Source organism: Mycobacterium sp. NPDC004974, assembly GCF_053600815.1.
Genome location: NZ_JBSGAQ010000004.1, coordinates 1 through 453408, shown reverse-complemented (window position 1 = coordinate 453408; position 453408 = coordinate 1). Strand labels below are relative to the sequence as shown.

The 453408-nt window shown below is 66.8% G+C and carries 449 protein-coding genes, 1 tRNA gene, 2 pseudogenes and 2 riboswitches (1 of these 454 only partly in view); of the genes and pseudogenes, 233 read left to right on the top strand and 219 right to left on the bottom strand.

Annotation, left to right across the window (positions count from 1 at the left end; genetic code table 11):
• Positions 1-982: the 3' portion of an aldehyde dehydrogenase gene (locus tag ACWEFV_RS13045; protein ID WP_450070455.1), read on the top strand. The gene continues 482 nt to the left of window position 1, outside the view; only the last 982 of its 1464 coding nucleotides appear in the window; its start codon lies off the left edge, out of view; the stop codon is at positions 980-982.
• An 11-nt stretch (positions 983-993) separates the two neighbouring features.
• Here ACWEFV_RS13045 and ACWEFV_RS13040 read toward each other — a convergent pair whose 3' ends face one another.
• On the bottom strand, positions 994-1590 hold the full coding sequence (locus ACWEFV_RS13040) for a TetR/AcrR family transcriptional regulator (protein WP_450070454.1): 597 nt from the start codon (positions 1588-1590) through the stop codon (positions 994-996).
• Positions 1591-1717: 127 nt separating this feature from the next.
• Here ACWEFV_RS13040 and ACWEFV_RS13035 point away from each other — a divergent pair, with 127 nt between their 5' ends.
• Positions 1718-2335 (top strand): TetR/AcrR family transcriptional regulator, encoded by a 618-nt coding sequence (locus tag ACWEFV_RS13035; protein WP_450070453.1) that lies wholly within the window; start codon positions 1718-1720, stop codon positions 2333-2335.
• Between the two features lie 101 nt (positions 2336-2436).
• On the top strand, positions 2437-4227 hold the full coding sequence (locus tag ACWEFV_RS13030; protein WP_450070452.1) for a flavin-containing monooxygenase: 1791 nt from the start codon (positions 2437-2439) through the stop codon (positions 4225-4227).
• On the opposite strand, the gene ACWEFV_RS13025 is transcribed toward ACWEFV_RS13030, so the two are convergent.
• The 9 genes from ACWEFV_RS13025 to ACWEFV_RS12985 all read right to left on the bottom strand — a co-directional run bounded on the left by ACWEFV_RS13025 (position 4205) and on the right by ACWEFV_RS12985 (position 14234).
• Entirely contained in the window at positions 4205-5353 is a 1149-nt protein-coding gene (locus ACWEFV_RS13025; RefSeq protein WP_450070451.1) for a Zn-dependent alcohol dehydrogenase, read from the bottom strand. The genes ACWEFV_RS13030 and ACWEFV_RS13025 overlap by 23 nt on opposite strands.
• A 122-nt stretch (positions 5354-5475) precedes the next feature.
• Entirely contained in the window at positions 5476-6822 is a 1347-nt protein-coding gene (locus tag ACWEFV_RS13020) for an NAD-dependent succinate-semialdehyde dehydrogenase (protein ID WP_450070450.1), read from the bottom strand.
• Positions 6823-6845: 23 nt separating this feature from the next.
• The gene (locus tag ACWEFV_RS13015; RefSeq protein WP_135452982.1) at positions 6846-7802 is read right to left on the bottom strand and encodes a PDR/VanB family oxidoreductase; all 957 of its coding nucleotides are present in this window, start codon (positions 7800-7802) and stop codon (positions 6846-6848) included.
• Positions 7802-8617: a gamma-glutamyl-gamma-aminobutyrate hydrolase family protein gene (locus tag ACWEFV_RS13010; protein WP_450070449.1), complete on the bottom strand. Its 816-nt coding sequence runs from the start codon at positions 8615-8617 to the stop codon at positions 7802-7804. The genes ACWEFV_RS13015 and ACWEFV_RS13010 overlap by 1 nt, the downstream gene beginning before the upstream one ends.
• A complete protein-coding gene (locus ACWEFV_RS13005) occupies positions 8614-9330 on the bottom strand; it encodes a gamma-glutamyl-gamma-aminobutyrate hydrolase family protein (protein ID WP_450070448.1) in 717 nt (238 codons plus the stop codon). The genes ACWEFV_RS13010 and ACWEFV_RS13005 overlap by 4 nt, the downstream gene beginning before the upstream one ends.
• Position 9331: 1 nt before the next feature.
• Positions 9332-10033, bottom strand: a complete 702-nt coding sequence (locus ACWEFV_RS13000) for a substrate-binding periplasmic protein (protein WP_450070447.1) — start codon at positions 10031-10033, stop codon at positions 9332-9334.
• A complete protein-coding gene (locus ACWEFV_RS12995; RefSeq protein ID WP_450070446.1) occupies positions 10030-11415 on the bottom strand; it encodes a glutamine synthetase family protein in 1386 nt (461 codons plus the stop codon). Before ACWEFV_RS12995 ends, ACWEFV_RS13000 begins: the two co-directional genes overlap by 4 nt.
• A gap of 60 nt (positions 11416-11475) precedes the next feature.
• On the bottom strand, positions 11476-12687 hold the full coding sequence (locus ACWEFV_RS12990) for a cytochrome P450 (RefSeq protein WP_450070445.1): 1212 nt from the start codon (positions 12685-12687) through the stop codon (positions 11476-11478).
• A 38-nt stretch (positions 12688-12725) separates the two neighbouring features.
• Positions 12726-14234: an APC family permease gene (locus tag ACWEFV_RS12985; protein ID WP_450070444.1), complete on the bottom strand. Its 1509-nt coding sequence runs from the start codon at positions 14232-14234 to the stop codon at positions 12726-12728.
• 141 nt (positions 14235-14375) lie between these two features.
• Here ACWEFV_RS12985 and ACWEFV_RS12980 point away from each other — a divergent pair, with 141 nt between their 5' ends.
• Both ACWEFV_RS12980 and ACWEFV_RS12975 read left to right on the top strand, forming a co-directional pair.
• The gene (locus tag ACWEFV_RS12980; RefSeq protein ID WP_210115486.1) at positions 14376-15128 is read left to right on the top strand and encodes a FadR/GntR family transcriptional regulator; all 753 of its coding nucleotides are present in this window, start codon (positions 14376-14378) and stop codon (positions 15126-15128) included.
• Positions 15129-15207: 79 nt separating this feature from the next.
• Entirely contained in the window at positions 15208-15957 is a 750-nt protein-coding gene (locus ACWEFV_RS12975; protein ID WP_450070443.1) for a cache domain-containing protein, read from the top strand.
• A 56-nt stretch (positions 15958-16013) separates the two neighbouring features.
• Here ACWEFV_RS12975 and ACWEFV_RS12970 read toward each other — a convergent pair whose 3' ends face one another.
• A complete protein-coding gene (locus tag ACWEFV_RS12970; protein ID WP_450070442.1) occupies positions 16014-16334 on the bottom strand; it encodes a hypothetical protein in 321 nt (106 codons plus the stop codon).
• Between the two features lie 243 nt (positions 16335-16577).
• A complete protein-coding gene (locus ACWEFV_RS12965) occupies positions 16578-19724 on the bottom strand; it encodes an NAD-glutamate dehydrogenase domain-containing protein (RefSeq protein ID WP_450070441.1) in 3147 nt (1048 codons plus the stop codon).
• A gap of 183 nt (positions 19725-19907) precedes the next feature.
• On the opposite strand from ACWEFV_RS12965, the gene gabT reads away from it, so the two are divergent.
• From gabT to ACWEFV_RS12945, 4 genes are read left to right on the top strand one after another with little or no spacing between them, the layout of a single operon-like run.
• Positions 19908-21260, top strand: a complete 1353-nt coding sequence (gene gabT, locus ACWEFV_RS12960) for a 4-aminobutyrate--2-oxoglutarate transaminase (RefSeq protein WP_450070511.1) — start codon at positions 19908-19910, stop codon at positions 21258-21260.
• Positions 21261-21294: 34 nt separating this feature from the next.
• A complete protein-coding gene (locus tag ACWEFV_RS12955) occupies positions 21295-22497 on the top strand; it encodes an acyl-CoA dehydrogenase family protein (protein ID WP_450070440.1) in 1203 nt (400 codons plus the stop codon).
• A 28-nt stretch (positions 22498-22525) separates the two neighbouring features.
• The gene (locus ACWEFV_RS12950) at positions 22526-23998 is read left to right on the top strand and encodes an aldehyde dehydrogenase family protein (protein WP_450070439.1); all 1473 of its coding nucleotides are present in this window, start codon (positions 22526-22528) and stop codon (positions 23996-23998) included.
• Complete coding sequence (locus ACWEFV_RS12945) at positions 23995-25134, top strand: CaiB/BaiF CoA transferase family protein (protein WP_450070438.1); 1140 nt, start codon at positions 23995-23997, stop codon at positions 25132-25134. Before ACWEFV_RS12950 ends, ACWEFV_RS12945 begins: the two co-directional genes overlap by 4 nt.
• On the opposite strand, the gene ACWEFV_RS12940 is transcribed toward ACWEFV_RS12945, so the two are convergent.
• Positions 25124-25975: a dienelactone hydrolase family protein gene (locus ACWEFV_RS12940; protein WP_450070437.1), complete on the bottom strand. Its 852-nt coding sequence runs from the start codon at positions 25973-25975 to the stop codon at positions 25124-25126. The genes ACWEFV_RS12945 and ACWEFV_RS12940 overlap by 11 nt on opposite strands.
• A 142-nt stretch (positions 25976-26117) precedes the next feature.
• On the opposite strand from ACWEFV_RS12940, the gene glmS reads away from it, so the two are divergent.
• The gene (glmS, locus tag ACWEFV_RS12935; RefSeq protein WP_450070436.1) at positions 26118-27995 is read left to right on the top strand and encodes a glutamine--fructose-6-phosphate transaminase (isomerizing); all 1878 of its coding nucleotides are present in this window, start codon (positions 26118-26120) and stop codon (positions 27993-27995) included.
• Between the two features lie 18 nt (positions 27996-28013).
• Positions 28014-28934: an alpha/beta fold hydrolase gene (locus ACWEFV_RS12930; RefSeq protein WP_450070435.1), complete on the top strand. Its 921-nt coding sequence runs from the start codon at positions 28014-28016 to the stop codon at positions 28932-28934.
• A gap of 12 nt (positions 28935-28946) precedes the next feature.
• On the opposite strand, the gene ACWEFV_RS12925 is transcribed toward ACWEFV_RS12930, so the two are convergent.
• A complete protein-coding gene (locus ACWEFV_RS12925) occupies positions 28947-29705 on the bottom strand; it encodes a DeoR/GlpR family DNA-binding transcription regulator (protein ID WP_450070434.1) in 759 nt (252 codons plus the stop codon).
• A gap of 35 nt (positions 29706-29740) precedes the next feature.
• Positions 29741-31693 carry a PTS mannitol transporter subunit IICBA gene (locus ACWEFV_RS12920; RefSeq protein ID WP_450070433.1) on the bottom strand — a complete coding sequence of 651 codons (1953 nt, stop codon included), beginning with the start codon at positions 31691-31693 and terminating at the stop codon, positions 29741-29743.
• Positions 31694-31888: 195 nt separating this feature from the next.
• Between ACWEFV_RS12920 and ACWEFV_RS12915 the strand changes: the two genes are divergently transcribed.
• Positions 31889-32968 carry a zinc-dependent dehydrogenase gene (locus tag ACWEFV_RS12915; protein ID WP_450070432.1) on the top strand — a complete coding sequence of 360 codons (1080 nt, stop codon included), beginning with the start codon at positions 31889-31891 and terminating at the stop codon, positions 32966-32968.
• Here the strand turns inward: ACWEFV_RS12915 and ACWEFV_RS12910 are convergent.
• Complete coding sequence (locus ACWEFV_RS12910; RefSeq protein ID WP_450070431.1) at positions 32925-33833, bottom strand: DMT family transporter; 909 nt, start codon at positions 33831-33833, stop codon at positions 32925-32927. The genes ACWEFV_RS12915 and ACWEFV_RS12910 overlap by 44 nt on opposite strands.
• A 57-nt stretch (positions 33834-33890) precedes the next feature.
• Between ACWEFV_RS12910 and pdxR the strand changes: the two genes are divergently transcribed.
• From pdxR to groL, 12 genes are all read left to right on the top strand, one after another.
• A complete protein-coding gene (gene pdxR, locus ACWEFV_RS12905; protein WP_450070430.1) occupies positions 33891-35297 on the top strand; it encodes a MocR-like pyridoxine biosynthesis transcription factor PdxR in 1407 nt (468 codons plus the stop codon).
• A 124-nt stretch (positions 35298-35421) separates the two neighbouring features.
• Positions 35422-36834 (top strand): NAD(P)H-hydrate dehydratase, encoded by a 1413-nt coding sequence (locus tag ACWEFV_RS12900; protein WP_450070510.1) that lies wholly within the window; start codon positions 35422-35424, stop codon positions 36832-36834.
• Positions 36835-36848: 14 nt separating this feature from the next.
• Positions 36849-38231, top strand: coding sequence for a glutamate decarboxylase (locus ACWEFV_RS12895; protein ID WP_135453000.1), 1383 nt, complete (start codon positions 36849-36851; stop codon positions 38229-38231).
• A 69-nt stretch (positions 38232-38300) separates the two neighbouring features.
• Positions 38301-39470 (top strand): alanine racemase, encoded by a 1170-nt coding sequence (gene alr / locus ACWEFV_RS12890; protein WP_135453001.1) that lies wholly within the window; start codon positions 38301-38303, stop codon positions 39468-39470.
• The gene (locus tag ACWEFV_RS12885; RefSeq protein ID WP_450070429.1) at positions 39467-40555 is read left to right on the top strand and encodes an alpha/beta fold hydrolase; all 1089 of its coding nucleotides are present in this window, start codon (positions 39467-39469) and stop codon (positions 40553-40555) included. The genes alr and ACWEFV_RS12885 overlap by 4 nt, the downstream gene beginning before the upstream one ends.
• On the top strand, positions 40548-41015 hold the full coding sequence (tsaE, locus tag ACWEFV_RS12880) for a tRNA (adenosine(37)-N6)-threonylcarbamoyltransferase complex ATPase subunit type 1 TsaE (protein ID WP_450070428.1): 468 nt from the start codon (positions 40548-40550) through the stop codon (positions 41013-41015). The genes ACWEFV_RS12885 and tsaE overlap by 8 nt, the downstream gene beginning before the upstream one ends.
• Positions 41012-41650, top strand: coding sequence for a tRNA (adenosine(37)-N6)-threonylcarbamoyltransferase complex dimerization subunit type 1 TsaB (tsaB, locus tag ACWEFV_RS12875; protein WP_135453003.1), 639 nt, complete (start codon positions 41012-41014; stop codon positions 41648-41650). The genes tsaE and tsaB overlap by 4 nt, the downstream gene beginning before the upstream one ends.
• Positions 41647-42108: a ribosomal protein S18-alanine N-acetyltransferase gene (gene rimI, locus ACWEFV_RS12870; protein WP_135453004.1), complete on the top strand. Its 462-nt coding sequence runs from the start codon at positions 41647-41649 to the stop codon at positions 42106-42108. Before tsaB ends, rimI begins: the two co-directional genes overlap by 4 nt.
• On the top strand, positions 42105-43127 hold the full coding sequence (tsaD, locus tag ACWEFV_RS12865; RefSeq protein ID WP_450070427.1) for a tRNA (adenosine(37)-N6)-threonylcarbamoyltransferase complex transferase subunit TsaD: 1023 nt from the start codon (positions 42105-42107) through the stop codon (positions 43125-43127). Before rimI ends, tsaD begins: the two co-directional genes overlap by 4 nt.
• Positions 43124-43564, top strand: coding sequence for a nuclear transport factor 2 family protein (locus ACWEFV_RS12860; protein WP_450070426.1), 441 nt, complete (start codon positions 43124-43126; stop codon positions 43562-43564). Before tsaD ends, ACWEFV_RS12860 begins: the two co-directional genes overlap by 4 nt.
• Before the next feature lie 176 nt (positions 43565-43740).
• On the top strand, positions 43741-44043 hold the full coding sequence (gene groES, locus ACWEFV_RS12855; RefSeq protein WP_036390082.1) for a co-chaperone GroES: 303 nt from the start codon (positions 43741-43743) through the stop codon (positions 44041-44043).
• Positions 44044-44139: 96 nt separating this feature from the next.
• Positions 44140-45759 (top strand): chaperonin GroEL, encoded by a 1620-nt coding sequence (gene groL, locus ACWEFV_RS12850; RefSeq protein WP_135453007.1) that lies wholly within the window; start codon positions 44140-44142, stop codon positions 45757-45759.
• Positions 45760-45870: 111 nt separating this feature from the next.
• Here the strand turns inward: groL and ACWEFV_RS12845 are convergent, their stop codons facing one another.
• Entirely contained in the window at positions 45871-46623 is a 753-nt protein-coding gene (locus ACWEFV_RS12845) for a hypothetical protein (protein ID WP_450070425.1), read from the bottom strand.
• On the opposite strand from ACWEFV_RS12845, the gene ACWEFV_RS12840 reads away from it, so the two are divergent.
• The 4 genes from ACWEFV_RS12840 to ACWEFV_RS12825 all read left to right on the top strand — a co-directional run bounded on the left by ACWEFV_RS12840 (position 46589) and on the right by ACWEFV_RS12825 (position 49615).
• Positions 46589-47005, top strand: a complete 417-nt coding sequence (locus ACWEFV_RS12840) for a hypothetical protein (RefSeq protein ID WP_450070424.1) — start codon at positions 46589-46591, stop codon at positions 47003-47005. The genes ACWEFV_RS12845 and ACWEFV_RS12840 overlap by 35 nt on opposite strands.
• 738 nt (positions 47006-47743) lie before the next feature.
• Positions 47744-47929: a hypothetical protein gene (locus ACWEFV_RS12835; protein WP_450070423.1), complete on the top strand. Its 186-nt coding sequence runs from the start codon at positions 47744-47746 to the stop codon at positions 47927-47929.
• Positions 47930-48317: 388 nt separating this feature from the next.
• The gene (locus ACWEFV_RS12830) at positions 48318-48746 is read left to right on the top strand and encodes a hypothetical protein (protein WP_135453011.1); all 429 of its coding nucleotides are present in this window, start codon (positions 48318-48320) and stop codon (positions 48744-48746) included.
• Positions 48747-49135: 389 nt separating this feature from the next.
• Positions 49136-49615: an SRPBCC family protein gene (locus ACWEFV_RS12825; protein WP_450070422.1), complete on the top strand. Its 480-nt coding sequence runs from the start codon at positions 49136-49138 to the stop codon at positions 49613-49615.
• A gap of 11 nt (positions 49616-49626) precedes the next feature.
• Here ACWEFV_RS12825 and ACWEFV_RS12820 read toward each other — a convergent pair whose 3' ends face one another.
• The gene (locus ACWEFV_RS12820) at positions 49627-50139 is read right to left on the bottom strand and encodes a hypothetical protein (RefSeq protein WP_450070421.1); all 513 of its coding nucleotides are present in this window, start codon (positions 50137-50139) and stop codon (positions 49627-49629) included.
• Positions 50140-50205: 66 nt separating this feature from the next.
• A complete protein-coding gene (locus ACWEFV_RS12815) occupies positions 50206-50871 on the bottom strand; it encodes a DUF6891 domain-containing protein (RefSeq protein ID WP_450070420.1) in 666 nt (221 codons plus the stop codon).
• Between the two features lie 177 nt (positions 50872-51048).
• Between ACWEFV_RS12815 and ACWEFV_RS12810 the strand changes: the two genes are divergently transcribed.
• The 4 genes from ACWEFV_RS12810 to ACWEFV_RS12795 all read left to right on the top strand — a co-directional run bounded on the left by ACWEFV_RS12810 (position 51049) and on the right by ACWEFV_RS12795 (position 54888).
• Positions 51049-52506 (top strand): FAD-binding protein, encoded by a 1458-nt coding sequence (locus tag ACWEFV_RS12810; protein ID WP_450070419.1) that lies wholly within the window; start codon positions 51049-51051, stop codon positions 52504-52506.
• A 74-nt stretch (positions 52507-52580) separates the two neighbouring features.
• Positions 52581-53168, top strand: a complete 588-nt coding sequence (locus ACWEFV_RS12805; protein WP_450070418.1) for an HD domain-containing protein — start codon at positions 52581-52583, stop codon at positions 53166-53168.
• 540 nt (positions 53169-53708) lie between these two features.
• Complete coding sequence (locus ACWEFV_RS12800) at positions 53709-54071, top strand: heme-binding protein (protein WP_135453016.1); 363 nt, start codon at positions 53709-53711, stop codon at positions 54069-54071.
• Between the two features lie 37 nt (positions 54072-54108).
• Positions 54109-54888 (top strand): bestrophin-like domain, encoded by a 780-nt coding sequence (locus ACWEFV_RS12795; RefSeq protein ID WP_135453017.1) that lies wholly within the window; start codon positions 54109-54111, stop codon positions 54886-54888.
• A gap of 9 nt (positions 54889-54897) precedes the next feature.
• Here ACWEFV_RS12795 and ACWEFV_RS12790 read toward each other — a convergent pair whose 3' ends face one another.
• Positions 54898-56109 carry a cytochrome P450 gene (locus ACWEFV_RS12790; RefSeq protein ID WP_450070417.1) on the bottom strand — a complete coding sequence of 404 codons (1212 nt, stop codon included), beginning with the start codon at positions 56107-56109 and terminating at the stop codon, positions 54898-54900.
• A 171-nt stretch (positions 56110-56280) separates the two neighbouring features.
• Between ACWEFV_RS12790 and ACWEFV_RS12785 the strand changes: the two genes are divergently transcribed.
• Positions 56281-57315, top strand: a complete 1035-nt coding sequence (locus ACWEFV_RS12785; protein ID WP_135453019.1) for a zinc-binding dehydrogenase — start codon at positions 56281-56283, stop codon at positions 57313-57315.
• Complete coding sequence (locus tag ACWEFV_RS12780) at positions 57312-58094, top strand: enoyl-CoA hydratase (RefSeq protein ID WP_450070416.1); 783 nt, start codon at positions 57312-57314, stop codon at positions 58092-58094. The genes ACWEFV_RS12785 and ACWEFV_RS12780 overlap by 4 nt, the downstream gene beginning before the upstream one ends.
• Before the next feature lie 18 nt (positions 58095-58112).
• On the opposite strand, the gene ACWEFV_RS12775 is transcribed toward ACWEFV_RS12780, so the two are convergent.
• A complete protein-coding gene (locus tag ACWEFV_RS12775; protein WP_450070415.1) occupies positions 58113-58517 on the bottom strand; it encodes a hypothetical protein in 405 nt (134 codons plus the stop codon).
• Between the two features lie 134 nt (positions 58518-58651).
• Between ACWEFV_RS12775 and ACWEFV_RS12770 the strand changes: the two genes are divergently transcribed.
• Together ACWEFV_RS12770 and ACWEFV_RS12765 are read left to right on the top strand one after the other, a co-directional pair.
• The gene (locus tag ACWEFV_RS12770) at positions 58652-59200 is read left to right on the top strand and encodes a TetR/AcrR family transcriptional regulator (protein WP_135453021.1); all 549 of its coding nucleotides are present in this window, start codon (positions 58652-58654) and stop codon (positions 59198-59200) included.
• A gap of 36 nt (positions 59201-59236) precedes the next feature.
• Entirely contained in the window at positions 59237-59596 is a 360-nt protein-coding gene (locus ACWEFV_RS12765; protein ID WP_210115488.1) for a hypothetical protein, read from the top strand.
• A gap of 15 nt (positions 59597-59611) precedes the next feature.
• Here ACWEFV_RS12765 and ACWEFV_RS12760 read toward each other — a convergent pair whose 3' ends face one another.
• Together ACWEFV_RS12760 and ACWEFV_RS12755 are read right to left on the bottom strand one after the other, a co-directional pair.
• Positions 59612-60019: a nitroreductase family deazaflavin-dependent oxidoreductase gene (locus ACWEFV_RS12760; protein WP_450070414.1), complete on the bottom strand. Its 408-nt coding sequence runs from the start codon at positions 60017-60019 to the stop codon at positions 59612-59614.
• 63 nt (positions 60020-60082) lie between these two features.
• Positions 60083-60508 carry an OsmC family protein gene (locus ACWEFV_RS12755; protein ID WP_450070413.1) on the bottom strand — a complete coding sequence of 142 codons (426 nt, stop codon included), beginning with the start codon at positions 60506-60508 and terminating at the stop codon, positions 60083-60085.
• Positions 60509-60675: 167 nt separating this feature from the next.
• On the opposite strand from ACWEFV_RS12755, the gene ACWEFV_RS12750 reads away from it, so the two are divergent.
• A complete protein-coding gene (locus ACWEFV_RS12750) occupies positions 60676-61038 on the top strand; it encodes a DoxX family protein (protein WP_450070412.1) in 363 nt (120 codons plus the stop codon).
• Positions 61039-61114: 76 nt separating this feature from the next.
• Here ACWEFV_RS12750 and ACWEFV_RS12745 read toward each other — a convergent pair whose 3' ends face one another.
• From ACWEFV_RS12745 to ACWEFV_RS12690, 12 genes are all read right to left on the bottom strand, one after another.
• Entirely contained in the window at positions 61115-61405 is a 291-nt protein-coding gene (locus ACWEFV_RS12745) for a WhiB family transcriptional regulator (RefSeq protein WP_135453025.1), read from the bottom strand.
• Between the two features lie 114 nt (positions 61406-61519).
• Positions 61520-62203, bottom strand: a complete 684-nt coding sequence (locus ACWEFV_RS12740) for a TenA family protein (RefSeq protein ID WP_135453026.1) — start codon at positions 62201-62203, stop codon at positions 61520-61522.
• 2 nt (positions 62204-62205) lie between these two features.
• On the bottom strand, positions 62206-62946 hold the full coding sequence (locus ACWEFV_RS12735) for a glutamine amidotransferase (RefSeq protein ID WP_135453027.1): 741 nt from the start codon (positions 62944-62946) through the stop codon (positions 62206-62208).
• 44 nt (positions 62947-62990) lie between these two features.
• On the bottom strand, positions 62991-63986 hold the full coding sequence (locus tag ACWEFV_RS12730; RefSeq protein WP_135453028.1) for an ABC transporter permease: 996 nt from the start codon (positions 63984-63986) through the stop codon (positions 62991-62993).
• A gap of 11 nt (positions 63987-63997) precedes the next feature.
• Entirely contained in the window at positions 63998-64858 is an 861-nt protein-coding gene (locus ACWEFV_RS12725) for an ABC transporter permease (RefSeq protein ID WP_135453029.1), read from the bottom strand.
• Positions 64855-66828 carry a dipeptide ABC transporter ATP-binding protein gene (locus ACWEFV_RS12720; RefSeq protein WP_450070411.1) on the bottom strand — a complete coding sequence of 658 codons (1974 nt, stop codon included), beginning with the start codon at positions 66826-66828 and terminating at the stop codon, positions 64855-64857. The genes ACWEFV_RS12725 and ACWEFV_RS12720 overlap by 4 nt, the downstream gene beginning before the upstream one ends.
• Entirely contained in the window at positions 66822-68381 is a 1560-nt protein-coding gene (locus ACWEFV_RS12715; protein ID WP_450070410.1) for an ABC transporter substrate-binding protein, read from the bottom strand. Before ACWEFV_RS12715 ends, ACWEFV_RS12720 begins: the two co-directional genes overlap by 7 nt.
• Positions 68382-68473: 92 nt before the next feature.
• Entirely contained in the window at positions 68474-69466 is a 993-nt protein-coding gene (locus ACWEFV_RS12710; RefSeq protein WP_135453032.1) for a carbohydrate kinase family protein, read from the bottom strand.
• Positions 69463-69921 carry an ureidoglycolate lyase gene (locus tag ACWEFV_RS12705; protein WP_167857753.1) on the bottom strand — a complete coding sequence of 153 codons (459 nt, stop codon included), beginning with the start codon at positions 69919-69921 and terminating at the stop codon, positions 69463-69465. Before ACWEFV_RS12705 ends, ACWEFV_RS12710 begins: the two co-directional genes overlap by 4 nt.
• A gap of 10 nt (positions 69922-69931) precedes the next feature.
• A complete protein-coding gene (locus ACWEFV_RS12700; RefSeq protein WP_210115489.1) occupies positions 69932-70696 on the bottom strand; it encodes a BtpA/SgcQ family protein in 765 nt (254 codons plus the stop codon).
• A gap of 119 nt (positions 70697-70815) precedes the next feature.
• Positions 70816-71574 carry a GntR family transcriptional regulator gene (locus ACWEFV_RS12695; RefSeq protein ID WP_135453034.1) on the bottom strand — a complete coding sequence of 253 codons (759 nt, stop codon included), beginning with the start codon at positions 71572-71574 and terminating at the stop codon, positions 70816-70818.
• A 164-nt stretch (positions 71575-71738) separates the two neighbouring features.
• Positions 71739-72029, bottom strand: a complete 291-nt coding sequence (locus tag ACWEFV_RS12690) for a WhiB family transcriptional regulator (protein WP_029107049.1) — start codon at positions 72027-72029, stop codon at positions 71739-71741.
• Between the two features lie 436 nt (positions 72030-72465).
• Between ACWEFV_RS12690 and ACWEFV_RS12685 the strand changes: the two genes are divergently transcribed.
• The 3 genes from ACWEFV_RS12685 to ACWEFV_RS12675 all read left to right on the top strand — a co-directional run bounded on the left by ACWEFV_RS12685 (position 72466) and on the right by ACWEFV_RS12675 (position 75120).
• Positions 72466-73263, top strand: coding sequence for a hypothetical protein (locus ACWEFV_RS12685; RefSeq protein ID WP_135453035.1), 798 nt, complete (start codon positions 72466-72468; stop codon positions 73261-73263).
• Between the two features lie 101 nt (positions 73264-73364).
• Complete coding sequence (locus ACWEFV_RS12680; protein WP_135453036.1) at positions 73365-73943, top strand: sigma-70 family RNA polymerase sigma factor; 579 nt, start codon at positions 73365-73367, stop codon at positions 73941-73943.
• Positions 73936-75120, top strand: a complete 1185-nt coding sequence (locus ACWEFV_RS12675; protein WP_135453037.1) for an anti-sigma-D factor RsdA — start codon at positions 73936-73938, stop codon at positions 75118-75120. Before ACWEFV_RS12680 ends, ACWEFV_RS12675 begins: the two co-directional genes overlap by 8 nt.
• On the opposite strand, the gene ACWEFV_RS12670 is transcribed toward ACWEFV_RS12675, so the two are convergent.
• Positions 75111-75515: a DUF5319 domain-containing protein gene (locus ACWEFV_RS12670; RefSeq protein ID WP_003882245.1), complete on the bottom strand. Its 405-nt coding sequence runs from the start codon at positions 75513-75515 to the stop codon at positions 75111-75113. The two genes, ACWEFV_RS12675 and ACWEFV_RS12670, sit on opposite strands and share 10 nt — an antisense overlap.
• Positions 75516-75661: 146 nt before the next feature.
• Between ACWEFV_RS12670 and guaB the strand changes: the two genes are divergently transcribed.
• The 4 genes from guaB to phoU all read left to right on the top strand — a co-directional run bounded on the left by guaB (position 75662) and on the right by phoU (position 80992).
• Positions 75662-77203, top strand: coding sequence for an IMP dehydrogenase (gene guaB, locus ACWEFV_RS12665; protein WP_135453038.1), 1542 nt, complete (start codon positions 75662-75664; stop codon positions 77201-77203).
• Between the two features lie 38 nt (positions 77204-77241).
• Complete coding sequence (locus tag ACWEFV_RS12660; RefSeq protein ID WP_210115633.1) at positions 77242-78369, top strand: GuaB3 family IMP dehydrogenase-related protein; 1128 nt, start codon at positions 77242-77244, stop codon at positions 78367-78369.
• 159 nt (positions 78370-78528) lie between these two features.
• Complete coding sequence (locus ACWEFV_RS12655) at positions 78529-80265, top strand: GMC oxidoreductase (RefSeq protein ID WP_450070409.1); 1737 nt, start codon at positions 78529-78531, stop codon at positions 80263-80265.
• A 67-nt stretch (positions 80266-80332) separates the two neighbouring features.
• Positions 80333-80992, top strand: coding sequence for a phosphate signaling complex protein PhoU (gene phoU / locus ACWEFV_RS12650; protein ID WP_450070408.1), 660 nt, complete (start codon positions 80333-80335; stop codon positions 80990-80992).
• Between the two features lie 4 nt (positions 80993-80996).
• On the opposite strand, the gene ACWEFV_RS12645 is transcribed toward phoU, so the two are convergent.
• A complete protein-coding gene (locus tag ACWEFV_RS12645; RefSeq protein WP_234941143.1) occupies positions 80997-81611 on the bottom strand; it encodes a TetR/AcrR family transcriptional regulator in 615 nt (204 codons plus the stop codon).
• Between the two features lie 58 nt (positions 81612-81669).
• On the opposite strand from ACWEFV_RS12645, the gene ACWEFV_RS12640 reads away from it, so the two are divergent.
• Positions 81670-82413 carry a hypothetical protein gene (locus ACWEFV_RS12640; RefSeq protein WP_450070407.1) on the top strand — a complete coding sequence of 248 codons (744 nt, stop codon included), beginning with the start codon at positions 81670-81672 and terminating at the stop codon, positions 82411-82413.
• 83 nt (positions 82414-82496) lie between these two features.
• On the top strand, positions 82497-84425 hold the full coding sequence (locus tag ACWEFV_RS12635) for a YhgE/Pip domain-containing protein (RefSeq protein ID WP_286175268.1): 1929 nt from the start codon (positions 82497-82499) through the stop codon (positions 84423-84425).
• A 1-nt stretch (position 84426) separates the two neighbouring features.
• Here the strand turns inward: ACWEFV_RS12635 and ACWEFV_RS12630 are convergent, their stop codons facing one another.
• Complete coding sequence (locus ACWEFV_RS12630) at positions 84427-85326, bottom strand: TauD/TfdA dioxygenase family protein (RefSeq protein ID WP_450070406.1); 900 nt, start codon at positions 85324-85326, stop codon at positions 84427-84429.
• Positions 85327-85400: 74 nt separating this feature from the next.
• Here ACWEFV_RS12630 and ACWEFV_RS12625 point away from each other — a divergent pair, with 74 nt between their 5' ends.
• The gene (locus ACWEFV_RS12625) at positions 85401-85985 is read left to right on the top strand and encodes a TetR/AcrR family transcriptional regulator (RefSeq protein WP_450070405.1); all 585 of its coding nucleotides are present in this window, start codon (positions 85401-85403) and stop codon (positions 85983-85985) included.
• On the opposite strand, the gene ACWEFV_RS12620 is transcribed toward ACWEFV_RS12625, so the two are convergent.
• From ACWEFV_RS12620 to ACWEFV_RS12610, 3 genes are all read right to left on the bottom strand, one after another.
• Positions 85986-87440 carry a catalase gene (locus tag ACWEFV_RS12620; protein ID WP_135453045.1) on the bottom strand — a complete coding sequence of 485 codons (1455 nt, stop codon included), beginning with the start codon at positions 87438-87440 and terminating at the stop codon, positions 85986-85988.
• Positions 87441-87556: 116 nt separating this feature from the next.
• Positions 87557-89923 carry a glycoside hydrolase family 65 protein gene (locus tag ACWEFV_RS12615; protein WP_135459900.1) on the bottom strand — a complete coding sequence of 789 codons (2367 nt, stop codon included), beginning with the start codon at positions 89921-89923 and terminating at the stop codon, positions 87557-87559.
• A gap of 7 nt (positions 89924-89930) precedes the next feature.
• Positions 89931-90665 (bottom strand): beta-phosphoglucomutase family hydrolase, encoded by a 735-nt coding sequence (locus ACWEFV_RS12610; protein ID WP_135453046.1) that lies wholly within the window; start codon positions 90663-90665, stop codon positions 89931-89933.
• 412 nt (positions 90666-91077) lie between these two features.
• On the opposite strand from ACWEFV_RS12610, the gene ACWEFV_RS12605 reads away from it, so the two are divergent.
• Both ACWEFV_RS12605 and ACWEFV_RS12600 read left to right on the top strand, forming a co-directional pair.
• The gene (locus tag ACWEFV_RS12605; protein ID WP_450070404.1) at positions 91078-91977 is read left to right on the top strand and encodes a polyprenyl synthetase family protein; all 900 of its coding nucleotides are present in this window, start codon (positions 91078-91080) and stop codon (positions 91975-91977) included.
• Positions 91978-92010: 33 nt separating this feature from the next.
• Positions 92011-92829, top strand: coding sequence for a cytochrome P450 (locus ACWEFV_RS12600; RefSeq protein ID WP_450070403.1), 819 nt, complete (start codon positions 92011-92013; stop codon positions 92827-92829).
• A gap of 1 nt (position 92830) precedes the next feature.
• Here ACWEFV_RS12600 and ACWEFV_RS12595 read toward each other — a convergent pair whose 3' ends face one another.
• Positions 92831-93079, bottom strand: coding sequence for a DUF7683 domain-containing protein (locus tag ACWEFV_RS12595; RefSeq protein WP_135453048.1), 249 nt, complete (start codon positions 93077-93079; stop codon positions 92831-92833).
• 117 nt (positions 93080-93196) lie between these two features.
• Here ACWEFV_RS12595 and guaA point away from each other — a divergent pair, with 117 nt between their 5' ends.
• Positions 93197-94756 carry a glutamine-hydrolyzing GMP synthase gene (gene guaA / locus ACWEFV_RS12590; RefSeq protein WP_135453049.1) on the top strand — a complete coding sequence of 520 codons (1560 nt, stop codon included), beginning with the start codon at positions 93197-93199 and terminating at the stop codon, positions 94754-94756.
• A complete protein-coding gene (locus ACWEFV_RS12585; RefSeq protein WP_135453050.1) occupies positions 94716-95414 on the top strand; it encodes a hypothetical protein in 699 nt (232 codons plus the stop codon). Before guaA ends, ACWEFV_RS12585 begins: the two co-directional genes overlap by 41 nt.
• Before the next feature lie 60 nt (positions 95415-95474).
• On the opposite strand, the gene ACWEFV_RS12580 is transcribed toward ACWEFV_RS12585, so the two are convergent.
• The 11 genes from ACWEFV_RS12580 to ACWEFV_RS12530 form a co-directional block, all read right to left on the bottom strand.
• A complete protein-coding gene (locus tag ACWEFV_RS12580; RefSeq protein WP_135453051.1) occupies positions 95475-96395 on the bottom strand; it encodes a MerR family transcriptional regulator in 921 nt (306 codons plus the stop codon).
• Complete coding sequence (locus ACWEFV_RS12575) at positions 96395-97885, bottom strand: flavin-containing monooxygenase (RefSeq protein ID WP_135453052.1); 1491 nt, start codon at positions 97883-97885, stop codon at positions 96395-96397. The genes ACWEFV_RS12580 and ACWEFV_RS12575 overlap by 1 nt, the downstream gene beginning before the upstream one ends.
• 1 nt (position 97886) lies before the next feature.
• Positions 97887-98807, bottom strand: a complete 921-nt coding sequence (locus ACWEFV_RS12570) for a ferritin-like domain-containing protein (RefSeq protein ID WP_135453053.1) — start codon at positions 98805-98807, stop codon at positions 97887-97889.
• Positions 98807-99661 (bottom strand): SDR family NAD(P)-dependent oxidoreductase, encoded by an 855-nt coding sequence (locus ACWEFV_RS12565; protein ID WP_450070402.1) that lies wholly within the window; start codon positions 99659-99661, stop codon positions 98807-98809. Before ACWEFV_RS12565 ends, ACWEFV_RS12570 begins: the two co-directional genes overlap by 1 nt.
• Positions 99658-100656 carry an alpha/beta hydrolase gene (locus ACWEFV_RS12560; protein WP_450070401.1) on the bottom strand — a complete coding sequence of 333 codons (999 nt, stop codon included), beginning with the start codon at positions 100654-100656 and terminating at the stop codon, positions 99658-99660. The genes ACWEFV_RS12565 and ACWEFV_RS12560 overlap by 4 nt, the downstream gene beginning before the upstream one ends.
• A 92-nt stretch (positions 100657-100748) precedes the next feature.
• Positions 100749-102284, bottom strand: a complete 1536-nt coding sequence (locus tag ACWEFV_RS12555) for a zinc ribbon domain-containing protein (RefSeq protein ID WP_450070400.1) — start codon at positions 102282-102284, stop codon at positions 100749-100751.
• A 270-nt stretch (positions 102285-102554) separates the two neighbouring features.
• Positions 102555-102845 (bottom strand): hypothetical protein, encoded by a 291-nt coding sequence (locus ACWEFV_RS12550; protein ID WP_135453055.1) that lies wholly within the window; start codon positions 102843-102845, stop codon positions 102555-102557.
• Between the two features lie 144 nt (positions 102846-102989).
• Positions 102990-103709, bottom strand: coding sequence for a hypothetical protein (locus tag ACWEFV_RS12545; protein WP_450070399.1), 720 nt, complete (start codon positions 103707-103709; stop codon positions 102990-102992).
• On the bottom strand, positions 103706-104902 hold the full coding sequence (locus ACWEFV_RS12540) for a zinc ribbon domain-containing protein (RefSeq protein WP_135453057.1): 1197 nt from the start codon (positions 104900-104902) through the stop codon (positions 103706-103708). Before ACWEFV_RS12540 ends, ACWEFV_RS12545 begins: the two co-directional genes overlap by 4 nt.
• Positions 104899-106512 (bottom strand): S53 family peptidase, encoded by a 1614-nt coding sequence (locus ACWEFV_RS12535; protein ID WP_450070398.1) that lies wholly within the window; start codon positions 106510-106512, stop codon positions 104899-104901. The genes ACWEFV_RS12540 and ACWEFV_RS12535 overlap by 4 nt, the downstream gene beginning before the upstream one ends.
• Positions 106513-106554: 42 nt before the next feature.
• A complete protein-coding gene (locus ACWEFV_RS12530) occupies positions 106555-106845 on the bottom strand; it encodes a hypothetical protein (RefSeq protein ID WP_450070397.1) in 291 nt (96 codons plus the stop codon).
• Between the two features lie 293 nt (positions 106846-107138).
• Here ACWEFV_RS12530 and ACWEFV_RS12525 point away from each other — a divergent pair, with 293 nt between their 5' ends.
• On the top strand, positions 107139-107846 hold the full coding sequence (locus tag ACWEFV_RS12525; protein WP_450070396.1) for a hypothetical protein: 708 nt from the start codon (positions 107139-107141) through the stop codon (positions 107844-107846).
• A gap of 3 nt (positions 107847-107849) precedes the next feature.
• Entirely contained in the window at positions 107850-109439 is a 1590-nt protein-coding gene (locus ACWEFV_RS12520; protein WP_135453061.1) for a DNA polymerase Y family protein, read from the top strand.
• 14 nt (positions 109440-109453) lie between these two features.
• On the opposite strand, the gene ACWEFV_RS12515 is transcribed toward ACWEFV_RS12520, so the two are convergent.
• Genes ACWEFV_RS12515 through ACWEFV_RS12505 form a run of 3 tightly spaced genes read right to left on the bottom strand, consistent with a single transcriptional unit; the run spans position 109454 to position 111601 of the window.
• Positions 109454-110494 carry a nucleoside hydrolase gene (locus tag ACWEFV_RS12515; RefSeq protein ID WP_450070395.1) on the bottom strand — a complete coding sequence of 347 codons (1041 nt, stop codon included), beginning with the start codon at positions 110492-110494 and terminating at the stop codon, positions 109454-109456.
• A 26-nt stretch (positions 110495-110520) separates the two neighbouring features.
• On the bottom strand, positions 110521-110838 hold the full coding sequence (locus tag ACWEFV_RS12510; protein WP_135453063.1) for a DMT family transporter: 318 nt from the start codon (positions 110836-110838) through the stop codon (positions 110521-110523).
• A 16-nt stretch (positions 110839-110854) separates the two neighbouring features.
• Entirely contained in the window at positions 110855-111601 is a 747-nt protein-coding gene (locus ACWEFV_RS12505; RefSeq protein ID WP_135453064.1) for an SDR family NAD(P)-dependent oxidoreductase, read from the bottom strand.
• A gap of 51 nt (positions 111602-111652) precedes the next feature.
• On the opposite strand from ACWEFV_RS12505, the gene ACWEFV_RS12500 reads away from it, so the two are divergent.
• Entirely contained in the window at positions 111653-112300 is a 648-nt protein-coding gene (locus tag ACWEFV_RS12500) for a TetR/AcrR family transcriptional regulator (RefSeq protein WP_135453065.1), read from the top strand.
• Between the two features lies 1 nt (position 112301).
• On the opposite strand, the gene ACWEFV_RS12495 is transcribed toward ACWEFV_RS12500, so the two are convergent.
• Complete coding sequence (locus ACWEFV_RS12495) at positions 112302-114329, bottom strand: SDR family oxidoreductase (protein ID WP_450070394.1); 2028 nt, start codon at positions 114327-114329, stop codon at positions 112302-112304.
• 69 nt (positions 114330-114398) lie between these two features.
• On the opposite strand from ACWEFV_RS12495, the gene ACWEFV_RS12490 reads away from it, so the two are divergent.
• From ACWEFV_RS12490 to ACWEFV_RS12480, 3 genes are all read left to right on the top strand, one after another.
• The gene (locus tag ACWEFV_RS12490; protein WP_135453067.1) at positions 114399-115268 is read left to right on the top strand and encodes a MaoC family dehydratase; all 870 of its coding nucleotides are present in this window, start codon (positions 114399-114401) and stop codon (positions 115266-115268) included.
• Positions 115269-115383: 115 nt separating this feature from the next.
• Positions 115384-116280, top strand: coding sequence for a universal stress protein (locus ACWEFV_RS12485; protein ID WP_135459903.1), 897 nt, complete (start codon positions 115384-115386; stop codon positions 116278-116280).
• Positions 116273-117829: an APC family permease gene (locus tag ACWEFV_RS12480; RefSeq protein WP_135453068.1), complete on the top strand. Its 1557-nt coding sequence runs from the start codon at positions 116273-116275 to the stop codon at positions 117827-117829. Before ACWEFV_RS12485 ends, ACWEFV_RS12480 begins: the two co-directional genes overlap by 8 nt.
• Before the next feature lie 172 nt (positions 117830-118001).
• Here the strand turns inward: ACWEFV_RS12480 and ACWEFV_RS12475 are convergent, their stop codons facing one another.
• On the bottom strand, positions 118002-119012 hold the full coding sequence (locus tag ACWEFV_RS12475) for a hypothetical protein (protein WP_135453069.1): 1011 nt from the start codon (positions 119010-119012) through the stop codon (positions 118002-118004).
• 142 nt (positions 119013-119154) lie between these two features.
• Between ACWEFV_RS12475 and ACWEFV_RS12470 the strand changes: the two genes are divergently transcribed.
• A complete protein-coding gene (locus tag ACWEFV_RS12470) occupies positions 119155-122439 on the top strand; it encodes an error-prone DNA polymerase (RefSeq protein ID WP_450070393.1) in 3285 nt (1094 codons plus the stop codon).
• A gap of 11 nt (positions 122440-122450) precedes the next feature.
• Here the strand turns inward: ACWEFV_RS12470 and ACWEFV_RS12465 are convergent, their stop codons facing one another.
• Positions 122451-123389: a hypothetical protein gene (locus ACWEFV_RS12465; RefSeq protein ID WP_450070392.1), complete on the bottom strand. Its 939-nt coding sequence runs from the start codon at positions 123387-123389 to the stop codon at positions 122451-122453.
• Between the two features lie 318 nt (positions 123390-123707).
• Here ACWEFV_RS12465 and ACWEFV_RS12460 point away from each other — a divergent pair, with 318 nt between their 5' ends.
• Positions 123708-124280, top strand: a complete 573-nt coding sequence (locus ACWEFV_RS12460; RefSeq protein ID WP_135453072.1) for an XRE family transcriptional regulator — start codon at positions 123708-123710, stop codon at positions 124278-124280.
• Positions 124281-124427: 147 nt separating this feature from the next.
• Positions 124428-125081: a nitroreductase family protein gene (locus ACWEFV_RS12455; protein WP_135453073.1), complete on the top strand. Its 654-nt coding sequence runs from the start codon at positions 124428-124430 to the stop codon at positions 125079-125081.
• Between the two features lie 113 nt (positions 125082-125194).
• On the opposite strand, the gene ACWEFV_RS12450 is transcribed toward ACWEFV_RS12455, so the two are convergent.
• The gene (locus ACWEFV_RS12450; protein WP_135453074.1) at positions 125195-125659 is read right to left on the bottom strand and encodes a tRNA (cytidine(34)-2'-O)-methyltransferase; all 465 of its coding nucleotides are present in this window, start codon (positions 125657-125659) and stop codon (positions 125195-125197) included.
• A 331-nt stretch (positions 125660-125990) separates the two neighbouring features.
• Between ACWEFV_RS12450 and ACWEFV_RS12445 the strand changes: the two genes are divergently transcribed.
• From ACWEFV_RS12445 to ACWEFV_RS12425, 5 genes are read left to right on the top strand one after another with little or no spacing between them, the layout of a single operon-like run.
• On the top strand, positions 125991-128969 hold the full coding sequence (locus ACWEFV_RS12445) for a HAMP domain-containing sensor histidine kinase (protein ID WP_135453075.1): 2979 nt from the start codon (positions 125991-125993) through the stop codon (positions 128967-128969).
• On the top strand, positions 128966-129373 hold the full coding sequence (locus ACWEFV_RS12440; protein ID WP_019346515.1) for a roadblock/LC7 domain-containing protein: 408 nt from the start codon (positions 128966-128968) through the stop codon (positions 129371-129373). Before ACWEFV_RS12445 ends, ACWEFV_RS12440 begins: the two co-directional genes overlap by 4 nt.
• Positions 129374-129407: 34 nt before the next feature.
• Entirely contained in the window at positions 129408-129773 is a 366-nt protein-coding gene (locus ACWEFV_RS12435; protein WP_135453076.1) for a DUF742 domain-containing protein, read from the top strand.
• The gene (locus ACWEFV_RS12430) at positions 129754-130365 is read left to right on the top strand and encodes a GTP-binding protein (RefSeq protein WP_450070391.1); all 612 of its coding nucleotides are present in this window, start codon (positions 129754-129756) and stop codon (positions 130363-130365) included. Before ACWEFV_RS12435 ends, ACWEFV_RS12430 begins: the two co-directional genes overlap by 20 nt.
• 3 nt (positions 130366-130368) lie before the next feature.
• Complete coding sequence (locus tag ACWEFV_RS12425; protein WP_135453077.1) at positions 130369-130932, top strand: pentapeptide repeat-containing protein; 564 nt, start codon at positions 130369-130371, stop codon at positions 130930-130932.
• Positions 130933-131032: 100 nt separating this feature from the next.
• Here the strand turns inward: ACWEFV_RS12425 and ACWEFV_RS12420 are convergent, their stop codons facing one another.
• Positions 131033-133681 (bottom strand): FHA domain-containing protein, encoded by a 2649-nt coding sequence (locus ACWEFV_RS12420; protein ID WP_167857755.1) that lies wholly within the window; start codon positions 133679-133681, stop codon positions 131033-131035.
• A 76-nt stretch (positions 133682-133757) separates the two neighbouring features.
• Here ACWEFV_RS12420 and ACWEFV_RS12415 point away from each other — a divergent pair, with 76 nt between their 5' ends.
• Positions 133758-135527 carry an outer membrane protein assembly factor BamB family protein gene (locus tag ACWEFV_RS12415; protein WP_450070390.1) on the top strand — a complete coding sequence of 590 codons (1770 nt, stop codon included), beginning with the start codon at positions 133758-133760 and terminating at the stop codon, positions 135525-135527.
• On the opposite strand, the gene ACWEFV_RS12410 is transcribed toward ACWEFV_RS12415, so the two are convergent.
• On the bottom strand, positions 135524-136429 hold the full coding sequence (locus ACWEFV_RS12410; protein ID WP_450070389.1) for a diphosphate--fructose-6-phosphate 1-phosphotransferase: 906 nt from the start codon (positions 136427-136429) through the stop codon (positions 135524-135526). The genes ACWEFV_RS12415 and ACWEFV_RS12410 overlap by 4 nt on opposite strands.
• A gap of 7 nt (positions 136430-136436) precedes the next feature.
• Positions 136437-137669 (bottom strand): NADH:flavin oxidoreductase, encoded by a 1233-nt coding sequence (locus ACWEFV_RS12405; RefSeq protein WP_450070388.1) that lies wholly within the window; start codon positions 137667-137669, stop codon positions 136437-136439.
• A gap of 37 nt (positions 137670-137706) precedes the next feature.
• On the opposite strand from ACWEFV_RS12405, the gene ACWEFV_RS12400 reads away from it, so the two are divergent.
• Both ACWEFV_RS12400 and ACWEFV_RS12395 read left to right on the top strand, forming a co-directional pair.
• On the top strand, positions 137707-138558 hold the full coding sequence (locus ACWEFV_RS12400) for a bifunctional methylenetetrahydrofolate dehydrogenase/methenyltetrahydrofolate cyclohydrolase (RefSeq protein WP_036445663.1): 852 nt from the start codon (positions 137707-137709) through the stop codon (positions 138556-138558).
• Positions 138555-138848, top strand: coding sequence for a DUF3017 domain-containing protein (locus tag ACWEFV_RS12395; protein WP_036440671.1), 294 nt, complete (start codon positions 138555-138557; stop codon positions 138846-138848). The genes ACWEFV_RS12400 and ACWEFV_RS12395 overlap by 4 nt, the downstream gene beginning before the upstream one ends.
• Here ACWEFV_RS12395 and erm read toward each other — a convergent pair.
• Complete coding sequence (erm, locus tag ACWEFV_RS12390) at positions 138845-139585, bottom strand: 23S ribosomal RNA methyltransferase Erm (RefSeq protein WP_450070387.1); 741 nt, start codon at positions 139583-139585, stop codon at positions 138845-138847. The two genes, ACWEFV_RS12395 and erm, sit on opposite strands and share 4 nt — an antisense overlap.
• A 209-nt stretch (positions 139586-139794) precedes the next feature.
• Here erm and ACWEFV_RS12385 point away from each other — a divergent pair, with 209 nt between their 5' ends.
• Positions 139795-140418, top strand: a complete 624-nt coding sequence (locus ACWEFV_RS12385; RefSeq protein ID WP_450070386.1) for a TetR/AcrR family transcriptional regulator — start codon at positions 139795-139797, stop codon at positions 140416-140418.
• Positions 140415-141959: an FAD-dependent monooxygenase gene (locus tag ACWEFV_RS12380; RefSeq protein ID WP_450070385.1), complete on the top strand. Its 1545-nt coding sequence runs from the start codon at positions 140415-140417 to the stop codon at positions 141957-141959. Before ACWEFV_RS12385 ends, ACWEFV_RS12380 begins: the two co-directional genes overlap by 4 nt.
• Here ACWEFV_RS12380 and ACWEFV_RS12375 read toward each other — a convergent pair.
• Positions 141949-142368 carry a nuclear transport factor 2 family protein gene (locus tag ACWEFV_RS12375; RefSeq protein WP_450070384.1) on the bottom strand — a complete coding sequence of 140 codons (420 nt, stop codon included), beginning with the start codon at positions 142366-142368 and terminating at the stop codon, positions 141949-141951. The genes ACWEFV_RS12380 and ACWEFV_RS12375 overlap by 11 nt on opposite strands.
• Before the next feature lie 80 nt (positions 142369-142448).
• On the opposite strand from ACWEFV_RS12375, the gene ACWEFV_RS12370 reads away from it, so the two are divergent.
• On the top strand, positions 142449-142955 hold the full coding sequence (locus ACWEFV_RS12370) for a winged helix-turn-helix transcriptional regulator (protein WP_135453086.1): 507 nt from the start codon (positions 142449-142451) through the stop codon (positions 142953-142955).
• Here ACWEFV_RS12370 and ACWEFV_RS12365 read toward each other — a convergent pair.
• The 3 genes from ACWEFV_RS12365 to ACWEFV_RS12355 are packed head-to-tail and all read right to left on the bottom strand — an operon-like array spanning position 142952 to position 146159.
• Positions 142952-143680, bottom strand: a complete 729-nt coding sequence (locus tag ACWEFV_RS12365) for a class I SAM-dependent methyltransferase (protein WP_450070383.1) — start codon at positions 143678-143680, stop codon at positions 142952-142954. The genes ACWEFV_RS12370 and ACWEFV_RS12365 overlap by 4 nt on opposite strands.
• Positions 143677-144807, bottom strand: a complete 1131-nt coding sequence (metX, locus tag ACWEFV_RS12360) for a homoserine O-acetyltransferase MetX (RefSeq protein ID WP_450070382.1) — start codon at positions 144805-144807, stop codon at positions 143677-143679. Before metX ends, ACWEFV_RS12365 begins: the two co-directional genes overlap by 4 nt.
• 20 nt (positions 144808-144827) lie before the next feature.
• Complete coding sequence (locus ACWEFV_RS12355) at positions 144828-146159, bottom strand: bifunctional o-acetylhomoserine/o-acetylserine sulfhydrylase (RefSeq protein ID WP_450070381.1); 1332 nt, start codon at positions 146157-146159, stop codon at positions 144828-144830.
• Positions 146160-146343: 184 nt separating this feature from the next.
• Positions 146344-146463: riboswitch (SAM riboswitch) on the bottom strand.
• A gap of 276 nt (positions 146464-146739) precedes the next feature.
• Between ACWEFV_RS12355 and ACWEFV_RS12350 the strand changes: the two genes are divergently transcribed.
• Positions 146740-148980, top strand: coding sequence for an NADP-dependent isocitrate dehydrogenase (locus tag ACWEFV_RS12350; RefSeq protein WP_450070380.1), 2241 nt, complete (start codon positions 146740-146742; stop codon positions 148978-148980).
• A gap of 129 nt (positions 148981-149109) precedes the next feature.
• Here the strand turns inward: ACWEFV_RS12350 and ACWEFV_RS12345 are convergent, their stop codons facing one another.
• A complete protein-coding gene (locus tag ACWEFV_RS12345) occupies positions 149110-149943 on the bottom strand; it encodes an alpha/beta fold hydrolase (protein WP_450070379.1) in 834 nt (277 codons plus the stop codon).
• 99 nt (positions 149944-150042) lie between these two features.
• Here ACWEFV_RS12345 and ACWEFV_RS12340 point away from each other — a divergent pair, with 99 nt between their 5' ends.
• A complete protein-coding gene (locus ACWEFV_RS12340) occupies positions 150043-150834 on the top strand; it encodes an exodeoxyribonuclease III (RefSeq protein WP_450070509.1) in 792 nt (263 codons plus the stop codon).
• On the opposite strand, the gene ACWEFV_RS12335 is transcribed toward ACWEFV_RS12340, so the two are convergent.
• Entirely contained in the window at positions 150825-151442 is a 618-nt protein-coding gene (locus ACWEFV_RS12335) for a TIGR03086 family metal-binding protein (protein ID WP_450070378.1), read from the bottom strand. The two genes, ACWEFV_RS12340 and ACWEFV_RS12335, sit on opposite strands and share 10 nt — an antisense overlap.
• Before the next feature lie 68 nt (positions 151443-151510).
• Between ACWEFV_RS12335 and ACWEFV_RS12330 the strand changes: the two genes are divergently transcribed.
• Genes ACWEFV_RS12330 through yhjD form a run of 3 tightly spaced genes read left to right on the top strand, consistent with a single transcriptional unit; the run spans position 151511 to position 154011 of the window.
• Entirely contained in the window at positions 151511-151933 is a 423-nt protein-coding gene (locus tag ACWEFV_RS12330) for a MarR family winged helix-turn-helix transcriptional regulator (protein WP_450070377.1), read from the top strand.
• 24 nt (positions 151934-151957) lie between these two features.
• Positions 151958-152974 (top strand): tryptophan--tRNA ligase, encoded by a 1017-nt coding sequence (trpS, locus tag ACWEFV_RS12325; protein ID WP_135453094.1) that lies wholly within the window; start codon positions 151958-151960, stop codon positions 152972-152974.
• Between the two features lie 20 nt (positions 152975-152994).
• The gene (gene yhjD / locus ACWEFV_RS12320) at positions 152995-154011 is read left to right on the top strand and encodes an inner membrane protein YhjD (protein ID WP_450070376.1); all 1017 of its coding nucleotides are present in this window, start codon (positions 152995-152997) and stop codon (positions 154009-154011) included.
• Here yhjD and ACWEFV_RS12315 read toward each other — a convergent pair.
• On the bottom strand, positions 154008-154325 hold the full coding sequence (locus tag ACWEFV_RS12315) for a DMT family transporter (protein ID WP_450070375.1): 318 nt from the start codon (positions 154323-154325) through the stop codon (positions 154008-154010). The two genes, yhjD and ACWEFV_RS12315, sit on opposite strands and share 4 nt — an antisense overlap.
• A gap of 12 nt (positions 154326-154337) precedes the next feature.
• Positions 154338-154402: riboswitch (guanidine-III (ykkC-III) riboswitch) on the bottom strand.
• Positions 154403-154424: 22 nt separating this feature from the next.
• Here ACWEFV_RS12315 and ACWEFV_RS12310 point away from each other — a divergent pair.
• Positions 154425-155282 carry a nitronate monooxygenase gene (locus ACWEFV_RS12310; RefSeq protein WP_450070374.1) on the top strand — a complete coding sequence of 286 codons (858 nt, stop codon included), beginning with the start codon at positions 154425-154427 and terminating at the stop codon, positions 155280-155282.
• Between the two features lie 119 nt (positions 155283-155401).
• Here ACWEFV_RS12310 and ACWEFV_RS12305 read toward each other — a convergent pair whose 3' ends face one another.
• The 6 genes from ACWEFV_RS12305 to ACWEFV_RS12280 form a co-directional block, all read right to left on the bottom strand.
• Positions 155402-156682 (bottom strand): glycosyltransferase, encoded by a 1281-nt coding sequence (locus ACWEFV_RS12305; protein ID WP_450070373.1) that lies wholly within the window; start codon positions 156680-156682, stop codon positions 155402-155404.
• Positions 156683-156913: a F0F1 ATP synthase subunit C gene (locus ACWEFV_RS12300; RefSeq protein WP_122975218.1), complete on the bottom strand. Its 231-nt coding sequence runs from the start codon at positions 156911-156913 to the stop codon at positions 156683-156685.
• Positions 156913-157614, bottom strand: a complete 702-nt coding sequence (locus tag ACWEFV_RS12295; protein ID WP_450070372.1) for a TetR/AcrR family transcriptional regulator — start codon at positions 157612-157614, stop codon at positions 156913-156915. Before ACWEFV_RS12295 ends, ACWEFV_RS12300 begins: the two co-directional genes overlap by 1 nt.
• 104 nt (positions 157615-157718) lie before the next feature.
• On the bottom strand, positions 157719-158948 hold the full coding sequence (locus ACWEFV_RS12290; RefSeq protein ID WP_450070371.1) for a D-alanyl-D-alanine carboxypeptidase family protein: 1230 nt from the start codon (positions 158946-158948) through the stop codon (positions 157719-157721).
• A 683-nt stretch (positions 158949-159631) separates the two neighbouring features.
• Positions 159632-160090 carry a MarR family winged helix-turn-helix transcriptional regulator gene (locus tag ACWEFV_RS12285; protein WP_450070370.1) on the bottom strand — a complete coding sequence of 153 codons (459 nt, stop codon included), beginning with the start codon at positions 160088-160090 and terminating at the stop codon, positions 159632-159634.
• Between the two features lie 110 nt (positions 160091-160200).
• Positions 160201-161139, bottom strand: coding sequence for a helix-turn-helix transcriptional regulator (locus ACWEFV_RS12280; protein WP_450070369.1), 939 nt, complete (start codon positions 161137-161139; stop codon positions 160201-160203).
• Positions 161140-161246: 107 nt separating this feature from the next.
• On the opposite strand from ACWEFV_RS12280, the gene ACWEFV_RS12275 reads away from it, so the two are divergent.
• Entirely contained in the window at positions 161247-161762 is a 516-nt protein-coding gene (locus ACWEFV_RS12275) for a MarR family winged helix-turn-helix transcriptional regulator (protein WP_450070368.1), read from the top strand.
• Here ACWEFV_RS12275 and ACWEFV_RS12270 read toward each other — a convergent pair.
• Positions 161759-162757: an SMP-30/gluconolactonase/LRE family protein gene (locus tag ACWEFV_RS12270; protein ID WP_450070367.1), complete on the bottom strand. Its 999-nt coding sequence runs from the start codon at positions 162755-162757 to the stop codon at positions 161759-161761. The genes ACWEFV_RS12275 and ACWEFV_RS12270 overlap by 4 nt on opposite strands.
• 516 nt (positions 162758-163273) lie before the next feature.
• Here ACWEFV_RS12270 and ACWEFV_RS12265 point away from each other — a divergent pair.
• Complete coding sequence (locus tag ACWEFV_RS12265; protein ID WP_450070366.1) at positions 163274-163636, top strand: hypothetical protein; 363 nt, start codon at positions 163274-163276, stop codon at positions 163634-163636.
• Between the two features lie 68 nt (positions 163637-163704).
• On the opposite strand, the gene ACWEFV_RS12260 is transcribed toward ACWEFV_RS12265, so the two are convergent.
• Together ACWEFV_RS12260 and ACWEFV_RS12255 are read right to left on the bottom strand one after the other, a co-directional pair.
• A complete protein-coding gene (locus ACWEFV_RS12260) occupies positions 163705-165075 on the bottom strand; it encodes an aspartate aminotransferase family protein (RefSeq protein ID WP_450070365.1) in 1371 nt (456 codons plus the stop codon).
• Entirely contained in the window at positions 165072-165587 is a 516-nt protein-coding gene (locus ACWEFV_RS12255; RefSeq protein ID WP_450070364.1) for an Lrp/AsnC family transcriptional regulator, read from the bottom strand. Before ACWEFV_RS12255 ends, ACWEFV_RS12260 begins: the two co-directional genes overlap by 4 nt.
• A gap of 123 nt (positions 165588-165710) precedes the next feature.
• Between ACWEFV_RS12255 and ACWEFV_RS12250 the strand changes: the two genes are divergently transcribed.
• The 11 genes from ACWEFV_RS12250 (at position 165711) to ACWEFV_RS12200 (ending at position 176422) form a co-directional block, all read left to right on the top strand.
• Positions 165711-167198, top strand: coding sequence for a gamma-aminobutyraldehyde dehydrogenase (locus ACWEFV_RS12250; RefSeq protein ID WP_450070363.1), 1488 nt, complete (start codon positions 165711-165713; stop codon positions 167196-167198).
• Positions 167199-167229: 31 nt separating this feature from the next.
• Entirely contained in the window at positions 167230-168378 is a 1149-nt protein-coding gene (locus ACWEFV_RS12245) for an FAD-dependent oxidoreductase (RefSeq protein WP_450070508.1), read from the top strand.
• Positions 168379-168615: 237 nt separating this feature from the next.
• Positions 168616-169206, top strand: coding sequence for a helix-turn-helix domain-containing protein (locus ACWEFV_RS12240; RefSeq protein ID WP_276126588.1), 591 nt, complete (start codon positions 168616-168618; stop codon positions 169204-169206).
• A gap of 74 nt (positions 169207-169280) precedes the next feature.
• Entirely contained in the window at positions 169281-170405 is a 1125-nt protein-coding gene (locus ACWEFV_RS12235) for an ABC transporter substrate-binding protein (protein WP_450070362.1), read from the top strand.
• Between the two features lie 13 nt (positions 170406-170418).
• Positions 170419-171306: an ABC transporter permease gene (locus ACWEFV_RS12230; RefSeq protein WP_418032247.1), complete on the top strand. Its 888-nt coding sequence runs from the start codon at positions 170419-170421 to the stop codon at positions 171304-171306.
• Positions 171303-172103 carry an ABC transporter permease gene (locus ACWEFV_RS12225; RefSeq protein ID WP_450070361.1) on the top strand — a complete coding sequence of 267 codons (801 nt, stop codon included), beginning with the start codon at positions 171303-171305 and terminating at the stop codon, positions 172101-172103. Before ACWEFV_RS12230 ends, ACWEFV_RS12225 begins: the two co-directional genes overlap by 4 nt.
• Positions 172093-173181: an ABC transporter ATP-binding protein gene (locus tag ACWEFV_RS12220; protein WP_450070360.1), complete on the top strand. Its 1089-nt coding sequence runs from the start codon at positions 172093-172095 to the stop codon at positions 173179-173181. Before ACWEFV_RS12225 ends, ACWEFV_RS12220 begins: the two co-directional genes overlap by 11 nt.
• A 28-nt stretch (positions 173182-173209) precedes the next feature.
• Positions 173210-174628 carry an NAD(P)/FAD-dependent oxidoreductase gene (locus ACWEFV_RS12215; RefSeq protein WP_450070359.1) on the top strand — a complete coding sequence of 473 codons (1419 nt, stop codon included), beginning with the start codon at positions 173210-173212 and terminating at the stop codon, positions 174626-174628.
• 4 nt (positions 174629-174632) lie between these two features.
• Positions 174633-174983 carry a cupin domain-containing protein gene (locus ACWEFV_RS12210; protein WP_450070358.1) on the top strand — a complete coding sequence of 117 codons (351 nt, stop codon included), beginning with the start codon at positions 174633-174635 and terminating at the stop codon, positions 174981-174983.
• Positions 174984-175019: 36 nt separating this feature from the next.
• On the top strand, positions 175020-175928 hold the full coding sequence (locus ACWEFV_RS12205) for a sigma-70 family RNA polymerase sigma factor (protein ID WP_450070357.1): 909 nt from the start codon (positions 175020-175022) through the stop codon (positions 175926-175928).
• Positions 175928-176422, top strand: a complete 495-nt coding sequence (locus ACWEFV_RS12200; protein WP_450070356.1) for a PPOX class F420-dependent oxidoreductase — start codon at positions 175928-175930, stop codon at positions 176420-176422. Before ACWEFV_RS12205 ends, ACWEFV_RS12200 begins: the two co-directional genes overlap by 1 nt.
• Positions 176423-176434: 12 nt before the next feature.
• Here ACWEFV_RS12200 and ACWEFV_RS12195 read toward each other — a convergent pair whose 3' ends face one another.
• The 6 genes and pseudogenes from ACWEFV_RS12195 to sdhC all read right to left on the bottom strand — a co-directional run bounded on the left by ACWEFV_RS12195 (position 176435) and on the right by sdhC (position 181471).
• Positions 176435-177226, bottom strand: a complete 792-nt coding sequence (locus tag ACWEFV_RS12195) for a 3-oxo-5-alpha-steroid 4-dehydrogenase (RefSeq protein WP_450070355.1) — start codon at positions 177224-177226, stop codon at positions 176435-176437.
• Between the two features lie 97 nt (positions 177227-177323).
• Positions 177324-177929: pseudogene (locus ACWEFV_RS12190) on the bottom strand (carboxymuconolactone decarboxylase family protein); the annotation flags it as partial.
• A gap of 112 nt (positions 177930-178041) precedes the next feature.
• Positions 178042-178827: a succinate dehydrogenase iron-sulfur subunit gene (locus ACWEFV_RS12185; RefSeq protein ID WP_135453118.1), complete on the bottom strand. Its 786-nt coding sequence runs from the start codon at positions 178825-178827 to the stop codon at positions 178042-178044.
• Positions 178827-180581 carry a succinate dehydrogenase flavoprotein subunit gene (gene sdhA, locus ACWEFV_RS12180; protein ID WP_135453119.1) on the bottom strand — a complete coding sequence of 585 codons (1755 nt, stop codon included), beginning with the start codon at positions 180579-180581 and terminating at the stop codon, positions 178827-178829. Before sdhA ends, ACWEFV_RS12185 begins: the two co-directional genes overlap by 1 nt.
• A 3-nt stretch (positions 180582-180584) precedes the next feature.
• Positions 180585-181058, bottom strand: a complete 474-nt coding sequence (locus tag ACWEFV_RS12175; protein ID WP_135453120.1) for a succinate dehydrogenase hydrophobic membrane anchor subunit — start codon at positions 181056-181058, stop codon at positions 180585-180587.
• Positions 181055-181471 (bottom strand): succinate dehydrogenase, cytochrome b556 subunit, encoded by a 417-nt coding sequence (gene sdhC, locus ACWEFV_RS12170; RefSeq protein ID WP_084621995.1) that lies wholly within the window; start codon positions 181469-181471, stop codon positions 181055-181057. The genes ACWEFV_RS12175 and sdhC overlap by 4 nt, the downstream gene beginning before the upstream one ends.
• Before the next feature lie 214 nt (positions 181472-181685).
• On the opposite strand from sdhC, the gene ACWEFV_RS12165 reads away from it, so the two are divergent.
• The 9 genes and pseudogenes from ACWEFV_RS12165 (at position 181686) to ACWEFV_RS12125 (ending at position 190363) form a co-directional block, all read left to right on the top strand.
• Positions 181686-182084: a cytidine deaminase gene (locus tag ACWEFV_RS12165; protein ID WP_167857758.1), complete on the top strand. Its 399-nt coding sequence runs from the start codon at positions 181686-181688 to the stop codon at positions 182082-182084.
• A 59-nt stretch (positions 182085-182143) separates the two neighbouring features.
• Positions 182144-183436 carry a thymidine phosphorylase gene (locus tag ACWEFV_RS12160; protein ID WP_450070354.1) on the top strand — a complete coding sequence of 431 codons (1293 nt, stop codon included), beginning with the start codon at positions 182144-182146 and terminating at the stop codon, positions 183434-183436.
• 59 nt (positions 183437-183495) lie between these two features.
• Positions 183496-184530, top strand: a complete 1035-nt coding sequence (locus tag ACWEFV_RS12155; RefSeq protein WP_450070353.1) for an NADPH:quinone reductase — start codon at positions 183496-183498, stop codon at positions 184528-184530.
• Between the two features lie 2 nt (positions 184531-184532).
• Entirely contained in the window at positions 184533-185039 is a 507-nt protein-coding gene (locus ACWEFV_RS12150) for a hypothetical protein (RefSeq protein ID WP_450070352.1), read from the top strand.
• Positions 185040-185163: 124 nt separating this feature from the next.
• On the top strand, positions 185164-186252 hold the full coding sequence (locus ACWEFV_RS12145) for an adenosine deaminase (RefSeq protein WP_450070351.1): 1089 nt from the start codon (positions 185164-185166) through the stop codon (positions 186250-186252).
• A gap of 46 nt (positions 186253-186298) precedes the next feature.
• Entirely contained in the window at positions 186299-187819 is a 1521-nt protein-coding gene (locus ACWEFV_RS12140) for an outer membrane protein assembly factor BamB family protein (RefSeq protein ID WP_450070350.1), read from the top strand.
• 506 nt (positions 187820-188325) lie between these two features.
• Positions 188326-188469: pseudogene (locus ACWEFV_RS12135) on the top strand (adenosine deaminase); the annotation flags it as partial.
• Between the two features lie 147 nt (positions 188470-188616).
• On the top strand, positions 188617-188889 hold the full coding sequence (locus ACWEFV_RS12130) for a hypothetical protein (protein ID WP_450070349.1): 273 nt from the start codon (positions 188617-188619) through the stop codon (positions 188887-188889).
• Between the two features lie 67 nt (positions 188890-188956).
• Positions 188957-190363, top strand: a complete 1407-nt coding sequence (locus ACWEFV_RS12125; protein WP_450070348.1) for a DUF1254 domain-containing protein — start codon at positions 188957-188959, stop codon at positions 190361-190363.
• Between the two features lie 15 nt (positions 190364-190378).
• On the opposite strand, the gene ACWEFV_RS12120 is transcribed toward ACWEFV_RS12125, so the two are convergent.
• Together ACWEFV_RS12120 and satS are read right to left on the bottom strand one after the other, a co-directional pair.
• On the bottom strand, positions 190379-191197 hold the full coding sequence (locus ACWEFV_RS12120) for an alpha/beta fold hydrolase (RefSeq protein WP_450070347.1): 819 nt from the start codon (positions 191195-191197) through the stop codon (positions 190379-190381).
• Between the two features lie 45 nt (positions 191198-191242).
• Positions 191243-192532 (bottom strand): protein export chaperone SatS, encoded by a 1290-nt coding sequence (satS, locus tag ACWEFV_RS12115; RefSeq protein WP_450070346.1) that lies wholly within the window; start codon positions 192530-192532, stop codon positions 191243-191245.
• Positions 192533-192758: 226 nt separating this feature from the next.
• On the opposite strand from satS, the gene ACWEFV_RS12110 reads away from it, so the two are divergent.
• Positions 192759-192881, top strand: a complete 123-nt coding sequence (locus ACWEFV_RS12110; protein ID WP_450070345.1) for a hypothetical protein — start codon at positions 192759-192761, stop codon at positions 192879-192881.
• 4 nt (positions 192882-192885) lie between these two features.
• Here ACWEFV_RS12110 and ACWEFV_RS12105 read toward each other — a convergent pair whose 3' ends face one another.
• Positions 192886-193965 (bottom strand): NlpC/P60 family protein, encoded by a 1080-nt coding sequence (locus ACWEFV_RS12105; RefSeq protein ID WP_450070344.1) that lies wholly within the window; start codon positions 193963-193965, stop codon positions 192886-192888.
• A 2-nt stretch (positions 193966-193967) separates the two neighbouring features.
• Positions 193968-194273, bottom strand: coding sequence for a hypothetical protein (locus ACWEFV_RS12100; protein WP_450070343.1), 306 nt, complete (start codon positions 194271-194273; stop codon positions 193968-193970).
• 229 nt (positions 194274-194502) lie between these two features.
• Here ACWEFV_RS12100 and upp point away from each other — a divergent pair, with 229 nt between their 5' ends.
• The gene (gene upp, locus ACWEFV_RS12095; RefSeq protein ID WP_135453132.1) at positions 194503-195126 is read left to right on the top strand and encodes a uracil phosphoribosyltransferase; all 624 of its coding nucleotides are present in this window, start codon (positions 194503-194505) and stop codon (positions 195124-195126) included.
• Here the strand turns inward: upp and ACWEFV_RS12090 are convergent.
• The 3 genes from ACWEFV_RS12090 to ACWEFV_RS12080 are packed head-to-tail and all read right to left on the bottom strand — an operon-like array spanning position 195108 to position 198690.
• Entirely contained in the window at positions 195108-196619 is a 1512-nt protein-coding gene (locus tag ACWEFV_RS12090; RefSeq protein ID WP_450070342.1) for a hypothetical protein, read from the bottom strand. The two genes, upp and ACWEFV_RS12090, sit on opposite strands and share 19 nt — an antisense overlap.
• 11 nt (positions 196620-196630) lie before the next feature.
• A complete protein-coding gene (locus ACWEFV_RS12085; protein WP_450070341.1) occupies positions 196631-198247 on the bottom strand; it encodes a phospho-sugar mutase in 1617 nt (538 codons plus the stop codon).
• Complete coding sequence (locus tag ACWEFV_RS12080; RefSeq protein ID WP_450070340.1) at positions 198244-198690, bottom strand: MarR family winged helix-turn-helix transcriptional regulator; 447 nt, start codon at positions 198688-198690, stop codon at positions 198244-198246. The genes ACWEFV_RS12085 and ACWEFV_RS12080 overlap by 4 nt, the downstream gene beginning before the upstream one ends.
• Positions 198691-198799: 109 nt before the next feature.
• On the opposite strand from ACWEFV_RS12080, the gene ACWEFV_RS12075 reads away from it, so the two are divergent.
• Complete coding sequence (locus ACWEFV_RS12075) at positions 198800-199900, top strand: AbrB family transcriptional regulator (RefSeq protein WP_450070339.1); 1101 nt, start codon at positions 198800-198802, stop codon at positions 199898-199900.
• Here ACWEFV_RS12075 and ACWEFV_RS12070 read toward each other — a convergent pair.
• Positions 199846-200640 (bottom strand): purine-nucleoside phosphorylase, encoded by a 795-nt coding sequence (locus ACWEFV_RS12070; protein WP_450070338.1) that lies wholly within the window; start codon positions 200638-200640, stop codon positions 199846-199848. The two genes, ACWEFV_RS12075 and ACWEFV_RS12070, sit on opposite strands and share 55 nt — an antisense overlap.
• 47 nt (positions 200641-200687) lie before the next feature.
• Between ACWEFV_RS12070 and ACWEFV_RS12065 the strand changes: the two genes are divergently transcribed.
• Together ACWEFV_RS12065 and ACWEFV_RS12060 are read left to right on the top strand one after the other, a co-directional pair.
• Entirely contained in the window at positions 200688-201872 is a 1185-nt protein-coding gene (locus tag ACWEFV_RS12065; RefSeq protein WP_450070337.1) for a M20 family metallopeptidase, read from the top strand.
• Positions 201869-203035 (top strand): M20 family metallopeptidase, encoded by a 1167-nt coding sequence (locus tag ACWEFV_RS12060; protein ID WP_135453141.1) that lies wholly within the window; start codon positions 201869-201871, stop codon positions 203033-203035. The genes ACWEFV_RS12065 and ACWEFV_RS12060 overlap by 4 nt, the downstream gene beginning before the upstream one ends.
• 4 nt (positions 203036-203039) lie before the next feature.
• On the opposite strand, the gene ACWEFV_RS12055 is transcribed toward ACWEFV_RS12060, so the two are convergent.
• Positions 203040-203507, bottom strand: a complete 468-nt coding sequence (locus ACWEFV_RS12055; protein WP_135453142.1) for a gamma-glutamylcyclotransferase — start codon at positions 203505-203507, stop codon at positions 203040-203042.
• A 41-nt stretch (positions 203508-203548) separates the two neighbouring features.
• On the opposite strand from ACWEFV_RS12055, the gene ACWEFV_RS12050 reads away from it, so the two are divergent.
• The 4 genes from ACWEFV_RS12050 (at position 203549) to ACWEFV_RS12035 (ending at position 208598) form a co-directional block, all read left to right on the top strand.
• Positions 203549-204964 (top strand): NAD(P)H-quinone dehydrogenase, encoded by a 1416-nt coding sequence (locus ACWEFV_RS12050; protein ID WP_450070336.1) that lies wholly within the window; start codon positions 203549-203551, stop codon positions 204962-204964.
• Between the two features lie 222 nt (positions 204965-205186).
• Positions 205187-206932, top strand: coding sequence for a glycerol-3-phosphate dehydrogenase/oxidase (locus tag ACWEFV_RS12045; RefSeq protein ID WP_450070335.1), 1746 nt, complete (start codon positions 205187-205189; stop codon positions 206930-206932).
• Complete coding sequence (locus ACWEFV_RS12040) at positions 206929-207798, top strand: pseudouridine synthase (RefSeq protein ID WP_450070334.1); 870 nt, start codon at positions 206929-206931, stop codon at positions 207796-207798. Before ACWEFV_RS12045 ends, ACWEFV_RS12040 begins: the two co-directional genes overlap by 4 nt.
• 29 nt (positions 207799-207827) lie before the next feature.
• On the top strand, positions 207828-208598 hold the full coding sequence (locus ACWEFV_RS12035) for an SDR family NAD(P)-dependent oxidoreductase (RefSeq protein WP_450070333.1): 771 nt from the start codon (positions 207828-207830) through the stop codon (positions 208596-208598).
• Here ACWEFV_RS12035 and ACWEFV_RS12030 read toward each other — a convergent pair.
• Both ACWEFV_RS12030 and ACWEFV_RS12025 read right to left on the bottom strand, forming a co-directional pair.
• Positions 208567-209364, bottom strand: a complete 798-nt coding sequence (locus tag ACWEFV_RS12030) for an enoyl-CoA hydratase/isomerase family protein (RefSeq protein WP_450070332.1) — start codon at positions 209362-209364, stop codon at positions 208567-208569. The two genes, ACWEFV_RS12035 and ACWEFV_RS12030, sit on opposite strands and share 32 nt — an antisense overlap.
• Before the next feature lie 9 nt (positions 209365-209373).
• Positions 209374-210066 carry a TetR family transcriptional regulator gene (locus ACWEFV_RS12025; RefSeq protein WP_450070331.1) on the bottom strand — a complete coding sequence of 231 codons (693 nt, stop codon included), beginning with the start codon at positions 210064-210066 and terminating at the stop codon, positions 209374-209376.
• A gap of 71 nt (positions 210067-210137) precedes the next feature.
• On the opposite strand from ACWEFV_RS12025, the gene ACWEFV_RS12020 reads away from it, so the two are divergent.
• A complete protein-coding gene (locus tag ACWEFV_RS12020) occupies positions 210138-211229 on the top strand; it encodes a ferredoxin reductase (RefSeq protein ID WP_450070330.1) in 1092 nt (363 codons plus the stop codon).
• A 28-nt stretch (positions 211230-211257) separates the two neighbouring features.
• Entirely contained in the window at positions 211258-212394 is a 1137-nt protein-coding gene (locus ACWEFV_RS12015; protein ID WP_450070329.1) for a fatty acid desaturase family protein, read from the top strand.
• Here ACWEFV_RS12015 and ACWEFV_RS12010 read toward each other — a convergent pair.
• Positions 212384-212899 carry an N-acetyltransferase family protein gene (locus ACWEFV_RS12010; protein ID WP_450070328.1) on the bottom strand — a complete coding sequence of 172 codons (516 nt, stop codon included), beginning with the start codon at positions 212897-212899 and terminating at the stop codon, positions 212384-212386. The genes ACWEFV_RS12015 and ACWEFV_RS12010 overlap by 11 nt on opposite strands.
• 80 nt (positions 212900-212979) lie before the next feature.
• Between ACWEFV_RS12010 and ACWEFV_RS12005 the strand changes: the two genes are divergently transcribed.
• Together ACWEFV_RS12005 and ACWEFV_RS12000 are read left to right on the top strand one after the other, a co-directional pair.
• On the top strand, positions 212980-213600 hold the full coding sequence (locus ACWEFV_RS12005; protein WP_450070327.1) for a TetR/AcrR family transcriptional regulator: 621 nt from the start codon (positions 212980-212982) through the stop codon (positions 213598-213600).
• A 50-nt stretch (positions 213601-213650) separates the two neighbouring features.
• On the top strand, positions 213651-215000 hold the full coding sequence (locus tag ACWEFV_RS12000; RefSeq protein ID WP_450070326.1) for a flavin monoamine oxidase family protein: 1350 nt from the start codon (positions 213651-213653) through the stop codon (positions 214998-215000).
• Positions 215001-215027: 27 nt separating this feature from the next.
• Here ACWEFV_RS12000 and ACWEFV_RS11995 read toward each other — a convergent pair whose 3' ends face one another.
• Both ACWEFV_RS11995 and nei2 read right to left on the bottom strand, forming a co-directional pair.
• The gene (locus tag ACWEFV_RS11995; RefSeq protein ID WP_450070325.1) at positions 215028-216494 is read right to left on the bottom strand and encodes an HNH endonuclease signature motif containing protein; all 1467 of its coding nucleotides are present in this window, start codon (positions 216492-216494) and stop codon (positions 215028-215030) included.
• 131 nt (positions 216495-216625) lie between these two features.
• A complete protein-coding gene (gene nei2, locus ACWEFV_RS11990) occupies positions 216626-217378 on the bottom strand; it encodes an endonuclease VIII Nei2 (protein ID WP_450070324.1) in 753 nt (250 codons plus the stop codon).
• A gap of 234 nt (positions 217379-217612) precedes the next feature.
• On the opposite strand from nei2, the gene ACWEFV_RS11985 reads away from it, so the two are divergent.
• Positions 217613-218017, top strand: a complete 405-nt coding sequence (locus ACWEFV_RS11985; RefSeq protein WP_286174704.1) for a TrmH family RNA methyltransferase — start codon at positions 217613-217615, stop codon at positions 218015-218017.
• 83 nt (positions 218018-218100) lie between these two features.
• On the opposite strand, the gene ACWEFV_RS11980 is transcribed toward ACWEFV_RS11985, so the two are convergent.
• The 4 genes from ACWEFV_RS11980 to ACWEFV_RS11965 all read right to left on the bottom strand — a co-directional run bounded on the left by ACWEFV_RS11980 (position 218101) and on the right by ACWEFV_RS11965 (position 224509).
• Complete coding sequence (locus tag ACWEFV_RS11980) at positions 218101-218748, bottom strand: GAD-like domain-containing protein (RefSeq protein ID WP_450070323.1); 648 nt, start codon at positions 218746-218748, stop codon at positions 218101-218103.
• 46 nt (positions 218749-218794) lie between these two features.
• Entirely contained in the window at positions 218795-219205 is a 411-nt protein-coding gene (locus ACWEFV_RS11975) for a hypothetical protein (protein ID WP_450070322.1), read from the bottom strand.
• Positions 219206-219301: 96 nt separating this feature from the next.
• Entirely contained in the window at positions 219302-223819 is a 4518-nt protein-coding gene (locus ACWEFV_RS11970) for an ATP-dependent helicase (protein WP_450070321.1), read from the bottom strand.
• 36 nt (positions 223820-223855) lie between these two features.
• Positions 223856-224509, bottom strand: coding sequence for a TetR/AcrR family transcriptional regulator (locus ACWEFV_RS11965; RefSeq protein ID WP_135453161.1), 654 nt, complete (start codon positions 224507-224509; stop codon positions 223856-223858).
• A gap of 99 nt (positions 224510-224608) precedes the next feature.
• On the opposite strand from ACWEFV_RS11965, the gene ACWEFV_RS11960 reads away from it, so the two are divergent.
• Together ACWEFV_RS11960 and ACWEFV_RS11955 are read left to right on the top strand one after the other, a co-directional pair.
• Positions 224609-226003, top strand: coding sequence for a cytochrome P450 (locus tag ACWEFV_RS11960; protein ID WP_450070320.1), 1395 nt, complete (start codon positions 224609-224611; stop codon positions 226001-226003).
• A 79-nt stretch (positions 226004-226082) separates the two neighbouring features.
• Positions 226083-227534 carry a lipase maturation factor family protein gene (locus ACWEFV_RS11955; protein WP_450070319.1) on the top strand — a complete coding sequence of 484 codons (1452 nt, stop codon included), beginning with the start codon at positions 226083-226085 and terminating at the stop codon, positions 227532-227534.
• Here the strand turns inward: ACWEFV_RS11955 and ACWEFV_RS11950 are convergent.
• The 3 genes from ACWEFV_RS11950 to ACWEFV_RS11940 are packed head-to-tail and all read right to left on the bottom strand — an operon-like array spanning position 227514 to position 229684.
• A complete protein-coding gene (locus ACWEFV_RS11950; protein ID WP_450070318.1) occupies positions 227514-228317 on the bottom strand; it encodes an SDR family NAD(P)-dependent oxidoreductase in 804 nt (267 codons plus the stop codon). The genes ACWEFV_RS11955 and ACWEFV_RS11950 overlap by 21 nt on opposite strands.
• 9 nt (positions 228318-228326) lie before the next feature.
• Positions 228327-229244 carry a metallophosphoesterase family protein gene (locus ACWEFV_RS11945; RefSeq protein ID WP_450070317.1) on the bottom strand — a complete coding sequence of 306 codons (918 nt, stop codon included), beginning with the start codon at positions 229242-229244 and terminating at the stop codon, positions 228327-228329.
• Complete coding sequence (locus tag ACWEFV_RS11940; protein ID WP_135453166.1) at positions 229241-229684, bottom strand: cupredoxin domain-containing protein; 444 nt, start codon at positions 229682-229684, stop codon at positions 229241-229243. Before ACWEFV_RS11940 ends, ACWEFV_RS11945 begins: the two co-directional genes overlap by 4 nt.
• Before the next feature lie 175 nt (positions 229685-229859).
• Between ACWEFV_RS11940 and ACWEFV_RS11935 the strand changes: the two genes are divergently transcribed.
• The 3 genes from ACWEFV_RS11935 to ACWEFV_RS11925 are packed head-to-tail and all read left to right on the top strand — an operon-like array spanning position 229860 to position 231445.
• On the top strand, positions 229860-230393 hold the full coding sequence (locus ACWEFV_RS11935) for an RNA polymerase sigma factor (protein ID WP_135453167.1): 534 nt from the start codon (positions 229860-229862) through the stop codon (positions 230391-230393).
• Positions 230390-231106, top strand: coding sequence for a QcrA and Rieske domain-containing protein (locus tag ACWEFV_RS11930; protein ID WP_450070316.1), 717 nt, complete (start codon positions 230390-230392; stop codon positions 231104-231106). Before ACWEFV_RS11935 ends, ACWEFV_RS11930 begins: the two co-directional genes overlap by 4 nt.
• 60 nt (positions 231107-231166) lie before the next feature.
• On the top strand, positions 231167-231445 hold the full coding sequence (locus tag ACWEFV_RS11925; protein ID WP_135453169.1) for a hypothetical protein: 279 nt from the start codon (positions 231167-231169) through the stop codon (positions 231443-231445).
• Positions 231446-231450: 5 nt separating this feature from the next.
• On the opposite strand, the gene amaB is transcribed toward ACWEFV_RS11925, so the two are convergent.
• On the bottom strand, positions 231451-233001 hold the full coding sequence (gene amaB / locus ACWEFV_RS11920; RefSeq protein WP_450070315.1) for an L-piperidine-6-carboxylate dehydrogenase: 1551 nt from the start codon (positions 232999-233001) through the stop codon (positions 231451-231453).
• Between the two features lie 45 nt (positions 233002-233046).
• Between amaB and ACWEFV_RS11915 the strand changes: the two genes are divergently transcribed.
• Together ACWEFV_RS11915 and lat are read left to right on the top strand one after the other, a co-directional pair.
• The gene (locus ACWEFV_RS11915) at positions 233047-233511 is read left to right on the top strand and encodes an Lrp/AsnC family transcriptional regulator (protein ID WP_167857760.1); all 465 of its coding nucleotides are present in this window, start codon (positions 233047-233049) and stop codon (positions 233509-233511) included.
• A gap of 52 nt (positions 233512-233563) precedes the next feature.
• Positions 233564-234898: an L-lysine 6-transaminase gene (lat, locus tag ACWEFV_RS11910; RefSeq protein ID WP_450070314.1), complete on the top strand. Its 1335-nt coding sequence runs from the start codon at positions 233564-233566 to the stop codon at positions 234896-234898.
• Here the strand turns inward: lat and ACWEFV_RS11905 are convergent.
• The gene (locus ACWEFV_RS11905) at positions 234895-235467 is read right to left on the bottom strand and encodes a restriction endonuclease (RefSeq protein ID WP_450070313.1); all 573 of its coding nucleotides are present in this window, start codon (positions 235465-235467) and stop codon (positions 234895-234897) included. The two genes, lat and ACWEFV_RS11905, sit on opposite strands and share 4 nt — an antisense overlap.
• 72 nt (positions 235468-235539) lie before the next feature.
• Between ACWEFV_RS11905 and ACWEFV_RS11900 the strand changes: the two genes are divergently transcribed.
• Positions 235540-236226 (top strand): PAS and ANTAR domain-containing protein, encoded by a 687-nt coding sequence (locus tag ACWEFV_RS11900; RefSeq protein WP_135453173.1) that lies wholly within the window; start codon positions 235540-235542, stop codon positions 236224-236226.
• A gap of 157 nt (positions 236227-236383) precedes the next feature.
• Here ACWEFV_RS11900 and mbp1 read toward each other — a convergent pair whose 3' ends face one another.
• Positions 236384-236626: a microaggregate-binding protein 1 gene (mbp1, locus tag ACWEFV_RS11895; RefSeq protein ID WP_135453174.1), complete on the bottom strand. Its 243-nt coding sequence runs from the start codon at positions 236624-236626 to the stop codon at positions 236384-236386.
• A 428-nt stretch (positions 236627-237054) separates the two neighbouring features.
• Positions 237055-237261 carry a hypothetical protein gene (locus ACWEFV_RS11890; RefSeq protein WP_450070312.1) on the bottom strand — a complete coding sequence of 69 codons (207 nt, stop codon included), beginning with the start codon at positions 237259-237261 and terminating at the stop codon, positions 237055-237057.
• Between the two features lie 282 nt (positions 237262-237543).
• Between ACWEFV_RS11890 and ACWEFV_RS11885 the strand changes: the two genes are divergently transcribed.
• Entirely contained in the window at positions 237544-237900 is a 357-nt protein-coding gene (locus ACWEFV_RS11885) for an anti-sigma factor (RefSeq protein WP_450070311.1), read from the top strand.
• On the opposite strand, the gene ACWEFV_RS11880 is transcribed toward ACWEFV_RS11885, so the two are convergent.
• Complete coding sequence (locus ACWEFV_RS11880; protein ID WP_450070310.1) at positions 237897-238325, bottom strand: STAS domain-containing protein; 429 nt, start codon at positions 238323-238325, stop codon at positions 237897-237899. The genes ACWEFV_RS11885 and ACWEFV_RS11880 overlap by 4 nt on opposite strands.
• Positions 238326-238599: 274 nt before the next feature.
• The gene (locus ACWEFV_RS11875) at positions 238600-239226 is read right to left on the bottom strand and encodes a maleylpyruvate isomerase family mycothiol-dependent enzyme (RefSeq protein ID WP_450070507.1); all 627 of its coding nucleotides are present in this window, start codon (positions 239224-239226) and stop codon (positions 238600-238602) included.
• 107 nt (positions 239227-239333) lie between these two features.
• On the opposite strand from ACWEFV_RS11875, the gene ACWEFV_RS11870 reads away from it, so the two are divergent.
• The 4 genes from ACWEFV_RS11870 (at position 239334) to usfY (ending at position 240555) form a co-directional block, all read left to right on the top strand.
• Positions 239334-239567 (top strand): hypothetical protein, encoded by a 234-nt coding sequence (locus ACWEFV_RS11870; protein ID WP_135453178.1) that lies wholly within the window; start codon positions 239334-239336, stop codon positions 239565-239567.
• A 7-nt stretch (positions 239568-239574) separates the two neighbouring features.
• Entirely contained in the window at positions 239575-239730 is a 156-nt protein-coding gene (locus ACWEFV_RS11865) for a DUF6131 family protein (protein WP_090432618.1), read from the top strand.
• Positions 239731-239746: 16 nt separating this feature from the next.
• Positions 239747-240004, top strand: a complete 258-nt coding sequence (locus ACWEFV_RS11860) for a DUF7218 family protein (RefSeq protein WP_450070309.1) — start codon at positions 239747-239749, stop codon at positions 240002-240004.
• Between the two features lie 242 nt (positions 240005-240246).
• Positions 240247-240555, top strand: coding sequence for a protein UsfY (gene usfY / locus ACWEFV_RS11855; protein WP_135453180.1), 309 nt, complete (start codon positions 240247-240249; stop codon positions 240553-240555).
• Between the two features lie 63 nt (positions 240556-240618).
• Here usfY and ACWEFV_RS11850 read toward each other — a convergent pair whose 3' ends face one another.
• On the bottom strand, positions 240619-240963 hold the full coding sequence (locus ACWEFV_RS11850) for a hypothetical protein (RefSeq protein WP_135453181.1): 345 nt from the start codon (positions 240961-240963) through the stop codon (positions 240619-240621).
• Positions 240964-241104: 141 nt separating this feature from the next.
• On the opposite strand from ACWEFV_RS11850, the gene ACWEFV_RS11845 reads away from it, so the two are divergent.
• Both ACWEFV_RS11845 and ACWEFV_RS11840 read left to right on the top strand, forming a co-directional pair.
• Positions 241105-241539 (top strand): ATP-binding protein, encoded by a 435-nt coding sequence (locus ACWEFV_RS11845; protein WP_450070308.1) that lies wholly within the window; start codon positions 241105-241107, stop codon positions 241537-241539.
• A 26-nt stretch (positions 241540-241565) separates the two neighbouring features.
• Positions 241566-242288 (top strand): RNA polymerase sigma factor SigF, encoded by a 723-nt coding sequence (locus ACWEFV_RS11840; RefSeq protein WP_286175270.1) that lies wholly within the window; start codon positions 241566-241568, stop codon positions 242286-242288.
• Here the strand turns inward: ACWEFV_RS11840 and ACWEFV_RS11835 are convergent.
• Positions 242259-242681 carry an STAS domain-containing protein gene (locus ACWEFV_RS11835; RefSeq protein ID WP_450070307.1) on the bottom strand — a complete coding sequence of 141 codons (423 nt, stop codon included), beginning with the start codon at positions 242679-242681 and terminating at the stop codon, positions 242259-242261. The genes ACWEFV_RS11840 and ACWEFV_RS11835 overlap by 30 nt on opposite strands.
• 197 nt (positions 242682-242878) lie before the next feature.
• On the opposite strand from ACWEFV_RS11835, the gene ACWEFV_RS11830 reads away from it, so the two are divergent.
• The gene (locus ACWEFV_RS11830) at positions 242879-243424 is read left to right on the top strand and encodes a nucleotidyltransferase family protein (protein ID WP_450070306.1); all 546 of its coding nucleotides are present in this window, start codon (positions 242879-242881) and stop codon (positions 243422-243424) included.
• Positions 243425-243427: 3 nt separating this feature from the next.
• On the opposite strand, the gene ACWEFV_RS11825 is transcribed toward ACWEFV_RS11830, so the two are convergent.
• The 3 genes from ACWEFV_RS11825 to ACWEFV_RS11815 all read right to left on the bottom strand — a co-directional run bounded on the left by ACWEFV_RS11825 (position 243428) and on the right by ACWEFV_RS11815 (position 246639).
• A complete protein-coding gene (locus ACWEFV_RS11825; RefSeq protein WP_450070305.1) occupies positions 243428-244423 on the bottom strand; it encodes a malate dehydrogenase in 996 nt (331 codons plus the stop codon).
• Positions 244420-244752 carry a hypothetical protein gene (locus ACWEFV_RS11820; RefSeq protein WP_450070304.1) on the bottom strand — a complete coding sequence of 111 codons (333 nt, stop codon included), beginning with the start codon at positions 244750-244752 and terminating at the stop codon, positions 244420-244422. The genes ACWEFV_RS11825 and ACWEFV_RS11820 overlap by 4 nt, the downstream gene beginning before the upstream one ends.
• A gap of 87 nt (positions 244753-244839) precedes the next feature.
• Positions 244840-246639 carry an ATP-binding protein gene (locus ACWEFV_RS11815; protein WP_450070303.1) on the bottom strand — a complete coding sequence of 600 codons (1800 nt, stop codon included), beginning with the start codon at positions 246637-246639 and terminating at the stop codon, positions 244840-244842.
• Positions 246640-246840: 201 nt separating this feature from the next.
• Between ACWEFV_RS11815 and ACWEFV_RS11810 the strand changes: the two genes are divergently transcribed.
• A complete protein-coding gene (locus tag ACWEFV_RS11810) occupies positions 246841-247548 on the top strand; it encodes a DUF6199 family natural product biosynthesis protein (RefSeq protein WP_450070302.1) in 708 nt (235 codons plus the stop codon).
• 8 nt (positions 247549-247556) lie between these two features.
• On the opposite strand, the gene ACWEFV_RS11805 is transcribed toward ACWEFV_RS11810, so the two are convergent.
• From ACWEFV_RS11805 to ACWEFV_RS11770, 8 genes are all read right to left on the bottom strand, one after another.
• Positions 247557-247976 (bottom strand): SufE family protein, encoded by a 420-nt coding sequence (locus ACWEFV_RS11805; protein WP_450070301.1) that lies wholly within the window; start codon positions 247974-247976, stop codon positions 247557-247559.
• The gene (locus ACWEFV_RS11800; RefSeq protein WP_135453190.1) at positions 247973-248869 is read right to left on the bottom strand and encodes a sulfurtransferase; all 897 of its coding nucleotides are present in this window, start codon (positions 248867-248869) and stop codon (positions 247973-247975) included. The genes ACWEFV_RS11805 and ACWEFV_RS11800 overlap by 4 nt, the downstream gene beginning before the upstream one ends.
• 76 nt (positions 248870-248945) lie before the next feature.
• Positions 248946-249173 (bottom strand): hypothetical protein, encoded by a 228-nt coding sequence (locus ACWEFV_RS11795; protein ID WP_234927067.1) that lies wholly within the window; start codon positions 249171-249173, stop codon positions 248946-248948.
• 192 nt (positions 249174-249365) lie between these two features.
• Positions 249366-250766 carry a hypothetical protein gene (locus ACWEFV_RS11790; protein WP_450070300.1) on the bottom strand — a complete coding sequence of 467 codons (1401 nt, stop codon included), beginning with the start codon at positions 250764-250766 and terminating at the stop codon, positions 249366-249368.
• Positions 250766-251341, bottom strand: a complete 576-nt coding sequence (locus tag ACWEFV_RS11785) for a hypothetical protein (protein WP_450070299.1) — start codon at positions 251339-251341, stop codon at positions 250766-250768. The genes ACWEFV_RS11790 and ACWEFV_RS11785 overlap by 1 nt, the downstream gene beginning before the upstream one ends.
• Before the next feature lie 26 nt (positions 251342-251367).
• On the bottom strand, positions 251368-252006 hold the full coding sequence (locus tag ACWEFV_RS11780) for a Maf family protein (RefSeq protein ID WP_450070298.1): 639 nt from the start codon (positions 252004-252006) through the stop codon (positions 251368-251370).
• Between the two features lie 32 nt (positions 252007-252038).
• Positions 252039-252317 (bottom strand): acyl-CoA carboxylase subunit epsilon, encoded by a 279-nt coding sequence (locus tag ACWEFV_RS11775; protein WP_450070297.1) that lies wholly within the window; start codon positions 252315-252317, stop codon positions 252039-252041.
• Entirely contained in the window at positions 252314-253942 is a 1629-nt protein-coding gene (locus ACWEFV_RS11770) for an acyl-CoA carboxylase subunit beta (RefSeq protein WP_135453195.1), read from the bottom strand. The genes ACWEFV_RS11775 and ACWEFV_RS11770 overlap by 4 nt, the downstream gene beginning before the upstream one ends.
• A gap of 126 nt (positions 253943-254068) precedes the next feature.
• Here ACWEFV_RS11770 and ACWEFV_RS11765 point away from each other — a divergent pair, with 126 nt between their 5' ends.
• The 11 genes from ACWEFV_RS11765 to ACWEFV_RS11715 all read left to right on the top strand — a co-directional run bounded on the left by ACWEFV_RS11765 (position 254069) and on the right by ACWEFV_RS11715 (position 264827).
• Positions 254069-255211: a PucR family transcriptional regulator gene (locus ACWEFV_RS11765; RefSeq protein WP_450070296.1), complete on the top strand. Its 1143-nt coding sequence runs from the start codon at positions 254069-254071 to the stop codon at positions 255209-255211.
• A 194-nt stretch (positions 255212-255405) separates the two neighbouring features.
• Entirely contained in the window at positions 255406-255969 is a 564-nt protein-coding gene (locus ACWEFV_RS11760; protein ID WP_450070295.1) for a nuclear transport factor 2 family protein, read from the top strand.
• The gene (locus ACWEFV_RS11755) at positions 255962-257635 is read left to right on the top strand and encodes an AMP-binding protein (protein WP_450070294.1); all 1674 of its coding nucleotides are present in this window, start codon (positions 255962-255964) and stop codon (positions 257633-257635) included. Before ACWEFV_RS11760 ends, ACWEFV_RS11755 begins: the two co-directional genes overlap by 8 nt.
• Positions 257632-259191: an FAD-binding protein gene (locus ACWEFV_RS11750; protein WP_450070293.1), complete on the top strand. Its 1560-nt coding sequence runs from the start codon at positions 257632-257634 to the stop codon at positions 259189-259191. The genes ACWEFV_RS11755 and ACWEFV_RS11750 overlap by 4 nt, the downstream gene beginning before the upstream one ends.
• Positions 259184-260293 (top strand): Rieske 2Fe-2S domain-containing protein, encoded by a 1110-nt coding sequence (locus ACWEFV_RS11745; RefSeq protein WP_450070292.1) that lies wholly within the window; start codon positions 259184-259186, stop codon positions 260291-260293. The genes ACWEFV_RS11750 and ACWEFV_RS11745 overlap by 8 nt, the downstream gene beginning before the upstream one ends.
• A 31-nt stretch (positions 260294-260324) precedes the next feature.
• Entirely contained in the window at positions 260325-261134 is an 810-nt protein-coding gene (locus tag ACWEFV_RS11740; RefSeq protein ID WP_135453201.1) for a biotin--[acetyl-CoA-carboxylase] ligase, read from the top strand.
• Between the two features lie 9 nt (positions 261135-261143).
• Positions 261144-261662 (top strand): PH domain-containing protein, encoded by a 519-nt coding sequence (locus ACWEFV_RS11735; RefSeq protein ID WP_135453202.1) that lies wholly within the window; start codon positions 261144-261146, stop codon positions 261660-261662.
• A 54-nt stretch (positions 261663-261716) separates the two neighbouring features.
• Positions 261717-262466, top strand: coding sequence for a glycosyltransferase (locus ACWEFV_RS11730; RefSeq protein ID WP_450070291.1), 750 nt, complete (start codon positions 261717-261719; stop codon positions 262464-262466).
• A complete protein-coding gene (locus ACWEFV_RS11725; RefSeq protein WP_450070290.1) occupies positions 262463-263416 on the top strand; it encodes an acyl-CoA dehydrogenase family protein in 954 nt (317 codons plus the stop codon). The genes ACWEFV_RS11730 and ACWEFV_RS11725 overlap by 4 nt, the downstream gene beginning before the upstream one ends.
• The gene (locus tag ACWEFV_RS11720) at positions 263413-264192 is read left to right on the top strand and encodes a PIG-L deacetylase family protein (RefSeq protein ID WP_450070289.1); all 780 of its coding nucleotides are present in this window, start codon (positions 263413-263415) and stop codon (positions 264190-264192) included. The genes ACWEFV_RS11725 and ACWEFV_RS11720 overlap by 4 nt, the downstream gene beginning before the upstream one ends.
• Positions 264189-264827: an SAM-dependent methyltransferase gene (locus ACWEFV_RS11715; RefSeq protein ID WP_450070288.1), complete on the top strand. Its 639-nt coding sequence runs from the start codon at positions 264189-264191 to the stop codon at positions 264825-264827. Before ACWEFV_RS11720 ends, ACWEFV_RS11715 begins: the two co-directional genes overlap by 4 nt.
• Positions 264828-264883: 56 nt before the next feature.
• Here the strand turns inward: ACWEFV_RS11715 and ACWEFV_RS11710 are convergent, their stop codons facing one another.
• Positions 264884-265039 (bottom strand): DUF6131 family protein, encoded by a 156-nt coding sequence (locus ACWEFV_RS11710; protein WP_450070287.1) that lies wholly within the window; start codon positions 265037-265039, stop codon positions 264884-264886.
• Positions 265040-265304: 265 nt separating this feature from the next.
• Between ACWEFV_RS11710 and ACWEFV_RS11705 the strand changes: the two genes are divergently transcribed.
• On the top strand, positions 265305-265478 hold the full coding sequence (locus tag ACWEFV_RS11705; protein WP_135459913.1) for a CsbD family protein: 174 nt from the start codon (positions 265305-265307) through the stop codon (positions 265476-265478).
• 54 nt (positions 265479-265532) lie between these two features.
• Positions 265533-266729: an AI-2E family transporter gene (locus tag ACWEFV_RS11700; RefSeq protein ID WP_450070286.1), complete on the top strand. Its 1197-nt coding sequence runs from the start codon at positions 265533-265535 to the stop codon at positions 266727-266729.
• A 38-nt stretch (positions 266730-266767) separates the two neighbouring features.
• On the opposite strand, the gene ACWEFV_RS11695 is transcribed toward ACWEFV_RS11700, so the two are convergent.
• The gene (locus ACWEFV_RS11695) at positions 266768-267430 is read right to left on the bottom strand and encodes a GtrA family protein (protein WP_135453208.1); all 663 of its coding nucleotides are present in this window, start codon (positions 267428-267430) and stop codon (positions 266768-266770) included.
• A 72-nt stretch (positions 267431-267502) separates the two neighbouring features.
• Between ACWEFV_RS11695 and ACWEFV_RS11690 the strand changes: the two genes are divergently transcribed.
• Together ACWEFV_RS11690 and purE are read left to right on the top strand one after the other, a co-directional pair.
• A complete protein-coding gene (locus tag ACWEFV_RS11690; protein ID WP_450070285.1) occupies positions 267503-268753 on the top strand; it encodes a 5-(carboxyamino)imidazole ribonucleotide synthase in 1251 nt (416 codons plus the stop codon).
• A complete protein-coding gene (gene purE / locus ACWEFV_RS11685; protein WP_167857763.1) occupies positions 268740-269255 on the top strand; it encodes a 5-(carboxyamino)imidazole ribonucleotide mutase in 516 nt (171 codons plus the stop codon). The genes ACWEFV_RS11690 and purE overlap by 14 nt, the downstream gene beginning before the upstream one ends.
• 33 nt (positions 269256-269288) lie before the next feature.
• Here the strand turns inward: purE and ACWEFV_RS11680 are convergent, their stop codons facing one another.
• Positions 269289-269945, bottom strand: coding sequence for a TetR/AcrR family transcriptional regulator (locus tag ACWEFV_RS11680; RefSeq protein WP_450070284.1), 657 nt, complete (start codon positions 269943-269945; stop codon positions 269289-269291).
• A gap of 135 nt (positions 269946-270080) precedes the next feature.
• Between ACWEFV_RS11680 and ACWEFV_RS11675 the strand changes: the two genes are divergently transcribed.
• Positions 270081-271250, top strand: a complete 1170-nt coding sequence (locus tag ACWEFV_RS11675) for an acyl-CoA dehydrogenase (protein WP_450070283.1) — start codon at positions 270081-270083, stop codon at positions 271248-271250.
• 89 nt (positions 271251-271339) lie between these two features.
• Here the strand turns inward: ACWEFV_RS11675 and ACWEFV_RS11670 are convergent, their stop codons facing one another.
• A complete protein-coding gene (locus tag ACWEFV_RS11670; RefSeq protein WP_450070282.1) occupies positions 271340-272044 on the bottom strand; it encodes a TIGR03089 family protein in 705 nt (234 codons plus the stop codon).
• Positions 272045-272069: 25 nt separating this feature from the next.
• Positions 272070-273551, bottom strand: a complete 1482-nt coding sequence (locus ACWEFV_RS11665) for an LCP family protein (protein ID WP_167857764.1) — start codon at positions 273549-273551, stop codon at positions 272070-272072.
• Between the two features lie 66 nt (positions 273552-273617).
• On the opposite strand from ACWEFV_RS11665, the gene rfbD reads away from it, so the two are divergent.
• The 4 genes from rfbD to ACWEFV_RS11645 all read left to right on the top strand — a co-directional run bounded on the left by rfbD (position 273618) and on the right by ACWEFV_RS11645 (position 276939).
• Positions 273618-274502, top strand: a complete 885-nt coding sequence (gene rfbD / locus ACWEFV_RS11660) for a dTDP-4-dehydrorhamnose reductase (RefSeq protein WP_450070281.1) — start codon at positions 273618-273620, stop codon at positions 274500-274502.
• Positions 274499-275389 carry a glycosyltransferase family 2 protein gene (locus tag ACWEFV_RS11655; protein WP_167857765.1) on the top strand — a complete coding sequence of 297 codons (891 nt, stop codon included), beginning with the start codon at positions 274499-274501 and terminating at the stop codon, positions 275387-275389. The genes rfbD and ACWEFV_RS11655 overlap by 4 nt, the downstream gene beginning before the upstream one ends.
• Position 275390: 1 nt before the next feature.
• Positions 275391-276470, top strand: coding sequence for a mannose-1-phosphate guanylyltransferase (locus ACWEFV_RS11650; protein ID WP_135453215.1), 1080 nt, complete (start codon positions 275391-275393; stop codon positions 276468-276470).
• A gap of 133 nt (positions 276471-276603) precedes the next feature.
• Positions 276604-276939 (top strand): DUF732 domain-containing protein, encoded by a 336-nt coding sequence (locus tag ACWEFV_RS11645; protein WP_450070280.1) that lies wholly within the window; start codon positions 276604-276606, stop codon positions 276937-276939.
• Here ACWEFV_RS11645 and ACWEFV_RS11640 read toward each other — a convergent pair.
• The 4 genes from ACWEFV_RS11640 to cofD are packed head-to-tail and all read right to left on the bottom strand — an operon-like array spanning position 276936 to position 280662.
• Complete coding sequence (locus ACWEFV_RS11640) at positions 276936-277772, bottom strand: SDR family NAD(P)-dependent oxidoreductase (RefSeq protein WP_450070279.1); 837 nt, start codon at positions 277770-277772, stop codon at positions 276936-276938. The genes ACWEFV_RS11645 and ACWEFV_RS11640 overlap by 4 nt on opposite strands.
• Before the next feature lie 9 nt (positions 277773-277781).
• A complete protein-coding gene (locus ACWEFV_RS11635; protein WP_135459916.1) occupies positions 277782-278294 on the bottom strand; it encodes an NUDIX hydrolase in 513 nt (170 codons plus the stop codon).
• Between the two features lie 32 nt (positions 278295-278326).
• Positions 278327-279670, bottom strand: coding sequence for a coenzyme F420-0:L-glutamate ligase (locus tag ACWEFV_RS11630; RefSeq protein WP_167858090.1), 1344 nt, complete (start codon positions 279668-279670; stop codon positions 278327-278329).
• Between the two features lie 8 nt (positions 279671-279678).
• Positions 279679-280662, bottom strand: a complete 984-nt coding sequence (cofD, locus tag ACWEFV_RS11625) for a 2-phospho-L-lactate transferase (protein WP_450070278.1) — start codon at positions 280660-280662, stop codon at positions 279679-279681.
• Positions 280663-280956: 294 nt separating this feature from the next.
• On the opposite strand from cofD, the gene ACWEFV_RS11620 reads away from it, so the two are divergent.
• Positions 280957-281346, top strand: a complete 390-nt coding sequence (locus ACWEFV_RS11620) for a WhiB family transcriptional regulator (RefSeq protein ID WP_450070277.1) — start codon at positions 280957-280959, stop codon at positions 281344-281346.
• Between the two features lie 47 nt (positions 281347-281393).
• On the opposite strand, the gene ACWEFV_RS11615 is transcribed toward ACWEFV_RS11620, so the two are convergent.
• A complete protein-coding gene (locus tag ACWEFV_RS11615) occupies positions 281394-281816 on the bottom strand; it encodes a metallopeptidase family protein (protein ID WP_036388738.1) in 423 nt (140 codons plus the stop codon).
• Positions 281817-281947: 131 nt separating this feature from the next.
• On the opposite strand from ACWEFV_RS11615, the gene ACWEFV_RS11610 reads away from it, so the two are divergent.
• From ACWEFV_RS11610 to manA, 4 genes are all read left to right on the top strand, one after another.
• Positions 281948-282367, top strand: coding sequence for a DUF3499 domain-containing protein (locus ACWEFV_RS11610; protein WP_450070276.1), 420 nt, complete (start codon positions 281948-281950; stop codon positions 282365-282367).
• 86 nt (positions 282368-282453) lie between these two features.
• A complete protein-coding gene (locus tag ACWEFV_RS11605) occupies positions 282454-283842 on the top strand; it encodes a phosphomannomutase/phosphoglucomutase (RefSeq protein WP_450070275.1) in 1389 nt (462 codons plus the stop codon).
• A complete protein-coding gene (locus tag ACWEFV_RS11600) occupies positions 283839-284909 on the top strand; it encodes a TobH protein (protein ID WP_450070274.1) in 1071 nt (356 codons plus the stop codon). The genes ACWEFV_RS11605 and ACWEFV_RS11600 overlap by 4 nt, the downstream gene beginning before the upstream one ends.
• A 3-nt stretch (positions 284910-284912) precedes the next feature.
• The gene (gene manA, locus ACWEFV_RS11595) at positions 284913-286139 is read left to right on the top strand and encodes a mannose-6-phosphate isomerase, class I (RefSeq protein WP_450070273.1); all 1227 of its coding nucleotides are present in this window, start codon (positions 284913-284915) and stop codon (positions 286137-286139) included.
• A 10-nt stretch (positions 286140-286149) separates the two neighbouring features.
• Here manA and ACWEFV_RS11590 read toward each other — a convergent pair whose 3' ends face one another.
• The gene (locus tag ACWEFV_RS11590) at positions 286150-287529 is read right to left on the bottom strand and encodes an FAD-dependent oxidoreductase (RefSeq protein ID WP_450070272.1); all 1380 of its coding nucleotides are present in this window, start codon (positions 287527-287529) and stop codon (positions 286150-286152) included.
• Between the two features lie 259 nt (positions 287530-287788).
• Between ACWEFV_RS11590 and ACWEFV_RS11585 the strand changes: the two genes are divergently transcribed.
• Positions 287789-289096, top strand: coding sequence for an AurF N-oxygenase family protein (locus tag ACWEFV_RS11585; RefSeq protein WP_450070271.1), 1308 nt, complete (start codon positions 287789-287791; stop codon positions 289094-289096).
• 109 nt (positions 289097-289205) lie between these two features.
• Here ACWEFV_RS11585 and ACWEFV_RS11580 read toward each other — a convergent pair whose 3' ends face one another.
• Positions 289206-290039 carry a methyltransferase domain-containing protein gene (locus tag ACWEFV_RS11580; protein WP_450070270.1) on the bottom strand — a complete coding sequence of 278 codons (834 nt, stop codon included), beginning with the start codon at positions 290037-290039 and terminating at the stop codon, positions 289206-289208.
• Between the two features lie 155 nt (positions 290040-290194).
• Here ACWEFV_RS11580 and ACWEFV_RS11575 point away from each other — a divergent pair, with 155 nt between their 5' ends.
• From ACWEFV_RS11575 to ACWEFV_RS11545, 7 genes are all read left to right on the top strand, one after another.
• Positions 290195-291664, top strand: coding sequence for an amino acid permease (locus ACWEFV_RS11575; RefSeq protein WP_135453228.1), 1470 nt, complete (start codon positions 290195-290197; stop codon positions 291662-291664).
• Between the two features lie 303 nt (positions 291665-291967).
• A complete protein-coding gene (locus ACWEFV_RS11570; protein ID WP_286175272.1) occupies positions 291968-293131 on the top strand; it encodes an alkane 1-monooxygenase in 1164 nt (387 codons plus the stop codon).
• Positions 293128-293301 (top strand): rubredoxin, encoded by a 174-nt coding sequence (locus ACWEFV_RS11565; RefSeq protein ID WP_135453230.1) that lies wholly within the window; start codon positions 293128-293130, stop codon positions 293299-293301. The genes ACWEFV_RS11570 and ACWEFV_RS11565 overlap by 4 nt, the downstream gene beginning before the upstream one ends.
• Positions 293298-293483 (top strand): rubredoxin, encoded by a 186-nt coding sequence (locus tag ACWEFV_RS11560; RefSeq protein WP_135453231.1) that lies wholly within the window; start codon positions 293298-293300, stop codon positions 293481-293483. The genes ACWEFV_RS11565 and ACWEFV_RS11560 overlap by 4 nt, the downstream gene beginning before the upstream one ends.
• 53 nt (positions 293484-293536) lie before the next feature.
• Positions 293537-294160, top strand: coding sequence for a TetR family transcriptional regulator AlkX (gene alkX, locus ACWEFV_RS11555; RefSeq protein ID WP_135453232.1), 624 nt, complete (start codon positions 293537-293539; stop codon positions 294158-294160).
• Between the two features lie 138 nt (positions 294161-294298).
• Entirely contained in the window at positions 294299-295759 is a 1461-nt protein-coding gene (gene ahcY, locus ACWEFV_RS11550; protein ID WP_135453233.1) for an adenosylhomocysteinase, read from the top strand.
• A 155-nt stretch (positions 295760-295914) separates the two neighbouring features.
• A complete protein-coding gene (locus tag ACWEFV_RS11545; protein ID WP_450070269.1) occupies positions 295915-296805 on the top strand; it encodes an LLM class F420-dependent oxidoreductase in 891 nt (296 codons plus the stop codon).
• Here ACWEFV_RS11545 and ACWEFV_RS11540 read toward each other — a convergent pair.
• The 3 genes from ACWEFV_RS11540 to ACWEFV_RS11530 form a co-directional block, all read right to left on the bottom strand.
• Complete coding sequence (locus ACWEFV_RS11540) at positions 296760-297605, bottom strand: helix-turn-helix transcriptional regulator (RefSeq protein WP_135453235.1); 846 nt, start codon at positions 297603-297605, stop codon at positions 296760-296762. The genes ACWEFV_RS11545 and ACWEFV_RS11540 overlap by 46 nt on opposite strands.
• 85 nt (positions 297606-297690) lie before the next feature.
• Positions 297691-298224, bottom strand: coding sequence for a hypothetical protein (locus ACWEFV_RS11535; protein WP_450070268.1), 534 nt, complete (start codon positions 298222-298224; stop codon positions 297691-297693).
• Positions 298190-298477 carry a hypothetical protein gene (locus tag ACWEFV_RS11530; protein ID WP_450070267.1) on the bottom strand — a complete coding sequence of 96 codons (288 nt, stop codon included), beginning with the start codon at positions 298475-298477 and terminating at the stop codon, positions 298190-298192. Before ACWEFV_RS11530 ends, ACWEFV_RS11535 begins: the two co-directional genes overlap by 35 nt.
• Positions 298478-298519: 42 nt before the next feature.
• On the opposite strand from ACWEFV_RS11530, the gene ACWEFV_RS11525 reads away from it, so the two are divergent.
• On the top strand, positions 298520-298909 hold the full coding sequence (locus ACWEFV_RS11525; RefSeq protein WP_450070266.1) for a hypothetical protein: 390 nt from the start codon (positions 298520-298522) through the stop codon (positions 298907-298909).
• A 6-nt stretch (positions 298910-298915) separates the two neighbouring features.
• Here ACWEFV_RS11525 and ACWEFV_RS11520 read toward each other — a convergent pair whose 3' ends face one another.
• Positions 298916-299623: a hypothetical protein gene (locus ACWEFV_RS11520; RefSeq protein ID WP_450070265.1), complete on the bottom strand. Its 708-nt coding sequence runs from the start codon at positions 299621-299623 to the stop codon at positions 298916-298918.
• A gap of 99 nt (positions 299624-299722) precedes the next feature.
• Between ACWEFV_RS11520 and ACWEFV_RS11515 the strand changes: the two genes are divergently transcribed.
• The 7 genes from ACWEFV_RS11515 (at position 299723) to secA (ending at position 309265) form a co-directional block, all read left to right on the top strand.
• Positions 299723-300355, top strand: a complete 633-nt coding sequence (locus tag ACWEFV_RS11515; RefSeq protein WP_450070264.1) for a dTMP kinase — start codon at positions 299723-299725, stop codon at positions 300353-300355.
• A 52-nt stretch (positions 300356-300407) separates the two neighbouring features.
• Entirely contained in the window at positions 300408-301094 is a 687-nt protein-coding gene (mtrA, locus tag ACWEFV_RS11510) for a two-component system response regulator MtrA (RefSeq protein ID WP_019343547.1), read from the top strand.
• Positions 301091-302752: an MtrAB system histidine kinase MtrB gene (gene mtrB / locus ACWEFV_RS11505; RefSeq protein WP_135453240.1), complete on the top strand. Its 1662-nt coding sequence runs from the start codon at positions 301091-301093 to the stop codon at positions 302750-302752. The genes mtrA and mtrB overlap by 4 nt, the downstream gene beginning before the upstream one ends.
• Positions 302749-304509, top strand: a complete 1761-nt coding sequence (lpqB, locus tag ACWEFV_RS11500) for an MtrAB system accessory lipoprotein LpqB (protein WP_450070263.1) — start codon at positions 302749-302751, stop codon at positions 304507-304509. Before mtrB ends, lpqB begins: the two co-directional genes overlap by 4 nt.
• A gap of 118 nt (positions 304510-304627) precedes the next feature.
• Positions 304628-305257, top strand: coding sequence for a ComF family protein (locus ACWEFV_RS11495; protein WP_450070506.1), 630 nt, complete (start codon positions 304628-304630; stop codon positions 305255-305257).
• Between the two features lie 328 nt (positions 305258-305585).
• On the top strand, positions 305586-306236 hold the full coding sequence (hpf, locus tag ACWEFV_RS11490; protein WP_167858091.1) for a ribosome hibernation-promoting factor, HPF/YfiA family: 651 nt from the start codon (positions 305586-305588) through the stop codon (positions 306234-306236).
• A gap of 173 nt (positions 306237-306409) precedes the next feature.
• Positions 306410-309265: a preprotein translocase subunit SecA gene (gene secA, locus ACWEFV_RS11485; protein WP_450070262.1), complete on the top strand. Its 2856-nt coding sequence runs from the start codon at positions 306410-306412 to the stop codon at positions 309263-309265.
• On the opposite strand, the gene ACWEFV_RS11480 is transcribed toward secA, so the two are convergent.
• The gene (locus tag ACWEFV_RS11480; protein ID WP_135453244.1) at positions 309262-309732 is read right to left on the bottom strand and encodes an Rv3235 family protein; all 471 of its coding nucleotides are present in this window, start codon (positions 309730-309732) and stop codon (positions 309262-309264) included. The genes secA and ACWEFV_RS11480 overlap by 4 nt on opposite strands.
• A gap of 165 nt (positions 309733-309897) precedes the next feature.
• On the opposite strand from ACWEFV_RS11480, the gene ACWEFV_RS11475 reads away from it, so the two are divergent.
• From ACWEFV_RS11475 to ACWEFV_RS11440, 8 genes are all read left to right on the top strand, one after another.
• Positions 309898-311751, top strand: coding sequence for an ABC transporter ATP-binding protein/permease (locus ACWEFV_RS11475; RefSeq protein ID WP_450070261.1), 1854 nt, complete (start codon positions 309898-309900; stop codon positions 311749-311751).
• A 130-nt stretch (positions 311752-311881) separates the two neighbouring features.
• Positions 311882-313291, top strand: coding sequence for a WS/DGAT/MGAT family O-acyltransferase (locus tag ACWEFV_RS11470; protein ID WP_450070260.1), 1410 nt, complete (start codon positions 311882-311884; stop codon positions 313289-313291).
• Positions 313292-313352: 61 nt separating this feature from the next.
• Entirely contained in the window at positions 313353-315143 is a 1791-nt protein-coding gene (locus ACWEFV_RS11465) for a BCCT family transporter (RefSeq protein ID WP_450070259.1), read from the top strand.
• A gap of 9 nt (positions 315144-315152) precedes the next feature.
• Positions 315153-315668 (top strand): DUF6912 family protein, encoded by a 516-nt coding sequence (locus ACWEFV_RS11460; RefSeq protein WP_135453248.1) that lies wholly within the window; start codon positions 315153-315155, stop codon positions 315666-315668.
• A gap of 20 nt (positions 315669-315688) precedes the next feature.
• Positions 315689-317113 carry an amidohydrolase family protein gene (locus ACWEFV_RS11455; RefSeq protein WP_450070258.1) on the top strand — a complete coding sequence of 475 codons (1425 nt, stop codon included), beginning with the start codon at positions 315689-315691 and terminating at the stop codon, positions 317111-317113.
• Positions 317114-317171: 58 nt separating this feature from the next.
• Positions 317172-318320: a ferredoxin reductase gene (locus ACWEFV_RS11450; RefSeq protein ID WP_450070257.1), complete on the top strand. Its 1149-nt coding sequence runs from the start codon at positions 317172-317174 to the stop codon at positions 318318-318320.
• Positions 318321-318388: 68 nt separating this feature from the next.
• The gene (locus tag ACWEFV_RS11445) at positions 318389-319627 is read left to right on the top strand and encodes a fatty acid desaturase family protein (protein ID WP_135453250.1); all 1239 of its coding nucleotides are present in this window, start codon (positions 318389-318391) and stop codon (positions 319625-319627) included.
• Positions 319628-319813: 186 nt separating this feature from the next.
• Positions 319814-320212, top strand: coding sequence for a hypothetical protein (locus ACWEFV_RS11440; RefSeq protein ID WP_135459919.1), 399 nt, complete (start codon positions 319814-319816; stop codon positions 320210-320212).
• 25 nt (positions 320213-320237) lie between these two features.
• On the opposite strand, the gene ACWEFV_RS11435 is transcribed toward ACWEFV_RS11440, so the two are convergent.
• From ACWEFV_RS11435 to aroA, 3 genes are all read right to left on the bottom strand, one after another.
• Entirely contained in the window at positions 320238-321044 is an 807-nt protein-coding gene (locus ACWEFV_RS11435) for an SDR family oxidoreductase (protein WP_450070256.1), read from the bottom strand.
• Between the two features lie 70 nt (positions 321045-321114).
• Positions 321115-322095, bottom strand: coding sequence for a ribosome small subunit-dependent GTPase A (gene rsgA / locus ACWEFV_RS11430; RefSeq protein ID WP_135453252.1), 981 nt, complete (start codon positions 322093-322095; stop codon positions 321115-321117).
• A 6-nt stretch (positions 322096-322101) separates the two neighbouring features.
• Entirely contained in the window at positions 322102-323433 is a 1332-nt protein-coding gene (gene aroA, locus ACWEFV_RS11425) for a 3-phosphoshikimate 1-carboxyvinyltransferase (protein WP_450070255.1), read from the bottom strand.
• Positions 323434-323478: 45 nt separating this feature from the next.
• On the opposite strand from aroA, the gene ACWEFV_RS11420 reads away from it, so the two are divergent.
• The 4 genes from ACWEFV_RS11420 to ACWEFV_RS11405 are packed head-to-tail and all read left to right on the top strand — an operon-like array spanning position 323479 to position 327247.
• Positions 323479-324255 (top strand): SOS response-associated peptidase, encoded by a 777-nt coding sequence (locus ACWEFV_RS11420; RefSeq protein ID WP_450070254.1) that lies wholly within the window; start codon positions 323479-323481, stop codon positions 324253-324255.
• Positions 324252-325769, top strand: coding sequence for a DUF7782 domain-containing protein (locus ACWEFV_RS11415; protein ID WP_450070253.1), 1518 nt, complete (start codon positions 324252-324254; stop codon positions 325767-325769). Before ACWEFV_RS11420 ends, ACWEFV_RS11415 begins: the two co-directional genes overlap by 4 nt.
• A 42-nt stretch (positions 325770-325811) precedes the next feature.
• Positions 325812-326402 (top strand): TetR/AcrR family transcriptional regulator, encoded by a 591-nt coding sequence (locus tag ACWEFV_RS11410; RefSeq protein WP_450070252.1) that lies wholly within the window; start codon positions 325812-325814, stop codon positions 326400-326402.
• Positions 326402-327247, top strand: a complete 846-nt coding sequence (locus ACWEFV_RS11405) for an enoyl-CoA hydratase/isomerase family protein (RefSeq protein WP_450070251.1) — start codon at positions 326402-326404, stop codon at positions 327245-327247. Before ACWEFV_RS11410 ends, ACWEFV_RS11405 begins: the two co-directional genes overlap by 1 nt.
• A 4-nt stretch (positions 327248-327251) precedes the next feature.
• Here ACWEFV_RS11405 and ampC read toward each other — a convergent pair whose 3' ends face one another.
• The 10 genes from ampC to ybaK form a co-directional block, all read right to left on the bottom strand.
• A complete protein-coding gene (gene ampC / locus ACWEFV_RS11400; protein ID WP_450070505.1) occupies positions 327252-328376 on the bottom strand; it encodes a class C beta-lactamase in 1125 nt (374 codons plus the stop codon).
• Between the two features lie 89 nt (positions 328377-328465).
• Positions 328466-329269: a class I SAM-dependent methyltransferase gene (locus ACWEFV_RS11395; protein ID WP_450070250.1), complete on the bottom strand. Its 804-nt coding sequence runs from the start codon at positions 329267-329269 to the stop codon at positions 328466-328468.
• A gap of 63 nt (positions 329270-329332) precedes the next feature.
• On the bottom strand, positions 329333-330877 hold the full coding sequence (locus tag ACWEFV_RS11390; RefSeq protein ID WP_450070249.1) for a DUF222 domain-containing protein: 1545 nt from the start codon (positions 330875-330877) through the stop codon (positions 329333-329335).
• 104 nt (positions 330878-330981) lie between these two features.
• On the bottom strand, positions 330982-331830 hold the full coding sequence (locus ACWEFV_RS11385) for an SDR family oxidoreductase (protein WP_135453260.1): 849 nt from the start codon (positions 331828-331830) through the stop codon (positions 330982-330984).
• A gap of 92 nt (positions 331831-331922) precedes the next feature.
• Positions 331923-332468, bottom strand: a complete 546-nt coding sequence (locus tag ACWEFV_RS11380; protein ID WP_450070504.1) for a M15 family metallopeptidase — start codon at positions 332466-332468, stop codon at positions 331923-331925.
• Between the two features lie 19 nt (positions 332469-332487).
• On the bottom strand, positions 332488-333408 hold the full coding sequence (locus tag ACWEFV_RS11375; protein ID WP_450070248.1) for a LysR family transcriptional regulator: 921 nt from the start codon (positions 333406-333408) through the stop codon (positions 332488-332490).
• Positions 333409-333475: 67 nt separating this feature from the next.
• A complete protein-coding gene (locus ACWEFV_RS11370) occupies positions 333476-335896 on the bottom strand; it encodes a CoA transferase (protein WP_450070247.1) in 2421 nt (806 codons plus the stop codon).
• A gap of 5 nt (positions 335897-335901) precedes the next feature.
• Positions 335902-337098, bottom strand: a complete 1197-nt coding sequence (locus ACWEFV_RS11365) for an acyl-CoA dehydrogenase family protein (RefSeq protein ID WP_450070246.1) — start codon at positions 337096-337098, stop codon at positions 335902-335904.
• A 2-nt stretch (positions 337099-337100) separates the two neighbouring features.
• On the bottom strand, positions 337101-338216 hold the full coding sequence (locus tag ACWEFV_RS11360; protein WP_450070245.1) for an acyl-CoA dehydrogenase family protein: 1116 nt from the start codon (positions 338214-338216) through the stop codon (positions 337101-337103).
• 119 nt (positions 338217-338335) lie between these two features.
• Positions 338336-338827 (bottom strand): Cys-tRNA(Pro) deacylase, encoded by a 492-nt coding sequence (gene ybaK / locus ACWEFV_RS11355; RefSeq protein WP_135453265.1) that lies wholly within the window; start codon positions 338825-338827, stop codon positions 338336-338338.
• Positions 338828-339032: 205 nt separating this feature from the next.
• Here ybaK and ACWEFV_RS11350 point away from each other — a divergent pair, with 205 nt between their 5' ends.
• Positions 339033-339680: a sigma-70 family RNA polymerase sigma factor gene (locus tag ACWEFV_RS11350; RefSeq protein WP_167857768.1), complete on the top strand. Its 648-nt coding sequence runs from the start codon at positions 339033-339035 to the stop codon at positions 339678-339680.
• On the top strand, positions 339677-339982 hold the full coding sequence (gene rsrA / locus ACWEFV_RS11345; RefSeq protein WP_135453266.1) for a mycothiol system anti-sigma-R factor: 306 nt from the start codon (positions 339677-339679) through the stop codon (positions 339980-339982). The genes ACWEFV_RS11350 and rsrA overlap by 4 nt, the downstream gene beginning before the upstream one ends.
• A gap of 82 nt (positions 339983-340064) precedes the next feature.
• On the opposite strand, the gene ACWEFV_RS11340 is transcribed toward rsrA, so the two are convergent.
• Complete coding sequence (locus tag ACWEFV_RS11340) at positions 340065-340157, bottom strand: 50S ribosomal protein bL37 (RefSeq protein WP_003882799.1); 93 nt, start codon at positions 340155-340157, stop codon at positions 340065-340067.
• 135 nt (positions 340158-340292) lie between these two features.
• Between ACWEFV_RS11340 and ACWEFV_RS11335 the strand changes: the two genes are divergently transcribed.
• Together ACWEFV_RS11335 and ACWEFV_RS11330 are read left to right on the top strand one after the other, a co-directional pair.
• Positions 340293-340508 (top strand): biotin/lipoyl-binding carrier protein, encoded by a 216-nt coding sequence (locus ACWEFV_RS11335; protein WP_135453267.1) that lies wholly within the window; start codon positions 340293-340295, stop codon positions 340506-340508.
• 32 nt (positions 340509-340540) lie between these two features.
• The gene (locus ACWEFV_RS11330) at positions 340541-342040 is read left to right on the top strand and encodes a sensor histidine kinase (protein ID WP_450070244.1); all 1500 of its coding nucleotides are present in this window, start codon (positions 340541-340543) and stop codon (positions 342038-342040) included.
• A gap of 187 nt (positions 342041-342227) precedes the next feature.
• Here ACWEFV_RS11330 and whiB1 read toward each other — a convergent pair whose 3' ends face one another.
• From whiB1 to ACWEFV_RS11315, 3 genes are all read right to left on the bottom strand, one after another.
• On the bottom strand, positions 342228-342482 hold the full coding sequence (gene whiB1 / locus ACWEFV_RS11325; RefSeq protein ID WP_003882795.1) for a transcriptional regulator WhiB1: 255 nt from the start codon (positions 342480-342482) through the stop codon (positions 342228-342230).
• A gap of 258 nt (positions 342483-342740) precedes the next feature.
• Positions 342741-343703: a diacylglycerol/lipid kinase family protein gene (locus tag ACWEFV_RS11320; RefSeq protein WP_135453269.1), complete on the bottom strand. Its 963-nt coding sequence runs from the start codon at positions 343701-343703 to the stop codon at positions 342741-342743.
• A gap of 35 nt (positions 343704-343738) precedes the next feature.
• Positions 343739-344128 carry a YchJ family protein gene (locus tag ACWEFV_RS11315; RefSeq protein WP_135453270.1) on the bottom strand — a complete coding sequence of 130 codons (390 nt, stop codon included), beginning with the start codon at positions 344126-344128 and terminating at the stop codon, positions 343739-343741.
• Between the two features lie 62 nt (positions 344129-344190).
• Between ACWEFV_RS11315 and aroQ the strand changes: the two genes are divergently transcribed.
• Positions 344191-344643, top strand: coding sequence for a type II 3-dehydroquinate dehydratase (aroQ, locus tag ACWEFV_RS11310; protein WP_286174718.1), 453 nt, complete (start codon positions 344191-344193; stop codon positions 344641-344643).
• Entirely contained in the window at positions 344640-345017 is a 378-nt protein-coding gene (locus ACWEFV_RS11305; RefSeq protein WP_450070243.1) for a hypothetical protein, read from the top strand. Before aroQ ends, ACWEFV_RS11305 begins: the two co-directional genes overlap by 4 nt.
• Here ACWEFV_RS11305 and ACWEFV_RS11300 read toward each other — a convergent pair.
• Genes ACWEFV_RS11300 through ACWEFV_RS11290 form a run of 3 tightly spaced genes read right to left on the bottom strand, consistent with a single transcriptional unit; the run spans position 345014 to position 347192 of the window.
• Positions 345014-345502 (bottom strand): N-acetyltransferase family protein, encoded by a 489-nt coding sequence (locus ACWEFV_RS11300; RefSeq protein WP_450070242.1) that lies wholly within the window; start codon positions 345500-345502, stop codon positions 345014-345016. The genes ACWEFV_RS11305 and ACWEFV_RS11300 overlap by 4 nt on opposite strands.
• A complete protein-coding gene (locus ACWEFV_RS11295) occupies positions 345499-346596 on the bottom strand; it encodes an isochorismate synthase (RefSeq protein ID WP_450070241.1) in 1098 nt (365 codons plus the stop codon). The genes ACWEFV_RS11300 and ACWEFV_RS11295 overlap by 4 nt, the downstream gene beginning before the upstream one ends.
• Positions 346581-347192, bottom strand: a complete 612-nt coding sequence (locus ACWEFV_RS11290; protein WP_450070240.1) for an acid phosphatase — start codon at positions 347190-347192, stop codon at positions 346581-346583. Before ACWEFV_RS11290 ends, ACWEFV_RS11295 begins: the two co-directional genes overlap by 16 nt.
• Before the next feature lie 28 nt (positions 347193-347220).
• Here ACWEFV_RS11290 and ACWEFV_RS11285 point away from each other — a divergent pair, with 28 nt between their 5' ends.
• Both ACWEFV_RS11285 and ACWEFV_RS11280 read left to right on the top strand, forming a co-directional pair.
• The gene (locus ACWEFV_RS11285) at positions 347221-348048 is read left to right on the top strand and encodes a ParA family protein (RefSeq protein WP_450070239.1); all 828 of its coding nucleotides are present in this window, start codon (positions 347221-347223) and stop codon (positions 348046-348048) included.
• A gap of 45 nt (positions 348049-348093) precedes the next feature.
• Positions 348094-349170: a MerR family transcriptional regulator gene (locus tag ACWEFV_RS11280; RefSeq protein WP_450070238.1), complete on the top strand. Its 1077-nt coding sequence runs from the start codon at positions 348094-348096 to the stop codon at positions 349168-349170.
• A 16-nt stretch (positions 349171-349186) separates the two neighbouring features.
• Here the strand turns inward: ACWEFV_RS11280 and ACWEFV_RS11275 are convergent, their stop codons facing one another.
• Positions 349187-350425 (bottom strand): Rv3212 family protein, encoded by a 1239-nt coding sequence (locus ACWEFV_RS11275; protein ID WP_135453282.1) that lies wholly within the window; start codon positions 350423-350425, stop codon positions 349187-349189.
• Between the two features lie 27 nt (positions 350426-350452).
• Positions 350453-351955: a DEAD/DEAH box helicase gene (locus ACWEFV_RS11270; RefSeq protein ID WP_450070237.1), complete on the bottom strand. Its 1503-nt coding sequence runs from the start codon at positions 351953-351955 to the stop codon at positions 350453-350455.
• Between the two features lie 294 nt (positions 351956-352249).
• Between ACWEFV_RS11270 and ACWEFV_RS11265 the strand changes: the two genes are divergently transcribed.
• Complete coding sequence (locus tag ACWEFV_RS11265; protein WP_135453284.1) at positions 352250-352948, top strand: ferritin-like fold-containing protein; 699 nt, start codon at positions 352250-352252, stop codon at positions 352946-352948.
• Positions 352949-352987: 39 nt separating this feature from the next.
• Here the strand turns inward: ACWEFV_RS11265 and ACWEFV_RS11260 are convergent, their stop codons facing one another.
• Positions 352988-353743: a hypothetical protein gene (locus tag ACWEFV_RS11260; protein WP_450070236.1), complete on the bottom strand. Its 756-nt coding sequence runs from the start codon at positions 353741-353743 to the stop codon at positions 352988-352990.
• A gap of 230 nt (positions 353744-353973) precedes the next feature.
• Here ACWEFV_RS11260 and ACWEFV_RS11255 point away from each other — a divergent pair, with 230 nt between their 5' ends.
• Entirely contained in the window at positions 353974-354213 is a 240-nt protein-coding gene (locus ACWEFV_RS11255) for a DUF3107 domain-containing protein (RefSeq protein WP_135453286.1), read from the top strand.
• A 2-nt stretch (positions 354214-354215) separates the two neighbouring features.
• Here the strand turns inward: ACWEFV_RS11255 and ACWEFV_RS11250 are convergent, their stop codons facing one another.
• Entirely contained in the window at positions 354216-354872 is a 657-nt protein-coding gene (locus tag ACWEFV_RS11250) for a TetR/AcrR family transcriptional regulator (RefSeq protein WP_135453287.1), read from the bottom strand.
• A 200-nt stretch (positions 354873-355072) separates the two neighbouring features.
• On the opposite strand from ACWEFV_RS11250, the gene ACWEFV_RS11245 reads away from it, so the two are divergent.
• The 3 genes from ACWEFV_RS11245 (at position 355073) to ACWEFV_RS11235 (ending at position 358365) form a co-directional block, all read left to right on the top strand.
• Positions 355073-356110 (top strand): DUF3152 domain-containing protein, encoded by a 1038-nt coding sequence (locus ACWEFV_RS11245; protein WP_135453288.1) that lies wholly within the window; start codon positions 355073-355075, stop codon positions 356108-356110.
• A 185-nt stretch (positions 356111-356295) separates the two neighbouring features.
• Positions 356296-357474, top strand: a complete 1179-nt coding sequence (gene moeZ / locus ACWEFV_RS11240) for an adenylyltransferase/sulfurtransferase MoeZ (RefSeq protein ID WP_135459924.1) — start codon at positions 356296-356298, stop codon at positions 357472-357474.
• Positions 357475-357510: 36 nt separating this feature from the next.
• The gene (locus tag ACWEFV_RS11235) at positions 357511-358365 is read left to right on the top strand and encodes a TIGR02569 family protein (RefSeq protein WP_135453289.1); all 855 of its coding nucleotides are present in this window, start codon (positions 357511-357513) and stop codon (positions 358363-358365) included.
• A gap of 15 nt (positions 358366-358380) precedes the next feature.
• On the opposite strand, the gene ACWEFV_RS11230 is transcribed toward ACWEFV_RS11235, so the two are convergent.
• Positions 358381-358677 carry an MGMT family protein gene (locus ACWEFV_RS11230; RefSeq protein WP_135453290.1) on the bottom strand — a complete coding sequence of 99 codons (297 nt, stop codon included), beginning with the start codon at positions 358675-358677 and terminating at the stop codon, positions 358381-358383.
• A gap of 1 nt (position 358678) precedes the next feature.
• Entirely contained in the window at positions 358679-359452 is a 774-nt protein-coding gene (locus tag ACWEFV_RS11225) for an alpha/beta hydrolase (protein ID WP_450070235.1), read from the bottom strand.
• Positions 359453-359573: 121 nt separating this feature from the next.
• Here ACWEFV_RS11225 and ACWEFV_RS11220 point away from each other — a divergent pair, with 121 nt between their 5' ends.
• The gene (locus ACWEFV_RS11220; protein WP_450070234.1) at positions 359574-362720 is read left to right on the top strand and encodes an ATP-dependent helicase; all 3147 of its coding nucleotides are present in this window, start codon (positions 359574-359576) and stop codon (positions 362718-362720) included.
• Entirely contained in the window at positions 362717-366028 is a 3312-nt protein-coding gene (locus tag ACWEFV_RS11215; RefSeq protein ID WP_450070233.1) for a UvrD-helicase domain-containing protein, read from the top strand. The genes ACWEFV_RS11220 and ACWEFV_RS11215 overlap by 4 nt, the downstream gene beginning before the upstream one ends.
• Here the strand turns inward: ACWEFV_RS11215 and ACWEFV_RS11210 are convergent.
• From ACWEFV_RS11210 to ACWEFV_RS11200, 3 genes are all read right to left on the bottom strand, one after another.
• A complete protein-coding gene (locus ACWEFV_RS11210; protein ID WP_450070232.1) occupies positions 366025-366516 on the bottom strand; it encodes a DUF2231 domain-containing protein in 492 nt (163 codons plus the stop codon). The two genes, ACWEFV_RS11215 and ACWEFV_RS11210, sit on opposite strands and share 4 nt — an antisense overlap.
• Positions 366517-366551: 35 nt before the next feature.
• On the bottom strand, positions 366552-367265 hold the full coding sequence (locus ACWEFV_RS11205) for a VIT1/CCC1 transporter family protein (protein WP_450070231.1): 714 nt from the start codon (positions 367263-367265) through the stop codon (positions 366552-366554).
• 147 nt (positions 367266-367412) lie between these two features.
• Positions 367413-367802 (bottom strand): DoxX family protein, encoded by a 390-nt coding sequence (locus ACWEFV_RS11200; protein WP_450070230.1) that lies wholly within the window; start codon positions 367800-367802, stop codon positions 367413-367415.
• A gap of 75 nt (positions 367803-367877) precedes the next feature.
• Between ACWEFV_RS11200 and ACWEFV_RS11195 the strand changes: the two genes are divergently transcribed.
• Together ACWEFV_RS11195 and nudC are read left to right on the top strand one after the other, a co-directional pair.
• On the top strand, positions 367878-368972 hold the full coding sequence (locus ACWEFV_RS11195; protein ID WP_135453297.1) for a potassium channel family protein: 1095 nt from the start codon (positions 367878-367880) through the stop codon (positions 368970-368972).
• The gene (gene nudC / locus ACWEFV_RS11190; RefSeq protein ID WP_135453298.1) at positions 368969-369916 is read left to right on the top strand and encodes an NAD(+) diphosphatase; all 948 of its coding nucleotides are present in this window, start codon (positions 368969-368971) and stop codon (positions 369914-369916) included. The genes ACWEFV_RS11195 and nudC overlap by 4 nt, the downstream gene beginning before the upstream one ends.
• A gap of 30 nt (positions 369917-369946) precedes the next feature.
• On the opposite strand, the gene ACWEFV_RS11185 is transcribed toward nudC, so the two are convergent.
• Complete coding sequence (locus ACWEFV_RS11185; RefSeq protein ID WP_135453299.1) at positions 369947-370192, bottom strand: mycoredoxin; 246 nt, start codon at positions 370190-370192, stop codon at positions 369947-369949.
• A 94-nt stretch (positions 370193-370286) separates the two neighbouring features.
• Between ACWEFV_RS11185 and ACWEFV_RS11180 the strand changes: the two genes are divergently transcribed.
• The 3 genes from ACWEFV_RS11180 (at position 370287) to ACWEFV_RS11170 (ending at position 373069) form a co-directional block, all read left to right on the top strand.
• The gene (locus ACWEFV_RS11180; protein ID WP_450070503.1) at positions 370287-371429 is read left to right on the top strand and encodes an acyl-CoA dehydrogenase family protein; all 1143 of its coding nucleotides are present in this window, start codon (positions 370287-370289) and stop codon (positions 371427-371429) included.
• A 29-nt stretch (positions 371430-371458) separates the two neighbouring features.
• Positions 371459-372445, top strand: coding sequence for an acyl-CoA dehydrogenase family protein (locus tag ACWEFV_RS11175; protein ID WP_450070502.1), 987 nt, complete (start codon positions 371459-371461; stop codon positions 372443-372445).
• A 96-nt stretch (positions 372446-372541) separates the two neighbouring features.
• Positions 372542-373069, top strand: a complete 528-nt coding sequence (locus ACWEFV_RS11170) for a helix-turn-helix domain-containing protein (RefSeq protein ID WP_135453301.1) — start codon at positions 372542-372544, stop codon at positions 373067-373069.
• 26 nt (positions 373070-373095) lie between these two features.
• Here ACWEFV_RS11170 and ACWEFV_RS11165 read toward each other — a convergent pair whose 3' ends face one another.
• Together ACWEFV_RS11165 and ACWEFV_RS11160 are read right to left on the bottom strand one after the other, a co-directional pair.
• A complete protein-coding gene (locus ACWEFV_RS11165; protein ID WP_135453302.1) occupies positions 373096-373395 on the bottom strand; it encodes a hypothetical protein in 300 nt (99 codons plus the stop codon).
• A gap of 100 nt (positions 373396-373495) precedes the next feature.
• Positions 373496-374434 (bottom strand): carbon-nitrogen hydrolase family protein, encoded by a 939-nt coding sequence (locus ACWEFV_RS11160; protein WP_450070501.1) that lies wholly within the window; start codon positions 374432-374434, stop codon positions 373496-373498.
• 172 nt (positions 374435-374606) lie between these two features.
• On the opposite strand from ACWEFV_RS11160, the gene ACWEFV_RS11155 reads away from it, so the two are divergent.
• The 3 genes from ACWEFV_RS11155 to ACWEFV_RS11145 are packed head-to-tail and all read left to right on the top strand — an operon-like array spanning position 374607 to position 376775.
• A complete protein-coding gene (locus ACWEFV_RS11155; RefSeq protein ID WP_450070229.1) occupies positions 374607-375392 on the top strand; it encodes an aldolase in 786 nt (261 codons plus the stop codon).
• A gap of 47 nt (positions 375393-375439) precedes the next feature.
• Positions 375440-376324 carry a dihydrodipicolinate synthase family protein gene (locus tag ACWEFV_RS11150; RefSeq protein ID WP_450070228.1) on the top strand — a complete coding sequence of 295 codons (885 nt, stop codon included), beginning with the start codon at positions 375440-375442 and terminating at the stop codon, positions 376322-376324.
• A 10-nt stretch (positions 376325-376334) separates the two neighbouring features.
• Complete coding sequence (locus tag ACWEFV_RS11145) at positions 376335-376775, top strand: hypothetical protein (RefSeq protein WP_450070227.1); 441 nt, start codon at positions 376335-376337, stop codon at positions 376773-376775.
• 30 nt (positions 376776-376805) lie between these two features.
• On the opposite strand, the gene ACWEFV_RS11140 is transcribed toward ACWEFV_RS11145, so the two are convergent.
• Positions 376806-377273: an RrF2 family transcriptional regulator gene (locus ACWEFV_RS11140; protein ID WP_135453306.1), complete on the bottom strand. Its 468-nt coding sequence runs from the start codon at positions 377271-377273 to the stop codon at positions 376806-376808.
• Between the two features lie 72 nt (positions 377274-377345).
• On the opposite strand from ACWEFV_RS11140, the gene ACWEFV_RS11135 reads away from it, so the two are divergent.
• The 3 genes from ACWEFV_RS11135 to ACWEFV_RS11125 all read left to right on the top strand — a co-directional run bounded on the left by ACWEFV_RS11135 (position 377346) and on the right by ACWEFV_RS11125 (position 381065).
• Positions 377346-378101 carry an SDR family oxidoreductase gene (locus tag ACWEFV_RS11135; protein WP_450070226.1) on the top strand — a complete coding sequence of 252 codons (756 nt, stop codon included), beginning with the start codon at positions 377346-377348 and terminating at the stop codon, positions 378099-378101.
• Positions 378102-378155: 54 nt separating this feature from the next.
• Positions 378156-380270, top strand: a complete 2115-nt coding sequence (locus tag ACWEFV_RS11130; RefSeq protein ID WP_450070225.1) for an ATP-dependent DNA helicase UvrD2 — start codon at positions 378156-378158, stop codon at positions 380268-380270.
• Between the two features lie 483 nt (positions 380271-380753).
• Positions 380754-381065 carry a WhiB family transcriptional regulator gene (locus tag ACWEFV_RS11125; protein WP_135453310.1) on the top strand — a complete coding sequence of 104 codons (312 nt, stop codon included), beginning with the start codon at positions 380754-380756 and terminating at the stop codon, positions 381063-381065.
• A gap of 79 nt (positions 381066-381144) precedes the next feature.
• Here ACWEFV_RS11125 and ACWEFV_RS11120 read toward each other — a convergent pair whose 3' ends face one another.
• The 3 genes from ACWEFV_RS11120 to ACWEFV_RS11110 form a co-directional block, all read right to left on the bottom strand.
• Entirely contained in the window at positions 381145-382479 is a 1335-nt protein-coding gene (locus ACWEFV_RS11120) for a macrolide-binding ATPase MABP-1 (protein WP_167857773.1), read from the bottom strand.
• Positions 382480-382521: 42 nt separating this feature from the next.
• Positions 382522-383370 (bottom strand): cyclodehydratase, encoded by an 849-nt coding sequence (locus ACWEFV_RS11115; protein ID WP_450070224.1) that lies wholly within the window; start codon positions 383368-383370, stop codon positions 382522-382524.
• Positions 383371-383431: 61 nt separating this feature from the next.
• Positions 383432-384838, bottom strand: coding sequence for a zinc-dependent metalloprotease (locus ACWEFV_RS11110; protein ID WP_450070223.1), 1407 nt, complete (start codon positions 384836-384838; stop codon positions 383432-383434).
• 91 nt (positions 384839-384929) lie between these two features.
• On the opposite strand from ACWEFV_RS11110, the gene ACWEFV_RS11105 reads away from it, so the two are divergent.
• The 9 genes from ACWEFV_RS11105 (at position 384930) to ACWEFV_RS11065 (ending at position 397782) form a co-directional block, all read left to right on the top strand.
• On the top strand, positions 384930-385958 hold the full coding sequence (locus tag ACWEFV_RS11105) for a YlbL family protein (protein ID WP_167857774.1): 1029 nt from the start codon (positions 384930-384932) through the stop codon (positions 385956-385958).
• A gap of 96 nt (positions 385959-386054) precedes the next feature.
• Positions 386055-389060, top strand: coding sequence for a UPF0182 family protein (locus ACWEFV_RS11100; RefSeq protein WP_450070222.1), 3006 nt, complete (start codon positions 386055-386057; stop codon positions 389058-389060).
• A gap of 93 nt (positions 389061-389153) precedes the next feature.
• On the top strand, positions 389154-389705 hold the full coding sequence (locus ACWEFV_RS11095; protein WP_450070221.1) for a hypothetical protein: 552 nt from the start codon (positions 389154-389156) through the stop codon (positions 389703-389705).
• Positions 389706-389714: 9 nt separating this feature from the next.
• On the top strand, positions 389715-393128 hold the full coding sequence (locus ACWEFV_RS11090; protein ID WP_450070220.1) for a BTAD domain-containing putative transcriptional regulator: 3414 nt from the start codon (positions 389715-389717) through the stop codon (positions 393126-393128).
• A gap of 103 nt (positions 393129-393231) precedes the next feature.
• Entirely contained in the window at positions 393232-394626 is a 1395-nt protein-coding gene (locus tag ACWEFV_RS11085) for an FAD-binding oxidoreductase (RefSeq protein WP_450070219.1), read from the top strand.
• 96 nt (positions 394627-394722) lie between these two features.
• Positions 394723-394796: transfer RNA gene (locus ACWEFV_RS11080), tRNA-Met, on the top strand.
• Positions 394797-395022: 226 nt separating this feature from the next.
• On the top strand, positions 395023-396468 hold the full coding sequence (locus tag ACWEFV_RS11075) for a DHA2 family efflux MFS transporter permease subunit (RefSeq protein ID WP_450070218.1): 1446 nt from the start codon (positions 395023-395025) through the stop codon (positions 396466-396468).
• Positions 396469-396683: 215 nt separating this feature from the next.
• Positions 396684-396977 (top strand): hypothetical protein, encoded by a 294-nt coding sequence (locus ACWEFV_RS11070; protein ID WP_135453325.1) that lies wholly within the window; start codon positions 396684-396686, stop codon positions 396975-396977.
• 58 nt (positions 396978-397035) lie between these two features.
• Positions 397036-397782, top strand: a complete 747-nt coding sequence (locus ACWEFV_RS11065; RefSeq protein ID WP_450070500.1) for an SDR family oxidoreductase — start codon at positions 397036-397038, stop codon at positions 397780-397782.
• Positions 397783-397853: 71 nt separating this feature from the next.
• On the opposite strand, the gene ACWEFV_RS11060 is transcribed toward ACWEFV_RS11065, so the two are convergent.
• Positions 397854-398003, bottom strand: coding sequence for a hypothetical protein (locus ACWEFV_RS11060; protein ID WP_019348586.1), 150 nt, complete (start codon positions 398001-398003; stop codon positions 397854-397856).
• Positions 398004-398240: 237 nt separating this feature from the next.
• Here ACWEFV_RS11060 and ACWEFV_RS11055 point away from each other — a divergent pair, with 237 nt between their 5' ends.
• Positions 398241-399734: a PucR family transcriptional regulator gene (locus ACWEFV_RS11055; RefSeq protein ID WP_135453327.1), complete on the top strand. Its 1494-nt coding sequence runs from the start codon at positions 398241-398243 to the stop codon at positions 399732-399734.
• On the opposite strand, the gene ACWEFV_RS11050 is transcribed toward ACWEFV_RS11055, so the two are convergent.
• Genes ACWEFV_RS11050 through ACWEFV_RS11040 form a run of 3 tightly spaced genes read right to left on the bottom strand, consistent with a single transcriptional unit; the run spans position 399694 to position 403516 of the window.
• On the bottom strand, positions 399694-400851 hold the full coding sequence (locus ACWEFV_RS11050) for a CaiB/BaiF CoA transferase family protein (protein ID WP_450070217.1): 1158 nt from the start codon (positions 400849-400851) through the stop codon (positions 399694-399696). The two genes, ACWEFV_RS11055 and ACWEFV_RS11050, sit on opposite strands and share 41 nt — an antisense overlap.
• A complete protein-coding gene (locus tag ACWEFV_RS11045) occupies positions 400848-402311 on the bottom strand; it encodes an aldehyde dehydrogenase family protein (protein ID WP_450070499.1) in 1464 nt (487 codons plus the stop codon). Before ACWEFV_RS11045 ends, ACWEFV_RS11050 begins: the two co-directional genes overlap by 4 nt.
• Entirely contained in the window at positions 402308-403516 is a 1209-nt protein-coding gene (locus tag ACWEFV_RS11040; protein WP_450070216.1) for an acyl-CoA dehydrogenase family protein, read from the bottom strand. The genes ACWEFV_RS11045 and ACWEFV_RS11040 overlap by 4 nt, the downstream gene beginning before the upstream one ends.
• Positions 403517-403725: 209 nt before the next feature.
• Between ACWEFV_RS11040 and ACWEFV_RS11035 the strand changes: the two genes are divergently transcribed.
• Positions 403726-405792, top strand: a complete 2067-nt coding sequence (locus tag ACWEFV_RS11035; protein ID WP_450070215.1) for an acyltransferase family protein — start codon at positions 403726-403728, stop codon at positions 405790-405792.
• 3 nt (positions 405793-405795) lie between these two features.
• Here ACWEFV_RS11035 and ACWEFV_RS11030 read toward each other — a convergent pair whose 3' ends face one another.
• Genes ACWEFV_RS11030 through ACWEFV_RS11020 form a run of 3 tightly spaced genes read right to left on the bottom strand, consistent with a single transcriptional unit; the run spans position 405796 to position 408198 of the window.
• Complete coding sequence (locus ACWEFV_RS11030) at positions 405796-406218, bottom strand: nitroreductase family deazaflavin-dependent oxidoreductase (protein ID WP_135453329.1); 423 nt, start codon at positions 406216-406218, stop codon at positions 405796-405798.
• 40 nt (positions 406219-406258) lie between these two features.
• Positions 406259-407446, bottom strand: a complete 1188-nt coding sequence (locus ACWEFV_RS11025) for a Cmx/CmrA family chloramphenicol efflux MFS transporter (RefSeq protein ID WP_450070214.1) — start codon at positions 407444-407446, stop codon at positions 406259-406261.
• Positions 407446-408198, bottom strand: coding sequence for an SDR family oxidoreductase (locus ACWEFV_RS11020; protein ID WP_450070213.1), 753 nt, complete (start codon positions 408196-408198; stop codon positions 407446-407448). Before ACWEFV_RS11020 ends, ACWEFV_RS11025 begins: the two co-directional genes overlap by 1 nt.
• A gap of 77 nt (positions 408199-408275) precedes the next feature.
• Here ACWEFV_RS11020 and ACWEFV_RS11015 point away from each other — a divergent pair, with 77 nt between their 5' ends.
• Positions 408276-408863, top strand: coding sequence for a TetR/AcrR family transcriptional regulator (locus ACWEFV_RS11015; protein ID WP_450070212.1), 588 nt, complete (start codon positions 408276-408278; stop codon positions 408861-408863).
• A gap of 6 nt (positions 408864-408869) precedes the next feature.
• On the opposite strand, the gene ACWEFV_RS11010 is transcribed toward ACWEFV_RS11015, so the two are convergent.
• On the bottom strand, positions 408870-409847 hold the full coding sequence (locus tag ACWEFV_RS11010; protein WP_450070211.1) for an NADPH:quinone oxidoreductase family protein: 978 nt from the start codon (positions 409845-409847) through the stop codon (positions 408870-408872).
• A gap of 69 nt (positions 409848-409916) precedes the next feature.
• On the opposite strand from ACWEFV_RS11010, the gene ACWEFV_RS11005 reads away from it, so the two are divergent.
• Together ACWEFV_RS11005 and ACWEFV_RS11000 are read left to right on the top strand one after the other, a co-directional pair.
• Positions 409917-411014, top strand: a complete 1098-nt coding sequence (locus ACWEFV_RS11005) for an NAD(P)-dependent alcohol dehydrogenase (RefSeq protein WP_450070210.1) — start codon at positions 409917-409919, stop codon at positions 411012-411014.
• Between the two features lie 43 nt (positions 411015-411057).
• On the top strand, positions 411058-411984 hold the full coding sequence (locus ACWEFV_RS11000; RefSeq protein WP_450070209.1) for an alpha/beta fold hydrolase: 927 nt from the start codon (positions 411058-411060) through the stop codon (positions 411982-411984).
• Here ACWEFV_RS11000 and ACWEFV_RS10995 read toward each other — a convergent pair.
• Positions 411974-413326: a flavin monoamine oxidase family protein gene (locus tag ACWEFV_RS10995; protein WP_135453336.1), complete on the bottom strand. Its 1353-nt coding sequence runs from the start codon at positions 413324-413326 to the stop codon at positions 411974-411976. The genes ACWEFV_RS11000 and ACWEFV_RS10995 overlap by 11 nt on opposite strands.
• 27 nt (positions 413327-413353) lie before the next feature.
• Here ACWEFV_RS10995 and ACWEFV_RS10990 point away from each other — a divergent pair, with 27 nt between their 5' ends.
• A complete protein-coding gene (locus ACWEFV_RS10990; RefSeq protein WP_450070498.1) occupies positions 413354-414325 on the top strand; it encodes a TIGR03617 family F420-dependent LLM class oxidoreductase in 972 nt (323 codons plus the stop codon).
• A gap of 44 nt (positions 414326-414369) precedes the next feature.
• Entirely contained in the window at positions 414370-415863 is a 1494-nt protein-coding gene (locus ACWEFV_RS10985) for a flavin-containing monooxygenase (RefSeq protein ID WP_450070208.1), read from the top strand.
• A 15-nt stretch (positions 415864-415878) separates the two neighbouring features.
• Here the strand turns inward: ACWEFV_RS10985 and ACWEFV_RS10980 are convergent, their stop codons facing one another.
• The gene (locus tag ACWEFV_RS10980) at positions 415879-416634 is read right to left on the bottom strand and encodes a helix-turn-helix domain-containing protein (RefSeq protein WP_450070207.1); all 756 of its coding nucleotides are present in this window, start codon (positions 416632-416634) and stop codon (positions 415879-415881) included.
• Between the two features lie 31 nt (positions 416635-416665).
• Between ACWEFV_RS10980 and ACWEFV_RS10975 the strand changes: the two genes are divergently transcribed.
• Positions 416666-417031 (top strand): DUF4345 domain-containing protein, encoded by a 366-nt coding sequence (locus tag ACWEFV_RS10975; protein WP_450070206.1) that lies wholly within the window; start codon positions 416666-416668, stop codon positions 417029-417031.
• An 81-nt stretch (positions 417032-417112) separates the two neighbouring features.
• Here ACWEFV_RS10975 and ACWEFV_RS10970 read toward each other — a convergent pair whose 3' ends face one another.
• Entirely contained in the window at positions 417113-418228 is a 1116-nt protein-coding gene (locus ACWEFV_RS10970) for a hypothetical protein (protein WP_450070205.1), read from the bottom strand.
• Positions 418228-419376 (bottom strand): phosphotransferase family protein, encoded by a 1149-nt coding sequence (locus ACWEFV_RS10965; RefSeq protein ID WP_450070204.1) that lies wholly within the window; start codon positions 419374-419376, stop codon positions 418228-418230. Before ACWEFV_RS10965 ends, ACWEFV_RS10970 begins: the two co-directional genes overlap by 1 nt.
• Positions 419377-419421: 45 nt before the next feature.
• Between ACWEFV_RS10965 and ACWEFV_RS10960 the strand changes: the two genes are divergently transcribed.
• The 4 genes from ACWEFV_RS10960 (at position 419422) to ACWEFV_RS10945 (ending at position 422271) form a co-directional block, all read left to right on the top strand.
• Positions 419422-420030, top strand: coding sequence for a TetR/AcrR family transcriptional regulator (locus ACWEFV_RS10960; RefSeq protein ID WP_450070203.1), 609 nt, complete (start codon positions 419422-419424; stop codon positions 420028-420030).
• A gap of 87 nt (positions 420031-420117) precedes the next feature.
• A complete protein-coding gene (locus ACWEFV_RS10955) occupies positions 420118-420516 on the top strand; it encodes an SgcJ/EcaC family oxidoreductase (RefSeq protein ID WP_450070202.1) in 399 nt (132 codons plus the stop codon).
• Between the two features lie 2 nt (positions 420517-420518).
• Positions 420519-421193: a PIG-L deacetylase family protein gene (locus tag ACWEFV_RS10950; RefSeq protein ID WP_450070201.1), complete on the top strand. Its 675-nt coding sequence runs from the start codon at positions 420519-420521 to the stop codon at positions 421191-421193.
• Positions 421194-421224: 31 nt separating this feature from the next.
• A complete protein-coding gene (locus tag ACWEFV_RS10945; RefSeq protein WP_450070200.1) occupies positions 421225-422271 on the top strand; it encodes a zinc-dependent alcohol dehydrogenase family protein in 1047 nt (348 codons plus the stop codon).
• Here ACWEFV_RS10945 and ACWEFV_RS10940 read toward each other — a convergent pair.
• Positions 422268-423035: an enoyl-CoA hydratase gene (locus ACWEFV_RS10940; RefSeq protein ID WP_450070199.1), complete on the bottom strand. Its 768-nt coding sequence runs from the start codon at positions 423033-423035 to the stop codon at positions 422268-422270. The genes ACWEFV_RS10945 and ACWEFV_RS10940 overlap by 4 nt on opposite strands.
• Positions 423036-423234: 199 nt before the next feature.
• Between ACWEFV_RS10940 and ACWEFV_RS10935 the strand changes: the two genes are divergently transcribed.
• Entirely contained in the window at positions 423235-425067 is a 1833-nt protein-coding gene (locus ACWEFV_RS10935) for a phospholipase D-like domain-containing protein (RefSeq protein ID WP_450070198.1), read from the top strand.
• Position 425068: 1 nt separating this feature from the next.
• On the opposite strand, the gene ACWEFV_RS10930 is transcribed toward ACWEFV_RS10935, so the two are convergent.
• The 18 genes from ACWEFV_RS10930 to ACWEFV_RS10845 form a co-directional block, all read right to left on the bottom strand.
• Complete coding sequence (locus ACWEFV_RS10930) at positions 425069-425455, bottom strand: hypothetical protein (protein WP_450070197.1); 387 nt, start codon at positions 425453-425455, stop codon at positions 425069-425071.
• A 158-nt stretch (positions 425456-425613) separates the two neighbouring features.
• Complete coding sequence (nuoN, locus tag ACWEFV_RS10925) at positions 425614-427179, bottom strand: NADH-quinone oxidoreductase subunit NuoN (protein WP_450070196.1); 1566 nt, start codon at positions 427177-427179, stop codon at positions 425614-425616.
• Positions 427180-427181: 2 nt separating this feature from the next.
• Positions 427182-428786, bottom strand: coding sequence for an NADH-quinone oxidoreductase subunit M (locus tag ACWEFV_RS10920; protein ID WP_450070195.1), 1605 nt, complete (start codon positions 428784-428786; stop codon positions 427182-427184).
• The gene (gene nuoL, locus ACWEFV_RS10915; protein ID WP_450070194.1) at positions 428780-430660 is read right to left on the bottom strand and encodes an NADH-quinone oxidoreductase subunit L; all 1881 of its coding nucleotides are present in this window, start codon (positions 430658-430660) and stop codon (positions 428780-428782) included. Before nuoL ends, ACWEFV_RS10920 begins: the two co-directional genes overlap by 7 nt.
• A gap of 7 nt (positions 430661-430667) precedes the next feature.
• Complete coding sequence (gene nuoK / locus ACWEFV_RS10910; protein ID WP_450070193.1) at positions 430668-430967, bottom strand: NADH-quinone oxidoreductase subunit NuoK; 300 nt, start codon at positions 430965-430967, stop codon at positions 430668-430670.
• A 4-nt stretch (positions 430968-430971) separates the two neighbouring features.
• Positions 430972-431724 carry an NADH-quinone oxidoreductase subunit J gene (locus ACWEFV_RS10905; protein WP_450070497.1) on the bottom strand — a complete coding sequence of 251 codons (753 nt, stop codon included), beginning with the start codon at positions 431722-431724 and terminating at the stop codon, positions 430972-430974.
• A gap of 32 nt (positions 431725-431756) precedes the next feature.
• Entirely contained in the window at positions 431757-432281 is a 525-nt protein-coding gene (gene nuoI / locus ACWEFV_RS10900) for an NADH-quinone oxidoreductase subunit NuoI (protein WP_135453353.1), read from the bottom strand.
• On the bottom strand, positions 432274-433497 hold the full coding sequence (nuoH, locus tag ACWEFV_RS10895; protein WP_450070192.1) for an NADH-quinone oxidoreductase subunit NuoH: 1224 nt from the start codon (positions 433495-433497) through the stop codon (positions 432274-432276). The genes nuoI and nuoH overlap by 8 nt, the downstream gene beginning before the upstream one ends.
• Positions 433494-435896, bottom strand: a complete 2403-nt coding sequence (locus tag ACWEFV_RS10890) for an NADH-quinone oxidoreductase subunit G (protein ID WP_450070191.1) — start codon at positions 435894-435896, stop codon at positions 433494-433496. Before ACWEFV_RS10890 ends, nuoH begins: the two co-directional genes overlap by 4 nt.
• 47 nt (positions 435897-435943) lie before the next feature.
• The gene (gene nuoF / locus ACWEFV_RS10885; protein ID WP_450070190.1) at positions 435944-437260 is read right to left on the bottom strand and encodes an NADH-quinone oxidoreductase subunit NuoF; all 1317 of its coding nucleotides are present in this window, start codon (positions 437258-437260) and stop codon (positions 435944-435946) included.
• The gene (nuoE, locus tag ACWEFV_RS10880; RefSeq protein WP_450070189.1) at positions 437257-437985 is read right to left on the bottom strand and encodes an NADH-quinone oxidoreductase subunit NuoE; all 729 of its coding nucleotides are present in this window, start codon (positions 437983-437985) and stop codon (positions 437257-437259) included. Before nuoE ends, nuoF begins: the two co-directional genes overlap by 4 nt.
• 61 nt (positions 437986-438046) lie before the next feature.
• Positions 438047-439351, bottom strand: coding sequence for an NADH dehydrogenase (quinone) subunit D (gene nuoD / locus ACWEFV_RS10875; protein WP_135453358.1), 1305 nt, complete (start codon positions 439349-439351; stop codon positions 438047-438049).
• Entirely contained in the window at positions 439351-440058 is a 708-nt protein-coding gene (locus tag ACWEFV_RS10870) for an NADH-quinone oxidoreductase subunit C (protein WP_450070188.1), read from the bottom strand. Before ACWEFV_RS10870 ends, nuoD begins: the two co-directional genes overlap by 1 nt.
• The gene (locus ACWEFV_RS10865; RefSeq protein WP_029106617.1) at positions 440055-440609 is read right to left on the bottom strand and encodes a NuoB/complex I 20 kDa subunit family protein; all 555 of its coding nucleotides are present in this window, start codon (positions 440607-440609) and stop codon (positions 440055-440057) included. Before ACWEFV_RS10865 ends, ACWEFV_RS10870 begins: the two co-directional genes overlap by 4 nt.
• Positions 440600-440968 (bottom strand): NADH-quinone oxidoreductase subunit A, encoded by a 369-nt coding sequence (locus tag ACWEFV_RS10860; protein WP_055112226.1) that lies wholly within the window; start codon positions 440966-440968, stop codon positions 440600-440602. The genes ACWEFV_RS10865 and ACWEFV_RS10860 overlap by 10 nt, the downstream gene beginning before the upstream one ends.
• A 173-nt stretch (positions 440969-441141) precedes the next feature.
• Positions 441142-441540, bottom strand: a complete 399-nt coding sequence (locus ACWEFV_RS10855; protein ID WP_450070187.1) for an Rv3143 family two-component system response regulator — start codon at positions 441538-441540, stop codon at positions 441142-441144.
• Between the two features lie 64 nt (positions 441541-441604).
• Positions 441605-442120: a YceI family protein gene (locus ACWEFV_RS10850; RefSeq protein WP_450070186.1), complete on the bottom strand. Its 516-nt coding sequence runs from the start codon at positions 442118-442120 to the stop codon at positions 441605-441607.
• Positions 442121-442159: 39 nt separating this feature from the next.
• Positions 442160-442549, bottom strand: a complete 390-nt coding sequence (locus ACWEFV_RS10845; protein ID WP_450070185.1) for a nuclear transport factor 2 family protein — start codon at positions 442547-442549, stop codon at positions 442160-442162.
• 58 nt (positions 442550-442607) lie between these two features.
• On the opposite strand from ACWEFV_RS10845, the gene ACWEFV_RS10840 reads away from it, so the two are divergent.
• On the top strand, positions 442608-443243 hold the full coding sequence (locus ACWEFV_RS10840) for a class I SAM-dependent methyltransferase (RefSeq protein ID WP_450070184.1): 636 nt from the start codon (positions 442608-442610) through the stop codon (positions 443241-443243).
• A gap of 98 nt (positions 443244-443341) precedes the next feature.
• Here the strand turns inward: ACWEFV_RS10840 and ACWEFV_RS10835 are convergent, their stop codons facing one another.
• From ACWEFV_RS10835 to ACWEFV_RS10800, 8 genes are read right to left on the bottom strand one after another with little or no spacing between them, the layout of a single operon-like run.
• On the bottom strand, positions 443342-443698 hold the full coding sequence (locus ACWEFV_RS10835) for a DUF6285 domain-containing protein (protein WP_450070183.1): 357 nt from the start codon (positions 443696-443698) through the stop codon (positions 443342-443344).
• The gene (locus tag ACWEFV_RS10830) at positions 443695-444675 is read right to left on the bottom strand and encodes a phosphotransferase family protein (protein ID WP_450070182.1); all 981 of its coding nucleotides are present in this window, start codon (positions 444673-444675) and stop codon (positions 443695-443697) included. Before ACWEFV_RS10830 ends, ACWEFV_RS10835 begins: the two co-directional genes overlap by 4 nt.
• Positions 444672-445916: an acyl-CoA dehydrogenase family protein gene (locus ACWEFV_RS10825; RefSeq protein WP_450070181.1), complete on the bottom strand. Its 1245-nt coding sequence runs from the start codon at positions 445914-445916 to the stop codon at positions 444672-444674. Before ACWEFV_RS10825 ends, ACWEFV_RS10830 begins: the two co-directional genes overlap by 4 nt.
• Before the next feature lie 33 nt (positions 445917-445949).
• On the bottom strand, positions 445950-446561 hold the full coding sequence (locus ACWEFV_RS10820) for a TetR/AcrR family transcriptional regulator (RefSeq protein ID WP_450070180.1): 612 nt from the start codon (positions 446559-446561) through the stop codon (positions 445950-445952).
• 7 nt (positions 446562-446568) lie between these two features.
• Positions 446569-447471 (bottom strand): hydroxymethylglutaryl-CoA lyase, encoded by a 903-nt coding sequence (locus tag ACWEFV_RS10815; RefSeq protein ID WP_450070179.1) that lies wholly within the window; start codon positions 447469-447471, stop codon positions 446569-446571.
• A gap of 1 nt (position 447472) precedes the next feature.
• Complete coding sequence (locus tag ACWEFV_RS10810) at positions 447473-448675, bottom strand: CaiB/BaiF CoA transferase family protein (RefSeq protein WP_450070178.1); 1203 nt, start codon at positions 448673-448675, stop codon at positions 447473-447475.
• The gene (locus ACWEFV_RS10805; protein WP_450070177.1) at positions 448672-449871 is read right to left on the bottom strand and encodes an alpha/beta hydrolase family protein; all 1200 of its coding nucleotides are present in this window, start codon (positions 449869-449871) and stop codon (positions 448672-448674) included. Before ACWEFV_RS10805 ends, ACWEFV_RS10810 begins: the two co-directional genes overlap by 4 nt.
• Before the next feature lie 2 nt (positions 449872-449873).
• Positions 449874-450977, bottom strand: a complete 1104-nt coding sequence (locus ACWEFV_RS10800; RefSeq protein ID WP_135453371.1) for a homogentisate 1,2-dioxygenase — start codon at positions 450975-450977, stop codon at positions 449874-449876.
• Positions 450978-451154: 177 nt separating this feature from the next.
• Here ACWEFV_RS10800 and ACWEFV_RS10795 point away from each other — a divergent pair, with 177 nt between their 5' ends.
• Positions 451155-451712 carry a type 1 glutamine amidotransferase domain-containing protein gene (locus ACWEFV_RS10795; protein WP_450070176.1) on the top strand — a complete coding sequence of 186 codons (558 nt, stop codon included), beginning with the start codon at positions 451155-451157 and terminating at the stop codon, positions 451710-451712.
• Positions 451713-451728: 16 nt separating this feature from the next.
• Here ACWEFV_RS10795 and ACWEFV_RS10790 read toward each other — a convergent pair whose 3' ends face one another.
• Positions 451729-452895: an acyl-CoA dehydrogenase family protein gene (locus ACWEFV_RS10790; RefSeq protein ID WP_450070175.1), complete on the bottom strand. Its 1167-nt coding sequence runs from the start codon at positions 452893-452895 to the stop codon at positions 451729-451731.
• Between the last annotated feature and the right edge of the window lie 513 nt (positions 452896-453408).

The window sequence follows — 453408 nt, the reverse complement described above, 5'->3', positions numbered from 1 at the left end:
TCCCCATCAGGTCACCTTCGCCAAGTTGGGTCCGGCGCTTGCGGCCGGAAACACGGTGGTACTCAAGCCGGCACCCGACACCCCGTGGTGTGCGGCGGAGGTCGGCCGGATCATCGTGGAGCAGACAGACTTTCCGCCGGGTGTCGTCAACATCGTCACGTCGTCGGAGCACCGTCTCGGCGCCATGCTGGCTGAGGATCCGCGGGTTGATGTCGTGTCTCTCACCGGATCCACCGCGACGGGCCGCTCGGTGATGGCGGCGGCCTCGCACACCATCAAGAAGGTCTTTCTCGAGCTCGGCGGCAAGTCGGCGTTCGTCGTACTCGACGATGCCGATCTGGCTGCGGCCTGCACGCGGGCGGCATTCGCCGTGACGACCCACGCGGGTCAAGGCTGTGCGCTGACCACCCGTCTCGTGGTGCCCCGGACCTGGTACGACGAAGCGGTCGCCGCCGTCGCTGAGGCGATGGCGCAGATTCCTTTCGGTGATCCGCGGGACCCGAATGTTCTTTGCGGTCCGCTTATTTCGGCCAGGCAGCGGGACCGGGTGCAGGGATATCTGGATCTGGCGCTCGGAGAAGGCGGCACGTTCGCCTGCGGTGGCGGCAGGCCCTCCGGCGCCGGCTTCTACATCGAGCCGACCGTGATCAGTGGATTAACCAACGAGGCACGAGTGGCCCGGGAAGAGATTTTCGGGCCGGTACTGGTGGTGCTGGCCCACGATGGTGACGCCGACGCGGTCCGCATCGCCAACGATTCGCCCTACGGCCTGTCCGCCACCGTCTTTGGCACTGACCCCGAGCGGGTCGCCTGGATCGTTTCGCGGTTGCGGACCGGGACGGTCAATGTCAATGGCGGCGTGTGGTATTCGGCGGATGCGCCGTTTGGCGGCTACAAGCAGTCGGGCATCGGTCGTGAGATGGGCCTGGCCGGCTTCGAGGAATACCTGGAGACCAAGCTGGTCGCCGAGGCGGTGAACTGACTCCGAACGTCTCACTCACCCTGTGCGGGCAGCACCGTCCCACGGATCAGTCGCTTGGCCGCATCGCTGGTGGCGCGGTACGCGTCTGGTGAGAGGTCGGCCGCCTGCGCGATCAAGCCGCGACTGAGCGCGTAGAGCGCGTCGGCCGCTCCTTGGGCGTCGAAGTCACGGGCCAACGCTCCCTGCTGCCGTGCGTCACCGATCACCTCGCGAAAGATGTTGTGTAGGGGCAGCGCTGAGCCCTCCGCTCGCATGGCCTGCTCGAATGCGGCCAGATAGGGATACTCGCGCAACAAGTCCGCTGTTACGTTCAAGACCGCATCGAGCCGGTCGGTGACGTCGGCGTGGCTCTGGGCGGCAGCCCGCAACCAGGGGAGGGTGATCTCCTCGATTCTGGTCATCGTGGCGTCCAGTAGGTCCGACTTGTTCGAAAAATAGTGGTACAGACTGCCGCTGGTCATCTCTGCGGTGCGCGCGATCTCGCGGATGGTGGCCTGGGCGTAGCCGACCTCGGCGACACATCGTATGGCGGCGGCGATGATTCGCTCCCGGGTCGCTTCGCCGCTGGCGCCCACCGGGCGGCCGAGCTGCGGGGAAGGCACCGTCATGGGCTCAGCATATGTCGGCCATCGAGTCGACCGGCTGCTTGACCGCCGCTCGGGTCCTGTTTGCGCGCTACCATCCGAAGGACGATCGGGCCGACATGTCATAGGCCCGGACCGGAAGGAGTCGGCGATGGCGGTGCCCCAATTGGGTCGCCCAGTCGGCGCGAACGGTGAAGAGACGCGTCGGCGAATCATCGCGGCGACCATGCAGTGTGTGGCCGAGGTCGGCTACGCCCGGGCGACGATTCGGGAGATCGCCCGCAGCGCGGGAATCACCAGCGCGAACCTGTACAACTACTTCTCGAACAAGTCGGAGTTGATGGAGGCCGCGATCGCGGCTCGCGCCGACATCGCGCTTCCGCGCCTGCGGGGCGCAGCGCAAGTACCTGGTGACGCGGTCGACCGGATCGACGCCGTGCTCGACGAGTCCGGCCGGTTGATGCGTGAGTATCCCGAGCTCGCCGCCTTCGAATGGGCCATTCGCGGTCAGAGCGCCGTCGCCGTGTATCCGGACGGGGCCGGTGACGGCGGGTTCCAGGCGCTCCGCGGCATCGTCAAGGGCATCGTCGACGACGCGTATCGGAACCGCCGCGGGGAAGTGCAACGCGACGCGGCGGTGGAGGCGATCTATGCGCTCGTCTACGGGCTGACGGAACTGGCCGCGACGCAGTCGTCGCCGCAGACCTACCAGCGGGCACTGAACTCGGCCAAGCAGATGATCCGCGGAACTCTATTCGTACACCGCTGACGGCCGCGCGGCCTGCGGGATCGCCGTCTAGACCATTGATGTGATCAATTGGTTGATTATATAGTCGGGCGGGCGTGATCAGGCTGGAAGAAGGTGCGACGGTGACCGACGTTGACGGCTCGACCTTTGACGTCGAAGAGTTACGCCGGAAGTACGCGGCCGAGCGCGAGCGACGGCTGAGGCCCGATGGCCTCGCCCAATACGTGGAGGTGGCGGGCAAATTCGCCGGCTTCGGCGAAGACCCTTGGGCTGACCCGCATTTCAGCCGGGAACCGCTCACCGACGACGTGGACGTGGCGATCATCGGTGCCGGATTCGGAGGACTGTTGACGGGGGCGCGGCTGCGGGAGCTCGGCGTCGAGAACGTGCGATTGATCGACAAGGCGGCCGACGTGGGCGGCACCTGGTACTGGAACCGATATCCGGGTATCGCCTGCGACGTCGAGTCGTACGTGTACATGCCGCTGCTGGAGGAACTCGGCTACGTTCCCACCGAGAAGTACGCGAAAGGCGCGGAGATCTTCGCGCACTGCCAGCGCATCGCCCGGCACTACGATCTGTACCGCAATGCGTGCCTGCAGACCGAGGTGCGTGAAATCCGTTGGATGCCTGAGGAATCACGGTGGGGCATCGCCACAAACCATGGCGATGCCATCAGGGCCAGGTTCGTGGCGATGGCCAACGGCTACCTGCAGAAGCCCAAACTGCCGGGCATTCCGGGAATGGGGTCGTTCCAGGGGCACACGTTTCACACCAGTCGGTGGGACTACGGGTACACCGGCTCCCAATTGGAGAACCTGACCGACAAGCGGGTCGGCATCATCGGCACGGGCGCGACCGCGATCCAGTGTGTGCCCCGCCTGGCCGGTGCCGTGGGACAGTTGTACGTCTTCCAGCGCACCCCCTCGACCGTGGACGTGCGTGCCAACCGGGCCACTGATCCGGAGTGGGCGGCATCGCTGGAGCCCGGTTGGCAACAGGGTCGCATCGAGAACTTTCAGATGCTCACCGCCGGCGGCACCGCCGACGAGGATCTGGTCGACGATGCCTGGACGAGCCTCACCAAGAAGCTGCCGATCGTCCGCGACACGGCACCTGGGGCCGCTACCGTCGCCGAGTTGGCGGATTTCGCCAAGATGGAAGAGATCCGGGCCCGGATCGACGCTGTCGTGACCGATTCCGTTACCGCGCAGGCGCTCAAGCCGTGGTACGGCTACTTCTGCAAACGCCCCTGCTTCCACGATGAATACCTGCAGGCGTTCAACCGCGAGAACGTCACCCTCGTCGACACCCGCGGCCACGGTGTCCAGCAGATCAGCGAACGCGGCGTCGTCGTCGATGACGTCGAATATCCGTTGGACTGTCTCATTTTCGCGACCGGTTTCGAGGTGGGCACCGAGTACGCACGCCGGACCGGATTCGAGATCATCGGCCGTGACGGCCTGACGCTCACCGAGAAGTGGGCCGACGGTGTGCGTTCGTTCCACGGTCTACAGGTCAACGGCTTTCCGAACTGTTTCATCGAAAGCATCGCGCAATCGGGCTTCACGGTGAACTTTCCCTACCTCATCGACACCCAGTCTCGTCACATCGCCTGGACGATCGCCTGGGCGCTGCAGCACGACGCGGCGGTGATCGAAGCAACCGCCGACGCCGAATCGGCATGGGTCGACACCGTGGTGGCGCGTTCCGATGTCATCGCCGGGCGGCGTGAATCGTGCACGCCGGGTTACTACAACCGCGAGGGCCAGGCCGACGTGAGATTGCGTCAGGGCAGCTTCTTCTTCGGCAGTCCGATGGAATACGCAGACATCCTGGCTACGTGGCGGACCGCCGGAAACCTCGAGGGCCTCGACATCGCCGGTGCGGCTATGCGATCCCGAAATCTATGACACCCCTGATCAATTCGCCCTGGGCGAGGTCGGCGTAGGCATCGTTGATGTCGTCGAGGCGATAGCGCTTGGTGATCATCTCGTCCAGCTGCAGCAGCCCGGAATCGTACAGACCGGCCAGACGTGGGATGTCGGCCTTCGGATTACACGAGCCGAAGACGGTGCCGCACAGGTTCTTGTTCATCAGGACGAAGTCCTGAAGATTGAAATTCAACGGTCGGGTCCCCGGTGCTGACATGGCGGTGAGCACACACGTCCCACCCTTGCGCGTGAGACTCAACGCGTCGAGGACGTCGGATTCGCCGATCGCTGAAGGAGACACGACGACGCTGTCCGCCATCACCCCGCGGGTGAGTTCACGTACCAGATCGAATGCCTCGTCGGCCGTGGACGCCGCGTGGGTGGCGCCGAAGGTCAGTGCCGACTTCCGTTTGAACTCAACGGGATCGACGGCGATGATCGATGCGGCGCCGTTGATGCGGGCGGCTTGGACTGCTGCGGTGCCGATCCCGCCGACGCCGATCACCACGACGGTGTCGCCGCCGCGCACTCCGCCCCGATTGGCGGCCGAGCCGTAACCGGTCGGCACCGCGCACGCGAGCAGTGCGCTCGGAACCAGGGGGAGGTGCGGCTCGAGCTTGACCAGGGAGGCCGCCGATACCACCGTGTGCTCGGCGAAAGCCCCGATCTTGGACACATGCGCGAGGTTGCCGCCGTCGAGGGTGTGGTGGCGAAAGGTGCCGTCGGTGGGCATGCCGGGCATCATCGTTCCGGCGCCGGCATCGCAGATGTACTCCATGCCGGTTGTGCACCAACGACATTCGCCGCACACAGCGACGAACGACGTCACCACGTGGTCGCCGGGGGAGAACCGGGTGACGCCGTCGCCGACCTCGACGACCACGCCTGCGCCCTCATGGCCGCCGATGGTGGGGGTCATCGGTGCGCGGGGGCCGCCGTTCGGCGGCGGGACCATGACGCCCCGACGGATGTGGTCGTCGGAGTGGCACAGGCCTGCGGCGGCGAGCTGCACCAACACCTCGCCGGCACGCGGCGGGTCGAGTTCGAACTCTTCCACCTGCCAGGGGGCGCCGTATTCGTAGACGATGGCGGCGCGGCTTCTCATCGGTTGATGCCCATGATCAGTCTCCGATTGGTGCGAGATCTCGAGGCCGCAGAAGTAGCCCGGGATTAACAATCAGTTGATCATATCGAACCGCGGGTGCATCATGGCCGTCATACCGCGCCTCACGTGACGGTGCGGATCAGCTTCTTGTTCACGAACTCTCCGATGCCGAGCGTGCCGAGCTCGCGTCCGAAGCCGGAACGCTTGATGCCACCGAACGGCAGTTCCACGCCGTCGGCCTGGACTCCGTTGATGAAGACCATGCCGGCGTCAATCTTTGCGGCGACCCGTTTGGCCTGTTCCGCATCGGTGGTGAAGACGTAGGAACCGAGCCCGAACGGGGTGTCGTTGGCCAGCGCCAGCGCTTCGTCCTCGGATCCGGCCCGGAAGACCATCGCAACCGGCCCGAACAGTTCTTGGTAATAGACGTCGTTGTCGGGTTTCACGTTGGTCAGCACGCCGGTCGGGAAGAACGCGCCATGGCGGTCGCCGGCGCTGGCCAGCGTCGCGCCCTGTTCGACGGCGCTGTCGACCTGCGCCTGCAAGCGCTCGGCGGCCAGGACCGAGGACAGCGGCGTGATGCTCTCGGCGGCGGCGAGCACGGCGGCGGTGAACTTCTCCAGGAACGCGTCGTAGAGTTCGTCGGCCACGATGAACCGCTTCGCCGCATTGCACGCCTGTCCGGTGTTGTCCAGGCGGGCCGCCGCGGCCTTGGCGACGGTGTCGTCGAGATCGTCGGTGGAAAGCAGGATGAACGGATCGGAACCGCCGAGCTCAAGGACGACCTTCTTCAGGTTGCGCCCCGCGATTTCCGCGACGGCCGCGCCGGCGCGCTCGGAACCGGTCAGCGAAACCCCGGCCACCCGTGGGTGTTCGATGAGCCTGGCCACCTGCTCGTTGGTGGCGTAGATGTTGACGTAGGCCCCGGTGGGGAAGCCGGCGTCGTCGAAGATCTGCTGGATCGCCGCAGCCGACTCCGGGCATTGCGGGGCGTGCTTGAGCAGGATCGTATTGCCGACACACAGGTTGGGCCCGGCGAACCTGGCCACCTGGTAGGCCGGGAAGTTCCACGGCATGATCCCGAGAAGGACGCCGTAGGGGCTGCTCGTGATCAGCGCTTCGCCAGTGCCGTCGAGCAATTCGATCGGCTGGTCGCGCAGTAGCGCTTCGGCACTGTCGGCGTAGTACTCGTAGATCAAGGCGCTGAATTTGACTTCGCCGATCGCCGCGGCGAGCGGCTTGCCCATCTCACGCACGATTATCGCGCCGAGTTCGTCCGCGCGCTCGGCATGTAGCTCACCGACGCGACGGATCAGCGCAGCGCGCTCGGCGACTGTTGTCGCCTTGGCCCACGTCTTGCCGGCCGCCACCGCAGCCGCCAGGGCGGCCTCGATCTCGGCGTCGGTAGCGGTCGGGTACTTCTTGACGACGTCGCCCGTGGCCGGGTCGGTCACGACATACAGGTTCATTGTGTTCTCCAGTCCTGGTGTGATCAGTACAGTTCGATGACGAGTTTGTCGCTGAGAGAGCGGGATACGCAGAGCGCCATTTCCTCGTTGTTGGCCTTGACCGTTGCCGACAGGCAGTTGTCGCGGTGATCCGGAATGCCCTCGACGACACCGGAGACGCAGGAACCGCAGATGCCTTCCCCACACGATCTGAACACGTCGCAACCGGCTTCCTCGAGCACGTCGAGAATCGAGCGGTCGGCCGGGATCTCGAACACCTCGCCACTGGCCAGCTCGACGGTGAACGCCGTGTCGCCGGATGTGTCGACTTCCTTCGGTGTGAACGCCTCGAGGTGGATATGGTCCGCGCCGACGGCGGGTGTGAATGCGGCAACCACTTGGTTCATGAATCCTTCTGGACCACAGGTGTATACGTGTGTGTCGGCCGAGATTTTCGCCGCCATCTGCTCGAACAGCGCGAGGTGCTCCGTGCGCGGCACGCCGACGTGCAGGGTGACGAAGTCGCGGTATTCGACTCGTTCCGTGAGGAAGTCGTCGAATGCCATCTCCTCCCGTGAACGCGCGAAATAGTGCAGCTCGAAATCGGCGCCCCAGCTGTACAGCTCGAATGCCATGCTCATCAACGGCGTGAGACCGATACCGCCGGCGATCAGAATGTGCTTGGCGGCCGCTGGGACGATACCGAGCATGTTTCGCGGCTTGCTGATCTTCAGGTGGTCGCCGACCTTTAGTTCGTGTATCGCGGCTGAACTGCCGTTGGGCCCTTCCTTTTTCACTGCGACCCACATCGACGAATCGTCTTTGGGCGAGCCGGCCAGCGAGTACTGGCGAAGCACCCCAGTGGGGCCGGTCACGTCGATGTGGGCGCCGGAACGCCACTCGCCGAAGGGGGAGCCGTCGAGCTGCTCCAGCCGGAGACCCCGGATCTCCGGTGTCTCCACCTGGATCTCGGCGATGCGGACAACGATGGTGTTTTCCATCATTGGGCTCCCAGGCCAGGCTGGTTGGTGGGTGTTGAAGGCTGAACGCCGGCCGCAAGGAATTCGGCGAACAGCTTGTACAGCGGGTCCAGGGGCCCGTCGTCGTCCTCCGGGTGGAATTGCACGCCCAGCACCCAGTCCGTCGGATGTTCCACGCTTTCGACGATGCCGTCGAGGGCTCGGGCAGCGGCGACGAGCTCATCCGCCACGTGATCGACGGCCTGGTGGTGACCCGACCGCACGACGAGTGGCCCCGCGCCGAGGATCGCAGCCAGCCGGGTCTCGGGTGCCACCTCGATCTTTTCGTCGATGAATATCGGTTCGCCCGGCCCGCCGCGATGGAGCTGATAGTCGGTGATGTCAGCGATGATCGTGCCGCCGTAGCAGACGTTGATCAGCTGCGAACCGCGACAGATGCCCAGCACCGGCCGGTTGGCGTCGATGTAGGCCCGGATCATCCTCAGGCTGACGCGGTCCGCCTGCTCGTCGACACCGTAGGAGTTCGGCACCGGCCCGTCCGGTCCGCCGTAGCAGACCGCCGCGATGTCGCCGCCGCCGAGTACCAGCAGACCGTCGGCATCGACAACCACATCGACGGCACCGGGGTCGGAGGTGTCCACCAGCTCAAAGCTGGCGTCGAGGTCCGCGAGCGCGGTCAGCGCGGTGCGGGTGAAGCGCCGTTGCAGTGCCGCGACCGGCTCGGTGAGATCGGGGAAGTTGAGTGACAGCAACACCGCAATGTGCGGCCGTCCTGGCTCGCGGCTCCGCGCGTTGGATGGTTCGACTTCTGTGCGCAGGATGACGGGGTTGTTCATACAAGGGCCTCCACTCTGGACTTGGCGGCTCGTTCGGAAAGGTCGGCGAAGAGGGCCGCGTCGCTGGACGAGGATGCGTGGAGATCCTCGGGATGCCATTGCACGGCCAGCAGCGTCCCGGCAGTGTGTTCGAGAGCTTCGACGCAGCCGTCGTCGGCGGTTCCGACGACCCGCAGGTCCGCACCGATCACACCGACCGCCTGGTGGTGATACGACGACACCGGGATCCGCGTCGAGCCCACGACTTCGAAGAGTCGGCTGTCCTCGAGCACCTCCACACCGTGTACGCCGTTGCGGTGTGCGACGTTGCTCGACGGCAGATGCTGGACCAGATCGCCCCCCTGGATCACGTTGAGGATTTGCAGGCCGCGGCAGATCGCGAGGGTCGGGATGCCGGATTCGACGGCACAGGACATCACCGCCATGTCGAACGCATCCTGGTGGGCGACCGGATCCTCGGTCTCGGCTGCGGGCTCCTGGCCATAGTGCCGCGGGTCCATATCGGCGCCTCCCGGCATGCAGATGCCGTCGAACCGGGTGAGCCGGTCGGCCAGCTCATCGGCTGGATAGTCATCGGGACCATGCAGGACAACAGGTTCGCCGCCCCCGGCCCACACGGCCTCGCAGATGGCCTCGGCGGCCAGTGTCGCGGAGAAGCGCAGGATCGGCACCCTGGCGGCGCGCCTGCCGGGTACGGCTATCAGCGGTCGCATGTCAGCTCACCTCGAAGGGGTATTCCAGCGTCGGCAGCCACTGCTCCCACGCGGACCGCAGCCGTCCGTCGGCGATGATCCGCGCCAGTGCACCATCAAGGGCCGCAAGGGTTTCGGGACGGTCCTTGGCGACCGCGATACCCCACGGGTTGTTGGTCTTGACGACGAACGCGAGCTCGAAGTCCGGGTCGGAGTCGCCGAGCGGAACGAACACGACGTCGTCGTCACAGACGCCGTCGACCTCGCCCGAGCGCAAAGCGGCGAGCATGTCCTCGTAAACGTGCTCCGATTCGAACTCGATCACCTCAGCACCGGTGAACGAAGAGGCCAGGTTGTAGTTCGCTGATGCGCGGATGGCGGCGATCCGTTTGCCGGTCAGGCCCGCCGGGTCGAGAACAGCCTCGCCGCGGCGCATCAGGATGCCTTCGTGGAAGATCCCGTACGGCCGGGTGAAATCGGTCTGCTCCAGGCGGGCGGGAATGATGCCCTGGCCGCACAGGACGCCGTCCACCCGATGGTCGCGGGCGGCGGGCAGCATGTCGCCCCAGGCCATGATGACCCACTCGAGTTCCCGGTCCAGTTCGGCCGCAAGGAGTTCGGCGACGGCCGGCTCGTATCCGGCCCGGCCGCCGGGGGACGACGCGAGCCCGAACAGCGGTGGTGCGTCGGCGTCGATGCAGGCGAGTCTCAGCGGCTCGGTCACGGGGTGTCCTCCCAGTACATCGTGCGTTCCCAGTCGGTGATCGAGCTGTTGAAGCGTGCCCACTCGTCGGTCTTGTACTCCAGCAGCAGGTTTCCCAGCGGGGCACCCAACGCATTGATCAGGTAGTCGTCGGCCTTGAACGCCGCCAGTGCATCACCGAGGGTGAGCGGCAGCTCCCCGAACAGTTCGGCTTCCGTGGACTCGTAACTCGAGCCGACGGTGGGCGCGCCGGGGCTTATCTGGTTCTTCAGGCCGTCGTCGATGGAGACCAGCATCGCCGCGTGGGTCAGATATGGGTTGCAGGCGGCGTCGGGGAGCTTGTATTCGAGCCGGCCGTTCGCCGACAGGCGCACCGTGCAGGTCTTGTTGTCGAGGCCCCAGTTGATCTTCGACGGAGCGAATTGGCCTGCGTCCCAGTAGCGCTTGTAGGAGTTGACTGTCGAGCCCATGATCAGCATGGCGCCAGGGGTGTGGGTGAGCAGTCCGCCCAGGGCGTATTGCCCTTCTTCGGTCAGATGCAGGTCATGGCGGCCGTCCTCGGCCAGGATGTTGTCGTCACCGCGCCACAGGCTGAAGTTGTGGTGACAACCGTTGCCCATGTATCCCTGGCCGGGTTTGGGCATGAAGCTCGCCTCGATGCCGAGTTCCCGGGCGACCTGCTTACAGATTTGCCGGTAGGTCATCAGCCGGTCGGCCGTTGCGTCGCTGTGGTCATACATCCAGTTCAGCTCGACCTGGCCGGCGTCTTCGAAGTCACCTTCGACCATCTGGAAGCCCATGAACTTCGCGTAGGCGATCACCTTCTGGTAGATCGCGCGATATCGCTCGAGGTGCTCGATGTGGTAGGCGGGACTTGAGTCGGGGCGCGATGTGGTGATGAAACCCGGCCCCTCCCAGGTCATCTCGGGCTCGGTCCCGGTGCGCAGCTCCAGTCCGGTGCGATCGTTGAACGCGGCGTGCAGTCGTTTCATCAGGCCGCGCGTGTCGGTCGGAAGGGGAGCGCCGGGATCGACCATAACGTGGTCGGGTTCGTAGAGACTGCAGAAGACGCGCGCGGTCTTGTGGTCCCAGGGCAGCACCGAGAAGGTGTCGAGGTCGGGCACCGCGCAGTACTCGGGTGCTCCCACGCCGCCGCCGAGCAGTGCACCCTCACGGGTCGTCTGCAGGTTGGCGATGGCGGTGCGGTGCTGCATGACGCCACGGGTCGCCAACCGCGCGAATTGGTCTGCGGGAACGACTTTTCCGACGACTCTTGCGGTGATCGTCACCGCCTGGAAGTAGACGAACTCCACACCGTATTCCTCGATCGCCGCGAGCGCGGCATCGAGGGCTCCGGGTGTGGAATTGGCGTCACGGTGTTGGTCGAGCGCTGATGTGCTCATGGACGCGGACCTTTCGGGATGAGTTTGGTGGGTGAGTAGTTGGTGGGGTGGATGGCCTGCTCAGGCCGGGGTGAAGCTGATCGGAAGCTTGTTCGCGCCGGTGTTGCCCGAGTCGGGCATCCACTCGGCGCCGTCGAGCATCTTCGGGTCCCGAAGCCGGCGGGCCAGCAGAGGTAGCGCCTCGGACATGTCGGCCCGGGCGACGAAGTGGCCCAGGCAGTGGTGCGCTCCACCACCGAAACCGAAGTGCGGCTTGCGTTCGGCGGCGATGTCGAAGCTGGGTTGCCCGAACGCCCGTGGATCGGTACCGGAGGACTCGCTGAACAGGTGGATGGTGGTTCCGGCGCTGATGGCCAGTCCCTTGTGTTCGAAGTCCTCGGTCGCCTCGCGGGTGACCCAGCGGACCGTCGGGTTGGTCCGCATCACCTCCTCGACCGCCTTGCCGCCCAGGGCCGGGTTCTCCGCGAGTAGATCCCACTGTGCGGGGTTGTCGATGAAGCTCTGCATCGCCAGGCCCAGTTGGTTGCGGGTGGTGTCATAGCCGCCGAAGATCATCAGGACGATGGCATCGCGCAGTTCGTCGGCGGACAGTCCGCCGTCGTTCTTCGCCTGCACGAGGGTCGTCGTGAAATCATCGCGAGGGTTGGCCTCACGGTCGGCGATCGCGGCGTCGGCGTACTCGAAAAGCGTGGCCAGGGCGGCCTCGATCCGCGGCAGCTCCTGTTTGAAGGTGATGCCCATCGCCAGTCCGATGGTGGCGGACTCCCGGGCGATGGTCCGCCACTCGGATTCGGGCAGGCCCAGCATGATGGCGATGACGCGAGCGGCATATGGGTCGGCGAACTCGGCGATGAACTCGCACTCACCCTTGTCGGCGAAGGCGTCGATGAGTTCGCTTGCCAGCGCCTGGAACCGGGGTACGAGGCCTTTGATCAGCCGCTTGGAGAACGCCGGGTTGAGCAGGGTACGCAGCCGTCGGTGCTCTTGGCCTTCTTTGTTCAGGATCCAGCTGTTCCACCAGTCCAGGAACGGGCCGTCTGTCACCCCGTTGTGGGCCGGCCAGTGCACACTGCCCTGACGCAGGCTCGGATGGTGCATGAGCTCGCTGACCTCGTCGTAACGCAGGACGGCGATCCCGTACTCGGTATGGGCGAACCAGCTGGCTTCCCGGGCCTCGTGGACCACGGCCGAGGTGATCGAGAACGAGGGATCGGTCACGTTCAGGCGCGGGGCCTCGGTGCCAGTGTTGGCGGTGATGGTGTTCGGAGTCATGGTGACTCTCCTTTGGAGATCGTAATCTGGCTGGTCGGCTAAACAGGCTGCGCCACAACGGGTTTATCCGGTGAGGTAGCCGGCCCCGGGATCGCATCGGCGTGCGGCGTGTTGCCGTTGGAATGGGAGCGGACGATGGCCATGTAGAGCAGACCCAGCCCGATGACGATGCCTGACATCAGCAGCACGATGTAGTTGTCGTACCAGGGCGCTTCGGGCGTCCGGGGCCAACAGATGTTGATGATGGCTGCCACTCCGTAGACCAGGGCGCCAACGTTGACCAGCATTCCCCATCGGCCGAGGCGGTACTTCCCACTCGGGTTCCATCCTTTGATGCGTGCCCGCAAGGCGGCGAACACGACCATCTGGAAAGCGATGTAGATGCCGACCGAACCGAAGCTGATGAGCTTGGTCAGCGCGTCGGTGGAGACGATCGATCCGATGATGAGTGCAGCGGGGACGACCGCCGCGGCGAGCAACGCATACGGGGGCACGTGGCGTTTCTTGTCGAACCGGGCCCACAGCTTGGAGCCGACGATCATGCCGTCACGGCCGTACGAGTAGAGCAGTCGGCTGGCTGCGGCCTGCAGGCTCAGGGCGCAGGACACGAACGAAATCAGCACGATGCAGAGCACGATCTTGGATCCGACCGGGCCGAAGGCCGTGGCCAGCACGGTCGAGATCGGATCGACGTCCTCGCCGCGGATCACGGCGCCGATGTCCACGACCGACAGAACCAGGCTGAGGCAGACGAAAGTGGCTGCGGCGCCGCCGATGTAGATCGTTCGTCGCATCGACTTCGGGATCTGCACTCCGGGGTTGCGGACCTCCTCGGCGACGTCACCGCAGGCCTCGAATCCGTAGTACTGGAAGACGCCGATCAGGCTGGCCGCGAGAAACGCGTAGAGGAAGCTGTGCTCGCCCTGTGCTCCGAAGCTGTCGAACAGCACGCCCAACCCGTGGTGGCGTTGCGTGAGCAACAGCCACCCGCCGACGATCAGCGCGCCGATCAGCTCGGCGGTGAAGCCGAAGATCGCGAAGTAGCTCAGCATCTTGGTGCCGGTGAGATTGATGACCGTGGCCAGCAGCAGCACGATCAGTGCGCATACGACGGTGGTGTAAACCGTTGAGGTGAAACCGAAAACGGTCGCCACGAACGGGCCAGCGCCGTAGGCCACGCCGGCGATGGTGGCCAGCAGCGCGAAGATGTACACCCACCCGGTCATCCATGCCCATTTGCGGCCCCACAGTCTGCGGGCCCACGGGTACACGCCGCCGGCGACCGGGAATTGGGCGACGATCTCGCTGAACACCAGCGCGACCAGCAGCTGGCCGACGCCGGCGATCAACAGACTCCAGATCATCGGCGGGCCGGCCGCGGCGAGCGCGAATGCGAAGACGGTGTAGATGCCGACGACCGGCGAGAGATAGGTGAAGCCGAGCGAGAAGTTGGCCCAAAGGCTCATGTCTCGCTTGAACTCGGACTGGAAGCCGAGCGCGGCGAGTTGCGCGTGGTCCTCGTCGTGCGGGTCGGGAGATGTCGACATAGGCGGCCGGCTTTCTGTGTCAGGGGCCATGTTCAGGGGCGGGCTGTGAGGCAAGCCATAGAATTAAAACATAAAGGATCATAGTTCATAGTTCAAGACTTATCGCGTACTATCGTCGAAATTGCCCTGGCAGGAGGAACAGTGGCGGTCGAACAGTTGCGCGGCCTGACCGCGGTGGGGGCTGTGTTGTCGCCGCTGGCGGGCGGTGGCCCACGCACGGATGCCGTGGTGGCGCGGATCTCTGCCGCGATCGGCCTCGGGGTGATCTCGGACGGAGAACAACTTCCGAGCGAGATCGATCTGGCCACCCAACTGGGCGTATCGACCATGACTTTGCGGGAAGCGCTGGCCATCTTGCGGGAGCAAGGGCTGGTTGTGACGAAGCGAGGTCGCGGCGGCGGAAGCTTCGTGCGTGCCTCAGCTGAAGACGTGCACACTCGATCATTGGCACTGCTGCAGGAGCTGACCGTCGAGGGGTTGCGTGATCTCGGGGACGAGCACTTCGCGGTCGCCGGTGCCACTGCGGTTCTCGCGACGCGCCGTGCCGTCGCAGCCGATATCGCCCGCCTTCGGACGCTGGCCGATCGCCTGGCGAACAGCGAGGACGCGATCTCCAGCCGTCGTGCCGACAGTCGCTTCCAGATCGAGATCGCGGTGTGTTCGCAGTCCGCTCGCCTCACCCGCACGGAGGTGAACATTCAGGCTGAGCTGGCGGCGATGGTCTGGTTGCCGCGGCTGGGGTTGGACCCCGCGGTTGAGGCGGCCACGCATCACCGTCTCGTCGACGCGATCGAGGCCGGGGATGAGGCCGCCGCGCGATCATTGGCAGAGGAGTACGGCGCGCTGACCATCCGACGGCTCATCGGCCTGCGGATGGAGCTCGCCAGAGCATGAGTCCGCAGATCGATCCGGCATCCTGCCGGGCGCCGGTGCCGAGGCTGACGCCGATACAGACGGAAGGGCATTCGAGATGATGGCGAACGGAACGGACGGGTCGTTTCGCGCCGAGAACGGCGATGCGGCGCTCGAGTTGGTGTCCGTGGCGGTGACCTCACTCGTCGAGGACATCTTCGCCTCGCTGAGCACGGTCGCAGTCGCAACCCGTGCACTGTGGGACCGCATCGAAGACTCGGGTGCCAGGCCGACCTCGACTGACCTCGCGGCGCTCCGCGACCCGGTGATCGCCGAATTGCATCGGCAAGCACATTTGGTGAACGGGGTCGGATTCGTCGTCGCAGACAGCGCGTTGGCCGACGTCCCTCGGTACCTCGAGTGGTGGCAGCCAAATCCCAAAACCGGCGGAGAGGCACAACGCCTCGAACTGGATCTCAATCCGGGCAGCGAGTACTTCTACGACTACTCCACGATGGAGTGGTATTCCGTGCCCCGCGATCGCGGCACCCGGTGGGTGTACGGGCCGTACCTGGACTACACCGGCGTCGATCTGTACGTGTGTACGTTCGCCGTCCCGGTGACCTCCGAGCGTGGGGAATTCATCGGCGTGGCAGGGGCCGATGTGCCGGTGGCCCGACTGGACGCCGCACTGTTGCCGACGTTCGCCGCGCATCGCACGCCCGTGGCGCTCACCAACTCCGAGGGGCGCGTGATTGTCGCCAACGACGCCGAGCACGTCGCTGGATCCAAGCTCGAGGACCCGAGTTCGCCTACGGCACTGCCGGTTTCGGCGACACCATGGTCATTGGTGTCGCTGAGCGGCTACTAGGCCGTTCTGCTAAAGAGGGCGCGGGCACTGGCTCGACGGCGGCCTGCCAAGCAGGATTAGCTCTCCATAGACACCGAGACGACATTCCTGTCGTCGACTTCGACGCAGACCACGTAGTTGGTCGCCTTCTCCGGGAGAGTGAAGTCGACTGAGTACCCTGACCCACCTGAACGATACGTGGCAACCAGCCCGTCGATGATTGCTTCCGGCGAGGGGGCGCAGGATCCGAACTCCGCAAGCCAGTAGTTCTCGCTGAGTTCCTCGAGGTGGTGGCTCACGAATAGCGTGGCCCCGACCTCATCGCTCGACGTTCCGTAGACGTCACGAATCGCCTGCCGGCAACGGTCGATGCGATCAGTCGCCAGTTCATCGTTCATCCCAGACACAGTAGCGACTCGTCGGCTCGACTCGGGCCCGCAAAGTCTTGCCATGGCGTCGCCGCGCCGCGGGCCACTCCTAAACAACCGAATGCAACCTCACGGTCCATAACGCACGCTCGCAGCCCGCCGTCTCGAGCGGAGCGACCCGAACGACGGGTCTGGCCACGCGAGACCCCGTCGAGAGTCGCATGAGTTCAGGAACACGGCCTCGTAACTGGCCGGCTGACCGGTTGCGCCGGCTCAGCGGACCAGGCAGTCGGTGTGGCGAAGGAGTAGCGCGAGTTCGGCTAGGACACTGGCCCCGCGGGCAACGTCGATGACGCTGTCGCGGCCCAGTTCGGCCCGCATCTGGTCGAATCGCGCCAGCGCCAGCGCCGTCGCCGCGCCGTTCCGCCACGCACGCAGGGCTTCCTCGGGGTCGGCGGCCAGACTCAGCACCGCGGCCGTCAGCTGATGATGGGTATCGGCGAACTGGTCGCGGATAGCGCTGGTACCCATGGCGTCCCACCAGGTCGACGTGGTGTGCGCCCGCAGTCCGCGTTCGATCCAGTCCAGGTCGAGTTGGTCATCGATCGCCAGGAACACGCCGGCCACCACGGTGATATCGACACCCATTCTGGTGGCGGTTCGGCTGAGGTCTAATGAGTCCGGGCGCAGCCGCGGCCAACGGTCGCCGAAGTCATGGCGGTGGTGGTACAGGGTGTCGACATGTCGCCGGTAGTGCGCGATGGTGGTGCCGATGTCGAGGTTCCCGCGGTGGCGGCGCAGCAAGCGTCCCGCGGTGTGCTCGATGAAGTGCTGCACCGAGTGAAGCGCCACCCTGCGCTGTGCCGGGCCGCCGGCGGTCTGTTCCAGCGCCTCGCGCCACATCTCATCGACCCGGAAGAGATGCCGCACCACGGTGTAGGCCGCTGCAACCGTCGGTGTGGGTACCCCGAGGCGTTCGTCGAGTTGATAGATCAGGCCGGGACCGACGTGGTTGATCAGGTCGTCGGCGATTTGGGTGGCCACGATCTCCCGGGCAAGCCGATGGCAAGCGATGTCGGAGTCGAGGTTGATGCGGAACGGTGTGGGGAAGTAGTCGCGCAAGGCGGTGGAGAAGATCGGGTCGTCGGGTACCGCGGAGTCCAGCAGTTCGTCGCGCACGACATTCTTGGAATGAGCCAGCAGCACCGCGATCTCCGGACGTGTCAATCCACGGCCCGCGCGAGTGCGTGAGACGAGTTCGGCTCTGGTGGGCAGCATTTCGGCGGTACGGCTGATACCGGAGACCTGCTCGAGATTCTCGATCAGGCGTTCGTGGCGGTTGAGCAGCTGAGCTGCTTGCGCTTCGGCCAGACTGATGGCCAGAACCTGGTTCTCGCAGCCGCTGAGGACCGCTGCGGCGACCTCGTCCTGGCAGTCGGCCAACAACTCGTCGCGCGCGGCAGCGCTGATGCGCTCCGAGCGTAGGGCCGACTGCAGGGCGACCTTGAGGTTGACCTCGCGGTCGGAGGAGGACACGCCCGCGGCGTTGTCGATGAAATCGGCGTTGATGCGGCCCCCGGCCAAAGCGTATTCAATGCGGGCACGTTGCGTCAGCCCGAGGTTTCCGCCCTCGCCGATCACGGTCACCCGCAGCTGGTCGGCATTGATGCGGATGGCGTCGTTCGCCGGATCTGCTGCATCGGTGTTGTTTTCGCGCGCGGACTTCACGTAGGTGCCGATGCCGCCGTTCCACAGCAGATCCGCATCGGCGGTGAGGATGGCCCGGATGACTTCGTTGGGGGCGACGGTTTCGGCAGTGATGTCGAGTACCGCGCGGGCCGACGCGGGCAGATCGATTCGTTTGGCGTTGCGCGACCAGACCCCACCGCCCGGGGACAGGGCGGTGCGGTCGTAGTCGTCCCAGCTGCTCACTGGCATAGCGGCCAATCGTGATCGCTCGGCGTAGCCGGCCCGTGGGTCGGGATCCGGGTCGATGAAGATGTGGCGGTGATCGAAGGCCGCCACCAGTTTGAGGTTGGGCGACAACAGCATTCCGTTGCCGAAGACGTCACCTGACATGTCGCCGATACCTACGACGGTGATGGGATCGACGTTGGCATCGCGGCCGAGGTCGGCGAAGTGCGCGCGGACCGACACCCATGCTCCGCGGGCGGTGATGCCCATCTTCTTGTGGTCGTATCCCGTAGAACCACCAGATGCGAACGCGTCTCCCAACCAGAATCCGCGGTTCACCGCCAGCTCGTTGGCGACATCAGAGAATCGGGCGGTGCCCTTGTCGGCAGCCACCACCAGGTAGGTGTCGTTTCCGCCGTAGGTGACGGTGTGTTCGGGCGGGCAGACACGATCCCCGAGGAGGTTGTCGGTGAGGTCGAGCAGGCCGGCGACGAAGGTGCGGTAGCACTGTTCGGCGCTGACCATCGGGTTCTTGCGCACGAATGCGCCCTTGGCGCCGACCGGCACGATCGGTGAGTTCTTCACGGTCTGGGTCTTCATCAGCCCAAGGACTTCGGTGCGGTAGTCCTCAGGTCGGTCAGAGAGTCGAAGCCCGCCACGCGCGACCGGTCCACTGCGGGCGTGGATCCCTTCGACGTCCTCGCTGTCGACGAAGATCTCTCGGAACGGAACGATTGGTCCGCGCGGATGGAGCATCGAGGAGTCGATCAGAAACGAGGCGTAGCGTTTGGGCAGGCCGTCGGGGCCACGCTGAAACCAGTTGGTGCGCAACGTCGCTGACACGAACGAGGCGAATGCCCGCAGAATCCGGTCCTCGTCCACCGACGTGGTCGCCTCGATCAGGCTCTCCAGGCGACGCTGCACGTCGGCCACCTGCGATTCCCGATCGCGCAACTGCGGGTCGAACCGTGCCGCGAACAGGTCGACCAGGGTCGCAACGAAGTCGGTGTGATCCGTCAAGGTGTCGAGGACGTAGCTGTCCGACATGGCCAGCCCCGCTTGGCGCATGAACCGGCTGGCCGAGCGCACCAGAACGACCTCGCGCCACGTGATGCCCGCCGAAATGACCAGGCGCGCATAGTCATCGATCGGGAAGCCATGGGCGCTGCGCGCAGCGAACGCGTCGGCCACCTTGCTCTCGGTACTGGCGCGCCACTTGTCCGGGGCAACGAAATCGAACACCGACACAGTCAACGGATAACCGGGGGCACCGACCGAATGCTGAGCCGCTACCTGCAGACCGAAATGCTCGAACAGTGCGCAGGCCGCGGTCAGCAACGGCGCCGGGTCCGCCCAGGCCACCACCGCGCGGGTTGTCCCGGCCACGCCGGAGTCGACGAAGAGCATCTGTTCGCGCGGCGGCATGTCCGACGACTGCATCCGGTTGAGCGCATCGGCGATCGCGTCGGTATCAAGTCGCCCGGCGGTGGCGACGTCACAACCCATCACAGTCTCTCCATTCGGCGTCCCGCTATTCGAGGCTCACAGTGTCGAGGACCCCGCCGGCGATCTGGAATCTCCAATATGGACAACCAACCGCATGAAATTGTCCAAGCCGGCGATGGGTGCTCGCGCGAGGTGATTCATAGGCTGACGCCCACATCGACGGAAGGAACGAGCGAGATGACGATGCTCGACACGGTGGTCGGCGGTCCGGAACTGCGCCAGGAACGCCGACTGGTTACTGAGGTGCCCGGGCCACGCTCCCGCGAACTGGCTGCGCGCCGCGCCGGCGCCCTGCCCGCGGGACTGGCCAGCGGCGCGCCGATCTACGCGGCCGGCGCCGGCGGCGGGGTGATCGTCGACGTTGACGGCAACTCGTTCATCGACATGGGCAGCGGCATCGCCGTCACCACCGTGGGCAACGCCGCGCCGGCCGTCGTCGCGCGCGCCGCCGATCAGCTGGCCCGCTATACCCACACCTGCTTCCTGGCCACCCCGTACGAGCCGTACATCGAGGTCGCCGAAAGGCTCAACCAACTCGCCCCCGGAGCGCACGAGAAGCGCACCGCACTGTTCAACACGGGCAGCGAAGCGGTGGAGAACGCCGTCAAGTACGCGCGCGCCGCCACGGGCAGGTCGGCGGTCGTGGTGTTCGACCACGCCTTCCATGGCCGTTCGCTGCTGACGATGACCATGACCGCCAAGAACCAGCCCTACAAGCACAGCTTCGGGCCGTTCGCCCCCGAGGTGTATCGCGCGCCGATGGCCTACCCGTATCGCTGGCCGTCCGGTCCGGACAATTGCGCCGCCGAGGCGTTCAGCCAGTTCGCCCAACTGATCGACGCCCAAATCGGCGCCGATGCGGTGGCCTGCGTCGTGGTGGAACCCATCCAGGGCGAAGGCGGATTCATCGTTCCCGCCGAGGGGTTCCTGCCCGCGGTGGCCGACTTCTGCCGCGACCGCGGCATCTTGTTGGTCGCCGACGAGGTGCAGGCCGGAATTGCCCGCACCGGAACGTGGTTCGCCAGTGAGCATGACGGTTTGGTGCCCGACATGATCGTCACCGCCAAAGGCCTGGCCGGTGGCATGCCGCTGGCGGCGGTCACCGGGCGCGCCGACGTCATGGACGCCGCGCATCCCGGCGGGATCGGAGGCACCTACAGCGGCAATCCGGTGGCCTGCGCGGCCGCCCTGGGCGTCTTTGACGAGATCGAGGACCATCGATTGCTCGACCGCGCGCAAGCCATCGGCGACATTCTGGTGCGCGAACTGCGCGGAATCGCGGGCACGACAGACGTTCTCGGCGACATCCGCGGCCGCGGCGCCATGATCGCCGCCGAACTCGTCGTTTCCGGCACCCGCACCCCCAATCGCGATGCCGTGGCCGCGGTCAGCCGCCACTGCCTGGACAACGGCGTGCTCACGCTGACCGCCGGAACGTTCGGCAATGTACTGCGCTTCCTGCCGCCGCTGTCGATCTCCGATGACCTGCTCATCGAGGCAATGGGGGTCGTACGCGACGCCTTTGCCGCGCTTTAACCTCACCCACCGAATCTCGCCTAGGAGTTCCCTCATGACGCTGACCGCCACCGCCGCTCCGGCTGCCAAGAAGTCCACCTACCGGCCGCTGGAGTTGTTCGACACCGACCGGCTGCTCGATGCCGACGAACGCGACATCGCCGCGACGGTCCGGCAATTTGTCGATACCCGCCTGCGGCCGAATGTCGGCGAGTGGTTCGAATCGGCCACGCTGCCCCGGGAGCTGGCCAAGGAGTTCGGCAAGCTCGGGGTGCTGGGCATGCATCTGCAGGGTTACGGCTGCGCCGGCACCAACGCGGTCAGCTACGGCCTGGCGTGTATGGAGCTGGAAGCCGGCGACAGCGGGTTCCGCAGTTTCGTCTCCGTGCAGGGCTCGCTGTCGATGTTCTCGATCTACCGCTATGGATCTGAGGAACAGAAGAATGAATGGCTGCCCCGGCTGGCCGCCGGGGAGGCGATCGGCTGCTTCGGTCTGACCGAGCCCGACTTCGGTTCCAACCCCGCGGGCATGCGCACCCGCGCCCGCCGCGACAACGCCGACTGGGTGCTCAACGGCACCAAGATGTGGATCACCAACGGCAACCTCGCCGACGTGGCCACGGTCTGGGCGCAGACCGATGACGGCATCCGGGGCTTCCTCGTGCCCACCGACACCCCGGGATTCACCGCCAACGAAATTCATCGCAAGCTGTCTCTGCGGGCCTCGGTGACCTCCGAGCTCGTGCTCGACAACGTGCGGCTGCCGGCCGCGGCACAACTGCCGCTGGCCGAGGGTCTGTCGGCTCCGCTGTCCTGCCTCAACGAGGCCCGGTTCGGCATCGTGTTCGGCTCGCTCGGCGCGGCCCGCGACAGCCTGGAGACCGCGATCGACTACGCGGGTGCACGCGAGGTGTTCGACAAGCCGCTGACCAGCTACCAGCTCACCCAGGAAAAGCTGGCCAACATGACCGTCGAGCTCGGCAAGGGGATGCTGCTGGCGATCCAGCTGGGCCGCATCAAGGACGCCGAGGGCGTTCGTCCCGAGCAGATCAGCCTGGGCAAGCTCAACAATGTCCGCGAAGCACTGGCCATCGCACGGGAATGCCGGACCCTGTTGGGCGGCAGCGGAATCACCCTCGAATACTCACCGTTGCGCCACGCCAACAACCTCGAATCGGTCCTCACCTACGAAGGCACCTCCGAGATGCACCTGCTGTCGATCGGCAAGGCGCTGACCGGCCAGGCGGCCTTCCGCTGAACCGCCGCAACCTGATTGGAGCAATCGGATGACCACGCACACACCTGCACGACTGCAGCACCTCATTGCCGGGCAGTGGATTTCCGGCGAGGGCGACGGGGTCCGTAGTGTCGATCCTTCGCGGCCACAGTCGGTCGTCGCCGAAGGTGGGGCCGCGAGCGCGGACCATCTCGAGGCGGCGGTGGCCGCGGCCGGCGACTCGGTTCGCGCGTGGGCGGCCACCCCGATGGCCGCGCGCGGTGGCGTGCTGCTGGCCGCGGCCGAGATCCTCGACGACAACGCCGGCGAGTGGGGCCGCGACCTGTCGGTTGAAGAAGGCAAGACGCTGGCCGAAGGCGTCGGTGAAGTGCGCCGTGCTGCCCAGATTCTCCGCTACTACGGCAACGAGGGGGATCGTCAGGCCGGCGAGATCTATGCCTCCCCGCGTGCCGGTGAACAGATCCTGGTCACCCGCAAGCCGGTTGGCGTCGTCGGGGTCATCACCCCGTTCAACTTCCCAATTGCCATCCCGGCGTGGAAGATCGCGCCCGCGCTGATCTACGGCAACACCGTGGTGTGGAAGCCCGCCAGCACCGTGCCGCTGCTCGCGATGCACCTGGCAAGTGCGCTCGACACCGCAGGTCTGCCGGCGGGTGTGCTCAATTTGCTCATCGGCGGCTCGGCCATCGGCGACGGGATCGTCAACCATCCCGACGTCGATGCTGTCACTTTCACCGGATCGACCGGCATCGGGCGGCGTATCGCGAGCATGGCTGCCGCCCGCGGGGTGCCGGCACAAGCCGAGATGGGCGGTAAGAACGCCGCCGTAGTGCTCGACGATGCAGATCTGGACCTGGCGGTCGAGCAGGTGATGCTGGGTGCGTTCCGTTCGACCGGTCAAAAGTGCACGGCCACATCCCGATTGATCCTCACTGAGAAAGTCGCCGACCGCTTCCTCGACATGCTCGCTGACCGTGCCGGGGCACTCGTCGTGGGCGACCCGGTTGATGAGGCCACCCAGATGGGGCCGGTCGTCAGCGAGTCGGCGTACAAGACGATCACGACGGGCATCGAAACCGCGCGGACCCAGGGAGCGACGGTCCTGGCCGGCGGGCGGGCGTATGCCGACGAAATGCGGGCTCGCGGCTACTTCATCGCGCCGACGATCATCGAACTCGGCGACCAGCCTGCCGACCTGTGGACCGATGAGTTGTTCGGCCCAGTTCTCGCGGTGCGCCGCGCCGACGACGCCGAGGAAGCGTTCGCGCTCGCCAATGACAGCGAATTCGGCCTCTCGGCAGCCGTTTTCACCCAGGACCTGACCCGGGCGCTGCAGGCGGTCGAACACATCGACGTCGGGGTCCTGCATGTCAACTCCGAATCGGCCGGGGCTGATCCGCACGTGCCGTTCGGTGGCGCCAAGAAGAGCGGGCTTGGGCCCAAGGAACAGGGATCGGCGGCCCGCGAATTCTTCACCCACACCACCACGGTGTACCTGCGCGGCGGGGCGCCGCGCTCATGATCGCCGGTGCGCTCGACGGAATCGCCGTTGTCGACTTCAGTCGTGTACTCGCCGGCCCGTACGCGACCATGATGCTCGGCGACTTCGGTGCGGACGTCATCAAAATTGAGCGGCCCGGCGTCGGGGACGACACCCGCGAGTGGGGGCCGCCGTACGATTCATCAGGCGTGGCAACGTATTTCAATTCCGTCAACCGCAACAAGCGGTCGGTCGTGCTGGATCTGACCGACCCGGACGACCGGGAGCGCGCCCGATCCCTGGTGGCCGGCGCCGACATCGTGGTGGAGAACTTCCGGCCTGGTACCATGGAGAAACTCGGGCTGGGCTACGAGGACCTGCGCGCGATCCGTCCCGATCTCATCTACTGCTCCATCACCGGATTCGGCCGTGACGGCGGCGCCGAACTGCCGGGCTATGACCTGCTGGTGCAGGCGGTCGGCGGGTTGATGAGCGTCACCGGAACCGAACCGGGCGATCCGACCAAGGCCGGCGTGGCACTGGTCGACGTACTGGCCGGCCTGCATGCCGTCACGGGCATCCTGGCGGCGCTGGCGCACCGCGACCGCACCGGGATCGGACAGCGCGTCGACACCAACCTGCTGTCAGTGCTGTTGTCCTCCATGGTCAACCAGGCCTCGGGATTCCTGGGCGCCGGCAGCGTCCCGACGATCATGGGAAATCGCCACCCGAGCATCGCGCCCTATCAAACCTTCAACACCGCGGATCGGCCCATCGCGCTGGCGGTCGGCAACGACAAGCAGTTCCGGCTATTGGTCACGGCCCTCGGGCTCGAAGCGCTCGCCGACGACGGACGATTCACCTCGAACGCGCTACGCGTGCGTCACCGAGATGAGCTGTGTGCTCTGTTGGAGGCCGAGTTCAGCAATCACAGCGCCGATCACTGGTACTCGGTGCTGACTGCTGTGGGGGTGCCAGCCGGGCCCATCAACGACATGGCCGAGGCGTTCACCTTCGCCGAGAAGCTGGGCTTGGCCGTGACCGTCCCGGTTCCCGGGAGCAGCACCCCTCAGGTCGCCAACCCCGTGTCGCTGTCGGCGACGCCGGTGCAATACCGCAGTGCACCGCCCCGACTGGGAGAGCACCTGCTCGGCGACCCCGCCGGCATCACGGCTTGAGCAGCGCGACGACCTTGTCCTCAAGGGCGACCGGATCGGCGTTCGGGTCGGCGGGTTCCGTGTGCGGCAGGTCGCCCTCGGGGTCGGCGAAGTCGCGGTAGGTCTTGTCGCCGGCCAACGTGGCCAGCAGATACCCGGTGAGCAGGCCGCGAACGATCTTCTGGGTGTCCCGGTCGGCGCCGGGCAGCCCGATGAACCGGGCCAGTCGACGACCCTCGACCAGGCCACCGGCCTGCGCCTTGCTCACAGTCCGCAGCGTCGCGCCCTCCCAGGCCCGCGCCAGCTCCACGGCGTTCGAGCGCAGCGTCATCGGGTCGCCGGGGGCGGTCAGGACCAGGCCGGGCACCTTCAGCGTCGACGCCGGTTGTTCGGCCGGCGGCTTGGTCACCGTCGGGAACAGCGACACCACGGCCTTCGGGCGGTGCGGGTCGCCTCCCATGCCCGCGGCGGCGAACACGGCGGCGGACCCGCCGAAACCGTGCCCGACCACACCGCGCTTGCCCGGGTGCACGCTGATCTTGCCCGTCCCCAGCCGCACCCCGGTGATGATTTCGAGGGCCGCGCCCAGGTCGAAGGCGAAATTGAGCACCGACGGAGCCAACCCCGTCTCGGTGTTGGGTGCCGCCGCCACGATGCCCCAGGAGGCCAGGTGCTCCAACGTGCGCGTGTAGTTGTCCGCCTGAGTCATCCACTCGTGGCCGAACACCACACCGGGCAGATTCAGGCCGGACTCCGGCGTGTACACCACTCCCGGCATGCCGGCGAACGCCAGGTCACCGCGCAGAACCCGATGCGGTCCGCGGCGGGTCAACCCTGCGAAGAGCTTCTTTGTGCTGGCCACGCGTTGACCGTAGCGCAGGGCCGCCGCGGCGCGTGAGCGCCAATTGAGCCTGAGGCGCGCCCGGGTGCTTTCGCGGTGATATGCGTCAAACGCCGTCGCGCAGAATCGGGCCACGGCTCCGTCTGCACTACCCTGGGACCCTATGTGTGGAATCGTCGGCTACGTCGGGGCGCGCCCGGCCCGCGGCATCGTGGTCGACGCGCTGCGCCGGATGGAATACCGGGGTTACGACTCCGCGGGAATCGCGCTGATCGACGGCAACGGCGGGTTGACGGTGCGTCGCCGCGCCGGCCGCCTGGCCAACCTGGAGTCCACCCTCGCCGAGACCGATGACGGCGTGCTGACCGGCACCACCGGCCTCGGCCACACCCGGTGGGCCACCCACGGCCGGCCCACCGACCGCAACGCGCACCCGCACCGCGACGCGGCAGGCAAGATCGCCGTCGTCCACAACGGCATCATCGAGAACTTCGCCGGCCTGCGTGCCGAGCTGGAAGCCGACGGGGTCGAGTTCGCCAGCGACACCGACTCCGAGGTGGCCGTGCACCTGGTGGCCCGTCAGTACGCCAACGGCGACACCGCCGGAGACTTCCCGGCGTCCGTCCTGGCCGTACTGCAGCGCCTGGAAGGCCACTTCACCCTGGTGTTCGCCAGCGCCGACGATCCGGGCACGATCGTGGCCGCTCGCCGGTCCACCCCGCTCGTCGTCGGCGTCGGTGAGGGCGAGATGTTCGTCGGCTCCGACGTGGCGGCGTTCATCGAGCACACCCGGAACGCCGTGGAGCTCGGCCAGGACCAGGCGGTGGTGCTGACCGCCGACGGCTACCGGATCACCGACTTCTTCGGCCGGGACGACCTGCAGGCCGGCCGGGACTACCGGGAATTCCACATCGACTGGGATCTCGACGCCGCCGAAAAGGGTGGCTACGACTACTTCATGCTCAAGGAGATCGCCGAGCAGCCCGCGGCGGTGGCCGACACCCTGCTGGGGCATTTCGTCGACGGTCGCATCGTGCTCGACGAGCAGCGCCTTTCCGATCAGGAACTGCGCGAGATCGACAAGGTCTTCATCGTCGCGTGCGGCACCGCGTACCACTCCGGCCTGCTGGCCAAATACGCCATCGAGCACTGGACCCGGCTGCCGGTCGAGGTCGAGCTCGCCAGCGAGTTCCGGTACCGCGACCCGGTGCTGGACCGCAGCACCTTGGTGATCGCCATCTCGCAGTCCGGCGAGACCGCCGACACGCTGGAGGCGGTGCGGCACGCCAAGACGCAGAAGGCCAAGGTACTGGCGATCTGCAACACCAACGGCAGCCAGATCCCGCGCGAGGCCGACGCGGTGCTCTACACCCGGGCCGGGCCGGAGATCGGCGTGGCCGCCACCAAGACGTTCCTGGCCCAGATCGCCGCGAACTACCTGGTGGGCCTGGCCCTGGCGCAGGCCCGCGGGACCAAGTACCCCGACGAGGTCGAGCGCGAGTACAGCGAGCTGGAAGCCATGCCGGACCTGGTCAGCCGGGTGCTGTCCGGGATCGAGCCGGTGTTCCAGCTGGCACAGCGGTTCGCGACGTCGCCCACGATCCTGTTCCTGGGGCGGCACGTCGGCTACCCGGTGGCATTGGAAGGCGCGCTCAAGCTCAAGGAGCTGGCCTACATGCACGCCGAGGGCTTCGCCGCCGGTGAGCTCAAGCACGGTCCGATTGCCCTGATCGACGAGGACCTGCCGGTCATCGTGGTGATGCCGTCGCCCAAGAACGCGCAGATGCTGCACGCCAAGCTGCTCTCGAACATCCGGGAGATCCAGGCGCGCGGCGCGGTCACCATCGTCATCGCCGAGGAAGGCGACGACACGGTGCGGCCCTACGCCGACCACCTGATCGAGATCCCGGCGGTGTCAACGCTTTTCCAGCCGTTGCTGTCGACCATCCCGCTGCAGGTGTTCGCGGCCGGGGTGGCCCGGGCTCGGGGTTACGACGTCGACAAGCCGCGCAACCTGGCCAAGTCCGTCACCGTCGAGTAGCGCCGGCGCCGAGGTCTGATGGATCTGCGGGTTCCCAAGGTCAACGTCGCCCGACGCTGGGCCCGGGACGGGTTGGGGGCCTTCGTCTCCGACGCGGCGTTCGAGCACTTCCTGGGCACCTACCGGGCCGGGATGGCGGCCCTGCCGCCGTTCGAATTGTTCGACGTGCCAACCTCGTTCGGAACGGTACGGGCCTACCGGTTCGCGGGGCCGGACTCAGGTGCGCCGGTGGTGCTGCTGCCGGGCCGCAACGCGTCGACGCCGATGTACCAGGCCAACCTCGGGCCGTTACTGCAACGGCGCACGGTGTATGGCATCGACCTGTTGGGCGAGGCAGGCCTCTCGGTGCAGCACAAGGCGATTCGTGGCGCCGCCGATCAGGCGCAGTGGCTCGATGAGGCGCTGGCGGGTCTCGGGCTGGATCTGGCGCATCTGCTCGGGGTGTCGATAGGCGGCTGGACGGCCGCGAACTCTGCAGTGCACCGGCCTCGGCGGATCGCGTCGCTGACGCTGCTCGATCCGGTGTTCACCTTCACCGGCATTCCGGCCAAGGCGATGCTCGCCTCGGTGGCACTCTTCGCGCCGGGTGTTCCGGAGAGCTGGCGCCGGCGGGTGCACAGCTGGATAGCCGGCGGCTCCGACATGGAGGCCGCCGAGCTCGAATCCGCGCTGATCGATGCCGGGGCAAAGGATTTCACGCTGCGCACACCGATGCCGAGACTGTTCAGCGATGAGCAACTGCGGAGTCTCGACGTGCCGGTGCTGGCGTTGATCGCGGGCCGCAGTGTCATGCTCGACCCGGAGCGCGCCGTCACCCGGGCGCGAGAGCTGCTGGCGCGCGGGGAAGTTGAGCTCTGGGTCGATGCATCTCATGCCGTCAACGGTGAATACCCGGACGAGATCGCACAACGTGCGGGGCGGTTCTGGGACGAGGTGTGAACCTCTGGGTCCTCAGGCCCGGATCACCGACGGCCCCAGGGCTTCATAGCGCTGTGCTTCCTCAGCGGGCAGCTCGGTGCCGGTGACGATCGACTCAATCTCGGAGACGTGCGCGAACCGGCAGAAACTCGTCTCCCCGAACTTGGAATGCGCCGCCACCAGTACACACCGTTGCGCGACCTTCACCGCCGTCTGCTTCACCGCTGCCACCGCAGGATCCGGTGTGGTGAGGCCATGCTCGACAGTGATCCCGTTGGTGCCCAGGAAGGCGATATCGATTACCAGGCTGCTCAGTCGCTCTACCGCCCACTGGTCGACGGTGGCCAGGGTGCGTCCCCGCATTCGCCCGCCGATCATCAGGACGGTGACGGTCTCGCTGTGCGCCAGCGCTTCGGCGGCCAGCAGCGATGATGTCACCACGGTCAGTTCTTGATCGGCGAGCTGTTCGGCGATCAGCCGTGGCGTGAAACCCTCATCCAGGTAGACGGTTTCGGCGCCGTGCAACAGGCGTGCCGCCGCGGCAGCGATGCGGTGCTTCTGGGCCAGATCCACCTGGCTGCGGTATTCGACGGTGGATTCGAACGCTGCGGTCTCCAGTGGGATCGCGCCGCCGTGTACACGTTTGAGCAGTCGTCTCCCGGCCAGCGCCTTGAGGTCGCGGCGAATGGTCTCGGCCGCGACGTCGAGTTCCTCGGCCAGCGTCAGTACATCGACGCGGCCCCGGCTGCGCGCGAACTCGACGATGCGACTCTGGCGGGTATCTGAATCCACGCTTGCCATTCTGGGGCACCCGGGTGTGGCGTCGGTTATTTGCTGTCGGAAAGCACTGCGCGCACGTCGTCGGCGCTGGTCGCCGCCCGCAGCCGGGCCACCTCGTCCTTGTCGAGGAAGACGTGCGCGATCTTGGTCAGCAGTGCCATGTGGTCGTTGCCCAATCCCGCGATGCCGACGACGAACTCAGCGGGCTTGCCGTTCCAGTCGATCGGTTCGGGGTAGCGCACGAACGAGATCCCCGTGCGGCGGATCGCGGTCTTGGCCTCGTTGGTGCCGTGCGGGATGGCCAGACCGTTGCCCATGTAGGTCGACACCGACTTCTCACGCTCATGCATGGCATCCACGTAGGCCGGCTCGACGGCATCCGCCGCGACCAACAGGGCACCGGCCTCGTCGATGGCGGCGTCCGCCGAAGTGGCGGTGCCGGCCAGCACGATCGAATCGAGGGGCAACACGTCGTCTGCTTTGCTCACGCGCTGTTCCTCGGCAACCGCTGCGCCGCCGGCAGAGTTCGTGTCACCGAGCATCTCGACGATCTCGTCGTAGCGGGGTGAACTCATGAAGTCCTCCACCGAGACATGAACGGCCGAAGCGGTTTTCAGGCGGGCCCGGTCGGTCAGGTCGCGGTGGGTCACCACCAGGTTGTACGTGTCGGTGAGGTTCGCGATCGATTGGTTGGTCACGGTGATGTCGCCGAATCCTGCGGAACGGATCTTCTTGCGCAGCACCGACGCACCCATCGCCGAGGAGCCCATACCGGCGTCACAGGCGAATACGATGCTGGTCACCGGACCCCGGGGCGTGCCGACCAGGGCGGAGGCCACGCTGGACTTCTTGCCCTTGAGTGCCTCCATCTCGGCGGTCGCCGCAGCCAGATCAGGTTCGTCGCCGGCACGGTCGGTCTTGAGCAGCAGTGAGGCGACGGCGAACGAGACGGCCGTGGCCCCGAGCACCGACAACGTCACTCCGAGGAAGCTGCCGCCGGCGGTCTGCGCGTAGATCGCGATGATCGAACCGGGCGCGGCCGGCGCGCGCAACCCGGAACCGAACAGCACGTTGATGAAGACGCCGGTCATGCCGCCGAGGACGGTGGCGGCGATCAGCTTGGGCTTCATCAGCACGTACGGGAAGTAGATCTCGTGGATACCGCCGAAGAACTGGATGATCGCGGCGCCCGGCGCCGAGGCGCGGGCGACGCCGCGGCCGAACACCATGAACGCCAACAGGACTCCCAGCCCGGGACCGGGATTGGTCTCGAGCAGGAACAGGATCGACTTGCCGGTCTCCAGCGCCTGGGTGGTGCCCAGCGGTGTCAGCACCCCGTGGTTGATGGCGTTGTTGAGGAACAGCACCTTCGCCGGTTCGATGAGCAGTGAGGTCAGGGGCAGCAGGTCGTTGCTGACCAGGAAGTCCACCGCGTTTCCGGCGGCACGGGTGAACGATGACACGATCGGTCCCACCCCGAAGAAGCCGAGGATGGCCAGCAGCATGCCGAGGATGCCCGCGGAGAAGTTGTCGACGAGCATCTCGAAGCCGGGCCGGATCTTGCCTTCCCAGAGCGCGTCGGCCTTCTTCATCGCCCAGCCGCCCAGTGGCCCCATGATCATCGCGCCCATGAACATCGGGACATCCGCGCCGGCGACCACCCCCATGGTGGCGATCGCCCCGACGACGGCGCCGCGGTTGCCGTGGATCATCCGGCCACCGGTGTACCCGATCAGGACCGGGAGCAGGTAGGTGATCATCGGGCCGACGATGCCGGCGCCGTCGTAGCTGCCCCAGCCGCCGATTCTGGCCACCCATCCGTCGGGGTCCTTGAGTCCGGAGAAGATGGCCTGCAGCCAGCCCTGCTCGATGAAAAGGGCCGTGATCAGGCCCCAGGCGATGAAGGCGCCGATGTTCGGCATCACCATGTTCGACAGCGAGGTACCCAGCTTCTGCACGTGCACCCGGACTCCGGTGCGTGGCGCTTCGACAGTGGACATCTGACGACCTCCGATCTTGCCGGCTGCTGGGTGACGCCGGTCACATGCACCTCAGTACACCGCACAAGTGGGCACTAATGCAAGCAATCGGGCGTAAATGGGCAGACTAAAATGTGGTTTTATGACCGCATCGGAGTTAGGGTGCTGATACCGAACCGGTTATCGCCAGTCCCTGTGTGAGTCGAGAGGACCGCCATGAAAGCCCTGCGTTACTACGCCCCCGAGGACGTCCGGTTGGAGGATGTGCCCGAGCCCCAATGCGGCCCAGATGAGGTGAAGATCCGGGTTCGCAACTGCTCCACCTGCGGCACCGACGTCAAGATCCTGCACAACGGGCACCAGAACCTGACCCCACCGCGCACCATCGGCCATGAGATCGCCGGTGACATCGTGGAGGTGGGTGCCGACGTGAATTCCACCTATGGCACCGATTGGGCCGAGGGTGACCGGGTTCAGGTGATCGCGGCGGTCCCGTGCGGGGAATGCCACGAGTGCCGCAAGGGCTGGATGGCTGTGTGCCAGAACCAGACATCGATGGGCTACCAGTACGACGGTGGGTTCGCCGAGTACATGATCGTTCCGCGCCAGGTAATCAAAGTCGATGGGCTGAACCGGATTCCGGACAACGTCGGTTACGACGAGGCGTCGGCGGCCGAACCGTTCGCGTGCGCGATCAACGCGCAGGATCTGCTCGGTATCGAAGAAGGCGACACCGTCGTGGTGTTCGGCGCCGGCCCCATCGGCTGTATGCACATCCGCATCGCGCGCGGTGTGCACAGCTGCGGCCCGGTCTATCTCGTCGACGTGAACGAAGGCCGGCTCAAGATCTCGGCCGACGCCGTGCGTCCCGATGAGGTGATCAACGCGGCGGAGGTCGACGTCGTAGAGAAGGTGATGGAACTGACCGGCGGCCGCGGCGCGGACATCGTCATCACCGCCACCGCGGCCAACATCACCCAGGAGCAGGCCATCGCCATGGCGGCCCGCAACGGGCGCATCTCTTTCTTCGGTGGACTGCCCAAGACCAACCCGACCATCACCTGTGATTCGAATGTGGTGCACTACCGGCAGTTACACATCCACGGCGCCAACGGCTCCGCGCCGGAGCACAACAAGCGTGCGCTGCAGTACATCTCGACCGGTCAGGTGCCGGTGAAGGACCTCATCACGCGCCACATCCCGCTCGACGATGTGCTCGACGCGTTCTCGATCGTGCAGAACGGTGAGGCCATCAAGGTGACGGTCGAGCCTGCCGCTGCGACGGCAGCGGTCTGACGGCGCGGTCCTCGCTGAAGCCCAGCGCCAGCCCGCACGCGATCAGGCCGATCCCGGCCCAAACCGCCGTGCCGGGAATCGCCCCGGTGACGGGCATCCCGATCACGGCGGCGGCCACCGGCGCCACTCCCGTGAGCAGGCCGGCCCGCCCGGCGCCCAGCTGCCGCACGCAGGTGTACCAGAGGATGAAGGCGACCGCCGTCACGCAGACGGCCAGATAACCGATGGCCAGAATCTGGCCCGTGTCGAAATTGCTTGCTGCTCTCCACCCTTCGGCGCTCAGCGCGAGCACGCCGAGCATCGCGGCGGCCATCCAGGTGGTGTGCACCGATATTCCCGCAGGCCCGTGTGAGCCGAGTACCGGCACCGCCAGCAGTGTGAAGCCGGCTTCACAGCCGAAAACGACTACGGCCCAGAGGAGTCCGATGGTATCGGCGCGGCCCAGTCCTTCGACGGCGACCGCCCCGATGCTGACCACGACAGCCGCGGCCAACACCCGCCTTCGCGGCTGGTGGCCTTCCAGCAGTGGCCCCACCGTCGCCAGTGCCACCGGTACACACGCCACTGCCACTGCCAGTACTGCCGGTTCGGCGTGCTGAGATCCACGCACCAGGGCGAGGTTGAACAGCACCAGGCCGGTGACGGTGACCCCCATCAGCCAGAGCCACTCGGTGCCTCGGGGGCGGCGCAGGGGTTGGCCGGTGAATCGGACCCATGCGAGCAGCAGCGCGCAGGCAATGGCGTAGCGCAGTGCCTGCGCGGTGTGCAGAGGCGCATCGGCGAGTGCACCTGAGACCGCCACGCTGCCGCCGACGAACGTCATGCCGAGTGCGCCGGACGGGCCGGCGCGGGTGGAGCTGGACATGCTCCCATGCTGGCGCCAATATGGTCCAACAAGTAGAACCAAGTTTGGATATCTGTCATGGACCAAGTTGCAGGCGCAGACTTTCTGCAGCTCGACCCGGCGTCCGCCCCGACCCGCGGACTCACCGACTGGCTCGCGGATGCGCTGCGCACCGCGATCGCAGACGGGAGGCTCGTCCCAGGCACCCGGTTCCCGGCGACCCGGGTGCTGGCCGGCGAACTCGCGGTGTCACGCGGTGTGGTTGTCGAGGCCTATCGGCGCCTTGCCGACGAAGGTCTGGTCAGCGGGCATGCGGGCGGTGGCACCCACGTACTCACGCAGCCGGTCCGGCCGCCCCGGGCAGGCGTTGGGGCGCCGGCGGTGGCACGGCTGCCGCGGCCCCGTTTGCCGGTCGGCGAAGGAATCGATCTCTCGCCGGGGGTGCCCGACCTGTCGGCATTCCCGCGCGGCACCTGGTTGCGCGCCGAGCGCGCGGTGCTGGCCGAGACCTCGCCGGAAGACCTCGGCTACGGAGATCCGCACGGCCATCCGCGGTTGCGGGCGGCGCTCGCCCCGTGGCTGGGCCGGGCCCGTGGGCTGCGGATCGAACCCGACGACATCCTGGTGGTCGCGGGTGTCGCCCAGGCCGTCGCATTGCTCGCGCAGCAGTTGCATGGCGAAGGCCTCGACACGATCGCCGTCGAAGATCCCGGTTCGCGCGGAGCCGTCGACGAACTCGAGTACTGGGGTCTGCGCCCGGTTCCCGTCCCCGTCGACGACGACGGCATCGTCGTCACGGAGCTGGCCGCCACCGGCGCACCCACCGTCTTCCTGACCCCGGCGCATCAGTTCCCGACGGGCGTGGTGCTCGGCCCGCATCGGCGCCGGGAGCTGCTCGAGTGGGACGGGGAGCTGATCATCGAAGACGACTACGACGCCGAATATCGCTATGACCGGGCACCCGTGCCGGCCTTGCACCCGTCGGCGCCCGATCGCATCGCGTATGCCGGCAGCACCTCGAAGAGCCTGGCACCCGCGCTGCGTCTGGGCTGGGTGGTCGCGCCCCCGCGGCGCCATCCGGACCTGGTGGCCGCCAAGCATGCCACCGACCTCGGCAGCCCGACCCTGCCGCAGCTGGTGCTCGCCCGGCTACTGGAATCAGGTGAGTACGACCGGCATGTCCGGCTGGTGCGCGCACGGCACCGGGCCCGGCGCGATGCGCTGCTGGACGTGTTGTCGGTCGCGATGCCCACCGCGAAGGTGAGCGGTGTCGCCGCCGGCCTGCACCTGCTCGTCACGCTGCCCGAGGGCATCGATGACGTCGCACTGGCCGACGATCTGCGTGCAGCCGGTGTCCTCGCGCATCCCGTGTCCTGGCACCGGCGGCTGCCCGGACCGCCCGGGCTGGTGCTCGGGTACGCCTCGCATCCACCGGACCGGTTACGCGAAGCCGCAGCCACCATCGCGCGGATCGCGCGAAAGTGACGCAACGGTCGTTCCTGCGCGTCGGCAGCAGCCATAGCGTCACTTTCGGTGACGTCCCGAGCAAACACACGTAACCTGTTGGCGCGCGGCAAAGTCGAACACATCTCGAGTGGAACGGGAGCTGATGCGGTACTACTACTCGGCCGATGCGATCCGTGCCGCCGAGGCCCCACTGCTGGCATCGCTGCCCGACGGTGTGCTGATGAGCCGTGCCGCCTATGGGCTGGCGACGGCGATCGCCACCGAACTGAAGCTGCGGACCGGTGGTGTTGCGGGCCGGCGGATCTGTGCGGTGGTGGGCTCCGGCGACAACGGCGGTGACGCCCTGTGGGCGGCGACGTACCTGCGCCGTCGCGGAGCGGCCGCCGATGCCGTCCTGCTCAATCCGGACAAAACTCACGCGAAAGCCTTGGCGGCGTTCCGGCGGGCCGGCGGCCGCGTGGTTTCCCGCATCGCCGCAGCAACCGATCTGGTGATCGACGGAGTAGTCGGCATCTCCGGGCGCGGCCCATTGCGCCCCAACGCCGCGGCGGTATTCGAGGCCAACACCGCCCCCGTCGTCGCCGTCGACATCCCCAGCGGGCTCGACGTACAGACCGGAGCCGCCGAAGGCCCACATGTGCGTGCCGCGCTGACCGTCACGTTCGGCGGTCTCAAACCCGTACACGCACTTGGGGAATGCGGCCGCGTCGAACTCATCGACATCGGCCTGGACCTGGCGCCGACCGACCTGGCCGGGTTCGAGGTGGCCGATGTACGGGCCCACTGGCCGATCCCGGGCCCGCACGACGACAAGTACACCCAAGGGGTGACGGGTGTGCTGTCCGGTTCGGCGACCTATCCCGGTGCAGCCGTTCTGAGCACCGGCGCCGCGGTGGCCGCGACCTCCGGTATGGTCCGCTATGCGGGAAGTGCTGCACCGCAGGTGCTTTCACATTGGCCCGAGGTGATCGCCGCGCCCAGCCCGCAGGAGACCGGCCGGGTCCAGGCGTGGGTGGTCGGGCCCGGGCTGGGCACCGATGACACGGCGAAGGCTGCGCTGCGGTTCGCGCTCGAATCCGACCTGCCGGTGATCGTCGACGCCGACGCTCTCACGCTGCTGGCCGCCGATCCCGGCCCGCTCGCCGGGCGCGGCGCACCCACTGTGCTCACCCCGCACGCCGGCGAATTCCAGCGGTTGGCCGGTGATCCACCCGGCGCCGATCGTGTCGCCGCCACCCGCGCCCTGGCCGAGCGACTCGGCGCCACCGTGCTGCTCAAGGGCAACGTCACCGTCATCGCCTCGCCTGGGGGAACGACATATCTCAACCCGGCGGGCCAATCCTGGGCCGCCACAGCCGGATCCGGCGATGTGCTGTCCGGAATCATCGGCGCCCTGCTGGCCGCCGGACTGCCCGCCGGCGAGGCCGCAGCCGCGGCAGCCTTCGTCCATGCCCGTGCCGCCAACCTGTCGGCGGCCGATCCCGGTCCCAACCCGGCGCCGACGTCGGCGTCACGCATCCTCGCCCATGTCCGCGCCGCAATCGCGGCGCTGTAACGAAAAGGATCTCCATGCCGCACAAGCACCCTCGCACCCCGCACATCTCACCGGCGTATACCGGCAGGTTGGCGATGGCCCCGGTTCCGTCGTTGCGTCTGCCCGATGACGCGATGGAACCCGGTGCGGCGTACCGCTTCATCCACGACGAGCTGATGCTCGACGGCAGCTCCCGGTTGAACCTCGCGACGTTCGTCACGACCTGGATGGACCCCGAGGCCGAGAAGCTCATGGCCGAGACGTTCGACAAGAACATGATCGACAAGGACGAGTACCCGGCCACCGCCGCGATCGAAGCGCGCTGCGTGAGCATGGTCGCCGAACTGTTCCACGCCGAAGACCTGAGCGACGAGGATTCGTCGGCCGCGTGCGGCGTCTCCACCATCGGCTCCAGCGAGGCGGTGATGCTGGGCGGCCTGGCCATGAAATGGCGGTGGCGCGAGAAGGTCGGTAAGGATTGGAAGGGGCGCACCCCGAACCTGGTGATGGGCTCCAATGTCCAGGTGGTGTGGGAGAAGTTCTGCCGCTACTTCGACGTCGAGCCTCGCTACCTGCCGATGGAGGAGGGGCGCTACGTGATCACCCCGGAGCAGGTGCTCGACGCGGTCGACGAGGACACCATCGGCGTCATCGGGATCCTGGGCACCACTTACACCGGGGAGTTGGAGCCGATCGCGGAGATCTGCGCGGCGCTGGACCAGCTCGCTCAAGACAAGGGCCTGGACATCCCCGTCCACGTCGACGCCGCGAGCGGCGGATTCGTCGTCCCGTTCCTGCACCCCGACCTGGAGTGGGATTTCCGGTTGCCGCGCGTGGTGTCGATCAACGTCAGCGGCCACAAGTACGGGCTGACCTACCCGGGCATCGGCTTCGTGGTGTGGCGCAGCAAGGAGTACCTGCCGGAGGACCTGGTGTTCCGGGTCAACTACCTCGGCGGCGACATGCCGACGTTCACCCTCAACTTCTCGCGGCCCGGCAATCAGGTGGTGGGCCAGTACTACAACTTCCTTCGGCTCGGCCGGGCCGGATACACCCAGGTGATGCAATGCCTGTCGCAGACGGCGCGCTGGCTGGGGGACGAACTGCGTGACAGTGAGCACTTCGAGCTGATCACCGATGGATCGGCCATCCCCGTCGTCAGCTTCCGCCTCAAAGGCAAACCGGGCTACACCGAGTTCGACGTGTCCGAGGGATTGCGCTCCTTCGGCTGGCAGGTGCCGGCCTACACCATGCCCGAGGGGGCCACCGACGTCGTGGTGCTGCGGGTCGTGGTGCGTGAGGGGTTCTCCGCGGACCTGGCCCGGGCGCTCAAGGACGACATGATCACGGTGCTTCAGCGACTCGACAAGCTGAAGCCGAGCGGAGCATTCAACGACCTGCAGCCGTTTGCGCACTAAACGGGGCCTATCGGTCCGCTGATCTGCCCCGATGAGTGCCTCTGGGACAATGGTCGGCGGTGATATGACATGCAGACGACTGAACTCCAGACATCGCTGACCCCGCACGCATCCCCGCAGGCAGTTGTGGACCTCGCCGCGATCGACCACAACGTCCGCCTGCTGCGTGAACACGCCGGCAGCGCCCGGGTGATGGCTGTGGTCAAGGCCGACGGCTACGGGCACGGTGCCGTCGAGGTGGGCCGGGCCGCCCTGGCGGCCGGGGCCGCCGAACTCGGGGTGGTGACGATCGCCGAGGCGTTGGCACTGCGGGCCGGCGGGATCACCGCTCCGGTGCTGTGCTGGCTGCACCCGCCGGGTACCGACTTCGCCCCCGCGCTCGAGGCGGATGTGCAGATCGCGGTGTCCTCGGTACGCCAGATCGACGATGTGGTGGCGGCCGTGCATCAGACCGGGCGAACGGCGACCGTCACGGTGAAGGTCGACACCGGCCTGAGCCGAAACGGTGTCAGCCCGGCTGATTTCCCCGAGGTGATCGCCGGGCTGGGCCGTGCCCAGGCCGCCGGGGCGATCCAGGTGCGCGGCATCATGAGTCACCTGGTGCACGGCGACGAGCCCGACAATCCGTTCAATGATCTGCAGGCCAAGCGGCTCACCACGATGCGGGAGCAGGCCGCGGCCCAAGGTGTGGTGTTCGAGCTGGCCCACCTGGCCAATTCGCCGGCGGCGATGACCCGTCCGGACCTGGCGTTCGACATGGTGCGGCCCGGGATCGCGGTCTACGGACTGAGCCCCATCCCGGAGCGTGGCGACATGGGGCTGATTCCTGCTATGACATTGAAATGCCCTGTCGCGCTGGTGCGTTCGGTGCATGCCGGCGACGGAGTGTCCTACGGTCACCGATGGATCGCCGACCGGGACACCACCCTGGCCCTGCTGCCGGTGGGCTACGCCGACGGCATCTTCCGCTCGTTGAGCGGGAAGATCGAGGTGCTGATCAATGGCCGGCGCTGCCCGGCCGTCGGGCGGATCTGTATGGACCAGTTCGTCGTCGACCTCGGCCCGGGCGCCACCGACGTCACCGAAGGCGATGACGCGATCCTGTTCGGCCCCGGTACGCAGGGGGAACAGACCGCCCAGGACTGGGCCGAACTGCTGGGCACCATCAACTATGAGGTGGTGACCAGCCCGCGCGGCCGGATCACCCGCACGTATCTGCAGGCGGGTCGCGCGCGTTGAGCCGCAATGCGCAGTGGCTGGCCGGCGCCGCCGGGCTGACCGCTGTGGGTACGGTCGCGGGCAGATCGGTGGCGCGGTCGCTGACCCGGCGCAGAGCCGGCGAGGATCCCTACCTGGGCGAGGATTTCGAACGCCTCGATGCTGACCGCAGCTCCGTGGTGACGACCGACGACGGGGTGCCGCTGGCGGTACGCGAAGTCGGCCCCAACGACGCACCGCTGACGGTGGTATTCGCTCATGGTTTCTGCCTGCGCATGGGGGCCTTCTACTTTCAGCGCACCCGGCTGGCCGAACAGTGGGGTCCGCAGGTGCGGATGGTGTTCTACGACCAGCGGGGCCACGGTCAGTCCGGGGCCGCGTCACCGGACACCTACACCGTTGAGCAACTCGGGCGTGATCTGGAAGCCGTTCTGGCCGTGACGGTTCCACGCGGACCCGCGGTTCTGGTCGGTCATTCGATGGGTGGCATGACGGTGTTGTCGCATGCGCGGCAGTTCCCGCACCGCTATCCAAAACAGATCGTCGGCGCCGCGGTGATCTCTTCGGCGGTCGAAGGTGTGTCCCGCTCGCCGTTGGGGGAGATTCTGCGTAACCCGGCCCTGGAGGCGGTGCGGTTCGTGGCCCGCTATGCCCCCGGCGCGGTGCACCGCACCCGCGGTGCGGCCCGGTCGGTGATCGGGCCGGTTCTGCGCGCGGCGTCCTACGGCGACGAGGCGGTCAGCCCCAGCGTGGTCGAGTTCTCCCAGCGGATGATGCACGGCACCTCGATCACCACGCTGGTCGAGTTCCTGCATGCCCTCGAGGTCCACGACGAGGCCGGGGCCCTGCAGGTGCTGGCGAAAGTGCCGACACTGATCGCCTGCGGTGACCGTGACCTGCTCACCCCAATGGAATACTCAAAGGCCATGGCCGCACAGCTACCCCGCTCCGAACTGGTGATCGTCGGGGGAGCGGGTCATCTGGTCCAGCTTGAGGAGCCCGTGGTGATCGACGACGCACTGGTCCGTCTGGTGGAGCGGGCCACGCCCTCCAAACTGGTCACCCTGACCCGCCGGGTCCGCGACCGGGTCCGGTTCCGTGGCTGAGCGCAGTGCCGGCACAGCCCAGCTGACCACCGCCGAGGACACGATTGCCCTGGGCGCGACGCTGGGCGCGGGGCTCAAGGCCGGTGACGTGGTGGTGTTGTCGGGCCCGCTGGGTGCGGGCAAGACGGTGATGGCCAAGGGCATCGCGCAGGCCATGGATGTGGACGGGCCGGTGGTCTCGCCGACGTTCGTGCTGGCCCGCGTGCATCGCGCCCGTCAGCCCGGCCGTCCGGCGATGGTGCACGTGGACATGTACCGCTTGCTCGACCACCCCGGCGTCGACCTGCTGGGGGAACTCGACGCACTCGACCTCGACACGGACCTGGACGACGCCGTGGTGGTCGTCGAATGGGGCGAGGGTCTGGCTGAACGTCTTTCCGAACATCACCTGGACATCCGGATCGAGCGGGACACCGAAACCGAGACGCGCACGGTGATCTGGCAGTGGAGCGCCCCATGAACGTGTTGACCATCGACACCGCGACCCCGGCGGTCAGCGCCGGCGTGGTCCGTCGCGCCGAGGACGGCACGGTGGAGGCCCTTGCCGAACGTGTGACCGTGGACGCCCGCGCCCACGCCGAACAGCTCACGCCGAACGTGCTGGGCGCCGTGTCCGATGCCGGGATCACGGTTGCCGATCTCGACGCCGTCGTCGTCGGGTGCGGACCCGGCCCGTTCACCGGGCTGCGGGTGGGGATGGCCAGCGCCGCGGCATTCGGTCATGCGCTCGGCGTCCCGGTGCACGGGGTGTGCAGCCTGGACGCCATCGGAATCCACACCGACGGCGACGTATTGGTGGTCACCGATGCGCGGCGGCGTGAGGTGTACTGGGCGCACTACCGCGACGGGGTCCGGGTCGACGGCCCCGCCGTCAACGCGCCCGGCGATGTCGCGGCCGTACTGCAGAGCTCAGTGGCCACCGTGGCCGGATCACCCGAGCACGCCGCAATGTTCACCCTGCCCCGGCTCGACGTGGTGTATCCGACGCCTGCGGGCCTGGTGCGCGCCGTCACCGATTGGGATGACCCGCAGCCGCTGGTTCCGCTGTATCTGCGCAGGCCGGACGCCAAACCCTCTGTGGCGGTGCGGAAATGACCGTATTCGACGCGCTGACCAGTGCCGATGCCACGCGGTGCGCGGAGCTGGAGGCCAAGCTGTTCGTCGGTGACGATCCCTGGCCGGCCCGGGCGTTCCTGGCCGAACTCGATGCCAAGCACAATCGCTACATCGCGGCCCGCAGCGACGGGCAGCTGGTCGGCTATGCCGGTATCTCCCGACTGGGCCGAATGCGCCCGTACGAGTACGAGATCCACACCATCGGCGTCGACCCCGACTTCCAGGGGCAGGGGATCGGGCGGCGGCTGCTCCACGATCTGCTCGACTTCGCCTCGGGCGGCACGGTTTTCCTGGAAGTGCGCACCGACAACGAAGCGGCCATCGCGCTGTATGAGAGCGCCGGATTCGTCAACATCGGCCTACGCAAGCGGTATTACCGCGTCAGCGGGGCCGACGCCTACACCATGCAACGCCTTCCCCAGGGGGACCCGACGTGATCATCCTGGCCATCGAAAGTTCTTGTGACGAAACCGGAGTCGGCATCGCCGACCTGGCGCAGGACGGGACCGTACGGCTGCTCGCCGACGAAGTCGCCTCCAGCGTCGACGAGCACGCCCGCTACGGTGGCGTCGTTCCCGAGATCGCCTCGCGCGCGCACCTGGAGGCATTGGGGCCGACCATGCGCCGGGCTCTCGACGTCGCCGGCATCGAGCGGCCCGACGTCGTCGCCGCGACCATCGGGCCCGGGCTGGCCGGAGCCTTGCTGGTCGGGGTGGCCGCCGCCAAGGCGTACGCGGCCGGCTGGAACGTCCCGTTCTACGGGGTCAACCACCTTGGCGGACACCTGGCCGCCGACGTGTACGACCACGGGCCGCTGCCCGAGAGCGTGGGCCTGCTCGTCTCGGGTGGGCACACCCACCTGCTGCACGTCCGGTCGCTGGGGGAGCCGATCATCGAGCTGGGCAGCACCGTCGACGACGCCGCCGGGGAGGCCTACGACAAGGTGGCCCGGCTGCTCGGGCTGGGCTATCCGGGCGGGCGGGTGCTCGATGAGCTGGCCCGCACCGGGGACCGTGACGCCATCGTGTTCCCCCGGGGGATGACCGGACCGCGGGACGACCCGTACGTGTTCAGCTTCTCCGGCCTCAAGACCGCGGTGGCCCGCTACGTCGAGGCCCACCCGGATGCCTCGCAGGCCAACGTGGCGGCCGGTTTCCAGGAGGCGGTCGCCGACGTGCTGACCGCCAAAGCCGTGCGTGCGGCCACCGACCTCGGAGTGTCCACCCTGCTGATCGCGGGCGGGGTGGCGGCCAACTCGCGGCTCCGTGAACTCGCCGAGGAACGCTGTGCGGCGGCCGGCCTGACGCTGCGGGTACCGCGGCCACGGTTGTGCACCGACAACGGCGCGATGATCGCCTCGTTCGCCGCGCACCTGATCGCGGCCGGCGCGGCGCCGTCGCCGCTGGATGTGGCCAGCGATCCGGGGCTGCCGGTGGTGAAGGGGCAGGTGGCATGAGCGTCGCTGACAAGCTTGAGGTCACCGAGCTGCTGTACCGCTATGCCGAGCTGATCGACGCCGGCGACTTCGACGGGGTCGGGGAGCTGCTCGGCCGCGGCGAGTTCATGGGGGTTGCGGGTGCGCCGGCCATCGCCAAGTTGTTCGCCGCCAGCACCCGGCGCTTTCCGGACCACGGCAACACCCCGCGGACCAGGCATTTGGTGCTCAACCCGATCGTCGACATCGACGGCGAGCGCGCAGCCGCTCGCTCGACGTTCTGCGTCGTGCAGAACACCGACACCGTGCCGCTGCAACCGATCGTGGTCGGCCGCTACGCCGACGTGTTCGCCCGTGACGAAAACGGCTGGTATTTCATCGAGCGCAAAGTCGACGTCGAGATGGTCGGGAATGTGTCTGACCACCTCATGATGGATCCGAGCGCTTTCAGCCGGTAATCAGAGGCCACCCTTGAGTGCTAGCACTCGCATGTATAGAGTGCTAGGTGGCATGCGGCCTAACCCAGCGCCGGCACCCGCGACGACGGAGCAAGGGCACGGACGCTTGCCGAACACCTGGTAACCGGCATCTGGGGATCCCCCCGGATCCACACCCCGAAAAGTGGAGGGCTTCCATCGTGGCAGTCAACATCAAGCCACTCGAGGACAAGATCCTCGTTCAGGCCAACGCGGCCGAGACCACGACCGCTTCCGGTCTGGTCATCCCGGACACCGCCAAGGAAAAGCCGCAGGAAGGCACCGTCGTCGCAGTTGGCCCCGGCCGCTGGGATGAGGATGGCGAGAAGCGGATCCCCCTGGACGTTGCCGAGGGCGACACCGTCATCTACAGCAAGTACGGCGGCACCGAGATCAAGTACAACGGCGAGGAGTACCTGATCCTGTCGGCACGCGACGTGCTGGCTGTCGTTGCAAAGTAGTTCCGTAAAGGACCTCGTGTAACCGCCCCGGAGATCCCCGTGTTCAGCACGGGCGGTTTCCGGGGCGGTATGCGTTAGGAGTCATGAAAGAGACTTATGAGCAAGCAGATTGAGTTCAACGAGACTGCGCGCCGGGCCATGGAGGCCGGCGTCGACAAGCTCGCCGATGCGGTCAAGGTGACGCTGGGTCCGCGCGGTCGGAACGTGGTGCTGGCCAAGGCCTTCGGTGGCCCGCAGGTCACCAACGACGGTGTCACGATCGCCCGGGAGATCGACCTGGAAGATCCGTTCGAGAACCTCGGCGCCCAGCTGGTGAAGTCGGTGGCCACCAAGACCAACGACGTCGCAGGCGACGGCACCACCACCGCCACCGTGCTGGCACAGGCCCTGGTCAAGGCCGGCCTGCGCAACGTGGCCGCCGGTGCCAACCCGATCGAGCTGGGCCTGGGTATCGGCAAGGCCGCCGACGCGGTGTCCGAGGCCCTGCTGGCCGCCGCCACCCCGGTGTCGGACAAGACCGCCATCGCCCAGGTCGCCACGGTGTCCTCGCGCGACGAGCAGATCGGTGAGCTGGTCGGCGAGGCCATGACCAAGGTCGGTCACGACGGTGTGGTCACCATCGAGGAGTCCTCGACGCTGAACACCGAGCTAGAGGTCACCGAGGGCGTCGGCTTCGACAAGGGCTTCATCTCGGCCTACTTCGTCAACGACTTCGACGCCCAGGAAGCGGTGCTCGAGGATGCCGTGGTGCTGCTGCACCGCGACAAGGTCAGCTCGCTGCCCGACCTGCTGCCGCTGCTGGAGAAGGTCGCCGAGGCCGGCAAGCCGCTGCTGATCATCGCCGAAGACGTCGAGGGCGAGGCCCTGTCCACACTGGTCGTCAACGCCATCCGTAAGACGCTCAAGGCCGTCGCCGTCAAGGCGCCGTTCTTCGGCGATCGTCGCAAGGCGTTCCTGGACGATCTCGCGATCGTCACCGGTGGCCAGGTCATCAACCCCGACGTGGGCCTGGTGCTGCGTGAGGCCGGCCTGGACGTGCTGGGCTCTGCCCGCCGCGTGGTGGTGTCCAAGGACAGCACCGTGATCGTCGACGGTGGCGGTTCCGCCGAGGCGGTCGCCGACCGGGTCAAGCAGCTCAAAGCCGAGATCGAGACCACCGATTCCGACTGGGATCGGGAGAAGCTGCAGGAGCGGCTGGCCAAGCTGTCCGGCGGTGTCGCGGTGATCAAGGTCGGCGCGGCCACCGAGACCGACCTGAAGAAGCGCAAGGAAGCAGTCGAGGACGCCGTCGCGGCGGCCAAGGCTGCCGTCGAGGAGGGCATCGTCACCGGTGGTGGCGCCGCACTCGTGCAGGCTCGTTCGGCTCTCGACAAGCTGCGCGGCGAGCTCAAGGGCGACGAGGCCCTCGGCGTCGACGTGTTCTCCTCCGCGCTGTCGGCCCCGCTGTACTGGATCGCCACCAACGCCGGCCTGGACGGCTCGGTCGTGGTGAACAAGGTCAGCGAGCAGTCCAACGGGCATGGCTTCAACGCCGCCACCCTGACCTACGGTGACCTGGTCGCCGAGGGCATCGTGGATCCGGTCAAGGTGACCCGCTCCGCGGTGCTCAACGCCGCATCCGTGGCACGCATGATCCTGACGACCGAGACGGCCGTCGTGGACAAGCCTGCCGAGGAAGAAGATCACGGGCACGGCCATCACGGCCACGCTCACTAGGTAGTCACGTGGAACACCCCCGGTCCTATTGGGCCGGGGGTGTTTTCGTCTCGCTGTAGGTGGGACGACGCGGCTAGCCCGTCAGGCCGAATGCGAGCCGCCTCCGCACCGCTAGGCGGCGGGTTTGAGGTAACGCCGTTGGGTCGTGCGGCCGGAGGGAGGTGTAGTGCGTGAGTGAATGGAAACGAGTGAGCCGGTACGTACGACACCGATCGGACCGGGTCGAAGGAAACGTGCCACTTCAGTTGTGTGCAAGGCGAGCCCGGCGTTGGCTTGACGGTAACCGATCCGTACGCCGGCTGCCCCGAAGGAGAGTAAACCGCCGAGGCCGGGCAATGCCGCATAGAAGATCGACCATAGCGACAGCGCCACCACAATCGCCGCGACGGTGTCCTTGATAACCGTGGGCGCCGAGCGGTGCGGGGGCGCAGGAGCCGCGAGTGGTGCAGGCTCCAGTTGCTGCCGCTGTGCGGTCAGCAGTGTGATCCCCCCGTCCGCCTCGATACCGCTGCCATGGACCGCAAGGGGGCTGCTGCCGGGACCCGAAGCAGCCTGTGAGAGTGAGACCACCAACAGGTTCAAGAGCGCGACGTTTGGGGTGGACATCAGTGCGTGGTAATCGCCGACACTTGGTGTATTCCACGGAATGCCAAGCGCAGCACGGATTTCCGCCGGAAGGTGCATGATCGCGTCGACGAAATCTTTGGCCGATGCCAGTACCCGCAGGAAGTAGACAACGGCCTCTCGGAACGTCGGTGCCGCGACGGGAGCCTCCGGCGACGTCGCGGCTGGGGCCGCGGTGCTGGTGGTCCCGACGGATGGTGTCGACGTGTCCTCTGCCGTGGCTGTCACCGAGGCGGTCACTGAAGAAGTCGCCGAGGAAGTCGCTGAGGAAGTCGAAGCCAGCGGCTGCGCAGATTCGGCGGTGTCCGAACTGCTCGTTGTCGCATCGGAGGCAGCCGAGTTGGCGGTCGAGTTGGCGGCAGATTCGCTCGGGGCGTCGGTGCCGGCCAGGATCTCGTCTACTAAAGGAGTCTGGATCTGCGAGCCGGCCGTGGGGGACGGATCCGCAATCACAGCTACCGCCGCTGTCGGTTCGGCTGCGGCCGTGCGGGACGTTTCGGGTGACGCCGGTAGTTTGGCGTCCGCGGTGCCTGCAGTGCCTGCGGTGCTCGCGGTGCCTGAGGTGCCTGCGGTGCCCGCGGTGCTCGCCGCTTCCGCGGTGCCCGAGGATGTGTTCGTCTGAGCGGAGACGGTCGAAGTGGGTTTGTCGGCGCCGGCCCCTGAAACTCCCGTGTTCTTGAGGGCACGTTCTGCGGCGGTCGCCGGATCATCTGCAGAAGTACCGGTCTTCGCTGTCGAGGTGGTCGACAGGATCGAGGTCCTACCGCCCTCACTGGTGGAGCTATTGGTGCCCGGACTCGAATCCGACTTGGCATTGTTCTCGGAATCCGCGGATGCAATCGCCCCGCTCATGCAGCTCATCAGGAGTCCGGTCGTCAATAGGCACACGCCCGCTAGTTGGTGAATACGTGTGGCCATGGCATCTCCTCGCAGCGGAGCATTGTGTTTGCCACTGACACGAGGATCGAGCGTGACGTAACTAACAGCTGTGCTCAATATCCTGATGGGGGACGGATTTTGTCAAGACCCGGATAGGGCCATTTTCGGCTCGAAATTTGCGAAAACAACCAAGCGCCGGGCGGGCAAGTTGGCGCCCGCCTCCGCCCGCTTCGAGGAAGCGAGGTGCCGGGAAGGCAGTCGGTGTGTGGCTCTCGGTGTCCTTGGTCTCGCGGCGCTCGGATCGCTGGGTAATGACAAGGAAAAGTCGACTCGGGCGCACAGCTGGCTACGTTGTGCTCGGCGCCGACCACAGCTGAAGCCGCCGCAGCGAAACGTAGCCAGGCATCGACGCCCGGGTCACTCGGCGCCACCTTCCACCTACGCGCGGAAGGCGACGATCTGAACGCTCGCGACCGATGTAATGAGGGCACCTCTGCTCGGGGTCGTTGTCGGTGGGATCGCCGGGGCGACCGGCTGGCGACTTGTCCAGTACGCGATCGTCGGTGCCGCGTACGGCGCTGCCATCGGGGTGATCAATATGCACAGTCTCGTGGAGGGAGCGATACGGCCGGTGCGGACCGCCGTCGCCGGTGACAGCTTCCCGTAGTCCAGGACGTCGACCTCGGTGCGCTGTCGGCTTCGTTCAACCGGATGCAGGCGGGTTTGGCTGAGCGGCAACGGCTTCACGCCGTCTTGGCTTGGTGGACGTGCGCCCCGTGGCTAGCCCTCCGTCGGAGCATTGGGACGCGCTGCGGGTGAACGTGATTCGCAACGATGCAGAACGCTTGCTTGGTTGGATGTCGATCGACTCCGGGTTGGAGTACAGCCCTTGGGAATTCAGGTAGCGGACTACTCACGCCAATTCTTGGAGAAAGCTCAATAGTTGCTGTGGGGGTCACGGAACGGGTGAAGAGGATGAGTTAGCGGATGCTTCGGCCGCTCACCGACCTGCCTAAAACCAGTCGAGGTACAACCGGCAACGTTGGGAGCGCGAAATGTCCAAGAACGTCATCGTGACGCTGCACAGCATCAGGAATGTGCATAACGGATCCGATCCAGGGAACGCCCTTGAGATCTTCGGTCGATTTGATGTCTCACACAATATGTTCAACCCCGACATCGGGGAGATCGTGACGCTAGGCGCGGTCACTCTGTTCGACCACAACGGCGACAACGCCCTGGAGATCAGTCAGGGCACCGAGTTCGTTCTCAACACCAGAGCCGAATTCCGGGTCAATGAAGGGGAATTCCTCAAGATCACAGGTCATCTGGGTGAGCAGGACGACTTCGGTCCGAATGATCAACTCGGCAGCTACGAGGAGCAGTTCTCGTTTGGCCAGCTCAGCACACGGCCACACGAGATCACGGATTTCGAGGACGACGGCCAGAACTGTTCAGTGAAGATGTCTTTCGTCGTCACCTAGGACGGCCGATACCCGGCATCACCGAGGCGGCGAGCATCGCCAGGGCCACGCCCACGAGGTAGTCACGTGGAGCATCCCCGGTCCTTTTGGGCCGGGGGTGTTTTCGCTTTCTGCGAACTTGGTGGGCTGATGGCGTCTACCGTCGCGCCATGGACCGAATCTGGCAATGGGCGTGGGATCGGTACGGAGCACGGTACTTGTGGGCGGCTTGCGTGATTTCGCTTCTCGCGGTGCAGCCGTCGTACAGGTTTTCGGGCTCAACCCATAGTCCCACCGCGCCGAGACTGCGGTGAGATCGCGATTTTCGGCGAAAAAGCGATCTGAGCGCAGGCTCGATGATCCACGCGCAGTCTCGATGAGTTTGTGGGCCGTCGTCGGTCGGTACAGGTATGACTGACGACATCATGAGCACCGCGTGCACCATCAATGCGCCGGCCGAAACCGTGTTCGCGGTGCTGGCCGACCCGACCACCCATCAGGCGATCGACGGCACCGGTTGGGTGCGGGAGTCGCTCGACGGCAAGCGGCTGACCGAAGCCGGCCAGATCTTCCGGATGGCGATGTACCACGACAACTACGGGGGCATGCATTACGAGATGGCCAACCGGATCGAGGTATTCGATCCGCCGCACGCGATCGCGTGGCTGCCGGGCCAAGGCGCGGACGACGCCAACCTCGACTTCGGCGGCTGGATCTGGCGCTACGACCTCAAGCCACTCGGCGACGACCGGACGGAGGTCACCCTGACGTATGACTGGTCGGCGGTGCCGGCGGCCACTCGCGAACACATCGAATTCCCGCCGTTTGACCGGCAGCATCTGGACAACTCGCTCAAACACCTGGCCGGGCTGGCGCAGGATCGGGCATAGCCCGTTTCGCCCTAGGCCGTCGGCTGAATCGACACCAGCCGGAACGTATCCGGCCGAGTGTCGTCCGGCGTGAACCGGACGACGAGGACGTCGGCGGGAAGCTTGGTCGCCAGGTCATTCAAGGTCCTGGGCAGGAACACCCTGGCCTTGGCGTTGCCGTACCAATTGGGGTCGGAGGGGGAGGTGTCGAGGTCACTGACCTTGTCGATCGAGGTGTCCCATTGTTGAACTGCATCTGGCGGTGTGTCGCCGAATCCCGTTGATTTCTGGTACGCATCTGCTGGTCCCGCAAGGGTAATCGCGGCACCGCCGCCAACCGGCGTCCCGGTGATCGTCCCGTCGATGACATCGGCTGTCACCGACGTCAGGCGCGCGCTGCAGACGTTGTCGACAACACTGGGCGGCACGCAAAAGCCAGGCAGCGGGTTCGCCTGGGCCGGGGCAACGTTCAGGACGGTCGGAATCACGATTGCCGCTACTGCAGCACCGACGGCTGCCATCACACGGCGGCGATCGTTCGGCATCGGGCTTACCCCCTTCGGACGCGCTGAACTATATGTCGGCGCGTCCGCCACGGAAGTTACAGATCGTCAGCTGTCGATCGGGGCGTACCAGTCGGCGTTGGTGAGCAGCACCCGGGTGCCGAGGTCGCGGTTCCACTCCGGTTCGATGCCGTGGCGCCGCACGATGGGGAAGACGACCTCCTCGAGCATCCGGGCCACGTCGCTGAAGTACAGGTCCTCCTTCGCCTGATCGCTGAGCCGGTTGTACGCCTCCTCGTCGAAGTTCTCCGGCTCGAACGCTCCGTAGCCGACGTAGGTGGAGCCGTCCTCGACCAGGCGGTCAGTGTCCTGGCTGTGGAAGTAGATGAAGCCGCTCCAGTGGCGGCTGTCGTCGCGCTCGTCGCCGATTTCGGCCGAAGCGCAGGTACCGCAGCAGGAGAAGTCGGCACGGGCGATCACGCCGTTGGCGTTCAACTCGTCGAACGCCGCCCGGGTCCGTGACTGGTAGTCGCCGATCTCGGTCTGCTGGCGCAGTCTCGCCTCGCGCAGAGCGGCGAAGGCGTCGGTGAGCTGCTCCTCGGTGAGTTCGTAGTCCTCGGCGTAGATCTCGAGGAACTCTTCGACGTCGTCGTTGCCGGTGACCAGCATGCCCCAGATCTCGGAGGTGAGGGTGGCGCGGGCCTCATCGTCCAGTGGGAGGTTCGGGAGCGTGGCTTGGGTCGGGATCGCGTTCGGGTTCGACGGTGCGCTCACGCGCTGGCCTCCAGGTCTGCAGTCGGAGCCGGGCGGATCACCCGGCGGTGGCGATCGTAGCTTCGGACGGCGCTGATCTCATCGCCCAGGGGGCCGACGCCGAATCGGTATCGGACCGATACCTCGACACGTTGCACGGTGCGGCGGATTTCGCCCCGGGTACCTCAAAATTCGGGCATGACGGAACCGCGGGAGTCACCGCGTGGTATCTCACGTCAGACGTTTCTGCGGGGTGCCGCTGGGGCGTTGGCAGTCGGGGCGGTGTTCGGAACGACGCGGGCCAGTGCCGATCCGGCAACCTCGGGCTGGGGCGATCTGACTGCCGCCATCAGGGGGCAGGTGATACTGCCGGACAGCGGTGGGCAATTCGCCTCGGCCAAGGCGGTTTTCAACACCAACTTCAACGGCCTGGCTCCTGCGGCGGTCGTCGCCCCGAGTTCGACGGCGGACGTACAGAGGGCAATGGCCTTCGCTGCCAATCACAATCTCAAAGTCGCTCCGCGCGGCGGTGGGCACTCCTATGTGGGCGCATCGACGGCGAACGGCACCATGGTCCTTGACCTGCGCCAATTGCCCGGTGACATCAACTACGACGCCGGCACCGGGTATGTCACGGTGACCCCTGCAACCGGTCTGTATGCGATTCACCAGACGCTGGCCGGAGCCGGCCGGGGGATCCCGACAGGTACCTGTCCGTCGGTCGGCGCTGCCGGACACGCTCTGGGAGGCGGGTTGGGCGCCCAATCGCGGCATGCGGGCCTGATGTCCGATCAATTGGTGTCGGCGACGGTGGTGTTACCCGGCGGCGCGGCGGTCAACGCTTCGGCCAATGAGAACCCAGATCTGTTCTGGGCGTTGCGTGGCGGGGGCGGCGGCAACTTCGGGGTGACGACGGCGCTGACCTTCGCCACCTTCCCGACCAGCGATGTGGATGCGGTGAGTCTTCACTTCCCGCTGCAGTCATTCGCGCAGGTTCTGGTCGGTTGGCAGAACTGGCTGCGTACCGCCGACCGCAACAGTTGGGCGCTGGCGGACACGGTCACCGACCCGGGAGGTGCGCACTGTCGCATCCTTGCGACCTGCCCGGCAGGCTCAGGTGACGCAGTGGCGGCCGCGGTCTCCCAAGCGGTCGGGCTGCAACCGACCGGGGTGGACAAGCACACGTTCAATTACTTGGACCTGGTGCAATTCCTGGCCGTCAACAACCTCAACCCGTCGCCGCTCGGCTATGTCGGCGGATCCGATGTCTTCCAGTCGATCACCCCGGCTGTCGCCCAGGGGATCGCCGCGGCGTTCAACGCCTTTCCCAGTGGAGCCGGCCGTCCGTTGGTGATCATGCACGCGCTCGACGGCGCGCTGGCCACCGTGGGCCCGGGGGACACCGCCTTCCCGTGGCGGCGGCAGTCCGCACTGGTGCAGTGGTACGTCGAGAACTCCGGCTCTCCGGCGGCGGCGACCCAGTGGCTCAACACCGCCCACCAAGCGGTGGCGGCGTATTCGGTGGGTGGTTACGTGAACTATCTCGAGGCGAACCAGCCGGCCTCGCGGTATTTCGGCGCCAACCTCGCCCGGCTGGCCGCCACCCGGCAGAAGTATGACCCCGGTCGGATCATGTTCTCGGGCTTGAACTTTTGACGGAGTACTGACAGCCGTCCAGATCGTGCGCGCGCAGCGTTATGTTGGTCATCAGCTCTTTGAGAGAAGGCGCGATGGACGAGATGGTTCCGCAGACACCGGCGGCTGCAGCAGCCCTTGCCGTCGCAACGCACTTCTATTCGCCTGCGTTGCTCAATCACTGCATCCGTTCGTATCTGTGGGGTTCGACGTACGCAGCGGCACATGACATCACCTTCGACAACGAGCTCTACTACGTCTCGGCACTGCTGCACGACATCGGTCTGACCGGCCCGTTCGACAGTCACCGGGTGTCGTTCGAGGAGGCGGGTGGGGACCTGGCCTGGGTGTTCGGGGTGGCCGCCGGCTGGCCTGCCGACCGGGCAGCCAGGGCGACGGAGATCATCGTGCTGCACATGCGCGACGACGTTTCGGCGGCGGTCGATCCCGAGTCCCACCTCTTGCAGGTGGCCACCGGCTGGGACGTCGTCGGACGCCGGCCAGAGGAGTTCCCCACCGCGACGCGAGCCGACATACTTGCGCGCTATCCCAGGCAAGGGTTCGGCAGCGAATTCATTGCGTGCTTCGAGGATCAGGCGCGACGCAAACCGGGTGGCGCCGCTGCTGCGTCGGTGGCCAACAATGGTGCCGAACGCATCAGAGCCAATCCGTTGGACACCTAGGCGAAGTCGCTTCAAGCCCGAGACGGAGCGCTCGAAATGCTTTCCGAGTCAAGAAGAGTGGCGACGAAATACCCGGCATGAGCGTCAATACTCCACATTGTCGCTGGTAGTGCGATATACATCCGTGCATAGACCCCGGCCGAACTGACAAAAGGGGGCGGGCGTGCGAACACCACAGCGCTACCTGATTTTAGGACTGCTACCGGCGATGCTCCCGTTCGGAGCCGTCACCACGATGGCACCTCCGGCGAGGGCGGACTGCACAAGTTCGGGCTATGCCACGGTCTGTGCGCAGGGCGACGTGCGCGGCGCAGATGGAGTGCCACGGGCAGCCACACCGGTAGTTCCCTATCCCTGTGCCAACGACTGGTACTGCGATACCGGATGGGATCTCGATGTCATCTGGGATCCGGGCCGCCCCGGCGGGCCCGGTGGTCCTGGTGGTCCGGGAGGCCCCGGCCGTCCGGGTGGCGGTGGCGGCATCAGACCGCGTTGAGGAACTACGTCATGAACCGTGGACAACTTGCTGAAGGAGCCAACATGTCGTCCTCTCATCTCACACACCGCGCCGCCGGCGCAGCGATCGGCGCCGGCGTGTTCGTCGGCCTGACACTTCTGAGTGCCGCGGCGGCCGCGGCGGATCCACCTGTCCCGCCCCCGTGCACGGCCGCCGAGATGGCGCGCGTGATGTCCGGCGTCTCTTTCGAGACCTCGAATTATCTGACCGCCCACCCCGACGTCAACGACTTCTTCACCAGCCTCAAGGGCCAGCCCAAGGACCAGATCGGGGAGAAGGTTCGCGGTTATCTCGATGCCAATCCCGCCGTTCGCGGGGATCTCGACCGCATCAGGCAACCGTCTTCTGACTTCCGGGAGCGCTGCGGACTTCCCGCGACTCCCTGATGGTTTGATGTCCATCGACCCAGAGCAGAGGTGAGCGATGGGCGGCTTGAGCCTGGCGGGCTTGGGGTTGTTTCTAGCGGGGGTCCTCGCAGCGTCAGCCTTGCTGGCTGTCGGGAGCGTGTGGATCGCCAACAAAACGGTGTACCGGTCCGGCGCCGAGAAACAAACGGGGACTCTGTCACCGTTTCTGACCACCGTGGCTCTCGTCTACGGCGCGCTGCTGGGCTTCACGGTCGTTGTCGCGTGGGAGCAGTTCTCCTCGGCGGAGGAGAACGTCACCAATGAGTCATCGACGCTGGCGACGATGTACCGGCAGACTGTGAGCCTGCCGGGGCCTGAGCAGGCGCGAATGCGGGAACTGCTGCGTACCTACACTGTCGCCGCACAGGCCGAGTGGGATACGCGGCAACGCGATGTCGCGAGTGATTCGGCGCGAGGGGCGATCACCGACATGTACCGGGTACTGGGTCAAGAAGCGCCCACCGCCCACCCGGTCAACGCCGAGATCCGCGATCAGCTCAATGTCCTTACATCGCAACGGAACACGAGAGTCCTCGATGCGAAGCCCCGGATACCGGGTCTGCTGTGGAGCGGCCTGCTGTTCGGGGCTGTCCTTCTCATCGGGCTCATCGGCTTCACACATCTCAGCAATGTGGTGAGTCACATGATCCTGTCGAGCGCGATCGCCATCCTGCTCGGCCTTCTGCTGTTCCTCATCTTCTGGCTCGACCATCCGTTCGGGCAGCAGCTCGGCGTCACGCCGACATTGCTCGACTACGCCGTGCAGGTCTTCGACGGGGTCGATCAAGGAAAGTAGGCGGTGAGGTCACCACGTGACGGGCACTTCCTCAACGCCATAGATTTCCTGCTGGTTCTGAAACGGCAGCTCGTCGACAGGGACAGTCAGGGACAGTCCTGGCAGTCGACGGGCCAGCGTGGACAGTGCGACCTGCATTTCGACTCTGGCGAGGTTCTGCCCGATGCACTGATGCACGCCGAATCCGAAACCCAAATGCCCACGGGTGTTCCGGTCGATGTCGAGGAGGGCGGGATCGTCGACGAACGTGGGATCCCAGTTCCCGGCAGGCAGGTTCATCAACAGGAAATCCCCGGCGCGGACCAACTCGCCGCCGAGGGTGAGATCCTCGGTCGCCACCCGGTCCACCTGGCTGTGCACGATCGTGAGGTAGCGCATCAACTCTTCGACGATGTTGGCGACGACGGCGGTGTCGTCGGTCCGGCTGAGCACCTCGAAGACATCGGGATGTTGCAGCAGTGCAACGGTTCCCAGGGAGATCATGCTGGCTGTGGTCTCGTGTCCGGCCTGCAGGAGGATCAGTCCGTTCATGGCGGCCGTCTCACGGCTCAGTTCACCGGATGCGACGTGGTCGGTGATGAGCCGGCTCATCAGGTCATCACCGGGCTCGCGTTCTTTGCGTGCGACCAGGTCGAACATGTAGCCGAAGAGTGCCCCGATCGCCTGGGCCTTCTCGTCCTCGGACGACCGGGCATCCAGCCCGACCGTGCTGTGGTGTTGGAAGAACGCGTGATCGCTGTAGGGCACACCCAGCAACAGCGAGATGACGAGCGACGGCACGGGCAACGCGAAGCCCCGTACGAGATCTGCCGGCGGTCCGGTCTCGATCATGGTGTCCAGGAATTGATCGACCAGTTCCTGGATCTGCGGTCGCATCGCCTCGGCCCGCCGCCAGGTGAAATCGCGAGTCATCATGCGGCGCAGCCGATTGTGTTCGGGATCGTCGATGCGTGCGAAGATCACCGGCAAGGCGTCGCCGGCGCCGACCTCGCGCAGACGCGGCTTGATCGTGTCCGCGCTGAGGCGAGGATCGACCAACGAAGCCCGGATGTCCTCGTACCGGCTGACCACCCACGTCGGCCGGCCCTGCCATATCACTCGTTGTGGTGCAGCCGATTCGCGCCACTCGGAGAATTCGGGTGGTGGTGCCAGCGGGCATCGTGCGGATCGCGGCCTCGGGATGGTGGGCAGGTCGACGTCGTCGCCGACGGTCCGGGTCATGAGTACGAACCTATCGGCCCGGTAGAACAAATGTTAGGTTTTCTCGCGATGCGGGTTCGCGCCCATGGGGGAGTCAACTCGAGTCGCACTTCACTCCCCAGGCCACGCACACCGGCCTAGCCTCGAGGCGTTGGGTCTCACCTGCCACCCGGACGAGTGAAGGAACTGAGCATGCGAGCAACCGTGATGTACGGCGCCGGCGACGTGCGTGTCGAGAATGTGCCCGACCCCATCGTGAAGGAGCCGAATGACGCCATCGTGCGCGTCACCCGTGCCTGTATCTGCGGCAGCGACCTGTGGCCGTACCAGTCGATGCCGCACAAGGATGGCGGCCGCCGGATGGGTCATGAGTTCATCGGCGTCGTCGAGGACGTCGGCTCGGATGTGTCCGGATTCCGGCGCGGCGATCTGGTGGTGGCCCCCTTCGTCTGGGCGGACAACACGTGTGACTTCTGCAAGGAGGGGCTGCAGACGTCGTGCCGCCATGGTGGCGGCTGGGGTGAGCGGGGTGTCGATGCCGGCCAGGGCGAGGCCGTGCGTGTCCCGCAGGCGCAGGGCACCTTGGTGAAGCTTCCGGTGGCCGAGGATTCTGCGCTCATGCCCTCCCTGCTGACCTTGTCGGACGTCTTCTGCACCGGCCATCACGGCGTGGTGACCGCCGGGGTGGGGCCGGGATCGTCGGTGACCGTCATCGGGGACGGCGCGGTGGGACTGTGCGCGGTGCTGGCCGCCAAGCGGCTGGGTGCCGAGCAGATCATCCTCAATGGACGGCACACCGTCCGGACCGACCTGGGTCGCGAGTTCGGCGCCACCGACGTCGTCGCCGAACGCGGCGACGAAGCCGTCGAGAAGATCCGCCAACTGACCGGCGGCGACGGTACCCACGCGGTGATCGAATGCGTCGGGACCGAGCCCTCGGTCGCCACCGCTCTCGACGCGGTACGCGCCGGCGGCCGCGTCAGCCGGCTCGGGGTATCTCAATACACTGAGGTGCCAATGGGTTTCGGCACGTTTTTCCGCAACGTCACCCTCACCGGCGGAGTCGCGCCGGCCCGCGCCTACATCGAGGAACTCATGCCCGACGTTCTCGACGGCGCCATCGAACCCGGACGGGTCTTCGACCGCACCATCGGTCTCGACGAAACCCCCGACGGCTACCGCGCGATGGCCGACCGCGAGGCCCTCAAGGTGTTGATCGAGCCATGACACTGCTGCTGCAAGATCGCGACGACCGTGGCGTCGTCACCCTGACACTGAACCGCCCGCAGGCGTTCAACGCGTTGTCCGAGGCGATGCTGACCGCGCTCGGTGACGCCTTCGACGCTCTGGCGCAGGACGACACGGTGCGTGCCGTCGTGCTCGGGGCATCCGGCAAGGCGTTCTGCGCCGGGCATGATCTCAAAGAGATGCGGGCTGAGCCGTCCCTGGAGTACTACCAGCGGTTGTTCGCCCAGTGCACCGCGATGATGCTGTCGGTCCAGCGGCTGCCGGTACCGGTGATCGCGCGGGTTCAAGGCCTCGCGACGGCGGCGGGCTGCCAGCTCGTCGCGATGTGCGATCTTGCGGTGGCCAGTGATGACGCGCGCTTCGCGGTCAGCGGCGTCAACGTCGGGTTGTTCTGTGCCACTCCGGGTGTGGCGCTGTCGCGCAACGTGCCCCGCAAGGCTGCCTTCGAGATGCTCGTGACCGGTGAATTCGTCACTGCCGAGCAGGCCCGGGTCTTGGGTCTGGTCAACCGGGTAGTGGCAGCGGACGCCCTCGACGCCGAGGTCGAGGCGGTGATCGCGAGCATCGTGGCGAAGCCCCGCGTCGCCGTCGCGATGGGTAAGGCGTTGTTCTACCGGCAGATTGATGTCGACATCGAGTCCGCCTACGCGGACGCGGGCGCGACGATGGCCTGCAACATGATGGATCCGAGCGCACTCGAAGGAGTGCAGGCCTTCATCGACAAGCGCCCGCCGCGTTGGTCGGTGGCGCCGACGTAGCAGCCGAGTCGTCCCGCATCAGGCGGCGCGGCGGTGGCCTGCCTGCGCTGATGACACTTCGACTGCATTCGATTCGTCGCCGCGAACCACGGCCATTGCCCGGTCCGCGGTGGCACCTTCTTCACTGTCACCGCGGTAGTTCCGCAGGTACCGGTCCATTTCATCCCGGCGCAGCGGCGTGGAGAAAATGCTCACGTTGTTGGTCGGGGCATCGGGTTGCCGGTCTCGGGCCAGATTGCGGGCGCCGGTGCGGAAGCCGGCAACGGCACCGACCAGGCATGCGATCAGCGCGATGCCGGCGACCACCGCCAGGTCACTGCCCGATGCCAGGGCTGCGACGAAAAGCCCGAGCGAGACGAACCCGACGAGCAGCAGAACGTACGCAATGCCGGGAACCGGAATACGGCCCACGCCTTTGAACATGTGATCACCTCACGAGAACTCGAACCTACCGAATAACTACGCTACGCGTAGCGTATCGATTGCTACGTATAGCGTAGCGCATGGCGGGGCCGAAGTATTCCCGTCGACTGACGGACAGACCGGGTAGGGGACCGATGGCACAAGGGCGGGTCGAAGACGGCATCGCTGAGTCGACGCTGTACCTGTTGCGCGCCGGAGGACCTCGGGCGGTGACCGTCGAAGCTGTTGCCGCGCACTCAGGAATTGCGAAGACGACGATCTACCGACGGCATCCCAACCGGCGGGACATGTTGGCCGGCGCGCTGTCGCGACTCGCCTCACCGGGGCCACTCGATCCCCGCGCCGACGCCCCGGAACGGCTCCGGTGGCTCATCACCCACGCGATCGCAACGGTCGAGGGCGGCATCGGACTCGGCGGGCTCGCGGCATTGCTCACCGAGGATGACCCCGAATTCACCACGGTGTTCCGGCGGATCCTGATCGACCAGCGCGCGGCGCTGGCCGCCGTGATCGACGACGCCAAGGCCGATGGTTCGATCCGCGCGGACGTTGATTCCGAGACGCTGATAGACGGGGTGGTCGGTGCGTACATCGCCGAGAATGCCCGCATCGGTGACATCGAAGACGGTTGGGAGGAACGCTTGTTCAAGCTTTTCTGGCCCGCGGTGCGGGCGGGCAAATAGCCTGCTCCACGAAGCAGACAGGGGGTTGAAGAAGCAGTGCCGTTGATCGATGTGACGTGCGGGGCGTGGGCCACCGATGCCGTGCGGTCGCGGCTGGCGGAAGTGCTACCGGCGGCGGTCTCGATCGCCGTCGAATGCGGCGACGAACCCTACGATGGCAACCTCCAGCCGGGGGATGTGCTGATCCGGTTCCACGACGTCGGACCGTTCGATCGGTTCGACCTCGATGTGCTGATCGAGGTCAAGTCGAAGTTCTTTCCAGATCGGGCTGAGGATCGGCAGGCCGGTGCCGACGCCATACTTGCCGCCGCGCAGACCGCGACCGGTGCGGGCTGCCGGATCGGTGTCTATCTGACCCTGCCTGTGGCGGCTTGGTCTCAGACGGAGGTCAGCTGACCGTGTCGGCTGAGCTCACCGGCGCTGCAGCTCGATGATCGGGATGACGCGGTCGGTCTTGGTTTGGTATTCGCCGAATCCCGAGGCCTGCTCGACGATGCGCGGATAAGCGGCGTCGCGCTCGGCCAGCGGCATCTCCCGCGCGTGCACGTCATAGGCGTCGGTGCCGATCTCGATGTGGGCATCGGGATGCGCGCGCAGGTTGTGTAACCACGCGGGGTCGACGTCGGCGCCCGCGTACGAACCGACGATGGCGAGCTTGCCGTCGAGGTCGAACGCCATCACCGGGTTGACGCGCTCCTTGCCGCTCTTGGCCCCGGTGGTGTGCAGCAGAAGCAGCGTCGCGCCCTCGAACGGTCCGCCGACCTTGCCGCCGTTGGCGCGGAACTCGGCGATGATGTTGTCATTCCAGTTGTCTGCCATGACTTCCTTCCTACGCCTGGGCTCCGCGACGGTGCATGCAGATCACGAAATCGCCCGGTCGATTCATCGCTCGGTAGTGGTGATGTGGACCGACGACGTCAGAGTCTCATGTACCGGGCAGCGTTCGGCGATGTCCATGAGCCGCTGCCGCTGAGTGTCGTCGAGTTCGCCGATCAACTCGATCTCGCGGTCGATATGGTCGATCATGCCTTTGGTGGTCTCGCAGTCGGCACAGTCTTTCGCATGAATGCGTGAGTGCCGCAACATCACTCGCACCTTATCGAGGGGCCAGCCCTTGCGGTTGGCGTACATCCGCACCGTCATCGACGTGCATGCTCCCAGACCGGCCAACACCAGGTCATAGGGATTCGGGCCGGCATCGTCGCCCACCGGGAGGGGTTCGTCAGCGACGAGTTGGTGGCGCCCGGCGGTGATCTGCTGGGTGTAGGTCCCTGCGCCTGTCTCGGCGACCGTCACGTCAGTGGTCATATTCACGAGTTTCCGCGAGCAGACGCAAAACTGCCTCGAAATGCTGATCTTTGGGCAGTTTTGTGACTGCTCGCCGAACCTGTTGGTCGTTCATGTCGTCACCTTTCACGCGCGGCAATCGTCAACAAGGTGAACCCCTTGGCGGCCGGACATCGGAGGCGACAACCATGACCCTACAACTCGGCGTGATCGCGACGCTGATCGTCGCGATCACCATCGCGGCCAATGCGGCAATGGCGCTCGGGGACCTTGTCGGGGCCAGCTTCGTGCTGGCCAACTCGGCGGAGGTCGGCGTCCCGCGGACCTGGGTACCGGTGCTCGGGTTACTCAAGGGCGCGGCAGCCGTCGGACTGCTCGTGGGCCTGCTCGCGTTCCCACCGCTCGGCGTCGCGGCCGCGATCGGACTGATCGCGTTCTTCATCGGTGCCGTCATCACCCACATCCGCGCACAGGTGTTCTACAACATCGCTTTTCCCGCTACGTTCCTCGTGCTCGCGGTGTTGTCGCTGGGGGCCTTTGTCGCGGGCTGACCACCTGGACCCAACTCGACACAACTGAAAAGGCCCCATCCCTTGCGGGATGGAGCCTTTCAACTCGGCGTGACGCTCAGGCGCTACAGCCGATGCCCTGCTTGAGCAAGAGCTCGCGCTCGGACTCACCCAGGCCGCCCCAGATGCCGTACGACTCACCGATAGCCAGTGCGTGTGAACGGCATTGGGTGATCACCGGGCACCTGTGGCACATCTCCTTGGCGCGCACCTCACGTTGAGCCCGGGCCCGTCCGCGTTCACCATCGGGGTGGAAGAACATCGACGAATCGACACCACGGCAAAGTCCCTGCATCTGCCAATCCCAGATATCCGTATTGGGTCCGGGAAGCTGCTGCGGATGTTGCATTTGGAAAACCGCCTCTCTGCTCGCCCATCTCGCCAAAGCGGGCGGGGTTTGAATTCGGTTGAACCCAACTGAGGATGTCGATGGGTTCGGTCGGCCCGATCAACTCAGGACAGCTCAGTCGAGGTCGTAGCAGGCCTCCAGGAATTCCATTTCCAGGTGGAGGATCTCGGACACCAGGGCGCCGAGGTGCTCGATCTCGTCGTCACTCACGACGAGGCTGTCGACCTCATGGGTGAGGAAGTCGACGGTGTCGATGTAGGGCAGCTCCGCATGCGAGGTAATCCATTCCTGCAGGGCCTCCGACCGCTGGGCCGGCACGGCGGCTGCTCGCGAACACCACAGCGCGTAGAGCCGTTCCGACGGGTACATGCAGGCGACGATCTCCGCATAGGTTCCGGTATCGCAGATCTCCAGCACGCGCTCGCCGAGTTGCTCGGCGCGACGCCGGGCGTTCGGTCCGGGTTCGGCCGCGCCGCCCGCCGCCGATACCTGGTCGAAGAAGTCGTGCTGGTCACCGATGAACGAGGCCATGGTGGCCGCGTGTCCGCGAATCGCCGGCAGTCCCGGCGCTCGCAGGATGGCCGACCCGAGGGCGCGTGCCGCCACGGTGACGAACTCGGCCTCCAGCAGCATGTAGCGCGCCAGGACGTCTTCGGAGAGCGTGCCGTCGGTCGCCTCCCTGATGAACCGCGAGTCGAGCTTCGCCTCCCACGCCGAGGCGGCCGCCCCGATCAGGCGCTCGCTCACCGGGCTCACTGCCGTCGACTGCGAAGTTGTTCCGGTCTGCTGCACTGACATTGTCAGTTTTCCTTTCCGTTGATCAACCAGGTCACCAAGCCGCCCCAGAGCCGTGAGTAGTCCTGCGAATCGAGGTACTGCCGTGAAGCCCAGTGCTCGCTGCAGTCGCTGGCGTAGGCCAACGCCCTGCCCTCGCCGTACGGCCAGGTGACAAGAATCGGATCCGCCCCGACGTTGAGGAGCACGTCGCCGCCGTCGCGGGCCACCAGCCGGTTGTAGCCGAGAAGCGGGCCGAAGGTCTGGGCACCACCCAGGGCCGCGTGGTCCGGATGCGCGGTTGTCGGATCGACCCCCTGAGGCAGCTCGACGCGGTCATCGGCCGCGGCGATGGTCACCGGAAGGACCTCCGCGATCGGCGTATTCGCATAGGCGGCACGGTTTTCCAAGCCGGCAAACGAGAGGTACCCGCCGATCATGGCGAACCCGCCTCCAGCGCGCACGTAGTCGACGATCTGAGTCAACGGGTTGATGGTCGGGGTCGCCCGCTCCCAACACTGCGCGGTCAACATGAACGTGTTGGCGCCCACGTCACTGAGGAGCACGGCGTCGTACTTGTCCAGCTCCGGCCATTGGGCGTCCACCAAATGCGCCGGGAGGTGATGGAAGCGGTGTCCGGCCGAGGTGACCGCCCGCTCGATCCATTCGGTACCCACGCCGTACGAGCTGTAGGTGAAGGAGTCAAATCCTTTGACGTCCGTGGTGTTTCGGATCCAACTCTCTCCAATTAGCAATATGTCGCTCATGCGTTTTCTCCTTGTGTAGACATTGGTGCGAAAAGTCGAAGCGGTCAGATGCGAATGCGTGGGTCTGCCGCCGCCTGAAGTACGTCGATGATCGCGTTCACGGTCACGTACCCGACACCGACCACCAGCGTCACACCCGCGATCCCGGGGAAGTCGCCGGACGGAATGCTCTGGGCCACATACGCGCCCACTCCCGGCCAGCCGAAGATGACCTCGACCACCGCCAGGCTGGCGAAGATGCCGCCTACCTGAAGCCCGATCATCGAGAGCGTCGAGCCGATCGAGTTCCGAATGCCGTGCCGCGACAGGACTCTCCACTCGCCGAGGCCCTTTGACCGCGCGGTGCGGATGTAGTCCGAGTCCATCGTGTTGGTCAAGCTGCTGCGAAAGACGCGGGCGACGGCAACCGCGGGAGTCAGCGCAAGGACAGTGACCGGGAGAACCAGATGCAGGGCGGCATCTCCGGCCAGTGCGAAGTCGCCGGCAAGCAGAGAGTCGATGAAGACGACCCCGGTGGGGCTCTGGGGAACATCGAACGCCGCGGTCTGACCACTGGCCGGAAGCCACGCAAGTTGGGCGTAGAACACCACGACGGCGATCAGCCCCAGCAGAAACGGCGGGACCGAGGCCAGACCGATGAGTGCGTTGTTCAGCACCGAGGTGCCGCGGACACCGCGCCCGGCGAGCGCGCCCACCGTCAATCCGACGACAACAGCCAGCGTCAGCGCCAACGCGAGCAGGGTGAGACTGGCCGGCAGGTACTGGAGCACGTCCTCGCTGACCGGTCGCCGGGTGCGGATGGAGATACCCAGATCGCCGTGGAGCAGCCGATCGATGTAGTGGATGTACTGGGAGGGCAGCGATCGATCCAGCCACAACTCGTGACGCTTGGCCGCCAACGCCTCCGGCGATGCGCTGGCGCCGAGAATCTGCTTGGCGGGATCTCCCGGCGTGGCCTGGCGAAGCAGGAACAGGGTGCCGGTGAGGACGAGCAACACGGCGACGAGCGCGAGCAGTCGATTGACGACAAATCGAATCATTGAACTACCTCCTATCGATTGCCGAGCATGATGCGGAGGGCGTCCCCGGCCTTGTTGGCGATGAAGGCGGCCAGAAGAACCGTCATTGCAGGCGCGACGGAGATCCAGGCGGCGTTGAGCAGCATGGGAATACCGGCGGCGGCCATGCTTCCGAGCTCCGGTGCCGGTTGGGGTGCGCCCAGGCCGATGAACGACAACCCGGCCAGGGTGACGATCAGGCCGCCGACGTCCAGGCTCGCAGCGACCAGGATTGTGGGGATCGCACCGGGGAGCAGGTGCCGCCCCCAGAGCCGGAGTACTCCGACCCCGGCCACCCGAGCCGCCTCGACGTGAGGCCGCGCGGCGAGCTGGCGGATCTCCCCGCGGACGATCCGGGAGTAGTAGGGCCACCACACGACGGCGACGCCGATCAGGGTGTGGGTCAGCGAAGGCCCGAGGGCGGAGACGACCGCGATGGCGAGCACCGGCGCCGGCAAGGCAAGGAAGAGATCGGTCAGGCGCATGAGAAGCGTGTCGACCCAGCCGCCCACCGCTCCGGCAACCAGACCGATTCCGCCGCCGATGACCAGGCCGGAGGCGATCACCGCCAAGGCAGCGAACCAACTCGTCCGCAGGCCCAACAGGCACCGGCTGAGGAGATCCCGGCCGGCATCGTCCGTGCCGAACAGGAATGCGGAATCCGGCGGGGTGAGGGGAGTTCCGGCCGGAATCAGGGCACTGTGCGGCGCCAGCAATGGCGCGGTCAGCGCAACCAGGGTGAGCGCGATCAGGGCCCCCACCCAGAACCGCTCGGACCAGCCCGCGTGCGTGCCAGTGCGGATCGCCCGGCGGGGGATCAACCAACGGCCGGGGCGGACAGCGACCTCGGTCATTGCGGGGCCTCCTGATTGAAGCAAGCGACGCGCTGCCCGACCACGGGCGTGGCCGTCAACGTGGGTATTGCCGTGCACTCCGGCAGTGCGCGATCGCACCGCAGGCGGTAGGCACATCCGTCCTGGGGGAGTCCGGATTCATCGGTGGCAGCGGCGGTGACGTGCGGGTGGGGTTCCAACTTCGGTATCGCATCGAGCAGTGCCCTCGTGTAGGGATGCCGGGGCGCGGAGATGACTTCCTCGACCGGTCCTTCTTCCACGATCCGGCCCATGTACATGACGACGAGCCGATCGGCGACGATGCGCGCTGCGGCGATGTCGTGAGTGACGAAGAGCATTGCCATGTCGAGGTTCCGGCGCAGGTCGCCCAGCAGATTGAGTACCCCGGCGGCGCGCGAGACATCGAGCGCGCTCGTCGGTTCGTCCGCGAGAAGTAGGGCCGGGGGTTCGACGATCGCGCGAGCGAGCGCAAGGCGTTGCCGCTGACCGCCGGACAGCTGGCGGGGCTTGAGCGGCAAGGCGGACTGCGGCAATCCGACATTGGTACAGGCGACCCGGACCTTCTCCAGCCGGCTCGCCCGATCGAGCCCGATACCCCGCAATCGCTCACCGATGAGTTCGGCAGCGGTCATCCACGGCGTCAGAGACGCGCCGGCATCCTGAAACACCATCTGAGGTCGTACCGCGCCGCCGAAGTTCAACTGGCCGGCCGACACCGATTGGAGCCCGGCCACCGCCCGCAGCAATGTCGACTTGCCCGAACCGCTCTCTCCGACGATGGCGACGCACTCCGTGTTCCCGACGGTGAGGTTCACTCCGTCCAGGGCGTGCAGGACGTGGCGGCGGCCCCAACCCGACCGCGACGTGAACGTGACGCTGACGTCGCGGACCTCGAGGGGGACGGTTGTCGCCGCCGCGTCGGCGATGAGCTGCGAGTCGATCAGCTGCCCGACCGCCCCGGTGTCGGCGGTCGGCGCCGGCACGTCATCGAGGACACAGGCGGCCAGGTGTTTGGGCACGGGTCCACGGAACTGCGGGGTTCCGGCATCGCACGCGTCGTGGTGGTACTCGCACCGGGAGCTGAAGATGCACCCGCCCGGCTCACTCGTCGGCGCGGGAAGATCACCAGGCATCTGGGGGAGGCGGTGGGTGCGGTCGGTGGACAGACTCAGGCGAGATTGCAGCAGAGCCCGCGTGTAGGGATGCCGGGGCGTGTGGATGACCTCAGAAGTCGGCCCCGCCTCAAGGAGGCGCCCGGCGTACATGACGGCGATCCGATCGGCGATCTGTGCCGCCACCCCGAGGTCGTGGGTGATGAAGAGCATGGACGCATCGGACTGGCCCCGCAGGTCATGCAGGAGCCGGAGGACACGCGCCTGAACCGTGACGTCGAGGGCCGTCGTCGGTTCGTCCAGAACGATCAGGCGCGGCCGCCGGACGATGGCCATCGCCAGCATGACGCGCTGTCTCTGGCCGCCGGACATCTGGTGCGGGTACCAGCTCATCCGCTCTTCCGGCTGGGGCACGCCGACTTCGGAGAGGATGCGGATCGCCTCGGCCCGATCGGTCGCAACCTCCAGGATCTGGTTGCCGATCGTCATCGTGGGGTTGAGCGAGGTCATCGGATCCTGGAAGACGGCTCCCAGCGAATTCCGTCGCAGCTCACGCATTTGGCCCGGCGAGGCCGAGATGACAGGTACACCGCACACTGCCATCTCGCCCTCGATGACGGGCCCGGCCTCGTCGGGCAGCAGGCCCAGCAGGCTCAGCCCCAGGACGGTCTTGCCCGACCCGGACTCGCCGACGAGACACACCACCTCGCCCGGCTGGATGTCCAGAGACACCCCACGCACGGCGCGGACCGTTCCGTCCCCGGTTGGGAAGGACACCCGCACGTCCTTCAGGCCGGCGACCGGAGCCGGGGTCGCTTCCTCCGATCGATCCGCCTTCGCGGGCGACGGGCTCAGCATGGCTTGATCGATGGGAGGCGCAACGCCCACATCGTCGTGAAGTCGTGCTCCCACCCGCACAGACCGGAGCGCGCCACGATGACGGCCCGCTGATCCGCCAAGGGCAGGTAGTTCCCGCTGGTGGTGTAGAGGTCTGCCGCCGCCGCGTACTTCTGTGCAGCTGCTGCCTCGGACTCCGCCCGCAAGCCATCGACGATGAGCTGATCAGCGGCAGCCACGTTCGTCGGGGCGAAATAGCTCAGTCCGCCTGTGCGGGAGTAGAAGACCGTCGGAAACGCCGAGGGGTCCGCGTCGTCAGAGTTGGCGGGCAGGATGAGCATGTTGGGACGACCCTGATCCTGCGTCGGCCAGGCCCAGGTCGTCTCCTGAGTGACCCCGCGGGTGGTGACCTCGAGCCCGGCAGCGCTCAACTGGGTCTGCAGCAACTGGGCGACCTGGGCGTTCAGCGCGTCGTCGGTGGTGTAGGCCAGATCGACTTTCTTCGAGGGCAGCGTCGCGACCAGAGCCTTCAGCTTGCTCGGATCGTAGGTCGGGTTGAAGACGCCCTTGCCCCCGGGGAGCAGGCCAGCCGGGAGGATGCTCGTCGCCACCGAAGCGGTGTCTCCGTACACCTGATCGACGATGGCCTTGCGGTCCACTGCCTGCGCGATCGCCTGGCGTACCGGCTCGGAGTTGAACGGCTCCATGTCCGGGTTGATCCAGGCGTTGAGCCGAACGATGGACGGCAACATCTGGGTCTGGAATTTCGGCTCGGCGAACCGCTGCAGGTCGCGGAACGGCACCCCGTGGTAGATCAGGTCGAGTTGCCCCTGTTCGAGCATGAGCTGCTGGGTGGTGAAGTTCGGGACCATCGAGAACTGCATCGTCGGGAAGCCGGCCTTCTCACCCCAATACCCGTCGAAGCGCTTGAGTTGATAGCTCTGCCCGGGGCTTACCGCCCCGAGTTGGTAGGCACCCGTGCCCGCCGAGTGTGTCGCAAGCCATTTCTGTGCGTGGTCCCCGTCGACAGTGTTGTCCGCCACCGCTTTTGAGCTCACAGCGCGAATTCCGTAGGGGGACGCGAGATAGTGCAGGAAGGCCGAATTGGGTTGTGACAGTTTCAGCACGAGGGTAAGCGGATCGGGCGTCTCGATGGTCTCGACATCCTTGACGAGGTACACCGTCGCGAGGTCGAGAGCCTTACGGCGTTCGATCTCGGCCTTCCAGGACGCGGAGTCCATTGCTGTGCCGTCGTGGAACTTGACCCCGTCACGCAAGTGGAAGGTGTACGTCAGCCGGTCGGGTGAGACGTCCCAGGAGGTGGCCAGCAGCGGATCGATCTCCGTCGAGGAGTCCCCGCGGTACTGGACCAGGCCTTCGTAGGCCGCCTGGACCACACTCATCCCTTCGCCGTCCATGAAGACGTCCGGGTCCAGCGACCCGGGGTCGTACGAGAAGGCCAGGCGCAAGGCATCGCCGGGAGGCTGGCCGGCGACGTTGGAGCCACCGCAGCTGGCGACCGTGAATGCCAGGGCGATTGTGGCGAGCACCGTGGGAACGAGTCGTCGATTCATGGTCAGGGCACCATCCGATCGGGTGTGGGCGGTTGAGATTGTTCGATGAGGGAGGCAAGGGTTGGGCGACGTGCGGTTGTCGCCGGGTGTTGTCAGGCTTCGGTGAGGTAGCGGCGCACGACCGCAGCACCCGCTGGGTCGTGGTTGTCGAGAAATTGCACGACGTCGCCGACGGGCCCGATCCCGGCCTGAGGGCCGAACTCGGTGACGGTTCTGGCGGCAGCCGCATTGGCGAATACCAGTGCGGCCTGCAGGTCCCAGCCGGCAGTGAGGCCGTACATCAGCGAGCTGCCGAAGGCGTCGCCGGCGCCGGTGACATCCACGGCCGAGACGGGGATGCCGGCGATCGCGATCCGGGTGCCGTCGTCGGTGTGGGCCGTGGCGCCGCCGGCACCAAGGGTGACGACGACGGTCCTGATCCCCTTCGCGAGCAGAGCCTCGACTCCACTCCCTCCGGGTGAACGCGCATCGAGCCGGGCCATGCCCACCTCATTGACGAGAACGATGTCGACCGCGCTCAGCAGGTCGTCGTGTTCTTCACCTTCGGCGCAGACATCGAGGTCCACCGCCACGGTGACTCCCGCCGCGCGCACGTCTTGCAGCAGCTCGCGGCCCGAGACGTCACCGGGCGGCCGGAGCCGGTGCAATTCCATCGGCGTGGAGTAGATGAACGGTGCCGTCGCGAGATCTCGCCCCAACTCAGGCGTTACGGGGACCTGGTATTCCCCGACCTCGGGAATGAACACCACATGCTCGTCCCCGACGAGGTAGATCATCGTCCGTGAGTCGTTCAATGCCGGATCGGTGAGCACGTGGCTCACCCCGACGCCGTTGTCCCCGAGACGGTGCAGCAACTGCTCTGCCACCGCCCCACCGTTGAGCGCCGTCACCAGTTCGCAGGAACCGGAGTACCCGGCATACCGGCAGGCCGCGTTTGCGATCATCCCGCCCGTAACCGGAGGGAGCATCTGCACCATCGCCTTGTCGGGTGGAGTCGGCCACTTCTCCATGCGGTAGTACTCGTCGAGGGCAACATCGCCGATGAAGACGGCGGTGCGCCCGGCGGCAGGGACCGGCGCGCTCATCCGATCACCACGGGGCCGTCGAGCAGGTCCACCCACGCCGCGTCCGATTCGGGGACGCGGCCGGCGATCCACAGGTAGCTCGTCGCCGAGTCCCGGCCGCGGCAGGCGTCGTGCCAGACACCCGGCTCGAGAATGACGACATCACCACGTTCGAGAGTGAAAGCCTCGACCTGCGCGGCCATGGGCGCAGGCCCCTGGGTGGGCGGCGCGACAGCGAGCACGATCGGGGCGTTCGTGCACACGAGGACCTCTGTCGTGGTGCGGTGCCGCTCCATCTGCTTGCATTCCCACGGGCCTTGGGCGCATGACGTCATGCCCAATTGGGCTGAGCCCAAGGTCAATTCGCTTCGGGTGTGTACGTCGCTCCAACCGATACCCGCACCCCGCCCGACATCGTCTGAGTCCTCGGACAGGCGGAAGTGGGAACCGTAGGCCGCGAAGCCGGCCGAGGACACCGGCCGAGCGTCACACCGCATGGCTGACCTGTCGCCGTGCCGCCTCGAAGGCTGTCGCGAGGCTGGCGACGTGCTCGGTCTCCACCGGCTGGTCATCGCGGTGGAAGCGCTTGAAGTAGCTTCCGACGATCGCGCCATCAGTATCTGCGAGTTGCAGTGCCACGTTCTGCTCCGTCACCCCGGCACCCACGATCAGCGGGAAGTCGGGTCCGAGCAGATCCCGGAAACGTCCGATCTTGTTCATGTCCGTCACGCGTCCGGTCCCCGTACCCGTGACGACCACCGCATCGCACCGCTGTTCGGCCAGGGCGAGGTCGTCCCGCAGGGGCAATCCGGACAAGTACGGCTGGTACTTGAAGCGCACTCCGCCGAGTACGACGACGCCGGTGGATGAGCGCAACTCGGCCAGCCGGCTGCCGAATTCGGCATCCTGGTCGGGGGGAAGGTGTCCGGCCACCGAATCGAGCTGGACGAATCGCGCGTAATACTGGCTTGCCAGACGGAATCCCGCTTCCATGTCGCGCAGCGCATTGACGCCGTACACGACATCTGACCGGTGCGAGGCCAGGTAATCCAGGACTTCCTCGACGACCGGGAGGGTCGCGAAGTAGTCCTCGACGATGACAGCGTCAACCCCGTTGTCCAGGTACTGGTCGAGTTCCTCCTTCGCGATGGCGACCTTCTCGGCGTTGTCGTCTCCGCGAAGGTGCAGCATGCCGATCAGCGGTTGGTCGACGCCAAAGCACTCGCGAAATCTCACACGCGCAGTTCTCACTGTGGTTCTCCTGTTCTCACACCGGCGATGGCGCCGGCAAACTTGCTGGTCGTGACACGCCGACGACAGGCGTCGGGCGTCGGGTTCGAGGTGGGTGGCGGGTCTGTGCGCTCGCAGGCCTACGTATCGGTCCCGCCCACGGTGACCATGACCCGCACGGCGGCGGCCTGCGGTGAGTACTGGACCGTCGTGCGTTCCACGATCTCTCCGGCGGCGTCGTGCACCACGCCATTGACCTGGGTGAGGCAGCACACGGAGGGCTGCAGGTCAAGCCACTCCCGCGCCAGATCGGTCGGTGGCACCGCGCAGATCTCCAGTTCGGTGTGGTGTGGGGAGACGCCGTACTCCTCGCGGAGAACCTGATACAGCGATTCGACGGAGAAGTCGTGCTGGTCCAGGTTCGGGAAGCGTTCCAGTGACAGTCGGGATTCGTCGATGTTGACGAAGACGGTTTTGGAGTCGGTCTTCAATCCTCGGACGCGCACCAGGTGCAGCATCGGCTCGCCGGTGCGGTGATCGACCTCGCACTGGATGACTTTGGTCGTCGGCCGTTGCTGCTGGCTGCGGGCGAATTCGGTGAAGCTGCCGAAGTTCCAGATGCTGTGGCTCACCGGCGCCATCCGGACGTAGGTCCCTTTACCCCGGACCTGCTGGACCATTCCCTCACTGACCAGGATGGCCAGGGCATTGCGGATCGTCCCACGCGTGGTCCCGAACATGCGCTGCAGTTCGGACTCCGACGGCAGGAGGCTGTCGTCGGGGTACGCGCCCGACACGATCATGCGCTTGAGATAGGCGCCGATCTGGACGTACAGCGGTGAGCGATCCTGCTCGTCCAGCAGCGGTGAGCGATCCTGCTCGTCGTCCAACAGCGTCATCGGCGTCCTCTCCGGGGTAGTTGTCTACCTGTCTATACATCTATCCCAGTGAGCTCGATCACGTCAAGGGTTCCATGGGACCGGAGTCACGTCCCACTGAAAAAGGCCCCATCCCTTGCGGGATGGGGCCTTGTCAGCTCGGCGTATGAAGTTTGCTGTGAAGCTCAGGCGCTGCGGCGGATGCCCCGCTTGAGCAAGAGCTCGCGCTCGGACTCACTCAGGCCGCCCCAGATGCCGTACGGCTCGCCGACGGCCAGTGCGTGTGAACGGCACTGGGTGATCACCGGGCAGCTGCGGCACATCTCCTTGGCGCGCACCTCACGTTGAGCCCGGGCCCGTCCGCGTTCACCATCGGGGTGGAAGAACATCGATGAATCGACACCACGGCAAAGTCCTTGCATTTGCCAATCCCAGATATCCGCATTGGGTCCGGGAAGCTGCTGCGGCTGCGGCATTTGGAAAACCCCTCTCTGCTCGCCCATTTCGCCAACGCGGGCGGGTTTGAGTCGGTGGAACCGAACTGAGCTCATGTCGCCGATGACCGCTCGTGCACACAAACTAGGGGGACTGAATAAACCGCGTCAATAGCCTGCCGGTGTGCTAAAGGGCATAATCGCAGGTCGAGAATTTACATCACGTTCATCGTTGCGATGCCTTGACGGAGACATGAGTGTTAGGGCAGTGGCAACGGTCTTCAGGTTTCCCCTGTTCGGGCAGGCGGGAGCGTTGTGTGCAATTCCGGGCGGGCGATAGTTAGTTGACATGCCATTAACATTTGAGTCATCAATTGTTAACTAATGACCGGGGAGCAAAGTGAATTTCGGAGTATCCGCCGGCCCCGCGTTGCCCGGGGGTTTGCAAGGGCCTCGGGATTGATAGCGTCGCGAACCGATGACTGCAATCGCAGCGGCCGCTCCGGCCCTGGCTGACGCCGCCTTCGGGGCCGACCCCGGCCGGTGGCCGTTGCCCCCTGCAACCACCCCGCACGAGCGGTGGCTGCGGGCGGTCGCCGCCGGAGCGCAGGGGCGTTACGGCTGTGCCCTCACCGAACTCGACGCGATCCTGCGGTGCCGGGACTCCGGTCCGCTGGTGTCGCTGGCGCACAGCACCCGGGCCTCGTTCCTTCGCCAGCTGGGTGGGCATGAGCGCGCTCGCGGCGCCGACGGTCAGGCGTGGGCTCACTGCGGCGACGATGACGAGGCTGCCTCCGACGCGCTCGTCGGGCTGGCCGCCGATGCCCTCGGGGTCGGGCGCTTCGGTGTATCGGCCCGGCTGCTCGACCGGGCGCGCGCCGTCGACACGCCCGGCGACTCACGTCAGCGGATCCGGCTGGCATGGGTGAGCGCCGAACTGGCGATGGTGCAGGGCGACGGTGCCACGGCGGTCGAACACGCCCGCCGCGGTGTGGCGGCGGCTGCCGGTCACCGTTCGACGCGCCACGCCGTCAAATCTGATGTCGTGCTCGCCGCAGCGCTGTGTAGTGCCGGCGAGGTGGACGCGGCGCGGGAGGTCGCCGACGCGGCACTGCCGGCCACCGAGAAATCCGGGTTGATCCCGCTGCGGTGGGCGGTGGCCTGCGTGCTGGCCGATATCGGGAGTGCCTCGCACGACGCCGCGCAAATCGGCCGGATCCGTGACCTCAGCGCCGATACAGTGCGTCGCAGAGGCGGGGTATGGGCCGGCGCCTAGAACCGGCACCGTCACGGTTCCGCCTGATTTGATCGTTATTGTTTAGCTGAGCCAATCGCCGCGAGTGTCGGTGCAACGTAACGCTGGAGAGATCGCCCACGATGACAAGTTCGGGAGACCGTCTCGACATTGTCGTTGCTGAGGCAGTGGCAGGTGATCGGAACGCGCTCTCGGAAGTGCTGGAGATCATTCGGCCGATCGTCGTTCGGTATGTCCGGGCGAGGGTGGGGGCGACCGAGCGCAGTGGTCTGTCAGCTGATGACGTTGCGCAGGAGGTGTGCTTGGCCGCCATAACGGCGCTGCCGCGCTACAAAGATCAGGGACGCCCGTTCCTGGCCTTTGTGTATGGCATCGCTGCGCACAAGGTTGCTGACGCGCACCGCGCGGCGGCCAGGAATCGTGCCGAGCCCACCGATGTGGTGCCCGAGCGGTTCTCCCTTGACGCGGGGCCCGAGCAGTCTGCGCTCGACACCGAATCTTCTGAACGGATGGCCAGGCTGCTGTCCGTGCTGCCCGAAAAGCAGCGCGAGATCCTGATCCTGCGTGTCGTGGTCGGCATGAGTGCCGAGGAGACCGCCGAGGCGGTCGGCAGCACCGCCGGTGCGGTGCGCGTCGCTCAGCACCGTGCCCTGGCCCGGCTGAAGAACGAGATCATGGCGACGGGGCGGGATCATGCCTGACTTCGGCCGCTGGACCTCAAACGGTGGTGATCCGTCCCTCAACGAGATCAACCGGTCCGAGAAATTCATCGAGGCCTTGTCCCTCGAGCGTCAGGTCTATGCCACCGACCGGGAGGAGGCCGAACTGGCCGTCCTGCTGGCCGGGTGGCGTGACGACGCACGGCGCACCCCGATGTCGGGCATCGCGACGCCCCGCGAGGCGGTTGCGGCGCTCAACAAGGCCACCGGGCAGGGGCGTGTGCGCATGCCGATGGCGCTGGTGGGGTCGATGGCCGCCGCGCTGCTGTGCCTCGGCGGGTTCGGCGCGGCCGTGTACGGCTCGGGCCCCGGCGACGCGCTCTACGGCGTGCGCGGACTGGTCTTCGGGTCGGCGCCGGTGACGCGCGATGTGGGCGTCGAGTTGGCGTCCAGTGAGCTCAAACAGGTTCAGCAGCTGATCGACGAAGGGCAGTGGGAGCAGGCGCAGCAGAAGCTGCAGACCCTCACCACCACGGTCGCCACCGTCGGTGACGAGCAGCGCAAGCAGGAACTCGTCGACCAGTGGCAGCAGCTGTCGGTGAAGGTGGAGAACCGCGATCCGAACGCGACCGTGCCGCCTGATGCGCCGCCGGTGGTGTTGCCTGAGGTGACCGTGACGACGACACCGTCGTCCCCGGCTGAGAGCACGTCCGAGCAGACCCCGACGACGACGCCGACAACCGGACCCTCGACCTCACCGACCGAGACCACACCCGGCTCGGAGACATCGAACCCGTCGGCGACATCGACGCCGTCGGAGACCTCGCAACCGACGACCACTGCGCCGTCGACGCCGCCGTCCTCGTCCGCGACACCGTCGCCGACGACCAGTGCCGAGCCGACGACGAGCGCGTCGGCCCCGGCGACCGCTCCGTCGTCGGCGACCTCACAGCCTTCGGCGACGCACACGACATCGGTACCGACCACCTCGGCCGCTCCGGCAGCTGAGCCACCGCCGGTGACCACCACGACCGTCGCGCCTGCGGTGGAACCCACGTCTGTGCCGTCGGCACCGCCGGTACGCGCCACGACGCCTGCGCCTGTCGAGAACGGTAGTGGCGCAGATCACGAAGGCCCGGCGGGCGGGCGAGGTGGGGGGTCGGCGTTGCCGACGGTCGAACTGCCCCTGTTGCCGGGGCTAGGCGGCAATCAGCGGTAGCCGTCGGTGTCCGAGGTGGCCTCGTTGAGGGAGGCGTCGGCGTAACCGCGGCAGTAGTCCCACGTCACGTAGGCATCAGGCTCGGGATCATAGGCCGGCTCGTGCGGGCGTACCGTGCCGTCGACAAGTAGCTGCAGCAGGTTGGCCCGCAGCATGTCCCAGTCGTGGTAGTGGTCCTGCTGGCATTCGTCGCAGCAGACGACGAGGCCACGAATTCCCTTGTGCGCCAACAACGCTTCGTACACCGCGAGATCGGCTAGATCAGCCTCGACAGCCGTCCGTTCCTGGGGGTCCAGAGGCTGGCCCGGCTCGATCGCGTCCAGCGCAGCCGACGGATCGCAAGGATCGTCGGCAAACGGATCGGGCGGCAAACCAGGGGGGAGGTGGTCACGCACGAGTCCCACACTACGCAGCCGTACTCCCATCGCGCCAGCCGTCCTGATGTGCGCCGTGAGGTGCAAGGAACGGCAACATCACTGTCAATATCCGAGCCGATAGAATCGGGTTACAAGCCCCACGCCTGCCACTGGAGGCCCCACCCATGTCGATCGCTGAAAGCAGCGTTCCCATTGCCGTACCCGTGCCGACCGGCGGCGATGATCCCACCAAGATCGCAATGCTCGGTCTCACCTTTGATGATGTGCTGCTGCTCCCGGCAGCCTCCGATGTGGTCCCGGCCACCGCTGACACCTCGAGCCAGCTGACCCGCAACATCCGTCTGCGGGTGCCGATGGTCAGCTCCGCGATGGACACTGTGACCGAATCGCGGATGGCCATCGCGATGGCCCGTGCAGGTGGCATGGGCGTACTGCACCGCAACCTGCCGGCGGCCGAACAGGCCGCCCAGGTGGAGACGGTGAAGCGGTCGGAGGCCGGCATGGTCACCGACCCGGTCACCTGTTCGCCGACCAACACCCTGGCCGAGGTCGACGCGATGTGCGCCCGGTTCCGGATCTCCGGCCTGCCGGTCGTCGACGACGCCGGCTCGCTCGTGGGGATCATCACCAACCGCGACATGCGCTTCGAGGTGGACGAGAACAAGCCCGTCGCCGAGGTGATGACCAAGCCGCCGCTGATCACCGCGCAGGAAGGCGTCTCGGCAGAGGCCGCGCTGGGCCTGCTGCGTCGTCACAAGATCGAGAAGCTGCCGATCGTCGACGGGCACGGAAAGCTGACCGGCCTGATCACGGTCAAGGATTTCGTCAAGACCGAGCAGTTCCCGCTGGCCACCAAGGACAGCGACGGCCGGCTGCTGGTCGGCGCCGCTGTCGGCGTCGGTGACGATGCGTGGGCCCGGGCCATGACGCTGGTCGACGCGGGGGTCGACGTGCTTGTCGTCGACACCGCCCACGCCCACAACCGGGGCGTGCTCGACATGGTGGCGCGCGTGAAGAAGACGGTGGGCGACCGCGTCGAGGTGATCGGCGGCAACGTCGCGACCCGCGCCGCGGCGGCCGCTCTGGTGCAGGCCGGTGCCGATGCGGTCAAGGTCGGTGTCGGCCCCGGCTCGATCTGCACCACCCGCGTGGTCGCCGGTGTCGGCGCCCCGCAGATCACCGCCATCCTGGAGGCCGTCGCGGCCTGCAAGCCCTACGGGGTTCCGGTGATCGCCGACGGCGGTCTGCAGTACTCCGGCGATATCGCCAAGGCGCTGGCCGCCGGCGCTTCGACGGCCATGCTGGGGTCGCTGCTGGCCGGCACTGCGGAGTCGCCCGGTGACCTGATCTTCGTCAACGGCAAGCAGTTCAAGAGTTACCGCGGCATGGGCTCACTGGGCGCCATGCAGGGACGCGGCGGTGGCAAGTCCTACTCCAAGGACCGCTACTTCCAGGACGATGTGCTCTCCGAGGACAAGTTGGTGCCGGAGGGTATCGAGGGCCGGGTGCCGTTCCGCGGTCCGCTGGGTTCGGTGATCCACCAGCTGACCGGCGGGTTGCGGGCAGCCATGGGCTACACCGGCTCGGGCACCATCGAGCAGCTGCAGCAGGCGCAGTTCGTCCAGATCACGGCGGCCGGGTTGAAGGAAAGCCACCCGCACGACATCACCATGACTGTCGAGGCCCCCAACTACTACACCCGCTGAATCGGTGGGGCAGGAGACTAAGAACAGTCATGCGCGACATGGTTGAGATCGGCATGGGCAGAACCGCCCGCCGTACCTATGAGCTCGACGACGTCACGATCGTGCCGTCGCGGCGCACCCGTTCGTCCAAGGACGTCTCGACGACCTGGCAACTCGATGCCTACCGCTTCGAGGTTCCGGTCGTCGCGCATCCCACCGACTCCCTGGTGTCGGTGGAGTTCGCGATCGAGATGGGTCGGCTCGGCGGGCTCGGCGTGCTCAACGGCGAGGGGCTGATCGGCCGGCACGCCGATGTCGAGGACAAGATCGCCCAGGTCCTGGACGTCGCGGCGACAGCCGACGATGATTCGGCCGCCATCCGGATGCTGCAGCAGCTGCATGCCGCACCCCTGGACCCCGAGCTCCTCGGTGCGGCGGTGACCCGCATCCGTGAGGCCGGCGTGACCACGGCCGTCCGCGTCAGCCCGCAGAACGCCCAGGCACTGACGCCGACACTGGTGGCTGCCGGGATCGACCTGCTGGTCATCCAGGGCACCATCATCTCGGCCGAACGTGTCGCATCCGACGGTGAGCCGCTGAACCTGAAGACGTTCATCTCCGAGCTCGACGTGCCCGTGGTGGCAGGCGGTGTACTCGACCATCGCACCGCACTGCACCTGATGCGTACCGGCGCGGCCGGCGTGATCGTCGGCTACGGCTCCACGGCCGGGGTCACCACGAGCGACGAGGTTCTGGGCATCAGCGTGCCGATGGCCACGGCGATCGCCGACGCGGCCGCCGCGCGCCGCGAGTACCTCGACGAGACCGGCGGACGCTACGTGCACGTGCTGGCCGACGGCGACATTCACTCCTCCGGAGACCTGGCCAAGGCGATCGCCTGCGGCGCCGACGCCGTCGTGTTGGGCACGCCGCTGGCGGTGGCCGCCGAGGCCCAGGGAGGGGGCTGGTTCTGGCCGACCGCGGCCGCGCACCCGTCGTTGCCGCGCGGTGCCCTGCTGCAGGTGGCGGTCGGGGAGCGGCCGGGCCTGGAGCAGGTGCTGACCGGGCCGTCCGATGATCCGTTCGGTTCGCTGAACCTGGTCGGTGGCCTGCGCCGGTCGATGGCCAAGGCCGGGTACTGCGATCTCAAGGAGTTCCAGAAGGTCGGCCTGACGGTCGGGTCTTAGCGCCGAGCGGGGGATCGCCTTGCCGATTTCTACACCACGGTAGTGATGGGCTCAGATCGCGACCCAGACGTAGAAATCGCCGCGGCATGACGGGACCCTTCTTTACAAGTTAGGGCTTCCTGTCTAGAAGTTACCTGGCGGTAGCGTCATACTGATCACATGAAGCCTGACTACGACGTCTTGGTGATCGGTTCGGGGTTCGGCGGCAGCGTCAGTGCGCTGCGGCTGACGGAGAAGGGCTATCGGGTCGGTGTACTCGAAGCCGGCCAGAGGTTCGCGGACGCGGACTTCGCCAAGACCTCGTGGGATCTGCGGAAGTTCCTGTGGGCTCCGCAGTTGGGCATGTACGGCATCCAGCGCATCCACCTGTTGCGCAACGTGATGATCCTGGCCGGTGCGGGTGTGGGCGGCGGATCGCTGAACTACGCCAACACCCTTTACGTGCCGCCGGCGCCGTTCTTCAACGACCCGCAGTGGAAGGACATCACCGACTGGCGTGCCGAGCTGATGCCGCATTACGACCAGGCCCAGCGGATGCTCGGCGTCGTGAAGAACCCGACCTTCACCGACGCGGACCGCATAGTCAAAGAGGTCGCCGACGATATGGGCTGCGGAGACACCTTCGTCGCCACGCCGGTGGGGGTGTTCTTCGGCCTCGACGGCGAGATGACACCGGGCAAGACCGTGCCCGACCCGTTCTTCGGCGGGGTCGGACCGGCCCGCACCGGGTGTATCGAGTGCGGGGAATGCATGACCGGTTGTCGCCACGGCGCCAAGAACACGCTCGTCAAGAACTACCTCGGGCTGGCGGAATCGGCTGGGGCACAAGTGCATCCGATGACCACGGTGACGAGTTTCGAGCAGCGTGCCGACGGCCTGTGGGAGGTCAGCACCGTGCGTACCGGCAGCAAGCTGCGGCGCGGGCGCAAGACCTTCACCGCGACGCACCTGATCCTGGCGGCCGGGACGTACAACACCCAGAAGCTGCTGTTCAAGATGCGGGACACCGGCAAGCTGAACAAGCTCTCGGCCAAACTCGGCGTGCTGACCCGCACCAACTCCGAGTCCATCGTCGGCGCCCAGACCCTCACGGTGACACCTGGCATGGATCTGACCCACGGCGTGGCCATCACCTCCTCGGTGCATCCCACCGCCGACACTCACGTCGAGCCGGTGCGCTACGGCAAGGGCTCCAACGCGATGGGGCTGCTGCAGACGCTGATGACCGACGGCACCGGGCCGCAGGGCACCGACGTGCCCCGTTGGCGGCAGTTCCTCGAACAGGGTCGCCAGGATCCGGGCAAGCTGATCCGTCTGCTCAACCCGCAGCGGTGGAGTGAGCGCACGGTCATCGCCCTGGTGATGCAGCATCTGGACAACTCGATCACCACGTTCACCAAGCGTGGGCCCGGCGGCAAGCGGGTCATGACGTCCAAACAGGGCCACGGCGAGCCGAACCCGACGTGGATCCCGGTGGGGAACGAGTTCACCAGGCGGATGGCGGAGAAGGTCGACGGGGTCGCGGGCGGCACCTGGGGCGAGCTGTTCAACATCCCGCTCACCGCGCATTTCCTGGGTGGGGCGGCCATCGGCGACAGCGCCGACCACGGTGTCATCGACCCGTATCAGCGCGTGTACAACTACCCCACGCTCTATGTCATGGACGGCGCCGCGATCTCGGCGAACCTCGGGGTGAACCCGTCGTTGTCGATCACGGCCCAAGCCGAACGCGCTGCGTCGTTGTGGCCGAACAAGGGCCAGGACGACCAGCGTCCGGAGCAGAATGAGCCGTACCGGAAACTGGCGCCGATCGCGCCCGAGCATCCCGTGGTGCCGGCCGAGGCGCCTGCCGGACTGCGGCGGCTGCCGATCGAACCCGTCAACTCGGGCGGTTAGTTCCCGCCCCGTTCCGGGTACCTAACCGTCGCCGGGCGGCGAGGTCCGGCCGGGAGGGGTGTGGCGCATGCGGAAGGCGTTCCACGACGAGTTGGCGGCACTGTCCACTCAACTCGCCGAGATGTGCGCGCTGGCGGTGAGTGCGATGCAGCGCGCCAATGCGGCCCTGCTCGACTCCGACCTGTCGTTGGCCGAGCAGGTCATCGCCGACTACGAACACATCGCCGCCTACGACTGCCGTATCGAGGAGTCGGCGTTTCGGCTGCTGGTCCTGCAGCAGCCGGTCGCCGGCGAACTGCGCGCGATCGTCGGTTCGATGCACATCGCCGCCGACCTCGACCGCATGGGAGCGCTTGCGGTGCACGTCGCCGACATCTCCCGGCTGCGCCATCCGGACTGCGCCCTGCCGGAGGAGGTGCGCGCCTGTTTTGCCGAGATGGGAGACCAGGCGGTGGGCCTGGCGCGGGCCGCAGAAGAGGTGCTGGTTTCCCGCGACCCCGATGCCGCCGCACGTCTGCGCGACGAGGACGATGCCGTCGACGCCGCGCATCGACATCTGTTTACTTTGCTGCTGGACCGCCCCTGGGATGACGGGGTGTGCTCGGCGGTCGACGTCGCACTGCTGGGCCGCTACTACGAGCGATTCGCCGATCACGCCGTCGAGATCGGCAAGCGGGTGATCTTCGAGGCGACCGGCGGGCGGCCGGTGCACAAGAAGCTGGCCTGAGCCGCTACCGGCCGGGAGCCGGGCTGGATTCGAGCAGCGCGGTGAACAGCCGGGTGAGTGTGTCGACATCGACCGTCCCCGGTTGCAGCACCTCCTCGGTGGCGATGCCGGAGATGATGGTGACCACCAGTTGGGCGAGTGCCGACAGCTGGTGACCGGGCAGGGACGTGCCGGCCTGTTCGACGATGCGCAGCGCTTGATCGGCAGCGGCGCGGCGGCGGGCCACCAGGCGTTCGCGCAGCTGGGGATCTCGGACCGCACGCAGCCAGTACTCGGTCAGCACGATCTGGTACTCGGTCTGATCGTGTATCGAATCAAGCGTTGACCGGCTCAATGCCGCGGCGATCGCGGCGGTGTCGCCGTGCCCACTGTCGAGAGCGGTTGCGATGAGGGCGCCGCGACTCTCGAACTGCCGGTCCAACAGGGCCAGGAACAGCTCGTCCTTGGATTCGAAGTTGGAGTACACCGCGCCTTTGGTGAATCCCGCGGCGTGACCGATGGCGTCGATGGTGGCGCCGGCGAACCCTTCGGCCGCGAAAACCTTGAGCGCTGCGTCGAGGATCCGGTCGCGGACCTCGTCGCGGGTGGGACGGGTCCGGGCGGGTTTGACAGCCGACATGGGGAACACAATACTCGCTGGTATCGTTTGGATACCAGCGAGTATCGAAAGGTCGGAGATGGAAGATCAGGACGACGCCGAGGACACCCGGGCGTCCGAGGGGGACGACGCGACCGAGGCGCCCGACGAGGACGCCGCGCAGGACGCGCCGCAGATCGTCACGGCCGGGTTGGGGGTGGACGGCGAGCACGGACCGTTGTTCTCGAACATCGACCTCGAGCTCACGCCGGGATTCCACGCCATTCAGATGCCCGGCGGCTGGGGCCAGACCGCACTGCTGCTCACGCTGGCCGGCCGGCTCAAGCCCACCCGCGGCACAGTGACGGTCTGCGGCGAGACCGCCCCCCGAGCGATCCGGCGGCACTGCGCAATCGCGGCGTTCGCCGACATCGACGAGCTGGAGGACTCGGTCACCGTGCGGACAGTGCTCGCCGAGCAGCGCCGGTGGCTGGCCCCGTGGTATCGACGGGTTCCGATCGAGGCCGGCGAATCCGCACTGCGTGAAGTCTTCGGAGAACTGACGCCGCCCGCGGCCGAGACCTACATCAGCGAACTGTCCGATCTCGATCTGTTCCTGCTGAAGGTCACCCTGGCCCTGTTCTCGAATCGTCCGATCCTGGTGGTCGGCGACCTCGAACAGGTAAGGGACAACTCGCGCCGGGCGGTTGCAGTCGAACGACTCGGCGCCATCGCCACCCAGCGCACCGTCGTTGTCGGCGTGACCAATCCGCTCGGTGTCGAAGCCCCCGACCACGGTCTGCACGATCACCGCATCCTGACCGGAAAGAACGAACAGTGTTGAATTTTCTTCGCGCAAGCGGCTCATCCCCGCTTGCTGGAATCAACTTCGGTGCCCCGGCCGCCGGACTCGCCTTCGGCTCTGAGATCAAACGCTTCGGCCGCAGCCGGATGACCCGCGCCGCGATAGTGGTGCTGATGCTGTTGCCGCTGGTGTACGGCGCGTTGTACCTCTGGGCGTACTGGGACCCCTTCGGTCAGGTCGACAAGATGCCGGTGGCACTCGTCAATGCCGATCGGGGCGCGGTGGTTTCGGGCCAGCACATCAATGTCGGTGCCGAGATCGCCAAGAGCCTGACCGACGATGCGAGCCTGAACTGGCATGTGGTGGATGACGACGAGGCGCGTAGCGGCGTCGAACACGGCCAGTACTACTTCATGCTTGAGCTCCCGGCCGATTTCAGTGAGGCGATCGCGTCACCGCTGACCGGGAACCCCAAGCAGGCCAACCTGAATGCGGTCTACAACGACGCCAACAACTACATTTCGTCGAACATCGGCCGCACCGCGATCGACCAGGTGCTCAATGCGGTGTCGACGCGGATCTCGGGCCAGGCGGTCAACCAGGTGCTCTCGGTCGTGGTCAGCTCGGGCGCCGGGATCAAGCAGGCTGCGGACGGTGCGGCCCAACTCGCCGACGGGGCGGTGAAAGTCGATGACGGCGCCGGTCAGCTGGCAACCGGGCTTCACAGCGCCCGGTCCGGCTCGGCCCAGTTGGCCACCGGCGCCAAGCAGCTCTCCGACGGGATCACCAAGGCCACTGACCCGCTGGTCGCGGTGAGCTCGGCGCTGTCGAAGGTCGGTGGCGACACCCAGAAACTCGAAGACGGCACCGCGGCGTTGCGTCAGGCCAATGACCAGATCGGTGCCATCACCGGGGCGCAGGATTCCGCTGCGACGGCGCTGACGTCGGTGATCGATCAGCTCTCGGCCAGCCCGGATCCGCTCGCCAACAACGCGGCCGGAACGCTGCGGGGTGTCCAGGATGACCTTCGGGCCCACCAGCTCACCCCGCAGATCCGCCAACAGCTCACCGATGCGGAGAATGCGGCGATCTCGATGACGTCGTCGTTGCGCAACCCCGGCAGCCCGCTGAACTCCGCGCTCGATCAGGTCGGTAGCAAGAACTCCGATCTCAACGCCAAGCTGAACCAACTGCGTAGCGGAGCTCAGCAGCTGGCCTCGGGCAATGCCGAATTGGCCAGTGGTATAGCCAAACTCGACACCGGTGCCGGGCAGCTGAAATCCGGCACCTCGCAGTTGCGGTCCGGATCGGCCGAGTTGGCGACCAAGCTCGCCGACGGCGCCGGCCAGGTGCCCGATTGGACACCCGCGCAGAAGGAGGCGATCGCCGACACCATCGGCGGCCCGGTCCACCTGCAGAACTCGGCCGAGAACGCCGCGCCGAACTTCGGCACCGGGATGGCGCCGTTCTTCATCACGCTCGCCCTGTTCTTCGGTGCGCTCGTGCTGTGGATGGTGTTGCGTCCGTTGCAGAACCGCCCGATCGCCGCGGAGGTACTGGCGATCCGAGTGGTGCTCGCCAGCTACGTGCCCGCCGCGGTGATCGGGATCTTCCAGGCCATCATCCTGTATTGCGTGGTGCGGTTCGCCCTGGGCATGCAGGTGGCACATCCGGTCGCGATGCTGGGCTTCATGATGCTGATCTCGTGCACCTTCGTGGCGGCGACGCAGGCGATCAACGCATTCGTCGGCCCCGCGGTGGGTCGGGTGCTGCTGATGGCCCTGCTCATGCTCCAGCTGGTCAGCGCAGGCGGGATGTATCCGGTGGAGACCACGTCACGCCCGTTCCAGGCGTTCCACAACTACGACCCGATGACATACGGTGTCAACGGATTACGTCAGCTCATCCTCGGCGGTATCGATCACCGGCTCTGGCAGGCGATCATCACCCTGCTGCTGATCTGGGTCGGTGCCCTGACCATCTCGTCGCTGTCGGCCCGGCGCAACCGGCTGTGGAACATCATCCGGCTGATGCCGGCGATCAAGATGTGAGTCAGACCGCCTGGAGCAGAGCGGCATCCGCGAGCGGCCGGCTGCGCTGCCCGTGGATGTCGACGGGCACGTCACCGGAGAGCGTCACGCGGTGCATCACCCGGCGCTGGTTGTCGTAGTCGTCGACAGCGCGGTGCTGGGTGGCCCGGTTGTCCCAGATCGCGACGTCGCCGGGTGCCCAGTTCCAACGAATGGTGTTCTCCGGAACGGTGATCCGGCGCTGCAGCAACTCCAGTAGCGTCGCGGATTCGTGGCTGTCCAGGCCGAGGAAGCCGCGGGTGAAGTCGCCGGCCACCAGGGTGCGCTCGCCGGTCTCCGGATGCACCCGGACCACCGGGTGCTCGGTACGGAAATCGGGCTTCTCGAACGCGGCACGCAGGACCTGCTGTTCTTCGGTGAGCGCGATCGCGGCTGCGGCGGCGTAGTCGTACCGGTTGCTGTGCACTGCCCAGAGGTTCTCGGTGAGGTGCTTGAGCGGGTCGGGTAGTGCCTCGTAAGCCGCGGCGGTCGATGCCCACAGGGTGGAGCCGCCGTACTCGGGCAGGGTGACTGCGCGCAGGATGGATGCGGCGGGGTAGTCGGGGACGAAGGTGACGTCGGTGTGCCAGCGGGTCGCCTTGGCGTACTCGGAGTCGATCGGCGTGATGATCGGAGCGCCGTCGTTCTTGAGCGCGTGATGACCGACCGGGGTTCCCAGCAGTCGCGCGAAGGCGTGCTGTCCCTCGTCGGTGAGGTGGTGCTGGCCGCCGAAGAAGATCACCTTGTGCTCGAGCAGCGCGCGCCGGATGTCGGCGACCGTGCTCTCGTCGAGATCCCCGCCTAACTGGACCCCGTCGATACGGGCGCCGATACGGCTGCCGAGCTTCTTGATGGTGAGGGGAGCGGTGGTGGAAGCGGTCATCGGATCAGTCCTTTGCGCTGGTGGGAACAACTGTAGTCGAGTGACTACACCTGCATGTCGGCTAGTGTAGTCACATGACTACGTCGACGCCACCGTCCAAGGATGCGACCGGGCCGGTCGGCCGCGACGAGGTGGTCGCGGCCGCACTGTCCGCCGCGGCCGAACTGTTCGCCGAACACGGCCCGGCGGCCACGTCCATCCGTGACATCGCCGCCAGGTCCAAGGTCAACCACGGACTGATCTACCGGCACTTCGGTACCAAGGAGCAGCTGGTCGGCGCGGTACTCGATCACCTCGGTGGCCGGCTCACCGCGCTGTTGGACGACGGGGGCCCAGCCGACGAGATCGACCAGACCATGGACCAGCACATGCGGTTGATGGCCAGGGCGCTGCTCGACGGCTACCCCGTGGGCCGGCTGCAGACCCAGTTTCCGGGGGTCACGAGGCTGCTCGGACAGGTGCTGCCGCGTTTCGAGGATGAGCGCACCGGACGGCTGGCCGTCGCCAACGCCGTTGCGCTGCAACTAGGGTGGCGCTTGTTCGAACCGTTCCTGAAGTCGGCGACCGGCCTGGACTCGATCAGCGACGACGACGTGCGCGCCACGGTGAGCGCGGAGATCGCACAGATCCTCGCACCCGACGACTCTTCTGCGGGTTAGTCAGCCGCCGCCGCTGACCGCGGCTTCGACTTTGTCGCCGAGCTGTTTGTCGACGTTCTTCCAGTACTCGAAGGCCCGTTCCAGGACGTGGTCGGAGACGCCCTTCGACAGGTGACCGGCGATGTTGGAGACCAGCCGGGCCCGCGCCGCGTCGTCGAGCACTTCGCGCACCATCGTGCCGGCCTGGCCCCAGTCGTCGTCCTCGGCGTGCAGCGTGTACGCGGCGCGAACCATGTCGCCGTCGGCGTGCCACAGTGATTCGCCGGTGCGGGCCGGATCGGCCTGCGGGCCGCCGTACGAATTCGGGGCGTACACCGGATCGGAGGCGTTCGTGATGCGCATGGCGCCGTCTTTCGAATAACTGTGCACGTCGACCTTGGGCGAGTTGACCGGGATCTGCTTGTAGTTGGTCCCGAGCCGAGCGCGGTGGGCGTCGGCATACGAGAAGTCACGGGCCAGCAGCATCTTGTCCGGACTCAAGCCGGTGCCGGGCACGCGGTTGTTCGGTTCGAAGGCGGCCTGCTCCATCTCGGTGTGGTAGTCGGTGACGTTGCGGTCCAGGCGCAGAGTGCCGACGTCGATCAGCGGATAGTCGCCGTGCGGCCACACCTTGGTCAGGTCGAACGGGTTGAACCGATAGTCCTTGGCCTCCTCGAACGGCATGATCTGCACTTTCAACGACCAGGTCGGAAACTCGCCGCGCTCGATGGCCGAGTAGAGATCGCGCTGGTGGGCGTCGCCGTCGATCCCGGCCATCTTGTCGCCTTCCTCCTGCGTGAGGAACTCGACGCCCTGGTCGGTCTTGAAGTGGTATTTGACCCAGAAGATCTCCCCGGCCGCGTTGATCCAGCTGTAGGTGTGGCTGGAGTAGCCGTTCATGTGCCGCCAATCGCGGGGGATGCCGCGATCACCCATCAGCCACGTCACCTGATGGGCCGACTCCGGGGACAAAGTCCAGAAATCCCACTGCATGTCGTGATCACGCAGGTTGTTGCCCGCGCGCCGCTTCTGGGAGCGGATGAAGTGCTGGAACTTCAACGGGTCACGCATAAAGAACACCGGGGTGTTGTTGCCGACCATGTCGAAGTTGCCCTCGGTCGTGTAGAACTTCGTGGCGAAGCCACGAGGATCACGCCAGGTGTCGGGGCTGCCGCGCTCACCGGCCACGGTCGAAAACCGGGTCAGGGTATCGGTTTTGACGCCCGGCTGGAACAGTGCGGCCTTGGTGTAGGCGCTGACGTCGCTGGTCACCTCGAAGTGGCCGAATGCGCCGCCGCCCTTGGCGTGCGGCTGGCGTTCCGGGATGCGCTCCCGGTTGAACATCGCCATCTGCTCGATCAGGTAGTGGTCCTGCAGCAGGATCGGTCCGTCCGGACCGATCGTCAGCGAATGTTCGTCGCTGTACACCGGAATTCCGGCGTCGGTGGTTGTCGGCTTGGGCTGGGTACCGGTCACCCCGTCGCTCCTCTCGCTCTTCAGCGGAAAGCGCCGCGCGATGCGACGCCACCGCTGTGACGGACGGGAGCTGAGTACCCAGTGGCTTTCGAATCCACACCCGGCGAGCCGGGTCGTTACTGTTCGGCGTGGCCGGCGCGACGGCGTACCGGTTCCCGGCCGGGCGGCTGAGGCGGCGGAGGCAGCAGCGGATGGCGGGGAACGACCGCGACTGTGGTCGGTCCACTGGTGCTGAGCACCACGTCGTCCCCGGCGTGGCGGATGGCCAGCGACCCGTCCGGCCCGTCGCGCAAGGTGTACGTGACGGCGTCGTGATGCGTGTCGACCGTCAACCGGAATCCCTTCCAGCGCAACCGGAAACGTAGGCACGAGATACCGTCGGGCAGATGCGGGTCCAGCGACAGGACGCCCTCGTCGTCGCGCAGCCCACCGAAGCCGGCCACCAGAGCCGTCCAGGCACCGGCCAGCGAGGCCATGTGCAGACCGTCGCGCGTGTTGTGCTGCAGATCACGCAGGTCGATCAGCGCGGCCTCATAGGCGTAGTCGTGGGCCAGCTCGAGGTGGCCGACCTCGGCGCACATCACCGCCTGGGTACATGCCGACAGTGACGAGTCGCGGGTGGTGCGCCGCTCGTAGTAGTCGACGTTGCGGGCCTTCTGTTCCGCGGTGAACGCGTGGCTCCGCCACTGCATGGCCAGCACCAGATCTGCCTGCTTGAGCACCTGGGCCGGGTAGAGCCGGACATACGGCTCGTTCAGTAACAGCGGATAGGTGGTGTTGGACGTGAAGTCCCATTCGGCCAGCGTGGTGAAGCCCTGGCACTGCGGGTGCACCCCCAGTTCGTCGTCGTAGGGGATGTGGGCGGCGTCGGCGGCGTCGCGCCAGGCCGCGGTCTCCTCGGTGGTCACGCCCATCGAGTAGGACGCCTCCGGGTGGCGGGTGCAGGCGTCGACGGCCACCCGAAGGTTGTGTGCGGCCATCAGATTGGTGAAGACGTTGTCGCGCACCACCGCGGTGTATTCGTCGGGTCCGGTAACGCCGTCCAGATGCCAGATCCCGTGGCGGTCATGGTGACCCAACGACATCCACAGCCGGGCGGTGTCTACCAGGACCTCCAGGCCGCATTCCTGCTCCAGCGAATCATCGCCGGTGACAACGCGATAGCGCTCGAACGCGGCGGCGATGTCGGCGTTGATGTGCCATGCGGCGGTGCCCGCCGGCCAATACGCCGAGCATTCCTCACCTCGGATCGTGCGCCACGGGAAACTGGCGCCCTTCAGATCGAGCTGTTGCGCACGGTCGCGGGCGAGGTCCAGCGTGGAGGCCCGCCACCGCAGTGCGTCGGCGGCCGCCTGGGGATTGGTGTACGTCAGCACCGGCAGCACGAAACCCTCGGTGTCCCAGAAGGCATGGCCGTCGTAACCCGTGCCGGTCAGCCCTTTGCCGGCGATCGCACGTCGCTCCGCACGGGCACTGGCCTGCAGCACGTGGAACAACCCGAATCGCACCGCCTGCTGGCAATCCGGGTCACCTTCGACCTCGACGTCCGCGGAGTCCCAGAACTCGTCGAGGTAGGCGCGTTGGGAGTCCAGCAGCCCCTGCCACCCGCTGTAGCGGGCGCCGGCGATGGCGCCGGCGGCCTGATCGCGCAGGGCGGGACGCGAACGCAGGCTCGACCATCCGTAGCCGAGATATTTGACGATGCGCAGCTTCTGTCCGGCCCGCAGCCCGCAGATGACGGTGGTCCGGGCCAGGTCGTCACGGGAGTCGGTGCTCACCTCGACCCGCCCCGGCACCTCGACGTCATGGTCCATCGCGGCCGCCATCATCAGTCCACTGCTTCTGGTGCGGTGCACCAAAAGCGCACCGGTGTCGGTGTTTTCGTGGTGCACGGCGTGCAGCGGATGTTTGAGCACCGCCGATACCCGTGGGTCGCCGGCGGTCTCGGGTTGATCCTCGTTGGTGACGAGTTCGGATTGCACTGTCACCCGGGTGAATTCGCCGACAGCCTCCACTGTGTACTCGATGGCGGCCACGCCGCGGTGCGCGAAGGACACCAGGCGGGTGGAGACCACCCGGACCTGCTTTCCCGCCGGGGAGCGCCAGTGCGCGAGGCGAGTCAGGGTGCCGGCGCGAAGATCCAGGATGCGCTCATGGTCGATCAGATCGCCGTAGCGCAGGTCGAAGGGCTCGTCATCGACCAACAGTCGCAGCAGCTTGCCGTTGGTGACGTCGACGACGGTCTGCCCTGCCTCGGGATAGCCGAATCCGGCTTCGGCGTAGGGCAGCGGGCGCACCTCGAAGAACCCGGCCAGGTACGTCCCGGGCAGGCCGTACGGCTCGCCCTCATCGAGGTTGCCGCGCAGGCCGATGTGACCGTTGGACAGTGCGAACAGCGATTCGGACTGAGCCAGCAGGTTGAGGTCCAACCGGGTTTCGCGCACCTGCCACGGTTCGACCGGGTACGCGTCGTGGGTGATCATCATGGCGCTACATCAACTCCGCCAGGTCGGTGACGACGATGTCGGCGCCGTCGCGGCGCAACTGCTCGGCTTGCCCGACCCGGTCAACGCCGACCACGAAGCCGAACTTTCCGGCCCGCCCGGCTGCGACCCCGGCCAGCGCGTCCTCGAACACGGCGGCCTGCGCGGGGGAGACGCCCAGGAGTTCGGCGGCGCGCAGGAAGCTGTCCGGCGCCGGTTTGCCCGGCAGGTTCTCGTCGCGCATCGTCACCCCGTCCACCCGCTGCTCGATGAATGTGTCCAATCCCGTCAGCTTGAGTACTTCTTCGGTGTTGGCGCTGGAGGACACCACGGCCCGGCGCAGGCCGGCCTGCGCCACGGCCTGCAGGTAGCGCCGCGATCCTTCGAACACCTCGACCCCGTCGGACTGCAGGGTCTGGTGGAACATCGCGTTCTTGCGGTTGCCCAGGCCCTCGACGGTGTCGGCGTCGGTGCCGTCGTCCGGTGTGCCCTCGGGCAGCTCGATCCCGCGGCTGGCCAAGAACGACCGGACACCGTCCTGCCGGCGCTTACCGTCGACGTAGTTCAGATAGTCGGCGTCGATGTCGAAGGCGACGAACGGTTCACCGGTGCGTTCGGCCCGTGCCTTCAGGTACCCGTCGAACATCGCCTTCCATGCCTTCTTGTGCACGCTGGCGGTATCGGTGAGCACGCCGTCGAGGTCGAACAGGCAGGCGCGCACCTCGTCGGGAAGACCCAGCACAGGCAACCTCGCTTCCGGATGCGTACAGGTACCACTTCAGCATGCCCAGTTCGGTGCGCGGGGTACTTCGTGACGTTCCCTCAGTAACACCATCCGAGCCCAGGCGAGATTGCAGTGGCGCGCTACTGCGCTCGTCGCAACACGCGGCAGCCACGATTTCCGTTGTGGAGCGAATCACCGGATCCGGTGGCCGCCGTTTCGCCGGGATACCGCGGCAGGGACGATGATGGGTGAGGCAAGCACATCCGTCGCGCCCGACGCCCTCAGCGTTGACCGACCGTTGCCGACCCGTCCCTCCGATCAATTGCCCCTGGTCGCGGATCGACTGTACGAAGTCCTTGTCAGCGGTGGCAGTTTCGATGCCATCTACCGCCACATCCTGGCCGTCCCCGGGAAACGGGTCTGAGCCGGGATGGCGCTGGTCTGCGCCTGTCTGCAGCCCTCGGCCGCCGCGGTGCCGCTGAGCGACGCCGTCGACGTGGCCTGTGCGATGGAGATGTTCCACGAGGCGTCGCTCGTGCACGACGACATCTGCGACGGATCGCTCTTGCGGCGCGATGCGCCTTCCGTGCCCGCCGCGTTCGGCGTCCGCACCGCCGCCCGGGCGGGATTTCATTTGGCCGGCAAAGCTCTGCAGGTGCTCGCGCGAGTGCTGGCCGACAACCCGGCCGTCTTCGCGCGGCTCGGTGAGGTCCCGGGCGTCACATATCTCGACCGGATCTCCGAGCTCTCCGCCGGCCAGCTTGTCGAGAGCCTGCCGCCCGCCGTCGACGACGCCGCCGCCCTGCGCCGGCATTACGAGCTCGTGGCCGGCGCGAAGACCGGCACCCTGTTCCGGCTGGCCTGCTCCTACGGCGGCACTGCGGGTGGACTCCACCACCATGGGCTGTCAGCCCTGACGCGGTACGCGGACCACCTGGCCCTCGCCTTTCAGATCATGGATGATGTCCGCGACGTCGAGGGCGGCCCCGCAGTGGGCAGCTTCGCCCTGCTGGCCCGGGTCGGCCCGTGTGTCTCCAGGCGCCGTGCCCGGGCGGCGGTGGCCCATATGACCATCACCACCACGGCGTTCTTGTGCACGGCAGTCGGGGCGCCCGCGCCGTACCGGCGAAGACTGCGGCTGGCAGCGGCAGTGCTGGCCGCCCGCTCACAGGTTGGCTGGGCCACGATGCTGGAGCGGGTGCGGCGTTCCGCCGACGGGGCGATCCACCAGGTGCTGCGTGCGTCGCCCAAGCCCGTTGCCGAGGTCAGCCCCACTCGGTCGAGCCCGGTCGCGGAAGTCCTCGGTCTGGGTGACCTGCGTTCGATGTGAGCTTCACGTACCGGCCGTTGAAGGCGCTCCTCGGTGATTGCGCCTGGGTTGGGTCGTGCCTCACAGACGCTGGATTCGCTGACCGCCCGGATCATCGACACGCGTATCCGCGAGCCGCACGACGAACCCATCGACCTACTCGACCTGCTGTCCACCGGACAGGATGGGCAACCGTTGTCCCGCGCGGAGATCCGGGACGAGGTCATGACCCTGGTCATTGCCGGACACGAGACCACAACCAATGCCCTGACGTTCATGCTGCCCCTTTTGTCGCAGATTCCTGCCGCCTACGAGCGTCTGATCGCCGAAGTGGACGACGTATTGCGCGGCCGGGACCCAGCGGCGGCCGACGTCGAGGTGCTGCCGTGGACGCAGGCGGTGGTGTCAGAGGCGCTGCGGCTCTATCCGCCGGCGTGCTACATCAATCGCGACGCCGCGCAAGACGACGACCTCCTGGGCATCCCGGTTTCCGCCGGCGACACCGTCGGACTCTCGCCGTACCTACTGCACCGTCATCCCGAATTCTGGCCAGAGCCAGAGCGATTCGAACCTCAACGATTCCTCCCGGAGAACGCGTCCACCCGCCCGCGCTATGCGTATGTCCCGTTCGGCGGCGGTCGTCACATGTGTCTGGGCGCGAGATTGGCCCAGTTGGAGCTGACGCTCATTCTGGCCGTCCTGTCACAGTCCGTACGCCTGGACCTCGTGCCTACGGCACCCCTGCGGGCGCGGGCAGACGTGACGCTGCATACCGTCGGCCCCGTGATGGCGACAGTCACGCCGGCTCATCCGAGTCGGCACTCCATCAGGGTTCAGGTGCTTCCCTCGTCGGTTCATCGACGTGATGGCTGATCTACTCGCTGTAGCAACCGAGTTGATAGGTGAATGTCGGATCGAGGGTAACGGGCGCTCCCGCGAATTCGGCCAGCGCGTGTAGCGACCTGTCGTCCGGTATGTCGAAGCTAAAGGGCTCGATCGGAATGTCTTCGGGCACATTCAAGATCTGGCGTATTGCTGCTGGAGTCAAGCGGGGCAGCGGGTAGTCGTGAACCAGTTGTTCGGTATCGGGGTGGAACCCTTCGAGAACCCACTGCAGTGGCATGGCGCTACGTCCCCCCGGAAGATCGTCGACCCGAAGTATAGGACCCGCTCACAGGTGCCATCTGCCGAGATTTCCGGCGCCGCGAGCACGCTCTGACCTGCCCACTAGACTGTTGCGGTGACGTCTGCATCTCCCCGTCCTGTCCTCGTCGTCGACTTCGGCGCTCAGTACGCACAGCTGATCGCTCGCCGGGTCCGTGAGGCGCGGGTGTTTTCTGAGGTCATCCCGCACACCACCACGGTCGAGGAGATCAAGGCCAAGGATCCGCAGGCCATCGTGTTGTCGGGCGGCCCGGCCAGTGTCTATGCCGAGGGCGCCCCACGACTGGACCCCGCGTTGTTCGATCTCGACGTCCCGGTGTTCGGCATCTGCTACGGCTTCCAGGCCATGGCCCAGGCGCTCGGCGGCACCGTCGAACACACCGGGACCAGCGAGTATGGACGTACCGAGCTGAATGTATCGGGTGGTGACCTGCATGCCGAACTGCCGGGCACCCAGCCGGTGTGGATGAGCCACGGCGACGCGGTCACCGCGGCGCCGGATGGGTTCAACGTGATCGCCTCCAGCGCCGGCGCCCCTGTCGCCGGCTTCGAGAACCGGGCCCGCCGGCTTGCCGGCGTGCAGTACCACCCCGAGGTGCTGCATTCACCGCACGGCCAGCAGGTGCTGAGCCGCTTCCTGCACGAATTCGCCGGCATCGGTGCGACGTGGACCGCCGCCAATATCGCCGATCAGCTGATCGAGGCGGTGCGGGCCCAGATCGGCGACGGCCAGGCCATCTGCGCATTGTCGGGCGGCGTCGACTCCGCGGTGGCGGCCGCGTTGGTCCAGCGCGCCATCGGAGACCGATTGACATGTGTGTTCGTCGACCACGGCCTGCTGCGGGCGGGGGAGCGCGCGCAGGTCGAGCGTGACTTCGTCGCGGCGACCGGTGCGAAACTGGTCACCCTCGACGTCGCTGATCGCTTCCTCGAGGCACTGTCCGGGGTGACCAACCCCGAGGGCAAGCGCAAGATCATCGGCCGCGAGTTCATCCGGGCGTTCGAGCGGGTGGTTCGCGACACCTTGGGCGCGAGCGAGGGCGAGATCGAGTTCCTGGTGCAGGGCACGCTGTATCCCGACGTCGTGGAATCCGGCGGCGGCACCGGCACGGCCAACATCAAGAGCCACCACAATGTCGGTGGGCTGCCCGACGATCTGAAGTTCAAGCTCGTCGAGCCGCTGCGACTCTTGTTCAAGGACGAGGTGCGCGCGGTCGGCCGGGAATTGGGCCTGCCGGAGGAAATCGTTGGCCGCCAACCCTTCCCGGGCCCGGGTCTGGGCATCCGGATCGTGGGCGAGGTGACGGCCGACCGGCTCGACACGCTGCGCCGTGCCGATGCGATCGCCCGCGAGGAACTCACCGCCGCCGGCCTGGACCAGCAGATCTGGCAGTGCCCGGTGGTGCTGCTGGCCGACGTGCGATCGGTCGGTGTGCAGGGGGACGGACGCACCTACGGTCACCCGATCGTGTTGCGCCCGGTGTCCAGTGAGGACGCCATGACCGCGGACTGGACCCGGGTGCCTTACGAAGTGCTGGAACGGATTTCGACCCGGATCACCAATGAGGTGCCCGAGGTCAACCGGGTGGTGCTGGATGTCACCAGCAAGCCGCCGGGCACCATCGAGTGGGAATGACGGGGCGCGCCGGGCATTGGTTGGCAACCCTTTGTCTGAGAACAACACCATCCCCGCGAAGATCAGAAAGAACCTCGAGGAAATACGCCTTGCCAAAGACGTGATCCGGTCTTGGCGGAGCCTGAATGACCAGGAATTGTCGACAGCTGTTGCAAAATATGACAGAGCGGTAAGAGCGGAACGCTCGCAGTATTATCGTGAACTGTTCGAGGATGGCGAATTCGCGCGGTTGCTTCTGAGCATTCAGAAGGCTCGCCCGAATGACGACAAGCTGACGATTCTGGTCATCTCTGCGATCGGTAACATGCTTCAACGGTATGGCTTGCAGGAAACCTCCGAAATCTACGACTTGATGTTGTCGAATGCTCGCAGAAATAACGTCGGGCCGTACGTTGCGATCTTCCTTCCTCGCATGCGCACGTTTATGGCCAGTGAAGAGAATAAGTGGGATTACTTCATCGGCATAAAGAGCTTGTCTCCGAAGAAGGTTGCCGAACGATCCTTCGAGGTGGTGCTTGACTTATATGGCGACGATATTCCGGAACAACACCGAGGCGCGGTGGTGCAGTATCTGGAAAAGAAGATGCAATCCGCGAACAATGAGTACGGTCGGCAGTACTATGCGGACTTCAGGAACAAAGTGCGGCAAAACAACTGACAGGCCATAGGGCGTCATCCGCACGGCGGGCGTTTGATTTCCGCGGGTTTCGGGCCGCGGTCACGTCCGCTCGCCGGGGTTGGTGGCAGCGTTCTCGACGTACTCGGTCAGCATCTGACTGACGACCGATTCGATGGTCGACTCGATCGAGGCGGCCAGTGTCGCGCTGACCGCGGACACCGCCTGGGTCCGGAATTGAATCAGCATCGTGATCAGTTCGGCCACTTCGGTATCCGCCGGCAGCGACTCGCCGGGCTTGATCTTCTCGGACACCTGATCCACCCCGGCCTGCACCAGGATCGAGCTGATCTGGTCGAGGAGCGGCACCACCTGCTCGTGCACGTTGATCAATGTGTCGATCGGGACACCGTACTGCCGCACCTCGTTGAATGCCTCGATCAGCTTGGGCCGCACGATGATTGCCTCACCCGATGACTTCTCGAGCTTGATCACGCCGTTGCCGACCAGCCGGTCGAAGGCAGCGTCGTCATCGACCAGACGTTTCGCATCGGCGAGCGGCATGCGTTCGGGCTTCTCGGTCGCCCAGTTGCCGGCGATGGCGTCCTCCAGCCCGAGGACGTCCCCGATGTCCTTGCCCTGCTCCCATGCGCTGAGCATCTCGTGGACGTGCGCGATGTTGTAGCCCCGATCCAGCATCGAGGTGATCAGCCGCAGCCGGGTCAGGTGGGTGTCGTTGAACAACGCGATCCGGCCGACCCGCAGCGGTGGGTGCAGCAGTCCCCGGTCGCGGTACACCCGAATGTTGCGGGTGGTGGTGTCGGCCAGCCGCGCGAGTTCGTCGATGCGGTATTCGCCGGACGCCGCGACGCCGTGCGGCTGCACGGCGGCGTCGAAGAGTTGGGCCACCGCCGTTTCGATGACGTCGCGCGATCCGCGCCGGATCTGCCGGGGGGCCCGGCGCAGACCGGTGAGGATCGTCGAGATGGCGCCCGCCGACTGCCGGGGCTGCTTGGCCGCCATCAGGCCGAGGAGCTGATCGCGACACGTGCGTCGCGTGCCACGTCGTAGTCACCGAGCCGGAAATCCCGCATCTGTCGAAGATACTGGGTGGCGGTTCCGGGATACATCGACGCGTTGAATCCGTCCGCGGTCAGGTACCAGCTGGTGCACCCTGACATCCAGGTGGTTTTCGTCAGTCGCCGCTGCAACCGGGTGTTGTGGCGCTCCTGGACGTCGGCGCGCACGTCGAGATATCGCAGATTCTTGCGCAGGATCGTGCGGATACCGGCGACGGCGTAGTCGATCTGGCCCTCGACGTAGACGAGCAGTGAGTTGTGGCCCGGCCCCGAGTTGGGGCCGGTCATCAGGAACAGGTTCGGGTACCCGTGGACGTTGATGCTCTTGTAGGCCTGGGCGCCGCCTGTCCATTCATCGGCCAGCGACCGGCCGCCGAGACCGGTGACGGGATACGGCGGACCGGTGAGATGGACGTCGAAGCCGGTGGCGAACACGATCGCGTCGAGGTGGTGTTCGATGCCGTCGCTGGTACGGATACCCACCGGGCTCATCGTGGCGATCGGCCAGTCGATCAGCTTGCAGTTGTCGCGCTGCAGCGCCGGGTAGTAATCGCTGGAGACCAGCATGCGTTTACAGCCGGGGGTGAAATCCGGGGTGAGCTGCCTGCGCAGCCACGGGTCGGAAACCTGCCGGCGTAGATGCGCCTTGCCGAGCCGCGCGACCAGGCCCGTCAGCGGGGTGTCCCACACCATCGCCGTCGCGCTCGCCTCATGACCCCAGAACAGGATCTGGCGGGCGAGCTGTTGGACGGCAGGTACTTTCGTGAACAACGTGCGCGCGGCCGGGGGAGTGGCGATGTCCAGACGCGGGATCACCCACCCTGGAGTGCGTTGGAACACCTTGACGAAGCCTGCGGTCTTCACCAGCTCCGGGATGATCTGTACGGCGCTGGCTCCGGTGCCGATGACGGCGACGCGCTTGCCGGTGAAGTCGTAGTCGTGATCCCAGTTCGCGCTGTGGATCTTGTGGCCCTGATAGGTGTCCAGTCCGCGGATGTCGGGCCACTTGTGGTCGGGCAGGGGACCGGAGGCCAGTACCACTGTCCGGGCCCGAAAACGCTTGCGGCCAGTTGTCTTGACCGTCCAGACCCCGTCGGCTTCATCGAACGACAGACCGTCGACCTCGATACCGAACTGGATCCGCCGGCGCAGGTCGAACGCGTCGACCATGTCCTCGATGTGCTGACGAATCTCGCCGGCCGGGGAATAGGCCCGCGACCAGTCCGGGTTCTTGACGAACGAGAACGAGTACAGCAGCGACGGAATATCGCATGCCGCACCGGGATAGGTGTTGTCGCGCCACGTCCCGCCGACGCGGTCCGAACGGTCCAGGATGACGAAGTCATCGACTCCGGCCTCGATGAGCTTGATCGCGGTGCCGATGCCGGTGAACCCGGCGCCGACGATCAGCGTGTCGTAGGTCCGATTCGCCATGTCAGGCCGCCGGCTCGTGGGTCAGTTCTTTGAACCAAGAGGGGATCGGCCGCAGCAGCGTCTTCGGATAGCGGTCGGAGGCCCACACCATGGGATTGGCGATCCAGTGATAGGGGTGGCGTGGGTTGGTGACCATCCGGCCGTGCAGCTTGAGCAGCTGATAGGTCGGGACCCGCCAGGTGTGCTCACCGCGGCCTCCGATCTCCTTGAAACGCATCATCGCCTTGTACAGCTTCTCCGGTTGCAGGCCCATGTCGACGATGTTGTTGCGCATCCGGTTGAGCAGCGGGACATACATCAACGTGCCGATGATCACTCCGGGAGAAGCCACGTTGCCGACGAATTCGACCGCCAGTCTCCGCGCGGTGGAGTTGCCGATCATGTCGAGAACCTCGAAATCAACCGCGATATGGCGGGATTCGTCGTTGTTGATCTTCTCGAAGACCTGGTGACACACGGGGTCGTCGACCTCTTCGAGCAGGAACTTCAGCAGTGCTCCGTCGAGAGCCACCTCGAGCATCGGGATGACGGTACCGAGGACCGACAGAGACATGTTGTCGGAGAAGGTGTCCAGCCACTCGATGGCCAACCGGATGTTGACGTTCGGTTCGGGCATCTCGCCGTCTTCGAGCATGCCCCAGCGCTTCATCAGGGCCAGCTCGGCATTGGCGTGCCGCTGCTCCTCGGCGTGGAAGTAGCGGTAGATCTCGGCGATGGTCGGGGTCGGCGCCTTCTTGGCCAGCGCGGCGAACCCACGCGCACCGACATTCTCGATCCAGCACAGATCGGCCATGAAAGCCTTGAGTTTCGGCCGCATCTCGTCGGTGATGGTCTCGGCCCCCGGTGCATCCCAGTCGATGTCGGCCAGGGCCCACTGGCGGTCCTTGATCTTCGCCAGCATTCGTTCCATGTCCATCGTCATTACGAAACCTCCTCAGAACTGCTGATGCGGGTGGCAAGGCCGACCGTGCGGGTGTACACCGTCGGGGTGAGTCGTTTTATGCCCCAACCGATCCGGGCGTCCGGTTGCGGCATGCAGTACAGGCCGCCACGGTCGTTGGTGTCCAGGCACATGCGGGCGACGCGCTCGGGGGAGAACCCGGTCCAGCGCATCAGCCGGTCGGCCAGCTGCGTCGATTGGGCTGTGATCCGGCCGGCTTCGACGATGTTGGTCTTGACGAACGTCGGACACAGCACTGTGACGTTGATGCCGGTGCCGGACAGTTCTGCGGCCAGGGTCTCCGACAGCGACAGCGTCCCGGCCTTGCTGACGTTGTAGGCGGCCATTCCCGGGGCAGCGCCGAATGCCGCGGCGGAGGCGACATTGATGATGCCGCGTGGTTGGTCCGTGTCCGCGGCACGCAGGATCGGCGTAAACACGTGGCAACCGTGGATCGGCCCCCACAGGTTGATGCCGAGCACCCAGTTCCAGTCGTCGATGCTGGTGTCGCCGATGGGTTGTCCGCCGGCCCCGACGCCGGCGTTGTTGACGACGAGGGAGGGTGGTCCGCCGAACCAGGCTTGCGCGGCGTCGGCAAGGTGGGTGACTTCCTCGATCCGCGAGACGTCGCAGCGCACCGCGGTGGCCTGCCCTCCCTCGGCGGTGATGGCCTCGGCGGTGGCGCGGGCGGCGGCCTCGCCGATGTCGCTGCACACCACCCGACCACCGCGCGTAGCCAGTTCGCGTGCGAAGGCGGCGCCGATCCCGCTGCCCGCACCGGTGACAACCGCGTCGGCGTACCGGCTGCGCTTGCGGCTCGATCCGAAGATGTTCACCCGGCGACCTCGATGTTGTTCTCGATGGTGTTGCAGCGCAGGGATTCCGAGATGAATCCTGCGGCTTGTTGCATGGCTGGGGCGGCCTCCGGACTGAGCCGTGGTAGGGCTTGGAAGACGTGCACCTGGTCGGGCCACACTTGCAGTTCGGCATCGCCCCCGGCAGCGCGGATGTCCGCGTCGAGCGAGCGGGCGTCGGCAAGCAGCATCTCGGCGCCGCCGGCCTGGATCAGGGCCCGCGGTAACTGTCGCCCGCCCGCGACGTCCAGTTTCAGTCTCGGATGGCTGACATCAACTCTCCCGCAATACAACTCGACCAGGCGGGCAGCATCGGCGACGCGAATCGCGGGGTCCGGGCGCAGGCTCTCGCGGCCACGCGCGAGGGCGAACGTCAGATCGATCAGCGGGGAGAGCAGCACCAGCCCGGCGGGGTGGACGACATCGGGTTGCAGCAGCAGATCCACGGCGAGGTGTCCGCCCGCGGAATCGCCCGCCATCACGATGCGGCCAGGATGGAGCCCGCGTTCGGTGCAGAGCCAGTCCCAGCCCGCGCGAACGTCGTTGGCGGCGGCGGGGAACCGGTGTTCGGGAGCCAGCCGGTAGTCGATACAGAACACGGGCAGTCCGGTCAGGCGCGACAGCCAGGCGGTGAGCCGACGGTGGGTCCGCGGCGAGCACAGCGCGAATCCGCTGCCGTGGAGGTAGTAGATGGCGCGTTCACCTTCGGTCACTCCGGGGCCGCGCACCCATTCACCCACGACGCGTCGACCGTCGGCCATGCGTACGTCGACGTGTTCGACGCGGGTGCCCGACAGTGACGGCCCGAAGGTGGCCATGATCCGGGCGATCAGTCTGCGGGAAGTCCACAGGCCCCAGCCGGTGTCCGGCGGCAGAGCGGCGCTGACCTGGCGCAGGGTGAGGCTGCTCACTGTGGACGCGCTGCGGGATCGCAAGGATCCGCGTTGGGCCGGGGGAATTCCGGTGGTTCCGGACATGGGGCCTCCTCGTCGAAGCGTGCGAGGAGTACATCAGCAATTGGTGACATTTGTCAATGTCACCAATTTGCGATGGTGATGTTGGGTTCGGCTCAGCGGGCCGGGTCGCCGCGCCACCGAAAACTGTTGACGTACTTGCCCATATCTTGCGCCAGGTCCAAATCGGCACCGGACGGAATGCCGGGGCCGAAATCGGGGCCGAACGCGTGATAGGGGCCGGTAGCGACGGCGATCAGTGCCAGGTCGTTCTTGACCGCGGCCACGATGACAACCCGTATCCGCATGTAGTCACCGGTGGCGTTTTGCGGCCAGTTGTCGAGGACCATCCCGTATCCGGGCTGATAGCCGACCATGGCATTCGGGATCTCGTAGTCGACGTCGGAATCGGGATACGTGTCATCGACCAGAGCGGTGGCGATCTCCTTCGGCGTTCGTCCGGTCGCGGGCCTGCCGATGAGTTGCATCGTGCCGCCGTCTCCGGCCAGGAAATCCGCCGTGACACCGTCGTCGGCGGTGGTGACCGAGTAGGCCGCACCGGCGGCCGGATACGCGACGGAGAACGCGCCGTCCGAGGCGGTGAAGCGGGGATTGGCCGCCACCGGTTCGGCCGTCGGCGGAGTGCCGCAGTCCGGCGGGCATGCGTAGAGCGCGGGTGCGTGGCTGACCAATGCCGACACCACGGCGAGGCCCGCTGCCACTGTTGCGACCCCGGCACCCCAGGCCCCCAGTAACCGGCGGTCGCCGGCCCCGTACACCGGTCGCGACAACGCCCGGACCGCGGACCCGCAGTTCGGGCAGAACGCCATGGCGGAATCGGGGTGGTCGCATTGTGGGCACGACAGGGGTCCGTCATCGGGAACGGCGTCGTGCGCTCCGTGGAGCAATGCGAGCTGCAGACCGACTCGCAGTGCCAGCATTGCCAACACCATCACGACCAAATGCACTGCCAGCACCAAGATCTGTGACACCGGCGCGATGTCGATCAGACCGAGAATCGCATAGCAGGCTGGGACGGATGCGGCCGTCAGCAGCACGGCCGTGCGGACCCGCGCTTTGTCCGGCGCCGGGGTGAACCACAGGGCGATGCCGACGAGGGCACCGGCGGCCGCGGCGGTCAACGGCACCGCCACCGCCTGGATGCCGGCCTGTACCAACAGCCCGCTGAGCGGCCGGTCGTGGTCCACCATCCCGTCGTCGAATTGCGGAGCCAGTCGGCTCAGCGTGGCAGCCGCGGTGAACGCAAGGGCGCCGAGCGCACCGATGGCAAAGCCGCCCAACGGGTCTCGTGTTCGCCGCCCGAGCAGGCGGATCGCCACCACCGGGGTGAGCATCAACAGCATGGCGCCGAGCGGGATACCCAGACCGTCGCGCATCATCCGCAACTGCGGCACATCGACGCCCATCGGCATGTCGTACTCCCTGGCCACTGCGGCTCCGGTCGTCAATGTCCAGGCGGCGCCCAGCGTGGCTCCCAGGACGGCGGTCAGCAGCAGTGTGCGTACCGGAACATCCGGAGAGACAACGGATCTCCGTAGATACGCGACGAACAGGAGCGGCACGCCGAATGCGGCGAACGCGTTCATCGCCGCCGGCAGTCGTAGCAGTGCACAAGCGACCACTGCGATCACCAGCGCACCCACTGCCAGCCGGAACGGTGCGCGCGAATGTTGCGGTAGCTGTGGGAACAGCGAACTGACCGCCGACGGCCGCAGCAGATGCTCGCGGCCCGCACAGTACGCCCGGATTCGTAACCACCCGGGTCTACCCCGTGACGGGTCCAGGTATGCACCGCACCGTCCGCAGAATGTGCCCGCCGGAACATCGGTTCGGCATGCTCGGCAATCGACGGTGCTCATGGCGTGAGTGGCCGCAGGGTCAGCGGCCGATTTCCGACGGTGCTACTGCCGGTGGGGGCTGCCGATCCCGTGACGCCCGGTGGGTGGCCCGGGCGGTTCCACGTGGGTGGGCGTGAAGCTGTTGGCGCCACCGGGGGTGACCTGCTTCTCGGTGGGGGCCACGGGCGGTGGGGCCGACGGCGTGGTCGTCGTCGTTGTCGTGGTGGTCGGGGTGGGGCTCGTGGTCTCGGGCGCTTTCTCGCCGGTACCGCAAGCACTGAGTCCGACCATCCCGATGATCGCGGCGGAGGCTGCGGCGACTGCGAGGCGACGAGTTGATGGGCCTGACCTCATGATTAGTCCTCACTGTCCCCCGCGGACGATACAGAAACAGGCCCCGAACAGGGTCTGCCAGCAAACCCTAGCCCAGTGCGCTCCGGCGCGGACGTCAATTGCGAGGTTTTCTGGTTGCGGCAGCGGGCGCGTCTACCGCGGGGGTCAGCGGTTGGGGTCCCCGCGCCAGCGGAAACTGTTGACGTATTTGCCCATGTCCAGGGCCAGCTGCAGGTTGGCGCCCGAGGGCTTGCTGGCCCCTGAGCCAGGGCCGAATTCCCGGTAGGGTCCGACGGCCGATGCGATGAGGGCGAGGTCGTCTTTGACCGCGACCAACACCAGCACCCGCATCCGCATGTAGTTACTCGTGGCGCCCTGTGGCCAGCAGTCGGCGACCAGGCCGAACCCGGGGTGGTAACCGACCATCGCGTTGGGGATGTCGTAGGCCGTCTTGGTATCCGGAAATGTCTTTTTGACAAGAGAATTGGCGATGTCCTCGGCGTTGCGTCCACCGGCCGGCTCACTGAACAACTGGAGCATGCCACCGTCACCGGCCTGGAATTCCGCGGTGACACCGGTGGGGTTGGTGGTGACCTTGTAGGCCGAGGACGCCACCGGGTAGGACACCGAAAAGCTGCCGTCGGGGGCGGTGAACACCGGATTGATCGCTACCGCCTGCCCGGTCGGGGGTTGTCCGCACTCGGGCGGGCACATGTATCGCACCGGTGGCTTGCTCGTCGCATGGGAGACCCAGGCGAGCGTGCCGGCAACCAGGGCGATTCCCGTACCCAGGACCGCCAGCACTTTCAGTGCCGAGGTCTTGCGGATGGCCCGGGTGCGGCCGGTGGAAATAGGTACCGCATAGCCGGGAAAGAACGTGCTCATCCCGGGTCACGCACCGGCCGGTGCTCACGACGCTCTTCTCTGGACGTGCGTGACGAGGCATGGGTAGCCGCACCGCAGTGCGGGCAGAACGACATGTCGGGCACGACGTGGCCGCAGCGCGGGCAGAAGATGGGTTGGTCGGAGGCGATCTCGTCCTGTGCTTCGTGCAGCAGCGCCAGATGCAGACCGACGCGCAGCGCCAGTAGCGCCATCATTGCCACCGTGATGTGCACCGCCAGCTGGATCCACTGGGGGATACGGGCAACATCGACCAGACCCAGCCCGGTGTAGATGATCAGCACCGCAAACGCGCAGGAGAACATCACCAGCCGGACATAGCCGACATGTTTGTCGATCTTGGTGGCGGGGCGGGTGAACCACAGCGCCGCACCGATCAGACCGCCGATGGATGCTGCGGTCAAAGGCACGGCAACACCGCGTATCCCGGCCTCGACGATCAGGCCGGACATCGGGCGGTTACGCGCCACCATGCCGGCGGTGAGCTGCGGTGCCAGCCGGGTCAGGGTGGCGGCCGCGGTGAAGGCTGTCGCACCGAGCGCGCCGATCATGAAGCCGTCCAACGATTCCCGGCTGGCCGGTCGAGTGATCCGGACCACGACAGCGGGCACCAGCATCAGGGCCGCACCGCCCAGCGGAATCCCCAAGCCGTTGCGCATGATCCGGAAACCGGTCACCCCGGCACCGAGCGGGACGCCGTAGGACTTGGCCATGACATGGCCGGTGAGAAGCACCCATCCGACTCCCAGTGCGATTCCCAGCACGATGGTCAGCACCAGATTGGCGCGGCGCAGGTCGCGGAAGGCGTCGGACTCATAGAGATAGATCAGGAACAGCAGTGGAAGGCCGAGCGCAGCGACCGCGATCAGGGCTGCGGGCAGCCGCAGCAGCGCGCACGCCACCAACCCGGCCAACAGGACCAGCATCGCGACGCGGAACGGGGTGCGGGATTGGTGCGACAGGTGGGGGAACAGCGAGCTGGTGATCGACGGGCGCAGCAGATGCTCGTCGGGGGCGACGCAGGATGCACTGAGGCGCAACCATTCCGGTCCGTCTCCTCGCTCCTTGTCGATCGGTACCCCGCACAGCCCACAGAATTTGCCGTCGGGCACGTCGACCTTGCAGACGCGGCACTCGGTGGTGGGGACGTCGGTGTCGTCAGGCGTGTCGGTCATCGGTTCGCCTTCTGCAGGACGAGCAGGTTCTTGACGAGGTTCTCCACGTCAGGCGAGCCCAGCCCGGTCACCAGGTCGTAGCCGGGTGCGGCGGTGGCCACCGCATTGCCGCCGAGATCGACATCACGGAAAGCCGGCAGCGGTGCTCCTTTGGCGATCTTGTACAGCTGGGGATTGAGATCGCCGAGGGCGCGGCCGCCGTTGGCGATCAGGTACTGATTCATCACCGCGGCCATCCCGGCCCACAACGGGGCGGATTGCGATGTGCCTCCGCCGACCAGAACCTGGCCGTTCAGAACGATTTTCACGCCCGTGAACGGGTCGGCCACGGCGGCCACATCCGGGGTCAGTCGCCGTTGCTCCCCGCGATCGCCGGGTGCGGACAGTCCGTGCTGCCACTCGGGGCGGTCGAACAGTGAGGACACCCCGCCGCCGGTGCCCTGCGACAGCGGGACGTCGAACCAGGCCTGCTCGGCCAGCCAGCCGCCGTCGGCGTCGGTGGACAGCGTCGTGCCGCCGACATCGGTGATCTCCGGCAGGGAGGCCACTGAGTCCAGGCCGATGTCATCTTCTTCGGGTGCGGACGACCAGTCTTGTCCGCCTTTGCATTCCAGGCCGGCCAGGTCACCGCTGGCGTTGAATGCCGTGGTGCCGTGGGTGTGTGCGGTGACCAGTGCCGAGCGGACGGGGGCGAGATCGGCTGCGGTGATCAACTTGTCGCAGCCCCAGCCGATCGAGAAACTCCACACTGCGCCGGGGAACTGCTGGTCCGCGGACTCCAGCATCTTCCCGATCTTCTCGTAGGCGCCGTCCCCCTGAACGGTCGGCCGGGCGTTGACCACGACCTTCTGCGCATCAGGGGCGATGGCGTGGGCGACCTGCAGGTCCATCGTGGTCTCACCGTGCGGGGCACTCGGTTGCCCGCCGACCACGGTGGGAGTGAACCTGGGCAGGCCGAAGGTGGTGGCGAACGTGTCCAGATCGGCCTGATCGAAACCGTCGAATGCGAAGAACACGATGGTGGTGCCCTTGCCGGTGAACCCCTGTTTCGCCAGGTTGGTGAGGTTGTAGGTGTTGAGCACCGCCTGCGGCGTCAACCCCTGGTCCGGAACATCGATAGGCAGGTTCCGCAGGTCCGGCAGCGACATCCGGTACGGCGTGTAGCCCAGGATGCGGCCGACTCCGGAGACCTCCCCGGTCAGTGGTTCGGGTACCGACGGCTGCTGCGGTGAGGCGTAGAACTCCTGACCGCGTAGGCCGCGGTAGTCGTGGATGTCCACGCCGAAAGCGGTTGCCATCGCGGCGGATCGGCCTTCGGCGATCGCCCAGGCATCACCGGGTCGCCACCGGACCGACAGCGAATGCTCCTCGGCCCACCCGAACAGCGCAGCCGGTCGGGTGATGCCGTGCAGCGTCATGGTCAGCTGTGCCGAGCCGCTCTCGGCGGGTCCGAGATCCGTTGAGGCAGAAAGCAGTTGGGCGTACGGTCCCGTAATTTGCGTGGGACCGTACGCCCGATCGCCTGTGGCGGGGCCGGCTCGCAGGTCGGAGACCAGCAGGGCGCTGAACAGGATCAGCGCCAGTAACGCCCGTCCGGGGGCGATGTTCATCCCCGCCATGGGCGAACGACCGACTTTCTGCGCTCCCGCGACCTAGCGGTGGGTGCCGGGGATGCCGGTCGGCGCCGGCGGTGCCTTCACGTCAGGCGTGAACAGATTGCCGCCGGTGGGGTTGATCGACTTCTCGGTCGGCTCGACCGAAGGCGGCGGGGCGGGAGCGGCCGGCGTGGTGGTGGTGGTGGTCGTCGTCGTGGTGGTTGGCGTGGTGGTCTCGGGACCCTTCTTCTCCTCGGTACCGCACGCCGCGGTGAACGAGATCATCCCGATGACTGCCGCACCGCCCACGATGACGGTGAGCCGACGAGTCAACTGCCCAGACTTCATGATGCTGTCCTCACTGTCCCCCGTGCTGTTACAGAACTTGGCCTTCGGCGAATCGCAGTGGATTCCCACTACCTGCAACGCAAGTTGTGGCCAGTCCCATCCCGAAGCGGGTTCTGGTGAACGGAACTCTAACTCAAGGTCCGCGCGGGTGCAGAGCCATTACGGGGGGCCTTGTCCTGGGGGGTCGGTGGCCGGCTCTCGCAGCTTGACGCTGTCGGGGGGTGGGTGTTTACTCGAGCGATCGAACATATATTCGAAAATGGTGATGGGCAGATGGGGCGGGAGGTGTTGTTGTGACTGCTGCGGCAGAGCTCGATTTACGCCTGCTTACCCGCTCCGAACAGGTAGAACACCTCCGGCGCAAGATTGCCTCCGTGTCCGGGAAGGTCGGCCCGGTACATCGCGGTGTGCCCAGGTCGCCGGCGGTGGTCCCGGCTCCAGAATCTTTGCTGGAGCCGCCTGAGGCGCTGGTTGAGACGCTGCCCGAGGGCCTGCCGACGATGCTGCCACGCGGGTCCGTCGCGGTGGCCGCGGGTGCCCGGTCGCTGTCGCTGGGGATGGTGGCGGCGGTGACGGCTGCAGGTGGGCACGCGGTGATCATCGGTCAACCCGATGTCGGCCTGCTGGCCGCAGTGGAGATGGGCGCCGATCTGAGCCGGCTCGCGGTGATCCCCGACCCGGGCGCCGATCCCGTCGAGGTGGCCGCGGTGCTGATGGACGGGATGGATCTGGTGGTGCTCGGGTTGGGTGGGCGTTCGGTGCCGCCGAGCCGGGCCCGGGTGATGGTGGCGCGGGCCCGGCAGAAGGGCTGCACCCTGCTGGTCACCGATGGTGACTGGCAGGGCGCGTCGGCTCGGCTGGAGGCCCGGGTGTCCGGCTATGAGGTGGTCGGTGCCGACCGGGGTGTCCCGGTGCCCGGGCGCGGTCGGATCAGCCGGGTCCGGCTGGCCATGCGGGCCCGTGGTCGAGGCGTCGGACCGGCTTGCGCGGCAGGCGGATAGCTCATGCCCGCGGATTCCAGGGTCCTGGCCCTCTGGTGTATGGACTGGCCCGCGGTGGCCGCGGCGACGGCGGCAGGCCTGACGTCGACGGTGCCGGTCGCGGTCACTTTGGCCAACCGGGTGATCGCCTGCTCGGCGTCGGCGCGTGCGGCCGGGGTCCGACGCGGGCTGCGCCGCCGCGAGGCGCAGGCCCGGTGCCCACAACTGCATGTCGTCACCGCCGACCCGGCCAGGGATGCCCGCCATTTCGAGAACGTGACGCTTGCCGTCGACGATCTGGTGCCGCGCGCCGAGGTGCTGCGTCCGGGACTGCTGGTGCTCTCGGTACGCGGCGCGGCACGGTACTTCGGGTCCGAACCGGTGGCGGCCGAACGATTGATCGACGCCGTCGCCGCGGCGGGGGCCGAATGCCAGGTCGGTATCGCCGATCAACTTTCCACCGCGGTCTTCGCCGCTCGGGCGGGTTGCATCGTCGAACCCGGTAACGACGCGCTGTTTCTTTCTGGCCTGTCGATCCGGCAGTTGGCCACCGAACCGGCCCTGGCCGCTCCCGGCCGTGAGGACTTGGCAGACCTGTTGTGGCGGATGGGTATCCGAACCCTTGGGCAGTTCGCCGAGTTGTCCCGTACCGATGTCGCCTCCCGGTTCGGCGCGGATGCGGTGACGGCGCACCGGTTTGCCTGTGGGGAGCCGGACCGTGGCCCCTCCGGACGGGATCCGGCCATCGAACTTGATGCGGTGATGAACTGTGACCCGCCGATCGAACGGGTGGATGCCGCAGCCTTCGCGGGACGGTCACTGGCCAGTGATCTGCATCGTCATCTGGAGGCGGCCGGGGTCGGCTGTACCCGGTTGGCCATCCATGCCGTCACCGCCAATGGTGAAGAGCTGGAACGGGTCTGGCGGTGCGCTGAACCGTTGACCGAGGATGCCACCGCCGACCGGGTGCGCTGGCAGCTGGACGGCTGGCTGAACCGCCGCACTTCCGAGCGGCCCACGGCCCCGGTCACGGTGCTGCGCCTGCGCCCGGTGGAGGTGGTGTCCGCCGCGGCGCTGCAGTTGCCGCTGTGGGGCGGGATCGGGGAGGAAGACCGGTTGCGGGCCCGGCGTGCGCTGCTGCGGGTCCAGGGTCTGCTCGGGCCGGAAGCGGTAAAGGTGCCGGTGCTCAGCGGCGGCCGCGGGCCTGCCGAGCGCATCACCTTCACGCCGTTGGGGGATGAGCAGGTACCGCGAGCCGATCCGCGGCAGCCCTGGCCCGGCCAGCTTCCCGAGCCCTCACCGACCGTACTGCTCGATGATCCAGTGGAACTTCTTGACGTACAAGGAAACCCGGTCCGGGTCACCAGCCGCGGGTTGTTCTCGTCCGACCCGGCGCAGCTGGCCGGCGCCGGCCAGCGTGACGGCAGGCTGCGCTGGTGGGCGGGGCCGTGGCCGGTCGACGAGCGGTGGTGGGATCCGGAGAACCGAGGGGCCGGGCGCACCGCGCGGGTCCAGGTGCTGCTGGGGGGTCACGAGGGGGCCGGCGAAGGAGACCTGGCTCTGCTGCTGTGTTACCGGCAGCGCCGGTGGTATCTGGAGGGTGCCTATGAATGAGGGTCTGGGCCGGATCAGCTCAGGCGTTGCGCGAACTCCCCGACCCGGCTGATGAACCGGTCGAAGAACACCGTCGGGTCGACCTCCGTGCCGACGAGCGCATTGGGCGGACGGCCCCAGTGCCCGCGCCAGTCGGCCACCGTCATACCGCGGGTCAGGGTGCCGCTCAGCTCTACATCGACCGTGGTTTCCCGGCAGCTCACCAATTCCGGATCCAGCGCGACCGCGGCGGCCAGGGGATCGTGCAGGTGCGCCAGGTACCCGTCGCCGGTGTCGAAGTGGAACTCGAAGTAGAACCGCATGGCGTCTTCGAGCACGCGGATCAACGGGTTGTCCGCCGTGGACCGGGTGCCCCGCTCGTCGAGCACACTCATCAGTGCCGACGGCGAGCCGGACGCGGCCGCCAGTCGGTTCAGCAGCGCGGGAGTCAACGCGATGTTCTCGGTGAGGTTGAGGCCCAGCACGATAGGGACATGTGTCGCCTCATCCAGACCCCAGGCGGCATTCCAACCGCGGAACACCTCGGCGGCGGACTCGGGATCCACGCTGATGTTCCACTCCGACACCGGCGTGGTGTTGCCTCGGTAGTCGAAGGCCCCGCCCATGATGACCAGCCGGCGCAGCAGCTTGGGCAGGGTGGGTTCGGCGCGCATGGCCAGGGCCAGGTTGGTCAGGGGGCCTGTGGCCAGCCCGATCAATTCACCCGGGTATGCACGTGCAGCGCGTACCCAGGCCTCGGCGGCGTCGTGTGCGGTCAGCAGCCGGTCGGTGTTCGGCAATTGCGCGTATCCCAGACCCTGTGGCCCGTGGGTGTCCTCGGCGGTGCGCAACGGTGCGCTCAACGGCTGCTCGGCTCCCTTGGAGACCGGTATCCCCGCCACCCCGCACAGTTCCAGCAGGCCCAGATTGTTGGCGCATACCTGTTGCACCGGAACATTTCCCCCGGTCGAGGCGATACCGACCAACTCGGCTTCAGGGCTGGCGAGCAGATATGTCAGCGCCATGGCGTCATCGACACCGGTATCGACATCGGCGAATACGGGTAGCGACGTCACGTCGCCAACCTTAAGCGTGGGCGGGCTCACTGCTCAACAAATCGCAGGCCGACCAGGCCCACCACGATCAACGCGATGAACGTCATCCGCAGCGGTGTCAGCGCATCACCGAACAGCACCACGCCCGCGATGGTGACCCCGACCGCGCCGATTCCGGCCCACACCGCGTACGCCGTGCCGACCGGAAGGTGTTTGACCACCAGGGCCAGGATCACGAAGCTGACCACCGCGGCGATCACGCACACCACGCTCGGCCACAGTCGGGTGAAGCCCTCGGACTGTTTGATGGCCAGCGCCCAGACGATCTCCAGCAGTCCGGCGAAGGCCAGCAGAAACCATGACATTGTTGCCTCCCGGGCGTCAGGCGTTGTAGCCGCCGTCGACGGTCAGGGTCGTGCCGTTCACGTATTGCGCATCCGGACCGGCGAGGTAGGCGACAGCGGCGGCGATTTCGTCGGCCTGCGCGAAGCGTCCCAGCGGAATGTTCGGGAGGTCGGCGATGGCCTCGGGACTGTCGGCCGGATTCATCTCAGTGTCGGTATTGCCCGGCTGTACCACGTTGGCGGTGATGCCACGTGGCCCGAGATCACGGGCCAGTCCCCGGGCGAGCGCGCCGACGGCCGCCTTGGTCGTCGAATACAGCGTCACGCCGGGAAAGGGGGTGCGGTCGGCCAGGTTGCTGCCGATCGTGATGATCCGGCCGCCCTCGCCCATGGCCGCCGCGGCGGCCTGACTGAACAGGAACGGCGCGCGGATGTGGAGGTTGATGGCCTGGTCGATATCGCCGGCGCTCACCCGGTCCAGCGGACCGTTGGGGAAGACTCCGGCGTTGTTCACCAGGATGTCCAGCCGGCCGAACGCGTCGAGGACGGCATCGACCGCGTGCGGTGCGGCGTCTGGCGCAGCACTGTCGAGTTGTAGTGCAAGGGCTTTCGCGCCGAACCCGGTGATCGCGTCGACCACTTCGGCCGCTCGCTCGGGCGATGAGTGGTAGGTGAAGGCCACGTCGGCGCCTTCGGCCGCGAGGCGGCGCGCGATTGCCGCACCGATTCCGCGGCTGCCACCGGTGATGAGTGCGGCCTTGGATGTCAATGCTTTCAACGCCATACGTGGCTCCAATCAATTTTGTAATAGACACTACAAATATAGACTGTCCGTATGCCCCGTCAACCCACAGCACGTCGCGGCCGGCCACGCGCGTTCGATCGAGACACCGCGCTGCAGGCCGCAACTGACGTGTTCTGGGAGCGTGGGTACGAAGGCACCCGGGTGAGTGACCTGACCGAGGCGATGGGACTCAACGCACCGAGCCTGTATGCGACATTCGGCTCCAAGGAGGACCTGTTCCGCGAGGCGGTCGCGTACTACGGCGCCCCGGAACGCTCCCCGCTCATGATCGCGCTGCAACGCCCGGTTCCGATTCGAGACGCGGTCGAGGCCATGTTGCGCGACAGCGTGCACCAGTACGCCGACCCCGACAGCCCGCCTGGTTGCCTGATCGTGCTCGCCGGGATCGCCTATTCGACCGAGACCGAGGCGTTGCGGGATCTGCTCAAGGCGTACCGGGACGAGGACCGCGCGCAGTTGCAGGCCCGGATCCGGGCGGCCATCGCCGACGGTGAACTACCGGCTGATCTGGACTCGCAACGGCTCGCGTCGTTCCTGATCACCGTGCTCCACGGGTTGTCGATCCAGGCAAGAGACGGCGCGCCCCGGGCTGACATGGATGCCACCGTGGACCTGGCAATGCTGGCCTGGGACAGCGCGGCCGGAGGCGCCGGTACGAAAGCGGTTGGTACGCCGTGACTTACCAGTGCACCCCGGGCACCAATCGCACTGCCCGTTTGACCGGGCGCGACACCGCACGCGGGACCCGGATGTTTCGGGTGCTGCGGACCGGTCGCTTCGGCCGTCGTTGCGCCTCACCACCGGTCGTAACGTCGGTGCCGTCGCCGGCCTGCCCACGTGCGGCCGCCGAGTCCGGGTAGCCCAGATACAGCTGATGCAGAACGCGGCGAGACAGTTTCGGGGTCAGGTAGGTACCGAAATCCGCCACGGTGCCCAGTGGGGTGTCGATCCGGGCCGGCTTTTCCACCAGACCGCGCACCACCATGGCCGCGGCGTGCTCGGCGGAGATCGGGGGCACCGGGTTCAGCTTGCGCGACGGTGCGATCATCGGCGTCTTCACCAGCGGCATATGGATATTGGTGAAGGTGATGTGATCCGAGAGGGTCTCGGTGCCGACCACCTCGGAGAACGCGTCCAGCGCGGCCTTGGTCGGTAGGTAGGCGCTGTACTTCGGGCTGTTGGCCTGCACGCCGGCGCTCGACACGTTGACCACATGGCCGAACCGGCGTTCGCGCCAGTGTGGCAGCAGCGCCAGCACCATCCGGACCGAGCCGAAGTAGTTGACCGCCATCACCCGCTCATAGTCGTGCAACCGGTCCGTCGAATTCACCACGGATCGTCGGATGGACCGGCCGGCGTTGTTCACCAGGTAGTCGACGTGGCCGAACCGGCCGAGGATGTCCTTGACCGTGTGCTCGACCGACGCCGAATCGGTGACGTCACAAGTGAATGCGTAGGCCTGACCGCCGGCCGAGCGGATCTCGTCGACCAGGTCGTCGAGTGCGTCGCCGTTGCGCGCCAGGGCGAAGACGCAGCCGCCGCGTTCGGCGACGGCGACTGCCGAGGCCCGGCCGATGCCGCTGGAAGCGCCGGTGATGATGACGTGCCTGCCGACCAGAGGGCCGGACGGGTCGTCGCGCCGCGCCCGGTCCGGATCGAGGTGCTGCGCCCAGTATCGCCAGAGTTTCGGTGCGTAAGAAGAGAATTCGGGAACCGCGATCCCGGTACCGCGTAGCGCGGCGGTGGCGTTGTCCGCGGTGAAGGTCGGCCGCAACTCGACGACGTCGAGCACCTCGCCCGGGATGCCCAGCTGGGTGGCGACGATGTTGCGCACTGCCTTGACCCGTCCCCGGGCTCGCAACACCGGAGCCGCGGTGGCCCGCGGCAGCGATCCGCGTAGTGGAGGCAGCCCCGCCTCGGCGGCGACCCCGCGGTAGATCTCGCGCAGCCCGATGGTCTTCGGCGCGGTGAGATGGAACGTCTCACCGTCCTTGCCTTCGACATGCATGAGCGCGACCATCGCGTCGACCACGTAGTCCACCGGCACGACGTTGGTCCGGCCGGAGTCGGGCAGCATCATCGGCGTGAACTTGGGAAGCGCGGCGAGACGTGCCAGTACACCGAAGAAGTAGTACGGGCCGTCGATCTTGTCCATCTCACCGGTCTGCGAATCGCCGACCACGACCGCCGGGCGGTACACCCGGTAGCGCAGGCCCGGTGTCGAGCGCACGAGCAGTTCCGCCTCGAACTTGGTCTGGTGATACGGCGTGGGCAGGTCCTGGGCGACGTCGAAATCGTCCTCGGTGAACACGCCCCGATGGTTTCCGGCCACCGCGATCGAGGACACGTGGTGCAACGTGGCGTCCAGGCGCCGGGCCAGCTCGATCACCGCACGGGTGCCGTCCACATTGGCGGCCCGTTGCTCGGACTCACCGACGGTCATGTCGTAGATGGCCGCACAGTGCACCACGTGCGAGATGTCGCCCAGCTCGGCGATATCGGTGTCGGTCAAGCCGAGGTCGGCCGCCGTCAGGTCGCCGACCAGCGGTTTCACCCGCTCGTCCCAGTCTTGGGCGAGCCGCTCGAACCGGGTCAGCGACTCGCGGCGCACCAGCACCCACACCTCGGCGCCGGGCTCGCGGGACAGAATCCGGGTGATCACTCGGCGACCAATAAACCCGGTACCGCCGGTAACGACATAACGCATGCGAGCCATCGTGGCCCCAGATCGGGCAAACGTCAACAAGGGCGGTCGACTCAACTATCGTCGGCACGCATGCCCCTCAACCCGGACGCCATTGGCGAGACGACCGATCCGATTCCGTTCGACTGGACCGACCGCGACACCCTGCTGTACGCCCTCGGCGTCGGCGCAGGCACCGATGACCTTGCCTTCACCACCGAGAACAGCCACGAGATCGAACAGCAGGTACTGCCGACGTATGCGGTGATCGCGTGCTCGCCCTTCCCGGCAGCGCTCAAGATCGGCACCTTCAACTTCGGCATGCTGCTGCACGGTTCCCAGGAGATCCGGCTGCATCGGCCGCTGCCCCCGTCCGGAAAGCTGACCGTGGTCTCCGAGGTCGCCGACATCCAGGACAAGGGCGAAGGCAAGAACGCGGTGGTCATGCTCAAGGGCATCGGTTCCGATCCGGCCAGCGGTGAGGTCGTCGCGGAAACCCTTACCACCGTGGTGATTCGGGGTGAAGGCGGATTCGGCGGGCAGCCCGGGCAGCGTCCGGTGGCGCCGCAGATCCCCGACCGTGAACCCGACGCTCAGGTGGTGCTGCCCACCCGCGAGGACCAGGCGCTGATCTACCGGCTCTCCGGGGACCGCAACCCGCTGCACAGCGATCCCTGGTTCGCGCAGAATCTCGCCGGTTTCCCGAAGCCGATCCTGCACGGGCTGTGCACCTACGGCGTGGCCGGACGGGCGCTGGTCGCCGCGCTCGGCGGCGGAGATGCCACGAAGGTTCATGCGGTGGCGGCGCGGTTCAGTTCGCCGGTGTTCCCGGGCGAGACGCTGACGACGTCGATCTGGCGTACCGAACCGGGACGCGCGGTGTTCCGCACCGAGGCCGCCGGGCCCGACGGTGCCGATGCCCGGCTCGTACTCGAGGACGGCGCCGCCGAGTATTCCGAGTGATCCAGCCGATCCGGCAATTTCGTAGAAGCCCTGCACACCGCGTGGTGGGTTGACAGGATCGACCCACTACGGTCGGACGGCGCGGTGCCGGGATGGGTGGTGGCAGATGACGCAGGTGAACCTGGTCGTTGGATATCTGGCCACTCCCGGTGGCGCCGATGCGTTGGCCCTGGCGGTCCGGTTCGCCCGAACACTGGGTGCCGAGGTCAACATCTGCATCGTGCTACCGCCCGACACCGCGCCGCCGGGTACCGTGCCCAAAGGCGGCGGCTACGAGGAAGTGCTGGCCGAGCAGGCGCAGGGCTGGTTGGACGACGCCCTGGCCTTGGTGCCCGACGACGTTGTGGCACACCCGCATCTGAGCTTCGACGAGTCGTTCACCGACGGCCTGATCCGCCAGGCGCTGCGGTTCGAGGCGATCGCCATCGTGGTCGGCGGTGCCGGCGGGGGACTGGTCGGCAGCTACTCGCTGGGGTCGGTGGTCAACGAGCTGTTGCACTCCTCGCCGGTTCCGGTCGCGGTGGCGCCGCGCGGAACCCGCGATTCGACGATCGAGCGGGTACACGAAATCACCTGTGCCATCGGTCAACGCCAGGGTTCGGATCTGTTGCTCGCCACCGCGGTACGGGCCAGTCGGGCCGCGGGCATCCCACTGCGGCTGGTGTCGCTGGTGGCGCTCGATCCGACCTTCGGCTCGCTGCGAGGTGACGCCGAGGCGGTCCGGGCACACGCACTCGCGCACGCGGAGCGGACGCTGGAAGCCGCCAAAGATGAACTGCCGGACGATTTTCCGGTGACCTCCACGATCGTGAACGGTCCCAGCGTCGAGGCCGCCGTCGAACAGTTGGGCTGGGATGAAGGCGACATCATCATGGTCGGATCCAGTCGGCTCAGTGCACCGCGGCGGATCTTCCTCGGTTCCACCGCGGCCAAGATGTTGCGGGTGTTGGACGTGCCGATGGTGGTTGTGCCCCGGGACGAACTGAAAGACGGCGAGGACGCTCATGGCTGAGTCCGCATCGGAACACGAGTCCCACCAGAAGCTCGAGGACGCCGAACACTCCGCGGGGCTGGTGTCCAAGGGGCTGGCCGCAGGCAAGGTCGGCACGTTCTCGGGTGCGATTCTCGGGATCTCGTGTGTGGCACCGGGGTACACGCTGACGGCGAGCATCGGGTTGATCGTCGCGGCCGTCGGACTGAAGATGCCGGCGATCTTCATCGCCGGGTTCATCCCGATGTTCCTGACTGCCTACGCCTACCGCGAATTGAACTCGCGGGCGCCGGACTGCGGCGCGTCGTTCACGTGGTCCACCAAGGCATTTGGCCCGTATGTCGGCTGGATGTGCGGGTGGGGCATGGTGATGGCCTCGATCATCGTCCTGTCCAACCTCGCCGCGATCGCCGTCGAGTTCTTCTACCTGTTCATCGCCCGGGTCACCAACCACCACCCGATCGCCGAGCTCGCCGGCAACAAGGTCATCAACATCGCCACCACGCTGGTGTTCCTGGCCATTGCCACCGCCATTGCCAGTCGCGGTATCACCACCAGTGAACGGGTGCAGTACGTGCTGGTCGGGTTCCAGATGGTGGTGCTGCTGGCGTTCGCGGTGATGGCGCTGGTGCATGTGGGTCGCGGTGACGCGCCGGCCGGGCTGTCCTTCGACCTGGACTGGTTCAACCCACTCACCGGACTTACCTTCGGCGTCTTCGCCGTTGGTGTGACCGGGTCGATATTCGCGTTCTGGGGCTGGGACACCTGCCTGACGCTGGGGGAGGAGTCCAAGGACCCGACGAAGGTGCCGGGCCGCGCCGGGCTGTTGTGCGTGCTGTCCATCCTGGCGACGTATCTGCTCATCGCCGTCGCGGTGATGATGTACGCCGGGGTCGGTGAAACCGATCTGGGCCTGGGCAATCCCGACAATGCGGAGAACGTGTTCGCCGCGTTGGCCGACCCTGTGCTGGGCACCTATGCCGGGCCGCTGCTGTTCCTGGCGATCCTGGCCTCGTCGGTGGCGAGCCTGCAGACCACGTTCCTGCCCGCGGCGCGGGCCATGCTCGCCATGGGGGCCTACAAGGCTTTCCCGCCCAGATTCGCCGAGGTCAGCCCGCGTTATCTGGTGCCCACCTTCGCCACTGTCGTCGCCGGCGTGGTCACCGGGGTGTTCTATACCGTGGTGAGTCTGCTGTCCGAGAGTGCGCTACTGGATACCATTGCCGCCCTTGGCATCATGATCTGCTGGTACTACGGCATCACGGCGTTCGCCTGCGTCTGGTATTTCCGTCGGGAGTTGTTCACCAGCGCCCACAACGTGCTGTTCAAGTTCCTGTTCCCGTTGATCGGCGGCCTGGTGCTGGCCTGGGTGTTCGTCCTCGCGATCAAGGAGAGCATGGATCCGGAGAACGGAAGCGGCGCCGCGATCGGCGGTATCGGACTGGTGTTCTTCATGGGCTTCGGCATCCTGCTGCTCGGCGTCGTGCTCATGTTCGTCTGGCGGTCGGTCAGCCCGGCATTCTTCAGGGGCGAGACATTGCGGCACGACACACCGTCGCTCGTGGAGTAGGCATACTCTCCAGTTCAGCGAATTCAGTGAAATAAGCGACAGTGCACGTCATTTAGATCCACATCGCGCTGTTTGCGCGGCACAGTGGCGGGGCCACGCTCACTTTCCGCGTATGTAACGTGGTGGCGCAAAAATAACCCCTCGAAAATCGCCACCACGTTACGTGCGCGAACTATCCGGCCGCGCCGCCGATGCCGGAGTTGCCTTTGTTGTGCGCCAGCTCGAACGGATCGAGCAGATCCCACACCGTGGTGACGGCCTGCACCTTGAGATCGGCGCCTTGGTCTTCCACGTTGAGCAGGTCGACGGCAATGTCGTACCCGTAGTACAGGAGCGATCCCGGCGGGGTGGTCTTGATCAGCTCGTTGATGATCGTCTGCCGTGCATCGCGGGCCGCGGCATCATCGCCGAGGGCGGGCGCCAGGCTTGGCAGAATCTTGCTGATCGGAATCACCGCGTTCACCCACGGCACGATTTGACTGCCCCGGTAGATCTGCTCGGTGGCTTCCCTGATGAACGGGTCGAGTTCGTCGGGAAGTGCGGTGTTCATCAACGCGTTCCGGAGATTCAGGATCGGCTCGGGGATGTCCGTCGGCTCCGGATCGTCGTCGCGGAACGGGTTGGGGTTCCACGGTGTATCCGCCCGTGCCTCAGCGGTATCGGCCTGGGTCCGCACCGCGCCGAGCTTCGGGGTGGCCAAGGTCCCGCTCTTCGGCTGCGCGACGGACTCGGTCTCCGGCTGGTCTGCCACCACGGGCGAAGGCTTGGGAGTCGCGGCCTGCTTGGGGTTGAACAGGTCCTTGAGCTTGGCGACCTGGCCGGCCTCGAACTCGTCGGCACTGAGCTTCGGCTTGGGCTTGACGGACACGGGCTTGGCGGGCTTGGCGGCCTGAACGGCCTTGTTGACGTGTGCCGCCGCTTTCTCGATCTTGTCGGCCTGCTTGTCGATGTTGTCCTTGAACGTGGACAGGGGCTTGGCCCGCTTGGTGTCACCGGCCTTGGCCTCACCGCGCTTCGGCCCGGCGTTGACGTGCTGCGATGTACTGCTGCTGGTCGATTCCTTGGACGCACCGTCCGTCGAATCAGCGTGTGCGGTGCCCTGGCCGGCCACGGCGATCGCCGCCCCGACTCCCGCCGCGACCGCGACACCACCGACATAGCCGATGTACTTCGTTGACGCCATTACCGTCCTTTCACAGCGGATCCCCAGCCCACGGGCATCGTAGGGGGCGGCGGCGTGATCGGCATCACGAGGTGACCTACATGTTCGGGCAGGATGGACACACCCCGCTGGATCTCGAACAAATGTTCGATACACTGACGTGGTGGGCTGGCATAACGGACCGCCGAGCTGGTCGGAGATGGAGCGGGTACTTACCGGCAAGCCCCGCCGTTCCGGACTGCCGTTGGAGCCCGCGGGCGACGGCGGGGACAGCCCGGCCTGGTCGCGTAAGCGCGGTAGTTATCAGCCGCCGGAACTCGACCGGCCGCGGACATCGGTCCGTTACGCCGAACTGCACGCACATTCGGCGTACAGCTTCCTCGACGGCGCGAGCACGCCGGAGGAGCTGGTCGAGGAGGCGGCCCGGCTGAACCTGCGGGCGATCGCGCTGACCGATCACGACGGGCTCTACGGCGTGGTCCGGTTCGCCGAGGCGGCCAGGGAGTTGGACGTGGCCACCGTCTTCGGCGCCGAGTTGTCGTTGGGGAACATTCCCCGCACCGAGGATCCCGACCCGCCCGGCCCGCATCTGCTGGTACTGGCCCGTGGGCCGGAGGGCTACCGGAGGTTGTCCCGCGAGATCGCAAAGGCGCACCTGGCCGGTGGTGAGAAGGGTAAGCCCCGCTATGACTTCGACGGGCTCACCGAGGCTGCCGGTGGGCACTGGCACATTCTCACCGGATGCCGTAAAGGCCATGTCCGCCAGGCGCTTTCTTGCGGTGGGCCGGAAGCCGCCGCGGCCGCCCTGGCCGACCTGGTGGACCGATTCGGGGCCGGCCGGGTCAGTATCGAGCTCGCGCATCACGGCCATCCGTGTGACGACGAACGCAATGCCGTCCTGGCCGGGCTGGCCCCGCGGTTCGGCCTCGATGTGGTTGCCACCACGGGTGCGCACTTCGCCGCCCCTGACCGGGGCCGGCTGGCAATGGCGATGGCGGCGATCCGGGCCAGGAACTCGATGGACACCGCGGCGGGCTGGCTGGCCCCGCTGGGCGGGTCCCACCTGCGGTCGGGGGAGGAGATGGCCCGGCTGTTCGGTACCGAAATCGTGACGGCCGCAGCCAATCTCGGTGAGCAGTGTGCGTTCGGTCTGGCGCTCATCGCCCCGCAGCTGCCACCGTTCGACGTCCCGGCCGGGCACACCGAGGACAGCTGGCTGCGCGAGTTGGTGATGGCCGGGGCGGCCGAGCGGTACGGGCCCGTGGACAACGCGAGAAAGGCCTATGCGCAGATCGAACACGAGCTGCGCATCATCGAGCAGCTGAAGTTCCCCGGCTATTTCCTTGTGGTGCACGACATCACCCGGTTCTGCCGGGACAACGACATCCTGTGCCAGGGCAGGGGATCGGCGGCCAACTCGGCGGTCTGCTACGCACTGAAGGTCACCAACGTCGACCCGATCGCCAACGAGCTGTTGTTCGAACGGTTCCTGTCTCCGGCCCGCGACGGGCCGCCGGACATCGACATCGACATCGAATCGGACTTGCGCGAGAACGTCATTCAGTACGTCTACGAGCGTTACGGCCGTGACTACGCCGCACAGGTGGCCAACGTCATCACCTATCGCGGCCGCAGCGCGGTCCGCGACATGGCCCGGGCGCTGGGTTTCTCCCAGGGACAGCAGGACGCCTGGAGCAAGCAGCTCAGCCGGTGGAACGGTCGCCCGGACTCGCCGGAGGCCGAGGACATTCCGCAGCCGGTGATCGAGTTGGCCACCCAGATCGCCAACCTGCCGCGCCACCTCGGTATCCACTCGGGCGGCATGGTGATCTGTGACCGCCCGATCGCCGACGTGTGCCCGGTGGAGTGGGCCCGCATGGCCAACCGCAGCGTGCTGCAGTGGGACAAAGATGACTGTGCGGCAATCGGTTTGGTCAAGTTCGACCTGCTGGGCCTCGGTATGCTCTCGGCGCTGCACTATGCGATCGATCTGCTGGCCGAGCACAAGGGCATCGCCGTCGACCTGGCCAAGCTGGATCTGTCCGAACCGGCGGTCTACGAGATGCTGCAGAAAGCCGACTCGGTCGGGGTGTTCCAGGTGGAGTCCCGCGCGCAGATGGCCACCCTGCCCCGGCTCAAGCCGAGGGAGTTCTACGACCTGGTGGTGGAGGTGGCGCTGATCCGGCCCGGCCCGATCCAGGGTGGCTCAGTGCATCCCTATATTCGTCGCCGCAACGGTCTGGAGGACGTCACCTACGACCATCCGTCCATGGAATCCGCACTGCGCAAGACGCTGGGCATCCCGCTGTTCCAGGAACAGCTCATGCAATTGGCGGTCGACTGTGCGGGTTTCACCGCGGCCGAGGCCGACCAGCTGCGCCGGGCGATGGGCTCCAAACGCTCCACCGAGAAGATGCGCAGGCTGCGCAGCCGGTTCTACGCCGGCATGGCCGAACTTCACGGCATCACCGGCGAGGTGGCCGAGCGGATTTACGAGAAGCTGGAGGCGTTCGCCAATTTCGGTTTCCCGGAAAGTCATTCGCTGAGTTTCGCGTCCCTCGTCTTCTATTCGTCGTGGTTCAAACTGCACCATCCGGCGGCGTTCTGCGCGGCACTGCTGCGGGCCCAGCCGATGGGGTTCTACTCGCCGCAGTCGCTGGTCGCAGACGCGCGCAGGCACGGGGTGGTGGTACACGGCCCCGATGTCAACGCCAGCCTGGCCTACGCGACATGCGAGAACCACGGCATGGACGTGCGGCTGGGGTTGGGCAGTGTCCGCCACATCGGTGACGAGTTGGCGGGGCGTCTGGTCGACGAACGAAATGCCAACGGGCCGTTCACCACCCTGATCGACCTGACCAACCGGGTGCAGCTGTCGGTATCCCAGACCGAGGCGCTGGCCACCGCCGGTGCGCTGGGTTGTTTCGGGGTAAGCCGGCGCGAGGCGCTGTGGGCCGCGGGTGCGGCGGCCACCCAGCGGCCGGACCGGCTGCCGGGGGTGGGCTCGTCCTCACATGTCCCGCCGCTGCCGGGGATGAGCGCGCTGGAGCTGTCGGCCGCCGACGTGTGGGCTACCGGTGTCTCGCCGGACAGCTATCCCACCCAGTACCTGCGCGCCGACCTCGACGCGCTGGGCGTGATTCCCGCCGACAGGTTGCTGGATGTCGTCGACGGAACCCGGATCCTGGTTGCCGGGGCGGTAACTCACCGGCAGCGTCCGGCGACCGCACAGGGGGTGACGTTCATGAACCTGGAAGACGAGACCGGGATGGTCAACGTGCTGTGTGCGCCCGGGGTGTGGGCGCGTTACCGCAAGCTGGCGCAGACGGCGCCGGCACTGGTGGTCCGCGGCATCGTGCAGAACGCCAGCGGTGCGGTCACCGTGATCGCCGACCGGATGAGCCCGGTCGAGCTGAGGGTCGGCTCCCGGTCGCGAGACTTCCGCTGAGGCCCCGGCGGTCAGCTCGGATCGGCGCTGGAGGCGATGGAGACGGTGGAGACGCTGGGCGGGCTCGCGCTGGTGCTGTCCTCAAGCCCGGTCCGCAGCAGCGACCACGCCAGCCGCCGCGCGGCGGTGGCCCGCTCGTGCAGCAGGCGTTGGACTGCCGGGATGGGGTTGGTTTCCGGGGCCCGTCCCTCGACCACGTCGGCGTGCAGGTCCTCGGCGACCTGGATGGCCAACAGCACCGCGTCGTTGACCCGGTTCAGCGCATCCTGCAGACGGTCGTCCTGGCTGAGCAGGTGGGCGTTGTCCAGCTCGACCGAAACGTCGCTGACGACTTGGCTGATCTGCTCGAAGAGCGCGTTCATCGCGGTTTCCCGCTCGTCGCGGTCCGGGTTGCGCAGTTGCGTCGCGCCTTCGGTCCACAACGTGGCGAGCATCCGGGTGTGTGCGCCGATCGCACGCGACACCTCGATCATCGCCTGCTTCTGAAGTTGTTCGAGCAGGTTGTTGCGCTCGATCCGGGCCAGTTCCCGCTGGGCCACCAGTTCGGCATCGTGCAGCTTCTGCTGCGACTCCATCTGGGCCCGATGCCATTTCTGGGTCAGGGCGAGTTCCAGCGCCGAGCGTTCGTCGGCGGCCGCGAGCTCGCGGCGCAGACGCTCGTCGGCCTGGGCGATGTCGTATTTGGCCTGACGCTGGACGGTGAGGGTCAGCCACATCGTCACCATCACGACGACAAAGACGACGGCACCGAAGAACCACTCGGCCTTGCTGCCGAGCTCGCCCGGGCTGAACAGCAGGTACCAGATGACGGCCAGGCTGCCCAGGCCGCCGCACACCAGCCAACCGATACCGGCCTTGGTGTCGATCGACATGGCTTTGGGAGCCGGGTCTTGATCCACCGCAGCCACCCGCATCGGCTCGGTCGTTTCACCGCTCTGGCCGTAGTTCAACGGGGCACCCCCTGAAGACTCAGCGACCCTTGTCGATTCAGTTAGTCCGGCCATGTCGACCTCCCATCGGCCAAGCCTGCCACCGGGCCGGCGTTCAGAGTAGGGCCATCCTCGGCGGCAGGTGCTACCGGCCGGCGGCACCCGTGTTCGCATACCCTGTTTTTCGTCATTCTTCAAGTGCCCCTAGCGATGACGGGCCGCTCGGAAACCGCTAGTGTCATCGGCGTGCTCACCGCGAGCGGCGGTGAATCGGACCTACGGGGCCAGCAACCGGCCGCTCACTTTCTGTTGATCTTTTCGCTGGAGAATTGAGGGCCCATGGGACAAAACGCGACGCTGGAAGGTGATTCGGCGGTCATCGTCAGTCTGTCGGAGGCGGCGATGCACATGTATTCCGCCGCTATCGACGCACTGCCTTTCCCCGAGGACAAGAAGTTCCACAAGCGCGCCGACGTCGTCCTGTCCGGCCTGCGCAAGCTGCGTGCCTCCCTGGCTGAGGCGGCCAGCAGCAACCGGCCTTCTCCCGCGGTCATCGTGGCGCTCAGCGGAGTTCGTCAGCGGTACGACTCGCTGATGGCGCATGCCGCCGCGGCGCCGGGATCCTCTCTGGGGCAGCAGATCTACGTCACCCGCGTCCACGCGAAGCTGTCGGCCCAGGAAGTGGCCAACGGCGCCGGTCTGCGTGACGGACTGCTCGACGAGCTCGAGGCCGGCGCAACGCCGACCGACGCCGAGGCAACGAAGATCCGCGACACCATTGCCGCTCTGGGCGGGTTGCCGGGCGACGATCACGGCATCCATGCCGTGCCGAACGCGGTCGACTTCGGGTCGGCCGAAGAGTCGCAGGGCACCGGCTGGGACCCCGTGCTGGTCTCCGATAACGTCGGCTGATCGACCCGCGCGCCGTCGCCGATGAGGCGGCGGCCCGCAACCCTCATCTGTTAGCTGAGTTCCACTGCGGCGCACGATGATTGGCAGCTCCCCAGCAAACCGCTGGGGAGCTGCTCTGGTTTCGGTCCGCGGTTGTACTCTCGCGGGATGACAGCCGAACCAGCCCTGAACTTGACCGTCGATGAGCTCCTCACCACCACCCGCTCGGTGCGCAAACGTCTCGACTTCGATAAGCCGGTGCCGCGTGAGGTCATCACGGAGTGTCTCGACCTGGCACTACAGGCCCCCACGGGGTCGAATGCACAAGGCTGGCAATGGGTTTTCGTCGAGGACCCGGCAAAGAAGAAGGCCCTGGCCGACATCTACCGGGCCAACGCCTACCCGTACCTCGACCTGCCCGCGCCCGAGCGTGGCGACATCCGCGATCACCAGGCGGATGCCGTGATGAGCTCCGCCAGGTACCTCACCGACAACTTCGAGAAGGCGCCGGTGCTGATGGTGCCGTGCCTTGAGGGCCGCCCCGACGGCGCACCCGCCGGTATCGGTGCGTCCTACTGGGGGTCACTGCTGCCCGCGGTGTGGAGCTTCATGCTGGCGCTGCGGTCCCGCGGCCTGGGATCGGCCTGGACGACGTTGCACCTGCTCGGTGACGGCGAGAAGCAGGCCGCCGAACTGCTGGGCATTCCGTTCGATCGGTACGCGCAGGCGGGCCTGTTCCCGATCGCCTACACCTTGGGCACCGATTTCAAGAAGGCCAAGCGCCTTCCGGCCGAGCAGTTCTCGCACTGGGACAGCTGGTGAGCCCAGGGCGTCCTGGGGCGCCTGTTGCCCACCGGTGCAATTGTGAAGCCGCTGTATGAACTCTCTGTGAGATTCGGGCGTGGGTCGCGTGGCGGCCCACGCCCGCGGCGTAACTAGACGCCGCCGGCGAACCCGTGTTGGCGCCACGCCTCATAGGCGGCGACTGCCGCGGCATTGGACAGATTCAATGAGCGCCTGCCGGCGAGCATCGGAATGCGTACCTGTGCGGTGATATTCGGGTCGGCCAGAGTTTCTGCATCCAGTCCGGTGGGTTCCGGGCCGAACATCAACACGTCTCCCGGCTGGTAGGCGACATCGGTGAACGAGGTCGACGCGTGGGCGGTGAACGCGTACACGCGGGCCGGCATCAACGCCCGCCACGCGGCCGCCAGATCGGCATGCACGGTCACCGATGCCAGGTCGTGGTAGTCGAGGCCGGCCCGCCGCAGCTTGGGCTCGGACAGATCGAAGCCCAAGGGCTCGACCAGGTGCAGCTCGCACCCGGTGCCTGCCACCATCCGGATCGCATTGCCGGTGTTGGGTGCGATGCGGGGAGAAAAGAACAACACCCGGAACATCCGACGATGATCGTACGAATGCCCACCCGTGGGCGAATCGGGATGTAATTGAGGTCCGAATCGGCGCCCGGAATAGGGAGTGGAAATCGGCACGCGATTCGGCAAGGACAGCGCTGTTTGCTCGATTACCACACAACTGCGCTACGGCTCGGTCACGAACTCTGTCTGTTCAGTAAGAATTGTGGAAACGCTCGCGAGCTGCTGTCATACTCGTGCAATTGCCAAGGCGTTTGACGCCCGCCCGAGCGTGGGCGGAAACAGCAGGAAGTCCTATGAATCACGCCCCACGAGTTAATTGCGGCCACGCAGCCGGTACTACGGTTGGGCGCCGATGACTGCCTTTACGCAGCTGAAACAGGCTGACGGCACCCTCGTCGAATTCTCCCCAGCACCATCGGCTCCGGCCAAGCGCCCCTCGCGCTGGTCGCCGGCCAACTGGCCGGTCAATCGAAAAGTCCTTGCCATCGTCCTCGTGCCACTCATCCTGGCGGCGACGTTCGGTGGCCTGCGCATCTATGCCAGCGCCAGTGCGGCCGGAGATCTGCGGTTGGCGGCCGACCGGGCCGAAGTGATTCCCGACGTCGACAGGTACATGGCTGCGATGGAGGGCGTCCTCATCGCGGCTACCGAAGGCGGCGACGGTCAGTCGGCCGTGTCCACGTTCAATGAGCGCAAATCCGACTTGCAGCAACGAGTCGATGCCACCGATGTGTCTGAGGATGTCGGTCAGGCCGTGGCCGGCCTTCTCGGTAAGGGGCAGCAGCTTGTCGACGCGGTGATGTCCGAGTCGATCGATCTGCGTCAGCGCATCCTCGATTACGGCCCGCTGCTGCTGACCGGGGAAGCCGCCATCACGGGCTCGGTGCACAGCAACCAGCAGTCGGTTCAGGCTCAGGTTGAGGCGCTGGCCCGCGCGGTCGGCGCCCGCGGCCAGATGGCGATTCAGCGGATGCTGGTCAACCGGGGCGGGGACGAGCCGGAGCCGTTGTTGCGCACGTCGATGATCACGATGGCCGGTACCGAGCCGTCCACGGTCGCCGCACTGACGAAGGTGCTCGGCGGCGGTTCTGAGGCGGCGGCGACGCTTCGCGCCGAGATGGTCAAGCGCATGGCGATGATGTCGAATCCCGGCATCCCACTCGTCGGCAATCCGGACATGTTGGCCTCGCTGGAAGCGACCGACAAGATCGCCGGGCAGATCATCGAGGACACCACCACGGGCATTCCGGCCGCGGTGGAGGCCCAGGCCAACGATGCCCGCAACGACGCGATCCGCGACGCGATCCTGGTGGCGACCGCGATCGTCAGCGCCATGGTCATCGTGTTGCTGGTGGCCCGCTCACTGGTGCGCCCGTTGCGGACGCTTCGTGACAGCGCGCTCAAGGTCGCGCACCAGGACCTGGCCAAGGAGATCGAACGGGTCCGTGCGGGCGGAGAGTTGGTGCCGGTCACCCCGATCCCGGTGCAGACCACCGAAGAGGTCGGTCAGGTGGCCCATGCCGTCGACGAGCTGCACGAGCAGGCTGTGTTCCTCGCCGGGGAACAGGCTCAGCTGCAGTTGCAGGTCTCGGACATGTTCGAGACGCTGTCTCGCCGCAGCCGCTCGCTCGTCGACCAGCAGTTGTCGCTCATCGATCAGCTGGAGCGCAACGAGGACGACCCGGAACGTCTGGAGAGTCTGTTCCGGCTCGACCATCTGGCCGCCCGTATGCGCCGGAACGGCGCGAACCTGTTGGTGCTGTCCGGGTCCAAGCTGGCGCGTGAGCACAGCCGTCCGGTGCCGCTGGCCACCGTGATCAATGCCGCCGCCTCCGAAGTCGAGGACTACGCCCGCGTGGTCACCGCGTCGGTGGCCGACGTCGAGATCACCGGTTCGGCGGCGGGCGACCTGATTCACCTCCTGGCCGAGCTGCTCGACAACGCGCTGCGCTACTCGCCGCCGATCTCGCAGGTGCGGGTGTCTGCCGTGCACGCGGCCAAGGGCGCGTTGGTGATCGAGGTGAGCGATGTCGGCCTGGGCATGACCGAGGCCGATCTGCGGGTCGCGAACACCCGCCTGCAGTCCGGCGGTGAGGTCAACCCCTACACCGCGCGTCACATGGGTCTGTTCGTGGTCGGGCGACTGGCCACCCAGCACGGTCTGGTGGTGCGGCTGCGCAGCACCGTTGCCGAAGAGCCGAGTTCGGGTACCACGGCAGGGGTGTACATCCCGGCCACGCTTCTGGCCCGCGACGGCGGAGACTCGGTCGACGACCTTCCTTATGGCAGGCCCGTTGATGCCCACGCCGGGATCGCCACGGCCCTGTCGCTGGACGGCGATCCTGCCGATGCGTCGGCCTTGGGGTCCGGCGGAGCCGAGCCCCACCTCAACGGTGCCGAGATGCCGTTCGACCTGCTGCCGCAGCGCAGTCCCGGGGCCAGTGGCATCTCGGAGCTGCCGGGCACGCTTGCCCCGCAACCGGAACCGGCTGCCGAGGCGCCGGTCGAGGAGCCCGCGGACGAGCCGGTCGGCGAGTGGCCCCAGCAGTGGCCGGTGCACACCGAAGAGAGTGCGGCCCTGGCCAAGGGAGCAGCCAAGGGTGACGTCGCGGGTGCGGCCGACCCGGCGGCTGCCGAAGAGGACGACGTGGAGGCCGGGCGTCAGGCACCGACCAACACCTCGTCGTTCTTCGCCTCCCGAGGGCAGGCCGCCACGAACGGTGTCAACGGAGCCGGCGCCCTCAACGGTCACAACGGCCTGAACGGCCACAGCGGCCTCAATGGCGTAAACGGCCTCAATGGCGTCAACGGTGCGGCTCACCAAGCCGAGCCCGCACCCGAGGAGCCGGTCGGATCCACCGCGGTCGAGGCCGAGAGCCCCGAGGTCCAGGGCGACTCGATCTATCAGTCGATGGTCTCGGAATTCGAGATCGACCCGACGACCCACGTGCGCAGCGCCGACCTGGACTGGAAGACGGTCTGGGAGAAGGGCTGGACGGTGGCGGCCGCGGCGCAGGATGCGCCCGTCGAGCAGCACACCGAGGAAGGCCTGCCCATGCGTACGCCGGGTGCCCGCCTGGTGCCGGGTGGCGTGGCCGCAGCCGTGGGCGCGGCCGGCGAGTCCAACGGCCGTCACCGCAACGGTGGAGTGCACCGTAACGACGACGGCTCGGAGACGGTAGCATCGGCAGACGAACCTGACAGCGGCATGTTCGCGGCGTTCAAACCGCGTGACCCCGAGGCTGTCCGTACGAGCACCAGCAACCTTTTCGGAGGCGTGCACGCCGGACGATCGCATGCCCGTGAGACCAGAGGAACCGATAACGAATGACCCGCCCGACGCAGCGCGACTCCCTGGACTGGCTCGTGTCCAAGTTCGCCCGCGAGGTATCCGGGGTGTCCCACGCGGTGCTGGTTTCGGCCGACGGACTGCTGATGGCTGCCAGCGAACACATGCCGGTCGAGCGGGCCGACCAGCTCGCCGCGGTCTCCTCCGGCCTGGCCAGCCTGGCCACCGGGGCGTCCCAGTTGTTCAACGGTGGCCACGTGATGCAGTCGGTGGTCGAGATGGAGAACGGGTACCTGCTGCTGATGCGGGTGGGTGACGGCTCCAACCTGGCCACGCTGACCGCCCCGTCATGTGACATCGGGCAGGTCGGCTACGAGATGGCGATCTTGGTCGAGCGGGTCGGCGCGGTGGTTCAGTCTTCGCGCCGTACCCCGCAGCCGTCCTGAGTCCTCTGTCCCCTTCTGCCTTCGCGAGGTGCCTGTGGGCGAACCAGAACCCACCGATCGACCGAGTTTGGTGCGGCCGTACACCCTGACGGCCGGTCGTACCGACTCGCGCGTCCACCTTCCGCTGGAAGCGCCGGTACAAAAAACCGACACGACACGTGAACCGCGCTGGACTGGGCACGATGTGCGCGCACAGATCGTAGAGTTGTGCACCGGCAGTCCTTCGGTTGCCGAAATTGCCGCTCATTTATCTCTCCCGCTCGGCGTGGCGCGCGTGCTGATCGGGGACTTGGTGACGCAGGGTTATCTACGGGTGGAAGCCACCCTTGATGATTCGGCTAGCTTCGACGAACGCCGCGAATTGATTGGAAGGACCCTGCGTGGCCTACGAGCACTCTGAACCCCGCTCGGCCTCCGCCGGTGGCGCCCCCCGACGTGGGGCCGCCTCGACGAAGATCGTCATATCTGGCGGGTTCGGGGCAGGGAAGACAACATTCGTGGGCGCGGTCTCCGAGATCATGCCGCTGCGCACAGAAGCGTTGGTCACCAACGTGTCTGAGGGCGTCGACGCCCTGGACGGCACTCCAGACAAGCGCACCACCACGGTCGCGATGGACTTCGGCCGGATCACGCTGGACGAGGATCTGGTGCTGTACCTGTTCGGCACCCCCGGGCAGCGCCGCTTCTGGTTCATGTGGGACGACCTGGTGCGCGGCGCGATCGGTGCGATCATCCTGGTCGACGTGCGTCGCCTGCAGGACAGCTTCGCCGCGGTCGACTTCTTCGAGGCCCGCAAGCTGCCGTTCATCGTCGCGGTCAACGAGTTCGACGACGCGCCAAAGCATCCCACCCAGTCAGTGCGCAAGGCCCTGGCGCTGCCGGAACACATCCCGGTGGTGGCCGTGGACGCCCGCGACCGCAACTCGGCTAAGGCCGCGTTGATCGCGGTCACCGAGTACTCGCTGAGCACGCTTTCCGCGTTGCCTGGCTGAGGCGTGGTAGCTGACGAAACCGCCTGGGCGGACAGGGAATTCACCGGTCACGATTTCCGCGAGGAAGACCTGAGCCGGTTGCGCACCGAGCGCGTGGTGTTCACCGAGTGCGACTTCAGCGGTGTGGACATGTCCGAGTCGGAGCATTTCGGCTCGGCGTTCCGCAACTGCACGTTTCGTCGTGCCACGCTCTGGCACAGCACGTTCACCAACTGCAGTCTGTTGGGCTCGGTGTTCACCGAGTGCCGGCTGCGGCCCATCAAGATCGTGGAGTCGGATCTGACCCTGGCCGTTCTCGGCGGCTGCGATCTGCGCAGCGTTGACCTGTCGGGCTGCCGGTTGCGTGAGGCCAGCCTGGTCGGGGTGGACCTGCGCAAGGCGGTGCTACGGCAGGCGGACCTGACCGGCGCACGGGTGCAGGATGCCAAGCTCGACGAGGCCGATCTGCGTGGCGCCCGCGTCGACCCCACCTTCTGGACCACCGCGAAGCTGCGCGGCGCCAAGATCGACATCGCCCAGGCGCTGGCCTACTCAGCCGCCCATGGTCTCGACGTCCACGGCGGCTGACCTTTCCTGCCCAGCAGACACAAAACTGCCCCTTTTCCTGCGAAAAGGGGCAGTTTTATTGGGGGCCCTCCCGCTTGCGGGGGACTGCTCGTGGGAGGACTCAGCCGGCCTTGAGCCGGATCCGCCAGCGAACGAACCCCGTGTAGATGATGCACAGCAGCAACAGGATGCCGATGTTGATCAGCCACACCGTCGGGGTGTGCTTCCAGTGCGAATCGGCGGGCAGCAGCGGCGGCGGCACCAGGCGGGTCAGGTCGACGGTGGATGCGGAGGCCGCGAAGCCCCAGCGGGCCGGGGTGATCCAGGACAACTGATCGAGCACCACGCGGCCGGTCACCGGGATCATGCCGCCGGAGAACACCAGCTGACTCATCACGGTCACCACCAGCAGCGGCATGATCTGTTCGGCCGAGCGGGCCAGCGCCGACAGGGCCAGGCCCACCATCGCCGAGGCCACACACGTCATGGAGATGTCGATGAACAACTCCAGGTTGCGGCCGCCGATGAAGGCCCCGCTGTCGACTGAGCCCGGGCCCCAGCCCTTTCCGAGGATCGTGATCACCGTGACGATGGCCGACTGGATCACCGCGAACACCGCGAACACCGCGATCTTGGCCAGCAGGTAGGCCGTCGTCGAAAGGCCGACCGCCTGCTCGCGGCGGAAGATCGCCTGCTCGCCGATCAGCGCGCGGATGGTCAGCGCGGTGCCCATGAAGATGGCACCCACGTTGAGCATCACCAGGATCTGGCCCGGTTCGTTGGGTGCCTCGCCGCCTTGGACGGCCGGGACCGGCAGACCGAACCCGACGGTACCGGGCACCGACAGCGACAGCACTCCCATGATGAACGGCAGCATCAGCAGGAACGCGGTGTAACCGCGGTCGGACACGATCAGCCGGACTTGCCGGCGAGCGATCGTGGACAGCTGCCGGAACAGGCTGGTCTTGGCCGGCTCGCCCAGGTCGCCGGGCTGTGCCGACGACGGTTCGGCTGCCGGTGCCGGGCCGGTACGGGCCAGGTAGCGCCGGTTGGCCTCGACCGGATCGCCCGCGACGGTGCTGAAGATGTCGGCCCAGTTGGTGGTGCCGAGTTCGGGGCCGATCTGGTCGGGCGAGCCGCAGAACGCGGTCTTGCCGCCGGGGGCCAGCAGCAGCACCTGATCACACACGTCGAGGTAGGTCAGCGAGTGGGTGACGACCAGCACCACGCGGCCGGCGTCGGCCAGCTGGCGCAGCATCGTCATGACCTGGCGGTCGAGTGCCGGGTCCAGGCCCGAGGTGGGCTCGTCGAGGATCAGCAGTGACGGGCCGGTCAGCAGTTCGAGCGCGACCGAGGCACGCTTGCGCTGCCCGCCGGACAGCTTGTCGACGCGGGTGTCGAGGTGCTTGGTCATCTCGAGTTCCTCGAGCACCTGCATGACGACCTGTTCGCGGTCTTCCTTGGTGGTGTCCGGCGGCAGCCGCAGTTCGGCGGCGTACATCAGCGCCTGCCGGACGGTGAGCTGGCCGTGCACCACGTCGTCCTGCGGGACCATGCCGATCCGGGAACGCAGCGAGGCGTACTCGGCGTGGACGTCGTGGCCCTCGAAGGTGATGGTGCCGGTGGTCGGATGTGTGTAGCCGGCGACCTGTTTGGCGAACGTCGACTTGCCCGCACCCGACGGGCCGATCACCGCGGTGAGCGTGCCGGGCCGGGCGTCGACGGAGATGTTGTCGAGCAGCGTCTTGTTGCCCTCGATGGTCCACGTCAGACCGCGTACCTCAAGGCCGCCGGTGCGGGTGTCGGCCTCGGTCTCGCTGCGGCGGACCAGGGTGCCGCCGCTGAACACCAGGTCGACGTTGCCGATGGTGACCACGTCGCCGTCGTGCAATATCGCGCTGTCCACCCGCGCGCCGTTGACGAAGGTGCCGTTGATGCTGCGCTCGTCGCGGATCTCGGTGCCGCCGGTCAACGGGATCAACGTGGCGTGATGGCGTGAGGCCAGCACGTCGGGGATGACGATGTCGTTGTCGGTGGCGCGGCCGATCTTCACCGCACCTGCCGGCGCCGCTGCGGTGCGCCCGGGCCGCAGGATTTTCATCATGCTGGTCGCGATGTTGCCGCCGGCCTCGCTGCCGCCGCGGTCCGAGGCGGCGGCCGGCGCCATCGAAGTCGCTGCCTGGGACGGGTTCGCCGGGGCCGGGGAGCGAACCGGTTGCGACTGGTACGCCTGGGGGCCGCTGGGATATCCCGACTGCGGTCCGCTCGGATAACCACCCTGGGGGCCGCTCGGATATCCGGTCGGCGGGGTCGGGTAGCGCGGCTGCGGGCCGGACGAGTATCCGGGGCGCTGGGGCGCCGGCGGCTGCCCGTACTGCTGACGCCCGGGGGCCGACGCCTGAGTGGGCCACGCCCCGCTGGGCCGGTTCCCGATGGGTACCGCCGCGGTCGGTGTCCGGCCGACGGAGCCCTGGTGCCGTCCGACCTCGAAGGTCACCTGGGGTCCGTCCGGGTTGCCGATGTTGACGACCTGGCCGTCGTGGATGTCGATCGAGGGCACCCGGCGGCCGTTGGCATACATGCCGTTGAGGCTGCCGTTGTCGATCGCGATCCACCGACCTTGGTCGAAACGCAGCACCAGGTGGGCGCGCGAGATCAGCGGGTGGGCGATGCGGACGTCGGCACGGAGGTCTCGGCCGATGACGACATCGTTGCCCGGGGCAAAGGTACGGGTCGATCCGTCGTAACGAACAGTCAGCGCAGGGCTCATCGCGCTCAACTCTATCGGTACTTTTCGCCGGGGCTGGGCCGTTGCGGAGGTGTCGCGGCGTGTGACTATGGCTCACATGGTTTCTGAAGGGGCGCAGAAGACGGCCGGCCGCGTGCTGAGCCTGCTGAGGGCGGTCGGCACGATGCTGGCCGGCGCGGCGGTGGTGTTGTTGGTGTGGGCCGCGGCGCTGGGTGCATGGGCGCGGTTGGTCGCACCGCGCAGCGCCGGGGAGAGTTCCTGGTACGTGCTGGGCCTGCACCGGTGGGGCGACGCCCTGCCGAACCGGATGGCGTTGGTGGTGGCGGTGATCGCGGTGGTGCTGATCGCGGCGATGGCCTACGGCGTCTGGCGCGGCCACACCGGCCGTGACCTGGCGGCCACCCCGGCCGGGGCGGCAGGCGTGGCGGCGCTGCTGGTCATCGCGTACATCACCCAGGGGATCCCGGCGTTCTACCGGATGGCGATGGACAACGCGCCGGTTACCGCGGCACTGCCCGCCGGGATGGCGTCGTGGTGGTTGTGTCTGGCCGGGGCGGCGGCGACCTTCCTGGCGGCACGGGCCTTCCCGCGGTTGGAGCGCGGCGCGGTGAAGTTGCTGGCTGTCGGCGCAGCGATCGCCGTCGTGGTTGCCGCGGTGGTGACCGTGGGTGCGTTGCGCGCCGGTGATGACGGCCGCTTCGTCGATGCGACGACGGCGGCAGCTAGCGATGTTCCGGCGATGCCCGGTGCGCTGGGGCAGCGCACGTTCACGGTGTCGGCGCCCGACGCGTTCACCGACAAAGATGTGCCGTTGTACGACATCGCTGCCGCCGGAGCCGGTTTCGCCGTCTATCAGAAGGGCCGCATCACGGCCTATGGCGCCGACGGCAAGGAGCGCTGGTACTACTCACGGACCGGGCCCGGGGAAGTGCGCGTCAACGGGATGCGCGTGGTCGACGATGGCGCCACGGTGCTGGCCTTCATCGACGCCGGGCTCGTCGGCCTCGACGCCGTCACCGGCGACCGGCTGTGGACCAGTGGCGATCCGGATCTGCTCGAGGCGGCCCGTGGGCGCTACCGATTCGCCACCGGACCGTTGGTGGTGGGCTGGAACGACGAGCAAATGTGGACCCGGTACGACAGCCGGACCGGCCGGCCGATGTGGAACGTACGTGCGCCGCATCCCGATTGCGGCATCGTCGAACCAACCGTGACCTCGTCGGGTGTGGTGTCCGCGGTGCAATGCCGGGACGGCAAAGTCTGGTTGACTGTGCTCGATCCCCAAACCGGGGAAATCGGTTGGGACACCACGCTGTTCGAGAGCCACATCGACCCGGCGGCGCCGATCGAACAGCGCTACCTCAAGCTCGGGGTGAGCGTCGGCAACCGCGTCGGAGTCTTCGTGTCGGCCGTCGGACCCGGTGCACCGGCCGGAGCGATGTACGCCAATATCGTCGACCGCACCGTCAGTACCCTGCCGCCTCGCGGACGCCCCAGTGAATCATCGGGCCTCAACGACGACTTCCTGGTGTGGTACCTCGAGGACGTGTCGACCCGCCTGACCCTGTTCGGCCCCGACGGACGCGAACGATGTGGCCTCCCCAGCGATATCGAGCCGGTCCGGTCGAACGTGCCGAGTCGGCCGGTCGATCAACCGGCCTACTTCACGGCGTCCGGTTCCCTCGTCGTCGCCGACCGCGGTCCGCGCGGCGGCGCGGCATCGTTGCGCACGTTCGATGCGAAGTCGTGCGCTCAGACCGCAGCGGTGCCCGTGAAATCGGTCGAAGGATTCGTCCCGGCGCCGGGCGCGGTGCTGGTGCTGTGGCGTGACGGGCAGACGCTGCAGATCGACGGGTACACGGACTAAGTGGGACTGTTGGCCAGCGTGGGCACGGCCTCTTCCGGGTAGCGGTCCTGGGCGTCCCAGACGTCCCAGGTCTGCACCGCCCAGAACACGGCGAACAGCACGATGAGGATGAGTTCGACGGTGAGCACCCCGAAGTGCCATCCCAGGATCAGCAGCACGACGCCGGCCACGACGGTGATCAGCATCAGCGCGGCGATCGCCGCATAGAACCGGGCCAGGTGCCGGCGCACCGCGGCCCTGGCGTAGCACGCGTGGTAGACCGCCACGAGTGTGATGGCCAGGAACATCGCGACCGCCGCGATGGCGTGTGCGTGATCGGCAAACCAGTCCCAGAGCATGAGCGGCGCCCCGGCGATCGCGAGGATCACCAACACTGTGGGCAGCCATTTCTCGGATCGCAGCAACGCGGTGGCGACGGTCTTCCACAGGGAGGCGGCCTCGGCGCACGACAGCGGGGACGGCACGGGTGCGTCCCTGGGGCGGCGCCAGTGGTCCAGCGTGAAGTACATGGTGGCGCCGACGGCCACGGCCACGAACAGCGCGGCGACGTTGTTGGCGACGCCGCCGAACGGGTCGGCCACGCTGGGAAGCCACGGCTGACACAGGTCGGCGGGACCGGTGGGCACCAGGGCGACGATGAAGGCCAGGAATCCGGCATAGTTCAGCAGCGCCTCTTCGCCCACCCGGCTGCCCTTGTAGGCGATCAGGCAGATGCCGATGGCGCACAGGGAGGCAAGGAACACCGCGTGGGTGCGGGTGTAGAAGAACGCGCTGATGGAACCCTGCGGGCAAGTGTGCGCCCAGGTCAACGCGAGAGAACACAACAGGAACACCACCAGCGCCACCAGACCGACCCGCACGTAGCGGTAGGTCACCATGGTGTCGCTGGGGTTGCCGACCATGGAGCTATTAGCTCACGAGTGAGTCCGGGGCTCCCGTCACCACGCAGTGAGTGTGGCTGTAGATCGTCGGCATGCACATGTTGCAGTGCGTACACTTGGACAAGACACGGCCTTGACCGTCGTTGTCTTCCTCGGCCTTGATCCGGTTGAGCAGGTCCGGCTCGGCGAGCAGCGCGCGCCCCATCGCGACGAACTCGAAGCCCGCTGCCATCGCCCGGTCCATCGTCTCGCGGTTGGTGATGCCGCCCAGCAGGATGATCGGCATGCTCAGCTCGGCGCGGAACTTCTCGGCGTCGCGCATCAGATACGCCTCGTGGTACGGATACTCGCGGAAGAACTTGTTGCCGCTCATCCGGATGCCCCAGCTGATCGGGGGTTTGAAGTTCGCGGCGAACTCCTTGACCGGCGCGCCGCCGCGGAACAGGTACATCGGGTTGACCAAAGAGCTGCCCGCGGTGAGCTCGATGGCGTCCAGGCCGCCGTCCTCTTCGAGCCACTTCGCCGTCTGCAGGGACTCGTCGATCGGGATGCCGCCGCGGACACCGTCGCTCATGTTGAGTTTGGCGATGACGGCGATCTTCCGGTCGCCGTGCTTGTCGACGGCGTCGCGCACCGCGCGCACGACTCCACGGGCGACCTTGGCCCGGTTCTCCAGCGATCCGCCGAACTCGTCGGTGCGCCGGTTGATCAGCGGGGACAGGAACGAGCTGGCCAGGTAGTTGTGGCCGAGGTGAACCTCGACCGCGTCGAAGCCGGAGTCGATGGCCAGCCGTGCGGCGTTGGCATGCGCTTCGGTCACGTCGCGGATGTCGTCGATCGATGCCTTCTTGGCAAACCGCATCGACAGCGGGTTGAAGAACCGCACCGGCGCCAGCGCCTTGGCCTTGTTGGTCCGGGAGTTGGCCACCGGGCCGGCGTGGCCGATCTGGGCGCTGATCGCCGCGCCCTCGGCATGGATGGTCTCGGTCAGTTTGGTCAGTCCGGGTACGGCCTCGGGCCGCATCCAGATCTGCCAGCCGTCGGTACGGCCGCCGGGGGCCACCGCGCAGTAGGCGACGGTGGTCATGCCGACGCCGCCGGCCGCGGGCAACCGGTGATAGTTGATCAAATCCTCCGTGACCAGCGCATCAGGCGTGGACGCTTCGAAGGTGGCGGCCTTGATGATGCGGTTGCGCAGCGTCACCGGGCCGAGCTTGGCCTCACTGAAAACATCAGTGAACACATTGGGCTGGGTGTTCATATGCTGAGCCTGCCACGCGGCTGACACAATGGGGAGCGTGGGTTCCATTGTGTTGGACGGTAAGGCGACGCGCGACGAGATCTTCGTCGACCTCAAGCAGCGCGTAGCGAAGTTGACCGAAGCGGGACGGACGCCCGGCCTCGGAACCGTGTTGGTCGGTGACGACCCTGGCTCTCAGGCCTATGTGCGCGGCAAGCATGCTGACTGCGCAAAGGTCGGGATCAACTCGATCCGCCGCGACCTGCCCGCCGACATCACGCAGGCCCAGCTCGATGAGACGATCGACGAGCTCAACGCCAACCCGGACTGCACGGGCTACATCGTGCAGTTGCCGCTGCCCAAGCATCTGGATGAGAACGCCGCGCTGGAGCGCATCGACCCGGCCAAGGACGCCGACGGTCTGCATCCGACCAACCTGGGCCGACTGGTGCTCGGAAAAGATGCGCCGCTGCCGTGCACGCCGCGCGGCATAGTGCACCTGCTGCGCCGGTTCGATGTGCCGATCGCCGGCGCCCATGTCGTGGTGATCGGCCGTGGCGTCACCGTCGGCCGGCCGATGGGCCTGCTGCTGACCCGGCGCTCGGAGAACGCCACCGTGACGTTGTGCCACACCGGGACGCGGGATCTGCCCGCGCTGACCCGGCAGGCCGACATCATCATCGCCGCGGTTGGCGTGCCGCACATGGTCACCGCGGACATGGTCAAGCCGGGTGCGGCCGTCGTCGACGTCGGCGTGAGCCGGGTGGACGGCAAGCTGACCGGAGATGTGGCGCCGGACGTGTGGGACGTCGCCGGGCACGTGTCGCCCAACCCGGGCGGGGTGGGGCCGCTGACGCGGGCGTTCCTGCTGACCAACGTCGTCGAGCTCGAAGAGTCGAAACTGGCGTGACGGCAAAGGAGTTCGTCCAGAAGGTGGTCGCCGGGCAGTGGCCGATCCTCGTGGTCGGGCTGATCTTTATCGCGGCCTTCGCCTTGGTGGTGGCGGGCTATTGGCGCCGCGGCGCACTGGTGATCGGGATCGGCGTCGGTGCGGCGGCTGCGCTGCGGCTCGCGCTCACCGACGACCGGGCCGGCCTGCTTGTGGTGCGAAGCCGGACGATCGACTTCGCGACCACCGCGACCGTGAGCGCGGTGGTGCTCTACATCGCCTGGACCATCGACCCGCTGGGCACCAGCTAGTCCACCGCGGCGAACAGGGCCGCCCACTGCTGTGCGGACAAGTCCCGCGGCAGTGCCGATGGTTGAATTCCGTTGGCCTGCAACCACCGCCGATCTACGTGAGGTCGCAGGATCTGCGCCAGGCCGCGGCCCCGCGCGGTGAACACCTCGTGTGCCAGGGCCTGATATCGGCGCCGGTCGGCCGACGGGATCAGGGGTTCACCGCGGCGTTTGATGGTCAGCAGCCCGGCGTCCACACCGGGTCGTGGTCGAAACGCGTCCGCGGAAACCTTTCGTGCCAAACCGAATTCGAACCACGGCCACCACTGCGCCGTCATCATGGTGGCGCCGCCGACCGCGGCCCGCCGCCGGGCCACCTCCCACTGCATCAGCAGTACGGCGTCGGTCCAGCCCGGGCCGTGTAGCAGCCGCCGTAGGATCGCGGTGGTCAGGTGAAAGGGCAGGTTGCCCACCACCACGTGCGGCATTGCGGGTAGTCGGTACTGCAGAAAATCTGCACTTACCACCTCGGCCGAGGTTCGGTCCGCCAATCGTCGAGCCCGCCGCCGGTCGATCTCGATGGCGGTCAGCGGCCGGTCCAGCCGTTGCAGCGGCAGGGTGAGCGCGCCGTCGCCGGCGCCGATCTCGACGATGGGACCTGTTGTGTGCGAGACGATTCTGACGATGTCGGCGACCACGCGTCGGTCGCACAGGAAATTCTGGCCGTACTCGTGCCGGCCGTGATGAGTTGAAGACACGAATGCTCCGCGCTCGCAGGGACAAAGCTGCTGCGGCGGACGTTCCTGGAAAGTGAAGATCCGCCGGTTATGTGGTGCGCAAGCGGATGTAGGTCACTGACATGCCTGCCACGGTAGGCAGAGTGGCGGCCTGGCCTCAACTGATTTTCACAGGAAATGCCCAGGGGGCAATATTGCCCAACGGGCAGTATTTGGTCTACCGTGCAGACATGGCACCCGGACTGCGAGAACGCAAGAAGCTCGATACCCGCAGGGCGCTGAGCGATGCCGCGCTGAGCCTGGCGTTCGAACGTGGGTTGGAGAACGTCACCCGCGAGGACATCGCCAACCTGGCAGGCGTTTCGCTGCGCACGTTCACCAACTACTTCGCCGGCAAGTACGACGCGCTCGGATACCGGCAGCAGGAACGCATGCGCTGCAGCATCGACATGCTGCGCGAGCGCCCCGCCGACGAGCCGTTGTGGACCGCCATCACCGAATCGGTGATTAAACCGTTGGACGCCGACATGTCCGACGTCTACGGTGCGGAGAGCGCGCTGCCGACCCGTCAGCAGCTGGCCGAGGTTCGAAAACTGCTGATGATCCCGGAGATTCGCGACGCCACCTTTCGGGGGATGAACGACGAGTGGGTCGCGGCGATCGCCGAGCGGACCGGCACGGATGCCGAGCGCGATATGTACCCGCGGCTCGTGGCCGCCGTCGTCCGGGCGGTCGGCGATGTCGCGATGGACGAGTACGGGAACTCTGATCCGCCGGTGGCATTCACGTCACTGCTGCGCAAAGGGTTCGCGGCGGTGGCCGCGGGCCTGCCGGAACCGGGAGGGAAGAAATGAAACACACAACAGATCGGGTAGATGTCGTCATCTCGGGCGCGGGGCCCAACGGCCTGCTGGTGGCGGGGGAGTTGGCCCTGGCCGGTTTGCGGCCGGTGGTGCTCGAGCAGCTGGCTGAGCCCAGCCCGGAACTCAAGGCCAATGGCATTGTCGGACAGGCCAATCGCGTGCTCGACCTTCGCGGCTTGTATCAGACGCTGAGCGGGTCGGATGCGCCTCCGCAACCAATGGACGGCTACATCTTCGCGGGCATGCAGGTGCCGTTCACCGACGTCGTGGACAACCCCATGTACGGCATGCTGATTCAACAGCCCCGAGTGGTGCGCGAACTGGCGGACTGGGTTCGGGGCCTGGGGGCTGAGATCCGGTGGGGACATGAACTCACCGATTTCGAGCAGGGATCCGACGGCGTGGTTCTCGATGTCTCTTCGTCTGAGGGGAACTACCGGTTGCCGGCGACCTACCTCGTCGGGGCTGACGGTGGCCGCAGTCCGGTCAGGAAGAAGGCGGGCATCGACTTTCCCGGGCTGACCACCGATGTCATAGCGCGGGTGGCCCACATCAGCCTGCCGGACGAGTTGCGCACCGGTTACGGTGCGCTGAACGTCCCGGGTGTCGGGCAAATCCCGTTCGGTCACAACCGGTTCGAAGGCGGTGTGCTGATCTATGCCGAGTTCCAGGCGGGCCGCTCGATGCTCGGGACCATCGAATACGGTTCGGTCCTGCCCGACGACGCCCCTGAGTTGACCATCGACGAACTGCGCGAGAGCGTGAAGCGGGTGGTCGGCGCCGACCTGCCGATCCAACCACCGAGCGGGCCGGGGCCGCACGCCCTGCGGCGGATCAATGGTCAGAACACCCGTCAGGCCGCGCAGTACCGCGCCGGCAATGTCTTCCTGGTGGGCGATGCCGCCCATGTCCATTCGGCGATGGGCGGGCCCGGCCTGAACCTGGGCATGCAGGATGCGATGAACCTGGGCTGGAAACTCGCCGCCGCCGTGCAGGGGTGGGCGCCGGACGGTTTGCTGGACAGCTATCACAGTGAGCGCTGGCCGGCCGGGCAGCGGGTGATGATGCATTCGATGGCTCAGGCCGCCCTGATGGCTGCCGGTCCCGAAGTCACGGCGCTCCGAACGCTTTTCGGTGAGCTGCTGGCGACGCCGGACGGCTCATCCCATATCGCCGGCGTGCTTGCCGGTTCCGATGTCCGCTACGACGTCGGCGATGAGCACAGGCTGTCCGGGCGCTTCGTCCCGGCGTTGACGTTGTCCGACGGCCGCCGGATCGCGCAACTGTTGCACCGCGGACGTCCCGTACTGCTCGACCTGTCCGGCGGCGGCTGTGCCGACGCGGTCTCGGGCTGGCAGGATCGGGTGGACGTCGTCGAGGCGACCGTTGCCGATCGGCCTGCCGCGGCGTTGTTGATCCGACCCGATGGCTACGTCGCCTGGGCCACAGACGAATTCGACGGGGAAGGGCTGCGTGCGGCGCTGGAGCGCTGGTTCGGTGCGGAGACCGAGATGGCCGCGCTCAGCGCCTGAGAGCGCGGCGCAGGACGCCGGGATGGCGGACGAGTTTCGGTCCGAGCCGCATGGCGAACACCGTGGTCGCAAGCCACGGCCGCAGGTGCGGACGCAGGCGTCGGATCCGCCCGCTTCCATCGAGTTCGAACACCAGCGCATCGGTGATGGTGACGCCGCCAACCCGGCCCTCGCTTATCGCGACGCGGGTCGGGCCATCGCCGATCACTTCGTCCCAGGTGAGGTCTCGCAGGCCGCCGTACACCGCGCCGAGGAGCTGCCGAAGGTCGTCGTGTCCCCGGAACACCATTCGGCCGGAGAGCGGTGAGACCAGCTCTGCGTCGGGCGCGAGGGTCGCGACGAGCGCGTCGAGGTCGTTGGTGCGGGTGGCGTCGCAGAACGCGGTGACCGAATCGGTAGTCGTTGTCATGCCCTGTCCTCACCTCGATTGCGATTTGCAATCTACTCAACCGTAGTTCATTGCGAATTGCAATGGGCTACGGTTGAGGGGTGCCGAAACAGTCCTTCAGCGACATCTCGTGCTCGATCGCACGTGCTGTCGAGGTGGTGGGGCAGCGGTGGACGCCGCTGGTCCTGCGTGACCTGTTCGCAGGGATGACGCGGTTCGAGGACATCCGGCGCGATCTCGGTATCGCCTCGAACATCCTGGCCGCGCGTCTGGACGAACTCGAACGCCACGGGGTGGTGGAACGACGCCGGTACCAGAGTGCACCACCGCGCTACGAGTACCTGCTCACCGACAAAGGACGCGATCTGTACCCGGTGATCGCGACACTGCTCGCCTGGGGAGACAAATGGCTGGGTGACGCGGACGGACCACCGGCGCTGATCGTCCACAGCGAATGCGGTCGCGTCACTACGGCCAAGACCGTGTGTGCACAGTGCGGCGGCGAACTCGACGCGGCGACGGCAACGGCCGCCCCGGGCCCCGGGGCCCGCCCCGGCCCCGGCACCGCCGTCATTGGCGAGTTCATCCTCGGCCGCTCAACGGGCTAGGCCAGACTGGCCCGGATACCCACGGTGACGTAGGGCAGCGCCAGCCCCGAAGAGTTGGCCAGCGCGGGGTGAGTGGCGAGCAGCTCGCGAACCTGGTCCAGCGTCCTGGTGCGCACCTTCTCCGGTGAGGTGATGCAGTAGCTGCGGGAGGCCACCAGATCGATGAGGGCCTGGGGCGTCAGGTAACTCGTCCACTCCACCTGATGCCGTTCGATCTCGCCGAATGGCGCGGCCAGTGTCACCTCACTGTTGAACGGATCGTGCTCGGGGCCGATGATGCGGCCCAGATCCTTGACCCAGCCCAGCCGTTCGTCGCGGGTGTTCCAGACCAGGCCCAGCCGGCCGCCGGGGCGCAGCACCCGGCTGACCTCCTTGACGGCCCGCTCGGGGTCGAACCAGTGCCAGGCCTGGGCCACCAGAACCGCGTCGACGCTGTTGTCGGCCAACGGGATCTCCTCGGCCGTGCCCAGCAGTGCCGGCGTATCCGGCAGTGAGTTCGATAGCAGCTCAAGCATTTCCGGGATGGGATCGACGGCGATCACGTCCAGCCCGCGCTCGACGAGCCGGGTCGTCAACTTGCCGGTGCCTGCGCCCAGGTCCAGCACGTCGTGGGCTCCCTCGGGGAGCAGCCAGTCGATCGCTTCCGGCGGATACGACGGCCGGCCGCGTTCATATGCCGCGGCTTCTGAGCCGAAGGACAGGGAACGCTGTTTGGGCGAGCTCACCGCTGTGCCAACTCCAGTGTGCGGCGGATCAGCTTGCCCACCACTTCCGTCTCGACCAGGAAGCCGTCGTGACCGTACGCCGAGTCGACGACGTCCAGGCCGTTGCAGCCGGGCAGTAGCTCGGCCAGTTCCTGCTGTAGCCGGATGGGGTAGAGCCGGTCGGAGGTGATCCCGCCGACGATGACGGGCACCGGACAACTCCGCAGCGCACTGGAAACTCCGCCGCGGCCGCGGCCCACATCGTGGGTCGACAGCGCATCCGAGAGGGCCACATAGGTGCCCGGGTCGAATCGGCGGGCCAATTTACCGCCCTGGTATTCCAGGTAGCTCTGCACCCCGTAGCGCCCTCCGTTGGTCGGGTCCTCGTCACCCTGGGCGTCATTGGCGAACCGCTCGTCGAGTTCTTCCTCGCCGCGGTAGGTCAGGTGCGCGAAGCGCCGGGCGATCTCCATGCCGGCCAGCGGGGTCCGGCCGGTGTCGTGGTAGTCCCCGCCCTGCCAGTCCGGATCGGCCTTTATCGCGGCCACCTGGGCGCTCTGGGTGCCGATCTGATCGGCGGTGGCACGGGCGCCGACGGCCAGGACAAGGCCGGCCCGGACTTCCTCGGGATGCCCGACGAGCCATTCCAGCGCGCGGGCTCCACCCATCGACCCGCCGACCACCGCGGCCACCTCGGTGATGCCGAAGGCTGCCAGTGCGGCCCGGTCGGCCTCGACCTGGTCGCGGATCGTGATCTGGGGAAACCTTGAGCCCCAGGGCTTTCCGTCGGGGGCGATCGAGCCGGGGCCGGTGGACCCGCGGCAGCCGCCGAGCACGTTGGTCGAAATCGCGCACCACTGATCGGTGTCGATCGGGGCGCCCGGTCCGGCCACCCCGTCCCACCAGCCTGCGGTCGGGTGACCGTCGCCGGCCGGTCCCGTGACGTGGGAGTCGCCGGTCAGCGCGTGCAGCACCATCACCACGTTGTCGCGTGCGGGTGACAGCTCACCCCAGCGCTGCACGGCGATCGACACGTCGGGCAGGACGGTGCCGTTCTCGAGCGTGAGCGCACCGATGTGCACCACGCTGATCTCGCCTTCGGTAGGCAAAGGGAGGGTGGACACGGCTGGTTCTTCGGTGATCGTCATGCCGGTCTTCTCTCGCCGTCCTACACCGTCGCCGCAGTCTGCGGCACGCCGCTGAACGGACGGGCGGCGGCGAACCCCTGCTCCAGGTCGGCCAGGATGTCGTCGATTCCCTCGATGCCGACGGCCAACCGGACCAGGCCGGGCGTGACGCCGGTAGACAGCTGCTCCTCGGGGGAGAGCTGCGCGTGTGTGGTCGAGGCGGGGTGGATCACCAGGGAACGCACGTCACCGATGTTGGCGACGTGGCTGTGGAGGGTCAGGGCGTTGACGAACGCCTTTCCGGCCTCGATCCCGCCCTCCAGCTCGAACGCCAGCACCGCGCCCGTGCCCTTCGGGGCGATGGTCCGGCCCAGCTCGTACCAGGGTGAGGTGGGGAGTCCGGCGTAGTTCACCGAGGTGACGCCGGAGTGCCCGGCCAGGTACTCGGCGACTTTCTGCGCATTGGCCACGTGGCGTTCAACACGCAGGGACAGCGTTTCCAATCCCTGCGAGATCAAAAAGGCATTGAAGGGGGAGATGGAGCTGCCCAGGTCGCGCAGCAGCTGCACCCGGGCCTTCAGGGCGTAGGCGGGCGCACCGAGCTCGGCGAAGACCACGCCGTGGTAGCTGGGATCCGGTGTGGTGAAGCCGGGGTGGCGGCCCTGCGTCCAGTCGAAGTTGCCGCTGTCGACGATCACGCCGGCGATCGCCGAGCCGTGGCCGCCCAGGTATTTGGTCGCCGAGTGCACCACGATGTCGGCGCCGAGCGCGATCGGCTGGATCAGGTACGGGGTGGCGATGGTGTTGTCGACGATCAGCGGGACACCGTTCTCGTGTGCCACGGCGGACACATTCGGGATGTCGAGGATGTCGATTTGAGGGTTGGAGATGGTCTCGCCGAAGAAGGCCTTGGTGTTCGGCCGTACCGCAGCCCGCCAGCTGTCCAGGCTGTCGGGGTCGTCGACGAAGCTGACCTCGATGCCCAGCTTGGGCAGCGTGTAGTGGAACAGGTTGTATGTGCCGCCGTACAGGCGCGGGCTGGACACGATGTGGTCACCGGCGCCGGCCAGGTTGAGGATCGCGAACGTTTCGGCGGCCTGGCCCGAGGACAGGAGCAGGGCGGCGACGCCGCCTTCGAGTGCGGCGATGCGCTGCTCGACGACGTCGGTGGTGGGGTTCATGATCCGGGTGTAGATGTTGCCCGGCTCGGCCAGCCCGAACAGGGCGGCGGCGTGGTCGGTGCTGTCGAAGGTGTAGGACGTGGTCTGGTAGATCGGCAGGGCCCGGGCCTTCGTGGCGGTGTCAGGGCTCTGGCCGGCATGGACCTGCTTGGTCTCGAACGACCAGTTCGCGACGTTGTCTGGGGTTGTCATGGCTAGGTGTCTCCTCCGGTGACGGGATGAGGGTCACGAGATCGGGAAGGTAGAAATGTGGTCGGCTACTGGGAGTCGCGCCTGTCGTCAGCGACGACAGGCAGCAGACACCAACAATTCACGGACACATACATATGGGTGGCCTCCATCAGGTTTCCCTGTCTGTCTGGGGCCCGTACCTTCGGACCCGCGCTTGCCTTACAGCCGCGAACGACTGCTCAACCTGGTCATCACCCGGGGCACCCCACCGCGGTTGGAGGGTTGCCGGCCAGCAAGCCGGGGCTTGATGCTGACACTCATGACCGGTCTGCAGCTTATCGCAACGCGCTGAGGCCATGCCAGTCGGTTGTCCGGGGTGTTTGCCGGTTCTGCACGGGCGGGACTGAAACACGTTCAGTTCGGGGGGCGTGTGGGGCTGTTTGATGCCTGGACGCAAGCCGAAGTTACTGGTCAGTAATGAAAGCTGCTCCTTCGAGGTGCTGCCCGCCCTTGTAGTCTGGCCGCGATACAGAGCAGCGAATAACCACGAGTGACAACGAGTGATCCTCGTCGAACCGAGACTGACGCCGGGAGAGCAACCATGACTGCCCAGCAGCCGACCATCATCTACACGCTGACCGACGAGGCGCCGCTGCTTGCGACGTACTCCTTCTTGCCGATCGTCCGCGCCTTTGCAGAGCCGGCGGGTATCGATATCCAGACCAGTGACATCTCGGTGGCGGCCCGCATCCTGGCCGAATTCGGTGACTACCTGACCGACGACCAGAAGGTGCCCGACAACCTCGGCGAACTCGGTCGTCTCACCCAGCTGCCCGAGACCAACATCATCAAGCTGCCCAACATCAGCGCCTCGGTCCCGCAGCTCATGGCCGCGGTCAAGGAGCTGCAGGGGAAGGGCTACGCCATCCCGGACTACCCGGGTGACCCGAAGACCGACGAAGAGAAGGCGATCCGCGATCGCTACTCGAAGATCCTCGGCAGCGCGGTGAACCCCGTTCTGCGCGAAGGCAACTCGGACCGTCGTGCCCCGAAGGCGGTCAAGGAGTACGCGCGCAAGCACCCGCACAGCATGGGCAAGTGGTCGCAGGCCTCGCGGACCCACGTGGCCACCATGAAGGACGGCGACTTCTACCACGGTGAGAAGTCGATGACGCTGGACAAGGCGCGCAAGGTACGCATGGAGCTGGAGACCACCTCTGGCGAGACCATCGTCTTGAAGCCCGAGGTGAAGCTCGACGCGGGCGACGTCATCGACTCCATGTACATGAGCAAGAAGGCGCTGATCGAGTTCTACGAGGAGCAGATCGAGGACGCCTACAAGACCGGCGTGATGTTCTCGCTGCACGTCAAGGCGACCATGATGAAGGTCAGCCACCCGATCGTGTTCGGCCACGCCGTCAAGGTCTTCTACAAGGACGCCTTCGCCAAGCACGAGAAGCTCTTCGACGAGCTCGGCGTCAACGTGAACAACGGTCTGTCGGATCTCTACAGCAAGATCGAGGCCCTGCCCGCCTCGCAGCGTGAGGAGATCATCGAGGACCTGCACCGCTGCCACGAGCACCGGCCCGAGCTGGCCATGGTGGACTCGGCCAAGGGCATCTCGAACTTCCACTCGCCCAGCGATGTCATCGTCGATGCGTCGATGCCGGCGATGATCCGCCTCGGCGGCAAGATGTATGGCGCCGACGGCCGCACCAAGGACACCAAGGCCGTCAACCCCGAGTCGACGTTCTCCCGGATGTACCAGGAGATGATCAACTTCTGTAAGACCAACGGCCAGTTCGATCCGACCACGATGGGCACCGTTCCCAACGTCGGCCTGATGGCGCAGAAGGCCGAGGAGTACGGCAGCCACGACAAGACCTTCGAGATTCCCGAGGCAGGTGTCGCCAAGATCGTCGACATCGACTCCGGTGAGGTGCTGCTGAGCCAGGAGGTCGAAGAGGGCGACATCTGGCGGATGCCGATCGTCAAGGACGCCCCGATCCGCGACTGGGTCAAGCTGGCCGTCAACCGGGCCCGGTTATCCGGCATGACGTGTGTGTTCTGGCTCGACGACGAGCGCCCGCACGAGAACGAGCTGCGCAAGAAGGTCAAGGCGTACCTCAAGGAAGAGGACACCGAGGGCCTGGACATCACGATCCTGCCGCAGGTGTGGGCCATGCGGTACACGCTTGAGCGCGTGATTCGCGGGCAGGACACCATCGCCGCGACCGGCAACATCCTGCGTGACTACCTGACCGACCTGTTCCCGATCCTGGAGCTGGGCACCAGCGCCAAGATGCTCTCGATCGTGCCGCTGATGGCCGGCGGTGGTCTGTACGAGACCGGTGCCGGTGGTTCGGCGCCCAAGCACGTTCATCAGCTCGTCGAGGAGAACCACCTGCGCTGGGATTCGCTGGGCGAGTTCCTCGCGCTGGGTGCCAGCCTCGAGGACCTGGGCAACAAGCTGGACAACGACAAGGCCAAGGTGCTGGCCACCGCGCTGGACACCGCGACCGGGGAGTTGTTGGACGAGAACAAGTCCCCGTCGCGCAAGACCGGTGAGCTCGACAACCGCGGCAGCCAGTTCTACCTCGCGCTGTACTGGGCGCAGGCGCTGGCCGAGCAGACCGAGGACAAGGAGCTGGCCGCGCACTTCGCACCGCTGGCCAAGGCGCTCGGCGAGCAGGAGCAGGCCATCGTCGCCGAACTCAATGCGGCGCAGGGCAAGCCGGCCGACATCGGCGGCTACTACTACCCGGACCCCGAGAAGACCGCCGCCGTGATGCGTCCGAGCAAGACGCTCAACGACGTGCTGGCGGCTTCCGAGAAGGTCTAACCGCTGGGGCTCGGCGCGGCCATCATCCGCGCCGAGCCTGTACTCAGATCCCCGAGCCTGCGCTCAGATCGTCAAAACGCCCGAATTCTGGATCTGTACGCAGACTGGATGTCCTACGCGCATGGTCGATCACCCCGTCGCGCGCGTTTGACCGATGTTCCGGTCGACGAATTCGGTGATCACCCGGGTGATGGTGTCGGGCGCCTCGAACATCGGGACGTGCCCCACTCCCTTGAGTGTGGTCACCACCGCGTCCGGCGCCAGGCTCTTGGTGAAGTGCCGGGTGAATCGTGGTGCCGGCAGCACGCGGTCCTTCTCGCAGATCACCAGTTGGGTCGGAGTATGGGAATCCCCGATCTCCATCAGTCCGGCGGTGGTCAGTGCCTTGATCATGAGCTTGAAATACGCCGGGCAGTGCGCGACGTCGTCAATCAGATCGTGTCGGTCGCCGGCGTTGAGGACCTCGGGTGTCGCGCTGACCGCCAGGTATGAGATCTGCTTGGACAGAGGCAGTTTCAGCACCTGCTGGCGCAGCGCCGCGGTGGCGAGGACCACCGGCAGGGCCGCCAGGAACTTGCCGATGATCTCGTACTTGGCGGGCGTGAACATCGACCAGCCGCCCGCGGGGGCGATGCCGGTCAGCGTGCGGGCCCGGCCGCGCCGTTCCAGTTCGAAGGCCACCCAGCCGCCCAACGAGTTCCCGACGATGTGTGCCGTGGTCCAGCCGAGCTCGTCGAGTCGGCGTTCGACGTCGTCGGCCAGCGTCGCGACGTCGAGGAGCATGGGTGCGTGCGCGCCGCCGTGGTGGCCGGCCATCGTCGGGGCGAACACGTCGTAGCGGCCGGTCTGCGCGAGTTGCGGTGCGACGTACTTCCACACGCTCTGCGACAACAGGAACGGATGCAGCAGCAGGATCGGATCACCGTCGGGAGTGCCGAGGTGGATGGGAGCACGTTCAGCCATGTCGCCCGACATTAAGGTGATACCGCCGGTACCGCAAGAGGGTGTCGGTGGGTGTCGGCGGGGGTCGGTAGGGTCTGGGCCGTGGCATCTCCGGGACCTCTGACCGTCAGCACCATCAACGTCAACGGCATTCGCGCAGCCGTCAAGCAGCGGTCCACCGACAACCTCGGCCTGCTGCCCTGGCTCAAGGAAACCGAGGCCGACGTGGTGTGTCTGCAGGAGACCCGGGCCGATGACGAGCAGCTCAACGATGCCTTGGCGCCGGCTTTGGCCGATGGCTGGAACTTGGCCTCAGCCGAACCGCATGTCAAGGGCCGCAACGGGGTTGCGGTGTTGTCCCGGCATCCCATCGAGGCGGCCCGGCTGCTGGTCTCCGACGAGTTCGAGGCCCACGGGCGCTACCTCGAGGCGGATACCGCGGGGGTGACGGTGGCCAGCTTGTATGTCCCGACCGGGGAGGCCGAGACGGACCGTCAGCTGGAGAAGGAACGGTTCATGGCCACCATCGCGGCGCGGATGGCGGAACTGCACGGCCGCGACGCGGTGCTGTGCGGTGACTGGAACATCGCGCACACCGAGAACGACATCAAGAACTGGAAGGGCAACGTCAAGAAGGCCGGCTTCCTGCCCAGCGAGCGGGCCTGGCTCACCGAGCTGTTGGGTACGGGTTGGGTAGACGTGGTGCGGGTGCTGCATCCCGATGTGGCCGGGCCGTACAGCTGGTGGTCCTGGCGCGGCAAGGCTTTCGACAACGACGCCGGCTGGCGCATCGACTATCACCTGGCCAGCCCCACGTTGGCGGTCAGGGCCACGTCGGCACAGGTGGACCGGGCCGAGCTGTACGCACTGCGGTGGTCGGATCACTCGCCGGTGACGGTCAGCTACAGCTGACGCCAGTTCGGGCGACGGCCCAGGTGGGCCAGAATCTTCTCGAAATCCGTTGTGGCCGAGGCGTTGACCGCCCGGTCGAACGGTGAGGCCGAACTGTCGCGGAAGTCGCCGTCCGGGATCGCCATGACCAGTGGCAGGACGGCGGCGGCGACGTCGTCCGGTAGTTCGTAGGCCGCACCGAGGGAGGCCGCGACATCCCAGCCGTGCACGGCGTAGTCCACGAAATGGAATCCGATCGCCAGCGCGCCCGGGAACGTCGCATTCGGGCCGAACTCGGGTAACGCGAACGTCGCCTCGGTGACCCCGTCGGCGGTGAAGGCGTCGAGCACGTCGTGCGCGGCCGCCGTGTATGCGCCGACCGGGTCGGCGCGCACGGCATCGGCCACCGTCTCCACATTCCAGAGCGCTTCATCGGAGCCGTGTCCGCGGGCGGCCGCGGCGAACCCGCGATGCTGCACGGTCATGTGGGCCAGGAGATCGCCCAGGGTCCAGTCCACACATGGGGTGGGACGGTCCAGGTCGGATGTGCGGACAGCTTCGACGGCTTCGACGGAGCGCAGGACCGCGACGCGGTGCAACGGGCGCAGGTCGGTTTCAGTAGTAGGCATACGCATACGATAGGCGTAGGCACATCATATGGCAACGCCTACAGTGCTCGAATATCTACGATGAGCGAATGCCGAAGCGCCCCGACCTGGCGGCCATGCTCGCCCCGTTGTTGCGGGAGATGATCGCCGCCGAGCAGCCGGTGCTCGACGCTCACGGCCTGTCGATGTGGGGCTACGTCGTCCTGCTCGCGCTGGACCGGTCCTCGGTGCGGACGCAGGCTGCACTGGCCGACGCGATCGGCGCCGACAAGACCCGCATCATCCGCACCCTCGATGACCTGCAGCAGCAGGGCTTCATCGAGCGCGAGGCCGACCCTGACGACCGCCGGGTGCGGCTGCTGGCCATCACCGAGGCGGGTCGCGCGATCAAGGATGCGGTCCAACGGGACATCCAGCGCGGGGAGGAGCGCTGGCTGGGTGAACTGGCGGCCGATGATCGGAAAGTGTTCCTGCGGGTGCTGCAGCAGCTGACCCGCGAAGAATCCGGATGACGCCAGTGCGAAAATCAGATCATCATGAGTAGCGGAAGCAAACAGGTCGTATTCTCGGGCGCCCAGCCCACCTCTGACTCCCTGCACCTCGGCAATGCCCTGGGTGCCGTCACGCACTGGGCGCAGCTGCAGGACGGTTACGAGGCGTTCTTCTGCGTCGTCGACCAGCACGCCATCACCGTGCCGCAGGATCCCGAGACCCTGCGCCGGCGCACGCTGGTGACTGCCGCGCAGTACCTGGCGCTGGGCATCGACCCGGCGCGCAGCACCGTGTTCGTTCAGAGCCACGTCCCTGAGCACAGCCAATTGGCCTGGGTGCTGGGGTGTTTCACCGGTTTCGGTCAGGCGTCACGGATGACGCAGTTCAAGGACAAGTCGCAGAAGCAGGGTGCGGACGCCACCACCGTGGGCCTGTTCACCTATCCGGTGTTGATGGCCGCCGACGTGCTGCTCTACGACACCGATCTGGTTCCGGTCGGGGAGGACCAGCGCCAGCATCTGGAGTTGGCCCGGGACCTGGCGCAGCGATTCAACGCCCGGTTCCCGGACACCTTCGTGGTGCCCGAGGCGATGATCCCCAAGGCCACCGCCAAGATCTACGACCTGCAGGACCCGTCGGCGAAGATGAGCAAATCGGCGGCCAGTGACGCCGGGCTGATCAGCCTGCTGGACGATCCGAAGGCCACGGCCAAGAAGATCCGCTCGGCGGTGACCGACAGTGAGCGGGAGATCCGGTTCGACCAGGAGAACAAGCCGGGCATCTCGAACCTGTTGACCATCCAGTCCGCGGTGACCGGTACCGATGTCGACAAGTTGGTCGAAGGCTATGCCGGCCGCGGCTACGGCGATCTCAAGAAGGAGACCGCCGAGGCCGTGGTGGAGTTCGTCACGCCGATCAAGACCCGCGTCGACGAATTACTGGATGACCCGGCCGAGCTCCAGTCGGTTCTGGCCTCCGGAGCCGAACACGCCCGGGAGGTCGCAGGGAAGACCCTCGCCCGGGTTTACGACAGGATAGGGTTTCTCCAGCAAACACCATAAGCACCGGGGAGGGGTTGGCGGTGGACGAGCCGGAGAAACCGGGATTGATGGCGCGGGTACGCACGCGCTTTCCCTGGTTCGACCACGTGATGCGGGCGCAGGAGCGCTACAACGACTGCAACGGCAACTTCTATGCCGCTGGTATCACGTATTTCACCATCTTCGCGCTGTTCCCACTGTTGATGGTCGGTTTCGCCGGCGGCGGGTTCCTGCTGTCGCGGCGTCCGGACCTGCTCGAGGAAATCGAGCACCGGATCCGTCAAACGGTCTCAGGTGATCTCGGCCAGCAACTGGTCACCCTGATGGACTCGGCCATCGCCTCGCGCGGCACGGTCGGCGTGATCGGGCTGGCGACCGCGGCGTGGGCCGGCCTCGGCTGGATGGCGAACCTGCGCGAGGCACTCAGCCAGATGTGGAGTCAACACCGCGAGTCGAACTTCGTCGGCAACAAGCTGTCGGATCTGTTGGCCCTGGTGTCGGCCTTCCTCGCGATGGTCGTCACCATCGGCCTGACCGCACTCGGTGACCCCGCGCTGATGCGTAAGGTGTTGCGCTGGATCGGCCTCCACGATTTCGACGGACTCGGCGTCGGGTTGCGGATCGTGTCGATGCTCGTGTCAATCTCGATCTCGTGGCTGCTGTTCAGCTGGATCATTTCCCGATTGCCGCGCGAACCGGTGCCCTTCCGCAGTTCGATCCGGGCCGGCCTGCTGGCCGCGGTGGGCTTCGAGATCTTCAAGCAGGTGGCGTCGATCTATCTGCAGTCCGTGCTGGGCGGGCCCGCCGGGGCGACGTTCGGCCCGGTCCTCGGCTTGATGGTGTTCGCCTACGTCACCGCGCGACTGATCCTGTTCGCGACGGCCTGGGCGGCGACGTCCAGGGAGAGCCTGGCCGTCGCGCCGGTGCCACCGCCGAACCCCGCGCAGATCGTCACCAGGGTGCAGGTCCGCGAGGGGATCGGGGTGTCCGGCGCTTTGGCCGCGGCCGCCATGGGAGCCATTGGCGCCCTGGGGCTTTCGCGGTTACTGCGGCGCTAGTGGCTGACGGCCTTCAGGCCGACGATGCAGCCGACGACGCCGAGCATGAGCACTACCTTGATCACCGAAGCGGATTCGGCGCCGGTGATCATTGCGTAGCCGACGGTGAGCACCGCGCCGATGCCCACCCAGATCGCATAGCTGGTGCCGGGGGGCAGGCTCCGCATCGCGATGGCCAGTCCGACCATCGAGAACGCAAGCGCCACAAAGAACACGACTGACGGAACCAGGCGGGTGAAGCCGTCGGTCTTGCTCAGGGCAGTCGCCCATACGGCTTCGAGGACACCGGAAACGACGAGAATCAACCAGGCCATGGCACACCTCCAAACACCCCGTCTTGTCGCTGGCCGGGTACGGGTGCGCCTCGTCCGGTGCCATGTGCTGGCGCTACCCATTGTAACAACGACGTAACATTGCAGGCTGTGAGCTTGGCAACCATGTGGTCGCGGTCGATCGGCATCACTGTCCCCATCGTCAACGCACCGATGGGCGGCGCGGCCGGGGGGCGGCTGGCGTCGGCGGTCTCGGCCGCCGGCGGTCTGGGCATGGTCGGGATGGGCAGTGCGGCGACGGCTGAACAGTTGACCGCCGAACTGGCGCAACTCGATGGCCAGAGATTCGGAATTGGCCTGGTGCACTGGGTTACCCAGGATCGGCCGGACCTGCTCGACGTTGCGGTGGCCGCCCGTCCGGCGCTGCTCAGCGTGAGCTTCGGGCAGGACTGGGATTGGGTGCGCCGGGCACACGACGCGGGCCTGACGGTGACGACCCAGGTGGCCACGGTCGATGCGGCCCGCCGTGCGGTCGATGCCGGCGTCGATGTGGTGGTGGCACGCGGAGCCGAGGGCGGCGGTCATGGTGAGCCGACGATGGGCACCCTGCCGCTGCTGGCCGAGGTGCTCGACGCCGTCGATGTGCCCGTGCTCGCGGCCGGTGGGATCTCGTCGCCACGGTCGGTGGCCGCGGTCCTGGCGGCCGGGGCGGCAGCCGCCTGGGTCGGCACGGCATTCGCCACATGTGCCGAGGCGCTGACGCCGGTATCGGCGCGTGACGCCCTGCTGGCCGCCGAGGGTGAGGAGACCGAGCTGACCTCCGAATACGACGTCGCCGCCGGATATCGGTGGCCGACGACCATTCCCGAGCGTGTGCTGCGTGGGTCGCCGGTCAATGCGGGGCAGGGTGTGGGGCTGGTGCGGCGGCAGGCCGGTGCGGCCGAGATCGTCCGATCGCTGTCTGACGGGGCGGAGCAGCTACTCGGGCGCTGGCATTGACCTGCCTGCCGAACCGCCGAGAGCGGCGGCGGATCGGCAGGCCCGAGATGCATTTAACTTGACCGGAAATTACTTGTCAGCGGAATCCGCGAATTGGCGGCCGGGTTTGCTGACACAGCTCACTGCGATCCGGCTGGCGGCGCCGACCTGGCCCTCAGTGCCTTCTCGACAGTTGTGAGTACCCGTTCCGAACCGTCCCCGGCGGCGATAGCTGCAGCCATCCTCGTTGCCCGGTCTCGGAAGCCGTTATCTGTCAGCACGTCGCGTATTGCCTGACTGAGGTTGTCGGTGGTGAGTCGACGTTGCGGGATCGGCCGGGGGCTGACTCCGAGGGCGAACAGCCTTCGCGCCCAGAACGGTTGGTCGCCGTAGGGGCTCGGGGTCGCGATCGCCGGCACACCGGCACGTAGCCCCGCCGCGGCAGTGCCTGCGCCGCAGTGGTGGACAACGGCCGCCGCCTTCGCGAACAGCCAGTCGTGAGGTATTTCGCCGACCGCGATCACGTCATTCCCGCAGAAGTCGAGCCCCGCCCAACCGGCCTGGATCACGGCACGGGCGCCCGCGTCCCGAACCGCCTGTGCGACAAGCGTGGACAGCCGTTGGGCCTCGGCGCCGCTGTTGACCGTGCTGCCGAAGCCGATGACGACCGGTGGCGGGCCGGCGTCGAGGAACTCAACCAGCTCGCTGGGAGGTTGCCATCCGGTTGCGCGCTCCGGCCACCAGTAGCCGACGACGTCGATACCCGGCCGCCAGTCCGCCGGCCGGGGCAGGACCGCTGGCGAGTAGCCGTACAGGATCGGCCAACGAGCATCGGTGCGCCGGTGTCGCAGCACCCGGGCCGGAACCGTCGGTAGGCCGAGTTGCGCACGAAAGTGGTTGACGGCCCTGCCGTACAGCCCGTCGATCATCGCCTCGCCGATCCGCGCTGCCGCCCTGTTCCCGAACCGACCGGCAGTCCACGCCCCCAGCACGGCCGGTGGATAGTCGGCGGTTGCCGATAAGGGCTGCAACCGGACGCCGATGGCGGGAACGCTGAGCGCGTCGGCAAGCGGATGGCCGGCCAACTCCGCGAACGGTGACAGCAGCAGCGCATCGAGCGGTTCGTCACGGACAGCTGCCAACACGCGCTCGCCCAGCACCCGCATGCCGCGTGGTGAGAGGAATGCCGCCATGGCCTTGGCGGCTTGGCGTGCTGATACGTCCGAGAGATCGGATGAGGTGTCGTCGAGATCATCGGCGAGTCCGCGAAACTCCAGCCCGCATCCGGAGACGAGCTCGGCGAATGCCTGATAGGCCACCACGATGACGCGATGCCCGGCACGTTGTAACCGCGCACCGACCCCGGTCAGCGGTGCCACATCTCCGTGACTGCCGATGGCGATGATCGCGATGGTCGCCATCTATCCGCCCGGGGTGGCGAAGACGAACAACGCCATGAACGCGATGTTGATGAAGAACGTCGCCTCCACGAGGCTCACGGTGATGAAAAACGGTGTGTACAAGCGCGCTTGGGCTTCGGGCTGGCGCGCTACACCGGCGATGAACTGCGAGCCGGCGAGCCCGTCGCCGATGCCCGCGCCGATCGCTCCGCCCGCCAGCACGATTGCCCCGGCCAGCAGGGCGTTACCCATCAATGCGTCACTGGCCATGGTGTACCTCCTGTGATCGATCGAGCAGTTCGGTGATGCGGTGCGTTGCCGACCCCGCTTGCGGTGGCCTTCTCGAAGATCTCGACAAGCACTTCGCCATGGGCGATGACGTCGTAGTCCGGGTCTCGGGCGTACTCCTGTGCGGCGCTGTCCAAACCGCCGCGCAGGATGTTCTTCATGAACAGCGGTGACAGTTCCCGGAACTCGCCGCTTTCCAGACCCTCGGCGAAGATGCTCTGCGGGTCGAGGGCGGCCAGGTCGCCGGTCGGGGGATTGTCCTGGACGGCTTTGGCCGCGGCTTGGTCGACCCGCAATCCGTCCGCGTCGCGGTATCCGGAGATCAGCTCGAGCATCGCTACGGCCGCCGACCGATTGGCTGCGACGAACGCAATGTTGGCCCGGATGTAGGCGGACAGCTTTGCCGCTGCAGTGGTTTCGGCGTTGACCACTGGGACGATCACCGCGGATCCACGGGCGAAGATCTCGGTGAAGACCGCCTCGACCACTTCGGATTTGCTGTTGAAGTGGTACAGCACAGCGCTTTTCGCGATACCGATGTGTTCGGCGATACGCGCCAGCGATGCCTGTGGATAGCCCTGTTCGGCGATCACCTCCAGCGCGCCGTCGACAATCTGCCGACGGCGGGCCTGTTCGGTAAACGTCTTCGTGCCGCCTGACCGCATGGTCTGATATTAGACCGATCGGTCAGACTTCGGCAAGGGGTAGTCGCGGGTCGAGCGTGAGCTCCGGAATATCGGCTGGTTGGAGGCCTACCGGAAGGTGTAGGTCAGCGAATGGTGCGGCGGTTCAGTGACCGCGCACCGATCATGAGCAGGAACACGATGACGGCACCGACGATGGCCACACCGACCCGCACCGGTAATGAATCGGCAGGTGGCAGAACGGAAGCCGCCTGGGCCGCGGTTGCCTCGTCGGCCTTGGGCGTGATCAGTGACGGATCCGGGTCGACGAGGGTGCCGACCTTGGTTCCCGGTGGAGTGGAGAACGCGTAGTCGAGCAGGTGCGCTGCCTGTTCCCACGGCGCGATCGGTAACCGGGTGCCCTTCATCAGGATGGCAACGAGGCGGCGGCCGTCGCGGTTGGCGGCCCCGACGAAGGTCTGGCCCGCGTCATCGGTGTATCCGGTCTTGCCGCCCATCGCGCCCGGATAGTTGTAGAGCAGCTTGTTGTCGTTCTCCACCGGGTAGGACGGATTGCCGTCGCGCCCGGGGAAGTCGTAGGTCTGGGTGGCCACGATGTCGGCGAATGCCGGGTTCTGCCAGGCGTAGCGGTAGAACAGCCCGATGTCGTAGGCCGAGGTGCTCATGCCGGGGCCGTCCAGGCCGGAGGGGGTGGCGGCGCGGGTGTCGCGGCCACCGAGTTTGCCGGCCAGGATATTCAGCTTCTGCAGCGCGGGGTCCATCCCACCCAACTGGGCCGCCAGAGCGTGTGCGGCGTCGTTGCCGGAGTGCATCAGCAGGCCGTGCAGCAGGTCGTTGATCGTGTACTGGCCACCGGGGCCGACGCCGACGCGGGTGCCCTCGGAGTTGGCATCATCCTGGGTGCCGGCGACCAACTTGTTGAGGTTGAGTTCATTGAGTGCGGCGGTGGCCACGAGCACCTTGATGATGCTGGCCGGACGGTGGCGTCCGTGCGGATCCTTGGCGGCGATGATGTCGCCGGTGTCCAGGTCCGCGACCAACCAGGCCTCGGCGGAGACATCATTGGGCAGTGGGGGAGTGTTCGCCGCGGTGATCACGCCGCAACCTGAAAGCGCTTCGCCGCCAATCGTCTTGGCGGGCACCGGCAGCGGTCCGGGCGCTACCTCGCCCGGCTTGGGTGCTTCCGACGCATCGACTGCCGGGGGCGTCGTCACCTTGTAGGGGCATTCGGGCGCCGGGTCGGCGGCGGCCGTGGGCATGCACAGCACGCTCGGCCCGGCGAGCATCGCCAGGGCCGCGAGTGCCGAGAGCCCGCGCGTCAACGCACGTGTCGGGAGCCTTCGCTGGATAGCCATCGTCTGCGCAGATTAGGCGAGCGACGACGCGATTCCGCGTAGCCACGCTGTGACTGATGTGGTTTCTGTGACAAATGTGATCTCGGAAAAGGGTGAGCCGGGATCGAGTTCAAGGCATGGGGCGGGGGACGGAACCAAGCCGTTAAGCGCGATTGTCCAAGATCACACCACCGAAGGAGCCGTCCCCCATCACAAACGATAAACCAACTGTCAACGGTCTGGCCGGGCGCATGCGTCGGCCATCGGTGATGCCAGGGGTGGCGAAAGCTGATTCTCCTGTTTGGTCGGGGGCCGCCTCCGCGGGTGTGATCTTGGACGCGCAAAACGTACCTGAGAGGACGCTGATGAAAGTGTATGAATTCACGGCAAACTTCCAACCCGTCGTCGGCTGACGCGGCCCAGCAATCGGTTCCATGCATCAAGCTCGCAGTTCAGTCGGCAATCGAAGGTGCCGTCAGCAATGTGAAGGCCGTTCGGGTGATATTTAAGATCGCAATTAGTTGTAGGCAGTTCTGGAACTGGTTCTATTGATGATAAATGTTTGCCATATGCCCGCCGGATACCTGTTGAACTGTATCGCTGTGCGTTGATCGGTTCGCCAAATTCGCGCGGATATGAGTACCAGTCGTGTTTGAACCGGGTTAGCTGGGATGCCGGGCTGGGACGGGGCGGGCAACCGTCGGTCACTTGCTGCCCGGCATACCCGATTCCCTGAGGCCGGTGCTGATCCGTCGGCAGCTGTCACCGATGGCGGTCAACTGCCGCCGTGACAGCGGATCCAGATAGTGGATCCGAACCCACCCCGCATATGTGCGCAGTGCGAGCCGCATTCGTGAGCGGCCGGCGGGAGTGATCTGGGCGAGCACGCTCCGCCGGTCGCTCTCGCTGGTGGTGCGACGAAGAAGTCCTTGCGTCTCCAGCCGGCGGACCTGTTGGGTCACCCGGCCCGGCATCAACACCACGGCCTGAGCCAGCTCGCCCATGCGTGCAGCGCCGTCGGGGGACTTCATCAGAAAATCGAGCAGTATGACGTCCAGCAGTGACAGAGCGTGAGCGGTGTGCAACGTCCGGTTCAGCGCGTGGTACGCCTGGATCGCCGTGTCCAGATAGTCGTGCCAAGAACGGTTCCCGAGATCGTCCACCGACATTCCCCCACAAGACGCAGCAACTTCTGGCCGATTTCAAGATCAGAGGGCTAACACCCTAAGGCGTCTGTTCGTGAGCCGTCGGGAGAATCGCGTAACTCAAGCGTTCACGGAGAACGGCGCAGCCGGGTTTGCGACGGCAGCTCACCGAACAGGCTGCGGTACCTGCCGGACATCCGGCCGAGCTCGCTCATGCCCCACCGGTTGGACACATCGGCGATCGTGGACCCCGGTTGGCCGCCGGTGAGTAGATCGGACCGGATGCGATGAAGCCGCATCCGCGTGATGTACGACTGAGGTGACTCTCCGATTGTTTCGTCGAACGACCGGGCAAGGGTCCGCCGGGACACGCCCGCCAGCCGTGCGAGACCTTCGATGTCCAGGGGTTGATCGAGGTTCTGGTCAATGTGCGTCCGGGTCAGCTCGACGATTCTCTGGCGCTGTCTGAGCTGGCGAACCGGCAGGGTCGTCGGCGCCCGCGTGAAATGGCCGATGAACGCCCCGACGATATCGGCGAATCCGCTGGGGTGAAGGTGAGTCTGGCTGCCATCCTGATGCAGGCGGGTCAGGAACGAAGTGATCGTGGTGAGGTGTGCCCGCGCCATCGGCTGCGGGTGAATGCCGGTGCGTCGAAAAGTGCTGGGGGAAAGCCTCATTCCGTAACGCTGGGCTTCACGCTCCAACGTCTCCGCGCTGAGGGAAACCACGGCGTACAGGGAGTTCACGTCGTGAAATGCCTCTTGCTCGTCACCCGGGCGAAAGACCGTCACGACCCCTGAATCGATTTCTCGCAGCAGGAGCCGATTGCGCGGTGGGATCTGCAGGCCGACCGCGATCGACAGTGCGTCCTCGGACAGTGGCCCACGGATCTGCACCCGACTGTCGAAGCGTCCCGAACTGAACGCGACACCGTCGTGGGCGGCATGGACCAGACTCCCGCTGGGCGCTTCACGCGACATCTGGAACGCGCTGAGGCCGGCGTCGGCGACCGCGTCGCTCAGATCCTCGAGTTGCGTTATCCGTGTCCGAACCACCGGCACGTCCATGGACCAGGAGTGTAAGGCGCAACCGGCCTGTCCCAATCCGCATAGACCGCTTTCGTTGCCTGGGCTGTGATCTCGAGAGCGTCAGGCGAAGGAGAGGTTACGACTCAATGTTGGCATTCGAGGTTCCCGAGCCGACCCTTCCGCAAGATCCGTACGAGCTCAGCGACGACGAGTGGCGGAGCTGGAAGCGCTTCGGGGAATCGGCCGAACTGCTCTATCGGGAGATCAACGTCGCTCTGACCGTCAAATACGACCTCGCGGTTCCCGACGTGCACTTACTGAATCTGCTCAACTCCGGGTCGCGTCGGTGGCTCCGAATGGGTGTGCTGGCAGAGGCTTTGGTCCTGTCACCCAGCCGGGTGACGTGGCAGGTCAGCCGCTTGGAGGAGCGCGGTTTGGTTCGCCGGTTCCGGAGCCGCGAAGACGGGCGAGGGGTCGTCGTCGGGATCACCAGACAGGGGCGGGAGTACCTGTTGCCGGTGCTGCGAACGTACGCCGTGCTGGTACGACGGCACTATCTGGCGCCGCTCACGCGAGACCAGATGACCGCGTTGGGTGCCGGGACCAGACGGATCGGCGAGGCCCTGAGAAGCGACGGACCGAGGCGCCCACCGGAGGGCTAATGCAGGCTGCCGATGTCGGCGTGGGCCAACGCGGGGAACTCGATGCTCGACATCCACAACCGGCCGCCCGCCTCGACGACACCGGTGACGACGCCAAAGTCCGGGTGCCGCATGTGGATACCGCTGACCGCGCGACCGGTGTCGGCGTCGAACGCGACCACCCACACCTGGGACTTGATCTTCGGCAGCAGGGGTTCCGGAAGCCGCCACACCAGTCGGCGCAGTGCGGGCGCCAGTGGTGCCAGCCGTTCGGCCGCGGCGACGATAGGGCTCACCATCGCTACCCAGATGCGCCCGTGCGACCCGGTGGAGATGTTGTCGGGCATGCCCGGAAGATTCACCGCGAGCGGCGTCACGGTGCCGGCGTGTGGTCCGGTCAGCCAGTACTTCGACAGCCGGCGAGCCTGCGTCTCGGCGAACACCAGTGCCGATCCGTCGGTGGTGACGGTGACCCCGTTGGCGAAGTACAGGCCTTCGACGAGCGTGGTCACCGTTCCGTCGGTGGCCAGCCGGTAGAGGCCACCGGTGCCCCGGGCCTCCATGATGGCGCCGTCGAAGTGCTCGAAATGAAACCGGCTGGTCGACTCGGTGAAATAAATTGTCCCGTCGGATGTTTCGGTGACGTTCGAGCAGAACTTGAGTGGTCTTCCCTCGACCGACTCGGCGAGCGTCGTCAGCGTGCCGGTGCTCGGGTCCAGCGCCAGCAACCCGCGGTGGCTGTCGCAGATCAGCACCCGCCCGTCACGTGCGACATGCAAGCCCAATGGGCGTCCGCCGGTATCGGCGATGACGGCAGCGGCACCGTCGGGGGAGACACGCACGACCCGTCCGTCGACCAGCCCGGTCCACAGCTGTCCGGATTCGTCGGCGACGACGTCCTCCGGTCCGTCTCCGGGCATCGGCACAACGGTGAGTTCGGCAGGGCCGAATTCAGGCAATGGGTCGATGGGAGGCGGAGTCCAACGGACGGGATCGATGGGTGGCTTTCGTGGCACGCCCTTGAGGGTAGATCGGATTCTCGGTCTCTGGATGAAAAGCGCTGCGTGAGAGTGGCATTCGAATCCCGCACCCCCACTGTCGATCGGCGGGCCGGGAATGAGACGCATTCCGGCTGCCGCCGACCCAGTCACGGTTGGCTGAAGGTGTCTGTACCGGTCGGGGCCGATAAATGCGATAGACAGCTAACTTTCTGCGCCGGTAGAACACGTTTCAATCGTGCTTGACGGATAGTTGCGATCTTAAATTCATCGACCCGGACTCCGGGGTTGGCTGCATCGCCCAAAGGGGGCGAATGACCAGGGGAGATGTTCACGCGGCCAGATTGCGCGCGGCTGGAGGCCTTGGCCCGAATCGTTGCGACATTGCGAAAAATATCGGAGTCCTCAGGTTCCTCTTAGTAGTTTTCTCACGTCCAAGATCACACCGGCGTCCAAGGGAAGGCCAAGTGCAAGTTTCAATTCGTTCGTATCTCACAGCGGGGGTTGCGCTCGGATGCCGCGGTACCGGCTCGCGTGGGCGCCGCACCGGTTTCTGCGTTGCGCGCGGCCGCGGATGAAACCGCCGGCGACGAGGTTGCCGCGGACTCGGATGCGGGCCCGGCTCAGGGGGCGGTCACCGCGAGCCCCAAGGCTCTGCCGGCCAGCCGGGTGAAGGCTGAGCTCGACAAGTTCTCAGATCGAACGGGGAAGGCGGCCAAGGAGGTCGGTGACCAATCCGCCTCGAATCTGAGGTCGAATCTGAAGAAGGTGGGCGACAACATCGCCAAGGCGATGAAGGCCAAGCCCGCCAAGCACCGGGTTGGCGCCAAGAACGGTTCCGGGGGCGACGCCGGCTCCGGGAGCGGTTCGAGTGCAGGTGCGGGCAGCGAAGGCTGACCCACCGTAACGACGATCGGCCCTCTCCAGAAATGGAGAGGGCCGATTGCGTCACCTGTTCGCCGTTGCTACAACAGCTTTCCTGCCTCGGTCAGCACACCGTGCAGGATCTCGTAGATCGCGTCGAACTCGGCCTGCCCGCTGATCAGCGGCGGGGCCAGCTGGATCACTGGGTCGCCGCGGTCGTCGGCGCGGCAGTACAGCCCGGCCTCCCACAACGCCGGCGTCAGGAACCCGCGCAGCAGCCGCTCGGACTCTTCGTCGTTGAAGGTCTCCTTCGTCGTCTTGTCCTTGACGAGCTCGATGCCGTAGAAGAATCCCTCACCGCGGACATCGCCGACGATCGGCAGGTCGTACAGCTTCTCCAAGGTGGCCCGGAATGTCGGAGCGGATTCCTTGACGTGGGCATTGATGCCCTCGCGCTCGAAGATGTCAAGGTTGGCCATCGCCACCGCAGCCGAAACCGGGTGTCCGCCAAAGGTGTAGCCATGCCCGAACACCGTATGGCCGTCGTTGAACGGTTCGAACAACCGGTCGCTGACCACCATCGCGCCCAGCGGTGAGTAGCCCGATGTCAGGCCCTTGGCACTGGTGATGATGTCCGGCACGTAGCCGAAATCGTCGCAGGCGAACATCGAACCGATGCGGCCGTACGCACAGATCACTTCGTCGGACACCAGCAGCACGTCGTACTCGTCGCAGATCTCACGGACCCGCTCGAAGTATCCGGGCGGCGGCGGGAAGCAGCCACCGGCGTTCTGCACCGGCTCGAGGAACACCGCGGCCACGGTGTCGGGACCCTCGAATTCGATGGCCTCGGCGATGCGGTCGGCGCAGTAGCGGCCGAACGCCTTCTCGTCGTTACCGTATTCGGCGGGTGCCCGGTAGAAGTTGGTGTTGGGCACCCGGAAACCGCCGGGGGTCGGCGGATCGAACGGCGCCTTGAATGCCGGGATGCCGGTGATGGCGAGGGCTCCCTGCGGCGTGCCGTGATAGGCGATCGACCGCGAGATCACCTTGTACTTGCCCGGCTTGCCGGTCAGCTTGAAGTACTGCTTGGCCAGCTTCCATGCGCTCTCGACGGCCTCGCCGCCGCCGGTGGTGAAGAAGACCCGGTTCAGGTCACCCGGTGCGTAGTTGGCGACGCGCTCGGCCAGTTCGATGGCCGGCGGAGTGGCGTAGGACCACAGCGGGAAGAAGGACAGCTTCTCGGCCTGCTTGGCCGCGGCCTCGGCAAGTTCCTTGCGGCCGTGGCCGACCTGGACGACAAAGAGGCCGGACAGGCCGTCGATGTAGCTCTTGCCCCTGTCGTCGAAGATGTGGGCACCTTCGCCGCGCGTGATGATCGGTGGTGTGATGCCCTCCCCGTGGCGGGCGAAGTGCCCCCACAGGTGGCGGTTGGCTTTGGCTGCCAGATCGGATTTTTCAGTGACGCTCATCGAGTTCCCCAATTGTATTGCTGTTTGACGAGTTTCAGATAGACGAGGGTTTCGGTGGTTATCACTCCTGGCAATGAGCGGATCTGGGTGTTGAGAAGTTCCAGCAGGCTGTCGTCGTCCTCGCAGACCACCTCGCAGATGGCGTCGAAGGACCCGGCCGTCAGCACCACGTAGTCCACGGCCTCGATGGCAGACAACTTCTCGGCCAACTTGAGGGTGTCGCCGGTGCAGCGGATGCCGATCATCGCCTGCCGGGCGAACCCGAGCTGCAACGGATCGGTCACCGCGACGATCTGCATGACGCCGGCGTCGACCATGCGCTGCACGCGCTGGCGCACCGCCGCCTCGGACAGGCCCACGGCCTTACCGATTCCGGCATACGAACGTCGGCCGTCGGCCTGCAGCTTCTCGATGATCGCCTTCGACAGTTCGTCGAGCTGAAAGGCGGTGCGAGAATTGTGGTTCACCCGCAGAGGCACTGGCTGAAGGTCTTCACCCTCAGGGTTGGTCATGCACCGATTGTGCACGGAATCCGTCGTTTAGGGCAACCGAATCGATGAAATCCCTCGTTTAAACCGGGCCTAAGCGCGGGATTGCGTAGAGATCGGATGACCCATCGGTTACCGTGGGGCCCCATGAACGTGGCAGTGAATGTGACGAGCAGCTGGATAAACGGTGCGCCTGTGGCGACGGCCGGGGGCACCCATCAGATCATCGACCCCGCGACCGGCCGGCCTGTCGTCGACTACGCCCTGGCCACTCCGGCCGACGTGGACAACGCCGTCGATGCCGCCCGCAAGGCGTTCCCCACCTGGTCGAAGGCGACGCCCGCCGAGCGGTCGGCGGTCCTGGCCAAGCTGGCCAAGCTCGCCGACGAGCACGCCGATCAGCTGGTGGCCGAGGAGGTCAGCCAGACCGGCAAGCCGGTACGCCTGGCCACTGAGTTCGATGTCCCCGGCAGCGTCGACAACATCGACTTCTTCGCGGGTGCGGCACGCCACCTGGAGGGAAAGGCCACCGCCGAGTACTCCGGTGACCACACCTCCAGCATCCGGCGTGAAGCCGTCGGCGTCGTCGCCACCATCACGCCGTGGAACTATCCCCTGCAGATGGCGGTGTGGAAGGTCATCCCGGCGCTGGCCGCCGGCTGTTCCGTCGTCATCAAGCCCGCCGAGATCACCCCGCTGACAACCCTCACCCTGGCCCGGCTGGCCACCGAGGCCGGCCTGCCCGACGGTGTGTTCAACGTCGTGACCGGCGGTGGCGCCGACGTCGGCACCGCCCTGGCCGGGCACCGCGACGTCGACGTCGTCACCTTCACCGGATCCACCGCGGTCGGCCGCAAGGTGATGACCGCCGCCGCGGTACACGGACACCGCACCCAACTCGAGTTGGGCGGCAAGGCGCCGTTCGTGGTGTTCGACGACGCCGACCTGGATGCTGCGATCCAGGGTGCCGTCGCCGGTGCCCTGATCAACACCGGCCAGGACTGCACCGCCGCCACCAGGGCGATCGTCGCCCGCGACCTGTACGACGACTTCGTCGCCGGCGTCGCCGAGGTGATGAGCAAGATCGTCGTCGGCGATCCGCACGATCCCGACACGGACCTGGGCCCGCTGATCTCGTTCGCGCACCGGGACAAGGTCGCCGCCATGGTGGCCCGCGCGCCCGAGCAGGGCGGCCGCGTCGTCACCGGAGGCGTGATCCCGGATCTGCCCGGCGCGTTTTACCGGCCTACCTTGATCGCCGATGTCGCGGAGACCTCTGAGGTGTACCGCGACGAGATCTTCGGTCCGGTGCTGACCGTGCGGGCGTTCACCGACGACGACGACGCGATCCGGCAGGCCAACGACACCGACTACGGCCTGGCCGCCTCGGCCTGGACCCGGGACGTGTACCGGGCGCAGCGGGCCTCCCGCGAGATCAATGCCGGGTGTGTGTGGGTCAACGACCACATCCCGATCATCAGCGAGATGCCGCACGGCGGCGTCGGTGCGTCGGGCTTCGGCAAGGACATGAGCGATTACTCGTTCGAGGAGTACCTCACCATCAAGCATGTGATGAGCGACATCACCGGTGTGGCCGAAAAAGAGTGGCACCGAACGATTTTCAGCAAGCGCTGAGCGTCTGGTCTAGAGGTCGCCCGCCGTGACCATGACGTGCGTGGTGATCGGGGCGGGCGCGTGGGGGTTGCCCGCCGCGGCTGAGCTCGCCCGCCGCGGGCACCGGGTGACGCTGATCGACCGCTACGGCCCGCTGAACGGACTGTCTTCCTCGGCGGGATCGACCCGGTTGTGGCGGCTCGCCGACCCTGACCCGATGCGGGTGCGGACGGCGCAGCGTGGTGTCGACGCGATGCACCGCCTTGCCGAGCGGGCGGGAACCCCGGTGTTCCTCACCCGTGGTCTGCTGTGGCGCGACGACGAGTCGCTGCCGGCCGTGGAGTCGACATTGGCGGCCCTTGGCGTCGCGTACGCCAATGTGCCTGCGGCGGATGTGGACCGGTTCTTTCCTGGTCTGCGCGGCGACGGGCGTGACGCCCTCTGGCAGCCGGTCGCCGGTGTCGTGCTCGCCGAAGCATCGCTGCTGGCTCAGTCGAAGATCTTTCAGAGTGCCCCCGGCGCAACGCTTCTCGAGCGTGACGTGGCACGCGTCGAGAAAGCCGCCAACGGCGTCCGCGTGGTGCTGGCAGACGGTGACATCATCGATGCCGATGTCGCGGTGATCGCGGCCGGGCCGGGAGCGGCGCCGCTGCTGTCGCCGCTCGGGCTGGACCTGTCGCTACACCCGTATCTGGAACAGGTGGTGTACTTCGGCGATCCCGCGAATCCTGCTGCCACCGACGACTTTCCATGTCTGTTCGATGGACCGTCGGGCGACCGTCCGGGCATCTATGCCATGCCGTCGCCCGGTGCGGGCTACAAGATCGGTTTGGATGCCCCGTTGCGGGACTACCGGGCCGGCGATGTCGACCGGACCCCTGATGATGGGCGGTCCGCGGTGCTCCGTGACCGGGTGCAGACCGACATGCCCGCAGTGGTTCCGACCGTGCTCAATGCTCAGGTCTGCAGTTGGACCGACTCTCCCGACGGCAGGTTCATCGTCGACCGACTCGAGGGTGGAATTGTCGTGGCATGCGGCGACTCGGGGGAGGGTTTCAAGTACTCCGCACTGATGGGCGAGGTGCTCGCCGATCTGGCAGAGGGACGCACGCCGGACCCGGATGTCGCTCAGTGGTCGTTGGCGCGCTTCGCCACGGGGGTGCCTGAGCGCACGGGTCCACACGTGCTCGGCAGGCACTAGGCCCCCGTCGGGGGGCAACGAAATCCCTCGTAAAGACCGACTATCGCAACGATAATCGTGGGTCTATCGCCAGGTCGCCGCCGATAACGCATGGGTGTGTCCTGCATCACAATTCTTGGGAGATGTGATGGAGGCCTTGCGGACCGTCTCGAACCAGACATAGGGTTTGGTTTCAGCGAACAAAGTGTTCGCTGAAAACAATCCTCTTGCTCTTTTGAGACGAACGGATGTTTCGATATGAGTGCGACCGTCGAGCCGGATCCCGCTGAAGCGGCAGACACCGTGGTCGGAGCCCGGATCCGTCAGTTCCGGGCTGCGCGGAAGATGTCTCTGCGACAGTTGGCCGATCGTGCCGGTATCTCCCCGGGCTTTCTCAGCCAGGTGGAGCGCGGGCAGGTCAACGCGAGTGTCGGAACCCTGCGTCGGCTGGCTCAGTCGCTCGGCATCGTGCTGCCTGACTTGTTCACCGACGACGAGGTCACCGACGTCCGCATTCTCAGGAAGGCGGCCCGTCCGACCATCGAGGTATCAGAGCTGAGCTCGAAATACCTTCTGTCACAAAAGCCGCTGCGAAACCTCGAGGTCTACGCGGGTGAACTGTCGCCCGGGTCGAGCGCAGGCGAGGCCTACGTGCACGGTGACGCGCAGGAGATCCTGATCGTCATCGCCGGCACCCCCACCCTGGAACTCGACGGTGAGCGTTACGTGCTCGAACCGGGGGACAGCGCGGAGTACCGCACGTCCATGCCGCACACCGTGCACAACCTGAGTGACGCGCCAGTCGAGCTCATCTGGATCGTCAGCCCCCCGACCGACTGGCCGACTTGACGGGCCGCTCGCCCCGTTGCGGATGTGCCCACGTCCGCGAACACCTTTCCGCCCAGATCCAAAGGAGATCCCCAATGAAGATGTCGCCTGCCGCTCGTAGTGTGTCCGCCTTGATCGCTGCCGGGGCCCTCCTGGCCACCGCGTGTACGCCTGCGGGTCCCGGCCAAGCGGCCGACGTGGATCTGGGCAGCGGACCGCCGCAGGCCGGCACCGTCAAAGAAGGCGCACTCAAGGGCATGACCCTGACGTTCGTGTCGTACGGCGGCATCTTCCAGGACGGTCAGACGAAGGCGGCGATCGAGCCGTTCGCAGCGCAGTCCGGCGCAAAGGTGTTGCAGGACGGGCCTACTGAGAACTCGAAGATCAAGGCTCAGGTCGACTCCAAGAACGTGACCTGGGATGTGGTCGACAGCACCAACGTGTTCACCGCCAAGAACTGCGGCACGCTGTTCATGCCGCTGGACACCAGCATCGTCGACATCAGCAAGCTGCCCCCGGGCACCAAGACCGACGACTGTTCGGTCCCCGCAATGGGTTACGGACTGATCGTGGTCTACAACACCAAGAAGTACGGGGCGAACCCGCCGAAGACCTGGACCGACTTCTACGACACCGCGAAGTTCCCCGGTAAGCGGGCGATCGAAGGCGTGCCTGGTGAACTCGACCCCGGCGTCCTCGAGGGTGCGCTGCTCGCCGACGGTGTCGCCCCGGACGCGATGTACCCGATCGACATGGACCGGGCGCTGGCCAAGATGAACAGCATCCGCAAGGACACGGTCTTCTGGACCACCGGCGCGCAGTCCCAACAGCTCATCGAGTCCGGCCAGGTCGATATGGCGTTGGTGTGGAGCGGTCGCGCGTACTCGGCGGTCAAGAACGGGGCGCCGTTCGCTCCGATCTGGGACCAGTGGATGCCCGAGGCCGACACGATCGCCGTTCCCGTCGGCGCCAAGAACCCCAAGGCGTCGATGGCGCTCATCAACTTCTACCTCGGTGCCCAGCAGCAGGCCAAGCTTGCCGAACTGACGTCGTACAGCCCGATCAACGTCGATGCCAAGCCGCAACTCGACGACCTGGCGCGGTCGTACCTGACCACCACGCCGGAGCGGGAAAAGGACCGGTTCCCAGTTGATCTCGGGTACTGGGCCGAACACCAGGAAGACATCGCCAACAAGTACACGTCCTGGCTCGCGGGCTAGGAGGTCTCGTTCCATGACGATGGTCGATGTTCTGGCGGGCGGAGCGCCACCCAAGACCCAGACCACTCCCACCACCTCCGGTCGGAGGCTCGGCGACATCGGTTTGTTGGCGCCGTCGGTTCTGCTCGTCCTCGGGGTGTTCGGACTGCCGCTGGCCATCATGTTCTGGCAGGCGTTCAGCGACCCAGAACTCGGCTTCGGCAATTTCGCCTGGTATCTGGGCGATTCCGTGCAGCGCAGCGTCCTGTTGCGCACGTTCACGACGGGCCTCGAAGTCACGGTGATCTGCCTGGTGCTCGGCTATCCCTACGCCTACGCCATGGTCGCGTTCGGGCCCGCGGTCCGTATCGCACTGACCCTCATCGTGTTGGTTCCGTTCTGGACCAGCCTGATGGTGCGCACCTTCGCCTGGGTGATCCTGCTGGAGGACGGCGGGCCGCTCCAAACCCTGCTGTCGTTCGTCGGGCTGGGCAGTGTGCCGCTGCTGCGTACCAACCTGGGCGTGGTCATCGGCATGAGCCAGATCCTGTTGCCGTTCATGGTCCTGCCGTTGTATGCCGTGATGTCGGGTATCGACCGGCGGCTCGTGCTCGCATCGTCGAGTCTCGGTGCGCGACCGGTCATCTCGTTCGCGAGAATCTGGGTGCCGCTGTCGCTGCCCGGCGTCGGGGCCGGCTGCCTGATGGTTTTCATCAGCAGCCTCGGCTTCTATGTCACACCTGCGCTGCTCGGCGCTCCCGACGACGCCCTGATCAGCCAGCAGATCTACGTACAGGTCACCAGCTTGCTGGCCTGGGGCAGGGGAGGGGCCATGGGTGTGGTCCTGCTACTCGTCACCTTCCTGGTGCTTGCCGCCCTGCTGTACCTGTTGCGCCGAAACCGCAAGGAGCGCACGGCATGACACGGTATGCAAAGACGTTCTGGAATGTCCTGCTCGGGTTGTTCTGTGCGGGGGTCGGTGTGTGGTTGGTCGCACCGTCGTTGATCGTGGTGCCGCTGAGCTTCACCGATCGGCCGTCGTTCGCCTTCCCGCCGAGCGGATGGTCGACGCGCTGGTATCGCACGTTCTTCGAAGATCCAGCGTGGATCGCCGCACTGAAGGCCAGCCTGGAGGTCGGGGTCCTGGTGGCCGTCTTCGCCACCTTGTTCGGCACCGCCGCGGCGGTGGCGCTCAGCCGTACCAGGCTGGCCGGTCGGCAGGGGATACGGGCATTCCTGTTGGCTCCCATGGTCGTTCCGGTGATCGTGGTCGCCGTTGGCCTGTACGCGTTGTTCCTGCGGCTGAATCTGCTCGGTACTTTGTTCGGTTTCGTCGTCGCGCACAGCGTGCTGGCACTGCCGTTCGTCATCGTGCCGGTGATGGCCAGCCTGCAGGGATTCGACCGGCGGCTGGAGGATGCGGCCGCGATCTGCGGTGCCGGCCGCTGGACCACGTTCCGTACCGTCACACTGCCGCTGGTGGCGCCGGGGGTGCTCTCGGGCGCGCTGTTCGCGTTCGCGACGAGCTTCGACGAGGTCGTGCTGTCGCTGTTCATCCAGAGCCCGTACCTGCAGACGCTGCCGGTCAAGATGTACGCCTCGGTGACGCGCGACACCGATCCCACGATCGCTGCGGCCGCCACTCTCATCCTCGCCCTCACGACAGGTCTGACCGTCGTCGCGGGCATCTACTCGCGCAGGAGGAATCGTGTCCACTGACAACACCCCGCACGGTGCGTCGATCACCTTGCGCGGCCTGACCAAGACCTATGGGTCGGAAAAGGCTGTCGACGCCATCGACCTCGATGCGCGGCCGGGCGAGTTCCTCACCCTCCTCGGCCCCAGCGGCTCGGGTAAGACCACCACCCTCAACATGATCGCCGGCTTCGTCGACGTCACCGAGGGGGAGCTGCTGATCGACGGCCGGCCCGTCGCTGATCTCCCGCCGTACCGCCGCAACATCGGCATGGTGTTCCAGCACTACGCGCTGTTCCCGCACATGACGGTGATCGACAACGTCGAATACCCGCTGCGCCAGCGCAAGATGGCCAAAGCGGAGCGCCGCGAGAAGGTCGCCGCTGCGCTGCAGACGGTCGGCCTCGACGGTTACGGCAAGCGGATGCCTAAGGAACTGTCCGGCGGTCAGCAGCAGCGCGTCGCCTTCGCGCGGGCCATGGTCTACGAACCGCGCGTGCTGCTCATGGACGAACCGCTGGGCGCGCTGGACAAGAAACTGCGTGATTCGCTGCAACTCGAGATCAAGCGCATTCACGGTGAACTCGGCACCACGTTCGTCTACGTCACCCACGACCAGGACGAGGCGCTGGTGCTTTCGGACCGCATCGCGGTGTTCAACAAGGCGCGCATCGAGCAGATCGGTTCGCCCACCGACCTTTACGAACACCCCAAGAGCATCTTCGTGGCCCGATTCCTCGGCGAGTCGTCGCTGTTCCAGGGAAAACTGGAGGATGGGCGGGTCGTCAATGCCTATGGCCGGCGGCTCGTGGCCGGCCGGGGTGAATCGAGGCGTGGCGACTCGGTGGCCGTCGTGGTGCGGCCGGAACGGCTTCGCATCGTCACCGGCGACACCGAACCGGACGTCGTCAATGCGGTGCCGGGCACCGTGATTCAGGAGATCTACCTCGGCAACTCCCGCAAGGTCGAGGTCAGCCTGCCCGACGGCACCGTCGCGCTGGTCCGCGAGAGCGCGGACAGCATCACACCGACCCAGGCGGGGCAAAAGGTGTGGTTGACGTTCGATCCCGACGTCGCCACCATCCTGCCCGCCGACAACTGATCAACCGCACAAGTACAGGAGAACCAAGATGTCCCCCGACGGTCGCACGACCAGCGGTCTTGCCAATGACTTCGTGAACGGCAGCGTGTCGTTCTGGTATCGCGCGGCGGGCTGGCCGGAATCAAGACCGGCTCTGCCGGGTTCGCTCGAAGCCGACGTCTGCATCGTCGGTGCGGGCCTGACCGGCTTGTGGGCCGCCTACTACCTCAAGCGCGAACAGCCAGACATCCGGATTGTCATGCTGGAGAAGGAGTTCGCCGGGTTCGGGGCGTCCGGTCGCAACGGCGGATGGCTCTCCGCCGAACTTGCGGGATCCCGCGACGCCTATGCCTCTACGCACGGCCACGACGGCGTCGTCGCACTCATGCGGGCCATGCGGGGCGCCGTGGACGAGGTCATCGACGTCACGAAGTCCGAAGGCATCGACGCCGACGTGGTCAAGGACGGCGTGCTGCATGTGGCGCGCAACCAGGCGCAGATGGGCCGGCTCCGCGAATCTCTCGACTACGAGCGGAGTTGGGGTGCCACCGAGGACGACTTCGTGGTCCTCACCGGCGACGAATCCAATGCCCGCATCCGGGTCGAGCGCGCCATGGGCGCTCTGTTCACCCCGCACTGCGCGCGCGTGCAGCCGGCCAAACTCGTTCAGGGGCTGGCCCGCGTGGTGGAGGGCATGGGCGTTGCCATCTACGAGCAGACCGAAGTGACCGACGTCAAGGCCGGGCGTGCCATCACGGCCCGTGGCGATGTCCGGGCACCGGTGGTCCTGCGCTGCCTTGAGGGCTTCACCGCGACCATGCCGGGACAGCGCCGGGCGTGGCTGCCGATGAACTCCTCGATGGTGGTGACCGAACCCCTTCCGGATTCCGTTCTGCAGCAGGTCGGTTGGAACGGCGCCGAGCTCCTCGGCGACTACGCGCACGGCTACATGTATGCCCAGCGCACGGCTGACAATCGAATTGCGCTGGGCGGCCGGGGGATCCCCTACCGGTACGGTTCGGCACTCGATCATCGCGGAGCCACCCAGCAGTGGACCATCGATGCTCTGGGCGCCCTGGTGCGCGACATGTTCCCGGCGACCCGCGACGTTCCGATCGAGCACGCGTGGTGCGGGGTGCTCGGGGTGCCGCGCGACTGGACTGCCACCGTGGACTTCGACCGGGCGAGCGGGCTCGGCACCGCGGGTGGCTATGTCGGCAGCGGCCTGACCACCACCAACCTGGCCGGGCACACCCTTGCCGATCTCGTGCTCAAGCGCGACACCGCGCTCACCCGGCTGCCCTGGGTGGGGCGTCGGGTTCGAAAATGGGAGCCGGAGCCGTTGCGGTGGTTGGGAGTTCAGGCGATGTATGCGCTGTACCGGACCGCTGATCGTCGCGAGTCCACGCGTGGCCTGTCCGGCACGAGTGGGCTGGCACGTGTGGCGAACAAGATCACCGGGCGCTGACGCGATGGAGACGAGTGCGAACCTGCTTCATGTTGACGCGGACACGGTCGAAATGCCCGAGCCGCAACCGAAACCGACGAGCGTCAGCGGCCAGCTGGAATCCTCGCTCGGTGTCTGGGCCGATGCGGTGACCGATACCGGGGTGTGGGAATGCGGCCCGGGTGAGTTCAGCGCGGACCGGTCGAGTGCGACCGAGGTGTGCCACATCATCTCGGGCTCCGGCACCGTCGTCGGTGAGGACGGAACGAGCGCCGACATCAGGCCCGGCAGCCTGCTGGTCCTGCCAAAGGGGTGGCGAGGAACGTGGTTCGTCAAGGAGGCGATCCGCAAGACCTACGTCATGGTGGGTGCCTGAGGGCGTCGTTCGTCTGATGCGTCCTAAACTGGGGCCATGACCGCGAGCGCTCGGGTCGGCGAGTTCGAGGAATTGCGGCCCCATCTGCTGGCCGTGGCCTACCGGCTCACCGGAACCTTCGCCGACGCCGAGGACATCGTCCAGGATGCGTGGATCCGCTGGGAAGCCAACCAGACCACGATCGCTGACCTGCGGGCCTGGCTGACCACCGTGGTGAGCAGGCTCGGCCTGGACCGGTTGCGCTCGGCGGCGCACCGGCGCGAGGCCTACTACGGGGAATGGCTGCCGGAGCCCGTGGTGACCGGGCTCGACGCGAACGACCCACTCAACGCGGTGGTGGCCGGGGAAGACGCCCGGTTCGCCGCGATGGTGGTGTTGGAGCGGCTCACCCCCGATCAGCGCGTGGCCTTCGTGTTGCACGACGGGTTCGGCTTGCCGTTCACCGAAATCGCCGGTGTGCTCGGCGTCAGCGATGCTTCGGCCCGCCAGTTGGCCTCCCGGGCCCGTCGTGCGGTCGCGGACAATCCGCCTGCGTCGTCGGCCGACGATTTGCACAACCAGGTGGCGGGCGAGCTGATGGCCGCGCTGGCGTCGGGGGAGCTCGACGCCGTCGTGCGGTTGCTGCATCCCGACGTCACGTTCACCGGCGATTCGAACCGTCGTGCCCCGACGGCTGCCCGCGTCATCCACGGGCCGGACAAGGTGGCCCGGTTCATCCTCGGACTGTCCAAGCGCTACGGGCCGAATTGGTTGGCGGGCAGTCAATTTGCGCTCGTCAACGGTCAGTTGGGCCTCTACACCACAGGGGCGCCGGCCGGTGACGGCTACCCCGAGATGATGCCCCGGGTCACGGTCTTCACGGTGCGGGACGGCTTGGTCTGCGCGGTCTGGGACATCGCCAACCCCGACAAGTTCACCGGATCCCCGCTGAGAGGTGCACAGTGATGCCGAACGAGCCCGGAACCCTGGCGCACACGTTCAGCCGAATGATGTTCCGCGGCATGGACAAGATGCGCCACCGCGATGCCTTCGACATCGGACCGGCCACCGCGAGCACCTTCGCCGGGTTCGGGAACTACCGGCAGATCGTGTTGGTGACCTTCAAGAAATCGGGGGAGGCGGTGCCCAGCCCGATCAACCACGGCATCGCTGACGGCAAGCTCTACGCGCGCACCGATGCGTCGACCGGGAAGGTCAAACGCATCCGTAACAATCCGGATGTCCTTGTGGTGGCGAGCAGCCTGCGCGGCAAGCCCATCGGCCCCGTGGTGGCCGGCGTGGCGCGCATCCTGCCCGAGGCAGAACACGCGCATGCCAACGCCGTGATCGCCGCCAACTGGAGCTCACCCATGAAGCTGCTCGAGCGCAGCCTCGATGTGAGTAGTCAGACCCTGGGTGTGCCAATGGCTTTCATCGAGATCACGCCCGCCGAGGCGTGACAGCATCCGGCGTCACAAGACGTACGGGATCAACGCTTTGCGGTCGGTGGGGTACTCGGGAAACTTCTCCTGATACCAGTCGTGGGTGCCCAGCGCCCGGGGGATCAGGTTGCCCGCGGTGATCAACAGGATGGCAACCCCGGGCAAGGCCCAGGTCAGTATTGCGAAGCCGGACCAGGCGATGATCTCGCCCAGATAGGCCGGGCTGGTGACGAACCGGAAGCCGCCGCCGAACGGGATCCGGTATTCGGCAGCACCCGGGTTGTTCTTGTCGCGCAGGTTCCGCACGATCGATTCGGAATTGACCAGTAGCGCGAACCCACCCAGGTAGATCACCAACCCCACCAGGAATCGCGGGTCGGTCAGCCACTCGGTGGTGTACTGCCCGAAGAAGTCCTGGCTGAACAGGGTTCCGTTGAGGTAGCCGTGCATGGAGGTGACGAGCATGCCCATCACGATCACCGAGACGTTGAACGTGCCGCGCTTGCCGGGCACCTGGCGGATCGCGAGCGGGAAGAACCAACCGCGGTTGGCGTAGTGCAGCAGCCAGATCCCCGCGAGCACCAGGGACGTCGGCTCGAATCGGTTCGGCCCGGCCAGGTAGCTGATCAAGAACACCACGGTGGCGGGGATCTCCATCAGCCACCAGCCGAGCTTCGGGTTGAGGTTCAAGCCGAGTTTCGTCGTCGAGAAGCGCCCGTAGGAACTCTGTGCGAAGAAACCGCCGATGATCACGAATGCCGCGAACGCGAAGGCCGCGGTCAGCACCGTGTCATAGAACGTGTTGCCGGTGTACCAGTGCATGGCTGATTCCTAGGTGAGCTGGCGGTTTCAGCGGCTGCCGCCGCTATTTCTGTAACGTGTTCTACCACCCTGGCTCAGCCTGATGCCAGCGACACGGTCACTGGGCCCACGGAACGCGGCATGCATCTCCGGAGTTGAAGCCCTGCTCGGTGATGCCCAGTGCCGAGTACATCCGGGACCGCATGTTCTCCACGCCGATCTGGTAGGTCAGCTCGATCACGCCGTCGTCGCCGAAACGCCGGCGTAGGTCGGCCACCTGCTCGTCGGTGACGGTGTGCGGGTCTGTCGTCATCGCATTGGCGTAGGCGATGGCGGCGCGCTCGTCATCGGTGAACAGTGGCGACGTGGCGTAATCGTCGATCGACTTGAGCCGTTCGACGTCGAGGTTCTCCAGCCTCATCAGCATGGAGCCGAAGTCCACACACCACGAGCAGCCGACGGTGCGGGCGGTCCAGAACACCGCGAGCTCGCGGACCGTAGCGGGCAGCTTCTTGGAGCCGCCCTGCAGCAGCATCTCGTGGACGCCGTTGGCGACCAGCAGACGCGGGTGGTTTGCGGCCACGGCGAACGGTTCAGGGACCTCACCGAACTGGCGCTTGGCGTACCAGTACATGGCGCGGGTCAGCAGGCCGGCCTGTTTGGGGGTGACGGCGGGAATTCGTGTCTTGGTCTCGGTCATACGAGTTAGACGAGGCAGCCCCGCAATGTGTGACAGTGCAAAACGGGCGCCGACTCTGCGCTCAGATCGTGATTCCCCTCGAAAACACGATCTGAGCGCAGAATCGACGCCCGGTAAGCAGCGTCGGCGACGAGACCTAGCGCGCGAACATCAGCGCGCGCTTGACCTCCTGGATCGCCTGGGTCACCTGGATGCCACGCGGGCAGGCCTCGGTGCAGTTGAACGTGGTGCGGCAGCGCCACACACCGTCGACCTCGTTGAGGATGTCCAACCGCTCGGCGGCCGCCTCGTCACGCGAATCGAAGATGAACCGGTGTGCGTTGACGATCGCGGCCGGGCCGAAGTACGACCCCTCGCTCCAGTACACGGGGCAGCTGGTGGTGCAGCACGCGCACAGGATGCACTTGGTGGTGTCGTCGTAGCGGGCCCGGTCGGTGGCGCTCTGGATGCGCTCCTTGGTGGGCGGGTTGCCACTGGTGATCAGGTACGGCTTCACGGCGCGGTAGGCGTCGAAGAACGGCTCCATGTCCACCACGAGGTCCTTCTCCACGGGCAGGCCGCGGATCGGCTCGATGGTGATGGTGAGCTGCTTGCCCGCTTTCTTGGGCAGCAGGTCACGCATGAGCACCTTGCAGGCCAGCCGGTTCACGCCGTTGATCCGCATGGCATCCGAGCCGCACACGCCGTGGGCGCAGGAGCGCCGGAAGGTCAGCGTGCCGTCCAGGTAGCCCTTTACGTACAGCAGCAGGTTCAGCAGCCGGTCCGAGGGCAGGCAGGGAACCCGGAAGCTCTGCCAACCCGCGGCGTCGGGGTTCTCGGGGTTGAACCGGGCGATCTTGAGGGTGACCATGACCGCGCCCTCGGGGACGGGGGGCAGCTCCGGGTCGCCGGCTTCGGGCTTGTCGATGACTGGGGCGCTCATCAGTACTTCCGCTCCATCGGCTCGTAGCGGGTCTGGACCACGGGCTTGTAATCCAGGCGGATGTCGGAGAGCAGCTCGTTGCCCTCCTTGTAGGCCATGGTGTGCCGCATGTAGTTGGTGTCGTCGCGGTCGGGGTAGTCCTCACGCGCGTGTCCGCCGCGGGACTCCTTGCGGTTGAGCGCACCGACCACCGTCACCTCGGCCAGCTCCAGCAGGAAGCCCAGCTCGATGGCTTCGAGCAGGTCGCTGTTGTAGCGCTTGCCCTTGTCGTGCACCGTGATTCGGCTGTACCGCTCCTTGAGTGCGTGGATGTCGGTCAGCGCCTGCTTGAGCGTTTCCTCGGTGCGGAACACCGCGGCGTTGTTGTCCATCGACTGCTGTAGGGCAGTGCGGATGTCGGCGACGCGCTCGTGGCCGTGCTCGGACAGGATGTCGCCGACCCAGCCCACGACCATGTCGGCCGGGTTCTCCGGCAGGTCGACGTGATTGTGGTTGGCGGCGTACTCCGCGGCGGCGATACCGGCACGGCGGCCGAACACGTTGATGTCCAGCAGCGAGTTGGTGCCCAGACGGTTGGCGCCGTGCACCGACACACACGCACATTCACCGGCGGCGTACAGACCTGGGATGACGTTGGTGTTGTCGCGCAGCACCTGGCCGTGGATCGTGGTCGGGATACCGCCCATGACGTAGTGGCAGGTCGGGTAGACCGGCACCAGTTCGGTCACCGGGTCCACACCCAGGTAGGTGCGGGCGAACTCGGTGATGTCGGGCAGCTTGGCTTCCAGCACGTCCTCGCCGAGGTGACGCACGTCGATGTAGACGTAGTCCTTGTTCGGTCCGGCGCCGCGGCCTTCGAGCACCTCGAGCACCATCGACCGGGCGACGATGTCACGCGGCGCGAGGTCGACGATCGTGGGCGCGTAGCGCTCCATGAACCGCTCGCCCTCGCCGTTGAGCAACCGGCCGCCCTCGCCGCGAACGGCCTCGGAGATCAGGATGCCCAGGCCGGCCAGGCCTGTCGGGTGGAACTGGTGGAACTCCATGTCTTCCAAGGGAAGTCCCTTGCGGAAGATGATGCCCAGCCCGTCACCGGTCAGCGTGTGGGCGTTGGAGGTGGTCTTGTACATCCGGCCCGAACCGCCGGTGGCGAAGACGACCGCCTTGGCGTGGAAAATGTGGATGTCGCCGGTCGCCAGCTCGTAGGCGATGACGCCGGTGGCCACCGGGCCCGCCGGGGTGTCGGTCAGGGCGATGTCCAGCGCGTAGAACTCGTTGAAGAACTCCACGTCGTGCTTGACGCAGTTTTGGTACAGCGTCTGCAGGATCATGTGGCCGGTGCGGTCGGCGGCGTAACAGGCCCGGCGCACCGGAGCCTTGCCGTGGTCGCGGGTGTGCCCGCCGAAGCGACGCTGGTCGATGCGGCCCTCTGGCGTCCGGTTGAACGGCATGCCCATCTTCTCGAGGTCCAGCACCGCGTCGATGGCCTCTTTGGCCATGATCTCGACGGCGTCCTGGTCAGCGAGGTAGTCGCCACCCTTGACGGTGTCGAAGGTGTGCCACTCCCAGTTGTCCTCTTCGACGTTGGCCAGCGCGGCGCACATGCCGCCCTGTGCCGCGCCGGTGTGGGAGCGCGTCGGGTACAGCTTGGTCAGCACGGCGGTACGGACGCGCGGACCGGCCTCGACGGCCGCGCGCATGCCGGCGCCGCCGGCACCGACGATGACGACGTCGTAGCGATGTTCCTGAATCATTGGTTAGCCCCCAATATTCGGGTCGAAGGTGACCAGGACGTAGGTGCCCAGAACCAACGTGAACCCTGTCGCCAGCAGCAGCAGCGAATTCAGGTAGAACTTCGTGACGTTCTTACGGGCGTAGTCGCCGATGATGGTGCGCAGGCCGTTGGCCCCGTGGATCATCGCGAGCCACAGCAGTGCCATATCCCAGATCTGCCAGAACGGGGAGGCCCAGCGCTGTGCGACATAGTTGAAGTCGATGCGGTACACGCCGTCCTGCCACATCAGCATGATGAACAGGTGGCCGAGCGCCAGGAACACGAGTGCCAGACCCGAGAACCGCATGAACAGCCAGGCGTACTTCTCGAAGTACGGAATGCCGCGGGGACGACGGGGCGCGCGGGGGTGATCCAGCGCGGCCGGTCGGTCGTGTTCGCGTTCCAACACCGGTGCCGGACGGCCCAACCTCGACTCGCCCGCTCCTGGCGCGCTCACAGGAACCGCTCCGCCATGTGCATACCGAGAACTCCTAGTGCTGCGATGAGGACCACGGCAAAGACGCCGACGGCGACCGCGAGCATCTGCCGCTGGTAGCGGGGACCCTGCTGCCAGAAGTCGATGAGGATGACGCGGATGCCATTCAGTGCGTGGAACAGCACTGCGGCGACCAGGCCCATCTCCATCAATCCGACGATGGGGGTCTTGTACGTCTCGATGACCTCGTTGTAGGCCTGCGGGCTCACCCGGACCAACGCGGTATCTAGGACGTGTACGAACAGGAAGAAGAAGATCGTGGCACCGGTAATACGGTGCAGCACCCAGGACCACATTCCCGGATCACCGCGATAAAGGGTGCGCCGTCGTGCTTTCCTGGGTTGCGGAGCCGGTACCTCCGTCTGAGTACTCATCGGGCCCTCCAACGCCATCGGTGGGACGTCTGGGACTGCCTGTTAATTAGCCCCAAACCTCGGGGCGACTCTAAACCCATTTGTAGTGGCGAACGAATTACGGTTGAGCAGTTCGGCCCGCTGAACACACAAAAGTTAGGCTTACCTATCTTAATGTACGGGTCGGGAATTGGGGTTTCGGAATGCATTCAGAACCTACGTCCGGGGTTGTCGCATGACGATCGACATCGACTGGAATCTCTTGCGTAACAAGGCAATCGAAGTTTCAACCCGCGCCTACGCGCCTTATTCGGGCTTTCCGGTGGGGGCGGCGGCTCTGGTTGACGACGGTCGGATCGTGGCCGGATGCAATGTGGAGAATGTCTCATATGGCCTAGGTCTCTGTGCCGAGTGCGCTGTGGCCTGCGCCCTGCATTCCGGGGGCGGCGGAAGGCTCGTCGCGCTGGTGTGTGTGGGCCCCGACGGCGGTCTGCTGATGCCTTGCGGGCGCTGCCGGCAGGTGTTGCTCGAACACGGTGGGCCGGAGCTGCTCATCGACCACCCGAACGGCGCGCGACCGCTGCGTGAGCTGCTTCCCGACGCCTTCGGGCCCGATGATCTGATGCGCGGGTAAGGCCAAGTGGTCCAACAACTCCGGGGCCCCGCTAGTTACCGGCGAGTAGGTTGACGGCCATGCCTCATCTCGACGCGCCGACCGTCATCCGGACCAAGCGTGACGGCGGTGTGCTGTCCGACGCCGCAATCGACTGGGTGATCGACGGCTACACCCACGGCCGGGTCGCCGACGAGCAGATGTCGGCGCTGCTGATGGCGATCTTCCTGAAAGGCATGGCACCGGCCGAGATCGCCCGCTGGACGGCGGCCATGGTCGACTCCGGAGAGCGGTTCGACTTCACCGATCTTCGTCGTGACGGAAAGCCGCTTGCCCTGGTGGACAAGCACTCCACCGGTGGGGTGGGGGACAAGATCACCATCCCGCTGCTGCCGGTCGTGATGGCCTGCGGTGCCGCCGTTCCGCAGGCGGCCGGGCGCGGGCTCGGGCACACCGGGGGAACGCTCGACAAGCTGGAGGCGATCCCGGGATTCACCGCGGAGCTGTCGAAAGCCCAGATCCGGCAACAACTTCGGGACATCGGTGCGGCGGTGTTCGCGGCGGGCGAGCTGGCGCCGGCAGACCGCAAGATCTACGCGCTGCGCGATGTCACCGGCACCACCGAATCGTTGCCGCTGATCGCGAGTTCGGTGATGAGCAAGAAACTGGCCGAGGGCGCGCGATCCCTGGTCCTGGACGTCAAGGTCGGTCGCGGTGCATTCCTCAAGGCCGAGGCCGAGTCGCGTGAGCTGGCGACCACCATGGTCGGCCTGGGCAATGCCAACGGAGTCCCGACCCGGGCCCTGCTCACCGACATGAACTGCCCGCTGGGCCGGACCGTCGGCAACTCGGTGGAGGTCACCGAATCGGTGGAGGTCCTGGCCGGCGGCGGGCCGTCCGACGTCGTCGCGCTGACGCTGGCGCTGGCGACGGAGATGCTCGACGCGGCCGGTATCGACGGCGCCGACCCGGCCGAGACCCTGCGGGACGGCAGCGCCATGGATTGCTTCCGTGCGCTGGTGGCGGCCCAGGGCGGGGACCTGAGCCGCCCGCTGCCCATCGGGGCGGCCAGCGAGACCGTGACGGCCCCGCACGGCGGCTTCATGGGCGATCTCGACGCCATGGGTGTGGCGCTGGCGGCCTGGAGGCTGGGTGCCGGCCGCGCTCAGCCGGGTGAACCGGTGCAGTTCGGTGCGGGCGTGCGGATCCACCGCAAGCCGGGGGAGCCGGTGGCCACGGGGGAGGCGCTGTTCACGCTGTACACCGACACCGCCGAACGGCTGCCCGGCGCGCTCGCCGAACTCGACGGTGCCTGGACCGTCGGCGACGCCGCGCCGACGCAGCGGGCATTGATCATCGACCGGATCGGCTGACGCCCCAGGATCGAGCCACGGGAACAACCGGGCCCGCCGAACGGGTTCTTCGTTGGACCATGAGAGCAGTCATCTATCGCCGCACCGGAAACGCCGACGAGGTTCTGGAACTGGTCGAGCGCGACCTGCCCGAGGTCCGCCCCGGGCAGGTGCTGGTCCGGGTCGCGGTATCCGGTGTGAATCCGACCGACTGCCGAAGCCGGTCGGGTGAATCGTCGGACATGAAGTTCGCCGAACAGGTGCCCAACCAGGACGGGGCCGGTGTCGTCACCGCCGTCGCCGACGGCGTCACCAACGTCCGTGTCGGACAACGGGTGTGGTTGTGGGAGGTGGCTTTCGACCGGCCGGCGGGGACGGCGCAGGAATACGTTGCGGTGCCCGCCCGGCACGTGGTGCCGCTTCCCGACGGTGTGAGTCTGGACGTGGGCGCCTGCCTGGGCATCCCGGCTTTGACCGCCCACCGTGCGCTCACCTCGGCCGAACGCGGCCCACATGAGTTGGCACCCGGGGCGCTCGCCGGGGCCTCGGTTCTCGTTCACGGCGGAGCCGGCGCCGTCGGCCACGCCGCGATCCAACTGGCAGCCTGGGCGGGCGCCACCGTCATCGCCACGGTGAGCGGTCCGCAGAAGGCGCTACTGGCCCGCAATGCCGGTGCGGACCACGTCATCGACTATCGCGCCGGCGACGTCGTAGCCGAGGTTCTGGCGATATCGCCGGGCGGAGTGAGTCACATCGTCGAGGTGGACCTGGCCGCCAATCTGGATGCTGACGTCAATGTCATTGCCCCGCACGGCAATATCAACGTCTACAGCTACCGTCCGGGCGACGTGGTGCCGCTTCCGTCGCCGGCCATCCTCAGGAAGAACGCCCAGATCGGTTTCACCTACACCTACGGCACCGACCCCGAGTACAAGGACGCCGCGTTGCGTGATGTCAACGCCGCGGTCGCCGCAGGCGCCATGGGGGTCGGTGCCGAGCACGGACTGCCGATCCATCGCTACGACCTCGGTCACACCGCGGATGCGCATGCCGCCGTAGAGCAGGGTCTGGTCGGAAAGGCCCTCATCGACGTGTGCGTGCATGGCAGACTCTGACGATGACCGTGGTGGTGAAAAACGACCTCATCGACGGGATCCTGGACCGCTTCGCGGTACCGCCGAACTATCGTAACCATGTCTACCGCGGACTGAACTACCAGCTGAAACTACTTGGTACTGAAGAGGTTTCGAACGACATTGCGCTGGCCTGGGCCCTGCACGACATCGGCCTGTTCACCGCCGGTTGGGACTATCTGGGACCTTCGGTGAAACTCGTCGACGAACTTGCCGGCGACTACGACGTCGACGACGTCGCACGGGTACGGCAAATGGTCGAGCAGCACCACAAGCTGCGGCCATGCCGGGACACCTGGGTGGAGAGTTTCCGCATCGCCGACCGGATCGACGTGACGCGGGGCGCGCTGGCCGGTGGTCTGGACCGGGCGGCCGTCGCAGAGGTCGTCGCGGCACATCCCTATGAGGGTTTCCACGGTTTTCTGCTGCGCACCGCCGCGGGCTGGGCGGCGCGCCACCCGCTTCGGCCCATGCCGATGATGCGCTGGTGACCTGACCGGCCGCCGTGCCGCCAACCCCTGGATGCGCGCGGGTGGGCCGGTATTGGCCTGATCGTCATCAGCAACGGCGTGGTTTCCTCGGCGCAGGTCCGCCGGCGTCGCGCATGATGGGGACATGAGTACGCCGCTGACTCTGGACAAGATCCAGCACGCTCCCAAGGCCCTGCTGCACGACCACCTCGACGGCGGACTGCGACCGTCTACGGTGCTCGACCTGGCTGGTCAGCTGGGCTATGACGATCTGCCGGCCACCGAGGTCGACGAGCTGGCCACGTTCTTCCGCACGGCCGCCCACAGCGGCTCGTTGGTGCGCTACCTGGAGCCGTTCGCCCACACCGTCGGAGTCATGCAGACCCCCGAGGCGCTGCATCGCGTCGCGTTCGAATGCGTCGAGGATCTGGCCGCGGACAACGTCGTCTATGCGGAGGTCCGGTTCGCTCCCGAGTTGCACATCGATCGGGGTCTGTCGCTCGACGATGTGGTCGATGCCGTGCTGGCCGGTTTTGCCGACGGCGAGAAGGCGGCCTCGGCCGAGGGGCGCACCATCACGGTGCGCTGCCTGGTCACCGCGATGCGCCACGCCGCACGCTCCCGTGAGATCGCCGAACTGGCAATCCGATTCCGGGACAAAGGCGTTGTCGGCTTCGACATCGCCGGGGCCGAGGCCGGCTACCCGCCCACGCGTCACCTCGACGCGTTCGAGTACATGCGAGGTAACAACGCGCGCTTCACGATTCACGCCGGTGAGGCGTTCGGTCTTCCGTCGATCCACGAGGCGATCGCGTTCTGCGGGGCGGACCGGCTCGGGCACGGGGTGCGCATCGTCGACGACATCACCGAACTCGACGACGGATCGCAACAGTTGGGCCGGCTGGCATCCATCTTGCGCGACAAGCGAATTCCACTCGAGATGTGCCCGAGTAGCAACGTACAGACCGGGGCGGCATCCAGTATCGCCGAGCATCCGTTCGACCGGCTGGCGCGGCTGCGGTTCCGGGTGACGGTCAACACCGACAACCGGCTGATGAGCGACACCACCATGAGCCAGGAGATGCTGCGCCTCGTCGAGGCCTTCGGCTACGGCTGGAGTGACCTGGAGCGGTTCACCATCAACGCGATGAAGTCGGCCTTCATCCCGTTCGACGAGCGGCTCGCACTGATCGACGAGGTGATCAAACCCCGGTACGCGGTACTGGTCGGCTGAGCGATTGGCGCGGGGCGGGCAGAAACGGCTGAATTAGACTCCGGCTGTGAGCCAGTGGGGGAGTTCGCCGTGGGGCGACAACGATGGTCAGCCCGGTTCCTCGCCGTTCGGTCCGCCGGTATTCGGCGCCGCCCCGGGGTTCCCGTCTCAGCCACCGGGGTACGGGTACCCGCCCCAGTTCACACCCCCGCCGCCGGAGGAGGATCGCCGACGCAGGGCGAAGGTGATCGGGATGATCGTCGCGGCGGTTGTGGTTGTTGTGGCGCTGGTGGTCGGCGGGGTCCTGGCCTGGACGTTCGGTTCGGGGTCGCAGCCGTTGTCGGAGGCCGATACCGCGGCCGGTCGGGCCGAGATCGCTGCGGAGGAGCGTCCGCCGGGCGCGGTGAAGGCGCCCACCCTGACCAGCGCGCCCACCACCCCGCTGTGGACCTATCCGCCAGGCGGGAACACCCTCGGTCTTGTCCACGTCCTGGGCGGTGATGCCAAGACCGTCATCATCATGGTGGACGGCTCCATGATGGTCGCGCTGGATGCCGCCAACGGCTCACCGCGATGGCAACAACCGTTGCGGAGCATGCAACAGCGTTGTGTCATCGGCACTTCGGGCCAGGTCGCCCTCTGCACCAACGGAGGGGAGGCCATCCTCATCGACATGGCGACTGGTGTGACTAAGGAATCGAAGCGGGCCAAGGGGGGCCCCGCCGAAATCTACGGCGGCGCCGGTGTGTTGGCCGCGAATCTGCAAGAAGAATTCACGGTGTTCGATGATCGGGGACGGCAGCTGTGGTCGAAGCCGTTAGCGGGGAGGACCTCCGTGTTCCTGGATCAAGGCATCGTAGCCGGCGCGGCCGGTACCACGACGACGTTCTACGACGCCAAGACCGGCGACCAGCTGTTCGCGGTCGATGAAAGCGACGGAGTAGTTGCCACCAGTCGCGGCATTGCTGTGTCGGTGTATACCAACGGTGTTTCGTCGGACAAGCGGCGACCCAAGCAGCATATCGACTTCTACTCGTTCACCGGCAAACTCGCCTGGCGGATTCCTGCAGATCGGGGCTATCGGCTTCCCTCCACCACGGAGACGGGCGGCTTCGAGTTTCGGAGATGGGCGAAGTATTCGACGTCGGGTGTCACATCGCCAATCGTGTACAACCAGGAGAAGAATGAGATCGCCGGGGTGGATGCCCTGACCGGAGAACTCACGTGGACCCAGCAGATTCCGCTGCCTCAGGAGGCGAGTGTCAGCCTCGGCGGTTTTGGCAATCTGTGCGTTGTTTCGTACACGACTGGCACTGCCGGGGCAATGCGGGTGCGAGACTGCAGTGACGGTACCGGTGCGTTTCTGGACAGGTCGAAAATCGTCGTACTCATCGCCGCGAACGGCACCCAGATTCTGGGCAACGGTGACCCCGACCCGGCGAGCCGCAGTCGCTTCGGTCCGGCGACCGCCTTTGACTCCGCAACCGGCCGGCCGTTGTGGCAGTTGCCCAGCGAGCTGCAGGGGGTCACCTGGGTGGGTGAAGGGCTGTATTGCGACGGGTTCTACGGCATCCAGCGGCTGGCCTGAGCCGGTGCCGGAGGCCTGATAAATGTGACCTGACAGGAGGGTATCCATTCCCGCTACGTCTTGGACACCGGAACAGCGTGCCATGTATGAAACGGTGGGCTAGTCGTTGGCTAGTGCGGCAGACCAAGATTCAAATCTCGTCACGAATACACCGCATAGAACAGTTCGCATGCTGAATGAGCAGTGGTTCATGAGCGGCGAAGTGCCCCAGATCCCCTTCGGTACGGACCCAATCGGCACGACCTTCTCGGAAATAGTCGGATTTCCAGCGATCAGAGTTCACCTACCAATCCAAGACCCGCATGATCTTTCGGCGCGGCGACGGCCCGGCGGTCATCGTCATCGCCGAAATGCCCAGCATCACCCCCCAAAGTCCTCGACTTCGCCCGCAAGGTCAGCGGGATCGTTTGCACAGCAGTCCTTCCGCTTCTGTTCGGAGTCCCCGGCCGCGATCCGAACCCAGACGCGCACGGTCCGGCTGCCTTCGTGGCGAACGCAGTCAGCACCTCGTCGAGGCCTTCGGCTACGGCTGGAGCGACCTCGAGCGGTTCACCATCAACGCGATGAAGTCGGCCTTCATCCCGTTCGATGAACGGCTCGCCCTGATCGACGAGGTGATCAAACCCCGGTACGCGGTGCTGGTCGGCTGAGCGGCCGGCAAACCCAGCCCGGCGAAAAATATTCGACCGAAGTGTGTAACAGCTGCGCTTGCGGCTGCGACAATTCAGCAAGCGCGACAATGTTCGCGATCGGACAACGTCGCGACCTGCTCCACTCCGGTTGAACAAGGAGAACCCATGGCCAGACTCATCACCACCGTGTTGTCCGGAGCAGTACTGGCTACCGCCGCGGCGGTCCTCCCGCTGGTCGCCGTGCCCACCGCCGGTGCCGACGTATGCGCCGGTGCCGACGGGCGCCACTTCGCCGCAGGCGGGTGTACCAACGTCGCCGGCGATGTTGCCACCGGAGCTGCCATCGCGGCGGCACATGTCCCGTATGTTCCGGGCGAAGTCCCTTGCTACACAGTCGAAGGCGTGCCCTACTACACGCCTCCGGGCGACCCCTGCTGAGAATTTCCCTTCTGACTGGCGCGGCAGTGAACTGCCGCGCCAGTGACGTTCGCGATGAGGAGTGTGGATGAGGTATCTGGCGTACGGACTGACCGCCTTACTGCTTGCTTCGGTCGTCAGTTGTGGCGGGTCCGACCAGCCGCCGACCGCGGCGCCGACACCGGAGATGGTGCGCCAGATCGCCAAGGAGGCTTACATATACGGCTTCCCGATGGTCGACTCGTACCGCATCCAGCACGCCTACTTCGTCGACAAAGCCAATCCCCAGTACCGGGGCGACTGGAACCAGACGCACAGCATCGCGCGGGTGTTCACCCCCGAGGACACCACGATCCAGACGCCCAATTCCGATACGCCCTACACGATGCTGGGCGCTGATCTGCGAGCCGAACCGTTGGTGCTCACGGTGCCGCCGATCGAGGCCGGCCGGTACTACTCGCTGCAGTTCATCGACAGCTATACCTACAACTTCGCCTACGTGGGTAGCCGCACCACCGGAAACGGCGGCGGCAAGTACCTGTTGGCCGGCCCGGGTTGGAAGGGTGACAAGCCCGCAGGCATCACCGACGTGATCCGCTCCGACACCGATTTCGCGTTGGTCATCTACCGCACCCAGCTGTTCGATCCCGATGACATCGACAACGTCAAGAAGATCCAGGCCGGATACACCGTCGAGCCGCTCTCGGCGTTCGTCAAACAGCCCGCTGCGAGCGCCCCCGCGGTGGATTTCATCGCGCCACTGACTCCCGACGAGCAGAAGACCTCGCCCAGGTTTTTCCAGATCCTCAACTTCCTCCTGAAGTACGCGCCGGAAGTGCCGTCGGAGACGGACCTTCGGGCTCGCTTCGCGACCATCGGCATCGGCCCCGACGGAGACTTCAACCCCGACACGATGAGCAAGGAAACCCTGCAGGCCGTGCGGGACGGGATGGCCGACGCCTGGACCGAGCTCAACACCTTCAAGAAGGACAAGTTGGACACCGGGCAGGTGACCTCGAGTCAGCTGTTCGGTACCCGGGAAGCGCTGAAGGACAACTATGTGTACCGGATGGCCGGTGCGGTGCTCGGCATCTACGGCAACTCCAGCGCCGAGGCCATCTACCCGGTGCTGGCCGTCGACTCGACCGGGGCGCCGTTGACCGGGGCCGACAACTACACCGTGCGGTTCGCGCCGGGGCAGTTGCCGCCCGTCAACTCGTTCTGGTCGACCACCATGTACAAGATGCCGCAGAGCCTGCTGGTCACGAACCCGATCAACCGGTATCTGATCAATTCACCGATGTTGCCGAGTCTGATCAAAGACCCCGACGGCGGCGTCACGATCTACGTGCAGAACCAGTCGCCCGGCCAGGACAAGGAGGCGAACTGGCTGCCCGCGCCGGCCGGCCCGTTCCAGATGATCCTGCGGTTGTACTGGCCCAAGGAAGAGGCGCTCAACGGCACCTGGCACGCACCGAAAGTCCTCAAGAGCTGACCGGTGCGCGGTAGGTCAGCCGCGCAACGCCCTGCGGAGCACGTCGGCGAAAGCCCCTGGTGCGCCCATGAATCCACCATGGTCGCCCGGGAACATCACCGGACGTGCACCCAGCAGGTCGGCCAGGGCAACCGTGGTCCGCTGGGTCAGCAGATGTCCGGACTCCTCGCCGAGCCCCACCACGACCTGCCCGCGTTTCAATGCCTGGACGTCGGGCCGGAACCGGGTGGTGGACCGGAGTTCGTGGTTGAAGAAGTGCGCCGCGTCGCGCAGTTCCTGATCACTGGGCTCCGCCACTTCCGGCATCTGCGGCGCACCGGCCGGAACGTCGAAGCCGGCATTGGCCATGAACTTGCCCCACGCCGCGAACATCCCGTCCCGGTTGAAGGTGGCGATGATGTCCTCGGTGGCGGCGCGCTGCTCGGCGGCGTCGGGCAGCAACTCGAGTAGGGGAGGCTCGTGCGCCACGAGTGTGCCCACCCGGCTGGGGTGCCGGGCGATCAAGGCCAACCCCGTCACCGCGCCGCCGGACGAGCCGAAGACATCGGCTGAGGTGGCGCCCAGGTCATCGAGGATCGCCGCGGCGTCATCGGCCCTCAGCTCCGGGGTCGAGTCCTGGTCCGGATCGTCGACGGAACTTCCGGCGACGCCGCGTGGGTCGGCGGTAACCACGGTGTGGTTACCGGCCAGCGCGTGCGCCAGCGGCGCGAACTCGGCGGCCGCCATCGGGGCGCCGAGAATCAGCAACAGCGGGCCCGTACCCCGTACCTCGTAGTGCAGGCGGGCACCGGGAACCGAGACGGTGTGGGTGGAGAGGCTGGTCGATGCGGTCATGAGTGGTCTGACCGCATCCGCGGCCAGAACTCATCGCCGCAGCGGCTACTCCGCCCGCAGGCGCGACTCCACGAACCGCTCCAACGCGTCCCACTGCTCGACGGCCTTGGCGTACGGGGCCTCGGGCTTATGGGCGTTCTCGTCGCCGAGCACATAGGTCACGAACTTGCCGAGCGCCTTGGTGTCCGCCAACGTCTCGTCGACGGTCTTGTCCTCGGAGTAGTCGCTGACGTCGCGCAGCAGTTCGACTGCCAGCTCCAACTGGTCGTGGTCGACCGCGTCGGGTCCGTCGGCGATGTCGTCGGAGATGCCGGACAGGACGTAGACGTTCTCGTCGGCGACGTCCACCCGCAGGGAGCCGTCGGTGGCGGCGGTCCTGATGTCGTCGTAGGTGGCCAGGTCCGACAGGTCGTGGTCGTGTTCGTCAGCCAGGTAGCGGGCCAGTGCACGCTCGGAGCTGAACACGCTGATGCGACCGTTGCGGCCGAGGAAGACCGGATCGTCGTCGAGGTAGCAGCGCAGGGTGTAGACGGTGCCCGAGCCGGTCATGATGCGGACCGGGTCGATACCGACCTTCTGCCAGAAGTCCTCGTCGTCACCCAGGACAGCGGTGTCGGCAGCGCTTCGCACGGGTTCGCCCGCGTCTGCGGTGTCGTCTTCGTCGTCGCCCTCGGTGTCTTCGGTGTCTTCGGCGTCAGCGTCGACAGCGAGGTCGTCCTCGTCCTCCTCGGGAGCGTCCTCCTCGAGCTCGGCCTCGGCCTTCTTGACCGCGTCGGCGTCGATGTCCTCAGGGATGGTCACGATCTCGTCGATGGCGTCGAGCACGCCGTCCCAGCCCCGGGCGATCACGGCTTCGATCTCGGCCCAACGCTTGCGCCCAGAGCGGCCGGTGAAGCCTTCCAGCCCGCCGCCGAGCGTGCCGAGCACGGGGTTGCCGTTGAAGAACTTGCTGATGGCCGCCAGTTCACACACCGAGCCGATCGACGACACCACCACCAGGGTGCGGTGCAGGCTCGCGACGGACTCCTCGGTCGGCTTGTCGGCGACCAGGTCGGGCACCCCGACGATGTCGTACTCGCGGTCCTCCGACGGCTGCAGCTTGTGCGCGTTGGCCGCGGCCAGCTTGTCCCACTTCGGGTGATCGGCGAGGTCGTTGTCGGTGTTGGTACGGACGAAGGCCGCCAGTTCGGCGACCGATTCGAACGCATACAGGGCGTCACCCTCACCCAGGAAGGCCTCCCACTCGTCGCCGGCATCGCGCCAACGCGGAGCCCACAGTGTGTAAAGGTCACCCTTGGTGAGCCCGAGCCGGACCGGCACGATGTCAGCAGCCATGCGGCACAGCCTAATGGGGTGCCTCCGACGCCAGTCAGGTTGTCTCCCGTTCGAGGTGGACACCAGGTGCGAGTACCGAGGACGCGATATCGGAGACATCTCTGACCTGCGGTGACACGATGGCGGTGTTCGGCGCACCGATCGCGGCCGAGGTCGCCCGTCGGGACGGGATCGATCTGCGCTTGCGTGTCGGCTTGACGGTGAGCACGTCGGGTTGGCGCAGCGGATGGAGTCGGTGCTATGGGCGCGGGGAGACGACGGCGCCTACCGAGACACTCGGGATCGCTACCGGGCGCTGGCAATGTCGCTGGGTTTCGAGCATCTGAAATGGGCCGACGTGCTGCCCTGACCGTTCACGCCGTGGGGCGCCAGAAACCCTGAAAACCCTGACCGGCGTTCGTGGTTCGGACGGGCGACAGTCTGACCGGATCCCCGGCCTCGATCATCGTATTCGCGCCGACGATCATCGCGACGTGCCCGTCCCATACCGCCAGATCACCCGGCCGCAGCGTTCCTGCCGACACCGCCTTTCCGATGTCCTGTTCCTGGGCCAGCCGTGGAATGTCCAGTCCGGCTTCGTGATAGGCCCATTGAGTCAATCCACTGCAGTCCAACCCGACGCCTGGCGTGGTGCCGCCCCACCGGTAGGGCACACCCACCTGGGTCAGCGCGTGCCGGACGGCGCTGGCCGCGACGGCATTGGGCGCCACCGCAGTGGTGCCGTCGGGCAACCGCACCGCCACGCCCTCGCCGAACATCCCGGGGTCACGCAGTCCGACCGGGGCTTCGGAGCGATCGGCCCCCGATGCCGCCGGAAGATCCGCGGCACCAGTCCAACCGCTCACCGGGGTGGCGGACGGCGCACCCCCGGAGAACCCCGGCGAGGCCGGTGCGACACCGCCGGCACCGGCCGAGAAACCTGCCGGGGCCGGGGCGTTGATGGCGCCGGTGACGGCACCGGCCTGATGGTCCAGTTCGGCGCGTAGTTCGTCGACGACGGCCGACGCCTCGGTGACGGCACGTCGCGCCTCGGCCTGCAACTCCTGGGCCACGCCGGGCTCATCAAGGTGCGGAGCCAGTGCGGCGGCGCGTTCCTCGAAGCGGTCGATGATCGCCTGCAGCCGTGACCTCGCTTCGGCCACCGCCGAGCCCGCACGGCGGGCAGCAGCGCTCAGTGCCTTCGCCTCCTGAGCCAGGCCGGTCACCTCGGCGGCGGTGCCCGTCGCGAAATCGGCGGCCGCGGTTGCGGCCGTACCCGACCAATCGGCAGCGGCGCGCTCCCACGATCGCCCGAGTGCGGCCGCGATATCCGACAGGGCCGAATGTGCGCCATCCAGGGCCGTCACGGTGGGACCGGTTTCCGGCCGGCCGCTGCCCACCATTTCCCGCAGTTCGTATAGCGGCGCGGCCAGCGCGGTGGCGGATGCGGGCACGGCTACACCCGCGGCAACAACTGGGCGGCCCGCTGACCGGCGGCGTCGTAGCCGGTGGCGGTGTTTCCGGCGCTGACGGCCCCCGCGCCGGTGCGTGCGCTCAACGTCGCGACCGCAGCGCTGTGTGCGCTGACGGCGTCGGCGAAGGCAGCGGCGAACCGTTCGCCGATCGGACCGAGGGCGGCCTCCGGTGGCGGCATCGATCGGAGGGCGGTGGCCACGGCGGCGAGATCGGCGGCGTGTGCGTCGAGGGCGTCGCCAAGGGCGCGGATGGCCGCCAGGTCGGCGCGCAGGGTGTCGGCGGGCATGTGGTTAGGACGCCCGCCGGCTCTGATCGGTTCCCCTGAATCGTGACCTGTCTCAGAAGGCGGTGCTCGCCGGTTTCTACCTCAGAGCTGCTCGTGCGCGAGGATGACTGCCCTACGGTAGAAATCGGCGCACATCACGCGAGATGTGCGACATCAGAACACATCGAGCGCGCCGTCCCGTCACCGGATCGATCTGCACGGCAGCGGTACCGACCGATAAGGTCAGCGCATGGATGTACGGGTCGTCGACCACCCCCTGGCCGCCGCACGGCTGACCACCCTGCGGGATGAGCGGACCGACAACGCCGGGTTCCGCTCCGCGCTGCGGGACCTGACCATGATGCTGGTCTACGAGGCCACCCGGGACGCGACATCCGAGCAGATCGCGGTGCGCACGCCGGTGACCGACACCACCGGCTCGCGATTGGCCAACCCGCCGTTGCTGGTACCGGTGTTACGGGCCGGGCTGGGGATGGTCGACCAGGCGCATGCCCTCATTCCCGAGGCGCAGGTGGGTTTCGTCGGGATGGCGCGCGACGAGACGACGCATCAGCCGACGCCCTACCTGGCGTCGCTGCCAGATGACCTGAGTGCACGGTCGGTGTTCGTGCTCGACCCGATGCTGGCGACCGGCGGGTCGATGGCGTACACCATCGACCTGCTGCGGGAACGCAACGCCGTCGACATCACCGCGGTGTGTGTGGTGTGCGCGCCGCAGGGGATCGCCGCGATTGAGAAGGTTGCCCCCGAAATGCGGCTGATCACCGCGACCATCGACGAAGGCCTCAATGAAGCCGCCTACATCGTCCCGGGACTCGGGGACGCCGGGGACCGTCAGTTCGGCCCGCGCTGAGGCGCTCTGGCCGTCAGGTAGGGCCGGGACAACACCAGTGCCGCCGCGGTGGCGAGCACGAGTATGTACACCGGCAGCAGATGGATGAAGGTGGTGTAGCCGATCGCGTAGTGCACGGCCAACGCCGGCAGCGTGCCCGTCACGAACCCGATCAACAGCGACCACCACACCCAGCGCTCGCCACGACGGAACCCCCACATCGCGATCATGGCGATCGCGAGCCCGGAGCCGATCAACGCGCCGCCGAATCCGGCCCGGTCGTGGGCGATGAAGCTGAGCAGCTGCGGGTCGGCGGACCGTAGGGCCGCACCGTGCGTGTGCATGTATCCCAGGTCGGTGGAGACGAATACGTCGGTCAGGCCGACGAACGAGATGGTCGCCCCCGCGACGGCGAGCCCGGCGCCCAGGCCGATGAACAGCAGCTGACCCCACAGCGCGCGCCGGCGCTGGGACTCCGGACCGTCGGGCAGTGACCGCCAGCGGGGCGGGTCCGGCTTGTTCCACACCGCGGCGAGCAGCATCGGGAACAGTGTCACCACCACCAGCGTGTGCAGCGGATCGACGAAACCTGTTCCGACGAAGTAGAACAGCGTGAGAAACGCGACCAGCCCCGAGATCAGCAGGGCATTGCGGGCCCACGCCAGGCCACGCCTGATCCCGCCCCAGCACAATCCGGTGTACAGCGCACCGAGGCCGATCATGTTGCCCGCCATGCTGATCCGGTCGTGCTGGATGAAATGCACCAGGTTGTCGTTGATCCGGCGCAGATCATCCACGCCGAGGCCGAGATAGGACCGGTCATAGCTCAACAACACCGGCCCGAGCGTGATGGCGCCCGCGCCGATACCGGCCACGATCAAGCCGAGTCCGGCCAGCACACCCCACAACCAGCCCGGCCAACGAAACGGGTTGAGCCCGGCATCGGCCAGGCTCGGCGGCCGCGTCGTCGTCCGGGAGGCCGCCTCGACGACGCGGTTGAACCAGCCCGGCCCGCTCGCCAGCAGCACGGAGGGCCGGGCCAGGACGACAGCGTCTGGATCCTGCAGCACCGCAACGGCGGCGGCGATATCCGGGTCGGTCAGATAGCAGTTCTCGCTCGTGTCACCGATGGCCACCTCGTCGACGTCATCGGCGAGCAGCTCGGCGACCTCGGCGGAATCCACCCGGGCGACGACACGGCAGCGCCGACCGGTGGCGGCCTGCCGCACGGTCTCGATATCGGCAGCCGTCACCGGTGCGATCTCGATGATGCCGGCGCCCTGGACCGGCAACACCCGCACGGCATCGCGGGCCACGGACGGCGGAACCACCGCTCCGAAGCGCTCGGCCCAGTCGGGCGGCACCGGCGGGTGATCGAATACCCGTGGAATCCATCGGTACCCACCCGCCTCGACCAGCGTGGCCAAGAACCGTAACGCCCAGCGCTGGGTACGACGTTCCCCGACGACCGCGGACGCGATGGGGCGAAGCGGTTGATATGTCCAGTCCGGCATCGCTTTTGCGGCTACCAGCGTGTTGCGGCGTCGGCCAGGTCCTGGCTGAGCTTCTGGGCGTGCGCCCGGGCGGTATTCAGGTCATCGGTCGGTGCGCAGCGGACTTCGGTGTAGGACTTGAGTTTCGGCTCGGTTCCCGACGGACGCACCACCACTCGGACCGAGGTGTCGGCGTCGCTGCCGGTGAAGATCAGGGCGTCGGTGCGCTGTTGTCCCACCCGCTCCAGCAGATCATCGACGGTGACGCCGATGCCGGCCAGTTCGGTCGGCGGGGCTCCGCGCAAACGGGTCATGGCCGCCTCGGCATCGTCGACGTGGCGCGTGACCGCCCCCGTCACGTGCACGCCGTGGACTTTGGCCAGATCGTCGAGGGCATCGAGCATGGTGCGACCCTGATCGCGCAGTGCGGCCACGAGGTCGGTAGCCAGGATCGCGGCGGTGATCCCGTCCTTGTCGCGAACCGAGGCCGGGTCGACGCAATGCCCGATGGCTTCCTCGTAGGCGTAGACCAGGGTGTTGCCGGGAGACTGGGCGCGGGCCAACCACTTGAATCCGGTGAGGGTTTCGGAGTGCTGGGCGCCGTGCACCGCAGCGATCGACGCCAGCATCCGCGACGAGACCACGGTACTGGCTACCAGGGCGGCTTCGCTGACCGGGCCCGGTTCGAGCTGAGAAAGGATGTAATCGCCCAGCAGCCAACCGGTTTCGTCGCCGGTGAGCATGCGCCATCCATCGGGTCCGGGCACCCCGACGGCGCACCGGTCGGCATCGGGGTCCAGCGCGATCGCGATCTCTGCGTCGACGTCGTCGGCCAGGGCCAGGAGCGCGTCGACAGCGCCGGGTTCCTCGGGGTTAGGGAAGCTGACCGTGGGGAAGTCCGGGTCGGGGTTGAACTGTTCTTCGACCACGTGGACGTCGTCAAATCCGGCCAGGGCCAGTGCATCAAGGGCGTACTCGCCGCCGACACCGTGCAGCGGGGTCAGCGCCACCCGCACCGAACCGGTGGTGCGCCGTACCCGGGCGGCCCGCTCCAGGTAGCCGTAGACCTGATGGAGGCCACCGGTTTCCACTGCGGCCCGGCGTATCTCGTCGGCGTGTGGGGCGCGGGCCACCGCGGCCTCGATCTCGTGATCGGCGGGGGAGATGATCTGCATGCCGCCGTCGAGAAACACCTTGTAGCCGTTGTCGGTGGGCGGATTGTGCGATGCGGTGATCTGGATTCCGGCCACGGCGGGAAGGTGCCGGACGGTATAGGCGACCACCGGTGTCGGGACCGAGGCCATCATGAGAAGGACCTGGAAGCCCTCGGCGGCAAGGACTTCGGCAGCCGCCAAGGCGAACTCGTCGGAGCGGTGTCGCGCGTCGCGGCCCACCACCACATGCGACCCGCCCAGGCCTCTGTCCTTGAGGACCTGGGCCAGCGCCCATGTGGTGCGCATGACGACGGCCAGATTCATCGCGTCGGGCCCGCCCCGCAACGGTCCGCGCAACCCGGCAGTGCCGAAGGTCAGCGGATTGTTGAAACGGCGGTCGAGCTCATCCGGGCTGCAGGCGGACAATTCGGCCGCGGTCAGCGGGTCGGGGTCATGTGCTATCCAGTCCGCGGCGGCGGTCGCGATGGCAGTCATGACCCAAGTGTGCCCGCAGTGGCGTCGGAGTACGCCAGCTTGCGCAGGACCGGTGCCACCAGCATCAGCAGATCGAATTCCAGATCGGTCAGGTTCTCCCGCATAGTGGCGTGCAGCCAGGCGTCCCGTTCGGCGCGGTCGGCCTGCAGCAACGACGTCCCTGCTGCGGTGATCTCGATGAGCTGACGGCGACGGTCGTGGTCGTCGGGACGGCGGGCGATCAGGCCGCGGCGGACGAGTTCGTTGATGCTGTCGGTCAGCGACTGCGCCCGGACGTGCAGACGGGCGCCCATCTCGGCCGGGGTGGTGGTTCCGCTGCGACTGGCCTCGCCGAGCAGTTCCAGCTGGCTCAAGGTCAGGCCATGGTCCGGACGGTGCCGCCGCATCTGACGGGTCACCGCCATCATCGACTCACGTAGTTCAGTCGCCGACGTCGCTGCCATGGAGAAGTTATACCTTGGCATTCATAGCGGTATGTGCATTTAGGACCCTGTTGGCCGTGAATAGTATGAAGACATCCCTTACTATTTCGGTGGGAGGTGCGAGACGGAGATGACGCGGATGCTGCGGTGGGCACTGCTGGCCATCGGGACTGCCGCCGTCACCGTCCCGCTCGACCTCGTCGGCGTTCCCTCGGCCGCGCTGTTCGCCGGGCTCGCGGTGGGCATCGTGCTGGCCTTGGCCGCGCTGGCCCCCGACCGGATGCCGCGCCCGGCCGGGGTGATCGCCCAAGGTGTGCTCGGTGTCTACATCGGCACGATGGTTCACCGAGACGCGGTCAGTGCGATCGGCTCGGACTGGGTGATCGTGCTGGCGATTGCCGTGGCGACGTTGGTCCTGAGCATCGTGGCCGGCGGGCTGCTCGGATTGCACCGTGATGTCAGCCCGTTGACCGGGGCCCTGGCACTGGTGGCCGGCGGCGCGTCGGGTCTGGTGGCCATCGCCCGCGAACTCGGCGGCGACGATCGGGTCGTCTCCGTCGTCCAATACCTGCGGGTCGCACTCGTCACCGCGACCATTCCGCTCGTGGTGACCCTGGTCTTTCACGCCGATCGGTCGCATCCGGCAGCAAATGTGGCCGAATCCGATTCGGCGCCTTGGTATCTCAGTCTCGCAATGCTGGCCGTCATCGTCGCTGTCGGCGCCGTCGGCGGGCGATGGGTCAAACTGCCCGGCGCCGGACTGCTGGGCCCGCTGGCCCTGACGGTGATACTGCAACTCACCGGTCTGTCCTTCGGGCTGACGGTCCCGGCGCTGCTCGTGCAGGCGGCCTACATGGTGATCGGCTGGCAGGCCGGCATCGCCTTCACCCGGGAGTCGCTACGCGCCATCGGCCGGATCCTTCCGCTGGCGCTGACCCTGATCGTGGTGCTCGGCGCGGCCACCGCGGGCCTCGGCGTGGTGCTGGCCGACGTCACCGGGATGACCCAACTCGAGGGTTACCTCGCAACCAGTCCGGGCGGGGTCTACGCGGTGTTGGCCACCGCGGTGGAAACCGGCTCCAACGTCACCTTCATCATCGCCGCCCAGGTGCTCCGGGTCCTGCTGATGCTGTTCGCGGCGCCGCTGATGGCCAGGGTGATGGCCCGGATGGCGGGTCAGAGGCGTGCGATCACCGAAGCCAGCAGGGAACCCATCCGGGTCGCGGACTGACGTCCGGCCTCAAGCACCTCGGCGTGGCTGAGCGGGTCACCTGTCATCCCCGCTGCCAGGTTGGTCACCATCGAAACTCCCAATACCTGCAGGCCGGCGGCCCGGGCGGCGATCGTCTCGTGCACCGTCGACATGCCGACCAGGTCGGCGCCCAGGGTTCGCAACATCCGGATCTCGGCCGGGGTCTCGTAGTGCGGGCCGGGCAACCCGGCGTAGACGCCCTCGGCCAGGGACGGATCGATGTCCCGCGCCAGTGCCCGCAGCCGGGGGGAGTAGGCGTCGACCAGGTCGACGAACTGGGCCCCGACCAGCGGGGACCGGGCGGTGAGGTTGAGGTGGTCGCTGATCAGGACGGGCTGGCCGACCTGGTATTCGGCCCGCAGGCCGCCGGCGGCATTGGTCAGCACCACCGTCGACACGCCCGCAGCCGCCGCGGTCCGCACCGGATGCACCACATGCTGCAGGTCATGGCCCTCATACGCGTGGATGCGCCCGGCCAGCACCAGCACCCGATGGCCGCCGATGCGCACCGAGTGCACCTGGCCACCGTGGCCGTCCGCGCTCGGCGGGGTGAAGCCGGGGACATCGGCCATCGGCACGGTGGCGACCGGATCACCGAGCTCGGCCACCGCGGGTGCCCAACCCGAGCCGAGCACGACCGCGACATCGTGGCGATCGACGCCGGTGCGTTCGGCGATGGCGGCGGCGGCTGCCTGGCTGGATGCCTGGGGATCGGTCACGATAGGCGAGCTTAACGGCCCTGAACACGCAGTGAGATACTGCGAGCATGCCGTCTGCCACCGCCTCGCTGAGCGTCGAGGAAGCCGTCAACCGGCGTCGTGGCGACCTCATCGAGCTCTCTCATTCGATCCACGCCGAGCCCGAACTGGCCTTCGCCGAGCATCGCAGCTGCGCAAAGACACAGGCGCTGCCCGCCGAGTACGGATTTGAGATCACCCAGGCCGCAGGCGGGCTGGACACCGCGTTCCGGGCCTCCTACGGCAGCGGCCCGCTCGTCATCGGGATCTGTGCCGAGTACGACGCGCTTCCCGAGATCGGGCATGCCTGCGGGCACAACATCATCGCGGCCTCGGCGGTCGGCACCGCGCTGGCCCTGGCAGACGTGGCCGACGACCTGGGGCTCACGGTGGTGCTCGTCGGTACCCCGGCCGAGGAACTCGGCGGCGGAAAGGTGTTGCTGCTCAACGCCGGAGTTTTCGACGACATCGCCGCAGCGGTCATGCTGCACCCCGGGCCGGTGGACATCGCCGCCGCCCGTTCGCTCGCGCTCTCCGAGGTGACGGTCAATTACACCGGCCGGGAGTCCCATGCGGCCGTGGCGCCGTATCTGGGCGTCAATGCCGGTGACGCGGTCACGGTCGCGCAGGTGGCGATCGGCCTGCTGCGCCAGCAGCTCATGCCGGGGCAGATGGTGCACGGCATCGTCACCCATGGTGGGCAGGCCACCAACGTCATCCCCGGCCGGGCCGAGATGCGCTACACCATGCGCGCTACCGAGATGTCTGCGCTGCATGAGCTGGAAGACCGGATGGCGGGGTGTTTTTCAGCCGGAGCACTGGCGACGGGCTGCGAGCACCAGGTCACCGAGATCGCGCCGGCCTACGCCGAACTGGCGCCCGACCCGTGGCTATCGGAGACCATCCGTGCCGAGATGCTGCGACTGGGCCGTAACCCGTTGCCGGAGAACGTGGAGGCGAGTGTGCCGCTGGGCAGTACCGACATGGGCAACATCAGTCAGGTGATGCCCGGCATCCATCCGGTGATCGGTATCGACTCGGGCGGGGCCGCGATCCATCAACCGGCGTTCACTGCGGCAGCGGCCGGGCCAAGCGCCGACAAGGCCGTGCTGGAGGGTGCGATCATGTTGGCCCGCACCGTCGTTCGGCTGGCCGAGACGCCGGCAGAGCGAGACCGGGTGCTGGCGGCGCAGCAGGGGAGGCGCGCTTCATGAGCGTGTTGCAGCATGCCGCCGCCCGGTGGTTGTCGGCGAACTATGACGAGATGGTGTCGTGGCGGCGGCATCTGCATGCGCATCCGGAACTGGGCCGGCAAGAGTTCGCCACCACCGAGTTCGTCGCCCGCCATTTGGCCGAGGCCGGGCTGAACCCCAAGGTGCTACCCGGCGGCACCGGATTGACCTGTGATTTCGGCCCGGAGGACGGTCCGCGCATCGCGCTGCGTGCCGACATGGACGCGCTGCCGATGGTTGATCGGACCGGGGCGTCCTACGCCTCGACGGTGCCCAACGTCGCGCACGCCTGCGGGCACGATGCGCACACCGCGATACTGCTGGGCGCCGCGATGGCACTGTCGTCGGTTCCGGAGTTGCCGGTCGGGGTGAGGCTCCTGTTCCAGGCGGCCGAGGAGCTGATGCCCGGCGGCGCGATCGACGCGATCAACGCGGGCGTCCTGAACGGCGTGAGCCGGATCTTCGCCCTGCACTGCGATCCTCGGCTGGCCGTGGGGCAGGTGGCCACCAAACCCGGGCCGATCACCTCGGCGGCCGATTCCATCGAGATCACCTTGCACTCGCCGGGCGGGCACACCTCCCGGCCGCACCTGACCGGTGACCTGGTCTACGGGCTGGGCACGCTGATCACCGGGTTGCCCGGCGTGCTGTCCCGTCGCATCGACCCGCGCCACGACACCGTGATGGTGTGGGGTGCGGTCAACGCCGGGGTGGCCGCCAACGCCATCCCGCAGATCGGCACCCTTGCCGGGACGATCCGCACCGCCAGCCGCGACACCTGGCTGACCCTGGAATCGATTGTGGAAGACACGGTTTCCGCCTTGCTGGCCCCGCTCAACATTTCCCACAGCCTCAACTACCGGCGCGGGGTGCCGCCGGTGGTCAACGAAGAGGTGTCCACCCGCATCCTCACCCACGCGATCGAGGCGATCGGCCCCGAGGCGCTGGCCGACACCCATCAGTCCGGCGGTGGCGAGGACTTCTCCTGGTACCTCGAAGAGGTGCCCGGCGCCATGGGGCGACTCGGCGTGTGGAGTGGGCAGGGCCCACAGCTGGATCTGCACCAGCCCACGTTCGACATCGACGAGCGTGCACTCGGCGTCGGCGTGCGCACGATGGTCAATATCATCGCCGCGTCTGCCTAGCCGGCTACGGCCCGATGTTGCGGGCGGGACGGGTGCGTAGATCGTGCACATACTGGTCGGGCGCGCCGGCGATCTCGGCGGCGTCGGCCATCACCCCGAGATAGCGGGCCGAGGGCAGGCCGCCCTCCCAGGCGTCGACCACGTACAGCCAGGCCAGTACCGGATCGGTGTTGGTGTCCGACGAGGTCCGGTCCACGCGGCAGCGGATCTTCTTGTGGAATCCGAGCTCGGAGCCCTCCCAGTGGTCGAGGCTCTGCTCGTCGGCCGGCGTCATGTCGTAGAGCACGACGAACACCTTCGCCAGCGGGTCCTCGACGACGGTCGCCAGCGCGCCTTCCCAGCCGATGTCCTCACCGCCGAACGTCAACCGCCAGCCGTGCAGCCACCCGGTACCCGCCATCGGCGAGTGCGGAGCCCGCTCGAGCATTTGCTCCGGGTGCATATTCGATCCATACGCGGCGTAGAGCGGCACGGTAAGACAGCTTAATCGGCGAAGTTGGTTAGGTTAGTGCCGTGGCTACCCGCATCGTGATCATCGGCGGCGGACCCGCCGGATATGAGGCGGCCCTCGTCGCCGCTGCCCGCGGCCCGGAGGTCGCTCACGTCACCATCGTCGACTGCGACGGCATCGGCGGCGCGTGCGTGCTGTGGGATTGCGTGCCCTCCAAGACGTTCATCGCCTCCACGGGGGTGCGTACCGAACTGCGGCGTGCCCCCAACCTGGGATATTCGCTGGATTTCGAGCAGTCCAAGATCTCGCTGCCGCAGATCAACGAGCGGGTCAAGAACCTCGCGACGGCGCAGTCCGACGACATCGCCGAGCGGCTGCGCAACGAGGGCATCGAGTTGATCGCGGGGCGTGGCGAACTGATCGACGACGTCCCGGGCATGGCCCACCACCGGGTCAAGGTGACCGGCCCGGACGGCGCGGCGAGCCAGCTCACCGCCGACGTGGTGCTGATCGCCACCGGCGCCAGCCCACGCGTCCTGCCCAGTGCGGCACCCGACGGGGAACGCATCCTCAACTGGCGCCAGCTCTATGACCTCGAAACGCTGCCCGAACACCTCGTGGTGGTGGGATCGGGTGTCACCGGCGCCGAGTTCGTCAACGCTTACACCGAACTCGGTGTGACCGTGACGGTGGTGGCCAGCCGCGACCAGATCCTGCCGCACGAGGATTCCGACGCCGCCGCGGTGCTGGAGGAGGTGTTCTCCGAACGCGGTGTCACGCTGATCAAGAACGCCCGCGCGGAGTCGGTCACCCGCACCGACACGGGCGTCCGCGTCACCATGGCCGACGGCCGTTCCGTCGACGGCAGCCACGCCCTGATGACGGTCGGATCGGTTCCCAACACGAGCCGTCTGGGTCTGGAGCGCGTCGGCATCGAACTCGGACCGGGCAACTATCTCAACGTCGACCGGGTGTCGCGGACCTCGGTGCCGGGCATCTACGCGGCAGGGGACTGCACCGGATTACTTCCGCTGGCCTCGGTGGCGGCCATGCAGGGACGCATCGCGATGTATCACGCGCTGGGCGAGGCGGTGGCCCCGATCCGGCTGCGAACCGTGGCCGCTGCGGTATTCACCCGCCCCGAGATCGCCGCGGTCGGCGTACCGCAGGCGGCGATCGACGACGGGTCGGTGCCGGCGCGAACCCTGACGCTGCCGCTCAACACGAACGCCCGGGCCAAGATGTCCAGCCTGCGCCGCGGCTTCGTCAAGATCTTCTGCCGTCCGGCCACCGGTGTGGTGATCGGCGGTGTCGTGGTGGCGCCGATCGCCTCCGAACTGATCCTGCCGATCGCCCTGGCCGTGCAGAACGGCATCCCGGTCGACGAGCTGGCCCAGACCTTCTCTGTGTACCCGTCGTTGTCCGGCTCGATCACCGAGGCGGCGCGCCAGTTGATGAAACACGACGATCTGGACTAGAGGTCACACCGTGCGGCGCCTTCCGTTGGGGGTAGCCGGGAACGTAACCCGGAAGCGGCGGGTACTGCTGGCCGGGCCATCCCGGGGGTGGAGTCGACACGACGGGAAACCTACCCATCAATGTGAGCGAATCGGCACTGCACCACGCGGGATCCGGCAAGACACAGACCGGCGGCCTGCAGAATCGGGCGGATCCCACGTCGTCCACGTAGCCTGGGGATCGTGACTGACCCGATCTCAGCACCGGGCGACGGGCAAACCTTCCTCGGACCGGAGCAAAGGGCGCAAGCCTGGCAACGACTCGGCAGCGAACAATTCGACGTGGTGGTGATCGGCGGCGGTGTCGTGGGCGCCGGCGCTGCGTTGGACGCGGCAACCCGAGGATTGAAAGTCGCGCTGGTCGAGGCGCGGGACTTCGCGTCCGGCACCTCCAGCCGCAGCTCCAAGATGTTCCACGGCGGTCTGCGCTACCTCGAGCAGTTGGAGTTCGGGCTGGTGCGAGAGGCCCTGTACGAGCGTGAACTGAGCCTGACCACGCTCGCACCGCATCTGGTCAAACCGCTGCCGTTCCTGTTCCCGTTGACCAACCGCTGGTGGGAGCGGCCCTATGTGGCGGCCGGTATCTTCCTCTACGACCAGCTCGGCGGTGCGAAATCCGTTCCCGCGCAAAAGCATCTGACCAAGTCTGGGGCGCTGCGTCTGGCCCCGGGGCTCAAGCGCAGCTCGCTCATCGGCGGGATCCGTTACTACGACACGGTCGTCGACGACGCCCGGCACACCATGACCGTGGCCCGCACCGCCGCCCACTACGGCGCGGTGGTGCGCTCGTCGAGTCAGGTGGTTTCGCTGTTGCGCGAGGGCGATCGGGTGGTCGGTGTGACACTGCGCGATTCCGAGGATGGGGCCACCACAGAGGTGCGCGGCCATGTCGTGGTCAACGCCACCGGGGTGTGGACCGACGAGATCCAGGCCCTGTCCAAAGAGCGCGGCCGGTTCCGGGTACGCGCCTCCAAAGGTGTGCACATCGTGGTGCCGCGGGACCGGGTCGTCAGCGAGGTGGCGATCATCCTGCGCACCGAGAAATCGGTGCTGTTCGTGATTCCGTGGGGCACGCACTGGATCATCGGCACCACCGACACCGACTGGAATCTGGACCTCGCGCATCCGGCCGCGACCAAGGCCGACATCGACTACATCCTGGGCCATGTCAACACCGTGTTGGCCACCCCGTTGACCCACGACGACATCGACGGCGTCTACGCCGGGCTGCGTCCGCTGCTGGCCGGTGAGAGCGAGGAAACCTCCAAGCTCTCGCGTGAGCACGCCGTCGCGGTGCCCTCGCCGGGCTTGGTGGCCATCGCGGGCGGGAAGTACACCACCTACCGGGTGATGGCGGCCGACGCGATCGACGCTGCCGCAGAGTTCGTTCCCGCCCGGGTGGCACCGTCGATCACCGAAAAGGTCCCGCTGATGGGCGCCGACGGGTATTTCGCGTTGATCAATCAGACCGAGTTCGTCGGGAAGCATTACGGGCTGCATCCCTACCGCGTCCGGCACCTGCTGGACCGCTACGGCTCGCTGATCGGCGAGGTGCTCAAGATGGCAGAGGGCCGGCCCGAACTGCTGGCCCCGATCACCGACGCGCCGGTGTACCTCAAGGTCGAGGCCTACTATGCCGCCGCGGCCGAAGGTGCTCTGCATCTGGAGGACATCCTGGCCCGGCGGATGCGGATCGCGATCGAATACCCGCACCGCGGAGTCAATTGCGCCCGCGAGGTCGCGGAAGTGGTTGCGCCCGTGCTGGGGTGGACCGCCGAGGACATCGACCGCGAGGTCGCCACGTACATCGCCCGGGTGGAGGCCGAGGTGCTTTCGCAGACCCAGCCCGACGATGAGTCCGCCGATGCCCTGCGTCAGGCCGCACCCGAGGCCCGCGCCGAGATCCTCGAGCCCGTGCCGCTCAATTGAGAAAACGCCCGCCGCCGCTGCCGGTGCGTGACGGACTCGGCCCGGCGCGGCTGCGGTTGCTGGGTGGCAACGTGCACGACGAGTTGCAGGAGCGGTTCGGTATCGGCGCGAAAGTGCTTGCCGGAGAAGTGTTTCTGCCCGACGGTGCGGCTGCGGATGCGACGACGACGCTGCCCGCGGGCGCGCACGTCTACTTCTACCGCGATCTGGTGGACGAGGTGGAGGTGCCGTTCGACATCCCGGTGCTGTACCGCGACGACGACATCGTCGTGGTCGACAAGCCTCACTTCCTGGCCACCATGCCCCGTGGTGGCCATGTCGCGCAGACCGCGCTGGTGCGGCTGCGTCGCGAATTGGACCTACCGGAGCTGAGCCCCGCGCACCGGCTGGACCGGTTGACTGCGGGTGTGCTGCTGTTCACCGCGCGGCGTGAGGTCCGCGGTCGCTATCAGCGGCTGTTCGCCGAAGGCGGGACGCGCAAGACGTATCTGGCCCGCGCCGAGGGCACCGCCACGGTGCCGTTGCCCACCACATTGCACAGCCGGATCATCAAGCACCGCGGGCAGTTACAGGCCTTCGAGGAGCCCGGGGAACCCAACGCCGAGACGTATGTCGAGGAGCTGGGAGAGGGGCTGTACCGGCTGTTGCCCCGAACCGGGCGGACGCATCAATTGCGGGTTCACATGGCCTCGATCGGGTTGCCGATCATCGGTGATTCCTTGTACCCCAACGTGATCGACGTCGCGCCCGATGATTTCGGCGACCCGCTGCAACTATTGGCCCACCGCCTGGAGTTCACCGACCCGATAACCGGTGAGGACCGCGAATTCGTCAGTGCCCGGATAGTGGGCCGAAGCCTTGCGTGACCGGACCGCGGTGATGTTCTACTGACGGGGTGAACCGTGAGACTTTTGACCATCTGTTCGACATGACCGACCGGACCGTGATCGTCACCGGCGGCACCCGTGGCATCGGATTGGCTCTCGCCGAGGGCTTTACGCTGGCCGGCGCCCGGGTGGTCGTCGCCAGCCGCAAGCCCGAGGCCTGCGAGCGGGCGGCCGAGCACCTGCGCTCACTAGGGGGAGAGGCGATCGGGGTTCCCACACACAGCGGGAACGTCGACGACCTCGGCGCATTGGTGGACCGCACGGTCGCCGAGTTCGGCGGGATCGACGTGGTGGTCAACAACGCCGCCAACGCGCTGGCCCAGCCGCTGGGTGAGATGACGCCGGAGGCCTGGGCGAAGTCCTACGAGGTGAACCTGCGCGGGCCGGTGTTCCTGGTGCAACACGCGCTGCCGCACCTGAAGGCCAGCCCGAAGGCGGCCGTGCTGAACATGGTGTCGGTCGGGGCGTTCAACTTCGCCCCCGCACTGTCCATCTATGCCTCCGGAAAGGCCGCGCTGATGTCGGTCACCCGGTCGATGGCGGCCGAGTTCGCACCGCTGGGCATCCGGGTGAACGCCCTGGCGCCGGGACCCGTCGACACCGACATGATGCGCAACAACCCGCAGGAGGCCATCGATCTCATGAAGGGTGGGACCTTGATGAAGCGGCTGGCCACGCCCGACGAGATGGTCGGCGCGGCCCTGCTCATGTGTTCGGACGCCGGCAGTTACATGACCGGGCAGGTGATCATTGTCGACGGTGGCGGGACACCTCGCTGACCTCGGCCAGGCTGCCGGTGCCGACGGACAGGATCTGGCTGCGGTTCTCGACGTGTAGCGCCGTTTCCAGACAGCCGGCGTCGAGGTTGGCCCACAGCACCTGTTTGGTCGATTCCAGCCCGAATTTCCCGTAGCCGCACATGGTTTCGGCGATTTCAAGGGCGGCGTCGAGCAAGTTCGCCGTGTTGTCGACGACGCGGGTGACCAGTCCGAGCCGCAGCGCCTCCGGCGCCTCGACGGCACGCGCGGTGAGGATCAGGTCGAACGCCGGGCCTGCACCGATGATCCGGGGCAGGGTGTAGCTCACGCCGATGTCGCAGCCGCCGATGCCCAGCTTGATGAACTGCGTGCAGAACTTCGCCGACGGGCCGGCGATGCGAATGTCGCTGGCCGCGGCCAGCGCGAAGCCGCCACCGTATGCCGCGCCGTTGATTGCGGCGATGACGGGTTGACGCAGCCGGTGCAGTTTGACCGTCAGGTTCGCGATGCGTTCCTGCCACCGCATGCCCGAGCGGGGGAATTCGGTGCCGCCGCCGGCCTCGGGCGGATTGGGATCGCTCAGATCCAGGCCCGAGCAGAAGCCACGTCCGGCGCCGGTGAGCACCACGACGCGGCACTCGTTGTTCGCCGCGATCGCGTCGAGGGTGGCGTGCAGGGCCTCGACCAGTTCGTAGGACAGCGCGTTGAGCTTTTCGGGGCGATTGAGCGTGATGACGGCGATTTCGGGCCGCGGGTAGGCGAGATCGAGTGGCTGTGCTGGGGGCATGAGCGGACCCTAGCCGGTGCTGTGCCACCCGTTGACGCCAACGGCGATCATCCGTAGTTGTTTGACAGCGGTGCGGTGGATGGCCTCGACGGCCGCCGCGTCCCCCGCATCTTCGAGGCTCTCGGCTATCGAGATCATCGCGTTGACGAACAGGTTGGACAGGATGTTGAGATCCTCACTGCTCCAGTCCTTGAGGCCAGGGAAGCGGGCCAGGTCGATCGCGAGCTCGGAGGTGATCAACCGGATCTCGGTTCGAATCGCGTAGCGCAGCACCGACACACCGCTGGAACGTTCGCGGGCGATGAACCGCCAGTACTCGCGCCGGTCGTTGAAACTGCCGATCAGGATCTCGGCCGAGGATTCGATGACGTGATGCGGGTCGAGCTTGCCGGCACGCGCACCGCGCAGCATGTCGCGCAGGGACCGGAACGACTCATCGATGAGTACCAGGCCGAGCGCATCCATCGAGTCGAAGTGCCGGTAGAACGCGGCGGGCACGATGCCGGCCTCCCGGGTGACCTCCCGGAGGGACAGCGCGCTGAAGCTGCGGTCTTCCAGCAGGGTCAACGCGGCCGTGATGATCGCGCGCCGGGTGGCCTCTTTGCGTTCTTCCCGGGACAGCGTGTCCCGCGACCGCGACGACGATTCGGTTCGGCGCGTTCGTGAGCTCGATGTTCGTGAATTGGGCGTACGTTTGTTCACTGATGTGAACCCTACCACTTGCTGGGTTTTTATCGTTGACAGAGTCATGTGTGCACGCGCACTGTGTACACATGTTCACTCAAACTTTGGCTGAAGGTGTTGGCCGGCGGCTGCTGGCCGGCCCGCGAATGAGTGCTCTCGCGAACCTGCTTACCGGCCCCCACGGGGTCGACCGCTACACCGAGCTGGTCGAGCCGACATGGACCCGCGGCGACGCCCGGGCCAAGGTGGTGGCGGTGCGGCGCCAGACGCCGCGCAGTGTCACGCTGACCCTGGAACCGAACGCGGCCTTCGCCGGATTTCGAGCCGGTCAGCACATCAACCTCTCCGTCGAGATCAACGGCCGGCGCCGTACCCGGTGCTACTCGCCGGCCAATGCCGAAGGGGCGGGCCACCTTGAGTTGACCATCGGCCGCCACGACGGCGGGCTGGTGTCGACCTACCTGTGTGACCACGCCTACCCGGGCATGGTGCTGGGCCTCGACTCGGTCGGCGGAGATTTCGTCCTGCCCGAGGCACTGCCGCAGCGCATCCTCTTCGTCTCCGGCGGCAGTGGCATCACCCCGGTGCTGTCCATGCTGCGCGCATTGCGTGCACAGGCGTTCACCGGGGAGGTCGCGTTCCTGCACTACGCACGCGGCGCCGACGAGGCCTGCTACCGCTCTGAGCTGGCGGCCATGCGTTCGGCCGGCGTCCGGGTGCTGCACGGTTACACCCGCGACGGGGCCGTCGGCGACCTCGACGGGTACTTCGGTCCCGCGCACCTCGCCGCGGCCTTCCCCGGCGCCCAACCGGACGCGGTATTCGCCTGTGGCCCGCAGGCATTGGTCGACGCGGTGCGGGAGGTGCGTCCCGACGCGCAGTCGGAGAGCTTCGTCCCACCCGTGTTCGCCGTGCCGACGGGATCCACCGGAGGCACCGTCCGGTTCGCCAACAGCAACATGGAGGTGACCGACGACGGTCAACCGCTGCTGGTGCAGGCCGAGGCCGCCGGCCTCACTCCGGAAAGCGGTTGCCGGATGGGCATCTGCCACACCTGCACCCGATTCAAGACCAGCGGCGTCGTCCGCAACCTGATCACCGGCGCGATCTCCAGCGCCGACTGCGAAGACATCGAAATCTGCGTCACCGCACCCGTCGGCGACGTCGTCATCGACCTCTGAGACCTATCGACCTCCGAAAGGCACAGACATGACCCACTACACCCTGACCCCCGAGCAGTTCGAAACCTTCGGCGCCGAACTCGACGCCATCCGTGAAAAGGCAATTGCCGATCTCGGTGAGCGCGACGCCACCTACATCCGCGACATCATCAAGATGCAGCGCAAGCTCGAGATCGGTGGCCGTGCGCTGCTGTTCCTACCGCCGGCCTGGCCGGTCGGCACGGTGATGCTCGGGCTGTCGAAGATCCTCGACAACATGGAGATCGGCCACAACGTCATGCACGGTCAGTACGACTGGATGGGCGATCCGGCGTTGCGCGGCCAGAACTTCGAATGGGATTCGGCCTGCCCGTCCAATCAGTGGCGGCACTCCCACAACTACATGCACCACACCTACACCAACATCGTCGACATGGACCGCGACATCGGCTACGGCGTCCTGCGGATGAGCGAGGACCAGAGATGGAGCCCGTACTACCTGGGCAACCCGCTGTACGCATTCCTGCTGATGGTGTTCTTCCAGTACGGCGTGGCTCTGCACGAACTGGAGACCGAGCGGATCCGCACCGGTGAGATCAAGCTGCGGGACAAGAAGGACATGCTGCGCGAGATGTGGGACAAGGTGCGCAAGCAGACCGTCAAGGACTATGTGGCCTTCCCGCTACTGGCGGGCCCGTTTGCGCCATTCGTGTTCGCGGGCAACATGACTGCCAATCTGATGCGCAACGTGTGGTCCTACACGATCATCTTCTGCGGGCACTTCCCGGAGGGCACTCACGAGTTCACCATCGAGGAGACCCAGGACGAGACGCGCGGCCAGTGGTACTTCCGCCAGCTGCTGGGTTCGGCAAACCTGACCGGCGGCAAGTGGTTCCACATCTTCAGCGGCAACCTGTCGTTCCAGATCGAACACCACCTGTTCCCGGATATCCCGGCGCACCGCTACGCCGAAATCTCCGGTGAGGTCAAGGAGATCTGCCAGCGCTACGGTCTGCCCTACAACACCGGCCCGATCCACACGCAGTTCGCCTCGGTGGTGCGCAAGATCGTGCGGCTGGCGTTCCCGTGGGGCAGCAAGCCCAAGGATCCCGAGCCGGCCGCTAAAGAGCCTGCACCGGAACCGGCTTCGCGGCCGATCTGTCAGCCGGAACTCGTCAACTGCTGACCGCCAGGCTGCACTGCAGCAGCACCGTGTCCAGCCATCGTCCGTGCTTATAGCCGACCGCGCGCAGTCGCCCGGCCTCGGTGAAACCGTGCTTGCGGTGCAGGGCAATGGATGCCGCTGCCTCGTCGGTGTCGACCACCACGGCGATGACCTCACGGATACCTGCCGCGGTGCAGCCGTCCAGAAGTCCTTGCAGCAGTAGCGTTCCGATCCCACGACCGGCGCACTGCGGCGTGAGATAGATCGAATTCTCCACGGTGTGCTGATAGGCCGGGCGCAGCTTCCACGGTGAGCAGTAGGCATAGCCCACGATCTCGTCGTCGAGTATCGCGGTGAGGAACGGCAATTCACTCATCCGGGCCGTCGCCACCCGACGTTCCCACTCCTCGCGGTGCGGTGGGATCAGTTCGAACGTGGCCACCCCGGTCTCGACATGGTGGGCGTAGATGACGCTGATCGCGTCAAGGTCATCCGGTGACGTAGGGCGGACGACGGCGTTGATCATGTTTTCAGCCTAAGGGGCGTTGACCCGGTCGGTTGTCTGACTTTCTCCTAAGCTGTCGCTCAGTTGAGGAAGGGATTCCGATGGCCTACGTCAAGGCAGCCGAGCGTCACGAACAGATCGTCGCGGCGGCGATCCGCGTGCTCAGTGAAGTCGGCGTACCGGGTACGACGCTGCGTGCCGTCGCGGCCGAGGCGGGCATCCCGTTGGGCACGTTGCATTACGTGTTCCCGTCCAAGGATCAGATGCTGCGCGCCGTCATCGCCGCGGTCATCGACGATGTCGTCGCCACCGTGCATGAGAGCCTGCAGCTCGACCAGGGTCTGGCGCACGCGATGCGTCACGGCGTCATGACGTTCTGGGACGCCTTGGTTGAAGGCGATGTCGGTGTGCAGGTCATGCAGTACGAGCTGGCGATGTACTCCGTGCGCAGCGAGGGATCGGGGGGATTGGCCCAGCTGCAGTACGACCGCTACACCGCACTGGTGACCGAGTTCTGTGAGCAGGCGGCGAACGCCGCCGGCGAGCGGTGCGCCGTCGATTTCGCCACCCTGGGCCGGTTGGCACTCGGGATGCTCGACGGGCTGATCATCCAGTACATCGCGTGCCGAGACGGCCGTCGCGCGCGCAGCGACCTCGAGCGCGCGATCCAGATGCTCGTGACGCTCGCAGACCCCCAGCCAGTGGCGGGTATGCGCAGCTAGCCGTCGACGGCTGTTGCCCCTGGCCGCCCCGTGCTATAAAAGTCGGACGGTTGACCGACTTAGAATCTGGAGGTCTCATGACGGCGCAGGGCAGCGCGAGGGACGCCACGGTGGTCGTGGTCGGCGCAGGTGTGGCGGGGCTGACCGCGGCCCGCGAGCTTCATCGCCGCGGCATCGACGTGGTCGTGCTGGAAGCCGCCGACCGGCTCGGCGGACGAACGATGAGCGAGACCACCGCGCTGGGATCGACGGTTGACCTCGGTGGTCAGTGGATCGGCCACGATCACCGTCGTCTCATGGCGTTGGCCGACGAGCTCGGACTCACCCGGTATCGGATGCACACGGGTCCGATGCCGGGCCTGATCGACCGCTCGCGCCGGTTGTCGGCGGTTGCGCCACCGGTTCTCGCCGCCATGGTGGTTATTGCCGGCCTCGAAGTGCTGTCCCGTACCGGGGTGCCACAACGCTGGAACGACACGACGGTCGAGTCGTGGCTGCGCCGGGCGCCGGGCCGTACCGCACGCCGGCTGCTGGAAGTGATTGCCGCGGTGTCCTGGACGGCAGACCTGGACCGACACTCGGTCTACGCGATGATGCGGATGATCCGCCAGCAGGGCGGTGTGCGCACCATGTTGTCGACCAAGGGGGGCGCGCAAGACTCCTTGCTCGTCGAAGGGATGAAGGGACTCGCCAACGGTTTGGCTGTCGACCTGGGCTCCCGGATCCGCTTGGGGCATAAGGTCGTATCGATCCGTCGCGACAACTCCGGCGTGACCGTCGGAACGACCGCGGGCGACTTCCGGGCCGCCAAAGCCATCGTCACCGTTCCGGCGCCCATGGCTGGATCCATCGCCCATCAACCACCGCTGCCGCCGGAGCGGGCCCGGGTCGCGGACTGCACCTATATGGGATCGGTCTACAAGGCCATCGCGGTGTACGACCGGCCGTTCTGGAGGCGGCGCAAGGGCGGCGAGCTGATCGTCCTCGACGGACCGGGCAGCGGTGTCTTCGACACCAGCCCGCCGGATGGGCCGGGCCACCTGTGTGTGCTCATCGGTGGACCTGCGGCGCGTCAGCTCGATGACCTCTCCATCGAGGAGCGGCGCAGGGCTGTGCTGGACCCGCTGATCGGCCACATCGGGCCGGAAGTGCTTGAGCCGGTCAGCTGGCATGAGAAGTCATGGCATACCGATGAATACGTCGGCGGTGGCTACATGGTCCTACCGATTGCGGGCACCCTGGAGGGGCTTCTCCCGTTGCCCTCCACGCCCGTCGGCGGCATCCACTGGGCAGGTACCGAAACCGCTGGCGATCACCCGGGTTACATCGAAGGCGCGATCGAATCCGGCCTCCGCGTGGCGCAGGAGGTCGCCCAGGCGCTGAGTGTGGCAGCGGGCTAGAGGCCGAATGCCCCAGCGAAACGCCGTTCAGAATGGTGGGGGTGGTCCATATTCTTCGGCGAGCCAGGCTTGGTATTGGCGTTCGATTTCGAGGTCGGTGTTGAGTTCGGCGCGTAGCCGTCGTTCGGCGTTGATCCGGTCTCGGCGGTCCTGCTCGCGGGTTTGGCGGCGGGTCGGCATCATCGCGCCCCGGTTCGGGTGGTGGGCCGGCGGTTCGGGAAGGTTCAGCTCCCCGGTCGGCTGAGCCAGCGTCGGGAACATCCCCGCGCCGTGGGGCTCGGTGACATAGGTGCGCCCCGTCGGTGCGGTGAATTCGACGGTGCCATCCGGTAATTGACGATCCGACCAGCCCGCGCAGAAGGTCTTGACCAGGTGGTGGGCGCGGCAGTAGAGCTTGTTGTTGGACGGGTGGGTGGGGCCCAGCGGGTAGGGCATCGTGTGGTCGATGTCGCAGCGCTCGACGGGGGCATCGCAGCCGGGGAAGCGACACGTCAGGTCTCGCCAGCGGATGAACTCCGAGAGCGCCACCGAAGGGCGATACCCGGGCTCACCGGCATCGGAGTCGGCGGCCTCTACCGGTTCGCTGGGCTTGGCGGGTTCGGCAGGCACGTGCAGCGGCTTGATCTTCGCGGTGGCGGCCAGGTCGCGCACCGACGCGGCGGGCAGGATGCCATGCCCGGGTAGGTATCCCGGATCATCCGAAGTGCCATCGACGGTGGCCCGATCGGCCAGCACATGAACCACCGCCGCATCGGCCGCCGCCCGCTTCTGCGCCGCGGGGCACTCGTCACGACCACACCGGCAGGGCAGTTGGGATTCCAACCGGGCCAACGGCCCCACCGCATCCGCGCGACGCTGCTCACGGGTCCGTGGATCGTGCTCACACACCGTGTCGGCCAGGGCGTCCAGACGTTGATCCAACGCTGCCCCGTCGGCGGCATCCAGATTGGCCCACACCGTCGCCTTGCCGGGGCTGCCCGGTTCGATCTGCACGAACCGCTCTTCGGCCACATCCGGCGGCACCCGCACCCCATTCGGGTCGAGTTTGGCGATCCACTGATCCACCCGGTCCCGCAACTGCCGCTGCGAGAACCGCATCCACCGATGCGCCCGCGCCGCCAACTCGGCATCCAACCCGCCCCACACTGCAGGATCGACGATGCCGGTGCGGGCAATGATCGTGCACACCACCCGATAGTCGATGTCCCCAACCGCGAACCGTGCCGCCACCAACGGCAGCTTGTCCCGCAACACCCGGGCATGGTGAACCTGGGTACCGGCCCGACCCCGACTGATCCGCAACGCCGCCGACACCTCCGCGGCGACCTCCTCGAACGGATCGGTCCGCCACAAAATGCTTTCGACCAACTCCCGTTCCCGCAGGCTGTCCAACGCCCCGATCGCCGCCAACCGGCCCGCGATCGCCACCGACTCCGCCCGCGCCGCACCACTGATCTGGTCGATCAGCTCCACATCGGAATCGGTCTCGAACATACGTTCGATTATGCCATGCGTGACCGACATTGACTCTGTTTTCGGGTACGAGTTCGGGTCCGGGTGAGGCTCGAACCGGGCCGTTCCTCGTCAACGCGCAGTGCGTCAATGACCCTGCCCCACGAGAGAATTCAGGATTGGCAGGTTGGGCACCAGTACGTCACCCGCTCGGTGCCGGCGTCGGTCTCGATCAAGGTCCCGCATCGGCGGCAGGGCTCACCGGCGCGGCCGTAGACCCACAATTGGCGGCCGGGCCGCGTGTCCCCGGTCGTTGTGCGATTCCATCGGGACCGGTTGAGCCACAGCATGTCCCGGGCGCGTTGCACGACGCGCAACGGGTCGGTCAGCGTGCTGATGGGTGAGGTCGGCAGCCGGCCGAAGACGAAACACAGTTCGTTGCAGTAGACGTTGCCGACGCCGGCCATCACCCGCTGATCGAGCAGGGCCTGCGCCAACGGACGGTCGGGGTCGGCGGTCAGATTGGCAGCCGCGGTCCGTGGCTCCCAGTCAGGGCCGAGCAGGTCCGGACCGAGGTGGGCTACCGCTGCCATATCGGTGTCGCGGTCGAGCACTTCGAGAACGCCGAGGTCGATGCCGGTGGCGCGACTGTCGGCGGTCTCCAGCACGATCCGAATCCGGTGGGCCGCACCTTTGGACCACCCGATGCGCCAACTGCCCTCCATCTTCAGATGGGAGTGGATGCTGGCCGGACCAACTCGGATGAACAAGTGCTTACCGCGGCTGAGCACCTCGTCGACCACGTGCCCGGTGAGATCGACGGTGGCGTAGCGTGGAACGCGAATGTCGCATCGCGTCAGGGATTTTCCCGCCAGAGCGGTGCGCAGTGCCGTGGCGGTGTGGAAGACGGTATCTCCCTCTGGCATGTTTTCATTGAACCAGTTGTCATGGAAGTTGACGGTCGCTCGATGGCATAATCGGCCGATGATCAATTCTCGACCCGGCGGGAGGGGCGTTCCCGCCCTCCAGTGAGCGGCGCGGAGGCGCCGCACCCGGCGCCTCGCATTCGAACCCGTAAAGAGATCCACCGGCAGCGGCGCTCTGGCCGTCACCAGTGCTGGAACCACATCATCGTCGCGCCACTCTGGCCCAAGCACGGCGTGAATCTGGGCACGTTGCTCCGCACGTGCGACGCCGTGGGTGCATGTCTGGCCGTACCACGCCTGCCGTGGGCTTCCGAGGCTCTACGCAAGGGAAACACTCTGCGGCACAGGTCATGCGTCCACTGGATCTACGGCGACGTCGTCGGCTGGCTGGAGAAGCAACGGGAGCGGTCGCACATCATCGGTGTCGAACTCGCCGACGAGGCGATCCGGCTGGCGGATCTGCCCGCGGCGCGCACGCGCACGGTGTTGGTTCTCGGCAACGAGGGCAGCGGTATGCCTGCCGAAGCAATGGAACTGCTCGACCTGGCGGTCGAGATTCCAATGGTGGGCACCGGTCACAGTCTCAACGTCGCTGTTGCGGGATCGCTCGTGCTGTACAAGGTCGCCGGCCTCCTGTGAGGCCGTTCACCGCAGCCGCTGACCACGCGGCGTGCGGGCGAACCCCGACGCCGCCTCAGCGTCAACAACCTCGTACGGGCCGGTCATGCCACCACGTACCAGTCGTCGCCGATGACTGACCGCAGAAGCGCAATGTGTACATGAATCTGGAACAGGTGGGTGGCCTCCACAATTGCGGCGCCACCGATCAGCAGACCCGGCGCGAATCCGTACAGCTCATCGAACCGCAGGGCGCCGAGATGCTGGTAGACCCGTTCGAACATAGGCGCTTCGTTGCGGTCGTAGAACACGAACCGCTCCATCCCAGATGCGGTGAAGAAAGCGTGCAGCGAGCGCTCGAATCCACCCGGCGTCAGATCTCTGGCCGGCGGTTTGAGGAACAGAACTCCACGTACCGGATCAACAATGAGCGATATGCCGTACCCGGGCGTCCAGAACCACACCTTCCCGAAAGCGCTTCGGATGAAAGGAATGTACTGCGCGTACGTGCCCAGCCGCGGGTGCTGAACCTTATCGAGGAGGACCTGTTCGGTGGTGACCCTCCATTCGGCCGGATCCACCAACCAGGCCGTCCCGTTGCCGAATCCGGAGAACCCGAACTCCTGCCAGTAGGAGATCAGGCAGTCCGGGACTAGCCCGGTGTAGGCGCGCACGTGCTCGTCAGTGCACGGGGGACCAGGGATCGAGAACGGAAGCTCTTCGAGGAAACACTCGAAGAATTCGTCGGGCATGCCGTCACCTCCCGTCGAGCGCGTCTAGGCCTGCAGCCGGTCTCGGTTAGCCAGCGATGGGGCCCGCGAGCGATGCCATGCGCCACGCGGCCCCCAGGATGGCCCCCTGGGCGAGAATGCCGATCAGCGGCCACCAGAACCCAATTCGGTTGCGGGCCAGCTGAATGACGCCGACACAGAAAAACAGCCCAGCCGGCACCATCGTCGCGAGCGCCGTCCACATCGCGTAGTTGATCCACTTCTCATCGCCGCATTCCACGTAGGCGCAGTTGTCGATGCTCATCGGGAAAACCATGAAGCTCATCAGCGCGACGAAACCCAACCCGGCCTGGACTACGAACAGCAACACACAGACAGTGATGTCGGCGATCCGGACACCGCGGGGGAGTCGACGCACCTCGTAGTGCGCAACGTCGTTACCGAGCGTTGGCTGCACCTGTTCGGCCGGCTCGTTCATACCGCTCAGTATCCCGGTGCCGATCAGACCTCAGCGGTCACGGCGCGCCGCCGATCGACCAGTCATTCTTACTGTGACTTGCGAGAACTCATCCGATCATCGCAGCCGCAGGCCGCGCGGGGTGCGGGAAAATCCGGCCCCGGTCAGCGCGTCCTGCACGGCGGCACGGTCCGCGTCGACGCCGGGATCGAGCACCGCGACCCCGTTGATCCGCTCCACCAATAACGACGGCATGCGCCCGGTGCTCACGAGTTCCGCCAGAGCCCCCGCCGCGGCCCGCTGCGTATCGGCGTCCGAGGTGAAGCTGAGCAGGGTCCGGCCACCGCGCTCCAGGAACCACACCAATTGCCCGTCGACCAGCGCGACCAGGGCTCCGGCTTTGCGGCCGGGCCGGTGCGTGTCGTCGCCGCCGCGTTCCGGCCAGGCCAGTGCCGCTCCGTAGGGATTGGCCGGATCCGTCGCCGCGAGAACGACGGCGTGGAACTCGGGTCGCTGTGGATCGACCCCGTCGAGATAGGACCGCAGCCGGTCGACTGTCGAGGCTGCCGCGAACTGTGCCCCGCCCAACGACTCCACGAAGTAGCCCCGCTGGCAGCGGCCGGCGTCCTCGAACGCGCTCAACACCTTGTACAGGGTGGCGAACCCGCCGGGCACCCCCTCGGCCGCTGCCGCCCCTTTGGTCAGCACTCCGTGCCGGTTGAGCAGCAGCTCGGCCTGGAAGTGCGCCCGTACCGTCGAATCCGGTTCTGCGCCAGGCAATGCCGACCACCGGCCGGACACCATCGGATCGGCCGCCCGGGTGTGCGGGCGCGCCACGCTGTAGCGGCTGAGCCGGGGCGGGCGCTGGCGCTGGCGGTGCGCCGGCGTCCCGGACCGCCGAGGACCCGTCAGCATGGCGCGCACCGGCGCGAACGTGTCCCCGGTGACCCATCCGGCCCAGATCAGTTCCCACAGAGCGGTTTTCAGCTCAGATTCGCCGGCAGTATCGGTGAGTTGCCGGAAGAAGTACGCCCCGCCGCGCCCGAGCGTCTCCATGATCGCCCGGTGGGTATCGGTGAACTCGATCTCGGCGGGCACCGGCAGCGTCAACGGCGCGGTCTCGGCAAGATGGAATGTCACCCAGCCGTCGCTGCCGCCGATCTGCCCGGCGCCCGACCACATCACCTCACCGGAAGCGAGCAGCTCGTCGAGCATGGCCGGTTGATAATCGCGGACCCGTTGACCGAAGACGAGCGACTCCACCGCCGATGCGGGAACGGGAACGCCGGCCAGCTGTTCGATCACCGCGGCCAGCCCGTCGATCCCCGCGCTGTGGCTCGATCCGACGTGTTGCCAGGCCGGCAGGAAGCGACCGTAGGCCGCGGTGCTGACCGGTTCGACCTGAGCGCGCAGCGCGGCCAGGGAACGGCGGCGCAGGATCCTCAGTACTTCGGCGTCGCACCACTGATCGCCGGGGAGATCGTCGACGAATTCACCGCGCACCAGCCGGCCGTCGACAGCCATGCGACCCAACACATCTGCGGTCACCCGCAGGCCCAACCCGAACCGGGCGGCCACCTCGGTGGTGGTGAACGGCCCGTGGGTGCGGGCATAGCGGCCGATCAGATCCCCGAGCGGGTCGTCGACGGATTCGGTGAATGCCGCGGGCACCCCGACCGGCACCGGCGCGCCGACCCCGTCGCGCAACAGGCCGATGTCTTCGACCGCCGCCCACCAGGTCTGGCCGCCATAGGTCACCGGCAGCGCACGCTTGGCGGCGTGCAGCCCGTCGAGCCAGCCGCCGATCGTGTCGGTGGTGGCGCGCGCGGCGATCTCGACCTCGGTGAGCGGACCGAGCATCCTCAGCAGATCTGCCACCGCCTCGGCGTCGCGCGCCGCGCGCTCCTCGGTCAGGTGTTGCAGTTGCGCGGACGTCGACGCGACCACCGCCGGGTCCAGCAGTTCGCGCAATTCGACGCGCCCCAGCAATTCGGACAGCAGCACGGTGTCCAGTGCCAGCGCCGCGGCCCGCCGCTCGGCCAGTGGGCTGTCGCCCTCGTACATGAACGCGCCCACATAGCCGAACAGCAGCGATGCGGCGAACGGTGACGGGGTGGCGGTTTCGACCTCGACCACCCGCACCCGACGCTGCGCCACCCGCCGCATCAGCTCGGTCAGGGCGGGCACGTCGTAGACGTCCTGCAGGCACTCCCGCACTGTTTCCAGCACGATCGGGAAGTCCGGGTACTTGCGGGCGATGTCGAGCAGTTGTGCGGCGCGCTGCCGTTGATGCCATAGCGGGGAACGTTTGCCCGGGTGCCGGCGTGGCAGCAGCAGGGCACGGGCGGCGCACTCACGGAACCGGGACGCGAACAATGCCGAGCCGCCCACCTCCGCGGTGACGATGGGCTCGACCTCGTCGGCATCGAACACGAACAGGTCTGCGCCCGGAGGGTTTTCGCCGCTGTCGGGCAGTCGCACGATGATGCCGTCGTCGGAGGCGGTCGGCTTCTCGTCGATGCCGTAGCGTTCCCGCAGCCGTCGGCCCACCGCGAGGGCGAGTGGTCCGTGGACCCGCAGCCCGTACGGGGAATGGAGGATCACCCGCCAGTCACCGAGCTCGTCCCGGAAGCGCTCCACCACGAAGGTGCTGTCGCTGGGGACCACACCGGTGGCCTCCCGCTGATCGTGCAGCAGCTGATACAGGTTGTCGGTGGCGAATCCGGCGAAACCCATTGCCTGGCAGCGCTCATCGAACTCAGCGCGGCCCAGTGCGGCGAGCTCGCCGGTGAACGCCCCGACGGCCGCGCCCAGCTCGGCGGGTCGGCCCACGCTGTCGCCGCGCCAGAACGGCAACCGGGCGGGCTGGCCCGGCGCCGGGATGACCAGCACCCGATCGTGGGTGATCTCCGTGATCCGCCAACTGGTGGCGCCAAGGGAGATGACATCACCCGGGCGTGACTCGTAAACCATCTCCTCGTCGAGTTCGCCTACCCGGGACGGTTTTTCGGAATCGGTGGCCAGGTAGACGGTGAACAGTCCGCGGTCGGGGATGGCCCCGCCGGAGGTGACGGCCAGGCGCTGCGCGCCCGGGCGGGCGGTGAGCGTTCCGTGGTCGCGGTCGTACACGAGCCGCGGCCGCAGCTCGGCGAACTCGGTGGACGGATACTTCCCGGACAGCAGGTCGAGGGTGGCCTCGAAGGCGCTGCGCGGCAACGTGGCGAACGGTGCGCTGCGCCGGACCGCGTCGAACCAGGCGTCGGCATCCACCGGCTCCAGGGCGGCGACGGCCACCGTGTGCTGGGCCAGCACGTCGAGCGGATTGGCCGGGACATGCATCGTCTCGATGTCACCGGAGCGCATGCGCTGCACCGTCACCGCACAGCCGATCAGATCGGTCCGGTGCTTGGGGAACAGCACGCCCTGGGAGATCTCGCCGACCTGATGCCCGGCACGTCCGATGCGTTGCAGCCCACTGGCCACCGACGGCGGTGACTCGACCTGGATCACCAGATCGACGGCACCCATGTCGATGCCCAACTCCAGGCTGGAGGTGGCGACCACGGCGCGCAGCCGACCGCTTTTGAGATCGTCCTCGACCTGGGCCCGCTGCTCCTTGCTGACCGAACCGTGGTGCGCCCGGGCCAGCAGTGGCGGCGCGCCGTTCGCCTGGCCGCTGGCCATGAGCTGAGCCGGGGCGCCGCCGCCGACCTGCGGGTTACGGTCCAGCGAGAGCTCGATTCCGGCACGTTCGGCATGAATCTCGTTGAGCCGTGAGGTCAGCCGCTCGGCCAGCCGGCGGGAATTGGCGAACACGATCGAGGACTTGTGCGCCTCGATCAGGTCCACGATGCGCTCCTCTACATCGGGCCAGATGCTGTTGTTGTCGAGGTTGGCCATGTCCGGAACCGGAACCTGGACCGAGAGGTCGAAGGTCTTCGCGGCAGGCGGGGCCACGATGGTGGTGGGCGCCTGCCCGGACAGGAACCGGGCCACCTCCTCGGGCGGCCGCACCGTCGCCGACAATCCGATCCGCTGGGCCGGCTTGTCGAGAAGCTGATCCAGCCGTTCCAGTGAGAGTGCCAGGTGCGCACCGCGTTTGGTGGCGGCTACGGCGTGAACCTCGTCGACGATCACGGTCCGCACCGATGCCAGCGTCTCGCGGGCCGCCGAGGTCAGCATCAGGAACAGTGACTCCGGGGTGGTGATCAGGATGTCTGGCGGCTTGCTCAGCATCGCGCGGCGTTGACTGGGCGTGGTGTCCCCGGAACGGACCCCGACGCTGATCGACGGGGCGGGCACTCCGTGGCGCTCGGCGACCCGCGTGATCCCGGTCAGCGGGGTGCGCAGGTTCCGCTCGACGTCGACGGCCAGCGCCTTGAGCGGTGACACGTACAGCACCGTCGTGCCCGACCGCGGGTCGGCGTGGGTCCGGGCCAACTCGTCGATGGCCCACAGGAACGCGGCGAGGGTCTTGCCCGAGCCGGTGGGGGCGATGACCAGGGTGTTGTGGCCCTCGGCGATGGCGGACCACGCCTGTGCCTGAGCGGCCGTCGGCGCCGGGAAGGCAGCCGTGAACCACTCCCGGGTCAGTGCACTGAACCGGGCCAGCGGATCGACCGGCGTGGTGGCCACCTAGCCATACTGCCGCGCGGTACCGACAAGTGGGCGTCAGCGGTGTTCAGGGGCGGCAGCGCAGAGCAGTTCGGCGGGCAGTCCGGGCACTCGGCCGATCGCATCGAGCAGGGCGTGCGCACAACTGTCGGCGACGAAGCCCGCGTCGATCGACGGATCCTTGAGCCGTTGCCGGCACATCTCGAAGGTCAGTGCCAGCCAGCCGTACACGGTGGCCCGCAGGTCGCGCTCGACCTTGGCGTCCAGCGGTTCGGACACCGCGTCGCCGATCCGGCCCATGATCCGGTCGGCCTGCCGGTCGTTGTCGACGTCGTCGACGCCGCGCAGCACGGGGTCGGTGCGGCCCAGGCCCATGTACGCCGCCCACGCACCGTGCGGATGCTCCTCGTCATAGCGCAGGTAGGCAAGCACGCCGGCGCGCAGCTGGCCGAACAGGCTCTGGCCAGGCTCGGGAGGGGTACTGGTGGCCTCGAACAGGCGCTCGCCCTCGGCCTGCACCACGGCGGCGAAGAAGGCCCGCTTGTCGGGGAAGTAGTGGTACATCAGGGCCCGGGACACCCCGGCGCGTTCGGCGATCTCGTCGATGCGGACCTCGTCGTACGGTCGTTGGCCGAACACTTCGGCTCCCAGCGCCAGCAGCTCGTTGCGTCTGTCGGCGGGGGACAGCCGGCGTCTCGACTCGGCACCCACGTCTGCAGCTTAACTTGCAGGGCCGCTCATCCCCGGCGAAGCGACTTCCTCGCGCCTCCTTACTTGACACATGTACAACAAGGGCGGAATCCTGGTGGCATGACCGTCTCGGGTGTGCGGACCTCACCTTCTGCGGGGGCGAAGTATCCGAGACTGCCCCACCCGCCGCGACGGGTGCCGCTGCTCGGCGACGTGCTCGGACTGCAGCCCGACTCGTCGATGCAGAACGCGATGGGGATGGCCGAGCTGGGGCCGATCTGCGAATTCCGGTTCCTGGGTGCCCGCTACGTGGTCGTCACCGGTGCCGACGCGGTCGCCGACCTCAACGACGAGGCCCGGTTCTGCAAGCATGTGGGACCCGACATCGAGGCACTGCGGATCGTCGGCGGCGACGGGCTGTTCACCGCGTACAACGACGAACCGAACTGGTACAAGGCCCATCAGCTCCTGATGCCGGCATTCAGCCAGGTCGCGATGCGCCGCTACCACGGCGTGATGTTCGACGTTGCCGGGCAGCTGACCGACCGCTGGGATCAGCGGGCCGCCGAGGGCGACACCGTCGATGTCTCGGCCGACACCACCAGGGTGACGTTGGAGACGATCGGGCGGTGTGCGGCCGGATATTCGTTCGGATGCTTCCAGGACGACGCGATGCACCCGTTCGTCGCGCACATGGTGTCCGCGCTTCTGGCGGCTGACCGCCTCGGGGTGCTCCGCGAAACCTTCCTCCCCGCCTTCGCCTACCGGCGCTACGAGCGCCGGGTCCGCAGCGATGCGAAGTACCTGCATGAGTTGGCCGACGACATCGTCGCCGGCCGGCGCGCGCAGCAGTCGGGCAGCCACGACGACCTGCTGCAGATCATGCTGGGGTCCGACCTCGACGCTGCGAACATCCGCTATCAGCTGATCAATTTTCTGATCGCCGGGCACGAGACCACATCTGGCGCATTGTCATTCGCGCTGTATTTCCTGTCGCAACATCCGGAGGTGTTCGCCCGCGCCCGCACCGAGGTGGACGAGGTGTGGGGCGATGAAGCGCGACCGGAGTTCGAGAAGATCGCCAAACTACGGTATGTCCGGCGGGTTCTCGACGAATCGCTGCGATTACAGCCGACGGTGCCGGCGTACTACCGCGCCGCTCGCCACGACACCGTGCTCGCCGGAATCCACCCGATGCGCGAGGGGGATTGGGCGCTGGCGCTGACCTCGACCCTGCACCGCGACCCCCGCTGGGGCCCCGACCCGGACGCATTCGATCCGGACCGGTTCACACCGGAACAGATGCGGGCCCGGCCTGCCGGCCTGTACAAGCCGTTCGGCACCGGTGAAAGATCATGCATCGGAAGGCAATTCGCACTGCACGAGGCGGTTCTGATGCTGGCGGTGCTGATCCGGCGCTATGACCTGGCGGCTGATCCGGACTACACGCTGCAGGTACAGGAGCGCCTGACCATGATGCCGTCCAATTTCCGGCTGGGTCTGCGACGGCGCTAGCCTGGGCGTACGAGGCGTGAAACGCCCCGAATCGGGGTACCGTCATCGTGGATAGACCCGCACGTCGGCAGGTCCGCGCATGGAATGGTTCAACGCAGACGAATATTGGTTGGCCAGACAGGTGTTGCAGCGGGGGACCGCCGCGATCTACCTGATCGCGTTCATTGTGGCGGCCCGGCAGTTCCGCGGGCTCCTCGGTGCGCGGGGGCTGCTCCCGATACCCCGTTTTCTGGCCGCCAATTCGTTCCGGCGCGCCCCGAGCCTGTTCCAGTTCCACTATTCGGACCGCTTCTTCGCCGCGGTGTGCGCAACCGGCGCGGTGCTTTCGGCGGCACTGGTGGCCGGCGCCGGAGATCTGGTGCCGCTGTGGGCCGCGATGCTCGCCTGGCTACTGCTGTGGGTGCTGTACCTGTCGATCGTCAACGTCGGGCAGACGTGGTACTCGTTCGGGTGGGAATCCCTTCTGCTCGAAGCCGGCTTCCTGGTGATGTTCCTGGGCAACGACGACGTCGGGCCCCCTCTTCTGGTGATATGGCTGGCCCGCTGGCTGTTGTTCCGCGTCGAGTTCGGTGCGGGACTGATCAAGCTGCGCGGCGACCCGTGCTGGCGGAACCTGACCTGCCTGTACTACCACCACGAGACACAGCCCATGCCCGGCCCGCTGAGCTGGTTCTTCCACCACCTGCCCAAGCCGCTGCATCGAATCGAGGTGGCCGGCAACCACTTCGCCCAACTCGTCGTGCCGTTCGCCTTGTTCGCCCCGCAGCCCGTGGCCAGTGGGGCGGCGATCGTCGTGGTCATCACCCAACTGTGGCTGGTGGCATCGGGCAACTTCGCCTGGCTCAACTGGGTCACCATCGTCTTGGCGTTCAGCGCGCTCTCGGATTCCACTGCCGCGGTGGTATTCCCGGTCTCCGAACACCAATTCGGACCGACCCCAACATGGTTCGTCGTCGTGGTGGTCGGGTTCGCGGTCGCGGTGGCAGCTCTCAGCTACTGGCCCGCACGCAACCTCGTCTCCAAACGGCAACGGATGAACGCCTCCTACAACCACTATCACCTGGTGAACTCCTACGGGGCGTTCGGCACCGTCGGCCGCACCCGCGATGAGGTGGTGTTGGAAGGCACCTCGGACCCGCGTTTGACGGATCACACCGTCTGGAAGGAGTACGAATTCAAGGGCAAGCCAGGCGATGTCCATCGGTGGCCGCGCCAGTTCGCGCCCTACCATCTGCGGCTGGACTGGCTGATGTGGTTCGCTGCCATCTCGCCGGCATATGCCCACGGCTGGCTGCGCATGCTGCTGACCCGGCTCCTGGAGAATGACCGAGACACGCTGAAGCTGCTGCGGTGCAACCCATTCCCCGATGAACCGCCGCGCTATGTCCGGGCCAGGCTGTACCGGTACGAGTTCAGTACCTGGACCGAACTGCGCCGCGACCACGTCTGGTGGCACCGCATCTCGCTGGGCGTGTACGTCCCGCCGCAAACCTTGCCTTCTGCCGGGCGCTCATCGGCCGGCGCGCAGTGACCGCTGGTAACGGCGCATCCCCGCGATCCACCGGTCGTAGTCGGAGCCCTTGTGGCGGTACATGTCGAGCACCTGCGGGTGGGGGAGCACCAGAAAGGTGTCCGACCGCACCGCCGCCACGGTGGCCGCCGCGACATCATGGGCACTGATCACGTCGCCGGACTGCACGATCGACGCCGCGCCGGCCGCGGAATCCGGATCCGCCGAAGCGCGCACCGCGTCGAGCAGCGGGGTGGCGACCCCCAACGGGCATACACAGCTGACCCCGATGCCGTCATCGCCGTACGTGATGGCCAGCCATTCGGCGAATCCGACCGCGGCGTGCTTGGTGACGGCGTATCCGGCCGCGCCGATCTGGGACAGCAGACCGGCGGCCGAGGCGACCGACACGAAGTACCCGCCGCCGCGCGACCGCCATTGCGGGACAAGCACTTGCGCGGCTCGGACGTGGGAGCGCAGGTTGACGTCCAGGATCGAATCCCAATCCTCGTCGGTGCCGAGACCCGGCGCGCCGATGATTCCGGCGTTGGCGACGTAGATGTCGACGGGGCCGAACTCGGTGGCGGTCAGCGCCTCGATGTCGGCTGTGACACCGGCGTCGGCCCGGACTCCCAGCGCCTGCCCGCCCCCGGAACGGATCTGCGCGGCGGTCTGTTCGGCCGACTCCTGATTGAGGTCGGCGGCCACCACGCGGGCGCCTTCCGCGGCGAACGATTCGGCCAGTGCGCGGCCGATGCCTGATCCGGCGCCGGTGATGACCGCGACCGAGTTCTCAATCTGCATGCCTCCTGCTTACAGCCGATCCTCCTTGAGAGCCAGAGCCGAGGTGCCCCTGGTGTAGCTGACTTCCCGGATCCCCAGGACATCGTGCAGGCGGCCGGCCGGGAGGGTCACCGGTTTCGGTGCCGGCCCGTCGCCGGGATGCGGCAGCGGATAGGCCGTGGTGGTGCCGCTGTAGAACGTCACATTGCCCTCGGTTTTCGAGAACAGCTGGTGGACATGCCCGTTGAGGCAGGTGACCGAGGAGAACCGGCGCAGGTGGCTCAGGGCCTGGGCGGAGTCGTCGGTACCCCAGCCCCAATCCGGGTACATCGCGAACAACGGCATGTGGCTGAACACCACGATCGGGGTGTCCGAGGACAACGGGGCAACGTCCTTCTCGATGAAGTCGAGCTGATCGGCACCGAGGTGTCCGAGCTTCTTCAGATTCAACGTGTTGACCAGTCCGATGACATGCACCCCGGCGATGTCGAAGCTGTACCAACCGTCGCCGCGGGTGCCTGCGCCGAACACCGACCGGTACTTCTGGCCCGCATCGTCGACGGAGTCGTGTTCACCCGGCACGGTGAAGACGTGCGGTGTGTTGAGTCCCTGCATCATCTGCTTGACCTGGTCGAACTGGGCGGGAGTGGACAGGTGGGTGAGATCGCCGGTGTGGATCACGAAATCCGGTGTGTAATCCAGCGAGTTGATCTGCGCGATGGCCCGGCCGAATGACCCGGCCACATCGGTGTTGGCCGCGCCGGTGAATCCGATATGGCTGTCTGAGATCTGAGCGAAACGCACCGTCGGCCCCGCGACGCCGGCGGTGTGCGAGGTGGCCGCGTGAGAGACGACCTCGCCACCGACCACGACGAGACCGACCGCGGCACCGAACCAGGCGCCGTGCCGGATGAGCTGGCGCCGCGTCATGGTGTGGGGATCGGTCATGGTGTCACCACCACGGTGCCGTGCATGACGGGATGGATCGAGCAGATGTAGTCATAGCTGCCCGGATTGGTGAAGGTGAAGCTGAAGGTGGCGTTGGCGCCCATGCCGGGGGAGCGGAAGGAACCGTCCCCGGCGGCGACGGTGTGCGGTTCCTCATCGTGGTTGGTCCACGTCACCGTGTCGCCGCGGTGGACCGTCAGGGTGGCGGGGGCGAATGCGAAGTTGTCGATGCTCACCGCGGTGCCGGCGACCGGGGCGGGAGCTGTGCTCATCGGTGCTGCCGGGCTCATCGGCGCCATTTCGTGCATCGGGGCCATGCCGACCGATGTGCCACCGCCGAAGTCCACGGTCGGCGGTGCTGTGGGCGGCGTGCTCGAGCACGCGGACGCCGTCGCCACCAGGGCGGCGATAACGGCAGATGTCGGGAATCGTCGGACCATCGGGACCTCCGTTGTCTCTCAAAGCGGTGCAAACCGGTCACCAGGAGATAGCGCACCGGGTTACACGGGTGGATGCTGATGGGGTGCGAACGGCGTTCGCGTGTAACCGCCCGCCCTATCTAGGTGTGCGGAGCCCTGTGTCGGACTCCGCGCGACGAAAGGTGGGTGGCCGGTGATGGTCCGACGTGACCGCCCCGAGCTGAGGATCGTGCCCGAGGGGTGTTACCCCAGCTGGGAAGCCGTCTACGACGACAACGTGACGTGGGTGTACCGGCTGCTCTACGCGCGGCTCGGCAGCCGCTCCGACGCCGAGGACCTCACCTCCGAGGTGTTCCTGGCTGCGCTTCGGCCGCTGCGGCTCTCGGCGAGCGTGGCCGAGGTCCGGTCGTATCTGCGTGCCACCGCCCGCACCGTGCTCGCGGCGCATTGGCGGGCCACCATGGGACGCGAGATCACCGTCATCGACGACGATGTGGCCGCGCCTGACCCGGGCCCGGACGGCGAGACCAGTACCGCGCCGCAGCGCGTGGCCGCAGTGCTGGGGCAACTGCCGCCGCAGTACCGCCGGGTGCTGGAACTACGTTTTCTGCAGGGCCGTTCGGTGCGGGAGTCGGCGAATGACATGGGAGTAAGCGTCGCCAATGCGAAGGTGTTGCAGCACCGGGCGTTGCGATTGGCCGCTCAGATCAACGAGGGAGAGTCACGGTGACCAGGCGCGGGGTACGCAAATACGTCGACGATCTACTCGCCGGGCGACGACCGGGATCCTTCCCTGCCGACGATTTCGACGCCGCCCAGATCCGCACGGCGATCGAGCTGCGGGCCGCCCAGCCCGATGCCGACGAGCCTCGGTCCGAGTTCGTGGACGACCTCAAGGACCGTATCGCCCAACAGTTTTCCCCGGAGCAGCCGGAAGAACCGGGCCCGATCCGCCAGGGTCCGTCGGCGACGCGGCGGCAGGTGATCGTCGGCACCGCTGCGGCGGCGACCGCAGCGGTGGCGGTCGTCTCGATCGAGCACGTGATGACCGGCCGGGGTGCGTCGCCGGGTTCCGAACAGGCCGGATCCGAACTGGTGCCCAGTGAAGGTGCATGGTTGCCGGTGGCGAAAAGCGCTGACCTGGTGGAGGGGTCGGTGTTGCCGTTCGACCTATCGACGGTGTCGGGATTCGTGCGCCGGGTAGCGGGCGGCAACGTGGAGGCGGTGTCCGGGGTGTGCACCCACCAGGGTTGCAAGCTGTGGTTCGACAACTCCGCCGACAGTCTGCGCTGCCCGTGCCACGTGACGTCCTTCTCGCCCGCCGGCCAGGTGCTCACGCATCAACTTCCGATCGCGCCGAAGCCCCTGCCGCACTTCGAAGTCCGGGAACGGGACGGGAATGTCGAGGTGCTGGCGCCGCAACCACCGGCCCGGCCGGCCTGAGCCGGTGTAACCACCGCGCATATCGATAGGTGAAACCTACGGATGCGGGAGGTCCACCAGATGAACAGATCGATATGGGCAATTGCGGTGGCAGCGGGGCTCGTCAGCGCCGCTGTGCCGGCCGGCCCGGCGTCGGCAGCACCCACCGGCGGCACCAAAGCCCCCGATGTGGTGCGAGAGCTGACCGCGGCCGGCTATGCCGTGCAGATCAACGGGGACAACGGAGTTCCGCTGTCACAATGCACGGTGACCGATGTGCACGGGGTGCCCGCGTCGCGTACCAGCGCGCTGCAGTTCACCACCGTGTACGTCGACGTCGAGTGCGAGCAAGAAGGCTGAGCCGCCTACCCGAAGTGCACGCCCTGGGCCAGCGGCAGCTCCGAGGAGTAGTTGACCGTGTTGGTCGCGCGGCGCATGTACGCCTTCCACGCATCCGACCCGGACTCGCGGCCTCCGCCGGTGTGTTTCTCACCGCCGAACGCGCCGCCGATCTCGGCGCCGGACGTCCCGATGTTGACGTTGGCGATCCCGCAGTCGGATCCGTCGGCTGCCATGAACCGCTCGGCTTCGCGCACGTCGGTGGTGAAGATCGCCGATGAAAGACCCTGCGGTACCGCGTTGTTCAGCGAGATCGCATCGTCGATGTCGTCGTAGGTCAGCACGTAGAGGATCGGGGCGAAGGTCTCGGTGTGCACGACCGCGGTCTGCGCGGGCATCCGGACCACCGCGGGGGCGGCATAGAACGCACCCTCGTCGCCGAGGTCGTGACGCTCACCGCCGAACACCTCGCCGCCGTCGGCACGGGCCTCCTCCAGCGCCCCGACCATGTCCCGGTAGGCGCGGGTGTGAATGAGCGGACCGACCAGGGTTCCGTCCACGCTCGGGTCACCGATGGGCAGGCTCTGATAGGCCGAGACGATCCGGGACACCAGGTCGTCGGCGACAGAGGAGTGCACGATCAACCGGCGCAGCGTCGTGCACCGTTGCCCGGCGGTGCCCGCGGCGGAGAATACGATGGCCCGCACCGCGAGGTCCAGATCGGCCGAGGGGGTCACGATCGCGGCGTTGTTGCCGCCGAGTTCGAGCAGTACCTTGCCGAACCGGGCGGCGACCCTTGGTCCGACCTGCTGGCCCATCCGCACCGAGCCCGTGGCGCTGACCAGGGCGACCCGTGGATCGTCGACCAGTCGCTCACCCAACTCGCGCCCGCCCAGGATGAGCCGGCTCACCGCCGCGGGCGCACCGACATCGGTCGCAGCTCTTTCGATCAGGGCCTGGCAGGCGATCGCGGTGAGCGGGGTCAGCTCCGAGGGTTTCCAGACCACGGTGTCGCCGCAGACCAGCGCGACCGCGGTGTTCCACGCCCACACCGCCACCGGGAAGTTGAACGCGGTGATCACGCCGACGACGCCCAGCGGATGCCAGGTCTCCATCAGCCGGTGTCCGGGACGTTCGGACGCGATGGTGCGGCCGTACAACTGGCGGGAGAGGCCGACGGCGAACTGGCAGATGTCGATCATCTCCTGCACCTCGCCAAGTGCCTCGGAGGTGATCTTGCCCGCCTCCACCGTCACCAGAGTCGCCAGATCTGACTTGTGTTCGACGAGCAGCTCGCCCAGGCGTGCCACCAATGCACCGCGCACCGGTGCCGGGGTCGTGCGCCAGGTCGAAAAAGCTTGTGCGGCATCGGCGATCGCGGAATCGACCTGTTCAGGACTGTCCTCGGACAGGGTGAACAACACATCGCCGCTGATCGGTGTGCTGGCATGCAGGCCGGGTCCCGGGGATGTCGGCTCGCCGAGTTCCGCCCGCGCACCGACAGCCTCCAAGGCCTGGCGCACCCGCCGGCGCAGCTCCTCTGCGGTAGGGAGATCGGTCCGTTCGGTGGTGGTCATCGTGTGCCTTTCTGGTTCGCTGCGGTGCCGGATACAGTGCGGGCCATGGGTGAAGCCGACGAATACGTGCTGGACGACACCGACCGGACCCTGGCCCGCGCGCTCGCCGCTGACGGCAGGGCCACGCTGGCGCAGCTCGCATCGGCGGCCGGGCTGTCGGTATCGGCGGTGCAGGCGCGGGTGCGCCGGTTGGAGTCGCGAGGTGTCGTGACCGGATACGCCGCACGACTCAACCCCGAGGCGTTGGGCAACATGCTCTCGGCGTTCGTCGCCATCACTCCTCTCGATCCGTCCCAACCCGATGATGCACCCGCGCGGTTGCAGCACATCCCCGAAATCGAATCGTGCCACTCGGTGGCGGGCGAGGAGAGCTACGTCCTGCTGGTCCGGGTTGCCTCGGCCCGGGGCTTGGAGGACCTGCTCCAGCGGATCAGGACCGCGGCCAACGTCCGAACGCGCAGCACCATCATTTTGCAGACATTTTACAGTGGTAGAGACTACATTCCGTAACAGTTCCTGCTGTAGAGGGTAATGGCCGTAAAGATTCCGTTAGTATGGCGGCATGACCGCAGTGCTGACGACTACTCCGCACGTAACGCCAGACCGGGTGCGAGCGGTCCTGGCGCGCAGCGTCCTGACCGACGGTTTCGACTTCGTCCTCGACCTGGACCGCTCCCGGGGGGCCTACCTGGTGGATGCGCGCACCGGCGCACGCTTCCTGGACATGTTCACGTTCTTCGCCTCGTCTGCACTCGGGATGAACCATCCGGCGCTGGCCGCGGATGAAGATTTCCGCGCCGAGTTGGGCCGGGTGGCGGTCAACAAGCCGAGCAATTCCGACATCTACAGCGTGCCGCTGGCCCGTTTCGTCGACACCTTCCGCCGCGTGCTCGGCGACCCGGACCTGCCGCATCTGTTCTTCGTCGACGGCGGAGCCCTGGCGGTCGAGAACGCGCTCAAGGTGGCATTCGACTGGAAGAGCCGGCACAACGAGGCCCGCGGGATCGACCCTGCACTGGGTACCAAGGTGCTGCACCTGCGCGGGGCGTTCCACGGCCGCAGCGGATACACCATGTCGCTGACCAACACCGATCCGGTCAAGGTGGCCCGCTTCCCGAAGTTCGACTGGCCCCGCATCGACGCCCCGTACGTGCGGCCCGGTCTGGATATCGCCGCACTCGAAGCTGATTCGCTGCGCGCGGCCAGGGCTGCGTTCGAGGCCAACCCGCACGACATCGCCTGCTTCATCGCCGAGCCGATCCAGGGTGAGGGCGGTGACCGGCACCTGCGGCCGCAGTTCTTCGCCGCGATGCGTGAGCTGTGCGACGAGTTCGACGCTCTGCTGATCTTCGACGAGGTGCAGACCGGGTGCGGGATCACCGGAACTGCCTGGGCCTACCAGCAATTGGGGGTCACCCCGGATGTGGTCGCCTTCGGGAAGAAGACGCAGGTGTGTGGGGTGATGGCGGGTCGCCGAGTGGACGAGGTCGCCGACAACGTCTTCAGCGTGAGCTCGCGGATCAACTCCACCTGGGGCGGCAACCTGGTGGACATGGTGCGCTCACGACGAATCCTCGAAGTCATCGAGTCCGAGGAGCTGTTGCGCGCCGCCGCGGTGACCGGTGATTATCTGCTCGGTCAGTTAGCGGCGCTGGCAACGGATTTCTCTGACACAGTGCTCGCGCCACGTGGCCGAGGCCTGATGTGTGCGTTCAGCCTGCCCACCACTGCCGCACGTGACGAGCTGGTTCGGCGGTTGTGGGACCGTCGCGTCATCATGCTGCCGAGCGGCACCGATTCGGTACGGTTCCGGCCCGCGCTGACCGTCACGCGCAAGGAGATCGACGAATGCCTCGACGCCGTGCGGGAGGCGCTGCGATCACCGCTGGCGGGCTAGGGCTGGTCGGTGGCCGGTTCTGAAGATGCCGCGCGGCGCAGGATCGACTTGAGCCTGGGGAGGTCGGCTCCGCCCACCAACTCGCAACCGTGAAGTTCGGCGAGTTTACGTGCAGCCGGGGTGAATTCGTTGTTGGTGACCACCATGGTCCTGCTGCAATCCTGCATCGGCGCGCCTGCGACAACCTCCTGCACGGCGCCCGCGCCCACCGGCCGTGACAGTCGTTTGCATTGCACGGCGATCCGATTCGGCCGGTGTCCGACGATCAGATCCACGCCCCAGTCTCCGGTGAGCGGAGTCATGATCACCGGCAACCCGCAGGTTCGGGCGACATGGGCCACGTGGTCCTCGAATTCCAGCCCGGTCATCTCGGTCGTCGGCTGCTCACGGGCGCTGGGCGTGCTCGCGCCCCGGAATGCACCCAGCAGGAACCGCGGAGTCGCCGCCAAGGCCAGTGGCACCGCGACACCGATCGCCAGGCTCCATGCGGCGTCGACGCCGGCGATGTGACTCGCGATCGCGGCCGCCGCGCCGGCCGCGATGAAGAGCTTGATCCTGAGCCGTCTCACGGCGTCGAATGTAAATGTCACGTGTGACAAATACGGTGAGCCGGCGTCAGCTCCGCGCGATAATCTCAAGCTGTGACGAGTGAGCCCACCACGGGAAACGCCGAGTCGCCGATCGCGCACGCACTTGCCGGCGGCGAGCCGCAGCGTGTCGGTTGGTTCCGGTTCTACTTCGCCGATGAGCGCTGGGAGTGGTCACCCCAGGTGGAGCGGATGCACGGATATGAGCCGGGTACGGTGCAACCGACGACCGAGCTGGTGCTCTCCCACAAGCACCCCGAGGACTACGGACAGGTGGCGGCGACGCTGCTCGAGATCCGGCGCACCTCCGGCGCGTTCAGCACCCGGCACCGGATCATCGATACAGCCGGCGATGTCCACCATGTCGTCGTCGTGGGGGATCAGCTCTTCGACGATGCCGGCGCGGTCATCGGAACACATGGTTTCTATGTCGACGTCTCACCGTCGATCACGCAGGCACGGGAGGACGCCGTCAGCGAGGTGGTGGCCGAGATCGCGGAGGCCCGTGGTGCTATCGAGCAGGCCAAGGGCATGCTGATGCTGATCTACCGGATCAATGCGGATGCGGCGTTCGAACTGCTGAAGTGGCGGTCGCAGGAAACCAACACCAAGCTGCGGCTGTTGGCCGAACAGCTGGCAGAGGATTTCCTGAATCTCGATTACAGCGAGACGCTTCCCAGCCGCGCGGTCTTGGACCGGTTGCTGCTCACCACCCACCTGCGGGTCAGCCCGGAGGTTTAGCCCGACTCCGGGTGGTGGATCGCCAGCGCGCACCTACGCGTGCGGCGTATCGAAGAACGTTGGTACACAGAGCATCCCGACGTGATCAGGCATTCGAGATGGCCCAGCCAATGGCGGCTGGGCCATCTCTTCAAACAGGCCGGGGCTCGCGCTCCAATTAGGGGCGCTGGCTGGCCTGCTCGCGTTTCTCGGCGGCTTTGGCGCCCGCCCGGGCGGCTTCGGCTTCGGCTTCCTTCTTCGCTACGTCCTTCTGGGCGTCGGCCTTGTCCTGCTGGGCTTTACCCTCGCGGACCAGATCTTCGCGACCGGTTACGGTACCGACAGCTTCCTTGGCCTTGCCCTTCACGTCCTCGACGGCGCCCTTGACGGCTTCTTGAGGTCCTGAGTTCTTCTCGGTCATGCTTACCTTTCCGCTACTGGAGTGGATTGGTGATCACCGCACGGCTTCTCCGCGCATCCTCCTGGATTCCCGAATGGGCCCGTACTAAACGTGAGGTGACGAATCCGGTGTTGGTGCTGGATATTTCGCCTCGTGCGGAGACTCCCGTCGCAGCGGTGGTTTGGGTGCCGCTCCCGGTTTGTGAGCGTCCTTGTCCGGGTATTCCGAAGCAGAATGAGAATTGAGGTCAGTCATGTCCGGGGCAGCACAACCCGATCGGTGCGGGTTAGAGCTCGTCTTCGAGCGGATCGCCGAGGTTATCGATTGGCAACATAGGCGTGCTCTGATCGAGCAGGCCTATGTCGAACAGGTATGGCATCGCCCGGGTCACGCGATAGCTGACCGCGTAGGGCCGGAGAGCGGCCACCGCGCAGCGTGATGTGACCGGATCAACCTTCGCGCTCGAACTCGTCGAGACCCGGATCCTCCGCGACCACTTCACGTTGTTCTTGCCAGTCCTGATCCGTCGCCTCCAGTGGCGGGCTGTCCAGATCGGAGACCGGGGCTTCGGCGTCCGCTGCCGGTTCACTCTGCTCACGCTGCTGCTCGAGCGCATCGGCCAGGGGCACCTCGTCGGGCACGTTGTTGCGTGTCATACGGCCGGAATACCCAGTGGGCCCTTGATCAAACGCTTCCCGTAGCCCGGCCCGCCGACGACGCTGCGGCGCAGCCTCATTGAGTCAGGCTCTTCGGTTTAGTCACCGGATGGCTGTGGGTACGCGACGAATATGTCATCGTCAGGCCGCGCACCGAGGCACCCGCTGACTCTGCTGCACGGTCAGCGAATTCCCCTCCGGGGATCTGGTCACATCAGCGGACCACGAGCGGTGGAACTCCGGGTGCCCGCCCGAACTGAGGCACTGGCCGTAGTGAGGGCAATGACGGGCTGCCTGGCCGACTACGAGGATCTGAGCGGCGACACGGCTGCCGACTTGGCCTTGGCGGTGGATGAAGCCTGCACCGTGCTGATCGGCCTGGCTTCGCCCGGAGCCACTCTCGCGCTGGTCGAAGACCCCCGCGCACGGGAGCTGAGTGTTCGGGTGTCGACCATCTGCGACAGTGTCGACAGCGACGCCGACAGCGTCTTGAGCGGTTTCAGTCGCCGGGTCCTCGAAGCGCTCACCGACGAGGTCGACACCTTCGTCGACGACGCTGACTTCAGGCGCCGGGGCAGCGGCCGGGTGGTCGGCATCTCGCTGACCATCCGGCGGGATTGGGCCTCAGCGAGCCGTTAGCGATGCACGTCCACCATCTGCAGCTGCCGTGGCTGATTGCGCAGCATCGACAGGGCGGTAGGCAGGCCGGTGGAGGTCGGAAGGGCGCAGGCGGGATCGCAGATGCCCAGCACCCGGGACACCGCGGTGCTGGGAATCAACACCCAGTCGATATTCTCCCCGGCGCAGCGCACATTGAGGGTATGCAGGCAGGCGAAACAACCTGCGCCGAAAAACTCGACCTCGGTCATGTCCAGGACGAGCTGTCCGCTCGGCCTGCTGTTCCGGATTCCGCATTCGGTCAGCTCAGCGGCATTGGACGCGTCCAGCTCACCGTGGACGCTGATCACGGCGGTGGCCGGCCACAACCATTGGGCACAGAATTCCGCGCGGGTGTGATCGTTGGAACGTGGTGTGGCTCGTTTCGCCACGTTGATGGTAGACATTTGGGTTGACTCCTCAGTATGAAAACTGTGGTGACGTCACGTTTCGGGTTCTGTGGGCTCAAAACCCTGGGTGCGGGAGCCTCACGACCCTGCACCCGATGACGATTCCGGGGCGGCTGTGAACTCAACCTGCATTGGACTCTACGCCCCATCATGGGCGCGAACAATCGGTCCAGGGGCTTCATGTGACTCTCCCGTCGCGTTGGCCACATGCACCACACCGCTACCTCCGATATCCGGAAGGAGTTGGGGCGCAACGCGATCGACGTCGGGGTCAGAGGCGGCCGAGCAGGGTTCTCGCGCCGGTACCCGTGAGTTCCTCGGCGGCCTGCCGGCGGCCGGTCATGGCCAGCAGCAACGCCTCGCTGGTTCCGGTGACTTCGGGGCCGCTACCATGCTCCCACTCGATATCGTTGGCGTACAGTCGAAGTCCTCTGATTCGCCGGCCCGCCCCGAGCCGCGGGTTGCCCGGTACGAGGGGCAGGATTCGTCGCAGGCGCTGCGCCGGCACGGCGCGGGGGCGGTCGAGTGCACGGCGGATGTCCTGATGATGGACGGTGCCGTCGACCAATCCGATCATTCCGCCGAATCCCGCGGTCAGCCCCTGCGGCCGCAGATGCTGGTTGAGGAACTCGAGCAGTTCATCGGTGGACATCGTCGAGTATTCGGCGACACCGACCTCGTTGGCCCGCATGATCCGCCCCTTCGCGAATCGCTTGAGCAATCCCGCAGGACCCAGATCCTCGTAGCTGATGACGTGTGCCACAACGTCTTTCACTGTCCATCCCGCGCACAGCGATTCGGTCTGCCATTGCGCAGCGGTCAGGGTGGCGAGGAATTCGGCAAGGTCGGTTCGCTCGTCACGTGCCAGGTCCATGAGTGACGGCTCGTCGGCGTTCATCGCGATGCCTCCTGTGAACGCGAACTCTACGCTTGCCGTGGTCCCGGATTGGGGCGCGATGTCGGCCGCACGTTTGACCCACGCGTCAGCGGGGTACATCGCATGCCATGAGACTTGGTGGATTGTTCGGAACACTCGTGCTCATCTGGTTGATCATCGGCGTGGTGGCAGCCTGGCAGCGCGACTATTTCCATGGTGGATCAACTAACTGCGCGACCGCCGGGGCCATAGCGCTGACGGTCCTCGCCGGCCCGCTCAACTATGCGGGCGTCAATCCGAAGGTGGACGAGTGCCGTTTGCCGCAACCCAGCGCGATGGAATCCATCGCCGCCCTGAATTGAGGTCGCCATGATTGTTCTCGGGGCAATTCTGCTCATCCTCGGCTTGATCTTGAATGTTTACCTGCTCTGGGTGGTGGGCGTGATCCTGCTGGTCATCGGCGGGGTGTTCTGGCTGCTCGGCGCGGTCGGACGGCCGGTCGCCGGGCGGCGAAGCTGGTACTGACAGAGGAGGTAGCTCGATGCCGAATCCGTCGATCAAGGACGAGAAGCTCTACGAGGAGCTGCGGGACGAAGGCAATTCGAAGGAAAAGGCCGCGCGGATCTCCAACGCCGCTGCCGCCAGGGGTCGTTCGAGCGTTGGCCGCTCCGGCGGCAAGTCCGGTTCCTATGCCGACTGGACCGTCGACCATCTGCGCAGCCGGGCGAAAGAGCTTGGCATCAAAGGGTATTCCGACAAGAAGAAGCGCGAGCTGATCGGGATGCTCCGAAACCACTGATCCCTGGCCGGAGGGGAGGCCGGCCCACGGCCCCGCTGCACCGGAGCGGGGCCGTGGTGTTCGGCCTGAGGCCACCGGTGCCGTCTGTTTGGCGTATGACCTGCTCAGGGTGCTTTGTCTGGCCTCAGCCGGGGCCGTTGTAGACGATCATGGTGTTTTTCTCGCCAGACCTGCCCAGGCGATCTACCGTGGAGTCAGCCCATGCACGGCAGGTGGGGCAGGAATGGCGGGAAGGAGCAGCCATGCACGGCCCAAAAGATCCGGTTGATCACGCTCGGACAACCCGACCGCACGCCGGAGAGTCGATGAAGGACAACGTCATCTTGCCCGCGCTGGTATTGATCCTCGTGGGGCTGGTGCTGTTCGTCGGCACTTTGGCGGCTTTCGCCACTGGCCACTCCGATGTGGGCCTGACCGTAGGCACATTGTCTGCGGCCGGATTCGTCATCGGATCGATGTGGCTGGCGCTCGAACATATGCGGGTGCGGCGTATCGAGGATCGCTGGTACACAGATCATCCCGGCGTCATGCGGCAGCGGCCGAGCAGCTGACGTCCGCGCCGAGCGACCCGGCCGCGGTGCGGCCGGGTCCGTGTCTTGTGGTGCGGTGGGTGCTCAGAAGGTGAGTGCCAGTACGGCGAAATCGATCGCCAACAAAGCTAATCCGGCCAGTGGGACGAGAATGCCGTACCGAAGCCGGGAGGTGAAGATCGATACGGCGATCGTCACCACCGGCACCACGGGCGCGCCGTAGAACAGGATCCCGAACCAGAATTCTCCTGGACCCTTGGTCGCACAGCCCTCGCCGGTGCAGCCGGCCATGCTCATCACCGCAGCCATGCCGTACAGGTACACCGCGACGGCAGCGGGCACTGTCAACAGGACCAGTACCCAGGTCAGCGAAATCCGCATCCGGCGCTGGCCGTTGTGCTGTGTCTGCACAGTCTGTGATTCGGTCATGGCGTCCGCATACCCAGTTTCGGGGACTTCTGCACGGGTGGCAGCCCACGTTGATCACAGGTTTCGGGTTACGCAACGATGGGCATCCCTGGCGGGGGTCCCAGCTTGGGATACTGTCGATCCGAGATGTCGGGAGGTGAGATGGCCGACGAACAAGGCCAACCCAGGCCGCCGCACCGCACGGAGCGGGCGGTGGAGATTCGGGTCGCTGCCAGGTTGGAGAACCTGGCCGTAGTGCGCACACTGGTCGCTGCGGTAGCAGCATTCGAGGACCTTGATTTCGACGTCGTCGCCGACCTGCGGCTGGCCGTAGACGAGGCCTGCACCGCCCTGATCCGCGCCGCGGTCCCGGATTCGAGCCTGCAGCTGACCGTCGACCCGGGTGATGAGACGTTGGTCATCACCGCCGCCACCACCTGCACGGGCGCCGGGGTGGTCGAGCCGGGCAGCTTCAGCTGGCACGTGTTGAGTTCCCTGACCGACGAGGTCAAGACGTTCAACAACGGTGACGGGCCCGACACCGGCCACGTATTCGGCATCACCCTGACGACGAGGCGAGCGAGCCTGCTGCGGTGACGTCCGAATATGCGGATGTTCGCGACATGTTTCGTGAACTCAGCGGACTGTCCGAGGACTCGTCGGCCTACGAACGCCAACGTGAGCGGATTGTCGAGCGGTGCCTGCCGCTCGCCGATCACATCGCACGCCGATTCGACGGCCGCGGTGAACCGCGTGACGACCTGACCCAGGTGGCCAGGGTCGGCCTGGTCAACGCGGTAAACCGATTCGATGTCGAGGCCGGATCGGACTTCGTGTCGTTCGCGGTGCCGACGATCATGGGGGAGGTCCGGCGCCACTTCCGGGATAACAGCTGGTCGGTGAAGGTACCGCGGCGACTCAAGGAACTGCACCTGCGCCTGGGCGCGGCGACTGCGGAGCTGTCCCAGCGCTTGGGTCGGGCGCCGACGGCCTCCGAGCTTGCCGCGGAACTCGACATGGACCGCGAAGAGGTGATCGAAGGACTGGTCGCGGGCAGTTCGTACAACACACTGTCGATCGACAGCGGCGGCGGGGGCGACGAGGACGCGCCGGCGATAGTCGACACGCTCGGCGATGTGGATGACGGCCTGGATCAGATCGATGATCGAGAAACCTTGCGGCCGTTGCTCGCTCAATTACCTGAGCGGGAACGAACGGTACTGGTGCTGCGATTCTTCGAATCCATGACCCAGACGCAGATCGCCGAGCGTGTCGGTGTCTCGCAGATGCATGTATCGCGACTGCTGGCGAAATCGCTAGCGCGACTTCGTGACCAGCTGCAGTAGCGGAGTTTCGCCGTTCAGCATGGACAGTGCCGCGGCCACGCTGTAGCACGTGCGCAGCGCCGAATCCGGGTCGCAGATACGCAGCAGCCGGTTCACGGCCCTGCTGGGCACCAGCACCCAGTCGATATCGGTCGTCGAGCACTGCAATCCGATGGCCATGAGGGCGGAAAACCCTGCAGTGCCGAAGAATTCGACATCGGTGAGATCGATCACGACGCGCTCGGCCTCGGTGGTGTGCCGCAACGCGTAGTCGGCGAAATCAGCTGCGTTGACGGCGTCGATTTCGCCGTGGGCGCTGATCACCGCCGTTGACGGCGGCAGCCAGCGCGTGGCGAATGTGGCTGGCGATTCGTCGGTCTGGTCTATCAGTGCGCTCGTCGAAAAGACGGTCATTGGTAGCTCCATCAGTCGTAATACACGTATTCGTACTGTTGGTGCGGCGTCAATCGACAATGATGCGAGTTCCCGCGCGTATGTCGATGACGCTCGCTGCGGCTGTGAACTCAACCTGCCAACGACCCTACCGCGATCAAGGTCATCGAACAATTTGTCTGAGTGGATTCTTATAGTTCCAGGTCAGACTGTTTCGCATGCCGAACACCAACGCCATTGCCGGGGTGCTGCTGGCCGCCGGTGCGGGCACCCGCTTCGGAATGCCGAAAGTTCTTGCTGAAGAGGGTGATTGGCTGTCGCGGGCGGTGATCGCACTCGATGACGGCGGTTGCGATGACGTGATCGTGGTACTCGGTGCCGCCGTGGTCGAGGTGCCTGCGCCCGCCCGCACAGTGGTGGCCGCTCGCTGGGCCGATGGCATGAGCGCGTCGGTGCGCGAAGGACTGGAGGCCGTCGGCGACGCCGAATGGGTCGTCCTGCACACCGTCGACACCCCGGATGTCGGGGCCGGGGTCGTGGCCCGGGTCCTGGGCGCAGCGCGCGCCTCCGGCTCCGGCCTGGCACGCGCCAACTACGACGGTCGCCCCGGTCACCCCGTCGTCGTGTCCCGCAGGCATCTGGCGGCCCTCGCAGCCACGCTGCACGGCGACCAAGGGGCCCGTGCGTTCCTGGGCGGCCGCGACGACGTCATCGCCGTGGAATGCGGTGACCTGGCCACCGGACTCGACATCGACGAACGCTGACCGTTAGAGCAGGCCGAGCCGCTCGACCGCCTGGCGCTCGTCGAGCAGTTCGGCCACCGACGCGTCGATACGGGCCCGGGAGAAGCCGTTGATCTCCAGGCCCTCCACGATCTCCCAAACTCCGTCGACCGCGCGCACCGGCAGCGAGGCGACAACCCCCTCAGGGACCCCGTAGACACCGGGAGAAGGCAGTGCCACCGACGTCCAGTCATCGGGATCGGTGCCGTCCACCCAGTCCCGCACATGGTCGATGGCCGCGTTGGCCGCCGACGCCGCCGACGAGGTGCCCCGCGCCTCGATGATCGCGGTACCGCGGGTGGCGACGGTCGGGATGAAGTCGTTGGTCAGCCAGTCGGTGTCTGATGCGTAGTCGGAGCCCGGCCGCCCGTCGACCACCGCGTGGAAGATGTCGGGGTACATGGTCGGGGAGTGGTTGCCCCACACGGTCACCCGGGACACGTCGGTGACGTGCACACCCGCGTGGGTGGCCAGGGCGGCGACGGCCCGGTTGTGGTCGAGCCGGGTCAGCGCGGTGAAACGCTGCGCCGGGATGTCGGGGGCGTGCGCGGCGGCCACCAGTGCATTGGTGTTCGCCGGATTGCCGACCACGACGATGCGCACGTCATTGGCCGCGCCGGCGTTCAGGGCCTTGCCGGACTCGGCGAAGATCGCGGCGTTGGCCGCCAACAGGTCCGCACGTTCCATGCCTTTACTGCGCGGCCTGGCCCCGACCAGCAGCGCGACGTCGACACCGTCGAACGCCCGCACCGGGTCGTCGTGAATCTCGATGTCGACCAGCCCATCGAAGGCGCTGTCGACCAGTTCCATGACGACGCCTTCGGCCGCACGGACCGCTGAGGGCAGTTCCAGCAGGCGCAGCTTCACCGGGACGTCACGTCCCAGCAGGGCGCCCGCCCCGATGCGGAACAGCGCGGCATAGCCGATCTGGCCGGCCGCACCGGTCACCGTGACGACCTTGGGGTTCGCGGGCGTGCTCACGTGTGCACCTCCAGCCCGAGGATTTCCGTCGCGTACCGCCGCACGGTGTCCTCCGAGATCGCGGCGGCATCCTCGAAGCCGGGGCGGCCCCGACTGCTCAGGAATCCGGTGACGGGATCGAGGATGACCTCCGCGAGCAGCTCGCCGGTGGTCGGTTCACATACCGCCCAGGTGTACCGGGTGTCGTCGGCCCAGCCGTCCATGGCGTCGTGAACGTAGTCCAGGTCCTCCTCGCCCATGTCGGTGAGCGCGGGCCGGTCGTCGACCCGGTCGTCGGCACGCAGTCCGCGCAGATACCACTGGCCGTTGTTGATCTCCACAGGTTCCACAGGACCAGCGTTCCATAGGCGCCCGCCTGAAACGCAGCGAGGCCGTAGTCACCTGGTGACTACGGCCTCGACGGAAAGAACTGGGCGTTACTTGATCTCGGCGATCACGGTGCCCTGGGTGATGGCGGCACCGGCCTCAACGGACAGGCCGGTGATGACGCCGTCCTTGTGGGCGGTCACCGGGTTCTCCATCTTCATGGCCTCAAGCACCACCACGAGATCGCCTGCGGCGACTTCCTGACCCTCTTCGACGGCCACCTTGACCACGGTGCCCTGCATGGGTGCGGTCACCGAGTCACCCGAGGCTGCGGTGGCACCGCCGCCACCGCGCTTGCGGGCCTTGGGCTTCTTCCTGAGAACACCGCCGGCACCACCGCTTGCGCCGCCGCCACCGAGCGCCAGGTCACCGGGCAGCGACACCTCGAGGCGACGTCCGCCGACCTCGACGACCACGGTCTGGCGAGGAATGGTGTCCTCTTCCTCGATCGGATCGCCACCGGTGAACGGCTCGACGGTGTTGTCCCACTCGGTCTCGATCCAGCGGGTGTGCACGTCGAACTTCTCGCCGTCACCGATGAAGGCCGGGTCGGCGGTCACGGCGCGGTGGAACGGGATGACTGTGGCCAGGCCCTCGACGTTGAACTCAGCCAGGGCGCGACGTGAGCGGGCCAGGGCCTCTTCACGGGTGGCGCCGGTGACGATCAGCTTGGCCAGCATCGAGTCGAACTGGCCGCCGATGACCGAGCCGCTCTCCACACCGGAGTCCATGCGGACGCCCGGGCCGGTCGGTGCCTCGAACTTGGTGACCGGGCCGGGGGCGGGCAGGAAGCCGCGGCCGGCATCCTCACCGTTGATGCGGAACTCGAACGAGTGGCCGCGCGGGGTCGGATCCTCGGTGATGTCCAGGGCTTCGCCGTTGGCGATCTTGAACTGCTGCAGCACCAGGTCGATGCCCGAGGTCTCCTCGGTGACCGGGTGTTCCACCTGCAGACGGGTGTTGACCTCCAGGAAGGAGATCAGGCCGTCCTGGCCGACCAGGTACTCAACGGTGCCGGCACCGTAGTAGCCGGCCTCCTTGCAGATGCGCTTGGCGGACTCGTGGATCTCCTTGCGCTGCGCGTCGGTCAGGAAGGGGGCCGGGGCCTCCTCGACCAGCTTCTGGAAGCGGCGCTGCAGCGAGCAGTCGCGGGTGCCTGCGACCACGACGTTGCCGTGGGTGTCAGCGATGACCTGGGCCTCGACGTGGCGCGGCTTGTCCAGGTAGCGCTCGACGAAGCACTCACCACGGCCGAACGCGGCGACGGCCTCACGGGTCGCCGACTCGAACAGCTCGGGGATCTCTTCGAGGGTGCGGGCGACCTTCATGCCGCGACCGCCACCGCCGAAGGCGGCCTTGATCGCGACGGGGACGCCGTACTCCTCGGCGAACGCGACGACCTCGTCGGCATCCTTGACCGGGTCCGGGGTGCCCGGCACCAGCGGTGCCTGTGCCTTGGCCGCGATGTGGCGCGCGGTGACCTTGTCACCGAGATCGCGGATCGACTGCGGGCTCGGCCCGATCCAGATCAGTCCGGCATCGAGCACGGCCTGGGCGAAGTCGGCGTTCTCCGACAGGAAGCCGTAACCCGGGTGGATGGCGTTGGCGCCGGACTTCGCGGCGGCGTCCAGGATCTTCTCGAAGACCAGGTACGACTCGGCTGAGGTCTGACCCCCCAGGGCGAAAGCTTCATCGGCGAGCCGTACGTGCGGTGCATCGGCGTCCGGCTCGGCATACACGGCCACGCTGGCAAGTCCAGCGTCTTTGGCGGCCCGGATCACCCGGACCGCGATCTCCCCGCGATTGGCGACCAGCACCTTGGAGATCTTTGAGCTGGCGTGGTTGGCCACGGTGCCTCCTCGGCAGTTCTCTAAGAAACGTCTTTAAGAATCTATCGCGGGCAGTTTATGCGCCGCACCTTGAGGCTTCCCAATCCGGTATCGGTTACCGATGAGTAGGTTCTGGCTGAAATTCGTCCGCGGGCACATCGATCCTGCTGACGTGCGAAATTCCCGTCTGGCCGGACAGTCCGACGCTATTACCGTTGGCCCGTGGGTACGGGGATATTGGTCATTGTCGTGGGCGTGTTGGTGGGCGGGGCCATGGCGACCTCACCGAAGCGCATCTGGTGGGTCACCCAATCGTGGAAGTTCAAGGATCCGGAGGCGAACGAACCGAGCGACACTGCCTACGGGATGACCCGGGCGGGCGGGGTTTTCGTGATCCTTCTGGCGCTGTTTCTGGGTGCGTCGACCATTCACAGTCACTTCCAGCGGCAGAACCGCCGCGAAGCGAAGGAGCAGCGGCGCGCCGCTGAAATCGAGTTCGTGGCTCCGTCGCCCGAGAAGCGCGGGTTGTTGCCGGTGATCGGCTATTTCGCCGAGCAGCGGGAGCGCGGCGCGACGATCACGGTGTATTACCTGGCGCCTGGCGAATCGGTGCGTGAGGCGATAAGCCACATGAACGGTTACTCGTGCTACACCTCGGCGGGGCCGAGTCCGGCGTGGGACGCGCCACCGGTCGTGAACCCCGAATTGATCTGGGCGCCCAAAGAACTCGGCGACCTCGCGAAGTCCGACCGCTGCCGTCCGGGCGCGGGTCGTAAGGTCCACGAAACGTCACGGTTCGTCGACAGCTCGGTGGCACTGCCGGTCGTCACCGACTCGGCCATCGTCGATCGGAACGGAACCGAGATCCGGCCGGCGGCGCCGGGCAACGTCGTCCCCAAACTCTCCGAGGAACTCCGGACAGACCCCTGAGCGCGCGCTCAGGCCGCGCGCAGCCGCCGCTTGATCCGCGTCAGCATCGCCGACATTCCGCGCAGGCGCAGCGGGCTGATCAGCGCGGCCAGGCCCAGCGCGGTGTAGAAGTCGTCGGGCACCGCCAGGATGTCATCGGCGGACTGGCCGTCCAGGCCGGTGGCCAGGATCGCCGCGAACCCGCGTGTTGTGGGGGCCTCCGGGGGAGCGCTGAAGTAAAGCCGAACCTTCTCCCGGTCGGACGCGTCGACGTCCAGAAACAGCGGGGACTGACACTCCGGAACCGGCTCCATGGCCGCTTCCTCGAGGTGAGTCGGCAAGGGTGGCAACTCGTTGGCGAACTCCAACAACAGCTGCAACTTGTCCTGGCCGGTCACCTCCTGGAAGTCGGAGACAACCTCCGCCAGGGAGTCCGGCATCGAACTCATGAGGCGCTCGGGGCGTCACCTGGATCCGGGCCGACGGCCACGGGGACCCGAACCGCGTTGCCCCATTCGGTCCATGAGCCGTCGTAGTTGCGCACACCGGGCAGCCCGAGCAGGTGGGTCAGCACGAACCAGGTGTGGCTGGAGCGCTCACCGATCCGGCAGTACACCACCGTCTCGTCGTCAGGGTTGAGGAAGCTGTAGAGCTCCTCGAGTTCGGCGCGGGTGCGGAACTGACCGCTGTCCTTGGCTGCCTTGGCCCACGGGATCGACTTCGCGGTGGGGATGTGCCCGCCGCGAAGCGCGCCCTCCTCCGGGTAGTCGGGCATGTGGGTGCGTTCGCCCGTGTATTCCTGGGGTGAGCGGACGTCGATCAACGGCTGCTTCCCGAGGATGTCGAGCACGTCGTTCCGGTAGGCGCGGATCGGGGCGTCGTTGCGCTCCACCACCGGGTAGCCGCTGGACTGCCGGGTGGGCACCTCAAGGGTGGTGTCACGACCGTGGGAAACCCACAGGTCGCGCCCGCCGTCGAGAAGGCGCACGTCAGGGTGGCCGAACAGGGTGAACACCCACAGTGCGTAGGCCGCCCACCAGTTGCTCTTGTCGCCGTAGATGACGACGGTGTCGTCGCGGCTGATGCCCTTGCGGTCCATCAGCTCGGCGAACTGCTCACCGTTGATGTAGTCGCGCACATTGGGGTCATTGAGGTCGAGATGCCAGTCGATCTTGACCGCGCCCGGGATGTGGCCGGTGTCGTAGAGAAGGACATCCTCGTCGGACTCGACGATGGCCAAACCGGGCCGACCCAGATTGCTGGCCAGCCAATCGGCAGTGACCAGGCGCTCCGGATGGGCGTACTCGGCAAGGGTGGGGCTGGGATCAGCAGGCAGCGGCACACCAAGAGCGTACCGTCGGTCCGGATATTGGCGCCGTGGCACTGTCGACGGGTCGACGGTCGGTGCTGATCGACACCTAGGCGGTGAATGCCACCTCGTAGGCCACGGCGAAGCGGCGGGCGCCATTGTTGGCGCGGAACAGCGAGCCGCCGTTCTGAGACCAGGTCACCACACGCAGCAGTCGCTTACCCGGCGACAGGCGCTTGGAGATGATGTCGGCGAATGCGGCGCGCAGCCGCTCCAGATCGCATGTCTCGAAGTCGCGTGCTACGCGAACATCCCACATTGTTTCTTCGACTGGCATCGGCCCAGTGTCAACCCGTAGTTGAGACTATTCGGGACGTCGGCGCGGCGTGCCGCCTCGGAGAAGGTTGCAATTTGGTCACTGTGCGCCGGTGGAATTCACCACGGTCGTGCCGACATCGAGTCGGCCGGCCGGAGGTGATCAGAATCGGCGCTCTGGAAGACGTTGTGAGAATGAACTTTTCGGGTGCTTCTACGGTGCTCGCAGGCCGGTGAGCTGATCGAAGCGGTACCCGACCAGAGCGTCACCGACCTGGAAAACCCCGTTGTAGTCGACGGGCTGCCGCCACAGGACCCGACAGGTGGCCATATCGGTGGCTACGAGACTGATCCCGTTGGGGCTGTCCGTGGTTGTCAGGACGACCGATGCCTTGCCTGCGACGTAGTCTGCGAGGTCCACACCGCAGGTCTGACCGCTCGCCCCGGTGGCCAGATCCCAACGCTGCCAGCGATGGTCATTCGGCTTGTCCGAGATCGGTACGTACAGCTGCGAACCCACGTTGCGGAACGACGATGGAGTGTTGCGCGTGACCGGGATCGTCGCGACTTCTCCTCCGTCCGGCTGGAAAACCCGAAAGACGTCCCGGTCCATCGCGATCAGCACGGAATCGATGGCGTAGACGCCGTAACCCGTGAGTTCTCGACGGGCCAGCAATCGGCCGGTGTTGTCGTAGAACAGCACCCCGGCCGTCGGACCGCTCTCGAATTGGTAGGCAAAGCCGGCCGGGTAGGTAACCGCGCGCTTGAGTGCGGTGCCGGGAGGTGGCGTCGGGGTGAGTTCGTGACCGTCGGACACCGAGAACACGCGGTATGCCGGGTCTTTCGTACTCGCCAGCTGTACCGCCACTGTCGCCGAGGTGCCGCTCGATTGCGGCTTGTTGGGTTCCGCTCCATCGCCTGGCACGAACCACGTCAACTCGGCGTGCTCCCCGATGCCACGCAGTCCCTCGCCGGGAGCGCTCGCGGCAAGCCAGATGGGGTGTCCGCCCACGGCGGCCGTCGCCACCACACCGTCGAAGCCACCATCGAATTCGGCATCGCCGGTGAAGCTGACCGCACCCCGGTCAAGATCGACCACTGTCACTCCGGTCTTGCCGTCACGGCCTTGTCCGTACGGCAGGCACAGGGCCCTCGCCGGACCGTTGCGCATGCAGGTCCCGAACCTGCTGCCGGGAAAATCTGGCAATTCCACTGGCGCGAAAAGCGCTTCGCCCGAGTGGGTATCGATCCCGAACAGCCAGGTTTTGGCAGTGCAGTTCTCGGCGCAGTCCGCGAGGAAGTACGCGAAATGCCCACGGGTGGCGAATGGGCGGCCACCGATCGAGGTGTCTGCGGGCAGGCCCAGTGATCCGGCGGTGACCTGCCATCCGGGAACCAGCGCGCGATCGAGCCCGAAGGCCACGAGTTGACCCGGCTCGTCCGCGGGCGCAGCCCGCGAAACCTTCGGTACATCATTGGTTTTCGTGGGAGGGGTGGTGATGATCGAGTCGGTGTGTCCCCGGATTTTCGGTACGGCGAGGCCGGCCGCAATGGCCACGACCACCACGGCCACGAACGTGCCGACGACCAGCCACAACCCGCGCCGCCGGGACATCAGAACGTCCAGCTTCCCGCCGGGGTCAACATGAACCCACGGTTGACGACCGGATCGATACATGCGGTCACATTGCCCTCTGCGACCGCACACGTGATGTTCGACGAGGTCAGTTTCTGGCCTGGCTTGAGCACGGTGGATGGCCGGGCGACATCCGCTTTCGGGCAACTGCCACTGCTCGCATAGCTGTGGAGAAATCCGTACGTGTCGGCCCCACCTACCCAGTCGCCCTGGAATCGCACTTCGGTGCATCCTGGTTCGTCGCGGTCGACGACATGAGAAGGAACACCGGGGACATTGCCGATGCAGTTGATTTCCGGGTGCTTGACGACATCGTTCGACTGCTGCCAATTGCAGTACACCCCATCGGGAGTGCCGAACGACACGGTGCTGCCCTTGCCGCCCCGGCCGTAGTCATAGCTGTGCGTGAACGGCCCGGCATCGACTGCCACGAACTTGTCGAGGTCAGGAAACCCGGGGGGATACGCGTGGGCCGCGGGAATGCCGATTGTCATCACCGCAGCGGCGATCACAGAGACCAGCCCACGTCGCGCGGTCCCCACCCAAGCTGGCACGACTGCCATCGTAAGTGGGCGAACGATCAGTCTTGCGCAGAACTTTTCCACAGATCGGCGATCGACACCCCGGCCGCGGCAAGCATCCGGCGCAGCAGTGGCAGGCTCAGGCCGATCACATTGGACGGATCGCCGTCGATGCCGTCGATGAACCAGCCACCCAGCCCGTCGATCGTGAAACCGCCTGCGACACCGAGCGGTTCGCCGCTTTCGAGATACGCGTCCAGGTCGGCGTCGGTCGGTGAGCCGAAATGCACTGCGGTGATACCGGTATCGGCGATGCGATGGGTGACGGCTCCGTCACGCACGACAAGCACCGCGTGGCCCGAATGTAGCTGAGCAGTCCGGCCCGACATCGCCTGCCATTGCCGCCGTGCGGTATCGACGTCTTTTGGCTTGCCGCACAGCTGCCCGTCGAGAAGCAGCATCGAGTCGCAGCCGATGACGACACAGTCTCCGGCGATCGCCGGGGGCAGATGGGTGAACACCTCGTCGGCCTTGGCGGCGGCCAGTGCGCTCACCACCTGCTCGGGTGGGGCGTCGGCCAACGACGCGAGGACGGCGTCCTCGTCGACACCGGACACCACCACCAACGGATCGAGGCCGGCCTGGCGTAGAACGCCAAGCCGGCCCGTCGATGCCGAACCCAGAACGACCCGGGTCATTCAGTGCTGTCTCTTCTTCGCGCGAGCGCTCATCAGCGCCGCATGTGGGTGCGCTCCCACAGCGTGATGCGCTGCCAGCTGAAGATCGCGTAGCGCAGCTTGTCCACCGGATGCCCCCACAGGTTGCGGTCGCGCACCACGGGGCCTTCGACGCCGCCACCGGCGGTGCCGAGGATGGCCATCAGCGCGGCCATCTCCTCGTCGGTGGGCTGACCGCGCAGCACCTTGATGTGTGCCTGGTGGTCCGCCTTGACCTCGTCGGCGGCGACGTCGGCCTGGTCCGCCACGGTTCCCTCGCTCGCCCCGCTCACAGTGGGATGTTCCCGTGCTTCTTCGGCGGCATCTGGATGATCTTGCGCTCCAGCAGCCGCAGGGCGTTGGCCACGTAGCCACGGGTGTGCGACGGGGGGATGACCGCGTCGACGTATCCACGCTCAGCGGCGATGTAGGGGTTGACCAGAGTGTCCTCGTAGGTCTGCTGCAGCTCCAGGCGCAGCGCGTCGACATCCTCGCCGTTCTTGGCTGCGTCCCGCAGTTCGGAGCGGTACACGAAGCCCACCGCGCCCGAGGCGCCCATCACGGCGATCTGAGCCGTCGGCCAGGCCACCACGACATCGGCGCCCATGTCCTTGGAACCCATCACGCAGTACGCGCCGCCGTAGGACTTGCGGGTGATGACGGTGACCTTGGCGACCGTGGCCTCACCGTAGGCGTAGAGCAGCTTGGCGCCGCGCCGGATGATGCCGTTGTACTCCTGGTCGGTGCCGGGCAGGAAGCCGGGAACGTCGACCAGCAGGACGATCGGGATGTTGAAGCAATCGCAGGTCCGGATGAACCGGGCGGCCTTCTCCGAGGCGTTGATGTCGAGGCAGCCGGCGAACTGGGTCGGCTGGTTGGCCACGATGCCCACCGGGCGGCCGTCGACCCGGCCGAAACCGATCAGGATGTTGCCGGCATACCCGGCCTGCACCTCGAGGAACTCATCGTCATCGAGGAGGCGGGTGATGACCTCGTGCATGTCGTACGGCTGATTCGGGGAATCCGGGATCAGCGTGTCGAGCTCGATGTCCTCGTCGGTCAGGGTCTCCTCGATCGAGCCCTGCGCCGCGGCCACCGGGTAATGCGGCGGCTCGGCGTAGTTGTTCGGGGGCAGGAAGCTCAGGAGATCGCGGACGTACTCGAAGGCGTCCTGCTCGCCGGAGGCGACGTAGTGCGCGGTGCCGGACTTGGCCATGTGGGTGTGGGCGCCGCCCAGCTCCTCCATGGTGACGTCCTCGCCGGTGACCGTCTTGATGACGTCAGGCCCGGTGATGAACATCTGACTGGTCTGGTCGACCATGACGATGAAGTCGGTCAGCGCGGGGGAGTACACGTGGCCACCGGCCGCGGCGCCCATGATCAGCGAGATCTGCGGGATGACACCCGAGGCCTTGATGTTGTTGTGGAAGATCCGGCTGTACAGGCCGAGGGAGACCACACCCTCCTGGATGCGGGCGCCGGCGCCGTCGTTGATGCCGATCAGCGGACGGCCGGTCTTGATGGCCAGCTCCTGGACCTTGACGATCTTCTCGCCGTAGACCTCACCGAGGCTGCCGCCGAACACGGTGGCGTCCTGGCTGAAGATGCAGACGTCGCGGCCGTCGATGGTGCCGTAGCCGGTGATCACGCCGTCGCCCAGCGGCCGGTTGCTCTCCAGGCCGAAGTTGGTGCTGCGATGCTTGGCGAGCGCGTCGAGTTCGACGAACGACCCCTCATCGAGCAGGGCAAGAATGCGCTCGCGGGCGGTCAGCTTGCCCTTGGCGTGCACCTTGTCCACGGCAGCTTCGCCGACGGGATGCAGCGTCTCCTCGGCCCGCCTCTTCAGATCGGCCAGCTTGCCTGCAGTGGTGTGGATGTCCACCTGGTGCTCGGCGGACGGCTCGGTAACGCTCGTCATGAGTCACGATGTTATCGGTAACCCTAAGACTGGTCTAAGAGAGGTGGACGTGGCGCGCGTCACTGCGGTGGGCGTTGTGTGCTGTGGCCTGCCGCCGCAGCGGGCCGTGGGCCTACGCTCTCGACCATGACCACCGGGCCGCTTGTGCTGTCCGAACTGGGCACCGATCCCGCATCGGTGCTGCGGCTCGTCGCGCAGTTCGACGCGCTGGAGGAGCAAGAGGCCAATGCCGACGCGGCCATACGGTTTGCCGCACTGATCGCCGGGTGCCCCGTGGGTGTCCGTTGGCCGGGCGGCACCGTCGTCCGTTATGACGCGTCCGGACACCTCGATCCGATCGAAGACGGGGCCGCGGGGGCATCGGATCAGCACGAGACGGTCGTCTGGGTGGAACGCGACGGATCCGGGCACCCGTTGGACGAGGTGCTGCTCGACCGGCTGCGACGACTGGTGGGCCGGGTCGCGGTGCGGACCGGGGTGAGCGGGACTCCGCATCTGGGTGATCCCGCGCTGCTCGAGGTCGTGCTGTCGGCCAAGGAACATCGCGAGGACCGTGCCCGGGCGATCCGGTTGTTGGGGCTCGACGAGACCAGGCCGACGTGCGTGCTGGCGGCATCGGGGCATTCGCCGCGGGAGACGGTGCGCCTCATTACCGGTGAACTGGCCGCGCCGACGGTGCGGTCGGCGGTGATCGGCAATGCGACGGCCATCGTGTGCCAGGGATCGTTCGACATGAGGGAGCTCTCGGATCGTCTGGAGCGCCTCATCGTCGAACAGTTTCCGGCCGTGGTGAACATCGGCACGGCGTCGGGCCCTTGGATCGGAATCGGATCGGTGGGCAGCGCATTCAGTGCCTCGACCTCATGGCACGAGGCCGTACGCGCACTGCGGTTCGCGTCGTCGACCGGATTCGGCAGGCGCGTGGTGGCCTATGAGCGGCTGAGCTCGCTGGAGCTGCTGGCCGACCTCCCTATCGACCGGGTGCGACGTAATCGAGATGTGGCCCGTATCAACGAGATTGCGTCAACGCCTGCCGGGGATCTCGATGTGCAGACCACCGAGGCGTTCTTCGTCTACGGCTCGCTGCGGCGGACGGCCGCCGAAATGCACGTGCACCACAGCACGGTCGCGGCCCGGCTGGCGCGGGTGCAGGCCGCGATGGGGTGGGATTTCGAGGATCCCGTCGACCGCTTTCTGGGCACCCTGGTCCTCATGGTCCGGCGGATCGCGATCTCGTCGGCGGAACTGGCCGATGCGGACCTGCTCTAGTGGCCGCATCGAAACTGAAGCCAGGGACAGATGTGGGCCCTTTTTTGTCCCTCAGTTCAGTCTCGGCGTCCGGTGCCCGCACCCGACCGACAACTGTCGGATGAATTGGCGAAATCGGCCGACGTATGGCGGGTGACGGGCATCACGGCATTGGCCAAGATTGCGATGCAGCCCAAACAAGCAAGGAGGCCGATATGGCCATCATCGATCCGACCAAGACCTGGGTCCCCGTGGAAGAACGTCTCGCCGTCACCACCAACGAGCGGCACCGTCAGGTGCTCAGCGTCGTTCTCGAGCACATGAAGGCCGAGGCCGAGCCCGATATGGAACGGCTCATGGCGACTCTGAGCCCCAATCCGGACTACCACTTCTGGTACGCCAATGCCGATATGGGCCCCAAGACCACTGAGGGGGTCCGCGCCTATTACGAGGCATTCGTGGCCAGCGGCGCCAACCACCTCGTTTTCGAGATCGATCGCCTTGCCGTCGACGATGATCTGGTGATGACCGAAGGCTGGATGAAGATGATCTATCCGGGCGCGGCCGCCCAGGCGATCGGCGTCGAGGTGGACGATCCGGACGGCGACTACCTGCTGCTGTTCCGTCAGCTGATCAACTGGCCGATCGACGCCGACGGCCTGATCGTCGGTGAGGACGCCTACCAGACCGGCCCGGTCAGCGTGACCAGGCTGAGCCAGGAAGACTTGCCGCAGAAGTACATCGACCAGAAGCGCGCCGCCGCCGAAGCTCATGCCTGACCCAGTGCGTGACTCGATCGGCCAGATGCTGCTCGACCGGGTCGGCGATCAGCATCTCGGCCTGCGCACCCGCGACCGCGACTGGACCTGGGACGAAGTGGTCGCGGAGTCCGCCGCGCGCGGGGCGTACGCGACGGAGCTCCGCGGCTCATGCCCAATTGAAGGCCCCTTTCACATCGGCGTCCTGCTGGACAACGTGCCGGACTTCCTGTTCTGGTTGGGCGGTGCCGCACTCGTCGGCGCGACCATCGTGGGGATCAACCCGACCCGTGGCGCCGCTGAGATGGCGGCCGAAATCCGCCATGCCGATTGCCAATTGATTGTCACCGATACCGCAGGTGCCGAGCGACTGCGTGGCCTGGACCTCGGCCTGGAACCCGATCGGTTCCTCGTGGTCGACTCTCCCGGGTACCGCGAGGCGGTCGACGCGCTTCGGGTCACCCCGGCGTTGGCACCGGGCGTCGGCGAGGACTCGCAGATGCTGCTGCTGTTCACCTCGGGGACGACGGGTGCCTCCAAGGCCGTCATCTGCAGCCAGGGCCGGTTGGCCCGGATCGCCTACGCGGCCGCGGAGAAGTTCGGCCACGTGCGCGACGACGTGGAGTACTGCTGCATGCCGCTGTTCCACGGCAACGCCATCATGGCGCTGTGGGCGCCGGCGCTGTCGGTCGGCGCGACGGTGTGCCTCACGCCCGCGTTCTCGGCCTCCGGATTCCTACCGGACGTGCGGTATTTCGGCGCGACGTTCTTCACCTACGTGGGCAAGGCGCTCGGCTACCTGATGGCCACCGCCGAACAATCCGACGATGCCGAGAACCCGTTGGTCCGCGGTTTCGGCACCGAGGCATCGCCCGATGACCAGAACGAGTTCCGTCGTCGCTTCGGTGCCGAACTGTTCGAGGGCTACGGATCGAGCGAAGGTGGCGGGGCAGTGGTACTCGCCCCCGACATGCCTGCCGGCGCGCTCGGCCGGCCCGCGCATCAAGGGGTGGCGATCGTCGACCCCGAATCGCTCAAAGACTGTGTCCCAGCGGTTGTCGACGAGCACGGCCGCGTCCTCAACCCCGACGACGCCGTAGGGGAGATCGTCGACAAGTTCGGCACCCGCACGTTCGAGGGCTACTACAAGAACGACGAGGCCAACGCCGAACGCATCCGCAACGGCTGGTACTGGACAGGGGATCTCGGCTACCTCGACGAAGACGGGTTCATCTACTTCGCCGGCAGGCGCGGCGACTGGATCCGGGTGGACGGTGAGAACACCTCGGCGCTCAACATCGAGCGGGTCCTGCGCCGCCACCCGGAGGTGGTGGCAGCCGGTGTATACGCGGTGCCCGATCCGCGTTCGGGCGATCAGGTGATGGCCGCGATCGAGGTGGCCGACCCCGACGACTTCGACGCCTCGACATTCGTTTCCTACCTGGCCGACCAGGATGACCTGGGAACCAAGGGAATTCCGCGGTTCCTGCGGGTGTCGAAGAACCTGCCGGTCACCGGGTCCAACAAGGTGCTCAAACGTGAACTGCAGCAGGAGCGCTGGCACACCGACGAGGTGGTGTACCGGTGGGCGGGACGCGGAATGCCCCGATATCAGGCCATGGGCGACGATGACAAACAGTCGCTGGACGCAGAGTTCGCGCAGTACGGGAGGCAGCGTTACCTATGAAATGGGCCGACGAGTGTGACGTCCTGATCGCCGGGTCCGGCGGTGGCGGCGTGGCCGGCGCCTACACCGCAGCGCGCGAAGGACTGTCGGTGATCCTGGTTGAGGCCAGCGATAAATTCGGCGGCACCACAGCGTATTCCGGTGGCGGCGGGGTGTGGTTCCCGTGCAACCCGGTGCTCAAGCGGGCCGGCACCGACGACACCATCGAGGACGCGCTCGAGTACTACCACGCCGTCGTCGGCGACCGGACCCCGCGGGAGCTGCAGGACACCTATGTCCGCGGCGGCGCCGGACTGATCGAATACCTCGAGGCCGATGACAATCTGAAGTTCGCGCCGATGCCGTGGCCCGACTATTTCGGCAAGGCCCCCAAGGCCAGGACCGACGGTCAACGCCACATCGCGGCCCGGCCCCTCAAGGTGGAGAAGGCCCCGCACCTGCGCGAGCTGGTGCGCGGCCCGCTCGACGCCGACCGCCTCGGCGCCGAGCAGCCCGATGACTACTTCATCGGCGGCCGGGCCCTGATCGCCCGGTTCCTGAAAGCCATTGAGCAGTACCCGAATGCCTCGCTTCGACTCAATGCCCCGCTGGTGGAGTTGGTCGTCGAGGATGGGACCGTGACCGGCGCGATCGTCGAAACCGACGGTGAGCGACAGGCCATCCGGGCCCGCCGCGGCGTGCTGCTCGCCGCCGGCGGCTTCGAAGGCAACGACGAACTGCGCCGTGAACACGGTGTACCGGGTGTCGCCCGCGACACCATGGGACCGCCGGCGAATGTGGGCCACGCGCATCGGGCCGCGATGGCCGTCGGCGCCGACGTCGACCTGATGGAGCAGGCCTGGTGGTCGCCGGGCCTGACGCATCCCGACGGACGCTCGGCGTTCGCGCTCTGGTTCACCGGCGGCATCTTCGTCGACCAGAACGGACAGCGCTTCGTCAACGAGTCGGCGGCCTACGACCGCATCGGCCGCGCGATCCTGCCGCGACTGGCCGACGGTTCGATGACGTTGCCGTACTGGATGATCTACGACGACCGGGAAGGCGAGGTTCCCCCGGTGAAGGCCACGAATGTCTCGATGGTCGACACCCAGCGCTACGTCGAGGCCGGGTTGTGGCACACCGCCGACACCCTCGAGGAGCTGGCCGCCGAGATCGGCGTCCCCGCCGAGAACCTGGCCGCCACCGTGGCGCGCTTCAACACCTTCGTCGCCGCCGGATCGGACGAGGATTTCGGCCGCGGCGACGAGGCGTACGACCGGGCCTTCTCCGGCGGCGCGTCACCGTTGGTCGCGATCGAGAAGGGGCCCTTCCACGCCGCCGCGTTCGGCATCTCCGATCTCGGCACCAAAGGCGGGTTGCGTACCGACACCGCGGCCCGGGTACTCGACACCGACGGTCAGGTCATCGCCGGTCTGTATGCCGCGGGCAACACCATGGCCGCCCCCAGCGGCACGGCCTATCCGGGCGGCGGAAATCCGATCGGAACCAGCATGCTGTTCAGCCACCTTGCGGTCAAAGACATGCTAGGCAGGGACGTGGGAGGCTCTCATGAGTGACATCCGGGAAATCGATGCCGGCGCGGAGATGACGCGGTTCGCCCGCGGCTGGCACTGCGTCGGGCTCGCTGAAACGTTCCGTGACGGGCAGCCGCACGGCATCGAAGCCTTCGGCACCAAGCTCGTCGTCTATGCCGACTCCGCCGGCGAACTGCACGTGCTCGATTCCTACTGCCGGCACATGGGCGGCGACCTGTCCATGGGATCGGTCAAGGACGACAACCTGGCCTGCCCGTTCCACGACTGGCGCTGGGGCGGCGACGGAAAGTGCAAGCTAGTGCCCTACGCGAAGCGCACCCCGCGGCTGGCGCGCACCCGCAAATGGGACACCCGTGAGGTCAACGGTCAGCTGCTGGTCTGGCACGACCCGGAAGGCTCGACCGGGTCCGCTGAGCTGATCCCGCCCACGATCGAGGGCTACGAGGACGGCATCTGGTCGCCGTGGCAATGGAATTCGATCCTGATCGAGGGGTCGCACTGCCGCGAGATCGTCGACAACAACGTCGACATGGCCCACTTCTTCTACATCCACCACGCCTACCCGACGTACTTCAAGAACGTCATCGAGGGCCACACCGCGAGCCAGTTCATGGAGTCCAAGCCGCGTCCGGACTACGCCACCAGGGAACTCTGGGACGGCACCTACCTGCGTTCGGAGGCAACGTATTTCGGCCCGGCGTACATGATCAACTGGCTGCACAACGATCTTGCCCCGGACTTCACCGTCGAGATCGCCCTGATCAACTGCCACTACCCGGTCACGCACAACTCTTTCGTGCTGCAGTGGGGTGTCGCGGTCCAGCAGAATCCCGCGCTGTCGGCGGACAAGGCCGAGAAGCTCGCAGCCACGATGAGCCGGACCTTCGGCGACGGCTTCATGGAGGACGTCGAGATCTGGAAGCACAAGGCCCGGATCGACAATCCGTTGCTGACCGAGGAGGACGGTCCGGTGTACCACCATCGCCGGTGGTATGAGCAGTTCTACGTCGACGTCGCCGATGTCACGCCCGACATGACCGATCGCTTCGAGCAAGAGGTCGACACCACACACGCCAATGAACTCTGGCATCAGGAGGTTGCCGAGAATATGGCCAAGCGGTAGCCCGTCACCGATGCGAATAAGCTGACGGCCCATGGATGATCGTCAGCCGAACCGCCCACCGCTCGATGTCGCCGCCTTGCGGGGATCGTTGGGCGCGCCCTGGCACCGACTCGACATCGTCGACGAAACCGGATCCACCAACGCCGACCTCCTGGCACGCGCGGCCGCCGGTGAACAGATCGCCGGCGCGGTGTTGTTGGCCGAGTACCAGAACGCCGGGCGCGGCAGGCATGGCAGGCAGTGGTCGGCGCCGCCGCGGTCGCAGTTGGCGTTGTCGGTCGGGGTCGACGCGTCAGGGGCACCCGCGGATATCTGGGGATGGCTGCCTCTGGCCACCGGTGTCGCCGTCGTCGACGCCGTTGCCGAGGTCACGGGCGTGCGCGTCGGCCTGAAATGGCCGAACGACGTCCTGGTCGGCCCCGGTGGGGGAAAGCTGGCCGGCATCCTCGCAGAGGTGGCATCGCCGGCGCCGGTCGTCGTCGTCGGGCTCGGCCTGAACGTGACCATGACCTCGGACGAGGCCCCGGACCCGCGTGCCACCTCACTGTCGCAGCTCGGCGCGGGCACAGTGGACCGCAACCCGCTGGCTCAGGCGTTGCTCCGGCATCTGGCCGCCCGATTCGCCGGCTGGCGCAATTCCGATCCGAAGCTGGCCGCCGATTACCGCGCACGCAGTGTCACCATCGGCAGTAGGGTCCGCGCGATCCTGCCGGGGGACAACACGTTGGTGGGCACGGCCGTCGACGTCGACGAGCTCGGGCGGCTGATCATCGACACCGGGACCGAACGGGTCACGGTGTCGGCAGGCGACATCACGCACCTGCGCCCCGACGAGCCGTAGAGTGCTGCCGTGGGCTACCCGGAAAATGTGCTGGCCAACGACGAGCAGGTGGTGCTGCATCGGCATCCGCACTGGAAACGTCTGATCGGTGCGGTACTCGTCCTGATCCTGATCACCGCGGCAGCTGCGTTCGTCGCCGCCGTTGTCAACACCATGGACTGGCAGGCAACGGCCAAGAACGTACTGTTCATCGTGATCGGCGCGATCTGGCTCATCGTGGTCGGCTGGCTGACGGTCTGGCCGTTCCTGAACTGGTTGACCACGCACTTCGTCATCACCGACCGGCGGGTGATGTTCCGGCACGGCCTACTGACCCGCTCGGGCATCGACATCCCGCTCGCACGGATCAACAGCGTCGAGTTCCGCCATGGGCTGACCGACCGGATGTTGCGCACCGGCACCCTGATTATCGAATCGGCGTCGCAGGATCCCCTGGAATTCCACGACATTCCGCGCGTGGAACAGGTGCATTCACTGCTGTATCACGAAGTCTTCGACACCCTGGGGTCCGAAGAGTCACCGAGCTGACGCGCCTTCGCGTGGCCGGGTGTGAAATCCGGCGAAAATGGCTACCTATCAGCCATGACCGCACGGGTGAACCAATTGGCGACCGCTTTCGATCAGGCAATCGTCGTCATTCCGGCCCACAACGAAGCCGCGCTTCTGCCCCGCTGCCTGCGTGCGGTGATCACCGCCGCGGCCTGTTGCCCGATGCCGGTGCTGACCGTCGTCGTCCTCGATTCCTGTGACGACGGGAGCACCGAGCTGGCGGGCGAGTTCGGTCACGACCTCCACTTCGTCAGCGTGGAGGCGGGCAACGTCGGCGCGAGCCGGGCCGCCGGTTTCGCCTATGCACATGCGCTGTGCAACCACGTCGAAGACTCCCGCGCCTGGTACGCCACTACCGACGCGGACAGCCAGGTGGACCCCGACTGGCTGCTGCGTCAGACCGCGTCGGCGGCCGCCATGGTGCTGGGCGTCGTGCGGGTGGCGGACTGGCGGCATCACCCCGCGGAGTTGGTCCGGCGCTACGTGCATTCCTACGAGTCGAGAGCGCGGGGCACCAAGTGGCACAGCCACATCCATGGCGCGAATATGGGTTTTCGTGCCGACGCATACTGGGCACTCGGGGGCTTCCGGCCTCTGGCCACCGGCGAGGACGTCGAATTGGTCGAAAGGTTCGAGACCGCCGGCTACCGGATAGAACGGGACTCGACCCTGTCGGTGACCACGTCAGCGCGCCGAAACGGCCGGGCGCCAGGCGGCTTCGCCGGTTACCTCCGTGATGTGTCGCGGTCGGTATTTCGTTCGGCCGAAAGGGGTTCCGCATGACGGCCGGTTTGGTTCGGAGCTGGCTGGAGTCAGGCCGTTTGGACCTGCCGCTGCCGGGTTCCGGTGCGACGGAGCGGCGTTGGCAACGGCTTGCGGAGCTGACGGAGATCGACGTCGTCGCCGGACGACTCGCGGAGGCTCACGTCGATGCCGTCGCGATCCTCGACGAGCTGGGTGCGAAACCGCCTGCGGCAGGCGAGCTGTGGGCGGTGTGGGCTGCCGAAGATCCGGACGCGGTGCTCAATGCGCACATCGCCGGAGACGGTGAAACAGACACGGTGAAGCTGTCGGGCACCAAAGCGTGGTGCTCGGGGGCGGGCCTCTGTACACACGCGTTGGTGACGGCCCGCCGCGACGACGGCCGACGCGCGCTGTACGCGGTGACGACGAGCAGCGAAGGGGTGCGTCCGTTGCCCAGCACCTGGAGGAATCCCGGCATGGCGGCCAGCGACACCCGCTCGGTCCAATTCAGCGACGCGCGTGCGATGCCCGTCGGTGATCCCGGCGACTATCTGGATCGCCCCGGCTTCTGGCACGGTGCAATCGGTGTCGCGGCGTGTTGGGTCGGTGCTGCCCGCGCGGTCGCCGCGCCCCTATACGAACGCGTCGCCCGCGGAGCTGCTGATACCCACGTGCTGGCCCACCTCGGGGCTGTCGACGCCGCGATCGCTGCGGCCGAAGCGATGCTGGTCGCGGCGGCCGAGGCGACCGATGCTGACCCTTTCGACCGGTCCGGGTCCGCTCAGTTACTGGCCCGGCGAACCCGCGCTGTCGCTGAAACCGCTGTGGATGAGGCGATTACCCGCACTGGCCGCGCACTCGGGCCCGCGCCGCTGTGCCAGGATGCCCAGCACGCACGTCGCGTCGCGGATCTGACGATCTATGTGCGGCAGAGCCACGCTGAGCGTGACCTCGCCGCGCTCGGGAAGCTGGCGGGGGCGCGCCGATGACAGCCGCAGAGCCCGCTGAACAGTGCGGCAATGCCGCGAGGTTCGGGTCACGGCCGCTGAGCTGTGGTGGCACCCCGGGTCACGCCTGGACGACCTGGGACCGCTCCTTCAGGGAGCTGGACCTCGCGACATGCCCTGCCCTGGTGGTGGTCGCACCGCATCCCGACGACGAGACCCTTGGCTTCGGGGCGACGATGGCGCTGCTGGCGGAGCGGGGTATCGATGTACGGGTGGTGTCCGTCAGTGACGGCGGGGCCGCCGATGAGGATCTCAGCCCATTCGACCGTATCCGGCTGGAGCGCACCAGAAGCACCGAGTTGAGAAAGGCCGCAAGGATTCTCGGGGTGGGGGAGCCGGTCAACCTCGCATTGCCCGACGGTGAACTCACCGGCCACCAAGACTCACTTGCCGATCTGCTGACCGGGATACTCGAGGCGTGCCCGCCGGGCACCTGGTGTGCAACGACGTGGCGCGGTGACGGGCACCCCGATCACGAGGCGGTTGGACGGGCTGCTGCCACGGCCGTGCACCGCACCGCGGCGGTTCTGTTGGAGTACCCGGTCTGGATGTGGCACTGGGCCACGCCCGGTGACTCCGCAGTGCCGTGGGATCGGGCACTCATGGTGCCGTTGACGGCCTCCGCCGTGGGGCGTAAACAAGCTGCGGCGCAATGCTTTCGAAGCCAGTTCCTCCCGCAGGCACCGGGCGCGGGCCCGGTGCTGCCGCCGTTCGTGCTGCCTCGGCTGCTCGCGGTCGGGGAGATGGTGTTCCGATGACGGAGCGCCTGCCCGATTCGTACTTCGACCGCATGTACGCGACCTCGGCGGACCCGTGGCGACTGGCCACCCGCTGGTATGAGCAACGCAAGTACGCGATCACGCTGGCGATGCTGCCGCAGCGGCGCTATCGGCATGCCTTCGAGCCGGGTTGCTCGATCGGCACTCTCACGGCGTTGCTCGCCGAGCGCTGCGATCACGTCACCGCGATGGACGTGGCTGGAGCCGCCCTGGACATCGCCGACGCGCGACTACGTGCCGATGGCGGCCGGGACGGGCTGCGGGATCGTGTCACCCTGTCGCGAGGCTCGCTCGACGATCGTTGGCCGCCAGGATCTTTCGACCTGTTGGTGCTCTCGGAGGTGGCGTACTACCTGGAGGAGGAGTCGCTGGCCGGGCTGCTCCGCCGCGAGTGTCCGCAGTTGGCCCGTGGTGCGACCGTGATAGCGGCACACTGGCGTCACGAGGTGGCCGACTATCCGCTCACCGGTGATCAGGCCAACAGGGTCATCGCGGCGACGCCGGGACTCAATTCGATCGCCAGCTACCGCGACCGCGATGTCGTCATCGAGGTTTTCGATACCCATAGCGCAGCATCCGTTGCCGAACGCGACGGTGTGCCCGGCGTCGGTTGACCAAGGCGGATAGGGCTGTCCCCCAATGCACTCGGGTATGCCGCCGGGGTGGCGGTCTAGTAGTAATGACTGCGGCCGCCGATGGCATGTCCTGCCCTTCCCATGACCATCAGCACCAGGCCGATGATCAGGAGGACGACCCCGATCGTCCACAGCAGAGAGATTTTCAGCAGAAATCCTGCGATGAGAAGGATGACTCCAAGAACGATCATGGTGTTCACCTGGTTTCGATGTAGATGGAAGAGTCCGGGCAAGATCAATTCGTCGTCGCCATCAGCTCAACTTTGTGTGGCCCTGATATACCCGCATTGACCAGTCGCGAAACCGCGATGGTCATCGCCGATCTCCCGAGGGTGTGGTTAGACATTGCCGGGATGGGTATCCCGTGGTGGCAGCGTGACGAATATCGTTCGCACGCTGCGTCATTCCGTGTCGCGAATCCGCGGCATGGCCAGCGCAACAAATCGGGAGAAACACATGAGCGCCGTCGACAAGGCCAAGAACAAGGTCGAAGAGTTGGCTGGGAAGGCCAAGGAAAAGGTCGGGGAGGCAACCGGCGACAGGGAAACCCAGGCCGAGGGACATAAGGATCAGGCCAAGGGCAACCTCAAGCAGGCCGGCGAGAAGGTCAAGGACGCCTTCAAGAACTGACCGCAACGAGATGCGGGACTGAGCGCGCACTTCGCCAAGGTGCTGGAGGTTCCGATGGTTGAACCTGAAAACGATTCGCCGCCAACGGCTGTGGGTCCGGCGGCGCACAACAACGCCGTCGGGCAACCCCACACCGAGGCCGAGGGTCAGGCGATCGTCGCCGCAGAGCAAGACGCGGCGCGGATCAGCTCACCCGCCCATCCGTTGGGTGAGGCTGGTCCCAGGTTCAACCGCAAGTCGCCATTCATGATCGGCATGGTCGCCGCGGCAGGGGTGGCCATCACCTACGGCGGGATCCAGTTGCTGATCACCGCCCGCGGGGTTCTGGTCCTCATCGTCATCGCCGCAATTCTCGCGATCGGTCTCGAACCCGCCGTGTCCTGGTTGGTGCGACACCGTATTCCTCGCTGGGCAGCTGTGGGCCTGGTCTTTTTGGTGGCCTTCGGCATGCTCGCGGGGTTTCTGGCTACTGCGATTCCGCCGATGGTTGCCCAGGGAACCGCACTCGTCCACAACAGCCCGGACTATTTGCACCACCTCCAGCAGCGTTACCCCGCCATCGACCAGCTCAACAGTCGATTCCACCTCCAGGACAAGCTCCAGGAGGCGCTCGGTGGCGGAAACGTTCCCAACGTCGTCGGCGGGATCGTCGGTGCCGGGGAGTTCGTGTTCAGCGCCGTCAGCGGAGCCATGATCGTGCTGGTCCTCACCGCCTACTTCCTCGCCAACTTCGCCCGGATCCGCGCGTCGCTCTATCGGCTGGCACCCAATTCCCGGCGTCCCCGCACGATCCTGATCGGTGATGAAATTCTCGCCAAGGTAGGCGGATATGTACTGGGAAACATCCTGATCTCGGTGATCACCGCAGTCCTCACCTTCATCTGGCTGATCGCCTTTGGGGTGCCCTACCCGCTGCTGCTCGCCGTGCTGGTCGCGGTGCTGGACCTGATCCCGATTGTCGGATCGACGATCGCCGGCATCGTCGTCGCACTGGTGGCTTTGACGGTGTCGGTGCCCGTTTCACTCGCCACAGTCGTGTTCTTCGTTGCGCTGCGACTCGTCGAGGACTACCTGCTGGTGCCACGGATCATCGGGCGGACCGTGCAGGTGCCGCCCTTGGTGACCGTCGTCGCTGTCCTGCTCGGTGCGGCGTTGCTCGGAATCGTCGGTGCACTACTGGCAATTCCGATCGCCGCGGCCATCTTGCTGTTGGCGCGGGAGACACTCTTCCCGCAGCTCGACCGGCGATGAACCGGCGCATCGTTTCGTGTGGGGTCACCCCCGCGGTATCACGAAGTCTTCGACACCCTGGGGTCCGAAGAGTCACCGAGCTGACGCGCCTTCGCGCGGCGACTCGGCCGGCGCAGCGGCGTCACGGTGGCGGACTTGTGTTCGGCATGATCCTCGAACGCCTCGGCGAAGCCGCCGCCGGTGAGCGTGGATTCCAGCGCCAGGTCGGGCTTGTCGACGAACTCGTCGGGGAACACCCAGCGGCGGAATGCCCAGAACCGGAACGCCATCTGCAGCAGGTTGCCCACGATGTAGGCCGAGATGAAGTCGGCGATGTTCTCCACCGTCAGCGACACCTCGGGAACCCGAAGGCCCAGGACGTAGCTGGAGAAGTACAGCGGCAGCATCGACAGCAGCACACCCACGCCACTGAACGCGAAGAACAGCAGGGCCTCGTGGTGGCGCTCGCGGCCGCCGCGGTTCTGGAAGCTCCATTCCCGATTGAGGATGTAGGACGCGATGACCGCGACGACGCCGGCGATGATCTTGGCGGTCACCGGCTTGGGCTCAAGAACCGTGAGCTTGAGGGTGAAGAAGATCGCCGAATCGATGACAAACGTCGTCGCGCCGACGATCGCGAACTTGATCAGTTCGTGATGCCGCTCGGCATAGGGACGGACGAATCGCGGCAATCGAGCGATTGTCGCATCGGCGAAGGACACAGCTAGGCAGTGTACGTAAATGCGTCGTTCGATGCCGCATCGCTGCGGATGCCGGACCTTAACCGCAGGTCAATGCACCGGTCACGACGAGGACATGAATCCGCGCATGACACCATAGAGGGCGTGCCGACAACTCCCAAGAAACCACCTGTGGTGGCGATGATCGGCGGTGGCCAGCTCGCGAGGATGACGCACCAGGCGGCCATCGCACTCGGGCAGACCCTGCGGGTGCTGTCCGCCGGGCCGGACGAATCCGCCGCGCAGGTCACTCCCGACGTCGTCATCGGCTCCCACACCGACCTGGATGCGCTGCGCCGGGCGGCGGACGGGGCGACGGCAATAACGTTCGACCACGAGCACGTGCCGACCGAACACCTGGAGACGCTCGTGGCCGAAGGGGTCACGGTCAACCCGCCGCCGCAGGCGCTGGTGCATGCCCAGGACAAGCTGCTCATGCGGCGCAAGCTGCAGAGCCTGGGTGCCCCGGTGCCGCGCTTCGCCGAGATCACCTCGGTCGCCGACGTCGAGGAATTCGTGCGGCAGATCGACGGTCCGGTGGTGATCAAGACCGTGCGCGGCGGGTATGACGGCAAGGGCGTGGTGATGGCCGACGACCTGGCTGCCGCGCGCGAGGTGGTGGCCGGTTACCTGGCCGACGGGGTGGCCGTGCTGGCTGAGGAGCGCGTCGCGATGCGCCGGGAACTCGCCGCGCTGGTGGCCCGATCGCCGTTCGGGCAGGGTGCGGCCTGGCCGGTGGTGGAAACCGTGCAGCGCGACGGCGTCTGCGTCGAGGTGTACGCCCCGGCGCCCGGCCTGTCCGACGAACTCGGTTCGGCCGCAGAGGAACTCGGCCTACGGGTGGCGAACGAGCTGGGCGTGGTCGGGGTGCTCGCGGTGGAGTTGTTCGAGACGGTCGACGGCACGCTGCTGGTCAACGAGCTGGCCATGCGTCCGCACAATTCCGGGCACTGGACCATGGACGGCGCGGTCACCAGCCAGTTCGAGCAGCATCTGCGGGCGGTCCTGGACTACCCGCTGGGCGACACCTCGGCGATCGCGCCCGCTGCGGTGATGGCCAACGTGCTCGGGGCGCCGCAGACGCCGACGATGTCGATGGACGAGCGGATGCACCACCTCTTCGCGCGGATCCCCGACGCAAAGGTGCACCTGTACGGCAAGGGCGAACGGGCCGGCCGCAAGCTCGGGCACGTCAACATCATCGGCACGGACATGGACGAACTTCGTGAGCGTGCGGTGCGGGCAGCGCACTGGTTGTCACACGGCGAGTGGACTGACGGATGGGATGAACATGCCGGAAAGTAATGGCCCCAGGGTCGGACTCATCATGGGCAGCGACAGCGACTGGTCGGTGATGTCCGACGCGGCCACCGCGCTCGCCGAGTTCGAGGTGCCGTTCGAGGTCGGTGTGGTGTCCGCACACCGCACCCCGCAACGGATGCTCGACTACGCCACGACCGCGGCGGACCGGGGTGTCGAGGTGATCATCGCCGGAGCGGGAGGAGCCGCCCACCTGCCCGGCATGGTGGCGTCTGCAACACCGCTTCCCGTGATCGGAGTTCCGGTGCCACTGGCCCGCCTCGACGGCATGGATTCCTTGCTGTCCATCGTGCAGATGCCGGCCGGAGTGCCGGTGGCCACGGTTTCCATTGGCGGAGCACGTAATGCGGGCCTGCTGGCCGTGCGGATCCTCGGGTCATCCGATACCGCGCTGCGGGACCGGATGGTGAAATTCCAGGCTGACCTGGAAACCATGGTGTTGGCCAAGGACGCCGCGTTGCGCGATCGCCTATTGGGCGAAGGCTGAGCGAAGCGCGCGGGTAGCAGCCCGCGCGTGCACTCAATCGCCGATCAGCCCGCGAATGCGGGGGGTCAGGGACTCGATCGGCTCATCGGTGGACATCACCACCACCGCGGTGCGGCCGCCACCGCCCCGGTAGATCGGCCATGTCGCGGCCAGCGCCTCGGCCAGGTCCGACCGCGGGTTGGCCGAGTCGCCGCGCAGCCATCGGCGCAGAACATGGTTGTGTGCAGCGACCACGGCGTTGGCGAATAGCTCGGCGCGCAGGTCCGCCGTCCAATCCGCGGTCAGTGCGGTCCGCAGGTGTTTGGTGAACAGCCGGACGTAGCGCGACACCACGGCCGTTTCGAAGTCGCGCAGGGCAGGTACCGAGCGGGTGAGCCGATAGCGCGTGCGGGCGCGCTCGCCCTCGGCGAGATAGTTCTCGAATACCGAGGTTGTCGCCACCGCGATGACTTCGGCGGGGAGCGATTCGGCCGGCGCCGCCGACAACCTCTCGTCGGCGCGGCGCAGCAACGCTTCGTGGTCGGGAAAGATCAACGCCTCTTTCGATCCGAACTGACGAAACGCGGTGGTGCGTCCCACCCCCGCCCGTGTCGCGATGTCATCGACGCTGGTGGCCTCGTACCCACGTTCCTCGAACAGGTCGAATGCTGCGCTCACCAGGCGCTCCCGGGTGCTTGGCAGGTCGGGCATGAGTGCACCTTTCATGGTACTGAGTGCCGATGCTATGGTACTGGGTACCAAAAGTAGCAGGACGATGTACTCGATGTGCAGTCCGCGCAACGATTGATCCAACAGAGCCGAGAGCTGAAAGCTAGGGAGAAGATCATGGCCGGCTGGGGCGGTAACCCATCTTTCGATTTGTTTCAGTTGCCTGAGGAGCACCAGGAGCTTCGGGCGGCGATCCGGGCGCTGGCGGAGAAGGAAATCGCCCCGCACGCTGCCGACGTCGACGAGAATGCGCGCTTCCCGGAGGAGGCCCTGCGGGCGCTGAACGCCTCGGGTTTCAGCGCGGTTCACGTGCCCGAGGAGTACGGCGGTCAGGGCGCCGACTCGGTCGCGGCCTGCATCGTGATCGAGGAAGTGGCCCGGGTGGACTGCTCGGCGTCGCTGATCCCCGCCGTCAACAAGCTGGGCACGATGGGCCTGATCCTGCGCGGCTCCGACGAGCTGAAGAAGCAGGTGCTGCCGTCGCTCGCCTCCGGTGAGGCGATGGCCTCCTACGCGCTGTCCGAGCGCGAGGCCGGTAGCGACGCAGCGGGCATGCGTACCCGCGCCAAGGCCGACGGTGATGACTGGATCCTCAACGGCACCAAGTGCTGGATCACCAACGGCGGCAAGTCGACCTGGTACACCGTGATGGCCGTGACCGATCCGGACAAGGGCGCCAACGGCATCTCGGCGTTCGTCGTGCACAAGGACGATGAGGGCTTCAGCGTCGGCCCCAAGGAGCGCAAGCTCGGCATCAAGGGCAGCCCGACCACCGAGCTGTACTTCGAGAACTGCCGCATCCCGGGCGACCGGATCATCGGCGAGCCGGGCACCGGTTTCAAGACCGCACTGGCGACCCTGGATCACACCCGCCCGACGATCGGTGCGCAGGCCGTGGGTATCGCCCAGGGCGCGCTGGACGCGGCGATCGCTTACACCAAGGACCGCAAGCAGTTCGGTACCGCCATCGCCGATTTCCAGGCCGTGCAGTTCATGCTGGCCGATATGGCGATGAAGCTGGAGGCCGCGCGCCTCATGGTTTACCACGCTGCCGCGCGCGCCGAGCGTGGCGAGACCAACCTCGGGTTCATCTCCGCGGCGAGCAAGTGCTTCGCCTCCGACGTGGCCATGGAGGTCACCACCGATGCGGTGCAGCTGTTCGGCGGCGCCGGCTACACCGTGGACTTCCCGGTCGAGCGGATGATGCGGGACGCCAAGATCACCCAGATCTACGAGGGCACCAACCAGATTCAGCGCGTGGTCATGAGCCGCGCCCTGCTCAAGTAATCCAACACCGCCCAGTGGCCAGTTAACGCACAGTTTCGCCGAAAGGCCGTGCAATAACTGGCCATTGGGCATTTGGTCGGCGAAAGAAGCTAGCCGCGGGTGACCTTCTCCGTCGTGCGACGCCGTTCCTGTGCGCCCGCATCGGGATTGGCCACCTGCACGAGTGACGCCCCGGCGGCGAAGACTGCGACCAGATTCGCGATCAGCTCATCCGGGGTGGCCCACGATGCGGTGGACAGCACCCGGTCGCGGTCGGTGAAACCCTGTGTGGCCGCGGCATTCCGGGCCGCGTCCAGTACCTCGGAGACCGATTTTCCGGCCAGGGCCGGACCGGGAACGCGCTCGGGCACGATCTGGTCGCCGTGCACGCGCACCGCGGTGGCGTAGTCGGTCACCCCGATGGGCAGATCCGGGGCGGGCTTGCCGAACGGGTCGAGCGACAGCACCGCGACCTCGCCACCGGAGACCGCGTCGTCGGCGTCATCGAGTAGATCCCGGGTGCACAGCGCCATGTCGGCTTCGCCGTCGAGCACGACTTCACCTCCGATCCACCAGATCCCGAACAACACCGCTGCGGTCTGCCAGTGTGCGGGCAGAAGCACCGCCACCCGCGTGCCCGGGCCGGCCCCCATCTCGTCGCGCAACAGGTTGGCGGTCTTGGCGGCCCAGTTGGCCATGGTTACCGTCGACAGCTCGATCCGCTCACCGGTGGCGTCGTCGTAATGGGTGATCCGTGGCCCCGCCGGATCCGCTGCCAACAACGGATCCAGCACCGCGGCGCTGACTGTGCTCATAACCCCTGGTTTTACTCGAGGACGATCAGTTCACGCACTTGGGATCGTCCGAACCCGCGTTGAGGATCGGCGACGGCGGTGGTGGCGGGCTCTGTTCGCCGGTGTCGCTGTAGGTGTCAGTGGCCGCGGCCGGATCCACGATGCCCGCGGACGGATCCATGCCATCGGAGCCGGGTCCGGTGTAATCCGCTGCGAGCACCACCCGCACCGCGCCCGGCGGCAACGACGAATCTTCGTTCACCGGCAACCCACCGAGATCCTTCGACACCGCCTGGGCACCGAGATCGTCGGCCTTGGCGGCGAGCACCTGGCTGGACGCGGGCGCGACACCTTCGTGATTGCCGGTCGCGCCCGGAACGAATCCCTTGTTGCTCAGCACCTGTGACACCGCGGCGGCCAGGCCGTTGATGTCGGTGCCGTTGACCACCTCGACAGTGGTGCTGTCCGGCGAGTAGCTGAGTTGTTCGGTCTTGCCCGCGTCCTGATCCTGCAAGAGGCCCGACACCCACTGGCGGACATCGGCGGGATCCACCCGGACCACGCTCTGCATGCCGTCGTCGCTCCAGCCGTCCTCACGCAGGATCGGGATGGTGGCGAACGCCACGCTGCCGCCCGCCAGCTTCTGCAGCTGTTCGACGAAATCCATGATGTCCCAGCCGTCGGAGATCACCATCGACCGTTGCACGGCTTCCTTCAACCGGCTCAGCGTGCCCGGGCTGGACAGCGTCTTGCTGGAGATCACATCGTGGGCCAGCGACGCCATCACCGACTGCTGCCGGGTCACCCGGTCGAGGTCGCCGCGCGGCAGGTCATGGCGCTGGCGGACGAAGCTCAGTGCCTGCGGGCCGTCGAGCTTCTGCCAGCCGGCGGGAAAATCGGCACCCGAAAGCGGTTCGTAGACAGCATCTTTGAGGCAGACGTTGACGCCGCCCAGGGCGTCGGTGATCAATGCGAAGCCGAGCAGCCCGATTTCGGCGTAATGGTCGACCGTGACACCGGTCAATGAGGCGACGGTCTTGATCAGCTCCTCGCGGCCGGCCTCGGTGGCCTTGGGCTCGGCGACGGCCGGATCTTCACCCTCGACCTCGACGAGTTGCTTCATCCGGTCGAGCTTGACGTCGCCGAACACGCCGTTGATCTTCATCTTTCCCCAGCCCGGCGCTTCGACGTAGGAGTCGCGGGGGATGGAGATGGCGGTGGCCGACTTCCCGTTGTTCGGGATACGCACCAGGATGATGGTGTCGGTGTTGGTCGAGACGTCGTCACCGGCGCGCAGCGTCTGCAGCTCCTCGGCCGACAGCGGGTTGCCGTGTGCATCGGTACGGCTGTCCATACCGACCAGCAGGATGTCGATGGCGCCGTCGTCGCCGCCCCCGCCGAGCGCCGCCGAGCTGATGTGGTTGATACCGGATTCGAACGAGCGGATCTGGGTCCAGGCCACCCCCGTTCCGAGCACCACGGCCGACGCCGTGGCGACAGCGATGGAGCGAAGCAGGGGGATAGGCACCTGCCCAGGCTACTTGCGGCGCAGGCGTGAGCCGGGTAACGGCGACCGGCGTGCCAGACTCGGCGCATGGCGCAACGGATTGTGATCACCGGGGCCGGCGGCATGGTCGGCCGGGTATTGGCTGATCAGGGACGCGGCGAGGGTCGTGACGTGCTGGCCCTGACCTCTGCCGAATGTGACATCACCAACGTTGACACGGTGCGAGGGTTCGTCGAGCCCGGCGATGTGGTGATCAACTGCGCGGCATACACGCAGGTGGATACCGCCGAGACCGACCAGGTCAGGGCCTACGCCGTCAACGCCACCGGTCCGGGCAACCTCGCCACGGTGTGTGCACAGGCCGGCGCTGACCTGGTGCACATCTCCACGGATTACGTGTTCGGCGCGTCCGCGCAGCGTCGCACCCCGTATGAGGTGGACGACCAGACCGGACCGGTCAACGTCTACGGCCAGACCAAACTGGCCGGGGAACACGCGGTGCTGGCCGCCAAACCCGATGCCTACGTCGTCCGCACCGCCTGGGTGTACCGCGGGGGCGACGGAGCCGACTTCGTGGCGACCATGCGCCGGCTGGCGGCCGGGGACGGCCCGGTCGATGTGGTCGCCGACCAGATCGGGTCGCCCACCTACACCGGTGACCTGGTCGCGGCGTTGCTGCAGATCGCCGACGGTGGTGTGCGGCCCGGCGTGCTGCACGCCGCCAACGCCGGACCGGCCAGCCGGTTCGACCAGGCGCGGGAGACCTTCGCGGCCGTCGGCGCCGATCCGCAGCGGGTCCGGCCGGTGGACAGCAGCCGCCACCCGCGGCCCGCGCTGCGGCCGGCCTACACGGTGTTGTCCGCGCTCCGGTCCGCCGAGGCGGGCCTGACCCCGCTGAGGGATTGGCGGGAAGCCCTGGTGGCCGCGGTTGGAAAAGAGTGCCCGTCCGGCCCGCTACCCTCTACGCCGTGACTGAGGATGCGGCCCGCCCGCTTGTGGTGGTGACGGTGACGTACTCGCCGGGCCCGCACCTGGACCGTTTCCTGGCCTCGCTTGCGTTGGCAACCGATCGGCCGGTGACCGTCATCATGGCCGACAACGGCTCGACCGACGGTGCACCCGAGCAGGCCGAAAAGCGTTACCCGAACGTGCGCCTGCTCCGTACCGGCAGCAACCTGGGTTACGGCCGCGCGGTCAACCGCGGCGCCGAGGAGATATCGGATGCGGAGTGCTCGGAGTTTTTTATCGTCGCCAACCCGGACGTGCAGTGGGGGCCCCACTCGATCGATCTGCTGCTCGACGCGGCCCGGCGCTGGCCGCAGGCCGGGGCACTCGGGCCGTTGGTCCGTGACCCCGACGGCTCGGTCTACCCGTCGGCGCGGCACCAGCCCAGCCTGGTTCGCGGCGGCATGCATGCCGTGGTCGGCCCGTTCTGGAAGTCGAATCCGTGGACGGCGGCCTACCGCCAGGACCGCCAGGATCCCACTGAGCGCGAAGTCGGTTGGCTTTCCGGTTCGTGCCTGTTGATGCGCCGGGCGGCCTTCGACGCCGTCGGCGGGTTCGACGAGCGCTACTTCATGTATATGGAGGACGTCGACCTCGGTGACCGGATCGCCCGGGCCGGGTGGCAGAACGTCTATGTGCCGTCGGCCGAGGTGCTGCACGACAAGGGCCACTCCACCGGCCGTGACCCGGCGCGCAACTTGGCCGCCCACCACCGCAGTACCTACACTTTTTTGGCTGATCGGTATCCGGCGCCCTGGCAGGCGCCGTTACGGTGGACGATTCGGGGCGCGCTGGCAGCACGTGCGGGCCTGGTGGTCGGTAGTTCGCGACGTAAACATGCGAAAGGGCACTGACGTGATCAATCCCGCGGAGGTGGACGCTGTCGTCCTCGTCGGTGGACGAGGCACCCGGCTTCGGCCCCTGACGCTCTCGGCGCCCAAGCCGATGCTGCCGACGGCCGGAGTTCCGTTCCTCACCCATCTGCTGGCGCGGATCTCCGCGGCCGGGATCAATCATGTGGTGATGGGCACCTCGTACAAGGCCGAGGTTTTCGAGGAGGCGTTCGGTGACGGCTCCGATCTCGGGCTCGAGATCGAATACGTCACCGAGACAGAGGCTCTCGGCACCGGTGGTGGCATCGCCAACGTGGCGGACAAGCTGCGCTACGACACGGCCATGGTGTTCAACGGTGACGTGCTGTCGGCGGCCGACCTCGGCGCGCTGCTGGAGTCACATGACACCCACCAGGCCGACCTCACGCTGCATCTGGTGCGCGTCAGTGACCCGCGTGCGTTCGGTTGTGTGCCCACCGATGCCGACGGCCGCGTGACGGCATTCCTGGAGAAGACCCAGGATCCGCCGACCGACCAGATCAACGCCGGCTGCTATGTGTTCAAAAAGCATGTCATCGACCAGATCCCGAAGGGCCGGCCGGTATCGGTCGAACGCGAGGTGTTCCCGGGCCTTCTCGCCGACGGGCTGAAGGTGTGCGGGTACGTCGACACCTCCTACTGGCGCGATATGGGCACACCCGAGGATTTCGTGCGCGGATCGGCCGATCTGGTCCGTGGCATCGCGCCTTCGCCGGCGCTCAACGGCCAGCGCGGTGAGTCCCTGGTCCATGAAGGTGCGGCGGTCGCTCCCGGCGCCTTGTTGATCGGCGGCACCGTGGTGGGCCGCGGAGCCGAGATCGGTGCAGGCGCACGGCTCGACGGCGCGGTGATCTTCGATGGCGTGCGCGTGGAAGCCGGTGCGGTGATTGAACGTTCGATCATCGGCTTCGGCGCCCGCATCGGCCCGCGGGCACTGATCCGCGACGGCGTGATCGGCGACGGGGCCGACATCGGTGCCCGCTGCGAATTGTTGCGCGGTGCCAGGGTGTGGCCCGGGGTGAACATCCCGGACGGCGGCATCCGGTACTCCACCGACGTCTGAACTGCGCCGAAACTACGCTTCTGACGAGAATTGGCGGCACCGCATCCCAGGCCGTCGTCTCGGCGTTGACACAAGAAGTGTATTTGCCGACCTCTGCCGCGCCTTAAGATTCGATGGGCGAAAGGGGAGGACCATGTTGAACGGACTGGGACGTAAGGCGGTGGCGCCGCTCGCGGCGGCGTTGGTGCTCGGAGGGGTTTTCGGAGCCACCGCGCCGGAGGCGGCGGCCTGGCCGATACCGCTGACCGGTGAAGACAACGCCTATCTCAAGGCCACACGAGGTGTCTTTCCCGGCGATGACGACCAGTTGCTGCTGGTGGGCCGGGAGATGTGCCGTCTGCTCTACACCGGTCAGCCCGCATCTGCGGTGATCGACCAGATGGCAGGACAGTATGCGGCCACGCCGGAGCAGGCCGCGGTTGCGTTGCGTGCCGCCCGCCGGGCGTACTGCACGCAGGCGCCCGGTTAGACGCCGACCATCTCCGCGCTGCGGTCCCAGAGCTGTTGTGCCAGAACAGGATCGTTGGCCTGCTTGTTCGGCCGACCGGGCTTGCGCCGGGCGTAGTACTGTCCGGACGTCCAGTCGGAGCCCGGGGTCGACGTGGCCAGCCATACCAACTGATCTGCCCCCTTGTCCGGGCTGACCAGGAGGAGCTTCTTCAGCGGTGTGCGGTAGAGCAGTTCCAAGGCCGGGTTGTTGGCCTCCGCGCCGAAGTTCGAGGCCACCGAGCCCGGGTGGAACGAGGCCGTGGAGATCCCAGCAGAGTGGTAGCGGCGGTGCAGTTCCTTGGTGAACAGGATGTTGGCCAGCTTTGCATCGCCGTAGGCCTTCTGCGCCTTGAAACCGCGTTCGTGGTTCAGGTCGGTGATGTCTATGTGGCCGAACAGCCGGTTACCCACGCTGGAGGTGTTGATCACCGATGCCTTGGCGTCGATCAGGCGATCCAGCAGCAGGGTGGTCAGCAGGAACGGGGCCAGGTGGTTGACCTGGAAGGTTTTCTCGAAGCCGTCGACGGTCGCCTGCCGGGTTCCGCTCATGATGCCGCCGGCGTTGTTGGCCAGCACGTCGATGCGCGGATACCGATCCACCAACTGGGCGGCCAGATCGCGGACCTGGCTGAGTTCGGCGAAGTCGGCAACGAGGTGGTCGGCGCCGAGCGCGCCGGCCACCGCCGCAGTCTTACCGGGTGACCGGCCAACCACCACGACGTTGTCGCCACGCCGGCTCAACTGGCGGGCGGCCGCGGCACCGACGCCGTCGCTGGCGCCGGTGATGACGATGGTCCTGCGCTCCGGGTTCACCGGCCCAGACTAGACCGTTCCGGTGACAGAGTCGGTGAGTTGTTGAAGGCCGAAGTCGGTGCTCTCCGGCAGCGCGTCCAACGGCCACCAGCGCAGGTCCAGAGACTCGTCGCTGCAGGCGATCTCGGCGCCTTCCGGTGCCCGCACCACGAACTGCATGTCGAGGTGGCGGGTCGGCACACCCAGCGAGCAGGTCACCGGATGCACGTGTAGCGCGGCCAACTGCGGGTCGATGGTCAGCCCGGTGATGCCGGACTCCTCGGTGGCCTCGCGCAGTGCGGCGGAGCGAATGTCGGAATCTGTTTCCTCACAGTGCCCGCCGAGCTGCAACCAGCGGCCGAAGCGGGGATGCAGGGTGAGCAACGTCTGGGTTCCGGTGTGATCGACCACCAGTGCCGAGGCGGTGATGTGGCCGGGTACGCATGCGCGCAGGCAGGCGTCGGGACGGGCGGCCAGAAACGACAGCACCGCGTACCGCAGGGTGTCCTGGCCGGGATCGGCTGTCTGCCAATGCGTCAGCATCTCGACGGCGGAGGCGTGCAGGCTCTCGGCGCTCACTTCACGACCAGCAGGCCGTCGGTGGGCACCGGGTCGCGCGGCGGTTGCGGATCGGCGGCGTGACCGATCGCGATGGCGCCCAACGGCTCCCAGTCCGCAGGCAGATCGAGCTCGGCACGCACCAGGTCACCGGCGAAGATGGTCGAGCCGATCCAGCAGCTGCCCACGTCGCGTACCGCCAGCGCCACCAGCAGGGCCTGCACCGCCGCACCCACGGCGACGGTGAACATCGTGTGCTCGGCCTGGGTGCGGGCCTCGTCGGGATAGCTGTGGGCGCCGTCGGGAACCAGGAACGGAATCACCAGTTCCGGGGCGTCGTACAGGATCTGACCGCGGTTCACGCGGCGCTCGACGGACTCCGGGTCCCGGCCGTCCCCGGTGAGATCGGCCCGCCACCGGTCCTTCATCCGGTCCAGCAGCCGGGTCCGCACGGCACCGTCCTGCACCCAGACGAAGCGCACCGGGCGGGTGTGATGCGGGGCGGGCGCGGTGAGTGCCTCGCTGACGGCGGCTTCGATGAGTGCGTGGTCGACCGGTTCGTCGGAGAACGTGCGCACTGAGCGACGCAGTAGCTGAGCTTGGTTGCGCCCCATCTCGATTGCCTCGGCGGTACCGAGCCAGAACAAATCGTCCTCGCCGGACCGCAGCAGCGTGCGGGCGTTCGATCCGTCGTCGGTCAGCTCCAGCCCACGCACCACCGCGACGGGGATCGCAGTGAGCTTGCCCTTGACCAGATCGGCTGCCGCAGCGATCTCGTCGGCCACCGCCACCTCGGTGACCAGAAGTTCGTTACCGTGCCGATCGCGTGCGCCCGCATAACCGTGCAGCACGGTGAGCCCGGATGCGCCGATGGCGAAATCGGCCTGGCCGTTGCGCCAGGCGCGGCCCATGGTGTCGGTGATCACGACGGCGACCGTGACGCCGAGTCGCTCACGCAGGTTTTCGCGAAGCGCCTGTGCGCTGCCGTCGGGATCGACCGGCAGCAGGGCCAATTCGTTCGAGTCGACATTGGAGCCGTCGACTCCGGCGGCGGCCTGGACAAGTCCGATGGCGTTCTCGGTGATCAGGGTCCGGCCCTTGCGTGCCAGCACGCGGACCGCCTCGGCGTCGATGAGCTTGCGCCGCAGGGTGTCCCGCTCGTCTGGGTCGGAAGGGGCGGTGACGATGCGGCCTTCACACTTGGACACGATCTTGCTGGTGATGACCAGCACGTCCCCGTCACGCAGCCACGGCGTCGCCTCGGCGAGGGCGGCGGCCAGATCATCCCCGGGTCGGAACTCGGGAAGCCCTGGCACCGGCAGAATCTCGACCCGGTCGGCAGACCCGTGCTCGGTGTTCACCCCGGTGGTCACAGCGCAACGCCTGCCACATCCAGACCGGCCCGCACCATCTCTGCGGTGGTCGGCGGGTCGGTCATCAGCAGCGGTACCGCGCGCACAGCCACGCCCTCGATCTCGGCGTCATCGCCCTCGTGTACCAGCCAGCCGTCCAGGATCCCGGTGCCCGACCGGGCGCCGAAGTGCTGGCCGACGGCCTGCGAGGTGGATTCCACGCCGATGATGGACAGACACTCATCTGCCATGCCGCGCAACGGTTTTCCGTCGATGATGGGGGAGTAGCCGACCACGGGTGCCTTCGTCGAACGCAGCGCGCCGCGGACACCGGGGATCTGCAGGATCGGCCCGATGCTCACGACGGGATTCGACGGTGCCAGCAACACCACGTCGGCCTCGGCGATCGCGTCGGTGACGCCCGGCGCGGCGGTTGCCTGTTCTGCACCGACGAACGCGAAGCTGTGTGAGGGCACCTGTGCGCGGTAGCGCACCCACCACTCCTGGAAGTGGATCGCCCGTCGTTCGCCGTCTTCGGGGTCGGTGATCACCACGTGGGTCTCGCTGCGGTCGTCGGTGACCGGCAACAGCCGCGCACCCGGTGACCAGCGCTTGCACAGCGCCTCGGTGACCTGCGACAGCGGGTAGCCGGCGCGCAGCATCTGGGTGCGGACCAGATGGGTGGCCAGGTCCCGGTCGCCCAGGCCGAACCAGTCAGGTTGCACGCCGTACGCGGCAAGTTCTTCCTTGGCGTGCCAGGTCTCATCCTTGTGACCCCAGCCGCGCTCGGGATCGATGCCCCCACCCAGGGTGTACATACAGGTGTCGAGGTCCGGGCAGATCCGGACGCCGTGCATCCACGCGTCGTCGCCCACGTTCACGATCGCGGTGAGTTCATGCTTGCTGTCGCTCCCGGCGAACTGGCCGAGGCCCAACAGGTGCTGTACCCCCAGCAAAAACCGGGCGCCTCCGACGCCGCCGACCAGAACGGTGATCTTCACAACGTCCGACCCTAAGCTCTGAGGGCGCGCGGATGGAAACGACGTCGTCACGGGCAGGACACGCCGATGTCGCGACGCGCCGATTTGACATTACGAGATGGTATGAATTCGCGTCCCGGCGCTTGACCCTGGCAGCTAACACGTGTGTAATCACATATGTGTCATTTCCCGGTCGGTGACCGATTCCGGTGTCGCGGACCGAGATTCGATCAACTGTTCGAATGGGGTGACCGCACATCGCAATAGTGGGGCTCCACTTAGGATCTATGAGACCGAGTGAGGAGGCGGGGGATAATGTCTTATGAGAGCGGCGATTTCGATCATGTGGTCCGGTTCGACAACCGGCTACTCGGCTCGGTAGACAACGCACCGCACATCAACGCCGGGCCGACACCGCTGGGGATGCCCGCACGTCCTCAGCTGAGTTTGGTACCCGAACACATTGATGTTGATCCGGAAGACGAAGACGACCAATGGCAGGAACGTGCGCTGTGCGCACAGACCGACCCGGAGGCGTTCTTCCCGGAGAAGGGCGGGTCTACCCGCGAGGCCAAGCGCATCTGCCAGGGATGCGAAGTGAAGGACGCATGCCTGGAATATGCGCTCGCGCATGACGAGCGTTTCGGAATTTGGGGAGGGCTGTCCGAGCGGGAGCGTCGCAGGCTCAAACGCGGCATCATCTGACGCTCTTCCCGGCAGGGCGCTTCATCGCAGGGGTGCGGCGCTCGATGTCAGTCGTCGTCGATCGTTGGGTCGATGACTGACGGTTCAACTCCCAGATAGGTGGCCACTTGGGCCACCAGGATTTCATGCAGCAGATCGGCAAGCTCATCGGATCCTTTGACCCGGCGCTCGATGGGCTTGCGGAACAAGACAATTCGAGCCCGGGTCGCGTTCCCTCTGACGTCGACCCCAGCAGGTATCAGCCGTGCCAGCGCGATCGGCCCATCGGCGATGACCTCGGGTGGCCATTGCACACTGTCCGGGTCTTTCGGGGACATCCGCGGAATCTCATCGACGGCGACGTCCAGTTCTCGCAGCCGCGACGCCCACCGGCGTTCGATCGGTTCGTAAGCCTCCAGCACCGCCATGTCGAACCGCTCGGCCCGGCTGCGCCAGCCGGGAACCGAGCGCGGAAGTAGCGGCCCGCGCATATCGCGGCCGCGGCGCGATCGCCATGGGTTGCGCTGGGCCACGGCGATGATCGTAACGGTTCGGGATCGGGGCCCCGACGGCTGCGCGTGTCCGGCGGCCCACAGCGATCGTCCAAAGTAATCTCTGGGGCGTGAATGTTCCCCGTCGCTGCTGCCGGCCCGGGTGCCCGCACTATGCCGTGGCGACGCTGACTTTTGTCTACTCCGACTCCACGGCGGTAGTCGGACCACTGGCCACGGTGTCTGAGCCCCATTCCTGGGATTTGTGCGTCGGCCATGCCGGCCGCATCACTGCGCCGCGCGGTTGGGAGCTGGTCCGTCACGCCGGGCCGCTGCCCACCCATCCCGACGAGGACGATCTGGTGGCGCTGGCCGATGCGGTCCGCGAAGGTCAACCCGGTGCGGTGTCCCGGGGCGGGGTGGTGGCCGGATTCTCCGATCCCTCCACCGGTCTGGGCACCAGCGCGGTGATGGTGCCACCGGCGCGTCCCGCGGAGACCAACGGACGTCGTCGCGGCCACCTGCGGGTGTTGCCGGATCCCACTGACTAGACAGCGGTCGGGCCAAGAGTAGTGAACGTATCGACGCCGCCCGACGGTTAGGCTGGCGCCAACGATTCCGTTTCACAAGGAGCTATATGTCTAGGCCAGCGGCGGCTGTTCACGATGTCATCAAGGCCTATGACGTCCGGGGACTGGTCGGCAGCCAGATCGACGAGGCGTTCGTGTCCGAGGTCGGCGGTGCATTCGCTCGGCTGGTCCGCGCCGAAGGTGCGGGACAGGTGGTGATCGGTTACGACATGCGGGCCAGTTCGCCGACGCTGGCCTCAGCGTTCGCCGACGGTGTCACCGCTCAGGGCTTGGATGTGGTCAGAATCGGCCTCGCCTCCACCGATCAGCTGTATTTCGCGTCGGGCCTGCTGGACTGCCCGGGGGCGATGTTCACCGCCAGCCACAATCCCGCTGCCTACAACGGGATCAAACTGTGCCGCGCCGGGGCCAAACCGGTCGGCAAGGACACCGGCCTTTCGATCATCTCCGACGAGGTGATCGCCGGCGTGCCGGCGCACGACGGCCCGGCAGGCGTCACGTCCGATCGCGATGTGCTGTCCGACTACGGCAGCTTCCTGCGGTCCCTGGTCGATCTCAGCGCGCTGCGGCCGCTGCGCATCGCGGTCGATGCGGGCAACGGCATGGCCGGTCACACCACACCGGCGGTCCTCGGGCCGATCCCGGGTGTCACCGTGCTCCCGCTGTTCTTCGAACTCGACGGCAGCTTCCCCAATCACGAGGCCAACCCGCTGAATCCGGCCAATCTCGTCGACCTGCAGGCCCACGTGTTGGCCTCCGGCGCCGACATCGGCCTGGCGTTCGACGGGGACGCGGACCGCTGCTTCGTGGTCGACGAACTCGGCCGTCCGGTGTCACCGTCGGCGGTGACCGCACTGGTGGCAGCCCGTGAGCTCAAACGCGAGATCGGCGCCACCGTGATCCACAACCTGATCACCTCGCGCGCCGTTCCCGAATTGGTCATCGAGCGCGGCGGCACGCCCGTACGGTCCCGGGTCGGGCACTCCTACATCAAGGGTCTGATGGCCGAGACGGGCGCCATCTTCGGTGGGGAACACTCGGCCCACTACTACTTCCGGGACTTCTGGGGTGCCGATTCCGGCATGCTCGCGGCCCTGCACGTGCTGGCCGCGCTGGGCGAGCAGGAGCGTCCGCTGTCGGAGTTCATGGCGGACTACCAGCGGTACGAGGCGTCCGGCGAGATCAACTTCACCGTCGGCGATGCCCCGGCGTGCGTCGACGCCGTGCTCAAATCCTTTGCCGGCTCGATCCACTCCATCGATCACCTCGACGGTGTCACAGTCGATCTCGGTGACGGCAGCTGGTTCAACCTACGCACGTCGAACACCGAACCGCTGCTCCGGCTGAACGTGGAAGCGCGTGCCGCCGAGGACGTCGCCGCGCTCGTCGACAGAGTTTCGGCACAGATCCGTGAGGTGAGCGAGCCGGTGCCGTGAACGCCGTGGACGCCACGGTCGACTTAGGCGACGGTGACGGACTTCTCGCCGCCGATCGCAACGGTCTGCTGCGGGCCGCGGCAATGGCGGGCGCCCAGGTTCGGGCCACCGCCGCGGCGTCGGCAGAGGGTCTGCTCGACCCGCTGCGTGCCGATCAACCACCGCGCACGGTGATTTGGGTTGCCGGCCGCGGTACGGCCGAGAGTGCCGGCGCCATGCTGGCCGCCGTGCTCGGCGCGTCGATCTCGGCGCCCATCGTGGTGGCCGCCGAGACCCCGCCGTGGCTCGGCGCACTGGACGTGGTGATCGTCGCCGGTGACGACCCGGGCGATCCGGCCCTGGTGAATGCGGCGGCCACCGGTGTGCGCCGCGGTGCCCGGGTCCTGATCGTGGCGCCCCATGAGGGGCCGCTGCGTGACATCGCGGCCGGGCGCGCGGTAGTGCTCGCGCCCCGGCTGTGGGTGCCCGACGACTTCGGGCTGGCCCGGTACCTGGCCGCAGGTCTGGCCGCGCTACACGTTGTGGATCCGGGTATGCGTGTGGATCTGGCCGCACTGGCCGACGAACTCGACGCCGAGGCGCTGCGCAACAGCGCCGGGCGAGAGCTGTTCACCAATCCGGCGAAGACGCTGGCCGAGCGGATGTCGGACAGCGCGGTCGTGCTGGCCGGCGACAATCCGGCCACCCTGGCGCTGGCCCGGCACGGGGCGGCCGCGATGCTGCGCCTGGCCGGGGAAGTGGTGGCGGCCGCCGGGCTGAGTGATGTGCTTGCGGCGATGGGCAGCGGGGCAGTGGGGGTGCCTGCGGCCCGATCGTTGTTCCATGACGAAGAGATCGACGGACCGCTGCCACGCCGCATGCGTACATTCGCGTTGATCACCGACACCGAACGACAAGCGGTGGGGGCACGGGTCAGCGGCTTCGACGACATCGCCGTGATCGGTGCCGAGGACGTGCCGGAAGCGGCTGGGACGGCCCTGCCGGTCGGGCGCCCGGAACAACAACTGGCGATTCTGGCTGTCCGTGTGGAGATGACGGCCGTATATTTGAAACTGGTTCGAGGATAAGAAGTGCATCTGCTACGGGGCGCGGTGCGGACCTATGCCTGGGGTTCGCGCACGGCAATCGCTGATTTCACCGGAAGGCCCAGTCCGACAATCCATCCGGAGGCTGAACTCTGGCTCGGGGCGCATCCGGGCGACCCGGCCTGGCTGCAGACCGACCACGGTGAAGAGTCGTTGCTGCAGGCGATTCATGACGACCCCGAGGGGCAATTGGGCAGTGTGGCGATCGGCCGATTCGGCGACGCACTGCCGTTCCTCGTCAAGGTGCTGGCCGCCGATGAGCCGTTGTCGTTGCAGGCGCACCCCAGCGCCGCTCAGGCCCGGGAGGGCTTCGACCGTGAGGACCGGCTCGACATCCCGGTGTCCTCACCTGTCCGCAACTACCGCGACCGGAGCCACAAGCCCGAGTTGCTGGTTGCCCTAGGACAATTCGATGCGCTTGCCGGATTCCGCCCGGTCGACCGCACGGTCGAGCTGATGCGCGCACTGGCGGTCTCGGACCTTGACCCGTTCATCAACCTGCTGTCCGATCAATCCGGTGCCGACGGGTTGCGGGCCTTGTTCACCACCTGGATCACCGCTCCGCAGCCCGACCTCGACGTGCTGGTGCCGGCGGTTCTCGATGGAGCGGTCCACTACATCCGGTCCGGGGCAAAGAAATTCGCTGCCGAGGTCAAGACCGTGCTGGAGCTCGGTGAGCGTTATCCGGGTGACGCCGGTGTGCTGGCCTCCCTGCTGCTCAACCGCATCAGCCTGCGGCCGGGGGAAGGCATCTACCTTCCGGCCGGAAACTTGCACGCATATCTGCACGGTGTCGGTGTCGAGGTGATGGCCAACTCCGACAACGTGCTGCGTGGTGGGCTGACCCCGAAGCACGTGGATGTCCCCGAACTCCTGAGGGTGCTGGATTTCACTCCGACCCCTGACGAGCGGCTGCGTCCGGAAACCGTCACGGAAGGGCCGGAGACCATCTACCGGACGCCGGCGCAGGAGTTCGCGGTATCGGTGTTGTCGGTCGAAGGTGACCGCCTCGGTGACGAGATCGACGTGCACTCCCACCACGACGGGCCGCAGCTGCTGCTGTGCACGGAGGGCGCCGCGGTGATCTACGCCGACGACGACAAGCTGACCTTGGAGCGGGGCGCGGCAGCGTGGGTGGCGGCCGAGGACGGCCCCATCCGGCTGACTGCCGCCGAGCCGACGAAACTGTTCCGCGTCACCATCGGGATCTAGCCGGAATCCGTCACGCCGAGGGGTTGACGACGTCGACCTCGGACTCACGGTCGCTGCGCTCGGCGAGCCATTGCTTGATGTTGTTGCGCATGGCACGGCCGACCAGGCGGGGCGGCGGCACCAGATAGAGGCTGTCGATCAGGCTGGTCCTGCTCAGAAACCATTCGGCCACAAAGGGATCGGTCTCGGCTGCTGCGACAAATTGATTGAACAGCTCGTACGCCGGGCGGTACCACCAGGGGCGGTCGCCCACCGCCCCGTGCTCGGTATGGTCCGCTGCGGCGTTCATCAGCCACACGGGCCAAATCGTCTTGGCGTTGCTGAACGCCAGTCGCCACATCACGTTGTCCATTCCGCCGGCCAGCGCCCGGCGCAGGTTGTCGGCCTGCAGTGCCGCCATCGTCACGCCCTGCCCGAACGTGGGGTTGAGGCTGGCGATGGCGTCACCGAACGGCAGGATCCCCGTGGGAAATCTGCCGATCCGTTCGTAGCGCCGCCACTTGCTCGTCGGGTACCGGTGAAGGTTCATTTCGCCGACGGGCGTACCGGCTCGCAACGCGGCACTGATCTCGGCCGGCAGCAGCTCGTCGGCCAGCGCGCAAACCCCCGCGAAGTCACGGGGCGGTTCGGCCTTGGCCACCCCGAATGCCGTCACCATCCAGATGCCGTCCTCGTGGAAAAGCATGCCCATCCCCAACGGGCGGTTTCGGGTGGCGCCGACAATGATCATCTTCTGCGGCATCATCCCCTCGGGGATCTTCACGCGGTGCGAGGCGTAGGTGACGCCCACCTGTACCGAATCCTCGCGTGGGCGCTCGAATCCCCACTGTTGCAGCCACGCCGGAAGCCGGCTGCCGCGGCCTGACGCGTCGATGACCAGATCGGTCGGCGTGACATCGCCGTCATCGAGGACGACGCCGGTCACCCGCTCGGTCGCCGGGTCGTACTGCGGATGCGCGACGGCTCGGTGCGCAATCTCAACCCTGGCCAATGCGCTGACCCGCTTGCGGATCTGCCATTCGAGGTGACCACGGCTGGGAACGTAGGCGGTGTATTTGTCGTCCAGTCCGGTTTCCAGGACGTGGCCGGCCGCGTCGAAGTGGATCAACTCGCGGCGGTTGCGTATCACCGGGACGCCGGAGGCCGCCATGTCGTGGAGCAATCCGGGAAACAGCGCTTCCAGTTCCTGACCGCCACGGGCCATCAGCAGATGGACGTGCTGGCCCTGCGGGATGGCGCTGCGATTGACCGGCTGGTCCGGAAGCTCGTCGCGTTCGTAGACGGTGACGTGGTCGAAATGGTCGGCGAGTACCCGGGCCGCGCACAGCCCGGCGATGCTCCCTCCAACGACAACGGCTCGATTCGGCGAAAGTTCGTGAGTCCTGCGCATATGACGGCTACGGTACTGCGACCACGGCGTGAACCGGATCGGAATGAGAGGTGGCGTCAATTTTGTCTGCCTTTCGGTCGTCGCCGCGAGCGCATCTGTCGGCTGCGGGGGCGGATGCAGCCCACGTCATCGTCAGTGCTGGTACCGGCCGCCTAACGGGCTTGCAACAACTCGTGGCACAATCCCGTGGCTGAAGACGTGATACGGCTCTCAGATTGATACCCTCTGCAAGAAACTTCACACATCAACGGATGGGGCGATGACAACGGTCAGCGACGCGGACGGCACAGCAACTGGGGACCTCTATTTCGACAGGGTGGAGGCCCTCTCTCGTGCGACTGTCCGTCGACGCTTCGATCCCCATGTCGACATCGACTGGGACGCCCCCGAGAATGCGTTGCAGGACGACGATCCGCGGTGGCAGTTGGACCCGGAGAGCGCTCCGCTCGCGGCGACGGACTGGTATGCCGAACAGCCGTTGCAGCGCCGCATCGACATGGGCCGCTGGGTCACCGCGAACACGCTCAAGGTGACGCTGCAATTCGAGATGATGCTGATTCGCGGTGTGGTGCACTACGCCGGCAAATTGCCGAATCGGTCGCCGGTGTTCCAATATCTGCTGCACGAGCTGATCGACGAATGTAATCACATCCAGATGTTCCAGGAATTCGTCAACCGCACCGGCGAGGATGTGCCCGGAATGCGGCGAGGCTCGCGGGTGATCGGGCCGATCCTCGGCTTTATCGGCGGCTATGCCAACATCATCCATTTCATCGGAGTGCTGTGCGGTGAACAGCCGCTGCACTTCCAGCAGACTCTGCAGCATCGTGGCGCGGCTCATGTGCCGCCGTTGCTGAACAAGATCACCTACATTCACCTGGCGGAGGAAGCGCGGCACATTTCGTTTGCCGACGACCTTCTGGCTCAGCGAATGCAAAAGGTCACCCGCCTGAAGAAGGCGTGGTACGCCATTCTGTTCCCGTTCTTTCTCCGGTGGTTGATCGGGGAGATGATCGGGCCGCCGCGCACCTTTGCCCGGGAGTTCGGGGTTCCGCGACGGGTCTTCAAGTCTGCGTTCTGGCGGAGTGCCCGGTCGCGCCAGATGATGGCGGAATCGGCCGCCGACGTTCGGCGGGTGGCCGAGGACCTTGGTCTGCGGACGGCGTGGTCGCGGTGGATCTGGCGAATGTTGGGTATCGAGGGACGGCTACCGCGGTACCGCGGTGAGCCTGACCGGAGCCCTGCGGTCGCGCGGGTGGCCGAGCTCCGCACCGCCCTGACGGCACGCCTCGCGGCAGTGGCGGTCATGGCGAGCGTTGCCCTGCTGGCGACACCGGACGGTGTGCGGATCATCGCGTGCGCCGCCGCTGGGGCCGGCGTGTGGGCGGCCTATCACACCCTCCGGGAACGTCGCGGCGGTGTGGTGGGGAACCAACCGTTCGAATGGCCGCGGCTTTTCGTGTGGGTTGTGGTGTGCGTGGCCATGATTCCCGCGGGCGGGCTGATCGGGCTTGCGCTGGTGGTGTTCATGATCCTGGCGCTCGCCGAGTTCATGCCCACCCTCTGAACCGGACCCGAATCATTCGCGGCACGCCTGCCGCCTGACTGCACGAACGACGAAGCGGCGCCCCGAGGGGCGCCGCTGGTCAAGGTGCTTCAGGTCGAACGGGCTGCTGTCAGGCGGGCTTGTGGTACGTGTAAACCCGGTACTGGATGAGGCCGAGCTTGGACAGCCACTTCATCCAGCGGGTGCCGACGATCATCGTCTTCTGGGCATCCGCTGAACCCTGCTCGCGGAAGAACTTGAGCAGGAAGGGATACGTCGGCAACGTGTTCTTCCGGATGTTGCGCTTTGCCGTGAGTTCGAGGCCCGCACGCTTGCCCATGGACTTGTAGCCCCGCAGGGGCACATTGCCGAGCGTTCCGTAGGACTTCGCGATCCGGGGGCGGATCGCCATCCAGATCGGTGTCTTACCGAAGAACATCAGGGTCGGCACGAAGTCGGATACCGCCAGGTAACCGCCCGGCTTGAGCACCCGCGCCGCTTCCGCGAGGAACTTCTCACGGGACGGGAAATGGAAGATGCACTCGACGGCCAGGACACGGTCGAACGAGTTGTCCTCGAACGGCAGCTGACAGGCGTCGGCCTCGATCCAGCCGATCTTGTTGCCGTTGACCGGCTTGGTCTGGGCACCGGCGGCCGCGAGCTGGCGCGGATCGATGTTCAGGCCCGTGAGGTCCATGTTGGAGTAGGTGCCGTTGATCTGCTGGATGGTTCCGCCGAATCCGCAGCCGGCATCCAGCAGCTTCTGTCCGTCGGCAACCTTTCCCGCCGCGAACAGCACATGGTCCATCTGCTCCATGGCGGCCTTGTAGTCGGCCCGGGTGCCCGTGGCGGTCTTGGGATTCTCCCAGTAGCCCCAGTGCACCTGGTTATCCCACAGCTGGCCGGTTTCGCCGCCGTCCTGCCTCTCATCGATCAGCAGGTCAAAGTAGGGGAGCTCAGCCATGCGCGGGACCGTATCACGATCGGAGCCGAGTGTGACGTAGACCCCACTGGGCGGCGAGGGCACGGTTCGGCGAAGTTTGAGAGTCCTATCTGTTTCGCCGCCACCGTGGTGGGAACATTGCGTGACCCCGGTCAGGATGAGAGGCCACACCACATATGTCTGCCCTTCGGCGAACCAAATCTGTCGAGCAGTCGATAGCCGACACCGACGAGCCGTCGACGCGGCTCCGCAAGGACCTCACGTGGTGGGACCTGACGGTGTTCGGGGTGTCGGTCGTGATCGGCGCGGGCATCTTCACCATCACCGCGTCCACAGCGGGCAATCTGACCGGGCCCGCGATCTCGATCGCCTTCGTGATCGCCGCCGTGGCATGCGGTCTGGCCGCCTTGTGTTACGCCGAGTTCGCTTCGACCGTGCCCGTCGCCGGCAGCGCGTACACCTTTTCCTATGCCACGTTCGGTGAATTCGCGGCGTGGATCATCGGGTGGGATCTGATCTTGGAGTTCGCCGTCGCCGCCGCGGTGGTGGCCAAGGGATGGTCGAGCTACCTGGGCACGGTGTTCGGGTTCGGCGGCGGAATAGCGGATTTCGGTGGCCTGGCGGTCGACTGGGGCGCGTTGGTGATCATCGCGCTGGTGACGGTCCTGCTGGTGGTCGGCACCAAGTTGTCCGCGCACTTCAGTCTGGTGATCACCATCATCAAGGTGTCGGTCGTGCTGTTGGTGGTGATCGTCGGCGCGTTCTATATCAAGGCCGCGAACTACACCCCGTTCATCCCGCCGAACGAGGCCGGCAAGGGGGCCAGCGGGGCTGACCAGTCGTTGTTCTCGTTGTTGACCGGGGCTGCCGGCAGCCACTACGGCTGGTACGGCGTGCTGGCCGGCGCCTCGATCGTGTTCTTCGCGTTCATCGGGTTCGACGTCGTCGCGACCACCGCCGAGGAGACCCGCGATCCGCAGCGCGACGTGCCCCGCGGCATCCTGGCCTCACTCGGCATCGTCACGGTCCTCTATGTCGCGGTGTCGGTGGTGCTCTCGGGCATGGTGTCCTACACCGTGCTGCGGGATGCGCCTGACGGCCACGCGAACCTGGCCACGGCATTCGAAGCCAACGGTGTGCACTGGGCGGCGAAGGTCATCTCGATCGGAGCGCTAGCGGGCCTCACGACTGTGGTGATCGTGCTGATGCTCGGACAGACCCGGGTGCTGTTCGCGATGTCGCGCGACGGTCTGTTGCCGCGCAAACTGGCCGTGACCGGCAGCCATGGGACGCCCGTCCGAATCACCGTGATCGTCGGTGTGCTCGTGGCGATCGCCGCCTCGGTGTTCCCGATGGGACGGCTCGAGGAGATGGTCAACATCGGCACGCTGTTCGCCTTCGTGCTGGTCTCGGCCGGTGTCATCGTGCTGCGCCGGACTCGCCCCGACCTGCCGCGCGGATTCCGCGTGCCGTGGGTGCCGGTGTTGCCGATCGCCGCGATCCTGGCGTGCCTGTGGTTGATGCTCAACCTCACCGGATTGACCTGGATCCGGTTTCTGCTCTGGATGGTGATCGGCGTGGTGGTGTACTTCGCGTACGGCCGGCGGCATTCGGTCCTGGCCAGCCGGGACGTCGCCACGGTTTGAGCGGCACAGCCTAGGAGCCACCGAAACTGAAGCCAGGGACAAATCCAGCTCCGATCTTGTCCCTGGCTTCAGTTTCGAGCTGCAGCCAGAAACCCCACCTGCTCGGTTTGTGACGCCGCACACCTGCAGTGCTTTACAAAAGATAGTTGAATGTCTAGACAGACGACAGCACGCGTCATATAGTCAAGCCATTGCAGTGATAGCTCTCACAACAGGAGGCTCATCGTGGTGGCGGAACTCTCGAACGGACCGGACGTCGCAGACGTCGGGCAGTGGCGGGACAAGAAGCGGCATCTGTGGCTCATGGGTTTGATCGCCCCGACGGCGATCTTCGTGATGCTGCCGGTGGTCTGGGCGCTCAATCGGGCCGGCTGGCATGTCGCGGCGCAGGTGCCGCTCTGGATCGGCCCGATCCTGCTCTACGTCCTGCTGCCGCTGCTGGATCTGCGGTTCGGACCCGACGGACAGAACCCGCCCGATGAGGTCATGGAGCAGCTGGAGAACGACAAGTACTACCGGTACTGCACCTACCTCTACATCCCGTTCCAGTACGCGAGCGTCGTGATGGGCGCGTACCTGTTCACCGCGTCCGACCTACACTGGCTCGGGTTCGACGGTGGGCTGGGCTGGCCGGCCAAGATCGGCATCGCACTGTCGGTGGGTGTGCTCGGCGGGGTGGGTATCAACACCGCGCACGAGATGGGGCACAAGCGCGACTCGCTGGAGCGCTGGCTGTCCAAGATCACGCTGGCCCAGACCTGGTACGGCCACTTCTACATCGAGCACAACCGTGGGCACCACGTGCGGGTGGCGACTCCCGAGGATCCCGCTTCGGCGCGTTTCGGCGAGACCTTCTGGGAGTTCTTGCCGCGCAGTGTGTTCGGCAGCCTGCGCTCGTCGTGGGAGTTGGAGGCCCAGCGGCTGCGCCGGCAGGACAAATCGCCATGGCACTGGTCCAATGACGTCCTCAACGCGTGGGCGATGTCGGTCGTGTTCTGGGGCGTACTGATCGCGATCTTCGGCGTCGGCCTGGTCCCGTTCATGGTGATTCAGGCGATCTACGGCTTCAGCCTGCTGGAGTCGGTGAACTACCTGGAGCACTACGGACTGCTGCGACAGAAGATGTCCAGCGGCCGCTACGAGCGCTGCGCACCCGTGCACAGCTGGAACTCCGACCACATCGTGACCAACCTGTTCCTGTATCACCTGCAGCGCCACAGCGATCACCACGCCAACCCGACACGCCGGTACCAGACCCTGCGGAGCATCGATGGCGCACCCAATCTGCCCAGCGGGTACGCCTCGCTGATCGGGCTCACCTATCTACCGCCGTTGTGGCGCAAGCTGATGGACCACCGGGTGCTGGAGCATTACGACGGCGACATCACCAAGGTCAACATCCAGCCGCGGCTGCGGGAGAAGGTCTTGGCCCGGTACGGGGCCTCCGGCACTGGTGCTGCAGCATGAGCGCTTACCGGTGCCCCGGGTGTGGCTACATCTACGACGAAGCCAAAGGTGCTCCGCGCGAAGGCTTTCCGGCCGGAACTCCGTGGGACGAGGTGCCCGACGAATGGTGCTGCCCCGACTGTGCCGTCCGGGAGAAGATCGATTTCGAGGCGATAGGAGTAGTGACGTGAGCGAGCCATACAAGCTGTTCCTCTGCGTGCAGTGCGGTTTCGAGTACGACGAGGCCAAGGGCTGGCCCGAGGACGGCATCGCCCCGGGCACGCGGTGGGACGACATTCCCGAGGACTGGAGCTGCCCGGACTGCGGCGCGGCGAAAGCCGATTTCGACATGGTCGAGGTCGTACGGCCTTGACGGCTTCGTGCGACGCGCTCGATAGCGGCCCGGAAAGCGATATTGTCGCCCGTGTGAGTCGGCCGCGAGAAAAGCAGCGCATTCCGTACGCGGAGGCATCGCGAGTGCTGTTGCGGGATTCGATCCTCGACGGCATGCGCGAGCTGCTGCTGACCCGTGACTGGTCGGCCATCACGCTGTCGCACGTGGCGCAGGTCGCCGGTATCAGCCGTCAGACGATCTACAACGAGTTCGGTTCACGCCAGGGCTTGGCCGAGGGATACGCCATGCGCCTGGCGGACCGCCTCGTCGACGCGGTCGACGGGGCCATCACCAACAACGTCGGCGAAGTGCACGCGGCGTTTCTGGAGGGCTTCCGCGCGTTCTTCCTCGAGTCCGCCGCCGATCCGCTGGTGATCTCGTTGCTCACCGGTGCGTCCAAGCCCGACCTACTGCAGATCATCACCACCGGCAGCGGGCCGATCATCTCCCGCTGCTCGCAACGGCTGACCGGAACCTTCCAGAACAGCTGGATGAAAGCCAGCGACGAGGACGCCGGGGTGCTGGCCCGGGCGATCGTGCGGCTGGCGATGAGTTACGTGTCGATGCCGCCCGAAGCGGACCACGATGTGGCCGGTGACCTGGCCCGACTCATGACGCCCTTCGCCGAGCGCTACGGTGTCATAGATACCCCCTAGCTGTCAGAGCGCCGCCGCTGTCAAAAACACATTGAGCGCCTGTCCCGCGAGCCCGCAGGCTAGAGGTATCTGCACGTGGCGTCGCTTTTCGGCGTGCCCGTGCGCTGGCAAGCAATCACGAATGGAAGAGGGCTCTACATGACTGAGTTGAAGGCTGACAGCCGGGGCGGCATCGACTTCAAGGTCGCCGACCTGTCGCTGGCCGATTTCGGCCGCAAGGAGATCCGCCTGGCCGAACACGAGATGCCAGGCCTGATGGCACTGCGTCGTGAGTACCACGACGTGCAGCCGCTCAAGGGCGCACGCATCTCCGGCTCGCTGCACATGACCGTGCAGACCGCGGTGCTGATCGAGACGCTGGTGGCTCTCGGCGCCGAGGTTCGCTGGGCCTCCTGCAACATCTTCTCCACCCAGGATCACGCGGCCGCCGCAGTGGTGGTCGGGCCGCACGGCACCCCCGAAGATCCCAAGGGCACCCCGGTCTTCGCGTGGAAGGGCGAGACGCTGGAGGAGTACTGGTGGGCCGCCGAGCAGATGCTCACCTGGGAGGGTGAGCCGGCGAACATGATCCTCGACGACGGTGGCGACGCCACCATGCTCGTGCTGCGCGGCGCGGAGTACGAGAAGGCCGGCGTGGTCCCGCCTGCCGAGGAAGAGGACTCGGCCGAGTGGAAGGTCTTCCTGTCCCTGGTGCGCAAGCGCTTTGAGACGGAGAAGGACAAGTGGACCAAGATCGCGGCGTCGGTCAAGGGTGTCACCGAGGAGACCACGACCGGCGTGCTGCGGCTGTACCAGTTCGCCGCCGCGGGTGAGCTGGCGTTCCCGGCCATCAACGTCAACGACTCGGTCACCAAGAGCAAGTTCGACAACAAGTACGGCACCCGCCACTCACTGGTCGACGGCATCAACCGCGGCACCGACGCGCTGATCGGCGGCAAGAAGGTGCTGATCTGCGGCTACGGCGACGTGGGCAAGGGCTGTGCCGAATCGCTGGCCGGTCAGGGTGCGCGCGTGCAGGTCACCGAGATCGACCCCATCAACGCCCTGCAGGCGCTGATGGACGGTTACGACGTGGTGACCGTCGAGGAGGCGATCGGCAACGCCGACATCGTGGTGACCGCGACCGGCAACTTCGACATCATCCTGCTCGACCATATGAAGGCGATGAAGGACCACGCGATCCTGGGCAACATCGGCCACTTCGACAACGAGATCGACATGGCGGCCCTGGAGAAGTCGGGTGCGGTGCGGCTGAACATCAAGCCGCAGGTCGACCAGTGGACCTTCGGCGACTCGGGCAAGTCGATCATCGTGCTGAGCGAGGGCCGGCTGCTCAACCTCGGAAACGCCACGGGCCACCCGTCGTTCGTGATGAGCAACAGCTTCTCGAACCAGGTGATCGCCCAGATCGAGCTGTGGACCAAGAACGACGAGTACGACAACGAGGTCTACCGCCTGGCCAAGCACCTCGATGAGAAGGTGGCGCGCATCCACGTCGAGGCGCTGGGTGGCTCGCTGACCAAGCTCACCAAGGAGCAGGCTGAGTACATCGGCGTCGACGTCGAGGGTCCGTACAAGCCGGAGCACTACCGGTACTGATTTCCCTTTCTGCGCGAGCAGATGCGAAAGTCCCCGTCATCCAAGGATTCGGGGACTTTTGCATTGGGGCACCTCCCTGACGCCCAGGGTGGTGGTGGCGGTCCCAGGTTGACTGAGCCCTTTTCGGCCCGGCGATCGCGCGGCACGGTGGAGGCATGAAGTTCGGTGTCAGCACATTCCTCACTGACCGGGGCCTGGCGCCCACGAAACTGGCGATAGCCCTTGAGGACCGGGGATTCGACTCACTTTTCGTTGCCGAGCACACTCATCTGCCGGTGGCCGGGCCGGTACCGCCCGAAGGTGACCTGCCCCCGCACGATTACTACCGGTCGTTGGACCCCTTCGTGGCACTGGCGGCGGCGGCCGTCGTCACCGAACGACTGCTCCTCGGTACCGGGATCGCATTGGTGGTGCAACGTGATCCGATCACGCTCGCCAAGGAAGCGGCGAGTGTGGACCAGCTCTCCGGCGGTCGGTTCCAGCTCGGCGTCGGCGCCGGTTGGTTGCGTGAGGAGATGCGCAATCACGGCACCGAACCGAGGACCCGACTGGCCTTGATGCGCGAGCGGGTGCTGGCGATGAAGGAGATCTGGACCGCCGAGAAGGCCGAGTTTCACGGCGAGTTCGTCGATTTCCACCCGATCTACTCATGGCCCAAGCCCGTCCAGCGGCCTCATGTACCGGTGCTCGTCGGCGGCAACGGTCCCACCGTATTGCAACGGGTACTCGAATACGGGGACCAGTGGGCGCCGAATCTGGTTGGCACACCTGAGGGGTTGGTGACCCGGGTGCAGGAACTTCGGCGGCGGGGTGACGAGCGGGGACGCGACCGGATTCCGGTGACGCTGATCGGTGCCGACCAACGTGGCTACCTGGGGCCCGACCGGCAGAGCACGATCACGCCGTTGACCCGACGCGAGCTCGAGGTGTTGGCCGAGGGCGGCGTCGACCATTGCGTCTTCTTTCGCGACGCCGCCGCCGCGGAGACCGAGGCGTTGCGCTACCTCGACGAACTTGCCGAATTGACCAGGCCGTTCCGCGATTGAGCCCGCACCAGGGTGTCGAGCCGTTCGTCGGTACCGGTCCCGGGTCGCGGGTTGTACAGCACCAGGTGCCAGCCCGGAAGATCGGTGACGGCCAGGGTTGTCTTGTCGAACACCAGCTCGCCAGCCCGAGGATGCAGCACGGCCTTGACCGCCTGTGAATGGCGACCCACGTCGTGCCGTCCCCACAGCTCGACGAACTCGGGGCTGACCGCGCCGAGATCATCGACGATCTCGGCGAACCGGACATCGTCCGGATACCGTGCCGCGTCGGCGCGGAACGCGGACACCACACCCGGCGCGGCCGCTGCCCAGTGGACGTACATGTCGCGGTACCGGCTGTTGGTGAAGAACGTGACGAGGCAGTTGCGATCGGTGTCGCCGTAGCCGAACACCCGCCGAGTCGCTTCGTTGACCGCGAGCAGATTCCAGTACCGGTCCTGCAGGATCGCCGGTCGCGGCGACCACGCCTCGAGCAGATGGAGAAGCTCGGGCGTGACTTCGGTCGCGTGCTCCCCGGCCGGAGGGGGATTCATCCCCGACAGCGAATACAGGTGTGAGCGTTCGGGTTGCGAGAGCTGCAGGGCCGCGCTGATCGCGTCCAGCACGCTCGATGACACGTTGATGTCGCGGCCCTGCTCCAGCCACGTGTACCAGGAGGTTCCGACACCGGCCAGCAGGGCGACCTCCTCGCGGCGCAGTCCCGGGGTCCGTCGCCTGCCGCCGACCACCAACCCGACGTCGGCCGGCTTGAGCCGGGCACGGCGAGTCCGCAGGAAATCGGTGAGCTGCTCGCGCTTCATAAGGCGATGGTAGAAGTGCCGCCAGGGCCGGCGCACACGTCGGATTGGTGGTGTCACCCCCTGGATTGGCGTGACTCCGGCTTGGTTACTTCTTGTTGTCGTGCTTGCTCTTGCTGTCGGCGTCCTTCCTGGCCGGGCTGTCCGAGCCCGCCCGTGCCGAACCGGACGTGCTGGAGCCGTACGCACCGGCGCTGGAACTGCTTGAGCTGGAAGTGGATTCGGTCGACTGGCGGGTGCTGGGTCCATTGAATCCGTTGCGGACGTTCTTGACCGCGTCCTTGATATCCTTGACCAGCTTGGGCTGCGTGTTGAGCGACGTGCCGGTCCGGACCGTAGGAGCCTTCGCACCGGTCTGAGACTTCGGCTTCGTCGCATCGGCATCGCCGACCGATTCCGTTTGTGCCCCGGCCTTTTCGTCGGTTCCGGTGACCTCGCCTGCGGGGCTGGTCTGGTCGGCCGGACTCGGCAGTGGCACCGCCACCGTCTTGTTCGAGGTGGTGTGGATCAGTTCGGTGGCCGCGGCGCCCGCGTCGGAAGCTGCATTGTCGACGGTCGTGGCTGTGGCTGCCCTGTCGGCAACGGTCTCAGTTTCCGGGGCGATGCCTTGCAGCTTCTTCACGATGTCGTTGACGGCGGCGGTCTTCAAGGCATTGCAGGGCCCCGATCGGGCCTACCGCCTCGCCCTTGACCGAGATGCCGATGGCGCCGAGTTTGACGTCCAGACCGAGGCTGTTGAAGATCGATTCGCCGACCGAGGGGATCGTAACCTTGTTGCCGTCTTCATCGGTGTACTCGTACGTGCTCCGGTCGGTGGAGCCGGGGGTGAGCAGATCGCCGGGCGATCTCGGGCACCGAGCGACGGCACCGGACAAAAATGCTAAGCATGGCTATCTTTATGGAAGGAGCTCAGGGCAATGAAGGAAGTGACCATCGCCTTCGATATCGACGGAACACTGCGTGACAACACCATCACCGATGCCTACGTTGCCAATGAGCGCATCCGCACACTGCTGATCACCCTGGCGAGCATGAAGAACACGCGGATCATGCTCTGGTCCGGCGGTGGTGAGGGATATGCGCGTCGGGCCGCCGACGCGATGGGCATCGTGAAGTACGTCGACGTCTACGCCGACAAGGGCTACGGCGGCTACGACGCCGAGGGGCGTCCCATCTTCCACACCGACCTGAAACCGGACATCGCCTTCGACGACATCGAGGAGTGCTCGCTCGGCGACCTGAACCTCATCGTGCAGGAACGAGGGTTTACACCGGGTTACGTTCCGCCGCAGCAGCGGCCGAATTAGTCGGCCTCAGATGACGTCGCGGCCGAGAATGATCCAGTCGTTGCCATCGTTGACGATCTGAACTCCCGGGATTTCCGCTGCGCCCCTTGTCATGTCGACAAGGCTTTCCCAGGTGATGCCGCCGTACGTGATACCCGGGCGGGTGCGGGTTGTGTAAGCCAAGATCCAACCGCTTCGCCCAGCCGCCGAAGAAGTGTGCATCGTCTGTTGCGCGCCGGGCGACGCATTGCCTCGCAGATGGAGGTAAAGCTCGCGTCCGCGCAATACGGCCAGCGCAGATTCAAACCAATCTTCGGGTCTGGCATCAACCGCGCAGGAGATGGCCATTTCAAGCTCGTCACCCCTCAGATCGGCGATGACAGCGGGCATGTGCTCACGCGAAATGGCAACTGTCTCGTTCTTGAGATTGGTGATCACGAGCCAGTCTGCCTGTAGCGATTCATGCGCAATTTCGAGCAGCGTCGGCCAGTGCGCACCGGCGAAATGTTGCGGTAGCTCAGGGTGCCTCTTCGACGAGTAGACGAGCATGGCAAGACTGCCGTCATCGAGTCTGCGAAGCGGGGTTGAAAACTTGCGTCCGCCGTCCACTTCGACGGCGGTTGCCGCGTAGTACATCTCCTTCCCGGCCAACGCCCGGAAGAGTTGCGCCCGCGGTAGAGGGCCACCGTCTTGTGCGGCGATCGTGAACAACTGCGCTGTCTGGTCGCTGGACATCCTGACGCCCCCATTTTCCGAATTCGACCGGCAGCAGCCTCCGCCTCAGCAGCCTAACCGTGGCAAAACCTGACCCGCCGCACCGATTACGCTGCCACTGTGCTCATAGCGATCGAGGGCGTCGACGGCGCGGGTAAACGTACGTTGACCAACGGCCTGCGAGCGGCGTTCGAGGCCGATCACCGCTCCGTCGGCAGCCTGGCGTTTCCGCGCTATCACCATTCGGTGCCCGCTGACCTGGCCGCCGAGGCGCTGCACGGGGCGCACGGGGACCTGGCCGATTCGATCTACGCGATGGCCACCCTGTTCGCGCTCGACCGGGCCGGCGCGCGTGAGGAGATCGAACACCTGCAGGGCGCCTACGACGTCGTCATCCTGGACCGCTATGTCGCCTCGAACGCCGCTTACAGTGCGGCCCGGCTGCACCAGGGGGCCGACGGTGAGGCGGTGGCCTGGGTGCGCGAGCTCGAGTTCGACCGCCTCAGACTTCCCAGGCCGGATTGGCAGGTACTGCTCGACGTCCCGACGGAGCTGGCCGCACAGCGGGCCGAGCACCGGGCCAACACCGAGGCCGACCGCGCCAAGGATGCCTACGAACGCGACGGTGGACTGCAGCAGCGCACCGGCGAGGTATACGCCGCCCTGGCCGCCACCGACTGGTGCGGTCGATGGGCCACCGCGGGCCCGGATGTGGACCCGGCAGCCCTCGCGGGTCGGCTAAGCAGCAGATAAAGCCGAGAAACCCGCGTGTGGTACCCCGGTTTTATCGCGATTGGGTGACACCATGGACACCATGAGGCAAAGGATCCTTGTCGTCGACGACGACCCATCGCTGGCCGAGATGCTCACCATCGTCTTGCGTGGTGAGGGATTCGACACCGCGGTCATCGGCGATGGCAGTCAGGCGCTCACCGCGGTCCGCGAACTGCGGCCCGATCTGGTCCTGCTGGACCTGATGTTGCCCGGCATGAACGGGATCGACGTGTGCCGGGTGCTCCGTGCCGACTCCGGCGTGCCGATCGTCATGCTGACCGCCAAGACCGACACCGTCGACGTGGTGCTGGGCCTGGAATCCGGCGCCGACGACTACGTGATGAAGCCGTTCAAGCCGAAGGAGCTCGTCGCCCGCGTGCGCGCGCGGTTGCGCCGCAACGAGGACGAGCCCGCCGAGCTGCTGTCGATCAACGATGTCGAGATCGATGTGCCGGCCCACAAGGTGACCCGTCAGGGTGAGCAGATTTCGCTGACACCTCTGGAGTTCGACCTGCTCGTGGCGCTGGCACGCAAACCGCGTCAGGTGTTTACTCGTGATGTGCTGCTCGAACAGGTGTGGGGATATCGCCACCCCGCTGACACCCGTTTGGTGAACGTGCATGTCCAGCGGTTGCGGGCCAAGGTCGAGAAAGACCCGGAGAACCCGCAGGTGGTGTTGACCGTTCGAGGAGTGGGATACAAGGCCGGACCCCCGTGATCTTCAGCTCCAGACGGCGCATCCGTGGTCGCTGGGGAAGCTCCGGCCCACTGTTGCGCGGATTGGGGACGCTCGGCAGAGCGCTGAGCATGGTGTGGCGTCGATCGCTGCAGCTGCGGGTGGTCACCCTGACATTGGGGCTCTCGCTCGCGGTCATCCTGGTTCTCGGATTCGTGCTGACGAGCCAGATCACCGACCGGATTCTCGAGGTCAAGGTCAAGGCCGCCACCGAGGAGGTCGAGCGCGCCCGCATCACGGTCGGCGGCATCGTCGGCGGTGAGGAGAGCCGCTCGCTCGACAGCAGCCTGCAGCTGGCCCGGAACACCCTGATCGATCGCAAGGCCGATGCCCGCGCGGATATGGCCGGGGCGTTCGACGCGGTGCTCATGGTTCCCGGCGACGGTCCGCGCGAAGCCGCTGCGGCCGGGCCGGTGCAGCAGGTGCCGAAGGCGCTGCGGGACTTCGTCAAAGCCGGGCAGGTCAGTTACCAGTACGCCACGGTGCAGACCGATGCGTTCTCCGGACCGGCGTTGATCGTCGGCAGCCCGGCGTCCTCGTCGGTACCCAATCTTGAGCTGTACCTGATCTTTCCGCTGAACAACGAGGAAAGCACCATCTCGCTGGTGCGCGGCACCATGGCGACCGGTGGTGTGGTGTTGTTGGGTCTGCTGGCCGCGATCGCCCTGGTGGTGGCGCGGCAGATCGTGCAGCCGGTGCGTTCGGCTTCGCGGATCGCCGAGCGGTTCGCCGAAGGCCACCTCACCGAGCGGATGCCGGTGCGGGGTGAGGACGACATGGCCCGGTTGGCGGTGTCGTTCAACGACATGGCCGAGAGCCTGTCGCGCCAGATCCAGCAGCTCGAGGAATTCGGTAACCTGCAGCGCCGCTTCACCTCTGACGTCAGCCACGAGCTGCGCACCCCGCTGACCACGGTGCGCATGGCGGCCGACCTGATCCACGACCACAGTGAGGACCTGGACCCGGCGTTGCGCCGGTCCACCGAACTGATGGTCAACGAACTGGACCGTTTCGAGACGCTGCTGGCCGATCTGCTGGAGATCTCCCGGCACGATGCCGGTGTGGCCGAGCTGTCGGTGGAGTCGGTCGATCTGCGGTCCACGGTGCAGAGCGCACTGGACAACGTGGGGCACCTGGCGGCCGACGCCGAGGTCGAACTCGACGTCAACATGCCAGGTGACGAGGTGATCGCCGAGGTGGATCCGCGCCGGGTGGAACGGATCCTGCGCAATCTCATCGCCAACGCCATCGACCACGCCGAACGCAAACCGGTGCGAATCCGCATGGCGGCCGACGAGGACACCGTCGCGGTCACCGTCCGCGACTACGGCGTCGGCCTACGTCCCGGCGAGGAGAAACTGGTGTTCAGCCGCTTCTGGCGATCGGATCCGTCGCGGGTCCGGCGCTCCGGTGGAACCGGGCTCGGCCTCGCCATCAGCATCGAGGACGCGCGACTGCACCAGGGCCGGTTGGAGGCCTGGGGTGAACCGGGCAAGGGGGCCTGCTTCCGCCTGACGCTGCCGCTGGTGCGTGGCCACAAGGTGACCGCCAGCCCGCTGCCGCTCAAACCAGCTGCGCCCCAGCAGAAGTCGCGGCAGAGTCCCAACCGGGACCGGGAACATGCTGAGGAGAACGTGTGAAGCGCCTGCTGACGGTGGTGATCGTCGGTCTGGTAGTTCTGGTGTCCGGGTGCGCGGGAATTCCGAATTCATCGTCCCCGCAGGCCATCGGCACGGTCGACAGACCGGCGCCACCGAATCTGCCCAAACCGGCGCCGGGGATGGACCCCGACGTGCTCCTGCGTGAATTCCTCAAGGCCACTGCCGATCCCGCGAACCGGCATCTGGCAGCCCGGCAGTTTCTGACCGAGTCGGCCTCCAGCTCATGGGACGACGCCGGCAGCGCGCTGCTGCTCGATCGGGTGGTGTTCGTCGAAACGCGTGGCTCGGACCGGGTTTCGGTGAATATGCGGGCGGACATCCTCGGATCCCTGTCCGATATGGGAGTGTTCGAGACAGGGGAGGGGGCACTGCCGGACCCTGGTCCGATCGAACTCGTCCAGACTCCGGGCGGCTGGCGGATCGACAAGCTGCCCAACGGCGTTTTCCTTGACTGGCAACAGTTTCAGTCGACGTACAAGCGCAACACCCTCTACTTCGTCGACCCGACCGGAACCACGGTCGTGCCCGATCCGCGCTATGTCGCGGTCTCCGATCCCGACCAGTTGGCCACCGAGCTCATCTCCAAACTGGTGGCCGGGCCACGTCCGGAGATGGCCAGGACGGTGCGCAACCTGCTCGAAGCGCCACTGCAGCTGCGCGGTCCGGTAACCCGGGCCGACGGTGGCAAGACCGGGGTGGGCCGCGGATACGGCGGTGCCCGGATCGACCTCCAGAACCTCTCGACCACCGATCCGCACAGTCGTCAACTGCTTGCCGCACAGGTCATCTGGACCCTGTCGCGGGCCGGGATCAGCGGGCCTTATGTGATCAACGCGGACGGTGCACCGCTGGACGATCGGTTCACCGACGGATGGGAGACCTCCGACGTCGCGGCCGCCGACCCGGGGGCGGTGCCCGGTGCCGCCGCCGGCCTGCATGCGCTGGTGGGCGGCTCACTGGTGGCGCTGGACGGGCAGAGCACCAGCCGGGTTCCCGGGGCGTTCGGCTCGGCGCCAAATCAGATGTCGGCCTCGGTGTCGCGCAACGGTCAGGACGCTGCCTCGGTCGTGGTGCTGCCGGATGCGCCGGAGGCCACCGCCGCCTCGCTGTGGATGGGGCCGCTGGGCGGGCCCACCGCCATGGCCATCGAAGGCCGCACCCTGACCCGGCCCAGCTGGTCGCTCGACCAGGCCGTGTGGGTGGTGGTCGACAATGCCAACGTGGTGCGTGCCATCCGTGACGCATCCGGTGTGCCGGCGCGCATTCCGGTCGATGTGGCCGCGGTATCCACCCGCTATCCGGGTCCGATCACCGAATTGCAGCTCTCTCGCGACGGCACCCGCGCGGCGATGGTGATAGGTGGACAGGTGATCCTGGCCGGGATCGAGCGAACGCCCGAGGGACAGTTCCTGCTCACCTATCCGCGGCGCCTCGGCTTCGGTCTGGGCAACAGCGTGGTGTCGCTGTCCTGGCGTACCGGCGACGACATCGTGGTAAGCCGGACCGACCCGACCCACCCCGTCTCGTATGTGAACCTCGACGGGGTGAACTCGGACGGGCCCAGCAGCAACCTGGTGGCCCCGGTGTCCACGGTGGCCGCCAATCCGTCGACGGTGTACGTCGCCGACCAACGCGGCGTGATGCAGCTTTCCGCGTCGGCCAGTGAGGGCAACCCCGGCTGGGTCGAGGTGCGCCCGCTGATGGTTCCCGGCTCGCTGCCGGTGCTGCCCGGCTGAGCCGCTGCCGCGCCGGTTTCTGCACCCGGGCTGTGCACCCGCCGGGATCCATGACCCAGGTGTGGAAAGCGGCGAAGTGGAAACCGGCGATGTCGGTGCCGGCGCGCAGACTGCCGGCATGCTCGACCTCATCCTGCCGCTGGAGTGTGGCGGCTGCGGGGCGCCGTCGACCCGGTGGTGTGCGTCGTGTGCCGCACAACTCGGCGTCGCTGACGACGAGCCGCACCTGTTGACTCCGCGGACCGATCCGGGAGTCCCGGTCTTCGCGCTGGGACGCCACGCCGGTGTCCGCAGGCGCGCCATCGTGGCGGTCAAGGAGCACGGCCGTACCGACCTGATCACCCCGCTGGCCGGCACGCTGAGTACCGGCCTTCAGCACCTGCTGACCTGGGGCATCGTCCGCACTCCGGTGACCGTCGTACCCGCGCCCACCCGGCGTGCGGCAGCGCGTCGCCGCGGAGGTGATCCGGTCGGCCGGATCGCGACGTCGGCGGCGTCCGGTCTGCCAGGTGTGCGCGTCGTACCGGCGCTGCGCCTGCGGCCGTGGGTGCGTGATTCGGTGGGCCTGTCGAGCGCCGCACGTCAGCGCAACATCGCCGGCCGGGTGCGTCTGGTCCGACCGGTTGCAGGTGAGGTGGTGTTGGTCGACGACATCGTCACCACCGGGGCGACGGCCGCCGAATCGGTGCGGATGCTCACGCGCGCCGGGGCTCAGGTGTCCGCTGTGCTGGCGATTTCGCATGCCTGACGCACGCGTCATTTCGCTGCGATCAAACCCACATGAAGAACTGAAAACACGTATTTGAAATTGGTGGCACGAGTGGGTGAACACGGACTACCGTCGGCAGCAACCACCCGTGAATGACTCACGGCGGCGCTCCCGTAACGCAGCGCCACTTCACCGCTGAACGGTAGGAGGTGAGTACCCGACACCTTTCGCCGATGGGTGGAGCAAATTTTCCGGCCCGTCGGCACGATCACGATTCGTTGAGAAGTAGGGCACGCGTGAGCGTGTGACAACTGAGAGAAACGAGTTGCCGAGTATGTCAACCCATTCCCCGGAAACAAGCGCCACCATGGTGGTCGACCCCGACGAGCAGGTCGGCGACACCACCCCGGAGCCGAACGCAGAAGTTGTGGTCAAGGGTCGAAACGTCGAAGTTCCAGACCATTTCCGTATCTACGTCTCGGAGAAGTTGTCGCGCCTGGAGCGGTTTGACCGCACCATCTACCTGTTCGACGTCGAGCTCGACCACGAACGTAACCGCCGTCAGCGCAAGAACTGCCAGCACGTCGAGATCACGGCCCGCGGCCGTGGCCCGGTGGTGCGCGGCGAGGCCTGCGCTGACAGCTTCTATGCCGCTTTGGAGTCAGCGGCCGGCAAACTCGAGAGCAGACTGCGCCGCAGCAAGGACCGGCGCAAGATCCACTACGGCGACAAGACCCCGGTCTCGCTTGCCGAAGCGACCGCGCACGAGGCGGTGTTCGAAGCCCAACCGACGTCGACGGCCGACGCCGGATTGGCGGATGGCCTCGACGACCACGAGCCTGGCCGGATCGTGCGGACCAAGGAACACCCGGCGAGGCCGATGACGGTCGACGACGCCCTCTATGAAATGGAGCTGGTAGGCCACGATTTCTTCCTGTTCCACGACAAGGAGAGCGACCGGCCGTCGGTGGTCTATCGCCGCCATGCCTACGACTACGGGCTGATCCGCCTGGCGTAGTGCGTCTCGGGTAGACACGAAGAAACGAAATCGCACCTCGGAGCAATCCGGGGTGCGATTTTGTTTCTTCGCGCCAGCAGAACCAGCGACTTCGACCGGTCACCTACGATGGAGGCCAACTAAGCCCGAGCGATCCCGCCCATGGGATCCATCGAACCCACAGGGGAAATAGCGTGCTGTCGAAGTTGCTCCGTCTCGGTGAAGGCCGCATGGTCAAGCGCCTCAAGAAGGTGGCCGATTATGTCGACACCTTGTCCGACGACATGGAGAAGCTCTCGGACGCCGAGCTGCGAGCCAAGACCGACGAGTTCAAGAAGCGGATCGCCGACGGCGAGGACCTCGACGACCTGCTGCCCGAGGCGTTCGCCGTGGCCCGTGAAGCCGCCTGGCGGGTGCTGAGCCAGAAGCACTTCGAGGTCCAGATCATGGGCGGCGCGGCCCTGCACTTCGGCAACGTGGCCGAGATGAAGACCGGTGAGGGCAAGACCCTGACCGCGGTGCTGCCCGCCTACCTCAACGCGCTGGGCGGCGAAGGCGTGCACGTCGTCACGGTCAACGACTACCTGGCCAAACGCGACAGCGAGTGGATGGGTCGCGTGCACCGGTTCCTGGGTCTCGACGTGGGTGTCATCCTCTCGGGCCTGACCCCGGAGGAACGCCGGACGGCCTATGCCGCCGACATCACCTACGGCACCAATAACGAGTTCGGCTTCGACTACCTGCGCGACAACATGGCGCACTCGACCGACGACATGGTCCAGCGTGGCCACAACTTCGCGATCGTGGACGAGGTCGACTCGATCCTCATCGACGAGGCACGTACCCCGCTGATCATCTCGGGCCCCGCCGACGGCGCCTCCAACTGGTACAGCGAGTTCGCCCGGCTGGCCCCGTTGATGGAGAAGGACACCCACTACGAGGTCGACATCCGCAAGCGCACCATCGGTGTGCACGAGCTGGGTGTGGAGTTCGTCGAGGACCAGCTGGGCATCGAGAACCTCTACGAGGCCGCCAACTCGCCGCTGGTCAGCTACTTGAACAACGCCATCAAGGCCAAGGAGCTGTTCCAGCGCGACAAGGATTACATCGTCCGCGACGGCGAGGTGCTCATCGTCGACGAGTTCACCGGCCGTGTGCTGCTGGGACGCCGCTACAACGAGGGCATGCACCAGGCGATCGAGGCCAAGGAGCACGTCGAGATCAAGGCCGAGAACCAGACACTGGCCACCATCACGCTGCAGAACTACTTCCGCCTCTACGACAAGCTGTCCGGCATGACCGGCACGGCCGAGACCGAGGCCGCCGAGCTGCACGAGATCTACAAGCTGGGTGTGGTGCCGATCCCGACCAACAGGCCGATGGTCCGTCAGGATCAGGGCGACCTGATCTACAAGACCGAGGAAGCCAAGTACATCGCCGTCGTCGACGACGTGTCCGAGCGCTACGAAAAGGGTCAGCCGGTGCTGATCGGTACCACCAGCGTCGAGCGCTCCGAGTACCTGTCGCGGCAATTCACCAAGCGCAAGATTCCGCACAACGTCCTGAACGCGAAGTACCACGAGCAAGAGGCCAACATCATCGCCGAGGCCGGCCGGCTCGGCGCCATCACCGTCGCCACCAACATGGCCGGTCGCGGTACCGACATCGTGCTCGGCGGCAACGCCGACTTCCTGGCCGACAAGCGGCTGCGCGAAAAGGGCCTGGACCCGGTGGAGACCCCGGAGGAGTACGAGGCCGCCTGGGACGACACCCTGACGGCCATCAAGGAAGAGGCCGGCAAGGAGGCCGAGAAGGTCACCGACGCCGGTGGGCTGTACGTGCTGGGCACCGAGCGCCACGAGTCCCGGCGTATCGACAACCAGCTGCGCGGCCGCTCGGGCCGCCAGGGCGACCCGGGCGAGTCCCGGTTCTACCTGTCGCTGGGCGACGAGTTGATGCGACGGTTCAATGGCGCAACGCTGGAGTCGTTGCTGACCAGGCTGAACCTGCCCGACGATGTGCCGATCGAGGCCAAGATGGTGACCCGCGCCATCAAGAGTGCCCAGACGCAGGTCGAGCAGCAGAACTTCGAGGTCCGCAAGAACGTCCTCAAGTACGACGAGGTGATGAACCAGCAGCGCAAGGTCATCTACAAGGAACGGCGGATGCTGCTGGAGGGCGAGAACCTCCAGCAGCAGGCCCACGACATGCTCGTCGACGTGATCACCGCCTACGTCGACGGTGCCACCGCCGAGGGCTACGCCGAGGACTGGGATCTGGCCAAGCTGTGGGACGCGCTGAAGACGCTGTACCCGGTCGGCATCGACCACCACGATCTGGTCGACTCCGACGCGGTCGGTGAGCCCGGTGAGCTGACCCGCGAGGAGCTGCTCGAGGCGTTGATCGCCGACGCCGACCGCGCCTACGCCGAGCGCGAGAAGCAGCTCGAAGAGCTGGCCGGCGAGGGCGCCATGCGTCAGTTGGAGCGCAACGTCCTGCTGAACGTGATCGACCGCAAGTGGCGCGAACACCTCTACGAGATGGACTACCTCAAGGAGGGCATCGGCCTGCGGGCGATGGCCCAGCGCGACCCGCTGGTCGAGTACCAGCGCGAGGGCTACGACATGTTCGTCGGCATGCTCGACGCGCTCAAGGAGGAGTCCGTCGGATTCCTGTTCAACGTTCAGGTCGAGGCCGCGCCGGCTCCCCCCAGCGCTCAAGTCGCACCCGTGGCTGCGCCCAGCGGGCTGGCCGAGTTCGCTGCGGCCGCCGCGGCGAAGGCCGGGGAGACCACGGCCGCTGATCCGGAGTCGGGTGCGGTGGCCACCAAGGAGCGCCCCGCGCCGGCGTTGCGTGCGAAGGGGATCGAGACCGAAGCACCGCCGCTGACCTACACCGGACCGTCCGAGGACGGCACCGCGGAGGTGCAGCGCTCGGGCGGCGGACGGCATTCCGCGCCGACCGGTGGTGGCACCCGGCGTGAGCGTCGTGAAGCGGCCCGCAAGCAGGCCAAGACCGGCCGGCCGGCGAAGTCGCACCGCAAGAGCTAACCCAACTGCAGCGCAGTGAGTTGCCAACGGCCACTGCGTAATTCGATACGGCCGGCGATGGCGCGCACCCGCGCCCCGCGGGTGTAGGTGGCGAACAGCTCGGCGGCCTCTGATGAGGCTGCCGGGCGCAGCCCCACCCGGCGCAGGCTCGCTGTGGTCGGGTGGCGGGACTTGGCGGCGGCGATGACTGCGTCGAGCACGAGTTGGCTCATCAACGACCTCAGCTGAGCCGGCGGCCTGCGCCGATCGAGGACTTCGAGGACCCGGCGCAGTGCCATGTCGGTGAACTGCGCGGCGCCGGGCTGCAGTCGCCGTTCCGGCTCGGGAATGGCCAGCCGCAACCGGCGCGGGGTAGGCCCGTGCAGCACGGTCGGCGCCGTGCAAGCCGGTGCGGCTCCCAGCGGCAGCGCGGGCGGCTCGCAGTCGATCACCGGGGCGGTCAGCGCGGTGAGTTTCGGGATGGGCACAGGCAACCTCCAGCGGTCGGCATCATGGACGACATCTGCTGGAGAGGTGCAGACCTCCCCATGATCGCATGCGTTCGGCGTGCCGAAAGCACGGATCATGGGGCCATCGGTTTCGCCGGATAACGTGACGGTGACGCACACCTCGGGCACTGACCAGGGGGACAGATGGTTGAGCCCAGTATCGATTGGCCGGCCGAGCCGCTGCGCTCGCTGATATGGACGTTGCAGGCGTGGGTGATCACCTTCGTGGTGTTCCTTGCAGTCGCGCTGCTCATCGCGAGGTCCACCCGGTGGGGACGACAGTTCTGGCGGGTCAACGCCCCGTTCTTCCGCGGCCGGGGCAGTTGGCGCACCTGGGCGCTGCTGGCGTTCATCCTGTGGCACACCGTGTATTCGGCCCGGGTGGTGGTGATCTTCACCTATCAGTACGCGGATCTGATGAATGCGATCCAGGCCGGTTCGGAGGCACTGGCCACCCACGACGCCGACAAACTGGATGCTGCGCGCCAGGCGTTCATGACGTCGTTTGCGATCAGCGGGATTCTGGTGGCGCTCACGGTGATCTACACGGTGGTCGACCTGTTTCTGCGCCGGGTCTTCTCCATCCATTGGCGCATCTGGCTCAACACCCGCCTGGTCGACGACTGGATGACCGGTGATGCGTTCTACCGCAACCGCTTCCTGGATCCTCCGGTGGAGAACCCCGACCAGCGCATCCAGAACGATGTCGAGACTGTCACCACCAAGTCGGTCGACATGAGTGTCGGGGCGGTCAACAAGTCGCTGCTGATCGTCATGTTCACCGGCGTGCTGTCGCAACTGTCGGGGCCGTTGCAGTTGGGCGGCTGGGTGATTCCGCGGGCGATGGTCTTCGTGGCATTCATCTTCTCGATCACGGTGACGGTCATCGCGTTCTGGATCGGCCGCCCGCTGGTGCGGCTGAACTTCCTCAACGAACGGTTCAGCGCCAGTTTCCGGTACGCGTTGGTGCGGTTGCGGGACAGTGCCGAGCGCGTGGCCTTCTACCGGGGCTCCGAGCGCGAACGGCGGTTGCTGCACTCCCGGTTCGCCGAGATCATCGCCAACATGTGGCGCATCGTGTTCGCCCAACTCCGGCTCAACGGTTGGAACCGCGGCGTCGGCGATGTGACGACCGGCATGATCCCCTACATCGTGCAGGCACCCCGGTTTTTCGCCGGTCAGATCACTCTGGGTGGTCTGCTGCAGACCGTCGCGGCATTCGGAAACGTCTGTGCCGCAATGGCGTTCTTCCGGGACAGCTATGACGAGTTCACCGTGTACCGGGCCGCGCTGATGCGGATCGACCAGATGCTCGACAGCGATCGCCGGGCGCGGGAGTTGCCCAGGATCGCCGTCGGTCCGACGGCGGAATCGCTGGCACTGACCGATGTGGAGGTCGGTGACCTGCAGGGGCGTCCGCTGATCACCGATCTGACGATGGTGTTGAACCCAGGGGACAGCGTGGTGGTGAAGGGACCGTCCGGGTGCGGTAAGACCACCCTGCTGCGCAGTCTGGCCGAGTTGTGGCCGCGGACAGCAGGACTGGTGGAGTACCCGTCGGGATGGGCGACGCTGTTCCTGCCCCAACTGCCGTATCTGCCGCTGGGCGATCTCCGGGCCGCGGTCGTGTACCCGCTTCCGATTGCCGATGTGAGCGACAGCGAATTGCGGGACACGTTGTGCGCGGTGGCCCTCGGGCACCTGGCCGAACGCCTGGAGGAAGAAGCCGACTGGGCGTCGGTGCTGTCGCTGGGCGAACAACAGCGCGTCTCGATCGCACGGGTGTTGCTGGTGCGCCCGCGGGTGGTGTTTCTCGACGAGTCGACATCGGCGTTGGACGAGGGGCTCGAAGACGCCATGTATGGGTTGGTGCGGAAACGGTTACCCGATTGCGTGGTGGTCAGTGTGGGGCACCGGTCCACGGTCGATCGTCATCACCGGTCCCGGTTGAGCCTGGAGGGCGACGGGAGATGGGAGCTTTCGGTGATTTCGGTCTGAACTCCGGGTGGCGCCGGCGTGACCAGGAGGATGAAATTGACGGGCGGCAGTACCCGTGATGCGCGGGGACAGAATCGCCGGTTAACGTGACGGGGTTCGAGCGGAGCGAGATGGGGGAGGTTGGCGCCGCATGGTGAGCAGGCTGTCGGCTTCCGACGCAGCGTTTTACCACTTGGAGAACACCGCCACGCCCATGTACGTCGGATCCTTGTCGATCCTGCGGAAGCCGCGTGCCGGCTTGAGTTACGAGACCCTGCTGGAGACCGTCGAGCACCGTTTGCCGCAGATTCCGCGCTACCGGCAGAAGGTGCGTGAGGTGACGTTGGGCCTGGCCCGGCCGGTGTGGGTGGACGACCGGGATTTCGACATCACCTACCACATCCGGCGCTCGGCGCTGCCGTCTCCGGGCAGCGACGCTCAGCTGCATGACCTGATCGCCCGGCTGGGCTCGCGGCCGTTGGACCGGACCCGGCCGCTGTGGGAGATGTACCTGGTCGAAGGGCTGACCAAGAACCGCATCGCGATCTACACCAAGACGCACCAGGCGCTGGTCAACGGTATGACCGCACTCGAGATCGGGCACGTGATCGCCGACCGCGCGCAGAAGCCGCCGGAGTTCGGCGAGGACATCTGGATTCCGGCCCGCGAGCCCAGCGACCGCCAGTTGATGCTCGGTGCGATCGGGGAGTGGGTCACCCGGCCGACCAGCCAGCTGGCCGCCTTGCGGGACACCGTGACCGAGGTGGCAACCAGTGCCACCGAATTGGCCGCGGTGGGCCGCCGGGTTGCCGACGTGGCTCGCACGGTGGCGCGTGGCACCGCGCCCAACAGCCCGCTGAACACGACGGTCTCGCGCAACCGCCGGTTCTCGGTGGATCAGCATCGGTTGGAGGACTACCGGCTGGTGCGGGCCCGCTACAACTGCGACATCAACGACGTCGTCCTGGCCGTGGTGGCCGGCGCGCTGCGCAACTGGCTGCTGTCGCGCGGGGAGCCGGTGACCCCGACCACCACGGTGCGGGCGATGGCGCCGATGTCGGTGTATCCGGACGCCGAACTGGACTCGTCGGGGCCGGGGCAGGCGATCAGCGAGGTCTCGCCGTTCCTGGTCGATCTCCCGGTCGGTGAGGGCAACCCGGTGGTGCGGCTCTCTCAGATCGCCCATGCCACCGAGTCGCATTCCACCGCGGCCAGCCTGGTCGACGCGCGCACGATCGTGACCCTGTCCGGGTTCGCGCCGCCGACGTTGCACGCCATGGGTATTCGTGTGGCGACGGGGTTCTCGGCGCGGCAGTTCAACCTGCTGATCACCAACGTGCCCGGGGCCCAGAAGCAGATGTATGTCGCGGGCACGAAGCTGCTGGAGACCTATGCCGTGCCGCCATTGCTGCAGAATCAGGTTCTGGCCATCGGGGTCACCTCGTACGACGGCATGTTGTATTTCGGGATCAACGCCGACCGTGACGCGATGAGCGACGTCGACGTCCTGCCGAGCCTGTTCCGTGAATCTCTTGACGAGTTGCTCGAGGCCGCCAAGTAAATCTGGCAAAACGCATGACGTGTTTGACCTGAGCTGGAATTCGCGGTCTGATGAATTGATCATGCCAGCTGAGATACGAAAAAGTAGATCCGACAAGCACACGCAAGAAGCCGACGAAACCGCAGTAAAGAAAACGCAAGGCACGCTCAAGTCGCGCGTCACCGATGTGGTGCCGCACCATCCGGCGCTCGATGTTCCGGTGGAGCAGAAGGCCTATACCCGGCGAGCCGGGGTGGACTGGGTGGTCTTCGGCGTCACCGCCGCCATCGCTCTCGCTTTCCTGGTCTGGGGATTCGTCAGCACGGATTCGCTTGCCGCGGCGTCGTCGAACGCGCTCAGTTGGGTGATGGCCGATGTCGGTTGGCTTTTCGTCCTGACCGCGTCGGGGTTCGTGGTCTTTGTGATCTGGCTGGCCATGAGCCGTTACGGCAACATCCCGTTGGGCCGTGACGACGATGAGCCGGAGTTCCGCACGGTGTCCTGGGTGGCAATGATGTTCAGCGCCGGTATGGGGATCGGTCTGATGTTCTTCGGAGTCTCCGAGCCGCTGTCGCATTTCGCCTCCCCGCCGCCGGGCACCGGCGCACCCGGCAATCCCGAGGCCGCGCAGACCGCGATGGCGACGACGATGTTCCACTGGACGCTGCATCCGTGGGCGATCTATGCGGTCGTCGGCCTGACCATCGCCTACGGCGTGTATCGCAAGGGCAGGCTGCAGCTGGTCAGTGCGGCGTTCGAGCCCCTGCTGGGCAAACGTGCCAACGGGCCGTGGGGCAAGGTGATCGACATGCTGGCGATCTTCGCCACGCTGTTCGGGTCGGCCGCCTCACTGGGGCTCGGCGCGCTGCAGATCCGCAGCGGGTTGCACATCGTCACGGGGATCGGTGAGACCGGCAATGCCATCCTGATCATCATCATCACGGTCCTGACCATCGCGTTCGTCCTGTCGGCGGTGTCCGGGGTCGCGCGCGGGATTCAATGGCTGTCCAACACCAACATGGTGCTGGCGGTGGCGATGGCCCTGTTCATCTTCGTGGTCGGTCCCACGATGTTCATGCTGGACATGATTCCGACGGCGATCGGCAGTTACCTGGGAGACCTCCCGCAGATGGCAGCCCGTACCGGGGCCGAGGGCCCCGCGGTCAGCGCCTGGCTCCAGGACTGGACCATCTTCTACTGGGCGTGGTGGATCTCCTGGACCCCGTTCGTCGGCATGTTCATCGCCCGGATCTCGCGGGGCCGCACCATCCGGCAATTCGTGACCGGGGTGCTGCTGGTGCCCAGCGTGGTGTCGCTGGTCTGGTTCTGTGTGTTCGGCGGTGCGGCCATCTTCGAGCAGCAGAACGGTGTGGACCTCGCAGGTATGGGCAGCCAGGAGCGTCAGTTGTTCAGCCTGCTCGGTGAATATCCGATCGCTACGGTCACCAGCGTCGTGGTGATGGTGCTGGTCGCCATCTTCTTCGTGTCGGGCGCTGACGCCGCGTCGATCGTGATGGGTTCGCTGTCCGAGCGCGGCACCATCAAACCGACCCGCCCGACGGTGATCTTCTGGGGTGTCGCCACCGGTGCGGTCGCCGCGGTGATGCTGCTGGTAGGTGGTGCCGATGCCCTCAACGGTCTGCAGTCGATCACCATCGTCGTCGCGGTGCCGTTCGTGCTGGTGATGATCGGTCTCGCGGTGGCACTTGTGCGCGACCTTCGCCAGGATCCGTTGGTGGTTCGTCGTCAGTACGCGGTGGAGGCGGTGAGTAGCGCCGTGGTCAGCGGTGTCACCCAGCATGGCGACGACTTCGTGATTTCGGTGGAGAAGGACCCGCACGCCGCGGATCGAAAGGACGCCGAGGACGGCTAGGGTCGCGGTGTGCGCGTCTACATCCCGACGACTCTGGTCGCCTTGCAGCAGCTTGTCGCCGACCGCCACCTGCTCGTCGTGAACGGAACCGCCTTCGCGGTCACCCCGACGCTGCGGGAGGCCTACGCCGAGGGCGACGACGACGAACTCGCCGAGGTGGCGTTGCGGGAGGCCGCGCTGGCCTCGCTGCGGTTGCTCGCGGGTGCGGATTCGCGGCCGGACTCGGGCCTGCCGCCGCGTCGTGCCGTGGTGGTGGCCGATACGGGGGCCGATGTGGAGGTGACGATCCGGCCCGACCTCGACGACGCCGTCGTGCGGTTGTCCGGGCCGTTGCCGATCGACGCCGTCGTCGCGGTGTACGTCGACAACGCCGATGCGGAGCCGGCGGTGCTGGCCGCCGTGGACGCCATCGACGATGCGGATCTGGGGGATGAGGACGCCGAACTCACGGTGGGAGACGCCCAGGATCACGACCTCGCGTGGTACGCCCCGCAAGAATTGCCGTTCCTGCTCGAACTGCTCTGACCGACGAGACAAGGATCTTCATGCGCGCATTCGGGCTGTTGGCGTCGATGGCGGTGATCTTGGCCAGTGTGTCGTGTTCGGCCGGTGACGGCGACACCTCATCGGCCGGATCTTCCGAGCCCGACCGACCGGCAGAGTCCGCGCCGGCGCCGCCGCCTCCGGCACCTTCTGCCGCCGGGATGGCCATCACGGACTTCCGGAACGTCAAGATCTTTGACGGCCACAGTGATCGGCTGTCCGCGCCGTCGAACGTGCGGGTCAAGGGCAACCGGATCGAGCGGATCTCCACCGAGGCGCTACCGGAAGAGTCGGGGGCCACGGTGATCGACGGCGGCGGCCGGACGTTGATGCCGGGGCTGATCGACAACCACTGGCACACGATGCTCGTGAGGCCGCCGGTGACCCAGTTGACGACCTTGGATCCGGGGTACCTCAACCTGTTGGCCGGCGCCGAGGCCAACGACACTCTGATGCGTGGGTTCACCACGGTCCGTGATCTCGGCGGCCCGAGCTTCGGTCTCAAGCAGGCCATCGACGAAGGGGTCATCGACGGACCACGCATCTACCCGTCCGGCGCGATCATCACGGTGACCAGCGGCCACGGTGATTTCCGTACGCCCGCCGACCTTCCGCGCAATCCGGGTGGCCCGCTGTCGCGCCAGGAGGAACTCGGCGCCGCCATGGTTGCCGACAGTCCCGACGAGGTGCGGATGCGCGCCCGTGAGCAGTTGTTCCAGGGCGCGTCGCAGATCAAGCTGACCGCCGGGGGCGGGGTGTCCTCGCCGCACAGCCCGCTCGACGTCACCACCTTCACCGAACCCGAACTGCGGGCGGCCACCGAGGCGGCCGGCAACTGGGGCACGTACGTGACAGTGCACGCCTACACCCCGCAGACCATCCAGCAGGCGATCCGTGCCGGCGTCACGTGCATCGAGCACGCCCACCTGATGGATGAGGCGACGGCAAAGGAGATGGCGGACAAGAACATCTGGCTGAGCACGCAGCCCATCCCGGCCGAGATGATCGGTGCGTTCCCGCCGGGCTCCGACGAGGCCGCCAAGGCCAAGGAGATCGTCGACGGTGTCAACAACGTCTACCAGTTGGCCCGCAAGTACAAGCTCAAGACGGCCTTCGGCACGGACATCTTGTTCTCGCCGCAGCTGGCGCCGAAACAGGGTGCGCTGCTGGCCGGTCTCGGTAAGTGGTTCTCGCCCGCCGAGACGCTGACGATGGCCACCGGAACCAACGCCGAACTGCTGGCGATGTCGGGCAAGCGCAGCCCCTACGCCGGCAAGCTGGGCGTGGTTCAGGAGGGTGCACTGGCGGATCTGTTGCTGGTCGACGGCGACCCGTTGGCACGCCTGGACCTGGTGGCCGATCCGGAACGCAACTTCAAGGTGATCATGAAGGACGGGAAAACGTACAAGAACACTTTGGTGTCCTGACCTGCAACAGCAGTCGTGCGACTAGCTACGTGGCAGTAACCTACGGTACCGTAGGTTCATGGCCAAGAACTCCATCAAAGTCTCGGCCAATGTGGCCGACACGGTCCGTCCCACGATTGCCGGCGCTGCGCGGCGTCCCGGCTGGAATGCTCTTCGCCGCATCGTCGGTCAGGTGACCACCCCGCTGCTGCCCGACGATTACCTCAAGCTGGCCAACCCGTTGTGGTCGGCGCGGGAGCTGCGTGGCCGGGTCGTCGAGGTGCGGCGGGAAACGGCTGATTCCGCGACATTGGTGATCAAACCGGGTTGGGGATTCTCGTTCGACTACGAGGCCGGCCAGTTTGTGGGCATCGGTGTGCTGATCGACGGGCGGTGGCGCTGGCGGTCGTATTCGCTCACCTCGACGCCGGAGAAATCCCCTGCGGCAGGTGCGCGCACCATCACGATCACCGTCAAGGCGATGCCCGAAGGCTTCTTGTCGACTCATCTGGTCGACGGCCTGCGTCCCGGAACCGTGGTGCGGTTGGCCGCGCCACAGGGCAACTTCGTCTTGCCCGATCCGGCGCCGGCAACGGTGTTGTTCGTGACGGCGGGCTCGGGCATCACCCCGGTGATGTCGATGCTGCGCACCCTGGAGCGCCGCGACCAGATCACCGACATCGTGCATGTGCATTCCGCGCCAACGGAATCCGACGTGATGTTCGGCCAGGAGTTGGCGGCGCTGCACGATGCGCATCCCGGCTACCGGCTGCTGTTGCGCAGTACGCGGACCGAGGGCAGGCTTGATCTGGCGCAGATCGGCGACGTGGTTCCCGATTGGCGTGAGCGTCAAGCGTGGGCATGCGGGCCGGAAGGCATGCTCAACGACGCCGAGCGGGTGTGGGCGGCGGCCGGTATCGCTGACAGCCTGCACCTGGAACGGTTCGCGGTATCGCGGGCGGCTCCGCATGGCGCCGGGGGCACGGTGACGTTCGAGCGCACCGGCAAGCAGGTCACCGTTGACGGGGCGACGCCGTTGATGGATGCGGGGGAGCAGGTCGGTATCCAGATGCCGTTCGGCTGCCGGATGGGGATCTGCCAGTCGTGCGTGGTGGGTCTGGTCGACGGGCATGTGCGCGATCTGCGCACCGGTGTCGAGCATGACCCGGGCACCCGGATCCAGACGTGTGTTTCGGCTGCTTCCGGCGACTGTGTTCTGGACGTCTAGACTTTACTGGCTAGTAACCTACGGAATCGTAGGTTACGCTACCGTAGGTAATTGAGAGGAGGCTGACGATGGCAGTTACCGACGTTCCCGCATTCGCGCATCTGACCGATGCCGACATCGAGAACCTGGGCATAGAACTCGACGCGATCCGGCAGGACATCGAAGACTCCCGCGGTGAGCGCGATGCGCGCTATATCCGCCGCACCATCGCGGCACAGCGTGCGCTCGACGTCGCCGGCCGCGTCATGCTCGCGGCGAGCTCCAAGCGTTCGGCGTGGTGGGCGGGCACCGTAACCCTGGGCGTGGCCAAGATCATCGAGAACATGGAGATCGGCCACAACGTCATGCACGGCCAGTGGGATTGGATGAACGATCCCGAGATTCACTCCTCGTCGTGGGAGTGGGACATGAGCGGGGCGTCCAAGCACTGGCGGTTCACCCACAACTTCATGCACCACAAGTACACGAACATCCTCGGCATGGACGATGACGTGGGCTACGGCGTCATCCGCGTGACCCGGGATGCCAGGTGGAAGCCGTTCAACCTCTACGGCAACCTGCTGTTCAACACCCTCCTCGCGATCGGCTTCGAGTGGGGCGTGGGGCTGCAGCACCTGGAGCTCGGCAAGATCTTCAAGGGCCGCGACAATCGCAACGCCACGTTGGTCCGGGTCCGCGAGTTCGGCGTCAAGGCCGGCCATCAGCTGGCCAAGGACTATGTGGTGTGGCCGGCGCTGACGTCGCTGTCGCCCGGCGCGACCTTCAAGTCCACCTTGAAGGCCAATGCGGTGGCCAACGTCATCCGCAACGTGTGGGCCAACGCGGTGATCTTCTGCGGCCATTTCCCCGATGGCGCAGAGAAATTCACCAAGACCGACATGGTCGGTGAGAGCCGCGGGCAGTGGTACCTACGGCAGATGCTGGGCAGTGCCAACTTCGACTCGGGTCGGGCGCTGGCCTTCATGAGCGGCAACCTGAGCTACCAGATCGAGCATCACCTGTTCCCGGATCTGCCGAGCAATCGGTACGCCGAGATCGCGGTCCGGGTGCGGGCGCTGTGCGACAAGTACGACCTGCCTTACACCACGGGACCGTTCCTGGTGCAGTACGGCAAGACCTGGCGCACCATCGCCAAGCTGTCGCTGCCGGACCGGTTCCTGAAGGACACGGCCGACAACGCCCCGGAAACTCGTAGTGAGCGGATGTTCACGGAGCTCGAAGGCTACGGCGTCACCGATCCCGACACCGGACGCCGTCGTGGCCTGAAGACGGCCATCGAGACGGTGCGGGGCTGGCGCCGCAAGTAGCTTCATCCAGTTTCTTCATCGAATGTGGGCTTGTGTTCGAAGATCCGTCGGGATCGGAGAGCGCAAGCCCACATTCGTGTCTGACCGGATGCCATATTCCAAGCAATCGCCCTACGTACTCCCAGGTTCCTCGCAGCCGTCGCTCATACTCTGTCGCTCGTGAAGAGGAAGCTCGGCGCGGCTGCCATGGTGCTCTGTGCCTCGGTCGTCCCCATGGGTGCGCTGGCCACCGGTGTCGCCGCGGCCGACGATTACGCGGGCCAGAAGTACTCTGACGTGCAGTCGGCGCTGGCCGGTTCCGGCATGAAGGGTGTCATCGCGACCCGCTCCGGTGATTCGGAATCCGACGACGACTGCGTGGTCACCAGTTCGGAAAAGGCGTCCTGGCACAAGGGTGACAATTTCGCACCGGTCACCGACACCGTGCTGCTAAACCTCAACTGCAATGCCGGGGTGGCGTCGGCGAAGACGCCGGGCAACTCGGCCGCCAGCCCGGAGGGACGCGCCGCCATCGCGGCGGCCAAGCAGCAGGCCGAACAGCAGCAGCAGCAGGCAGCGGCCGACGAGGCCAAGACCAAGCACTGAGCTGGCTTGACCTCGCCGGGGCGCGTCACATATTCAGCTCCCAGACCTTCGGCCAGTCTTTCCCGCGGAACGCGGCATCGGTACCGCCGTCGATGAAGATGACCGACCCGACGAAGTAACCCGCCTCGGGGCCGAGGAGGAACGCCACCAGTGCGGCCACCTCTTCGGGCCGCCCGCCGCGTCCGGCCGGGATGGTCTTGAGGAACTGCTCCATCGCCTCGCCGGTCAGTGGGTCCTTGCGCCCCTCCTGGGTCATCGGCGTATCGATGAGCCCGGGTGCGATCGCGTTGAGCCGGATGCCTTCGGCGATGTACTCCGCGGACTTGGTGCGCGCGTAGTACGCCAGTGCGGCCTTGGTGGCCGGGTAGGCCTGCAGCGCCGCGAAATCGCCATAGGTGGAGGCGACGGTGTTGGCGCCCGCCTCGTCGCCGGCGAGGCAGGCCTCGGCCATCTCGACCGGCCAATTTGGTTGGCTGGTAGTCGAATTCGAGCTGATCAGTACCACCGAAGCGTTCTCGCGGTTGGCCAGCAGCGGGCGCAGACCTTCCAGCAGCTCGACCGCCGCGAAGTAGTTGACGGCGATCAGCAGGTGCGCCGGACGGCCGGCTGCGGCGGCCAGCCCGGCGAACGGGACGAAACCGTCGATACCGTCGCCGGCCAGCTCGGTGACCTTCGCGATCGCTTCCGCGCGCCCGTCCGGGGTGCTCAGGTCGACGTTCACGTCGGCATCGCGCAGGTCGACGCCGATCACCCGATGTCCGTCGGACTCCAGCCGTTTCTTGGTCGCAGCGCCAAGTCCCGAGGCGCTGCCGGTGAGAACATAAGTAGCCACAATCAGCGACCCTAGTGCGCCGCGGCGGTGGATTTGCGCGATGTGCCGGCCAGCGGTACGCGAGAAGCGATCAGGCTTCCTTCAGAACCGCCAACAGGCGACGAGCGGCCGCGACGCGGCCGGCCGCCGGGCCGGACAAATTGTCCAGGGCGCACTCCGGGTCGGCGGGCGGGCCCATGTGGCCGCACCCGCGCGGACAGTCGTCGATGGTCTCCGCCAGGTCAGAGAACGCCAAGATCACGTCATCGGGTTGGATGTGGGCCAGGCCGAACGAGCGGATCCCCGGGGTATCGATCACCCAACCGGTTCCATCGAGCGGCAGCGCCACCGACTGGGTGGAGGTGTGCTTGCCCTTGCCCACCCCGGATACCTCGCCGGTTGCCCGGTCTGCCTCTGGGACAAGACGATTCACCAGGGTGGATTTGCCGACCCCGGAGTGGCCGAGGAACACCGTGACCTGATCGATCAGCAGCGGGGCGACTGCCTCCAGGGGATCTTCTCGGCCGGCGTTGACGATGGTCAGGTCCAGGTCGGCAAACTGTGCAGCGAAGGGTTCCGGCGGGGCCAGGTCCGACTTCGTCAGGCACAGAATGGGTTTCAGCCCTCCGGCGTAGGCGGCGATCAGTGTTCGTTCGACGAACCCGGTGCGCGGGGGCGGGTCGGCCAGCGCCACCACGATCAGCAGCTGATCGGCATTGGCGACCACGACACGTTCGGTCGGATCGGTGTCATCGGCGGTGCGGCGCAACACTGTTCGGCGCTCACCGCGGCGCACGATGCGGGCCAGGGTGTCGGGCCGCCCGGACAGGTCGCCGACGATGTCGACGTCGTCGCCGACCACGATCGGGGTGCGGCCCAGTTCACGGGCCCGCATGGCGACCACGCGGTGATGCGGGTCGCGGTCGAGCGCACAGCCCCACCGGCCACGGTCGACGGTGACCACCATCGCCGACTGGGCATCGGCGTGGTCCGGCCGGGTCTTGGTGCGCGGACGCGAGCCTTTACCCGGCCTGATCCGGACATCGGACTCGTCGTAATCCCGCGCTCCCAAGGTGGCTTACTTCCCCCTCACAGGCGGGTCGCCCGCCAGCATCTGCGCCCACATCGACGGGAAGTCCGGCAGGGTCTTGGCCGTGGTCGCGATGTTCTCCACCTCCACACCGGGCACCCGCAGGCCGATGATCGCGCCGGCCGTGGCCATCCGATGGTCGGCATAGGAGCGCCAGGTACCGCCGTGCAGCGGCCGCGCCGTGATGAGCAGGCCATCCTCGGTCTCGCGGCAGTCGCCGCCGAGCCCGTTGATCTCGGTGGTCAGTGCCGCCAGCCGGTCGGTCTCGTGCCCGCGCAGATGCGCGATGCCCCGCAGCTGCGACGTCGCGCCGTCACGGGCCAGTGCGGCCAGTGCGGCGACGGTGGGGGCCAGCTCGCCCACATCGTGCAGGTCGGCCTCAAATCCGGGGTACCCGTCACCGTTCTGCGTCCCACTGACGTCCAGATGTGAATCACGCTGGTGAACAGTCGCATTCACCTTCGTGAGCAGGTCGAGGATCGTGTCGGCAGGCTGGATGCTCACCGACGGCCAGCCGGCGATCCGCACCGTTCCGCCGGTGACGATCGCGGCGGCCAGAAACGGCGTGGAGTTGGACAGGTCAGGCTCGATGCTCCAGTCCCGTGCGGCGACCGGGCCGGGGGACACCCGCCACCGGTTGGGGACGGAGTCGTCGACCAGCACGCCGGCGTCACGCAACATCGCCACCGTCATCGACACATGCGGGGCCGAGGGCACCGAGGTGCCGGTGTGCACGATGGTGAGCCCGTCGGCGAACGTCGCACCGGACAGCAACAGCCCGGAGACGAACTGCGAGGAGCCCGAGGCGTCGATCTCGACCGTGCCGCCGGCCACGGCGCCACGGCCGCGCACCGCGAACGGCAGCGCGTCACCATCGACATCCACCCCCAGACCGCGCAGCGCGTCGAGCAGTGGGGCGATGGGCCGGGACCGGGCCTGCTCATCGCCGTCGAACGTCACCGAGGTGGTACTCAGCGCTGCGACCGGCGGCACGAACCGCAGCACAGTGCCGGCCAGTCCGCAGTCGACCCGGGCATCGGTGGCCGGCGCGATACCGCCGCTGACCGTCAACTCGGTGTCGTCGTGTTCGGCCGGTTGCACGGTGACACCCAAGGTGCGGATGGCGTCGATCATCAGATCGGTGTCGCGGCTACGCAGCGCGCCGCGGACCGTCGAGGGGCCCTGTGCGGTGGCCAGCGCGGCCAGCACGAGCGCGCGGTTGGTCAGAGACTTCGAACCGGGCACCGTCACCGTGGCATCGACCGGGGTTGTCGTCGACGGAGCCGGCCAGTGCTCCCACCGTTCCTCACGCGCGCTCACGCACTACATCCTGCCTTGTCCGCCGATTCTGCAACCATGGGCACTATGTGTGGACGTTTCGCGGTGACCACCGATCCCGCGCTGCTGGCGCAGAAAATCCAGGCCATCGACGAGAGCGCGTCGAGCACGGCGAGCTCGGGGGACAAGGATGTCGCGGGCGCGAACTACAACGTCGCGCCCACCACGACCATCAGCAGCGTGGTCAAACGGCACAGCGAACCCACCGACGAGTCGACGCGCCGCGTCCGCTCGATGCGCTGGGGACTGATCCCGCCGTGGGTGAAAACCGCCGAGGGCGGCGGCCCCGACACCAAGGGCCCGTTGTTGATCAACGCGCGCGCCGACAAGGTCACCAGCTCACCGGCATTCCGCAACTCCGCCAAGAACAAGCGCTGCCTGATCCCGATGGACGGCTGGTACGAGTGGAAGCCGAATCCGGACGCAAACAAGAAAGCCAAGACGCCGTACTACATGTACGGCGCCGACGGTGAGCTGCTGTTCATGGCGGGGCTGTGGACCACGTGGCGCCCCCAAGGGGCCCCCAGGGACGCGCCGCCCCTGCTCAGTTGCACGATCATCACCACCGATGCGGCCGGTCCGCTCGCCGAGATCCACGATCGGATGCCGCTGACCATCAGTGCGACTGACTGGGACCGCTGGATGGATCCCGACGCGCCGATCGACGAGGGGCTGCTGCGCGGCCACGGGGATCTGGACCGGATCGCGGTTCGCGAGGTGTCGCGACTGGTCAACAGTGTCCGCAACAACGGCCCGGAGCTCATCGAGCCGGCGGGGCCCGAAGAAGAGATGGGGTTGTTTTGAGCGGTTTCGGGGGTGGCGGCGTTGATGTAGACGTCGTCGACGCGATCGGTGCCGACCTCCGCTCGGCCGGGTTCACCACCGACGGCGTGGCCGATCTGCTGGGCGCCGACGCCAACGCCGCGCTGAGCCGGGGCGTGTGGTGGCCCGCCCTGCGTGTCACCCATGCCGTGCCGGCCGACCGTCAGCGCCTGGGCGTAATGGTGCGTCTTCTGCTGTTGGGCACCGAGGAGACGCCGCCGTCGGTCGAGGCGGCGTTCCCGTCCGTCAGCCTGCAGACGTTGGCCGCCAATGGCGTTCTGGAGATCAACGGTGACATGGTGCGGGCGGCCCTGGACATCCGGCCGCACAGTGACGGCGAGCGGGACTTCTACGTGGTGTCGGATCAGGACGCTGCGGTGCGGCGTGGGCCGTTGCGCCACGACCATGTGCTGGGCATCGGTGGGGCGTCGGTGTCACTGGCCCGTGCGGTGACGCGCAACCCCGCCGGCCGCGCGCTCGATCTCGGCACCGGATGCGGTATCCAGGCTCTGCATCTGAACGCGCACTGCGACGAGATCGTCGCAACCGACACCAACGAGCGGGCTCTGGCCCTGGCGGCGATGACCGCGCGGCTCAACGGTATGGCGTGGGATCTGCGGCACGGCAGCCTGTTCGAGCCGGTGGCCGGCGAACGTTTCGACCTGATCGTGTCGAATCCGCCGTTCGTGGTGGGCTCCGGTGCCCGCGACTACATCTACCGGGACTCCGGTCTGGCCGGAGATGCGTTGTGCCAGAGCCTCATCGAACAGGTAGGCGACCATCTGCTGCCGGGCGGTACCGCGCACATCATGGCCAACTGGATCGTGCGCGACGGTAAAGAAGGCGAGACCTGGCGCCAACGTGTTTCTGGCTGGCTGGCCGGAACCGGCCTGCATGCCTGGGCGGTGCAGCGTGAACTGGCCGATCCGGTCAGCTATGTGTCGCTGTGGCTGGCCGACGCCGGCGAGGACCTCGACCAGCAGGCGCAGCGTGGCGGGCGATGGCTCGACTGGTTCGCCGAACAGGGCATCGCCGGAATCGGGATGGGCATGATCTCGTTGCGGGTCCCGCGTGACGGGGCAACACCCGAGCAGATCCTCGAGGAGATCACCGGGGCCGACGAGGCGCTCACCGGCCCGGAAGTGGATGCGTTCTTCGCCCGGCGGGCCTACCTGCGCGACACTTCCGACGACGCGTTGCTGGCGGCGCGGCTCTCCACGGCGCCGGTGTTCCTGGAGGAACAGTCGCTTCCCGGACCGGACGGGTGGCAGCAGGTCGGCGCCGCGGTGCGCCGCCCCGGCGGCCCGGCCGCGGTGATCGGAGTCGACGAGGTACTGCGGGCGCTGCTGGCAGGTTGCCGCGGTGAGGTGCCCCTGGGCACCTTGATCCAGCTGCTCGCCGCCCATCACGGGGTGGATGCCGATGCACTGGCGCAGGCCGCACTGCCGGAGGTGCGTGCGGCGATCGGTCGCGGAATCCTCTATCAGGCAGAGTGACGGGGTTCTAGAGGATTCCTCGGTTTTGTTAGAGTGTTTCTCGTGCCACCGTCCAGGGCCAAAGGTGCGCGAGACCGATTGATATCGGTTGCGCGTCGTCGTTTCGCGGCCGAGGGGACCATTGCCCCGACACTGGACGAGGTGCGGCGCGAGGCCGAGGTGAGCGTCGGATCGCTCTACCATCACTTCCCCGACAAACCCGCGTTGGCGGCGGCGGTCTACGCACAGCTCATGACCGAGTACCAGGTGGGTTTCCTGGCCATGCTGCGCGAACAAGCCACCGCCGAAGACGGGATCCGTGGCGGTGTCCGCAACCATCTGAACTGGGTGGCGGCCCACCGCGGTGAGGCGGCGCTTCTGCTGGGCGATCGGCTGGACAGCCCGGAGCTGCGTGTCGCCAACCAGAACTTCTTCGCGACCATCCGGGACTGGTGGCGCCCGCACCACGCCTACGGGGCGCTCGTCGACATGCGGCCGGGTATCACCGCCGCACTGTGGCTCGGTCCCGCACAGGAGTACGCCCGCTACTGGGTAGCCGGCGACACCGCCGACATGGACGGCGATGTCGTCGAGACATTCGCCGATGCGGCATGGAAAGCACTGCAGGCCAGACCAGTTGAGGAGGTCTCGTGATGGACAAACCCTTGTATCGCAGCATGGTGGCCGACGGGGACGACCCGGACGCTCCACAACGGATTCTCGTCGACCGCAGCGGTGATCGCGCCGTGGTGACTCTTGATGAACCCGACCGGCTGAACGTCCTGTCCGCACCGCTGGTCCGGCAGTTACGCCGGGCGCTGGAAGATCTGGCCGCCGACAACAACATTCGCGCCGTGGTGCTGACGGGCGCCGATCCGGGCTTCAGCGCGGGCGGCGACTTGCGCATGATGCGCGCAGCCATCGAGAGTCGGTATCAGGGCGAGGGAACCGCGGACGTATGGCGCTGGATACGACGCGAATTCGGTGGCATCGCTCGGCTCATCGCGGGTTCGGACACCATCTTCGTGGCTGCCCTCAACGGGCCCGCGGCCGGCGTCGGGCTGGCCTGGGCGCTGACCTGCGATCTGACCATCGCCAGTGAGAAGGCCGTCATCGTGCCCGCCTTCGCGCGCCTCGGATTGATCCCGGAGGTCGGCACCAGCTGGGCGCTGACCCGGCGGCTCGGCTATCAGGGCGCGCTTGCCTACTACCTGAAAGGTGAGCACATCGACGCCGAAACCGCGCAGCGGCTGGGGCTGGTGCACGAGGTCGTCGCTCACGAGAAGCTGCTCGAAACCGCAGATGCGTGGTGCTCGCGTGTCGTTGCGCTGCCGCCGCACGCGGTCGCGATGGCCAAACCCCTGTTGCGCGCCGCGGCCGACGCCAGTTGGAACGATGCGCTCACGCTCGAAGAGTTCGCCGAACCGACCTGCTTCACCACCGCGGCCTTCGCCGACAGTGTCGAGACCATGTTGTCCGGTAAGACACGTCCCCGCTAGACAGCTACGGCTTTTCGGTCGAAAGCTGTTGCAGGACAGCGTGGGCCGCGGTGACGCGCGCGGCGATCGGATAGTTCTTGTTCGCGAGCATCACCAGGCCGATCCGTTTGTCGGGTACAAACACGACATAGGCGCCGAAACCATCTGTAGAGCCGGTTTTGTTGAACAGCGCCGGGGTCGAGGTGGGTTGGGGCGTGAGCGGAGTAGCCGGATTCGGCTGCATGGCCATGGTGTTTGAGTTGCCTGCCAGCAGCCGGTCGAGGGTGACCGGGTAGGAATACTGTTCCCAGCCGAGCCCTTGGATCATGTCGCCTGTCTTGAAATATCCGACGTGCGTTCCTTGGACAGCATCGCGCATCGGTGCCTCAAGATCGTTCGGCTCGATGTTGGTTTCGACGAAACGGAGCAAGTCAGCCGCAGAGGACTTGACGCCGTAGGCTTCGGCATCGAAAACGCCTGGGTTCACCCGGATTGGCTCGTTGTCGGCGTTGTAGCCCCAGGCGTAGTCGGCCATCTGGGATTGCGGCACTCGGATGTAGCTGTGGTGCAACTGCAGCTTCGGGAAGATCTCCCCTTCAATAAGGTCGCTGAAGTCACGGTTCATCGCCAGTGCGGTGAGGTGGCCGAGCAGGCCGATGCTCGGGTTGGAGTATCGCCGCTGCTGCCCGGGGGTGGCATCGGGTTCCCACTGCTGAAAGTAGGTCTGCATCTGGGCGTCATCTGTGACGTCCGACGGAAACTGCAGGGGCAATCCACCCGCGGTAAAGGTGCCGAGGTTGAGCAGGTCGGCTTTGTCGATGGCGCTGCCCGTCAACTGCGGCATGTAGGTGCTGGGGTGATCAGTCAGCGAGATTCGCCCGAGTGCTTGCGCGTAGGACGCCAGTGTCCCGGTGAACGTCTTACTGACCGAACCGATCTCAAAGAGGGTATGCGGGGTCACCGGCATCCCGCTCTGTCTGTTGGCCACGCCGAGATTGAAGTAGCGCTGTTGACCGTTGGCCGTCACCGCTATGGACATGCCCGGTATGTCGTACTGGGCCATGAGCGGTCGGAACGCACGGTCCACGGTGGTCGCGAGCGCATCGGGACTTCCGGCAGCAGTCGGGCCGGCCAGTGTGCCGAGAATCATGATGACGATGAGCAATGGCGTGACCGCTTTGGTGCTGCTCCGCAACTGGCATTCCTTCTTCTCTGGAATTATCTGTCAGACAACGTGATTCATGTTTTACGGCGCGCGGTGACCACGGCATAGGGTGCGTCGAAGGCTACCCGGCCCTCCTTGTCGGCCTGTGCGCTCAGCGCGGCGTTGAACGCGTCGAGCAGGCGGCCCCGCATCGGCTCGTCCAGCCGGCTCAGCAGGTCCACATGCATCGGTGATTCGTCGGCGATGAAGCCCGCCGCGGACTCGACCGAGTCGAATTGCCAGGTATGTGAACCGGTTTCGAACTGCACCTCGTCGAACCCCGCGGCCAGCCGGGACTGCACGACGTCGAGGTCGCCCCACTGATCGGGCGAATACACCGAGGCCGGCGGCCGGCCCAGGGTCTCGACGATCGGGGTGAAGAACGGGTTGCCCGCCTCATCGCGGACCCAGGTGGAGAACGCGAACACCCCGCCGGGTTTCAGCAGTCGGGTGACCTCGGCGACCAGGCTCGTGGGCTCGACGAAGATGATGCCCATGTTCGACACCACCGTGCCGAACCCGCCGTCGGGCAGGCCGGTGTGCGCAGCGTCGGCGACCACCCACTGCACCGCATCGGCACGCGGGCGCTCGGCGGCGATGGCGATCAACTCGGCGGTGAGATCCACGCCGGTGACCTGGGCGCCGGCTTCGGCGGCTGCCAGCGCCGCGCTTCCGGTACCGCAGGCCAGATCAACAAGCTCGGTGTCACGCACCGGCCGCAACCCATCGGCTGCGGAGACGACCTCATCGGCGATGACGGCGATGCGTTCGGCGACGGCCTGGTAGCGGCCGGCGGCCCAGTTGGTGGGTCGCGGGTCAGTGAGTTGTGGGTCAGGCATGCAGACGAGCCTAGCGACGCGACGGTACCGCCTCGATCAGATCAACGAAGCCATCGAGTTCGATTAGTAAGGCGGAGGTTTGTCGAGCTCGGTGTTGAGGCGGCGTTCAGCGTTGATGCGTTGGGTGCGGGTTTGTCGGCGCGTGCGTTGGCGGACCGGCATTTTCATGTGCCGGTCGATGGTGGCCGTGGGGGCCGACTTCGCGGATGGGGCCGGGGTGCGGGTGGCCCAGTCGGGGAACAGGATCTGGCTGAAGGGTGTGGTCTGGTAGGTGTGGCCGGTCGGCGCGGTCCAGGTGTGGCTGCCGTCTGGGTGCTGGATGTCGGTCCAGCCGTTCTGGCCGGTCTCAAAGGTTTTGATCAGGTGGTGGGTTCGGCATTTGGGTCCGAGGTTGCCGGGGTGGGTGGCACCGGCGGGCCAGGGCGTGGTGTGGTCGAGGTCGCAATTGTGGGCTGCTACTTCGCAGCCGGGGAACATGCACACGAGGTCGCGCATTCGGACGAATGTGGCCAGTCTTGTTGAGGGCCGGTAATGCGATTGGGCGGCGAGGTCATCGGGGTGGGTGATGTGTTTGACGCTGGCACCGGTGGCGATGAGTTCGGCCAGCAGCGGCGCGGGCATGACGCCGCCGCCGAGAATGACTGCGGGAGGCCCGGTTACGGCTGGTGTGCGATCGGCGGGGTAGTCGCCGGGGTCGGGTTTGCCGTGGATGCGCGGGTCCCGGGGTGGTTCCGCCGGGCTTGCGGTGGATGCCTCGGCCTCGTCGTCGCGCTGGGCGCTTGTGGCGGGCTGGGGCAGGATTTCTGCCAGGAGGTGGATGACAACGGCACGGGAGCGGGGGTCGATGCCGGTAGCTTGGCAGTCGGGGTCGCCGCATTGGCAGGTGAGGTGGTCGGCTCCGGCGCCCAGGGCGCCCAGTGCGTCGGAGCGGCGTTGCCCGCTGGTGCGCGGGTCGTTGTCGCAGACCCCTCGGGTCATGGTGTTGAGCAGGTTTTTGATCAGGGCCGCGTCGGTGGCCAGGAGTCGTCCCCAGATGGAGACGGTGCCGTTGGGATCGTCGGGGTCGCCGAAGTGAATATCGCGTTCTCGGGCGGCGATACGGGTTTTCCGCACGGCGGCGGGGTCGAACTTCTCCACCCAAACGTCGATGGCTTGTTCGGCCTTGGTCGCGGTCAGCGCGCCGTAGGTGGTGGCAGCGCCGGCCAGGGCGGTGTCGATCAGTGCCAATGCGTCGTCGTCGGTGACGAGCTGGGTGCGCCAGGTGATGGTGGAGACGACTTTGGCCGAGATGTCTCCGCGGGCGAATACGGCGGCGACTTTGGGGAGCCGTTCGTGCAATGCCTGGGCGATGCGCATCTGGGCGGACGCGGCGCCGCGACTGAGGTTGCAGGCCGCGCTGACGGCGGCGGTCGCGGTTTCCCAGCCGTCGATCGCCCGGTAGGCGGACGTGTCGTCTTCGTCGTCGCAGTGGCGGGCCACGATCTCGGCGATGACGGCCAGGCGCCCGGCGGCTTCAACGGCTTCAGCGCGGGTGCGGTGCTCGAGGGTGTCGATCAGCGCGGCGTCAGTGAGTGCACTGAGCGCCGGCCGATCGAGCAATTCGAACACATGTTCGATGGTAGTCGTGAATTTGCACGGCGGCAATGTTTTTCAGGTTGTCGCTGAATTGTCGCTCGCCAGGCGGGCAAATGCTCGACGCTCGCGGTTTCTGGTTACGGCTGGACGTATCCCGGCGGGTTGGGGGTGTCCACCCACAGGTCCACGCCGAGGTCCGATCCGGGCACACAGTCGTACACGGACAGATCGGTGACACCGTTGTCGAGTAGGACGTCCTCGCACAGCAGGCTCTGCCCGGTGTACTCCCGCGCCGGCTTGTTGAAGATCGTGTACGCCGCATCGGCATACACCGAAGGCTTGCGGGCGCGACCCATCGCCTCGTCACCGCCGAGCAGGTTCTGCACCGCTGCGGTGGCCACCAGGGTGCGCGGCCACAGTGTGTTCGAAGCGATGCCCGCCTCCCGCATCTCTTCGGCGATACCCAACGCGCACAACGTCATTCCGAACTTCGCCATCATGTACGCGGTCGGCTTGAGCCACTCGGATTCCAGCCGGATCGGCGGGGAGAGGGTGAGGATGTGCGGGTTTTCGCGACCCTTCATGTGCGGAATGCAGGCCTGCGACACGGCATAGGTGCCGCGGATCTGGATCCCGTTCATCAGATCGAAGCGCTTCAGCGGCACCTCCTCGATGGAGCCGAGATTGATCGCCGAGGCGTTGTTGACGCAGAGGTCGATGCCGCCGAACTGCTCGACGGCCTTGGCGACCGCGGCTGCCACCGAGTCGCCGTCGCGGACGTCACCGACGATCGGCAGGGCCTGCCCGCCGGCCTCCTCGATCTCCTTGGCCGCGGTGTAAACGGTGCCTTCGAGCTTGGGATGCGGTTCGGCGGTCTTGGCGACCAGCGCGATGTTGGCGCCGTCGGCGGCGGCCTTCTTGGCGATCGCCAGGCCGATACCGCGGCTGGCGCCGGAGATGAACATGGTCTTCCCGGACAGAGTCATAGGGACACGATAAGCGCCTCTAGGTCGCCAGTTTCTACGCCTGGGCTGTTGGTCGACGTTTTCCACAACCCTCAGGTAGAAATCGGCGCGGTTCAGCCCGCGGCGTCGGCCTGCAGCGGGGGACAGTTGCCCGCTGGGTCGGCGACGAGTTCGAAGTGCCACAGCTCATTGGCATAGATCTGGCACAGCCCGAAGCGCCCACCGTTGGCGATCAGCCAGCGATCGGCCTGCGGACCGCCGACATCGACCGCCTCCCCGGTGACATGCCGGGACGCGGTCGGCGTCTGCACGTACTGGCGTGCGGAGGCGAGGCTTCCGTAGGTCTGCACCGCCTGGTCGAGCAGTGACTGCTGGAAATCAGCGGACCGCCAGCCCGAGTTGATCGTCATGGTCACGCCGTCGGCGGCCGCGGCATTGGCGGCGTTCTGGATGGCGGCCAGCAGCCGAGGATCCAGCCGGCCGATCGCCGGGTTCTGCACGTCGAAAGGGGTCAGGACCTGCCCGTCGGACAGTGATCCGTCACCTTGGGTCATCGGGACGGTGTCGTCGACCAGACGGATCTGTGGTGCCGGTGCGGAGGTGCCGAGCAGGGCCGCCAGTGCGGCGACGCTCGAGACCACACTTGCCCCCACCATCATCGGCATCACCGGAAACACATTACTGCGCCCGCGCGCGGGCCAGTACCAACGCCAACTCGGCCACCAGCGCCTCGATCTCCGCCGGGTTTTTCAACCGATCGGGCACCCAGGCCAAGGCGATCCGGGCCGGTGACCAGGTGCTCTCGTCGATGGGCACCAGCGTGAACTCCGGCGGGGAGAAGATCTTGCCGATCAGCGATTCGGGTGCGTAGGGCACCAGCGCGACGAGGTGGCGGTTGGAGACCTGGGCAGCCATCTCCAGTTCGCCGCCGAACTGGTTGGTGGTGCGCACGATGCGCGTCACCCCGCGTGCGTTCAGCGCACGGGTCAGGCCGGCCAGCATGACCGGATTGGGCCGGGCGAAGTCGATCACCACGTCGCGATCGCGTAATTCCTCGATCGACACCAGGTCCTCGGTCGCCAGCGGATCGTCGAAACGCACCGCGACCGCGCCCTGGAAGGTGGCCACCACGCGGTATTGCAACCGCTTGTCGGAGGTGGGCAGATGGATCAGCCCGAGGTCGAGGTGGCCGGACACGAGCTTGGCCGTCACCTCCGCAGCCGACCCGGGAACACTGAACTCGGTCGGCACGGCCAGGTTGGCGACGGCGGTCCGGACCTGCGCCACGAAATCCGATGGCGCATAAGCGGTTGCGCCGACCCGGACCGTCGCGGCTCCCTCGGTGAGCCGTACCGCGGTGGCCTTCAACTCATCGACCTGGCGCAGGATCTCGCGGGCGGGACCGAGCAGCTTGGCGCCCAGCGGCGTCAGGCGGACCTCGTGGTAGTTGCGCTCGAAGAGCGGCCCGCCGAGCTCCTTCTCCAGCAGCTTGATCTGCTTGCTCAGCGGCGGAGGCGTGATCCTCAGCCGGTCGGCGGCCCGCTTGAAGTGCAGTTCCTCCGCGACCGCCACGAAGTAGGAGAGTCTGGTGAAGTCCATGCGGTCATTTCCGGCTGTGCGAGGGCGGTATTCGGGGTGTGATCCCCGAATCGTACGAGATGCGTGATCAGCGTCCGGTCGCTTGCACGGTCTGTGGAACTTCGAGCACCCCGGCGCTGATCAGCCCGTCGATGTCGGCATCGTCCATGCCGAGCAGTTCGGCGGCGATCTCCCGGGTCTGCTCGCCGAGCAGTGGCGCCTGTAGCAGTGGTGGATCAGCGATGCGATCCGAATGGATCTGCACGTTCTCCATCGTGAACGGCTCGTCGGCGTGGGGGTGCAGTTCCTCGCGGAAAGCGCGGCGCTGCACGTAGTAGTCCCAGTCGGCGACCTCGGCGGCGCGCAGCGCTGCGCCGGCCGGAACACCTGCCGCCTGCAGCAGATTCATCGCCTCGGTCGCCGGGCGCTGCGACGTCCAGGCACGCACGGCCTCGTCGACGCGGTTGCGGTGGGCGTCCCGTCCGGTGCGGGTCCGCAACTGTTCATCCACGCCGAGATCCGGACGATCGATCACCCCGCACAGCGCGTGCCAATCGGCGTCGTCGCGCACGGTCACGGCGAGCCAGCGATCCTCGCCTGCGGCCGGAAACAGGCCCCAGGGGGCGTCGTGGACGGGTTCGACCGTGGGTTCGTGCCCGCGCCGCACCAGGACGTCGGCGGCGATCTCGCCGGCCAGGTGGCTCAGCATCACCTCCGATTGCGCGACGCTGACAGACCCGCCGGTGCCCGTGCGTTCGCGGCGCAGCAGCAGAGTCAGCGCGCCGAGGGCACCGATCCGGGCCGCCACGTGATCGGGGTAGACGGTGACCGTGTCGCAGAACGACTCCGGTTCGTCGGGGTACACCCACAGGTCGGTAAAGCCTGCGGCCGCCCGCACCAGTGGGCCGTAGCCCATCCGTTCCGCCCACGGCCCGCTGGGTCCGAACGCCGAACTGTCGACCACCACGATGCCCGGGTTCAGTTCCCGCAAGCTCCGGTAGTCCATTCCGAGGGTCTCGGCCACGCCCGGTTTGAAGTTCGTCAGCACGACGTCGGAATGGGTGACCAGTCGGTGCGCAAGCGCCCGGCCCTGCGGCGTCCGCAGATCGATGCCGATCGAGCGTTTGTTGCGGTGGCCGGCGGCGTAGGTCTGCGACATGGAGGTCAGATTGCCGCGCAGTCCGTCCGGGAAGGCCGAGTTCTCGATCTTGATGACGTCGGCGCCGAGGTCGCCGAACAGTCGTCCGGTGTCGGATCCGACGACGATCACGCCGAGATCCAGTACGCGCACCCCCTCCAGCGGCAGGCCCTCGTCGCGGCGCCGGCGACCGGCGAGCAGCGGCGCGACATCAAGGCGGCGCGGGTGGCCGGCCCCCGCGGGCTCGGACACGTTCACCGTGTTGGCCCGGTGCCCGTCGATCTCGACGACACCTGCCGGCACCGGCGCCGACATTCCGGGGGACAGATCGACCTCGTGGAAGTACCCGCGGCTCTTGACCTGTTCGGTGCCGAGGGTTTCGGCCAGGGTCAGCACCGCCGCCGTCGGCACCCCGTGCCGCTGGCCGGCGACCTCCAGCTCGGCCCGAGTCTGCCCGGCGCAAAATCGCCCGATCGCCGACATCAGTTCCGGTGAGCTGAACCGCACCCGCAGCCGGTCGAACGACGGATCGGCGAACTGAACAGGGCGGCCCATCCACTCGAACATGCCGTGCCACTGGCGTTTTGCCAGCAGACAGATCCGCACGTGCCCGTCCTTGCACGCGATGATCGGGTACCGCAGCCGTTCGGCGTTCCAGTCACGTTGTTGCGCGCTCAATGCGACCCCGGCCGAGGCCGTGCCTGCCGTCCCGTACGGCGGGTCGAGTGTCTGCATGGCGCCGTCGAGGATCGAGAAATCGATGAAATCGCCTTCACCGGTACGCAATCGGTCCAGGTACACGCTGATGGTCATCACCGCGGCCTGCGCCGCCGCCACGTGATAGGGCAGTTGCGCGGCAGGCGGCACGAGGGGCTCGCGTCCCGGGATGCCTGACCGGGACAGCTCACTGGTCAGTGCGTGCAGCACCGGGGTGGTGGCCTGCCAGTCGTGGTAGCTGGTGTCACGGCCGAAATCGCTGATGGACAGGACCACCAGGCCCGGGTGTTCAGTGTGAATGTTGCGTGCCGCCAAGGCACTTTCGGCATCCGACCCGGGGCGGGTGCCCTCGATCAGGATGTCCGCCCCGGCCAGCAGTTGAATCCATCGGCGTTGGTCATCGGGGATCGAGGGATCGATGACGACGGTGTCCACCCCGTGTCGGTTGATCGCGATGCCAACCGAGTCGGGATCGACTCCGGCGCCCTCGGCGATGGGCCCGACGGGTTCTTCGGTGACACCGTGCAGGTGCACCTCGGTCACCGCGGCACCGAGGTCGGCCAGCAGGCGTCCCACCGCCGTCATCGGTCCGCGCGACAGGTCGAGGATGCGAACTCCGGCCAATGGCGGGTCGTAGCCGTCCGGGTCGGCCATCGGTGTCAACTCCGGCGGGCCTGGCGGAACGGGATGTCGCGATCGACCTCGGGCTCCTTGGCCAGTCCGAGGACGCGCTCGCCGATGATGTTGCGCTGGATCTGGTCGGTGCCGCCGCCGATCGAGGTGAAGAACGCGTTGAGGGTCAGGAAGTTGATGTCGTCGGCCTCGGGGTTGTCGGGGCCGGCCAAAAGTGCTTCTGCGCCGATGATCTCGGTCTTGAGGCGCGCCTCCGCATGCAGGATGTTCGACATCGCCAGCTTGCCCAGCGACATGATCGAGCTGGATGTGCCCTGTGCCGCAGCGGCTTTGGCGCGAGCGTTGTTGAGGGAGTTGAGTTCCCGCAACGCCAGCACGTTCGCCAGTTCCCTGCGGACGGCCGGATCCTCCAGGCGGCCGTGCTCGCGGGCCAGGCCGATGAGGTCGTCGGCCCGGGTCCGGTTGCGTGAGCCGCGCCCGCCGTCGCCCATGATGGACCGCTCGTAGGCCAGCGCGGTCTGCAGCACCCGCCACCCGTTGCCCTCGCCGCCCAGGAGGTAGGCATCGGACACCCGAGCGTCGGTGATGAACACCTCGTTGAAGTGCGATTCGCCGGTGATCTGGACCAGCGGACGGACCTCGATGCCGGGCTGACGCATCGGAATCATGAAGAAGCTCAAGCCTTTGTGCTTGGGCACGTCCCAGTCGGTGCGGGCGATCAGCAGCGCGTACTCGGACGTCGTGGCGCCCGACGTCCACACTTTCTGGCCGTTGATCACCCACTCGTCACCGTCGCGGACCGCGGTGGTGCGCACCGCGGCCAGATCGGACCCCGCGCCCGGTTCGCTGTACAGCAGGCAGGTGCGGATCCGTTCGGTCAGGAAGTCACGCACCAGGTCGTTCTTGAGTTGGTCGGTGCCGAACTTGAGTGCCGTGTTGGCCGGGATGCTGTATTTGTCCTGGCGCGCACCGGGGGCCTTGACCGCCCGGAATTCCTGCTCGATCACCGCGGCCAGCGCATTCGGGTACGCCCGCCCGAACCATTCGGTGGGGTACGTCGGCACGGCGTAGCCCGCGTCGAGCACCTTCTGCAGCCAGGCCACCCGCTCGGGCGAGCTGACCCACGGATCGGTGGATTTCGGTAACCCGGCCCAATTCTGGGCGAGCCAGTCGCGCACCTCGGCGCGCAGTTGATCGGCGCTGGGCAGGTCGTTGGCCGTCATCTTCAGGCGCCTTTCGACGAGAGGTAGCGCTCGCGGTGCAGCCCCGAACCGCCGAGCAGTTGCAGGCCGGTGCGCGCGCGGCGCAGGAACAGGTGTGCCGGATGTTCCCAGGTGAACCCGATACCGCCGTGCATCTGGATCGCCGACATGGTGGTGGTGCGGTAGGCCTCCGCGCACGTGAAACCAGCCAGAGCGATTGCGCCACTGGCCTTTTCGCTTCGCGCGTCATGTTCGGCCGCGGCGTGCTGGGCGGCTGACGTGGCTGATTCCACCTGCACCAGCAGGTCGGCGGCCATGTGTTTGAGGGCCTGGAAGCTGCCGATGGGGCGGCCGAACTGAATCCGGGTCTTGAGGTAATCGACGGTGATGTCGAAGATTCGCCGGGTCCCGCCGACCTGTTCGCCGGCCAGCGCGATCAACGCGAGGTCGAGGGCCTCCTGCACCGCGTCCCATCCGGTGGTGCCGATGCGGCGGGCCGGGGTGGCGTCGAACGTGTACGTCGACAGTGGGACGGTCGGATCGAAAACCGTTGCGGCCGTGCGCTCGAAGCCGTCGGCGCCGGGAGCGATCTGGAAGATGCCGAAGTCTCCGTTGACGCGGGCCACGACCAGGATCACGTCGGCCACCTGACCGTGGATGACGTAGTGCGCGTTGCCGGTCAGTGTGTGGTCGGCGTCGCCCGGGGCGTCGGCGGCCGCGGCGCGTACGGCGACGCCCTCCGGCGCCCAGGTCCCGCGGGAGCCGGTCACCGCGACGGTCCCCACCGAGGTCCCTTCGACCAGGCCGGGCAGCAGTCGTCGCTTGTCGTCTTCGGTACCGGCCGCACCGATCAGCGCCGACGCCAGCACCGCGCTGGACAGGAACGGAGCCGGCAGCAGCGCGGCCCCGGTCGCTTCGGCGACGGCCTCGAGCTCGAGGGCGCCGAGCCCGACGCCTCCGTACTCGCTGTCGACCAGCAGGCCGGTGACGCCCTGGGCGGCGAGTTTGCGCCACAACCGGCGATCGAACCCGTCGTCGGTGCCCATCACCCGGCGCACGTCCTGCTCGGTGCATTCGTCGTGCAGCAACCCGGAGACCGCGGCGGCCAGTTCCGCTCGCTCGGACACGCTGATCGTCATGTGCACCCGCCTTCCTCGTCGGGTCCATGCAATCTGGCCTCAGCCGTGGTGTAAATCACGCATTCGCACACCCACACGTTTCCGATTGCGACATGCCGGTGTCGCCGTCTTACCGGAATTCAGGCGGGAACGCCGATATCGGCTGTCACCGCCGATGTCGCGCGGATCAGGTCCTCGGGTGACAGCGCGATGTCCAAGCCGCGTTTGCCGGCGCTGCAGAGCACCTTGTCGAAGGCCAGCGCCGAGGTGTCGACAACCGTCGGCAGGCGCTTGCGCTGGCCCAACGGGGAGATCCCGCCCAAGACGTACCCGGTGGACCGCTGCGCTGCCGCCGGATCCGCCATTTCTGCCTTCGGAACGCCCAACGCGGCCGCCGCGGCCTTGAGCGACAGCTTGGTCGGTACCGGCAGCACCGCCACCGCCAGTCCCTTGGGCAACGCGATGACCAACGTCTTGAACACCTGCTCGGCGACGATGCCGCCGGCCGCCAGCTGGGCCACGGCCTCGTCGCCGAACGACTCGTTGCGGGAGTCGTGCTGGTAGGCCACCACTTCGTGGTCGATACCGGCCGCCACCAGAGCTGCGATCGCGGGTGTTGCTGCGCGTGCCACGGCGCTCAGCGTAGCCGGGAACATCGGGGCCCCCGCATGCTGTTATTGCTCTCGACACCTGCTCAGCGCTACTTGTCGGTAGCACGCTCTAGGATCTGTAAGGAGGATTCTGGTGCCAACCGTATGCCTGGAACGGCCGCCGGATACCTACTGGTATTCCGGACCTCTTGGTGGCGCCGTGACAGAAGGGAAGGTGTTTCCCACGATGACTGACGTCGAGCAGGCTGAGCCTGACACGCCGCAGCCGACTGCCGAAACTGATGCCGAGCTGACCGCCCGGTTCGAACGTGATGCCATCCCGCTGCTGGACCAGCTCTACGGCGGCGCTCTGCGGATGACCCGCAACCCCGCCGACGCCGAGGACCTGCTGCAGGAAACCATGGTCAAGGCCTACGCCGGCTTCCGGTCATTCCGCGAGGGGACCAACCTCAAGGCGTGGCTGTACCGCATTCTGACCAACACCTACATCAACAGCTACCGCAAGAAGCAGCGCCAACCCGCTGAGTACCCGACCGACGAGATCACCGACTGGCAGCTGGCCGCGAATGCCGAGCATTCTTCAACCGGGCTGCGATCAGCGGAGGTCGAGGCACTGGAGGCGCTGCCCGACACCGAGATCAAGGCAGCGCTGCAGGCGTTGCCCGAGGAATTCCGGATGGCGGTGTACTACGCCGACGTCGAGGGCTTCCCCTACAAGGAGATCGCCGAGATCATGGATACTCCCATCGGGACTGTGATGTCCCGACTGCACCGCGGCCGCAAGCAGCTGCGCGAACTGCTGGCGGATGTGGCCAGGGATCGCGGCTTCATCCGAGGTCAGCAGCTTGGTGAGCCGGAGGAGGTCTCGTCATGAGTGACAAGCGCGATGAGGACGAGCGCTGGACTCCGCCGGTCGGTCCCGTTGATCCCGAGCACCCGGACTGCGCCGCGGTGATCGCCGAGGTATGGACGCTGCTCGACGGTGAATGCACGGCCGAAAGCCGTGACAAGCTCAAGCACCACCTCGAGGAATGCCCGGCCTGCCTGCGTCACTACGGGGTCGAGGAGCGGGTCAAGCGGCTCATCGCGGCCAAGTGCAGCGGTGAGAAGGCCCCGGAGGGCCTACGGGAGCGGCTGCGCATCCAGATCAGCCGGACCACGATCATCCAGGGCTGACGGGGCAGCCGGCTCCGAGTGGCCCGACGACAAACCGCCCGATCTCCGAAGGGAGTCGGGCGGTCACAGTCAGCCGAAGTGGCTAGCGCACTGACTTCGAACCGGCGTTGGGGCGCTTGCCGTGGTTCGCCTTCGAGTGCTTGCGGTCCCGCTTCTTGCGGCCACGCTTGGCCATGATGATCCTCCAGATGGTGTAAGAGCTTGCTCCCTAGTGTCTCATGACCCGGGGGCGGCGCTCACCACCCGGTGTTGTGGTTCGATGTAGGCCGCAGAAGTAGTCGCGTAGCAGCCGGAGTGAAGTGGGGTGAAGATGGCCGAGGACGTTCGCGCCGAAATCGTGGCCAGTGTGCTGGAGGTCGTCGTTCACGAGGGCGATCAGATCGGTGCGGGGGACACCCTGGTGCTGCTCGAGTCGATGAAGATGGAGATCCCGGTCCTCGCCGAGGTCGCGGGCACCGTGACCAAGGTCAACGTGGCCGAGGGCGACGTGATCCAGGCCGGCGATCTCATCGCGGTGATCGAATAGACGCCGCAGGGCCCCGGTAAAGGCGCTGACTGATGTCCACCCTCGGTGACCTGCTCGCCGAGCACACCGTGCTGCCCGGCAGCGCGGTGGACCATCTGCATGCGGTGGTCGGGGAGTGGCAACTGTTGGCTGACCTGTCGTTCGCCGACTACCTGATGTGGGTGCGTCGCGACGACGGCGTGCTGGTGTGCGTCGCGCAGGTGCGCCCGAACACCGCCCCGACGGTATTGCTCGCCGACTCGGTGGGCACGCTGGCGGCCGCCGCGGATCAGCACATCATCACCACGGCCTTCGAGTCCGGGGCGATCGGGCGGGGAAACGGTGGTACGCAACGACATTCGGCAGACCTGCCCGGGCTGAACGTGGAAGCGGTGCCGGTGCGGCACCGCGATCACGTGGTCGCGGTGCTGACGCACCAGACCGCGCTGGCCGCCCGCCGGATGGCCAGCCCGCTGGAGGGCGCCTACCTGGACTGTGCCAGCGATCTGCTGCACATGCTGTCCGAGGGCACCTTCCCCAATGTCGGCGATCTGGCCATGTCGCGTTCCAGCCCGCGGGTGGGTGACGGGTTCATCCGGCTGGACGAGGTCGGCGACGTGGTGTTCGCCAGCCCCAACGCCATCTCGGCCTATCACCGCATGGGACTGGCCTCCGAAATCGACGGGCACAATCTGGTCACCGTGACCCGGCCGTTGATCTCCGACCCGTTCGAGGCCCAGGAACTGGCCAACCACGTGCGCGACTCGCTCGCGGGTGGCTCCAGCATGCGCATGGAGGTCGACGCCGGCGGTGCGGCGGTGCTGTTGCGGACGCTGCCGCTGGTCGTGCACGGCGCCGCGGTCGGCGCTGCCGTTCTGATCCGCGACGTCACCGAGGTCAAACGACGTGACCGTGCATTGCTGAGCAAGGACGCCACCATCCGGGAGATCCACCACCGGGTGAAGAACAATCTGCAGACCGTGGCGGCCCTGCTGCGGCTGCAGGCGCGCCGCACCAACAATCTGGAGGCCCGGGAGGCGCTGATCGAGTCGGTGCGGCGGGTGTCCTCGATCGCGCTGGTGCACGACGCGTTATCGATGTCGGTCGACGAGGAGGTCAACCTCGACGAGGTGATCGACCGGATCCTGCCGATCATGAACGATGTCGCCTCGGTGGACACCCCGATCCGGATCAACCGCGAGGGCGCCCTCGGCGTGCTCGACGCCGATCGCGCGACGGCGCTGATCATGGTGATCACCGAATTGGTGCAGAACGCGATCGAGCACGCCTTCGACGCGAATACACCCCAGGGTTGCGTGACGATCCGGTCCGAGCGCTCGGCCCGCTGGCTCGATGTCGTGGTGCACGACGACGGGCGTGGGTTGCCCGACGGGTTCAGCTTGGAGAAGGCCGACCGGTTGGGTCTGCAGATCGTCCGGACGCTGGTCACCGCGGAGTTGGACGGGTCGCTGGGCATGCATGACGTCGCCTCGGGCGGAACCGATGTGGTGCTGCGGGTGCCGATCGGTCGTCGCAGTCGCGGGATCCAGTGAGGCCCGCCGTCAGGGTTCACAGGGCGTCCACAGTGGGACGTCAGTACCAATGAAGTAATTACGCAGTTGCGTCAAAAACGAAATGTGACGACCATTACGCAATTTGCCATCGATAATTGCCACAAAAATAAGCTATGGCCCCGACATTCGTCGGGGCCATAGCTTGCGTCGGGGTCTGGACTGAAGGTCAGACTCCGGTGCGGGCCTTGGTGCGGGCGTTGCGACGCTTGAGCGCACGACGCTCATCCTCGCTCATCCCGCCCCACACGCCGGCGTCCTGGCCGGAGTCCAAGGCCCAGGTGAGGCACTCAGTGGTTACGGGGCAACGGTTGCACACCAGCTTCGCGTCGGCGATCTGAGCAAGCGCCGGGCCACTGTTTCCCACGGGGAAGAACAGCTCCGGATCTTCGTCGCGACAGACGGCCTTGTGGCGCCAATCCATAAGATCAAACTCCTTGTTAGACATGTCATGCGTGCGCGGCGAAGCGCACTAGATTTTCTTCGGCTGTTAACGCGTGCACACGAATGTTTCTGCACTGTTGCATTGATGCTTTCACAGGCTGAACAGATGTCAATAGCATTGAGTTAACACGTGGGCAAAGTCACTGGGTGGGTCGGTGACCGGACCGCTCACTCCTGTGTACTACACTTCAGAACTAGCTGCGCCCTAATTCCACCTTAACCGGTGCGTTTGTGCAGGTCAATCACTTTTCTTTGTCGGTGCGACGACGCTCAGCGCCTCGGGAACCGACGTGAACGTCATGGTTTCGCGCTTGCCGATGTAATCTCCGTCAATCTGGCATGCGACAGGCGTGTTACTCGTCACGGTGACTGCTGACACATTGTCGTCACGGATCAGGTGCTTGGCTTCGAGGCGCGGATTGCGGGCCACCATCTGGCGGACCACCCGCAGATTCGCCCAGACGTTCATGCTCGTGATGGCGAACACGCCCAAGCCGGTATCGAACGTGGTTTCGGGGTTCGTCCACACGGGGCGGCTGTTCGCATACGTCCACGGACTGGAGTTCGACACGAAGGCGAAGTGCACTCCGTCGACGGGGTCGGTGCCCGGCAGCTGAAGCGTCAGGCTCGGGTGCTTGCGTGCGCTGGCCAGCATCTCGCGCACCGCCACCCGGATGTAGCGCGATGCGGTGACCTTGCGGCCCTTCTCGCGCTGGGCCTCGACGGCCGCCACCACGTCACCGTCCACCCCCATCCCCGCGGTGAACACGCCCCAGCGCTCGCCGCAGTCCATCAGGCCGATGCGGCGCCACGGACGCCCCATCCGATAGCCGCCGAGCAGGTCGACGAGCTGATTGGTGGCCTCGATGGGGTCGGGGCTGATGCCGAGTGCCCTGGCAAAGACGTTGGCAGATCCTCCCGGGACGACCGCCACAGCGGGGGCCAGGGCGGGATCGGGGCGGGTGCCACAGTCCCCGAGCACGCCGTTGACCACCTCGTTGACCGTGCCGTCGCCGCCGTGAACGATCAGCACGTCCACACCGTCACGGGTGGCGTCTCGGGCGATTTCGATGGCGTGACCACGGTGGTTGGTGTGTTCCACGGTCAGCGTCACCCGGCTTTCCAGCGCATGGGCGAGCAGGTCGCGACCCGCGGGGGTGGTCGAAGTGGCGTTCGGGTTGACGATCAGCACGGCACGCACGGGGCATGAGCCTAACCGGGCAAGGTGTCCCGCCGTTATTCGTAGAGCTCCCCGTCGAGGTAGCGCCACTCGCTCTTCACCCGTTCGAAACGACTGCGTTCATGAAGGATGTGCCGGCCGCCGCCGTGGACGTACTGGGCGCGGAATTCGACCACGCCGCTGTCGTCGGCCTCACCGCCCGCGTCGGTGTCGACGATCTGCAACCGGCGCCAGGTGATGGCCTCGTCGAGGGTCAGGTCGGCGGGGCGGGTGTCGGGATGCCAGGACGCCAGCAGGTAGCCGACGTCACCGACGGCGAAGGCGCTGAACCGCGATCGCATCAGTGCGACGGCCGTGGGGGCCCGGCGGGCGCCGGTGTGCAGCGGCCCGCAGCAGTCGGTGTAGCGGCGGCCGGTACCGCACGGACAGAGGTTGACGCTCGACACGCGGTCAGTGTGGCAGGCCGGCGTCTTGCCTGCCGGGACCCCTGCGCCGGTACCGTACGGAGGTGACCGAACGCCCTGTGAAGCCTTGTCTGTTGCTCGTCAACGGGCCGAATCTCAACATGCTCGGCACCCGGCAGCCCGAAATCTACGGATCCACCACCCTGGCTCAGATCGAGCAGCGGGTGGCAGAGGTGGCCGCCGGGTTCGGCTTCGAGGTACGCGCGGTGCAGAGCAATCATGAGGGCGTGCTGGTCGACGCCATCCAGGCGGCCCGCGTGGACTGCACGGGCATCGTGATCAATCCCGCGGCCTACAGCCACACCTCGGTGGCGATTCGCGACGCGCTGAGCGCCGCCGAACTGCCGGTGGTGGAGGTGCACCTGAGCAACATCCACACCCGGGAATCGTTCCGGCACCACTCGTATGTGTCGGCCGTCGCCGAGGTGGTGATCGCCGGCGCCGGACCGGCCGGATACGAGTACGCGGTGCGCTACCTGGCGGAGCGGCAGTCATGACCCAGCCGCCTGCCATCCGGTACGCAGGTTTTCTGACCGCAGCCGAAGGGGTGGCCCTGTTGGTCTGGGCGGTCGTGCTGCTGGTGCGGGCGGTGGCCGGCGCCGACCAGCACATCGTCAGCGGTTACGGCACCGCGATCTGGGGTGCGCTGATCGGTGGCGGCGTCCTGGCCGGTGGCTGGGCGCTGATCACCGGACGCCGTTGGGGCAGGGGCATCGCAGTGACGGCCAACCTGTTGTTGCTACCGGTGGCCTGGTACGTCGTGACCTCGCACCACATCGTGTACGGCCTACTGATCGGACTGCTCGGCCTGGTGACGTTGGGCCTGTTGTTCAGCCCGTCTGCGGTGGACTGGATCGCCGGACGCGGCTAACCGCTGCGCTCGGCGGCCAGCGCCGAAAGCTCGGGGCCCGACACCCGGTAGGTGGTCCACTCGGTCTGTGGCTTGCCGCCGACGGCGTCATACAGCGCGATGGCGTTGACATTCCAGTTCAGCACCGCCCAGGTCATCCGGGTGTAGCCCTGCTCGACGCATTCACCGGCCAACGTGGACAGCAGTTTCCGGGCCAGACCGCGGCGCCGGAACGCCGGACGCACGTAGAGGTCCTCCAGGTAGAGCCCGGCGACGCCGTCCCAGGTGGAGAAGTTCAGGAACCACACCGCGGTCGCGGCGACCTGCCCGTCGATCTCCACCATGTGCGCATATGCCACCGGCCGGTCACCGAAAAGCGCTGTGTGCATCTGCTTTTCGGTCACCGTGCACTCGTCTGCGGCCCGTTCGAACTCGGCCAACTCGCGAATCATCGCGGTGATCTCGACCTCGTCGCCCGGCCGTGCCCGGCGGATCAACTCGCTCATGTCGCCCCTAGTCCAGTCAGGATGGTTCTGAATTTCGTGGTGGTCTCGTCGACTTCGTCATCTGGATCGGATTCGGCGACAATACCGCCGCCGGCGCTGGCCAGTGCCGTGTATCGATCCGCGGACAGCACCGCGCACCGGATCGAGACCACCCAGCGTCCGTCGCCGTGACTGTCGCACCAGCCGACGGCGCCGGCGTAGAACCCGCGATCGCCCTCCAGCTCGGAGATCAGTGCCGCGGCGCGATCGGTGGGAACTCCGCCGACCGCCGGGGTGGGATGCAGGGCAAGCGCCAGATCGATTGCCGTGGTCTTTTTTTCGCGCAACCGGCCCACAACCGGGGTGCTCAGGTGCCACAGTGCGTCGGTGCCGTGCAACTCGGGTTCCTCGGCGATCTGCAGATCCGCGCACAACGGGTCCAACGCCTGGCGCATGACGTCGACCACGAGCTGATGCTCGTGACGGTTCTTCGCCGATGCGGCCAGCGCGGCGGCGTTGGCCGCATCGATCTGGGGATCGGCCGATCGTGGTGCCGATCCGGCGAACGGCTGGCAGATCACCATCTCGCCCTCGCGCGCCACCAACAACTCGGGGCTCGCGCCCACCAGGGCGGTACCGGTGTGCGCTTCGCCTGCCGCGGAGAGATCCGCCAGGTAGACCGTGGCGGCCGGGTCGGCGTCGGCCAGCCTGCGCAGCACACTTCGAACGTCCCACGGGGAATCCGCGGTCAGCCGCAACGAGCGGGCCAGGACCACCTTGTCGATCGGGACCTGTGGGTCGCGCAGTCGCCGGATCGCCTCGGCCACCCGTCCACGATGCACCGGACCGGGCGGCAGGGTTTCGCGATCCAGTACCGCCGGGGGCGGGCTCGCGTGCCAGCCCGGCAGTGCGTCGGTGAACTGAACTGTGTCGGGTTCGTACAGGGCGGCGGGCGCCGATAGATCGAATGGCAACGCGCCCAACACAATTGGTGTTCCAGAACGCAATGCTGCCTGGGCGTCGGCGATGTCGGCATATCCGGCGCGGCTGCCTTCGGCCAGGACGGCGCCGGTCGGGCCGGCCAATACGAACGACGGATTCACTGCGACAGGCACGGGTTGGGGTGACCGGTCAGGCCGAGCGCGGTGATCTGGCGCACGCCGTGCTCGAATCCGCACACCGCGAGAGAGGCGGGCACCATCGATACCCGGATGCCTTCGGCCACCGGCAGTTCGGTCCAGCGGGTCAGCATCGCGCGGGAGAAATGCCCGTGCCCGACGAACACCACATCCCGGGCGGGCACATGCGCCAGCGCCAGTGCCACGGCCCGATCGGCCCGGGCACTGACCTGCGCGACGGTCTCCCCGCCGGGGCAACCATGCGTCCACACCAGCCAATCGGGCACGGTCTGGCGGATCTGTGGGGTGGTCAGTCCCTCGTAGTCGCCGTAGTCCCACTCGGACAGCACAGGGTTGACCTCATCGACGTGCAGGCCGGCCAGTTCGGCGGTGGCCAGCGCGCGGCGCCGCGGGCTGCTGATCACCAGCGGATCGCTCAGCTGCAGTTCGGCGAGCGCGGGGCGGGCCAGTACGGCCTGCTCGCGTCCGGCCTCGGTGAGTTCCAGCTCGGTGCGGCCGGTGTGCCTGCCGGTCGCCGACCACTCGGTCTCTCCGTGGCGGAGCAGGATCAGGCGGTGCAGGCGGTCGCTCACAACGGCGATTCTGCCCCACGTTCCGGCAATGCCGCCGAGAGCGTGCTTGGATAACAGTGTGACGCGAGTATTAGCGGTCGCCAATCAAAAGGGTGGGGTAGCCAAGACGACGACGGTGGCATCGCTGGGTGCGGCGATGGCCGAGCAGGGGCGGCGCGTTCTGCTGGTCGACCTGGATCCGCAAGGCTGTCTGACGTTTTCATTGGGACATGACCCGGACAAGCTGCCGGTGTCGGTACACGAGGTATTGCTCGGCGACGTCGAGCCGGGGGCGGCTCTGGTCGAGACGGCCGAGGGGATGACGCTGCTGCCGGCCAACATCGATCTGGCGGGCTCTGAAGCCATGCTGCTGATGCGGGCCGGGCGGGAATATGCGCTCAAGCGGGCCCTGGCCAAGGTCGAATCCGATTTCGACGTGGTGATCATCGACTGTCCGCCATCGCTGGGGGTGTTGACGCTCAACGGTCTGACCGCGGCGAACGAGGTGATCGTGCCGTTGCAGTGCGAGACCCTGGCGCACCGCGGCGTGGGCCAGTTCCTGCGCACGATCTCCGACGTGCAACAGATCACCAATCCCGAACTGGCACTGCTGGGCGCGCTGCCCACGCTCTACGATTCGCGCACCACCCACAGTCGTGACGTGCTGCTCGACGTTGCCGACCGGTACGAGCTGCCGGTGTTGGCCCCGCCGATTCCGCGTACCGTCCGGTTCGCCGAGGCCAGCGCGTCGGGATGCTCGGTACTGGCCGGCCGCAAGAGCAAGGGAGGCCTGGCCTATCGCGAGCTGGCCCAGGCCCTGCTCAAGCACTGGAAGTCCGGCAAGAAGCTGCCGACGTTCACGCCTGAGGCGGTCTAGGGCGCTACTTGACCTTCTCCTACGGGCAGACCCGATGCTGACGACATGAACGAAGATCTGCTGAGCATCGGTGAGTTCGCGGCCCGGACCGGGTTGTCGGCCAAGATGTTGCGTTCGTATGCGGCATCGGGGGCATTGGTGCCGGCCGCTGTCGATGAACTCACGGGTTACCGGTACTACTCGCGGGGCCAGATTGCTCAGGCTCGGACGGTGGGGTTGCTCCGGGGAGCCCAGGTACCGGTCGCCGAGATCGCTGAATTCCTGCGGGACCCGACCGAGCAGCAACTGGCTGCCTGGCGGACAGCGCTTGATGATGAATATGCGCACCGCCGTGAGGCGCTCGTGATGGTCCGCGGCGCGCTGCTCGCTCAATTTTCTCCGGTGGCAGGGGGTCGCCGGAGTGACGAGAGGACGATCTGGATGGCTTCGGTGTTACGGTCCGCGACGGCCACTGATCAGGGTCCGGTGCGGGAGAGCAACCAGGATTCACTGCTCGCGGACGGCATCCTGTACGCGGTCGCCGACGGCTTCGGGCCCGGCGGTGAACACGCCAGCCGGATCGCGGTCGAGGTGCTGGCCGCCGGATTCGCCGCCGCACCTGACCGCGACGGGCTCATCGGCGCGGTGCAGGCCGCCAACGAGCAGGTCTTCGCACATGTCAGCGCATCGGGTACCAGCTCGGGGGCCACGCTGACGGTGGTGGCGATGTTCGGCGACGAGCAGGGCGGCCCCATGGCCATCAACATCGGGGATTCGCCGTTGAACCGGATCCGCGACGGAGTCATGTGTCAGCTCACCGACGATCACAGTGTCTCGGGGGAGCTGGTGCGGGCCGGTGAGATCACCCGGGAGGAGGCCCGTTTCCACCCGCACCGGCACCTGCTGACCCGGGCGCTGGGCATCGGCCCCTTCATCCGGCCGGATCTGTTCGATCTCGACTGCCGTCCCGGCGACCGGTTCCTGATCAGCAGTGACGGACTGTTCGCCGGAGCCGAGGATGCCGACATCGCGGGCGCCGCCGCGGATGACGAACCCGAGGTCGCGGCGCAGCGGCTGGTTCAGGTGGCCAACGATGCCGGCGGCAGCGACAACACCACCGTGATCGTTATCGACATCGGCTGAGCCTGACCAGGCCGGGTCACGCTGGGCCCAGCGCCACCAATTGCGTGCCGCGCTGTTCGAGCAGGGTGTCTCCGGCCACCACCGGCACCACCGGCGACACGCTGGGTGTCCGTGGCAGCGCGATGTGCCGCTGCCCGGCACCGGTCTGCTGATCGAAGACGTCGTAACCGTCGTTGACCGGAACCAGGAGCTGCCCGGCCATCACCGTGGCGGGTCCGACGGGCATATGACGTCCGGACTCGTCCACGGTGGGCGTCACGGTGAACTTGTACTGAAGGCCGGCGGTTCCGGTGGTGCTGAATACCAGCACCGAGTCCCCGGTCCACCAGCTGATCAGATCCCCGGTGCGGGTGGTGGTCGACTGCGGTGCGGCCGGCTTGGCCAGCGGCAGGCTGGCAAGAGTCTTTCCGGTCTCGTCGATGACGTTCACCATCGGCTTCGGGGAGGGCAGGTATACCGCGGTCGTGGTGCCCGATACCGCGACCACCTGGGCCCCGGATTCGTCGGTGATGTCCTGCAGTTCGACGTACCGCACGTCGGGGGTGTCCTCTTCGTCGGCCGGGCGCAGCAGCGTCAGCCGGATGAACTTGCTCTTCGGGCAGGATTCCAGCACCGACACCGCCGAGGAACTCGCCGCCGCCGACAGCTGGCGGCACACCGGTGAGGCCGGTACGTCCGGTTTGATGCGGGCGTCCAGGGCGCCGTAGGAGAGCATCCGGACCATGTCCGAGCGCCACAGCTCGAGGCGACTGTCCCCGGCCGAGAGCACCGTGGAGCCGTCGGAGGACAGCCGGACCTCGGGGTCGGCGTAGGCGGTGCGGGCCGGCCCGCGCCTGCCGGTCTTGCCGTCGACGGTGCTGACCTGTCCGCAGCCGCGGACATCCGGATACACCGCGACGGCGTACTGGTACACCGACGTCACACCGCACAGTTCGAGGTCGCGGGCGTAGCTCCACAACACCGCACCGGTGACCGGATCACGGCCTTCGACGGTGGATGCGTCGCCGGTCACCACCGACCCGCCGGCGAGCACGGGTTCGGTGGTCTTCGGGCTGTCGGTGGTCCACAGCTCCTGCAGACCGGCCGGCACCTCGCGCGCCGGAGTCAGGTAGGGGACCGGTGACGCGGCGGGCCGGCTGATGGTGGCCCGGGCGTCACTGGTCCACCAGATCAGGCCGGCCGCCAGCGCGACGATCGCGACGATTGCCGCCGCGGCAGCGATGTCGCCGCGGGTGCGGCGTTCGGGTTTGACCACTGACAGGTCTTGTCTGGCGTTCGCCGGTCAGCCGGCCGTAGCGGTCTCGGTCTTCCGGGGACGACGCCGGCGGCGGCGACGTCCGGCGCTCGACCCGTCGCCCGCGGCGGTGTCCTCCGACTCGATCACCGGTGCGGCATCGGGGCCGTCCTGCGCCGGAGTCGAGGCGCCCTCGGGATGACCGGTGCCTGACTCGCCGCCGCGGGTACGCCGACGGCTGCGGGTCCTGGTCTTAGCCGGCCGATCCTCGTCCGCCGAAGAGATGCGCTTCTCGTCGGGGCTGCGCTTGGCCTTCGCCTTGCGCGGTTCGCCGATCCGGCCGGCGGCATCGGTCGGGATGCCCAGTTCCTCGTAGATATGTGGTGAGCTGGAATAGGTTTCGGCGGGATCGGGACACCCGAGCTCCAGCGCCTTGTCGATCATCTCCCAGCGGGCGAGTTCATCCCAGTCGACCAGGGTGATCGCGACACCGGTCTTGCCGGCGCGGCCGGTGCGACCGATGCGGTGCACGTAGGCCTGCTCATCTTCGGGGCACTGGTAGTTGATGACGTGCGTGACGTCGTCGATATCGATGCCGCGCGCCGCCACATCGGTGGCCACCAGCACGTCGACGGCGCCGGTACGGAACGACTTCAAGGCTTTCTCGCGCGCGCCCTGGCCCAGGTCGCCGTGCACCGCGTCGACCTTGAACCCGCGCTCGGCGAGTTCGTCGGACACCTTCTGCGCAGTGCGCTTGGTGCGGGTGAAGATCATTGTGGCGCCGCGGCCCTCGGCCTGCAGGATCCGGCTCACGAGCTCGGACTTGTCCAGCGCGTGGGCCCGATAGGCGAACTGTTCGGTGGTGTCGTGGGTGGCCGCCGAGTGCGGGGCCTCGGCCCGGATGTGGGTCGGCTGGTTCATGAACGTGCGAGCCAGCGTGATGATCGGGTCGGGCATGGTGGCCGAGAACAGCATCGACTGCCGGTCGTCGGGGGTCAGCCGCAGGATGCGCTCGATATCGGGCAGGAAGCCCAGATCCAGCATCTCGTCGGCCTCGTCGAGCACCAGCACGGACAGTCCGCCCAGCTGCAGGTGGCCCTGCTGGGCCAGGTCGAGCAGCCGGCCCGGGGTGCCGACGACGACGTCGACGCCCTTGCGCAGCGCCTCGATCTGGGGCTCGTAGGGACGGCCGCCGTAGATCGAGGTCACGGAGAACTTGCGGTCGGCGGTGGTGAGGTACTTGGCCGCTCCGGCGAGGTCGTCGTAGACCTGCAGACACAGCTCGCGGGTGGGCACCACGATCAGGGCCCGGGGGGTCCCGTTGAGCGGGCGGGTCTCGTCGCTGGAGACCCGGTGCAACAGCGGGACACCGAAGGCGTAGGTCTTGCCCATACCGGTGCGGGCCTGACCGATCAGGTCGTCCCCGGCCAGCGCCAACGGGAGGGTCAGTTCTTGGATGGCAAACGGGTGGTGAATGCCGTTCTCGGCCAGTGCGCGCACAATTTCGTCGCGGACGCCGAGCTCGGCAAACGTCTTATTCAGATGAGTCATGGTTGGAGGAGGTGGCCTTTCACTGTCAAACCTCATGGGCATCCAGCGCACACGAGTTTGACGGTGAAACGGTCGGGTTCGCCGGGATACAGGTCGTATCCCTCGGCGCTGCCGATCCGTTGGGCCCAGCTCCACGGGGCGGGCCAACTGCGTGCACGCACATTTCCTGGTAGCGGTTCGGGCGCCGAAATTGTCGGCTCGAAGCCGTTACCACATGCCATTGTAGCTGGTCGCGGGATCTGGGCCGATTTGCCAGCCGATCACGGTGGCCCGGCGGCGTCTAGAGTTGGCCTCATGAATTCGCCTCAGCCTGCCGCGGAACAGATCGCCGAACCGGTCGATTCGGGCGTGACGGCGGACCATCCGGGCGTCAACGAATTGTTCGCGGTGCTGGCCTACGGTGAGGTCGCGGCGTTCTACCGGCTCACCGAAGAGGCGCGCATGGCGCCGAACCTGCGCGGCCGGATCAACATGGCGAGTATGGCCGCTGCGGAGATGGGCCATTACGAGCTCTTGCGGGATGCGTTGGAGCACAGGGGAGTTGACGTTGTTCCGGCGATGACGAAATATGCGTCCGCCTTGGAGAACTACCACCGGATGACCACTCCCAGCACGTGGCTGGAGGCGTTGGTCAAGACCTACATCGGCGATGCGCTCGCCGCGGACTTCTACCTGGAGATCACCGACGCGCTGCCCGAGGCGGTGGCCACGGTGGTGCGAGCGGTGCTGTCCGAAACCGGGCATTCACAGTTCGTGGTCGCCGAAGTGCGCGCGGCGGTGACGGCCAGCGATCGCCAGCGTCACCGGCTGGCGCTGTGGGCGCGTCGCCTGCTCGGAGAGGCCGTCACCCAGGCCCAGTTCGTGCTGGCCGATCACGACGAGCTCGTCGACTTGGTGATGTCCAGCGGTGAGGGCCTGACCCAGTTGGCCGAGTTCTTCGGCCGGCTGCAGAACACCCACCAGTCCCGGATGCAGGAACTGGGGCTGGCGTAGTACCCGCCAGACCCAGTCCGCACTTCTCGGTTCGGTCCGCTACTGCGTGCAGGTGGTGATCATCGTGTTGTTGGCCTGCGCGACCAGCACGGCGCCCGACGCATCGGTGATCGAGCAGTTGAGCTGCCCGGCGACGCTCGTCGCGGTCACCGACTTCAGCGTGACACCCGGGTTGAGCACCACGGTCTTGGCCCAGGGCAACGCGACGTTGATGTCGGTCTGCAGTGCGCCCTGCTCGTCGGTGTAGACGATGGTCACCAGGTCGATGAGCTGGCGGTTGCCGGTCACACGGTAGGTGACGGCGGTCGGGGTCGCAATACCCGCGGGCGGTTCCGCTGCGGCGGGCGGTGCGGGCGCGGGTGTCGCGGTGGCGCTGGGTGCCGGCGTCAGTGTGGTGACGGTCTCGGGTGACAGCGGAGCGGTCGGCGCCGCGCGCGGCGGAACCGGCTTCGACGTGGCGTCCTGCGCGGGCTGGGTGGTCTGTGTCGGCTGCGCAGAGGGGGAGGTCAGGGTGGCCGACACCGACCCGCTGTCGCCGCCGCCCAGGATCACCACGGTGCAGATGACCGCGATCAGCAGGATGGCGCCGGCCACGGCGGCCACCCAGATCCAGCGCCGGTCGATGGGGTCCTCGTAGAACGTGACCTCGTCGTCGTAGTCGGCGTCGTAGCCGTAGTCCGACTCGGCGTCGGTCGAGTAGTCCGTCGTGTAGTCGGAGTACCCGCCCGGCTCATGCGAGTGGTCCCCGAAGCGCTCGGTCGGGGTGGTGTCATACGGCGAATAGTGCCTGGTCATGCGGCTGCCCCAGTCGTCTCGTCCAATGTCGGCACTGATGCTATCGAGGCAGAAGTGACAGATGAGGTTGAGCTTGGGGCGTGTCGGTCACGGTCCGGCGTCGGTTCGGTATCTGCGTTTCGCGGACGGCGTAGCTCGGTCGGCACCCGCTGGCGGCGGTGGGGTCCGGCTGTCCACTAGCCTGCTCAGGGAAGTCGACAAACGACGTGAGAAAGAAAGAAGGGTCCAGCGTGGAGGTCAAAATCGGTGTCACGGACAGCCCGCGCGAGCTGACCTTCAACAGCGCGCAGACACCCTCCGAGGTGGAGCAGCAGGTCACCGAGGCAATCGCCAAGGATTCGGGTGTGCTGGCGCTGACCGATGAGAAGGGTCGGCGATTTTTGGTGCAGAACAGCCGGATCGCCTATGTCGAGATCGGCGCCGCCGACGTGCGCCGGGTCGGTTTCGGTGTGGGAGCGGAAAGCGCCTGAGATCAGGACCGGGTGAGTGGCACGTGTGACAGTCCGCCCCAGGCGAACTGCACCGTGCCATCCACGGCCGTATTCCGGTCGATCGGCCGGTCATTGGTCAGCCAGTACCGCGCCGAGTCGACGCTGACGGCCACCAATCCGACCGCGATCATCCTGGCGCGGTGCGCCTCGAGTCCGGAATCGCGGCTGATCAGATCGAACACCGCATCGGTGCAGGCCTCGGTGGCAACCTTCACCTGCGCCGCCACCTGCGGCTCGCTGACATAGTCATTCTCGAAGATCAGCCGGTAGCCCTGGCTGTCGTGCTCGATGAAATCGAAGAACGCCTCGACTGCCGCGCGCAACCGCTGCCGGTTGTCGGTCGTGGTGCGCAGAGCCTGACGCACGCCGGACACGAGGTTGTCCACGTGGCGTTGCAGCACCGCCAGGTACAGCTCGAGCTTCGATGAAAAGTGTTGATACAGAACAGGCTTGCTCACACCTGCGCGTTCGGCGATCTCATCCATGCCCGCCGCGTGGTAGCCGCGTTCGACGAATACCTCGCTGGCGGCCGCCAACAGCTGTCCGCGCCGCTCATCACGAGGCAGGCGGTTGCCGCGTCGACCAGTGGTCGCAGGCTTGTCGCCTCTCCTCTCGGCGGTGTTGGCGAGATCGCTCATCAGGTCCTCAATCTGTATTGCTCTGGCGCACTTGGACATGTTCATCGAAGCCGCTGATCGCACCGACACTACTACCGTGGGACGCCACTTCCGTCGCGCGGTCGTCGCGAAACGGGCGCGGGTTTCGAAATGACACCAGCGCGGTCACGGCATAGCTGCGCTGAGAACCGATCCACAGGAGTCTGTGCAATCCTGGTCCGGTGACCTACGACCCGGGACGTCGCGGGGGTGGCCGTGTCCCGGCGCTGCGCAACGAGTGGCGGGAGCCGCTACGCGCTCAGCGGGATCCGATTGCCGCTGATTCAGGACGAGCCAGATCCAATCGGGACGACCATCAGCAGTGGCGCAAGCAGACGTGGATCGGCCATTTCGTATCCACCTACGGCTGGCGCGCGTATGCGCTGCCGGTGCTCGTCGTGCTGACCGTCGTGGTGATGTACCAGACCATCACCGGCACCAGCGCGCCGCACACCGCCCAGGAAGAGGAGGGCCCGGTGCAGGGCCCGCCCACCATCGACGTGGCCAGCACCTCGATCATCGGCGCGCCGCCCAAAGGCCTGACCCAGTTCGACGCGAACCTGCCCACCGGGATCCTGCCGGCAGGCGGTCAGTTCACCGAGGCCGGTACACGGACCTGGCGGGTCGTGCCGGGCACCGCGCCCAAGATCGGTGAAGGCACCACCAAGTCCTTCAACTACACCGTCGAGGTCGAGGACGGTGTGGACACCACTTCCTTCGGCGGCGACGACGGTTTCGCGCGGATGGTCAGCGAGACCCTGGCCAATCCGAAGAGCTGGACGCACAACGGGCTGTTCGCCTTCACCCGGGTGGATGAGACCAGTGGTATCGAACCCGATTTCCGGGTGTCGCTGACGTCGCCGATGACGGTGCGCGAGGGCTGCGGCTACGACATCCAGCTGGAGGCCTCCTGCTACAACCCGTCTTTCGACGGGCATCAGCCCCGGGTGTTCGTCAACGAGGCCCGGTGGGTTCGCGGCGCGGTGCCGTTCCAAGGGGACATCGGCTCCTACCGGCAGTACCTGATCAACCATGAGGTTGGTCACGCCATCGGGTATCAGCGGCACGAGGCATGTGAGGCCAACGGACAGCTGGCGCCGATCATGATGCAGCAGACGTTCTCCACCTCGAATGACGACGCGGCCAAGTTCGACCCCGAAACCGTCAAGGCCGACGGACTGACCTGCAAATTCAACCCCTGGCCGTACCCGATCGCCTGACCATCGGAGCTGTGGTCGGATTCGTGACGCCGTGCCGGCATCGTGAGCCGGAGCTGAATCGTCATGTATGCGGTCGTGGTGGCCGGACGGCGGGAAGCATCGGCACCGGATTACCGTTGTGTGTACGAGCAGCTGGGACGATGAAGTGACCCAAAAAACTGAGGAGACATGCGGTGTCCGCGAATTTGGACGTGTCGTTACCGCCGTTGGTTGAACCGGCCGCCGAGCTGACGCGCGACGAGGTGACGCGCTACAGCCGGCACCTGATCATTCCGGACGTCGGCGTGATCGGGCAGAAACGGCTGAAGAACGCCAAGGTGCTGGTGATCGGGGCCGGCGGGCTGGGGTCGCCGACCTTGCTGTACCTGGCCGCCGCCGGGGTGGGCACCATCGGCATCGTCGAGTTCGACGTGGTCGATGAGTCCAACCTGCAGCGGCAGATCATCCACGGTCAGTCCGACATCGGCCGGTCCAAGGCGCAGAGCGCCAAGGATTCGGTTCTGGAGATCAACCCGCTGGTGACGGTGAACCTGCATGAGTTCCGCCTGGAACCCGACAATGCGGTGGAGCTGTTCAGCCAGTACGACCTGATCCTGGACGGCACCGACAACTTCGCCACCCGCTACCTGGTCAACGATGCTGCGGTGCTGGCCGGCAAGCCCTACGTGTGGGGCTCGATCTACCGGTTCGAAGGCCAGGTGTCGGTGTTCTGGGAGGACGCCCCCGACGGTCTGGGCCTCAACTACCGCGACCTCTATCCCGAGCCGCCGCCACCGGGCATGGTGCCCTCGTGTGCCGAGGGCGGGGTGCTGGGCATCCTGTGCGCGTCGATCGCGTCGGTCATGGGTACCGAGGCCATCAAGCTCATCACCGGCATCGGCGAACCGCTGCTCGGCCGGCTCATGGTGTACGACGCCTTGGAGATGTCGTACCGGACCATCCGGATCCGCAAGGATCCGACCACGCCGAAGATCACCGAGCTCATCGACTACGAGGCCTTCTGCGGTGTCGTTTCGGAAGCCGCTACCGACGCCGCCGCGGGCTCGACGGTCACCCCGCTGGAGCTCAAGGAGCTCATCGACTCCGGGAAACCGTTGGCGTTGATCGATGTCCGCGAACCCGTCGAGTGGGATATCAATCACATCGAGGGTGCCGAGCTCATCCCGAAGCCGTCGTTCGAGTCGGGTGATGCGCTGGCCAAACTCCCGGTGGACCGGACACCGGTGCTGTACTGCAAGACCGGGATCCGCTCGGCCGAGGTGCTCGCCATCGTCAAGAAGGCCGGTTTTTCCGACGCGCTGCATCTGCAGGGCGGAATTGTGGCCTGGGCCAAGCAACTCGAGCCCGACATGGTGATGTACTGACCGCTGGTTTGCCGGTCAACACCTTAGGCTGAGGTTGTGAGTGTGGAACGGCCGCCGGAACATGTGCTGGCGGCGTTCGGCCTGTCCGGGGAGCGCCCGGTACCGCTCGGCGAAGGCTGGGAGGGTGGCTGGCGCTGCGGCGAAGTGGTGATGTCGATGGTGCCCGAGCACGCCCGTGCGGCGTGGTCGGCCAAGGTGCGTGAATCGCTGTTCATCGACGGGGTGCGGCTTGCCCGCCCGGTCCGTTCGACGGACGGCCGTTATGTGGTGGCCGGGTGGCGGGCTGACACCTTCGTCGCCGGCACGCCCGAACCCCGTCACGACGAGGTGGTCTCGGCGGCAGTGCGATTACACGAGGCCACCGCGAAGCTGGAACGGCCACGCTTCCTCACCCAGCCGCCGGTTGCGCCGTGGGCCGATGTCGACGTGTTCATCGCCGCTGACCGGGCGGCCTGGGAGGACCGGCCGCTGCACTCATTGCCGCCCGGCGCCAGGGTGTCGCCCGGCTCGTCGGACGGCCAACGCTCCGTGGAGCTGATCAATCAGTTGGCCGGCCTTCGCAGACCGACCAGGAGCGCGAGCCAACTGGTTCACGGTGACCTTTACGGCACAGTGCTTTTCGCCGGAACGGCGGCGCCGGGGATCACGGATATCACCCCGTACTGGCGCCCGGCGCCATGGGCTGCCGGTGTGGTGGTGGTCGACGCGCTGTCCTGGGGCGACGCCGATGACGGCTTGATCGAGCGGTGGGGCTCCCTGCCGGAATGGCCGCAGATGTTGTTGCGGGCGTTGATGTTCCGGCTGGCCGTGCACGCGCTGCACCCGCGATCCACCGCGGCCGCGTTCCCGGGCCTGGCGCGCACCGCCTCGCTCGTTCGGCTGATCCTCTAGCTCACCTGCTCGCGGTCAGAACTGGTGCCGGTACTCGGCCAGCCGCACCCGCCCGTCGACGGCCAGCACCCCCTCGGCGCGGAGCCGTTCCAGCTGGCGGGTGGCCAGGTGCGGGGCGGGCCGACCCGATGCCGTGATCACCCGGTGCCAGGGCAGGTCCGAAGAATCGGTCCGCATGATCCAGGCGACGATCCGTGGGCTGGAAAGGTCTGCGGCATCGGCGATGTCGCCATAGGTCGACACCTTGCCGGACGGGATCGCGGAGACCAGCGCCCGCACGGTCTCCACCTGTTCCTCGGTGACGGCAGCCATGTCAGCCCAGTTGCTCGAGGATCAACTTCGCGGTCTCGGCGGGTTTGGCCTGGGCCACCATGTGGTCGCAATCCCAATCCAGCAGCGTGAAATCCGGGCCGAGATGCGCACTCAGCGCGCTGATGAGACCGTCACGGGCGTACGGCGGGCTGGTGCGGGTGGCGCGGACCAGAACCGTGGGAGTGCCCTTGCCCGGCAGGGCAACCGGGCGGGCCAGCTCGCTCCAGTAGGACATCATCGCCGGGATGCTGATCCGCCACCCGAAGCGGCCGCCGGGCAGTTCGACGAGGTGCTCGTCGAGGTCACGGTCCAACTCCTCCGGTGCCACCTCGCCCCACGAACCGTTCGCTTTCTCGGCGCGCGCCTCGGCGCGGTCGGGATAGTCGGGCGAGGCCATCATGCTGTCGGCGATCTCACGCATCCATTCGCCGTCGAGTTCCACCGCGGGGTCCAACAGAACCAGCCCACTGACCAGATCCGGATGTGCGGCAGCGAGATTGAGGGCCACCGCACCGCCGAACGAATGCCCGGCGACCAGAGTCGGGCCATCCAGCAGCGAGGCCAGGGCCTCGACGTTGGCATCGAGCGTCCACGGGGCGGCCCACGATGTGCGGCCATGCCCGAGCAGATCGGGAGCGAGCACCGCCAGCTCGGGCAGGTGCTGCTCGGCCAGTGTCTTCCAGCGTTCACCATGTCCGGTCAACCCGTGGATCAGCAACAGCTTCGGGGGCTGGTCGGGGCCGTAGCGGTAGACGTGCAACTTCTCGGCTGACATCCGTTCATGCTGCCAGAGCAGCTACTTGCGGGCTATTCGCTCCAATCCGCTCCGCTACTTGCGGGCTATTCGCTCCAATCCGCTCCGCTACTTGTCGGTCCCTTCTGGTGTCATTCCCCTCATGACCGCACAACACGTCCAGCCCGCCCTGACCGGCACCGAGCTGCTGGCACCGGGGCGCAGCGGTGTGGTGCGGGTGCTTGGCGGTGCGGGCACCGGCAAGAGCTCGCTGTTGATCGGCACTGCGGTCGAGCACATCGCCTCGGGCACCGATCCCGAGTCGGTGTTGTTGTTGACCGGTTCGGCCCGGTTGCGCTCGGAGGCCAGGGCCGCCATCACCGCGCGACTGCTCGGGGCGGGCACCCATGGCGTGGTTCGCGAACCTCTGGTGCGCACCGTGCACTCCTATGCCTTCGCGCTGCTGCGGCTGGCGGCCCAGCGCAACGGTGATCCGCCGCCGCGGCTGATCACCACCGCCGAGCAGGACGGCATCATCCGCGAGTTGCTGGCCGGCGACCTGGAGGACGGTGCCGATTCACCCGTGGGCTGGCCCGAGCAGCTGTGGCCCGCGCTGAGCACCGCGGGTTTCGCCACCGAGCTGCGTGATCTGCTGGCCCGCTGCACCGAGCGCGGTGTGGATCCGCGTGCCCTGCAGCGGCTGGGCCGCTCGGCGGGACGCCCGGAATGGTTGGCGGCGGGCCGGTTTGCGCAGGCCTATGAGCAGATCATGCTTTTGCGGTCGGCGGTCGGTATGGCCGCACCTCAGGCCACGGTGCCGGCACTGGGGGCGGCCGAACTCGTCGGGGCGGCGTTGGACGCGCTCGGGACCGACGCCGACCTGCTGGCCGGCGAGCGCGCGCGGATCAGCCTGCTGCTGGTCGACGATGCACAGCACCTCGACCCGCAGGCCGCCCTGTTGGTCCGGGTGTTGGCTGCCCGGGCGGGGCTGACGGTCATCGCCGGCGATCCCGATCAGGCGGTGTTCGGTTACCGCGGCGCCGATCCGGCGTTGTTGCGCGATCACGGCGACGAGGACGCCCCGGCCCTCACCCTCACCCGGTCGCACCGCTGCGCCCCCGCCGTGGCATCGGCGATCTCGGGTATCGCGCGCCGGCTGCCAGGAGTCGGGCCCGGCCGCGTGCTGGAGGGCAACCCGGAGCACGGACAGGGCGAAGTGACCCTGCGGATGGCGGCCACGCCGCACGCCGAGAACGCGTTCATCGCCGATGCCCTGCGGCGCGCCCATCTGGTGGACGGGGTGCCGTGGTCCGAGATGGCTGTGGTCGTGCGCTCGATTCCGCGGGTGGGGGCGGCGCTGGCGCGGGCACTGAGCGGCGCCGGCGTGCCTGTGCAGGCCGCGGGCCCTGATCTGGGGCTCGCGCAGCAGCCCGCGGTCGCCGCCCTGCTCACCGTGTTGGAGGTGACGGCGACCAGGCACCTGGACGGTGACAGCGCGATCAGCCTGCTCACCGGCCCGATCGGCCGGGTCGACCCGGTGACCTTGCGGCAGTTGCGCCGGGCGCTGCGCCGTGCCGACGGCTCCACGCCGCCACGGGATTTCACCGACCTTCTGGTCGCAGCGATCGATGCAGAGCCGGCTGGGCTGTCGGCCGAACACGCCAAGCCGCTGCGTCGGCTTCGGTCGGTGCTGGCCGCCGCCCGCCGCAGCGAGCGTGACGGTTCCGATCCGCGCTACACCCTGTGGCAGGCCTGGAACGCCTGCCGGTTGCAGCCGCGCTGGCTGGCGGCCAGTGAGCGGGGCGGCACCATCGGGGCGCAGGCCGATCGGGACCTGGACGCGGTGACGGCGGTGTTCGATGTGGCCGACCAATATGTGAGCCGCACGGCGGGGGCGTCGCTGCGGGGGCTCGTGGACCACGTGACGACCCTGGGCACGTCGATGTCGGCATCGGATGCGAGCCCGCAGACCGAGGCGGTGGCGGTGCTCAGCGCGCACGCCGCGCTCGGTCGCGAATGGGATTTCGTGGTGATCGCCGGGGTGCAGGAAGGGTTGTGGCCCAACACTGTTCCTCGTGGCGGCATCCTGGGTACGCAGAATCTGGTGGATGTGCTCGACGGGGTGGCCGCTCCGGACGACCGTGCGGTATCGACCCGGGCACCGCTGCTGGCCGAGGAGCGTCGGTTGTTGATGGCCGCCATGGGCCGGGCCCGGACGCGGCTGTTGGTGACCGCGGTCGACAGCGATGGTGGCGACGAATCGCTGCTGCCCTCGCCGTTCTGTGCCGAACTGGCCGAGGTGGCAACTGAATCCGTGCCGCTGCCGCCATTGGCCGCGCCGCGGGTGCTGCTGCCCTCGGCGGTGGTCGGTCGGCTGCGGGCCGTCGTGTGCGCGCCCGAAGGTGCCGTCGATGACGAGTCTCGGTCTTGTGCGGCAACTCAATTGGCCAGGCTGGCCGCCGCAGGGGTGCCCGGGGCCGACCCGTCGCAGTGGCACACCATGACCGCACTGTCCACCGAGGATCCGCTGTGGTCGGATCCCGAACACGTGGTGAAGCTGTCGCCGTCGACGCTGCAGATGCTCACCGACTGCCCGCTGCGGTGGCTGCTGGAGCGGCACGGCGGCAGCGACGGGCGCGATGTGCGCTCGACGGTCGGGTCGCTGTTGCATGCGCTCGTCTCCGACTCCGGCAAGACCGAGAGCCAGCTGATCAACGACCTGGAGAAGGTCTGGGAAGATCTGCCTTTCGAGGCGAAGTGGTATTCGGACAATGAGCTGTCGCGGCACCGGGAGATGCTGGAGACCTTCACCCGCTGGCGCGCGGACTCCCGGGGCCAGTTGACCGAGGTAGCCACCGAGATCGACGTCGATGGCGTGATCATCGAACCGGGACCTGATGGGCCGGGCGTTCAGGTACGGGGCCGGCTGGACCGCCTCGAGCGCGACCAGGCGGATCGGCTCGTCGTCGTCGACCTCAAGACGGGCAAGAGCCCGGTCACCAAGGACGACGCGCAGAAGCACGCCCAGTTGGCCACCTATCAGCTCGCGGTGGCCGCGGGGTTGTTGCCCCACGGTGATGAGCCGGGCGGGGGACGGTTGGTATACCTGGGCAAGGCGGGGGCGGCCGGCGCCACCGAACGCGAACAGGATCCGATGACACCCGACACTCGTGCCGACTGGTTGGGCACTGTCAGCACCGCCGCTGCTGCCACGGCCGGGCCGCAGTTCGCGGCCCGGGTCAACGATGGTTGCGCGAACTGCCCGGTGCGTACATCGTGCCCGGCCCAGGCCGTCGGGGACCGGTCATGACGGAAACCGCCCCGGCCGGCGTGCGGTACAGCCCGGCCGAGTTGTCCACCGCGCTGGGCCTGTTCCCGCCGACCGAGGAGCAGGCCGCGGTGATCGCCGCGCCGCCCGGGCCTGTTGTGGTGATCGCCGGGGCGGGCGCCGGTAAGACCGAGACCATGGCGGCCCGGGTGGTCTGGCTGGTGGCCAACGGCTATGCCACGCCATCGCAGGTGCTGGGGCTGACCTTCACACGTAAGGCCGCCGGCCAGTTGCTGCGCCGGGTCCGCACCCGGCTGGCCAGGCTCGCCGGTGCCGGTCTGGCTCCGGTCGCCGGTGGCGCCGACGAGGTCGCCACGGTCAGCACCTATCACGCGTTCGCCGGCACGCTGCTGCGTGAGCACGGGCTGCTGCTCCCGGTCGAGCCGGACACCCGGCTGCTCAGCGAAACGGAGCTGTGGCAGTTGGCTTTCGACGTGGTCTGTGCACACCCGGGGGAGCTGGCGATCGAGAAGACTCCGGCCGCCGTCACGGACATGGTGCTGCGCCTGGCCGGTGCGCTCGCCGAGCATCTGGTGGACACCGACCAGCTGCGCGACACCCATGTGGAGTTGGAGCGCCTGGTGCTCACCTTGCCCGCCGGTCCATATCAACGTGACCGTGGACCCAGCCAGTGGCTGCTGAAAATGCTGGCCACCCAGACCGAGCGCACCGAACTGGTGCCGTTGATCGATGCGCTGCACCAGCGGATGCGTGCCGACAAGGTGATGGACTTCGGGATGCAGATGTCCGCGGCGGCGCGGCTCGCGTCGAGATTCCCTCAGGTCGGTGAGCAACTGCGCCAACGTTTCCGGGTGGTACTCCTCGACGAGTACCAGGACACCGGGCATGCGCAACGGGTGGCGTTGTCCTCGCTGTTCGGCGGCGGCGTCGACGAGGGCCTGGCACTCACCGCGGTGGGTGATCCAATCCAGTCGATCTACGGTTGGCGGGGCGCCTCGGCGACGAACCTGCCCCGGTTCACCACGGACTTTCCGCTCGCCGACGGCACGCCGGCCCCCACGCTGGAACTGCAGACCAGCTGGCGCAACCCGCCGAGCGCCCTGCATCTGGCCAACGCGGTGTCGGCCGAGGCGCGCCGCCGCTCGGTGACGGTGCACGAGCTGCGGCCCCGGCCTGACGCCGAGCCGGGCACCATCCGGTGTGCGCTGTTGTCCGATGTCGAGACCGAACGTGATTGGGTGGCAGACCATCTGGCCCGGATGTATCACGGCGCGGTGGCCCAGGGGGCGGCCACGCCGACCGCCGCGGTGCTGGTGCGGCGCAACGCCGATGCCGCGCCGATGGCCGAGGCGCTGAGCACGCGCGGTGTGCCGGTCGAGGTGGTCGGGGTGGCCGGACTACTGGCCGTGCCCGAGGTGGCCGATCTGGTCGCGATGCTGCGGCTGGTGGCCGATCCCGCCGCGGGGTCGGCGGTGATGCGGGTGCTGACCGGACCGCGATGGCGGTTCGGCGCCCGGGACATCGCCGCGTTGTGGCGGCGTGCCAGGGAACTGGACGACCGGTCAGTGGGGGAGCCCAGCCCCGCCGAGATCGTGGCACAGGCCGCCCCGGATGCCGATGCGGCTTGCCTGGCCGACGCGATCTGCGATCCTGGTGCCGCCGAACACTATTCGCCGGCCGGCTATCAGCGGATCGAGGCCCTCGGGCGCGAGCTGACCATGCTGCGTGCGCATTTGAGCCACCCGCTGCCCGAGCTGGTGGCCGAGGTGCGGCGCGTCGCCGGCCTGGATGCCGAGGCGCGTGCCGCCCGCCCGGTTGCCGCGGGCTGGACGGGGACCGAGAATCTCGACACGTTCTGCGATATCGTGGCCGACTTCGCCGGGCGTCCGGGCGGATCGGTGCTCGCACTGCTGGCCTACCTGGACGTGGCGGCCGACGTGGAGAATGGGCTGGCCCCTGCCGAATTGACGGTCTCGCACGACCGGGTGCAGATCCTCACCGTGCACGCCGCCAAGGGGTTGGAATGGCAGGTGGTGGCGGTTCCGCACCTGAGTGGCCGGGTGTTCCCGTCGACTGCCTCGGCGCGCACCTGGCTCACGGATCCGTCGGATCTACCTCCGTTGCTGCGCGGCGACCGCGCGACCGAATCGGAGCTGGGTGTTCCGGTGTTGGATACCTCCGACATCAACGACCGGAAGATCTTGTCGGACAAGATCTCCGATCACAAGCGCAGCTTGGAGCAGCGTCGCGTCGACGAGGAGCGCCGGCTGCTCTACGTCGCGATCACCCGGTCCGAGGACACCTTGCTCATCTCCGGGCATCATTGGGGTGCCACCGAGAGCAAGCCCCGCGGGCCGTCGGAATTCCTGTGTGAGATCAAGGAGATCGTCGAGGATGCCGCCGCACAGGGCCATCCCTGTGGGGAGATCGAGCAATGGGCGCTCGATCCGCCGGCCGGTGAGGTAAACCCATTGCGGGACAAGGCTGTCGAGGCGATCTGGCCGGCGGTTCCGGCCAGGGCTTCTGATGTCGACCGGGGCGCGCAGCTGGTGGCACAGGCGCTGGCGGGCGACGGTGCCCGAGAAGGCAGCGCGCAAGAAGGCGACGCCGCCGACGAGGAGGGCTGGGCCGCCGACGTCGATGCCCTACTGGCCGAACGCGATCGTGCACCGCGGGTCACCCCGGTCGAACTGCCCGGCCAATTGTCGGTCAGCACACTGGTCGAACTCAGCCGTGATCGGCAGGCCGCGTTGCAGCGTCTGCACCGGAGGCTGCCGCAGCGTCCGGATCCGCATGCCCTGTTGGGCACCGCATTCCACGAGTGGGTGCAGCGGTTCTTCCACTCCGAGCGGTTGTTCGACCTCGACGATCTGCCCGGCGCGGTGGACAGTGACAGCGGCCGTGCCAATGCCGCCGAACTGTCCGAGCTGCAGGATGCGTTCGTCATGTCGCCATGGGCCGCGCGCACCCCGATCGAGGTGGAGGTGCCGTTCGACATGGCGATCGGACGGACGCGGACCACCGTCGTGCGTGGCCGCATCGATGCGGTGTTCGCGCAGGAGGACGGCACCACGACCGTGGTGGACTGGAAGACCGGCGAGCCTCCGGCTACGCCGGAAGCGCTGGCGCAGGCGGCGGTTCAGCTCGCGGTGTACCGGCTGGCCTGGGCGTCTCTTCGGGGGTGTCCACCGGAGTCGGTGCGTGCCGCGTTCCACTACGTGCGGTCGGGGCAGACCGTCAGCCCCGAATCGTTGCCCGGGGAGGATGAACTCGTCGCATTGCTGACCGACCCCACGACCGCCTCCGCGGACCTGGCGCAGGAGTCCTAGCCGTCGCCGGCAGACGTCAGGTTCGCGATTTCGGATCCCCAGACGGCCCGTGCTCCGAGATCACCGACGCGGTAGATCTGAATGATCGAGGCCGCGCCCACCAGGACGGCGACCACCGCGACAACGCCGTTGTAGATCAGCCGCCGGCTGCTGTCGCGCCGTTCGGCGAAATGCAGTGCCACCAAGGCCAGTGCGACGACCAGTAGGGCGAGCGAGAAGTAGATCATGGTGTCGCCGCGCTCGGCGTGCTCTTCCAGCACGGCATCGTGAGCGGGTCGCAGGTCGTAGAGCCATTCGCCGGCGTACGTCGTGAGCGGCGTCAAAACCGTTGTCACGACGGCCAGGATGAGTGTCAGCCACAACAGATGGCCTCGGCGGGCGGAGGGCCACAGCGCACAGAGCATCTCCAGTGCCGCGGTCAGCGGCACGAGTACCACCAGAGCGTGGACGAGCAGAACGTGGGCAGGCAGGCCGTTGACGACGGTCACGGGACTCCTTGGCTGGTCGGGATGATGCGAGGCGGTCAGGTGATGGTGGTCCCCACCACAAGGCCGATCAGATAGGTGATTGCCAGGGCCAGGCCGCCACCGATCACGTTGCGCAGCACCGCGCGGCCCTGCGGTGCCCCGCCCAGCCCGGCCGACACCGCCCCGGTGAGCATCAGCGACACCAGCACCGCCACCACGGTCACCGGGATCCGCCATGTCGTCGGCGGGACCAGGATCGCGATCAACGGCAACAGCGCACCGATGGTGAACGACAGCGCAGAAGACGCGGCGGCCTGCCACGGGTTCGTCAGGTCCTTGGGATCGATGCCCAATTCGACCTCGGCGTGCGCGGCGAACGCATCGTGGTCGGTGAGTTCCTCGGCCACGGTGCGCGCGGTCGCTGTCGACAGGCCCTTCGCTTCGTAGAGCGCGGACAACTCGTCCAGTTCGGCGTCCGGGTCGTCACGCAACTCGCGGCGTTCCTTGCGCAGCAATGCGCGTTCGGTGTCACGTTGCGTGCTCACCGAGACGTACTCACCCAACGCCATCGACACCGCTCCTGCGACAAGGCCGGCGATACCGGCGGTCAGAATCGGCGCCGTCTCCACGGTGGCGGCTGCCACGCCCACGACGATGCCGGCCGTGGAGACGATGCCGTCGTTCGCGCCCAAAACCCCCGCACGAAGCCAGTTCAGTCTCGACGACAGTGAACCCACGTGCGGCTCGGACGGATGGCTGGGATTCGTCACGGTCCGACGATATCGGCCAAAACCACATGCCACCAGCAACGATAGCCTTGCCAAACTTGGCTCTGTGCGGGGTTCAGGCCGAGTCGGGCAACGAAACAGGCTGCCGCCCAGGAGTTCTGGTCAGCCGGTGAGACCAGGAGTATGCGACTACGAGTTGCGATACACCCGCAGGGCCCAGGTGATCATCGGGATCTGCAGTGGCAGCCGGGCGATGGCGACGATCCGCATGGGCCATGGCTTGTCCCACCACAGCCGGACCATGTTCAGGTTCCCGGGGAACACGGCGATGAACAACGCCACGGCGGCCAGCGCGCCGAGCCGCCGGGTGCGGGGCACGGCCAGCAAGGCGCCGGTGGCCAGCTCGCCCACCCCCGAGGCGTAGGTGTAGAAGCGGGCGCTGCCGGGCAGCTCGGTGGGGATGATCGAGTCGAAGGGCTTGGGTGCGACGAAGTGCAGCGTGCCCATGCCCAGAAGCAGGGCCGCCATGCGTTGGGCGGCGGGTGCGGCGGAGATCCGCTGAGGCTGGGGTGCGGTCATGGTTACATTGTGGCGTGCGTCTGATCAGATTGATCCCGGCGCGTCCCGGGGAGCTTTGCTCGATGATGGGGTCGCGTGGCTAAAGGCAGGCTGCGGCGCAGCCTCGCCGCGATCGACTCGAACCTGACTTCCCGCCCGGATGCCGCGCTCGTCGATGTGTTGCGCATCCCCGAACCGTTCGTCAGTCCGGCGCGCAAGATCTTCATGCGGGTGCTGTACGCGCTGGGGGCGCTGTTCGCCGCGGTGCTCATCGTCTACGCGGATCGCTACGGCTATCGGGACAACGACAGCGCCCCGGATGCCAACAACCCGCTGTCGTTCCTGGACTGCCTGTACTACGCGACGGTGTCACTGTCGACGACCGGGTACGGCGACATCACGCCGTACACGGATTCGGCGCGTCTGGTCAACGTCGTGGTCATCACGCCGCTGCGGGTGGCCTTCCTGATCGTTCTCATCGGTACCACCGTGGAGACCCTGACCACCCAATCCCGGCAGGCGCTGAAGATTCAGCGATGGAGGAACAAAGTGCGTAACCACACCGTCGTCGTCGGATACGGCACCAAGGGGCGGACGGCGGTCGCCGCGATGGTCGGCGATGAAGTCTCCCCGGCCGACATCGTCGTCGTCGACGAGAACGCGGCCGCACTGGAACGCGCCAAGGCCGCCGGCTTGGTGACTGTGCACGGCGACGCCACCAATTCCGGTGTCCTGCGACTGGCCGGTGCCCAGCACGCCAAGTCGATTGTCGTCGCAGCCGACAACGACGCCAGCGCGGTGCTGGTGACGCTGACGGCCCGGGAGCTGGCGCCCAAGGCCAAGATCATCGCGGCGGTGCGGGAATCCGACAACCTGCATCTGCTCAAACAGTCCGGTGCGGACTCCACCGTGGTGTCTTCGGAGACTGCCGGCCGGCTGCTCGGCATTGCGACGCAGACCCCCAGCGTGGTGGAGATGATGGAGGATCTGCTGACCCCCGATGCCGGCTTCGCCATCGCCGAGCGTGAGGTGACGCCCAAGGAGGAGGGCGGCTCACCCCGGCATCTGCACGACATCGTGCTGGGCGTGGTGCGTGAAGGCCGGTTGGTGCGGGTCGACGCGCCGGAGGTGGATGCTCTGGAGGCCGGGGACCGGCTGCTCTACATCCGCAGCGCGGACACTGAGCGATGACCGAACGCCTCACCTTCGGACTGCGCAACGTCCCGCTGCTCTCGCGGGTCGGTGCCGATCGTGCCGATGCGCTGCGTACCGATATCGACGCCGCGACCGAGGGCTGGCAGGACGCGCTGTTGCTGCGGGTCGACCGACGCAACCAGGTGTTGATCTCGGGTGGCCAGGTGGTGCTCGGCAAGGCCTCGAGCCTGGGCACCGACAAGCCACCGGAGCACGCGGTGTTCCTGGGCCGGCTGGGCGACGGTAGGCACGTGTGGGGCGTCCGCAGCGCGCTGGAGGCGCCCGAGGATCCCGAGGCACCCGCCGAGGTGCTCGATCTACGCCGGGCCGGCGAGGTCTTCGACGACGTCAGCGCCCAGCTGGTGGCGACGGCCACCGCGTTGCTGAACTGGCATGACAGAGCCCGGTTCAATGCGGTGGACGGCGCGGCAACGCGGTCGGCGAAAGGCGGTTGGTCGCGGGTCGATCCGGTCAGCGGTCATGAGGAGTTCCCGCGCATCGATCCGGCGGTGATCTGTCTGGTCCATGACGGCCATGACCGCGCGGTGCTGGCCCGGCAGACCGCGTGGCCTGAGCGGTTGTTCTCGATCCTGGCCGGATTCGTCGAGGCCGGTGAATCCTTCGAGACCTGTGTGGTGCGGGAGATCGCCGAGGAGGTTGGCCTCACGGTCACCGACGTGCAGTACCTGGGCAGCCAGCCGTGGCCGTTCCCTCGGTCGCTCATGGTCGGATTCCATGCCATCGGCGACCCGGAGCAGCCGTTCTCGTTCAACGACGGCGAGATCGCCGAGGCAGACTGGTTCACCCGGGCGGAGGTCCGCGAGGCACTGGATCAGGGTGACTGGAGTGCGGCCGACGGCGATTCGCGGTCGAGGCTGCTGCTGCCCGGTTCGATCTCGATTGCCCGCGAGATCATCGAGTCCTGGGCGGCCCTGGACTGACGGTCCGCGCCTGATCTGGCTGTGGAGCGCTCAGTTGAGCTTGGCCTTGACCTGCTTGATGGTGGGGTTGGTCAGCGTCGACCCGTCGGCGAACTTCAGGGTCGGGACCACGTGGTTTCCGCCGTTGACGGAACCGACGAACTCGGCTGCGGCCGGATCCTGCTCGATGTCGACCTCAGTCCACGAGATGCCCTCTGACTTGAGCGCCATCTTGAGCCGCGAGCAGTAGCCGCACCACGTGGTGGTGTACATCGTCACAGTCGGTGTAGCAGTCATAGTGCACATAACGTAGCTGAACCGCCGCCTCATGCCCGCAGTGACGCAGGTCTCCGGCCTGCACCGGTAAGTTGCTAATCCGCAGTGGACGGAGCTGAACATGACCAGGTTGGTGCCGCCGGTGGCCGGCGACCCGCATGCGCTCGACGAGTTGCGGTTGCAGGTGCGGCAGTTTGTCAGCGAGCAACAGGAGGCCGGCACGATCGGCCGGTACGCCGACAGCTGGCTGACCGGTTGGGACGAGGACTTCAGCCGGGCGCTGGCCGCCCGCGGGTGGCTGGGTATGACGGTGCCCGTCTCCTACGGCGGGCACGGGCGCAGTCACCAGGAGCGATTCGTGGTCACCGAGGAACTGCTGGCCGCCGGGGCTCCGGTGGGGGCGCACTGGATCGCCGACCGCCAGATCGTTCCGTCGTTGCTCAAGTACGGCACCGAGGAGCAGCGGCGAAAGTTCTTGCCCGCCATAGCCAAAGGTGAATGCTATTTCGGAATCGGCATGAGCGAGCCGGATTCCGGATCCGATCTGGCCAGCGTGCGCACGAAGGCTGTGCAGGTCGATGGAGGCTGGGCGATCACCGGCGCCAAGGTGTGGACGTCAGGGGCGCACCTGGCGCACGCGTTCATCTGCCTGGCCCGCAGCGCGCCCGTGGATCCGGCGCACCGTCACGACGGCCTGAGCCAGTTCATCGTCGATCTGCGCGCACCCGGCGTCGACATCCGGCCGATCATCTCGATGAACGGCAAACATCATTTCAACGAAGTGATCCTCGATGAGGTGTTCGTGCCGGACGCCATGGTGTTCGGCACCATCGGCAACGGCTGGCAACAGGTGACCTCCGAGCTGAGCTTCGAACGCAGTGGGCCCGAGCGCTTCCTGTCGACGTTCCCGCTGCTCGCCGACATGGCTACGCACATGGGTGACGGATCTCTGCCCCGTCACACCGATCTGGGGCGCTACCTGGGCCGCATCACCGGCCTGCACCAGATGTCGATGGCGGTCGCCGGTGCGCTGGAGCGGCACGAACCGGCCGATACCGCGGCCGCCGTGGTCAAGGTGCTGGGCACCGCCACTGAAGGTGACATCGCCGATTTCGCCGATGTCCTCGGTGAGACCGATGACGAGGATTACCGCTCGATGCTGGCCGACGCGGTGGTCCAGCGCCCGGGGTTCACGCTGCGTGGCGGTACCAACGAGGTTTTGCGTGGTGTCATTGCGCGGGGATTGGGGATGCGCTAGTGGACGCTGTCGACGCCGAACTGGTCGAGATGATGTCGGCGGTCTTCGCCGCACACCGCGAGCAGCACCCAACAGGTGAGGTCACCACCGAGTTGTGGGACCGGCTGGTCGAACTCGGCCTGGTCCGGCTGACCGGGTCCGAGGAATCCGGTGGTAGTGGCGCCGGCTGGGCCGAGGCCGTCGAGCTGCTGCGCGCCGCCGCCTGGCACGGAGTGAGAATCCCTCTGGCCGAACATGATCTGCTGGCCTGCTGGTTGTTGGAGACGGCGGGGTTGGGGGTCGATGACGCGCGACGCACCGCATGTCTGCTCGACGACGACGGTGTCGCGCGTGGCGTGCCATGGGCGGCCGGCTCGGAGCGGGTGGTCCTGCTCTGGCGCGACGGCACCGGTTACCTCGTGGCCGATGTGGACACCGCGTCGCTGTCGATCACCGCAGGGCGCAACAATGCGGGGGAGCCGCGCGACGAGGTCCGCGCGGACCTCGCGTCTTTGACCGGAAACCCGGTGCCCGACAACGTGGTCGAACAGATCAGGCGGCGGGCCGCCCTGGTGCGCGCCGTTCAGGTGTGCGCCGCGCTGGACCGGATCCTGGCGCTGTCGGTGGCGCACACCGGCGAACGCACCCAGTTCGGCCGGCCGTTGGCCAAGTTTCAGGCCGTGCAGAATCTGGTGGCCGACATCGCCGCCGAGTCTGCGCTGGCCCGGGCGGCCACCGACGGTGCACTGGCCGAGGCTCTGCGATCGGACTGGTCCTCGGCGCACCTCGATTTCTTTGTCGCCGTGGCACGTTCGTGCGTCGGGCACGCCACCTCGGTGGTGGTGCGCAACGCCCACCAGGTGCATGGTGCGATCGGCACCACCCTTGAGCACCGGTTGCACGAGTTCACCATGCCCGCGTTGTCCTGGCGTTCGGAGTACGGCTCGGTTGCGCACTGGGATCAGGTCCTCACCGAATACGCCATCGCTGCCGGCGCGGACGGACTGTGGGCCCTGGTCACTGCCGCCGGTGTCTGAGCGGCTCGCCGTCGACGATTCGGAATGTCGACGATATGACACTTGCTGTCCTATGGGACCATGTATGCGGAGCGTGCGTTGTGATCAGGAGGTGTCATGAGTGCTCTGTTGCGTGCTGTGCGTCAACAGCGGGGCATGACCCTTGAGGAGCTCGCCGAAGCGACCGGATTGACCAAGAGTTACCTGTCCAAGGTCGAACGTCAGCGTTCCACGCCGTCGATCGCGGTGGCGATGAAGCTGGCGCGTGCGCTCGAGGTCGATGTCGCACAATTGTTTTCCGAGGATCCAGCGGTCACGACGTTGTCGATTGACCGCGCGGGCGAGCGCGGCAACAACCGCTATCAAGCCGTGGCGGCGGGGATGCTCGGGAAGTCGATGTCGCCGTTCATCGTTCGGCCGACCCTCAAGTTCGCCGAGCATCCGCATCCGGAGCACGCCGGGCAGGAGTTGGTGTTCGTCCATGCGGGCGTGGTGGAGCTGCGCTACCAGGATGATCTGGTCACCCTGGAGACCGGAGATTGCGCGTATTTCGACGCCTCGTTGCCGCACCAGCTGCGGCAGCGGGGGAGTACGCCCAGTGAGGTTCTGGTGATCACCCACACCGAGTACGGCCGCAATCGTTGACTTGCGCTCCTGTGCCCCACGGGCCGTCAGCATTTCAGGTTGACGTGCACTGTGGGGATGGGTTCGAAATCCGGTAGGCCGTGAATGGTGACGGTCTTCGCTTGCGGGCGCACGACGACCGTGTGGACATTGGTCACCGTGCACTGACTGAGCGGACCGCTGCCGACTTTGTTGATGATCACCCGTTTGCCGTCGGCTTGTAGGCGCGCGATGGTTTCTGCTGCCGACGGGCCGGTGGGGGCCGCCGCGGCAACTGCGGCTCCCGCGGTGAGCCAGCTGATGACGGCGCCAATAGAAAACGCCGTGGACATTGCGATGTGCTTCATGGCTTCTCACTCCTTCTTCGATGATTCGATCAGTGCACCTCCAATCCTATGACACAAAGTGTCCTAATGGAAACCTAATTGGGGCGGGCTCGAGCCTTCCCTAGGTCGACGTCCTCGACTGCGCGCCGGCGACGTTGCGTCGGTACCAGGGTCGGCCGTGCCAGCGCTGGTAGTGCCAGACTGCGCTGGGTAGGAGGCCCCGCTTGTGCAGCCAGTAGCCGGCGGGGGCGTGGAGCTCGGCGTCCTGCCGGCCGGTGGTGATTTCGCCGAGCACCACACCCTCTCCTTCGTCTGCACGCCGCTCGGCGACGATCTCGCCGGATGCGGTGGTGATCATGGTTGCGCCTTCAAACCGGCCGCGATATTCCATCGGCAGCCAGGGCATCGCGCAACGGAGATCGCCTGCGTGGCCGGCGTGGACGCACGGGGCGCCCACGTACCTGGAGAACGAGGCTGCCGCGGTGTGCGCGTTAATCCGGTTGTTGTGTTCGGGGCGGTCGAACAGGGCGTGCGGCCGCCACCGGGGAATCGACCACCACCCCGATCCGGCCATCACCAGATCGACGCGACCTCGTAGTCGTCGGACGGTCTGCGTGCGCATCAGTTCCCAGCACACCGCGGCTCCGACCTGGTAGTCGCCGGCGGCGATGACTCCGTCGTCGCCGCCTCCCACGTAGAAAGCGTTCTCCCACATGGTGGGGAGATCCTTGTTGTGCCGTCCGATCACTCCGTTCGGGTCGGCGAGCAGGTAGGCGTTGCGCACGTGTCCGTCGGGATCGCGGCACAGGAACGAACCGCCGACAAGGGCGGCGTGTCGACGGGCGAGTGTTGTGAGGAGTTCTGTCGCGGGACCGTCGGGAGGTAGCGCCGCCGCGGCCAGCGAGTCCGCGAATCCGATTCCGGTGGAGAAGAACTCCGGTAACGCGATGATGCGCGCACCCGCATGTCCTGCCTCATCGCCGAGCCGTTCGCAGGCCGCGAGGTTGGTCGGAACATCGGCGAGTACCGCGTCCAGTTGGATGGCAGCTGCCAGAACCATGATCGAGCCCTTCCTGATGGTGGACACCGAGTGTCATTCGGTAGAGAGCGTAGCGCGCACCGCAAGACGCCGGTTCTCACACGATCGGCTCACCTATGTTGACGGAAGGACACAATGTGTCCTATGGTTCGAGTTGTGTCGCCGACCCCTCAACACGGAAAGGTGGGCCGAGATGACCACCACGCTTGGTGATTCGAAGCAGGTTCTGATGCAGCGTGCCCTGGATGGGCTGTCTGTCCACATCGAGGAGTCCACGCTGACGACGCGGCAGAAGTTGGCCCTGACGTGCCGGGCGCTGTTCGATGCGGGCCACGACTCGGGTCTGGCGGGCCAGATCACCGCGCGGGCCGAGAAGCCGGGTACGTACTACACCCAACGGCTCGGGTTGGGCTTTGACGAGATCACCGAAGGCAATCTGCTGCTCGTCGACGAGGACCTCAATGTCCTCGAAGGCGGGGGAATGGCAAACCCCGCCAATCGATTCCATAGTTGGATCTATCGAGCGCGCCCCGACGTGCAGTGCATCGTGCACACTCACCCCTTCCACGTAGCGGCGCTTTCGATGCTGGAAGTTCCGTTGCAGGTGTCGCAGATGGACATCGCGCCGTTGTATGACGACTGCGCCTTCCTGGCCGACTGGCCGGGCGTTCCGGTCGGCAACGAGGAGGGCGAGATCATCAGTGCCGCGCTGGGGGGCAAGAAGGCCATCCTGCTGGCCCACCATGGCCACGTGATCGCCGGAGCCAGCATCGAGGAGTCGTGCTCGTTGGCGATGCTGATCGAACGCGGCGCCGAACTGCAACTGGCCGCCATGGCGGCGGGAACGATCGCCGAACTGCCTCCGCGACTGGCGCGCGAGGCCCATGACTGGACGTTACGGCCCAAACGCAGCCAGGCCAACTTCGCCTACTACGCCCGGCGTGCGCTCCGTAACCATCCCGATGCCCTGACCAGCTGACCTCTCGAACCGGCCCTCAATCCGCACCGAAAGAAGGACAACGAAACATGCCGTCCAACACTGAGATCCACGGAATTCTCGCCTATCCGGTGACACCCTTCACCGAAGACCACCAGATCGACACGGGCAAGCTTGCCGCCCTGGTCGACCGGTTGGTGAGCGGCGGTGCGCACGGGATCGTCCCGCTCGGCAGTACCGGTGAGTCGGCCTATCTCACCGAGGCCGAGTTCGACGCCGTCATCGACACCACGATCGGCGTGGTCGACCGTCGGGTGCCCGTCATCATCGGCGCGTCAGACCTGACCACTGCCAACACCATTCGCCGGGCGCAGTACGCCGAGCGGTCCGGCGCGGATGCGGTGATGGTGCTGCCCATCTCCTACTGGAAACTCTCCGAACGGGAGATCGTCCAGCACTACGCGGCGATCGGCGCCGCGATCGGCATTCCGATCATGGTGTACAACAATCCGGCTACCAGTGGCATCGACATGCGGCCCGAACTGCTGGTTCAGATGTTCGAGGACATCGACAACGTCACCATGGTCAAGGAATCCACCGGCGACATCACCCGTATGGAGCGCCTGTCCGCGCTTACCGACGGCCGACTGCCGTTCTACAACGGCAGTAACCCCATGATTCTCAAGGCCTTCAAGGCAGGGGCCAAGGGCTGGTGCACCGCGGCGCCGAACCTGTTACCGCGGCCGTGCCTGGATCTCTACGCAGCGGCACAGGTCGGAGACTGGACGAAGGCCGAGGCCATCTACGCCGAAGTCAAGCCCTTCCTGGAGTTCATCGTGGCCGGCGGCCTGCCCACGACGATCAAGGGCGGACTTGAGCTGCTCGGCCAGGGTGTCGGGGTGCCGCGGCTCCCGTTGCTTCCCCTCGACGACAGCGGCCGCGAGGAGCTGCGCCGGCTCCTCGCCGTGTCCTGAAGGAGGCGAGATGGATTGCAACACGCAGGTTCTGGAAACCGCCACCGCGACGACGTTGCTCGCGGCCGGGTTGATCTTCCTGCTGGCTCTGGCGCTCGGAGTGTGGAAATACCGGCAGATGGTCACCTCCGAACACCATGTCGCGCATCCTTATGTCGACATCGCTCACCGCGCATCGTTGCTCTACGCGTTCGCCACGTTGCTGACGGCCGTGTTCGTCGAGCTCAGTGCCTGGCCGAGCTGGGTCAATCTGACCGCGGCGTTGGTCCTGGTGTTCTTCTTCCTGGCGGCGATCCTGAGCTACATGGTCCACGGCGCCCGGCGGGATACCGCCAATCAATTCGAATTCCCGAGTCCGGGGCTGCACATCTCGATGGCGCTGCTCATCGCGGCGGAAATCGGCGGATTCGCGGTTCTGCTCGTCGGCTTCGCGGTCGGGCAGTGGGGCTGAGCCGCGGTGCGGCTGATCCGTTCGAGGCCCTCACCTACCCAACAACTTCCGGGTGCGCGCCGGCGCCGCGACGGGCAGATCGGCGAGGATGCCGGCGAGGGTGACGCCGTCGAGGCTGGCTCGCCAGGCCTGGTGTGCGTCAGCCATTTTCACGGCCAGGATGCACTCGTGCCGGCACCAGCTGTCAGGTAGTGCGCCACGGCCCTGCCGGCGGATCTCGCGGCATTCGTACGGCGGGGACGCACCGTCGACGGCCTCGACGATCTGCAGCAGTGTGATATCGGCGGGTGCCCGTCCGAGTCGGAAGCCGCCGCGCGGGCCGGTCGTGGCGGCCAGCACACCCGCGCGGGTGAGCGCCTGCAACTGCTTGGCCAGATAAGGGGCGGGCAGGCCGAAATGCTCCGCGAGGTCGGCGGCCGATGCGGTGGCCCCGGGTTCGAGCTGCGCCAGCGACGTCGCGCAGTGCAGGGCCCACTCGGTGGCCACGGGGAGTTTCACAGCCCGTAGTTTATTACAGATATTACGGACCTATATAGTCCGAGATATCTATCGGCCGGGACGGGAGACACCATGCGAATCGCAGTTGCCGGGGCTACGGGAAACATCGGGGCGCGCGTGGTCGCCGCCCTGCAGGGTGCGGGACACGAGGTGGTGCCGATCAGCCGCTCGGCCGGGGTGGATCTGTCCACCGGGGAGGGGCTCGACGCGGCTCTGGCCGGGGTACAGGCGGTGGTCGACGCGATCAGTGCCCCGCCCGCCGATCGGGACCGCACGGTGGATTACCTGGGCACCGCCACCCGCAATCTGTTGGCCGCCGAGGAACGGGCCGGCGTGGGACACCATGTGCTGCTCTCGATCGTGGGGATCCACGACATCGAGGGCAATGCTCACTACGCCGGAAAACGTGAGCAGGAGAAGCTGGTCGAAGGCGGGCCCGTGCCGTGGACGATCGTGCCGGCCACCCAGTTCCACGATTTCGCCGAGATGGTGGTGAGCTGGACGGCGCACGATGGCCCCGACGGGGTCACCGCCGATATCGCCCCGCTTCTGGTGCAGCCCATCGATCCCGACGACGTGGCCGCCGTGCTCGCCGAGGTCGTCGTCGGCAACCCGCAGGGCCGCCATGTCGACGTGGCCGGCCCGCAGACACAGGATCTGGTCGACATGGCCCGGCGGTCCCTGGCGGTGCGCGGCAAGGAGGTGACGCTGGTGCCGACCTGGTCGTCGATCTTCGGCGTGTCGATGTCGGGCAATGCGCTGCTGCCCGGCGACGGGGCGCGCATCGCGCCCACCACCTTCGAGCAGTGGTTGAGCCGGCAGCGGTAGGCCGGGGCCACGCCGGGCCCGGGACTGTCACCGGTCCCTGACATCATGGACCGCATGCCGTTGGAGGCTCCCTCGCCCGCGCTGGGCGATCTGGATGATGAGCAGCGGGAGGCCGTCCTGGCCGCCCGCGGCCCGGTGTGTGTGCTGGCCGGCGCGGGTACCGGCAAGACCCGCACCATCACCCGCCGGATCGCGCACCTGGTGGCCGGCGGTCACGTCGCGCCCAGCCAGGTGCTCGCGGTGACGTTCACCGCGCGGGCCGCCGGCGAGATGCGGGGCCGGTTGCGGCTACTGGGCCAGGAGTCCGGGGTGAACACCGCTGCGGTGCAGGCGGTGACGTTCCACGCCGCGGCGCGCAGGCAATTGCAGTACTTCTGGCCGCGTCTGGTCGGCGACACCGGGTGGGAGCTGCTCGACAGCAAGTTCGCCGTGGTCGCGCAGGCCGCGAACCGGGCCGGGATGCAGACCAGTACCGACGACGTCCGTGACCTGGCCGGTGAAATCGAGTGGGCCAAGGCGTCTTTGATCACCCCGGAGGCCTACAGCACCGCGGTGGCCAAGGTCGGGCGGGACATCCCGTTCGATGCCGCGAAGGTCGCGGCCGTCTACTCGGGGTACGAGGCACTCAAGGCCCGCCGGGACGGCTCGGCGCTGTTGGATTTCGATGATCTGCTGCTGCACACCGCCGCGGCCATCGAGAACGACGCGGCGGTCGCCCAGGAGTTCCGCGACCGCTACCGCTGCTTCGTCGTCGACGAGTATCAGGACGTCACGCCCCTGCAGCAGCGGGTGCTCGACGCCTGGCTGGGGGAGCGCGACGACCTCACCGTGGTCGGTGATGCGAACCAGACGATCTATTCGTTCACCGGGGCCACCCCCCGTTTCCTGTTGGACTTCTCGCGGCGCTTCCCCGACGCCGCGGTGGTGCGGCTGGAACGTGACTATCGCTCCACGCCGCAGGTGGTGTCGTTGGCCAACCGGGTGATCGCGGCCGCACGCGGCCGGATGGCCGGCAGCAAGCTGCATCTGGTGGGCCAGCGTGACGCTGGTCCCGAGCCGTCGTTCTCCGAGTATCCCGACGAGGTGGCCGAGGCCAAAGCCGTGGCCAGGTCGATCAAGAAGCTGATCGAAAACGGAACGGAGCCGGCCGAAATCGCGGTGCTCTACCGGATCAACGCGCAGTCGGAGGTGTACGAGGAGGCGCTCACCGAGGCTGGGGTCGCCTTCCAGGTGCGCGGCGGTGAGGGCTTCTTCAGCCGTCAGGAGATCCGTCAGGCGCTGGTGGCCATGCAGCGCTTCGCCGAGCGTGACATTCCCGAAGACAACCTGCCCGCACTGGTGCGTGAGCTGCTGGAGCCGCTCGGCTTGACCGCCGAACCGCCGGCCGGCACCAAGGCTCGCGAGCGCTGGGAGGCGTTGACGGCGTTGGCCGAGTTGGTCGACGAGGAGGTTGCGCTGCGCCCGGAGCTGGATCTGCGGGCACTGGTCGCCGAGCTGCGTCAGCGGGCCGACTCGCGACATCCACCGGTGGTGCAGGGCGTGACGTTGGCATCGCTGCATGCGGCGAAGGGCCTGGAGTGGGACGCGGTGTTCCTGGTCGGCCTGGCTGACAACACGCTGCCGATCTCGCATGCGCTCGCACACGGGCCCGACAGCGAGCCGGTGGAGGAGGAGCGCCGCCTGCTCTATGTCGGGGTGACCCGGGCCCGGGTGCACCTGGGCCTGAGCTGGGCGCTGGCCCGCACTCCAGGCGGGCGCCAAGGCCGTCGGCCGTCGCGGTTCCTCAACGGCATCGCACCGCAACTGCAGAATTCGGCCGGTTCGGGGCCGGATCGGACGCGTCGTCAACGCGGCCCGGCGCCGCGCTGCCGGGTGTGCAATGCCGCCTTGTCGACGCCGCCTGCGATCATGTTGCGCCGCTGCGAAACCTGTCCGTCGGACCTGGATGAGGAGCTGCTCGCCGAGCTCAAGGACTGGCGGCTGCGCGTCTCCAAGGAGATGAAAGTGCCGGCCTATGTGGTGTTCACCGACAACACGCTGATCGCGATCGCTGAGTCGATGCCGGCCGACGAGGCCGCGCTGGTGGCGCTCCCAGGAATCGGTGCGCGCAAGCTCGAGCAGTACGGCCCGGACGTTCTCGAGTTGGTCCGCGGCCGCCAAAATTCGTAAAGATCGCGCCAAAACCGCAGGTAGAAAATAGGTTGTGCGAATTGGCTGTTAGGCTTTAGCCTCGTAACACAGCTCTGGTGACGAGACGGAAGGAGGGTGCCCGCAATGGATAACAACATCGAATTCAGCGGTGTAGCGGTTGCTGGCATGCCGTCGTCCGTGTTCGCCGTCGCCGCTGCCGCGGTTTCCCCGGCAGCTCGCCGGTACGCCGCACCCGCTGCCCCCGCCGCCGGATGGCTGGCCGCCGCTGCTGCTATTGCACCGCAGCATAAGCGCCGCCCCGCCGCCGCGACTGGCGCGTCCGTGGATCGGAGCCCCTACTAGGTAGAGCTCCCATCACAGCCAAATGGCCACGGACCCGCAGTCAATCGGATCCGTGGCCAATTTTTTTGGGAGTCGTTCTCCACCCCCAGAAACCTGGTCGCAGATCCATCGAAAGACAGATCGCAACTAACTACGACCAGGAAGTAGGGGGATAAGCACATGTCCATTGCGATGACCGCTCCGGAGGTGAGCGTCGCGCCGTTGACATGCGAGGAGCGGCTGCCGGCGGTGCCGTGCCACATCGGGAATCCCGACCTGTGGTTCGCCGAGAGCCCAGTCGATCTGGAGCAGGCCAAGGCACTGTGCGCGGATTGCCCGATCCGCAACGCGTGCCTGGCCGCCGCGCTGGAACGACAGGAGCCGTGGGGCGTTTGGGGCGGCGAGATCCTCGACCGCGGAAGCATCGTGGCCCGTAAGCGGCCGCGTGGGCGTCCGCGTAAGAACGCCGCGGGTAACCCGGCCGCCGCGTGATACCTGAAGACACCGACGGCGCCGAGTGCGAGACACTCGGCGCCGTTCGGTCCTTCGGCGTGCAGCGAAATCCGTTGCGCTAGGCCGCTTCCTCGGCGAAACCCGGAACCAGTTCGGTGGCAATGGCTTTCACCGGCACATGGGCATCGAGCTGGCAGCACATCGCGATCGTCGAGGCGATCACACGCAGCGGGATGGCCAGGTTCGGCGGCAGGTCGAGCTGTCGGGCCGTCTTGATCTGGGCCACCCAGTTGTCCATCTGGCCGGCCGCCATCTTCTGGATCCACCGGCGGTTGTAATGGAAGACGTCGACCTCGATCGGCTCGACGTACTGGCGCAACATGTCGTCGACTTCCTCGATCGAAACCTGTTGTCCCTTCTGGATGAAACCGGCTTCCTCCATGGTGGGCAGCAGGTCGTCGTAGTTCTTGTCCCGGGCCAGCCGGATGCACTCGCCCAAGGAGGTCGGGAAGCCGTCGGGCAGCGGTGCGACCGCGCCGAAGTCGATGACGCCCATCCGCCCGTCGGGCAGCAGCATGAAGTTCCCGGGGTGGGCATCGCCGTGCATCATCTGCAGCCGCTTGGGCGCGTCGAAGGTGAGTTCGGACAACCGGGTGCCCATCAGGTCGCGCTGTTCGGGGGTGCCCTCGCGGATGATCACCGACATCGGGATGCCATCCATCCATTCGGCGATGACGACCTTCGGTGCGCTGGCGACGATCGCTGGGACGCAGAAGTGCGGATCGTCGCGGTAAGCCTTGGCGAACGCACGCTGATTCTCGGCCTCAAGCCGGTAGTCCAGCTCCATGTCGGTGCGTTCGATCAACTCATCGACGATGCCCTGGATGTCGATGCCGGGGGCCAGCTGCTTGAACACGCCGACCAGACGCTGGATCGTCTTGAGGTCGGCGCGCAGTGCTTCGTCGGCGCCGGGGTACTGGATCTTGACGGCCACCTCACGCCCGTCGGACCAGACCGCCTTGTGCACCTGACCGATGCTGGCCGAGGCCACCGGGGTGTCGTCGAACGAGGTGAACCGGTCGCGCCATTTGGTGCCGAGCTGCGCATCGAGCACCCGGTGCACCTTGGGGGCCGGCAGCGGCGGAGCTTCTCGCTGCAATTTGGTCAACGCCTCGCGATACGGCTTGCCGTACTGCTCGGGGATGGCCGCCTCCAGCACGGACAGCGCCTGGCCGACCTTCATCGCCCCGCCCTTGAGCTCCCCGAGCACGGCGAACAATTGTTGAGCGGCTTTGTCCATCAATTCGGCAGTGACTTCGTCCTTGGACTTGCCGGTCAGACGCTTGCCGAAGCCCAGCGCTGCCCGTCCCGCCATGCCGCCGGCCAGGCCGGCGAGCTTCGCATTCCGTGCGACGCTTCCCCGTTTGATGTCGGTCACCAGACCATCATCCATGACTCGGCCGCACCGCCCACACCCAACTGGCAACAATCGTTTTCAACATGGGCAGTCGGGGTGCCGGGACCAGCGCCGCGCGACGATCGAGTAGCCCTCGATATCGAGTTCGAGGGTGGTGTTCAGCGTCGGCGGTGCCTCGGGCGCCGGCTGGTCGTCACCGGTGTGCCCGACAGCCCGGATCACCAGGTCCACCTGGTGCATCGCCAACGCCGCGGTGGCGAGGATGGTCGCCCGGCCGGCACTGCCGACTGCGCCCCGGAGTTGGGTGGCCACGGCCGGCCAGGCCGCATCGCGATCGGTGCGGTGCAGGTCGGCGCAATGCAGGCAACTCGTCAGCCCTGGGATCACCAGCGGCCCCACCAATCCGGCGCCATCGCGGACACACACCGACAGGTGGGCGATGCCGTCATGATGCAGGTCCTGCAGAAGCCGTGGGTCGGTGATCTGATCGTCGGCCAGCACCACCAGGTCGGTGGAGGCTGCCACGTTCCTGCTGTGCGGGTTCGTGCTTCGCCTCACCTTCGCGCCCGAACAGCGGAGGCCGTTGGCCAGTAGATCCGACAGGGGTCCGCGGCCGTGGACGCGGATGGAGGCCGAGCGGGTCCGCCGAGAGCCCGCGCCCGCCGTCGTTGTGAGCATTCCCGTCTCGGTCAGCGCATCGAGCAGCTCATCGATGGCTGCGGTGTCACCGAATGATTCTGTGGCCGTGAGCAATTCGTCCCGGGTGGCCCCTGCCTGCAGTGTGCGCAGCAGTTCGGCCAGTTGTGGCTGGGTCATCCCGTCCGGGGGACGGACCAGCATCGCGCGCCGCGGGTCCCAGCCCAGCTGAACCGCCTCGTCGGGACGCAGCAGGATCGGCCTGCCTGCGGCGAGCACAAAGCGCGTCATGCGATGACTCTGCCACGGCGGCGCTGACCGCCGTTTCAGTTATCCACAGGCCGTGCGGGGGTCAATTGCCGCCGTCGCCACCTTTGTCGCGGCCCTCGCCCTGCTCCTTCTCCAGGTCGGCGATGGCCTGTTCGAAGGCACTGTCGAGGCCGCTGGTGTCGCCGCCGATCATCCGGTCGATGAAGCCGGCCGGCTCGTCGAGATCGGCCGCGCTCGGCAGCAGGTCGGGGTGCTGCCACACACCGTCGCGGGCATCGGTGCCGACCGCTTCGGTCAGCCGTTCCCACAGCACCGCGGCCTCACGCATCTTGCGGGGGCGCAGTTCCAGGCCGACGAGCGTCGCGAAGGTCTGTTCGGCCGGCCCGCCGGTGGCGCGCCGCCTGCGCAGCGTCTCGGCCAGTGCCGAGGTGCCGGGGATGCGTTCGCCCAGTGCTGCGGTGACGACGGTCTGCACCCAGCCCTCGACCAGCGCGAGCAGGGTTTCCAGCCGTTCCAGGGCGGCTTCCTGCTCCGGGGTGGCTTTCGGTTCGAAGATGCCCTGGTTGAGCAGTTGCTCCATCTCCGACGGGTCGCCGAGGGAGGTGGGGTTGAAGCCGCGGGCGAAATCTTCGATGCCGGTCATGTCGACCTTCATGCCCTTGGCGAAGGCCTCGACCGCACCCAGCAGCTGACTGGACAGCCACGGCACGTGGCTGAACAGCCGATGATGCGCGGCCTCACGGGCGGCCAGGAAGGTCAGGATCTCGCTCCGCGGACGCTCCAGCCCCTCTGTCAGCGATTCGATCGCCTCGGGCATGAGGGCCGCGACGCCCTTGGGGCCCAGCGGCAGGCCGATATCGGTGGAGGTCAACACCTCGCGGGACAGCTTGCCCAGCGCCTGGCCCAGCTGGGAGCCGAACGCCATGCCGCCCATCTGCGACATCATCGCCAGCAGCGGACCGGCCATGCTCTTGGCCTCCTCGGGGAGCGCCGAGGCCCACACCGAGGAGATCTGCTCGGCCACCGGGTCACACAACCGCTTCCAGGTGTCCAGCGTGTTGTCCAGCCAGTCGCTGGGAGTCCACGCCACCGATCGGGTGGTGCCCGCGGGCAGCGGGGTGACCCCGTCGAGCCAGGTCTCGGCCAACCGCACCGCGTCGGCGACTGCGCCAGTGGTCTTTTCCGACACGGGGGCGACGAACCCGATCGAATTGGACGCCAGCTGCCGGGCCAGGTCGTAGTTCACCGGACCGGATTGTTTGCCGCCGGCCATCGCGCTGCCTGCGCCGCTGAACATCTCGCCGAGCTTGGTGAAGATCTGCCCGAGGTCGCCCATGTCGAAGTTGGCTCCGCCCATGCCGAAACCGAACGGATCCGAGCCCGGACCTGGTCCGGAGTTGCCGGAACCGGACCCCGAATCGGGGTCCTTCTTGTCTTTGTCTCGGTCGGGGTCATTCCCGGCGGAGAAGCCGAAGGGCAGGTCAGCCATACCCATAACGGTACTCATGCCCGGGTGCCCGGGTGTGGCTGTGGGTCACGCTGTGGGTGAACATGGCGGCAAAGGCTTTACTGTGGGCGGCGTGAACAGGCGGATTTTGACGCTGCTGGTTGCGCTGGTGCCGATCGTGGCGTTCGGCGTGCTGCTGTCGGTGGTGACGGTGCCCTTCGTCTCATTGGGTCCCGGTCCGACCTTCAACACCCTCGGGGAGGTCGAGGGCAAGCAGGTGGTCGACATCCACGGACCCGACGCTGACGTGCACCCCACCTCGGGGCATCTGAACATGACCACGGTGTCCCAGCGCGACGGCCTGACTCTGGGACAGGCGATGGCGTTGTGGATGTCGGGCCGTGAACAGCTGGTCCCGCGCGACCTGGTGTACCCGCCGGACAAGTCCAAGAACGAGATCGACGAGGCCAACAACTCCGACTTCAAGAAGTCCGAGGACAGCGCCGAGTACGCGGCGCTGTCCTTCCTGAAGTACCCGGTGGCGGTGACCGTGCAGAGCGTTACCGACCCCGGTCCTTCGGCGGGCAAGCTGCGCGACGGCGACGCGATCGACGGGGTGAACGGCATTCCAGTGGCCAACCTCGACGAGTTCCAGGCCATCTTGAAGAAGACCAAGCCGGGTGACCAGCTGGTGATCGACTTCCGCCGCAAGAATGCGCCGCCCGGGGTCGCGACCATCACGCTCGGCGACAACCCCGACCGGGACTACGGATTCCTCGGCGTCGGCGTGCTCGACGCCCCGTGGGCGCCGTTCGACATCGACTTCAACCTGGCCAACATCGGCGGCCCGTCGGCGGGGCTGATGTTCAGCCTGGCGGTCGTCGACAAGCTGACCACCGGTGACCTCAACGATGGCAAGTTCATCGCCGGCACCGGAACCATCACCGGCGACGGAAAGGTCGGGTCCATCGGCGGCATCACGCACAAGATGCAGGCCGCCAAGGAGGCCGGGGCAAGCGTGTTCCTGGTGCCCGCCGACAACTGCACCGAGGCGCGCTCGGCGCCCCAGGACGGCATGGATTTGGTGAAGGTGGACACGCTGACCCAGGCGGTCGACGCGTTGCACACGATTTCTGCCGGTGGCGAACCACCTCGCTGCTAGACCGCACGCAGCCCGTGGATGGCTAGAGTTATAGAAAATCGGGCGGCCCCATCGGGCATGTCACGAGTCCACCGAGGCTGAAACGGGAGTTCACGAGTGGGGATGCGGCCCGCGGCGAGGATGCCGAAGCTGACACGACGAAGTCGGGTGCTGATCGGCCTGGCACTGGTGGCGGTGCTGGCGTTGTTGATCGGACCTCGGGTGGTCGACGGCTACGTCGACTGGTTGTGGTTCGGCGAGTTGGGGTACCGGTCGGTGTTCACCACCGTGCTGGCCACCCGGCTCATCGTGTTCCTCGTGGTGGGGCTGCTCATCGGTGCGGTGGTGTTCGCCGGGCTGGCGTTGGCGTATCGCAGCCGTCCGGTGTTCGTCCCGGCCGCCGGCCCGAATGATCCGGTGGCGCGTTACCGCACCACGGTGCTGGCCCGGTTGCGGCTGTTCGGGATAGGGGTGCCGGTCTTCATCGGCCTGCTGGCCGGCGTGATCGCGCAGAGCTACTGGGTGCGGGTGCAGTTGTTCTTGCACGGCAGCGATTTCGGGATCACCGATCCGCAGTTCGGCCGGGATCTGGGCTTCTACGCGTTCGACCTGCCGTTCTACCGGCTGGTGCTGACGTACCTGTTCGTCGCGACCTTCCTGGCGTTCGTCGCGAATCTGCTGGGGCACTACGTGTTCGGCGGGATCCGGCTGACCGGTCGCAGCGGAGCGCTGAGCCGCGCCGCGCGCATCCAGCTGATCAGCCTGGTCGGCTTCCTGATCCTGCTCAAGGCTCTCGCGTACTGGCTGGACCGCTACGAGCTGTTGAGCAACACCCGCACCGGCAAGCCGTTCACCGGTGCCGGCTACACCGACATCAACGCGGTGCTGCCCGCCAAGCTGATCCTGTTGGCCATCGCGCTGATCTGCGCGGTGGCGGTGTTCTCTGCGATCGTGCTGCGCGACTTGCGGATTCCGGCCATCGGTGTGGTGCTGTTGCTGCTGAGCTCGATGGTGGTGGGTGCGGGGTGGCCGCTGATCGTCGAGCAGTTCAGCGTCAAGCCGAACGCCGCGCAGAAGGAAAGCGAGTACATCAGCCGCAGTATCACCGCGACCAGGCAGGCCTACGGGCTCACCAACGACACGGTGACGTACCGCAATTACGAGAGCAACGGTCAAACGACGGCCGCGCAGGTGGCTGCGGACCGGGCGACCACGTCGAACATCCGGCTGCTGGATCCGACGATCGTCAGCCCCGCATTCACCCAGTTCCAGCAGGGCAAGAACTTCTACTTCTTCCCGGATCAGCTGGCCATCGACCGCTATGCCGGTCCTGACGGCGGTCTGCGCGACTTCGTGGTCGCCGCACGCGAACTCAACCCGGACCGGTTGATCGAGAACCAGCGCGACTGGATCAACCGGCACACCGTCTACACCCACGGCAACGGATTCATCGCGTCACCGGCCAACACGGTGCGCGGTATCGCCAACGACCCCAACCAGAACGGCGGTTACCCGGAGTTCCTCGCCAGCGTCGTCGGCGCCAACGGCAAGGTGGTCTCACCCGGACCGGCGCCGCTCGACCAGCCCCGGGTCTACTTCGGGCCGGTGATCGCCGATACCGCGGCCGACTACGCGATCGTCGGCAAGAACGGTGATGTCGACCGCGAGTACGACTACGAAACCAACACCGACACCAAGAACTACACGTACTCGGGCACCGGCGGTGTGTCGATCGGCAACTGGCTGGCCCGGACGGTGTTCGCCGCCAAGTTCGCCGAGCGGAACTTCCTGCTGTCCAACGTGATCGGTGAGAACAGCAAGATTCTGTTCAACCGTGATCCGGCCCATCGGGTGGAAGCGGTGGCGCCGTGGCTGACCACCGACACCAGTGTGTACCCGGCGATCGTCAACAAGCGCATGGTCTGGATCGTCGACGGCTACACCACGCTGGACAACTACCCGTATTCGGAGCTGACCACGCTGTCGAGTGCGACGGCGGATTCCAACGAGGTGGCGGTCAACCGGCTGGCTCCCGACAAGCAGGTGTCCTACATCCGCAACTCGGTCAAGGCCACCGTCGACGCCTACGACGGCACCGTGACGCTGTACGCCCAGGACGAGCAGGATCCGGTGCTCAAGGCCTGGATGAGCGTGTTCCCCGGCACCGTCAAACCGAAGGCGGACATCTCCCCGGAGTTGCAGGCGCACCTGCGTTATCCCGAGGATCTGTTCAAGGTGCAGCGTTCCCTGCTGACCAAGTACCACGTCGACGATCCGGTGAAGTTCTTCACCAACGCCGATTTCTGGAACGTGCCGCTGGATCCCAACCCGACGGCAAGCAGCTATCAGCCGCCGTTCTACATCGTCGCCAAAGACCTCGTGAACAACGATGGTTCAGCGTCGTTCCAGTTGACCAGCGCGCTGAACTGGCTGCAGCGGGAATTCCTGGCCGCCTATGTCAGTGCCAGCTCGGATCCGTCGACCTACGGCAAGATCACCGTGCTCACCATTCCGGGTGAGGTCAAGGGTCCGAAACAGGCATTCAACGCGATAAGTACCGACACCGCCGTCACGCAGGACCTCGGTGTGATCGGACGCGACAACCTGAACCGGATCCGGTGGGGCAACCTGTTGACCCTGCCGGTGGCCGATGGCGGGTTGCTGTACGTGGCACCGGTTTATGCATCGCCGGGAACCAGTGACGCGGCGTCGACCTACCCACGCCTGATCCGGGTGGCCATGCTCTACGGCGACAAGGTCGGTTACGGTCCGACCGTCAGTGACGCGCTGACCGAACTGTTCGGCCCGGGGGCGGGTGCCACCGCCACCAATGTGGCTCCTACCGACGGCAAGCCGCAGGCTGCCGGTACTCCGGAAGCGCCGCCGGCCGCTCAGCCGCCGGTCAGTCCGGATGGTCAGGCGCCACAGGTCGTCGCGCCGCCGGCGGCGATCCCGCCCGGTCAGCCCATGCAGCTGTCACCGGCCAAGTCCGCCGCGCTCAAGGAGGTCGAGTCGGCCCTGTCGGAGGCGCAGGATGCGCAGCGCAGTGGTGACTTCGGCAAGTACGGGCAGGCGTTGCAGCGTCTGAACGATGCGATGAACAAGTTCAACTCGTCGAAGTAGCGGAGCGGATTGGCGCGTCGCCGGGCCGGTCCGGTGGGTGACAATGGGCCAGTAGTTCGGCGGACGGGGGGACTCGTGAGGTCGTGTCTGGCCGTGTTGTTGACCCTGCTGGTGGCGGCGGGGCTCACCGCTTGCCGGACCGGGGACCGCCCGTGGTCGGATGCGCCGTTCGCCGCCCCGATGAGGCCGGCGTTCGGCGCGCGGGTCACCGATGGCAAGCTGGAGATCTGGGTGCCGCCGGGCTGCGTCGGGGTGCGGTCGGTGGAGATCGGGTTTGGATTTGGCCCGAAGCTCGTGTTGACCGATACCTCCGGTACGGCGACTCTCGACCGGTTCAGCGTCGGTGGACCCTATCCGGGTCTGACCGTGACGGAAGCGCCGCCGCCTGGCTTCGATTGGCGCACAGAGGAATATTTGTTTCTCAATGTGCAGTCCACGCCCGGGGGGTACCCCGCTACCGCTCGGACGGCCGAGGTCGTTGCCGGATCGAACAGTCACCCGGCCGACACCTTCTTCTTCGACGGCGTCGGTTGGCTCGATCCCGCGGGCGTCGCCGAGAAAGAAGGCAAGGAGTTTCGCAGGGGTGTGCACGCCGCAAGAGAAATGAGCAGTGCCTGCTCGCCGGTTTGCGGTGCCGACAATTAAGCTGCGTCGGTGCACTTTCGTTTGCTCGGACCGCTGCAGGTAGTGCACGCCGGTGCGACCGTGGATGTCGGCGGACCCAAACAGCGCACGGTCTTGGCGCTGCTGTTGCTGGCGCACGGCCGGGTCGTCTCGGTCGACCGGCTGATCGACGCGGTGTGGGGTGATGATCCGCCGGCCAGCGCTAATGCGAGCCTTCAGGTGTACATCTCCAACTTGCGCAGGGCCCTGCGGGACGGTTCCCCGGTTGCTTCGCCGATCGTGCGTCAACCGCCGGGCTACTACCTCGATGTGCCTGCCGATGCCGTCGATGTCACGGTGTTCACCGCCGGATGCGCGCGGGCCGCGGCGGCCGCAGGCCAGGCAAGCTGGACAGAAGCACTGACAGTTGCCGATGAGACGTTGGCGCTGTGGCGGGGAGATCTGCTGAGCGATCTGGGGGATCAGCATTGGGTCACCCAGGATGCGGCACGTGTACGGGAGCTGCGCTCCGAATGTCTCGACCATCGGATCACGGCCCTGCTGGCGTTGGGGCAGGTACCGGCGGCGGTATCTGCGGTTGCCGAACTGCGTTCGGCTGAACCGTTTTCCGATCGCGGTGTGTGGCTTCAGATGTTGGCGCAGTACCGGTCGGGCCGGGCTTCGGAGGCGTTGGAGATCTATGCCCGCTATGCCCGCCTGCTCGATGAGGACCTGGGTCTGACGCCGGGGGCCGAGCTTCGGGAGCTACAGACAGCCATCCTGCGTCAGGCACCGGAACTCGCGGCCTGGCCCCGCTCCCCGGAGTGGTCGGGTGCCGGCGAGGTGCCCACCCCGGCGGCGTTTGTGGCCCAGGCCCCGGTACCGGATCCCGGCGGGGCCACGCTGATCGGGCGTGACCGTGAATTGAATGTCGCGGCAGAGCTTCTCGCCGAAGTGCGGGCGGGGGAGACGCGGTGGCTCGTGCTTTCCGGCCCGCCGGGGATCGGCAAGACCCGTCTGGCCGAGGAGATCGACCGTCGGTTCTACGGCGAAGCCGTCTGGGTGAGTTGCCCCGACGAGCAGGCGACCCCACCGTGGTGGCCCATGCGGCAACTCGTTCGGGGGTTGGGTGGTGACGCGGACGAGGTGCTCGAGGTGCCTGCGGACGCCGACCCCGACACGGCGCGGTTCCGGGTCTACGAACGGGTGCAGACTCTGCTGGAGTCGGCGCGCGGGCCGCTCATGGTCGTGATAGACGATGTGCAGTGGGCTGATTCGACATCGGCCGCCTGTTTGGCCTACATCGCCGGTGCATTGTGGGGCCATCCGGTCGCCGTGGTGCTCACGGTCCGCGATGGTGAACACATCACCGACGTCGCGCGCCTGCTCGCGACGGTGGCCCGCGGCTCCGGCAACCGGCAATTGGAGCTGGCCGCGCTGTCGTCCGAAGATGTTGCGGTACTGGCCAATCAGATCGCCGATGATTTCGTCGACGACGCCGAGGCGGGAGTGCTGGCCGAACGAACCGGCGGCAACCCCTTCTTCGTCTCCGAGTACGCCCGGCTGCCTCGGTCCGAACGCGGTGAGATCCCGGTTGCGGTGAAGTCGGTGCTGGAACGCCGGCTGGCCGGGTTGGGGCCCGAGGTGCTGGGGTTGATGCGAGTGGCCGCGGTGATCGGTGACACCATCGACGCCGACGCGGTGCCCGTGCTGGCCCGGGTGGCCGGGCTCGACTTCGACAGCCTCGCCGACCATCTCGACGTTGCGGCCGACGAGCGGATCGTGGTCAGCGCGCATGCCGGTGACGGTTATGCGTTCGCCCACGGGCTGCTGCGTGACCACCTGATCGCCGGCCTGCCGGCGATGCGCCGTCAGCGTCTGCATCTGCAGGTGGCGGACGCGTTGGCCGACAGTGCATCCGAGGAGGCGGTGACCCGGCGCGCCCAGCATCTGGTGGCGGCCCAACCGCTGGCCGATCCGCAGGAGGTGGTGGCGGCGTGCCGGTTGGCCGCAGAGCAGGCCACCCAACGGTGGAGTTCGGATATCGCGGCGCGGTGGTGGCAGGCGGCGCTCGATGCCTATAACCGGTTGCCGGGTTCCGCGCGCCACGATGCCGAGCGAGACGTGTTGACGGTGGCCATGCTCGACGCGTATTCGCGTGCGGGCCGGGGACGATTGGTGCTCGGTGCCGTCGAGCGAAACCTGGCTGATGCGTTGCGCAGCGAGCGGGCCGATACCGCCGGGAGGGTGGCCAGCGCGCTACTGCGGGCCAGTGGGGGATGGCCATGGCTGGCGCCGGGGGAGGATCCGGGTCCGCTGCTGTCCTTGTTGGAGCAGGCCGCGAAGATGGCGTCCGCCCACCCGGCCGCCGGCGCGCGGGTGCTGGCGGCGCTGGCCGTAGGTTGCTGCTATCATCCGGACCCTGCGCTGGCGGCCGGATATCTGCAGCGGGCCGATCAGTTGGCCGACAGCACAGGCGATCCCGATGTCATCGCTGACACTCTGATGGGCCGGCTCATCACCTATTCCGGGGTGGCCGAGTTCAGTACCGCGACCTTCGGCTGGATCGACCGGCTGAATTCTCTTCAGCACAGCAGGTCCCGTGAGGATGCCGTCATCGCCCACTCGGTGGCGACGATGGCGGCACTGAACCTGGGCGACATCGACCTGACCGAGCGGCATCTGCGTGCGGGTATCGCGGGTAGTGAGGAGCTGCAGCTTCCGGTGCTCCGGGCCCAATTGCGTTGGATGCAGTCGGTATTGGCGATCTGGCTGGGCGACTTCGCCGAGGCGCGAGCCCACCACGCCATCGCGGCGCGCGTGCACGAGCAGACTGAACTCTACGGCGCCGGAAGCGGTCTGCTGGCCGAGGCGACCTTGCTGCACGAGACAGGTGGGCCGGTCGAGGGGCTGACTGCCACGCAGGCCGGCATCGACAGCGGGGGGCAGGGGATGGAGGCGTTGGTGCGCACCGTTCTGCTCACGGCCGTCGAGGGCTCCAGGCGCGAGGCCGTCGAGCGCCTGGACGAGTGGCGTGCGGAACTCGGCCGGGGACAGGTGTGGACCGGGTTGGGGCAGGCCGCGTGGATGGCGCATCTTGCCGCCGACTACGGGTTGGCCGACTACGTGGGCGACCTGTTGGCGGTACTGGAGCCGTTCGCCGACCGCGTCGCCGTGCTCGGCCAGGTCGGGCATGCCGGGCCGGTGGCGTTGGCCACCGCCCGGCTGCACGCGCTCCGGGGCGATCGGGAGCGGGCCCTGGCGGATCTGGTCCGGGCCGAGGACATCGCCGATCGCACCGGGGCCAAGCCAACGAAACTGTGGTGTGCGCTGTTGCGGTGCCGGCTCGACCTCGAGATCGACGCAGACGGCCCGGCACCGCGCGCGGCGGCGCGCACGCTGGCCGCCGAGGCCGGGGCGCTGGGAATGCGCGGCCTGGCGACCCTCGCGCAACAGCTGGTCTGAACTGCGGCTTGTCCCCTTCTTGAACCGGTCGCCAAGTAGATGCCAAGTGGTCCCGGTGATGCTGTGCGCCGAGAATTTGCACGGATTTTTCGAGAGGATCCCGATGACTCTGACCGATCTCGCGCACGAGGGCCTGGACGACGCACTGGAGGGGCTACGCGCCCACGTCACCGCCCCTGTCGCGCTGCCGGGGGAGGCCGGCTATGAGCGGGCCACCCCGTGGAACGTGGCGGCCACCGTGGAGCCCGCCGCGGTGGTGTTGGCGACCTCCGCCTACGACATCGCCAACACCGTGGGTTTCGCCGCCGCCCGGGGATACCGGGTGGGCGTGCAGGCCACCGGCCACGGTGCGCTGTCGGTCGCGTCCGACACGATCCTGGTGGTGACCTCCGGCATGACCGACGTCACCGTGGATCCGGTGGCCCGCACCGCACGGGTGGCGGCCGGGGCGACATGGCAGCAGGTGCTCGACGCAGCGGCTCCGCACGGCTTGGCCGGGCTGTGTGGTTCCTCGCCGGGGGTCGGCGTCGTGGGATTCCTGACCGGCGCGGGGATCGGGCCGTTGGTGCGCACCGTCGGGTTGTCGTCGGACTATGTGCGGTCCTTCGAGTTGGTCACCGGCGCAGGGGAGTTGCTGCGCGCGACCCCGGAGGAGAACGCCGAACTGTTCTGGGGTCTGCGCGGCGGGAAGTCGACGTTGGGCATCGTCACCGCCGTCGAGATCGAATTGCTGCCGATCTCCGAGTTCTACGGCGGCGCGGTGTATTTCGACGGCGCGGATGCCGCGGCGGTGCTGCGTGAGTGGGCCCGCTGGTGTGCTGACCTGCCCGAGTCCGTCTCGACTTCCCTTGCGCTGCTACAGCTGCCACCGCTGCCCGGCATTCCCGAGCCACTCGCCGGCCGGTTCACCGTCGCGGTGCGCTACACCGCCCTCGGCGACTTCGTCGAGGCTGAACGACTCCTGGCGCCGATGCGTGCGGTCGCCACCCCGGTGCTCGACACCGTCGCGGTGATGCCGTACGCCGCAATCGGTGCCGTACATGCCGATCCGGTCGATCCGATGCCGACCTACGAACACCACACATTGTTGCGCGAACTGACCGCGGAGACGGTTGAGGTGCTGCTGGGGGCGGCCGGGCCGGATTCGGGCTCGGTGCAGACGATCGTCGAAGTCCGGATGCTCGGTGGGGCTTTGGCATGTGAGGCACAACACCGCAGCGCGTTCTGCCATCGTGACGCCGCGTTCGCCGTGACCGTCATCGGGGTCCTGGCGCCTCCGGTCGCCGAACTGGTGGTGCCGCAGGCCGGCGCGCTGATCGTGGCGCTGTCGGAATGGTCCAGCGGCGGCCAGCTCCCCAACTTCGCGCCTTCCGAGGACGCGGGGCGGGCCGTGCGGGTCTACGACGAGGAGACCCGGCACTGGCTGGCTGCGCTGGCCGAGCGTCACGACCCGGCGGGCGTGTTCCGATGTGGTCAGGTGGTGCGTTTCATGGCCTGACCCTGGGCCGGAATATCGACCGAATTCGGCCAAAAACCGCCTCTGAGCAGACGATTTGGAGCTCTTCGTAAGACCCCGGTAATCTTGTATTTGCAACGCGGGGTGGAGCAGCTCGGTAGCTCGCTGGGCTCATAACCCAGAGGTCGCAGGTTCGAATCCTGTCCCCGCTACTAAGAGGAAATGGCCCTCGGAGATTACCTCCGGGGGCCATTTTCTATTGGGGCGGGTACGAATCCGCATCGTTGCGCGGAGACCCGCGCGCGGCCGCCAGCGACAACACCCCGGCTGACATGACAGATCCTCGCCGCAGCCAAAAACCGATTTCCTGACCCAGGGTGTCCCACCTACCCTGGGGGGCTGCACAGACGACGTCTCGGGGGAGACAGGGGAGTGGTAATGACGACGGGCCCGAGCACCGGGGAGATCGCGGCACAACCGCGTGTCCAGTCGAGCGCCAACGTCATCATCGGGCTGTTGGTCAGCTCGGCGTTCGTGATGATCCTCAACGAGACGATCATGAGCGTCGCACTGCCGGCCCTGATCGTCGATCTGGACATTTCCGCCAGCACGGCGCAATGGCTGACCAGTGGGTTCCTGCTGACGATGGCCGTGGTCATCCCGATGTCCGGTTCACTGTTGCAGCGCTTCCCGGTGCGGAGCATCTACCTGGCATCGATGACGTTGTTCTGCACCGGCACGTTGGTGGCCGCGTTGGCGCCGGGGTTCGCGGTCCTGCTGGCCGGACGGATCGTGCAGGCGTGCGGTACCGCCGTGATGATGCCCTTGCTGATGACGACGGTCATGACGTTGATCCCGGCCGATCGGCGCGGGCAGATGATGGGCACCATCTCGATCGTCATCGCCGTCGCGCCGGCGATCGGTCCCACGCTGTCGGGGTTCATCCTCGGCTCGCTCGACTGGCGGTGGATGTTCTGGATCGTGCTGCCCATCGCACTGGTGGCGCTCAGCGCCGGCCTCGCCTGGCTGCGGGTCGACGATGAACAGCAGGACCCGACGCCGATCGATCCCGTCTCGGTACCGCTGTCGGCGATCGCGTTCGCGGGCCTGGTGTTCGGGCTCTCGCTGATGGGCGAGTCCGCACACGGACGGCAGGCGATACCGGCGTGGGTGCCGATGGCGATCGGTGCGGTGGCGATGGTGCTCTTCGGCGCGCGGCAGATGCATCTGCAGCGACGCGACCGCGCGTTCCTCGACCTGCGGCCGTTCACCTATCGGCGGTTCTCGGTGTCGCTGAGCCTGGTGGTTCTCGGCTTCATGGGGCTGTTCGGCGCCATCATCATGGTGCCGCTGTATGTGCAGAACGTACTGGGGCAGAGCGCGTTGGTCGCCGGACTGACGAGCCTGCCGGGCGGACTTCTGATGGGCGTGGCGGGTCCCTTGGTCGGCCGGGCCTACGACCGTCACGGCGCCAGGGTGCTGGTTGTGCCTGGGGCGTTGATGCTGTGCGTGGCGCTGTGGGGATTCACCACGCTGTCGGCGGCGTCGCCGGTCTGGGAACTGGTTGTCCTGCAGACGATCATGATGGTCGGGTTGTCGATGATGTTCACCCCGTTGATGACTGACGCGCTCAGCGTTCTGCCCGACCGGCTTTACTCACATGGCAGCGCCATTCTCACGACACTGCAACAGGTCGGGGGCGCGGCCGGTACGGCCCTGTTCGTCACGGTCATGACCAAGGCGTCCCACTCGGGCGGGGCCCCGGATCTGCCCGGCGTGCACGCGGCATTCGTGGCCGCGGCAGTGATCAGCGTGATTGCCGTGGCCACGGCGTTCTTCACCGCGGCGCGCCCGAGTCCCGCAGGTGGTACGCCGACGCATTGAGCGTCGCCTAAGAACTTTGGCCACTTTGGTCACGTCAGTCCCAATCCGGGGGGTTCTTGTAGGGGGCCTCACCTGCCGTGACTGCGGCATTTCTGCCAAGCCCGCCGGTAGACGAGTAGTGCACTACGCGTGCGTGGTCCGCGACCGAGGCCGACAGTGGAAATGCCCATCGACCAGGGGGCGCATCGCATCGGCACTCGGCACAGGAGTTCAACATGAGCTGGAGATGGACTGGCAATCACGGGGACGCCCCGTCGGCGGCGGCCGCGGCCACCGCATCGGGAGCAGGTCCAGGCGAGGCGATCTTCGAGGTCAATGACGGCGGGACGGTCGGCCTCTATATCTTCGACAACCACACGGGCACCGGTGGCCGGTCTTGGAACTGGACAGGCAATCACGCGGATGCACCGTCGGCGGTGGCCGCCGCCAATGCGGCCGGCGCCGGCCCCGGTGAGGCCGTCTACGCGGTGAATGACGGTGGCACGGTAGGTCTTTACCTGCTCCGCTGAACTCCCTCGCCTCAGCGCAACCGGCGATCCTGGATGCGCTGAGGCGAGGTCGGGCACAATCGAACCCGTGCGGAAAGTCGTGATCATCACGGGCGCGGGCAGCGGCATCGGCCGCGCGACGGCCCGGGTTCTGTTGGACGCCGGCCATCAGGTGGTACTGGCTGGTCGCCGGCCTGAACCGCTGGCGGTCGTTGCCGACGGGAACCCCAATGCCCGCATTGTCCCGACGGACGTCACGGATTCCGCCTCGGTGCAGGAGCTGTTCGCCGATGTGGTCTCCGCCCTCGGACGCGTCGATGTGCTGTTCAACAACGCCGGGGTGTTCGGTCCGTCGGCTTCGATCGCGGACATCGACGATGAGCAGTGGCACTCCACGTGGCGCACCAACGTCGACGGCGCCGTGTTCTGCGCCAGGGAAGCCGCACGCGTCATGGCCGCCCAGTTACCCAGGGGCGGGCGGATCATCAACAACGGATCGATCTCCGCGCACCGGCCTCGCCCCAACAGCCTGGCCTACACCGTCACCAAACACGCGATGAGTGGGTTGACCGCATCAATGTTGTTGGACCTACGCGATCTCGATATCTGTGTGACGCAGATCGACATCGGCAATGCCGCAACGGACATGACGGCCGGATTCAGTCACCAGACCTTGCAGGCCGACGGAAGTCTCGCGGCCGAGCCGACTTTTGACGTCGAGCACGTGGCCCGCGCCGTCGCGCATCTCGTCGATCTGCCGCTGGAGGTGTCGGTTCCGTCGTTGACCGTGATGGCCCGGGCCATGCCGTACTTCGGCCGCGGCTGACGGTTCCACCCTTCAAAAGCAACAGAGCCGGGGCCTTCGGGCCTCCGGCTCTGTAAAGCGGAATCGTTGTTTCAGTGCTGTGCATCCTGAAGCTCGTACCGCTGGACCACTGCGATCAACTCTTCGCGAACCGATGAGTTGGGCAGTTCGTTGATCCGCGCGTAGAGGCGGCGCCGCATGTTGGCCCGCTTCTGGTTTGCACGGAATTGTGCGAACGACATACTTCTCACTCCTCAAAAGTGCCCCGGATCACGGGTACTCGTTTATTCGACATCCACATCGGGGATCGCCCGAAGATAAGGACACTTCCATGCTCCCGGTCAGCGATGATTAAAACCAATTCTTAGAGTGTGAGTTTCGCTACAGCTCAACCATTTTCACTGCTGACAAGTGCTCATCGTCACAATTGCGTATCGAGGTGACGCCGGTGACCGCCGAAAAGGAGTAAGACTGCTTCTGTGGCGCTCACTGTGCGGGACCTGGCTGAGGTCGACAGCCTCGGCCTTGTCGTGGTGGCAGGAGCGCGGGGCGCCGACCGTGAGATCTCCTGGGCGCATGCGATCGAGCTGACGGATCCGACCCCGTACCTGGCCGGCGGCGAGCTGGTGATGACGACGGGCATCAACATCGGTGCCGACGCCGCTGCGCAATCCGCCTACGTTGCGCGCCTGGCCGCAGCCGGGACGGCAGCGCTGGCCGTCGACACCGGCACCACGATCGCCGATGTGCCACCTGCCGTGCGCGCTGCCGGCGACGAATTCGGGATTCCGGTGCTCGAGGTGCCGGCGTCGACGCCGTTCATCGCGATCGCACGGGTGGTGATCGATGCGCTCAAGGCCGACGAACTGCGCTCGGTGCAGGGCGTGGTCGACGCTCAGGAGGTGTTGGCCCGGGCCACGCTGCGGGGCGGGATCCCAGGGGTGGTCGGCGCGCTGGCGGAGTGTCTGTCGGCCACGGTTGTGGTGGTCGACCCCGACGGCACGGTGTTGGCTGCCGCGGGCAGCGCGCAGGCGCGCCTGATCGCCGTACTGAGCGAGCAGGTCGACACAACTCGCCGGCACGGTGCGTACGTCACCGTCGACGGGGACGCCTATGTCACGATTCAGAACCTGCGGGCCGCCCAGCCGGTGCGCGGACGGCTCGCGGTGCGCACGCCCGGACCGATGTCCAATGCCGACCGTCTCCTGGTCGCACATGCGTTGTCGCTCATCTCGATTGCGATCGAGAAGCCGGCCCGGGTGGTCGACGCCGAGCAACTGCTGCGGATCGCGGTAACCCGCGAGATGCTCACCGGATCAGGTGCTGTCGACGATGCGGTGTTGCGCTACTTCGGTTTTGATCCCGATGGCGAGGTCGTCGTGGCGTCGTTCACCGGGGCGGGGCCGTTGTTGGCGGCCGAGCACGTACTGGGCCGCACGCTGACCTCTTTTCTGATGGCCCCGACGGGCGATGCGATTGTGATCGTGGTTCCGGCCGGTGGGAGCCGACGACGCATCCGCACCGTCGTCGACGAACTCGAAAAGCAGACGGGGATCACGGTTGGCGGCGGAATGAGCCGACCGGTCCGCCTGACAGATCTGCCCACCGCCCTGGAGCAGGCGCGCATCGCAGCGCATTCCAGCGCCGGGCGGTTCTGTGAATTCGGTGAACTCAGCCCGATGGGAGTGCTGCTCGAGGGTCGCAGCGCCGCCGAACTACGCGTATTGGCCGCACCATTGGATTCGCTGGCCGGCGGTGACGAGCTGATTCCCACCTTGGCAGCCTTCCTCGGGCGCAACGGCCAGATGGAGGCCGCGGCCGCTGAGCTCGCGGTCCATCGCCACACCATGCGCAACCGGATGCGGCGCATCAGTCAATTGTTGGGTGACGACCTGGAATCGGCCGATACCCGGGCCCAGCTGTGGCTGGCGCTCAAGGCGTGGCAGCTGCTGGCGTCTCGCCGGCCGGGCTGAGATCGTCGTCACCGCTGCCGAGCCGAGGCGGCCCGCTACGGTAGGTGACCGGTGTCGCCGACAACGTGATCGGGTTCGCCACTTGGGGTGTGGCCGTTCCAGGTACCGCGACCGTCGCCTCGATCCCGAGCCGGCGGGCGAAGGCGAAGGCCTCCGACAGGTCGTTGATCGGCCCGGCGGGCACACTCGCGGCGGTCAGCACCGAGTACCAGTGGTCGGCTCCGTGGTTGCGCAGCGCGGTTTCGATGATGGCGCACAGGGCATCCCGATGGGCGACCCGCTGTGGGTTGGTACCGAATCGGGGATCATCGGCCAGTGCCGGCTCACCGATGGCGATCGCGAAGGCCCGGAACTGCTTGTCGTTGCCGACGGCGACAGCGATGGGCCGGTCGGCGGTATCGAACGTCTGGTACGGCGCGATGCTCGGATGCCGGTTACCCATCATCTGCGGCACCGCACCGGCGCCGAGATACCCGGAGGCCTGGTTCACCATGGAGGACAACAACACCGAGAACAGGTTGGTGTCGACGCGTTGCCCCGTCCCGGTGCGGTCGCGGTGGGCCAGTGCCGCCAGGATTCCGCTCAGCGCGTGCAGGCCGGCCAGTACGTCGACCAGTGCCACACCGGCCTTGGTCGGATCGCCCGGTTCGGTTCCGGTGACGCTCATCAACCCGCCGACCGCCTGCACCAGCAGGTCGTAGCCCGGCAGTTCGGCGCCGCCGTCGCGGCCGAATCCGGTGATGGAGCAGTAGATGAGATCGGGACGGATCGCGCGCAGGTCCTCGTAGCCCAGTCCCAGTTTCTCCATGGTGCCAGGCCGGAAGTTCTCCACCACGATGTCGGCGCCGGCCACCAGGGATCGGGCGCGCTCCCGGTCGTCCGGGTCGGTCAGGTCGAGTACGACCGACCGCTTGTTGCGGTTGACGGAATTGAAATACGTTGCCACGCCTGATGAATCGTAGGGCGGACCCCAGGCGCGGGTGTCGTCGCCGGTGCCCGGCCGTTCGATCTTGATCACCTCGGCCCCGAAGTCTCCGAGCATCATGGTCGCGTACGGTCCGGCCAGCACCCGGCTGAAATCCACGACGACGACTCCGTCGAGGGCGCTCATGCTCATGCGCCGGGTCGCCCGCCACGCAGGTACACCGTGGTGGTGTGGGTGAAGAAATCGCGCGCCGCGCCGCCCTGCTCCTTGGGGCCCAGTCCGCTCTTCTTGGCACCGCCGAACGGTACGTGCGGATCGGCGCCGGCCGACTCGGAGTTCACATGCAGCACGCCCACGTCGATCTGTTCGACAGCCTGCAGTGCCCGGGTCAGGTCTTGGGTGAAAATCGCTGCCGAGAGCCCGAACTCGCTGTCATTGGCAAGGCTGAACGCGGCCTCGGCGTCGGCGGCCCGTCGGACCGCCAGGACCGGTCCGAACAGTTCTTCGGTCCACACATCGGCCGGTGCCCCGTTGAGTTCGACGATGGTCGGTGCGATGAAGTAGCCCTCGGCCAGCGGGCCGTCGGTGTAGGGGAGCCCGCCGGTCAGCACCGCGGCACCCTGGGCCGTCGCGGCATCGATACCGGACGAAATGGACTGGTGCGCTGCGCCGTTGATGACCGGTCCCATCTGGGTCGCGTCGTCGGTCGGGTCGCCGACGGTCAGCCCCGCGGCACGTTCGGCGAGGGCGGCCAGGAACTTCTCGGCGATCCCGTCGGTGACGATCAGGCGGGAGGTCGCCGTGCACTTCTGCCCGGTCGAGCGGAAAGCGCCCAGCATGACCTGCTCGAGTGCGAGGTCCATATCGGCGTCATCGAGGACGACGGCGGCGTTCTTGCCACCCATTTCGGCCTGCGCCGGGATTCCGCGTGCCGCAGCGGCCGCCGCGATGCGCCGACCGACCCCGGTGGAGCCGGTGAACGTGACGGCGTCGACGCCGGGGTGTTCGACGATGGCGTTGCCGATGTCGGATCCGCCGATCAACAGGTTGAGCACACCCGCGGGTAGGCCGGCCTCGGTCAGCGCCTGCGCCAGCCGGATCGCCAGCAGCGGAACGGTACTCGCAGGCTTCCACACCACGGTATTGCCGTAGATCAGTGCGGGCGCGATCTTCCAGGCCGGGATGGCGATGGGGAAGTTGAACGGGGTGATCACCCCGACCACGCCGAGGGGCTTGCGGGTGACCAGGATCTGCTCACCGGCCCGGGGCGAGGCGAAGATCTGGCCTGCCTCCCGATCGCCCTCGTTGCCGTAATACCGCAGGATCTGCGCGGCCCGCCGAACCTCGCCGATGCCTTCGGCTTTCGTCTTGCCCTCTTCGCGGGCCAGTTCCAGGCCCCACGCCTCGGCGTTGCGGTCGACGACGTCAGCGGCGCTCAGCAGCACCGCGCCGCGCTGATGCATCGGGGCAGCGGACCAGGCCGGCGCAGCCGCGGTGGCGGCGCCGACTGCAGCGTCGACATCGGAAGTGCGGGCGTTACTTCCCTGGGCCACAATCAGACTCGGGCGCGCCGGGTTCACGCTGAGCAGCGTGTCGCCGGTGCCGGGCACCCATCGCCCGTCGATCAGGTGCTCGATGGCGGCGGTCATCAGCGGAAGGCCGCCTGGCCGGTCAGCGCCTTGCCGATCGACAGCAGGTGCATCTCGGAGGTGCCTTCGTAGGTGAGGACCGATTCGAGATTGTTGGCGTGCCGCAACGGTGAGTATTCGAGGGTGATTCCGCTGCCGCCCAGCAAGGTCCGGCATTCCCGTGCGATGGCCAGGGCTTCGCGGACATTGTTGAGCTTGCCCAGGCTGATCTGCTCGGGCCGAACGCCCTCGGCGTCCTTGATGCGGCCCAGCTGGATCGCCAGCAGCATCCCCTTGCCGAGTTCGACGGTCATGTTGGCCAGCTTTTCCTGGGTGAGCTGGTAGCTGGTCAGCGGCTTGTCGAACACCTCGCGTGAGCCCGCGTAGTCGATAGCGGTCTCCAGGCTGTCGCGGGCCGCGCCGAGCGAGCCGAACACGATGCCGAACCGGGCCTCGTTGAGGCAGGACAGCGGGGCCGACAGACCCTCGGCCAGCGGCAGTTGCGCCGCGGCCGGCAGCCGCACGTTGTCGAGCACGAGCTCGGAGGTCACCGAGGCGCGCAGGGAGAGCTTGCGATGAATTTCGTTGGCGGTGAAACCCGGGGTGTCGGTGGGCACCAGGAAGCCCCGGATGCCGTCATCGGTCTGCGCCCAGACCGTGGCCACGTCGGCGAGGTTGCCGTTGGTGATCCACATCTTGGTGCCGTTGAGCACCCAGTCGGCGTTGTCACCGGCGCCGTCGCGGCGGGCGCGGGTGCGCATGCCCGCGGGGTTGGAGCCGAAGTCGGGCTCGGTCAGGCCGAAGCAGCCGATCGCCTCCCCGGCGGCCAGCCGGGGCAGCCATTCGTCCTTCTGTTCCTCAGATCCATAGCGGTAGATCGAGAACATCGACAGCGAGCCCTGCACGGAGACGAAACTGCGGAACCCGCTGTCGCCGGCTTCCAGCTCCATACACGCCAGGCCGTAGCTGACGGCGTTGGTGCCGGCGCAGCCGTAACCCTGCAGGTGCATGCCGAGCACGCCGAGCTTGCCGAACTCCTTGGCCAGCTCCCGGGGAAGGGTGGCCGATTCGAACCACTCGCCGACATTCGGCTTGAGCCGGGTATCGACAAATTGCCGGACCGTCGCGGCGATGTCGCGCTCGTCGGCATCGAGCAGCCGGTCGGTGTCGAACAGCTCCAGCGGCCGGTAGGTGGACTTCTTGGCAGCCGGAGCGGTGGTGGCGGTCATGAGTCAAGGCTAGATTTGCCGGGCAAATCCGCCTATGGCCGGTTTGTACAACTGATGTGGGAGTTGTTGTCCAAATGGGCGGTTATCAGCGCTCGGATGCCGGGATGGACCACTCGTTGCGGTGGCCTATGCTCGGTGCGGCAAACGGCGTGGCTCCAGGTGTTCTCGTCGTCAGTGACCGGCGAGGACAGCCCAGGGAAAGTTTGACTGTGCAGGCGATTGTTGGCGATCCGGTCCGCGTTCCCGGCGTAGAGCGGCGGGTTCGTGATGACCTGATCGGGTTGAGCGGCGTGGCCGTCGTGATGGTGGTGGTCTGCCATTTCTGGTTCGGTCGGGCGCCCGGCGGGCTGGATGTCCTGCTGGTCTTGTCCGGATTCTTCATCGGCGGTCGCGTGCTCCGCGGCATCGGTACGGCGAGCGTGACGGATCTGGCCGCCGAGTTGGGGCGGGCGGCGCGCTGGCTGGTGCCGCCGTTGGTTCTCGTGGTGGTCGTGTGTTCGGTGCTCACAACGTTCGTTCAGCCGCAGACCCGGTGGGAGGCATTCGCCGATCAGACGCTGGCCGGGCTGGGCTTCTACCAGAATTGGCAGTTGCTCCAGTCGGCGGACGACTATGTGCAGGCCGGTGAAGCGGTGACGCCGTTGCACCATCTGTGGGCCATCTCGGTGCTGGGCCAGTTCGCGCTCGCGTTCTTCCTGCTCGCCGGGGTCATCATCGCGGTGACGGTACGTCGGGGTCGCGGCGCGCGCCGCACGACCCTGGTTGCCGCTTCCGGTATCGCGGCGGCGGCATCGCTGTATTACGCGCTCACGACGCAGCCGGACAACCCGATGCTCGCGTATTACAGCACCGCTGCCCGGGCCTGGGAGCTGTTGGTCGGAGTGCTGGCAGCGGCCCTCGTGGCCGGCCCGGTGGGGCGGCGAATCCGATGGCCCGGCTGGTTGCGGGCCGGTGCGGCCGCGGTCGGCCTGGCGGCGATCCTGGTGTGCGGTGTGCTCACTGACCGCGCCGTGCAGTCCCCGGGAATCTGGACATTGATTCCGGTGGCGGCGACGGTACTGGTGATCGTGAGTGCAGCCCAGGGGCTGTCCCCGAGGACGAACGAGTTCCTGCGCAGCACCCCGCTGGTGACCATTGGGGCGGTGGCCTACCCGCTGTACCTGTGGCACTGGCCATTGCTGATCTTCTGGCTGGCCGCCGTCAACGACGATGCCGTCGGCCCGGCCGATGGCACCGCGATCATGTTGGTCGCAGTGCTGCTGGCGTTGTTGACCGCGCGGTGGGCCCAGCTGCCGTGGCGTCGGGGGCCCGGCCTGCGGGTGGTCTCGGGTGCGGTCGTCGTGTTGGTCGCGGTGGCGCTCGTGGCGGCGTCGCTGATGTGGCAGGGACATGTCGCCCTGGCCCGGGCCAGCGGCGCGGAACTCGGCATGCTCTCGATTCGCGACTATCCGGGCGCGCAGGCGCTCATCGAGCATCAACGGGTGGCGAAGCTGCCGATGCGCCCGAGCGTGCTGGAGGCCGATGACGACATCCCGCCCTCATCGCAGGATCATTGCGTCACGGGATTCACCGGTGCCGAGGTCGTCACCTGCGTGTACGGAGACCCCAAGGGTTCCCACACGATTGCGCTGGCCGGCGGGTCGCATTCGGAGCACTGGCTGACCGCGCTGCACCAGATCGGGCGTCAACACGGCTTCAAGGTGACCACCTACCTGAAGTTCGGCTGTCCGCTGACCACCAAACGTCTGCCGATCATCGCGGGATCCTTCGAGCCGTACCCGTCCTGCCGGACGTGGTCGGACAACGCATTGGCGCAGATCATCGCCGACCGGCCCGACTACGTGTTCTTCACCGCAACGCGCCCGATCCTCAACAGCCCGGGCGACTACGTGCCCGACTACTACCTGGGGATCTGGGATGAGTTGTCCGCCAATGGGATTCCGATGCTCGGCATGCGTGATACGCCGTGGATGATCCGGGACGGATGGTTCTTCTCGCCGGTCGACTGCCTGTCGAAAGGTGGTGACGCCGACTCCTGCGGGCTGCCGCGGGCCGAAGCCCTGGCCGAGCGCAACCCCACCCTCGACTACCTGGCGGACTATCCGCTGATGAAGATCCTCGACCTCAGTGATGCGGTGTGCCGGCCGACGATCTGCCGTGCCGTCGAGGGCAACGTGCTGGTCTACCACGATGCCCACCATCTGTCGGGGACCTACGTACGCACTCTCACCACCGAGTTGGCGCGGCAGATGTCCGGCGCCCTCGGATGGTGGTAGCCGTCATTCGACGATGAAGACCGGAATCTGTCGGGTGGTCTTGGTCTGGTATTCGGCATACGGCGGATAGGCCTCCACGGCCAGCTTCCACCAGTGCTCGCGCTCGTCACCGGAAAGTTCACGGGCGGTCAGCGACGCGGTCTTGTCGCCGTCCTGCACCGTCACGGCCGGGTTGGTCTTGACGTTGAAGTACCAGGACGGGTGTGCTGGATCGCCGCCCTTGGACGCCACCATCGCGTAGCGGCCGTTCTCCTCCACGCGCATCAGCGGTACGTATCGCTTCTTCCCTGATTTGGCGCCCGTTGTCGTGAACAACACGATGGGGCGGTCCAGCACCTCGACGCCGTCGGTGGTGCCTTGTTCCAGGATGCGTTGGGTCTGGTCGCGTACCCAGTCGGTCGGGCTCAGTTCGGCATGTTCAGTCACGCAAGCGGGAACACCGGGCGCCGCGCCGCTATTCCGCGGATCAGGTCAGGCATGGCGCGACGGGCTGGGGGCTTGGTCCAGCATGTTGACCCCGAACCAGCGCGGCATCCGTGGCGAACAGCGCCAGAGCACCGACGGCCAGTCCGGCGCCGATCCACGGCACTACCGGGTAACCGATCCCGGCCGTCAAGGCCATCCCGGCCAGCCACGGGCCGAAGGCGATCCCGACGTTGAACGCGGAGGTGGTTCCGGCCGCAGTCAGCGTCGGCGCGGACGCGCCCAGGGCGAAGACCCGCGAATTGAGCGCTGGGTTGGTGCCGAATCCGGTCAGTCCGAGCAGCACGCTCAGCGCGCTGACCAGCAATGCATGGTGGCTGACGATCGCGATCGCGACCAGAACGACGCACAATGCGCTGAATCCGACGAGTAGCACCCCGCGCGGCCAGCGATCGGCCGCGTAGCCGCCCACAGCCATCCCCGCCAACGCCCCGACTCCGTAGCCGAACAGGACCAGCGGCACCCATTCGGACCTCAGGCCGCTGGTTGTGATCAGCATGGCGCCGAGATAGGTGAAGGTACCGAGCAATGCCGCGGTACCGACCGCGGTCATGGCGTAGGACAACCACAGCCGGGGCACGGCGAGTCCACGCAACTCGTCGGCTATCCGCGGTGCGGCGTCAGGGCGTGCCGTCGGGACTGCCGCGAGGACTGCGCCCGCAGCCAGGGTGGACAGGGCTGCGACGGCCCAGAACGCGCCGCGCCAGCCCAGATTCTGGCCGATCCAGGTGCCTGCGGGCAGCCCGATGACCGTGGCCACGGTCAGTCCGCCGGCAACGACACTCATCGCGCGGCCGCGCCGGTCGGGGGTGACCAGTGACATCGCGGTGCCCGCGCCGACGGCCCAGAAGCCGGCGTAGACGAATGCCGCGATGAATCTCACCGCCACCAGCACCGGGTAGGAATCGGTGAGGGCACCGGCAACGTGCGCCAGGACGAAGATCGCCAGAAATATCAACATCGCCCGCCGGCGCGGCCATCGCAATGTCGTAATCGCGAGGATGGGGGCGCCGACCAGCATGCCGAGCGCGAACACCGACACCAGCAGGCCGGCTTGGGGAACCGTCACATCGAGATCGGCCGACAATTCGGGGAGTAGGCCGGCCAACATGAGTTCGCTTGTGCCCTGGGCGAATATTGCAACGCCGATGATCCAGATCGCAACCGGCATCAGAGCATCGACCCTCCGCTGGCGTCGATCCACTGGCCGGTCACCCACCGGGCATCCTCGGAAGCCAGGAACGCGACGATGTCGGCCACATCGGCGGGTTGGGCGACGCGGTTGAGCGGCGACTGTGCGGCCACGGCCGCGCGGCCCTCCTCGGAGGCCAGCCGGGCCGCGTTCATGTCGGTGTCGGTGCTTCCCGGTCCGACCGCGTTCACTGTGATGCCCCGCGCAGCAACGTGTTTGGCCAGGGTCGCGGTGAACGAATCGAGGGCGGCCTTCGACATCGCATAGGCGAGCAGCTCTGGTATCCGAGAGCCGTGGGTGAACCGCGTCGAGATGTTGACGATCCGGCCGTTGTCGCGAATCCGTGACAACCCCTGTTGGGTGATGAAGACCGGCGCGCGGGTGTTCACTGCGAAGATCTCGTCATAGGTCGATTCATCGAGGTCGTCGAAAGCGATTCTGCCGCCGAGTATCCCGGCGTTGTTGACAAGGATGTCGGGGCCGTCGGCGTGGCCGTCGAACGCCTCCCAGAGTTGTGATGCGTCGCCGGTGCCGCCGAGTGTCGCCGGTATCGCGAAGGCCTCGCCGCCGGCCTCGGCGATCTGCCGCACGGTCTGGTGGGCGGCGTCCGCTCGGTTGCCGTAGTGCACGCCGACACGGGCGCCGTCGGAAGCCAGGCGAAGGGCGATGGCCCGGCCGATTCCCCGGCTGGCGCCGGTCACCAGGGCGGTCTTGCCGATCAGTGATGGCACGTTGCCAACCTTTCTATAGCGGGCGATACAAAAATGGACGCTAGCACATTAACTAGCGGTCGCTATAGAATGGCTGGGTGACCTCGGTACGTGGACGGCCCCGCTCATTCGACCGTGACGCGGCGCTGGACAAGGCGATCCTGCTGTTCTGGGAGCGTGGTTACGAGGCGACCTCCACGCGCGATCTCAGCAGTGCGTTGGGTATCGGAATCCCGAGCATCTACGCCGCTTTCGGGGATAAGCAGTGCCTCTTCGCCGAAGCGGTGCAGGTCTATGACGAGCGGTACGGCGGGTTCATCAATGCCGCGCTGAGCGAAGAACCCACCGCCCGCGAGGCCTTTGTCCGGATTCTGCGCGAAGCTCCCGCCCGATATACCAGGCGTGGGCTACCCCACGGATGTCTCATCGTCAGCGGCGACGACGGCACCGTCGACCCGAAGGTGCGAGCAGCCCTGCAACGCATTCGCCGGCACAAAACAGGTGAGCTCGCCGACAAGGTCGGCGCGGATATCGCAACCGGGGACGTCCCGGCCGATACTGATGCGCAGGCGCTCGCCCAGTACGTGATGTCCACGCTGAGCGGCATCGCCCAAGCCGCCCGGGACCGCGTTCCGCGGGCGACCCTCGACCGGGTCGCCGCGATCGCGGTCCGGGCTTTGCGGTGAGTTCGGTTACCTGAGTTTCAGCACCACTTTGCCCTTGGCGCTGCGGTTCTCCAGTGACGCGATGGCTCGCGCGGCCTGCTCCAGTGGGTACACCTCGGGCTGGGGTGCGGGCACCGCGCCCGAGGCCAGCAGCGGCTGCAGCTCGGCCCACTGCTCCTGCAGGTATCCGGGATGGGAGAACGTCCAGGCGCCCCAGCCGGCGCCGATCACGTCGACATTGTTGAGCAGCAACCGGTTGACCTTGACCGTGGGGATCTCGCCGCCGGTGAACCCGACCACCAGCAGCCGTCCGCCCACCGCCAGCGAACGCAGTGAGTCGGTGAAGCGGTCACCGCCGACCGGGTCGAGGACGATGTCCACGCCGCGGCCATCGGTGAGTTCTTTGACCGCGTCCCGGAACCCGTCGGCCAGCACCACATCCGATGCGCCCGCGGCCCTGGCGATCCCGGCCTTCTCCTCGGTGGACACCACCGCGATGGTGCGCGCGGCGCCCAGCGCCGGGGCGAGTCGCAGCGCGGAGGTGCCGATGCCGCCCGCCGCGCCGTGCACCAGGACGCTCTCGCCCTTGGCCAGCCGGCCGCGGGTGCGCAACGCGAACTGCACCGTCAGGTCGTTGAACAGGATGCCGGCGCCGGCCTCGAACGAAACGGAGTCCGGCAGCGCGAACACCCGCTCGGCGGGCAGCGCCACGACTTCGGCCATGCCGCCGGACAACATGGTCAGCCCCAGCACGCGGTCACCGGCGCGGACATGGGCACCGGCCGGGGCACTGCGGACGACGCCAGCGACCTCGGCGCCCGGCGTGAACGGCAGATCCGGCTTGTACTGGTAGAGCCCGCGGGTGAGCAGGGCGTCCGGAAACGCGACCCCGGCCGCGTGGACGTCGATCACCACGGCGTCGCCGGCGTTGCCGTTCGGTTCCTCCACCTCGGCCACCTGCACCGCGTCGGGACCGTCGAGCCGGGTGATCTGTGCTGCACGCATCGGTGTCTCCTTCTGGTGGGGTCGCCAGCCAATTGTGACAGGTGTCAAGTCGGTGGCTAGCATCACCGGATGCTCAACGCCCGCGCCGCGGTGGTGTTCGACGCCGGAGCCGATCCACGGCTTACCGACGTGCAGATCCGGGAACCGGTCGGCGACGAAGTGCTGGTCCGCATCGAGGCGGTGGGCATCTGCCACACCGATGTGAGCGTGGCCGCGCGCTTCCGTAAGTTGCCGATGGTGTTCGGCCATGAAGGCGCGGGCACCGTCGTCCAGGCCGGGCCGGCTGCCGCTCCCGAGGTCGGCGACCAGGTTGTTCTCACGTTCGCCAGCTGTGGCACATGCCGTAACTGCCAGTCCGACGCTCCGGCGTACTGCGAGCATTCGACCGACCTCAACATGCGCGGTGGTCGTCGCGACGGCTCCGGTGCACTGCACTGCGACGGTGCGGCCATCGGGGGCGGATTCTTCGGCCAGTCCAGCTTCTGCACCTACGCGATCGCCGGCAGCCGCAATGCGGTGGTGCTTCCCGAGCCGATCGACCCGGCGCTGGCCGCTCCGCTGGGCTGCAGCGTGCAAACCGGTGTGGGTGCTGTGCTCAATGTGCTTGCGCCGCAACCCACGGATGCACTCGTGGTGTTCGGTGCCGGCGCCGTCGGGCTCTCGGCGGTCATGGGGGCCCGCATCGCGGGGTGCCGGACCATCGTCGCCGTCGACCCGATCGCGCAGCGGCGCACGCTGGCAGGTGAATTGGGTGCCACCACGACGATCGACCCGATCGCGTCCGACGCCGCTGCGGTCATCCTCGAGCTGACCGGGGGAGTGACCGCCGCGGTCGACACCACCGCGCGGCCCGATGTCCTCGCCGCGGCGGTCGGGGTGCTGCGTGAACGCGGCACCCTGGCGCTGCTGGGCCTCGGCGCGATGACCGCCGACCTGCCCGTCGCGGCCATCATGGGCAAGGGCCTGACCGTGCGCGGTGTGGTGGAGGGGGACAGCGAACCTCAGACCTTCATCCCGCGCCTCGTCGATCTGCACCGCCGTGGCGAACTTCCGCTCGACAAGTTCGTGAGCCGGTACCCGTTCGACGACTTCGACCGGGCCTGGGCCGCCGCCAAGGCCGCTGACGTGGTCAAACCCGTGCTGATCACCAGCGCGGCAAGCTCATGAATCCCCAGTTCCACCCGGCAACGGCGCCTATGATCGGAGCAGCATGACCCTTCCTCAGCTACCGCCGGGACGCAACGTCGAGGTTCGCGCCATCGACGGAGTGCGGCTGCATGCCGAGGTGTTCGGGCCCGAGGACGGCTACCCGATCGTGCTGGCCCACGGCATCACCTGTGCCATCGGGGTCTGGGCCCACCAGATCGCCGATCTGGCCACCGACTACCGCGTCATCGCCTACGACCATCGCGGGCACGGCCGCAGTGAGACTCCGCACGGGCGGCGCCGGTACAGCCTCAATCACCTCGCGGCCGACCTCGACGCAATCCTTGCCGCGACGCTGAAGCCCGGCGAAAGGGCCGTCATCGCCGGACATTCCATGGGCGGCATCGCGATCACCTCGTGGTCGCAGCGCTATCCGGCCCAGGTGGCCGCCCGCGCCGACGCTGTCGCGCTGATCAACACCACCACCGGGGATCTGGTGCGCGACGTGAAACTGCTGCGGGTACCGGCGCCGCTGGCGTCGACGCGCATCCTGGCGGCCAGTACTGCGATAAGGACGTTCGGCGGGGCGTGGGTGCCCCGGATCACCGAACGCCCCAACAAGCATTTCGTCGCTCACCTCGCGGTGGGTCACGACGCGGAGCCGTGGGTGGCGGAGTTCGTCTATCGGCTGTTCGCCGATACCCCGGCCGCCGGGCGCGGCGGTTGGTCCAGGGCGCTGGTCAACAGTCTTGGACCGCAACATATCTCGCTGCAGAACCTGACGGTGCCCACGCTGGTGATCGGTAGCGTCAAAGACCGCTTGCTGCCCATCAATGCCGCCCGCCGCATCGCTTCTGATGCCCCGAACCTGAGCGCCTTCGTCGAGATGCCCGGCGGGCACTGCGCGATTCTGGAATGCCCGTCACAGGTGAACGCCCAATTGCGCGCCCTGGCCGCATCGGTGGCCTCGCCCCGGGCGGTCAATCAGTAAGCCGGCCCGCGACTTCGGCGGCCGCGCGCTGCCCGGACCGGACCGCCCCGTCGAGGAATCCGGTCCACTCGTCGGCGGTTTCGGTGCCGGCCCAGTGGATGGAGTCCACCGGTTCGCGCAGCCACCGGCCGTACTGGGTCCACGAGCCCGGCGGCACCGCCGCTGTCGGGCCGCCAGGCGCGAATTGTTCTGTGCTCCAACAGTGGTCGATGTAGTCGATCGGCTGCAGCGCCGCCTCGCCGAACAGGGTGGCGAACCCGGACAGGGCCTGCTCGCGCCGTTGATCCGGAGGCAGCCGGTCGAACGTGCGGGCATCGGTGAACCCCAGCAGGATGCCGGGACCACCATCGCCCGGGCTGACGTCGAAGGTGATGAACACCGGCCCCTCGTCAGACAGTGCCTCGCCCGAACAGCCGTTGGCGCGCCAGAACGGTCGGTCATAGGCGGCGTAGGCCTTGCTGAGGTTGCCCTGCGGCCAGTTGTCGGCCAGCTCGGTGTAGGGCTTGGGGAGTGGCGGGTTGAACTCGATACCGGCCCGGTGCTGCGGCGGGATCGCCACGATCACCGCACGTGCGTGTACTTCGCCGGCCGGGCAGCTCACCGCCACAGTGCCTTCGGGGCGACGCTCGATGCTGCCGACGGGAGCGTTGAGCACCACCCGATCTCCGAGTTCGTCGGCCATCTTGCACGCGATCTGCTGGGTACCGCCGGGAAACCGGTCCTGCTGGGCACCGTCGCGGACGTCGAGCATGCGGTCCAGCCCGCCGGCGGCCTTGACGTAGCGGGCGGCGTGCAGCATCGACACCTCGTCGGGTTCGGCACCCCAGGTGACCCGGGACATGATCGCCATGAGGTTGAGTGTCGAGGCGTTGGCACCCGCCGAGCGCAGCCACTGCTCCAGGGTGAGCTCGTCGAGTTTCTGGGCGTTCGGACTCGTCCACGGCTCGTTGATCCGGATCGCCCGGCAGATCCGTTCGAAGCGCCACTGGATCCGCGAGACATCGAACAGTTCCATCATCGACAGCCGCGGGATGGTGCTCCGGTACGACCGCACCCGTCCGTGCCACCGGATCAGGTTCTTGCCGCGGTCATAGGTGGGCACCGTGCGGCAACCGAGTTCGTCGGCCAGCGCCAGCACCGCATCCTGGGTGGGTCCGACGAACGTCCCGCCCAGGTCGACCGGCACCTCGGCGATCGTGGCGGTCGACGAGCGTCCTCCGACGCGGTCGCGCCCCTCCAACACCACGACCTGGTGTCCGAGTCGGACCAGGGCGCGGGCGGCGGACAGGCCGGCGAATCCGGCGCCAACCACGACGACGTCGGTGCTCGTTGGGATGCTCACCTGTCTAGGCTCTCACGCGTGAAGGTCATGACAGCGTTGTTCGGGCCGCAAGACGCGATCGATCGGGCCGCGGCCCTGCGCGAGGCCGGTGCCAGTGGGGTGTTCACCTTCGAGGGACCCCACGATGTGTTCGCTCCCTTGACGCTGGCCGCCACCGTCGGGGGTCTCGACCTGATGACCAATGTGGCAATTGCCTTTCCTCGCAACCCGATTCACCTGGCACACCAGGCGATCGACCACCAGATCCTCTCCGGTGGCCGATTCACCCTCGGGCTCGGCACCCAGATCCGCGCCCAGATCGAGAAGCGGTTCGGCGCGGAGTTCGACCGCCCGGTGGCCCGGATGTCGGAGTTCGTCGCGGCGTTGCGGGCGATCTTCGCTGCGTGGGAGACCGGCGAGCGACTCGATTTTCGGGGCGAGTACTACCGGCACACGCTGATGACGCCGACGTTCACGCCACGGGACAACCCGTACGGTCCGCCGCCGATCTATGTCGGCGCGCTGGGCCCGCGGCTGACCCGGGCCACCGCGCAGTTCGCCGACGGGTTGTTGGTCATGCCGTTCGGGTCGAAGCGGTTCCTGCAGGAGGCCACGCTGCCTGCGGTGCGTGACGGGCTGGCCGCCGCCGGCCGTGACGCGGGCGAGTTGGCCATCGTCCCGGAGATCATCGTGTCGGCCGGGGACGATCACGACGCGGCACGACGACTGCTCGCCTTCTACGGCTCCACCCCGGCCTACCGGCCGGTACTGGAGGTACACGGCTGGGGTGATTTGCAGCCCGAGCTCAATGTGCTGTCCAAACAGGGCCGCTGGCAGGAGATGGGTTCGCTGATCGACGACGAGGTGCTGCACACGATCGCGGCCTGCGGTACCCCCGCGGAGATCGCCGCCCATATCCGGGACCGGGTGGGCGGGGTGTCCGACCGGATCTGTCTGTACCAACCGGGTCCGATCGGGGTGGATGCGCTTGCCCAGATCGTTGACGCACTGCGCGACTGAGCACATAGGGTGGTGGTACTGAGCGGGACCAAAGGAGGTTCGCCATGGACGGCGCTCGTCGGGCTGCGGATCCGGACTACTCGGATGTGCTCATCATCGGGGCTGGGATCTCGGGGCTGGGCGCGGCTTACCGCGTGCATGAGAAGAGCCCCGGGCTGACCTACACCGTCCTGGAACGTCGGGAGCGGATCGGTGGTACCTGGGACCTGTTCCGCTACCCGGGAATCCGCTCGGACAGCGACATCTTCACACTGAGCTTCCCCTACCAACCGTGGACCAGGCCGGAGAACGTGGCCGACGGCGACGACATCCGCGACTATCTCACCGAGACCGCTCGGGTGCACGGCATCGACCGCCATATCCGGTTCAACACCCGTGTGCTGTCCGCGGATTGGGATTCGGCCACCGACACCTGGACCGTGCAGGCCGAACAGGACGGCCGGTCGAAGACCTACCGGTGCCGCTACCTGTTCTGCGGCACCGGCTACTACAACTACGACGAGCCCTATGCCCCGGAATTCCCCGGTATCGAGAGCTTCACCGGCGACGTCGTGCACCCGCAGTTCTGGCCCGAGTCGCTGGACTACACAGGCAAGCGCGTCGTGGTGATCGGCAGCGGCGCCACGGCGATCAGCCTGGTGCCTGCACTGGCCCGAACCGCCGGGCATGTCACGATGCTGCAGCGTTCGCCGACCTACATGATGTCGATGGCGCGTATCGATCCGATGGTGCAGGCCATCCGGAAGTTCTTGCCGCGCAGGGTGTCTCACCAGGTAGTGCGGGCCCGCAATGCGACGATCCAGTTCCTGACGTACACCTTCTTCCGGAAAGCGCCCAAGGCGGGCCGATGGCTGGTCCGCAACCGCGCGGTCGCGGCCCTGCCCGAGGGCTATCCCGTCGACGTGCATTTCAAACCCCGGTACAACCCGTGGGACCAGCGCATGTGCCTGGTGCTCGACCGCGACATCTTCAACGAGATCAGCAGCGGCCGGGTTGATGTGGTCACCGATCACATCGACCACATCGATGCCACGGGCATCGTGCTGGAATCCGGTGCCCGGGTCGATGCCGACGTGATCGTCACTGCGACCGGTCTGCAACTGCAGGCGCTCGGCGGGATCAGGCTGGCGGTCGACGGCCAGGAGGTCAAGCCGACCGAGCGGTTCGTCTACAAGGAGTACCTGCTGGAGGATGTCCCGAACCTGGCCTGGTGCATCGGCTACACCAACGCTTCGTGGACGCTGCGGGCGGACATGACCGCGCGGGCATTCGCAAACCTGGTGTCCTACATGGGTGCTCATGGCTACACCCATGCGTATCCGCACAAGGGTGCGGCGCCGATGCCGGAGAAGCGGACGTGGGACCTGGAGGCCAGCTACATCCAGCGTTCCGAGCATGCGCTGCCGCGTTCAGGCACGCGGCGGCCATGGCACGTGCGGCACAACTATGTGTTGGATGCCATCGACCACCGCTTCGACCGCATCGAAGAGTCGATGGTCTTCGGCAGGGCGCCGGTCGCCGCCGAGCCCGTCGCTTGAGCATCCGCACGCTCGTCACTGTGTGCGGATACGCAATCCTGTGGTCAGCAGCTGTGTGGCCGAAAGCCCGAACGTGCTCTTGAAGGAGTCCGCCAGGTGTGACGGGCTGGCGAACCCGGAATCGGCCGCCGCTGTCGTCAGATTCTGCCCGGCCGCCACGGCGGTACCTGCTGACACGAGCCTGCTCCACATCCGGTAACGACGCAGGCTGGTCCCGGCTTCGCGGCGGAACAGATGCAGGAACCGGGATTCGGAGAGCCCTGCGGTGGCCGCGAGCTCACGCGCCGATACCGCCTCCGCCGGGTTTTCACGAATCTGCTTGGCCACCAGTTCGATTCGAGGATCGATCCGATGCGGTGTGTCCGGGGCGGCCAGGTCCAGCCAGCGGCGGGCGGCCCCGTCGTCGTCCGGCGTCATCGTCAGCGCGGGCTCGGCGGCGTGGCCGATGCCGATGTTGTCCCGGAATTCGGTGAACTGCTGTCGGCACGCCGCGCTGCGCTGCGAACTGGGATCGAGATAGCACGACACCATCGCTCCCGGCATCGACAGGTGGTGGGTCAGTCGCGGTGGAATCAACACACTGCCTGCGACGATCGCGTTTCCGGACACCGTGACAGTCAGCGGTCCGTCGACGCCGACGGCCAGGCACCACACCGATCCGGAGTGCGGTTGCAGCCCCAGGCCGGGCCCGGAGTAGAGCGCTTGTCCCGGCCACAGCCACACCGTCGGGTAGCAGGTTTGTGGAAGCGGTGGCACGGGTTCAGTCTGCATGCTGAACGGGCAACGTGAACAGGAGGCTACCGTGGCTGTTGCTGTCATCGCCGTCGTCGGCGTGTTCTTCGCCGGCATGGGTCTGTACGCGCTGGCGGCTCCCGCCGCGATTCTGCGCCCGTTCGGGTTCCACATTGAGACCGCGGCAACCCGTGCCGAAGTGCGGGCCGTATACGGCGGATTCGGGTTGGCGATCGCGGGTGTGCTGGGCTATGCGGCCGCGACACCGGGGGAGGTGCGCACCGGAATCCTCATCGCGGTGGGTGCGGCGCTTGCTGGGATGGCGTTCGGCCGCATCGTGTCCGGGGTGCTGGGGGACCGAACGGCCTTCTACCCCAACTGGTTCTATTGTCTGGTCGAGGCGATCGGCGCGGGCGCGCTGTTCTGGGCCGCCTGATTTCTCCGGCGAGCAGACGCAAACCTGCCCATTTTCAGTAGAAAACGGGCAGTTTTGCGTCTGCTCGCGCAGAGGAAGTGACTAGGGGGCGACGGTGAGCCAGTCGGCGAAGCCGGACGGGTCGTGCCGGCCGAGTGCGCCGTGTTCGAACAGACCCCAGCCTTCCACCGGCTCACCATTGCCCTCGGTGCACAGGGCCCGTCCGACGTGGTCGATCACGCCGAACGCGGTCCGGCCGACCACTGCCGGGTCGGTCATGTCGTAGGTGCGCCGTTCGGTGAACTTCTCGCCCTTCCACACGCCGTGGATCCAGTCGGTGTCGCCGCCGTAGCCGCCGCCAACGTGAATCGGCACGGGCAGTTTCGATTCCACGTCGAACCGGACGGGGGTGCCGTCGAGCGCGGTGGCCTCGATGGTGGCACCGGTCGGGATGCGGGTGCCGGAGCGGTAGTGGATCTTGATGCGCGGCCAGCCGAGCTGCTCGACGCGGCCGTCTTTCCAGACCCGCGTGCAGTCGTTGAGCGAACGGAACCCGTTGGGCTCCTCCTGGATGATGAGGACGATCGCGAAGTCGTCGAAGGCCATCGGCACATACAGCCACCACATGCCTTCGAACGGCGGGTCGGCCGGACGTCCGGCGGGCTCGGCCTCACCGATGGGCCGGATACCCCAGGACCGGTCGCGCGAGCCGATCCAGGTGTCCGGGTCGACGTCGATGCGCTGGCCGTCGATCTCCAGATAGCCACTCCAGGAACCCAGCTGGGCGAACCGCTGGGCGTCGAGGGTGACCCGGTTGCCCTGACGCATCAGGTGGGGCTGTTCCTGGACGACGTCGAACAGCCCGTTCCACGTGAGATCTGCTGCGATGCCCTCGGTTTCGTCGAGAACGATTCGCACCTTGTGCAGTGGTTCGGGGACCTCGACCCGGTAGGCGCCGACGTGCTGGTTGAGCCGGTCCTGATCGATCGCGTCGGAAAGGTGCACAGCGGTCTGCTCGTCACCGCGACGTACCAGGAAGTATGCGTCCTTCACCCCGAGGTTGGGGTAGTAGCCGAGGCCGGTGATGACGAAGATATCGCCGGTGCGGTCGTGGGCGTTGAAATACGAACGGTCGTAGAAGTTCCGGTCCGAAGAGCCGGGCCAGGCGATCGGCTGGGGGATTTGGTGGACCGGGAATTCGTCCATCGGGCCGAGCATCAGGAGTTCTCCTCAAGCAGTCGTCTCAGCAGAGATACGTGGTAGAAGACCGACTCCACGTCGTCGGGTTTTTCCATCTCGCCGAACCGTACGCGCCGGGCAGACGTGCGCATGAACACGCAGCAATAGACCACTCCGGAGTACACGTAGAACCACGTCAGGTCGCCCAGTGTGGCGCCGGTCAGCTCCGCGTAGGTGGCGCGCACGTCCTCCTCGCGCAGCACGTCCGGCAGGCCCGGGAGGCCGGCGATGCGGGCAATCTCCTCGAAGACCATGTGTGCGTAGATGATCCAGGAAACGTCGAGCTCGCGCGGCCCGATGGTGGCCATCTCCCAGTCGAGTACGGCAGACGGGCGGAAGTCGTCATAGAGCACGTTGCCGATGCGGGAGTCACCCCAGATCAGAACAGACTCCGATGCCGCCACATCCTCGGGAAAGTTGTCCTCGAGCCATTGCAGTGCCCGCTCGACCAGCGGTGACCGGCCGATATCGGGGACCGCGAACTCATACCAGTCCTTCAGCCAACCGAAGCGCCGACGCAGCGGGGTGTCGCCGGGAGGATCGATCTCGGACAGGAAACCGAACCGCTCTGCGGCGTCGGGGATCGCGTGCAGCTTCGCCAGCACCTCGACGGTGCTGTCCTGCAGCTCGCGCTGGCGTTCGAGGGGGGCATCGGCGAACCAGTTGCCGCCGAAGGTGTAGGGCATGACATCCGGCGGCACCTGGCCGTCGACCTGGTCCATCAGGAAGAACGGAGTGCCCAGCACCTCGCCGGTGGTGTCTATCCAGCGCACGTTGGGGACCGGTACCTCGGTGAGTTCGCCGACCTGACGCATCACCTCGAACTGGTGATCAAGCCGGTAGGACGAGAACACCGGGACATCGTCGGCGGTGGGGGCGACGCGAGCCACCCACTTCTGCTCCTTCGGCTCGCCATTCTCTTCCCAGCGACCGGTCAGCATGATCGTCTCCGAGGACATGCCGTTGGAGTCGACTCCGCTTTCCACGGTGATCTCGGGGGCGATGCCGCCCGGCATCAGGGTGGACAGCCATTTCGACAGCACCGATGGCAGGGTGGTGACGTCACGGCTGGAGCGTTGCAGGTGGTCGACGTTCTCCACAGGAGCGTCCACGGCCTCGTTTGCCATTCAACTGTTCCTTACGGCCACAATTACGATACTGTTAGTAGCGTTATGAAAGCAGAGCCATCACCGGTTGGCAAGAGCGCCGGAGCGGGACGTCCTCGCGACCCGCGCATCGACGCTGCCATATTGCAGGCGACCGCGGACCTGCTTGTCGAAATCGGATACGCGAACCTGACCATGGCGGCGGTCGCCGAGCGGGCGCAGACCACGAAAACCGCGCTGTACCGCCGGTGGTCGAGCAAAGCGGAGTTGGTGCACGAGGCCGTGTTCCCTGCCGCCGCGAGCGCGTTGACGGCGCCGGCGGGTGACATCGCCGCAGATATCCGGGCGATGATCGGTGCGGCCCGCGACGTGTTCACCAGTCCGGTGATGCGTGCGGCGCTGCCCGGGCTGGTCGCCGATGTCGTAGCCGACACAGACCTGAACGCCCGGGTGATGCAGCGGTTCGCCGGGACCTTCGTCACCGTGCGCGCCCGGATCGTCGACGGCATCGTGCGCGGTGAGGTCCAGGCCGATGTGGACCCGGACCGTCTTGTGGAGCTCATCGGCGGGTCGACCATGCTGCGGATGCTGTTATGGCCCGACCGTGAACTCGACGACGAGTGGGTGGCGCAGACGGCGGCGATCCTGGTGCACGGGGCCACTGTCGGCAAGTAACGTCTGACGCTTTTGCGTCAGGCTGAGGGCGCAAACATCGCCACGGTTGGTTGACATCAACTGCTCTTCAGGTTCGACACTGGTGTGATGAACGCCAAGGATCAACAGGACATCAGAGCCGTCATGAGTGCTGCCACCGACCTGTGGGTGGCCCACGACATGGACGGCTGGGGTCGGTTGTTCACCGAGGATGCCGACTTCGTCGCGCACAGTGGCCTGTGGTGGACCTCGCGCGGCACCAATGTCGATGGGCACCGCGATGTGCCGGAAGCCGTTGTCCGACAAAAGCGCAACTACACCCAGCGGGTCGAGGCCATCGCCGAGATCGTGCCGGGTGTGGCGCTTGTACACACCCGTTGGGACTGGCCCGACCACGTGCGGCCGGGAGCAGGCGCCGAAGACCGCAGCGGCATCATCAGCTACGTCCTGGTCGAACACGACGGGCGCTGGTTGATCCGCTCCGCCCACAACACGCGGGTGAGCTAGCCATGGCGGTGCAACCTTTTCCCGCAGATTGGCGGACCGCGCTGGTGTTGGTGCCGCATCCGGATGACCCCGAGTACGGGGTCGGCGCGGCGGTCGCGATGTGGACCGCTGCGGGGAAGACCGTGCATTACGCGCTGGCTTCACGGGGCGAGGTCGGTATCGCCGGCATGCCACCCGAACAGGCAGGCCCGCTGCGGGAAGGGGAGCAGCGCCGGTCGGCCGCCATCGTCGGGGTTGACGATGTGGCGTTCTGGGACTTTCCGGACAGCAACATCCGCGACACCCCCGAGCTGCGGGCGAAGATCGCCGAGACCATCGTGGCGCTGCGTCCCGACGTGGTCATCACGCTGTACAGCGGGCCGAGCTGGGCCCCTGGCGCACCCAACCAACGTGATCACATCGAGTTCGCCCACGCGGTCGCCGCGGCTTACGACACGCTGGCCGATCCGCCCACTTGGCTCTTCGAGAACGGGCCGGATCCGACGCATTGCGAGGTGGTCGACGGCTACACCGAGGTGGCGGTGAATTCCCTTGCCGCCCATGAGGTCTACCTGTCGGTGCTCGACCCGGAGACGCCCGTCGTCGACCAGGCCCGTCAACAGGTGGAGAACTCGACACCCGCGCGGCCGGGCTTCGGTGCGCGAACCGTTGGCTTCATCCTCAAGCGGCATCGCTGAACCGGCCGGGCCTCGGCCTACCATCGCACTTGTGCGTGCAGTGGTGTATTCCGAGGTCGGCGTACTGCCGACGGTGGTCGAGGTAGCCGATCCCGAGTGTCCTGACGACGGAGTAGTCGTCGAGGTGGCGGCCACCGGCGTGTGCCGGTCTGACTGGCACGCCTGGCGGGGGCATGATCCGGTTGCCTTGCCGATCATCCCCGGGCACGAATTCGCCGGAACCATCGCGGCGGTCGGTGTGAACGTGTCGGGCTGGCAGGTGGGCGACCGGGTGACGGCCCCCTTCGTGCTGGGGTGCGGGCGGTGCGAGTTCTGTGTGGCCGGTGACGCTCAGGTGTGTCCTGACCAGGTACAGCCTGGCTTCACCTTGCCGGGATCGTTCGCGCAGCAGGTGGCGGTGCCACGGGCCCAGACGAATCTCGTCCGCCTGCCCGACGGGGTCTCGTTCGCCTCGGCTGCCTCGCTCGGGTGCCGGTTCGCGACGTCGTTCCGGGCCGTGGTCACCCATGGTGAGGTGCGGCGCGGCCAGTGGGTCGCGGTGTACGGCTGCGGCGGGGTCGGCCTCTCGGCGGTGATGATCGCGAAAGCGTTCGGCGCCAACGTCATCGCGGTTGACCTGAACCAGGACGCACTGGCCGCGGCCGGTCACCTCGGTGCCGATGAACTGGTCAACAGCAGCGAAAGCGCCGACATCGCAACCGAGGTCGTAGAACGTACCGGCGGTGGCGTGCACATCGGTGTTGACGCTCTTGGTCATCCGGTACTCGCGGCCGCCTCGGTGTCCTCGCTGCGCCGACGTGGTCGGCATATCCAGGTGGGGCTGCTGCTGGGGGACGCGGCACAGACCGCATTCCCGATGGACCTGGTGATCGCCCGGGAACTGGCGATTCTCGGATCGCACGGCATGCCCGCTGTCGACTATCCGGCGATGCTCGACCTCATCGCGTCCGGAGCGCTGCAGCCGGAGTTGTTGGTCACGCGGCGGGTGGGCCTGGACGGCGCGGGCGCGGCGATGGCCGCCATGGACGCACCCACGGGGCCGGGAATGACGATCATCGAGCCCGTGCCGGCCGGCTAGCCGTCAATCTGGCCCCGGTTCCGTTGGGCCACAGCACGATAACGGTCGCCCAGGCCGTCGAGGTCGCGCGTCTGCGCACCGGCGATGGCCTGCTCGGCGGCGAGGGCCGGACCGATGAGGGGATCGCTGCCGCGGGTGTAGATCTCCTTGAGCCCGGCCATGATCGGGCCCGGTACCTCCGCGATCTGACCGGCCACCTCCAGAGCGCGGTCCAACAGTCGTTGGTGTGCGACCACCTCGGTGACCAGGCCGAGGCGTTCGGCGCGGGCGGCGTCGACCACCTCGCCGGTCATCGACAGCCTGCGCGCCATTGCAGCGCCGACCACATGAGGCAGCCGTGCCGTCATCCCGCCGCCGGGCAGGATCCCGACCCGGGCGTGGGTGTCGGCGAACACCGCGCGTTCGGAGGCGATCAGGAAGTCGCAGCCCAGCGCCATCTCCAGCCCGCCGGTGAATGTCGCTCCGTTGATCGCCCCGATGATCGGGGTGTGCAGCTCGCCGGTCTTGGTGATGCAGTTGTGGGACTGGAACTTCGCGAAATACTCCATGCCGAGCGTCTGCGCCTCTTTGAGGTCGACGCCGGCACAGAACGCGGGGTCGGTCCCAGTGAGCACGATGGCACGCACGGTCTCGTCGGAATCGGCGTCGGCCAGAGCTGCGTACAGTTCCTCGATCAACTCACGGCCCAGGGCGTTCCGCGACTGCGGGCGATTGAGCGTGAGGACCCGGACGGCGCCGTGGTCAGCGGTGAGGACGGTCGTCATGGATCGAATGTAGCCGGTCGTATCGCGTACCGGAGAGAATGCTGTCCACTTACTCGTAACTTGCTGTGAGCGTGGTCGATTGGTCTTCGGAGCAACGCGGATATTCGAGTAGTCGAGTACGCAGGCGCGCCACCGTCGGCGAATGCAGTCTAGGGGTAGAGCTGCGGATCGACCGCGCTCGACGCCGAAGGAGCCCACCATGTCGACAGTCCGTGCTTCTAACGCCGTACTCGCCGTGAATGCCTTCTGCGGCGACGCCAAGACCCTGCTGGCTTTCGACCTGACCGCCGACTCGGCGCGGGCGGGACTGGCCGGCTTCACCGTCGAGGTCCATCCGCCGGGAGTCCCGCCGTACTACGTCGACAACAACCTCCGCTTGGCAGCCTCGACCGACCATGCTCAGGTCGCGGGGCAGTCCGCGTATTCGAGTGTGAATGCCCCGATCCACAAGTTCCGCTGGGTGCATGTGCCGGGCCTGGTCCATCAAGGCGGCAGCCCCACTTTCGGCACGTACAGTTACGTCGTCACGCCGCGCTATTTCAGCGCCGCCGGTGCCCTGCAGCCGCTGGATCCGAGTCTCGGTGTGACCATCGATGTGGAAGTCGGCCCCTTCGTCAAAGGCAGCCTGACGGCCAGTTTCACTCGCGGCTATGTGCAATCTCAGGCGTTCGTCCGCCATTTCGGGCCCACCACACACCTGCGCCCAGCGGATGACTCGTTGACCTTCGATACGGCGGCGGCAGCAGCGACTGGACCTGACGGCCAAACCTACAGTTACGCACAAGAATACGAGTGGCTCGGGTTCACCGCGCGGCAACGGATCTTCGACCTGCTGACCGAAGTGCAGACCGATCCGACGCTGACGGTGGACGTATTCGCATACGACCTCAATGAGCCCGACGTGTGTGCGCTTCTGCTCAAGCTCGCCGCAAGCGACCAGGTCCGGATCATCCTCGACGACTGTCCCGAACATCACAGCACGACCAAAACCCTGCCCGAGGACCAGTTCTATGATCAATTCACCGCTCAGTCCGGCTCCACCTCAATCCTGCGCGGACATTTCAACCGCTATGCCCACGACAAGGTTTTGGTGGTCTCCGACAAGGACGGCCCGCGCACGGTGCTGACCGGATCGACCAACTTCTCGATCAACGGGCTGTATGTCAACGCGAACCATGTGCTCGTCTTCGAGGACCGGGACGTTGCCGGCACCTACGCCGCTGTGTTCAACGAGGCGTGGCAGGACGGAATCAAAGCCAAGCCGTTCGCAGCGTCGCCGTGGGCAACCCAACCGTACGTGTTCGGTGGAGGTACGTCGGCAACCCCGTCCACCTCGATCACGTTCTCTCCGCACACGGCGGACATCGCCAGTCAGATTCTGGGCGCGCTGGTCGACCGGGTGAAGGCCGAGTCGTCGGTGACGCCACCCCCGTTCGGTTCGGTGTTCTTCGCCGTCATGGATCTGGGCGGGACCTCAGCGAACCCGGTCTATGACGCGCTGAATGAAATACACTCAGACACTGCGGTATTCAGCATGGGCATCTCTGATTCGCCGAAGGGCATCTCACTGTACGTGCGAGGTCAGAAGGCGGGTCTGCTGGTCTCGGGAAAGCCCGGGCACGTCGTGCTTCCTCCGCCGTTTGACCAGGTGCCGCAAGTCGTAGGGCACGAGGTGCACCACAAGTTCGTCGTGTGCGGGTTCCGCGGTGCCGATCCAGTGGTGTACTGCGGGTCGTCGAATCTGGCGCTCGGTGGGGAACAGGCCAACGGCGACAACTTGCTGGCGATCCGGGATGCCGACGTGGCCACGGCTTTCGTGATCGAGGCCGTGGAGCTGGTGGACCACTACCAGTTCTTGGACACGCTGAGCACCAAGTCCGCAACGTCTGTGAGCGCCGCCGGCGCGACCGCCGATCGCAGGAACGCGGCCGCGGCCGCGGGCTGGTTCCTCGGAACCACCGATGCCTGGGCACAGAAGTTCTTCGATCCCAACGATCTGCACTACGCCGATCGTGAGTTCTTCGGAAGCTGACCTATTCAGATCCGGGGGCAGCGGCGATAACGACGGGGATGTCCGTGTTCTCGTCGATGTAGTAGCTCGCGCAAACGCGGTGATAGCCGTCGGCGATCTGCACCGGTATGGCCGTGGAGATCCGGCCGCGCACCAGCAGGATAGGTGACAGGGACTTGCCCTGATTCACTTTGTCCAGGTCCGCTTTGACGTGCAGGTTGTCCTGCGGGAGCAGCGGAAGCCGGGCAGCCCGCAGGATGTCTTTGGCCTTCTTGTGCACGACCGCTCCCTCGCGCAGCGCGTCGACGATGTGAGAAACGGTTTTGGCGTCGGCGATCAGCTCGAGGTAACCGGCGGCCGCGGGGTAGTCGTGTGTCTCGGGCTTCTTCAGCCAGCTGACTTCCGGCATCTTCGTGTCCCTTTCGAATTCGAGTTAGCGGGTGGACGGTGCGTCACGCCGGTCTTCCGCTATCTTGCCTACCGAACCGGGCCGGGTGATGCGTAGGACGCTACTCGAATCGAATCAGGAAAAGCGCTGTGAGACAGCCGATATTCGGCTGTGAAGAGCTAGCGCAGGAAGGTCTCGGCGCTATTGGCCAGATCCAACAGCGGTTGCGGAAGTGCACCGAGCGCGAACGTGACAGCCGCGGTGACGGTGATGACGGCAGTGGTGAGTTCGCTGGGGACGACGACCTCGGGTGCGTCCTCGGGTGGATCGGTGAAGAACATCAGCACGATCACCCGCACGTAGAAGTAGGCCGCGACGGCACTGGCGATGACGCCTACGATGACCAACGGGATCGCCCCGCCCTCACCCGCGGCCTTGAACACCGCGAACTTGCTGACGAACCCGCTCGTCAGCGGAATCCCGGCAAACGCCAACAGAAACAGCGAGAACACCACGCCGACAATCGGATACCGCCGGCCCAGACCCGCCCACTGGGACATGGCGGTGGCCTCCTCACCGGCGGCGTTGCGAACCAGACCGACGACCGCGAACGCGCCCAACGTGCTGAATCCGTACGCGAACAGATAGAACAGCGTCGAGGACACCCCGGCGGGGTTGGCGGCGATCACGCCGGTGAGGATGAACCCCGAGTGTGCCACGGCGGAGTACGCCAGCATGCGTTTGACGTCGGTCTGTGTGACGGCAGTGATGGTGCCGACCACCATGGTCAGGATCGCGATAGCCCACAGGACCGGCCGCCAATCATCCCGCAACTGCGGTAATGCGACGTAGAAGATCCGCAGCATGGCGCCGAACGAGGCGATCTTGGTGCCCGCGGCCATGAAGGCCGTGATCGCGGTGGGTGCACCCTGGTACACGTCGGGGATCCACGAATGGAATGGAACAGCACCGACTTTGAACAACACCCCGACGAGCAGCAGCGCGATACCGATCAGCGCCAGCGGCGTGTTGGGCGCCTTGGTAACCACGGCGTTGGCGATGCCGCTCAGGTCCAGGGTGCCGGCGTAGCCGTATAACATGGCCGCGCCGTACAGGAAGAACGCTGACGAGAATGCACCCAGCAGAAAGTATTTCAGCGACGCTTCCTGCGACAGCAGCCGCCGGCGGCGAGCCAGCCCGCACAGCAGATACAGCGGCAGCGACAGCACTTCCAGCGCGATGAACAAGGTCAGCAGATCGTCGGCGGCCGGGAACAGCAGCATGCCGCCGATGGCGAACATGGTCAGCGGAAACACCTCGGTCTGCATCACACCGGTCTTCGTGGCCAGCTTCTCGGCCACACTGCCCGGTACCGCCGACGCCTGCGGTGTGAAGCCGTCCAGACCGCGGGGATCGCCGGAAGTCTCTGAGGCAGGCTGGCGTTCGGCTATGAGCAGAATGCCCAGTATGCCGACCAGGGCGATGGTGCCCTGCAAGAACAACGCCGGGGCATCGAGCACCACCGAGCCCAGCACCGCGGGCCTGCCGGGGGTGCCGTGCAGGTCGCGGGCCAGCAGCGCGACCGCCACCACGGCGGCGACCAACCCACCCAGCGCGAGGGCGACCTGCGTCCCGTAACGCGCGGGCCGGGGCAGGAATGCCTCGACCAGCACGCCGGCCACACCCACTCCGAAGACGATCAGCATGGGGGAGAGCAGGCCGTATTCGATGCTCGGCGTCACCATGATCAGCGGCCCCCCTCGGCGATGGTCGGTGGTGCGCTCGGCACCGGATCGCTCTGTCCGATGGTGGTCAGGGTGTGCTGGACGGCGGGATTGATCACGTCGAGTGCGGGTTTGGGATAGATGCCCAACACCAGCAGCAGCGCGATCAACGGTGCCACCACGACGAGTTCGCGTGGTACTAGATCATGTAGGCCGCGCACACCGTCGTCGCCGTCGAGCAGCCCGTCGCGCACCGGACCGGTCATCATCCGTTGGTACATCCACAGGATGTACACCGCGGACAACACCAGCGCGGTGGCGGCGAACACCGCGACCACCGGATAGCGCGTGAATGTGCCGATGAGAACCAGGAATTCACTGATGAAGGGCGCCAGACCCGGCAGTGACAACGTCGCCAGGCCGGCCACCAGGAACGTTCCGGCGAGCACCGGGGCCACCTTCTGCACGCCGCCGTAGGCGTCGATCAACCGGGAACCGCGCCGCGACACCAGGAACCCGGCGATCAGGAACAGTGCGGCCGTGGAGATCCCGTGATTGATCATGTACAGGGTCGATCCGGCCTGGCCCTGACTGGTCATCACGAAGATGCCGAGAATGATGAAACCGAAGTGCGAAATCGAGGTGTAGGCGATCAGGCGCATCACATCGGTCTGACCGATCGCGAGGACGGCACCGTAGATGATGCCGATCACCGCGAGCGTGATGACCAGCGGACGGAAATAGGTTGAGGCATCGGGAAACAGCGGCAGGCAGTAGCGCAGCATGCCGAATGTGCCGACCTTGTCCATGATCGCCATCATCAGCACCGCACTGGCCGGGGTCGCCTGGACCGCGGCGTCGGGCAGCCAACGGTGGAACGGCCACAGGGGTGCCTTGACCGCGAACGCGAACATGAAACCCAGGAACAAGAAGTTCGCCACCGCGGGGTTGATCACGAACTCGCCCGACGAGGCCGCCGCGACGATGGCCCGGAAGTCGAAGGTTCCTGATGCGAACGCGTCGCTGCCCGCAGTGACCACGTACAGGCCGATCACCGCGGCCAGCATGACCAGGCCACCGAACAGGTTGTACAGCAGGAACTTCACTGCTGCTTTCGAAGCTTGAACTCGGTGTCCGCCAAACCCGCCGATCAGGAAGTACATCGGGATCAGCATGGCTTCGAAGAACACGTAGAACAGCAGGATGTCCAGAGCCACCAGCGACATGAACACCATGCCCTCGACAGCCAGCGTCAGCGCCAGGTAGGCCTGCACGCCCCGGCCGCCGAGCCCGGTCTGGCGGGCAGCATCGTTCCAGCCCGCGATGATCAGCAGCGGCAGCAGCACCGCCGTGAGAATGACCAGGGCCAGGGCGATCCCGTCGACCCCGAGGATGTAGCCGGTACCGAAGGACGGGATCCAGCGGTGCGATTCGACGAACTGATACTGCTCGCCGGCCGGATCGAAGCCGACGGCGATCACGCCCGCCAGACCCAGGGCTGCCAGCGAGATCGCCAGTGCCAGCCATTTCGCCAGTGTCCGTTGCGCGGCCGGGAGCAGCATCACCACCGCGGCGCCCACCGTCGGGAGCGCCCACAGCGCCGTCAGCCACGGAAATGTGCTCACCACAGTCGCACCGCCAGGATCGTCGCCACCACCAGAGCCGCCCCGCCGAGCATGGACAGCGCGTAGGACCGGGCGAAGCCGGTCTGCAACTGGCGCAATCCATTCGATGTTCGGCTCACCAGTGCGGCCAGCCCGCCGGCGGTGCCGTCGACCACCTTGTCGTCGACGGCGACCAGCGCCGCGGTCAGGGTCTGGCCGCCTCGCATGAACACCGCCTCGTTGAATGCGTCGCCGTAAAGATCGCGGCGGGCAGCCACCGTCAGCGCCGACCCGTCGGGCACCTCGGCCGGGACCGGCCGCTGCGCGTACATCCGGTAGGCCACCGCGATGCCGACCGCGACGACCGCGAGCACCACCGCCGTGACGACCCATGCCGGGATCGCATGGTGTGCCTCGTGGGCGCCGACCACCGGCTCAAGCCAGTGCGACAGCGTGCCGCCGATCGCCAGCGCACCACCGGAGACCACCGAGCCGACCGCGAGCAGGATCATCGGCCAGGTCATCACGGCCGGGGCCTCGTGCGGATGCGCCTGTTCCTCCCAACGAGGTTCGCCGAAGAAGGTCATCAGCATCACCCGGGTCATGTAGAACGCGGTGATCCCGGCTCCCAGGATCGCGGCCCCACCGAGGACCACGCCCCGCACCCCTCCGGCACCGAGCGCCGCCTCGATGATGCTGTCCTTCGAGAAGAAGCCGGCCAGGGGCGGCACCCCGATGATGGCCAGATAGCCGAGCCCGAAGGTGGCGAACGTGATCGGCAGGACCTTCCGCAGCCCGCCGTATCGGCGCATGTTCACCTCGTCGTTCATGGCGTGCATCACCGACCCCGCGCCGAGGAACAGTCCGGCCTTGAAGAAGCCGTGAGTGAGCAGGTGCATGATCGCGAACGCGTAACCGGCCGGCCCGAGCCCGGCTGCCAGCACCATGTAGCCGATCTGGCTCATCGTGGATGCGGCCAGGGCCTTCTTGATGTCGTCCTTGGCGCAGCCGACGATCGCACCGAACAGCAGCGTGACGGCGCCGACGATGACCACACCGGTCTGGGCGCCCGGGGCCAGATCGAAGATCGGACCCGACCGCACGATGAGATAGACACCGGCGGTGACCATGGTGGCGGCGTGGATCAGCGCCGACACGGGGGTCGGGCCCTCCATCGCGTCTCCGAGCCAGGACTGCAACGGCACCTGGGCTGATTTACCGCATGCGCCCAGCAACAGCAGCAGACCCATTGCGGTGAGCGTGGACTCGCCCAATGCCGGTGCGGCGCTGAAGACTCCGGCGAATGAGATCGACCCGATGGTGGCGAACATGATCATCAGGGCGATGGCCAGGCCCATGTCGCCGACGCGGTTGACCACGAACGCCTTCTTGGCCGCGGCGGCGGCCGAGGGCTTGTACGACCAGAACCCGATCAGCAGATACGAGGCCAGGCCCACGCCTTCCCACCCGGCGTACAGGCCGAGGTAGTTGTCCGCGAGAACGAGCAGCAGCATCGCCGCCAGGAACAGGTTGAGGTAGCCGAAAAACCTTCGCCGGTCCGCATCTTCGGCCATGTAACCGATCGAGTAGATGTGGATCAAGGACCCGACGCCGGTGATCAGCAGCACGAAGCACACCGACAGCTGGTCCAGTTGAAGCCCGAAATCCACCTGCAGGCCGGCCACCGGGACCCAGGAGAACAGGGATTCAACGACCACGCGGTGCTCGCCGTCACGGCCCAGCATCTGCGTGAAGAGCGCAGCCCCGAGGACGAACGCTCCCAGCGCCGTCGCACAACCCAGCAGATGTCCCCACCGATCGGATCGGCGGCCGCTCAACAGCAGCACCGCGGCTCCGGCGGCGGGGAGGGCGATCACGAGCCAAATCGGAATCGTCATGTTGCCCTTAGTGCCTCAGCAGACTGGCGTCGTCGACCGAGGCCGAACGGCGGGTGCGGAAGATGGTCATGATGATCGCCAGGCCCACCACCACCTCGCAGGCGGCGACCACCATGGTGAAGAACGCGACCACCTGGCCGTCGAGCTGGCCGTGCATGCGAGAGAAAGCGACGAACGCCAGATTGGCGGCGTTGAGCATGAGCTCGACGCACATGAACATCACAATGGCATTGCGTCGCAACAGCACTCCCGATGCGCCGATCGTGAACATCAGTGCCGACAGGTAGAGATAGTTGTCGGGATTCATCGCATCACCCCTCCCCGTTCGGCGAGTTACTCATCGTGCGCTGCGGCAGAATGGCGCTGACCGATGATGCTGCATCGGAGCCATCGGGCAGCCGCGCCGGGACGTCGACGGCGTTGTGCCGCGCGTAGACACCGGGATTGGGGAGCGGGGTCGGATGCCCGCCGGCCTGGAAGCGTTCGACCGCCAGCTCGCGTTGGGTCTTGCGGTGCTCGAACCGTTCCCGATGGGCCAACACCATCGCACCCAGGGCCGCGGTGATGAGCAATGTGCTGGTCAACTCGAACGCCCACAGGTACCGCGTGAAGATCAACGCTGCGAGCCCCTCGACGTTGCCGCCGCTGTTGGCCTGCGCCAGCCCGGTGAATCCGGCGACCGAAACGTTACCGATCCCCGCGATCAACAGGATCCCGAATCCGGTGCCTGCGGCGAGCGCCGCAAGGCGTTGGCCGCGTAGCGTTTCGGCGAAGGATTCGGACAGGTCGACTCCGATCAGCATCATCACGAACAGGAACAGCATCATCACCGCGCCGGTGTAGACCACCACCTGCACCACACCGAGAAACAGAGCGTCCTGGGCGATGTAGAGCGCTGCCAGCGAGATCATGGTGCTGGCCAGGAAGACCGCGGAGTACACGGCTTTCGGTGCCGCCACCACTCCGATGGCGCCGAGCACCGCGACGGTCCCGAGGATCCAGAACAGAACTGCTTCCGACGTCGATGTCCTCGCCGCGCCTTCCGCCGCGGCGAGCCGCGAAATATGCTCCGCGGCGAGCAGTGCGACGTCGGGGCTCACGGGACGTCCTCGGTCAGGGGGTTGATCCGGCCGAGGTAGTAGTCGTCGTCGGTGCTGCCCGGCGCCATGTCATGCGGGGGCGCCTGCATGCCGGGTTGCAGCGGAGCCAGCAGCTTGTCCTTACCCCAGATCAGATCTGCCCGGTTGTCGTCGGCCATCTCGTATTGGTTGGTCATGGTCAGGGCACGGGTCGGGCAGGCCTCGATGCACAATCCGCACCCGATGCAGCGCAGGTAATTGATCTGGTACACCCGGCCGTAGCGCTCACCCGGCGAGAACCGTTCCGCGTCAGTGTTGTCGGCGCCTTCGACGAAGATGGCGTCGGCCGGGCAGGCCCAGGCGCACAACTCGCAGCCGATGCACTTCTCCAGGCCGTCGGGGTAGCGGTTGAGTTGATGGCGGCCGTGATAGCGCGGCGCGACCGGACCCGGTTCTTCGGGATACTGTTCGGTGAGTGTCTTTTTGAACATCGAACTGAACGTGACCGCGAATCCGGCCAAGGCGTCGAGGAACTTAGGCATCGACGGCCTCCTTTCCAGCGTTCGGCAGCGGCGGTACCGGATAGGCGCCGGCGCTCTGCTGCGGTATCGGCTGAACGGTTCTGGCCCGCAGTGCCTTCCACAGCGCGACGGCCAGCACCGCGACGACCACTACCGCGGTGGTCACCAGGCCGGTGGCCCAGTTGTGGTAACCGTGCTCGCGCAGGCTGTGGGTGACAGCGACGACCATGATCCAGACCAGGGACACCGGGATGAGCACCTTCCAGCCCAGCGCCATGAACTGGTCGTAGCGCAACCGGGGCAGGGTGGCCCGAAGCCAGAAGTACATGAACATGAACGTCCACACCTTGGCGGTGAACCACAGCAGCGGCCACCAGCCGCTGTTGGCGCCGTCGATCAGGTTGAACGGGAACGGCGCATGCCAGCCGCCGAGGAACATCGTGGTGGCCAGAGCGGAGACGGTCGTCATGTTCACGTACTCGGCGAGCATGAACATGGCGAACTTGAGCGACGAGTACTCGGTGTGGAATCCGCCGACCAGTTCTCCCTCGGCCTCGGGCAGATCGAAAGGCGCCCGGTTCGTTTCGCCCACCATCGAGGTCACGTACACCACGAACGACGGCAGCAGCAGGAACACGTACCAGGTGCGGTCCTGCGCCGCGACGATGCCGGAGGTGGACATGGTGCCGGCGTAGAGGAACACCGCGGCGAACGACAATGCCATCGCGATCTCGTAGGAGATCACCTGGGCGCTGGATCGCAGGCCACCCAACAGCGGGTAGGTGGACCCGGATGCCCAACCCGCCAGAACGATCCCGTACACCCCGATGGAGGTGACAGCGAGGATGTAGAGCACCGCCACGGGGAGATCGGTCAATTGCAGTGCGGTGCGGTGACCGAACACCGACACCTCGCCGCCCATCGGGATCACCGCGAAAGCCATGAAGGCGGGGATCACCGAGATGATCGGTGCGAGTAGGTAGATCGGCCTGTCTACACCTGCAGGAACGAGCCCTTCCTTGAGGGCGAGTTTCACGCCGTCGGCCAAGGACTGCAGCAGACCCCACGGACCGACGCGGTTGGGGCCGGGTCGCAGCTGCATGCGGCCCAGCACCTTACGTTCGATCAGGATCGCTGCGAGCACGGTGAGCAGCAGGAAGACGAACACCCCGAGCGCCTTGGCCAGGATCAGCCACCATGGGTCGTGACCGAACAGGGTGGGATCGGGGTACTTCATGAGTCGGCCCGCGCGATCGAGGCCCGTGCGATCGAGACCAAGGCCCCGGCGGTCACCCCGAGTTGGCGATGAATCGCTGATCCCGGGGAATTGGTGGGCAGCCACACCACCCGGTCGGGCATCTCGGTGACCGACAGCGGCAGCGTGACGGCGCCGCGGTCGGTGCTCACGGTCACCGGATCTCCCGCTGTCGCACCGAGTTCGGCGGCGGTGGCCGGGGACAGGCGCACCACGGGGCTTACCGCGGTGCCGGCCAGATACGGTTCGCCGTCTTGAAGGCGTCCGGCGTCCAGGAGCTGGCGCCAACTGGCCAGCACGGCCTGCCCGGGGCCCGGGGTCGGGGGCGGTGTGGGCACGGCCGACGGTTCGGCGGCGCGGGGTCCGGTCCAGGTGCCGAGCCCGGCCAGCTCGCCGTCGGCGGCCTCGGGTCCGGTCAGGCCGAGATCGACGCCGATCTCGTCGGCCAGGTAGTGCAGGACGCGAAGGTCGGGGACGGCGTTGGTCTGCAAGGCCGGTCGGAACGGGCGAATCCGGCCTTCCCAGTTGAGGTATGCGCCGCCCTTCTCCACCACCGGCGCCACGGGGAAGACCACGTCGGCCAGTTCGGTGACCTCACTCTCACGCAACTCGAGGCTCACCACGAACGGAGTGGCGCGCAGCGCCGCCAATGCGGCGGCAGGGTCGGGAAGGTCGGTGACCTCGACACCGCCGACGATGAGTGCCGAGAGCGTTCCGTCGGCGGCCGCGGCCAGGATGGCGGTGGTGTCGCGGCCCGCGGTGCCAGGCAGGTCGGACGTGTTCCACACCGCGGCGGTCTGGGCCCGGGCGTCGGCGTCGTCGACGGGGCGGCCGCCGGGCAGCAGGTTGGGCAGGGCACCGGCCTCCAGGGCGCCGCGCTCACCGGCCCGGCGTGGAATCCAGGCCAGCCGGGCGCCGGTGGCCGAGGCAAGCCGCAGCGCGGCCGACAGCGCACCGGGCGAGGTTGCCAGTCGTTCACCCACCAGGATCACCGCACCGGGGCGACGCAACCGCTCATCGGTTTCCAGCGCCTCCAGCGCGCCAGCTTCGGCCCCAGGGACCGTCGGGACCAGTGTGCCCGCCATCTTGGTCAGGCCACGGCTGGCGAACGGGGCCACCGCGAGTACCTGCAGGCCGTTCTTTCTGGCGGCCTTGCGCAGGCGCAGGAAGACGATCGGGGATTCCTCTTCGGGCTCCAGCCCGACGAGCAGCACGGTCGGCGCCTTCTCCAGTTCGGCGTAGCGCAGTGTCATGGGATGCCCGGCGACGTGTGCCGCGAGGAAAGCAGCCTCCTCGCCGGAATGCGGGCGGGCACGGAAGTCGATGTCGTTGGTGCCCAGCACCATTCGAGCGAACTTCGAGTACGCGTACGCATCCTGCACAGTGCAGCGCCCGCCCACCAGCACGCCGGTGTTTGCACCGGAGGCCAGCAGGCCCGCTCCGGCCACCGTCAGCGCCTCCGACCACGAAGCCGGTCGTAACGCACCGTCTTCACGGATCAGCGGCGTGGTGATCCGGTCACCGACCGTCGCGTAGGTGAATGCCCACCGGCCCTTGTCGCAGTTCCACTCCTCGTTGACCTCGGGATCATCGCCGGCCAAGCGGCGCAGTACCTTTCCGCGTCGATGGTCGGTGCGCTGGGCGCAACCCGACGCGCAGTGCTCACAGACGCTGGGGCTGGAGACGAGGTCGAACGGCCGGGCCCGGAACCGGTAGGCCGTCCCGGTCAGCGCCCCCACCGGACAGATCTGCACGGTGTTGCCGGAGAAGTAGGACTGGAGCGGTTCCCCCGGGGCGATGCCGACCTGTTGCAGCGCACCGCGTTCCAGCAGCTCGATGAACGGGTCACCGGCGATCTGCGCGGAGAATCGGGTGCAGCGTGCGCACAACACGCACCGTTCGCGGTCCAGCAGTACCTGTGCGGAAATGTTGATCGGCTTGGGGTAGGTCCGCTTGACGTCCTCGAACCGGGTTTCCGGGCGCCCGTTGGACATCGCCTGGTTCTGTAAGGGACATTCGCCGCCCTTGTCGCAGACGGGGCAGTCCAGCGGATGGTTGATCAGCAGCAGCTCCATCACGCCGCGTTGTGCCTTGTCGGCGGCCTCGGAGCTGTACTGGGTGTGTACGACCATGTCCGGGCTGACCGTGGTGGTACACGAGGCCATCGGTTTGCGCTGACCCTCGACCTCGACGAGGCACTGTCGGCACGCCCCGACCGGATCGAGCAGCGGATGGTCGCAGAACCGGGGGATCTGGACACCCATCAGCTCGGCGGCGCGGATCACCAACGTGCCCTTGGGGACACTGATCTGCTCACCGTCGATGGTCAGCGACACCATCTCCACCGGCGGGGCGTCCTTGGTCGGCTCAGCCAATGTCACGTACGGCCCCCTTTCCTCGCGGTGAGAAATCTCGCGGTGAGAAACATCTACGCACCCACCCCTTCGGTCGCCATCAGCGTCGAAGCGTGCGGATCGAACGGGCACCCACCGTCCAGGTGCGCCACATACTCGTCCCGGAAATGCTGGATCGAGGACATGATCGGGCTGGCCGCACCGTCTCCCAATGCGCAGAAGGACTTTCCGAAGATGCCGTCGGCGATGTCGAGCAGCTTGTCGATATCGGCCTGGCTACCCGCACCGGTTTCCAGCCGGGCATAGATCTGGGCCAGCCAGTAGGTGCCCTCGCGGCACGGTGTGCACTTTCCGCAGGACTCGTGGGCGTAGAACTGGGTCCAGCGCCGTACGGCCCGCACCACACAGGTGGTCTCGTCGAAGATCTGCAGCGCCTTGGTGCCGAGCATGGACCCGACGGAGGCCATACCCTCGTAATCCAGTGGCACGTCGATGTGTTCGGCCGTGAGTAGCGGTGTCGACGAACCGCCCGGGGTCCAGAATTTCAAGGTGTGCCCGTCGCGAACACCGCCGGCATAATCGAGCAGTTCGCGCAGCGTGATCCCGAGCGGTGCCTCGTACTGGCCGGGCCGGTTGACGTGGCCCGACAGCGAATACAACGTGAAGCCGGGGGATTTCTCCGAACCCATCGACCGGAACCAGTCCACCCCGTTGACCAGGATCGGCGGGACACTGGCGATGGACTCGACATTGTTGACGACGGTCGGGCAGGCGTACAGGCCCGCGACGGCGGGAAACGGTGGCCGCAACCGCGGTTGGCCACGCCGGCCCTCCAGGGAATCCAGCAGCGCGGTCTCCTCGCCGCAGATGTAGGCGCCCGCACCGGCGTGCACGGTCAGCTCCAGATCGAAGCCAGAGCCGAGGATGTCGGTGCCCAGATATCCGGCCGCATACGCTTCGGCGACCGCGGCCTGCAGACGCCGCAGCACCGGGACCACCTCACCGCGCACGTAGATGAACGCGTGGCGGGCCCGGATCGCGTACGCCGCGATGATCACACCTTCGACCAGGAAGTGCGGGGTGGTCAGCAGGAGCGGAATGTCCTTGCACGTACCGGGTTCCGACTCATCGGCGTTGACCACGAGGTAGTGCGGCTTGGCCCCCGCGCCGTCTTCACCCTGCGGGATGAACGACCACTTGGTCCCGGTCGGGAACCCGGCGCCGCCGCGTCCGCGCAGTCCGGAATCCTTCACCAGCGCGATCACGTCGTCGGGCCCCATCGCCAGGGCCCGCTGCAGCCCGCGGTAACCGTCGTGGCGGCGGTAGGTGTCCAACGTCCACGGTTCTGGTTCGTCCCAGAATCGGCTGAGTACCGGGGTCAGTGCGGTCATTCGATCGGACCTGCCTCAGGAGCGGACATTCCGCGTTTGTGGGCTTCACGCAGGCCGGCCAGGGTCGCTGTGCCGGGGGCGCCGCCCGACACGTGCGGATTGGTCAGGCCCGCCAGGGTGCGCGCCGTTTCCCGGAAGGTGCACAGTGGTGCCCCGCGCGTCGGTGCCGGGGGCGTCCCGCCACGTAAGCCGTCCACCAGATCTCGTGCCGACGACGGAGTCTGGTTGTCGTAGAACTCCCAGTTGACCATCACCACCGGGGCGTAGTCGCATGCCGCATTGCACTCGATGTGTTCGAGGGTGACCCGGCCGTCCGCAGTCGTTTCCCCAGCGTGGATGTCGAGATGATCCTGCAGTGCGTCCAGAATCGCGTCGCCGCCCATGATCGCGCACAGCGTGTTGGTGCAGACGCCGACGAGGTAGTCGCCGGTAGGGGTACGCCGGTACATCGAGTAGAACGTGGCCACCGCGGTGACCTCGGCATCGGTCAGGCCCAACAGCGCTGCGCAGAAACCGATTCCGGCAGGTGTGAGGCAACCGTCCTCTGCCTGCACCAGATGAAGCAGCGGCAGCAGGGCGGAACGGGCGTCAGGATAGCGGGCGGTGATCTGCTCGGCGTCGGCGCTGAGCCGGGCCGTCACCTCATCCGGATACGCCGCGGGCCCGTTGATCGGCGGGCCCGCTTCATCGGGGCGCTGCCCCAGTTGAATGAATACGTCGCTCATCCGTGCTGTCTCCTCTTCGCGCAAGCGCTCCTGCCCGGTTTCCTCTTCGCGCAAGCGCTCATCAGCGATCAACTCCACCCATGACCGGATCAATCGACGCCACCGCGGCAATGGCGTCAGCCACCATGCCGCCCTCGCACATCGCCGCCACCGCTTGCAGATTCGTGAACGAGGGGTCGCGGTAGTGCACGCGGTACGGCCGGGTGCCACCGTCGGACACGATGTGCACCCCGAGCTCCCCGCGCGGGGACTCCACCGCGACGTACACCTGCCCGGCCGGTACCCGGATGCCCTCGGTGACGAGCTTGAAGTGATGGATCAGCCCCTCCATGGAGTGGCCCATGATCTTGGCGATGTGCTCGGGGGAGTTGCCCAGCCCGTCCGGGCCGAGCTTGAGATCGGCCGGCCAGGCCAGCTTCTTGTCGGTGATCATCACCGGACCGGGGCCGAGTTTCTCCAGTTTGGCGACGCACTGCTCGACGATCTTCAACGACTCGCGCATCTCCTTGACCCGGATGATGTACCGGCCGTACGAGTCGCAGCGGTCATCGGTGATGACGTCGAATTCGTAGTCCTCGTAACCGCAATACGGTTGTGCACGACGCAGATCGTGGGGGAGTCCGGTGGAGCGCAACACCGGGCCGGTGATCCCGAGCGCGATGCACCCGGTCAGGTCGAGATATCCGACACCGACCGTGCGGGCCTTCCAGATGTAGTTCTCGTTGAGCAGATCCTCCAAGTCCTGCAGGCCTTTCGGCAGTAGATCGAGTAGCGCGCGAATCTGGCTCACCGCATCGTCGGGTAGGTCGGCGGCCAGCCCGCCCGGTCGGATGTAGGCATGGTTCATCCGCAGGCCGGTGATCGACTCGAAGACCCGCAGGATCTCTTCACGTTCCCGGAATCCGTAGAACATCGCGCTCATCGCGCCGAGCTCCATCCCGCCGGTGGCCAGCGCCACCAAGTGCGAGGAGATCCGGTTGAGCTCCATGAGCATCACCCGGATCACGCTGGCGCGCGGCGGGATATCGTCGGTGATGTCCAGCAGCTTCTCCACACCCAGGCAGTACGCCGTTTCGTTGAAGAACGGCGAGAGGTAGTCCATCCGGGTGACGAACGTGACGCCCTGCGTCCAGTTGCGGTATTCCAGGTTCTTCTCGATGCCGGTATGCAGATAGCCGATGCCGCAACGGGCTTCGGTGATGATCTCGCCCTCGATCTCCAGGATCAACCGCAGCACCCCGTGGGTCGACGGATGCTGAGGACCCATGTTGACCACGATGCGTTCGCCGGCATGCTCGCGGGCCGCAGCCACCACGTCGTCCCAGTCCTGTCCGCCGACCACCACGACGGGGGATTCGGTACTCATCAGGTGTAGGACCTCCGCTGATCGGGCGGCGGGATCTGCGCGCCGTGGTATTCGACCGGAATACCGCCCAGCGGATAGTCCTTGCGCTGGGGATGGCCGACCCAGTCGTCGGGCATCTCGATCCGGGTCAACGCCGGATGCCCGTCGAACACGATGCCGAAGAAGTCGTAGGTCTCGCGTTCGTGCCAGTCGGTGGTCGGATAGACCGTATACAGCGACGGAATGTGCGGATCCGCGTCGGGCGCCGCGACTTCCAGCCGAATCCGGCGGTTGTGGGTGATCGACATCAGGGGGTAGACCGCATGGAGTTCACGGTCGGTGTCGTCGGGGTAGTGGACACCGCTCACACCGAGGCACAGCTCGAACCGCAATTGGGGATCATCGCGCAAAATGCTGGCCACAGCGGGTAGTTGAACCCGGCTGACCTCCAGGGTCAGCTCATCTCGATGAACCACCACGCGCTCGATCGACACCGCATAGCGCTCCTCGCCGAGGATTTCGGTGAGCAGGTCCACCACCTCGTCGAAATACCCGCCGTAGGGGCGCGGGGAACTACCGGGTAGTGCCACCGAACTCACCAGCCGGCCGTACCCCGACGTGTCGCCCGTGCCCGAGGCGCCGAACATGCCGCGGCGCGTCGCGATCACCTCGGGCCCCTGGCCTGTGCCCGCCCCGGTGCTCTCGGTGCTTCCGTTGGCCGTGCTCACCGCAGCAGACCCTTGAGTTCGATGGTGGGTGTGACCGCCAGCGCTGCCTTCTCGGCTTCCCGGATCGCCTCCTCGCGGTTCACCCCGAGTGGCATCTGCTGAATCTTGTCGTGCAGCTTCAGGATTGCGTGCAGCAGCATCTCCGGTCGTGGTGGGCAGCCGGGCAGGTAGATGTCGACGGGCACCACATGGTCGACGCCCTGGACCACTGCGTAGTTGTTGAACATGCCGCCTGAGGAGGCGCAAACCCCCATGGCCAGCACCCATTTCGGCTCGGCCATCTGGTCGTAGATCTGCCGCAGCACCGGTGCCATCTTCTGGCTCACCCGGCCCGCCACGATCATCAGATCAGCCTGCCGCGGCGTCGCCGAGAATCGTTCCATCCCGAACCGGGCGATGTCGAAACGCGGTCCGGCCGTCGACATCATCTCGATTGCGCAGCAGGCCAGGCCGAAGGTGGCCGGCCACAACGACCCCTTGCGCACGTATCCCGCGACCGCTTCGACCGTCGACAGCAGGATTCCACCGGGCAGACGTTCCTCTAGTCCCAATTCAGGCCTCCTCGCCGCCAGACGTAGGCGTACGCCACGAACACCGTGAGCATGAACAGCAACATCTCCACCAGCGCGAACAACCCGAGGTTGTCGAAGGCCACCGCCCACGGATAGAGGAAGACGATTTCGATGTCGAACACGATGAACAACATCGCGGTCAGGTAATACCGGATGGGCATGCGTTGGCCGGTCACGCCGGCGGCGCCGGGCTGCATCGGCTCGATACCGCATTCGTAGGCCTCGAGTTTGGACCGGTTGTAGCGGCGCGGGCCGATGACGAGCGCGATCCCCACGGAAACCACGGCGAACGCCGCCGCGATCGCTCCGAGAACCAAGATGGGCGTGTATAGATTCATGCCACTTATCGCTCCCTCGGTGGGCTGTCGATGTGAGCTAACCCACAGCCTAGCGAGGTTTGCGGCCTGCGCCACACATTTTGGTTAGTATCGTTTCATATCGGGGCAGCGTGTCGCTGCGGCCAGAGCCATGCCGCGAACAATCAACGGCAACACGGCAATTCGAAAAAGGGTTACTGGACCGGGGTGCGCAGGAGCGACACCACCGCATCGCCCAACCGGATCGGATCGATCGGGTGCGGCACGGCCGCCTCGGCCCGTGACCAGCTAGCCAGCCAGGCATCGTCAGGACGCCCGGTCAGCACCAGGATCGGCGGGCAATTCGCGATCTCGTCCTTGAGTTGTTTGGCGACGCCCATGCCCCCGGCCGGGGTGGCCTCACCATCGAGGATGGCCAGGTCGATACCCCCGGCGTCCATCCGCGAGATCACCATCGGTGCGGTGGCGATCTCCACGTATTCCAGTTCGGGCAGTTCCGGATGCACGCGTTTGCCCAGTGCGAGACGTACCTGTTCGCGGGTGCGCGGGTTGTCGCTGTACACCAGGATGTGCAGCGGCGCGGGGCCGGCCATGATGCCGATGCTACTGCGCGGGGCCCCGTAGGCCGGACAACTCAGCGAATCCTGTTGTGGGGCATCAGACTCGGGTGAACACAAGTTCACCGGACAGGACTGTGGTCGGACCGACCATCCCCAGCAGGTCTCCCGACACGCCGAAGTCGTCTCGTTGAACCTGGCACTGGCCCGACAGCCGCAGCGCGCCGTCGTCGAGGACCTGCACATCGACCGGTAAATCGATGGGCTTCGACACTCCGCGAACCGTCAGGACCGTCGTCAACTGCACCCTGTCGTCGGACGGGCCCAAACCCGTCACCTCCATCGTGATGCCGGGATGGGCCTGGGCGTCGAAGAAGTCGGCGGATCGCAGATGGTTGTCCCGCTTGCTGATCCCGGTGCGCACCGATGCCGCGGCGATCACCACCCGGCCGTTCACCCCGGCGCCGGCGGAGCCTTCACCGGTGAACTCGGTGAACCGCCCGGTGACCGTCGACAGGCCCCACAGTGTCTTGTTCCGGAACGTCACGGCGGACCGATCCGGAACCAGTGTCCAGTTCCCGGCGCTCGCGGTGAGGATGTCGCTGATCGTGGCCATGCCATCTCCAGTCTTGTCGGGCCGGATGAACGGCTCGGGTCAGGTGAGCAGCGGCGCGATGTCCTTCGGATCGAAGTACTCGTCGATGCGGTGGATCAGACCGTCGGTACCCACTTTGATCACGATGCACACCCGCAATGCGATCAATGTGCCGTCAGGTGCGCCGGCGTGCAGGAGGTGCTGCTGGACGAATCCGCCGTCGAAGAACTGCCGGTCCAACACCTCGTAGCGGCGCTCCCGGGTGGCGTTGATGAACCAGTCGATGACTTTCAACGCGCGGGGCCGGTCGTTGTCCCTGGAATCGCCGGCGTGCCATACGACGACGTCATCGGCCCACAGCTGAGCTACACCGGCCTTGTCGCCGCGCTCGATCGCGTCGAACAGTCGGTGCGCGACGTCGTCGATGAGTTCGACTTCGGCAGGGGACATCATCGGCTCCTCGGGTAGGGCTTGACCTCAATGGCTATTCAGGTTTCAGACTCGAATCATGAACTCCACGCCTGCACAGTCGCTGTTCGACGAAGCCTACGAGTCCCGGACCGCGCCCTGGGTCATCGGCGAGCCGCAACCGGCCATCGTCGAGTTGGAACGCACCGGTCGTGTGGGCGGCAAGGTGCTCGATGTCGGCTGCGGCGCTGGTGAACACACCATGCTGCTGACCCGGCTCGGGTACGACGTCCTCGGTATCGACTTCTCCGAACAGGCCGTCACCCAGGCCCGGGAGAACGCCGCGCAGCGTGGCATCGACGCGCATTTCGCCGTCGCCGACGCGACCCGCCTCGGTGCGGAGCAGGACCCGCGTTACGACACGATCGTCGACAGTGCGCTGTTTCATGTCTTCGACGATGCCGACCGGCCGCGCTATGTGGCCAGCCTGCACCGGGTAGCCCGGCCTGGTGCGACGGTGCACGTCCTGGCGCTGTCCGACGCGGGTCGTGGGTTCGGACCCCAGGTCAGCGCCGAGGTGATCCGCCAGGCCTTCGCCGATGGCTGGGAGCTGGAGGCGCTGGACACCACGACATACCGCGGCGTGGTGGGTGCGGCCCATGCCGAGGCGCTGGGGGAGCAGGTCGGAGCCCGGGTGGACGAGCCGGCGTGGCTGGCCCGGATCCGCAGGCTCTGACGGCTCCGGCGGCCTTCCCGACGCACGCCGAGTTCTACACCAGGGCTGTGCCGGCGCGGCGCCCACGACCGTGGTGTAGAACTCGGCGCGACGGGGAGTCACGGTTCGTCGTAACCCGGATGCGCGGCGGCAAGCCGTTGACGCACCAGGATGCGTAGGCAGGCGGTGACGTCGTCGGCCCGGTCATCGAGTTCGCCGGCGCGGATCGCCGCCGCCAGCGCGGCCTCATCGGTGAACCCGACCCCGGCCAGGGCCTCAGACGAGGCGGTGGCCGCAGCAGGGGTGTCGGAGGCCAGCAGTTCGCGTTCGACCATCCGTAGCGCGTTGGCGGCGACCCTGGCCTGAAATTTCACCGGAGCTGCGACCGTCTCACTGTCGCGCACCTCGGTGTCGAGAAATTCCGCGACCGCGGCGACGAGTTCGGCCGCGGTCGGCCGTCCGTACAGGTTGCTCACCAGCTGCTCCCGTCCAGCAGACACAACAGGTCCCACTCGGTCTCACAGACTCGACGCCCGATCGTCGCCAGCTCTACCGACGGGGTCTGCCCGCTCAGGTGTCGTTCTGCCTGATAGCGGCAGATGACACCCCAGCGCAGCGTGGCGAGCACCAGCCACCAGCGGATCGCGGACCTGTCGAGGGTGACGCCGCCGGCTTCCTCGTAGTCGTTCAGAAAGCTCTCGATGCTGCCAAGCCCGCCTGCCCCGAGGGCGGGCGGAGCCCCGAACCGCCAGGCCCGGATGCAGAACCAGGCCAGGTCTTCGTACACCTCGCCGAGGTGCACCAACTCCCAGTCCAGTACCGCGGCCAGGCCTGAGTCGTCGACGATCACATTGCCCATCCGGAAGTCACCGTGCACCAACCGCAGCGGCGACGCGGGCGGCCGGTTCGCGGCCAGCCAGCGAAACACCCACTCGAAAGTGGCTGTGGTATCGCACATCTCGTCGAGCTGCTCCCGCCATTGGGATATCTGGTCCTGCTCGACGAGGCCGGGTAGCGCGGGCGGCTCGGCCCGATGGATGGCAGCCAGCGCCTGTGCGCACTGAGTGAGCAGCCGGGCCCGGCCGTCATCGTCGAGCGTGCGTTGAATGCGTCGCACGATGGTCTCGCCAGCGATGAAGTCACAGATCAGGAAGGGATCACCCAGCGCGGCAACGGAATTATCGGCGATCAGTACGTGGGGGACCGGCGCCCCGGCCAGAGCCGCCGCCCGTTGAGCGCCGGCCTCCAGCTCCATCCCGGCATGTACCTCATCGGGTGCGCCGGTGCGCAGGATCAGCGGGCGCCGAGCCGAGTCCGTGATGGCGTCGAAGGACCACGTGGTGCGGCTGGCTCCGCCGGTCAGCTCACGCAGGTTCTCCACGGCCACCCCGTCGCCGAGCACGGGGGTGAGAACATCGACCAGCCGGGAGGTGAGCAGGCCGGTCTCGGTCACCGCTTGGCCTTGCCGAACCCGAACAGCCGCTGCGCCACCCGGCGCATCTGGATCTCTTCGGCGCCTTCGGTGATGCGGTAGCGCCGGTGGTGGCGGTAGATGTGCTCGAACGGTTCGTGACGGCTGTAGCCGATGCCACCGTGCACCTGCATGGCCCGATCGGCGGCTTCGCACACCAGGCGGTTGGCGCGGTAGTTGGCCATCGACACCTTGTCGGACACTTCCATGTGGTGGTTCTGGTCCAACTGCGTCGCGGCGTAACGGACGAGCAGCCTGACCATCTGGGCTTCGGTCTGCAATTCCACCAACGGCCACTGCACGGCCTGGTTCACCGCCAGCGGCTTGCCGAACACCATGCGCCGGTTGGCGTAGTCCACTGCGCGGTCGATGCAGAACTGGGCCGCGCCCAGGCTGCTTGCGGCCTGACGAATCCGGTTCTCGTGCAGGAACGTCTGCCCGACCTCCAAGCCCCGGTCGACCTCGCCGAGCACCGCGTCGTCGGGCACCCGTACGTTGTTCAACTCGACCTCGCCGTGATCGGTCGGCATGTTGAACGTCCACCAGTAGAACGGGACGGTGAAACCCGGTGAATCGGTGGGCACCAGAAATGCGCTGATGCCACGGGCCTGTCCGGGCTCGCCGGAGGTCCGGGCGAAGATCAGATCGTGGGTGGCGCGGTGTACCCCGGTGTTCCACCGCTTGCGGCCGTTGATGATCCAACCGTCGCCGTCTCGGACCGCCGTCGTCTCCAACCAGGTGGCATCCGATCCGTGGTCGGGCTCGGTCAACCCGAAGGCCATCGAACGCTTGCCGGTGAGCATCGCCTCGACCCAGTCGGCCTTCTGCGCCTCGGTGCCGAACCGATCCATCATGATCACCTGCGGGAAGTTTCCCACGATCGAGGACTCGTCCTGCAGATCGTTGTGCAGCCCGAGGCCCTTGTGCGCCAGGTGTTCCCGGATGACCGCCATATCCAGGTTGCTGCCGTCCCGCCCGCCGAACCGGGCGGGCAGACCGTAGCGCAGCCATCCGGCGGCATCGGCCCGGCGACGCATCTCGTCGAGCAGATCCTCCCAGGCCCGGGCGGGCACTCCGCCGTTCTCCCAGTCGGTGCGGGCGTATTCGCGGCGCTGGTCGAAGTACTGCATGTGCTCGCGCTCAAGCGGCTTGATCTCGGCCTCGATGAACTCGTCCATCTCGGCAAGCACAGTCGAAAGATGGTCGGGCAAAGCGAAATCCACGATGATCTCTCTTTCTCGGGTCGGAAGCTCGGGTCAGAAGCCGTACAAGGTTCTCTTCCAGATGGTGGACAGGGTGGCGATGGCGTCGGAATCGCTGATCTCGATACCCAACCCGGACTGGCCGACAAAGACCGTGGTGAAGTTCTCGAACAACAAGGCGATGGCCGCGCCGACGTGCTCTGGCTGCAGTCCCTGAGCGTGGCCCTGTCCCTGGGCGTGGTGCACCGATGCGATGACGATGTCGATACCGAACCGGCGGAACTTGTTCTGCACGTCGGCGAATCGCTGCTGGGTGGCCGCCAGTTGGGCGACCGCGATCATGATGCCGATGTTCTGTTTGAAGATGTTCCAGTAGCCGGTGACCACCGTGGTGAAGAACTCGGTGTCGTCAGGGGAGTCCGGCAGGTGCAGGTTCAGGCCGGACGGTTCGACGACGTCGTGCAGGAACGATTCCGCCAGCGCCGCCAGCAGGTCCTCTTTGTCGGTGAAATACCGGTAGAACACCGCCGGGCTCTTGCCTGCAGCCGAGGTGATGTCCGACAAGGTCGTGCCGTGAAAGCCGCGCTCGGCGAACAGCTTCCGCGCAGCCAGTTCGATGGCAGACCGCGTCTGGCGGCCTTTGGTACCCAGCTCGGCAGCGGTCATCGACGCCTCAGCCCAGGATCCGGTCGCCGGCCCGCAGCAGCGCGCTGGGTAGCTCATGGCCCACGGCGTCCTGGGCGACACGGGCCGCCTCGATGGCGGCGGTCAGGTCGACATCGACCGCGATGTCGCTGTCGCGCAACATGTAGACGAGGTCCTCGGTGGCGATGTTGCCGCTGGCACCCGGCGCGAACGGGCAGCCGCCCAAACCGCCGACCGACGCATCCAGGCGGGTGACCCCGGACTGCACGGCCGCGTAGGCACTGGCCAGGCCCGCTCCGCGGGTGTTGTGGAAGTGTGCCCCCAGCGGCAGATCACCGATCAGCGGCCGGACCTGCTCGATCAACGAGCTGACCCGGCGCGGGGTGGTGGTGCCGATGGTGTCGGCAATGGCTATCCGGGTCACGCCGAAACCGACGGCAGCCGAGGCGATGTCGAGCACCCGCTGCGGATCGGTCGGGCCGTCGAACGGGCAGTCCCACGCGGTGGCGATGATCACCTCCACCGAGGTGTCGCTGTCACCCGCGATGGCCACGATGTCGGCGATCTGTGCCGTGGCCTCGGCCGAGGTGCGTCCCACGTTGGAATGGGAGTGGGCGTCCGATGCGGACACCACGTACTCGATCGACCGTAGGCCGGCGGCGATGGCGCGTTTGGCGCCGTTGGGGCTGGCCACCAGCGCGGAGAACTCCACCTCGGGGAACCTGTGCAGTTCTTCGGCGAGTTCGGCCGCATCGGCCAGTGCCGGTACTTTCGAGGGCGAGACGAACGCCGTCGCCTCCACCTCCCGTACCCCGGTCGCGACGATGGCTTCGAGAATCGCAACTTTGGCGGACAACGGAATCGGCGTCTCGATCTGCAGGCCGTCCCGCAGGCACACCTCGCGGATATCGACCTTCGTCGGCAGGTTCATCTCACAGCACCCCCTCTGCGCGCAGGGTTTCCAGGTCTTGTGCACTGCGCCCGAGCAGGTCGCCGTACACCTCGTCGTTGTGCTGGCCCGGCCGGGCTGAGCCGGCGTTGCGGATCGTGCCGGGTGATTCGGAGAGCACCGGGACGACGCCGGGGCCTTTTACGGTCCGTCCGATCCGCTCATCGAAGTGGTCGGCGATCATCCCGCGGGCCTGCAGTTGCGGATCTTCCACCACCTCGGCCACGGTGTTGATCGGCCCGCTGATCACACCGGCCTGCGACAGGGTTTCGATGATCTCCTCCGGCTGCCGCTTGCCGGCCCAATCGCCGATGATCTTGTCCAGCTCGTCCTGATTGCGGCCGCGGGCAACGTGATTGGCGAATCGATCGTCGGTTGCCAGCTCGGGGCTCCCCATCGCCGCGCACAGCCGGCGGAACACGGTGTCCTGATTGGCGGCGATCACCACCCAGCTGCCGTTGGCGCTCTGGTAGATGTTCGACGGCGCGATACCTTCCAGCCGCGTGCCCGACGGCCCGCGTACCACCCCGCCGATGTCGTAGTCGGGGATGGTGGATTCCTGTATCGCCAGACAACTTTCGGTGAGCGCGGTGTCGACGATCTGCCCCTCGCCGGTGACGGTCCGCCGGTACAGCGCGGCCAGGGCGCCCTGGGCGGCGAACATGCCGGCCAGGCTGTCGCCCAGCGACAGGGCGAGCCGCGGCGGGGGGCCGCCGGGGAACCCGTTCATGTGCCGCAGCCCGCTCGACGCCTCGGCCACCGAGGCATAGCCGGCCTTGCCGGCGTCCGGCCCGGTCTGTCCGTATCCGGACACCCGCACCAGGATGATGCCCTTATTGCGTTCGCGCAGAACGTCGTAGCCCAGATTCCACTTCTCCAGGGTGCCGGGCCGGAAGTTCTCCACGATGATGTCCGACCGGTCGACCAGCTCGAGGAACAACTCGCGGCCCTTGGCGGTCCGAAGGTCCAGGGTGACGGCCTTCTTGTTGCGGGCGTGCACGGTCCAGAAGAAGTGGTGCCCGTCGAGCTCGGCCTGCCCCCAGGTGCGCAGCGGATCCGGGGTGGCCGGCAGTTCGATCTTGATGACTTCGGCACCCATGTCGCCGAGCAGGCGGCCGGCGAACGGACCCGAGATCAGGGTGCCGAGCTCGATCACCCTGATGCCGTCCAAAGGTCCGGTGGTCATGCCGGATCCAGCGAAAATCCGTGCCGGTGCAGCCAATCCGTGCAGATCGCGACGGCCTGGCGGAGAGTGTCGCGCTGATCCGGGCCCGAGTAGTAGTGGTTGGCTCCGGGGATCTCGTGCATCTCCTTGTCGGAATGGCCGATCGCCTCGTACAGCCGGCGGGTGTGGCTGGGCGTACAGGCGTCGTCGGCCAGATTGCCGATCACCAGGGCGGGGACCGCGATATCCGGCCCGGCCTTGACCGCGTCACCGTTGGCGTCGTCGTAGCTCCACTGCGATAGCCAGCTGCGCAGCGTGCAGAATCTCGCCAGGCCGACCGGGCTCATGTTTACCACCTGGGGATCACCCAGATAACACGTACCGGGTTGGCGATCGTTGGGGTCGACGGTGGGGTCCAGCCACCGCGGGTCCGCCATGGTGCCGTGCACGACGAAGGCGAACTCGTCATCGGGACGTCCGGCGGCCTTGAGTTCCGCCAGCTTTTCCTTGACCCACTTGGTGATTCGCCGGTTCCGGGCGATCTGGGCCTGGTGGTAACGCTCCAGGAACTCCGGCGTGTAGGGCGGCTGGTTGGGGTTGTCCGGGTCGTAGAGATCGAGTTCCGGGTCCCGCTTGGTCGGGTCGTTCTCGTCGAGGATGGACGCGTCCATCCATTCGGTCATCGTGCCGTGCCGGCTGATGTGCGCGGCCAACAGCATGATTCCGTCGGCGGGGATCAGGCCGAGCTTGGTGAGGTCTGGCCCGTCACCGGACGGGCTCGCCGTCACCGTCGGATGCTGGGCCTGCTGTTGGTAGAACACCGACAGCGACCCGCCGCCACTCCATCCGGCCAGGACGACCTTGTCGTAGCCCAGTCGGTGCTTGGCGTCCTTGATGCACTCGCCGAGATCCTCGACCACCTTCTCCATGAGCAGTGCCGAGTCGGTGCCCCGGAACCGGCTGTTGCAGTAGATGACGTGGTGTCCGGCGCGGGCCAGGGCATTGATCATGGGCAGGTACGCGCCGCCGCCGATCGGGTGCATGAACACCAGCACCGTATCTGAGGACTTCGACTTGGGCCGCAGCAGGTAGCTCTCCAGCACGACGAGTTCTGCGACGCCGCCGTACACGTCGCGCACCGACGAGTTGTTCTGGTAGGCAACCAGATACGGGATGCGGTCGTATTCGTGCTTCACAGGCGCTTCAACAGTTGTCATCTCTAGTGCTGCCCCAGATCGTTGGCGAGGATTTCGGCGGACGGGATGAGACGGCGGCGGGTGTCGATGGCGATCACCGACCAGTCGACGCGGTCGTAGTCGTCGAACTTTCGGCGGGCACGTTCCCGCGCCTTCTCCGGGGCTCCGTGGTGAACACCCTGTGGTGCATGGGAAACCAGGCCGGGCGGCATCGGGATGCCGTACAGCGAACCACCGTGGAAGAACGCGATCTCGTCGTAGTCGACGTTGCGGTGATACCACGGGGTGCGCTCGGTGCCCGGCACGGTTTCGGCGGGCTTGGGCAGGAAGTTCATCACGTACACACCGGTGGCCTGCATGAAGAGGTGCACGGTCGGTGGCAGGTGCACGCTCTCGGAGGTGATGACGGTGTAGTCCTCGATATTGAAGGTGAACGGGAAGTTGTCGCCCCGCCAGCCTTCCACGTCAAGGGGATTGTGTTGGTAGAACAGCGAAGTCGGCCCGCCTTCATGAATCAGACGGACCTCGTATTCTCCGGCGTCCTGCGGCCCGACGCCGTCGTCGATCGGCTGCGGCTCTGGAATGGTGACCTGCGCCGGGTCGAACGGGAAGTGGCGGCCCAGGGTGCCGGCCGGCGGAACCCGGAAATCGTCGGTGGCCTGGATCATGAGCCACGTGCTCTCGGTGTCCGGCACCTGGCGGAATGTGCAGGCCTTCGGGATGTAGACCCAGTCGCCCTCGCGGTAACGCAGCGGGCCGAACTCGGTCTCCAGGAGGCCCGATCCCTTGTGGACGAACAACAGTAGGTCGCCGTCGACGTAGCGGACGAAGAACGGCATCTCCTCGGTACGCCGGCTCAGCAGCACCTGGCAGTCGGCGTTGGAGAACATCAGCAGCGGGCCGCCCTGGGCATCGGTGGCGTCGCTGGGCTTGAGCTCACTGGACAAAACGTCGGTGGGGCGCAGCGGGCCGACGGTGCGGTAGGCGGTGGGGTCATTGCGCCGGTACATGTTGGCGGTCCGGCCGACGAAACCGCCGCGACCGAGTTCGTCGTCCTTGAGGCCGTCGAGGTCGGCATGCACCCGTTTCGGGGTCTTGCCTTTACGCAGGTGGACGAAGGATTCCATGCTCGACTCCTGAAAGGTGCGGGGCAAAAAACTGAAAGTGACTTTACTTTTTGTTAAAGCCGGTGACAAGGGGTTCTGCGGACTGAACTTCCGCGTTTTGGGCTCGGCTTCCCGGGGTAGCCCTCCAGCGGGCGCCCAGGCTCGATGCTGCCCGTCGGTGTCAACGAAAGGACTGTCATGAGAAAGGAATTGGAAGGCCGCAGGGTCGGGATTCTTGCCGCCGACGGTGTGGAGCGCATCGAACTCGAACAACCCCGCGCGGCCGTCGAGAACGAGGGCGGTCACGTCGAGCTGCTGTCACTGAGGGCCGGTGAAATCCAGGCTCGTGATCACGATCTCGAACCGGCGGGCACCTTTCCGGTGGACCGCACGGTTGCCGAGGCGAAGGTCGATCAGTTCGACGCGCTGATCCTGCCCGGGGGGACCGTGAATCCGGACAGATTGAGGCTCGACAAGTCTGCGGTGGCGTTCGTCCGCGATTTCGTCCGATCGGGCAAGCCCGTCGCGGCGATCTGCCACGGACCGTGGACCCTGGTCGAGGCGGACGTGGTACGCGGCCGCACGCTCACCAGCTATCCGAGTATCCGCACGGATCTCGGGAACGCCGGTGCCACCGTGGTGGACCGGCAGGTCTGCATCGACGGCAACCTGATCACCAGCCGCGCCCCCGGCGATCTGCCCGCGTTCTGTGAGGTGATCATCGAGGCGTTGGCGTGCACACCGGCCCAGACGTGAGCGCCGGTCGACCCCGTCAGATCATGGACGTTCGGGGGATCTTCATGCCCAGCGTCAATGCACCGGCCAGCTCGCGGCTGGTGTCGTAGTCGAACACCACGTGGCCGGACAGGACGTCGACGTCGCGCTTGAACCGCTGCAGCGGGCTGGACAGGAAATGGATGCTCGCGCCGCCTGCGCCCAGTAGATCGGCGATCACCGCCTTGGACTCGCTGACGATATGCGCGGCCGACAGCCGGGCCTGCGCGCGCACCGGCTTGTCCACCGAGTCTCCGGCCGCCACGATGGCCTCGATCTCGCCGACGGTGTCGGCCAGCAGGGCGCGCAACGCCCGCACCCGCACCTGCGCCCCGGCCAGATGGGCCTGAGCGATCGGCTTGTCCTTCTGTATGACGCCTTCGTAGGGCAGCACTCGTTCGCCGAGGCGCTGCGCGTAGATCTCGGTGACCCGCTCGGCGCTGCCCAGCGCGGGCATCGCTGCCAGCAGGGCCAGGGCGGGCACCATCGGCCAGCGGTAGGAGGAGCTGTCGTGTAATCCGGCGCCCGGGGCCGTGCCGGAATAGATGTCGAGCACTTTCACCAGTCGGTGCTCCGGCACGAAGACGTCGGTGGCGATGACGTCGTTGGAGCCGGTGGCCCGCATGCCATCGGTGTGCCACACGTCGGCCACGGTCACGTCGCTGATCGGCAGCAGCGCCAGCGCCGGATACAGCGCATCGTCGGGGCCGCACAGCGCGGCGACGATGATCCAGTTGCCGTGCATGACGCCGGTGGCCCAGGACCACCTGCCGGTCAGGCGGATCCCGCCGTCGGCCGGCAGCCCGCGTCCGGTCGGCGCGAGTGGGGCCGGGGCCAGGAACGGTCGGCTCGCGAACGCCTCCTCCTGGGCCTGCTCACCGAACAGCGCCAGCATCCAGTTGTGCAGTGCCAGGAAGCCGATGGTCCAGGCGCTCGACGTGCAGCCATGGGCCATTCGGCGCACGGGATCCAGGACCGCCGGGAAATCTGCCTGCTGACCGCCGTAGCGGGCGGGCACCAGGAGTTCGGTGAAACCGGATTCCACAAGTTCGGTCACCGTCGCGTCGGGAAGCCGGCGCAGCTCTTCGGCTTCAGCGGCCCGCTCGGCCAGTCGTGCGACGAATTCGGCGGTGATGGAGCGCTCAGTGATGGGGGGTGACGTCATGGTCCGAAAACTACCATACTTTTTAGTATGGTCGAGTTGGTGGCCCGGCGGAAGGCGCTGAGCGGGCATTTCGAAAACCGGTTGGCGACGATCGGATAACCCTCCGGACACCAGTTGTGAACAGAAAGGCATCGGCGTTCATCGAGTGCGGTGGGCGCGGACCGGGGGTTGGCGGCGTTTTCCCAGGTAGATCAACTGGGTGCGCGTGATAGATAAAGCCGAATTCACTTTTTTGAATCCGTAGATATGCAGTTCGGCGGCGCGCGGCGGGTTTTCCACCGTCGTGGGCCCGTGATTTACTCATGGCGCAACAACTGAATTCTTCGGTCCGCTCTTCAGAGGCACCGGCTCGGGCGAGCGGGCGTGACAGTGCAGTGACTCCGTCGCTGCGGTGTCGCTGGGCGATGCTGATCGCTGATCGCGCAAATGGCGTAATGACCGGAAGACGGATGGATTCGCAGTATGACCTTCATTGACAAGATTCGTGGCCATTGGGCCCGCCGCATGACGGTG

Coding starts and splice junctions, on each gene's coding strand:
- ACWEFV_RS13040 (WP_450070454.1), bottom strand. CDS start 1,590: ATGACGGTGCCTTCCCCGCAGCTCGGCCGCCCGGTGGGCGCCAGCGGC.
- ACWEFV_RS13035 (WP_450070453.1), top strand. CDS start 1,718: ATGGCGGTGCCCCAATTGGGTCGCCCAGTCGGCGCGAACGGTGAAGAG.
- ACWEFV_RS13025 (WP_450070451.1), bottom strand. CDS start 5,353: ATGAGAAGCCGCGCCGCCATCGTCTACGAATACGGCGCCCCCTGGCAG.
- ACWEFV_RS13020 (WP_450070450.1), bottom strand. CDS start 6,822: ATGAACCTGTATGTCGTGACCGACCCGGCCACGGGCGACGTCGTCAAG.
- ACWEFV_RS13015 (WP_135452982.1), bottom strand. CDS start 7,802: ATGGAAAACACCATCGTTGTCCGCATCGCCGAGATCCAGGTGGAGACA.
- ACWEFV_RS13010 (WP_450070449.1), bottom strand. CDS start 8,617: ATGAACAACCCCGTCATCCTGCGCACAGAAGTCGAACCATCCAACGCG.
- ACWEFV_RS13005 (WP_450070448.1), bottom strand. CDS start 9,330: ATGCGACCGCTGATAGCCGTACCCGGCAGGCGCGCCGCCAGGGTGCCG.
- ACWEFV_RS12995 (WP_450070446.1), bottom strand. CDS start 11,415: ATGAGCACATCAGCGCTCGACCAACACCGTGACGCCAATTCCACACCC.
- ACWEFV_RS12990 (WP_450070445.1), bottom strand. CDS start 12,687: ATGACTCCGAACACCATCACCGCCAACACTGGCACCGAGGCCCCGCGC.
- ACWEFV_RS12985 (WP_450070444.1), bottom strand. CDS start 14,234: ATGTCGACATCTCCCGACCCGCACGACGAGGACCACGCGCAACTCGCC.
- ACWEFV_RS12975 (WP_450070443.1), top strand. CDS start 15,208: ATGGCGAACGGAACGGACGGGTCGTTTCGCGCCGAGAACGGCGATGCG.
- ACWEFV_RS12970 (WP_450070442.1), bottom strand. CDS start 16,334: ATGAACGATGAACTGGCGACTGATCGCATCGACCGTTGCCGGCAGGCG.
- ACWEFV_RS12965 (WP_450070441.1), bottom strand. CDS start 19,724: ATGGGTTGTGACGTCGCCACCGCCGGGCGACTTGATACCGACGCGATC.
- gabT (WP_450070511.1), top strand. CDS start 19,908: ATGCTCGACACGGTGGTCGGCGGTCCGGAACTGCGCCAGGAACGCCGA.
- ACWEFV_RS12955 (WP_450070440.1), top strand. CDS start 21,295: ATGACGCTGACCGCCACCGCCGCTCCGGCTGCCAAGAAGTCCACCTAC.
- ACWEFV_RS12950 (WP_450070439.1), top strand. CDS start 22,526: ATGACCACGCACACACCTGCACGACTGCAGCACCTCATTGCCGGGCAG.
- ACWEFV_RS12945 (WP_450070438.1), top strand. CDS start 23,995: ATGATCGCCGGTGCGCTCGACGGAATCGCCGTTGTCGACTTCAGTCGT.
- glmS (WP_450070436.1), top strand. CDS start 26,118: ATGTGTGGAATCGTCGGCTACGTCGGGGCGCGCCCGGCCCGCGGCATC.
- ACWEFV_RS12930 (WP_450070435.1), top strand. CDS start 28,014: ATGGATCTGCGGGTTCCCAAGGTCAACGTCGCCCGACGCTGGGCCCGG.
- ACWEFV_RS12920 (WP_450070433.1), bottom strand. CDS start 31,693: ATGTCCACTGTCGAAGCGCCACGCACCGGAGTCCGGGTGCACGTGCAG.
- ACWEFV_RS12915 (WP_450070432.1), top strand. CDS start 31,889: ATGAAAGCCCTGCGTTACTACGCCCCCGAGGACGTCCGGTTGGAGGAT.
- ACWEFV_RS12910 (WP_450070431.1), bottom strand. CDS start 33,833: ATGTCCAGCTCCACCCGCGCCGGCCCGTCCGGCGCACTCGGCATGACG.
- pdxR (WP_450070430.1), top strand. CDS start 33,891: ATGGACCAAGTTGCAGGCGCAGACTTTCTGCAGCTCGACCCGGCGTCC.
- ACWEFV_RS12900 (WP_450070510.1), top strand. CDS start 35,422: ATGCGGTACTACTACTCGGCCGATGCGATCCGTGCCGCCGAGGCCCCA.
- ACWEFV_RS12895 (WP_135453000.1), top strand. CDS start 36,849: ATGCCGCACAAGCACCCTCGCACCCCGCACATCTCACCGGCGTATACC.
- alr (WP_135453001.1), top strand. CDS start 38,301: ATGCAGACGACTGAACTCCAGACATCGCTGACCCCGCACGCATCCCCG.
- tsaB (WP_135453003.1), top strand. CDS start 41,012: ATGAACGTGTTGACCATCGACACCGCGACCCCGGCGGTCAGCGCCGGC.
- rimI (WP_135453004.1), top strand. CDS start 41,647: ATGACCGTATTCGACGCGCTGACCAGTGCCGATGCCACGCGGTGCGCG.
- ACWEFV_RS12860 (WP_450070426.1), top strand. CDS start 43,124: ATGAGCGTCGCTGACAAGCTTGAGGTCACCGAGCTGCTGTACCGCTAT.
- groL (WP_135453007.1), top strand. CDS start 44,140: ATGAGCAAGCAGATTGAGTTCAACGAGACTGCGCGCCGGGCCATGGAG.
- ACWEFV_RS12835 (WP_450070423.1), top strand. CDS start 47,744: ATGAGGGCACCTCTGCTCGGGGTCGTTGTCGGTGGGATCGCCGGGGCG.
- ACWEFV_RS12830 (WP_135453011.1), top strand. CDS start 48,318: ATGTCCAAGAACGTCATCGTGACGCTGCACAGCATCAGGAATGTGCAT.
- ACWEFV_RS12825 (WP_450070422.1), top strand. CDS start 49,136: ATGACTGACGACATCATGAGCACCGCGTGCACCATCAATGCGCCGGCC.
- ACWEFV_RS12820 (WP_450070421.1), bottom strand. CDS start 50,139: ATGCCGAACGATCGCCGCCGTGTGATGGCAGCCGTCGGTGCTGCAGTA.
- ACWEFV_RS12810 (WP_450070419.1), top strand. CDS start 51,049: ATGACGGAACCGCGGGAGTCACCGCGTGGTATCTCACGTCAGACGTTT.
- ACWEFV_RS12805 (WP_450070418.1), top strand. CDS start 52,581: ATGGACGAGATGGTTCCGCAGACACCGGCGGCTGCAGCAGCCCTTGCC.
- ACWEFV_RS12800 (WP_135453016.1), top strand. CDS start 53,709: ATGTCGTCCTCTCATCTCACACACCGCGCCGCCGGCGCAGCGATCGGC.
- ACWEFV_RS12795 (WP_135453017.1), top strand. CDS start 54,109: ATGGGCGGCTTGAGCCTGGCGGGCTTGGGGTTGTTTCTAGCGGGGGTC.
- ACWEFV_RS12790 (WP_450070417.1), bottom strand. CDS start 56,109: ATGACCCGGACCGTCGGCGACGACGTCGACCTGCCCACCATCCCGAGG.
- ACWEFV_RS12785 (WP_135453019.1), top strand. CDS start 56,281: ATGCGAGCAACCGTGATGTACGGCGCCGGCGACGTGCGTGTCGAGAAT.
- ACWEFV_RS12780 (WP_450070416.1), top strand. CDS start 57,312: ATGACACTGCTGCTGCAAGATCGCGACGACCGTGGCGTCGTCACCCTG.
- ACWEFV_RS12775 (WP_450070415.1), bottom strand. CDS start 58,517: ATGTTCAAAGGCGTGGGCCGTATTCCGGTTCCCGGCATTGCGTACGTT.
- ACWEFV_RS12770 (WP_135453021.1), top strand. CDS start 58,652: ATGGCACAAGGGCGGGTCGAAGACGGCATCGCTGAGTCGACGCTGTAC.
- ACWEFV_RS12760 (WP_450070414.1), bottom strand. CDS start 60,019: ATGGCAGACAACTGGAATGACAACATCATCGCCGAGTTCCGCGCCAAC.
- ACWEFV_RS12755 (WP_450070413.1), bottom strand. CDS start 60,508: ATGACCACTGACGTGACGGTCGCCGAGACAGGCGCAGGGACCTACACC.
- ACWEFV_RS12750 (WP_450070412.1), top strand. CDS start 60,676: ATGACCCTACAACTCGGCGTGATCGCGACGCTGATCGTCGCGATCACC.
- ACWEFV_RS12745 (WP_135453025.1), bottom strand. CDS start 61,405: ATGCAACATCCGCAGCAGCTTCCCGGACCCAATACGGATATCTGGGAT.
- ACWEFV_RS12740 (WP_135453026.1), bottom strand. CDS start 62,203: ATGTCAGTGCAGCAGACCGGAACAACTTCGCAGTCGACGGCAGTGAGC.
- ACWEFV_RS12735 (WP_135453027.1), bottom strand. CDS start 62,946: ATGAGCGACATATTGCTAATTGGAGAGAGTTGGATCCGAAACACCACG.
- ACWEFV_RS12730 (WP_135453028.1), bottom strand. CDS start 63,986: ATGATTCGATTTGTCGTCAATCGACTGCTCGCGCTCGTCGCCGTGTTG.
- ACWEFV_RS12725 (WP_135453029.1), bottom strand. CDS start 64,858: ATGACCGAGGTCGCTGTCCGCCCCGGCCGTTGGTTGATCCCCCGCCGG.
- ACWEFV_RS12720 (WP_450070411.1), bottom strand. CDS start 66,828: ATGCTGAGCCCGTCGCCCGCGAAGGCGGATCGATCGGAGGAAGCGACC.
- ACWEFV_RS12715 (WP_450070410.1), bottom strand. CDS start 68,381: ATGAATCGACGACTCGTTCCCACGGTGCTCGCCACAATCGCCCTGGCA.
- ACWEFV_RS12710 (WP_135453032.1), bottom strand. CDS start 69,466: ATGAGCGCGCCGGTCCCTGCCGCCGGGCGCACCGCCGTCTTCATCGGC.
- ACWEFV_RS12695 (WP_135453034.1), bottom strand. CDS start 71,574: ATGACGCTGTTGGACGACGAGCAGGATCGCTCACCGCTGCTGGACGAG.
- ACWEFV_RS12690 (WP_029107049.1), bottom strand. CDS start 72,029: ATGCCGCAGCCGCAGCAGCTTCCCGGACCCAATGCGGATATCTGGGAT.
- ACWEFV_RS12685 (WP_135453035.1), top strand. CDS start 72,466: ATGACTGCAATCGCAGCGGCCGCTCCGGCCCTGGCTGACGCCGCCTTC.
- ACWEFV_RS12680 (WP_135453036.1), top strand. CDS start 73,365: ATGACAAGTTCGGGAGACCGTCTCGACATTGTCGTTGCTGAGGCAGTG.
- ACWEFV_RS12675 (WP_135453037.1), top strand. CDS start 73,936: ATGCCTGACTTCGGCCGCTGGACCTCAAACGGTGGTGATCCGTCCCTC.
- guaB (WP_135453038.1), top strand. CDS start 75,662: ATGTCGATCGCTGAAAGCAGCGTTCCCATTGCCGTACCCGTGCCGACC.
- ACWEFV_RS12660 (WP_210115633.1), top strand. CDS start 77,242: ATGGTTGAGATCGGCATGGGCAGAACCGCCCGCCGTACCTATGAGCTC.
- ACWEFV_RS12655 (WP_450070409.1), top strand. CDS start 78,529: ATGAAGCCTGACTACGACGTCTTGGTGATCGGTTCGGGGTTCGGCGGC.
- phoU (WP_450070408.1), top strand. CDS start 80,333: ATGCGGAAGGCGTTCCACGACGAGTTGGCGGCACTGTCCACTCAACTC.
- ACWEFV_RS12645 (WP_234941143.1), bottom strand. CDS start 81,611: ATGTCGGCTGTCAAACCCGCCCGGACCCGTCCCACCCGCGACGAGGTC.
- ACWEFV_RS12640 (WP_450070407.1), top strand. CDS start 81,670: ATGGAAGATCAGGACGACGCCGAGGACACCCGGGCGTCCGAGGGGGAC.
- ACWEFV_RS12630 (WP_450070406.1), bottom strand. CDS start 85,326: ATGACCGCTTCCACCACCGCTCCCCTCACCATCAAGAAGCTCGGCAGC.
- ACWEFV_RS12625 (WP_450070405.1), top strand. CDS start 85,401: ATGACTACGTCGACGCCACCGTCCAAGGATGCGACCGGGCCGGTCGGC.
- ACWEFV_RS12615 (WP_135459900.1), bottom strand. CDS start 89,923: ATGATCACCCACGACGCGTACCCGGTCGAACCGTGGCAGGTGCGCGAA.
- ACWEFV_RS12605 (WP_450070404.1), top strand. CDS start 91,078: ATGGCGCTGGTCTGCGCCTGTCTGCAGCCCTCGGCCGCCGCGGTGCCG.
- ACWEFV_RS12595 (WP_135453048.1), bottom strand. CDS start 93,079: ATGCCACTGCAGTGGGTTCTCGAAGGGTTCCACCCCGATACCGAACAA.
- ACWEFV_RS12585 (WP_135453050.1), top strand. CDS start 94,716: ATGTCACCAGCAAGCCGCCGGGCACCATCGAGTGGGAATGACGGGGCG.
- ACWEFV_RS12580 (WP_135453051.1), bottom strand. CDS start 96,395: ATGGCGGCCAAGCAGCCCCGGCAGTCGGCGGGCGCCATCTCGACGATC.
- ACWEFV_RS12575 (WP_135453052.1), bottom strand. CDS start 97,885: ATGGCGAATCGGACCTACGACACGCTGATCGTCGGCGCCGGGTTCACC.
- ACWEFV_RS12570 (WP_135453053.1), bottom strand. CDS start 98,807: ATGACGATGGACATGGAACGAATGCTGGCGAAGATCAAGGACCGCCAG.
- ACWEFV_RS12560 (WP_450070401.1), bottom strand. CDS start 100,656: ATGTCCGGAACCACCGGAATTCCCCCGGCCCAACGCGGATCCTTGCGA.
- ACWEFV_RS12550 (WP_135453055.1), bottom strand. CDS start 102,845: ATGAGGTCAGGCCCATCAACTCGTCGCCTCGCAGTCGCCGCAGCCTCC.
- ACWEFV_RS12545 (WP_450070399.1), bottom strand. CDS start 103,709: ATGAGCACGTTCTTTCCCGGCTATGCGGTACCTATTTCCACCGGCCGC.
- ACWEFV_RS12540 (WP_135453057.1), bottom strand. CDS start 104,902: ATGACCGACACGCCTGACGACACCGACGTCCCCACCACCGAGTGCCGC.
- ACWEFV_RS12535 (WP_450070398.1), bottom strand. CDS start 106,512: ATGAACATCGCCCCCGGACGGGCGTTACTGGCGCTGATCCTGTTCAGC.
- ACWEFV_RS12530 (WP_450070397.1), bottom strand. CDS start 106,845: ATGAAGTCTGGGCAGTTGACTCGTCGGCTCACCGTCATCGTGGGCGGT.
- ACWEFV_RS12520 (WP_135453061.1), top strand. CDS start 107,850: ATGCCCGCGGATTCCAGGGTCCTGGCCCTCTGGTGTATGGACTGGCCC.
- ACWEFV_RS12510 (WP_135453063.1), bottom strand. CDS start 110,838: ATGTCATGGTTTCTGCTGGCCTTCGCCGGACTGCTGGAGATCGTCTGG.
- ACWEFV_RS12505 (WP_135453064.1), bottom strand. CDS start 111,601: ATGGCGTTGAAAGCATTGACATCCAAGGCCGCACTCATCACCGGTGGC.
- ACWEFV_RS12500 (WP_135453065.1), top strand. CDS start 111,653: ATGCCCCGTCAACCCACAGCACGTCGCGGCCGGCCACGCGCGTTCGAT.
- ACWEFV_RS12495 (WP_450070394.1), bottom strand. CDS start 114,329: ATGCGTTATGTCGTTACCGGCGGTACCGGGTTTATTGGTCGCCGAGTG.
- ACWEFV_RS12490 (WP_135453067.1), top strand. CDS start 114,399: ATGCCCCTCAACCCGGACGCCATTGGCGAGACGACCGATCCGATTCCG.
- ACWEFV_RS12480 (WP_135453068.1), top strand. CDS start 116,273: ATGGCTGAGTCCGCATCGGAACACGAGTCCCACCAGAAGCTCGAGGAC.
- ACWEFV_RS12475 (WP_135453069.1), bottom strand. CDS start 119,012: ATGGCGTCAACGAAGTACATCGGCTATGTCGGTGGTGTCGCGGTCGCG.
- ACWEFV_RS12460 (WP_135453072.1), top strand. CDS start 123,708: ATGGGACAAAACGCGACGCTGGAAGGTGATTCGGCGGTCATCGTCAGT.
- ACWEFV_RS12455 (WP_135453073.1), top strand. CDS start 124,428: ATGACAGCCGAACCAGCCCTGAACTTGACCGTCGATGAGCTCCTCACC.
- ACWEFV_RS12450 (WP_135453074.1), bottom strand. CDS start 125,659: ATGTTCCGGGTGTTGTTCTTTTCTCCCCGCATCGCACCCAACACCGGC.
- ACWEFV_RS12445 (WP_135453075.1), top strand. CDS start 125,991: ATGACTGCCTTTACGCAGCTGAAACAGGCTGACGGCACCCTCGTCGAA.
- ACWEFV_RS12440 (WP_019346515.1), top strand. CDS start 128,966: ATGACCCGCCCGACGCAGCGCGACTCCCTGGACTGGCTCGTGTCCAAG.
- ACWEFV_RS12420 (WP_167857755.1), bottom strand. CDS start 133,681: ATGAGCCCTGCGCTGACTGTTCGTTACGACGGATCGACCCGTACCTTT.
- ACWEFV_RS12415 (WP_450070390.1), top strand. CDS start 133,758: ATGGTTTCTGAAGGGGCGCAGAAGACGGCCGGCCGCGTGCTGAGCCTG.
- ACWEFV_RS12410 (WP_450070389.1), bottom strand. CDS start 136,429: ATGGTCGGCAACCCCAGCGACACCATGGTGACCTACCGCTACGTGCGG.
- ACWEFV_RS12405 (WP_450070388.1), bottom strand. CDS start 137,669: ATGAACACCCAGCCCAATGTGTTCACTGATGTTTTCAGTGAGGCCAAG.
- ACWEFV_RS12385 (WP_450070386.1), top strand. CDS start 139,795: ATGGCACCCGGACTGCGAGAACGCAAGAAGCTCGATACCCGCAGGGCG.
- ACWEFV_RS12380 (WP_450070385.1), top strand. CDS start 140,415: ATGAAACACACAACAGATCGGGTAGATGTCGTCATCTCGGGCGCGGGG.
- ACWEFV_RS12375 (WP_450070384.1), bottom strand. CDS start 142,368: ATGACAACGACTACCGATTCGGTCACCGCGTTCTGCGACGCCACCCGC.
- metX (WP_450070382.1), bottom strand. CDS start 144,807: ATGACGATCACCGAAGAACCAGCCGTGTCCACCCTCCCTTTGCCTACC.
- ACWEFV_RS12355 (WP_450070381.1), bottom strand. CDS start 146,159: ATGACAACCCCAGACAACGTCGCGAACTGGTCGTTCGAGACCAAGCAG.
- ACWEFV_RS12350 (WP_450070380.1), top strand. CDS start 146,740: ATGACTGCCCAGCAGCCGACCATCATCTACACGCTGACCGACGAGGCG.
- ACWEFV_RS12345 (WP_450070379.1), bottom strand. CDS start 149,943: ATGGCTGAACGTGCTCCCATCCACCTCGGCACTCCCGACGGTGATCCG.
- ACWEFV_RS12335 (WP_450070378.1), bottom strand. CDS start 151,442: ATGCCTACTACTGAAACCGACCTGCGCCCGTTGCACCGCGTCGCGGTC.
- ACWEFV_RS12330 (WP_450070377.1), top strand. CDS start 151,511: ATGCCGAAGCGCCCCGACCTGGCGGCCATGCTCGCCCCGTTGTTGCGG.
- trpS (WP_135453094.1), top strand. CDS start 151,958: ATGAGTAGCGGAAGCAAACAGGTCGTATTCTCGGGCGCCCAGCCCACC.
- ACWEFV_RS12315 (WP_450070375.1), bottom strand. CDS start 154,325: ATGGCCTGGTTGATTCTCGTCGTTTCCGGTGTCCTCGAAGCCGTATGG.
- ACWEFV_RS12305 (WP_450070373.1), bottom strand. CDS start 156,682: ATGGCGACCATCGCGATCATCGCCATCGGCAGTCACGGAGATGTGGCA.
- ACWEFV_RS12300 (WP_122975218.1), bottom strand. CDS start 156,913: ATGGGTAACGCCCTGCTGGCCGGGGCAATCGTGCTGGCGGGCGGAGCG.
- ACWEFV_RS12295 (WP_450070372.1), bottom strand. CDS start 157,614: ATGCGGTCAGGCGGCACGAAGACGTTTACCGAACAGGCCCGCCGTCGG.
- ACWEFV_RS12290 (WP_450070371.1), bottom strand. CDS start 158,948: ATGGCTATCCAGCGAAGGCTCCCGACACGTGCGTTGACGCGCGGGCTC.
- ACWEFV_RS12280 (WP_450070369.1), bottom strand. CDS start 161,139: ATGGACGTGCCGGTGGTTCGGACACGGATAACGCAACTCGAGGATCTG.
- ACWEFV_RS12275 (WP_450070368.1), top strand. CDS start 161,247: ATGTTGGCATTCGAGGTTCCCGAGCCGACCCTTCCGCAAGATCCGTAC.
- ACWEFV_RS12260 (WP_450070365.1), bottom strand. CDS start 165,075: ATGAGCGTCACTGAAAAATCCGATCTGGCAGCCAAAGCCAACCGCCAC.
- ACWEFV_RS12255 (WP_450070364.1), bottom strand. CDS start 165,587: ATGACCAACCCTGAGGGTGAAGACCTTCAGCCAGTGCCTCTGCGGGTG.
- ACWEFV_RS12250 (WP_450070363.1), top strand. CDS start 165,711: ATGAACGTGGCAGTGAATGTGACGAGCAGCTGGATAAACGGTGCGCCT.
- ACWEFV_RS12245 (WP_450070508.1), top strand. CDS start 167,230: ATGACGTGCGTGGTGATCGGGGCGGGCGCGTGGGGGTTGCCCGCCGCG.
- ACWEFV_RS12240 (WP_276126588.1), top strand. CDS start 168,616: ATGAGTGCGACCGTCGAGCCGGATCCCGCTGAAGCGGCAGACACCGTG.
- ACWEFV_RS12235 (WP_450070362.1), top strand. CDS start 169,281: ATGAAGATGTCGCCTGCCGCTCGTAGTGTGTCCGCCTTGATCGCTGCC.
- ACWEFV_RS12230 (WP_418032247.1), top strand. CDS start 170,419: ATGACGATGGTCGATGTTCTGGCGGGCGGAGCGCCACCCAAGACCCAG.
- ACWEFV_RS12225 (WP_450070361.1), top strand. CDS start 171,303: ATGACACGGTATGCAAAGACGTTCTGGAATGTCCTGCTCGGGTTGTTC.
- ACWEFV_RS12215 (WP_450070359.1), top strand. CDS start 173,210: ATGTCCCCCGACGGTCGCACGACCAGCGGTCTTGCCAATGACTTCGTG.
- ACWEFV_RS12210 (WP_450070358.1), top strand. CDS start 174,633: ATGGAGACGAGTGCGAACCTGCTTCATGTTGACGCGGACACGGTCGAA.
- ACWEFV_RS12205 (WP_450070357.1), top strand. CDS start 175,020: ATGACCGCGAGCGCTCGGGTCGGCGAGTTCGAGGAATTGCGGCCCCAT.
- ACWEFV_RS12200 (WP_450070356.1), top strand. CDS start 175,928: ATGCCGAACGAGCCCGGAACCCTGGCGCACACGTTCAGCCGAATGATG.
- ACWEFV_RS12195 (WP_450070355.1), bottom strand. CDS start 177,226: ATGCACTGGTACACCGGCAACACGTTCTATGACACGGTGCTGACCGCG.
- ACWEFV_RS12185 (WP_135453118.1), bottom strand. CDS start 178,827: ATGAGCGCCCCAGTCATCGACAAGCCCGAAGCCGGCGACCCGGAGCTG.
- sdhA (WP_135453119.1), bottom strand. CDS start 180,581: ATGATTCAGGAACATCGCTACGACGTCGTCATCGTCGGTGCCGGCGGC.
- sdhC (WP_084621995.1), bottom strand. CDS start 181,471: ATGAGTACTCAGACGGAGGTACCGGCTCCGCAACCCAGGAAAGCACGA.
- ACWEFV_RS12165 (WP_167857758.1), top strand. CDS start 181,686: ATGACGATCGACATCGACTGGAATCTCTTGCGTAACAAGGCAATCGAA.
- ACWEFV_RS12160 (WP_450070354.1), top strand. CDS start 182,144: ATGCCTCATCTCGACGCGCCGACCGTCATCCGGACCAAGCGTGACGGC.
- ACWEFV_RS12155 (WP_450070353.1), top strand. CDS start 183,496: ATGAGAGCAGTCATCTATCGCCGCACCGGAAACGCCGACGAGGTTCTG.
- ACWEFV_RS12150 (WP_450070352.1), top strand. CDS start 184,533: ATGACCGTGGTGGTGAAAAACGACCTCATCGACGGGATCCTGGACCGC.
- ACWEFV_RS12145 (WP_450070351.1), top strand. CDS start 185,164: ATGAGTACGCCGCTGACTCTGGACAAGATCCAGCACGCTCCCAAGGCC.
- ACWEFV_RS12130 (WP_450070349.1), top strand. CDS start 188,617: ATGGCCAGACTCATCACCACCGTGTTGTCCGGAGCAGTACTGGCTACC.
- ACWEFV_RS12125 (WP_450070348.1), top strand. CDS start 188,957: ATGAGGTATCTGGCGTACGGACTGACCGCCTTACTGCTTGCTTCGGTC.
- ACWEFV_RS12120 (WP_450070347.1), bottom strand. CDS start 191,197: ATGACCGCATCGACCAGCCTCTCCACCCACACCGTCTCGGTTCCCGGT.
- satS (WP_450070346.1), bottom strand. CDS start 192,532: ATGGCTGCTGACATCGTGCCGGTCCGGCTCGGGCTCACCAAGGGTGAC.
- ACWEFV_RS12110 (WP_450070345.1), top strand. CDS start 192,759: ATGGAGTCGGTGCTATGGGCGCGGGGAGACGACGGCGCCTACCGAGAC.
- ACWEFV_RS12100 (WP_450070343.1), bottom strand. CDS start 194,273: ATGCCCGCCGACACCCTGCGCGCCGACCTGGCGGCCATCCGCGCCCTT.
- upp (WP_135453132.1), top strand. CDS start 194,503: ATGGATGTACGGGTCGTCGACCACCCCCTGGCCGCCGCACGGCTGACC.
- ACWEFV_RS12090 (WP_450070342.1), bottom strand. CDS start 196,619: ATGCCGGACTGGACATATCAACCGCTTCGCCCCATCGCGTCCGCGGTC.
- ACWEFV_RS12085 (WP_450070341.1), bottom strand. CDS start 198,247: ATGACTGCCATCGCGACCGCCGCCGCGGACTGGATAGCACATGACCCC.
- ACWEFV_RS12080 (WP_450070340.1), bottom strand. CDS start 198,690: ATGGCAGCGACGTCGGCGACTGAACTACGTGAGTCGATGATGGCGGTG.
- ACWEFV_RS12075 (WP_450070339.1), top strand. CDS start 198,800: ATGACGCGGATGCTGCGGTGGGCACTGCTGGCCATCGGGACTGCCGCC.
- ACWEFV_RS12065 (WP_450070337.1), top strand. CDS start 200,688: ATGCCGTCTGCCACCGCCTCGCTGAGCGTCGAGGAAGCCGTCAACCGG.
- ACWEFV_RS12060 (WP_135453141.1), top strand. CDS start 201,869: ATGAGCGTGTTGCAGCATGCCGCCGCCCGGTGGTTGTCGGCGAACTAT.
- ACWEFV_RS12030 (WP_450070332.1), bottom strand. CDS start 209,364: ATGCCCCCAGCACAGCCACTCGATCTCGCCTACCCGCGGCCCGAAATC.
- ACWEFV_RS12020 (WP_450070330.1), top strand. CDS start 210,138: ATGTTCACTCAAACTTTGGCTGAAGGTGTTGGCCGGCGGCTGCTGGCC.
- ACWEFV_RS12015 (WP_450070329.1), top strand. CDS start 211,258: ATGACCCACTACACCCTGACCCCCGAGCAGTTCGAAACCTTCGGCGCC.
- ACWEFV_RS12010 (WP_450070328.1), bottom strand. CDS start 212,899: ATGATCAACGCCGTCGTCCGCCCTACGTCACCGGATGACCTTGACGCG.
- ACWEFV_RS12005 (WP_450070327.1), top strand. CDS start 212,980: ATGGCCTACGTCAAGGCAGCCGAGCGTCACGAACAGATCGTCGCGGCG.
- ACWEFV_RS11995 (WP_450070325.1), bottom strand. CDS start 216,494: ATGTTCGAGACCGATTCCGATGTGGAGCTGATCGACCAGATCAGTGGT.
- nei2 (WP_450070324.1), bottom strand. CDS start 217,378: ATGCCAGAGGGAGATACCGTCTTCCACACCGCCACGGCACTGCGCACC.
- ACWEFV_RS11980 (WP_450070323.1), bottom strand. CDS start 218,748: ATGCCCGACGAATTCTTCGAGTGTTTCCTCGAAGAGCTTCCGTTCTCG.
- ACWEFV_RS11975 (WP_450070322.1), bottom strand. CDS start 219,205: ATGAACGAGCCGGCCGAACAGGTGCAGCCAACGCTCGGTAACGACGTT.
- ACWEFV_RS11960 (WP_450070320.1), top strand. CDS start 224,609: ATGACCGTCTCGGGTGTGCGGACCTCACCTTCTGCGGGGGCGAAGTAT.
- ACWEFV_RS11955 (WP_450070319.1), top strand. CDS start 226,083: ATGGAATGGTTCAACGCAGACGAATATTGGTTGGCCAGACAGGTGTTG.
- ACWEFV_RS11950 (WP_450070318.1), bottom strand. CDS start 228,317: ATGCAGATTGAGAACTCGGTCGCGGTCATCACCGGCGCCGGATCAGGC.
- ACWEFV_RS11945 (WP_450070317.1), bottom strand. CDS start 229,244: ATGACCGATCCCCACACCATGACGCGGCGCCAGCTCATCCGGCACGGC.
- ACWEFV_RS11940 (WP_135453166.1), bottom strand. CDS start 229,684: ATGGTCCGACGATTCCCGACATCTGCCGTTATCGCCGCCCTGGTGGCG.
- ACWEFV_RS11935 (WP_135453167.1), top strand. CDS start 229,860: ATGGTCCGACGTGACCGCCCCGAGCTGAGGATCGTGCCCGAGGGGTGT.
- ACWEFV_RS11925 (WP_135453169.1), top strand. CDS start 231,167: ATGAACAGATCGATATGGGCAATTGCGGTGGCAGCGGGGCTCGTCAGC.
- amaB (WP_450070315.1), bottom strand. CDS start 233,001: ATGACCACCACCGAACGGACCGATCTCCCTACCGCAGAGGAGCTGCGC.
- ACWEFV_RS11915 (WP_167857760.1), top strand. CDS start 233,047: ATGGGTGAAGCCGACGAATACGTGCTGGACGACACCGACCGGACCCTG.
- lat (WP_450070314.1), top strand. CDS start 233,564: ATGACCGCAGTGCTGACGACTACTCCGCACGTAACGCCAGACCGGGTG.
- mbp1 (WP_135453174.1), bottom strand. CDS start 236,626: ATGACCGAGAAGAACTCAGGACCTCAAGAAGCCGTCAAGGGCGCCGTC.
- ACWEFV_RS11890 (WP_450070312.1), bottom strand. CDS start 237,261: ATGACACGCAACAACGTGCCCGACGAGGTGCCCCTGGCCGATGCGCTC.
- ACWEFV_RS11885 (WP_450070311.1), top strand. CDS start 237,544: ATGACGGGCTGCCTGGCCGACTACGAGGATCTGAGCGGCGACACGGCT.
- ACWEFV_RS11880 (WP_450070310.1), bottom strand. CDS start 238,325: ATGTCTACCATCAACGTGGCGAAACGAGCCACACCACGTTCCAACGAT.
- ACWEFV_RS11875 (WP_450070507.1), bottom strand. CDS start 239,226: ATGAACGCCGACGAGCCGTCACTCATGGACCTGGCACGTGACGAGCGA.
- ACWEFV_RS11870 (WP_135453178.1), top strand. CDS start 239,334: ATGAGACTTGGTGGATTGTTCGGAACACTCGTGCTCATCTGGTTGATC.
- ACWEFV_RS11865 (WP_090432618.1), top strand. CDS start 239,575: ATGATTGTTCTCGGGGCAATTCTGCTCATCCTCGGCTTGATCTTGAAT.
- ACWEFV_RS11860 (WP_450070309.1), top strand. CDS start 239,747: ATGCCGAATCCGTCGATCAAGGACGAGAAGCTCTACGAGGAGCTGCGG.
- usfY (WP_135453180.1), top strand. CDS start 240,247: ATGCACGGCCCAAAAGATCCGGTTGATCACGCTCGGACAACCCGACCG.
- ACWEFV_RS11850 (WP_135453181.1), bottom strand. CDS start 240,963: ATGACCGAATCACAGACTGTGCAGACACAGCACAACGGCCAGCGCCGG.
- ACWEFV_RS11845 (WP_450070308.1), top strand. CDS start 241,105: ATGGCCGACGAACAAGGCCAACCCAGGCCGCCGCACCGCACGGAGCGG.
- ACWEFV_RS11840 (WP_286175270.1), top strand. CDS start 241,566: ATGTTTCGTGAACTCAGCGGACTGTCCGAGGACTCGTCGGCCTACGAA.
- ACWEFV_RS11835 (WP_450070307.1), bottom strand. CDS start 242,681: ATGACCGTCTTTTCGACGAGCGCACTGATAGACCAGACCGACGAATCG.
- ACWEFV_RS11830 (WP_450070306.1), top strand. CDS start 242,879: ATGCCGAACACCAACGCCATTGCCGGGGTGCTGCTGGCCGCCGGTGCG.
- ACWEFV_RS11805 (WP_450070301.1), bottom strand. CDS start 247,976: ATGAGTTCGATGCCGGACTCCCTGGCGGAGGTTGTCTCCGACTTCCAG.
- ACWEFV_RS11795 (WP_234927067.1), bottom strand. CDS start 249,173: ATGCCAGTCGAAGAAACAATGTGGGATGTTCGCGTAGCACGCGACTTC.
- ACWEFV_RS11790 (WP_450070300.1), bottom strand. CDS start 250,766: ATGTCCCGGCGGCGCGGGTTGTGGCTGGTCGTCGGCACGTTCGTGGCC.
- ACWEFV_RS11780 (WP_450070298.1), bottom strand. CDS start 252,006: ATGACCCGGGTCGTTCTGGGTTCGGCATCGACGGGCCGGCTTGGCGTT.
- ACWEFV_RS11770 (WP_135453195.1), bottom strand. CDS start 253,942: ATGACGAGCGTTACCGAGCCGTCCGCCGAGCACCAGGTGGACATCCAC.
- ACWEFV_RS11765 (WP_450070296.1), top strand. CDS start 254,069: ATGACCACCGGGCCGCTTGTGCTGTCCGAACTGGGCACCGATCCCGCA.
- ACWEFV_RS11760 (WP_450070295.1), top strand. CDS start 255,406: ATGGCCATCATCGATCCGACCAAGACCTGGGTCCCCGTGGAAGAACGT.
- ACWEFV_RS11755 (WP_450070294.1), top strand. CDS start 255,962: ATGCCTGACCCAGTGCGTGACTCGATCGGCCAGATGCTGCTCGACCGG.
- ACWEFV_RS11750 (WP_450070293.1), top strand. CDS start 257,632: ATGAAATGGGCCGACGAGTGTGACGTCCTGATCGCCGGGTCCGGCGGT.
- ACWEFV_RS11745 (WP_450070292.1), top strand. CDS start 259,184: ATGAGTGACATCCGGGAAATCGATGCCGGCGCGGAGATGACGCGGTTC.
- ACWEFV_RS11740 (WP_135453201.1), top strand. CDS start 260,325: ATGGATGATCGTCAGCCGAACCGCCCACCGCTCGATGTCGCCGCCTTG.
- ACWEFV_RS11730 (WP_450070291.1), top strand. CDS start 261,717: ATGACCGCACGGGTGAACCAATTGGCGACCGCTTTCGATCAGGCAATC.
- ACWEFV_RS11725 (WP_450070290.1), top strand. CDS start 262,463: ATGACGGCCGGTTTGGTTCGGAGCTGGCTGGAGTCAGGCCGTTTGGAC.
- ACWEFV_RS11720 (WP_450070289.1), top strand. CDS start 263,413: ATGACAGCCGCAGAGCCCGCTGAACAGTGCGGCAATGCCGCGAGGTTC.
- ACWEFV_RS11715 (WP_450070288.1), top strand. CDS start 264,189: ATGACGGAGCGCCTGCCCGATTCGTACTTCGACCGCATGTACGCGACC.
- ACWEFV_RS11710 (WP_450070287.1), bottom strand. CDS start 265,039: ATGATCGTTCTTGGAGTCATCCTTCTCATCGCAGGATTTCTGCTGAAA.
- ACWEFV_RS11705 (WP_135459913.1), top strand. CDS start 265,305: ATGAGCGCCGTCGACAAGGCCAAGAACAAGGTCGAAGAGTTGGCTGGG.
- ACWEFV_RS11700 (WP_450070286.1), top strand. CDS start 265,533: ATGGTTGAACCTGAAAACGATTCGCCGCCAACGGCTGTGGGTCCGGCG.
- ACWEFV_RS11690 (WP_450070285.1), top strand. CDS start 267,503: ATGCACCGGTCACGACGAGGACATGAATCCGCGCATGACACCATAGAG.
- purE (WP_167857763.1), top strand. CDS start 268,740: ATGCCGGAAAGTAATGGCCCCAGGGTCGGACTCATCATGGGCAGCGAC.
- ACWEFV_RS11680 (WP_450070284.1), bottom strand. CDS start 269,945: ATGCCCGACCTGCCAAGCACCCGGGAGCGCCTGGTGAGCGCAGCATTC.
- ACWEFV_RS11675 (WP_450070283.1), top strand. CDS start 270,081: ATGGCCGGCTGGGGCGGTAACCCATCTTTCGATTTGTTTCAGTTGCCT.
- ACWEFV_RS11670 (WP_450070282.1), bottom strand. CDS start 272,044: ATGAGCACAGTCAGCGCCGCGGTGCTGGATCCGTTGTTGGCAGCGGAT.
- rfbD (WP_450070281.1), top strand. CDS start 273,618: ATGGCGCAACGGATTGTGATCACCGGGGCCGGCGGCATGGTCGGCCGG.
- ACWEFV_RS11645 (WP_450070280.1), top strand. CDS start 276,604: ATGTTGAACGGACTGGGACGTAAGGCGGTGGCGCCGCTCGCGGCGGCG.
- ACWEFV_RS11635 (WP_135459916.1), bottom strand. CDS start 278,294: ATGCTGACGCATTGGCAGACAGCCGATCCCGGCCAGGACACCCTGCGG.
- ACWEFV_RS11620 (WP_450070277.1), top strand. CDS start 280,957: ATGTCTTATGAGAGCGGCGATTTCGATCATGTGGTCCGGTTCGACAAC.
- ACWEFV_RS11615 (WP_036388738.1), bottom strand. CDS start 281,816: ATGCGCGGGCCGCTACTTCCGCGCTCGGTTCCCGGCTGGCGCAGCCGG.
- ACWEFV_RS11605 (WP_450070275.1), top strand. CDS start 282,454: ATGTCTAGGCCAGCGGCGGCTGTTCACGATGTCATCAAGGCCTATGAC.
- ACWEFV_RS11590 (WP_450070272.1), bottom strand. CDS start 287,529: ATGCGCAGGACTCACGAACTTTCGCCGAATCGAGCCGTTGTCGTTGGA.
- ACWEFV_RS11585 (WP_450070271.1), top strand. CDS start 287,789: ATGACAACGGTCAGCGACGCGGACGGCACAGCAACTGGGGACCTCTAT.
- ACWEFV_RS11580 (WP_450070270.1), bottom strand. CDS start 290,039: ATGGCTGAGCTCCCCTACTTTGACCTGCTGATCGATGAGAGGCAGGAC.
- ACWEFV_RS11575 (WP_135453228.1), top strand. CDS start 290,195: ATGTCTGCCCTTCGGCGAACCAAATCTGTCGAGCAGTCGATAGCCGAC.
- ACWEFV_RS11570 (WP_286175272.1), top strand. CDS start 291,968: ATGGGTTTGATCGCCCCGACGGCGATCTTCGTGATGCTGCCGGTGGTC.
- ACWEFV_RS11565 (WP_135453230.1), top strand. CDS start 293,128: ATGAGCGCTTACCGGTGCCCCGGGTGTGGCTACATCTACGACGAAGCC.
- ahcY (WP_135453233.1), top strand. CDS start 294,299: ATGACTGAGTTGAAGGCTGACAGCCGGGGCGGCATCGACTTCAAGGTC.
- ACWEFV_RS11545 (WP_450070269.1), top strand. CDS start 295,915: ATGAAGTTCGGTGTCAGCACATTCCTCACTGACCGGGGCCTGGCGCCC.
- ACWEFV_RS11540 (WP_135453235.1), bottom strand. CDS start 297,605: ATGAAGCGCGAGCAGCTCACCGATTTCCTGCGGACTCGCCGTGCCCGG.
- ACWEFV_RS11525 (WP_450070266.1), top strand. CDS start 298,520: ATGAAGGAAGTGACCATCGCCTTCGATATCGACGGAACACTGCGTGAC.
- ACWEFV_RS11520 (WP_450070265.1), bottom strand. CDS start 299,623: ATGTCCAGCGACCAGACAGCGCAGTTGTTCACGATCGCCGCACAAGAC.
- mtrA (WP_019343547.1), top strand. CDS start 300,408: ATGGACACCATGAGGCAAAGGATCCTTGTCGTCGACGACGACCCATCG.
- ACWEFV_RS11495 (WP_450070506.1), top strand. CDS start 304,628: ATGCTCGACCTCATCCTGCCGCTGGAGTGTGGCGGCTGCGGGGCGCCG.
- hpf (WP_167858091.1), top strand. CDS start 305,586: ATGGTGGTCGACCCCGACGAGCAGGTCGGCGACACCACCCCGGAGCCG.
- ACWEFV_RS11475 (WP_450070261.1), top strand. CDS start 309,898: ATGGTTGAGCCCAGTATCGATTGGCCGGCCGAGCCGCTGCGCTCGCTG.
- ACWEFV_RS11470 (WP_450070260.1), top strand. CDS start 311,882: ATGGTGAGCAGGCTGTCGGCTTCCGACGCAGCGTTTTACCACTTGGAG.
- ACWEFV_RS11465 (WP_450070259.1), top strand. CDS start 313,353: ATGCCAGCTGAGATACGAAAAAGTAGATCCGACAAGCACACGCAAGAA.
- ACWEFV_RS11455 (WP_450070258.1), top strand. CDS start 315,689: ATGCGCGCATTCGGGCTGTTGGCGTCGATGGCGGTGATCTTGGCCAGT.
- ACWEFV_RS11450 (WP_450070257.1), top strand. CDS start 317,172: ATGGCCAAGAACTCCATCAAAGTCTCGGCCAATGTGGCCGACACGGTC.
- ACWEFV_RS11445 (WP_135453250.1), top strand. CDS start 318,389: ATGGCAGTTACCGACGTTCCCGCATTCGCGCATCTGACCGATGCCGAC.
- ACWEFV_RS11440 (WP_135459919.1), top strand. CDS start 319,814: ATGGTGCTCTGTGCCTCGGTCGTCCCCATGGGTGCGCTGGCCACCGGT.
- ACWEFV_RS11420 (WP_450070254.1), top strand. CDS start 323,479: ATGTGTGGACGTTTCGCGGTGACCACCGATCCCGCGCTGCTGGCGCAG.
- ACWEFV_RS11405 (WP_450070251.1), top strand. CDS start 326,402: ATGGACAAACCCTTGTATCGCAGCATGGTGGCCGACGGGGACGACCCG.
- ampC (WP_450070505.1), bottom strand. CDS start 328,376: ATGATTCTCGGCACACTGGCCGGCCCGACTGCTGCCGGAAGTCCCGAT.
- ACWEFV_RS11395 (WP_450070250.1), bottom strand. CDS start 329,269: ATGCCTGACCCACAACTCACTGACCCGCGACCCACCAACTGGGCCGCC.
- ACWEFV_RS11385 (WP_135453260.1), bottom strand. CDS start 331,830: ATGACTCTGTCCGGGAAGACCATGTTCATCTCCGGCGCCAGCCGCGGT.
- ACWEFV_RS11380 (WP_450070504.1), bottom strand. CDS start 332,468: ATGATGGTGGGGGCAAGTGTGGTCTCGAGCGTCGCCGCACTGGCGGCC.
- ACWEFV_RS11375 (WP_450070248.1), bottom strand. CDS start 333,408: ATGGACTTCACCAGACTCTCCTACTTCGTGGCGGTCGCGGAGGAACTG.
- ACWEFV_RS11370 (WP_450070247.1), bottom strand. CDS start 335,896: ATGGCCGACCCGGACGGCTACGACCCGCCATTGGCCGGAGTTCGCATC.
- ACWEFV_RS11365 (WP_450070246.1), bottom strand. CDS start 337,098: ATGACGGCCAACGACCTGCCCAGCGCCGATCAACTGCGCGCCGAGGTG.
- ACWEFV_RS11360 (WP_450070245.1), bottom strand. CDS start 338,216: ATGACGATCAGCGTGTCCGAGCGAGCGGAACTGGCCGCCGCGGTCTCC.
- ACWEFV_RS11350 (WP_167857768.1), top strand. CDS start 339,033: ATGACTGACGTCGAGCAGGCTGAGCCTGACACGCCGCAGCCGACTGCC.
- rsrA (WP_135453266.1), top strand. CDS start 339,677: ATGAGTGACAAGCGCGATGAGGACGAGCGCTGGACTCCGCCGGTCGGT.
- ACWEFV_RS11340 (WP_003882799.1), bottom strand. CDS start 340,157: ATGGCCAAGCGTGGCCGCAAGAAGCGGGACCGCAAGCACTCGAAGGCG.
- ACWEFV_RS11335 (WP_135453267.1), top strand. CDS start 340,293: ATGGCCGAGGACGTTCGCGCCGAAATCGTGGCCAGTGTGCTGGAGGTC.
- ACWEFV_RS11330 (WP_450070244.1), top strand. CDS start 340,541: ATGTCCACCCTCGGTGACCTGCTCGCCGAGCACACCGTGCTGCCCGGC.
- whiB1 (WP_003882795.1), bottom strand. CDS start 342,482: ATGGATTGGCGCCACAAGGCCGTCTGTCGCGACGAAGATCCGGAGCTG.
- ACWEFV_RS11305 (WP_450070243.1), top strand. CDS start 344,640: ATGACCCAGCCGCCTGCCATCCGGTACGCAGGTTTTCTGACCGCAGCC.
- ACWEFV_RS11300 (WP_450070242.1), bottom strand. CDS start 345,502: ATGAGCGAGTTGATCCGCCGGGCACGGCCGGGCGACGAGGTCGAGATC.
- ACWEFV_RS11285 (WP_450070239.1), top strand. CDS start 347,221: ATGCCGCCGAGAGCGTGCTTGGATAACAGTGTGACGCGAGTATTAGCG.
- ACWEFV_RS11280 (WP_450070238.1), top strand. CDS start 348,094: ATGAACGAAGATCTGCTGAGCATCGGTGAGTTCGCGGCCCGGACCGGG.
- ACWEFV_RS11270 (WP_450070237.1), bottom strand. CDS start 351,955: ATGACTCATCTGAATAAGACGTTTGCCGAGCTCGGCGTCCGCGACGAA.
- ACWEFV_RS11265 (WP_135453284.1), top strand. CDS start 352,250: ATGAATTCGCCTCAGCCTGCCGCGGAACAGATCGCCGAACCGGTCGAT.
- ACWEFV_RS11260 (WP_450070236.1), bottom strand. CDS start 353,743: ATGACCAGGCACTATTCGCCGTATGACACCACCCCGACCGAGCGCTTC.
- ACWEFV_RS11250 (WP_135453287.1), bottom strand. CDS start 354,872: ATGAGCGATCTCGCCAACACCGCCGAGAGGAGAGGCGACAAGCCTGCG.
- ACWEFV_RS11230 (WP_135453290.1), bottom strand. CDS start 358,677: ATGGCTGCCGTCACCGAGGAACAGGTGGAGACCGTGCGGGCGCTGGTC.
- ACWEFV_RS11225 (WP_450070235.1), bottom strand. CDS start 359,452: ATGTCAGCCGAGAAGTTGCACGTCTACCGCTACGGCCCCGACCAGCCC.
- ACWEFV_RS11220 (WP_450070234.1), top strand. CDS start 359,574: ATGACCGCACAACACGTCCAGCCCGCCCTGACCGGCACCGAGCTGCTG.
- ACWEFV_RS11215 (WP_450070233.1), top strand. CDS start 362,717: ATGACGGAAACCGCCCCGGCCGGCGTGCGGTACAGCCCGGCCGAGTTG.
- ACWEFV_RS11200 (WP_450070230.1), bottom strand. CDS start 367,802: ATGACCGCACCCCAGCCTCAGCGGATCTCCGCCGCACCCGCCGCCCAA.
- nudC (WP_135453298.1), top strand. CDS start 368,969: ATGACCGAACGCCTCACCTTCGGACTGCGCAACGTCCCGCTGCTCTCG.
- ACWEFV_RS11185 (WP_135453299.1), bottom strand. CDS start 370,192: ATGACTGCTACACCGACTGTGACGATGTACACCACCACGTGGTGCGGC.
- ACWEFV_RS11175 (WP_450070502.1), top strand. CDS start 371,459: ATGATGTCGGCGGTCTTCGCCGCACACCGCGAGCAGCACCCAACAGGT.
- ACWEFV_RS11170 (WP_135453301.1), top strand. CDS start 372,542: ATGAGTGCTCTGTTGCGTGCTGTGCGTCAACAGCGGGGCATGACCCTT.
- ACWEFV_RS11165 (WP_135453302.1), bottom strand. CDS start 373,395: ATGAAGCACATCGCAATGTCCACGGCGTTTTCTATTGGCGCCGTCATC.
- ACWEFV_RS11160 (WP_450070501.1), bottom strand. CDS start 374,434: ATGGTTCTGGCAGCTGCCATCCAACTGGACGCGGTACTCGCCGATGTT.
- ACWEFV_RS11155 (WP_450070229.1), top strand. CDS start 374,607: ATGACCACCACGCTTGGTGATTCGAAGCAGGTTCTGATGCAGCGTGCC.
- ACWEFV_RS11150 (WP_450070228.1), top strand. CDS start 375,440: ATGCCGTCCAACACTGAGATCCACGGAATTCTCGCCTATCCGGTGACA.
- ACWEFV_RS11145 (WP_450070227.1), top strand. CDS start 376,335: ATGGATTGCAACACGCAGGTTCTGGAAACCGCCACCGCGACGACGTTG.
- ACWEFV_RS11135 (WP_450070226.1), top strand. CDS start 377,346: ATGCGAATCGCAGTTGCCGGGGCTACGGGAAACATCGGGGCGCGCGTG.
- ACWEFV_RS11130 (WP_450070225.1), top strand. CDS start 378,156: ATGCCGTTGGAGGCTCCCTCGCCCGCGCTGGGCGATCTGGATGATGAG.
- ACWEFV_RS11125 (WP_135453310.1), top strand. CDS start 380,754: ATGTCCATTGCGATGACCGCTCCGGAGGTGAGCGTCGCGCCGTTGACA.
- ACWEFV_RS11120 (WP_167857773.1), bottom strand. CDS start 382,479: ATGGATGATGGTCTGGTGACCGACATCAAACGGGGAAGCGTCGCACGG.
- ACWEFV_RS11115 (WP_450070224.1), bottom strand. CDS start 383,370: ATGACGCGCTTTGTGCTCGCCGCAGGCAGGCCGATCCTGCTGCGTCCC.
- ACWEFV_RS11110 (WP_450070223.1), bottom strand. CDS start 384,838: ATGGCTGACCTGCCCTTCGGCTTCTCCGCCGGGAATGACCCCGACCGA.
- ACWEFV_RS11085 (WP_450070219.1), top strand. CDS start 393,232: ATGACTCTGACCGATCTCGCGCACGAGGGCCTGGACGACGCACTGGAG.
- ACWEFV_RS11075 (WP_450070218.1), top strand. CDS start 395,023: ATGACGACGGGCCCGAGCACCGGGGAGATCGCGGCACAACCGCGTGTC.
- ACWEFV_RS11070 (WP_135453325.1), top strand. CDS start 396,684: ATGAGCTGGAGATGGACTGGCAATCACGGGGACGCCCCGTCGGCGGCG.
- ACWEFV_RS11060 (WP_019348586.1), bottom strand. CDS start 398,003: ATGTCGTTCGCACAATTCCGTGCAAACCAGAAGCGGGCCAACATGCGG.
- ACWEFV_RS11050 (WP_450070217.1), bottom strand. CDS start 400,851: ATGAGCATGAGCGCCCTCGACGGAGTCGTCGTCGTGGATTTCAGCCGG.
- ACWEFV_RS11040 (WP_450070216.1), bottom strand. CDS start 403,516: ATGACCGCCACCACCGCTCCGGCTGCCAAGAAGTCCACCTACCGGCCG.
- ACWEFV_RS11025 (WP_450070214.1), bottom strand. CDS start 407,446: ATGCCGGTTGCGATCTGGATCATCGGCGTTGCAATATTCGCCCAGGGC.
- ACWEFV_RS11010 (WP_450070211.1), bottom strand. CDS start 409,847: ATGCGTGCAGCACAGATCACCCGGCTCGACGGTCCCGACGCGGTGCAG.
- ACWEFV_RS11005 (WP_450070210.1), top strand. CDS start 409,917: ATGCTCAACGCCCGCGCCGCGGTGGTGTTCGACGCCGGAGCCGATCCA.
- ACWEFV_RS11000 (WP_450070209.1), top strand. CDS start 411,058: ATGACCCTTCCTCAGCTACCGCCGGGACGCAACGTCGAGGTTCGCGCC.
- ACWEFV_RS10990 (WP_450070498.1), top strand. CDS start 413,354: ATGACAGCGTTGTTCGGGCCGCAAGACGCGATCGATCGGGCCGCGGCC.
- ACWEFV_RS10985 (WP_450070208.1), top strand. CDS start 414,370: ATGGACGGCGCTCGTCGGGCTGCGGATCCGGACTACTCGGATGTGCTC.
- ACWEFV_RS10980 (WP_450070207.1), bottom strand. CDS start 416,634: ATGCAGACTGAACCCGTGCCACCGCTTCCACAAACCTGCTACCCGACG.
- ACWEFV_RS10970 (WP_450070205.1), bottom strand. CDS start 418,228: ATGCTCGGCCCGATGGACGAATTCCCGGTCCACCAAATCCCCCAGCCG.
- ACWEFV_RS10965 (WP_450070204.1), bottom strand. CDS start 419,376: ATGGCAAACGAGGCCGTGGACGCTCCTGTGGAGAACGTCGACCACCTG.
- ACWEFV_RS10960 (WP_450070203.1), top strand. CDS start 419,422: ATGAAAGCAGAGCCATCACCGGTTGGCAAGAGCGCCGGAGCGGGACGT.
- ACWEFV_RS10955 (WP_450070202.1), top strand. CDS start 420,118: ATGAACGCCAAGGATCAACAGGACATCAGAGCCGTCATGAGTGCTGCC.
- ACWEFV_RS10950 (WP_450070201.1), top strand. CDS start 420,519: ATGGCGGTGCAACCTTTTCCCGCAGATTGGCGGACCGCGCTGGTGTTG.
- ACWEFV_RS10940 (WP_450070199.1), bottom strand. CDS start 423,035: ATGACGACCGTCCTCACCGCTGACCACGGCGCCGTCCGGGTCCTCACG.
- ACWEFV_RS10935 (WP_450070198.1), top strand. CDS start 423,235: ATGTCGACAGTCCGTGCTTCTAACGCCGTACTCGCCGTGAATGCCTTC.
- ACWEFV_RS10930 (WP_450070197.1), bottom strand. CDS start 425,455: ATGCCGGAAGTCAGCTGGCTGAAGAAGCCCGAGACACACGACTACCCC.
- nuoN (WP_450070196.1), bottom strand. CDS start 427,179: ATGGTGACGCCGAGCATCGAATACGGCCTGCTCTCCCCCATGCTGATC.
- nuoL (WP_450070194.1), bottom strand. CDS start 430,660: ATGACGATTCCGATTTGGCTCGTGATCGCCCTCCCCGCCGCCGGAGCC.
- nuoK (WP_450070193.1), bottom strand. CDS start 430,967: ATGAATCCCGACAACTATCTCTACCTGTCGGCACTGATGTTCACGATC.
- nuoI (WP_135453353.1), bottom strand. CDS start 432,281: ATGCCTAAGTTCCTCGACGCCTTGGCCGGATTCGCGGTCACGTTCAGT.
- nuoH (WP_450070192.1), bottom strand. CDS start 433,497: ATGAAGTACCCCGATCCCACCCTGTTCGGTCACGACCCATGGTGGCTG.
- nuoF (WP_450070190.1), bottom strand. CDS start 437,260: ATGACCGCACTGACCCCGGTACTCAGCCGATTCTGGGACGAACCAGAA.
- nuoE (WP_450070189.1), bottom strand. CDS start 437,985: ATGAGCGACGTATTCATTCAACTGGGGCAGCGCCCCGATGAAGCGGGC.
- nuoD (WP_135453358.1), bottom strand. CDS start 439,351: ATGAGTACCGAATCCCCCGTCGTGGTGGTCGGCGGACAGGACTGGGAC.
- ACWEFV_RS10860 (WP_055112226.1), bottom strand. CDS start 440,968: ATGAATCTATACACGCCCATCTTGGTTCTCGGAGCGATCGCGGCGGCG.
- ACWEFV_RS10855 (WP_450070187.1), bottom strand. CDS start 441,540: ATGGCCGGCCCCGCGCCGCTGCACATCCTGGTGTACAGCGACAACCCG.
- ACWEFV_RS10850 (WP_450070186.1), bottom strand. CDS start 442,120: ATGGCCACGATCAGCGACATCCTCACCGCGAGCGCCGGGAACTGGACA.
- ACWEFV_RS10845 (WP_450070185.1), bottom strand. CDS start 442,549: ATGTCCCCTGCCGAAGTCGAACTCATCGACGACGTCGCGCACCGACTG.
- ACWEFV_RS10840 (WP_450070184.1), top strand. CDS start 442,608: ATGAACTCCACGCCTGCACAGTCGCTGTTCGACGAAGCCTACGAGTCC.
- ACWEFV_RS10820 (WP_450070180.1), bottom strand. CDS start 446,561: ATGACCGCTGCCGAGCTGGGTACCAAAGGCCGCCAGACGCGGTCTGCC.
- ACWEFV_RS10815 (WP_450070179.1), bottom strand. CDS start 447,471: ATGAACCTGCCGACGAAGGTCGATATCCGCGAGGTGTGCCTGCGGGAC.
- ACWEFV_RS10810 (WP_450070178.1), bottom strand. CDS start 448,675: ATGACCACCGGACCTTTGGACGGCATCAGGGTGATCGAGCTCGGCACC.
- ACWEFV_RS10805 (WP_450070177.1), bottom strand. CDS start 449,871: ATGACAACTGTTGAAGCGCCTGTGAAGCACGAATACGACCGCATCCCG.
- ACWEFV_RS10800 (WP_135453371.1), bottom strand. CDS start 450,977: ATGGAATCCTTCGTCCACCTGCGTAAAGGCAAGACCCCGAAACGGGTG.
- ACWEFV_RS10795 (WP_450070176.1), top strand. CDS start 451,155: ATGAGAAAGGAATTGGAAGGCCGCAGGGTCGGGATTCTTGCCGCCGAC.
- ACWEFV_RS10790 (WP_450070175.1), bottom strand. CDS start 452,895: ATGACGTCACCCCCCATCACTGAGCGCTCCATCACCGCCGAATTCGTC.